This is a genomic window from Mycobacterium sp. G7A2, assembly GCF_041902445.1.
In the GTDB taxonomy this organism is placed as follows: domain Bacteria; phylum Actinomycetota; class Actinomycetes; order Mycobacteriales; family Mycobacteriaceae; genus Mycobacterium.
This window is the reverse complement of sequence record NZ_CP169251.1, coordinates 2102783-2564155: the sequence shown is the minus strand read 5'-3', so window position 1 is coordinate 2564155 and position 461373 is coordinate 2102783. Positions and strand designations below refer to the sequence as shown.

Here is a 461373-nt window from a genome sequence, read left to right as displayed (position 1 = left end):
CGGGCTGCAGCGACACCGGGTCGACGGCGTCGTTGGTGACGGCGTTGACCGCCAGCGCGTCGCCCTGCTCGTCGTTCCAGTGGAACGGCACCCACGTGTTGCCGGGGCGCACCCTGTCGGTGACGACGGCCGGCAGCACTGCCCGACCGCGGCGGGAGGACACCTCGACCTGACGTCCGTCCCAGATGCCCAGCGCCGCGGCGTCATCGGGATGGATCTCGATCGACGGAGCACTGTTGAGCTTGTTCAGCTTGGCGACTTTGCCGGTCTTGGTCATGGTGTGCCACTGGTGCTGCAGTCGGCCGGTGTTGAGGACCATCGGGAACTCGTCGTCAGGTAGCTCGGCGGCGTCCATGTGCGGACGGGCGTGGAACACGGCCCGACGCGACGGCGTTGCGAAGGCGAGCCGCGGACTCCGTCCGTCGGCGTCTGTGTGCAGGGTCTGGGAAACCCCGTCGTTGAGGTAGCGCAGTGGATTGCGGTCGGCGCACCCCGGCGGGGCAGGCCACTGCACCGGGGTTTCCCGCAGTCGCTGGTAGCTGACCCCGCGCAGGTCGTAGCCGGTGGCCGGATTGTGGAACCGGCGGATCTCGTCGAAGACATCTTCGCTGGTCTTGTAGCTGAACGCGTCGCCGAACCCGAGCTGGTGGGCGACCCCGCAGATCAACTCCCAGTCCGGGCGGGCATCCCCCGGCGGCGGGATCGATTGCGACAGCAGGGTCAGATTGCGGTCGGAATTGACCATCACTGCATCGGATTCGGCCCACAGCGTCGCCGGCAGCGCGATGTCGGCGTACCGGTTGGTCGCCGTGTCGGCGTACGCGTCCTGGGTGATCACCAACTCTGCGGCGCGCAGACCCTCGATCACCGACGCCCGGTTGGCGACGCTGGCCACGGGGTTGGTGCAGATGATCCACACCGCCTTGATCTCGCCGGTACCGAGCCGGCGGAACAGTTCCACGGTTCCCGGCCCGACGTCGGTGCGGATCGTGCCGGGCTCGAGGTCCCACTGCTGCTCGACGAAGACGCGGTCGTCGGCCGACAGCACCGTCCGCTGCCCCGGCAGACCCGGCCCCATGTAACCCATCTCCCGGCCACCCATGGCGTTGGGTTGCCCGGTCAACGACATGGGGCCGCTGCCGGGACGGCAGATCGCTCCGGTGGCCAGGTGCAGGTTGCAGATCGCGTTGGTGTTCCAGGTGCCGTGGGTGCTCTGGTTCAGCCCCATCGTCCAGCAGCTCATCCACTCCCCCGCCTCGGCGATCATCCTTGCGGCAGTGCGGATGTCGTCCTCGGCCAGGCCGGTGATCTCGGCGACCCGATGCGGCGGATAGTCGGCGAGAAACGCCGGCATGGCCTCCCAGCCTTCGGTGTGCTCGGCGATGAACTCGGTGTCGATGTCACCGCTCTGCACGAGCAGATGCAGCAGGCCGTTGAGCAGCGCCAGGTCCGTGCCGGGCCGGATCTGCAGGAACAGGTCGGCCTTGTCGGCCGTGGTGGTGCGGCGCGGATCGACGACGATGAGCTGCGCGCCGGCCTTGAGCCGGTCGACCATGCGCAGGTACAGGATCGGATGACAGTCGGCCATGTTCGACCCGGTCACGAAGAACAGGTCCGTGGAGTCGAAGTCGGTGTAGGAGCCGGGTGGGCCGTCGGAGCCCAGCGACTGCTTGAACCCGGTGCCCGCGCTGGCCATGCACAGCCGCGAGTTGGATTCGATGTGCATGGTGCGCAGGTAGCCCTTGGCCAGCTTGGTCGCCAGATACTGTGCCTCGATGGACATCTGGCCCGACACGTAGAGGGCCACCGCATCCGGGCCGTGCTCGTCGACGATGGCGCGCAGCCGCGCGCCGGCCTGCGCGAGCGCGTCGTCGACGGGCGTGCTCACCACATCATCGTCGCGGCCCGACCGTACCAGCGCGGTGGTCAGCCTGCCCTCGGTGGCGGCCATCAACTCGGCATGGGTGGCGCCTTTGGTACACAGCCGCCCGAAATTCGTGGGATGCAGGCGATCTCCGCTCACCCGGGCGATCACCGGAGCACCCGAAGCGGGGTCGGCGCGGGTCTCGACCGAGATACCGCACCCGACCCCGCAGTACGAGCACGCGGTGCGGGTCAGTGTCGATGAGTCGACTTGGTCTGCCATGGTCTCCTAGCACGTGTCGATTCGGCTGGGCTCACACCCCGACCTGACCCATGCGGGTGCTCTTGCGGATGTAGAAGAACCAGGTCACCGCCAGCAGCAGGATGAAGAACACCACGTAGAACTGCAACGCCGGCTGGATGTTGCCGAACTGGGCCTTCGACCAGGCGTAGGCCAGCGGCACCACGAACCCGCCGAACGCGCCGACCGACGAGATGATGCCGAGCGCGCCCGCCGCCTGGCGGCGCATGAGCACCATCGTCTCCGGGGCGCCGCCGGCGTCTTCACCCTTGACACGGAAGATCTTCGAGATCATCCGGTAGGTCGAGCCGTTGCCGATGCCCGTGGCGACGAAAAGGAACATGAAGGCGACAAAGAACATCGGCAGGTTCACCGCGTTCACCGACCACAGCGCCGCGGCGGCTCCGACCGCGAGCATCACGAAGCTCAGTGCCGTGATCCGTGCTCCGCCGTAGTGGTCGGAGAGCTTACCTCCCAGCGGACGGGCCACCGAGCCGATGCCGGCGCCGAGGAACGCCCATGCCAGCGCGATGTCACCCCGGTCGAAGACCGCTTTGAGCAGGGTGGGGAACGCCGCCGAATAGCCGATGAACGAGCCGAAGGTGCCGATGTAGAGCAGCGACATGATCCAGGTGTCACGGTGGCGCAACGACTGGAAGACCGGCTTCACATCAGCTTTGGCCTCGGTGAGGTTGTTCATGAACAGGAACGCGCACACCGCGGCGGCGATCGCCAGCGGAACGTAGAACAATCCCGCGCGCGACAGCGCCACGCCACCGCCGGCCACCACGACCAGCGGGATGATCTTCTGGGCCACCGCAACCCCGATGTTGCCGCCGGCGGCATTGAGTCCCAGCGCCCAGCCTTTCTCCCGTTCCGGGTAGAAGAACGAGATGTTGGCCATCGACGAGGCGAAGTTGCCACCGCCGAAACCCGCGGTGGCCGCGATCAGGCACAGTCCGACGAACGAGAAGCCGGGGTCGCTGACCGCCCACGACATCAACAGACACGGGATCAACAGCAGCAGAGCCGAAACCACCGTCCAGTTGCGGCCACCGAAAACCGGCACCGCGAACGTGTACGGGATGCGCAGGAACGCCCCCACACCGCTGGGTACGGCCACCAGCCAGAGCGCCTGGGTGGTGGTCAACGCCCACCCTGAGGCCGCCGCGCTGCCGTCGGCCGCGGCGGTCATCTGGACCACGACGATGCTCCACAGCAACCACACCGAGAAGCCGATGTGCTCGGCGAAGATCGAGAAGATCAGGTTGCGCCGAGCGATCGGGCGGCCGGTGCCGTTCCAGAACTCCGGGTCCTCGGGCCGCCAGTCGTCGATCCAGTGCTTGCCCTTGTGGTGGGTCTGCGGGGGTGCCGCGATGTCGGGCGCCGGGTTACTCGTGACCGTCACGGGGTCTCTCCTCGGGAATGGTGGCTGGGGCCGAACTGTCCAGGCGCCGTCTCGGAGCCATGGCTGTGCAGTCGACGCTAGGAATCCCGTGTTACGGACCCTGACGACAGCCGTTAAACGGCCGCAACAAAGATCTCAACGCCGCCGAATCGGCGATGTCAGCGACGGTATTCATCGCTGAATCATCAACGAAACAATGCCGTAACACCTGCGTCCTAGCTTCGGGCTGAGGCCGCAATTCCACCCGCTGTCGGCTTTTCCACGCTAGCGCTGAATCTGTTGTCGCACAACGTTTAGCGTCTCGACCGGACAATGCACCGGCTGAGAGCAGCCCGGCCGACGACCGCGACTCCACGAGAAGGTGAGACCAGCGCATGACCGACGGCAGCACGCCCCGATTTCTGCAAGGCACGTTCGACTTCGACGGCAGCGGCTACGACAAGCCGGCTCCACTCGATGATTCACTGCGTTACACCGTGCCCGCCGGGGCCACGACGCAACCGGTGTATTTCCGCGGCGGGAACTCCAGCGATCAGATGATCACCGTCGTGCTCTGCCGCGACGGCGCACCGATGCGCTACTTCCCGATCGCCGCCCGAGGCGCCACCCATGTGGCGCTGCGGGTGGTCGAGGATCTTCTCGCCGACACCGTGCTCGAACTGCAGGTGGCCGCGCCCGGAGGCGCGTCCGGCACCGTCATCGTCGACCTCGGGTTGGTGGAGGTCTAGATGACCGTCGTCGAGACCGCTTCCGCCAACGGACAGGCACACCCGACCGCCAAGGCCAATCTCGTCGTCGTCGGCAATGGCATGGCGGGCATCAGGGCCATCGAGGAGGTTCTGGCCCGCGATGGTGCCGAGAGGTTCACCGTCACGGTGTTCGGTGACGAGCCGTACGGCAACTACAACCGGATCCTGCTGTCGAACGTGCTGGCCGGCGTCGACGATCCGGGCGAGATCTACCTCAACGCGATGGACTGGTACACCGACAACGGCATCGACCTGCGGGCCGGAGTCCGTGTCGTTCGCGTCGACACCTTCGCCCACCTCGTGTACGCCGACGATGGCACCGCGATGCGGTACGACAAGTTGATCCTGGCCACCGGCAGCCGCTCGTTCTTTCCGCCGATGGCCGGGCTGTGGGCCGACAACAAGACGCTGGCTGACGGCGTGTTCGGGTTCCGCACCCTCGACGACACCGCGGCCATGATCGGTGAGGCGGCTACCCGCACGAAGGCCGTCGTCATCGGCGGCGGACTGCTGGGCCTGGAAGCCGCGCGCGGGCTGCAGAACCGGGGGTTGACTGTGGACGTCGTGCACGCCGGGCCGACGTTGATGAACGCCCAACTCGACGAACTCGGCGGCGACATCCTGCGCAAGTCGGTCGAGGGCCTCGGCATCGGCGTGCACACCGAGAAGCGGACCACCGAGGTCGTCGTCGAGAACGGCAGACTGTCGCGGGTCCTGTTCGCCGACGGATCCGGCCTGGACTGCGACATGTTGGTCATCGCCGCCGGCATCCGGCCCAATGTCGGGCTGGCGCAACGGGCAGGGCTGACCGTCGAACGCGCCATCGTCACCGACGACCACATGCGCTCGGTGGACGACGACGACGTCTACGTCGTCGGTGAGTGCGCCCAGCACCGCGGCCAGGTCTACGGCCTGGTGGCCCCGCTGTGGGAGCAGGCCAAGGTACTCGCCGACCACCTGACCGGAAGGGATGCGTCGTCGGCGTATCACGGGTCGCGGGTGGCGACCAAGCTCAAGGTCGCCGGGGTCGACGTCGCCTCGATGGGCATCAAGGCACCCGAGCATCCCGACGATGAATTCGTGCAGTACTCCGAACCCAAGCACGGTGTCTACAAGACGATCGTGATCCGCGACGGCAAGCTGGTGGGTGCCACGCTGGTCGGCGACGTCTCCAAGGTGTCGTTCCTCACCCAGGCTTTCGACAGTCAACTGCCGCTGCCCGACGAGCGCGTGGAGCTGATGTTCGACATCGGCACCCCCGACGTCGAATTGGGGGTCGCCGAACTGGCCGACGACGCGCAGGTGTGCAACTGCAACGGGGTGTCCAAGGGCGCGTTGGTGTCCTGCGTGCAGGACGGCGAGAAGTCGGTCAGCGGCGTGATGGCCAAGACCAAGGCCGGCAAGGGTTGCGGCTCCTGTAAGGAGCTGGTCTGCCAGGTCGTCGAGTGGGCGGCCGGCGGAGCGGTGACCGAAGACCCGTCGGCGTCGTGGTACGTCCCTGGGATTCCCTACGACAAACCGACGCTGATGCACCACATCCGCGAGCTCAAGCTGCATTCGGTGTCGTCGGTGTTCGCCGCGTTGGCGCCCGACGGCAAGGAGGACGCCGGATCGAAGATGGCGCTGGCGTCGCTACTGGACATGATGTGGGCCGACGAGTACGTCGACGAGCGGGACGCCCGCTTCATCAACGACCGGGTGCACGCCAACATCCAACGCGACGGCACCTTCTCGGTGGTGCCGCAGATGAAGGGCGGTGTCACCAGCGTCGCGCAACTCCGCAAGATCGCCGATGTCGCCGAGAAGTACGAGATCCCGATGATCAAGCTGACCGGCGGACAGCGCATCGACCTGCTCGGAGTCCGCAAAGAGGATCTGCCCGCGGTGTGGGCGGACCTGGACATGCCGTCGGGGTATGCCTACGGCAAGAGCTTCCGGACCGTGAAAACGTGTGTGGGCAGCGACTTCTGCCGCTATGGCGTGGGTGATTCCACCGCACTGGGCATCGCGATCGAAGAGCGCTACCAGGGGCTGGCCAGCCCGGCGAAGATGAAGCTGGCCGTCACCGGCTGTCCCCGCAACTGCGCCGAGGCACTGTGCAAGGACCTCGGCGTCGTCGCCGTCGACGGCGGCCGGTGGGAGATCTATGTCGGCGGCGCGGCGGGCGCGCACATTCGCAAGGGCGACCTGTTGGCCACCGTCGATTCACCCGAGGAGGTGATGACGCTGACCGGACGCTTCCTGCAGTACTACCGTGAGGGCGCCAATTGGCTTGAGCGAACGTACAAGTGGGTGCCTCGGGTCGGCATCGAGCACCTGCAGGAGGTGCTCGTGGAGGATCCCGACGACGACTTCGTCGCCGGTCTCGACGAGCGCATGCAGAAGTCGATCGACGCCTACCGCGACCCGTGGCGAGACGGGCAGGAACCGCGTTCGGAGGGCCAGTTCCGGTCGTCGCTGCCGTTGCTGCCGTTGCCGAAGGTGCCGGTCCGATGAGGGCGACGACCGCGTTGAGACTGCGTCCAGCGTCGTGTTTTCGGTGAAAATCCCGCTGCTGGCGCAGTCTCAACGGAAGGTGTGGCGATGACCGAGGTGGGCCGCCTGGACGAGGTGCCTGTCGGCGAGGGGCGCACGTTCGCCGTCGACGGCGAGCAGATCGCCGTCTTCCGGCTCCGCGACGGGTCGCTGCGGGCCGTCGGTGCGGTCTGCCCGCACAAGGGTGGACCGTTGGCCGACGGCCTGGCCGACGACCGGGTCATCGTGTGCCCGCTGCACAATCACACGTTCGACCTGTGCACGGGCCGTGAGGTGTCCGGGGCGGACATGTCGGTGCCCTGCTACGCGGTCACCGAGGTCGACGGCACGATCCGGGTCACGCTGACCTGAACGGGGTCAGAGACGCGGCGAGTGTGGGTGCAACTCGTCACCGCCGCGCCGTGGCCAGTCCGTCACCGCGTGAATGTGGATGCCCAGTCGACGAAGATCTCGACGAACATTGCCGGGTCCTGGCCGTGCATGGAGTGACCCATCATCGGAAACGACCGGTAGGTGAGCGGCGCGCCGCCACCTTTGACCAACTGGGTCACCCGCCCGGCCTGCACGTCCGAGCACGCGCCGATCAGCCCCCCGGAGCTCTCGTCGATCATCCGGAAGTGATGGGTGAACAGCACCGGAACCTTCACCTGGCTCAGCATCACGTGATGGGGGCAGCTGGCGGCGAACGCTCCGGTGATGAAAGCCTTGCCCCACTCGGGGTCGTACTCGCGCAGGTTCTGGGCCGGCTCCTCGGTACCGACGACCAGCGCGACGTGGGCCTGCCAGTCGGCCAGTTCCTCCGGCACCGCGGCGACGAACCCGTCCCAGTCGCCGACGCTCCACTGGTCTCCGAGATATTTCGCCCACATCCCGAACAGCGGACCGATGCTGTCGGTGATCGGCGGCCCCACGACGGGCGCGGTCTCCGAACTGAAGAACGGCGGATCTTCCCAACATGCCGCGATCACCTGGCCGGGCTTGGCGTAGGCGGAGAGCCAGGCGCTGGCCAGGCCCCCTGAGGACAGACCGCTGATGAAGGCCGGACGACCGATGACCCCGTCGAGAAAACGAACGAGGTCGTTTCCGATGTTGTCGAGGGTGTACCGATGCGGGGTCCTGGTGGAACGGCCCTGCCCGCGAAGGTCCACGGCGTGCACCTGGAAGTGCTCCGCCAGGAGCGGCATCACCGCCTCATAGCCCCACCAGGATTCCGACTGGCCTGGGATCAGCAGCAGCGCCGGCTTGTCGGACCGGCCGGTGACTGCGTAGTTGAGCTCGACCTCGCCGGTGTCGAAGAGTTGTTCGGCGTAGTCGTGCGCGACATAGGTGGCTTCCGGAGCGTGCGGGCCGAAAACACCTGCGTACCTTCCCATGCCTTCAGGTTGTCACACCGTCCACGAGCTCGGACGCGTCGGCTACACGACGGTGTCGTCGGTGATCGTGCCGGTGCCGGTGCCGTCACCGACGGTGGCACCGGTCGGGCTGGACAGCGTGACCAGGAAGCTCTCGGTGCCCTCGGCGACGGTGTCGCCGAGCACCACCACGCTGATGGTCTTGCTGGTCTCCCCCGGTGCGAACGTCAGCGTGCCGGTGGCCGCGACGTAATCGTCGCCGCCGGTGGCGGTGCCGTTGGACGTCGCGTACTGCACCGTCACCGTCTGGTTCGACGGCTGGGCCAGGGTCACCACGAAGTTCGCCAGCACACCTGAGGTGCCCTCGTCGAAGTCGAACTGCAACGCCTCGAGATAGACCAGCTTGTTCGCGTTGACCGTGTTCCAGTCGTCGGCCAGGATGCCGCCGGTGTCGGTCGAATTGGGGTTCCACGACCAGAACGTCCACGACATGTCCTCGGTGCCCGCGGCGATGTCGATGGTGCCGTCGTTGTCGAAGTCACCCGACAGGTACGACGTGATCGCCTCGTACCAGACGACGTCCTTGGGATCGCTGAGCCTGGTACCGAACTCGCCGAGATAGATCGGGGCGATGTTCTGCTCGTAGATGTAACCCCACATCTGCTCGAACTTGTCGGGCAACGCGTCCCCGAAATCGGCGCCCTGGAACCACGGTTGGGCGTAGACCGAGTTCGGATAGTCGTGCGGCGAATACACCACCCGGTCGGCCACGTCGAGCACGATGGGCCGGTCGGCCACCCCCATCAGGTTGCCGCCCCACCAATAGTGCTGTCCCTCATAGCTGGCCACGCCCTCGACGAAGATCAACCAGTTGTCGTTGACCGCCAGAATCGCATTGCCGGCACGCTCGGCGGCCGCCGCCCAGTCGGTCGCGCCCCCACCGCCCCACGTCCCGTTGTGCGGTTCGTTGTGCAGGTCGGCCCCGATCACGGTGGGGTCGTCAGCGTAGCGCGCGGCCAGCATCTGCCAATCCGCGATCCACTGCGCCTCCGTGTACTGGCCCTCGTACCACAGCCCGTTGGCGGTGGCGCCGGCCCCGGCGCTGCTGCGGTGGTGGTCGAGGATCACCCGAAGCCCGACCTCGCCGGCATAACGGATGACCTCGTCCATGATCTCGATCGGGGTCAACCCGGCCAGTTCGGGGTTGCGGTAGAAGTCGATGCCGGACGGCATCTTGGTGGTGTGCAACATCTCACTGGAGTAGGGCAGCCGGATGGTGTTGAACTCCAGGGCCACCATCTGATCCATCATGTCCTGATAGTTGCGGGTCCACAGCCCGTGCGGCGTGAAGATGTCGCTCTCCATGCCGAACCAGTTGATACCGGCGATCTGCACGGGATTGCCTGCCGAGTCGACGATCTGGTTACCCGATGTGCTGAACCAGCCGGGGGCGACGCCGCTGCCGGGCGCGCCTTCGACCACCGACGCGTCGGAGATGCTCAGCATCAGGTTCGCCGGGTTGATCACGTCGTCGTTGACGATGGTGCCGGTCGCGGAGCCGTCGGCGACCGTCACCCCGGACGGGCTGGACAGGGTCAGCGTGAACGTCTCGTCGGTTTCGGCAGTTCCGTCCCCGGTGACGGTGACGCTGATCTGCTGGGACAACACCCCGGGCGCGAAGGTGATGGTGCCGTCTGCGGCGGTGTAGTCCACCCCGGCCGTCGCGGTCCCGTTCGAGGTCACATACCCCACCGACACCGCCTCATCCGAGGCCGCATCCAACGTCACCGTGAACGTCAACTGCGTGGTGCCACTGTTGCCTTCGACGACCGACGCATCAGCCACCGACACCTTCGGCACCACCGGCGCGGGCCCACCGGTCGACGACCCGTTGACCTTGAACCCCGTCACCGCCGACGACCCACCACCGGGCGCCGCCTGGAAACCGAACTCCACACTCTGCCCCGCGGCCACCTTGGCGTTCCACGACGCATTACGCACCACATAGTGCTGACCGACATGACTGACGATCTCGGCGTTCCAGATATTGCTGATCTGAGCCGGCGTATCGAACTCCACCGTCCAGCCGTCAAAGGCCGAACCCGCAGTCACCTTCACCCCGGCCACGAAACCTGAACCCCAGTCATCGGAGACCACATAGGTCACCGACGACGCACCCGGCGTCGGAGTCGGCGCCACATCATCATTGGTGATCGTGCCCACCGCCGAACCATCAGCGATCGTCGCCCCCGACGGATTCGACAAACTCACCGTGAACGTCTCGTTCCCCTCCACCGCGGTATCCCCGGTGACCGTCACATGCACCATCTGCGAGGTCACCCCGGGCGCGAACGTCACCACCCCGGATCCCGCCGTGTAGTCCACGCCCGCCGTGGCGGTCCCGTTCGACGTCACATACCCCACCGACACCGCCTCATCCGAGGCCGCATCCAACGTCACCGTGAACGTCAACTGCGTGGTGCCACTGTTGCCTTCGACGACCGACGCATCAGCCACCGACACCTTCGGCACCACCGGCGCGGGCCCACCGGTCGACGACCCGTTGACCTTGAACCCCGTCACCGCCGACGACCCACCACCGGGCGCCGCCTGGAAACCGAACTCCACACTCTGCCCCGCGGCCACCTTGGCGTTCCACGACGCATTACGCACCACATAGTGCTGACCGACATGACTGACGATCTCGGCGTTCCAGATATTGCTGATCTGAGCCGGCGTATCGAACTCCACCGTCCAGCCGTCAAAGGCCGAACCCGCAGTCACCTTCACCCCGGCCACGAAACCTGAACCCCAGTCATCGGAGACCACATAGGTCACCGACGACGCACCCGGCGTCGGAGTCGGCGCCACATCATCATTGGTGATCGTGCCCACCGCCGAACCATCAGCGATCGTCGCCCCCGACGGATTCGACAAACTCACCGTGAACGTCTCGTTCCCCTCCACCGCAGTATCCCCGGTGACCGTCACATGCACCATCTGCGAGGTCACCCCGGGCGCGAACGTCACCACCCCGGATCCCGCCGTGTAGTCCACGCCCGCCGTGGCGGTCCCGTTCGACGTCACATACCCCACCGACACCGCCTCATCCGAGGCCGCGCTCAACGTCACCGTGAACATCACGTGGGTCTGCCCGCCGTCGCCCTCGACGACGGAGGCATCGGAGATCGACAGCGTGGGTAGCGCGTCGCCGACGTCGTTGGCGGTGCCGTAGTCGTTGAAGACGGCACTGAAGCTGCCGGCGGGCAGGTCGAGGCCCGATGCGGTGGGTGAGGCCTGCCCGAGGCTGCCCGGGGTGTCGCGGGCCACCGACCACATCGACAGCATCCCGAGACCCTTGGCGCGGGCGAACTGTTCGAGCGCCTGGGCGTCGGCGACCGTGAACACCTCGGTGGTGACGTCGTTGACCCCGATCATCGGCGTCACCCCGACCTGGTTCCAGCCGAAGGACTGACCGAACTCGCCGTAGAGCGCGGACAATTGGGCATAGGTGGACTCGGCGGCCTGGATCGCGTAGGCGCCCATGGTCTTGGCGTTCGGGCCGCTGGTCGGCGCGGCGGACTCGCCGTAGTCCATCGCCATCACGTTGACCCCGTCGAGTGTGACGCCCGCGTCGATCGCCGAACGGACCACGTTCAGGCCGTCGGCGGTCAGGCCCGTGGGCAACACCGGCAGCGTGTACCACACCTCAAGATCGGGCAGATCCTGCTGCAGCAATGCCAACGCCTGGCTGCGCAACGCGATCGAGGCAGCGTCGGCTACCGCGGCCCCCTCGATGTCGAAGTCGATTCGATGCAGTGAATACGTCTGTGCGACAGCGACGTAGGCGTCGGCCAGGGAACGGGCACTGAGTCCGCGGGTGGCGTACCACTGGGCCAGGCTGGTGCCGGAGGCTCCACCGAGTGAGATCATCACGTCACCGCCGGCCGCCTGTAGCGCCGCGATGGAACTGTTGATGGCCTGAGCCTGTTCGAAGTCCGAATCGGGCGCCAACGCAGACAGACCGGCCCATGCCAGCTTGCCGTCGGGGGTGGCCTGCAGGAAGCCGAGCGTCACCAACGAGGCACCGCGACTCTGCGCGATAGCAACGAGGTCGGGGACGGGCCACAGACCCATGTCGACGTAGGGAGCGTAGAACGCCTCTCCCCACAGTTCGTCGCCCGGGTTGCCTGAGTTGAGGCCGGGCATGGTGGTGACGGTGTCGTCGTCGGTGATGGTGCCGATCGCGCTGCCGTCGGCCAGCGTCGCGCCGACCGGGCTCGACAGTGTGACTGTGAACGTTTCGTTCGGCTCTGCGGCGGCATCACCGATGACGTCGACATGAACGAGTTGTGTCGTGACGCCCGGCGCGAACGTGACGGTGCCCGTGGTGGCGGTGTAGTCCACACCGGCAATGGCCGTGCCGTCAGACGTCGAGTACTGCACGGTCACGGTCTCGTCGGACGCCTTGTCCAAGGTCACCGTGAACATGAAGTGGCTGTGCTCGCCATCGCCCTCGGCGACGGTGAGGTCGGCGATGGACACCGCCGGCGGAGTCGACGGGGCGGTGTCGACGTCGTCGTTGACGATGGTCGCGACGCCCACGCCGTCACCGATGACAGCGTTGACCGGCGCCGACAGGTTCAAAGTGAACTGCTCGTCGAGCTCGATCATGGTGTCACCGGTGACCGCGACATTCACCGTCTTGACGGTCTCACCGGCGGCGAAGGTCAGCGTGCCGACCGTGGGCGTGTAGTCGGCGCCCGCCGCGGTGGCGGTGCCGTTGGCTGTGGAGTAGCTGACTGTGACCGGCTGACCGGCCGGCTCGGACAGGGTCACTGTGAAGGTCAGCGTCGTGGAATCCGAGTCACCTTCGGAGGCGCTGGCGTCACCGACGGAGACGGTCGGACTCGAAACCGGCGGCGCCGCGTTGGAGATCAGCGTCTGCCACTTGGCGCGGGCAGTGTCGTCGAGGGCGACGATGTTGCTCATCTGGAGCTCACCGAGGCCGACACCGGTCAACGTGTAGGACTGGTTGTTGTTGACAATGGCGATGCGGGTCGAGCCACTGACTTCGTCAACGGCGAATTCGTGGGCTTTGAACCAGCCGAAGTCCAGGGTGTCGGCGGCAGGGTCGAAGTCGAGCGTGGTGTGGGTGCCGTACTGCCACGCGATCGTCGTGGTGGTGCCGGCCTGCCCGCTCGGGGGCGCACCGTTTCCGGCGGCCGTCGGCCAGTTGTCGGTGCCGGCGATCGGCACTCCCTGGGGAAGCACTTGCGAGTTGGGCACGGTGCCGATGCCGAGCTGCAGGTGCAACCGGTCCTCGCGGACCTGGGCGCTGTGGAAGACGAAGTTCGTGGCGGTGAGCTGGGAGGTGGTGACGCCCTGCAGGATCAGGGCCTGACCGGTCCCCGCGTTCGAGATGACGACGCCTTCGGGGGTGTCTGTCATGTAGAGCTGTTCGCGGGTGCCGTAGTAGCGGAAGTCGACGACGTCGGTGGCGGCGTCGAATGCGACGCGGTCGATCTGGCCCACTTCGTGGGACCGCGCATACACCGTGGCGGGCGCCGCGGCGACGCCGTGTTCCCACGCCAGTGCGCCCGAAAGATCCTGGCGCAGGTGATCGTTGATGATCGGGGTGAAGCTGTCGACGGTGAGCTGACCCAGCGACACACCCTGGACGATCGCCGTCTCACCTGACCACGGGTTGCGGAACCCGACGCCTTCGGCGGTGTCGACGACGATGAAGTTGTGCACTGACACGTCACCGAGGTCGAGTTTGTCCTTGGCCGGGTCGAAGCCGACGATGTCCGGCCCTGACGCGCTGACCTGATACACCGATCCGCTGCCGGTGGAGGTGGCCTGCGCCGCGGCCAGCAGCATGGCGGTCGGCGCGGCGGCTGCAGACGTCTCACCGCCACCGGCCTCGGCGGCGGAGACGGTTACGGTCACCGGGACCTCGGTGGTGCGCGGGCCGGCGGACAGCAGCCGGAACCCGGTGTCGCGGACCCGGATGACGAAGGTGTCGGTGCCACCAGCGGCGGCGAGATCCGGGCCGGCGGTGTAGACGAAGTCGCCGTCCGCGTCGACGGTCACCGCACCCTGGCCGGGCGCCTGAACCACGCTGTAGCGCAACGGGTCGCCCTCGGGATCCGTGGCGCCCAGCGACCCGGTGAGGACTCCCGGCCCCGCCTGCCCGGTCAACACCGGCGCGGCGGTGGGCCCGTCGTTGGAGAACAACCGGTCCATCTCGCGCCGGATCGCCCCGAACACCGCGGTGACGAATTCGAAGGTCGGCAGCGGGACGCCGGTGTCGCCGGCCGACGGCCCGATTCCGAGGAGCCCCAGGAACTTCGACACCAACCCGGCCAGACCCGTGGTCGCGGACTGCGGTGCCGGGTCGACCGACGCGTCGTCCGTGTCGACGACAGTGGTGGCGTCGGGCGCCGACTGCTGCCGCAGCGCCGTGGCGGCGGACCGGGCGGTTGTCGCCGGCTGACCGCCGTCACTGCCGACCGCGGCGTCGGTCGGAGCAGGCTCGGACTGCGGCTCGGACTGCGGCTCAGACGCGGTCTGCGCATCCGGCTCGGACTCGGCCGGCGCCTCCTCTGCCGGTGGCGATCCGTACGCAGACCCAGCAGAGCCGTCGGCCGGATCGGCTGCGACGGCGCCGTTCGACTCGACATCACCGACAGGGGAATCCAGGTCGACACCGGGGCTCACCTGGCCTTCGGCACCGACATCGGAGGTGTCGTCCGGGTCGGCGGCGTCGTCATCGGAGCCGGCCGGGTCGGCAGCCCCGTCGGCAACGACGACCCCGTCTTCCTCCGCAGCGACGGCCTCGGGCTCGTCGTTCTGTTCGTCGTCGACCATCTCGTCCAGTTCGTCGGCGACGGCGTCCGCGGCATCGACGTCGTCCTGTTCGGCGTCATCGAGGGCGGTGTCACCCGCACCTGCCGGGTCGGCGTCCGAGTTCGAGTCGTCGGGATCTGTCGAGGCCTCCGCGGCCGCCCCGGTCCTCGCCGCCTCGGTGCTGGCGTTGTCGGGACCGGCTCCACTGGTGCTGCTCTCGTCGGAGGGGTCCGCAGTAGCCACCGCTGGACCGGCCAACCCGATCCCCAACGCCACAGCTAACACACCAACACGTCCGACAAATCGTCCGTAACCCATCAGCAACGCACTCCCGTCTCACCTCAGCGCCCGCATCTCGGTGGCCGGCCCCGGCCTGGATTCCGATCACGAAACGATATTAACGACTGTGAAAAGCATTCAACCCGACTTCCGACGGCAGCGTCAAGGATGAAGGTTTCTTGACCCAGATGCGCCGTCACAGACACATAGTTGACCTATCTAAGCTAACTCGAAGGACAACGTCTTGTAGCATCATCTAGCAGCTCAGATCGGCTGATCGTACAAGTGCAAGCCACTTTCGGCAAATATCATTATCGGCCTTGAAGAGATCCCGTCAGCCAGCCGACAGGTAGTCCGGCGACTAACTTCTTTGCGATTGTCGAATACGCGAACAATGAGCGCGGCAGTGTCCAAATGAATGACAACATCGGTGACCACGGGACTACATCGCCTCGGCCGAGTATACGGATCAGTGCCACTGAGCAAAGTACTGTTCTCACGGATCGGTAGTCATGACCAGTGTTCAGCAACATCGAATACCAGATCTCGGCGCAGGGTCCGAGATCCCCAGAAGAAGGGACGGAGGTCACTAGGCGCAGGCGAGCGCACCGAGCAGCATGAAGGGATGACACGTATACCGCTGGTTGGCTCCACCCCGGTCTCGACTCTCACCGGCGATTCGGTGGCACGGGTGTCTGCCGACGCCTCCATCGCCGACGTAGCCCGTGCGCTGGTCTCCCGTGACGTCGGCATGGTCGTGGTCGGAGACGAGCAACGCCCCGCGGCGGTCCTCAGCGAGCGTGATGTCGTGCGCGTGGTGGCCGCCGGCAGTGATCCGACCACCGTGCGGGCCGGCGATGTCGCCAGTACCAAACTGGTCTGGGCAGGCGCCGAGGACACCGTCGACGAGGTGGCGAACCGGATGATGGAGCACTACATCCGCCATATCCTGGTCGAACAGGACGGGTCGCTGGTCGGGGTCGTCTCGGCCCGGGATCTGCTGGGCGCCTACAGTTCCGAGGCTGCCGACGGCTGAGCGGGCGGCACCCGGCAGGATCGGCTGACGTTCACCAGGCACCGGGCAGTGGCGGCCGGTCCGACGAGCGCACCCCCTCGAACGCGATAATGGGCCGGTGACACGCACGGTTCTGTTTCTGCGCAACGACCCCTTGGCGACCGAGGCGTTGCTCGCCGACGCATTCGGCGAGTTCGGCTACGACGTCGACACCTTCGACGTGGTCCCCGCCGACCGCGCCCACGACCCTGCCGCCGACGTGGTCTTTCCCGACCCGCACGGCTACGACGTCATCGTCCCGCTGGGCGCCCGCTGGCCGGTGTACGACCCGGCGTTGCGGGCGAGCTGGGTGGGCACCGAAATGCAGCTGGTGCGTGACGCCGCGGCGGCCGGGATCGCGCTGTTGGGTGTGTGTTTCGGTGGTCAGCTGCTGGCCCAGGCCTTCGGCGGCAGCGTCGGGCGCTCGACGCGCCCGGAGATCGGCTGGTTCGACACCGCCAGCGCCCGGCCGGACATCGTCCCGGGTGGCGCGTGGTTCCAATGGCATTTCGATCGATGGACCCTTCCACCCGGGGCCGTCGAGCTGGCCAGAACCCCGGATGCATCGCAGGCCTTCACCCTGGGCCGAGCTCTGGCGTTGCAGTTCCATCCGGAGGTCGATGTCAGGTTGCTGGAGAACTGGATCACCGGCGACGACGTCGGTGAGCTCGCCGCGCTGGGTCTGAACGCCGACGACTTACTCACCCGGACAACAGAGTTGGCCGATGATGTCGCTCCCCGGATCAGGGCGCTGGTAGCCGGCTTCCTGACCCACGTCGCCGGTCAGTCCCGGCCGAGCTGATGGGCCAGCGCGTCACCGACGTCCGGGTGGCGGAAGCGGTGTCCGAGCGCGGTGAGCTTCGCCGGCAGCACGCGCTGGCTGGCCTCGGCCAGCTCGCGGGCGCCCTGCTCGCCCAGCAGCACACGGGGGCCCAGCGCGGGAACCGGTAACACCGCGGGCCGGTGCAGCACCGAGGCCAGGGCGGCGGTGTACTCGGAGTTGCGCACCGGTTCGGGTCCCACCGCGTTGACCGGCCCGGTCAGCCGCTCGTCGTAGAGGGCGCGGTGATAGACGTCGAGCAGGTCGTCCAGTCCGACCCAGGCCAGCCACTGCCGCCCCGACGCCAGCCGACCGCCGAGGCCCGCGGCGAACAACGGCCGCAGCAACCGCAGCGTTCCGCCCGCGGCGGCTTGCACGATGCCGGTGCGCACCGTCACCACCCGCAGCCCGGCGTCGACCGCAGGCGCCGTCGCAGCCTCCCAGTCGGTGACGACGTCGGCAAGGAACCCGCTGCCGTGTGAGCTGTCCTCGGTCAGCGGGGTGTCCCCGCGGTCGTAGCCGTACACGCCGACCGCCGAGGCACTGATGAACACCCGGGGCCCGTCCGGCGCGGCCGTCGCCGCGACCGCCAGCTTGCGGGTCGGCTCGATGCGGCTGTCCCGGATGGCGGCGCGGTGGGCTTCGGTGAAGCGCCCGGCGATCGAGGCGCCGGCCAGGTGGATGACGGCATCGACGCCGCTGAGTAGAGCGGGGTCCGGATTCTGCGGATCCCAGGTGCGCTCGTCGTCACCGCGCGCCGGACGGCGCACCAACCTGATGACACGGTGCCCGCCGGTGGTGAGGAACGCCGAGAGAGCGCTGCCGACCAGACCCGACGAGCCGGTGATCGCGATGACAGAGGGTGCCAGACCTGCGTCGGCGGCGTCGCGGTGCGCGGCCAGGTCGTCGGCGAGCTGACGGTGGCGGTAGACGAACGTCGAGCGCAGCGCCGCTTCGGGCACGATGGTCTCGACCCGGTCGTGCATTCGGGTCCGTCCGCCCACATCGGCGAACGTATGGGTGTGCCGCCAGCTTCCGACCAGCCGAGCCGGCCAGGACGCCGGCCCCTGCGCGGACAGCTCGTCGACGAAACGACTGCGGGACACGTAAGCCGACGGATCATGGCGCGCCACCCAGCGCAGCCCACCGGGCAGCCCCAGCACCGCGACGCCGTCGGCGAGCGACTCGGCCTCCCGCACCACGGTCATGGGCTGCCACGGCGGAACCAGCCGGGGCATCGCGCCGGGCCGGGTATGCCAATCCCACACGGTGTCGACGGGATGATCGAGGTGGCTCTCGTGTTCGATGCCCATGATCCTCCGAACCTGTCGTGTCGTCTGCGCAGTATTCGTCACCGTTGCCGCACCGGATTGCCCGGAAAGCGCGCGGGTACCCGTGCAGAGGCGAACACTGTGAACCATCCGGCGATGAGCGTGCCATGACTGAGACCCCGCGAACATTTCGAGACCGCCACGAGGCAGGTCAGGTTCTCGCGCGGGATCTGGAGCGCTACCGGGGCCGGCGGGACCTGCAGGTACTGGGTCTGGCGCGCGGCGGGGTTCCCATCGGTTGGGAGGTGGCGGCTCACCTGCACGCGCCGCTGGACGTCTGCCTGGTGCGCAAGCTGGGCGTCCCGCAGCACCCCGAACTGGCCATGGGCGCGGTCGCCACGGGCGGCGGGGTGGTGCTCAACGAGGGCCTGGTGCGCAGCCTGGGCATCGGGCCGGACCAGGTCCGGGACGCCATCGAGCGGGAGACCGCCGAACTGCACCGGCGCGAGCAGGTCTACCGGGGCGGCCGCCCTCCACTGGACCTGACGGGCCGCACGGTGATTCTCGTCGACGACGGCATCGCGACGGGAGCCAGCATGGTCGCCGCCGCGCGCTCGGTGCGGCAGGCCGGTGCGGCACAGGTCGTGGTCGCGGCACCGGTGGGCCCGGCCTCGGTGTGGCGGGAGTTTCGCGACGAGGCCGACGACGTGGTCTGCTCGACGACACCCGCCGACTTCCACGCGGTGGGTCAGGTGTTTGCCGACTTCCACCAGGTCGGCGACGACGAAGTCCGGGCTGCGCTGGCCAGCCCGACGGTCTCGGCGCCGCAGTGAGCCGACGGGCACCGCGTCAGTTCCTGGCGGTGTCCTCGTTGTCGCCCTCGGTCGAGCTGGGCTCGGCCGACACGGTGTCGGACTCGTTCTCCGTCGGTACGGCGTCGTCCTGATAGTCGGCGATCGGCGGTTCGTCGGGATAGTCCTCGACGTCAGACGTGGTCTCGACCATGTCGGTGTCGTCGGTCGACTCGGCGTCGGATTCCTCGTCGGCGCCGGCCCGGGAGCGGTCACGCAGCGCGTCGACGATGAGCAGCACCACGCCGATGACACTGGCGGCGATGCACACCCAGGCGATCAACTCGTTGCTGGTCACCACAGCGGTGACCAGCGCCGCGAGACCGATCACGGCGAGTACCAGCGCGACGATCAGCACGGAACGGTCCGGGAGGACAAGACGGGACGGTGGCGCACGTGACTAGTTGTTGCCCCGGTTGAACTGGTTGAAGCCGCCGTCGCTGTTGGCTCCGGAGTCCACCGGTGCTGCCGAGCCACGCTGGCCCAGCTCCTCGAGCTGAGACTCCAGGTACGTCTTCAACCGCGTCCGGTACTCCCGCTCGAAGGTGCGCAGCTGTTCGAGTCGGCCTTCCAGCACCGTGCGCTGCTGGTTGATCGTCCCCATGATCTCGGAGTGCTTGCGCTCGGCATCGGCCTGCAGCGCATCGGCCTTCTCCTGGGCCTGACGCAGCTGGGTCTCCGACCGGGTCTGCGCGTCGGCGAGCATCGCGTCGGCGCGCTGCCGCGCTTCGGCGACCGTGGTCTCGGCGGTCTGTCGCGCCTCGGTGACCATCTGGTCGGCCTGCGCACGGGCATCGGCGAGCATCTTCTCGGACTCTGCCTTGGCGCTGTTGGTCAGCCGGTCGGCGGTGTCCTGGGCCAGGCTGAGCACCTTGGCGGCACGCAGGTGCTGGTCCTCGGTGGCCGCGGCCGGCTGCTGCTGTTGCGGCGGGGCCTCGTAGGCGGGCTCCGGAGCCGGTGCGGGTTCGGGCTCTGGCTCGTAGACTGGCAGGGTCTGCGTGGGCTGGGCGCCACCGCCAGAGCGGGCCGAGGCGAGTTCCTGATCCAGCTCGCTGACCCGCTGCCGCAGGTCGCTGTTCTCCTCGATGAGACGGGCCAGCTCGTTCTCGACGAGATCGAGGAAGGCATCGACCTCGTCTTCGTTGTAGCCGCGCTTGCCGATCGGTGGCTTACTGAAAGCGACGTTGTGCACGTCGGCAGGAGTGAGCGGCATTGTCTGCCCCCTTGAAGTCTGGACCGTCAATCGATCTCAAAGTGTAAAGCAGTGCTGGATGGTAACTGGCGTCCATCCTGTCACACCAGACCCGGCGGTTGCAGAAGAGGCCGATAATTAAGACCGAATTTCAACTTTGCCCGCTTGCGCGGGCCACCGGGGCGGAAGACGAGCGACCCTCGGACCCAGCCCCGGTCGACACACAAAGCCGCTGTTCAGAGGGCTGCGCTCAGGCCGCGGCGCCGAACGCCAATTGCATGCCAATGAAGGCCAGCAGCAGCAGGACCATGATCGAGAGGTCGAAGCGCACCGCGCCGATGGTCAGCTGCGGAATGATCCGGCGAAGCAACCGCACCGGCGGATCGGTCAAGGTCATGATGACCTCCAGGACCACCACGGTCGCACCCCTGGGCTGCCAGTCGCGGCTGAACGAGCGGATGAACTCGACGACGACCCGAGCGATCAACAGCAGCCAGAAGAGGAACAGCGCGAAACCCAGGATCGAGAAGAAGAGCCCCAACTGAGCGACCTCACTCCAGGACGATTGTCTGACGGTGGAAAGCACTGCCGGGCCCGTGGGGTCCCAGCCGCCGTCAGCCTACCCGCGGCGCCGCGCAGGCATCCGGTCGCCGCGGGGCGGCGGACTCACTGATAGGCGTAGAAGCCGGCCTCGGCGATGCGGCGGCGCTGCTCAGCGGTCACATCGACGTCGGCGGGCGACAGCAGGAACACCTTGGTCGCGACCTTGTCGAACGATCCGCGCAACGCGAACGCCAAGCCGGCGGCGAAGTCGACAAGCCGTTTGGCATCGGCGTTGTCCATCGACACCAGGTCCATGATGACCGGCGTGCCGTCACGGAAGCGCTCACCGATGGTGCGCGCCTCGCTGTAGTCCTTCGGCCGCAGCGTGGTGATCTTGGCCAGCGGGCTGCCCGCTTCGAACAGTTCGGCCATGCCGCGCGGGTCCATCGCCAACGCACCCCGCGTCGAGCCCCGCATCCCACCGAATCGTGGTGGGGTGCGGTCGAATTCGCGAGGAGTACGCAGCCTGGGCTCGAACCGGGCATCGTCGAAACCGCCGCGGTAGGCGGGGGGCTCGTCGTATTCGCGGCGGCGGTCATCGCCCATGGCGCCCATGGCACCCATGCCCTCGAACCCGCGCGCATAGCCCTCGTCTTCGAACCGGTCCTCGCGCGGACGGCGGTATCCGCGCACCGGCGCACGGTCGTCGTCGTCGTAGTAGTCGTCCTCGTAGTCATCCATCGGTGCCATACCGAAGTAGGCCTTGACCTTGTGCAGTGTGCTCATTGTGAGGACCCTTCGTGCGGTGAAGCTGGTGTGGTGCGGGGTGACTGTGAGGTCTCGGCGGCCTCAGCCTGTTCCGTGGAATCTGGTGTCTGTGATGAAGGTGTGACTCGTGTGACTACTGCGGGTGACGTTAGCGGTCGCGATCCCAATAGCGCGGTACCGACACGCACACATGTCGAACCATGTTCGACCGCCGCCTCGAGGTCACCGGACATACCGGCCGACAGCTCGAGCCGCTGCGAGTAGCCCTGTTGTACCCGCCGCCGCTCGGCGTCCAAACGGGCGAAGGCCCGGTAGGGGTCGGCGTCCACCGGCGGAATCGCCATCAGGCCGACGAACTGCAGACCCGCCGCCGCGTCGACGGCGGCACACACGGTGTCGATCCGTTCGGACGCGGCCACGTCGATCCCGCCGCGGGACTCGTCCCCGTCGAGGCTGACCTGCACGTACACCCGCAGCGGCGCGTCGCGGCGATCGTGCTCCAACGCGTCGGACGCCGCGCGGTCCAGCGCGTTGACCAGTTTGACCGTGTCCACGGAGTGCGCGGCGTAGGCCCACTCCGCGATCGACCGGGCCTTATTGCGCTGGATGCGCCCGATCATGTGCCAGCGCACCTCGCCGACCGCTCCACTGCTCGCCACGTCGGCGATCTTCTGCGTGGCTTCCTGGTCACGGGACTCCCCGAATGCGGTGCAGCCCAGGCGGTACAGCGCAACCACATCGCTTGCCGGGAAGAACTTGGTGACCGGCAGCAACTCGATGTCGGCGGGGTCGCGGCCGGCGGCCCGCGCTGCGCGGTCCAGGCGTGCGCGCAGGTCGGCCAGCGCCTCCCCCAGATCCCGTTCCCGTTGCTCGGTCGCGTTCACCGCTGCGGCTCCAGCCACACCAGAGAAGCCAGCCGGCCCGTCGGCGCATCCCTGCGGTGGCTGAACAGCGTGGGATCCTCGACGGTGCAACGGGGATCGATGTCGATGGCGGTGACGCCCAGCGAGCGCAACTGGGCAGCGATGCCTGCCCGCAGGTCCAGCCCCGCGGTGCCGCGCCGGGTGGTGGTACGGCTGCCCGGCAGCGACCGCTCGACGTCGGCAGCCATCTCGTCGGGAACCTCGTAGTTGGGGCCGCTGACCGCCGGGCCGAGCAGGACCGACACGTCTTCGGCGCGCGCCCCGGCATCGACCATGACACGCAGCGCCTCGGCCACGACCCCCTGCGCCGCGCCGACTCGACCCGCGTGCACCGCGCCGACCACGCCGGCGCGGGCGTCGGCCAGCAGCACCGGCACGCAGTCGGCAGTGACCACCGCGAGCGCCAATCCTGGTGTGGCGGTGACCAACCCGTCCGTGGCGTCGCAGGTGCGACCGGCGTCGGCCACGACCTCGACATGGGTGCCGTGGACCTGGTTCATCCAGACGATCCCGTCGTCACCCAACCCGGTCGCCGCGGAGAGTCGGCGTCGGTTCGCCGCGACGGCGGCCGGATCGTCGCCGACGTGGTCGCCGAGGTTGAAGCTGTCGAACGGTGGCCTGGACACTCCGCCGGCGCGGGTGGTGGTGACGCGCCTGACCCGCAGGCCGGACTCGCGGGCAGGCCCGCGGCCGGAGGACCCACGATCAAGCCCGCGGCCGGAGGATGCACGATCAACCATGCCGTGACCGTAGGACGCGATCAGTGGCGCATGAACGGCGGCACGTCGACGTCGTCGTCGGAGATGCCCCCATCGTCGCCGCCGATCCGCACCGTGGCGCCGTTGGTGTGCACCGGCACGCTGGCCGGATCCGAGGGCTCGAACAGCGACGAGCTGACCCGGCCGGCCTTGCCCGGTGTGATCGGGGTGCTCCCCGTGCCTCCTGGAGCCTGCGCCTCACCGGTCACCGGTTTGCGTCCGGGGCCGGCTGCATCGAACCCGGCGGCGATGACGGTGACCCGCACTTCGTCGCCCAGCGAGTCGTCGATGACGGTGCCGAAGATGATGTTGGCTTCCTGGTGGGCGGCGTCCTGCACCAGCGAGGCCGCTTCGTTGATTTCGAACAGGCCCAGGTCACTGCCGCCGGCCACCGACAGCAGCACACCCTGGGCGCCCTCCATCGAGGCTTCCAGCAGCGGCGAGTTGATCGCGATCTCGGCCGCTTTGAGCGCGCGCCCGTCCCCGCGTGCCGAGCCGATGCCCATCAGCGCGGTGCCCGCACCACTCATCACACCCTTGACGTCGGCGAAGTCGACGTTGATCAGGCCGGGAGTCGTGATCAGGTCGGTGATGCCCTGCACACCGTTGAGCAGCACCTCGTCGGCGCTGCGGAAGGCGTCCATCAACGACACCGCGGCGTCACCCATCTGCAGCAACCGGTCGTTGGGGATGACGATGAGCGTGTCGCAGCTCTCGCGCAGCGAGGTGATGCCGGCCTCGGCCTGGTTGCTGCGCCGCTTGCCCTCGAACGAGAACGGGCGCGTCACCACTCCGACGGTCAATGCGCCCAGCTTGCGGGCGATGGTCGCCACCACCGGTGCGCCACCGGTGCCCGTGCCGCCGCCTTCGCCGGCGGTGACGAACACCATGTCGGCGCCGCGCAGCAGCTCCTCGATGTCGTCCTTGGCGTCTTCGGCGGCCTTGCGGCCGACCTCGGGGTCGGCGCCGGCACCGAGACCGCGGGTCGAGTCCCGTCCGACGTCGAGTTTGACGTCGGCGTCGCTCATCAACAACGCCTGTGCGTCGGTGTTGATCGCGATGAACTCAACGCCTTTGAGGCCCTGCTCGATCATCCGGTTGACGGCGTTGACGCCGCCGCCGCCGATACCGACCACCTTGATCACAGCGAGGTAGTTATGCGGGGGGGTCATGTGCGCCCTTCCTGCCTGATGTTCCCGGTCCATTTCCGCACCTCTTGAGCGTGCCCCTAAACCCTCAACCTCAACCATAGGCTTAGAGTTATGTCAAGTAGTGCGGTGCAAACAGAACGGTAGGGCCGGTGCGCACGGGCGCCGAGCAGGCGCGCCGACACGACACGAGAAAATTCGCGGTGATGTGCGTCAGGTGCGCGCCGTCGAGGCCCGCCGACGGGCCCAGCCGGCTATTTGACCGTCGGTAGGTCCGGACTCGACACGTCGTAGGTCTGCCCCGGCTGCGTCAGCAGCGCAGCCAGCTTGAGTGCCTTCTCCTCGGTCCGATCGGTGGTCCCCCACACCACGGTTCGACCGTCCACCAGCGTCAACGTGATCGACGCGACCGACGGGGCCGAGATCCTCCCCACCTGACCGGCCACCTCCGGGCGCAGCGAGGTCATCACTTTCAGCGCGGCTTTGGTCGCTGGATCGTTCGGCCCGGGATTCTCGGTGTCGAGGTAGGGCACCCCGGGCGGCGGGGGTCCGGTCGCGAAATCCACCCCGTCCTCGTCGAACAGGTGCACCCCGTCGGGATAGTCCTTGACCACCACCGGGACCCTCTCGACGACGGTGATCCGCAGCGTCGACGGGTATTGCCGTTGCACTCGGGCCGAGGCGACCCGCCGAATCGACGCCACCCGTCCCGCCACGGCGTCGGTGTCGACCTGCAACAGCGGTGTCCCCGGCGCCACGGCCGCGGCCGCGACAACGTCCTCCTGCGGCAGCACCCCGAGACCGGTGACCTCGATGCTGCGGGCCGACATGATCGGGGTGAAGTACAAGACCAGACCCAGTCCGACCACCAGCACTGCGATCGCCACCGACCATGCCACGACCTTCAGGCCGCGGACCGCACCGCGACCCGGCGCGCCGGACTGCTGCGTCGAGAGCCCCAGCGCCCGACGCTTGGCCTCGCGGCGGGCCTCCTCGATGGCGGTGGCCCGCGCCTGGGCCTCCCGGCGGGCCTCACGCTCCCGCCGAGCCCTCCGACGGGGCCCCTCCACGTCCTCGGCTGCCTGTTGCGACGCCTCCGGCTCTGCCGGCTCTCCCGCCGGTGCCGTGGGCTCGGGCGCCTCGGGCGGCTCGGTCCCGTCGGTGGCCTGCTCGTCGCCGCGCGATTCGCTCATCGTGCCCCCGACCCGGGCGCGCGGCGGTTGGCCTTGACCGTCAGCTCGGCGAGAATCTCCTTGCCCAGCAATGTCACATCCCCGGCGCCCATCGTGACGATCACATCGCCCGCCTCCGCCGCGGCCGCGACCCGGGCCGGTACCGCCGAGAAATCCGGAACGTAGGTCACCGGGACGGTGACCTGCTCGGCGATCTTCGCACCGCTGATGCCCGCCAACGGCTGCTCGCGCGCGGCGTAGACATCGAGCACGAAGACCTCGTCGGCCAGGTCCAGCGCCGTGGCGAACTCGGCGGCGAAAGCCTGGGTCCGCGAATACAGGTGGGGCTGAAACACCACGATCGAGCGACCGCCGGTTTCCGACGCCAGCCCACGCATCGCGGTGAGGGCGGCGGTGACCTTGGTCGGGTGGTGGGCGTAGTCGTCGAAGACCTGGATACCGGCGACGACACCCACCAACTCGAACCGGCGACGCACGCCCTCGAACCCGGCCAACGCCCCGAGCACGTCATCGGGTTCGGCGCCCGCGTGGATCGCGGCCAGCAGCGCTCCCAGCGCGTTGAGCGCCATGTGTCGACCGGGCACCGACAGCCGCATGGTGCGCGGACGGTCCTCCCCCGCCAACTGCACGGTGGCCACTGCACTGGTGCCCTGCTGCCGCCAATCCAGCAGTTCACCAGCCAGACCGGCGGCGTCAGCAACCCGACCGGCGGCCGCGTTGCTGCCGTAGCGCAGCACCTGGATGCCCAGCGCGGCGGTGCGCTCGGCGAACGCGGCGGCGCCCGGGTCGTCGACGCAGACCACCACGACGCCGCCGGGCTTGAGCCGCTCCATGAAGGCATCGAACACCGCCACATAGGCCTGTTCGGTGCCGAAGAAGTCCAGATGGTCGGCTTCGATGTTGGTGACAACCACGATGTCGGGGCTGTACTGGACCAGCGATCCGTCGCTCTCGTCCGCCTCGGCCACGAAAAACGCGCCGCTGCCGTGGTGGGCGTTGGTGCCCGCCTCGCCCAGGTCGCCGCCCACGGCGAAGGACGGATCGAACCCGGCGTGCTGCAGCGCCACGATGAGCATGGACGTGGTGGTCGTCTTACCCGCGGTGCCGGTCACCATCAGCGTCGTCTGGCCGGCCATCAGCTTGGCCAGCACCTCGGGACGCAGGATCACCGGGATCCCGCGCTTGCGTGCCTCGACCAGTTCGGGATTGGTCTTGGGAATGGCCGCGTGGGTGGTCACCACCGCGGTCGGACCGCCCGGCAGCAGGTCCAACGAGGACGGGTCGTGCCCGATCCGGATCGTCGCACCACGGGCCCGCAATGCGATGACGCCGCGGGACTCCTTGGCGTCGGAGCCCGACACCAACCCACCGCGATCGATCAGGATGCGGGCGATGCCGCTCATGCCCGCGCCGCCTATGCCCACCATGTGCACCCGCCGCAGTTCGGGCGGCAGATCCGGGGCTCGGCCCAGCGAGCTCACCGTCGGATCCGCTCTTCGCGCGCGGCCCGCGCGACCTCGAGCGCCACGTGCGCGACCCGCTCGGCGGCATCGCGATGCCCGGCCAGTACCGCGCCGGTCGTCATCGCCGCGAGCCGTGCGGAATCGGTCAGCAGCCCCGCCACGGTGTCGGCGACGAACTCCGGAGTCAGCGAACGGTCTTCGACGAGCAGCCCACCCCCGGCTTCGACCACGGGCAGTGCATTGAGCCGCTGCTCTCCGTTGCCGATCGGCAGCGGTACATACACCGCCGGCAATCCGACGGCGGCGACCTCGGCCACCGTCATCGCACCCGAGCGGCAGATCGCCAGGTCGGCCGCTGCGTAGGCCAGGTCCATCCGGTCCAGGTACGGCACGGCGACGTAGGGCGGATCGTGCGGGGCCGGCTCACGCAACTGCAGGGTGTTCTTCGCGCCGTATGCGTGGATCACCGAAATGCCCTGTTCTGCAAGATCTTTGGCAGCTGCAGACACTGCCGTGTTGAGCGAGCGGGCGCCCTGCGAACCGCCGAAGACCAGCAGCACCTTCGCGTCTTCGGCCAGGCCGAAGTGCTCACGCGCCTCGGCCCGCAACGCCGCGCGGTCCAGCGACGTGATCGTCGCACGCACCGGCATACCGACGACCTCGGCATGACGCAGACCCGGATCGGGCACCGCGGAGAGCACCCGGCGCGCCGACATCGCGCCCACCCGGTTGGCCAGCCCCGCGCTGGCGTTGGCCTCGTGGACGACGACAGGTACGCGGCGGCGCGCCCGGACACTGCGCGCGGCCAGATAGGCCGGCAGCGCGACGTAGCCGCCGAATCCGACGACGATGTCGGCGTCGACCCTGTCGAGCACGTCTCTGACCTCGCGCACCGCCAGCCGAACCCGGCCCGGCAGGCGCAGCAGGTCGGCCGTCGGCTTACGCGGCAGCGGCACCGGCGTGATGAGCTGCAGGTCGTAGCCGCGGGCCGGGACCAGCCGGGTCTCCAGACCCCGCTCGGTGCCCAGCGCGGTGATCCGCACATCCGGTGCCAGCATGGTCAACGCGTCGGCCACCGCCATCGCGGGCTCGACGTGGCCCGCCGTGCCGCCACCGGCAAGGACGACTGATATCCCCCGGTCGCTCCGCTCCTGCCCCGCCGGACCAGATATCCCCCGGTCGCTTCGCTCCTGCCCCGCCGGACCAGATATCCCCCGGTCGCTTCGCTCCTGCCCCGCCGGACCAGATATCCCCCGGTCGTCCCCGTCGCTTCGCACGTGGGCCCAGCCCTTCTGCCCGTCCGGGACCGACTTGCCCGTCACCCGTAACGCTGACCTTCCAGTGTGCGGGCTCGCCGGCCCTGCTTCCGCTGGCCAGAACCATATCCGACCGGGGTCTTGGCGGCGGGTACCGGCCGCTTCTGGCGGGTGCGGGTGTTCTTCGGCGGGGTGGCCTGGCGGCGGGGACGAGACCGCAATCTGTCCTTGACGGCTTCGGCCCGGGTCGGGGCGTACGGCGCGGGCAGGGGCAATCGGAGGAGCCGGTTGACGCGGTCGTCGCGGCCGGCGCGCAGCGCAGCGACCGCTTCCGGTTCGTGGCGCGCGGCATTGGCCATGATGCCGATCATCAACAACGTGGTGGACGTCGACGTGCCGCCGGCGGAGATCAGGGGCAGCTGCAGGCCGGTGACCGGCAGCAGGCCGACCACGTAGCCGACGTTGATGAACACCTGGGACAGAATCCACAGCGTGGCGGTGGCGGTGAGCAGCCGCAGGAACGGGTCGGCGGAGCGGCGGGCGATCCGCATGCCGGTGTAGGCGAACAGGCCGAACAGACACAGCAGACCGACGGCGCCGACGAATCCCAGTTCCTCGCCGACGATGGCGAAGATGAAGTCGTTGTGGGCGTTGGGCAGATAGTTCCACTTCGCGGTGCCCTGGCCCAGGCCGTCGCCGAAGACCCCGCCGTTGGCCAACGCGAATCGAGCCTGGCGGGCTTGATAGCCCGAGCCCTGGGCGTCGGCTGCGGGGTTCAGCCAGGACTGCACCCGCGCCGAGCGGTACCCCTCGGCGAGGGCGAGGATCAGACCGGAGACCAACACGGCGCCCAGCGACGTCAGGAAGACTCGCAGCGGCAGACCCGCGTACCACAGCAGCGCCAACAGGATGACGCCCATCGACAGCGTCTGCCCCAGGTCGGGCTGGGCCACGATGAGCGCCAGCGCGATCACCGCGGCCGGCACCAGCGGCACCAGCATCTCCCGCAGCGACGCCCGCTCCATGCGGCGGGCGGCGAGCAGGTGCGCACCCCAGATCGCCAGCGCGATCTTGGCCAGCTCCGAGGGCTGCATGGAAAATCCGGCGAAGACAAACCAGCCACGAGAACCGTTGGCCACCTTGCCGATTCCCGGTATCAGCACCAGGATCAACAGCACGATGGTGATGGCGAATCCGGTGAAGGCGAACCGGCGCATCACCGACACGGGGGTACGCAGCGCCGCATAGAAGGCCGCCAGCCCGATCAAGGTCCACAGCAGCTGCTTGCCGAACACCACCCAGGGCGAGCCGTCGGTGTCATAGGAGTACACGCCCGAGGCCGACAGCACCATCGTCAACCCCATGGTGGTCAGCAGCGCGGTCACGGCGATGATCAGGTGAAACGACGTCATCGGCCGTCCCAGCCACGCGCCGAAGCGGTTGCGCGAACCGTGGTTCCGGACGTCGCTCGCGCCGCCGGATGCGGCCGCGGGCCGCGCCGCGTCGGCAGGCGTCGCCTCGGAGCGCCGGGTACGCAGCCGGGCCAGTACGCTGCTGCTCACGACGGTTACCTGGTCGCTGCGCGCACGGCAGCGGCGAACGCGTCACCGCGATGCCCGTAGCCCGTGAACTGGTCGAACGAGGCTCCGGCGGGGGCCAGCAACACCGTGTCTCCGGGTGCGGCCAAGCCGCGAGCCGCGTCGACGGCCGCCGCCATGACGGCGTCGGACACGGGTTTCGAGCCCACCTCGATCACTCGAGTCACAGGAGTATCACCAGACTCAGGTTTCTCAAGCACCCCAGAATCCTCCCCTGTCACCAGCTCTACGACGGGGACATCCGGTGCGTGTCGCGATAACGCCTCGCCCACGATGGCCCTGTCCCGGCCGATCAATACCGCGCCCGCCAGCCGGCTGCGCACGGCGGCGACCATCTCGTCGACCGAGGCGCCCTTGAGCATGCCGCCGGCGATCCAGACCACCCGCGGGTAGGCGCTGATCGAAGCCTGCGCCGCGTGGGGGTTGGTGGCCTTCGAGTCGTCGACATAGGTGACGCCGTCGGCGACGGCCACCACTTCGGCCCGATGGCGGCCCACCTGGAAGCCGGCCAGCGCGTCGGCAATCGCAGCGGCGGGCACGTCGACGGCCCGCGCCAGGCACGCCGCGCCGAGCGCGTCGAGCACCCCGACCGGACCCGCCACGGGGATGGTGGAGGTGGGCGCGAGCACCAGCTCGTCGGCGAAAGCGTTGTCCACCAGCGCGCCCTCACGCACGCCGACCTCCCCCACGGCGGGAGAGGTGAGCCGGAAACCGACCCGCACCGGCGCCGGCGCGGCAGCCAGCAACCGCGCCGCCACCGCGTCCTCGAGCCCGCCCACGGCCACCCGCCCCGTCAGTGCGCGCGCCTTGGCCTGCGCGTAGGCGTCCATCGACCCGTGCCAGTCCAGATGATCCTCGGCGACGTTGAGCACCACGCCGGCGTCCGGGCGTAACGACGGCGCCCAGTACAGCTGGAAGCTGGACAGCTCGACCGCCAGCACGTCGACCGGGCGGTCGAGCACGTCGAGCACCGGTTCGCCGATGTTGCCGCACAGCGCGGCGCGCCGGCCACCTGCCTGCAACATCGCGTGCAGCATCGACGTCGTCGTCGTCTTACCGTTGGTGCCGGTCACCACCAGCCACTGCCGCGCCGCCCCGTAACGCCCCGACCGGTCCAGCCGCCACGCCAGCTCGATGTCACCCCACACCGGCACGCCCGCCGTCCGGGCGGCGGCCAGCATCGGCGCCGTGGGCGGGAACCCGGGGCTGGTGATCACCAGCGCGAAGTCGGCGATCGCGGCGGTCGCCTCGGCGGGGTCGACCACCGCTACGCCCTGCCGTGCGTATTCGGCCAGCGCCGCGGGCCGATCGTCGGTCAACGTGGCGCGTACCCCGAGCGGAGCCAGGGCGGTCAGGATGGCGCGGCCGGTGACGCCGGCCCCGGTGACCAGGACCGCACTACCGGGTTCGGGGAGTTCGGGCACCTCAGGCACCGACGGTGGTCAGCCACTCGCTGTAGAACAGAGCCACACCCAGACCACAGGCGATGGCGGTGAGCAGCCAGAACCTGATGATGACCGTCGTCTCGGCCCAGCCCACCAGCTCGAAATGGTGGTGAAAAGGCGCCATCCGGAACACCCGCCGGCCGGTGGTGCGAAACGCCAGGATCTGCACGACCACCGAGGTCACCTCGGCGACGAACAACGCACCGAGCACCACCGCCAGCATCTCGGTGCGGCTCGTCACCGACAGCCCGGCGATGATGCCGCCCAGCGCCAGCGACCCGGTATCGCCCATGAAGATCTTGGCCGGCGCGGCGTTCCACCACAGGAACCCGATGCACGCCCCGGCAGTGGCGGCCGCGATGATCGCCAGGTCGAGCGGGTCCCGCACGTTGTAGCAGCCGACGCCGGGGCTGGTCGCACAGGCGTTGCGGAACTGCCAGAACGTGATCAGCACGTACGCCGCACACACCATCGCCATCGCGCCCGCGGCCAGGCCGTCCAAGCCGTCGGTGAAGTTCACCGCGTTCGACCATGCCGACACGATGACCACGCAGAACAACACGAACACCGCCGGCGCCAACGTCACCGTGGCGATCTCGCGGACGTAGGACAACTCCGCACTGCCCGGGGTCAGCCCGTCACCGTTGCGGAACTGCAGCGCCAGCAGGCCGAACAACACGGCGGCCACGAGGATGCCGATGGTCTTGGCCGTCTTGTTCAGCCCCAGGTTGCGGGATCGGCGGATCTTGATCAGGTCGTCGAGGAATCCGACGGCACCGAGCGCGGTGGCCAGGCCCAGCACGAGCAGACCCGATGCGGACGGGCCCTTGCCGTCGATCAGCACGCCCACCAGATGCGTTCCGAAGTAGCTGGCCCAGATACCGGCCACGATCGCGACCCCGCCCATCGACGGGGTGCCGCGCTTCTTGTGGTGGCTGGGCGGGCCGTCCTCGCGGATCTCGTGGCCGAACCCCTGCCGGGTGAACAGCCGGATCAGCACCGGGGTCAGCAGGATCGAGACCGCCAGGGCGATCCCGACGGCGATGAGGATCTGTCTCATCCGGCATCCCCTGCACCCTCGGCGGCCAACGTGTCGGCCAGCGTCCCCAGCCCGGCCGAGTTGGAGGCCTTGACCAGCACGACGTCACCCGGGCGCAGTTCGGCGCGCAACAGATCCAGCGCGGCTTCGGCGTCGGCGACCGCAGTGGCCTCGGATCCCCACGAGCCCTCCATGACCGCTCCATGGAGCATCGCGCTCATAGGCCTCCCGGTTCCGACGACGATGAGTCGACTGACATCTAAGCGCACCGCCAGCCGGCCGATGCGGTCGTGCTCGGATATCGCCTCCTCCCCCAACTCGGCCATCTCTCCCAGCACCGCCCAACTGCGTCGTGGGGACGCACCGTCCCGACTCATCCACGCCAGCGCCTTGAGGCCGGCGCTCATCGAGTCGGGATTGGCGTTGTAGGCGTCGTTGATGATCGTCACGCCGTCGGGGCGGGTGCTCACCTGCATCCGGTTCGCCGAGGCGGGGCCTGCGGAGGCCAGCGCGGTCGCCACCTGCTCGAGGGTGGCGCCGCATTCGAGCGCGACGGCGGCCGCGCACAGCGCGTTGGACACCTGGTGGTCGCCGTGCACAGCCAGCGAGACCGGCACCGTTGAACCGGCGTGGTGAAGCGTGAACTGCGCGCGGGCGAGCGGATCGAGGGTGACCCCGTCGGCCCACAGGTCGATCCCGTCGCCACCGGCTCTGCCCACCCTCACGATCCGGGCCGCCGTCTTGGCTGCCATGGCGGCCACGATGGCGTCGTCCGCGTTGAGAATGACCACCCCGGACGACGGAACAGACTGTGGTAGTTCGGATTTCGTCGCAGCAATGGCTTCGCGCGAACCGAACTCGCCGAGGTGAGCGGTGCCGACGTTGAGCACGGCCGCGATCGACGGCGTCGCGATGTCGGCCAACGCCGCGATGTTGCCCGGGTGCCGAGCCGACATCTCCAGCACCAGGAAATCGGTGGATTCGGTCGCGCGCAGCACCGTCCACGGGTGGCCCAGTTCGTTGTTGAACGATCCCGGAGGTGCGATCACCTCGCCCAGCGGGGCGAGTACTGCGGCGATGAGATCTTTCGTCGAGGTCTTGCCCGACGACCCGGTGAGCCCGATGATGGTCAGCCCCCCGGCCGCCAGCCGGGCCGCCACGGCTTTGGCCAACCGCGCCAGCGCCGCGAGCACCGCGGCGCCGGAGCCGTCGGCGTCGTGTTCCAGCACACCGGCCCCCGCATCGGCAGCGCCGGGGTGCGCGCCCGGATCGACCACGATGGCCGGCACCCCGACGGGCCGGGCCGCCAAGACCGCGACCGCCCCGGCGTGCACCGCAGCCGCCGCGAAATCGTGTCCGTCGCTGCGGGCACCGGGCAGCGCCAGGAACAGCCCGCCGGGCGTCACCGCCCGGGAGTCGAACTCCACGGTGCCGGTGACACGGGTGCGCGCCGCGGCCTCCGGGGTGATGTCGGCCAGGCGGCCGCCGACGATGTCGGCGACCTCGGTCAACGTCAACGCGATCATGGGCGTGCTCCCCACGTCATCTGAGCCTCCAGCGCACGGGTGAGCTCGTCACGGTCGTCGAACGGACGGGTCTGACCACCGCTGGTCTGCCCCGACTCGTGGCCCTTGCCGGCGATCAGCACCACGTCGTCGGGCTCGGCCCACGCCACCGCGTAGGCGATCGCCGCGCGGCGGTCACCGATCTCGACGAGCTCCGGCGCGGCCGAGGCACCCGCCAGCACGGCGGCTCGGATCGCGGCGGGGTCTTCGTTGCGCGGGTTGTCGTCGGTGACGACGACCAGGTCGGCCAGCTCGGCGGCGACCTCGCCCATCGGTGTCCGCTTACCCGGGTCGCGATCTCCGCCCGCACCCACCACGACGGCCAGGCGGCCACGGCACTGGTCACGCAGCGTCTGCAGGACCGCGCGCAGGGCGCCGGGCTTGTGCGCGTAGTCGACCACGGCCAAGAACTGCTGGCCGCGGTCCACCGGCTCCAACCGGCCCGGCACCGTCGCATTCTTGAGCCCCGGAGCGGCCTGCTCCGGGGAGACGCCGACGGCATCGAGCAGCGCGATTGCCAGCGCGCAGTTGGCCACGTTGAACGCCCCGGGCAGGCCGATCTGCAGGGTGTGGTGCACTCCGGCGGGATCCACGACCACGAAATCCTGTCGGCCCTGCCCGTCGGTGGCGACCGATTCCACCCGCCAGTCGGCGGGTCCGGTCGTGCTGACGGTGACAGCGCGGTGCGCGCGTTTCGCCATCGTCCGGCCCCAGTCGTCGTCGATGCACACGATCGATTCCGCCGCGTGTGTGCTCGACGCGGGGTCGAACAGCCGGGCCTTGGCCTCGAAGTAGTCCTCCATGGTGGGGTGAAAGTCCAGGTGGTCCCTGGACAGGTTGGTGAATCCGCCGACTGCGAAGGACACCGCGTCGACCCGACCCAGTGTGAGCGCGTGGCTGGACACCTCCATCACCACGGTGTCCACGCCACGCTCCACCATCACCGCGAGCAGTGCCTGCAGATCGGGGGCCTCGGGGGTGGTCAGCGTGGCGGGCTCGTCGCGTCCGTCGATGCGGATGCCGACGGTGCCGATGAGTCCGGCCACCCGGTCGGCCGCCCGCAACCCGGCTTCGACGAGGTAACTGGTGGTGGTCTTGCCCGATGTGCCGGTGACGCCGATGACGCGCAGTTTCGTCGACGGCTCGCCGTACACCGCGGCGGCGACGCTGCCGAGCACCGAGCGCGGCGACGGGTGAACCAGCACCGGGGTGCCCAGGTCGCCGAGTTCGGCGGCCCCGGCCTCGTCGGTCAGCACGGCGACGGCCCCGGCGGCCACCGCATCGGCGGCGAAAATTGCCCCGTGAGAGCGAGCCCCGGGCAGCGCCGCGAAGAGGTCACCCGGGCGGGCATCCTGACCGCGCAACGTCACCCCGGTGACGGTGACGTCCCGGCGGGCTGCAGCGGCCGCGCCCGGAGACACCAACTCGGCGACCGCGTCGAGGGGCAGACCGACGGGGTGAGTAGGGCGCAGATTCATGGCGTTGACACAGTACCGGGCGGGGTTGCGCGACCCCGTTATTCCGGGCGCGAATCCAGGGTCATCGCACCCGCACTCAGTCGGCCTGCAGAATCAACGGGGCGCCCGGATCGGCCGACAGCGGCACGTTCTCGCGCTGCAGCAACCAGGAGGCGATGCTGTGGAACAGCGGCGCCGCCGATGTGCCCGGGCTGCCGTCGGCGGCCCGATGCGGCGCGTCGAGCATCACGCCGATGACATAGCGGGGCTCGTCGGCCGGGGCCATGCCCGCGAACGTGATCCAGTAGACGTCGTCGTAGTAGCACCCGCAGCCCGGGTTGATCTGCTGGGCAGTGCCGGTCTTGCCCGCGATCTGGTAGCCCTCGACGGCAGCCTGGGGGCCGGTGCCCTGCTGGATGCCGCGCGGGTCTCGTTGCACCACCGATCGGAACATGTCGCGCACCGTCCGCGCCGTCTGCGCCGACACCACCTGAACACCTTCCGGGCGCGGCTCCTCGCTGCGGGTGCCGTCCGGCTCGATGGTGGCCTTGACGATGCGCGGCGGGATGCGCACCCCGTCGTTGGCGATGGCCTGGTACATGCCGGTCATCTGCAGCAGTGTCATCGACAGGCCCTGACCGATCGGCAGGTTGGAGAATGTGCTGCCCGACCACTGATCGATCGGCGGGACCAGGCCGGCGCTCTCGCCGGGTAACCCGACATCGGTGCGCTGCCCGAGCCCGAACTTGCGCAGCATCTCGGCGTAGCGTTCCGGGCCGATCCGCTGAGCCAGCATCAGCGTGCCGACGTTGGAGGACTTCCCGAACACCCCCGTGGTGGTGTAGGGCATCACCCCGTGACTCCAGGCGTCCTTGACGTTGACGCCGCCCATGTTGATCGAGCCCGGCACCTGCAGCACCTCGTCGGGTGTGGTCAGCCCCATGTCGATGGCCGTGGCGGCGGTAACGATCTTGTTCACCGACCCCGGTTCGAACGGCGAGGTGACCGGGAGATTGCCGAGCTGACGATTCTCCTGGCGGCTGATGTCCTGGGCGGGGTTGAAGGTGTTGTCGTTACTCATCGCCAGCACTTCGCCGGTCTTGGCGTCGAGGACCACTGCCGAGGCGTTCTTGGCGCCGGAAGCGTCCTTGGCGAGCTGGACCTGCTGCTGGACGTAGAACTGGATGTCGTCATCGAGGGTGAGCTGCAGGGTGGAACCGTTCACGGCGTCATGCCGGTTGCGGTAGCTACCCGGGATCACCACGCCGTCTGATCCGCGGTCGTAGGTGACCGAGCCGTCGGTGCCGGCCAGTACCGCGTCCATCGAGTCCTCGAGGCCGAGCAGACCGTGCCCGTCCCAGTCGATGCCGCCCACGACGTTGGCCGCCAGCACGCCACCGGGGTACTGCCGCAGATCCTGGCGTTCAGCGCCGACCTCCGGGTAGTCGGAGGTGATCGCGTCGGCGATCGCCGGGTCGACCGCACGAGCCAGGTACACGAACGTCTCGTCACTGCGCAGCTTCTTGAGCACGGTGGCGCTGTCGGGTTTGTTGTTCAGCTTCGATGCGACCTCGGCGGCGATGTCGCGCAGACGCTGTTGCGGGTCCACCGCATCGGCACCGTCGGCCTGAGCCTCGTCGAAGGCCTCCTGCAACTGTTTGCGCACCCGGACGGGCTGGAATGTCAGGGCCCGGGCCTCGATGGTGAAGGCCAGTTTGTCGTTGTCGCGGTCGACGATCGATCCGCGCAGCGCGGGATCGATGTCGGTGACCTTCAGCTGTCCGGCGGCTTCGGCGCGCAGTCCGTCGGCACGCGGAACCTGCAGGGTGAAGAGTTGGGCAGCCGCGATCACCAGGAGCAGGAAGATGACGGCGTTGCCCGTCCGGTGCCGGAACACGAACGAGGCGCTACGCAGACCGTTTTGCGGCGGCGTGGCCTGCCGGGTCCGTCGCGACCGCGCCGAGCGCTCCTGGTTGGGCGACGAGTTGGGCTTCCTGGCGGATCTGGCGCGCGGTGCGCTGCGCTCGCCGCGATTGGAGTCGCGACTCATGCGGGTGCGTCCGGCACAGCCGGAAGGGGGGCCGGGGTAACCGGCTCGAGTACAGGGGGTGCTGCAGCCGGGGCGGGGGGCACCGCCCCAGGCGCGGGGACCTCGGGTGCGGGGGCCGAGGGGGCGGGGGCCACGGCCGCGGGCGCGGGTGCGGGTGCGGGGGGCACCGCCGCGGGTGCGGGCAGCAGGTGCGGTGCGCCGGCGCCGGGCGCAGGGAGTGCGGCAGGCGGAGCACCGACCACCGGCGCCTGGGGAGGCGAGCTCACGTTCGGGCCTGGGGTCGGCAGCTGTCCGGTCACCGCGTGCGGCACCTCGCTTCCCGGCACTCCGGCCGGCGGCAACGTGGCCGGCGACCCCGGCACCGGCAGGTTCAACGCGCCGGTCGGCGCCGGAATCCGGACGGGTACCTCGAGCGGTTGTACCACGCGGGGTGCGGCCGGCGCGGGAGGTGCAGGCTCAGGCAACGGCGTGTTCAGAGGGGGCGGAGGCACGCCTTCGGCCGGCTTGGGTGTGCCGACGACGACCCAGTTGCCGGCCGGATCCTGAACCAGGCGCGCGGTGTCGCGGGACGGGATCATGCCCAGGTTGCGCGCAGCCTCGGCCAGCGCCGGAGCGGCCTGGGCTTCGAGGACGTCGCGTTCCAACGCTTCCTTCTGCTGTTGCAGAGCCTGATTCAGCTCGCGGGCGTTGCCCAGGCGGTAGGACCGTTCAGCGGCGTCGGTGGACAGCCACAGGGTGACCCCGAGTCCGAGTCCCAACGCACCGATCACCAGCACCACGAAGGGCACCCGGGCGACGAGCCGACGGGGGTCGAGTTCGACGGAGGAGAGTCGGACGAGTATCCGCTGCCGCAACGGAGGGCGCACGACCTTGGGTGCTTTGGCTTTGCGGGCCTTGGCGCGCGCCTTGGCCTGACTGGCGCTCTTGGGCCGCGCCGGATGGTCAGCCGGACGCTGAATCGGCGTGGTGCGAGGAGCCGACCGGTTGGGGCGGCTCTCGCGGGTCTGCTTTCGACCCCGCGGCTGGGGGTCGGCCCCCGACCGGGAACTCTCGCGGACCGATTTGCCCCGCCGCGGAGTCTGCTTCTTCCTGGTCTCGGCCCGCGAGCGGGCGACCTCCTCGCGGCTGCGCGCGGATCGTGCTGTCGTGGCGCGGGCCGGCTTCTTCGCCTTCATCGCTTCTGTCCCCCAACTTTTTCCAGTGCACGCAGCCGAACCGGAGCGCTTCTCGGATTGCGTTCGATCTCGTCGGCCGAGGCCCGTTCCGCACCCCGGGTGAGGGAGACGAATTCCGGCCCGTGGCCGGGCAACTCGACCGGCAACCCGGGCGGTGTGCGGGACGCGGTGGCGGTGGCGAACTCCGCCTTGACAATCCGGTCCTCCAGCGACTGGTACGCCATCACCGCGATGCGGCCGCCGGGACGCAGAGCCGTCAGCGCCGCCGGTATCGCGCGCCGCAGCGACTCCAGCTCAGCGTTGACGGCGATGCGCAACGCCTGGAACGTGCGCTTGGCTGGGTGGCCCCCGGTGCGCCGGGCCGGCGCGGGAATGGCCTGGTAGAGAAGTTCGACCAGTTCGCCGGTACGGGTGAACGGGGTGTCGGCACGCCGTCGGACGATGTGGGCGGCGATGCGACCGGCGAAGCGCTCCTCACCGTACTCGCGAAGCAGCCGGCTCAACTCTTTCTCCCCGTAGGTGTTGAGAACGACCGCAGCGGTCAGTTCCGAATCGGGGTCCATCCGCATGTCGAGCGGCGCGTCGGCCGAGTAGGAGAAGCCCCGCTCGCGCCGGTCCAGCTGCATGGAGGAGACGCCGAGATCGAACAGAATCGCGTCGACGTCGCGGCCGAGATGAGTGAGGCGGGTGGCCAGGTCATCGTAGCGGGTGCGCACCAATGTGACCCGGTCACCGAACGGGGCCAGCCGACCTCCTGCGATGCGTAACGCATCGGGATCGCGGTCGAGTCCGACCAGGTGCAGCCCGGGAAACTGGTTCAGGAAGCGTTCGGCGTGCCCGCCGGCACCGAGGGTCGCGTCGACGAGGGTGGCATCGTGGCCGGCGCGGGTCAGGGCGGGGCCGAGCAGCTCGACGCACCGGTCGAGCAGCACCGGGATGTGGGGCTCGTCATCCAGCATGGCAGCAGCCTGAGGGGTTGGGGCGGCCCCTGCAGAGTGGTCCCTGTCCGAGTTCGCGGACCTGACGTCGGGGAAGTACGTCAGGGCCGGTTCGGGCAGAGGCCACCCTGCACGGGCCTGTGGGCCTGTGGCCGGGTCACAGAATGTCGCCGAGTGCTTCATCGCTGGCCGCGGAGAAGTTCTCTTCGTGAAGCTCCTGGTACTCGTGCCAGGCCTGGGCGTCCCAGATCTCGAGGAACTCGATCGAACCCGTCACCACGCACTCCTTGGTGAGGTTCGCGTAGCGCCGGTGCTCGCCCGACAGGGTGATCCGGCCCTGGCTGTCGGGGTACTGCTCGTCCGTGCTGGCGGCCAGGTTGCGCAGATAGGCGCGAGCCTGGGGATTACCACGCTTCGCCTTGCCGGAGATCTCGGCGATCATCGCCTCGAACTCGGCACGGGGATAGACAGCCAGGCTGTGATCTTGGCTCTTGGTGACCATCAACCCTCCTGCCAGCGCGTCGCGGAACTTGGCGGGCAACGTCAGTCGCCCCTTGTCGTCGAGCTTTGGCGTGTAGGTGCCGAAGAACATCTCGCCACCTCGCAGACCTGCTGAAGCCTCGCTCTGTACGGAACCCCGGTTGCTCCGTTGTCCGCCACTTTACCCCACAATCCCCCACTCTGCGCCAAATACTTCTGCGAGTTTCGCAGATCCCCCCACCGAGCGGCAATGACCAGGGGGATCGTTGCGTCGCGCAGCCGCAACGCGGGAACGGCACGGCACCGGAACCGACCGTGTCCGCAGCTCAACAGGCCACTGCATCGCTGGTGGGGCGCCGGTGGGGGGATGTGGGGGGCGAAACAACGAAAAAGGGGCAGTCCTGGCGGACTGCCCCTGTCGTGGTGGACGACTATTCGTCGAAGCGCTTGCGGAAGCGGTCTTCCATCCGGCTGGTGAAGGAGCCACCGCCACCCTTGGCGCGCTTCTGCCGTGGCGCACCGGGTGCGCTGGCCGACCGCTCGCCCTTGCCGCCTCCCCGCGGACCGGTGATGGCGAACACGACACCGCCGAACATCACGATGAAGCCCAGCACCGACAGAATCGGGAAGCTTCCGATCATGGTGGCCTTCACTGCGACACCGCAGACCAGCATGGCGAGCCCGACGACGAACAGGGCGCCACCCTGCAGGCGACGCTTGGTCGACGGAGCGCGGAACGCACCGCCCCGGACGCTGGACGCGAATTTCGGGTCCTCGGCATAGAGCGCGCTCTCGATCTGATCGAGCATGCGCTGCTCATGATCGGAGAGTGGCATTCGTCCCTCCCTTTGCCGTGGGGGCGTCGCAGTCGTGTCCAAAAAATTCGGAGGTGCCCGCAAGTGCGGACACTTAACAATAATGATACGAGGTCGATCTGACCCGTACCACCTACTTCGTACCCCAGATTCTATGACGTACACCGCCGCTGAGAGCCAGCGCCTTCTCTCGGGATAATGGTGTCGTCATACATTTCACCGCCGGGAAGGGCTACCACGTTGGCGACGCATCTCATTGATCTGTCGCCCGGCGATATGCAGCGCCGCCTCGGCGACGCGCTGGGTGTGTACGTCGACGCCATGCGCTACCCCCGCGGCACCAAAGACCAGCGAGCCTCGATGTGGCTCGAGCACACCCGCAGGCCGGGCTGGAAGGCCGTCGCTTGTGTGGAAACCCCAGCTTGTGTGGAAACCCCAGCTTGTGTGGAAACCCCAGCGGGGGTTGAAGGCCCAGCAGGGGTGGAAGCCCCGGCTCGCGGACAAACCTCAGCTCCCCCGGAGGCCTCTCGCGCAGGAGGAGGGGCTCGTCCCGAGGGCAGTGCCGCGAGCGCGCCGGAGCTGAGCAGCGCGCCGATGCTCGGTGTCGCCTACGGCTACTGCGGCGCCCCCGACCAGTGGTGGCAGCAGCAGGTCGTCGCGGGTCTGCGCCGCACAGGGACCGACAACGACCGCATCTCCGAACTTCTGACCAGCTATTTCGAGTTGACCGAGCTGCACATCCACCCCCGAGCTCAGGGCCGCGGCCTCGGCGAGGCCCTCATCCGCCGACTCCTCGAAGACCGCACTGAGCAGCACGTGTTGTTGTCCACCCCCGAGATCAACGGTGAGGCCAACCGGGCCTGGCGGCTCTACCGCCGTCTCGGGTTCACCGATGTCATCCGCGGCTACCACTTCTCCGGTGACCCGCGCGCATTCGCCATCCTCGGTCGCGCGCTCCCGCTCTAGAGCGATGCGCGATCTGGCACGATGACCGGGTGTTCACCGGTCGCCGCGCCCGCAAGCGGCTGCTCGCCCTGGTTCTGCTGTTCGTCGTGCTCGCCCCGTCGCTGATCGGTTGCGTGCGCATCCGCACCTCGATCACGGTCTCGCCCGACGACCGGGTCTCGGGTCAGATCATCGCCGCCGCCAAGGCGCAGGACGACGACGACAAGGGTCCGCAACTGCTCAACAACCTTCCGTTCGCCCAGAAGGTCGCCGTCTCGGAATACAGCCGCGACGACTACGTCGGTTCTCAGGCGGTCTTCTCCGATCTGACGTTCGCCGAGTTGCCTCAGCTCGCCGGCATGAACCAGGACGCGTCCGGCGTCGACATCTCCCTGCGTCGCGCCGGGGATCAGGTCATCCTGGAAGGCCGGGCAGATCTGACCTCACTCAGCGACCCCGAGGCCGACGTGTCGCTCAGTGTGTCGTTTCCCGGCGAGGTGACGTCGACGAACGGCGATCAGATCTCCCCCGAGGTGGTGGAGTGGAAGTTGCGCCCGGGCGTGGTCAGCACGATGAATGCCCAGGCCCGCTACACCGACCCCAGCGCCCGGTCGTTCACCGGGGCCGCCATCTGGCTCGGTGTGGCCTCGTTCGTGGTGGCCGGCATCATCGGGGCGCTGGCCTACGCGAACCGGGACCGCTCCCCCCGCCCCGGCGACCTCGAGGAGCAGACGCAGTAATGCGCGACACGACACCCGCATCCGCACGCGCCCTGACTTGCTCGATCGCGCGTCGCAGGTTCTACTCTGAAAGCACTCGGGGGCCATTCGACAGAGAAAGGGGCGCCGGCTGAGCGTGGATGCATCGGCACCGTCAGCCGTCGAGCTGGCCGCAGCCGTCAACGAACAGCTGCGGGACTACCTGAGTGAGCGCCGCCGCGACGCGGCGTACATCGGCGCGGACTACGCGGTCCTCACCGAAGCGGTCGAAGAGTTCGTGCTGCGCGGCGGCAAACGGCTGCGGCCCGCGTTCGCCTACTGGGGTTGGCGGGCCGTCGCCGGCTCGGAGCCCGGGCCCGACGTGCTCAGGCTGTTCTCGGCCCTGGAGTTGCTGCACGCGTGCGCGCTGGTGCACGACGACGTGATCGACGCCTCGGCCACCCGGCGTGGACTGCCCACAGTGCACCGGATCTTCGCCGAACGGCACCGCGGCCACGCCTGGCACGGATCGCCCGAGCAGTTCGGGCTCTCCGCCGCGATCCTGCTCGGCGACCTCGCGTTGGTGTGGGCCGACGACATCATCACCAGCGCCGACATCGGCACCGAGGCGCGCTCACGGGTCCAGCGGGTGTGGAGCGCAATCCGCACCGAGGTGCTCGGCGGTCAGTACCTCGACATCGTCGCCGAGGCCAGCGGCGCCGAATCCGTGCAGTCGGCGTTGACGGTCAACATCTACAAGACGGCCTCCTACACCATTTCGCGCCCACTGCAGCTGGGCGCGGCGGCCGCCGCCGACCGCCCAGATGTGCTCGCCGCGTTCCATGAAGTCGGTACCGGTCTGGGCGTGGCGTTCCAGCTGCGCGACGACGTGCTCGGTGTGTTCGGCGATCCCGCCGTCACCGGTAAACCCTCCGGTGACGATCTGCGTTCGGGCAAACGCACCGTGCTGCTGGCCGAAGCCGTCGAACTCGCCGAACAGCACGACCCCGTGGCGGCCAAGACGCTGCGTACGTCCATCGGCACCGACCTCACCGACGCCCAGGTCAAGGACATCTGCCAGCTGATCGAATCGGTCGGTGCGCTGTCGGCCGTCGAGACCCGCATCGACAACCTGATGCGCCGCGCGCTCGACATCCTCGACACCGCCGCGATCGACGCCCAGGCCAAGGCGGGCCTCACTGAACTCGCCAGATTGGCCGCGAACCGGTCCGCCTAGGCGCATGACCACACCCGTCGCACCTGCCCGCCTGAGGCCTCATCTGCGCGACCTGAAATTGTTCGCGCTGTCGGCCGAGGGGCGCCCCGCCCTGCTCGGCGCGCTGGGCGCCGCCATGATCGCCGCCGGCGGGCTCGGCGCCGGCAGCACCCGGGTCAACGACCCGGTCCTGGAGTCGATGCAACTGTCGTGGTTGCGGTTCGGGCACGGGCTGGTGCTGTCCTCGATCCTGCTGTGGGCCGGGGTGGCGCTGATGCTGCTGGCGTGGCTGTGGTTGGGCCGGCGCGTCGTCGACCGCTCGGCGACCGAGTACACGATGGTCGTCACCACCGGATTCTGGCTGCTCCCCCTGCTGCTCAGCGCGCCGGTGTTCAGCCGCGACACCTACTCCTACCTGGCGCAGGGCGCCCTGTTGCGGGACGGCTTCGACCCGTACGCCGTCGGGCCGATCGCGAACGTGAACTCGCTGCTGGACAACGTCAGCCCGATCTGGACGACCACCACGGCCCCGTACGGCCCGGCCTTCATCCTGGTCGCGAAATTCGTCACGATGCTCGTCGGAAACGACGTGGTGGCGGGCACCATGCTGTTGCGGCTGTGCATGCTGCCGGGCCTGGTCCTGTTGATCTGGGCGGCTCCCCGGGTGGCCCGCCACGTCGGCGCCAACGGCGCGGCGGCGCTGTGGATCTGCGCGCTGAACCCCTTGGTGATCATCCATCTGATGGGCGGCGTGCACAACGAGATGCTCATGGTCGGCCTGATGATGGCCGGCATCGCCCTCTCCTTTCGCGGTCGGCACGCCTGGGGCGTCACCCTGATCGCGGTGGCGGTGGCTGTCAAAGCCACCGCCGGGCTGGCTCTTCCGTTCATGGTGTGGGTGTGGATGCGCGGCCTGCGGCAACGCCGGGGCTTCGCGCCGGTCAAGGCCTTCGCTGCGGCCACGGCGGCGTCCCTGGTGATCTTCGGTGCCGTGTTCGCCGTCATGTCACTGCTGGCCGGCGTCGGACTGGGCTGGCTGACGGCGCTCGCGGGATCGGTCAAGATCATCAACTGGCTGACCGTCCCGACCGCCACCGCGAACGTGATCAACTCGGTGGGCGGGTTGTTCGTCCCGGTCAACTTCTACGCCGTGCTGGAAACTACCCGCATCATCGGCATCCTCGTCATCGCGGTGTCGGCGCCGCTGTTGTGGTGGCGGTTCCGCCACACCGACCGAGAAGCGCTGATGGGCATCGCGCTGCTGATGGGGGTGGTGGTGCTGTTCGTGCCCGCCGCCCTGCCGTGGTACTACACCTGGCCGCTGGCTGTGGTCGCCGCGCTGGCACAGTCCCGCCCGGCGGTCGCGTTGATCGCCGGACTGTCGACATGGATCACCGTGATCTGGAAACCGGACGGCGCGCACGGCATGTACTCATTGCCCCACGTCCTTCTGGCCACCGCCTGCGCAGTAGGAGCGTGGTACTGGTTGCACCGCGCCCCCGAGTTCGCCGCCGGAAGCGGAAAATCAGACGTCAGTACGCCATCGCCTGGGCGCGACGAACCACCTCACGGGCCTGATGCGAGTGCAGCGCATCGACCGGGCGGGCATTAGCCTGGCGTTCGGTCGAGCCGTCCCGGCTGATGGTCAGCGACGGATCCGGGGTGAACAGCCACCGCACGATCTCGGTCTGCTCGTATCCGCCGTCGTGCAACACCATCAGCAGCCCGGGCAGGCTCTTGACGACGTGTCCGTCGTCGTCGAAGAACACCTTGGGCACGACGATCGCCCCGTCCCGGCGCACCGCGACCAGGTGCCCGTCTCGAAGTTGCTGGGCGACCTTGCTGACCGGGATTCCCAACAGCCGCGCCACCGCGGGGAGCTCGTAGACATCCTCGTCGGGCCCCAGCACGTCTTGGGCGGTCGGAATGCTGCTCACCGCACCGAGTCTAAGGGCATCGACCCGGCGCGGGCGGCTGCTTGGACCGGCGCGGTGAGCTCGGCTCGTAACATGTGTGCGGTGACGACCGACCAGCAGGCGGGCCCGCTGACCGGGACCGTTCTCGACCACCGCTACCGGGTGGACGCGTTGATCGCCACCGGCGGCATGTCCGGGGTGTACCGCGGACTGGACCTACGCCTGGATCGTCCTGTGGCGCTGAAGATCATGGACTCCCGGTATTCGGGCGACGAGCATTTCCTGACCCGCTTCCAACGTGAGGCGCGAGCGGTCGCGCGCCTCAAGCATCCCGGGCTGGTGGCGGTCCACGACCAGGGCCTCGACGGCCAACACCCGTTTCTGGTGATGGAACTCGTCGAAGGCGGCACGCTGCGAGAGCTGCTCAGGGAACGCGGGCCGATGCCACCGCACGCCGTGGTGGCCGTGCTGCGTCCGTTACTCGGCGGGCTGGCGGTGGCCCACCGGGCCGGTCTGGTGCACCGCGACATCAAGCCGGAGAACGTGTTGATCAGCGACGACGGCGAGGTCAAGCTTGCCGATTTCGGGTTGGTACGTGCGATGGCCGAAGCCAAGATCACCTCGACCAGTGTGATTCTGGGGACCGCGGCATATCTGGCTCCGGAGCAGGTGGCCACCGGCGAGACCGACTCCCGCGGGGACGTCTACGCCGTCGGCGTGCTGGTCTACGAGCTGCTGACCGGGGTGACACCGTTCACCGGGGACACCCCGTTGGCGGTCGCCTATCAGCGGATGGACCGGGACGTGCCCGCCCCGAGCTCCGTCATCACCGGTGTGCCAAGCCAATTCGACGACTTCGTGGCATGCGCCACCGCGCGCGACCCCGCGCACCGGTTCGCCGACGCCGCCGAGATGGGCGAGGAGCTCGACGCCATCGCCACCGAACTGTTCCTCCCCCCGTTTCGGGTGCCGGCCCCGCGCCACTCGGCGGCACACCAGTCAGCGCTGCACCAGTCGGCGCCGACCCATCACCTCGGCGCGGGCACCGGGACTCCCGGGGGCCACACCAAGGCTTACGAGCGCGACGAACTCCCCCCGCCGGAACCGGCCACCGATGAGGAGGCCCCTGAGCCCACGGGCCGATTCGCCGGCATCGAGCTGTCCGAATTCCATTGGGAACGGCAGCGCGCCCGGCGCGCATTGTTGTTCTGGGTCGTCGCGGTGCTGACGCTGGCCGGCCTCTGCGCAGCCGGGGCGTGGACGTTGGGCAGCAACCTGCAGAACCTGCTGTAGCCCGGGAAATGGGATTTCGTCAGTCGCGCAACATCTCGGCGACCAGGAACGCCAGCTCCAGCGACTGCTGGGTGTTCAGCCGAGGATCGCAGGCCGTCTCGTAGCGCCCGGCCAGGTCGGTGTCGGAGATGTCCTGAGCACCGCCCAGGCATTCGGTGACGTTCTCGCCGGTGATCTCGACATGGATGCCCCCCGGGTGGGTTCCCAGCGAATGGTGCACCTCGAAGAAGCCCTGCACCTCGTCGACGATGCGGTCGAAGTGGCGGGTCTTGTACCCCGTCGACGACTCGTGGGTGTTGCCGTGCATCGGGTCGCACTGCCAGATGACCTGATGCCCGGACGCCTGCACCTTCTCGATGATCGGCGGCAGCACATCGCGCACCTTCTGGTTACCCATGCGGCTGACCAGTGTGAGGCGGCCGGGCTCATTGTTCGGATCCAGCCGCTCGACATACTCGACCGCCAACTCCGGCGACGTCGACGGGCCGATCTTGATACCGATCGGATTGGCGATGACCTCGGCGAACGCGACGTGCGCGCCGTCGAGTTGACGGGTCCGCTCGCCGATCCACACGTAATGCGCCGACAGGTCGTACAGCTTGGGGCTGTGGTCCTCGGCTTCCGGATCACCGGTGTCCAGGCGCAGCATCGCGCGCTCGTAGTCCAGGACCAGCGCTTCGTGGCTGGCGTAGATCTCGGCGGTCTGCAGGTTGCGGTCATCGACCCCGCATGCGGTCATGAACGTCAGCGCGCGGTCGATCTCCCCCGCCAGTGCCTCGTAGCGGGCCCCGGCGGGCGACGTCCGCACGAATTCGCGGTTCCAGTCGTGCACGGCGTGCAGCGATGCCAGCCCCGACGACGTGAGCGCGCGGACGAGGTTCATCGCCGCGCTGGCGTTGGCGTAGGCGCGCACCAACCGCGACGGATCGTGCTGGCGCACCGCGGCGTCGGGGGCGAAGCCGTTGACCATGTCGCCGCGGTAGGACTTGAGCCCGAGGGCATCGATGTCGGCCGAGCGCGGCTTCGCGTACTGGCCCGCGATCCGCGCCACCTTGACCACCGGCATGCTCGCGCCGTAGGTCAGCACCACCGCCATCTGCAGCAACGTCCGGATGTTGGCCCGGATGTGCGGTTCGGTGTTGTCGACGAACGTCTCGGCGCAGTCGCCGCCCTGCAGCAGGAACGCCTTGCCGCGCGCGACATCGGCCAGATGCGACTTGAGCCGCTCGATCTCAGCCGGGACGGTGACCGGAGGCACGCTTTCGAGCACCGTGCGCATCGCCGAGGCCTGGTCGAGGTCCCAGGACGGCTGCTGCAGCGCCGGCTTGGCCAGCGCGGCGTCGAGGCGGTGCCGCAGCTCTTCGGGCAGCGGCGGAAGCGCAGGCAGCTGATCGATGGGTACGTCGACGGTCCAGTTCACCCGTCAATGGTAACCGCGGGTCAAAACCGCATTTCCCGCCCGGTGATGAGCTGGTAGCGCACCAGGTTGTGCTTGGCGTCGACGAGCGCGTCGTGGGCGTCGCGGGGACGGGGCGGCATCCGCGGGCAGCCGTGGTCTTCCCAGAACTGCCGCAGTTCGCGGGTGAAGCGGGGAATGGCCGGCGGCAGATCGGTCATCGGTCCCCACAATTGGCACAGCACCACGTGGTCATAGGCACCGACCCACGCCCACAGCTCGATCGGATCGTCACCGTCGATGCCGAAGAAGTCCTCCAGCTCGGAGCGGATCTGGCGCCGGGACCGCCACAGCGGCGAAGCCGGCGACGGCAGCTTGGGCAGCACGTGCTTGCGTACCCATCGTCCGGCCCGTTCGGGGTCAAATTCGGTGGAGATCGCGTAGTACTCGCGGCCGTCCTCGGCGGCGACACCGATCGAGATGAGTTCGATCGTGCGGCCGTTGTCGATGAACTCCGTGTCATAGAAGTACCGCACGCTCAGGCGACCTTCCGGTTGTCGGGCTCGCGGTCCGGCGGCGCGGGCGCCGCGTGGATCTCCCGGTCGAGCTGCTCGTTGACCTTGGCGTCATCGGGGAACTTCGGCATCCCCGAGATGGCGTCCTGCAGCCACAGCTTGGCCTGCACCACCGGGCGGCGCAACCAGCGCTCCCGCTCGAGGGCCCGGTGCATCTTGCGGGGCCGTGTCGTGTAGCGCCAGCGCGCCCACGGGGCGTGGGGGCGCGACAGCCGGATCGCACCGACGAACAGCAGCGGGGTGATGAACATGCCCACCAGCCCGGTCCAGACCTTTCCCTTGAGCAGCACCACCACTGCGAGCAGCAGCGTGAGCACCGCCGAGACGACCACCGCGACGCGCGCCCCGACGGAATGGTCGTTCTGCCAGATGCCGATGTCGAAGAAGGACAGCGGGTTGAAGCCCATGATCAACAGCCCCGCCACCGCGACCGCGACGAACACCGCGTCGACCGAGGCTCGGCCGTCCTCGGACCAGTACACGTCAGAAAGGTGCAGGATCAGCGCGAACTCGTCCAGGACCAGCGCCGCGCCGATTCCGAAAAGAATTGATGCCGCGGTGAACTCGGGCACTCCCCCGTCGACCGCCAACGTGACCATCGCCACGCCGGAGACCATGACCAGGATCACCCCGATCACGACGTGGTGGATGTGCAGGCCGCCGCCGGCAGAGATGTTGCGCGGCTGCCACCATTTGCGGGGCTTGTCGCTGCCCGCGTGGCGCCGGATGTATCTCACGATCGTGCGGGTGACGAAGAACGTCAGGATGAACGCCACCAGGCAACAGACCAGCGGCAACCGCGAGTACGGGATCCCCGTGGGCAGGCCGAAGTCGAGGTCCAGGGTGGGGCGCACGCAGAAAACTTACGCCGACCTGCACGTGACATGCCCGGGATACCCGCCGACTCGCCGGATGTCCCCGATAGGCTGGTGGGCGAGATGAGTACTCTGCGGTCGCCCGGCGGGGCTGGTTGGGCGCCCGTGCTGGCGTGGCGGCTCTTTCAGGTGCTGACTCTGGTGGCGCTGGCCTGGGCGGGGTGGCGGCTGTTGGGCCGCATCCCGTACCGCATCGACGTCGACGTCTACCGGATGGGCGGACAAGCCTGGCTCGACGGCCGCCCGCTGTACGGCGACGGGGTGTTCTTCGCGACGCAGGGCGGAATCGACCTGCCCTTCACGTATCCGCCTCTGGCCGCGGTGATGTTCGCGCCGTTCGCGCTGCTGCCGCTGGAAGGCGCCAGCGTGGCCATCACGGTGACGACCCTGGTCCTGCTGTTGGTGTCGCTGGTGATCGTCCTGACCAGGCTGGACGTCTGGCCGTCCACCCGGGTGACCGGTGAGCCGGCCTGGGCCAGACGGTGGTGGCTCGCCGCGGCGATCGTCGCCCCCGCGGTGATCTACCTCGAGCCGATCGACTCGAACTTCGATTTCGGCCAGATCAACGTCGTGTTGATGACCCTGGTCATCGCCGACTGTGTGCCGCGCCGAACACCGTGGCCACGGGGCATGCTGCTCGGTCTGGCGATCGCGTTGAAGCTCACCCCGGCCGTGTTCCTGCTCTATTTCCTGCTGCGTCGCGATCTCCGGGCGCTCGCCGTCAGCGCGGTGACGGTCATCGCGGCGACCCTGGTGGGCTTCGCTCTGGCGTGGCGGGATTCCTGGGACTACTGGACGCACACCGTCACCAACACCGACCGCATCGGCGCCGCGACGCTGAACACCAACCAGAACATCGCCGGGGCACTGGCCCGGCTGGGTCTGGACTCGGGCCTGCGCTTCGCGCTCTGGGTCGCGCTCAGCTTCGCGGTGCTGGGTGTGACGGTGTGGGCCGCGCGCCGCGCGCTCAAGGCCGGTCAGCCGGTGCTGGCGCTGATCTGCGTGGCGATGTTCGGCCTGGCGGTCTCGCCGGTCTCATGGTCACACCACTGGGTGTGGGCACTGCCCGCGGTCCTGGTGGCCGCGGTGCTGGCCGTGCGTCTGCGCAATCCGGCGCTGGGCGCCGTGTCGGCGGCGGGGCTGGCGCTGATGATCTGGTCGCCGATCTCGCTGCTACCCGAGCATCAGGAGACGGCCGCCTCGTTGTGGCGACAACTGGCCGGCAGCTCGTACCTGTGGTGGGCCTTGGCCGTGATCGTCGTGGCCGGAACGGTCCGCGGACGTTCCGGCGGCGAGACTGGGCCGGGCAGCCACGTCACCGATGCCCAGCCGGCGTCCGCGGTGCAGGCCTGATCACGAACCACTTCTGGACTTGCCGCCCCAGCCGACCGGCCTGAATTCGCCGGCTCGGCCGACCTGCCTGGATTCGCCGGCTCAGCCTGCGGCTGCCTCAGGGAGCCGTGTCGGCGGGGTCACCGCTCCCGGTTCTTTTCCCTCTTTGACGTCAGCAGCGTAGAGATCCACGTACTCCTGCCCGGACAGGCGCATCAACTCGTACATCACCTCGTCGATGACGGCGCGCTCGATGAAGCGGTTTCCGGCCAGTCCGTCGAAGCGGGTGAAGTCCATCGGCTTGCCGAACTTGACCTGCACCCGGCCGAACCGCCACATCTTGCTTCCCGGCGGGTTGACGACGTCGGTGCCGATCATCGCCACGGGGATCACCGGCACCCCGCTGGTCAGCGCCACCCGGGCCAGCCCCGTCTTGCCCTTGAAGAGGCGGCCGTCGGGCGACCGGGTGCCTTCGGGATACATGCCGAGGAGCTTGCCCTCACCGAGGATGCGCTCGGCGGTTGTCAGCGCGCTCTGCGCGCTGTCAGCATCGGTCCGGTCGATCGGGACCTGACCGGCCACGGTGTAGAACCACCGGGTGAACCAGCCTTTGAGCCCGGTACCGGTGAAGTACTCGGCTTTGGCCAGAAAGGTGATGCGCCGGCTGACCACCAGCGGCAGATAGAAGCTGTCGGCGACCGCCAGGTGGTTACTGGCCAGGATCACCGGCCCGGACTGCGGGACGTGTTCGAGGCCCTCCACTTTGGGGCGGCCGAGCAGGCTCAACAACGGCCCCATGAAGATGTACTTGAACAGCCAATACCACATGGACCCTCCGCGTCAGCCGTGCTCTGCGACAACTGTACCCACGCCGTGTGCGTGCGACCACACGGTGCAGCTCACTCCTCCACGGTCACCGGGATGTGCTGATAGCGCCCGGGGCCCGGGGTGTGCGAAGACGGGCCGGCGGGCCCGACGGGACCACCGGGATCGGGCGGCGTCGGACCCTCGGGGGGACCGTCGGGCTCCGGTGGCGGCGTCGGCCCGGTGTTGCCGGTGTCGATGCCGTCGACCAATGCCTTGACGACGCTCAACAACGCCACCGAGTGCTCGGAGACGACGTCGAGCAGCGGGTGTTGTTCACCCGAGATCAGCGCGGCGAGCGCACAGACCGGACACCACACCTGCTGGCACGGGCCGGCGGTCCCGGCGCTCTGCGCACGGGCGGCCGCCATCCGCACCGCCGGTTCGAGCCGATCCAGAATGGATTGGGCCAGCGCGCGCAGTTCCGCGTGGGAATCACTGCCGCTCACGCCGGCCACACCTCCGGATTCGGTCGGAACCGCACGGTCAACTCGCTGCCGCGCAATTGGGCGTCGGTCACGGTGCACCGTCGCAGCACCGATGCCAGTCGGACCCGACGCCGCAATCCACCGACGCCGATGATCAGGTCATCGTCGACCCTACCCAACGTCAGCGCCGACGACTCGACCTGTGGCAGCTGCACACGCAGTCGGTAGACCGCGTCCACGCCGCTGCCGCTTTCCCTGTCCACGACCGGGCGTAGCGGGCCGGGCGGCGGCGCACCATCACGGGAGCGGGCGCTGTCGAGCAACTCGCCCAGTGCCTTGGGGCCGATCGGCTCGCCGGCCAGGTGCGGCACCATGACCAGTGCGACGTCACCGATCGCGCGGTCGAGATCGTCGAGAACCGCGCGCTGCTCGGAGATCCGCTCGGCGTACCAGTCGAACGCGGGATGCTCCGGGAGGTTGCGGTATTCGAACGAATCATCTTGCACCAGTATTTGATTGACGATCAGCTCGGCTACCTGTACACCCATCAACGCCAGCGAACCCAGCGTCCGCACCGCCTCGGCGGCCACTACCCGCTCCGCGGTCAGTACCAGGTGGGCGCTGACCCTCGACCCGTCGGACAGCAGGGTGCCCAGCCGATCGGTGCCGGCCGCGATGCGTTCCAGCAGTTCCACCAGCGCGGCCGAACGAGCATCGTCGATGCCGGCCAGCCGGCGGTGCCGCGGCCAGGCCCGCTCGAGATAGAGGCCGAAGGTGGCCGGCAGGGTCAGCATCCGCATCGCATCGGCTGTCGATGCGCAGTCGACGACGATCAGCTCCCAGCGGCCCGAGTCGGCGAGCTCGCCGACCTCATGCAACCCGAGAACCTCCTGCACCCCGGGGAGAGCCGAAAGCTCTTCGGGGGCAATGTCTCCCACCTCGGAATCGGGGAATCTGTGCGAAAGCAGCACGGCGACGTCGCGCCAACGGTCGCCCAGCAGAGCCAGGGTGTCCAGCGCCAAGGCGTCGAGCAGGCCACCGCCGGAGTCGGCGGTGTCGAGATCGGCCAGCACTCGGGTGGGCGCACCGCGACCGGTCGGCACGACCGCGGTCCCCAGGACGTCACCGATGGAGTGCGCCTGGTCGGTGGAGACCAGCAGCACCCGCATGCCGGCCCGCGCCGCCCGCACTGCCGTGGCGGTGGCCAGCGTCGACTTGCCTACACCGCCCTTGCCGACGAACAGGCTGACCCGGCACTCCCCGGCCAGCCGCGCGGCGTCGGCGGCGCTCCCGCGCTCAGTCAGCCTCGGCTCGTTTCTTCAGGTCCTTCAACGCGGTGTCGGTCAGACGTCGTTCGGCCTTGCGTTTGAGCAACCCGATCATCGGGATGATCAGATCCACCGAGAGCTCATAGGTGACCTCGGTGCCGGTTCCCTTCGCCACCAACCGATATGCGCCGTCGAGCGACTTGAGCAACGTACTCGACACCAGCGACCAGGTCACCGAGCTGCGGTCGGCCGGCCACTCGTAGGCCAGCACCATGCTGTCCTTGAGCACCGACGCGTCCAACACCAGCCGGGCCACTTTCGGATACCCGGCGTCGTCGGACTCCAGTACCTCGGTCTCCTTGTATTCGGCCACCCAGTCGGGATAGGACCCGATATCCGCGATGACGTCCATCACCGTCGCGGGGTCCGCATCGATGTAGATGGTCTGCGCCGTCTTGTCCGCCACTGAAACTCTTCCCCAGTTGTTGAAGCGAGGTCTGGTCGCTGCCAGGAAATCTACTCTGTCGAGGATGTCCGGCCGTCGCACTTCACGCCAGTCGGGACACCCCCACCGGCCGGCTGGCCTCCAGTCTGCGCTTGATCTCGAACGCCATGTCTTTTCCGGCGACCCGGCGCCGGTGGTTCATCGCCGGCAGGTTCATCTTGGCCAACTCCCAAGCTGCGGCGCCGGCCGGCTCGGCATGCAGGAAGTAGTGAAGCACGACGCCGTCCATCATGCGTTCCAGCCACACTTCCATCGTGCCCGTCAACGCGCCGGTGACGGTCCAGCGCTGGCCGACTTCGCCGCGGTCCTCGACGACGGTCAGCCGCAGATCGGGCCACCACCGCAACCAGCTGGCCTGATCAGCGACAGCGGCACCGACGTCGGTGGGATCGGCCGCGATGAACGTCTCGTCGGCGATCTGGATGCTGTTCATGACAGACAAGCTTCACATACGGCGATCCAATGCCTACCCGAGCGCCCTGGCGGGCCGACTATTCTGGACACGGCAGCGCAGTTTGTCGAGCCGCCTGAGAATCACGAGAGGGTGTCCACCGTGCGCGAGTACAGCGTCCCTGCATCATTCACCGTCGGCGAGAACGACAACATCGTCAGCGCCGTCTACGCTCACGAGCGCGACGATCCCGACCACGTGATCTTCCAGCGACTGGTCGACGGCAGCTGGGTCGACGTGACCTGCGCCCAGGCCGCCCAACAGATCCGTTCGGCGGCAAAAGGTCTCATCGCCGCCGGAGTCGCGCCCGGCGACCGGGTGGCGATCCTGTCGGCGACGCGCTACGAGTGGCCGATCCTCGACTTCGCCATCCTCTCGGTGGGCGCGGTGACGGTGCCGATCTATGAGACCAGTTCTGCCGAACAGGTGCAGTTCGTGCTCTCCGACTCCGGCGCGGTCGCCGCGTTCGCCGAGACCGACGAGCACGCCGAACGGATCGAACAGCAGCGTGCGACGCTACCGGCGTTGCAGTCGGTGTACTGCATCGACGGCAGCGGCACCGCAGCTCTGGAGGAGCTGGCGGAGGCCGGCCGCGGGGTGGACGATGCCGCGGTCGAGGAGCGCCTGGCCGGCATCAGGTCGGCCGCCCCGGCCACGCTGATCTACACCTCGGGCACCACGGGCCGGCCCAAGGGCTGCCAGCTGACCCACTCCAACCTGCTCTACGAGATCCGTGGCGCCAAGGCCTGCTTCCCCGATCACCTGGCCAAAGGTGAAAAGCTGCTGATTTTCCTGCCGCTGGCCCATGTGCTGGCGCGGGCGCTGACGATCGGCGCCTTCACCAACGGGGTGACCCTCGGATTCACCAGCGACATCAAGAACCTGGTGCCGATGTTCTCGGTGTTCCAGCCCACCCTGGTGGTCTCGGTGCCGCGGGTGTTCGAGAAGGTCTACAACACCGCCGAGCAGAACGCGGAGAACGACGGCAAGGGCAAGATCTTCACGATCGCCGCCGAAACCGCGATCGCCTGGAGCGAAGCCCAGGACACCGGCGGCCCCGGCCTGGTGCTGCGGCTCAAGCACGCGCTGTTCGACAAGCTCGTCTACGGGAAGCTGCGCGCCGCGCTCGGAGGACACTGCCATGCCGCCATCTCCGGCGGGGCCCCGCTCGGCGCCCGCCTCGGCCACTTCTACCGTGGCGTGGGGCTGTCCATCTACGAGGGCTACGGCCTGACCGAAACCAGCGCCGCGATCACCGTCAACCGGGTGGGCGAGCTTCGGGTCGGCTCGGTGGGCAAACTGTTGCCCGGCAACAGCATGTACCTCGGCGAGGACGGCGAGTTGATGGTCAAGGGTGGCGTCGTGTTCGGCGGCTACTGGGGTAACGAGGAGGAGACCAACAAGGTCTTCACCGACGGCTGGTTCCACACCGGCGACCTCGGCTCGGTCGACGAGGACGGATTCCTGACCATCGTCGGGCGCAAGAAGGAGATCATCGTGACCGCGGGGGGCAAGAACGTCGCCCCGGCACTGCTCGAGGACCGGTTGCGGGCGCACCCCCTGATCAGCCAGGCCATGTGCGTCGGCGACGCTCAGCCCTACATCGCTTCGTTGATCACGATCGACACGGAGGCTTTCCCCGGTTGGAAGGAACGCCACCACAAGGATTCGGATGCGTCGGTGGCGGATCTGGTCGACGATCCGGACCTGCGCTCGGAAATCGAGCTGGCGGTCAAGGAGGCGAACCAGGCGGTGTCCAAGGCCGAACAGATCCGCAAGTTCCGGGTTCTTCCCGTGGACTTCACTGAGGACACCGGGGAACTGACCCCGACGTTGAAGGTCAAGCGCAAGGTCGTCGCCGAGAAATTCGCCGCCGACATCGACGCGTTGTACGCCAAAGGCTAGAGCAGCCGGGCCAGCCGGTCGGCCTGGCGGCGCCACTGCCAGTGCTCCACGGCCCACCGGCGTCCGGCTGCACCCATCGCCACGGCACGGTCCGGGTCGGCCAGCAGGTCACCGCAAGCGGCGGCGACGGCGCCGACATCCCAGCCGTCGACGACCAGTCCCGTCTCGCCGTCCACGACGGTCTCCGGAGCGCCGCCCGAGCGGCCGGCCACCACCGGCACCCCGGACGACGACGCCTCGAGATACACGATGCCCAAACCCTCCACGTCCAGCCCGGCGCCCCGCGTCCGGCACGGCATCGCGAACACGTCGGCCATGGCGTGGTGGGCGGGTAACTCCTCGGCCGGCACGCCGCCGGTGAACACGACGTCGTCGGACACCCCGAAGGACTCCGCCAGCCGGGTCAGGGTGCTGCGGTAGGGACCGTTGCCGACGATCACCAACGCGGCACCGGGGACCCGCTCCCGGATCGTCGGTAACGCACGGATCAGCATGTCCTGGCCCTTGCGCGGCACGAGCCGGGACAGACACAGCACCACGGGCCGGTCACCGAGCCGGTAGCGCGCCCGCATCTCGGCGCGCGCCACCTCGTCGGGGACGAAGCGCTCGGTGTCCACGCCGGGCGGAACGTGCTCGAGCGCTGCGTCCGGACCGAACGCCGAGGCGAATCGGCGCCGGGTGTAGGCGCTGATGTAGGTCACCACGTCCGTGTCGTGCCCGATGCGGCGCAGCGCGGTACGTGCCAGTGGGAGCATCGACCAGCCCACTTCGTGACCGTGCGTGCTCGCGATCACCCGCTCGGCTCCGGCGGAACGGGCCAGCGGTGCCAGCAATGCCAGCGGAGCGGCGGCGCCGAACCACACCGTGTCCACGTCGCGCTCGGTGATCAGCCGACGCATCCGCGTCGCCACGGTCGGCTCCGGCAGCATCAGGGTGCCGGGATGGCGGACCACCTCGTACCCGTCGGCGGCGGCGCTCTCGTCGTACGCCTCGGCGCCCTTCCACTTCGGCGCGTAGACGGTCAGCGAGCCGCCGCCCGGCCGATCCACCAGATGGCCGACCAGCGCTTCCAAGTAGGACTGGATACCACCGGGGCGGGGCGGATAGTCGTTGGTGACGAGCAGGACTCGGCTCATCGCGCGCCGTCCGGGCGCCACTGCCGCCACCCAGTCAGAACGTCGGGCCATTCGACACCCAGCGAATCCCGCACGGCCGCGGCAGCGCCGCGGTGACCGTGGCCCCCGGCCGCCAGGTACAGCTCACGCAGTGCGGGCTCGCCGTAGGTGTCGGCGATGTAGGTGGCGAACGACCAGGCCCGGTCGTAGGCCGCGGTGCGCTGCGGCCCCGCGGTGTTCAGCTCGGCATCGGTCGGCACCGACCCCTCGGCGGGCACCGGCGGGGAAGGCGTGGCCGGACGACCCACATAGTCAGCGACCCCTTCGGTGAGCCACACCGGGGCATCGGCCGCCGTCTGCGCCCGCGCCGCGTAGTGGAACAGCTCGTGGCGCAGCACAATTCGCAGATCGTGGTCGGTCATTGCGGCGGCCGCCGGCGAGAACGTGATGCGCTGCGCCGTGGTCGTGGCCGCCTCGTCGGCCCCGCCGCCGGCGAGGATGGCGAACTGCTCGCCGGATCCGGCGACGACGACGGTGACGCTGCGTGGCCACTGCGGACCCCAGAAGCCGGTGACGGCGGCCGACGCTGCGGGGAGTTCGGCGGCGATGCGATCGAGCAGCGCACCTCCGTCTGCGGCGCCCAGATCGATGAGGTGAGCCGTACGGCCGTCGGAGAGGTCGACGGTGCGAGGAGACAGCGCGGGCGCCACACGTGCCACCGGGCCGGCTGTGGGGGCGGCCAGCGCTGGGCCCGCCGGCACGGCCTGCGGCCCGCCCAGCACGAGCACCGCAGAGAGCAGTTCGGCCCCCAGCAGCGCCCCCAGGCGACGGCGAGCGCGGGACCCGCGCCGTCCGGAGACGGCGGGCGACTCAGTAACGACGGACGTTGTAGATCGGCGCATTGCTGACCGGCGCGACGCGCACCGGGGTGCCGTACGTCGATGCGTGCACCATCATTCCGTCACCGATGTAGATCCCCACGTGCGAGGCATCGGAGTACTGGATGACCAGGTCGCCGGGCTGCATCTGGTCCGTCGACACCGGTTGGCCACCGCGTGCCAGGGCCTGGCTGGAGTGCGGCAGAGAGATGCCGGCCTGCTGGAAGGACCACATCACCAGTCCGGAGCAGTCGAAGGCGTTCGGGCCGGAGCCACCCCACGAGTACGGCGAACCGATCCGGCTCAGCGCGGCCTGGATGACGGTCGTCGCCGCGGGCGAGCCGGGCGCCGCGACGTCACCCGGCGGGATCGCTCCGGGTGGGGCGGGCAGCGGCGGCGGTGCGTCCGGCAGGCCGGGCAGCAGCGGCGGCGCGGGCGGAGCCGCGATGATCGCCGGGTCCTGGCCGGGCGGAACCGGTGCCGCAGCGGGTGGAACCGGGGGCGGTGGCGGCATGGCGGCCAGCGCTTCACGTTGATTCGGCGTGAGCGCTTCGTACTGGGCTTTGACGATGGCGATCTGCACCTGCAACTGGCTCTGCTTGGACTGCAGGTCGGCGCGCACTGCAGCGGCCTGCTCGGCGGCGGTCTTCGCTTCCGTCGCCGACGCGGCCGACGCCTTCTCGGCGAGCTCGGCCCGGTGCCCGGTGTCGCGGAACGCCGTCATCTGGGCCTGCATCTCCGAGGCCATCACCCGCTGCACCGCGAGCTGATCGATCAAGCCCTGCGGGGACGACGCCGTCAACATCGCGTTGAAGCCCGACGTGCGCCCTCCCATGTATTCGGCGGCGGCGAGCGTGTCGACGGAACGCTGGAAGTGCGCGAGTTCGGATCTCGCGGCGTCGAGCGCGGCGAGGTCACTGGCGTGCTTGGCCTCGGCCTCCTGCTGGATGGCGAGCTTGTTGTCCAGATCCAGCTGGGCGGAATGCATCAGCTCGGTGGTCTGCTCGGCCTGCCGAGACAGATCATTCAGCTTTGCCAGCGCGTCATCGGCGGGATCCGCGCCGACCTGTCCGGCCAGCGCGGCGCCAGCCATGGCCACGCCGACGATCACACTGATGAAGGGTCGCCGAAAACGATTGATGGTCCGGTGCGCGCGGTCGAGCCTCAAGATTTGTGTGTCCTTCAACTGCCGTAACGAGCCGCCTCGAACTGCTCTAAGGTCTCAGACAGGTTACGAAACGGCATCGGCCTTGTCCAACAGGAGACGCAAATTTAACAGCCACCCCGAAGGTCTGGACAGTGTCGAAGCTGGGGCGTGTCGTCAGGCAACTCCGGCGCTTCCGTGCCGATGGATCGGGACCAACCTCAACCTCGGTGCCAGACCCACTTCGGCGAGCACCTCGAGCGCCCGCTGCTCGTCGACGAGCAAATTGTCCGGCACGCCGAGAAGCACGCTGACGACGCAGTCCTGACAGCCCGGACCGCGGACCGCGCAGTCGTCACAGTCGATGGTCACCGTGCCCGTATCCGGCTCTTCGCCCGGCGGCAGCTGTTCCTGGGCCATGGCGGCCTCCTTTCGATGGCAGACGACCGGACGGTATCCGCGGGGTCTGACAGTTCCCGTCCCATCCGGCCCGCCTCCCCGGACTTGTCACCGGCGCCGCCTACGTTCACCCCATGGGTCAGCTCAGCTTCACCGACGTCGACCCGTCCTCCGACCCGTTTGCCGGCCCGGCCCTGCGCGAGACCACCTTCGTCGTGGTCGATCTCGAGACCACGGGAGGTCGGGCGAGCGGTGACCGGCATGACGAGATCACCGAGATCGGCGCGGTGAAGGTGCGCGGCGGCGAGGTCCTGGGTGAGTTCGCGACCCTCGTCGACCCGGGTCGCCACATCCCGCCTCAGATCGTCGCGCTCACCGGCATCACCACGGCGATGGTGTACGACGCCCCGCGGATCGACGCCGTGCTGCCGGCCTTCCTCGAATTCTGCCGCGGGGCGGTGCTGGTGGCTCACAACGCGGGCTTCGACGTCGGGTTCCTGCGCGCCGCGGCCCAGCGCCACCACCTGCCCTGGCCCAAACCACCGGTGCTGTGCACCGTCAAGCTGGCCCGCCGGGTGCTCACCCGCGACGAGGCACCCAGCGTCAAGCTCTCCGCGTTGGCCACGTTGTTCGGCGCCACGACCACACCCACGCACCGCGCCCTCGACGACGCCCGTGCGACCGTCGACGTGTTGCACGCGCTGATCGCCCGGGTGGGCAACCAGGGTGTGCACACCTACACCGATCTTCGCGCCTACCTGCCCGACGTGACACCGGCCCAGCGGGCCAAGCGCCATCTGGCTCGCGGGCTACCGGCCGCCCCCGGCGTCTACCTGTTCCGTGGTCCGTCGGCGGAGGTGCTCTACGTCGGCACCGCGGTCGACCTGCGGCGCCGAGTGGCGCAATACTTCACCGGCGCCGATCCGCGCACGCGGATGAAGGAGATGGCGTCGCTGGCCGTCGGGGTCGATCACGTCGAGTGCGCCCACGACCTGGAAGCAGGGGTCCGGGAACTGCGGCTGCTGGCCGCGCATGCCCCGCCGTACAACCGGCGCTCGAAGTTCCCGCACCGCTGGTGGTGGGTGGCGCTGACCGACGAGGCGTTCCCGCGATTCTCGGTGGTGCGCACGCCCGGTGCACGCAGCGCGGTCGGACCGTTCCGCGCCCGGGCCGATGCCCAGGACGCCGCGGCCCTGTTGGCCCGCTACACCGGGGTGCGGACGTGCACCTCCCGGCTGGGCCGCTCGGCCGTGCATGGACCGGCCTGCCCGGACCATGAGGTCTCGCCGTGCCCGGCGGTACGCGGCTCCCGCTCCGACGAGTACGCCGCCGCCATCGCCGAGGCGCGAGCGGTCATCGACGGCCGCAACGACCGCCCCCTCACGGCGATGCTGGCCCACATCGCCGAGCTCGCCGAGCGCAACCGCTACGAGACGGCCGCGCGTCTGCGCGACCGCACCGCCGCCGCGATCGACGTGCTGTGGCGTGGTCAGCGGCTACGCGCCCTGGCCGACGTCACCGAGCTCGTCGCCGCCAAGCCCGACGGCGACCACGGCTGGCAGTTCGCCATGGTTCGGCACGGTCAGCTCGCCGCGGCAGGATGCGCGCGGCGCGGTGTCCCGCCGATGCCGGTTGTGGAGGCACTGTGTGCCGGCGCGCAGACCGTGTTGCCCGCCGACGCGCCGTTGGGTGGTGCGTTGATCGAGGAAACGGCGCTGATCGCACGCTGGCTGACCGCGCCCGGAGTGCGCATCGTGCGGGCCGATCCCGGCTACTGCTCACCCCTGGGGGCCGCCGGCCGGCATGCGACATGGTCGGCGTCGGCACGTTCGGCGCGACTTGCCTCGGAGCAGGTGATGGCGCAGTGGAGCGCCTCGTCAGAACTGCTGAGTGAACCGCACCCAACGCGCGAGCAACTGCTCGGCCGCCCCGGAGTCGATCGCCTCGGCAGCGCGGGCCAGGCCCGACTGCCAGGCAGGCACCCACTGGGCGTCGCTGGATAGCCCCGCGTGGGCGACCAACGCGCCCGCCGCGTTGAGCACCACCGCATCGCGCACCGGGCCCGTGGCGCCCCCCAGCACTGCCCGGGCCTCCGCGGCATTGGCTTCGGCGTCACCGCCGATCAGCGCCGAGATGTCCGCCCGGGCGAATCCGAACGCAGCCGGATCGAGGGTCAACCGCTCCACGGTGCCGGCCTGCACCCGCCAGATGGTGCTGGTCGTGGTCGTCGTCAATTCGTCGAGTCCGTCGTCGCCGTGCACGACCAGCGCGCTGGACCCTCGGGTGGCGAACACGCCGGCCATCACCTCGGCGAGGTCCGCCCACGCGCAGCCGATCAGTCCCGCCCGCGGGGACGCGGGGTTGGTCAGCGGGCCCAACAGGTTGAACACGGTCGGCACGCCGATCTCGCGACGCACCACCCCCGCGTGCTTGTAGGAGGGATGGAACTGGGGGGCGAACGCAAATCCGATGCCGACCTCGGCCACGCAGCGCGCCACCTCATCAGGCCCCAGGTCGATGCGTACGCCGAGCGCCTCGAGGGTGTCGGCGCCGCCGGACAGCGACGAGGCGGCGCGGTTCCCGTGCTTGACGACGGGCACGCCGGCCGCGGCGGTCACGATCGACGCCATCGTGGACAGATTGACGGTGTTGGCCCCGTCGCCGCCGGTACCCACGACATCGACGGTGTCGGTGCCGATCTTGTCCGTGGGGACGCGCCGGGCGTGCTTGAGCATGATGTCGGCGAGTTCGGTGACCTCGGCCGAGGTCGGCCGCTTCATCTTCATCGCCACGCCGAACGCCGCGATCTGAGCCGGTGTCGCGGTACCCGTCATGATCTGGTCCATCGCCCACGCGGCCTGACCGGGCGCCAGCGCCTCGTTGGTGGTCAGTTTTCCGAGGATCTGAGGCCATGTCGGGGCAGTCACGACGGCGATGTTCCCACGTCGGCGCGGAACTTCCCAACGCGCGTACCCGACTATTTATGACCAAAACCATCCCCGGGTGGAGTTCGCCAACTACAAAGCGTCATACTTGCTTCTGTGACGAGCGCTGTAGGGACCTCGGGAACCGCCATCACGTCGCGCGTACATTCGCTGAACCGGCCGAACATGGTCAGTGTGGGCACCATCGTCTGGCTGTCCAGTGAATTGATGTTCTTTGCTGGGCTCTTTGCGATGTATTTCACCGCGCGCGCGCAAGCCGATGGCGTCTGGCCGCCCCCACCCACTGAGTTGAACCTTGCCCTGGCGGTACCGGTGACGTTGGTGCTCATCGCATCGTCGTTCACCTGCCAGATGGGCGTGTTCGCCGCCGAGCGTGGCGACGTGTTCGGGCTGCGCCGCTGGTACACGCTGACGTTCGCGATGGGCCTGTTCTTCGTGCTGGGTCAGGGCTATGAATACCTGCACCTGGTCGAGCACGGCACGACCATCCCGGGCAGCGCCTACGGCACCGTGTTCTACCTGGCGACCGGCTTCCATGGCCTGCACGTCATCGGCGGCCTGATCGCCTTCGTGCTGCTGCTGGCCCGCACGAAGATGAGCAAGTTCACGCCCGCTCAGGCCACCGCGGCGATCGTGGTGTCGTACTACTGGCACTTCGTCGACATCGTCTGGATCGCACTGTTCGCCGTCATCTACTTCGTCCGATGATCGGCTCGCCGATGTGTCCGAAGACCGGCTCGCCGATGTGTCCGATGACCGGCTCGCCGATGTGTCCGATGACCGGCTCGCCGATGTGTCCGATGACGAGATCTCTCCGATGAGTCCGATGAGTCCGAAGAGAAGGGGTTCCATGCCGAAGAAGGCACCCTCCGCCGACCAGCCGGTGTCGGTCAGGCGGCGTCGTCTGCGCCGGCGCCTGTCGGGCGCGCTGCTGCTGGCGATCGGTCTGGGCGTCGCCGGCGGTCTGGCCGCCACGCTCACGCCCGCGCCACAGGTAGCTGTTGCCGACGAGTCGGCCTCGGCGATGCTGCGCACCGGCCAGCAGCTCTACGAGACCTCCTGCGTGACCTGCCACGGCATCAACCTGCAAGGTGTCGCCGACCGCGGGCCGAGCCTCATCGGGGTCGGCGAGGCGGCGGTGTACTTCCAGGTCTCCACCGGTCGTATGCCCGCCATGCGCGGCGAGGCTCAGGCCCCGCAGAAGCCGGCGCAATTCGACGCGGAGCAGACCGACGCACTGGGCGCCTACATCCAGGCCAACGGCGGCGGCCCGGTGGTCCCGCGCGACGAGAACGGCCAGATCGCCCAGGAATCGCTGCTGGGCAACGACATCGCCCGTGGTGGTGACCTGTTCCGGCTGAACTGCGCCTCGTGCCACAACTTCACCGGCAAGGGCGGCGCGCTGTCCTCCGGTAAGTACGCACCGGATCTGGGCGGCGCGAATCCCGCACAGATCTACACCGCGATGCTGACCGGTCCGCAGAACATGCCGAAGTTCTCCGACCGCCAGCTCACACCCGAAGAAAAGCGTGACATCGTGCGCTACGTCCGCGAGTCGGCCCAGACGCCGACTCCCGGCGGCCTCGGCCTGGGTGGCTTCGGCCCGACCTCCGAGGGCATGGTCGCGTGGATCGTTGGAATGGTGGCCGTCATCGCCGCCGCTCTCTGGATCGGAGCCCGCGCATGAGCGACAACAGCGACGACGATCTCAAAGGCTCCGACACCCCGGGCCAGAAAGGCGCTCCCGGTCAACCGACCGATGCCGAATTGGCCGAGATGACCCAGGAGCAGCTCGTCGAGTTGGGTGGCCGACTCGACGGGGTCGAGACCGTCTACAAAGAGCCGCGCTGGCCGGTTCCCGGCACGAAGGCCGAGAAGCGCGCCGAACGCGGCGTGGCGGCCTGGCTGATGCTGGGCGGCGTCGCCGGGTTGGCGCTGCTGCTGGTCTTCTTGTTCTGGCCGTGGGAGTACAAGGCCTTCGGTGAGCCGGGCGAGTTCCTCTACACGCTCGCGACCCCGCTCTACGGTCTGACGTTCGGCCTGTCGATCCTGGCGATCGGCATCGGCGCGGTGATGTACCAGAAGAAGTTCATCCCCGAGGAGATCTCCATTCAGGAGCGCCACGACGGCCGCTCCCCCGAGCTGCACCGCAAGACCGTCGCGGCCAACCTCGGCAACGCCCTGGACGGGTCGACGATCAAGCGGCGCAAGGTCATCGGCTTGTCGCTGGGCATCGGCCTGGGCGCGTTCGGGGTGGGCACGCTGGTCGCCTTCATCGGCGGGCTGATCAAGAATCCGTGGAAGCCGGTGGTCCCGACCGCCGAGGGAATGAAGGCGGTGCTCTGGACTTCGGGCTGGACTCCCCGCTTCGAGGGCGAAACGATCTATCTGGCGCGCGCCACCGGGCGCCCGGGCGACTCCCCCTACGTCAAGATGCGACCCGAGGACATCGACGCCGGCGGCATGGAGACGGTGTTTCCGTGGCGCGAATCCGACGGTGACGGCACCACGGTGGAGTCCGAGCACCATCTGTTCGATATCGCGATGGGCGTGCGCAACCCGGTCATGCTGATCCGCATCCGGGCGGCCGACATGAAGCGCGTCATCAAGCGCAAGGGCCAGGAGAGCTTCAACTTCGGCGAGCTGTTCGCGTACACGAAGGTGTGCTCGCATCTGGGCTGCCCGTCCTCGCTGTACGAACAGCAGACCTACCGCATCCTCTGCCCCTGCCATCAGTCGCAGTTCGACGCACTGGAGTTCGCGAAGCCGATCTTCGGGCCGGCGGCGCGTGCCCTGGCCCAGCTGCCGATCACGATTGACCAGGACGGATACTTGGTCGCCAACGGCGACTTCATCGAACCCGTCGGACCGGCATTCTGGGAGCGCACATCATGAGCCCACGTCCAAGCCCTGCAGAGATCGCCGCCAAGCAGGGTGACGCGATCGACTCGCGCTACCACCCGTCCGCCGCGGTCCGCCGTCAGCTGAACAAGGTCTTCCCGACGCACTGGTCGTTCCTGCTCGGTGAGATCGCGCTGTACAGCTTTCTCGTGCTGCTGCTCACCGGCGTGTGGTTGACGCTGTTCTTCGACCCGTCGATGGCACACGTCACCTATGACGGCGTCTATCAGCCATTGCGCGGTGTCGGTATGTCCCGGGCGTACGAAACCGCGCTGGACATCAGCTTCGAGATTCGCGGCGGCCTGTTCGTCCGACAGGTCCACCACTGGGCGGCACTGCTGTTCGCCGCCTCGATCATGGTGCACCTGGCCCGCATCTTCTTCACCGGAGCCTTCCGGCGCCCCCGCGAAGCCAACTGGGTGATCGGATCGTTGCTGCTGATCCTGGCGATGTTCGAGGGTTTCTTCGGCTACTCGCTGCCCGACGACCTGCTGTCGGGCACCGGTCTCCGCGCCGCACTGTCGGGCATCACGATGGGAATCCCGCTGGTCGGCACCTGGATGCACTGGGCGCTGTTCGGCGGCGACTTCCCCGGCGACATCATCATTCCGCGCCTGTACGCGCTGCACATCCTGTTGATCCCGGGCATCATCCTGGCGCTCATCGGTGTGCACCTGGCCCTGGTCTGGTTCCAGAAGCACACCCAGTTCCCCGGCCCCGGCCGCACCGAGACCAACGTGGTCGGCGTGCGGGTCATGCCGGTGTTCGCAGTCAAGTCCGGCGCGTTCTTCGCCGTCACGGTGGGCATCCTGGGCCTGATGGGTGGCCTGCTGCAGATCAACCCGATCTGGAACCTGGGACCCTACAACCCTTCCCAGGTGTCGGCGGGCAGCCAGCCCGACTTCTACATGATGTGGACCGATGGTCTGATCCGGCTGTGGCCGGCGTGGGAGTTCTACTTCTTCGGACACACCATCCCGCAGGGTGTCTGGGTGGCTGTCGGTATGGGCCTGATCTTCGCCCTGCTGATCGCCTACCCGTTCCTGGAGAAGAAGTTCTCCGGTGACGACGCCCACCACAACCTGTTGCAGCGTCCGCGTGACGCTCCGACCCGCACCGCGGTCGGCGCGGCGGCGATCTCGTTCTACATTCTGCTGACGTTCGCCTGCATGAACGACATCATCGCGCTGAAGTTCCACATCTCGTTGAACGCGACGACGTGGATCGGCCGAATCGGCATGGTGCTGCTGCCCGCGATCGTGTACCTGGTGACCTATCGCTGGGCGGTGGGGCTGCAGCGCAGCGACCGCGAGGTGCTCGAGCACGGTATCGAGACGGGCATCATCAAGCGGCTGCCGCACGGCGCCTATGTCGAGTTGCATCAGCCGCTCGGCCCGGTCGACGAGCACGGGCACGCGATTCCGCTGGAGTACCAGGGCGCGGCTCTGCCCAAGCGGATGAACAAGCTGGGATCCAGTGGGGCCCCGGGGACGGGAAGCTTCTTGCGCGGCGACCCGCTCTCCGAGCACGAGGCGCTCACCGAGGCGGCTCACGCCGCCGAGCGTCGGGCCATCACCGCGCTGCGCGAACATCAGGAGCGCACCAGCGTGGGCAACGGCTCGTCGAACGGCCACTCCAACGGGTCGTCCAACGGGCACTCCAATGGCTCGTCGAACGGCCACCACGAGTAGTTTCCGCACGAACGCACTGGGCCGTCCCTGCCGCCAGGCTGGGACGGCCCAGTCATGTGAAGGGCCCAGTCATAGAAGGGCCCCAGTCATGTGAAGGGCTCAGCCGTTCGTCGTGCCCGGTGTTTCGTGGCGCCCTGTTGTTCGCGGAAAAATCCGTCGCAGTTGTGCCCCGGCGGTCCAGGTGTGCGCCGGCGGGTCAGGTGTGCCCCGGCGGTCCAGGTGTGCGGCGGCCCAGGTGTGCGCTGGGCGGGTCCAGTAGGTCCTGGGGCCCAGTGTTCACAGGACGCCGTCGGCCCAGTTGCTGGAGAGCCGACAGCGGCCTGCAGACCTCTCCGTTGCGATGGCCCGCAGCGGCGAAGGCCGGGATCGTCGACAACGATGTGGGGCCGCGCTGCGGCAGCGGGCGGCCGACGCCGTTCGTGTAACGAGCCGGCGCTGTTCGTGTACGCAGCCGGCGCTGCGGCGAACGCCGAAACAGCTCAGTCGTCGGCGGTCAGTCGGTGGCGCTGGGGGTGTGGGTGGCGAGCTCGCGCAGGAAATACCACATGACCGCACCCATCCCCACGGTGACGACTCCGGCCAGACCGTAGAGCACCCACGCGATCGTCTCGGTCTCGACGGCCATCAGGTAGGTCGCGATGCCGGTCAGCAATGTGGCCACACCCATCGCGGTCAGCATGGCCACCCCGAACCGCAGGAACACCTGGTCGACGGCCGGAGACACCGAACTCGGCTCTGCGGTCCGCTGCAGCCGCGGCGGGGGGCCGCTGGCCTCCGCGGTCGGCGTCGCGGCCCTGAGCTTCTCTGTCGGCGCGTCCGCGCCCCCGACGGGTCGCTGACTCGCTGGCCGCTCGTCGGTGGCCTCGGGCGGCTCCGGTGGCGTCTCCTCGCTGCTCTCCCCCGAGCTGCGCCGCGCGCGCAGCAGCAACGGCACCGCGGCGATGATCACCGCCGCGGACACTCCGATCACCGTGTAGAGGAACCACGGGGTGCCCGAATCGCCGGTGTCGGCCTGGCCGTGCGTCAGATCGACGAGGGCCACCGTCGCGGCCACCCCGGCACCGAGCGCCGCCAGCCAGACCACCGCACAGCTGCCGAGCAGGATGCGGTCGGTCCGGTCGAGTGTGGCGAAGTCGAGACCCGAGCGGGATTGGTCGGCGCTGTCAGGAAGATATGTCATGGGCTGTGTGGTCACCTAGCAACTGGTCTGGGCGGCGTTGTTCGTATTCGAGGACAGCACTGTTCCGTCGCTGGTCGTGATCGAGCAATTCAGCTTGCTGACCAGGAAAAGACTCGAGGCCTGGACGGAGCCGACCTCGGACTGCGAGATCGGGGTGACCGTCAGAGACCACGGGATGTAGACGTTGCGTTGGGTGCGGCTACGCCCCGACGCGTCGATGTAGGTCACGGTGATGATGTCGCCGGGAGCCTTGGTGCCGGTCACCGAGTAGGTCACCTGGCGCGGTGCGGCCGGTGTCGGCGGTGGCGGCGGAGGGGGTGCCTCCGACGTTTCCGGCGGCGGCGGGGGCGCCTCGGTGGCCGGCGGAGGTGGCGGAGGCGGGGGCGGCTCGGTCACCGTCACCGTCTCCGGCGGTGGAGGCGGTGGCGGCTCTTCGGTCGTCGGGGGCGGCGGGGGCGGAGGCGGAGGTGTCGTGGTGGTGATCTCGTCCTGCACGGGCGGGGGCGCGCTGGTGGTGGTCTCGGGGGTGGCCAGAGTGTCGGTGTCGGTGCGGGTCACCAGCACCGACACGGACACCACGAGCGCCACCGCCGCGACGATCGCCACCACACCGACCACCCAGGGCCACCGCGGCGGTGGTGGCGGCTCCCCCAGGTCGGAACCGGCTTCGTAGGCGTCGTAGTCGTAGAGCGAGGCGTCGGCGGGAACATACGGAGCGCTGACGAACTGCTCGGATTCCGGAGCCGAGTAGGCCCGTGAGTAGATGTCAGTCTGGCCGGTGTCGGGGTTGTCGGTACCGGCGCCGTCTCGAGTTGGTTCGTCCCCGGAGGGCTGGCCACCCGGCTCCTCACCTGGGAGATCCGAGCTGCCAGAGTCCCGCCCGGGAGGATTCGGCCCGCTCATCTTCGCTTTTCCTTCTCGCCTGTTCTCCGGCGCCGGTGGTGGCCGTCCACGGCTCACGGCGCCCCGGCAACACTACCGAACGGCGGCACGGCGACGAGCGACTCGGGGCGGTCGGCCGACGAAGTCATGCCCGGATTGTGACCTTGTCTTCCGACGCATGGCGCAACGCCCGAGCGGGTCAGTGCTTTTCGGGTCCCATGTGGTACTCGAACACCAAGCCGCTGACCGTGGCCAGGACGAAGCACACGCCCGCGACGATCAGCCACGGCAACCACATCGCCATCCCGACCGCGGTGATCGACGCTGACAGCGCGATCATCAACGGCCACCAGCTGTGCGGCGGGTAGAAGCCGAGCTCACCGGCACCGTCGGCGATCTCGGCGTCCTCGTAGTCCTCGGGCCGGGTGTCCAACCGGCGGGCGACGAACCGGAAGAACGTGCCGACGATGAGGCTCAGGCCCGTGGTGAGCACCAGGGCGGTCGTACCCGCCCATTCGATGCCACCCTGGGCGTACATCGCGGTCAGCACCCCGTACACCACGGAGGCCAACGCGAAGAACGCGGTGAGGAATTCGAACAACCTGGCTTCGATGTGCATGCGGTGCCCCTACCTGCCTGTCGCCTGCGGTGCCCCCGGCGCGAGCTCACCGCGCCGGGTGTCGAACGGTTCGGTGGTGGTGGCCAGCGGAGGCTGGTTGATGGCCTGCAGCGCTTCGGCATTGGTGGCGCCGGCCCTGCGCTGATCGAGGTAGGCCTTGAAGTCGTTGGGTTCGACCACCCGGACCTCGAAGTTCATCATCGAGTGATAGGTGCCGCACATCTCCGTGCAGCGGCCCACGAATGCGCCCGTGTCGTAGATCTCGCTGATCTGGAAGATGTTGTCGGAGTTGTTCTCCGCCGGGTTGGGCAGTACGTCGCGCTTGAACAGGAACTCCGGCACCCAGAAGCCGTGGATCACATCGGCCGAGGCCAGCTGGAACTCGATGCGCTTGCCGACCGGAAGAACCAGGATCGGAACCTCGTTGGACGTACCGATGGTTTCGACCTCGTCGAAGTTCAGGTAGGTCCGGTCTTCGGGGTTCTTGCCCGCGATGGTGCCGTACTCCTCGCCGCCGTGGCCGCCTTCGCCCTCGGGCTCGGCGTTGACGCCTTCGGGTCCGGACGCCATCAGCGTGCGGCGGTCGGGCTCGGCACCGTCGTAGGTGAGCGTCCCGTCGGCGAAGTTCACGCTCTGATAGCCGAATTTCCAGTTCCACTGGAACGCGGTGACATCGATGACGACCTCGGGGTCGGGCTGCTTGTCGAGCATCCGTTCCTGCACGACCACCGTGAAGTAGAAGAGCACGGAGATGATCAGGAACGGAATGACGGTCAGCGTCAGCTCCAGCGGCATGTTGTAGCCGAACTGGCGGGGCAGCTCCGTGTCGTCCTTTTTCTTGCGGTGGAACGCCGTCGTCCAGAACAACAGGATGTAGACGATGACACCGACCACCAGAGCCGCGATCAGCGAGCCGATCCACAGCTCCCGGTTCAGGTGCGCCTCGGGGGTGATGCCGTTGGGCCAGCCCATGCCGAGCACCTCGGACCAGCTGCATCCGCTGACGACGACCGCTGTCCCCCCCAGGAGCAGGGACAATGCCACCAACTTAAGGCCGCGAGCGGACACGTTGGCGCCTCCTAGAAGTCGGTGGACCGTCGGGCGGTCCCACGGCTGCACTTGAATACTACGCAGCGTAGACCACCGCGCCGCAGGACACCGAAGCGACCGGGGATTGACGTGGTGTGGGCGCTGCGGCGAGTGCCGATACCAGGCGGATCGACGGGGTTAGGCATACTGGCGCGGTGTGCGGTCTGCTGGCTTTGGTGACAGATCCCGGCGCTGACTCTCTCCCGTCCCCCTCGACTGTCGACGCGGTTTCCGGCGCCACCGCCTTGATGCGCCACCGCGGTCCTGACGAGCCGGGCACCTGGAGTGACGACGCGCGGGTTGTTTTGGGCTTCAACAGGCTCTCGATCATCGACATCGCCCATTCCCACCAGCCGCTGCGCTGGGGCCCCCCTGAGGCGCCCGACCGCTACGTGCTGGTGTTCAACGGCGAGATCTACAACTACCTCGAGCTGCGTCAAGCGCTGCGCGACGAGTACGGCGCGGAGTTCGCCACCGACGGTGACGGCGAGGCGATCGTGGCGGCCTACCACCACTGGGGCGCTGACGCGCTGGGCAAGCTGCGCGGCATGTTCGCGTTCGCGCTGTGGGACAGCGTCGAGCAGGAGTTGTTCTGCGCGCGGGACCCGTTCGGGATCAAACCGATGTTCATGGCCAGCGGCCCCGGCGGCACCGTGGTGGGCAGCGAGAAGAAGTGTCTGGTCGAGGTCTGCGAGAAGATCGGGCGACTCGGCGTCGACCTGGGCATCGACGAGCGCGCCGTGCAGCACTACACCGTGTTGCAGTACGTACCCGAGCCCGAGACGCTGCATCGCGGCATCCGGCGGCTCGAATCGGGCAGCTGTGCGCGGATCCGCGCCGGCGGCGAACCCGAGGTGACGCGGTACTTCACCCCGCGCTTCTCGGCCGTGCCGGTTGCGTCGGGCTCCCGCGACGACGCACAGCACCGGTACGACGAGATCACCGCCGTGTTGGAAGACTCGGTGGCCAAGCACATGCGCGCGGACGTGACCGTGGGGGCGTTCCTGTCCGGTGGCATCGATTCCACGGCGATCGCCGCGCTTGCCATGCGACACAACCCACGGCTGATCACGTTCACCACGGGCTTCGAACGGGAGGGGTTCTCGGAGGTCGACGTGGCGGTGGCCTCGGCCGAGGCCATCGGCGCCCGGCACGTGACCAAAGTGGTCAGCCAGGCCGAGTTCGTCGCCGCGCTGCCCGAGATCGTCTGGTATCTGGACGAGCCCGTTGCCGACCCCGCGTTGGTACCGCTGTACTTCATCGCCCGCGAGGCCCGTAAACACGTCAAAGTGGTGCTGTCCGGCGAGGGCGCCGACGAACTGTTCGGCGGCTACACGATCTACCGCGAGCCGTTATCGCTGAAACCGTTCGATTTCCTGCCCAAGGGCGTGCGCAGATCGGTCGGCAAGATGGCCACTCCCCTGCCCGACGGGATGCGCGGCAAGAGCCTTCTGCATCGCGGCTCGCTGACACTGGAGGAGCGCTATTACGGCAACGCGCGCAGCTTCTCCGACGCCCAGCTGCGTGCGGTGTTGCCGCGGTTCCGCGAAGACTGGGTGCACACCGACGTCACGGCACCGCTGTACGCGCAGTCGCAGGGCTGGGACCCGGTGGCGCGGATGCAGCACATCGACCTGTTCACCTGGTTGCGCGGCGACATCCTGGTCAAGGCCGACAAGATGACGATGGCCAACTCGCTGGAACTGCGGGTGCCGTTCCTCGACCCCGAGGTGTTCGCGGTGGCTTCCCGATTGCCCTACGACCAGAAGATCACCCGCGCCACGACGAAGTACGCGCTGCGCCGGGCGCTGGAGCCGATCGTGCCCGCCCACGTCCTCAATCGCCCCAAGCTCGGCTTCCCGGTACCGATCCGGCACTGGCTGCGCTCGGGTGAGCTGCTGGACTGGGCGCAGGCGATGGTCACCTCGTCAGGGGCGGGAGACCTGATCAGCCTGTCCGCGGTGCGCACATTGCTCGACGAACACCGAACCGGCGTCAGCGATCACAGCCGACGGCTGTGGACGGTGCTGATCTTCATGCTGTGGCACGCGATCTTCGTCGAGGGCAGCGTCACCCCGCAGATCAGCCGGCCGGATTACCCGGTGCAGCTCTAAGCGAGCGCCTGGGCTATCTCCTGGCCGGCCTCTGCGCCGTAGGCGTCGGTGAGGCGGCGCACGGCTGCCTCGCTGTCCCACGTCCATTCCTGCGGTCCGGGGGCCTCGAGCACCAACGTGGCCACCATCGAGGCGAGCTGTGCCGACCTCTCCAGGCTCAGGCCCGCGCTGCGCCCGGTCAGGAAGCCGGCCCGGAAGGCGTCCCCGATTCCGGTGGGATCCTCCTTGTGGGTTTCGGGCACCACGTCGACGTGCACGAAGGTGCCGTCGCCGACGATGTCGACGCCCTTCTCCCCCAGGGTGGTGATGCGCATCTCGATCTGGCTCATCACCTCGGCCTCGGACCACTCGGACTTCTGCAGCAGCAGATCCCACTCGTAGTCGTTGGTGAACAGGTAGGTCGCGCCGTCGATGAGCCGGCGGATCTCGTCCTTGGACAGCCGGGCAAGCTGCTGCGACGGGTCCGCGGCGAAGGCCAGACCCAGCTTGCGGCACTCCTCGGTGTGCAGGAACATCGCTTCCGGATCGTTGGCGCCGACGATCACCAGATCCGGGGCGCCCGAGCCGTTGACCATGTCGCCCAGCTTGATGTTGCGGGCCTCGGACATCGCCCCCGGGTAGAACGACGCGATCTGGGCCATGGCTTCGTCGGTGGTGCAGACGAACCGCGCGGTGTAGGCGGACTCGGAGATCAGGACGTGGTCGCAGTTCACCCCGTGCGCGGTGAGCCACTGCCGGTAGTCGTCGAAGTCGGTGCCCGCCGCGCCGACCAGAGCCACGTCCCCACCCAGGACGCCGATGGCGAATGCCATGTTGCCGGCCACGCCGCCACGGTGCATGACCAGGTCGTCGACCAGAAAGCTCAGTGACACCTTCTGCAGGTGGTCAGCCAGAAGCTGTTCCGAGAACCGACCCGGGAATCGCATCAGATGGTCGGTCGCAATTGATCCGGTCACCGCAATGGTCACGCAGTTCACCCTTCTCCGAGAATCGTGTTTCACCCTACTGTCGGCCCCGCCGTGGGCGGCGGGCCGCACCGCCAGGTGCGCTAACCTGCATGTAGCTGCCTGCCTGGCCACTGTAGATGCCGCAGGGTTCCGCCGATCCCCCCGGGAGTGCCTCTATGACTGGTCCGTACCCGCCCCCTTACGGCACCGGACCGGTCGGCCCACCGCTCAATCAGCCGAATCAGCCGTACGGACCTCCACCGTATCCGCCGGTTACACAGCCCTACCCGGACGCCGGCATCGGCGCGACGTATCCGGGGACGCTGCCGCCGCCCGTGAACTACCCGCGGCGCGGCCGTCGGTGGCTCATCGGCGGCCTGGTGACTCTGGCAGTGCTTCTGGTGGGGGGGTTGATCGTCGGGGTGGCTCTGTCCGGCGGCGGTGACGAGCGGACGGCGACCGGAGCATTGACCGACGCGTCGGCACGAGCCGCCATCCAGGACTATCTCGACGCACTGTCGAACGGCGACGAGCAAACCGTCGCCCGGCACACGCTGTGCGGCTTGTACGACGCGGTGAAGGAGCGCCGTTCCGACCTCGCGCTGGCCGGTTTGACCAGCGACGCCTTCCGCAAGCAGTACAGCAGTGCCGAGGTGGTCTCGATCGACCAGATGGTGCAGTCTTCACCGACCCAGGCGCAGGTGCTGTTCACGATGCGGGTGTCCCCCGCCAGCGGATCAGCGCGCAACCCCGCACGGGACGGCGAGGAACAGGCCGTGGCCCAGCTGCTGTCCGTGGACGGCGAGGTTCTGGTGTGTTCCTACCTGCCGCGCACCGCGGGGCAGTACTGAGCCCGGAGCGACAGACCGCTCAGTTGAACGAATCGCCGCAGGCGCACGACCCGGTGGCGTTCGGATTGTCGATCGTGAAGCCCTGCTTCTCGATGGTGTCGACGAAGTCGATGGAGGCGCCCGATACGTACGGGGCGCTCATCCGGTCGACGGTCAGCGCGACGCCGCCGAATTCGACGGTCAGGTCGCCGTCGAGGGTGCGGTCGTCGAAGAACAGGTTGTAGCGCAGGCCGGCGCACCCACCCGGCTGCACGGCGATGCGCAGCGCGAGGTCGTCGCGGCCCTCCTGGTCCAGCAGCGCCTTGGCCTTGGCCGCTGCGGCATCCGTCAGGATCACGCCGTGCTGGGCGTCGGTGGCTGTGCCCTCTTGGCTACCTGTCTGAACAGCCGAATCGTTCTGGACAGTCATGAAAACTCCTGTGTGGATGTACGTGGGTGGACCCCGTCACGCCTCGAGTGGGGCCACTCCGTCAACGGTACCTTGTCCGCCCGGTATTCCCCATCGATGGCGGTGGGTGGGTCAGTGATGCCGATCGGCGACGGCGGCGGCCAGGCTGGTCAGCTGGTTGGCCGCATCGTCGATTGCGCGCTGCACCGAGCCGGCGTGGTCGGTGAGCGAGAATGCCGCCGAGATCCCCGCCTTCCGCAGCGCGGCCTCGTCGAGCGTGACCTGGCCGGCCAGCACCAGCACCGGGATGTCACGGGCGGCGGCGCCGGCGGCCAGCGCGCTGACGACCTTTCCGTGCAGCGACTGGTCGTCGAAGCGACCTTCCCCGGTGATGACCACGCTCGCCTCCGCGATGTCGGCGGCCAGGCCGGTGTGCTCGGCGATGATCGCCGCGCCGGATTCGCGACGGCCGCCCAGCGCGATGAGCGCCGCGCCGAGCCCACCTGCGGCGCCCGCGCCCGGGTCATCGCTGACGGTGCGCCCGGCCAGCGCATTCAACTCGTCGGACCAGCTCGTCAGCCGCTCCTCCAGGGCCGCGACGGTGTCGGGGTCGGCGCCCTTCTGCGGACCGAAGACCGCCGCCGCACCCATCGGTCCCAGCAGGGGGTGCTCGACGTCGCTGGCGACGATCAGTTCGACACCGTCGAGCAGGTCCCGGGCGGCGGTGAGGCCGCCGAGCGCATCGATCGTTCCGCGTCCGCCGTCGGTGCTGCCGCTGCCGCCCAGGCCGACGACGATGCGACCGGCGCCCGCGTCACGGGCGGCGGCGATCAGCTGCCCCACCCCACGGGTGTGGGCGGCCACCGCGGTGTCCGGCGTCGGGGGTCCGCCGAGCAGCGCGAGTCCGCAGGCCTGAGCGCACTCGATGTAAGCGGTCACCGGACCGGACTCGTCGAGCACCCACTGCGCCTCGACGTCGCCGGTCAGCGGACCGCTCACGGTGTCGGTGCGAACCCCGCCGAGGCGGCTGGCCAGGACTTCGACGAAGCCGGGTCCGCCGTCGGACTGCGGCGCCAGGATCAGACGGTCATCCGGGCGGCAGCGGCGCCACCCCGCGGCGATGGACTGCGCCGCCTGCACCGCGGTCAGGCTGTCGCCGAAACAGTCCGGGGCGATGAGCACGGTCAGCGGTTCGGTGTCAGGCGCGCGGGCGGTCACCCAGGGCAGACTATGGCGTCCCCGCGGCCGCCGCACTGCCGGGACGGGGATGCTGAGGCGGTGGTGCGAGAAGTAACCTGGGACCTGTGAAGCTGCTGGGCCGAAACAAGGATGACTCCGAGGGCGCGGGAGGCGCGGACGACTCGCGCAAGCAGGGGTCCTCGCTCGACGTCGACGCGACGTCCGCCGCCCGCGACACGCGGCCGGGCACCGCGCCGAAAGGCCGCCCGACGCCCAAACGCAACGAGGCGTCCCGCAGACGCGGTCCCGTGGCCCCGGCGCCCATGACGTCGGCCGAAGCGCGTCGGCGCCGCAAGGAACTGCGGGGCCCGAAGCTCTCCCGCGAGGAGCGCAAGGTCGAGAAGGCCGCCCGCCGCTCCGAGATGTCCGAGCGCCGCGAGCGCATGATGGCCGGTGAGGACGCGTATCTGCTGCCCCGTGACAAAGGCCCGGTGCGGCGCTACGTGCGCGATGTGGTCGACGCGCGGCGCAATCTGCTGGGGCTGTTCATGCCCTCGGCGCTCGGGCTGATCTTCGTCATGTTGGCGGTGCCGTCGGTACAGGTCCAGCAGCTGCTCTCGCCGGCGATGCTGGTGTTGGTGTTCGTCATGGTGATCGACGGTTTCGTGCTGGGCCGCAAGGTCAACCGGATGGTGGACGAGAAGTTCCCGGACAACACCGAGACCGGGTGGAAGCTCGGGTTCTACGCCGCCAGCCGTGCGTCGCAGTTGCGCCGCATGCGCGCCCCCCGCCCGCAGGTCGAGCGCGGCGCCAGCGTCGGCTGACCTGTCGGTGGGCTACTTTCCGGCTGTTCCGGACCCCGATCCGGACGCCGCCTCTGCCGCGTCCGCGCGCCAGGCGACCCTGACCAAACCGACAGGTTCGTTGGGGCGTCTCGAAGAGTTGTCGATATGGGTGTCGGCATGCCAGTCGCAGTGTCCACCGCAGCAGTTCCAGCGGGCCCGGGTGGTGGTCTTCGCCGGTGACCATGGCGTGACCGCGGCCGGGGTGTCGGCCTATCCTCCCGAGGTCACGGCGGCGATGATGGCGAACTTCGTCGCCGGCGGCGCCGCGGTGAACGCGCTCGCCGAGGTGGCAGGCGCCGGCGTGCGCGTCGTCGACATCGCCGTCGACACTCCGGAGCCGCTGTCCGAGGAGATCGGCAGACACAAGATCCGGCGGTCGAGCGGCAACATCGCCGTCGAGGACGCCCTGACCCCTGATGAGGTGGTCGGCGCGATCGAGGCGGGACGCCGGATCGCCGACGAGGAAGTCGACGCCGGTGCCGATCTGCTGATCGCCGGGGACATGGGTATCGGCAACACCACCGCGGCGACCACGCTGGTGGCCGCACTGACCGACACCGAACCCGTGGAAGTGGTCGGCCGCGGTACCGGCATCGACGACGCGGGCTGGGCCCGCAAGACCGCGGCGATTCGTGACGGGCTGTACAGGACCCGGCGCCTCTCGGCCGATCCCATTGCGCTGCTGCGTATCTGCGGTGGCGCCGATCTGGCGGCGATGACCGGTTTCTGCGCGCAGGCCGCGGTGCGGCGCACCCCGGTGCTGCTCGACGGCGCGGTGGTCACCGCGGCGGCACTGGCCGCCGAGCGGCTGGCCCCGGGTGCGCGGCAGTGGTGGCAGGCCGGGCATCGCTCCACCGAACCGGTCCATTCGCTAGCGCTTCGGAATCTCGAGCTCGACCCGATCGTCGACCTCGGTATGCGCCTCGGTGAGGGCTCCGGCGCGTTGGTGGCGCTGCCGGTGCTGCGCGCGGCGGTCGCGACCCTCGCCTCGATGGCCACCTTCAGCGAAGCCGGGGTCGCCGGGCGAAGCTCTGAGGACTAGTTGGTGATCCGTTCGCTGGCAGGGGCTTTCGCGTTCGCGACGGTGCTGCCGACACCGGCATCGCGCACCGCGCACGCCGGCCGCGGGGTGATGACCGCGCTGCCGGTGACCGGACTGGTCGTGGGTGGTGCCGCCGCGGGCGTGCTGTGGGCCGGTGAGTGGGCGTTCGGCGCCGGCAGCGCACTGGCCGGCGCGTTGACGGTGGTGACGCTGCTGTTGGTCACTCGTGGTCTGCACATCGACGGGCTGTCCGACACTGTGGACGCGTTGGGCTGCTACGGACCCGCCGAACGCGCGCTGGCGGTGATGCGCGACGGCTCGGCAGGGCCGTTCGGCGCCGCCGCGGTGACTGCGACGCTGCTGGTGCAGGCACTGGCGTTCGCGCAGGCCGGCCCGCTTGCGGTCCTCGTGGCCGTGACCGCCGGCCGGGTGGCCGCCGTCGCCGCGTGCCGCCGCTCGGTGCCCGCGGCGGCCGGCAGCACCTTGGGCGCGTTGGTGGCCGGTTCGCAGCCGGGGTGGGTGGCGGGAGGATGGACCGCCGCGATCATCGCCGTGGCGGTGATCGCCGCCGACCGGCCGTGGCAGGGTCCGGCCGCCGTGGTCGTGGCACTGGCGTGCAGTGTCGCGCTGGTGGCGCACTGCGTGCGGCGCTTCGGCGGCATCACCGGCGACGTGCTGGGCGCCGCGACGGAGCTGACCACCACCGTGGCAGCGGTGGGGATGGCGATCTGCGTCAACTGAGCTGTCGGCTCAGTTGAGCCGCGCCATCCAGCCATGGGTGTCGGCGAAGGTGCCGCGCTGGATTCCGGTCAGCGTGTCACGCAGCGCCATCGTGATCTCGCCTGGTTCGCCGTCGGCGATGGTGAATTCACCCTCGGTGTGCTTGACGTGCGAGACCGGCGTGATGACGGCCGCGGTGCCGCACGCGAACACCTCGGTGATCTCGCCCGCCGCGGCCTTCTTCTGCCATTCGTCGACGTCGATCTTGCGTTCCTCGACGGTGAAGCCGGCGTCGGTCGCCAACTGCAGCAACGAATCCCGCGTGATACCGGGCAACAGCGAGCCGGACAGCTCCGGGGTCACCAGGCGAGCCGTACCGCCGCTGCCGAACACGAAGAACAGGTTCATCCCGCCCATCTCCTCGACGTAGCGGCGTTCGATGGCATCCAGCCACACGACCTGGTCGCATCCGTGCGCGGCGGCCTCGGCCTGCGCCAGCAGCGATGCGGCGTAGTTACCGCCGAACTTGGCCGCGCCGGTGCCACCCGGGGATGCCCGCACGTACTCGTGGGACAGCCACACGCTGACCGGCTTGATACCGCGGGGGAAGTAGGCACCGGCCGGGGAGCCGATCACCAGGTAGCGGTATTCGTTGGCGGGGCGCACGCCGAGTCCGGGCTCGGTGGCGAAGATGAACGGCCGCAGATACAGCGATTCCTCACCACCGGCGGGCGGCACCCAGCTGTCGTCGACGGCGATCAGTTGCCGCAGCGACTCGATGAACAACTCCTCCGGCAGCTCGGGGATGGCCAGCCGCCGTGACGAGGTGCGCAGCCGGGCGGCGTTGGCCTCCGGCCGGAACGAGACGATCGATCCGTCGGCCCAGCGGTAGGCCTTCAATCCCTCGAAGACCTCCTGCGCGTAGTGCAGGACGATCGCCGACGGGTCCAGCTCGATGGGCCCGTAGGGAAGCACGCGCGCGTCGTGCCAGCCGCGGCCGTCGGTGTAGTCGATCGAGACCATGTGGTCGGTGTGGAACCTGCCGAACCCCGGGTTCGCCAGAATCTCACCGCGTACCCCGTCGGTCGCCGGAGTCGCGTTGCGATCGACGGTGAACCCGAGGCCTTCAGTCATGAAAGCGATTGTATAACCGGCTGGCTAGCGGTTTTCAGGCTCCGTTCGCCCCGCCCGGCTACCGGGTGCGGGTGTCCACGAACGGCGGTTTGACCACTTCGCATTCGATGAGGCGGCCACGCACGTCGACCGCGACGTGGGCGCCGTCCTCGATGCCGGCGCCGGTGTCGATCAGCGCGAGCGCGATGCCGACCTTCAGTGACGGCGAGAAGGTTCCCGACGTGGTGGTCCCGATCCGGGCGGCGCCGTCCTGCGCCGACGCGAGCACCGCGAGGTCTCCCCGCAGCACGCCGCGGCCCACCGCCTTGAGTCCCCGCAGCGTGCGCCGTGGGCCGGCCTCTTTCTCGGCCAGCAGCGCGTCGCGTCCCCAGAAGCGGTCCTTCTTCCAGCCGACCGCCCAGCCGCAGCGGGCCTGCACCGGGGTGATGTCCAACGACAGCTCGTGGCCGTGCAACGGATAGCCCATCTCGGTGCGCAACGTGTCGCGGGCGCCCAGCCCGGCGAGCTGACCGCCGGCCGCACCGACGGCGTCGACGAGCGCATCGAACACCACCGCGGCCTGGTCCCAGGTCGGCAGCAACTCATAGCCGTGCTCCCCGGTGTATCCGGTGCGGCACACCCGCACGTCGACGCCGTGAAATGTCGCGTCCGCATACCCCATGTAGTCCATGTCGGTGGGCAGCCCGAGCCCGCCGACGACGTCACCGGACTTCGGGCCCTGGACGGCCAGCACGGCACGGGAGCGGTGCTCGTCGGTGACCGTCACCCCGTCGGGGGCGTGGTCCTGCAGTGCGGCGACGACGCTGGCCGTGTTGGCCGCGTTGGGCACCAGGAAGATCTCGTCGTCGGAGACGTAGTAGGCGATCAGGTCGTCGATGACGCCGCCGGACTCGGTGCAACACAACGTGTACTGAGCCTTTCCCGGCCCGATCCGGCGGAGGTCGTTGGTAAGCGCGGAGTTGACGTATTCGGCCGCGCCGGGACCCTTGACCAGCGCCTTGCCGAGGTGGCTGACGTCGAATAGGCCCACCGCGGTGCGGGTGGCGGTGTGCTCGGCGACGGTGCCGGCGTAGGACACCGGCATCAGCCAGCCGCCGAATTCGGCGAAGCTCGCGCCGAGCTCGCGGTGTCGGTTCTCCAGGGGTCCGGCCAACAGGTTGTCGCTCACGCCGAACCAGACTAGTAGCCAGTGGCTAGGGTGAGTTCCCGTGAGCCCCGTCAGCGCGTCATCCGGTTACCCGTCCCCCACCGTCGCCGTCGCTAGCACGCTGCCCAAGCGCAAGGTCGCCTCGTCGGTTCTGATCGTTCCGATCCTCAGCGGTGACGACGACGGACCGGCCACCGTGGTGGCGAATCCGTACCTGGACGCCGAGGCGGTCGGTGAGATCGAGGTGGCCCTCAAGGCGCTGGGAGCCAAGGGTGGGGCCGAGCAGTTGACCCGGATCGTGGTGCCGTCCCTGCCCGTGGACAGTGTGCTCGCGGTCGGGTTGGGCCGCGGGCGCGACCAGTGGCCCGCCGAGACGATCCGGCGGGCCGCCGGCGCGGCCGCGCGCTCGCTCTCCGGGGTGGAGACGGTCATCACCACGCTGTCGGACATCGAGCTGGAGGCGTCGATCGAGGGGTTGATCCTGGGCGCCTACCGGTTCACCGCCTTCCGCAGCGACAAGACCGCGCCCCGCGACGCCGGGGTGCGCAAGATCAGCGTGCTGACCCCCGACACCCGGGCCGCGACCAAGGACATCGCCGCCCGGGCGGCCGCGATCGCCACCGCGGTCGCCACTGCCCGCGATTTCGTCAACACCCCGCCCAGCCATCTCTTCCCGGCCGAATTCGCCAAGCGCGCAAAGGCATTGGGTGACGCAGCGGGTCTCGACGTCGAGGTGCTCGATGACAAGACGCTGGCCAAGGAGGGGTACGGCGGAATCATCGGGGTCGGCAAAGGATCGTCCCGTCCGCCCCGCCTGGTCCGGTTGAGCCATCGCGGCGCCAAGACCAAGAACAGCAAGTCGGTGGCTCTGGTGGGCAAGGGTGTCACGTTCGACACCGGAGGCATCTCGATCAAGCCGGCGGCCAACATGCACCACATGACCTCCGACATGGGCGGGGCGGCCGCGGTGATCGCGACCGTGGTGCTGGCCGCCCAGCAGAAGCTGCCGATCGACGTCGTCGCGACGGTGCCGATGGCCGAGAACATGCCGTCGTCGACCGCGCAGCGACCCGGTGACGTGCTGACCCAGTACGGCGGTATCACGGTGGAGGTGCTCAACACCGACGCCGAGGGCCGGTTGATCCTGGCCGACGCGATCGTGCGCGCATGCGAGGACGAGCCGGACTACCTCATCGAGACGTCGACGTTGACCGGTGCGCAGACCGTGGCGCTGGGCGCTCGGACGCCGGGGGTGATGGGCAGCGACGAGTTCCGCGACCGGGTGGCCGAGATCTCGCAGTCCGTCGGCGAGAACGGCTGGGCGATGCCGCTTCCCGAGGAGTTGAAGGACGACCTGAAATCGACGGTGGCCGACCTGGCCAACGTCAGCGGGTCCCGCTTCGCCGGCATGCTGGTGGCGGGAACCTACCTGCGCGAGTTCGTCAGCGACGGTGTCCAGTGGGCGCACATCGACATCGCCGCGCCGGCCTACAACTCCGGGGGCCCGTGGGGCTACACGCCGAAGGGCGGCACCGGGGTGCCGACCCGGACGATGTTCGCGGTGCTCGAGGACATCGCCCGTAACGGCTGACTACAGGATGTTTCCGCCCCGCGCCGTGCTGCGCATGACCTGCGGCAGTGCGTGGGAGACGCCGTAGACGGCGTACGCCTCGAACGTCACCGGGCGCACCGCCTGCTTCCGCACCACCGCATCGACGATCGCGGCGGCCACTTTCTCCGGACCGTACCGGCGCACCGAGAACCCGCGCCGTGCGCGGCCGCGCACCGTGTCCACCTCGCCGAGGCGGGCCTGCGGCAGCGAGAATCGCGTGGTCTCGACGATGTTGGTGCCGATGACGCCCGGGCAGATCGTGGTCAGCCCCACCCCGGCGGCGTCGAGTTCGGCGCGTAGGCAGTCCGAGAACATGAACACCGCGGCCTTGGAGGTGCAGTAGGCGTTCATGACGTTGACCGGCGTGTAGGAGGCCATCGAGGCGACGTTGACGATGTGCCCGCCAATCCCCCGCTCCACCAGCCGGGGGGCGAACGCGCGACAACCGTTGACGACGCCACCGAAGTTGATGTCCATGACCCGGTCGAACTCCTCGGCGGGCGTGTCGAGGAAGAAGCCGGCGTGGCCCACCCCGGCGTTGTTGACCACCACGTCGGGCACGCCGTGTGTGGCGCACACCTGCGCCGCGAACGCCTCCACCGCCGCCGCATCGGCCACGTCGAGGCGGTAGCTGTGGGCCTCGGCGCCCTCGGCGGCCACTCGCCGCGCGGTTTCGGCCAGACCTTGCTGGTCGATGTCGCTGATCACGACGTCGGCGCCGGCACGCGCGAACGCCAGCGCGGTTTCGCGGCCGATTCCGCTGCCGGCGCCGGTCACCGCCACCAAGTTGTCGGTGAAGGCGTTTCGAGCTCGACCGACCTGGGCGCGACGCAGCTCCCGCGCGGCGGGGGCGCCCCGGAGATGTTCGACGAACTGGGCGACCGCACGGGCCAGCACCTGTGGGTGCGACGACACGATGTCACGGCCGGCCTTGACGTCGCGCCGCCACAGCTGCGTCACTCGGGCCGCCATGTCGTCGTAGACGTGCGGACCGAGGTACTCGTCGGCGGTGGCGACGATGAGCTGGACCGGGACGTCGACGTCGAGGTCACCGCCGGCGCCGTCGCCGCGGACGTTGGCCCGGTACTGCTTGTCCGACAGCAGCCGGGGCGCCGCCGCTGCCAGTCGGCCGAGCTGGGCAGCACCGCGCAGGAATCGTCTCGGCCGGTGCGGGTGGCGCAGCGAGTCCACCAGGTACCGGCGCAGATGCGTCAGGTCGGTGCCGGCCACCGAGGTGAACGATGCCACCGACGTCCCGCCGCGAGGTCCGGTCAGGTGCTCCCACACCGCGCTCGAGCCCCAGCCGTGGGCGACGACGTGAACGTCGGAGTCGACCGAGATCGCGGCGAGCACCGCGGCGAAGTCGTCGGCGAGCCGAGCGAGCCGGTAGGCGGCGGTGCCCGACGGCACCGACGAGTCACCGGCACCGCGTGGGTCGTAGCGGACGATGCGGAACCGGTCCTGCAGATGCGCGACCACCGGATCCCAGACCGTGTGGGTGTCGGGGTGACCGCTGACCAGCAGGACCGTGGGTCCGTCGATGCGGCCTTCCTCGAACACGGCGATGTGCAGTCCCTCGCTGTTGACGACCACGAGCGGACCCTACCGGTCGCCGAGCTCCTCCCGGGCGGCGCGCTTGCGCAGGATCCGCTGCCGCGCGTCGTAGTCACGCATGCGCTGCGGGTAGCCGACCTTCTGCACGTCGTAGACCGGAATCTTGAGCCGGTCCGACAGCTTGCGCGCGCCCGATTGGCCGCCGGCGCGGCGCCGCGTCCATTCACCGTCGGCAGCCACGAGCACCACGGTCACCTCGGTGACCGTGGTCTTGGGCTCCACGAATGCCTCCACGCCCTTGTGCTCGGCCACCCACTGCTGCAGGTAACGCAGATCAGCGGCCCGATCGCTGGTGGCCGTGCGTCCCCCGCGCCCACGGCGAAACCTGTCGAACAGTCCCACCTTGCGCGTGCTCCTCTCCGGCTCGAGCTGGACGACTCCTCTTTCGATAGTGCCAGAGCGGCCAGTAAGCCGGTCCACGGCGAAACGTTGCGGCAGACGTGACAGGATGGGAAGCGCAGTGCAGTTACCCGCGTCCGACCGTGCAAGGGAGCCACGACAATATGGCCATCTCCGTTCAGATGCCCGCACTCGGTGAGAGCGTCACCGAGGGGACAGTCACCCGCTGGCTGAAGCAGGAGGGAGACACGGTCGAGGAGGATGAGCCACTGCTGGAGGTGTCGACCGACAAGGTCGACACCGAAATCCCTTCGCCGGCGGGCGGTGTGCTGAAGAAGATCATCGCCCAGGAGGACGACACCGTCGAGGTCGGTGGCGAGCTGGCGGTGATCGGCGACGCCGATGACAGCGATGACTCCGATGACTCAGCCGACTCGGATGACTCAGCAGACTCGGACGACTCGGACGACAGCGCCGATGCTGCCGAGTCCGAGGACAACGGGGACGAGGACAGCGGGGACGAGGACAGCGAGCCCGAACCCGAGGCTGCGGCCAAGTCGTCGGGCGGATCGTCGGGCTCCGGGGGTTCGTCGACGCCGGTGCTGATGCCCGAGTTGGGTGAGTCCGTCACCGAGGGCACTGTGACGCGGTGGCTGAAGAAGGTCGGCGACAGCGTCGAGGTGGACGAGCCGCTGGTCGAGGTGTCCACCGACAAGGTCGACACCGAGATCCCCTCGCCTGTCGGGGGCACGCTGCTGTCCATCACGGCCGAGGAAGACGACACCGTGGAGGTGGGCGGCGAGCTGGCCAAGATCGGCGAGCAAGGCGCGGACACCGGCGACAGCGAACCGGAGCCCGAACCCGAACCAGAACCGGAGCCCGAGCCCGAACCAGAACCGGAGCCCGAGCCCGAGCCGGCCAAGGAGAAGGCACCCGAACCGAAATCCGAGCCCAAGCCGGAATCGAAACCCGAGCCCAAGCCCGAGCCGAAGCCCGAATCGAAGCCGGCTGCAGCGAAGGAGTCGTCGGGTGACTCGTCGCCGTACGTGACACCGCTGGTGCGCAAGCTCGCCAGCGAGAACGGCGTCGACCTGTCGACGGTCAAGGGCACCGGTGTGGGCGGCCGGATCCGCAAACAGGACGTCCTGGCCGCCGCCGACGAGAAGAAGTCGGCGGCACCGGAATCCGAGCCCGCCGCGGCAGCACCAGCGAAGGCCGCGCCGGCCCCCGCGGAGCCCTCGCCGGCGTTGGCGCATCTGCGGGGAACCACGCAGAAGGCCAACCGGATCCGTCAGATCACGGCCAAGAAGACCCGCGAGTCGCTGCAGGCCACCGCACAGCTGACGCAGACCCACGAGGTCGACATGACCAAGATCGTGGCGCTGCGGGCCAAGGCGAAGGCCAAGTTCGCCGAGCGCGAAGGCGTGAACCTGACCTACCTGCCGTTCATCGCCCGGGCGGTGATCGACGCGTTGAAGATCCACCCGAACGTCAACGCCAGCTACAACGAAGAGGCCAAGGAGATCACCTACTACGACGCCGAGCACCTGGGCTTCGCCGTCGACACCGAGCAGGGTCTGCTCTCCCCGGTCATCAAGAACGCCGGCGACCTGTCGCTCGGTGGGCTGGCCCGGGCGATCTCCGACATCGCCGGACGCGCGCGGTCCGGTGACCTCAAGCCCGACGAGTTGTCGGGCGGCACGTTCACGATCACCAACATCGGCAGCCAGGGCGCGCTGTTCGACACTCCGATCCTGGTTCCGCCGCAGGCGGCCATGCTGGGCACGGGGGCCATCGTCAAGCGGCCGCGGGTGATCGTCGACGACTTCGGCAACGAGTCGATCGGCGTGCGTTCGGTGTGCTATCTGCCGCTGACCTACGACCACCGTCTGATCGACGGCGCCGACGCCGGCCGCTTCGTGACCACGATCAAGCGCCGGCTGGAAGAGGGTGCCTTCGAGGCCGATCTCGGGTTGTAGACGACGGTGTCGATGCCCCCTGACTCGGTCATCGCGGTCGCCGGCTCTTCAGGTCTGATCGGCACGGCGCTGGTCTACGCGTTGCGCGCCACCGACCACCGGGTGCTGCGCATCGTGCGGCGGGCGCCGGCCAACGGCGACGAGGTGTCGTGGAATCCCGACACCGGTGAGTTCGACGCCGGCGCGCTGCGCGGTGTGGACGCGGTGGTGAACCTGTGCGGCGTGAACGTCGCCCAGAAACGCTGGTCGGGCGCGTTCAAGCAGAGCCTGCGGGACAGCCGCATCGGACCCACCGAGGTGCTCGCGCGCGCTGTCGCCGACGCCGGCGTCCCGGTGCTCGTCAACGCCAGCGCCGTCGGCTACTACGGGGACACGGGGGCGACACCGGTCGACGAGTCCGCACCGCCGGGCAGCAACTTTCTGGCCCGGCTCACGGTGGACTGGGAGGACGCCACCGCGCCGGCCGCACAGCACGGAGCGCGGGTGGTGCAAACCCGCACCGGGCTGGTGATGGCGCCGTCGGGCGGGATGCTGGGACGGCTCAAACCGCTGTTCTCGCTGGGCCTGGGGGCGCGTCTGGGCAACGGTCGGCAATATCTGTCCTGGATCAGTCTCGAAGACCAGATCCGGGCTCTGCTGTTCGCGATCGGGCACGACGAGCTGGCTGGTCCGGTGAACTTCACCGGCCCAGCTCCGGTCACCAACGCGGAGTTCACCACCGCCCTCGGACGCACCGTCAACCGTCCCACCGCCCTGATGGTGCCCGGCTTCGCGTTGCGCACGGTGCTCGGCGAGTTCGCCGACGAAGGGTTGCTCGGCGGGCAGCGCGCCATCCCGACCGCTCTCGAGCGGGCCGGTTTCCGCTTCCACCACAACACGATCGGTGAGGCGCTGGCATTCGCGACGGCACCCACCCGCACGTGAGCGGGAGTACCGTCGGCTCCATGCAGACCTCGATCCGTTCAGACCGTGCGCCGGTGCGCGTGCGTCGGCTCGGATCGATCGACTACCGGGCCGCGTGGGAGCTGCAACGCGAACTCGCCGGCGCCCGGGCGGCCGGCGGTCCCGATTCGCTGCTGCTGCTCGAGCATCCCCCGACCTACACCGCGGGGCGGCGCACGCTGCCCGAGGAGCGCCCCCAGGACGGCACCCCGGTCATCGACACCGACCGCGGCGGCAAGATCACCTGGCACGGCCCCGGTCAGCTGGTCGGCTATCCGATCATCGGGCTGGCCGAACCGCTGGACGTGGTCAATTTCGTGCGGCGACTCGAAGAGGCGTTGATCACGGTGTGTGCCGACCTGGGCCTGCCGACCGGCCGGGTCGAGGGGCGGTCCGGCGTATGGGTCCCGCCCGACGAGCGTGGCCCGGCCCGAAAGATCGCCGCCATCGGGATCCGGGTGGCGCGCGCCACCACCCTGCACGGCTTCGCGCTGAACTGCGACTGCGACCTCGGCGCGTACGGCTCCATCGTGCCGTGCGGCATCGCCGACGCCGGGGTCACGTCCCTGTCCGCCGAGCTCGGCCGCCGGATCGGCGTCGACGACGTCGCCGACCAGGTCGCCGACGCAGTGTGCGCGGCGCTCGACGGCAGCCTCACCGGCACCGACACCGCGCCCGCCGACGCAGTACCATCGACGCAGTGAGTGTCGATCCCGGTAACCGCAAACTGCTCCGGCTCGAGGTGCGCAACGCGCAGACGCCGATCGAGCGCAAGCCGTCGTGGATCAAGACCAGAGCCAAGATGGGTCCGGAATACAAGGAACTCAAGAGCCTGGTGCGGCGCGAGGGCCTGCACACGGTGTGCGAAGAGGCGGGTTGCCCCAACATCTACGAATGCTGGGAAGACCGCGAAGCCACGTTCCTGATCGGTGGCGAGCAGTGCACCCGGCGTTGCGACTTCTGCCAGATCGACACCGGCAAGCCCGCCGAGTTGGACCGTGACGAGCCGCGCCGGGTGGCCGAGAGCGTCGCGGCGATGGGGTTGCGCTACTCCACGGTGACCGGCGTGGCCCGCGACGACCTGCCCGACGGCGGGGCCTGGCTGTACGCCGAGACGGTGCGCGCGATCAAGGCGCTCAACCCGAACACCGGGGTGGAGCTGCTGATCCCCGACTTCAATGCAGAGCCCGCGCTGCTCGACGAGGTGTTCGCTGCGCGCCCCGAGGTGTTGGCTCACAACGTCGAGACGGTGCCGCGCATCTTCAAGCGGATCCGTCCCGGTTTCCGCTACGAGCGCAGCCTGTCGGTGCTCACCATGGCGCGTGCGGCCGGCCTGGTCACCAAGAGCAACCTGATCCTGGGGATGGGTGAGACGCCCGAGGAGGTGCGCGACGCGCTGGCCGACCTGCATGGGGCGGGCTGCGACATCGTCACCATCACCCAGTATCTGCGACCGTCGGCGCGGCACCACCCGGTCGAGCGGTGGGTGCATCCCGAGGAGTTCGTCGAGCACGAGAAGTATGCCGCCGGCCTCGGTTTCGCCGGGGTGCTGGCCGGGCCGCTGGTGCGCTCCTCCTATCGCGCCGGGCGGCTCTACGAGCAGGCCAGCAAGCGCACGCTGACCAGCTGAACGCCGCTACTCGATCACGCCGCCACGCCGGCCCGGTGGGATTTGTATGCTGGACACGTTATGGCGAAATCGCGCAATCCCGCTGAGGTCAAGGCCGCCAAGGCCGAGGCGAAGGCCGCCCGCAAGGCGGCGTCCAAGCAGCGCCGCAGTCAGCTGTGGCAGGCCTTCCAGATCCAACGCAAAGAGGACAAACGCCTCATCCCCTACATGGCGGGGGCGTTCGTCCTGATCGCGGGGGCATCGGTGGCCGCGGGCATCTACGCCGGCGGCTTCACGATGTTCATGCTGATCCCGCTCGGCATCGTGCTGGGTGCGCTGGTCGCGTTCATCATCTTCGGCCGCCGAGCCCAGAAGTCGGTCTACCGGAAAGCCGAGGGTCAGACCGGCGCCGCGGCCTGGGCGCTGGAGAATCTGCGCGGCAAGTGGCGGGTGACGCCCGGAGTGGCGGCCACCGGCCACTTCGACGCCGTGCACCGGGTGATCGGCAGGCCCGGGGTGATCTTCGTGGGCGAGGGTTCGGCGGCTCGGGTCAAACCGCTGCTGGCGCAGGAGAAGAAGCGCACCGCCCGGCTCGTCGGCGACGTCCCGATCTATGACGTGATCGTCGGAAACGGTGAGGGTGAGGTGCCGCTGTCCAAGTTGGAGCGTCACCTGACCAAGCTTCCGGCCAACATCACGGTCAAGCAGCTGGATGCGCTGGAATCACGGCTGGCCGCTCTCGGCAGCAAGGTGGGTCCCGCCGCGATGCCGAAGGGGCCACTTCCCACGGCCGCCAAGATGAAGGGCGTTCAACGCACGGTGCGCAGGCGCTGACCCCACAATCAGTCCATGTGCACCGCATGTGACTGGTCGTCGCGCTTCGCCGCGTTCGGCACTCCCCGACCGTTGTCGACCAGCCGCCGTGCGGCGCTGCGCGCCGGAGCACTGCTGGTCGTCGCAACGAGTCTGGCCGCGTGCGCAACACCGCGTGAGAGCCCCACGCCCGCACCCACCGAGAACGCCGACGCGGATGTGGTGTTCCACCGCGGCCGGGTTTATACGCTGAACGAGACGGCGCCCTGGGCGCAGGCGGTCGCCGTCACCGGGAACACGATCACCTACGTCGGCGACGACGACGGCGCCATGGCGTTGGCGGGTCCGGACACCCGCGTCGTCGACCTGGCCGGGCGTCTGCTGATGCCCGGCTTCGTCGAGGCCCACATCCATCCGTTCCTCGGGGCGTTCCTCACCTCCGGTGTCGACCTGCAGGTCCCGACCGGGGACGACGCGCTGGCCGCGATCGCCGACTACGCCCAGCAGCACCCCACCGGCCCGGTGCGGGGGTTCGGGTGGCGGGTGGACATGTTCGGTCCGCAGGGCCCCACCCGTGCCGACCTGGACCGGGTGTTGCCCGACCGGCCAGGTTTCTTCTTCGCCATCGACGGACACAGCCTGTGGGCCAACAGCACGGCGCTCGAGATGGCCGGTGTCAGCCGCGACACCGCTGACCCGATTCCGGGATTCAGTTACTACGTCCGCGACGGCAACGGCGACCCGACGGGCTACATCCTGGAAGTGGACGCGGTCCTGGGCCTCGTCAACGCGATCGAGCCGATCTCGCCCGAGAACATGCAGACGCTGCTCGAGTCGTGGCTGCCGAAGGCCTCCGAAGCGGGCATCACCGCGCTGTTCGACGCCGGGGTACCGCCCATCGGTGACGACCAGGGCGCGCTGATCAGCCTGTACACCGACGTCGAGCAGCGCGGAGCGCTGCCGTTCCGCGTGGTGGCGTCCTACAGCGTGAAGTCACCGCCGGTCGACGGGGCGGTCGCCGCGTTCACCGACATCCGTGACCGGATCTCCAGTGAGCTGGTCACCGTCGGCGTGGTCAAGGTCATCGGTGACGGCACCCAGGAGGGCTACACCGCCTGGCTGATCGAGCCCTACGCCGACAAGCCCGACTCGACCGGAGGCTCACCCTTCACCGAGCAGCAATGGCGCCAACTCATCTCCGAGGTCGACGCCGCCGGGTTCGACGTGCACGTGCACGCCTGCGGTGAGCGCACCGCACGCACCGCGCTCGATGCCATCGAGGCCGCCGTCGCCACCAATCCGCCCCGCGACCGTCGACACACCATTGCTCACCTGGTGTACGTGGCCGAACCGGACAGCGGTCGGTTCGCCGACCTCGGCGTCGTCGCACAGGTCTCGGCCACTGGATGTCGGCTGACCCCGACACGGTGGAGAACCTGGCGGCCCGCTACGGGCGCCCCCGCCAGGACCTGCTCTACCGCATCCAGGACGTCGCCCGAGCCGGCGGCCGCATCTCGCTGGGGACCGATTGGCCTGCGGCCGGGTATTTCTCGACCTACAAGCCGCTCGACTCGATCCAGATCGGCGTCACCCGGCAACTCATCGGCGAGCCCGACGCCCCGGTTCTCGAACCCGCCGATCAGCGCCTGACCGTCGAGCAGGCCGTGCACGCCAACACGCTCGGGGCGGCCTATCAGATCCGGCTGGACGACCGGGTGGGTTCGCTACAGGCCGGAAAGCTTGCCGACCTGATCGTGCTGGACCGCAACATCTTCGACATCGACCCGCACGACATCCACCGCGCCGAGGTGCAGCTGACGATGATGAACGGGCGGGTCGTGCACGAGGTGTGAGACGTCCTAGCGCTTCACCACCGCGGTCTTGGTGGCCAGATCGTGCAGCCCCCGCAGATCGGAGTCGGTGAACAGAGCGGGGATCACCAGCGCGATCAACAGTCCGCGGCCCAGCGCCCGGCCGACACCTGCCGGGCGGCCGTCGACGCCGACCACTCTGAGCCCCAGCGCCAGCTGGCCCGGGGAGAAGCCGAACAGCCGCACCGACACCACGCCGAGCACCAGCCAGATCCCCAGTACTGCCGTCGACAGCATCGACATGCTGATCAACCCGACCGTCATCGCGAGGGCGGCCAGGCCGTAGGAGACCAGCCAATCGAGGCTCAACGCGGCCACCCGGCGCCCGAACCGGGCGATCGAACCCGGACCGCTCTGCGGCATGCCGAGCCGCTCGCCCGGATACTTGCCGGGGTCGGAGGCGTCCGGGCCGGACAGCCAGGACCCCAGACCGGAGCCAGTGGAAGGGGCCATGATGCCAGGATATGTGTGCACCACGACCGTGCTGGATCCGCCACCGGAAGGCTCATGCGTAACGTCGGCGCAACATATGGTTGACGACGGTGCAACATCGGGTCCATAGCGTCAACGCGCGGGCTTACCAAATAAAGGAGAGCAATCAGTGGCAGAAAAGACCGCCGACGACATCATGAAGATGATCAAGGACCAGAATGTCGAGTACGTCGACATCCGGTTCTGCGATCTGCCCGGTGTGGTCCAGCACTTCTCGATCCCGGCTGCGGCCTTCGATGAGAGCGTGTTCGAGGACGGCCTGGCCTTCGACGGTTCGTCGGTTCGCGGCTTCCAGTCCATCCACGAGTCCGACATGATGCTGCTGCCGGACCCGGCAACCGCGCAGATCGACCCGTTCCGGCACGCCAAGACACTGAACCTGAACTTCTTCGTCCACGATCCGTTCACCCGGGAGGCGTACTCCCGCGACCCGCGCAACGTGGCCCGCAAGGCGGAGAACTACCTGGCCAGCACCGGCATCGCCGACACCTGCTTCTTCGGCGCGGAGGCGGAGTTCTACATCTTCGACTCGGTCAGCTTCGACTCGCGGATGAACGGCACCTTCTACGAGGTGGATTCGGAGTCCGGCTGGTGGAACAGCGGCGAACCGCTCGAGGCCGACGGCTCCCCCAACCGTGGCTACAAGGTCCGCCCCAAGGGCGGCTACTTCCCGGTGGCGCCCTACGACCACTACGTCGACCTGCGCGACCAGATGGCCACCAACCTGCAGAACGCGGGCTTCGTGCTCGAGCGCGGTCACCACGAGGTGGGCACCGCCGGTCAGGCCGAGATCAACTACAAGTTCAACACCCTGTTGCACGCGGCCGACGACGTGCTGCTGTTCAAATACATCATCAAGAACACCGCCTGGGCCAACGGCAAGACCGTCACCTTCATGCCCAAGCCGCTGTTCGGCGACAACGGCTCCGGCATGCACGCCCACCAGTCGCTCTGGAAGGACGGCAAGCCGCTGTTCCACGACGAGTCGGGTTACGCCGGTCTGTCGGACATGGCCCGCCACTACATCGGCGGCATCCTGCACCACGCCCCGTCTCTGCTGGCGTTCACCAACCCGACGGTGAACTCCTACAAGCGTCTGGTGCCGGGCTACGAGGCCCCGATCAACCTGGTCTACAGCCAGCGCAACCGGTCGGCGTGCGTCCGTATCCCGATCACCGGCAACAACCCGAAGGCCAAGCGCCTCGAGTTCCGCTGCCCGGACAGCTCCGGCAACCCGTACCTGGCGTTCGCGGCCATGCTGATGGCCGGCATCGACGGCATCAAGAAGAAGATGGAGCCGCTGGCGCCGGTCGACAAGGACCTCTACGAGTTGCCGCCGGAGGAGGCCGCCAACATCCCGCAGGCGCCCACCTCGCTGGCCGCCGTGATCGACAAGCTCGAGGAGGATCACGAGTACCTCACCGAGGGCGGCGTGTTCACCCCCGACCTGATCGAAACGTGGATCACCTACAAGCGCGAGAACGAGATCATGCCGGTGCAGATTCGTCCGCACCCGTACGAGTTCTCGCTCTACTACGACGTCTGAGTCGGCCCCGCCGACGCGACGTCTAAGTCACCCGGAGAGCCGGATGGCCGCCCCGTACGGGGTGCCATCCGGCTCTTCGTCTTCCCGCAACTCCTTCGAAACCGAAACGCTATGCGGACTGCAGTCCGCTCCGGTACCCTCACAGCCATGTCACAGAAAGTGGATGCGCGCCTGGCGAGCCTGTCCTCCCCCGCGCTGAGCATCTTCCGCATCATCTTCGGCCTGCTGTTCACGCTGCACGGCACGATGAAGCTCTTCGGCTGGCCCGTCGGCGAAGCCGTGCCGGTGGGCACCTGGCCCTTCTGGTGGGCGGGCCTGATCGAACTCATCACCGGCCTGCTGATCACCGTCGGCTTCTTCACCCGCATCGCGGCGCTGATCGCCGCGGGCCAGATGGCGGTGGCCTATTTCTGGCAGCACTGGGGCATCCTCGGCGGCGAACTCGGAAGCTTCTGGCCCACCGAGAACGGCGGGGAAACCGCGCTGCTGTTCTGCTTCGGGTTTCTCGTGCTGGCGGCGACCGGCGCTGGAGCATGGTCTGTCGACGGCCAACGGGGCGGGTCGACGCTGGCCCGCACCTGAGCTGCTCTCAGTCGCCCAAACCCATGTCGGTGCGGAAACGGCGCATCCCGTCGATCTTGTCGGCAGTACTCGAGTTCGGACCGCTGTAGAACATCCACGGCATCGTGATGATCCCGGTGATACCGCCGGCCTCGGCTCGCGCGTAGTGCTCCGGGGTGAACGCGTCGGTCAGCGGCGTGATCACCTCGAACCCGTCCATGCTCAGATCCTTCTCGGCACGTAGCCGCCGGACGGCGTCGACTCGTTCCAGCGCCTTGTCGGTGGTGATGAGATCACCGATCCAGCCGTCGTGCCGGGCGGCCCGGCGCAGCGCGATGTCCGACAGTCCACCCACGTACACGGGGATCGGCGGCGGAGTGGGCTCCATCTCCAGCCGCGGAGCGGTGTAGAACTCGCCGGAGAACGCGGTCCAACCCGGCGACCACAACGCCTTCATCAGCTCGAGCATCTCGTCGGTGCGCCGGCCGCGTTTCTCGAACTGCTGACCGAGCAACTCGAACTCCTCACGGCACCAGCCCACGCCGATACCGAGCTCCAGGCGGCCGTCCGCCAGCACCGCGGCGGTTCCGATCGACTTGGCCGCCGAGTACGGATCGCGCATCGCGGGCAGGTACACCGTGGTGACGAACCGTAGTCGGGTGGTCACCAACGCGACCGCACCGATCATCACCCAGGGGTCGGGCCAGTCGGTGAACGCCTCCCAGCGCCGGGCCCCGTCCTTGGTGTAGGGATAGGGCGTCTGCAGGGTTTCGAGGTTGATGACGTGGTCCGGGATCGCCATTCCGTGATATCCGAGATCATCGGCGGCCCTGGCGATCTCGACAGCCTCCCGGGTGTCGAGGAAGGCCGTGCTGACGTAGAACTTCATCCGGCGTCGCGCGCCCACGCCGGCATGATGAACACGCCCTCGGCTTCCACGGTTACGCCCTCGGCGTCCTTGAGGTATCCCCGTGCGTAGGTCTTGAAGCCCTCCGACCGTTCGACGAACGCCTCCGCCCGCACCGGCCCAAGGTGCGTGCCGCGCAGGTACTTCACGCTGATCGTGCCGGTGAACTTCGGCAGGCTCAGCCCTTCGCTGGCGACCTCTCCGAGGATGTGGTCGAGCAGCAGTGCGCAGATGCCACCGTGCACCCAGCCGGGCGGCCCCTCGTAGGCTCGACCCAACGTGAACTCACTCCAGCAGCTGCCGTCGGGCTCGTGCTGGATGACCATCGGCGGGGCGATGGCATTGCGAAGCCCGACAGCGGGATTGGCCCATGCGACCGGCTTGCCGGTGTCGGCGTGCCGCAGAGTAGAGGTCACGGTTCGCTGTTGGCGTTCGAGCAACTCGGTCGCGGCGTCGAGGTGTCGCAGCGCCTCCTGCACGGTGTCGTCGTCGACGGCGGTGTGGATCCCGACATCGATGAGCCTGCGCAACGCGTCGGTGAGCGGGTCATAGCTTGCCCGCTGGCGGTCGTACTCCTCGCCGCTGATCACATCGAACGGAAAACTCACACCAATCCTCCACATCCACCAGTCGGCTCAGCCTCTGTGTCCCACAAGTCGGCTCAGCCTCCACATCCATGAGTCGGCTCAGCCTCCGTGTCCATGAGTCGGCTCAGCCTCCGCATCCATGAGTCGGCTCAGCCTCCACATCCATGAGTCGGCTCAGCCTCCACATCCATGAGTCGGCTCAGCCTCCGAAAACCTTGCGGACCACGGCCTTCGCCCGCCGTGTCACCCGCAGATAGTTGTCCAGGAACTCGCCGCCGTCCCCGTCGGGCCAGCCGGCCGCAGTCGCCACGGCGTTGAGCAGACGTCCCGGCCCCGGCAGCTGGTCGGTCGGCTTGCCACGCACCAGCACCAGCGCATTGCGCGCCTTGGTCGCGGTCAGCCACGCGTCACGCAGCAGTTCGATGTCGCCCTCGGCGATCAATTCGGCTGCGCCGATCGCGGCCAGGCTGTCCAGCGTCGAGGTGTTGTGCAGCGCAGGGATCTTGTGCGCATACCGCAACTGCAGCAACTGAACCGTCCACTCGATGTCGGCCAACCCGCCGCGGCCGAGCTTGGTGTGGGTGTTCGGATCGGCGCCGCGGGGCAGCCGCTCGGCGTCCACCCGCGCCTTGATCCGCCGGATCTCCTGCACGGTCTCGGCCGACACACCGCCGGGCGGATAGCGGGTCTTGTCGATCATCAGCAGGAACTTCTCACCCAGTTCGAGGTCCCCGGCCACGCGGTGCGCGCGCAGCAACGCCTGCACCTCCCACGGCTGCGCCCACTGCGCGTAATAGGTCTGATAGGACGACAGCGTGCGGACCAGAGACCCGCTGCGCCCCTCGGGGCGCAGGTTCGTGTCCACCTCCAGAGGCGGGTCGGCACCCGGGGTCCCCAGTCGTGAGCGCACCTGCTCGGCCACCGTCACCGACCAGCGCACCGCCGCCGATTCCTCGACCCCCTCGTTGGGTTCGCACACGAACATGACGTCGGCGTCCGACCCGTAACCCAGTTCTCCGCCACCGAGGCGGCCCATGCCGATGACCGCGATGCGGGCCGGTGGACCGGACTCCGGGGAATTCGCCCGGATCACCGCGTCCAGGGCGGCCTGCAGCACCGCCACCCACACCGCGGTGAGCTGCTTGCAGACCGCGGTGACGCTCATCATGCCGAGCAGATCAGCCGAGGCGATGCGGGCCAGTTCCCGGCGGCGCAGCGATCGTGCCGCCGCGATCGCCCGCGCCGGGTCGCTGTGCCGGGCCGCCGAAGCAACCAACGAACGGGCCACCCCCTCGGGGTCCGCCTCGCACAGCTTGGGCCCGTTCGGACCGTCGGCGTAGAGCTGGATGACTTCCGGATCGTGCATCAGCAGCTCCGGCACGTAGGCCGAGGTGCCCAGCACGTGCATCAACCGTTTGGCGACCGCTCCCTCGTCGCGCAGCGTCGCCAGATACCACCGGTGGTCGGCCATCGCGTCGCTGAGACGTCGGTAGTTCAGCAGCCCCGCGTCCGGGTCGGGGGTGTCGGACAGCCAGTCCAGCAGTGTCGGCAACAGCACCCGCTGCACCCGGCCACGTCGCCCGCTACTGCCGGTCAGCGCGGCCAGATGGGTCAGCGCGCTCTCCGGCCCTTCGTAACCCAGGGCGGCGAGCTGGCGCTCGGCGGCTTTGGCGCTCATCCCGACCGGCAGGCCCATCGTGGCCTCGGCGACCGATTCCAGCAGCGGCTGATAGAACAGCTTGGCGTGCAGCCGCGACACCCGGTGGCTCTGGCGCCGCAGCTCCTCACGCAGCACGCCCAGCGAGTCGTGGCGGCCGTCGGGACGCATGTGCGCCGCACGCGCCAGCCAGCGCAGCGCCTCGTCGTCGTCGAATTCGGGCAGCATGTGGGTGCGCTTGAGGCGCTGGAGCTGCAACCGGTGCTCGAGCAGGCGCAAGAACTCGTACGACGCCGTCATGTTGGCCGCGTCGTCCCTGCCGACGTACCCGCCGTCGGCGAGCGCGGTCAGCGCTTCGACGGTCGAGGCCACGTGCAACGACTCGTCGTTGCGTCCGTGCACCAGCTGCAGCAGCTGCACGGCGAACTCGACGTCACGCAGGCCGCCGGTGCCCAACTTGAGTTCGCGCGAGCGCACCGCGGCCGGCACGAGCTCCTCGACCCGGCGGCGCATCGCCTGCACCTCGGGCACGAAATCCTCACGCTCGCAGGCGGTCCACACCATGGGCTCGAGAGCCTCGATGTAGCGCCTGCCCAGATCCATGTCGCCGACGGCGGGCCGCGCCTTCATCAACGCCTGGAACTCCCACGTCTTGGCCCACCGCTGGTAGTAGGCGACGTGGGAGTCCAATGAGCGCACCAGCTGGCCCTGCTTGCCCTCCGGCCGCAACGCCGCGTCGACCTCGAAGAACGCGTCGGAGGCCAGCCGCATCATCTCGCCGGCGATGCGGGTCGCCAGCGCGAGGCTGCGCTGCGAGCCGTCGTCGGCGACGAAGATGACGTCGACGTCGCTGACATAGTTCAGCTCGCGGGCGCCGCATTTGCCCATCGCGACGACGGCCAGCGCCGGCGGGGTGTCCGCGCCGCACACCGAGCGGTTCACGACGCTCAATGCCGCACCCAGCGCGGCGTCGGCGAGGTCGGCCAAGTGGCGACCTACCTCGGTGAACGGCAGCACCGGCTCGTTCTCCACGGTCGGAGCCAGATCCAGTGCGGCGAGCACCATCACCCGGCTGCGGTAGAGCACCCGAAGCGGTGACACCGCCGCGATCGCGTCGTCGTGCTGGTCGGCCTCGGCGGCGAAGATCTCGTGCAGCTGTGCCGGCGTCGGCAGCGTCACGGTGCCGGCCAGCAGATGCCAGGCCTCCGGGTTGGCGATCAGGTGATCACCGAGCGCCAGTGAGGAGCCGAGCACCGCGAACAGTCGTCCGCGCAGCCCGCGGTCCTTCAGCAGTGCGCTGTCGAGTTCGTCCCAGCCCGAGTCGAGCGCCTCGGCCAGGCGGGTGATCGCGCGCAGCGCGGTGTCGGCGTCGGGGGCCCGGGACAGCGACCACAACAGTTCCACGTGGGCGTCGGTGTTCCAGCCGAGCCGGTCCAGGTCGGCCTGCGCGGTCGACTCCACCAGTCCGAGCCGACCGACGCCGGGCAGCTTGGGTCGCTGCGTCGCGGGTTTGGCCACCCTTGAGAATCTAGTGCAGGCCGAAATCCCTACAGCGACAGATACGTCTTCAGCTCGAACGGGGTGACGTGACTGCGGTAGTTCTCCCACTCGGTGCGCTTGTTGCGCAGGAAGAAGTCGAAGACGTGCTCACCGAGCGCCTCGGCGACCAGTTCGGAGTTCTCCATCTCGGTCAGCGCGACACCCAGGCTGCCGGGCAGCTCCTTGTAGCCCAGCGCGCGGCGCTCCTCCGAGGTCAGGCTCCACAGGTTGTCCTCGGCCTGCGGTCCCAGCGTGTAGCCCTTCTCGACGCCGCGAAGCCCGGCGGCCAGCAACACCGCGAAGGTCAGGTAGGGGTTGCACGCCGAGTCGGGGCTGCGCACCTCGATGCGCCGCGACGACGCCTTGTGTGGGGTGTACATCGGCACCCGCACGAGGGCCGAGCGGTTGGCCGCACCCCAGGACGCCGCGGTGGGGGCCTCACCGCCGTGCACCAGCCGCTTGTAGGAGTTCACCCACTGGTTGGTGACCGCGCTGATCTCGGTGGCATGCTCGAGAATGCCTGCGATGAACGACTTTCCGACCTCGGAGAGCTGCAGGGGGTCTTCCGGGCTGTGGAAGGCGTTGTTCTCGCCTTCGAACAGGCTCATGTGGGTGTGCATTGCCGACCCCGGGTGCTCGGCGAACGGCTTCGGCATGAACGAGGCCCGCACCCCGTCCCCGAGGGCGACCTCCTTGACGACGTAGCGGAACGTCATCACGTTGTCGGCCATCGACAGGGCGTCGGCGTAGCGCAGGTCGATCTCCTGCTGCCCGGGCGCGCCCTCGTGATGACTGAACTCGACCGAGATGCCCATCTGCTCGAGCGCGTCGATCGCGTGGCGGCGGAAGTTCGGCGCGGTGGCGTGCACAGCCTGGTCGAAGTAGCCGCCGTTGTCCGCGGGCTCGGGCTCGCTGCCGTCGTCGGGACCGGGCTTGAGGAGGAAGAACTCGATCTCGGGATGGACGTAGCAGGTGAAACCGAGGTCGCTGGCTTTCGAGAGCTGACGACGCAGCACGTGCCGCGAGTCCGCCCACGAAGGCGAACCGTCGGGCATCGTGATGTCGCAGAACATCCGCGCCGAGTGATGCTCGCCGGCGCTGGAGGTCCACGGCAGCACCTGGAACGTCGACGGATCGGGTCGGGCCACCATGTCGGCCTCGGACACCCGGGCAAACCCTTCGATGGCCGAGCCGTCGAAGCCGATGCCCTCCTCGAAGGCACCCTCGAGTTCGGCGGGTGCGATCGCCACGGACTTGAGGAATCCGAGCACGTCGGTGAACCACAACCGGACGAAGCGGATGTCGCGCTCCTCCAGAGTGCGCAGCACGAATTCCTTCTGCCGATCCATGCCCGCGAGCGTAGGTTCCGCCTGTTAAATCCGTGTTACGTCCGGACGCTCCGCTTCGGGTATCCGGTTACGTCTGAACTGGCGAAAGACCCGCCGGAGACCGAGGCATCGAGAGACCCCGATGAGCGACCACCCCCACCCGCTGACTCCCGACGAGTTCCGCGACATCTACAGCAAAGTCCCGCGACTGACTGTCGAAGTCGTGCTCCGGTCACCGGCGGGGGTGCTGCTCACGCTGCGAGACATCGAGCCGTGCCGCGGACTGTGGCATCTACCAGGCGGAACGGTTCGGTACGGAGAAAAGTTGCTCGACGCCGTGCGTCGCGTGGCGGCCAGGGAGCTGGGCATCGAGGTGGTCGCCGCCCGCCCGTTGGGCTACATCGAGTACCCGAGCCATCACGAGAACGGCCTCGACTCGCCGGTGGGCATCGCGTTCGAGGTCGTCGACTACACCGGGGTCATTCACCCCAACGCCGAAGCCGCCGACACGCGATGGTTCGCCGGGATGCCGGCGGCCATGCATCGCGAGCAGGCCGACTTCCTGCGCTCGCACTCCGATGGCGCGTCCCACCGCCCCATCGCCTCTCAGCCGCGCCCGTGAGCTAACACTGCAGATTGGGCGGGGGCAGCACCGAATCGACGAGGAAGTCGACGATCGCGGTGTCCACGCACGCGTCCCCGTTGAACACCACGGTGTGCTGGGCGCCGTCGAAACTGATCAGCGACGCCCCCATCTGGCGAGCCAGCGCGACACCGGATTCGTACGGTGTCGCCGGGTCCCCGGTGGTGGAGACCACGACCACCTTGCCCGGCCCCGGGGAGGTCGCCGGGTGGGCCGCCGTCGTGGCGGGCACCGGCCACAACGCGCATTCGTCGCGCGGGGCGAAGCCGGTGAACGACCCGTAGGCGCTGAACGGGGCGACCTGCCGGATGCGGCGGTCCGCCTCGGCCCACACCGCGGGGTCGGTCGGGTACACGGCGTCGACGCAGCGGATGGCGGTGAAGGCGTCCTGGCGGTTCTGATAGTGCCCGGACTTGTCACGGCGCTGGTAGTCATCGGCGAGCAACAGCAGGTCGACGGGATCGGTGCCGCGCTGCAGGCCCAGCAATCCGCTGGTCAGGTATGTCCAATACCGGGGCGAGTACAGCGCGCTCGCGGTGCCGGTGATGGCGTCCTGGTAACCCAGCGGTCTCGGGTCCGACGTCGCGGCGGGATTCGCCACCAGCGGGTCCACCAATTGCCGGAAGCGGGTGACGAACTGGGCGGGGTCGCTGCCCAGCGGGCAGCCCTCGGACAGGGCGCAGTCCGCGGCGTACTTGTCGAAGGCGCGCTGGAAACCGGCCATCTGGTTGATGCTCTTGGTGATCGGATCCAGGCTGGGATCGATGGCGCCGTCGAGCACCATGGCTCGCACCCGGTCGGGGTACTGCTCGGCGTACGCGGCGCCGAGCTGGGTGCCGTAGGAGAAGCCGAGATAGTTGATCTGCTCCTCGCCCAGCGCGGCGCGCACCACGTCCATGTCCCGGACGCCGGCCGCAGTGCCGATGTTGGCCAGGAAATTCGCCCCCATCCGGTTGAGGCACTGCGAGGCGAACTCCCGGTTGAGTTCTTCGATGTGCGCCACCCCGGCCGGGCTGTAGTCGACCATCGGTTCGGCGCGATCGGCGTCGAACTCGGCGTCGGTGCGGCACCGCAGTTCAGGGGTCGAGTGTCCGACTCCGCGCGGGTCGATGCCGACGAGATCGAAACCGGTGGTGATCGGGCTCCCGGCCAACGCCGCCGCCATTCCGGCCACCGTGTCGACGGCCGAGGCTCCCGGGCCGCCGGGGTTGACGATCAGCATGCCGATCTTGGGGCCGCTGGCCGGCACCCTGATCACCGCCAACTGGACTTGCGGCCCTTCAGGATTCGCGTAATCGACCGGGACGGCGACAGTGCCGCACTCGGCGGTGGGCACCGGGGTGGCGTCGCCGATCCACGGTGAACATGACGTCCAGACGGGCTGCGGCGCCGCCAGCGCCTGGGGGCTCAGCGCCGCCGACACCAGCACGCACGCCATCAACAGCCAACCCACCCGCCACATGGCAGCCATCGTGTCACGCGACCCGGACCCGGGTCTTCCCCTGGGCCCCAACAGAGACCGGGCCGTTATCCGGCGTCGAGCTCGTAGGTCAGCCACGTCGACTTCTCGGCGCCCAGCGCGTCGTAAAGCCGTTGTGCGACCACGTTGTCCGGCGCGGTCTCCCACACCAGCTTCGCCGTGCCGCGCTCGCGGCACCGCTGCAGGCAGGCAGTGATGAGCTCGCGGCCCGCGCCGCCACCGCGGAACCCGGGAGCGACGTAGAGATCGTTGAGCACGCCGACACGAGCGGCGTACAGCGTCTGCCATGTCCAGAAGATCGTCGCGAAGCCCACCGCCGTTGCATCCGCGTCGCGGGCGATCAGCTGGAGCCCTTCCTGTGGCTGAGCGATCAGCGACCGCGACATCGCCGCGAGCTGCTCATCGGCCGGGTCCACCCGATAGAAGTCGCAGTAGCCGCGCATCAGCGGCATCAGTTCGGGCAGATCGGCTTCGGTGACGACGCGCAGGGTCAGCATCGGGTGCCCGGCGGCGGCACCGTCAGGTCGATGAGGTACTCCGCGGAGATCTCGTCGACGCAGGAGTCGCCCTGCAGCACGACGGTGTGCTGGGTCCCCTCGTAGGTCAACAGCGTGCCGCCCAGCTGCTTGGCCAGGTCGACACCGGCCTGGTACGGAGTGGCCGGGTCGTTGGTGGTGGACACCACCAGGATCGGCGGCAGCCCGTTGACCTTGATCTCGTGCGGGGTGCTGGTCGGCGGGACCGGCCAGAAGCCGCATGTCGACATGGGCGCATAGCCGGTGAATTCGCCGTAGCTCATGAACGGCGCGGCTTCTCTGATCCGGCGATCCTGCTCGACGATGGTCTCGCGGTCGGTGATGGCCGGCTTGTCGACACAGTTGACCGCCACCCGCGCGTCGGTCGAATTGTTGTAGCGCCCCTGCGCGTCGCGACCCATGTAGAGATCGGCCAGCGTGAGCATGGTGTCGCCGCGGCCCTCCTGCAGTTCGGTCAGGCCCTGGGTCAGGTGCCGCCACAGGCTCGGCGAGTACAGCGGAAGGATCGTCCCGACGATGGCGTCGTTGTAGCTCAACCCACGTGGGTCGTCGGTCTCGGCCGGATCGTCGACCAACGGCTCCACCAGGTCCTGATAGACCTCGACGGCCTTGTCCGGGTCGGTGCCCAACGGACAGTCCGGGCTCTGTGCACAGTCGGCGGCGTAGTCGTCGAACGCCTGCTGGAACGCCGCGGCCTGGCGCACATCGGCTTCCACCGGGTCGGCGTTCGGGTCGACGGCGCCGTCGAGGATCATCGCGCGCACCCGCTCGGGGTACGCCTCGGCGTAGCCGGCCCCGATCCGGGTGCCGTAGGAGTAGCCCAGGTAGGTCAGCTTCTCGTCCCCCAGCGCCGCCCGGATCGCGTCGAGATCCTTGATCACGCTGGCGGTACCGACGTTGGCCAGGAAGTTCTTGCCCATCTTCTCGACGCAGCGGTCGACGAACTCCTTGGTCAACTTTTCGATGTGCGCCACCCCCTCCGGGGTGTACTCCACGACGTTGTCGGCGCGCAGCCGGTCGTTGTCGGCGTCGCTGTTGCACCACAGTGCCGGCGCCGAGTTCGCGACGCCGCGGGGATCGAATCCGACGAGGTCGAACCTCTCGCGCACCGACTCGGGCAGCGTCGTGACCATCGATACGGCGGCCTTGACCCCGGACTCCCCCGGCCCGCCCGGATTGATGACCAGCGAGCCGATCTTGTCCCCGGTGGCCGGGAAACGCATCATCGCCAGCTGGATGACCTCACCGTTGGGGTCCTCGGCGTTGTCCCAGTTGACCGGCACCGACAGCAGCCCGCACTCGGCGCCGGGCGGGATTCGGGATTGGTCAGAAGGACCGACCTCGCACGGCGCCCACTCGATGGGCGAGCCCGGCCGGGGGACGGCGATACGCGCGCGGCCCTCGACCACCGTGCTGCATCCGGCAACCACAATCGCCGCGGTGGTCAGTGTCAGACCGGATCGAAGGACCCGGGTGAAGAGCCTCATGGCACCACATGCTGCCATGACCGGGCATCTGCCCTGGCGAAGCCGGTTAGCGGGTCGCGTCGAGCAACTCCTTGAGCGCGACTTCGAAGTCGTCGGCCATGTCCCACAGGTCCGGCAGCAACTCCGGGCACGACACGATCCCGACGTCGAGATTGCCCGACAGCGACATCACGGTCATGTTCAGTCCGGAGCCGTGGAAGATCGGGCCCAGCGGATACATCGCCTTGACCTCGCAGCCCAGCAGGAACAGCGGTACCTGCGGGCCCGGAACGTTGGAGACCACCAGGTTGTGCACCGGCCGAGCTCCGGAGAGGCGGCTGCTGGCATACACCCGCATCGCCGTGCCGAACACCGCCGGGGCGGCGAACTGGGTCCAATCCTGCAGCAACGTCGCGGCGATCGCGGAACTGTGTTGCTTGGCAACCGAATTGGCTTCGGCGATGGCCATGAGCCGCTCGGCGGGATCCTCGATGCTGGTCTCCAACCGGGAGAACATCCCGGAGACCTGGTTGCGCCCGGGCCGGTCCGACTTGTCATGCACCGACACCGGCACCATGGCGACCAGGGAATTTTCCGGCAGCTCGCCACGGTCGAGCAGGAACTTGCGCAGCACCCCCGAGACCAGCGCCATCACCACGTCGTTGACCTTGACCCCGAAGTGATTCTTGACGGTCTTGATGTCCTCGAGGTCGAGTTGCGCGAAAGCGACGTTGCGGTGTGCGGTGACGTTGGCGTTGAACGCCGACCTCGGGGCGGCGAACGGCGGCGCCATCGCCGAACCGTTGCGCGCACGCCGCACCGTGTCGATCACCGAGGACACCGTGGTCGGTACGACGTTGGCCAACTTCAACGGACGGGTGGCGAAGCGCACCGCGCCGCTGACCGCGATCTCCAGGTCGCTGCCCTGCCCACTCGCCTCGACCGGATCGGGCGGCGGGGCGTCCGGTTCGGTGGTGCACAGCTTCGACATCAGGTTGGCGCCGGTCACGCCGTCGACCGCGGCGTGGTGCACCTTCGTCATCACCGCGATGCGTCCACCGTTCTGGGCGTCGGTCCCGGCGATGTTCTCGATCACCCACATCTCCCACAGCGGACGGGTGCGGTCCAGCGGCAGCGACGCGATGTGTCCAGCGATCTCCGACAGCTCGGTGCGTCCCCCCGGAGACGGCAGCCCGATGCGGTGCAGGTGGCGGTCGACGTCGAAGTCCTTGTCCTCCACCCACACCGGGTGATCGAGGTTGAACCGGTTGTCGGCGACCTTTTCCCGGAACTCGGGCATCGCCTTGATCCGCAGCGCCAGCCCGTCGCGCAACCGGTCGAAGGTGTAGCCGCCCGGCATCGTCGAGGTGTCCAGTTCCAGGATCGAACACACATGCAGCGGCTGCACGGCGGTTTCGAGATACAGGAAGCTGGCGTCGAGTCCGCTCAGCCGCTGGAGTCCAGGCATGTCGCCGATCGTAGGCGCGTGAACAGCGGGTGTGAGGAAATCCACTTAACGTCCCGTTCAACTTCTGGTGATGCGGTGGCAGACTGAGACAGTCAGCGAAACCCGGGGACCCCGTCTGGTGGCCTCGAGGATTCGAAACGACCCACCCGATGAGGGGACAATGATGTCTGAACAGGCCGTTTACGGTGCTGTCGCCGATTCGACGAAACCGCGCGTGAAAGTCCGCACCCACCACCTGCACAAGTGGAAGGCGGAGGGTCACAAGTGGGCCATGCTCACCGCGTACGACTATTCCACCGCCGCCGCGTTCGACGAGGCCGAGATTCCGGTGCTGCTGGTCGGCGATTCAGCCGCCAACGTGGTCTACGGCTACGACACCACGGTTCCGATCTCCATCGATGAGTTGATCCCCCTGGTTCGCGGCGTCGTGCGGGGTGCGCCGCACGCGCTGGTGATCGCCGACCTGCCCTTCGGCAGCTACGAAGCCGGCGCCGCGCAGGCGCTCGCGACGGCGACCCGGTTCCTCAAGGAGACCGGTGCCCACGCCGTGAAGCTCGAAGGCGGCGAGCGGGTGGCCGACCAGATCGCTGCGCTCACCGCCGCCGGCATCCCGGTCATGGCCCACATCGGATTCACCCCGCAGAGCGTCAACGGCCTGGGCGGGTTCCGGGTGCAGGGACGCGGCGACGCCGCCGAGCAGACCATCCACGACGCGATCGCGGTTCAGGAGGCCGGCGCCTTCGCCGTGGTGATGGAGATGGTTCCCGCCGAGTTGGCCACGCAGATCACCGGCAAGTTGACGATCCCGACCGTCGGCATCGGCGCAGGCCCCAACTGTGACGCCCAGGTGCTGGTGTGGCAGGACATGGCCGGCCTGACCACCGGTCGGACCGCCAAGTTCGTCAAGCGTTTCGGCGCCGTCGGCGAGGAGCTGCGCCGCGCGGCCACCCAGTACGCCGACGAGGTCGCCAGCGGGGCCTTTCCCGCCGAAGAGCACTCCTTCTGAGAATGCTCACTCGCGCAGCCTGAACAGATAGGCGAACGCCGACCGCGTGTAGGCGATGCCGCGTCCACTGTTGCGAATGAGGTCCGGATCGGCGGTTTCGGGCTTTTTCGGTTGCAGGTAACTGTCGAGATCGTCGCTGTCGAGGCGGTAGGTGTCGTTGCGGTGGTGCACCGCAGCTACCAACTCGAGCGCCGGGTCCAGCGCCGCCAGGCTGGCGTCGCCGTGACTGGTGTTGGCCAGGAACAGGCCCCGTGATCTGAGGTATCGGCGGCTGTGGTTCCACACCGGACCGGCGGAGAGGGAGATGAGCAGGTCGAACTCGCCGTCGGCCAGCCCGAGGTCACCGTCGTAGTCCGCGTGCAGGAACTCGATCGTGCGCTCGCCCACGCCGCGGCTGCGCAATTCGGCGGCCGCGGTGGTGTTGTCGGCGAAGTAGCGGGCAGCCCGTCGATCGACGTCGACGTAGGTGACCGACGGGATAGCGACGGACGGCGACAGATCGAGGTAGCAGCCGAGGTAGAGGGCTCGTTCGACGGCCCAGGTTGCCGTCACGGTTTCGAACAACCCGGATCTGTCTCCGATGGATTCCTGGTAGGTCTGCCACGTGGGTCCGACGGGCGGGCGTTGGCCAGGCAAGGCGGTCAGCGCGTGAAGTCGGGCTTGCGCTTGGCCAGACGCGTCGACGCCCTCGCGGCCCTCGGTGGTTTCGGCGCGTGCCGCGATCAGCCGGCCCTCGAGTTCCATCTGCTCTTCGAGGCCGTTGGCGAAGCTGCCCAGCAACAGCGCCTTCACTCCACCGTTGGAGCCGGCAGCGGTGGCGGCCATCTGATCGGCCAGGTCGTCGGCGCGTGCGGCCAGACCGTCGTCAGCCACGACCTCGGTGAGCAGCCCCCAGGACAGCGCCTCCTGCGCCGAGAGCGTGCGGTTGGTCAACATCAGCTGTTTGGTCCGGGCGATGCCGATGAGCCGGGGCAGGTAGTACGACGAGCTGCCGTCGGGGCTGAGCCCGACGCGGGTGTAGGCCATCGTGAACGACGCCGATTCGGCGGCGAGGACCAGGTCGCCGGTGACCGCCAGCGAGAAGCCCGCCCCCGCCGCCGTCCCGTTGACCGCGGTGATGACCACGGCGTCCATTCGGGCGAACGTCGAGATGGCCCGGTGCAGGTTGTCGGCGACGCCTTTGAGGTGGCGCCCGCGGTGTTCCGCCGACGCGAACTCCTTGAGATCACCGCCGGCGCAGAAGAAGCGGCCCGCCCCGGTGACGACGACGACCTTGACGTCCGGCCGGTCCAGGGCCGCTGCGGCGTCGGCGAGCTCAGCGGTCAGCGCAGCGTTCATGCCGTTGGCCGCGTCCGGGCGGTTCAGCGTGATCCGGGCGACGGGACCGGACTGCTCGACGGCGATGGTCTGGTATGCACTCACGGCCAGAACTGTAACGGCGCGCCGCCGGATGGTGGCGGCCGCCATGGCGCAGAGCGGTTTACAGCGCGCCCTCCAGGTAGCGCGCCCGGCATGCGCGGCGCGCCAGCTTCCCACTGGTGGTTCGCGGGATCGCCCCCGCGGCAACAAGTTTCACGTCGGCGATGGGCACCGCGTGGCGTCGCGACACCGCGGCACGGATCGCCTCGACGATCGGCGCGGCCTCGGCACGTCCCGCTCCGGCGGCGCGCTCGGCGACGATGACCACCTCTTCGCGGCCGTCTTCCGCCGGCACCGGGAACGCCGCCACGTATCCCGCACGCACCGCCGTGGCGGCTGCGGCCACGGTGGCCTCGATGTCCTGCGGGTAGTGGTTACGACCGTCGACGATGATCAGGTCCTTGACCCGCCCGGTGATGTAGAGCTGACCGTCGTGATAGACGCCGAGATCTCCGGTGCGCAACCACAACCCGCTCTCGGCGCTGCCCTCGGCGTGACTGTGGTACTGCAGGCGCGACTGCAGCTTGTTCTGGAATGTCAGCTCGGTTTCCTCGGTCCGGCGCCAGTATCCGTGGCCGATGTTGTCGCCGTGCAACCAGATCTCGCCGACATGGCCGTCGGGCAACTCGCTGTCGGTCTGGGCGTCGACGATGACGGCCCACTGGCTGCGGGCGACGGTGCCGCAGGACACCTGCGCGACTGCGCCTGGTTGGTCTGCTGGGACCTCGACGGCGCGGCCGGCGCCGAGTTCGGCGCGATCGAGGTACACCGCCGCCGGCTGGGCGTCGGCATCGGTGGTGGACACGAACAGGGTGGCCTCGGCCATGCCGTAGGACGGCTTGATGGCGGTCGCCTTCAGCCCGTAGGGCGCGAACGCAGCGGTGAACTGGTCGACGGCGGCGATGCTCACCGGCTCGGAACCGTTGATCAGCCCGGCGACGTTGCTGAGGTCCAGGGTCTCCCCAGCCGGCGGTAGACCCCGCTGGGCGGCGAGCTGGAAGGCGAAGTTCGGCGCGGCTGCGAAGGTCGGGGCGTCGGAGGCGCCCAGCTCTCGGATCCAGCGATATGGCCGCCGCACGAACGCCACCGGCGACATCAACGTGATGTGACCGCCGCACAGGGCGGGGAACATGATCATCAGCAGCCCCATGTCGTGGAACAGCGGCAGCCAGCTCACGCTGCGGATGTTCCAGTCCAGGCCGACCGACAGAATCATCTGCACGACGTTGGTGCACGCCGCGCGATGGGTGATCTCCACACCGGCAGGGGTGCGGGTGGACCCCGAGGTGTACTGCAGGTACGCGATCGCATCGGTGTCCAGCGGCGTGGGAGTGAACGCGGCGCCGACGGAGTCCGGCAGGGCGTCGATCGCGATCATCCGGGGCCGGCGGTGGCGGGGCAGCGTGCGCAGGAAATCCCCGACTGACCCGGCGGCCGAGGTGGTGGTGAGCACGACGGTCGGTTCCGCATCACCCAGCACCGCGTCGAGACGCTCGGTGTGGCCGGGTAGTTCGGGAGCGAACAGCGGGACGGCGATGGCGCCGGCCTGGATGGCGGCGAAGAATCCGATGACGTAGTCGACGCCCTGCGGGGCGAGGATCGCGACGCGGTCGCCGGGCCGGGTGATCTGTTGCAGACGTGCGCCGACTGCGCGCAGTCGGGGGCCCATCTGCGACCAGGTCAGCTCTACGGTGCGGTCGTGGTCGAAGTCGAGGTACCGGTAGGCAGGGGTGTCACCGAAGTTGGCGACATTGCGTTCCAGGAACGACGTCAGCGTCACTCCCGCGGGGATCGCGATGTTGCCCTCGGGGTCCAGGTAATCCTCGAGTCTCATCTCCCGGTTCATAAGACAATATTAAGAGACATCCAATTGATCTTGTGGCAAGAACGCTCGGTGTGGCGGACAAGATCACATCACGCTCATGCCGCCGGTTCACCCGGATATGGCACGCTGTTGGTCCCCGACACGCCCCCGGACAAAGGTGACCATGGCCGCCACATCGCCCGAAACCTCCAGGTACACGGAGACGGAGCGCAAATTCGAGGTGGTCGAGACCACCGTGTCCCCCTCGTTCGACGGGCTGTCGCTGGTATCGCGCGTCGAGCGGTCGCCGTCACAGTCGCTCGATGCTGTCTACTTCGACACACCGGGCCGTGACCTGGCCCGACACAAGATCACATTGCGCCGGCGGACCGGCGGATCGGACGCCGGGTGGCACCTCAAACTGCCGGCGGGCGCCGACACCCGCACCGAAGTCCGGATGCCCTTGGAGGGCGAGGCGGTTCCGGACGCGTTGCGCGACGTGGTGCTCGCTGTCGTGCGCGACCGTCCGCTGGCCCCGGTGGCTCGCATCAGCACAGCCAGGACCATCGAGTTTCTCTACGGCCACGACGGTTCGGTGGTCGCCGAGTTCTGCGACGACCGCGTCACGGCCAGCGCCGAAGGCGGTGACGAGGTGCAGTGGCGCGAGTGGGAGCTCGAGCTGGCCGACGGCGCGGATCCCGCACTGCTCGACCGGCTGGCCAACCGGCTGTTCGATGCCGGTGCGCTGCCGGCCGGGCACGGTTCCAAGCTGGCCCGGGTGTTGGCCTCGAGCGGCTCCGCCGACGAGCAGCAGCGGCCGGTGTCCTCGGATCCTCTGCACCGCGCGGTGGCCGGTCATGTCGAGGAGCTGCTGGAGTGGGACCGGGCTGTGCGCTCCGATGTCTTCGACTCGGTGCATCAGATGCGGGTGACCACCCGCAAGATCCGTAGCTTGCTGCAGTCCTCGGAGGGGTCGTTCGGCATCTCCGACGACGACTGGATCCTCGGCGAACTCCGCGAACTCGCCGCCGTGCTGGGCGTGGCCCGCGACGCCGAAGTCCTCGCCGAACGCTACGAACGCGCCCTGGACGCGCTGCCGGAGGCGAACGTGCGTGGCCCGGTGCGGGAACGCCTGGTGGAGGGCGCCAAGAAGCGCTACCAGACGGGTTGGCGGCGGTCGTTGACCGCGATGCGCTCGCCGCGGTACTTCCGGCTGCTGGACGCGCTGGAGGCCCTCACCGCCGCCGAACCTCCCGCCCCGGCGGCGCCCGGTGAGCTGCCGGCCGACACCACGATCGATTCGGCGTACCGCCGGGTCCGCAAGGCGGCCAAGACCGCCCGCGCGGCCGCGCAGGACCCCGGCGTCAACAGTGACGAGGCCCTGCACCGGATCCGCAAGCGAGCCAAGCAGCTTCGCTACACGGCCGCCGCGACCGGCGCGAGCCGGGTCGCCGACCGGGCCAAGGTCATCCAGACGCTGCTGGGCGATCATCAGGACAGCGTGGTGAGCCGATCCCATCTGAGCCGCCAGGCCGCGGTGGCCCATGCCGCCGGCGAGGACACCTTCACCTATGGGCTGCTCTACCAGCAGGAGGACGACCTGGCCCGGCGCTGTGAGGCCCAAATCGAGGATGCGCTGCGGCAGCTGGACAAGTCGATGCGGAGCGCCGCGAAGGGCGGATGAGCCGCCGGCTCGATCGAACCGGGATCAGCCGCGTCGTCCAGCGCGCTCGGCGAATGCATCGAGCGCGGCGAGTACCTCAGCAGAACGCCACACTCGATTGCGAGGTCCACTGCTCGTCTCGACGAGGATTCCCGCCTCGGCTAGAGGGTTGAGGTAGCGATGAGCGTTGGTGGACTCGATACCCAGTTCCTGCGCCAGCAGCGCGGCGTTCACGACCGGACGGCGGGTCAGTAGATCGGCGACTTTCCACACCGCGGAGTCGGAACGCGCTCTGATCACGGCGTTCCAGCTTTCGCGGATGTCACGAATATCAGCGACCAGTTGACGCCCATTTGCGATGGCCAGGACGGTGGCTTGCGAGAAGCGGTCGACAATCGGGGCGGCGGCACCGGCGCGATAGCTCGTCAATGCTGCGAAGTATGCATCCGTGTCGGCCAGCAGCCCAGCGGAGACCGGGACCGTCACCTTTCGCGTCAGGCCCTTGTTGCACAGCATGGCTTGTACCAGTGCGCGGCCAGTGCGCCCGTTCCCGTCTGTGAAGGGGTGGATGGTTTCGAACTGGGCATGTGCCACCGCGATCTGCGGCAGTGCGGGCACGTCATTGCGCTGCGCGAATGCGATCAGGTCATCGATTGCTCCGGGAATCAACGCGTGACGCGGACCGACAAATGTTGCGCCGACCGGGGTCGAGCCGCCTCCGATCCACACTGGCTCGGTACGGAACGCACCCGGCGTGTGGCGGGGCTCGTTGACCATCAAGGTTCGGTGCATCGCCAGGATGGCGTTGGCGTCAACCTTGTCGGAGAGGGCGACCGCTGCCTGCATCGCAGCGGTGTTTGCGACGACCATCTCGGCGTTGCGTTTGCCCCCGCCACCAGGCAGCTCAGCCTCAGCGATCGCGCGTGCTGAGGCCGTCAAGTTCTCGATCTGCGAGCTTGCCGCCGACTCCGACCGCAGCAAGACGGCGGCGAACGGCGCGATTTCGCCTCCGAGTTCGGCGTCAAAACGTGCAATCTCGTTGCTGGCGTGCTCGGCATCCGCGATGACAGACGGTGACAGGTCCAAGACGAGATCTGCGATATCGGCCGGCACAGCCGGGTGGTATGTGCCGAATCTAGGCAGCCTTGCACTCGCGTGCCGCATGCCCTGCGGTTCCCACTGAACCGAGTCGTAGGTGATGGCGCCAAGTGAGGTCACAGGTTCAGATTAACTTCACTTATGCTGCTAAGTGAAGTCAAAACCGTATACAGACTTCACTTATCGCAGGGTTCAGGGCATGACGCAGCGTTGCAATGACTCACTTGCAACCAACCGACAACCGACGCGGCAGCACTGCCGGCGCCGTCCGAGCGCACGAACACAGCCGGGTGCGTGGGGGCCATCCGCAACCATGACGACTGCCCGCTCAGGAACGCAGGGCGGATGAGCTGGCCTGTAAGCCGGATTCTGTTCCGCACCGCCGCGGAGAACCACGGCGGCGAGGCGGCGACCATCCATCTGGACACACCGTCACCGGGTGCCTCGAGCGGCCTACCCGCAGGCTCGGGCGAGCAACCCTCGAGCACCTGCGCGACCGCAACCAGGTTGCGGCCTTCTTGGCCTTGCTTCGGGTGGGGTTTGCCTAGCCACCCCGGTCACCCGGGGTGCTGGTGCGCTCTTACCGCACCGTTTCACCCTTACCACCGCGTTGCCCGAAGGCTCCGTGGTGGCGGTCTGTTCTCTGTGGCACTTTCCCGCGAGTCGCCTCGGATTGCCGTTAGCAATCACCCTGCTCTGTGAAGTCCGGACTTTCCTCGACACCGAGGTGCCGCGGCCGCCCAGCCAGCTCATCCGCCTGATCAACGTACTGGTTCCGGGCCCGATTCCGGTAATGCTCTCGATCTCCATATTGCGGTCAGGGTCGCGCACGGCCGCTGTCCACAGCCCGGGACGCAATCTGGGCGCGGAGCTCCCGACCGCGGCGCCTACCGAGACCCTCGCAGGTGGAATCTCCCGCCGCGAGCTCCTACCGCACGCGCCGCAGCACGATCACGTTGTCGGTGAGCACCGCCGGCTGCCCATCCGGGCCGACCGCGTCGCGGTCCACCGCTTCGACGCGAACCCGCTCCCACGGGCCGTCACCGAGGTCGATCGCGTCCAGGACCTCCTCGACGCCGGGGAAAACGTGGTCGTGTGCGGCGGGGTCCGCCCACGGCGGCGGAGCGCCGTGATCGACGATGAGCAGTGTTCCGCCGGGCACCACGGCTCGCGCGGCCGCGGCGAAGATCGGGTCGCGGTCCAGGTGCACCATCGAGTGCAGGAACTGCGCCGACACCAGATCGAACCGACCCTGCGGGAAGGTCTCCGACAGATTCGCCTGCACGAAGTCCACCCGGTCGGACAACCCCCGCGCATCCGCGTCGGCGGCGGCACGGCTCAGCGCAGTCTCCGAGATGTCCACCCCGACGACGTGCCAGCCGCGTTCGGCCAGCCACATCGTGTCGGCGCCCTCCCCGCAACCAAGATCGAGGGCACGCCCCGGCGACGTATCGGCGACGACCTCGGCAAGGCGGGCATTGACCCGCCCGCTCCAGATCCGCTCGCGCTGACCGTATCGCTGCTCCCAGTGATCTTTGTCGGACTTGCCCGACGACTCGGCGCCTGACGTGCCTGCCGACCCGGTGCCCGCATTACCCTTCGGCTCGGTGCCCGAATTGCCCTTCGGCTCCGTGCCTTGGTCCGCTGTTGTCATCGTTCCTCCGTGATACTTGCCATGACCGACACCGCCGCTGCCGAACCGGCCGCGACGGCAGCCGCGATCTGCGGCATCTGCGCACACAGGTCCCCGGCGGCGAACACCCCCGGCACCGAGGTGCGGTACAGCGAGTCGACATCGACCGCTTCCGGCGATACCGGTCCCGTCGCACCGAGTTTCACCCCGAGTTGCGCGGCGAGGCCGCTGCGCTGGCGCAGCTCGGCGGCGACCAGCAGGGCGCCGCGGGGCAAGCGCGCTCCGTCGTCGAAGACCACCGCGTGCAACTCCCCTGCCGCAGAGTCGAGTTCTCGAACCGTGCGCTCGTCGACGGGTATTCCCGCAACGTCGAGTCGAGCATGGTCGTCGTCGCTCAGGTCGGCCGGGCCGCCGGTCAGCAACACCACGTCGTCGCTCCATCCGCGCAGCAGGGTCGCCATGTGCACTCCGCGCTCCCCCGGCGCGAGTACGGCCAGCGGCCGGTCGCGAACCTCCCAGCCGTGACAGAACGGGCAGTGGAACACCGAACGGCCCCACAGTGGCGCCAGCCCGGGTATGTCGGGATAGTCGTAGCGCATTCCGGTGGCCAGCAGCAGACGGCGGGTGTGCTCACCGGCTCCATCGGCAAGGTCGAGGGTGATGCCGTCGCCGCCGGCCACGCCGGCGACGACCTCGCCGTCGCGCACCTCGACCGACGGATATCGCTCGAGCTCGCGACGCCCGTGCGCGTACAGGTCTGCCGGTGGCACCCCGTCGAAACCCAGCAGCCCGCCGATACCGTGCGCCGCACGGTTACTCTGCCCGCCGGCGTCGATCAGCAAGGTGCGTCGCCGGGCACGCCCGAGCACCAGGGCGGCGCTCAACCCGGCGGCACCGCCGCCGACGATCACACACTCCCATTCGTTGTCCATGCCCCGAGCTTGCCCGGCACGGAACATCCTGCCAACATCTTTTGCCATGCAGGCAAACGATGACGATGTCGACGCCCGGGTCCGGCAGCGGCTGCGGCAGTTGCGGTTGCAGCGGGGGATGACGCTGGACGACGTCGCGACCCGGTCGGCGATCGACGTCTCCACGTTGAGCCGGCTGGAGTCCGGGAAGCGCAGGCTGGCGCTGGATCACCTGCCACGCCTGGCATCCGCGCTGTCGGTCAGCGCCGACGAACTGCTGCGGGCACCCGAGGTCGACGATCCCCGCGTGCGCGGCGGTGCGCACACTCGAAATCAGATCACGTTCTGGCCGTTGACCGGCGACGGTCCGGCCGGCGGTCTGCACGCCTACAAGATTCGCATCAGTGCGCGCCGGCGCACGCCTCCGGCGGAACTACCGGTGCACGAAGGTCACGACTGGATGTACGTGTTGTCCGGTCGGCTGAGACTTCTGCTGGGCGAGCGCGACTTCACCATCGAACCCGGTGAGGCGGTGGAGTTCTCGACGTGGACCCCGCACTGGTTCGGCGCTGTCGACGGTGCGGTGGAGGCGATCGCCCTGTTCGGCCTGCACGGCGAACGCGTGCATCTGCACACCGATCACAAGTAGGAGGTCTGGTTCACCAGCCGCACCGACGCCGCGCCGTCGGGGTAGAACTCCGCGATCGACAGGCTCGCCAGATCCAGATGCAGCCGGTACAGCATCGCCGGTCCGGCATCGAGGGCCAGGCGCAGCAGCGTCTTGATCGGCGTGACATGCGAAACCACCAGCACCGTCCGGCCCGCGTACTGCTCGACGAGGCGCCGCTGGGCGGCGCGCACCCGAGTGGCGACGGCATCGAAGCTCTCCCCCTGCGGGGGCGGCACCGCGGTGTCGCGCAGCCATTTCCCGTGCAGTTGCGGATCCCGCTCGGAGGCCTCCCGGAAGGTCAGACCTTCCCAGTCTCCGAAGTCGGTCTCGATCAGGTCGTCGTCGACGGTGACGTCGAGCCCGAGCGCCTTGGCCGACGCCTCAGCTGTGTCGTAGGCGCGCTGCAACGGGGAGGACACCACTGCGTCGATCCCACCCTGCTGGCCGAGGTAGCGCGCCGCCGCATCGGCCTGGCGGTTGCCCAGTTCGGTCAGGGCCGGGTTGCCCCGCCCGGAGTAGCGGCGCTGCACCGACAGGTCGGTCTGCCCGTGACGCAGCAGCAGCAACCGAGTCGGGGCGCCCTGGGCGCCGGTCCATCCGGCCGGGTTGGTGACCACCTCGGTGGTGGCGGGTGGACCATCCTCGGCGTCGGCGTTGGCGGGTGGATCGCCGGCCACGGTGTCGGCGGGCGGATCGTCGTCGGCCTCGGTGCCGGCCGCGGCGTCCATCGCCTGGTTGGCCAGGCGGTCGGCGTCGCTGTTGCGCTCACGCGGGATCCAGGAGTACCCGACGCGGGCGAAACCGCGCGCGAGCTGTGCGGCTTGCCGGTGCAGCGGGGCCAGGTCGGGATGCTTGACGCGCCACCGGCCGGCCATCTGCTCGACGATCAACTTGGAGTCCATGAACACGTCGACCTCGTCGGCTCCCAGCCCCGCCGCTGCCTCCAGCCCGGCGATCAGTCCCCGGTATTCGGCAACGTTGTTGGTGGCCGTCCCGATCGCTGATTTCGCCTCGGCCAGCACCGCGGATCGGTCGGCGTCCCACACGACCGCGCCGTAACCGGCCGGACCCGGGTTGCCCCGCGAGCCGCCGTCGGCCTCCACACGGACCCTCACGAGCCGGACCCCTTGACCCGCAACAGAATCGCCGAGCACTCCGGGCAGCGCAGCACCTCGTCGTCGGCGGCGGCCGCGATACGCGCCAGTTCACCCTTGTCGATCTCCAGGCGACACGCCCCGCACCGGCGGCCTTGCAGGGCCCCGGCACCGACTCCGGTGCGGGCCCGCTGGCGTTCGTAGAGCGACAGCAGCGCCTCGTCGATCCCGGCGCTGAGCTCGTCGCGCCGGGACACCAGCTGATGCCGACGCTGGTCCACCTCGGCGCGCGCGGTGTCGCAGGCACGTTGCGCGTCGGTCAGCGACGTCTGCAGGTCATCGATGGCGGCCAGCTCACGCTCCTGGTCGGCGGCGAGCTCCTCGCGCCGTTCCATCACCTCCAGCAGCGTGTCCTCCAGGCTGGACTGTCGGCGTTGCAACGTGTCGAGCTCGTGCTGCAGGTCGGTCAACTGCTTGGCATCCAACGTGCCGCCGCTGAGCAGTGCCCGGTCGCGGTCCTCACGTTGGCGCACACCGTCGATCTCGGTCTCGGACTTTCCCACCTGGGCGTCGATGTCGGCCAGGGCGAGTTGCACCGCGCCCAGCCGATCGGTGGCCTCACGCAGGACAGCCTGCGCGTTGTCCAGGGCCGTCTGCTCGGGCAGATTCTTGGCGCGGTGCTCGACCCGGCTGATCTCCGCGTCGCACTCGGCCAACTCCAACAGCGACCGCTGTTGTGACACTTCCGCTTTCATGTACCGCTTTCCTCGACATTCCATGGGTCGGTGCGCACGTCGCACACCGTCACCGGTAGCGACGCGCCGAAGTGGCTGCGCAGCAGGTCGGCCGCCTGCGCGCACCAGGGGAACTCGCTGGCCCAGTGCGCGACGTCGACCAGGGCGACATCGGACACCCGCCGGTGCTCGTCGGCCGGATGGTGGCGCAGGTCGGCGGTGACGTAGGCCTGCACCCCCGCGGAGGCGACGGCCGACAGCAGCGAGTCTCCGGCTCCGCCGCACACCGCCACCCGCGACACCTCCGCCGCCGGATCTCCGCTGGCCCGCACGCCCCACGAGGTCGACGGCAAGGCCTTGCGCACCCGAGCGACGAACGCCGACAGCGGTTCCGGCTCAGGCAGTTCGGCGATGCGCCCCAGACCGACCTCGCCCGAGGGGTTCTGCAGCGCCAGGATGTCGAACGCCGGTTCCTCGTACGGGTGACCGGCGCGCAGCCCGGCCAGCACCGCCGATCGTCGCGACGCCGGGGCCACCATCTCGACCCGCTGCTCCTCGACGTACTCGACGGTGCCCACCGTCCCGATGGCCGGGGAGGCGCCGTCGTGCGGCAGGAACTGTCCGGTGCCCACCGCACTCCAGCTGCAGTGCGAATAGTCACCGAGGTGTCCGGCTCCGGCGGCGAACATCGCCGAGCGCACCGCCTCGGCGTCGGCGGCGGGCACGAACACCACCCACTTGTCCAGCACCGGGCTCGACGGCGCCGGGTCCAGCACGTCGCACACCCGCAGCCCGAGCGCCGACGCCAGCGCGTCCGACACCCCCGGCGCGGCGCTGTCGGCGTTGGTGTGGGCGGTGAACAACGCCCGCCCGGTGCGGATCATCGAGTGGATCAGCGCACCCTTGGCCGAGTCGGCCGACACGGAGTCCACACCGCGGAGCAGCAGCGGGTGGTGCGCGAGCAGCAGCCCGCCGTCGGGCACCCGGGCCACCGTCTCGGCGGTCGCGTCGACGGCGACGGTCACCGATGTGACGCTCTCCGACGGATCCCCGCACACCAGGCCGACCGAGTCCCAGCTCTGGGCCAGCTGCGGTGGATAGGCCGCGTCGAGCACGTCGATGATGTCGCCGAGTCGAGTTGCCACATCACGACACTAATGTGCGGGTCCAGCCGCTCCGGGCACCCACCGCTGACCGATTGGGGACCAGACCGCCGGTTCAGGGACAATGGAGCCGTGACGGACACGCTGGGCAGCATTGGCGCAGGCACCCGGGTCGGACCGGGCGACCTGGTGATCTTCGACCTCGACGGGACACTGACCGATTCGGCCGACGGTATCGTCGCCAGCTTCCGGCACGCGCTGCACACCGTCGGCGCGGCCGTTCCCGACGGTGACCTCGCCGCGCGGATCGTCGGGCCCCCGATGCACGTCACGCTGGGCGAGATGGGGCTCGGCGAGCACGTCGACGCCGCGATCACGGCCTATCGCGCGGACTACACCGCCCGCGGCTGGGCGATGAACAAGCCGTTTCCCGGGATCGCCGACCTGCTCGCCGATCTGCGGGCCGCCGGCGCGCGGTTGGCGGTCGCGACGTCGAAGGCCGAGCCGACTGCGCAGCGCATCCTCGCGCATTTCGACCTGGACGGCTGGTTCGAGGTGATCGCCGGGGCCAGCACCGACGGTGTGCGCTCGGCCAAGGCGGACGTGCTCGCCCACGCGCTGGCCCAGTTGGCGCCGCTGCCGCAGCGGGTTCTGATGATCGGCGACCGCAGCCACGACGTCGAGGGGGCGGCCGCGCACGGCATCAGTGCCATCGTCGTCGAGTGGGGGTACGGCGCCGAGGACTTCCGGGGCGCCGACAGCGGCGCGGTCGCCCACGTCGCCACGGTCGACGAACTGCGTGGGGTACTCGGTGTCTGAGGTGCTGCACGTCACGTTCATCTGTTCGGGCAACATCTGCCGCAGCCCGATGGCCGAGAAGATGTTCGCCCACCAGCTCTCCGAACGCGGCCTGGACGGGACCGTGCGGGTCAGCAGCGCGGGCACCGGGCACTGGCACGAGGGTGAACCGGCCGACCGCCGGGCGGGGCACGTGCTGCGCGAGCACGGCTATCCGAGCGCGCACCGCGCCGCGCAGATCGACGACGGACACCTGGCCGCCGATCTGATCGTGGCGCTGGGCCGCAACCACTTCCGGATGTTGCAGCAGATGGGGGTGCCCGCCGAGCGGCTGCGCATGTTGCGCTCGTTCGATCCCCGCTCGGGTGCGCACGTCCCCGACGTCGAGGACCCGTACTACGGCACCCAGGACGACTTCGAGGAGGTCTTCGCGGTCATCGAGGCGGCGTTGCCGGGGTTGCACAGCTGGGTCGACGAGCACCTGTCCGAAGCCGAGCAGGTGGGCTGATGCGCCGGTGGGCCTTCTTGCTGCGGCCACAGTGGCTGGCGCTCTACGTCGTGGTGCTGGCCTTCGCCTATCTGTGTTTCACCGTGCTGGCGCCATGGCAGCTGGGCAAGAACACCCAGACCTCGCGCGAGAACGCTCAGATCTCGCGGTCCCTGGACGCCGAGCCGGTGTCGCTGACCTCGGTCCTCCCCGATCAGGATTCCGCCGCCCCCGACGAGCAGTGGCAGCAGGTCACCGCCACCGGCCGCTATCTGCCGGAGAGCCAGGTCCTGGCCCGGCTGCGGCAGGTCGAAGGGGATCCGGCGTTCGAGGTGCTGGTTCCGTTCGCGGTCGACGGCGGCCCTACGGTGCTGGTCGACCGCGGCTACGTCGAACCGGTCAACGGGAATCAGGTGCCCACCATCGAGGCGCCGCCCACCGGGACCGTGACGATCACCGCCCGGCTGCGCGACCCGGAGGGGGTCGCGCCGGGCAAGGACCCGTTCACCTCGGATGGCATCCAGCAGGTGTATTCGATCAACACCGAGCAGATCTCGACGCTGACCGGCGTGCCGCTGGCCGGCTCCTACCTGCAGCTGGTGGCCGATCAGCCGGGCGGGCTGGGCGTCATCCCGCTGCCGCACCTCGATGCGGGCCCGTTCCTGTCCTACGGCATCCAATGGATCGCGTTCGGCATCATCGCCCCGATCGGCGTCGGCTACTTCGTGTATTCGGAGATGAAGGCGCGCCGCGCCGAACGAGAGGCCGCGACCGCAGCGCAGGCTCGCGCGCAGGACGCCTCAACGGAGCAGAACGCTGCCCCACTCACCGCCGAGCAGAAACTCGCCGACCGCTACGGCCGGCGACGCTGACCGACAGGACGGCCACGGCCGCCGCCAGCAGCTGCACCGCCCGCGACAGCCGCACCGCACGGTCCAGGTCGGCCACCTCGGGGACGCGGCCGTCGCCCAGGGTGGGGCGGATCTCCAGCTCGTGGGCGTACTGGGTGGGCCCACCGAGGCGCACCCCGAGTGCACCCGCGAACGAGGCCTCGGCGACGCCGGCATTGGGGCTGGGATGTCGGCGCGCGTCCCGGCGCCACGCCCGCAGCGCCGCCGCGGGCGACCCGCCGACCACCGGTGCGCAGGCCACCACGCACAACCCGGTGAACCGCGCCGCGAGCAGATTGGCCAGGTCGTCGGCCCGGGCCGCCGCCCAGCCGAATCGGGCGTAGCGCGGCGAACGGTTGCCGATCATCGCGTCGAGCGTGTTGACCGCCCGGTACATCAGCACCGCCGGCGCACCACCCAGCGCGGCCCACACCAGGGGTCCGACCTGAGCATCGGAGGTGTTCTCGGCGATCGACTCCAGCGCCGCCCGGGTCAACCCGGCGGCGTCGAGCACCGCGGGGTCGCGCCCGCACAGCGACGGCAGCAGCGCCCGGGCGCCGTCGACGTCACCGGCGGACAGCAGACCCACCATTTGTTCTCCGGTGCGGCACAACGACGTTCCCCCGGCGGCGACGTAGGTCGCCGCGGCGATGGCCGCCGACTCACGAAACCCGTGTCGAGAGCCCTGCGCGACGAACCCGATCGCGCCCGTCGCGGCGAGCAGCCCGACCGTGTGTACCACCCCGGCTCCGCGCGCGTCACGGTAGCTGTGCCGCTCCAGGGCCGCCGCCACCGATCCGAACAGCGCCACCGGATGCCCTCGCCGCGGATCGCCGAACACGACGTCCGCCAGGACACCGGCGGCGATCCCCGCCGCGCGGGTCCGCCCGCCTGCTGCACGCACCCCGGCAGCGTCTCACAAGCCCGGACCCGTCCATCTGGGCAGCCGGTGCCGGCCGGTGCGGCAGTTTCCGCCTGAACGAACCTTGCGTCGGCTCCTCGTCGGGCAGAGTGGTGCGATGAGCTTCCCCGCACTGGCACACGTCGCGGTCACCGTGCGCGACCTGACCGTCAGCACCCCCTGGTACCGGGCGCTGTTCGACAGCGACCCGGTGCTCGACGAGGACACCGACGCCGGCTTCCACCACGTGGTGTGGCAGCTCGGCGACGGCACCCTGTTCGGCATCCACCAACACGCCACGGCCGCCCCGGACGAGACGTTCTCCGAATTCCGGGCCGGGCTCGACCATGTCGCCTTCGGCTGCGCCTCACGCGCGGAACTGCAGACCTGGGCCGGACGACTCGATGCGCTCGGGGTATCCCACGGCGGGATCGTCGACGCGCACTATGGCTCCGGGGTCAGTTTTCGTGACCCCGATGGCATCGCTTTGGAGTTCTTCGCGCCCCCCGGGTGACAGACTGACCACATGGCTGATCTTGTCCTGCTCGCCGGCACCGTCATCACGATGGAGGAGGACGCGCCGCGGGCCCAGGCCGTCGCCGTCTCCGGTGACCGCATCGTCGCCGTCGGCAGCCTCGACGACTGCCGCGCCGCACTGCCCGAGGCCGACGTCGTCGACACCGGCGCTGCGGCACTGGCCCCGGGATTCGTGGAGCCGCACGGCCATCCGCTGATCAGTGGCGTCGCCACCCAGGCTCCCGCCCGGTCGATCGCACCGTGGGATGCGCCCAGGTGGGCGGATGTGCAGAAGGTGTTCAGCGAGGCGCTGGCCGACACCGACCCCGACACCCCGTTGTGGTTCACCGGTTACGACGCGCTGTTGCACGGCCACCCGTCGCCGAAAGCCGACGAGCTGGACGCGATCTTCGGAGACCGGGTCACGGTGGTGACCGACAACTCCGGGCACGGGGTGTACTTCAACTCGGCGATGATCAGGCTGCACGGCTGGGACACCGACCCGCCTGCCGACCCGGTCGCTGCGCACTACGGACGCAACGCCGACGGCTCGCTCAACGGCCAGGGTTTCGAACTGCCGGTCGTCACCGCGGTGGTGGGGCCGCTGATGGCGCAGCTCGGTGACCCGTTGGTGTCCGCGGCGCACTACTACGCGCTGATGTCTCGCGGTGGCTACACCTCCGCCTCGGACATGACCTACGACCCCAAGTTCGCCGCCGGCTACGAGGCGCTGGCCGCGGCGCCGTCCTGCCCGCTGCGGGTCAGCATGTGGGAGATGTCGATCACCGACACCTACACCGAGCCCGCCACATTCACCGCCGGCGAACCGTGGCTCACCAAGGCCGGGGTGAAGCTGTGGACCGACGGCTCACCGTGGGTCGGCAACATCGCGATCTCGTTTCCCTACCTGGACACCGAGACGACCCGCACCGCCGGCATCGATCCCGCCACCGCGGGCGGAGCGCACTCGATGAACTACTCCCGCGCCCAACTCGACGAGATCCTCGACCACGCCGCCCCGAAAGGCTGGCAGATGGCGTTCCACGCCAACGGTGACCTGGCGCTGGATCTCGCGCTGGACGCCTACGAGGACGCCCTGAACCGCCACGGCCTGCTCGGCAGCGATCACCGCTGGCGCCTCGAGCACTGCGGGGCGGGTACCCGGGCGCATTTCGACCGGGCCGCGCGGCTAGGCGTGCACGTCTCGCTGGCGCCGTTTCAGTACTACTACTGGGGTGATCTGCTCGACGGCGCCATGTTCGACCCGTCGCACGGCGCCCGCTGGCAGGCGTTCGCCGACGCGGTCGACTCGGGGGCGTGCGTGTCGCTGCACAACGACGGGTCGGTGTCCCCGCCCACCCCGGTGACCAACATCGCCACCACCGTGACCCGGCGGACCCGCAACGGTGGGATGCACTGTGCAGAGCAGGCGATCTCGTTGGAGGCGGCCTGGCGGGCCCAGACCATCGACGCCGCGCGCACACTGCGCCGGGATCATCTGGTCGGGTCGATCGCGCCGGGCAAGCTCGCCGACTTCGTGGAGCTCAGCGCCGACCCGTGGGCGGTGCAGCCCGACGAACTCATCGACTCCGTGCAGGTGTCGGGCACGTGGGTCGGTGGGCGGCGAATCGACCTCGACGAGTTCCTCGGCGCCGTGGCGGCGGGCGACAACTCGGCCCACGCGCATCTGGCTGAGCGCAAGGCCACCGGCTGCTGCTAGCCGGGTCCCCTCCCGCCGGCACCGGACTCTTTTCGGCCACCGCGACCGCCTCGTGGAGGTATCGTCGCGTAGCCACCAGCTGGTCGTGCCCTCATCGGCCGGAGTGGAGTTGGCACCTCTGAGAGGACGGTCGGCCCATGGCGTCTCACCCTTTGGAACCTCTGAGTGCGGACGAGTTCAGCCGCACCGCGGAGATACTCCGCCGGGACGGGCATGTCAGCGACACCTTCCGGTTCGCGTCGATCGAGCTGGTGGAACCACCGAAGAACGACGTGCTGGCGTGGCGAACCGGAGACCCGGTTCCACGGCATGCGCTGGCAGTGGTGTGGAACCGCTCGGACAACAAGACCTACGAAGCCACCGTCGATCTCACCGGCGGCACCGTCCTTTCGGTCCAGCACATTCCCGACGTCACCCCGAACTTCACCGTCGACGAGTTCCACGAGGTCGACGAAGCCATGCGCACTCACCCGGACGTGGTGGCGAAGCTCGGTGAACGCGGTATCACCGACATGAGCCGGGTCGTCGTCGACGTCTGGACCTACGGCAGAGCGCTGATGCCCGAGAGGTACCGCGACCGCCGACTGGGCTGGTGCGACCTCTGGGTCCGTGAGTCGCCCGACGGGAACCCCTACGCCCACCCTGTTTCCGGCTTGAAGCTCGTCGTCGACATGAACACCCTCGAACTCCTCGAGATCGAGGATGAGTTCGACGTCGGAATGCCGGCGGTGAACGGCGAATACGTGCCGGGACCGTGGACGGGTCAACAACGCACCGATCTCAAGCCGCTGCACATCACCCAGCCCGAAGGCACGTCGTTCACCGTCGACGGCACCGAATTGCGTTGGCAGAACTGGTCTATGCGTCTGGGTTTCAACTATCGCGAGGGTCCGGTGATCTATCAGGTCGCCTATGACGATCACGGGGTGCGGCGTGACATCGCCTACCGGATGTCGCTGGCCGAGATGGTGGTCCCCTACCGCGACCCCACGTTCGATCATTACCGCCGAACCGCTTTCGACATCGGCGAGTGGGGGCTCGGTTTCATGACCACCTCGCTGGAACTGGGCTGCGACTGCCTCGGTGAGATCCGCTACGTCGACGCGGTGCTGCACGACACCGCCGGTGCACCGTACGAGATCAAGAACGCCATCTGTCTGCACGAAGAAGACAACGCGGTGCTCTGGAAGCATGTCGATCTGGTGACCGGTGCCGAGGTGCGCCGTCAGCGACGGATGGTGGTCTCCTGCCACGTGACCGTGGCGAACTACGAGTACCTCGTCTACTGGCGGTTCTACCAGGACGGCAACATCGAGTGCGAGGTGCGTGCGACCGGGATCATGGTCACGACCCCGTACGCGGAGGGCGAGCCGGCGCCACCGTATGGCACCGTCGTCGACAACCGCACCTACGCGCCGTTCCACCAGCACTTCCTGGTGGCGCGACTGGATCTCGACGTCGACGGGTCGGCGAACACGGTCGTCGAGGTCGACTCGGTCGCACCGCCCGTGTCGGAGGACAACCCCCACGGCCTGGCTCTGGTCACCAGGTCCACCCCGATCACGTCAGAGGCCAGCGGTGCCCGCGATTTCGACTGGAACACCCAGCGCGGTTGGAAGGTGGTCAACCCGGACAAGGTGAACCGGCACGGCACCCAGGTGGGTTACAAGCTGATTCCGGGTGCGGCGTTCCCGGCGTTGATGGATCCCACCACGCCGCAGTATCTTCGGGCGCCGGTGATCGGCCACACGCTGTGGGTCACGCGACACGACGACGACGAGCGCTGGCCGTGCGGTAGGTATCCGACCCAGTCCACCGTCGACACCGGCATGACGGAGTGGGTCAAGGACGACGCACCGCTCGAGAACGCCGACGTCGTCCTCTGGTACGTCTTCGGCATCCACCACATCACCAGGGTCGAGGAATGGCCGATCATGCCCGTCGACACGGTGTCGTTCTGGCTCAAGCCTTCCGGGTTCTTCGACCAGAACCCGTCGATCGATGTGGCGCCCACGCCGAAGGCCGAGGGCGCGACCTGCCACACCGGCACAGCCGAGCACCTCGGCCCCGATCGGGCGGCCCACATGCACTGACGGGACGCCGTGGAGATCTCTCGGCCGAGCAGGCGACGCGCATGCGCCGACAGAGATGCCGTCGAGAACTCGCCACCGACGACGCGGCGCATGGGTACCGGCAGGCAGATGGGGAAACTAGTGGGTGTCCTTGACGCGAACTGGTGTGTCCACGCGTAGCGTTTCACCGCGGAAGAACGCCGGTTGGCGTGCACGCAGGACCAGCATGAACACGACGCCGGACAGGATCAGCCCGAGCCCCAATATCAACACCAGGCCGACGCCGCCGATGCTGGCGCCGCTGCCGTAATCGGGAGAAGCGCTGTCGCGCAACGTGACGAGGAAAACGCCGAGCAGACCGAGCCCGCCGAGCAGCGGGAAGAGCAGCTTGAACACGAAACTGCCCACGTCGGCGAACAGTTCGTGCCGGAAGTACCAGATGCAGGCGAACGCGGTCAGCCCGTAGTAGAAGCAGATCATGATGCCGAGCGAGTAGATGGTGTCGGTGAGCACGCTCTCGGACAGGAACGTCAGGGTCGAATAGAACACCGCTGCACCGACGCCCGCTGCGATCGTCGCGAAGGACGGCGTCAGGAACCGGGGGTGGATGGTGGCGAACCGGGACGGGAACGCCTTGTAGGTCCCCATCGCCAGCATGGTCCGAGATGTCGGCAGGAACGTCGTGATCAGGCTGGCCGCGCTGGACGCGACCACGGCCAGGAACAGGAACAGGTGCAGCGGCCCACCGAGCACGGGCTCGGCGAGCGCGCCGAAGACGTTGTCGGCGATCTCCTGGTTGCCCAGACCCACGCCGTCGGTGCCGACGCCGGCGTACATCTGTGTCGCCACCGCGACCAGCAGGTACGTCAACAGAATCGACACCACGCAGAGCAGCGCGGCGCGACCCGGGGTCTTGTCGGAATCCTTGGACTCCTCGTTGACGGTGAGTGCGGTGTCCCAGCCCCAGAACGCGAAGATCGACCCGGACAGACCCGCGATGAACGCCGACATCGTCAGGCCCGCGGGACTGAACCAGTCGAAGCTGAACGACATCCCGGTGTCCGAGGATCCGGATTTCGCCAGCGCGGCGATGCCGAATGCCAGCAGCACCACCATCTGGAATCCGACGAGGATGAACTGGACCCGCTCAGTGGTGGTGATGCCGCGGTAGGCCACCGTGGTGGCGATGGCCAGGAACACCAGGCACGTGAGCACGTTGATCGGCTTGTTCTCCCACAGCGCGGCGATGGTCTCGCTGCCTGCCAGGTCGCCGATGAACTGATAGAAGAACTGGACCGCTACCCCGGCCAGGTTGGACAACACGATGACGGTGGCCAGCACGGCCGCCCAGCCGCCGAGCCAGCCGATGTAGGGGCCGAAGGCCTTGGTGGTCCAGGTGAACGATGTCCCGCAGTCGGGCGCCACCTTGTTGAGTTCGCGGTAGGCGTACGCGGCGAAGAACATCGGCAGGAAGCCGGCGATGATCACCACCGGCATCTTCGTGCCTGCCTCGGCGACCAGGATGCCGATCGTGGCGGTCAGGGCATAGGCCGGAGCGACCGAGGAGATGCCCAGGACAGTACCGCCGAACAGTCCGACCGCGTTGTGAGAGAGCCCTTTGTCCTGGAGGTCTGCTTCAGGACGGTGATGAGGGTCGTGAGCCTCGATCTGCATGAGGACCTCGCCTGTTCAGGAGGTGATGTGCCCGCTGATCGTAACGGCGGTGCGACCGCGAGGGCATCGACTTTCACCGACTCGACTTGCCCAACCTGTGCGGTCGCAGGCGGACCTGGGAGGCAGGCCGAGACGAAACGTCGTGCGGACCGGATGCGCCTGCCGGAAACGCCGGTGCGCCGCGCCCGGCTCGGACACAATCAGGTATCGATCATGACGACAGGATCGGGTCCTGATGAAGCTGTTAGTGGGTTATCTCGCCACCTCCGGGGGCGCCGACGCCGTCGCGCTGGCAGTCCGGCTGGCCCGCACCCTGGGCGCCGAGGTGGACATCTGCATGGTGCTGCCACCCACCAGAGCGCAACCCGACCTCGCGTTCAGCGCGGGCTACCAGGATGTGCTCGCCGAGCAGGCGAAACAGTGGTTGGCCGAGGCGCTGGCCCTGGTACCGGATGGTGTTCGCACCACCACGCACCTCATGTTCGATGACGCCGTCGCCGAGCGGTTGGCCGCCGAGGCGGTGCGGCTGGAGGCCGACGCCATTGTGGTGGGCGGAGCCGGCGGAGGGTTGGCCGGCGGTTATTCCCTGGGGTCGGTGGTCAACGACCTCCTGCACTCGTCGCCGGTGCCGGTGGCCGTCGCGCCCCGGGGCACCCGCCATTCCGACGTCGAGCGAGTCCGGTCGGTGACGTGCGCGATCGGTACCCGGGCAGGTGCCCGGCTCCTGCTCGACACCGCCGTGCGGATCAGCCAGGCCGCGGGAACCCCACTGCGACTGGTGTCGCTCGTCGCGCTGGATCAGCACGCGATCCGTCGCACCGACGACACTGCCGAGTCGATTCGTGCGGAGGCGCTGGACCATGCCACCGCGACCTTGGAGGCCGCGAAATCGGTACTTCCGGCGTCGTTTCCGGTGACATCGACTGTCGTCGACGGACCGACGGTGGAGGCAGCCGTCGACAAGCTCGAATGGCATGACGGTGACCTGATCATGGTCGGGTCCAGTCGGCTGGCCCAACGCCGGCGGATCTTCCTCGGCTCGACCGCGGCGAAGATGCTGCGCGTGCTCCAGATTCCGATCGTGGTGGTTCCCCGCGACGACGCGAGCATCGACGGCGACTGAGGCGGCCTGGTGGGCGCGGACGGTATCGAACCGCCGACCGCTGGTGTGTAAAACCAGAGCTCTACCACTGAGCTACGCGCCCGATCGCAGGGCAGGTTACAACGCGCAGGTGCCCGACGGGAAATCCCGACCCGTCCCTGATCGGGCGTCGAGCGTGAACTGAGTGCGAAAAGTCGGCGGTTCTTTCGCAAGGAGTTCACGCTCGTCGGGTCGAGCACGGCGGCGCGGTACGCCCCGCCAGGGCCGAGCAGCGCAGCGCGGTACCCCCCAGGGTCAAGCACCGCCGATCGTTACTCCCGGCGAGCGAGCGGCCCGCCACGCCCGGCGCCGGATCAGGCCTGAAGCGCACCCAACGCAGCCGCCCACACCGCCGCGTCCCGGCCCTCGCCGGGCTGTCTGCAGTCGGCGAAGCGCACGATCCCCGACCGGTCGACGGCGATGGTGCCGCGGTTGGGATAACCGGCATCGGCGTTGAACACCCCGTAGGCCTGGCTGACCGCGCCATGGGGCCAGAAGTCGGCGAGCACGGGAAAGGTGAAACCGCGCTGAGTGGCCCACACCTTGTGGGTGGGCGGCGGCCCGACGGACACGGCCAGTGTGGCCAGGTCGTCGTTGACGAACTCGCCGATCCGGTCCTGGATGTCGTCGAGTTCGCGCTGGCAGATGCCGGTGAACGCGAGCGGAAAGAACACCAGCAGCACCGCGCGCTCGCCGCGGAACCCCGACAGCGTCACCGGCTGGTTGTTCTGGTCCTTGAGCGTGAAGTCCGGGGCCTGCTCACCGACGGCGAGCACTAGTGCCGGCCGGCGGCCTTGGACTTCGGCTGGACCAGACGGGTCGCGATCCAGTCCCCCAGGTTTGCCGACGACGTCTGCATCAGGCCCGCGGTCGGAGCCGACTCGGCGATCTCGGCGGGCAGCACATGACCGGGCTTGCCGGTCTTGGGGGTGGCCACCCAGATGACGCCGTCGTCGGCAAGCGGGGTGATGGCGTCCATCAGCGCGTCGACGAGGTCGCCGTCACCGTCGCGCCACCACAGCAGCACCACGTCGATGACTTCGTCGGCGTCCTCATCCAGCAGTTCGCTGCCGGACGCCTCCTCGATGTCGGCTCGGATGTCGTCGTCGGTGTCTTCGTCCCACCCCAACTCCTGCACAACCTGATCTTTTTGGATGCCCAGACTGCGGGCGTAGTTCGGGGGGTCACCCGCCGACACCACGGTCAATCCTCCTTCAGCCGACTCGACACGGTGTGTTGTTCGCCATGTTCTCTACTTATCGTCGCACGCCGTGCTCTCACAGCAAGCCGCTGGCCGAACACTTCATCGATATGCGGCGTCACAAAGGTCCAACGCGCTGGTCTTGGAAGCGTTCAATTCGGCGATCGCGGCGTTGAACTCTTCCGCGCCGTAATTGCCCGCGATCGCCGTCGCCACGGCCCGGGCGGCATCGACCCACCTGGTCAGCGCGTCGCGCAGCTCAGGGGTCAACGGTCCGGAGATGCTGCTGACCACCAGGTCGGCGCTGGCGTTGAGCGCGTCGATCGCCGAAGCGGCGGTCGGGCCGACGTCACCGGCATTGGTGTTGAACGCGTCGACGTAGACGTTGACGGCGCCGATCGCCTCGGCGCTGCTGGAGCTCATCGACTCGCAGACCGACTTGACCGCCTCGGCGGTCACCGACGACTGGCGTTCGGACTCGCGGGCGCTGGAGCTGGCGGCGGACTCCTCCAGGGATGCCGACACCGACGCCCGGTACGCGGGCGCATCGCCGGCAGAGACGCCCGCTTCGCCATCGGTGACGCTGGTGCACCCCACGATGATCATCGCCAGCGCCGCGAGCGCGCCGGTCACCTGCGCGGCGAGCCGTGCACGAGGGGTGCGCAGCCAACCGATCAGCACAGTCTGCAGACGTTACCGTCTCGCCTGCGGGTTGACCCGGCGATCCCGGCCGATATGTCTGTTCGCCGCACTGGCCACACCCGGCGGTGCGGATGGGGCAGGATTGGAGAAGGATAGAGTCCGCGCGCACCGCAGAGGCGAGGAAACCCCGTCGCCGATCGATGCGTAAGTACCCCGCCTAACAAGGAGCGGAAGTTGACCACCGAGTTCGTGCGCCAGGACCTGGCTCAAAACTCCAGTAGCACAGCAGAACCCGACCGCGTTCGGGTCATTCGCGAAGGTGTTGCGTCGTATCTGCCCGACATCGACCCCGAGGAGACCGGCGAATGGCTGGAATCCTTCGACGGCCTGCTCGAACGGTCCGGTCCGGCCCGCGCGCGCTATCTGATGTTGCGACTGCTGGAACGCGCGGGTGAACAGCGCGTCGCCATTCCGGCGTTGACGTCCACCGACTACGTCAACACCATCCCCACCGAGCTGGAGCCCTGGTTCCCCGGCGACGAGGACGTGGAGCGTCGCTACCGCGCGTGGATCCGGTGGAACGCCGCGATCATGGTGCACCGCGCGCAGCGCCCCGGAGTGGGTGTCGGCGGCCATATTTCGACCTACGCGTCCTCGGCGGCCCTCTACGAGGTGGGCTTCAACCACTTCTTCCGCGGCAAGGCCCATCAGGGTGGCGGCGACCAGGTGTTCATCCAGGGCCACGCGTCGCCGGGCATCTACGCCCGCGCATTCCTGGAAGGGCGCCTGACCGAAGACCAACTCGACGGGTTCCGCCAGGAGCACAGCCACGCCGGCGGCGGGCTGCCGTCCTACCCGCATCCGCGTTTGATGCCGGACTTCTGGGAGTTCCCGACGGTGTCGATGGGGCTGGGCCCCATGAACGCGATCTACCAGGCACGGTTCAACCACTACCTGCATGATCGCGGCATCAAGGACACCACCGACCAGCATGTGTGGGCCTTCCTCGGTGACGGCGAGATGGACGAGCCGGAGAGCCGCGGGCTGATCCAGGTGGCGGCCAACGAGGGTCTGGACAACCTGACGTTCGTGATCAACTGCAACCTGCAGCGCCTGGACGGGCCGGTGCGCGGCAACGGCAAGATCATCCAGGAGCTGGAGTCGTTCTTCCGGGGCGCGGGCTGGAACGTCATCAAGGTGGTGTGGGGCCGCGAGTGGGACGCGTTGCTGCACGCCGACAAGGACGGCGCGCTGGTCAACCTGATGAACACCACCCCCGACGGCGACTACCAGACCTACAAGGCCAACGACGGCGCGTACGTGCGCGACCACTTCTTCGGCCGTGACCCGCGCACCAAGGCGCTGGTCCAGGACATGAGCGACCAGGACATCTGGAATCTCAAACGGGGCGGGCACGACTACCGCAAGGTCTATGCGGCCTACCACGCGGCGATGGAACACAAGGGGCAGCCCACCGTCATCCTGGCCAAGACGATCAAGGGCTACCAGCTGGGCTCGCACTTCGAGGGCCGCAACGCCACCCACCAGATGAAGAAGCTGGCTTTGGAGGATCTCAAGCAGTTCCGCGACAGCCAGCGCATCCCGGTCAGCGACGAGCAACTCGAGGACAACCCGTATCTGCCGCCGTACTACCACCCCGGGCCGGAAGCGCCGGAGATCCGTTATCTGCTCGACCGGCGCCGCGCGCTCGGCGGTTTCGTGCCCGAGCGCCGCACCAAGACCAAGTCGCTGACGCTGCCGGGCCCCGACACCTACAAGGCCCTGAAGAAGGGGTCGGGCAAGCAGGAGGTGGCCACCACGATGGCCACGGTCCGCACCTTCAAAGAGTTGTTGCGCGACAAGGAGATCGGCAAGCGAATCGTGCCGATCATCCCGGACGAGGCGCGCACCTTCGGCATGGACTCGTGGTTCCCGAGCCTCAAGATCTACAACCGCAACGGTCAGCTGTACACGGCCGTCGATGCGGAGCTCATGCTCGCCTACAAGGAGAGCGAAGTGGGCCAGATCCTGCACGAGGGCATCAACGAGGCCGGTTCGACGGCGTCGTTCACCGCGGTGGGCACCTCGTATGCCACCCAGAACGAGCCGATGATCCCGATCTACATCTTCTATTCGATGTTCGGGTTCCAGCGCACCGGCGACGGACTGTGGGCGGCGGCGGACCAGATGGCGCGCGGCTTCGTTCTCGGCGCGACGGCCGGTCGCACCACGCTGGTCGGTGAGGGCCTGCAGCACGCCGACGGGCATTCGCTGCTGCTGGCGTCGACCAACCCGGCGGTGGTCGCCTACGACCCGGCGTTCGCCTACGAGATCGCGCACATCATCGAGAGCGGCCTGCACCGGATGTACGGGGAGAACCCCGAGAACGTCTACTTCTACATGACGATCTACAACGAGCCCTACGCCCAGCCGGCCGAGCCGGAGGGGCTCGACGTCGAGGGGCTGTTGCGCGGCATCTACCTGTACCGGCCGGCGCCGGAGAAGAAGAGCCACACCGCCCAGATCCTGGTCTCGGGGGTGTCGATGCCCGACGCGCTGCGGGCCGCCGAGCTGCTGGCCGAGGACTGGGACGTCGCCGCGAACGTGTGGTCGGTGACCAGCTGGGGCGAGCTCAACCGCGACGGCGTGGCGATCGAGAAGGAACGGCTGCGACACCCCGAGCGTCCCGCGGGCACCCCCTACGTGACCAAGGCCCTCGCCGATGCCACCGGTCCGGTGGTTGCGGTGTCGGACTGGATGCGCGCGGTGCCGGAGCAGATCCGGCCGTGGGTACCGGGGACCTACGTGACGCTGGGCACCGACGGGTTCGGTTTCTCCGACACCCGCCCGGCAGCGCGACGGGTCTTCAACACCGACGCGGAGTCGATCGCGGTGGCCGTGCTGGAGGGGCTGGCCCGGGACGGGAACCTCGACATCGACGTGGCAGTCAAGGCTGCCGAGCGGTACGAGATCGATGATGTGATGGCGGCGCCGGAACAGACGTCGGACCCCGGAGTCGCGTAGCGACGACATCCGGCCGCGGGTCGCGTAGCGACGACATCCGGCCGCGGGTCGCGTAGCGACGACATCCGGCCGCGAGTCGCGTAGCGACGACATCCGGCCGCGGGTCGCATAGCGACGACATCCGGCCGCGGGTCGCGTAGCGACGACATCCGGTCGCGAGTCGCGTAGCCACAACCTCCGGCCGCGACTTGGAGGTTACCGCCAGAACAGGGGCGTAGCTTTTAGGAATGACCGACAACCATCGGTACGTTCCGCCGAAATCCACGCTCGAGGTGCTCGAGACGGTGCCCGACTCCGCGCTGCGTCGCCTCAAGCAGTACTCCGGCCGGCTGGCCACCGAGGCCGTCCACGCCCTCGAGGAGCGATTGCCGTTCTTCGCCGAGCTGGAGGCCTCGCAGCGCGCGAGCGTGCAGTTGGTGGTGCAGACCGCGGTGATGAACTTCGTGGAGTGGATGCGCGACCCACAGAGCGACGTCAGCTACACCGCCCAGGCGTTCGAAGTGGTTCCGCAGGATCTGCGCCGACGGATCGCGCTGCGCCAGTCGGTGGAGATGGTGCGCACCACCATGGAGTTCTTCGAGGAGGTGGTGCCGCTGCTGGCCCGCTCCGAGGAGCAGCTCACGGCACTGACGGCGGGCATCCTGCGCTACAGCCGCGACTTGGCATTCGCGGCCGCCACTGCCTATGCCGATCAGGCTGAGGCGCGTGGCGCTTGGGACAGCCGGATGGAGGCCAACCTGGTCGACGCCGTGGTGCGCGGAGATGTGGGGCCGGAGCTGCAGTCCCAGGCTGCGGCGCTGAACTGGGACGCGACCGCGCCGGCGACGGTGATCGTGGGGCTGCCCCGGCCAGGCCGCGCCGACGTGGCCGGCGAGGACGTCCACGCCGTTGCGAACCGCAATGGCCGGGCGGCGCTGTCCGATGTGCACGGCACGTGGCTGGTCGCCATCGTCTCGGGCGGGTTGTCGCCGACCGACCGGTTCCTCGCCGACCTGATGACGGTGTTCGCCGACGAGCCGGTGGTGATCGGCCCGACCGCACCGACGCTGGGCGCCGCGCACCGCAGCGCCACCGAGGCGATCGCGGGGATGAACGCGGTAGCGGGCTGGACGGGGGCGCCGCGACCGGTCGCCGCGCGTGAGCTGCTGCCCGAGCGGGCGCTGCTCGGCGATGTCACCGCGGCCGCGGCGCTGGAGGCCGAGGTGATGCGTCCGCTCTCCGATGCCGGACCCGCGCTGACGGACACCCTGGACGCCTATCTGGACTCCGGCGGCGCCATCGAGGCCTGCGCGCGCCGGTTGGTGGTTCATCCCAACACGGTGCGGTACCGCCTCAAGCGGATCGCCGATTTCACCGGGCGTGATCCGACGGTGCCGCGTGACGCCTATGTGTTGCGGGTGGCCTCCACGGTGGCCCGGTTGGCTCGCCAGGCCCACCCCGCCGGCTCCCCTGCCACCGGATCCGGGCTCACCGGCAGTGTTGCCTCGGTCACAATTGAGGGCCGCACGCAGCTTTAGCAGATTGCGGCCGAGTGTCGATGGCGTCGCATCACATGCGCTTTTGTACAAGATCTACAAAAACCTAAGACAAGGTTCATAATCTCTTACACGGCGCAAAACCGTCTTCACAATGTTCTCTTAAAGACGTGCCCCAGACAGTGCTTGCTCTCCTCGCGCCCGGACAGGGTTCGCAGACCCCCGGCATGCTCGCCGAGTGGCTCGAACTGCCCGGCGCCGCGTCGCGTGTGGCCGCCTGGTCGGAGATCAGCGGTCTGGACCTCGCTCGCCTCGGCACCACTGCCACCGCCGAGGAGATCACCGACACCGCGGTGACCCAGCCGCTCGTCGTGGCCGCCACCCTGCTGGCCCACGAAGAGATGACGCGGCGCGACGTGCTGACCGGTGACGAGGACATCATCGCCGCCGGACATTCGGTCGGTGAGATCGCCGCCTACGCCATTGCCGGAGTCATCTCCGCCGATGAAGCCGTCTCGCTGGCCGCCACCCGCGGCGCCGAGATGGCCAAGGCCTGCGCGCTGGAGCCCACCGGAATGTCGGCGCTGCTCGGCGGCGACGAAGCCGAGGTGCTCGCCCGGCTCGAGGCCCTGGACCTGGTGCCGGCCAACCGCAACGCCGCCGGACAGATCGTGGCGGCGGGCGCACTGGCAGCACTGGAGAAGCTGGCCGAGGATCCCCCGGCACGCGCCCGCGTGCGCAAGCTGGCCACCGCCGGCGCGTTCCACACCCAGTACATGGCGTCGGCGCTGCCCGGGTACACAACGGTGGCCGACCGGATCAACCCGGTCGAACCCGGCGTTACGCTGCTGTCCAACGCCGACGGACGGCCGGTGTCGTCGGCCGCGGACGCGATGGCGAAGCTGGTCGCCCAGCTGACCCGCCCGGTGCGCTGGGACCTGTGCACCGAGACGCTGCGTGAGCGCGGCGTGTCTGCCGTCGTGGAGTTCCCGCCGGCCGGCGCCCTGTCCGGGATCGCCAAACGTGAACTTCGGGGGGTGGCGAACCACGCCATCAAATCCCCCGCTGACCTGGACGGACTCGCGGAAGCCCTCCGCAATCCGGCCAGCTGACAAGTACATAGCTGCACGTCAGAAATTCTGCAACAACACAGGTATCAACACCCAACAAGAAGGAGCCACTGTGGCCGCCAGCCAGGACGAAATCATCTCCGGTCTCGCCGAGATCATCGAAGAGGTCACCGGTATCGAGCCTTCCGAGGTGACCCCGGAGAAGTCGTTCGTCGACGATCTGGACATCGACTCGCTGTCGATGGTGGAGATCGCGGTGCAGACCGAGGACAAGTACGGCGTGAAGATCCCCGACGAGGACCTGGCCGGTCTGCGCACCGTCGGTGACGTGGTCGCCTACATCCAGAAGCTCGAGGAAGAGAACCCCGAAGCCGCCGCGGCCATCCGGGCGCAGATCGAATCGGATCGCGCGTGACCAGACCTTCCACTGCTAACGGCGGTTTCCCGAGCGTCGTGGTGACCGCTGTCGAGGCCACCACCGCCCTAGCCGCAGACATCGAGAGCACGTGGAAGGGTCTGCTGGCCGGCGAGAGCGGCATCCGCATTCTCACCGACGACTTCGTCGAGAAGTGGGACCTGCCGGTGCGAATCGGCGGCCACCTGGTCGACAACGTCGATGACCACATGACCCGGCTGGACATGCGTCGCATGTCCTACGTGCAGCGGATGTCGAAGCTGCTGGCCGGCCGGCTGTGGGAGTCCGCGGGCAAGCCCGAGGTCGACCCCGACCGGTTCTCGGTGGTCATCGGCACGGGTCTGGGTGGCGGCGAGAAGATCGTCGAAACCTATGACGCGATGAACGAGGGCGGTCCCCGCAAGGTGTCGCCCCTGGCCGTGCAGATGATCATGCCGAACGGTGCCGCGGCCGTCGCCGGCCTGGAGTTGGGCGCCCGCGCCGGGGTCATCACCCCGGTGTCGGCGTGCTCGTCCGGGTCGGAGGCGATCGCCCACGCGTGGCGTCAGATCGTCATGGGCGACGCCGACTTCGCGGTCTGCGGCGGTGTCGAAGGCGGCATCGAGGCGCTGCCCATCGCGGCGTTCTCGATGATGCGCGCGATGTCGACCAACAACGAGGACCCGGCGGGTGCGTCGCGGCCGTTCGACAAGAACCGGGACGGGTTCGTCTTCGGTGAGGCCGGCGCACTGATGATCATCGAGACCGAGGAGCACGCCAAGGCCCGCGGCGCCAAGCCGCTGGCCCGGTTGATGGGTGCGGGCATCACCTCCGATGCCTTCCACATGGTGGCGCCTGCCAGCGACGGCATGCGGGCCGGTCAGGCGATGAAGCGGGCGATGGAGACGGCGGGCTTGTCCGCCAAGGACATCGACCACGTCAACGCCCACGCCACGGCCACCTCGATCGGCGACGTTGCCGAGGCCAACGCGATTCGGGTCGCCGGCGTCGAGCACGCCGCGGTCTATGCGCCGAAGTCGGCGCTGGGCCACTCCATCGGCGCGGTGGGTGCGCTGGAGTCGACGTTGACCATTCTGGCGCTGCGTGACGGGGTCATCCCGCCGACGCTGAACTACGAGACGCCCGACCCCGACATCGATCTCGATGTCGTCGCGGGTGAGCCTCGATACGGCGACTTCTCGTATGCCATCAACAACTCGTTCGGGTTCGGTGGACACAATGTCGCTCTGGCGTTCGGTCGCTACTAAGACGGGACTCGCCTGGGACTAGGCAAGAAAGGACGCGCGGCTCAGTATGGCTTCGCCGACAACAGGCAACGGTTTGCCGGATGTCGTCGTCACCGGCATCGCAATGACCACCAGTGTGGCCACCTCCGCCGAGGAGACGTGGAGCGCACTGTTGGAAGGCAAGAGCGGGATCCGACGTCTGGAGGATCCGTTCGTCGAGCAGTTCGAGCTGCCGGTCAAGATCGGCGGGCATCTGCTCGAGGACTTCGACTCCGAGCTGACCAAGGTCGAGAACCGGCGGATGTCCTACCCGCAGAAGATGTCGACCATACTGGGCCGACGGGTCTGGGAGAACGCCGGCAACCCCGAGGTCGACACCGAGCGGTTGCTGGTGTCGATCGGGACGGGCCTCGGCGGCGCCGAGGCGCTGGTGTTCGCCTATGACGGCATGCGTGAGCGCGGCATGAAGGCCGTGTCTCCGCTGGCCGTGCAGATGTACATGCCCAACGGCCCCTCAGCGGTCGTGGGACTGGAGCGTGGGGCCAAAGCCGGTGTCGTGACACCGGTTTCGGCCTGCGCGTCCGGCGCCGAAGGTATCGCGCAGGCCTGGCGCAACATCGTGCTCGGCGAGGCAGACATCGCGATCTGCGGTGGCGTCGAGCAGCGCATCGAGGCGGTGCCGATCGCCGGCTTCGCCCAGATGCGCATCGTGATGTCGACCAACAACGACGACCCCGCCGGGGCCTGCCGGCCGTTCGACCGGGATCGCGACGGGTTCGTCTTCGGTGAGGCCGGCGCGCTGATGGTCATCGAGACCGAAGAGCACGCCAAGGCCCGTGGCGCCCGGATCATCGCCCGGCTGATGGGTGCCAGCGTCACCTCCGACGGTTTCCACATGGTCGCCCCCGACCCCAACGGTGAACGGGCCGGCTACGCGATGAGCCGCGCGGTGCAGTTGGCGGGGTTGCAGCCCACCGACATCGGCCACATCAATGCCCACGCCACCGGCACCAGCGTCGGTGACGTCGCGGAAGGACACGCGATCAACAACGCCATGAAGGGCCACCGCCCGGCGGTGTACGCCCCCAAGTCCGCGTTGGGTCACTCGGTCGGCGCGGTGGGTGCGGTCGAGTCCATCCTGACCGTGCAGGCCCTGCGCGACGGGGTCGTGCCTCCCACTTTGAACCTGAAGAACCTCGACCCGGAGATCGATCTGGACGTGGTGGCAGGCGGGCCGCGGCCGGGCAACTACGAATACGCGGTCAACAACTCATTCGGATTCGGCGGGCACAACGTCGCACTCGCCTTCGGTAAGTACTGATACGGCAGGAGATTTCATGACGACGATGAGCCCCGAGGCAGTGAACGAATCGCTGGATCCCCGCGATCCGCTGCTGCGCCTGTCCACGTTCTTCGACGACGGTTCCGTCGAGCTGCTGCACGAGCGCGACCGCTCGGGCGTGCTGGCCGCCGCGGGCACGGTCAACGGGGTGCGCACCATCGCGTTCTGCACCGACGGCACGGTGATGGGCGGCGCCATGGGCGTCGAGGGCTGCAAGCACATCGTCGACGCCTACGACGTGGCGATCGAGGAGCAGAGCCCGATCGTCGGCATCTGGCATTCCGGCGGAGCGCGGCTCGCCGAGGGCGTCAAGGCACTGCACGCCGTGGGACTGGTCTTCGAGGCCATGATCCGCGCCTCGGGCTACGTCCCCCAGATCTCGGTGGTGGTCGGCTTCGCGGCCGGCGGTGCCGCCTACGGCCCCGCCCTCACCGACGTCATCGTCATGGCGCCCGACAGCAAGGTGTTCGTCACCGGCCCCGACGTGGTGCGCAGCGTGACCGGTGAGGACGTCGACATGGTCTCCCTCGGTGGGCCCGATGCCCACCACAAGAAATCCGGTGTGTGCCACATCGTCGCCGATGACGAGCTCGACGCCTACGAGCGGGGCCGTCGTCTGGTCGGATTGTTCTGCCAGCAGGGTATTTTCGACCGCAGCAAGGCCGAGGCCGAGGACACCGACCTCAAGGCGTTGCTGCCCGAGTCGTCGCGTCGCGCCTACGATGTGCACCCGCTGATCGAGGCGCTGCTCGACGACGGTGTCCCGTTCGACGAATTCCAGGGCAAGTGGGCGCCGTCGATCGTGGTGGGCCTGGGTCGGCTGTCCGGCCGCACCGTCGGGGTGATCGCCAACAATCCGCTGCGTCTGGGCGGCTGTCTGAACTCCGAGAGCGCCGAGAAGTCCGCCCGCTTCGTGCGGCTGTGTGACGCGTTCGGCATCCCGCTGGTCGTGATCGTCGACGTGCCGGGATACCTGCCCGGGGTTGATCAGGAGTGGGGCGGCGTGGTGCGGCGCGGCGCAAAACTGCTGCACGCCTTCGGCGAATCGTCGGTGCCGCGCGTCACGCTGGTCACCCGCAAGATCTACGGCGGCGCCTACATCGCGATGAACTCCCGCTCGCTGAACGCCACCAAGGTGTTCGCCTGGCCCGAGGCCGAGGTCGCCGTCATGGGCGCCAAGGCAGCCGTCGGCATCCTGCACAAGAAGAAGCTGGCCGCCGCCGACCCCGCCGAGCGCGAGTCGCTGCACGAGGCGTTGGCGGTCGAGCACGAGAAGATCGCCGGCGGCGTGGATTCGGCCATCGAGATCGGCGTGGTGGACGAGAAGATCGATCCGTCGCACACCCGGTCGAAGCTGACTCAGGCGCTTGCCGAGGCCCCCGCCCGGCGCGGCCGCCACAAGAACATCCCGCTGTAAGTCACTGCTCTTTCGCCGAACCGAGGTTCCCGGTTGTGCATCCAGCACGGATCACAACCGGGAACCTCGGTTCGTTGCGTCAGAGTCTCGTCTAACGCGTGGTGTAGCCGCCGTTGGCCAGGATGGTCTGCCCGTTGATCCAGTGCCCCTCACCGGCCAGGAACACCACGAGGGGCGCGATGTCCTCGATCGTGGTCAGCCGATTGTCCATCGCCTGGGACTTGTGGAACTCGACGCGTTCGGGCGTCTCCTGCGGGTAGAAGAAGGGCGTGTCCATCGGTCCGGGCGCGACGTTGTTGACGTTGATTCCCCGAGCTCCGAACTCCTTCGAGGCCGCCCGGGTGTAGTGCTCGACCGGCGACTTGGCGCCGGCGTAGGTCGAGTACCCGTCGGTGTAGGCGGCCAGCAGTGAGGTGACCACGGTGATCACCGAACCGTTGTCGTTGAGCCGCTTGCCGGCCTCCTGCAGGAAGAAGTACGCGGCCTTCGAGTTGATCGCGAACATCGAATCATATTCCGCTTCGGTGGTTTCCACGATCGGCTTGCGCAGCACCTTACCGGCGGCGTTGACCGCGATGTCCACACCGCCGAACGCATCCGCTGCGGCCTCGAACAGTCTCGCAACATTACCTGGAACGGTGAGGTCGCCTTGCACCTTGATGGCCCGGGCGCCGGCCTCTTCGACGGCCCGCACCGTCCGGTCTGCGTCAGCCTCGGTGCCGGCGCTGTTGTAGTGCACCGCCACGTTGACGCCGCGGCGCGCGAGCTGGGTGCTGACGAGACCGCCGAGGTTCTTCGCTCCGGCCGCGACGACCGCTGATTTTCCGTTGAGTGTTGTCATGGCGTCCACGCTAGAGAGCGTTTCCACAAACCAAAAACAGTACTTTCCGAGCTATCGACAGTTTTTGGTTGTGGATAGACTGCGGGCATGACGGCTCCCGAACCTGACCTGCGTCGGCTGCGCCACTTCATCGCCGTCGCCGAATCCGGCGGGTTCACCCGGGCGGCCGCGGCACTGCACCTGAGTCAGCAGGCTTTGAGCAGCTCGATCCGACAACTCGAAAAAGACCTCAACGCAGAACTTTTCACGCGGGTGGGTCGCCAGGTGACGTTGACCCGAGCGGGTCAGACGCTGTTGAGCGAGGGCCGGGTGCTGCTGGCTGCGGCACGCACCGTCGCCGAACACGTCGAGAAGATCGGAGCGAGCACCGCTGAGACGTTCGTCGTCGGCCACACTCCGGCTCTCAGCGGCATCGAGGCGTACACCATCCTGGAACCCGCCATCGATGCCTTTCCCGATAGTTCTTTCACCCTCAGGCAGCTCTACCCCGCGGACCTGACCTCAGCGGTGCTCGACGGCTCGGTGCAGTTGGGGCTCAGACGCGGCGTCGTACCCCCCGATGACCTGGCTGGGGCGGTGGTCGGCTATCACCGCGTCCGCCTTGCCGTTCCGTGGGACCATCGACTTGCGCACCGCCGGCGAGTTGAGATCGACGAACTTGCCGACGAGCAGATCGTTCTGTGGGCGCCGCCCGGCGCGTCCTACTACAGTGACCTCCTGGTCGGCGCGTGCCGACGGGCGGGGTTCGAACCCAACTGCGTCATCAGCCGCGTCCAGGGAGCCGCGACCGTGGCCGCTCCCCTGACCACCGACGCCATCGCATTCGTCACGTCGGCAGCCGGCCCAGCGATGGACGGACGGGTTCGGGTGATCGATCTACACCCCGCGATCCAGGTTCCCGTTCAGGCCCTCTGGCAACGGCACACCGTCTCGGCGGTACGCGAGATGATCGTCACCAGTTAGATCCCGACGACCGGATTCGTGAGGCTGCGACGAGGAACCGCGCTCGCTGGGACGTCGGTTGGCCCCTACGCCGTCTCGACCAGCATCTCGGCCGCGGCGGTTTCGGCGCGGGCACGGTCCTCGGACACCAGCCCGATCCGCGTCCGCCGGTCCAGGATGTCCTCGACCTTCAGGGCTCCCTCATGAGTCACCGCATACTCGAATTCGGCACGGATGACGTCGATTCCGTCGGCCACCGGGTCGGTGGGCCGCGGACAGGTCGCCCGGGCGATGACATTGGGCGCCTCGGCGCCGTAGCGCGCCACCAGCGAACCGGGTAGTCCGACCGGCGTCCGCAAGGTCGCCACCGGGTTGGCCGGCGCCCCCACCAATGGGAGGTTGCGGGTCCGGCACGGTCCCGCTGTCAGCGACCGCAGTCGCACTGCTCGGTCGATGACATCCTCGGCCATGTAGCGGTATCCGGTGAGCTTGCCGCCGATGACACTGAGCACCCCGGATTCGGACTCTGTCACGGCGTGGTCGCGCGACACGTCCGCGGTGTTGCCCGCACCGGTGTCGATGAGTGGCCGAAGCCCGGCGTAGGTGCCGAGTACATCCGCGGGCGTCAACCTCAGCGCCAGCGCCGTGTTGACGGTGTCGAGAAGGAACGAGATTTCGTCCGGGGTCGCCTCCGGCACATCGGGAATCGGGCCGGGGGCGTCCTCGTCGGTCAGCCCGAGATACACCCTGTCCAGCTGCTCGGGCATCGCGAACACGAACCGGTTGAGCTCACCGGGAATCGGTACCGTCAGCGCAGCAACAGGATTGCCGAACGCGGCGGCGTCGAACACCAGGTGGGTCCCACGACTGGGACGCAGCCGCAGCGCAGGGTCCAACTCCCCCGCCCACACCCCGGTCGCATTGACCACCGCTCGGGCGGCGACGGTCATCGATTCCCCGGTCTCGGTGTCGGTCAGCGTGACGGAGGTGCCGGAGGCGTCTGAGGCCGCCACCCGGGTGAGGATCTTGGCGTTGTTCTGGGCGGCGGTGCGGGCCACCGCGGTGACGAGGCGAGCGTCGTCGATGAGCTGTCCGTCGTAGGCCAGCAGCGCACCGTCGAGTCCGTCGGTGCGCACCGTCGGCGCGAGTTCGACGGCCCGCCGCGCGTCGACCCTTCGTGAGCGGGGCAGCGTCGCCGCCGGCGTTCCCGCCAGCCTGCGCAGCCCGTCCCCGGCGGCGAATCCGACCCGCACCAATGCGCGCGAGGCCCGACTCATCTCGGGGAGCAGCGGAACGAGCTGCGGCATCGCGTGCACCAGATGCGGCGCGTTGCGGGTCATCAGGATGTGTCGTTCGACCGCGCTACGACGTGCGATTCCGACGTTGCCGGTGGCCAGGTAGCGCAAGCCGCCGTGGACCAACTTGGAGCTCCACCGGCTGGTTCCGAAGGCCAGATCGTGCTTCTCGACCAGCACGACAGACAGGCCGCGGGTCGCCGCGTCCAGCGCGATGCCGACCCCGGTGATGCCTCCGCCGATGACCAGGATGTCGACGCTGTTGCCGTCACCGAGCTCGGCGAGCTCGGCGGAGCGTCGGGACTTGTTCAATGCTGTTGCATCGCTCACGGTTTGAGGTATCCGTTCAGTGAGTGGGCCAGCTCGGTGTCGAGCGAGTCCGCGTCGAGCAGGTCGGCGACCATCTGCGCGGACTGGATGGTCGACTGGGTGATGAGCAGACACATGGCCGCCATCTGGTGGGCGTCGCCGGCGCGGATGCTGCCTTCGCTCTGGCCGGACTTGATGGCCTCGGCCAGCGCGTCGACCAGGATCTGCTGGCTGGTGCCCAGCCGGCTCGTGATGTAGGTGATGGCGATGTTGGGGGCGTTGTGGATGACCGACATGACCACGTCGTCGCCGCGGAGATGCTGAGCCACCGCGACCACTCGCGCGACCATCGCCTCCCGGCCGGCACCGGCGTCGGGCACGGCGTCGAGCACCCCGGCAATCCGCAGGGTCAGCAACTCGGCGATGACCCACCGGATGTCGGGCCAGCGACGGTAGATGGTCGGCCGGCTGACTCGGGCGCGCCGGGCGATCTCGGTCAAGGTGGTCCGCTCCACGCCGTAGGCGAGAATGCACGCCGCGGCGGCATCGAGGATCCGCGCCTCGACACTCTGCGGAGATTTACGGATTGACACCATCTGTAATACTGTAACTCATGACCGACGCGAGCGCCCAACCGAACGATCCGCCCATGCTGTGGAACGGCTGGGGTGACCCCGCCGCCGCCAAGCCGCTGTCCCCGGGAATCCGGTCGCTGCTCGAGCAGGCGCTCGGTATCCAACCCACTGACATGGCCACGCCGAGCCTCGACCAGGTGCGGCTGAGGCCGTCGGCGCTGTCACCCTCCGACCGGGAGAGTTTCGCCGCGATCCTCGGAGCCGAGCATGTCGCCGTCGCCGATCACGATCGGCTGCTGCGCGCAGGCGGCAAGTCGACGCTGGACCTGCTGCGACGTCGCGACTTCGGCGTCCAGGACGCCCCGGACGCGGTGCTGCTGCCCGGCAGCGACGACGAGGTGGCCGCGGTGTTGCGGTTGTGCGCCGACCGCAGCATCGGCGTGGTCCCCTTCGGTGGCGGCACCTCCGTGGTCGGCGGTCTCGACCCGACGCGCGGGCGGTTCAAGGCAGTGGTGTCGCTGGACCTGCGCCGGCTGGACCGACTGTGGTGGCTCGACGAGGTGTCCTGGGAGGCCGAGCTGGGCGCCGGCGTGACCGGACCGGACGCCGAGCGACTGCTGGGCGAGCGCGGATTCTCGCTCGGGCATTTCCCGCAGAGCTTCTGCTTCGCCACCATCGGTGGCTTCGCCGCCACCCGCTCGTCCGGGCAGGATTCCGCGGGCTACGGGCGCTTCGACGACATGGTCCGCGGGCTGCGCGCCATCACCCCGGCGGGCACCCTGGACCTCGGTCGCGCTCCCGCGTCGGCTGCGGGCCCCGATCTGCGTCAGCTGCTGCTCGGCTCCGAGGGCGCCTTCGGCGTGATCACCCGGGTGCGGGTGCGCGTGCACCCGGTGCCGCAGACAACACGTCACGAGGCCTGGTCGTTCCCGGATTTCGCCACCGGCGCCGACGCACTGCGAGCGGTCGTGCAGACCGGCGCCGGTCCGACGGTGCTGCGGCTGTCCGACGAAGCCGAGACGGGGGTCAACCTCGCCACGACCGAGAGCATCGGTGAACAGCAGACGATCACCGGTGGGTGCCTGGCCATCACGGTGTTCGAGGGCACCGAGGCCCATGTCGCGAGCCGCCACCAGGAGACCCGGGATCTGCTCACCGCGATGGGCGGGACGTCGCTCGGTGACGCCGCCGCGCGGGCCTGGGAGCACGGCCGATTCAACGCCCCCTACCTGCGCGACTCGCTGCTGGCTGCCGGGGCGCTGTGCGAGACCCTCGAGACCGCAACCACCTGGTCCAACGTGCCGCTGCTCAAGGCGGCGGTCACCGAGGCGTTGACCACGGCCCTGGCCGATTCGGGCACCCCGGCCCTGGTGATGTGCCACATTTCGCATGTGTATCCGACCGGCGCCTCGCTCTACTTCACCGTCGTGGCAGCGCAGCGCGGCAACCCGATCGAGCAGTGGCGCACCGCCAAGGCCGCGGCCTCGGAGGCGATGGTGCGCAACGGCGGCACGATCACCCATCACCACGCGGTGGGCGCCGATCACCGCCCGTGGATGCGCGACGAGGTCGGCGACCTCGGAGTCGAGTTGCTCAGGTCCGTCAAGGCCACCCTGGATCCGGCCGGAATCCTCAACCCGGGCAAGTTGATTCCGTGACCGGCACCGGGCGCGTCACCGTACTGACGAACCCGGCGTCGGGGCACGGCAACGCCCGGCACGCCGCCGAGCGTGCCATCACCCAGCTGCACCGCCGTGGACTCGACGTCGTCGCCATCGCCGGCACCGACGCCACCCATGCCCAGCGCCTCGTGGAGGGCGCGCTCGAGCGCGACATGGACGCGCTGGTGGTCGTCGGCGGCGACGGCATCGTGTCGGTCGCGTTGCAGGTGCTCGCGGAAAGCGAGGTTCCGCTGGCGATCGTGCCGGCCGGCACCGGCAACGACCACGCCCGCGCGTTCGGTCTGCCGGTCAACGACCCAGAGGCGGCCGCCGACGTGGTGGTCGACGGCTGGGTCGACACCGTCGACCTCGGGCGCATCGCCGGCAGCGACGGCACGGTTCGCTGGTTCGGCACCGTGATGGCCGCGGGATTCGACTCGCTGGTCACCGACCGGACCAACCGGATGACCTGGCCGCACGGGCGGATGCGCTACAACCTGGCGATGCTGGCCGAACTGTCCCAGCTTCGGCTGCTGCCGTTCCGGCTGACCTTCGACGGCGACACTTACGTCACCGAGTTGACGCTCGCCGCGTTCGGTAACACCCGCAGCTACGGCGGGGGCATGTTGATCTGCCCCGACGCCGACCCGCGCGACGGGTTGCTCGACGCGACGATGGTGGCCTCGGCGTCACGGACGCGGCTGATCCGGCTGTTTCCCACGGTGTTCAAGGGCACCCATGTCGACCTCGACGAGGTGCACACCCGGCGGGCGGGGACCATCACCGTCGACAGCCCCGGGATCAATGCATACGCCGACGGCGAGTATGTCTGCCCGCTGCCTGTCGAGGTGTCCGCGGTGCCCGCCGCGCTGAAGATCCTGCGACCGCGGGCCGGTTAGCCGACACCCCTGCTCAGCCAGCTGACCTCGGCGCCCTCGCCGCCGTCGCGGTAGGCCTCCAGTGCGTCGTCCCACGCGGTGCCGAGCACCGAGTCGAGCTCGGCGGCCAACGTGTCGGCCCCGGCGGCCATCAGGGAACGCAGGCGCATCTCGCCGACCATGACGTCGCCGTTGGCGCTCATCGCGCCGCTCCACAGCCCCAGTTGCGGGGTGTGGCACCAGCGGTGCCCGTCGACACCCTGGCTGGGATCCTCGGTGACCTCGAAACGCAGCACCGACCAGGAGCGCAGCGCATTCGCCAGCTGGGCACCGGTGCCGACCGGCCCGACCCAGTTGGTGACGGCGCGCAGCTGTCTCGGCATGGCCGGCTGCGGGGTCCACTTCAGGTTCGCCCTCGAATTGAGGGTCGACGACAACGCCCACTCGACATGCGGGCACACCGCCGCGGGCGACGCGTGGATGTAGACCACGCCCGTCGTCACGTCGGCGAACTGATTCGCTGCACGCATCTACTTGCTCCTTCGGCTCCACGAGGGACGTCTTCCCCAACGACCTGGTGGTTTCCGAACGGCAATGGATCGCTCAGCGAGATGAAATTGTTGGTGTTGCTTGCGAGACCATTGTGCCTCGTGATACGGGTGTTGCGCTAGTCGCGCCTGAATTCTCTCAGAACTTCATCAGACAGCGCGGGCATCACCGACTGGGCCCACTCCCCGAAGCGTCGGTCGGTGAGCACGACCAGGGCCACCCCGGCGTCCGGATCGACCCACAAGAACGTCCCCGACTGACCGAAGTGACCGAAGGTGCGCGCCGAGTTGGCCGACCCGGTCCAGTGCGGAGATTTGCCGTCGCGGATCTCGAAGCCCAGCCCCCAGTCGTTGGGGCGCTGCACGCCGAATCCGGGCAATACCCCGTTCAGCCCGGGAAACTGAACGCTGATCGCGTCGCTGTGCATCGGCTCCGACACCGTCACCGGCTCCAGCAGATCCCCGGCGAAAGCCGCCAGGTCGGCGACGGTCGAGGACGCCCCGTAGCCGGCAGCCTCGGCCCCGCCCTCGAACTCGGTGTCGGCCATCGCCAGCGGATCGAGCACGGCCTCCCGCAGGTACGACTCGAACGGGATGGTCGACTCTCGTTCCATCACCTCGGCGAGCACCGTGAAGCCGTGATTGGAGTAGATGCGGCGGGTGCCGGGTTCGGCGAGCACCTTGCCCGAGGTCATCTCGTAGCCGGCTGCATGTGCCAGCAGGTGGCGCACCGTCGAGCCGGGTGGGCCCGCGGGGGTGTCGAGGCTGACGGCCCCCTCCTCGACGGCGACCTGCGCCGCTCGCGCGACCAGCGGCTTGGTCACCGAGGCCAGCGCGAACCGGCGCCGGGTGTCGCCCCAGTCGGCCAGCACACCCTCGGTCGACACGACAGCCGCGGCTGCGGTCGGTACCGGCCAGTCGGCCAGGACGTCGAGGGCTCCCATCGATCCAGGAGCTTAGTTCGCGTCCCCGTTCGTCTTCCCGCCGACCAGCGCATGGATGCGTCCGTGCGGGTAGGGCAGATCGATGCCGTTCTCGTCGTAGGCGCGCAGGATCTCGCGCCGCAGCCGGCGCTGCACCGACCACTGCGCACCGGGGCGGGTCTTCAGCGTCATGCGCAGCGTCAGCAGGTCCGGCGACAGCTCCTGCACGCCGAGCATCTCGGGCTCGCCCAGCACCTTCTCCGCCAGCGGCGCCTCCGCGATGGCGGCCGTGGCCGCGTCGACGGCGACCTGCTCGGCGCGCTCGACATCGGCACTCAGCGACACCGGCACCTCGATGCGGGCCACGGCGTATTCCTGGCTCATGTTGCCGACGCGGGCGATCTCACCGTTGCGGACGTACCAGAGGGTGCCGTCGATGTCGCGCAACGTCGTCACCCGCAGGCCGACCGTCTGCACCTCGCCGATGGCCTCGCCGAGATCGACGATGTCTCCGACGCCGTACTGGTCCTCCAGCAGCATGAACACCCCGGTGACGAAATCGCGCACGAGGTTCTGGGCGCCGAAGCCGATGGCCAGGCCGACCACCCCGGCCGAGGCGATGAACGGCGCGATGTTGACGCCGAGGACGTTGAGGATCGCCAGGATGCCCCACACCAGCAGCACGATCGACACCGTCGACTTGAGCACCGACCCGATGGTCTGGGCGCGCTGCTGACGGCGCTCGATGGCCTGCTGGCCGGTCGCGCCCGACGGCACGCGGTCGCGCAGGCCGCGCAGCAGCGCCGGCTTGGCGGGGGCGTTCTCGTCACCGCTGACCTTCTTGGCCTTGCCGCCGCGGCCGGTGGCCCGGTCGATCATCCGGTGCAGGATGAAGCGGGCGATCAAGATGGCGATCAGGTATGCCCCGATCCGGATCGGCACCTCGACAAGCCAGTGCTGGTTGGTCTCCGTCCATTCCATAGCAAGCGTCTGCAGATCCATACCTTCGACCGTACGGGCCGGACAACCGTGATCGAAAGCCGCCGAGGTCAGCAATTCCGATTGACCCGATGCTGGTGCGGCTGCGTCACTTTCTGGCGACGTAGTAGAAGTTGATCGGGTCGGACTCGATCTCGCGCACCTGCACGTCGGTGAAGCCGGCGTCACTCAGCATGGTGGTGGCCAGCTCCCGGCCCCAGCACGTGCCCAGGCCGTCGCCGTCCAGGCCGAGCGACACGCTCATGCAGTGCATCGTCGAGACGGTGTAGAGGTAGGACGCGAACGGCACCCCGACGTTGTCCTCCAGATGGCTGGAGGCCTTGATGTCGACCATCAGGAACACCCCACCCGGGCGCAGCGCGCGGTGGATGTTGGCCAGCACGGTGGCAGGGTGCGCCTGATCGTGGATGGAGTCGAACGCGGTGATGACGTCGAACGCGTCGGTGTCCTCGAGGCGCGCGACGTCGGCGGCGCGGAACGTCGCGTTGGTCAACCCGAGGCGGCCGGCTTCGGCGACGCCGGCAGCCAGCCCCTCCTCCGAGAAGTCGATCCCGACGAACCGGCTGTCCGGGAAGGCCTGCGCCATCACGTTGACGGCGTGGCCGCTGCCGCACCCGACGTCGGCGACGTCCACACCCGCGCGCAACCGGTCGGGCAGCCCGTCGGCCATCGGCAGGATCCCGTCGACCAGCGCGGCGTCGAAGACCTCGCCACTCTCTTCGGCCATCAGCGAATGAAAGCGCGGGTACTCGTGGTAGGACAGACCACCGCCGTGCCGGAAGCAGCCGATGATCTTCTGCTCGACCTCGCCGAGCAGCGGGATGAACTGGGCCACCCGAGCCAGGTTGTCCGGCCCGGCCGAGCGGGTCAGCACCGCGGCGCGCTGCCGGGGCAGCGAGTAGGTCTGCGATGCCGGGTCGTAGTCGACGATCTGCGCCGCCACCACGCCACCCAACCATTCCCGCACGTAGCGCTCGTCGAGCCCGGCGGCGTCGGCGATCTGGATGCTGCTGGCCGGCGGCAGCCCGGCGAGCGTGTCGAACAAGTGGGTCTGGTGTCCGATCGACAGCAGGATCGCCACGCTCGCGGCGTCGATCGCGCCGACGACGCGCTCGGCGAACTCCTCGGTCGTATCGGTCATCGGTGTTTCCTGAACTGTGGTCATGGCGTTGACGCTAAGACGCCGATGCGTGCCCCGGCATCGAGTACACGATGCAGATCGTGTGCGCGCCCGTGGTGCAAACCATGCAGGCCGGCCCCTTGCTACAGCACGTCGTTGGCATGCGCCCAGGCCGCCGCGGCAGTCCGCGACGAGACCCCGATCTTGGCGTAGATGTTGGCCAGATGGCGGCCGACGGTCTTCTCCGACAGGTAGAGCTGCTGGGCGGCCTGCCGGTTGGTCGCGCCCTGCGCAACGCAGGCCAGGACCTCGAGCTCACGGCGGGTGAGCCCGCCGGGTGTGGGGATGCCGCAGATACCGGCGGGTTCGACCCCCAGTTCGGCGTAGATCGCGTCGGCGGTGGCGGCGTCGGCGGCGGAGGCGCGCGTGTCTCCGAGGCCGCGCCGCGCCAGCGCCATCCACTCATAGACTTCGGCGGTCTCGTAGCGGGACTGCTGCACCCGGTATTCGCGCAGCGCCTCCTGGAGCGAGGCGAGCGCGTCGTCGAAACGACCCCGCCGCACCGCCACGGCGCCGCGGGCGTGCGCCGCCCAGGCCAAAAAACCCGGGGTCTTGAATGCCGCAGCGTCGGTTTCGAGTTCACGGCAGTAGGTTTCGGCTTCGTCGACGGCGTCGCGCCCGAGCGCGATCTCCACCGCGGCACGCAACAAACGCATCCGGTCCAGCCGGTCTGCACCGGCCAACGCCAGTCGGACCGCCGTCCACGCCGCCGCGGAGTCCCCGCGCCGGCAGGCCAGCAGGGCTTCGCCGGGCTGCGGGTCCTTGCCCAACGTTCTGGCCTGCTCGAAGGCCCGAGCCGCACCGTCCAGATCGCCCATCAGCCGGCGCACCTCGCCCAGCTGGTAGTACCCCTCTGCCGCGGCCCAGGAGTTGACCTCGGCGAGGGTGCGGCTGGAAGTGCCGAGCCGGTGCTCGAGGAGGCGGTAGTCGTCGGTGTGGACCTGCACCTGCAAACGGTGCACATCACACACCCCGCCGTAGGGCAGCGAACCCGACAACCCGCACCACTGCTCCATCGACTGGGTCCACGACCGCATCCGCGGCAGGTCGGCCAGCTTGTGGCAGTGGTGCAGCACGATGCAGTAGATGTCGCCGGCCCACTCGATCGGCACTTCATCGGCCACCAGCGGCAGAATCGCCTCGTCGATCAGCGCGTAGCCGTCGGCGGTGCGGGCGTGGAGGATCGCCTCGATGCCGCCGATGATCAGACCCAGCGCGGTGACGGCGGGCGTGTTCAACCGCTCAGCGAGGTCGCGCAGCGCGCGCACATGCGTGTCGAGCGTGTCGAGATCCAATGTCATCGCCGCGATGTTGGCATCGAGGTAGGCCAGGTAACCGTGTGCGGGCCCCTCCTCGGCGCCCGCGAGCAGCCGGCGGGCCCGGTTCATCCAGCCCTGCCCGATGTTGAGGTCACCGCGCACCAGCCAGGCCAGCCCGAGCTCGGTGGCCTTCATCGCCGCAGCGGTGGGGTCGGTCCTGGTGAGCTCGGCGAACACCCGCTCGGCGGCTCGGCTGGCCTCCTTCACGTGACCGAGACGCCACGCGGCGAACGAGAAGGCGTCGAGGTCGTCGATGCGCAGGGGCGCGTACACGCTGGCGCGGTCGAACGCCTCGTAGCTGGCACGCCAGTCCCGTCGTTCGTGCGCGGCGCGCGCGACCGTCAGCAGATCAATCTGCGGTTCGACCAGCATCGATGTTCAGGTTATCCCCATCTGCCCGGTTCAGGACAGGCCCGGGACACACGCTCTGTCGCCCCCGAGGCGAACCATTAGGTTGTAGGCATGACTCAGACGGTGCGCGGTGTGATCTCACGGAAGAAGTCAGAACCGGTCGAGGTGGTGGACATCGTCATCCCCGATCCGGGACCCGGTGAGGTGGTTGTCGACATCGCTGCGTGCGGGGTGTGCCACACCGATCTGACCTACCGCGACGGCGGAATCAACGATGAGTTCCCGTTCCTGCTGGGCCATGAGGCTGCCGGCACCGTCGAGTCGGTCGGCGTCGGCGTGACGAACGTCGAGCCGGGTGATTTCGTGGTGCTGAACTGGCGCGCGGTGTGCGGGCAGTGCCGGGCGTGCAAGCGGGGCCGCCCGCACCTGTGTTTCGACACGTTCAACGCCGAGCAGCCGATGACGCTGACCGACGGCACCGCGCTGACCCCCGCGCTGGGCATCGGCGCGTTCGCCGACAAGACCCTCGTGCACGAGGGTCAGTGCACGAAGGTCGACCCCGCCGCTGATCCGGCCGCGGCCGGTCTGCTGGGTTGCGGTGTGATGGCCGGCGTCGGGGCGGCGATCAACACCGGCGCCGTCAACCGCGACGACACCGTGGCGGTCATCGGTTGCGGCGGCGTGGGAGATGCGGCGATCGCCGGGGCACGCCTGGTCGGGGCGAAGAAGATCATCGCCGTCGACATGGACAACCGAAAGCTGGACTGGGCCCGCCAGTTCGGTGCGACCCACACGATCAACGCCCGTGAACTCGATCCGGTGGCCACGATCCAGGATCTGACCGACGGTTTCGGCGCCGACGTCGTCATCGACGCGGTCGGGCGGCCCGAAACCTGGAAGCAGGCGTTCTACGCCCGCGACCTGGCCGGCACCGTGGTGCTGGTCGGGGTGCCGACGCCGGACATGACGCTGGAGATGCCGCTGGTCGACTTCTTCAGCCGCGGCGGATCGCTGAAGTCGTCCTGGTACGGCGACTGCCTGCCCGAGCGGGACTTCCCGACGCTGATCACCCTGTTCCTCGAGGGCCGCTTCCCGCTGGACAAGTTCGTCTCCGAGCGCATCGGTCTCGACCAGATCGAAGACGCGTTCCACAAGATGCACTCCGGTGAAGTGCTGCGCTCCGTGGTAGTGCTGTAGGCATGGGCAACATCGCGCGGCTGGTGACCAGCGGAACGTTCGAACTCGACGGCGGCAGCTGGGAGGTCGACAACAACATCTGGCTCGTCGGCGACGACAACGAGGTGGTGGTGTTCGACGCCGCGCACACCGCCGAACCGATCATCGAAGCGGTCGGCGGGCGCCACGTCGTCGCCGTCGTGTGCACGCACGGGCACAACGATCACGTGACCGTCGCCCCCCAGCTCGGGCAAGCCCTGGATGCGCCGGTGTTCCTGCACCCGGCCGACGACGTGCTGTGGCGGATGACCCATCCCGACAGCGACTTTCGCGCCGTGGCCGACGGTGACACGCTGCGCGTGGCGGGTACCGAGCTGCGTGCTCTGCACACGCCCGGGCACTCCCCCGGATCGGTCTGCTGGCACGCGCCGGAGTTGGGCGCGGTGTTCAGCGGTGACACGCTGTTCCAGGGTGGGCCGGGCGCGACCGGCCGGTCCTATTCGGATTTCCCGACCATCCTCGAGTCCATCTCGGGTCGGCTGGGCAAGCTTCCCGGCGAGACGGTCGTCTACACGGGCCACGGCGACACCACGACCGTCGGCGACGAGATCGTGCACTACGACGAGTGGGTGGCCCGCGGCAGCTGAGCTGCCTATCGCGCCTGAGCAGCTGAGCTGCCTATCGCGCCTGAACAGCTGAGCTGCCTATCGCGCCTGAGCAGCTGAGCTGCCTATTGGGCCTGAGCAGCTGAGCTGCGGGATTGGCCAAGCAGCTCTGAGCCCTCTGCACCGCGAGCGCGCGCTCACGGTCCGTCAGCTCCGGAGGATCCGACGCTTCTCGGCCTCGAACTCGGCATCGGTGAGGGCACCTGACTCGCGCAGCGCGGCCAGCGTCTTGAGTTGTTCGAGCCGCACGTCGGTGTCGGTGGGTTCGTAGCTGTGCACCGGCGGCGGAACCGGTCCGGGCCAGGTGGGCTCGTCGAGACTCACCGGCGCCGCCACGTTCTGCACTGCGCGCGGCGACCGGAGCCGCCACAGGATCGCCAGGACCAACGACACGACACCGGCGGCGATGAGCCCGCCGAACGCCCACACCAGCCACCACGGCGAGTCGTCGCGGCCGAAGGCCAGCTGCGGGTTGATGTAGCCGGCGACCTCGCCGCGCACCGCGACGTCATACACGCCGTCCTCGGCAATCTGCACCGTCCACAGGCGGATGCGGACGTCGCTGTTGACCGAGGTGGTGGTGCCCACGCTCTCGGTCACGACGGGATCGGGCGCGCCGTCCGGCGGGGTGATGCCCAGTTGCAGCGCGGGCACCGGAAATCCGCCGCTGACACCACCGGGGACCGCGGTGTGGAAGCTGATGGTGGCCTCCCCGGCGGGCAAGTGCAGCCGCGCGGATCCGGGGATGGGCACCTCACCGTAGGCGTCGAACTCGTCGAAGACGAACACGTTCAGAAGCACTGACACGACGAGACCGACAACCCCGGTGACCAGCGCGAGAATTGCACCGGCCAGCGCGACGCGTGGACCGACCCGTCCCGTCATGAGCGAAGTCTGTCACGACCGCGCTTCTGCGGCGCGGTCGCGACGTGAGGACTACCGTGCGAAAGAGAGGGATACCACGCAGAGCTGTTCGGAGGTCGCGATGCCTGAATCCAGCATCGTCGTGCGGCCTCAACCCATGGACAGCGAGACCTACACCGCGTCCTCGCGATTGCAGGCCGCCGGTCTTGCCCCCGCGATCGCCGTGTTCGAACGGGCCGCCGCGCAGGTTCCGCTGCCGACTGCCCCGCAACCGATCGTGCTCGCCGACTACGGCGCCGGCACCGGCCACAATTCGCTGCTGCCGCTCGGCGCCGCAATCAAGGTGCTGCGCAGCCGCACCAGCGCCGAACACTCGGTGCTGGTGGCGCACACCGACATTCCGGACAACGATTTCACCGCGATGTTCCGCACCATCGAGGAGGACCCGGACACCTACCTGCGCAAGGACCCGGCGACGTTCGCGTCAGCGGTGGGGCGGTCGTTCTACGGCCAGATCATGCCTTCCAACAGCGTGCATCTGGGTTGGAGTGCGTGGGCGATCCAGTGGTTGAGCCGGACACCGGCCGAGATCGACGGCCACGTGCACATCTCCGACTGCACCGACTCACAGGTGCAGGCCGCGTTCGCGCGGCAGGCCGCCCACGACTGGCATGAGTTCATCGCGTTCCGCGGGCGCGAGTTGGGGCCGGGGGGACGCCTGGTGGTGATGACCATGGCCGTCGGCGACGACGACGAGGTCGGGTTTCGGCCCCTGTTGCGCGCGATCGACGACGCGCTCGAGGAGTTGGCCGGCGACGACGTCATCACCGCCGACGAGCTGGCCGGCATGTGCATCCCGACGGTGTCGCGCCGGGAGGTCGACTTCACGGCCCCGTTCGCACCGTCGGGCCGGTTCGAGCGGCTGGAGATCGAGCATCTGGAGGTGTTCGACGCCGAGGACCGGTTCTGGGAGCGCTATCGGGCCGACGGCAACGCCGCCGCGTTCGGCACGCGGTGGGCGGCGTTCGCCCGTGCGGCGGTGTTCCCGGCACTGCTGACGGCTCTGCCGGAGGACACGGACGAACGGCGGGTCGGCGCGTTGTTCGACCGGCTCGAGTCCGGCATCAGCGAGCGGATGGGCGCGGCACCCGAACAGGTCCGCATCCCGCTGGCGCACGTGGTGCTGGTCAAGCGGCCACGCACCTAGCGGATCGCACCTAGCGAATCGTGCCTAGCGAATCGTGCCTTTGCCCGGGATCAGCGGCAGATCGAGCGCGGTGACCCACCCGGGTGACAGATCGTTGACGGCCGGCACCGCATTGAGGGCGCGCAGCCCGGTCGCCAGGCAGCCCGCTGCCGCGGCGTCACGTCCGGAACCATCGGTGAACCGGAACGCGGTCTCCTGGGAGATGCTCGGCGTCCCTTCGATGTCGACACGGTAGACGTCGTTCTGGTTGCCCGACGGCCAATCCGGGGCGGCGTCGTTGCCGATGCGGTTGACGTGCTCGAGTTGGATGCGGGTCTCGCCGCGGTAGACACCGTTGACGGTGAAGCGGACAGCGGCGACGTTGCCGGCCGCGATGACGCCTTTCGCGGTCTTGCGCTCTGTGGGGGTGACCCACTTCTCCCAGGTGGTGGTGATGTCGTCGAGCATGATCCCGGCGGCGTGGGCGATCATGGGAACTGTTGCACCCCAGGCGAACACGAGGATATCGGGGTTCTCGAGCATCGCCCGGTACTCCGGCGGTCGCCCGATGCCCATCTCCCGGTCGTAGTCTCCGGTGTAGTGGGTGTAGTCCAGTAGCTCGGAGGCGCGCACGGTGCGGACCTCGGAGCACAATCCCATCAGAGTCATCGGGAACAGGTCGTTGGCGAAACCTGGGTCGATGCCGGTGGTGAAACACGACGCCTCGCCGAGTTCGCAGGCCACCGTGATCGGTTCGATCCAATTGGGCGGATTCAGGTGCATGGTCGGCCAGATCCACGGGGTCATCGCGGTGGAGCACACGTCGATGCCGGCCCGCAGGAACCGGGTGATCAGATCGATGTTGGCGTCGGCGTGCGCGGCGGTTGGACCGTAGTGCACCAGCGCGTCGGGTTTCAGGTCGATCAGCGCGTCGACGTCGTCGGTGGCAGCGATCCCGACGTCGGAGGACAGTCCACAGATGTCGCCGATGTCGCGTCCCACTTTGGCGGGGTCGCTGACGCCGACGCCGACCAGTTCGAACCCGGGGTGCTCGAGCACCTCGGCGATCACCATCTTGCCGACGAACCCGGTTCCCCAGATGACCACGCGTTTGGCGTCAGAATCGGTGCGCACAGCCAATACCCTAGGCCCGGCCCGCGCGGCGGGAACGATTCCGGCCCAAGTCGACGGTTCTCACGGTGCGGCCGCGGCCGGCGTGTCGTCCAACGTCACCCTGAATTGCATTGTCCGATAGGGCCATCCGTTGGCGGTGTGCCACTGCGACACCATCAGACCGACGCCGGCTTCGACGCCCACCCTCGAGCCGGGCAACACGTAGCCGCCGTAGAGCTGGGCCACCCGGCCGCCGGCGTGGTCCTCGTCCTGCCATCCGCAGCCGATCACCGGCTTCTGGATAGCGGTGCTGTGCATGTTCGCCAGCGGGGAGTCGATGACGCGGTAGCCCAGTGCGTACTCCGAGGCCAGGAATCCACCCAGGATCCAGTGGCCCGAGGCCAGCCGACGCAGCGTCAGCTCACCCCACTTCTCACCTGGCGGCGTGATCGGGGTGGCCCGGCTCCCCCACCCCCACCGCCCGTCGGTGAACCCCCAACTTCGATAGTGCCGCCGCGATCCGACGTGTCGGGGCCGCACCCGCATCAGGATGATGCCCTTGTCGCGCTGAAAACCGGTGGCGGCCACATATACCCAGCCGCCGTCCGGTCCCGGTTGGTGGTCCCAGCTCCAGCACTGGGCGTGACCGTGATGCAGGTCGGCCGCGAAGCGGGCCTCGCTGCCGAGGTCTCGCCACGTCGCGCCGTCGTCGTCGGAGCGCCAGATCTCCGTCCACGCGACGTTGCCCAGCCCGCGGTTGACGATGGCGTGCAGATACATCGAGTCCCCGACGGTCAGCAGGTCCGACGGGATGACGGTGCTGATACCGCGTCGCCGGCGGGCGGCGGTGTGGTCGTGACGGTAGTGCCACAGCTGACGCGCATAGTCGGGGTCGGGTCCCCCCGCACGGTGGTAGACGATCTGGTGGTCGGCGTCACCGCGACCGATCAGCACGACCGGTGAGCGCCAGTCCCCCCGACCGACGGTGTCGCCGGAGAACGTGTCGCCGAACACCGACACCAGCGATCCGTCCGGGGCCAGGACCGAGGCACCCAGGTCGGCACAGGTCACTCCCCACCGGTCGGTGATCCCCGGTCCGGTGACGTCGACGGCCTTGCCGCATCTGCGCGGCAGCGGCCGCTTTCCTAGAAGCAGCGGCGCAGCCCGCCGGGCTCGCAGTACAGCGGGTACCGGTCGACCGGGATCGGCAGCGGTTCCTTGAACGACAGCGTGAAGTTCGTATTGATGATGCCGGGCTGCAGCCCGCACACCGCGTTGTGGGTGACGCTGCGGGTACCCGACATGGTGACGTCGTCGAACTTGAAGGTCTCGATGGTGGGCGCCCAGGTGCCGTCCGGGCATTTCATGCCCTTGGCCACCGGTGTCGTGAAGCTCCACACTCCCCCGGTCAGCCGGGCGTCACCGCCGACCAAACCGTTGGACGGCCCGACGTGCAGCCGGCAGCCGACCGGCAGATACAGCGGTTCACGCAGGTCGCCGACCACCGGCACGCAGGACGGATAGATCGTCCACGTCCCGGGCTGCCCGTCGGACGGCATGTAGTTGTAGACGCCTTCCATGACGTTGGCGGCCTGGGCGGACGGCGGAGCCCCCACCGCGACACCCATCGCGACACCGACACCCATGGCGGCGGCGGCCGCCGCGCGCAGGAACCTCACGTTGTCTCCCTTCGCCCCGCCGCATGGTAAGACAGGTTGACCGAAGTATTTCAGTCGCGGGTAGACAAAGTCACGGCTTTGTCGCTTGTGGCAGCTCGTGGGTTGGGCCCAGGCGAGTTTGGGTAGAGGCCCCCCAGCGGCTCGAGTCCCGGGGTGATGCACATGACGAGAACGGCGGCGTCGACCGCGCTCGTCGTGCTCGCCTTGGTGGTGGCGCTGACCGGCTGTTCGACCGGCCAGCGGGTGGATCTCGGTGACGGCGCCGAGGGCGGGGTGATCGCGGCCATCGCCGGTGAACCCGATCAGCTCGATCCGCACAAGACATCGGCCTACTTCTCGTTCGAAGTGCTCGAGAACGTCTTCGACACCCTGGTCGAACCCGACGAGAACCTGCAGATGCGCCCGGCGCTGGCCGAGTCGTGGGAGGTCAGCGACGACGAGCTGACGTGGACGTTCCGCCTGCGTCCCGGGGTGACGTTTCACGACGGCAGCCCGCTCACATCCGAGGACGTCGCGTTCTCCTACAACCGGATCATCGACGAAGAGCTCACCAACGTCGACAAGTTCAGTGCGGTCACCGCAGTGGAGGCACCCGACCCCGCCACGGTGGTGATCCGCGTCGACCGCCCGGTGCCCAACATGCTCACCAATCTCGGCGGCTTCAAGGGCATGGCCATCGTGTCCCGCCGCAACGTCGAAAGCGGCGAGATCGCCACCCATCCCGTCGGTACCGGGCCGTTCGCGTTCGCCAACCAGCGCAGCGGGGACTCGATCACGTTGGTGGCCAATCCGGACTACTGGGACGGCGCGCCGGACATCTCGGGGGTGCGGTTCCGCTTCATCTCCGAGCCCTCGACCGCGCTGTCGGCGTTGCAGGCCGGCGAGATCGACTGGACGGACTCGGTGCCCCCGCAACGCGTGCAGCAGCTGCGCAACGACGAGTCGCTCACGCTGGCCGTGGAGCCGAGCAACGACTACTGGTATCTGGCCCTCAACGAGGCGCGCGAACCCTGGAACGACGTGCGGGTGCGCCAGGCGATCGCCTACGCGATCGACCGCGACGCCATCGTGCAGGCCACCAGCTACGGCACCGCCGCGAAGAACCAGCTCGCGATCCCGGAGGGCAACCCGTGGTACGTGCCGTACGACCGCTACGGCGAGGGCGGTCTGGACAAGGCGCGTGAACTGCTCGACGAGGCCGGCGTGAGCCCGGGCAACCTCGACATGCTGGTCACCACCGATTATCCGGAGACGGTGACGGCCGCGCAGATCGTCGCCGACAACCTCGCGCCGCTGGGCATCACGGTGAACATCCGCACCGTCGACTTCGCGACCTGGCTCGACGAGCAGAACAAAGGCAACTTCGACATGTTGATGATGGGCTGGCTGGGCAACATCGACCCGGATGACTTCTACTACGCCCAGCACCACACCGACGGCACCAGCAACGCGCAGAAGTTCTCCGATCCCGAGGTCGACCGGCTGCTGGACGCGGGCCGGGTGGAGACCGACCGACAGGCCCGCTTCGACGACTACCGCCGTGCGGCGACGATGATCGCCGACCAGGTCAGTTACATCTTCCTCTACAACCCGTCGGTGATTCAGGCGTGGAATCCTGCGCTGGAGGGCTATCAGGCGCGCCGGGATGGCGCGGTGCGGTTCCGTGACGCGCACTGGGCCCAGGACGGTGACGCCTGACATGGCCGCTCCCACGGTGCTGACTCACCCCATCGCGCGGTTCGTCGTGCGCCGGCTGGCGTATTCGGCGGTGGTGCTGCTCGGGGTCGCGGTGGTGGTGTTCGCGCTGGTTCATCTGGTCCCCGGTGACCCGGTCCGCATCGCGCTGGGCACCCGCTACACCCCGGAGGCCTATGAGGCGTTGCGGTCGGCCAGCGGTCTGGACCGGCCGATCGTCTCGCAGTTCTTCGGGTTCGTCGGCTCGGCGGCCACCGGTGATCTCGGGGTCAGCTTCCGCAACGGCGATCCGGTGACCGTGACGTTGATGGAGCGTCTGCCCGCCACGTTGTCGCTCGGGCTGGCCGGCATGGTGATCGCGCTGCTGATCGCGTTGCCGGCCGGCATCTACTCGGCACTGCGCGAGGGGCGGGCCAGCGACGCGGTGATCCGGATCAGCAGCCAGTTCGGGGTGTCGGTGCCGGACTTCTGGATGGCCATCCTGCTGGTCGCGCTGTTCTCGACGACGCTGGGCTGGCTGCCCACCTCCGGGTATCGGTCCCTCTTCGACGACCCGGTGGGCTGGCTGCGCCACATCGTGCTGCCCGCTCTGACGGTCGGTCTGGTGGCCGGGGCGATCATGACGCGCTACGTGCGTTCGGCGGTGCTGGAGGTCGCATCGATGGGCTATGTGCGCACCGCCCGGTCGAAGGGTCTGTCTCCGCGGGTGGTGACGTTCCGCCACACCGTCCGCAACGCGCTGGTGCCGATTCTGACGATCACCGGCATCCAGCTCGCCACGATCCTGAGCGGGGTGATCGTCGTGGAGGTGGTGTTCGCCTGGCCGGGGCTGGGCCGGTTGGTGTTCAACGCCGTCGCCGCCCGTGACTACCCGCTGATCCAGGGCGCGGTGCTGCTCATCGCGGCCCTGTTCCTGTTGATCAACCTGGTCGTCGACGTGCTCTATGCGGTCGTGGACCCGAGGATCCGGCTGGCATGACGACTCGAGACGATACCCGCATCTCGTCGTGGAAACTGTTGGCGCGCAACCCCGTCACGTTGGTCAGCGCGCTCGTGCTGGCCGCCGTCGCGGTGGTCGCCGTGTTCGCGCAGGCTCTCGCGCCGTACGGCATCAACGACGTCGACGTGCCCAACGCGCTGCAGGCGCCCAGCCTCACCCATTGGCTGGGCACCGACGAACTGGGCCGCGACGTGTTGTCCCGGGTGCTGGTCGCGGTGCAGGCCTCGATGCGGATCGCGGTGACGAGTGTCGCGCTGGCGTTGGTGGTCGGGGTCGCGATCGGGGTGCTGGCCGGCTACCGCGGCGGCTGGCTGGACACGGTGCTGATGCGCGTGGTCGACGTGATGTTCGCGTTCCCGGTGCTGCTGCTGGCGCTGGCTGTGGTGGCGATCCTGGGCCCGGGGGTGACGACGACGATCCTGGCCATCGGCATCGTCTACACCCCGATCTTCGCCCGCGTCGCCCGGGCCAGCACGCTGGGGGTGCGCACCGAACCCTATGTGCGGATGTCGCAGGCGATGGGCACCGGTGACAGCTACATCCTGCGGCGCCACATCCTGCCGAACATCTCCGGGCCGCTGATCGTGCAGACCTCGCTGTCGCTGGCGTTCGCGATCCTGTCCGAAGCGGCGCTGTCCTTTCTCGGCCTAGGTATCCAGCCGCCGCAGCCGTCGCTGGGCCGGATGATCTTCGACTCCCAGGGATTCGTGACGATGGCGTGGTGGATGGCGGTGTTCCCCGGCGCCGCGATCTTCGTGATCGTGTTGGCGTTCAACCTGTTCGGTGACGGATTGCGGGACGTCCTCGACCCCAAGCAACGCACCACCGTCGAGGCGCGCAGGAGGGAGCGATGAGCGAAGCCGCGGTGCTCGAGGTGGCCGACCTCGGGGTGCGCATCGGCGGTCGCACGATCGTCGAGCAGGTGTCCTTCGCGGTGCAGCGTGAGCACACCGTCGGCATCGTCGGCGAATCCGGATCCGGCAAGTCGATGACGGTGCTGGCCGCCACCGGGCTGCTCGACGCACCCGGCGCCCGCGTGTCGGGGTCGTCGACGGTGACCGGTGGTTCCTCTCCCGTACAGCTCGTCGGCGCGCCACCGAAGGTGCTGCGCCGGGTGCACGGCGCCCGAATCGGATTCGTGTTCCAGGACCCCGGCACGTCGCTGAACCCGCTGCTCACGCTGGAGCGTCAGATCACCGAATCGCTGCAGACGCACCGCGACATGACCCGGCGTGAGGCGACCCAGCGGGCGACCGAACTGCTGGAGGCGGTCGGGTTGCCCGATCCGGCGACCCGCCTGCACGCCTATCCGCATCAACTGTCCGGCGGGCAGAAACAACGCGCGATGATCGCGATCGCGCTGGCGTGTGATCCGGAGCTGTTGATCGCCGACGAACCCACCACCGCGCTGGATGTCACCACCCAGGCCCAGATCATCGAGCTGGTGCGCGATCTGCAACGCGACTTCGGCACCGCGGTGGTGTGGATCAGCCACGACCTGGGTGTGATCGGACAGGTCGCCGATGACGTGACGGTGCTGCGGGCCGGCCGGACGGTCGAGCAGGCGCCGATCCTGACGGTGTTCGACTCCCCGCGTGACGACTACACCCGTGATCTGCTGGCCGCCAGGCCGGTGCTGGATGCGCAGGGTCCGCCGGAGGTGACGGGCACCGACGAGCTGTTGACCGTCGAGGGCCTGGATGTGCGGTTCACGGTGTCCACTCCGGTGGGCCGGTCGACGGTGCACGCGGTGCGCGACGTGTCGTTCACCGTGCGCCGGGGGGCCACGCTGGGGCTGGTCGGGGAATCCGGTTCGGGCAAGTCGACGGTCGCGGCGGCGTTGACCGGGTTGGCCCGAACCGACGGCGGGACCGCCACACTCGACGGCACGGACGTGTTCGGCGCCAAGGGATCTGCGGCCCGGGCGTTGCGCCGCCGGATCGGGCTGGTGTTCCAGGATCCGTTCTCGTCGCTGAATCCGCGTGCGCGGGTGGCCACGTCGATCGCCGAACCGCTGTCGGTACACGATCTGGTGGACGGCAAGGCAGCCCGGACGGAACGAGTCGCCGAGCTGCTGGAGCTGGTGGGGTTGCCCACGGAGTTCGCGCAGCGCTATCCGCACGAGCTGTCGGGCGGTCAGCGCCAGCGGGTCAGCATCGCCCGGGCGCTGGCCGCCGAACCCGAATTGCTGATCCTCGACGAGGCCACCGCATCGCTCGACGTGTCGGTGCAGGCCCGGGTGCTGGAGCTGCTGGCGCGTCTGCAGCGCGAGCTGGGTCTGAGCTACCTGTTCATCGGTCACGATCTGGCGGTGATCCGCCAGGTGAGCCACGACGTGCTGGTGATGCGTGACGGCGCGGCCGTCGAATACCGGCCTGCGGCCGAGTTGTTCGCCTCACCCGAGGAGCAGTACACCCGCGAGCTGTTGGCGGCGGTGCCGCCGGTGACCCCGCGCGCCGCCGTCTGAAAGCCGCACGCTCGGTGAGGGCGCGTGCCGCCGTCTGATCACCCACCGCCTCGTGAGAAGGTCGTGGGCATGGGTCAATTGAGCGGGAAGGTCGCGCTGGTCACCGGCGCGTCAGCGGGACTGGGTGCAGCGACAGCGCGGTTGTTCGCCGAGCGGGGCGCCCAGGTGTTCGGGATCGCCCGGGATGCCGAGCGGATGGCCGAGGTGTTCGCCGACGTCCCGGGTGGCAGGTTCGCCTCGGTGGACATCACCTCTCCGCAGGCATGTGCCGACGCCGTCGCCGACTGCGTTGCGCACTTCGGGCGTCTCGACGTGCTGGCCAACGTGGCCGGATTCCACCAGATGCGGCATTCGGCCACGATGACCGACGACGACTGGGAACGTGATCTGGCGGTCAATCTCACCGGGCCGTTCTACCTGTGCCGCGCCGCGCTGCCGCATCTGCTGGACAGCGGCGGCAACATCGTCAATGTCTCGTCGATCGCCGGGGTCGAAGGCGAGGTGTATTCGGCGGGCTACTGCGCGGCCAAACACGGGCTGGTCGGGTTGACCCGCGCACTGGCCATCGAGTTCACCAAGGACCGGCTGCGCGTCAACGCCATCTGCCCCGGCGGGATGCCGACCGCGCAGACCACGGAGTTCCAGGCGCCGGAGAACGCGGACTGGGACCTGATCATGCGCATCGCCTCGCCGCGCGGCTTCATGGACACCACCGATGTGGCCAAGACCATCGCGTTCCTGGCCAGTGACGACGCCGCGGCGATCCACGGGGCGGTCTACCGCGTCGACAACGGCAAGGGCGCCGGCTGACTCAGCCCGCAGTTCGCACGCAAGTCCCATGCGTTCAGACTGCAGCCAGCGCGGCAAAGTGCGAGTGGGGCCCGCGCTGGATGCAGTCTCAACGCTCGGGGACGGTGCCGAGGAAGCGTTCGATCATCGCGCGTTCGGCACCTGGATCGTCGACGGGCCAGAACAGCAATGCCAGCACGATCCGCACGATCCACTGGGCCGCTTCGTCGTCGCGGTCGGTGATACCGGTGAGCTCGGCGGCCAGCGTCGGCGGGATCGGCGAACGGCTCACCCACTGCAGCTCCGAGGCGCCGCGCATCGAGTGCAGCAGGGCCCGTCCGAGCGGATCGGCCCGGATGTGTCCGAGCGCGGTGACGACGGCGGTGACGGTGCGCTCGCTGCCCTCGAGCCCCCGCACCGCGGCGCGCACCGCGTCGACGATGCGTTCGGCCTCGCGGGTCAGCACCGCGTCGCGGATCTGCGCCTTGCCGCCGACATGGCGGTAGAGCGTGGCGCGCGAACAGTGCACCCTCGCCTGCAACTCGGCCATGTCGAAGCCCTCGAGGCCGTCGCGGGCGATGAGCGCGGTGGCCGCGGCATAGATCCGCTCCGCGGCCGCACCGTGGCGGTCCCCCACCAGCCAATCGTTCGCCATCGGTCACCTCGTCGAGAATGGTCCGGTCATGGATCTCAATATGAGACACAACATACAATCAGTCTTACCCTCGGGCCTGCTCCGGAGGCTGAGCTGAGACGGCACTCCGTCGCCACAGGTGCAAGCGGTTGTCGACTTCGTCCGGGCCGTTGACGCGTGGCGCCGCGACGCCGGAGCCTGGACTCGTGACCGTGCACGAGACCGACCTCGGCCTGGCGTTGTTCGCCGATGAGTTCCTCCAGGACCCGTATCCGCTCTATGCCCGGATGCTGGCCACCGCGCCGGTGCACCAGATCGGCGATTCCGGCTTCTACGCGGTCTGTGGTTGGGATGCGGTCACCGACGCGGTGGCACGCCCGCAGGACTTCTCGTCCAACCTGACCGGCACCATGGTGTATCAATCGGACGGCACCGTCGGCACGTTCCCGATGGACGACCTCGGCGGCCCGTCCCAGGTTCTGGCCATCGCCGACGACCCCGCCCATGCGCTGCATCGCAGGAAGCTGGTTCCGCAGCTGGCGGCCAAGCGGATCCGCACCCTCGAGTCGTTCGTCGCCGCCGCCACCGAGCGGCTGTGGGCTGAGCAGGTGAGCGACGGTCACGTCGAATGGATGTCGGCGATCGCCAACCGGCTGCCCATGCTGGTGGTGTGCCGCCTGCTCGGGGTGCCCGACGAGGACGCCGAGCAGTTGGCCGAATGGGGTTACGCCAGTACCCAACTTCTCGAGGGCCTGGTCAGCCAGGAGCAGCTCGCCGGCGCGGGCGCGGCGGCGATGCAGTTGGCGCAGTACGTAGCAGAGAAGTTCGACGCGCAGGCGGCACACCCGCAGGACACCCTGATGGGCGCGCTGGCGCGCGACTGCGCCGAAGGCGAATTGGACGTGATGACAGCGCAGATGATGATGATCACGCTGTTCGGCGCGGGCGGGGAATCGACTGCATCGCTGATCGGCTCGGCAACGGCGCTCCTCGCCACCCGACCCGAGCTGCAGCATCGACTTCGGGACGACTACAGCCTCATACCGGTGTTCCTCGAGGAGACACTGCGATTCGAGCCGCCGTTTCGGGGTCATTACCGCCATGTGCTGCGCGACTGCGTGCTGGCCGGGCACGAGCTGGCCGAAGGGTCACGGTTGATCCTGTTGTGGGGCGCGGCCAACCGGGATCCGGCGCACTTCGCGTCGCCGGACGAGTTCCGCCTGGACCGACCGAACAGCAAGGGCCACATCGTGTTCGGCAAGGGCGTCCACTTCTGCGTCGGCGCGGCACTGGCCCGCATGGAGGCCAGAATCGTGCTCGAGCACCTGCTGGCGAACACGCGCCGGCTCGAGGCCGATGGACCCAGCCGCTGGCTACCCAGCCTGCTGGTGCGACGGTTGGAGAGACTCACTCTTCGCGTCGACTGACCCGCTGCATCCACGTTCTCCCGCGCCCTCGAAGCGAGATCGACATGGTGGCTGCGAAAGTCAGCTGATGCCGACGTGATCACCGCCCTGGTGTCGATTTCGGCTCGAGCACCGTGGGGACAGAAAATCCACCGGACCCGTCAGAGCTTGAAGCGGCCCGCGAATCCCCGCAGTGGCAGGTCCGCGCTGGTGATGATGCCGGGCGGAGCGGCCACCACCGACTTGATCGCGTTCAGCGCGGGCATGCCGGTCACCGTCATGCCGATCGACGCGAAGCTCGCCGGATCGGACAGGTCGACGCCGGGCTTGGGGAAGATCATGTGCTTGTTGTAGATGTTCGGATCACCCTTGATCTGAGTGATGTAGCAGCCCTTGATGTCCCAGCTCGGGTCGGTGTGCGGCGTCATCTGCCACTCCAGGTGGGTCTCCACCCGCGGAACCCCGTCGACCATGCCCTGGTAGCGAATGTAGTTGCCGCCCAGCGACCCCTTCGGCAGCTGGTACCAGCCCAGGTCGACGTCCTTGGTGCAGGCGCCCAGTTCGTAGCTGAACTTCACCTCGTCGAGCGTGAGGCCGAAGCAGTCGGCCATCATCAGCACACTGTCGGCGAACACGCGGGTGTACTTCTCGAGCTTGCCCGGGATCTCCGGATCATCCACGGGCTGCCCGTAGCCGACCTCGATCCAGGTGTCCTTGGAGTGATGGCACGACACGTCGACCGATTCGATGGTCGTGACGTTCTCGATGTCGGCGACGTCCGCCGAGCACACCACACCGAGGATCTGGTTCACCCCCGGGTTCATCCCGGTCCCGTAGAAGGTGGCGCCACCCTTCTCGCAGGCCTCCTGCAGCAGTTGGGTGACGGGCTTGCCCGACGGGTGCGGATGATTGGTGTCGCGGTGCCATCCGGTGATCCAGTCGGCGGTGGTGACGATGTCGATGCCGGCTTCGAGGATCCGCACGTACAGATCCTCGTCGGGGAACACTCCGTGAAAGGTCAGCACGTCGGGTTTGGCGGCGATGATCTCGTCGATCGTGCCGGTGGCGGTGACGCCGTTGGGCGCGATGCCGGCGAGTTCGCCCGCATCCCGGCCGACCTTCTCCGGCGAATAGCAGTGCACCCCGACGAGTTCGAGGTCGGGCTGGGTGGCGATGCGCTTGATCATCTCGGAGCCGACGTTGCCCGTGGCCACCTGGAACACTCTGATCGTGCCGGTCTTTGTGGTGGTGTCTGTCGTCTCGGTCATGAGCGCCCTTCCTGTGCGGTCATTGCGATCTGGCGGCCAACTCGGCGGCGCTTCCGCCCTTGCCGTCGGGGTAGAACTTCATCGCCCACTGCCGAATGGCGGTGAAACCCTTTTGTTCTGAGCTCGCCAGGGCGGGCGGGTCGGAATAGCGCTGGTGCGCCCAGATGTGGATGTCCTGCGCGAACTGGCGGATCACCTCGTCACCGAATTCCCGGGCCTTGGCCTCGGCCCGCACCGGGTCGCGGCCCGACTGCTCGGCGGGCCGGCCGATGTAGACCATGAAGCGCACGTCGGAGGTCGACTCGTCGACCGGGGTGATCGCCGAGATGGTGCGGTTGTCCACCATCCCCCAACTCTTGGTCACCGCGATGCCCAGACCGCCGTTGATCGCTTCGACCCCGCTGTTGACATCTTCGATCTTCTGGCCGTCGTCGCCTTCGAAGGTGATGGTGAAGTCGACATAGGACACCGGTTCGTCGAAGTCGTGGCGGGTGAACACCGGCACGATCGGGGTGTTGTGCACGTACTTGAAGTGCGCGAAGTCGACCCCGTTCTCCAGCACGTACTGCGGATGCATCTCCAGGCCCTGCCGGAACAGCCGCTGCTGCGGGTAATAGTCCGCCGCGGAGGTCCCGTCACCGAAGCTGGCGAACACGTCGGGCGCATCGAAGAACGGTGCGCGGTTCTCGATGTCGTGCCAGAGGTAGACCGATTCGTTGCGCTCGACCACCGGGTAGGTGGTGATGCGCCGGCCCCGGTTGGGGCGGTCTTCGTAGGGAATGCACACGTTGCGGCCCTGTTGGTTCCACTGCCAGCCGTGGAACGGGCATTGCAGCACTTCACCTTTGACGGTTCCGCCGTAGCCGAGGTGGGCGCCCAGATGCTCGCAGTAGGCGTTCATCACCGTCAGCTGCCCGGATTCGGCACGCCAGGCGACCATCTCCTGGTCGAAGTACTTCATCGTGTGGACGTCACCGACGTTGATCTCGTCCGACCAGGCGACCTGAAACCATCCGGTCGGCTTCATCGACAGGGGCGGTCTCGCCATCAACTATCCCTTCGGATCGACGTCGGGAGAATGATAGAGCAGTCAATGAAAAAACCATAGTGGGTTCTACGAAACGACGATCGACCGGCTATCCTGCCAGCATGAGCCAGGTGGCGGCGTCGGTGCGGCGACCCAATCGTCGAGGGCTGGCGACCCGCGAGAACATGCTCGAGGCGGCGCTGCGAGCGCTGGCATCCGGCGACCCCGCCTCGGTGTCGGCCAACCGCATCGCCAAGGACATCGGCGCCACCTGGGGCGCGGTGCAGTACCAGTTCGGCGACGCCGACGGGTTCTGGGCCGCGGTGCTGCACCGCACGGCCGAACGCCGCGCCGACGTGTTCACCACGATCGACCAGGCTGCGCCGTTGCGCGACCGGGTCGCCGGCATCATCGACACGTTGTACGACGGCCTGGCCGAACCGGATTCGCGTGCGATCGAAAATCTGCGCGCTGCGCTGCCCCGTGATCACGCCGAGTTGGAGCGGCTGTACCCGCGCACCGCGGCCGAACTGTTCTCGTGGGGCCAGTCCTGGTTGCAGATCTGCGCCGACGCGTTCGCGGATCTGGACGTCGACCCGGACCGGGTGCGTGAGGTCGCGGCGCTCATCCCGGGCGCGATGCGCGGCCTGGTGTCCGAGCGTCAGCTCGGTTCCTACGCCGACCTCGACGTGGCCCGGCGCGGCCTCACCAACGCGCTGGTGGCCTACCTTCAGCCCACGCCATAGCTCTCACGCCCACAGCGACATCAACGTGACATAGCAACAGGTGCCGATGAGGATGCTGAGCAGGGCCCGGCCGCGCCACAGGTGCAGCCCGGCGGTGACCGCGACCGCGACGGACAGCCAGATCAGCTGGCGCACCGTGTCGCCCGCCACGGTGCGTAGCGTGTAGATCGCCAGCATGACCATGACGCCGACGGGCATGTGGACGCTCAGGTAGCGAACCACCCGGCTGTTGCGCAGCGGCGCCAACGCGGCGAAGGGCAGCGCCCGAAGTGCCCAGGTGACCGCGGCACTGACCAGCACCAGTACCGCGATGTATCGGTTGTCAGGCACGTCGGCCACCCCGGGTGAACCGCATCCGCACCAGCGAGGCCGCCGTGAACGCCGCAAACGCGCACACCAGCAGCTGACCGGGCACCAGCAGCCACGCCACAACCGCCGACAGTGCCGCGACCATCGCAGTGACCGGGTCCGGGCGCTGACGGTAGGCGTCGATGCCGAGCACGATGAACAGTGCGGTCAGCGCGAACTCCAACCCCACCAGCCGTTCGATCGGGACCGCTTCGCCGACCAGACCACCCAGCGCGGCGCCGGTCACCCACAGCAGGTGCAGGCTCACCTGCATCACCAGCAGCGGCCGCGTCGTCCACGTGCGGGCTTCCGGGCTGACCGCCACGGCGAACGCCTCGTCGGACAGGGTGTAGGTGCTGTAGGCCTTGGCCGCCCGGCCGCGGACACGGTGCAGCGGGAACGACAACGCGTAGAACACGTGGCGGGAGTTGACGATCAGCGTCGTGAGCGCGACCGTGGCCAGGGGCGCCGCGGTGGCTGCGAGATGCACCATGAGGAACTCCAGGGACCCCGCGTAGACGACTGCGGCGAACACCGGCGCCCACCACCACGCCAGCCCCGCATGGACCACCAGGAAGCCCAGCGCCATCCCGAGGGGGATGAATGCCAACCCGACAGGCGCGGTGAGGGCGAGCACCTCCCGGGTCGAATGCCGTCGCGCAGGGTCGGTCGGCACGGGCTCCACCTCCTCGGGATCAATGGGCGAGATCGCCGGTGCGGCGACATCGAAGACGCTAGCTTGACCGCAACGCAACGATTGAGGTGAGTGGTGGGCATCTTCGAGGAATGGGTCAGCGGGGCAACCTCGTTCACGTGGCGGTCGACGACGCCGGCCAACGACGGTGCCGAGGTGGAGGTGTTCACCCGGCGCTGCGGCGCCCCGGGCGCACCGGCACTGGTCTGCGTGCACGGGTTCCCGACGTCGAGCATCGACTACCACGCGCTGACGCGTGAACTCGGCGGCGAGTTCGAGTTCTTCATGGTGGACTTCCCCGGGTACGGCCTGTCGGCGAAGCCGCGGGCGCCGTATGCGTACTCGCTCTATGACGACGCGCGGCTGCTGGTACACACCATCACCGAGCGCTGGGAACTCACCGACTACCGGATGATCACCCACGACCGGGGCAGCAGCGTCGGGATGATCACGCTGGGCATGCTGGCCGACCGGCCCGACGGACCGCTGCCCGCCGACGTGTTCATGACCAACGCGAACATCTACCTGCCGCTGGCCAACCTGACGGCCTTCCAGGTCGCCCTGCTCGACGACGAGACCGGCCGCGCCACCGCCGCGGCCACCACCCCGGAATTGCTGGCCGCGGGGCTCGGAGCCACCACCTTCATGCCCCGCCGCGACCTCGACGACCCCGAGATCGCGGCACTGGCATTGTGTTTCGCCCATGATGACGGAACCGCGGTGCTGCCCGACACCATCCGCTACCTGCACGAGCGCGCCGCCGACGAGACCAGGTGGCTGGAGCGCCTGTCAGACATCGACGTCGACCTCACCTTGATCTGGGGGTTGCACGACGGTGTCGCGCCGCTGCGGGTGGCCAACCACGTCTGGCAGGAGTACCTGAAGCCCAAGCCGGGGCGCAACCGCTACTGGGTGGTGCCCGGTGCCGACCACTATGTGCAGTGCGACGCACCCGGCGAGGTGGCCGAGATCATCCGGCTCACCGCCGCGGGAACGGAGCTCGATCTGCAGACCCTCGGTGCGCGACCCGACGGCGCGGTGCTGGTGGACCGCTCAGGCGACGAGCAGCGCTGATTCGGCCGGCCCGGCGATCCCGACATCGTCGAACGCCGACCGGATCGCATCGAGTTGATCCACGGAGAAGCCTTGTGCCGCCGCGGCGCTGAGCACCGCGGCGCGGCCGTCAGCGAAGACCGCGGACCTGCCGAGCCGGAACAGCGAGTGGTAGAACACCCGCGCCCACGCCTCGTCGGAGACACCCGCGGTCGCGGCGTCGGTCATCATCAGGTAGGCGGCGTGGCCGAAAATCGTGCTGTTGACATGCTCTCCGCCGTCGTCGCCGGTGCCGGTGTAGCGGGTGTCGTAGTGGTCGCGGTAGGGCCCCAGTCCGCTGCTCACCGACGTCGGGTCGGCAAGGTTGCGGATGATCCCGTAGTCGGAATCCTCGGCGATCAGCCAGCGGTCGGCCCCGCTCTTGCCTTCGACGAGCAGCCCGAGGATGTCGGCGTAAGCCTCGTTGAGCGCACCGGACTCGCCGTAATCCAGGACCGAGCCACCCGTTCCGACCACGTAACTGACGACCGCGTGGGTGAATTCGTGGGCGACCACATCCAGAGACGCCTGTAGGTATCCGGCGTCACCGAAAGCGAACTGCTGGCGGGTGGGGTCCCAGAACGCGTTGGCGTAGCCGAACGCGCGGTAGGTGTTGATCGGGTTGTAACGGATGCTGACTTCGACGAGAGCTCCGTCCCCGTCGAAGGACGTGCGCCCCAACACGTTCTCGTAGTAGTCGTACACCGCTGCGGCGTTCGCATGTGCCGATACCGCACCACGATTCCAGCCGAGCCAACCGCGCTTGACCACCCGCCCGGGCAGCACGGGGCCGCCGACGAAGAATAGGTACGAGGTGGTGTAGGTGGTGATGTTGCGCGTGTCGTCCACCATGGTGTAGCTGGGAAACAGCCAGCCGCCGCGGTCGACGGTGATGCTGCGGGACTCACCGAGCCAGTCGGTGGCGACGCTGTCGACGCTGGCGCCCTGCCCGGACGTGACGGTGACGATGATGCTGCCCGCATCACCTCCGTCGGCGTCGACCACGTAGGTCACGGCCGACGGCGAAAGATCCCCGGTGTCGGGGAACCGCACGACCACCTGCCAGGCCAGCTCCGGATCGGCCTGCTGATCGAGTGCGTAGACGACCAGCGCGGTGGTCACGTCGGTCTGGGCCAGGAAGGTCTGCAGGGCTTCGCCGTCGGCGTCGGCGCCGAGGTACGCGGCGCCGGCCAGCAGCGACACCTCGTCGTGTTCGTCGACACCTTCGTCCGGGGTGACGTCGAACGCGGCGCCGACGCCGACGTAGTTGTTGAACAGGCTCGTGACCAGCCCGTCGGCGTCGGTGACGAGGATGATGTCGCTGCCGAGAACCGTGACGTCGCCGAGGGTTTCGGTGTAGTGGTAGAAATTCTCGACGCCTGGGCCCACGCCGGCCCGGTCGGTGTCGATGTCGGCCGCGTCGGCGAACCCGGGGGCTGCGCCCAGCAGTGGGGCCAGCCCGTTGAGCACCGCGGCGGCGTCGGCGGCGCCGCTGACGACCTGATCGGTGAACCGCCCCTCGATGACGCGGACCGCGCCGCCGTCGGTGACGCCGACAGTGACACCGTCGCGGGTGCGCAACTCGGCGAGCTGGACGGGGTTCGCAGTCGGTGCTCCGGCGATTCGAACGACGACCTCGGTGGGACCGGTGATACCGAGCAGACCGAGCAATCCATGGACGTGCACGGGGTTGCCCACCGTGTCGTCGACGGTGACGGTGAACTGGTCAGCGCGACCGGGAAGCGATGGTGTGTAGGTGAAGCCGCCGGACGCGTCGAGCACGACGCGCCCGTTCGTCGGTGCGGCGGTGACCGTGTAGGTCAAGGAGAGGTCGTCGTAGTCGACGGCGTTGAGGGCTCCGGTGACCACTCCGTCGGGTCCGGGACCGGAGACCGTGACGTCGGCGGCGGGCCGTTGGTTGTTGAGCACGTATTGCGCCTGGCGGACCGCCAGCCACAGCGATTCCACCAGCGCCGAGACCGGGGTCGCCGGAAGCGGCAGACCGTGAGCCGCCGGACCGAGACCGACCCACGTGAGCAGGTCGGTGACGATGCTGTCGACGGTGACCGGTCGGGCGGCCACGATGCTGCGCACGCTGCGGGCCGGCGCCACCGCGGCGGTCTCGACGGCAACCGAGGGCTTGTCGGCCGGCTGCTCGGTCGCGTCCGGCAGGCTGAGGTGCTCGGCGATCGCCGTCAGTTCAGCGCTGCGCTTCGGCTCTGCCGGGGCGCCGTCGACGGTGCGCGGTTCAGGTCCGGAGTCACTCCCGGGGCTGTCCGCGGCCACGTCCGCGGCGACGGGCGCGGCGATCGCACGGCCGGCGGCGCGCTCGGTGGTGGTGTCCTCGGCGACGCCGTTGGTGGTGGTGTCGTCGGCGTGCTGGCTGAGCTCGTCGGAGGTCTCGGCAGCGGCGTCACCGACTCCGGCGGCACCGTCGACGTCGCCGGTGTCACTGGCTTCCGGCGTGTCGTCCAGTCGGCCGGATTCCTCGCCGGAGCCGTCGCCACCAGGGGCGCCGTCGGCATCGTCGTCGCCCGCAGCATCGTCCTCGCCAACGAATCCCTCGGCAGCGTCATAGTCCACGGCGTCATCCGCAGCATCGTCCTCAGGAGCAGCGCCCTCGGCGGCGTGGTCCGCAGGATCGTCCTCAGCAGCATCGTCTTCGGCAGCTGCGTCGTCCGAAGCGCTGTCGGCGTCGCTCGACTGTGCTGACGGGTTGTCCCCGGACTGCGCCGCGGTGTCGGATGGAGCGGCTGCCGCAACCCCCTCGCCGACGACCGGACCCACACCCAGAAAGGTCAGCAGAACCGCCGCCGACACCCACCGCGCCGTGCCGCCCGATGCGCGTCGGTGAACGCAGTTGACCACGTCGAACCCCCCGTGTCATGCAATCCGAGCCGATGCGCGCGGTCGAAATGCCTGGTAGGGAAATTACCACCGCGAAACTGGCCCGCGAAGGCTCTCCGGCCGATTACTCGGCGTCGCGTCGCCGCCCGCGGCCGGTATGCGATCACTCGACGTCCCGTTACCGGCCCGTGTCAGCCGCCGTCACACCATGCGCAGAACGCAATGTCAGGCTGACAGCTCCGCTGAGGACATATCTCCGTAGCGACGCTCTCAGGCTGACATTGCGTTCGGCTCGACTCGGCTCGGCGTGGACGGAGCTGGGAAAGCCGGACGGTTTGCACTCAACAGAGGCAGCTCGCTTGAGGATGGGCTGATTCGTCCACCACGAATAGGGGGCCGCGGGTAGACGGGCTGTTGCGCCCAAGAAGAGTCGGGGCCGGTCACGACCGCGGAGTACAGGCCGGCGGTGAGCCCGCCGCATACGCGTTAAGGTGGGCCGGGTGCCACTGATTCTGGGCCCGGTCCTGCGCCACGTCTCCGAGACGACGGCTGTCGTCTGGGTGCAGACCGAGGAAGCCGCCGATGTCGAGGTGCTCGGATGTTCTGCCCGCACCTTCGAGGTCTCGGGTTTCCACTACGCCTTGGTCGTGGTGCGAGGCCTGACCCCGGATACGGTCACCGAGTACCAGGTGCTGGTGGACGGCGAACAAGTCTGGCCCGAAGCGGAGTCGAAGTTCCCGCCCAGCGTGATCCGGACCCGCGGCCCGGAGACCACCGACCGACTGCGGGTGGTGTTCGGGTCGTGCCGCTACCCCAAGACCGGTGACGACAAGCTCGACGCCAAGCTGGGCGCCGACGCCCTGGACTGCTACGCCACCCGCTTGACCGGGCTGCCGGTCGACGAGTGGCCGGATGCGTTGCTGCTGCTCGGCGATCAGGTCTACGCCGACGAGCTGACCCCCGACGCCCGCCGCAACCTGGCCGGGCACCGTCGGCGGATGCACGGGCGACCAGCCGACGAGGTCGTCACCTTCACCGAGTACGAGCGTCTTTATCAGCACACCTGGGGCGACCCGGAAATTCGGTGGGTGCTGTCCACGGTGCCGACTGCGATGATCTTCGACGATCACGACATCCGCGACGACTGGAACACCTCGGCCACATGGCGCGCCGAGGTGAACGCCAAACCCTGGTGGCGTGACCGCATCCGGGCTGGGCTCGCCACGTACTGGGTGTATCAGCACCTCGGGAATCTGAGCCCTGAGGAACTGGCCATCGACGAGGACTTCCGCAAGGTCCTCGCCATCGACGGGGACTGCTGGGGATATCTCGAGCAGCTCGCCGATCGCGCAGACACCGAGGTCGGGGGTGAGAAGGCCATTCGGTTCAGCTTTCGCTGGGACCTGGGCCGCAATCGCCTGGTCATGGTGGACTCGCGCAACTCGCGAGTGCTGGACAGCGGTGACCGAAAGATGCTCGACGACACCGAGTTCGCCTGGGTGCAGGACCAGATGAACGATGGGCGGGAGTCGCTGGACCACCTGCTGATCGGGACGTCGCTGCCCTGGCTGATGCCGCCGGTCATCGCCGACCTGCAGTCGGTCAACGAGCGCACCGCCAGCCGCGGCGGTCTCCGTGGCCGACTGGGCGAGAAGCTGCGCCAAGGCGCCGATTTGGAGCACTGGCCGGCGTTCACCGATTCCTTCCTGCGGCTCAGCGCCGCCCTCGCCGAGTCGGCAGGCGCCGAGCCGGCCCCGGCGACCGTGTCGGTGCTCTCCGGCGACGTCCACCACAGCTACGCCGCGCGCGCCGACTTCACCGATACCGGCGGCGCCCCGGTGCATCAGCTGGTCTGCTCGCCGGTGCACAACTATGTGCCCGGCTTTCTCAAGCCCGTGTTCAAGACCGGATGGTCGCCGAAGGTGTCTCGCGTGACGCGGCGCTGGGCCCGCCGGCACGGCTCCCCCGAGCTGCCGATGTCGTGGCAGAACCTCAGCGGGCCGTTGTTCGGCAACACCATCGCCACGCTGCGTGCGGCGGGACGGCGCGCGGAGGTGATCTTCGAGCAGCCCGACGACAACTGCCAGCTCGATGTCGTCGCCGAGGTCGCCCTCACCGCTGAACGGCCGCCACCTCGACCGGTTCGATCGTGACCGCGATCCCGTCGGGCATCGGCATGTCCGCCAGCGGTTCGAGATCGTCGAGGGCCGGCGATGGGCCACACTGGTGGCCATGACCGAACCCGGTTCGCCCCGCGTCGCGGTGTATCTCGACTTCGACAACATCGTCATCTCGCGCTACGACCAGGTCAACGGCCGCAACTCGTTCCAGAAGGACAAAGCCAAGGAGCCCGCCGACCACGCCGAGCGGCTCAAGCGCGCCACCGTCGATGTCGGTGCGGTCATCGACTTCGCCTCGTCCTTCGGCACGCTGGTGCTGACCCGCGCCTACGCCGACTGGTCGGCCGACGTCAATGCCGGTTACCGCGACCAACTGGTGGGCCGCGCGGTTGATCTGGTGCAGCTGTTCCCCGCCGCGGCGTACGGCAAGAACGGCGCCGACATCCGGCTGGCGGTCGACGCGGTCGAGGACATGTTCCGCCTGCCCGATCTCACCCACGTGGTGATCGTGGCCGGTGACTCCGACTACATCGCGCTGGCTCAGCGCTGCAAGAGGCTCGGCCGTTACGTGGTGGGTATCGGGGTGGCCGGGGCGTCGAGCCGCGCCTTGGCCTCGGCGTGCGACGAGTTCGTCACCTACGACGCGTTGCCCGGCATCCCGGTGTTCGAGCCGGCGCCGTCCACCGACGGCACGTCCGCACCCAAGAAGCGGACGCGCCGGACCAAGACGTCCGGCGCCAACACCGAGCCGCCGGACCCGCAGACGGCGGCGACCGGTCTGTTGACCCGCGCGCTGCGAATCGGGATGGAAAAGGACGACGCCGACTGGCTGCACAATTCGGCGGTCAAGGCGCAGATGAAGCGGATGGATCCGTCGTTCAGCGAGAAGTCGCTGGGCTGCAAGTCCTTCAGCGATTTCCTGCGGTCCCGGTCCGACGTGGTCGAGCTCGACGAGAGCTCGACCACGCACATGGTGAGGCTGCGGGAGGACAGCTGAGCGCCGCGCTCAGTGCACCCCTTCCATCTGCCGGCTGATCCACGGGGCGATGGCGAACACCACGGCCCCGACCACGACAGCGATCAGGCCCAGGATGCCGAAGTAGGCGACTTCCCGGTCGGCGTCGTAGTAGCCGGCCAACAGACCGGACATAGCCGTGCCGAGGCCGACCGAGAAGAAGTAGAGCGCCATCATCTGCGCACGGAACGCCTCGGGCGCCAGCTTGGTGGTGACCGACAACCCGATCGGCGAGAGCAACAGCTCTGACACCGCGAAGACCGCCATGATCGCCATCACCAGCAGCGCGGGCACGGTGGCGCCGGACATGCCGGCCAACGGCACGAAGCACAGGAACGCCAGGCCCATGCCGATGACGCCGTAGGCGAACTTGCGCGGCGTGGTGGGCGCCCGGTTCCCCAGCTTGGTCCACATGATCGCGAACAGCGGTGACAGCGCGATGATCCACACCGGTTCGATGGAGCCGATCCAGCTCGACGGCGCGGTCCAGCCGAAGATCGACCAGTTCATCCGTTCGTCGGAGTAGACGGCCAACACGGTGAAGATCTGCTGGAACAGCGACCAGAACACCGCGTTGGCGATGAACAGCGGGATGAACGCGCGCACCCTGATCCGTTCCCCGCTGCTGACCTGATCGCTGGTCAGCATGATCGCGAAGTAGCCGATCGAGGCGACGATGATGACGCCCGTGGTGATCTGCGACAGGTTGGCCAGCGTGATGAGGCCGAGCGCGATAGCGACGCCGATCACCACCAGCCCGGCCACGACGACGGCGACCGTTCGGGTGACGGCGCTGCGCGGCAACGGGTTCGGCACATGCCGGCCGTGCTCGCCGAGGTTGCGTCGGAAGAACACGTACTGGGCCAACCCGAGCGCCATCCCGACCGCCGCGGCACCGAAGCCCCAGTGGAACCCGATGCGGGTCTGCAGCAGGCCGGTGATCAGCGGGCCGGTGAAGGCGCCCAGGTTGATGCCGAGGTAGAACAGCGTGAAGCCGCCGTCGGCGCGCGGATCGCCCTTCTCGTAGAGCGTGCCCAGCAGCGACGAGGCGTTGGCCTTGAGCGCCCCCGACCCCAGTGCGACACACACCAGGCCCACCCCGACGCCGGTCAGCCCGGGCAGGACGGCCAGCGCGATGTGGCCGATCATCACGACCACGCCGCCGTAGAAGACGGTGCGTTCCATGCCCAGCAGCCGGTCGGCGATCCAGCCGCCGAGCACGGTGGACAGATACACCAGCCCGCCGTAGGCCCCGACGATGCCGGTGGCGGTGCTCTGCGGCAGGCCCAGTCCGCCGTCGGTGACGGAGTAGTAGAGGTAGTAGCCGAGGATGGTGAGCATCCCGTAGAACGAGAACCGCTCCCACAGCTCGACGCCGAAGAGGTTGGTCAACCCGATCGGGTGACCGAAAACGGTGCGCGTCTCGCCGCGCTCGCGGGTCGTCATCCCCTTACCTTGCCCCGTTTGGGCGGCGAATATGCGGACTCGGCGTTCAGCCGGTGTTCTCCAGGTCGTTCCGCGCCAGGCAGGTCTCGGCGAGCTGGTCGAGCGACAGCGGCAGCACGCGGGCCAGCGCGGCGATGGTGCTGAATGCCGGGGTGGCCAGCCGACCGGTTTCGATCTTGCGCAGGGTTTCCGGCGAGATCCCCGCGGCCTGCGCGACGTCCCCGAGAGTGAGATCCCCTCGCGCCTGCCGGATCTGCGCGCCGAGGCGTTTCCCCGCGGCGAGCTGCTCTGCGGTCAGCGGAAGTCGAACCATGGCGATCAGCCTACCTGCGCCGGTATGAAAATACCGACACCTCCGACTAGGCTGGTATTTTCATACCGGTTCTCGACGAAAGGACCCCGGTGCTGGAACTCAAAACCCCGTCGGAGATCGCTGCGATGCGGGTGACCGGCGCGTTCATCGCCGACCTGCTCGACGACCTTGCCAGGCGCGCCCAACCGGGAGTGAACCTGCTCGAGCTCGAACAGCGCGCTCGCACGCTCATCTCCGACCGCGGCGCGCAGTCCTGCTATTGGGACTACGCCCCCTCCTTCGGGCGCGGACCCTTCCGCAACGTCATCTGCCTGTCGGTGAACGACGCGGTCCTGCACGGCCTGCCCCACGACTACATCCTGCGCGACGCCGACGTGCTCAAGATGGACATTGCGGTGTCCATCGACGGCTGGGTGGCCGACTCCGCGCGCAGCGTCATCGTGGGCACCGCCCGACCGCAGGACCGGCGCCTGGTCGCCGCGACCGAAGCCGCGCTCGCGGCAGGCATCGCCGCCGCCCGGCCCGGCAACCGACTCGGCGACATCTCGGCCGCGATCGGCGCGGTCGCCGCCGAGTACGGCTACCCCGTCAACACCGAGTTCGGCGGTCACGGCATCGGACGGACCATGCACGAGGACCCCCACGTCTGCAACACCGGCCGCGCCGGCCGTGGCCTGAAATTGCTCCCCGGCCTGACCCTGGCGCTGGAACCCTGGTTCGCGGCGGGCACCGACAGAATCGTCTACGACCCCGACGGATGGACGATCCGCTCGGCCGACGGTTCTCGCACCGCCCACAGCGAGCACACCGTCGCGATCACCGACGGACCAGCCCAGGTGCTCACCGAGAGCCGGGGCGACCGAGGATGAGTTCGACGAATCTGACGGCGCGTGTCGCGGATCGGTCCGCGACACGCCGCCCCGTCACCGGCGAAATCCTGAGAATCGACTGGTAGGCGGGTAAGTTCATCGTGGGCGGGTTTATCGATCGGTAGGTGGGGATCGCCATGAAGGTTTCCGGACGTGCGGTTTTGGCCGCCGGCGTCGCGGCGCTGACCGGCGGCGCGCTGGCTTTCACGCCCTCGGTACTCCCCTCGTCGATGCGGACCATCGAGGTGCTCCCGCCGGTGGCGTTCACCGCCGACAGCACGGCGCTTCCGGTCTCCGACGAAGAAGTGCGCGCCGCTCTGGAACTGATCGGCGACGTTTCGACCGCTCCCGGCCACGGCAAGATCACGATCCGCCTCGGCACCGACGAGGGATCCCACGCCCTGGCGGCCGCACTGCCGGCGGCCAACGTCGCCGACGAGGTCCATCGCGCCCCCGCCGTCGCGCGCAGCACCGCCGATCCCGATGATCCCGGCGATCCCGCGTCGGATGTAGCGGCGCTGGAAGAACCGGGCGAAGACCCGGTGGTGCTCAACGCGGCGTCCGACATCATCAACGACGTCTACGCCGTCACCCGGTACTGGGCCAACTACGTATCCCTGGAACTCGGCCCCTGGCTGATCAACTGGGTGCCGTTCGGCTACCTGATCTCCGACCAGATCTACATCTGGTACCCGGATTTCGTGCTCCCCGTCGTGGACAGCTTCGTCTACGACTTCCTCGACCCGGTAGTCAACAACCCGCTCGATCTGGGGGTCTGGGTCACCGGCATCGGCGACATCATCAACACCGCCGTCACCGGCGTCTACAACGGCATTGTCAGCGAGATCCAGTACGTGCTGGACTTCGGCTGGTTCCCGATTCCGCTGCCGCCGCTGCCCGACTTCCCGCTTCCGTTCGCCGCGGACTCGACAGAGGTCGCCGTCACGCTGGCGGCCAGCGAGGCCGACCCCACCACCGAAGCTGCGGAAGACACCCAGGCGACCGAGCAGACAGAGGCGACCGAGACCGCCGACACTACTGAGGCCACCGAGGGCGCCGGCGCAGTCGCCGGTGAGGTCGCCGACCCGGAGACGCCCACCGAGGGCGACGCCGAGCAGACCGGCGAGGAGACCGGCGAGGTGACCGAGGAAGTCGTCGACGACGCCGGAGAGGTCGCCGAGGACACGGGAAAGGTTGCCGAGGACACGGAGGCTCCCGTCGAGGAACCGGCCGCCGACGAATCCGGCGAGACCGTCCCCGATGTCGACGAGTCGACCGGTGAGGCTACCGACGAGACGTTGGACGAGATCGTCGACGAGGCCCTCGAGGACGGCGACGCGCCGGCCGACGGCGAGACCGAGCACGCCGAGACCGGTGACACCGGCACCGGCAGCGAGGTGGCGAACGACGTTGACGACGACGCTGACGCGACTGGCGCAGACACCGAAGCCGGCGACACCGCTTCCGGCGAGTGAGTTCGCCCGCACACCAAGTCATTACCAAAGTCGAACGACGACGCTGACGCTGCTGCTCACACCGCTACGAGTCCCTACTATCGGGACATGCCGGTACCCGACAAGCCGCTTCAGCACCAGGAGTCGGTGTGGGATTACCCTCGCCCGCCACGGCTGGAGAAGTTCGCCGGATCGATCACTGTCGAGTTGGGCGGGCAGGTCATCGCCAGCACGGATCGGGCCTGGCGAGTGCTCGAGACCAGCCACCCGCCAACGTATTACCTGCCGGGCGACTGTTTCGCGGACGGAGTCCTGCGACCGGCGAGCGGCTCGTCGTGGTGTGAGTGGAAAGGCCAGGCCAGCTACTTCGACCTGGTGACGCCTGCCGCCGAGGCGTCGCGCGCGGGGTGGACCTATCTGAACCCGACGCCCGGATTCGCCGACATCGCCGGGGCCGTCGCCGTGATGGCCTCACTGGTGGATCGGTGCACCGTCAACGGTGAGACCGTGATCCCGCAGCCCGGCGGCTTCTACGGCGGATGGATCACGAGCTGGATCGCCGGTCCGTTCAAAGGCGGCCCGGGATCGATGGGGTGGTGAACCCGGCAGACGGGTGGCCCGCGACCTTCCGGCCAGCAAATGGCGCAGGCGGGCGTCAACGCCAACCGGCGCAACCTCGTCTGCCATCAGAGTCAGGCGATGCGAGGGCTCCGTGGCGCTGTGCCCGCACAGTGGCGCAGCGGCGTTTCGCAGTGATCGAAGGTTTGCCAGCCCAGCATCAACGATGACAGCGACCGCCCCCGAGTTCCGGGTTCCGAACGCGGGAAACTGTCGGGGAACGGTTCGATCGCGGGCACCATTCTCGGCAATCGTGCGTGCAAACAGAGCCGACGGCTTCTAATGAATCGGTGAGCAAATGTCAGGGGGGCGGCTCGCCGCGTATCGCGCAGACTCCATGCCGGGGGTGAGCAGAGCGACTCAACGCTGGTGGTCGTGGTGGCGGCAGCCCGATCAGTTCGTCCGGATGACGTGGTTCCTGCGCGACCACGGCATGGTCCGATCCACCCAGAACATCATGGCGTTCGTCGCGTTCTCCTCCGCGCTGGTCCCCTCGAGCATTTTCTTGTCGTTCGGTGCGCCGGCGCTGGCCACCGTGTTGGTGTGCGCCGCGTCGGCGTCGGTCGGTCTGGGAATGACATTCTTCTGGCTGACCCGCTGGCCGACCCGGCGCCAGTCCATCGTCGCGGTGTCCGCGGGTGTTCTCTGTGTCGCCGGATGGTCCGTGGCCGGCCCGGGAACCGTCGTACCGGCGTTGTCGTGCACCGCTTTCGCGATAACCGGGGCCTATCTCGCGTTCTTCCACAGCGTCAAGCTGATGACCGCCAATGTCGTGTTGGCAGTCGCCACCGGGGCGGTGCTGACGGTGCGCATCGCCGACGACGTCGGCTGGCCGGTGGCGCTCTCGGCGTTCTGGACTCTCTGGCTGCTCAACACCGCGGTGCCCATCGCGGTCCGCAGCATGGCGTGGGCGTTGACCCACTACGTCGAGCGGGCGAACACCGATCCGCTGACCGGGCTGCTGAACCGGCGCGGATTCCTCGACGAGGTGTGCCGGCTGCTCGACGACAACGCCGGCTGCGCCGTTCTGATCACCGCCATGGTGGATCTCGACGACTTCAAGCGCGTCAACGACGTCAGCGGCCACGCCGCCGGCGACCACATCCTGGGCGTGGTGAGCGCGGTGCTGCACACCCTGTTCCCGCGGCGATCAGCGATCTGCCGTTCCGGCGGGGAAGAATTCCTGATCGCGCTGTGCGCCGAGGAGGGTGAATCCATCGCCGACGTCGGCGACGAGATCTGCGCGGCGATCAAGCGCAGGGCTCTGGGAGTCACCGCGAGCGTCGGGGTGGCCACGGCACGGCCCGGACGGTTGTCGAAGCCCGACATCGAACGACTCCTCGCGGGCCAGATCGCCGCAGCCGATGCGGCGATGTACGCGGCCAAGAGGCTCGGCGGCGACCGGGCCAGCGTCGCGTCGTGAGCTCTGCCGCCTGCCGAGGCGCTGTGGCACACTGAGCCCATGGCCGAGCGACTCAGTCGGGTGGAGATTTTCAAGGACGCCGCCCAGGACATCGTCGAGTCCGGGGCGTCGACCGTGGGCGAGGTGGCGTCGATCATCACCGGCGCGGTCAGAGATGTCGCGACCGCCGTCGGCGGGTTCGCAACCGATGCATTCGAGATCCGCGACGGCATGCGCACCGCGGCGCGCGACAACGAACCCGAGCTGTCAGACGACTGAGCGGGCCCGCAGGATCGTCACGCCGGCGAGCAGCTCCCACGCGATGATCGGGTAGACCGCTCCTCGCTCGACCAGCCCCACCGGCAGCGAGGCGCCGTTGACGCCGTCGATGACCAGCACAGCGAGGCACAGCAGCCCGACAGCGCCGAGGGCCACCCCGGCCCGCCGGAACCACTGCCCCGCCCCGAGCGAGCGGCTGCCGAGGGCGCCCAGGATCACCGCGACGTTGCCGCCGATGATGGCCATGCCCGCACCGATCACGTGTGCTGCGGTACCACTGGGAAAGCCGCCGACGCCGACGTTGCCGAGGGCGTTCACCGCGGCGGCGACGACGAAGGCCCGCCCCATCCAGCCGAGCCCCACGCTGCGGACCACCAGCACGGCGCCGATCAAGAACAGCACGCCGTGCAGCATGAACGCCCGGTTCATCAGTCCGGACACGCCGAGCTCACTGATGTAGTCGTCGAGGTAGCTGTAACTCTCCATACCGGTTGCCGTCACCGCTTCGGCGGTCAGGTAGACCGCCGCACCGACCAGCCACGTTCCTGCGGCGGCACGTATCGAAGCCATTGACAAACCAGGTCCTTTCACCGGCCGAGTGGCAGGCGAGTCGCCGGATTCCGCAACCTCGCCCGCTGATCTTGATAGTTGAACTAAGCTTTGCCACCGTGGCTAGATTCACTGTGCTGACCTGTGCCGTTGCGGTCACTTTCGCCGTCGCACCGGCAGCGTACGCCGCCCCGAGCCCCGTTCCGCTGCAGCCTGGATCATCGTGCGACCCGAACTACTCGGGGGCGTGCGTCCCCATCGACAGTGACGTCGACTGCGCCGGCGGCAGCGGCAACGGCCCGTCGTATGTCTCCGGTCCGGTCACCGTGGTCGGCACCGACATCTACGGCCTGGACCGCGACGGCAACGGCACCGGTTGCGAGTAAGCGGCGGTCACTTGATCAGGGCACGAACCGCACACTGATCGGGGCATCGGTGGGGATCACCTCCCCCGGCGACGGCTCTTGCCAGCCAATCTGTTTCGGCAGACAGGCGGAGTTGGTGACATCCTCGCCTCTCTGCAACGCGCCATGCCACCCTGCGTCGCGCAACAGTGGTTCCGCCTCGGTCCAGTCCATGCACTGCAGTGCGGGCATGACGAGAGTCGCCGGCCCAGACTTCGGTGAGTTCGTCTGCTCAGTCGCCGCTGACGGCGGCTGACCGCCGGAACAACCCGACACGGCGCCGACGACGCACGCAGCCGCCGCGATTCCTGCCCGCGCCCGCCGCCGGGCATTCGTCTCTGTCATCTGGCCTCCGCCAACCATTCGACCGTGATCCATGTCTATCGCGGCGGCCTGCGAGATCGACAAGCCATCGCTGATCACCGCCAACACAGCCTGATACCGCTGCTCAGCCACGCTCAACTCCCTCATTTAGGGAGTGTCAAGGATCAGCCGAAACAACTGTCACGCATCAGCCGAAACACTGTCATTCATCAACCGAAGGCGAAAAGTCACACTTCACCCGACGTAATACAGGTTTCGAGTGGGGCGGGCGGGGCTCGAACCCGCGACCAATGGATTATGAGTCCACGGCTCTAACCGACTGAGCTACCGCCCCCGGCACGTCGTGCGCGGCCATCATGGTCGCACATGCCCGCTCAGGCGAAGACCGTCTGGCCCGCCTCGTCGATCTCGTAGAGCTCGGTGCCCTCGGTCACCCGCGCGGCGTCGGAGCCCAGCGACACCAGGATCTTGTTGGCGCCGTTGCGCATCACGTCGAGGGTCAGCTCCAGCGCCTGCTTGGTCGAGAAATGCTTGCGCACCCCGCCCGCGACGTCCTCGCCGATGTTCGACGGCGTCCAGATCAGCGCATCGACGAAGCGCAGCGCGGCCTTGTGCGCGTCGGACAGCCCGTCGGCGCGTTCGAAGTCGGTGATCTGGCTGTAGACATCTTCGGATCCGCCGGCGTCCAACGCGTGGCGTTCGCGCAGCGACTGGCACAACCGGCAGTTGTGGGCGGCCGCCCCGCGCAGCCGCACCACCTCGGTGGTCACCGGATCCAGTGCGCGCATCCGCGCCACCTCGGGCACGAACCCGTTCAACACGAAGTCGATCGGGTCGGTCTGGCCGTCGAAGTCCACCTCGGCGGTGCGCCCCGGCATGCCGAGCCCGAGCGCCTCGCACCCGGCCCAGATGCGCGGCACGAAATCGGCGATGTACATCGTCACCACCGTCCTGAAGGCGTTGGCGCCCCACGCCTCGAGGAATCGGTTGCGCTGGTTGTCGCCGATGCCGGTGACGTCGGTGGAGAACTGTTCGGCGAACGCGACGAGCACCGACTCGGCGTCGGTGTTCTCCGTCGGCACCTCGACCGGCAGCGGCAGCGGCGGCAACGCCAATGTCCGCGCGCAGATCAACCGCATCAGCGTGTCGGCCCGGTCGTCGCCCGAGGACAACGCCACCATCCCGGTCAGTCGGTCAGCCACAGCGGTACGACCCATTCTTGGGATTATTGCGCTTGACTGACCGAGGACATGTGGAAGTCGGGAATCCGCAGCGACGGCATCTGCGCGCGGGGTGCGCTCGGGCCCGGTCGGCGCCCGGGGAACGCCAGGCTGTCGGGCGCGCCGGCCGTCAGCGATACCGCCCCCACAGAGCGGCCGATTCCGAGGCGATGCCCGGATCAGGAGACGAAATCCGCGCTAGACATGCGGCATCGCAACGGAATTCTTAGGATGCCTGCATGTCATCGGCAACGGCGGTCTCCGAACACGGACCCGAGCCCGCCGGCACGGCCGCCGCGCCGCAGATCGAACTGATCGGAGTTCGGAAGGAGTTCGGTGACAGCCGCGCCCCGGTGGTGGCGGTCGAAGGCGCCGACCTGCGCGTCGGCGATGGCGAACTGTTCGCGATCCTCGGCCCGTCGGGTTCGGGTAAGACCACGTTGTTGCGGCTCATCGCAGGGTTCGAGCAACCCACCGCCGGCACCGTCAAACTGGGTGGCGTCGACGTCACCGCGCTGCCACCTGCCCGACGTGACACCAACACCGTCTTCCAGCACTACGCGCTGTTCCCGCACATGACCGTCGCGCAGAACGTGGAGTACGGCTTGCGGGTCCGCGGGGTCGGCAAGGCCGAGCGCAGGCGGCGGGCCGCCGATGCACTGGACCTGGTGCGGCTGGGCGGCCACGCCGCCCGCAAGCCCGCCGAGCTCTCCGGCGGCCAGCAGCAGCGTGTCGCACTGGCCCGTGCTCTGGTCGGCCATCCGCGGGTGCTGCTGCTCGACGAACCTCTGGGCGCCCTCGACCTCAAGCTGCGTGAACAGATGCAGCTCGAACTCAAGGCCATTCAGCGCGAAGTCGGGATCACCTTCGTCATCGTCACCCACGATCAGGACGAGGCGCTGACCCTGTGCGATCGGCTGGTGGTCCTCAACGACGGCCGAATCGAGCAGATCGGCGCGGCCCGCGACGTCTACGAGAATCCGGTCAACCGGTTCGTCGCGGACTTCGTGGGCAGCTCGAACGTGCTCGACGGCGACGTCGCCGCGGCGGTCCTGGGCCGCCGCGGCACCTTCGCGATCCGCCCGGAGCGCATCGAGGTCCTCACCGAGGGCACCGCACCGCCCGCGGGACATCACAGCATCGGCGCGACGGTCGCCGAGATCGTCTACTCGGGTCCCACCACCCGGGTCGCGGCAACGATCGCCGGCCTCGACGACCTCCCGGAACCGGTGACGCTCACCGCGACCCTGCTCTCCGCCGAGGCGTCCACCGGTCTCGCACACGCCGCCCCCATCGTCCTGACGTGGCCCGATACCGCGGTCCGCGACCTGACCAGCTGACACCGCACCTGCTAACCCGAGGAGTCCTCATGACACATCCCTATCGTCGCCTGGGCGTCGCGCTCGCCGCCGGCGCGCTGCTGCTCGCCGGGTGTTCCGGCTCCGGTGACTCCGGTGGCGCCGAGAAGCCGCCCACGATGGACGCGGCCACCTCGGTGGGCGACGGTGAAGGTGAGCTGAACCTGATCGCCTGGCCCGGCTACGCGGAGAACGGCTCCAACGACCCGGAAGTGGACTGGGTGACGCCGTTCGAGAACGACACGGGGTGCAAGGTCAACGTCAAGATCGGCAACACCTCCGACGAGATGGTGCAGCTCATGCGCACCGGCCAGTACGACGGGGTGTCGGCCTCGGGCGACGCGACTCTGCGGCTGATCTACGCCGGAGACGTGGCACCGGTGAACACCGACCTGGTGCCCAACTACGCCACGGTCGTGCCGTTCCTGAAGGACAAGCCGTGGAACTCGGTCGACGGGCAGATGTATGGCGTGCCGCACGGCTGGGGCGCCAATCTGCTGATGTACAACGCCGACGTCGTCTCCCCCGCGCCGGACTCGTGGGGCGCGGTGTTTCCCGGCTCGCCCGAGCTGAAGGGCAAGGTCACCGCCTACGACTCACCGATCTACATCGCCGACGCCGCGCTGTACCTGTCGAAGACCAAGCCCGAACTGGGAATCGAGGACCCGTACTCGCTGACGCCCGAACAGCTCGACGCCGCGGCCGACCTGCTCAAGGAGCAGAAGGAGAACATCGGCGAGTACTGGTCGGACTACACCAAGGAGGTGCAGGCGTTCGAGTCCGGCACCACGGTCATCGGCACGAGCTGGCAGGTGATCGCGAACACCATCGAGGCCGACAACAAGGTGAAGATCGGCACCGTGCTGCCCACGGAGGGCTCGACGGGCTGGTCGGACACCTGGATGCTGTCGTCGAAGGCCGCACACCCCAACTGCATGTACAAGTGGATGGACTACATCATCTCGCCGGAGGCCAACGCGCAGGTCGCCGAATACTTCGGTGAGGCTCCCGCGCAGACGAAGTCGTGCGACCTGACGGCCGACAAGGCGCACTGCGCCACCTATCACGCCACCGACGAGGACTACGCCGCGCAGATCCACTACTGGACCACCCCGCAGACCCAGTGCGTCGACGGCAGCGGCGACGGCTGCACCAGTTACGACCAGTGGGTCGACAAGTGGCAGGAGATCAAGGGCTGATGCCGGCTGCCCCGCGGCTGCGGGACAAGGCCGCACTGGCGTTCCTGCTGGTCCCGCCGCTGGCGTGGTTGGTCATCGCCTACCTCGGATCGCTTGCGGTGCTGCTGGTTTCGGCGTTCTGGCGAACCAACAGCTTCACCGGCGCGGTGGTGCGCACCGTCACGCTGGACAACTTCGCTCGAGTGCTGACCGAGGAAGTGTTCCGCGTGACGACGGTGCGCACCGTCGGGGTGGCGATCACCGTCACCGTGGTATGCGCGGTGCTGGCGGTTCCCCTTGCGCTGTACATGGCCAAGTTCGCCTCGCCGACCATGCAGATCGTGCTGGTCGTCGCCGTCACCACCCCGCTGTGGGCCAGCTATCTCGTCAAGGCCTACGCGTGGCGGATGCTGCTCTCACCGGAGGGGCCGTTGTCGTGGGCCACCGGATATTCGCCGGGCTACGGCCTGGTGGCGACGGTGGTGACACTGACCTATCTGTGGTTGCCCTACATGGTGATACCGGTGTTCGCGGCGTTTCAGCGGGTGCCCGACGCTCTGGTGGACGCGAGTTCGGATCTCGGCGCGTCGGACCTGACGACGATGCGGCTGATCGTGGCACCGATGGTGTTTCCCGGTATCGCGGCGGGGTCGATCTTCACGTTCTCCCTGTCCCTGGGTGACTACATCGCCGTGACGATCGTGGGCGGCAAGACCCAGCTTCTGGGCAACGTCATCTACGGCCAGCTGGTCACGGCGAACAACCAGCCCATGGCCGCGGCGTTGTCGGTGATCCCGCTGGTCGCCATCGTCGGTTATCTGGTGGCGATGCGCCGCACCGGCGCGCTGGAGAACGTCTGATGCGCTCGTCGGGATTGCGCGCTGGAACCCGCGCGTTCACCGTGCTGGTCTTGGTGTTCATCTATGCGCCGCTGGCGCTGGTGGTGGTCAACGCCTTCAATACCTCGAAGACATTCGCTTTTCCCCCCACGGGTTTCACGCTGCAGTGGTGGCGCACCGCGCTGCACAGCGAGGGCATGTGGACGGCTCTGGGCAACTCGGTGGTGGTCGGGCTCGGCGCCACGGCGATCGCGCTGGTTCTCGGCACGATGGTCGCGTTCGCAGTGCAGCGCCACGACTTCTTCGGGCGGCAGACGGTCAATCTGCTCGTCATCCTGCCGATCACCCTGCCCGGCATCGTCACCGGTATCGCCCTCAACGCGACATTTACCTCGGCGCTGGGCATCACACTGGGCATGGCGACGGTGATCATCGGCCACGCCACGTTCTGCATCGTGATCGTGTTCAACAACACCCAGGCCCGGTTGCGCCGACTCGGAACGAGCTTGGAAGACGCCTCGGCCGACCTGGGGGCCTCGCCCTGGCAGACGTTTCGTTTCGTGACGCTGCCGATGATGCGGGGCGCGATGGTCGCCGGGGCGATCCTGGCATTCGCGCTGAGTTTCGACGAGATCGTCGTCACGACCTTCACGGCCGGCCCGGCAGTGCAGACACTGCCGATCTGGATCTTCGGGAACCTGTTCCGGCCCAACCAAGCTCCGGTGATCAACGTCGTCGCTGCGGCACTGACCATCGTGGCGATCATCCCGGTGTGGTTGACGCAGCGCATCGGTGGTGATCCGACCGCCCGGGTCTGAGCGCGCGAGTGGTCACGTGTGCTGCCGTCATGTTCTTCGCGAAGGGCTACCCCACCGGTCACACCGCAGGGTCCTCGACAACTGACACCTCGGTCGGCCAGCCACAGCCAGACACCCAGTCCTGGAACTAGTGCGCTTGACTGACCGAGGACATGTGGAAGTCGGGAATCCGCAGCGACGGCATCTGCGCGCGGGTGGCCCAGTCGCCCCATTCGCGGGGCAGCGTGACCTCGCTGACGCCGGCTTCGCCGGCGCGGCGCAGCAGGTCCAGCGGGCTTTCGTTGAACCGGAAGTTGTTGACCGCCGCGGTGACCTGTCCGTCCTCGACGAGATACACCCCGTCGCGGGTCAGCCCGGTCAACAGCAGCACCGACGGATCGACGGTGCGGATGTACCACAGGGTCGTCAGCAACAGACCGCGTTCGGTGCGGGCCACCATATCGGCGAGCGACGCCGACCCACCCGTCATGAGCAGGTTGTCGGCGCCGACGGCCACCGGTGCGTCGAACTCGGCGGCCGCCGCGCGCGGATAGGCCAGCGCGTTGATCGCGCCGTCGCGGATCCAGTCCACCCGCTCGATGGGCATGCCGTTGTCGAACACCGACGCGCGTTCCGACGAACCCGACACCGCCACGAACGGGGTGCACTGCAGCCCGGGGGCATGCGGGTCGGAGTACAGCGTCAGCGGCAGCGACGTGAGCTTCTCCCCCACCCGGGTGCCGCCGCCCGGCGCGGACAGTGCGGTGCGTCCCTCCTGTGCGCCGCGCCCGCCCATCGTCCACGACAGGTAGATCATCATGTCGGCCACCGCCGAGGGCGGCATGATCGTCTCGTAGCGGCCGGCGGGCAACTCCACGCTGCGCTGCGCCCACGACAACCGGGTCGCGAGGTCCTCGAGCATGGCATCGGTGGGCACGTCGACGAAGTCGGGTGTGCTGACCCCGGCCCACGCGCTGGCGCCGTCGCGCTTGGCGTTGATCTCCACCGATCCGGTGGGCTGGGTGAACCGGCGCCGCAGCCCGGTCGAGGTGGCCACGAAGGTGGTCTCCACCACGTGGCGGGCGTAGCCGAAAAGTGTTTCCCGGCCGGCGAATCCACGCGTCAGCGCGTCGGCGACCCTGCCGAAGGCGTCGACGCCGGTGCGCGGGCTCGGTGCGTCCCAGTCGGTGGGTGCGGCGTCGGGGGGCAGCGCCGGAGCGCTGTCACGCGCGGGCGAAGCCGCCGCCGCGGCCGCCTGCGAGGCGACGACCAGGTCCATCAGGACCGAGGGGGCGACCGCACTGGAGCGCACCGAACCGACGTAGGCCTGGCCGTCGCGCCGCACGATCGAGATGACGGTGGTGGTACGGCTGGTCGACTCCCCGTTGGTGGTCATGGTGTTGTTGGCCCACCGCAGCGCCGCATCGACGCGGTCGGTCACCAGCACGATGGTCTCGTCGGCCCTGCCACGCCGGCGCGCCTCGGCCAGCACGATGTCGACGACTTGTTGTGCACCGATCACCGGTCACCGCCCGCTTTCTTCGCGCGTGTTGAGCACGTTGATGCCCCGGAACAACGCCGACGGGCAACCGTGGCTGACCGCAGCCACCTGGCCGGGTTGGGCCTTGCCGCAGTTGAACGCGCCTCCCAGTCGCCACGTCGATGGTCCGCCGACGGCTTCCAGTGCGCCCCAGAAATCGGTGGTGGTCGCCTGATAGGCGACGTCGCGCAGTTGCCCGTCGAGGCGGCCGTCGCGGATGCGGAAGAACCGTTGCCCGGTGAATTGGAAGTTGTAGCGCTGCATGTCGATCGACCAGCTCTTGTCGCCGACGATGTAGACACCGTCGGACACCCGGGCGATCAGATCGTCGGTGCTCACCTCGTCGGGGCTGGGCTGCAGCGACACATTGGCCATCCGCTGGATCGGGACATGGTGTGCCGAGTCGGCGTAGGAGCATCCGTTGGAGCGGGGCTCACCGAGCCGCGGCGCGAAGACCCGGTCGAGTTGATACCCGGCGAACATCCCGTCGCGGACCAGATCCCAGCTCTGCGCGGCGACGCCCTCGTCGTCGAAACCGATTGTCGCCAGCCCGTGCTCGACGGTCCGGTCGGCAGTGACGTTCATGACCGGAGACCCATAGCGCATGGTGCCCAGCTTGTCCGGGGTGGCGAACGACGTTCCGGCGTAGGCGGCTTCATAGCCGATGGCGCGGTCGTACTCGGTGGCGTGCCCGATGGACTCGTGGATGGTCAACCACAGATTCGTCGGGTCGATGACCAGGTCGGTGGGCCCGGCCACCACGCTGGGCGCCTTGACTTTCTCCGCCAGCAGCGACGGCAATTCGGCCAGCTCGGCCGTCCAGTCCCAGACCTCGTCGCCCGACACGGCCTCCCATCCGCGGGCCGTCGGCGGCGCCAGGGTGCGCATGGTCTCGAAGTTTCCCGCCGACGCGTCGACCGCGACGGCCTCCAGGCTCGGCAGCACCCGTACCCGCTGCTGGGTGATCGTCGACCCGAACGTGTCGGCGTAGAACGTCTGCTCCTTGGCCGCGTGCACAGCAGCCGACACGTGATCGACCCCGTCGGAAGCCAGCAGCCGCTCGGAGTAGTCCTCGAGCACGCCGACCTTGTCCGCAGCGGGCACCGTGAACGGGTCGACCCGAAATGGCGAGGCCCAGAACACGTCACGGTACACCGGCTCGGGCGCCAGCTCGATGTGTTCGGCGTTCAATCTCCCGAGCGTGCGGGCCACCCGTACCGCGCGGCGCGCGGTGTCGGCGGCCGCCCCGGTGTCCAGCTGCGCGTGTGACGCGAAACCCCAGGTGCCGTCGACGATGACGCGCACCGACAGACCGATCTCGTAGTCGGTGACCGCGGTTTCCAGCGCGCCGTCGCGCAGCGCCACCGTCTCGGTGGTGATGGCATGGATGCGCAGATCGGCATAGCTCGCGCCGGCCTGCGTCGCGGCGGTGAGCGCGGCGTCGGCCAGCGCGTGGCGCGGAAGCGCGAGGAAGTCGGTGTCGATTCGTCGGGGCCCCGTCACACCTTCACCGTAACGGCTGCCGGTGCGGTCAGCGGCGGGTGCCGCTGGTGCCGAGAATGGTGAGCTCGAGCGCCAGGGCGGTCCCGCACACCGCGACGACCACCGCGAAGGCCACCCAGTCGCGGGTCTTCGGTCGCGACGGCGCCGCCGAGAACTGGCCGGCGCCACCGCGGGCGGTGATGGCGTCACCCATCTCGTCGGCGCGGCGCAGCGCGACGGTGATGGCGGCGGCCAGCAGATCGATCAGTTCGGTCGCCCATCGGCGCAGCCGGTTTCGCCTGTCACCGTCGACGTCGCGGGGCCGCAGCCGCCGCGCGGCGTAGAGCACCCGGAACTCGTCGAGCAGCATCGGAAACGCCCTCAGCGCCAACGCCAGTGCGACTGCCCAGTCGGCAACGGGGATGCGCAGTGCCCGCAGCGGCCGGCCCAGGGTGGCCACCGCGGGCGCCACCTCGGCGACGTTGGTGGTCCACGACACCATCGCGCCCAGGCCCAGCAGCACGATGGACAGCGCGGTCACGCGCAGGAAGTACAGCAACCCGCCCAGCCCGACGTCGACCGAGCCGAGCGAGAGCACCGGGCTGCCGCCACCCAGCGCCGCGGTCAGCGCACCCAGCGCCAGCAGCACCCACAGCACGCGCGGGATCGTGGGCAGTACCCCGCGCGGGATCCGGGCCAGCATCGCGGCGACGGCGATCAGCAGCGCCACCGCACCGATCGGCACCCAGCCGGGGTAGAACGTCAGCAGCACCCCGATCAACGCGACGACGAGCAGCTTCGTGCCGGCCCACAGCTCGTGGATGACGCTGGTGCCGGGCACCGGCCGCAGCAGCACCACCTGCTTGCGGGGTTTGCGTTCGCTCACGACATGCCTCCGGCGGCGGTCGGTGTCGCGGCGAGCACGCCGTTCTCCAGATGCAGGATGCGCGGGCAGAGTTCCTCCAGGCCGGCGAAGTCGTGGGAGATGACCACGACGGTCAACCGCTCGCGTCGGCGCAGGTCCACCAGCAGCTGCAACAGGCCCTGTTGGGAGGCGCCGTCGAGGCCGGCCAGGGGTTCGTCGAGGATGAGCGCGCGGGGCTTTCGGGCCAGCAGGCCGGCCAGCACCACGCGCCGCATCTGGCCGCCGCTGAGCTGCTCGATGCGGCGGCTGGCCAGCGTCGGTTCCAGACCGACGGTCCGCAGCGCCTCGGTGACCTTCGCCTGGTCGTACATCGAGAATCCGGCCGTCGACGCGATCTCCAACGCCACGTGGCTGCGCATGAGTTGCAGGCGGGCGGCCTGGAACGAAATCGCCACCGCCCCAACCTGGTCGGACACGGGTCGACCGTCGAGCAGACAGCTGCCCGACGCCGGTTCGAGCAGGCCGGCCATGATCCAGGCCAGAGTGGACTTGCCCGACCCGTTGAGCCCGTGGATCAGCACGCCGTCACCTTCGTGTACGGCGAAGTCGATGTCCCGCAACGCCGTCTGCGCCCACGGGGTGCCCAGGCCGTATTCGTGGCTGACGCCGTTGAGTTCCAGCACGGGGGCGCCGCGGGGTGCGTCGTCGCCGGCCGTGGCGGGGTGCACGTCGGCCTTCTCCACCATCGGCACGTCAGCGGTGTTGTCGGCGATCCCCCTGCCGGAGAGGTTGACGGTGCGGTCGGCGGCCTCGGCCTCGTTGTTGTAGTGCGTGATGTGCACCAGCGAGGTGCGGTGGTTGCGGGTGAGCCCGGACAGCACCGACATCACCGCGTCGCGGCCGTCCTGGTCGACCATGCTGGTCACCTCGTCGGCGATCAACAGCGACGGTTCACGCGCCAGCGCCCCGGCCACCGCGAGGCGTTGCAGCTCTCCCCCGGACAGCCCGCCGGTGTCCCGTTCGCTGAACCCGTCGAGTCCGACCTCGGCCAGTAACCGGTCCACCTCGATGGTGACCCCGGGGGGCAGGCCCCACACCACGTCGTCGGCGACACGGGTGCCCAGCACCTGGCTCTCCGGGTGCTGCAGGACGACCGCCGTGCCGCCCAGCTTGCCCAGCCCGACCGCGCCCGGGCGCTGCACGGTGCCCGACGTCGGTTCGCGGCCCGACAGCACCAGCATCAGCGTGGTCTTGCCCGATCCGTTGGGACCCGTCACCGCCACGTGCTCGCCGGGCTGCACGTCCAGCGACAGCGGGCCCAGCGCGTCACGGTCCGTGCCCGGATAGCGAAACACGACGTCGCGCAGCTGCAGCGGCACCGGGACCACCGGGCCGGTGTCGGCGGACGGCTCGAGCTTGTGCACGTCGGGCACGCCGAGCAGCCGGGCCAGCACCTTGGACAGCGCCCACCAGCCGACCAGGCTGACCCAGGTGATCGAGAAGACTCCCGCGAGGAAGAACAGCACAGGCCAGTAGTCGAGCACGGTGCCGAAGTCCCGGGTCAGTCGCTCGGCGGCGCCCTGCATGTTCGGGATGCGCTCGAGGATCGCGGCCACCCCGGCGACGTTGGCGGTGACCGACTCGAAGATCAGATGCCGCAGCCGGGCCAGCACGGCCAGGGCCGCCACGATGGCCAGCCCGAACAGTGCGCCGGCGACCAGGGCCGCCGCCACCACCGTCGTGGTGCCGCGCCCGCGACGCTTGACGATTCCGGTGAGTCCGCCGATGTAGGCGCAGTTGACCACCGTCATCAACCCGCCCATGCCGGCGATCAGGAACGCGATGATCCCGCCGGCCACCGTCGCGGTGATCAGCACCCGCAGCCGGTAGCGGTAGGCCAGCAGACCCATCGGGACCGTGCCCAGCAGCGACAGGCCTGCGGCGAACGGCACGACGACGGCGATGATGGCGATCGCGGCGCACAGCGCTGCCATCACCGCGGCGTGGGCGAGTTCCACCGGTCGGAGCGAACCGGTCCGTCGAGGCTCGCTCTTCGGGCCGGGTGACGTCATTTCACGATTCTGCCAGTTGACAGGTGTAGGGCCCGCGGGCCGGTCGGTGCACGCTGTTCCGACCTGGGCGGTTCGACATGCATAGCAATTCTATGTAATCATGGTCGCCATGTCCTCGACTCTCGGCGCCGACCTGTTGGCGGTGGTGGCCCGGATCAACCGGCTGGCCAACCAGCGGGTCCGCATGCCCGTGCCGTTCGCGCAGGCGCGGCTGCTGTCCACCATCGAAGACCAGGGCGAAGCCCGCATCTCGGACCTGGCGGCGCTGGACAACTGTTCCCAGCCCACCATGACCACCCAGGTGCGCCGTCTCGAGGACGCCGGACTGGTCACCCGCACCGCCGACCCCGGCGATGCGCGCGCGGTGCTGATCCGGATCACCCCCGCGGGCGTCGATGCGCTTCGCCAGGCCCGCCTGGACCGTGGCGCGGCCATCGACCCGTACCTGGAGCAGCTCAGCGACACCGACCGCGAATGCCTGGCCGAAGCCGTCACCGTGATGCGCCGCCTGCTGCAGGATGCCGGCGCCCCGGTGCCGTCCCGCCGCTGAGGACCTCCCCGCACTGTCGATTTTTTAGGAGAACTTGCTGCCATGTGGCGCCAACCCAAAGCCGTGTGGGCCGTCGCCTTCGCCTCCGTCGTCGCGTTCATGGGCATCGGGCTCGTCGACCCGATCCTCAAACCGATCGCCGACAACCTCAACGCCTCCCCGTCCCAGGTGTCGCTGCTGTTCACCAGCTACATGGCGGTGATGGGGGTGGCGATGCTGATCACCGGTGTGGTCTCCAGCCGCATCGGGCCCAAACGCACGTTGCTGCTCGGCCTGGTGATCATCATCGCCGGCGCCGGGCTGGCCGGCATGAGCGAGACGGTCGGCGAGATCGTCGGTTGGCGCGCCCTGTGGGGGCTGGGCAACGCGCTGTTCATCGCGACCGCGCTGGCCACCATCGTCAGCTCGGCGCGCGGTTCGGTGGCCCAGGCGATCATCCTCTACGAAGCCGCTCTGGGCCTGGGCATCGCCGTCGGGCCGCTCGTGGGCGGCGTGCTCGGCTCGATCTCGTGGCGCGGCCCGTTCTTCGGGGTTTCGGCGCTGATGACCGTCGCCGTCATCGTCACCGCCCTGCTGCTGCCGGCCACCCCGCGAGCCGAACGGGCCACCACGCTGGCCGACCCGTTCCGCGCGCTGCGCCACCGCGGCCTGCTCGGGGTGGCCGTCACCGCCCTGCTCTACAACTTCGGCTTCTTCACGCTGCTGGCGTTCACCCCATTCCCGCTCGACATGAGCGCCCAGGGCATCGGGCTGATCTTCTTCGGCTGGGGCATCGCGCTGGCCTTCACCTCGGTGGTGGTCGCGCCGCGGCTGCAGCACCGCTTCGGCACCCTGCGCACGCTGGTGATCAACCTGCTGCTGATGACCGCGACGCTGGCCGCGATGGCGGTGTGGACCGACTCCAAGGCGGTGCTGGCCGGCTGTGTAGTGGTCGCCGGGCTGTTCATCGGCGTGAACAACACGCTGATCACCGAGACCGTGATGAAGGCGGCGCCGGTCGAGCGCGGCGTCGCGTCGGCGGCCTACAGCTTCGTGCGGTTCGGCGGCGCGGCGCTGGCCCCGTGGCTGGCCGGGTTGCTCGGCGAACACATCAACGCCCACGTTCCGTTCTGGGTCGGCGCCGCCGCGGTGCTCGCATCGGCCGGCGTGCTGTTTGCCACCCGACCGCACCTGGCCCACATCGACGACGACGAGCCCGCGCTCGACGAACTCACCGATCAGGCCCGCGCGGTCACCGTCGGCAGCGACAGCTGAGCTCCACCGCGAATCCGGCGCGCTGGAGCACCCCACCGGTGCTTGCGCGCGCCGAATCCGCCCGTCAGGTGACGACGCCGCCGACGAGCAACCCGACCAGATAGGTGGCGGCGATCGCGACCGCGCCGAAGGCCAACTGCCGCAACGATGCCCACACCGGATGGCGGCGGGTGAACCGTGCCGCCGACGCTCCGGCGAGCAGCAACCCCACTCCGCCGAACGCCAGCCCGAGCCACAGCGACTCGTAGCCCAGCAGATAGGGAATCAGCGGGATCACCGCACCGATCGCGAAGAGCACGAACGACGACCCGGCCGCCACCCACGGTGAGGGCTTCTCCCGGGGGTCCACGCCGAGCTCCTGCACCAGGTGGAAATTCAGCGCCTTGGCCTCGTCCCGGTGGATCTCCTCGGTGGCCTTGGCCGCGGTGTCCGGCGCCAGGCCCATGTCGGTGAGCATCGCCTGCAACTCCGCCCGTTCGGCTTGCGGGTTCAGCTTGAACGACTTGCGCTCCACGCGGACCTCGGAGTCGATCTGCTCATTGGCGGTCATCACCGAGGCGTACTCGCCCATCGCCATCGAAAAGGCGCCGGCAAGCAGTCCCGCGACACCGCTGATCACCACGGTGTGCGCGCTGGCCGCGGCGGCCACGCCGGCGATCAGCGCGGTGTTGCTCACCAACCCGTCCATCGCCCCGAACGTCGCCGCGCGCAGCCAGCCGCCGGTGACGTCGGCGTGGTTGTGATCGGCCACATGAGGCCGGCCCGTCGGCGAGACGGGTTCGCTCCCCTCAGTGCTCATTGCACGATTGAACGCCACCGCGGTGACCTCGTTGAATTAAGGTTCGCCTTCGGTTCTGCACATCACAGTTTGCGAGCCGGTTCGGCGGGCTACCGTCGAGATATGACCACCACGGCGGAACATCTTCGCAACACGTTGGACGGACGCTTCCGGGATGTGAAGAACCGGATGCGCCACGAACTCTCCGATCAGGTGTTCCGGCCGCACTACACGCCGAACACGGTGATCGCCCGCACCAAGGTCGACGAGCAGATGCGGATCATGGCCTCCCGCGGTGCCGCCGAGGACGGCTTCAAGAAAGAGCACGGCGGCAACGGCGACGTCGGCGCCGCGGTCACCCAGATCGAGATGCTGGCGATGAGTGACCTGTCGCTGATGGTCAAGGCCGGGGTGCAATGGGGCCTGTTCGGCGGCGCCATCGAGAACCTCGGCACCGAACGCCACCATCAGGCCTACGTTCAGAAGCTCATCGACCTGGACCTGCTCGGCTGCTTCGCGATGACCGAGACCGGCCATGGCAGCGACGTGCAGGCGCTGGAGACGACGGCGACCTACGATCCGGACAGCCAGGAGTTCGTGATCGACTCGCCCACGCCGACCGCGCGCAAGGACTACATCGGCGGCGCAGCGCAAACCGCCCGTGTGGCGGCTGTTTTCGCTCAGCTGATCACCGCCGACGGCACCGGCCACGGCGTGCACTGCTTCGTCGTGCCCATCCGCGACGACGCCGGCAACGACCTGCCCGGCGTGACGACCTCGGACTGCGACTACAAGGGCGGGCTGCCCGGCGTGGACAACGGCCGCATCCAGTTCGACCACGTGCGTGTCCCGCGGGAGAACCTGCTGAACAAATACGCCGACGTCGCACCCGACGGCACCTACACCTCACCGATCGAAAACCCCAACCGGCGGTTCTTCACCATGCTGGGCACCCTGATCCGCGGCCGGGTCACCGTGGGCGGCAGCGCCGGCGCCGCAGCCCGGGTCGGCCTCGACATCGCCACGCGCTATGCACTGCAACGCCGCCAGTTCGCCGCACCGGACGACGACACCGAAGTGCTGCTGATGGACTACCTCGTTCACCAACGGCGGCTGTTCCCGCTGATCGCCAAGTCCTACGCGCTGCAGTTCGCCCAGAACGAGCTGGTCAGCAAGACCCACGAGCTGCAGACCGCCGACGACCCCGACCCGGAGGAACAGCGGGAGCTGGAATCGCGCGCCGCGGGGTTGAAGGCGGCCAACACCTGGCACGCCACCACCGCCATCCAGGAGGCACGCGAGGCGTGCGGCGGCGCCGGCTATCTCGCCGAGAACCGGCTGATCGCGCTGAAGGCGGACACCGACGTGTTCACCACGTTCGAGGGCGACAACCATGTCCTCACCCAGCTGGTCGCCAAGGAGCTGCTGACCGCCTACGCCGATGACATCAAGGGGATGAGCCCCGTCGAGTGGGTGCGCTTCGCGGCCAACTTCGCGAGCGAGCGGGTGATGAAACGCACAGCGGCGCAGACGATCATGCAGACAATCCTGGACAGCCGGCAGGACAACGAAGAAGAGGGCAGCCTCTTCAACCGCGGCACCCAGGTGCAGATGTTCGAGGACCGCGAGGAGTACATGCTGGCCTCCGTCGCGCGGCGACTGCAGGCCAAGTCCAAGGAGATGAGCGCCTTCGACGCGTTCAACTCGGTACAGGACCACGTGCTGCACGCCGCCACGGCACACATCGACCGGATCATCCTGGAGGCGTTCGTCGCCGGCATCGACGCCTGCGAGGACGACGAGGCCCGCGAGATCCTGGGCATGGTGTGCGACCTGTATGCGCTGTCGGTGATCGAGGGCGACAAGGCGTGGTTCGTCGAACACCGATTCCTGTCCACCGAGCGCGCCAAGGCGGTCACGCGGGGCATCAACGACCGGTGCCGGCGGCTACGCCCCTACGCCGAGGTGCTCGTCGACGGGTTCGGGATTCCCGAACAGCTGCGCTACGCCGAAATGATGCATCCGGAGAACATCGCAGAGTGAGGGTCCTCACGGACCCGGGATCGGGTCCAGGATCGTCAGCCTGCCGTCCTCGAGGGTGACCCGCGCGGTGCCGATCCCGGTCGGGCAGCACGGCTCGTCGCCACCCTGACGCCACTGGTACTGCACCACGGCGTTGTGCTCGCCCTGCGGGCTGACCGACACATACGGCCGCGGCTCGGGGGTGGGTGAGCCCACCGGTTCACCCTCGGCAAAGAACAGCACCTGCTGTGGGCTGTCGGCGTCGTCACCCGAGTCGACCACCACCCAGAACATTCGGCAGTCGGCGGTGTGCCCGCGCGAACTCTCCTGCCACGCCGCCGGCGGCAGCAGCGCGAATTCGGAAGTCACCGCATCGGCCGTCGGGCCGGGGCCGCAGTCGGCGGTGCTGGTGGGTGGTGCTGCGGGTGGGCTCCACCCGCAGCCGGCGGCCAGCAGACCCGTCGCCAGCAGCACCGCGAAACGTCGCATGGCGGCCAGCTTACGGTCGGAGCCGTCAGCCGCAGCCGCCGCTCCAGGGTTCGGCGCCGCACGGCGGGATCGCGATGACCTCCGGAGAGAACGACGACTTGTCCAGGTGCAATTCCGAACCGCCGGGCTTGAGGGTCTCCCCCGCCCCACCGATCTCATACGTGCTGTCCCTCGGGTAGGTGCCGGCCTGAGCGATGCTCGCCCCGAGCGCGCAGGCGACCGCCAAACCTCCGATCAATGCAGCACTTCTCTTGAACCGCATCGTCCTCGCGTCCCCTTCGATTCCGCGTCACCGTGCGGGCTCAGCGTAACGTCGGCGTGGGCAGACTTCGCGGCGAGACCCGGAGACGGACGGGGTGCACCTCAGCCGCAGCCGCCACCCCAAATCACTGCGCCACAAGGGGCTTCGGCGGTGATCGCCGGAGCGAACGACGCGGTGGCCAGCGTCGTCGGATCCGGTTGCGGCTCGACGGTGCTCCCCACCCCGCCGTCGTGATAGGTACCTCCGGCGGGATAGGTGCCGGCATGCGCGACGTCGACACCCACGCCGATGAGCAGCGCGACCGACCCCACCGCGGCGCCAATGAGCTTGATTTTCATGGAGAGTTCACATTCCGTTCGTCGCGCGGGCGCGAAAGGGGTTGTAGGTCTGGACTATCCACATCGGCGTGGCCACTTCGAGCCTACGTCCGCACCGCCGCCGGCCGGTCGCCTCGACAGCGCATTGTCAACGACACCACAGCGCACTTCGAGGGGAACCGGATCTGCGGCGGACCGTCCGGCAGATGGGCGGGATAAAGGTGGCTCCCCCGGCTGGACTCGAACCAGCAACCCTTCGGTTAACAGCCGAATGCTCTGCCAATTGAGCTACAGGGGATTGCCCTGCCCGCACTGCTGCGGGCCAGAGAGCACTCTAGCGCACGCCCGCGGCGCATCGCCAATACGCTCCCGGACGGGCGGGCAGCCCCCACGGTGAGGCAGGATGGACAGCGACGCACCGTGCCGCGAGAGACCTCTGGAGGAGCCCTGTGATCGGGTATGTCGCCGTTCTGGCTGTCGGCTATGTGCTGGGCACCAAGGCCGGCAGACAGCGCTACGAGCAGCTCGCAGGCACGTATCGCGCAGTCACCGGCAGCCCGGCCGCCAAATCCGTGATCGAAGCGGGGCGACGCAAGATCGCCGAGCGGGTGTCACCCGACCCGGCGTTGGTGGAGCTCACACCGATCGACCCCGGCACCGAGGTGATCGGGCCGGAGTCGACGAAAAGAAGCGGGGAGCGCTAGCCGATGGGCTGGCTGATGGTGGTGCCCGGCAGCAGCGGACCGACGGAGAAACCGAAGCCGTCCTCGCCGAACCCGATCGCCGGGCTGCCGATGCTGACGCCGCTGCCGTTGGAGTAGGACAGGCAGTTGCCGTCCTCCTTGTTGCCGAACCAGGCCAGGCAGGCGGGGCCGGCGGTCACGTCGGTGGCGGCTTCGGGGCTGGTCAGGGCGGAATAGAGCGGCACAGCGACCGCTGCAGCCGCGCAGGCGCCCGCGATCAACCGCATCTTGTTGGTCCGAATGGTGTCCACCAGCATCACGAGCTCGCCTTCTCCCCGACGGATTGCAGCCACAACCATAACCCGGGTATCGCTGTCATGCAGTCAGGTCGTTACCGCTGGCCTGTTCGAGCAGGCTGCGGCGGTAGGCCTCCATCGCCACCAGGTCGCCGAACAGGGCGTGATACTCATCGCCCTGCTCCACCGGCGACATCCGCTGCAACTTGGACTTCACCTCGGCGATCTGACGGCCGATCCACACCTCCTGCAGCCGGGCCAGCACCCCGCCGATGTAGCGCGGCAGCTGCTCGTCATCGGCGTTGATGGCCTCGACGCTGAGCTCGCTGACCAGGTTCACCGCCATCGGCGTGGACACCTGCTGGCCCACCACCTCGATCCAGTGGGCGCCGGTCATCCCCGACGACGTGCCGCCGGCGGACTCGATCGCCGCCCGCACCGTCGCGTAACCCGGGTGGGTGAAGCTCTCGGCGGCCAGCGAGTCGAACACCGGCCCGGCCAGCGCCGGATACTGCAGCGCCGACTTCAACGCCTCCCGCTGCGGCCACAGCGTCGGGTCAGCGGGGTCCGGGCGCGCCGCCGCCGGGTCGACCGGTGCGCGCTGCTCCGCCGGCTGGCGACGGTCCTCGGCAGGGGCACCGCGGCGGCGCGCCCGGTCGGGCATACCGCGCTTTCCGGCCTCCTCGCGCACCCGAGCCAGCACCTGTCCCTCGTCACGCCATCCCGTCCAGCCCGCCAGCCGCCGGGCGTACTCGTCGCGCAGCGCGTAGTCCCTGATCCGAGCGACCAGCGGCACGCTGCGTCGCAGTGCGTCGACCTGCGCCTGCGGGTCGTCGTCCAGGACGTCGTCGGACGGGATCAGACTGCGGATGGCGAACTCGAACATCGGGATGCGGCGCGCCACCAGATCGCGCAACGCGTGGTCGCCGGTCTTCAGACGCAGGTCACAGGGGTCCATACCGTCGGCGGCGATCGCGACGAACGACTTGCCCGCCACCTGCTGGTCGCCGTCGAACGCCTTGAGCGCGGCGGCCTGTCCGGCCGAGTCGCCGTCGAAGACGAAGATCAGCTCGCCGCGGTACCAGTTGTCGTCCATCATCAACCGCCGCAGCAGCGCCAGGTGCCCGTCGCCGAACGCCGTGCCGCAGGAGGCGACGGCCGTCGTCTCACCGGACAGGTGCATCGCCATGACGTCGGTGTAGCCCTCGACGACCACCGCACGGTGGGACTTGGCGATGTCGCGTTTGGCCAGATCGAGGCCGAACAGCACCGCGGACTTCTTGTACAGGACGGTCTCGGGGGTGTTGACGTACTTGGCTTCCATCGGGTCGTCGTCGAAGATCCGCCGGGCCCCGAAGCCGATGACCTCGCCGCCGCCCGCCCGGATCGGCCACAACAGCCGGCGATGAAAGCGATCCATCGGGCCGCGCCGCCCCTCCCGGGACAATCCGGCCGCTTCGAGCTCCTTGAACTCGAAACCCTTGCGCAGCAGGTGCTTGGTCAGCGAGTCCCACCCCGACGGGGCGAAGCCGCAGCCGAACCGCGCCGCCGCCTCGGCGTCGAAGTTGCGGTCGATCAGGTACTGCCGGGCCGGGGCGGCCTCCTCGGAGGCCAAGGCCTGGGCGTAGAACTCCTGCGCCGCCGCGTTGGCGGCCAGCAACCGGCTGCGGCTGCCCCGGTCGCGCTGGACGTTGGTGGTCGAGCCGCCCGAGTAGGTGACGGTGTAGCCGACGCGGTCGGCGAGCAGCTCGACGGCCTCGACGAACGTGACGTGTTCGATCTTCTGGAGGAACGCGTACACGTCGCCGCCCTCACCGCACCCGAAGCAGTGGAAGTGCCCGTGGTTGGGCCGGACGTGGAACGACGGCGACTTCTCGTCGTGGAAGGGGCACAACCCCTTGAGTGAATCGGCGCCGGCCCGGCGCAACTGCACGTAGTCGCCGACCACGTCCTCGATGTTGACCCGCTCACGGATGGCGGCGATGTCGCGGTCGGGGATCCTGCCCCGATTCCGAGTCACGTCGCCCGCCACCCGGCCAGTCTAGAGGTCCGCGCGGGTGTGACTACGCGGGTTCCAGCCGTTCCAGGCGCCCTTCGGTGAACGACGCGACCTGGTCGATCACCACCCGCAACCGGCCGGCGTCGTCGGCGGCGGCGTGGTAGTCGGGGGCGAACAACGGATCCAGGGTTGCCGGCGCCCCGGACAGCACGAACTGCACCGCCGCGGCGATCCGATCCCGCTGACGGGCCTGCAGATCGAGATGCCGGGGATCGGACATGATGAACTGCAGCGCCAGGATCTTCAGCACCGCCACCTCGGCGCGCACCACGGTCGGTACCTCCAGGTCGGCGTGGTAGCGCACCAGCCGACCCGCGCCGGCGACGTTGCGGGTCGCCGCGATGGCCGAGGACGCGAATCTGCCGACCAGCTCGCTGGTCAGCGTCTTCAACGCAACCGAGGCCGCCAGCGTGCCGTCGTACTTGCCGACCGCGGCCACCGCCGGCAGTCGCGACAGGCGCTCGGCGGCCTCCACGAGGTCGGCGGCGGCCAGACCGCCGCCCATGCCGTGGGACTGCCCGAGCCGGCCCAGCGCGCCGACCGCGTCGTCGTCGGCCAGCACCCGGAGATCGATACGCCCGGAGATCACCCCGTCCTCGACGTCGTGCACCGAGTAGGCCACGTCGTCGGCCCAGTCCATGATCTGGGCCTCCAGGCACGGCCTGCGATCCGGCGCGTCGCCGCGCACCCAGGCCGCGACCTCGGCGTCGTCGGCGTAGAACCCGAACTTCCCACCCTCGACAGGCCGGTACCAGGGGTACTTCGTCACCGCGTCCAGCGCGGCCCTGGTCAGGTTCAGCCCCGCGCTGCGTTCTTCGCTGTCAAGGACTTTCGGCTCCAGCCGGGTCAGGATGCGAAAGTTCTGCGCATTGCCCTCGAAACCGCCGCAGATCTCGGCGATCTCGTTGAGCGCCCGCTCACCGTTGTGCCCGTAGGGCGGGTGACCGATGTCGTGTGCCAGCCCGGCCAGGTCGACCAGGTCGGGGTCGGCACCCAACCCGACCGCCATACCCCGGCCGATCTGCGCGACCTCCAATGAGTGGGTGAGCCGGGTGCGCGGCGTCTCACTCTGCCGGGGGCCGACCACCTGGGTCTTGTCCGCCAGGCGCCGAAACGCGGCCGAGTGCAGCACCCGGGCCCGGTCCCGGGCGAAATCGGTGCGGTGCTCGGTGTCGGTACCCGGCAGCGCGGCACCCTTGGGCCGCTCGACCACCAGCCGCTGATGGTCGAACTCGACGTAAGGGTCCCGGGCGTCCCGGCGAGACAGATCTGTAGCCACCGCCGGACAGTCTGCCAGGCCATTGACCTTGTCATCGCTGCTGAGGTGTCGGCGGCACTAGATTGGCCCCATGCGTCTCGCCCGCCTGCTGACCGTGCTGCTCGTCGGTCTGCTCACCGCTCTGCTCACCTCCCCGGCCGCCGTGGCCGAACCGCCGTTCCGGCTGCCGACGTATCTGACCGACAACGCCGGAGTGCTGGACGCCGCAGGACAGAGCGAGGTGCAGCAGGCGATCGACCGGCTCTACAACGACAAGCGCATCCGGCTGTGGGTGGTGTTCGTCGAGGACTTCTCCGGCCAGGACGCCCAGTCGTGGGCGCAAACCACGTACCGCCGCAGCGATCTGGGCAGCCAGGACGCGATTCTGGCGGTGGCGACGGTCGACCGCGCCTACGCCTTGCTCGCGCCCACCGACGCGGTGCGCGGTGTCGACGTCGACCAGATCCGCCGCGACGACGTCGAGCCGCTGCTGCGCACCGGGGACTGGGCCGGCGCCGCGGTCGCCGCAGCCGAGGGCCTGGCCGGTGGTGGTTCCGGCGGTGGGGGCTCGGTCAGCTGGGTCGGGGTACTCGTCGCTCTGGCGGTGATCGGGCTGGCACTGGCGATCCTCGTGCTGTGGCAGCGTCGCCGGCGGCGCCAACGGCGGGAGGCCGAATTCGCCGCGGCGCAGCGGGTCGACCCGGCGGATCCCGCCGCGCTGGCCGCGGTGCCCCTCGACGCGCTCGACGATCTGTCCCGCAAGATCGTCGTCGACGTCGACAACGAGGTGCGTACCAGCGAAGGCGAGTTGACCCTGGCCGTCGAGGAATTCGGCGAGCGGGACACCGAGCCGTTCACCCGCGCGGTGACCAACGCGCGCACCACGCTGGCCCAGGCGCTCAACGTCCGGCACATCCTCGACGACGCGGTACCCGAGACCCCGGCGCAGCGTCGTGATCTGCTCACCCGCGTCATCGTCGCCGCCGCCAAGGCCGACCGGGAGCTCGAAGCCCAGCGTGAGGCGTTCGCCCAGATGCGTGACCTGGTGATCAACGCACCGACTCGGCTGGACATCATGACCCGGCAGATGGTCGACCTTACGGCGCGGACCGCCCCAGCGGAACAGACGCTGGGTCAGCTCAGCACGCAGTTCGCCGAGTCCGCGCTGGTCTCGGTGGCCGACAACGTCGACGAGGCCAGGGAGCGCCTGGCGTTCGCCGACCAGAACATCACCACCGCGCGCGAGCTGGTGGCGCGACCCGCCGACCGGCAGGGCGGGCTGGTCGACGCCATCCACGCCGCCGAAGCCGCGCTCGGCCAGGCTCGTATGCTCCTGGACGCGGTGGACAGCGCGTCGACGGACATCAATCGCGCCGTGACCGGCCTGCCGGCCCTCATCGCCGACGTGCAGAGTGGGATCAACCAGGCCGGCGCCCAGCTGGCACAGGGCAACGTCGCGGTCGCCACCGAACTGAGCGATGCCAGAGACGCTGCGGTACAGGCGGTCTCGCACGCCCAGAGTGACGGCAACGCCGACCCGCTGGGTGCCTTCACCCGGCTGACCCAGGCCGACGCCGAGCTGGACCGCCTGCTCGAGGAGGTCGCGGAGCAACGTGAGACGACCGAGCGTCTCAGCCGCACCTTCGACCAGGCGCTGTTCAACGCCCAGTCGCGGGTCCGCGGGGTGTCGGACTACATCGACACCCGCCGCGGTGCCATCGGCCCCGAGGCCCGGACCCGGTTGGCCGAGGCGGTGCGTCTGCTGCAGGCGGCGCAGGACAAGCGCGACACCAACCTGAGCGAGGCCATTGCGCACGCCAACGGCGCGGCCAGGTTGGCGGCGCAGGCGCAGTCGCTGGCCAACGCCGACGTCACTGCGGCGCAGCAACACTTCGGCGGTCCGTACGGACGCGGCGGTGGAGGCGGCCAGACCGGCGCGGTGATCGGCGGCATCCTCATCGGCAACCTGCTCTCCGGCGCGCTGCGCGGCGGCTTCGGCGGCGGCGGCTTCGGCGGAGGCTTCGGCGGCGGCGGTTTCGGTGGCGGGGGCGGCGGCGGGGGCTTCAGCGGCGGCGGTGGCCGCTTCTGACCCCTGGGCGTTCCGTCGCGAGAAATGCCGGGTTGCGCCGCTCGCCCACCCACCGACATTGCACCCAGGGCTGTCGCCGCGGCGGATCGGCGACCCTGGCAGCAATCTCGCGGTCTCAGCAGCCTTTGAGGCGGACGGCCAGGTAGTCGGAGACCTCGCTGATCGCCACCCGCTCCTGGGTCATCGCGTCCCGCTCGCGGATGGTCACGGCGTGGTCCTCGAGGGAGTCGAAGTCCAGCGTGACGCAGTACGGCGTGCCGATCTCGTCCTGGCGGCGGTAGCGGCGCCCGATCGCCCCCGCGTCGTCGAACTCCACATTCCACGACGTGCGCAGCTCGGCGGCCAGGTCGCGAGCCTTGGGCGACAGGTCGGCGTTGCGTGACAGCGGCAGCACCGCAGCCTTGACCGGCGCCAACCGCGGATCCAGGCGCAGCACGGTGCGCTTGTCGACACCGCCTTTGGCGTTGGGAGCCTCGTCCTCGGTGTAGGCGTCGATCAGGAACGCCATCAGCGAGCGGGTCAACCCGGCTGCGGGTTCGATGACGTACGGCACGAACCTCGTCTCGGTGGCTTGATCGTAGAACGACAGGTCCGCACCGGAATGCTTGGCGTGCGTGGACAAGTCGAAGTCGGTGCGGTTGGCCACCCCCTCCAGCTCACCCCAGGGGCTGCCCGCGAAGCCGAACTTGTACTCGATGTCGACGGTGCGATCGGAGTAGTGCGACAGCTTCTCCTTCGGGTGCTCGTAGAGGCGCAGGTTGTCGCGGTTGATGCCGAGGTCGACGTACCACTGCAGCCGGGTGTCGATCCAGTACTGATGCCACTCGGGCGCGGTCGCGGGTTCGACGAAGAACTCCATCTCCATCTGCTCGAACTCGCGGGTGCGGAAGATGAAGTTGCCCGGGGTGATCTCGTTGCGGAAGCTCTTGCCGATCTGGCCGATGCCGAACGGCGGCTTCTTGCGCGCGGTCGTCACGACGTTGGCGAAGTTGACGAAGATGCCCTGCGCGGTCTCGGGACGCAGATAGTGCAGCCCCTCCTCGGTCTCGATCGGGCCCAGGTAGGTCTTCAGCATCATGTTGAAGTCGCGTGGCTCGGTCCACTGGCCTTTGGTGCCACAGTCCGGACACACGATGTCGGTCATCGCCACCGAGTCCGGGTCCGACAAGCCCTTCTTCTCGGCGTACGCCTCCTGCATGTGATCCTGCCGGTGGCGCTTGTGGCAGTTCAGGCATTCCACCAGCGGATCGTTGAACACCTCGACGTGGCCCGAGGCCACCCAGACCTCGCGGGGCAGGATGATCGCGCTGTCCAGGCCGACGACGTCGTCACGGCCGGTGACGACCGCGCGCCACCACTGCCGCTTGATGTTCTCCTTGAGCTCCACACCCAACGGGCCGTAGTCCCAGGCGGATTTGGTGCCGCCATAGATCTCGCCGGACTGGAAGACGAGTCCACGGCGCTTGGCCAGATTCGCAACGGTGTCGATGATCGAAGACGGAGCCACGGGTTGACAGCGTAGCGACGCCGACGGCCGACGCTCATCCGAGATCGATTGACATGCGCTCCCACGCATGTATCGTGGTCATTAATGGAAATCATTGCCACTAAGGCTGACCCGCCCGCCGGACACGACCACGGAGGTGCGCCGCCGCCCGAGCTGCCGCCCCGCGCCGTCCTCGACACCGCCGGCGAGCTGTTGCGAGCCCTGGCCGCGCCGGTGCGCATCGCCATCGTGCTGCAGCTGCGCGAAGCCGCCCGATGCGTACACGAACTGGTCGACGCGCTGGGCCTGCCTCAGCCCCTGGTCAGCCAGCATCTGCGGATCCTCAAGGCGGCCGGGGTCGTCGACGGCGAGCGATCCGGCCGGGAAGTCTTCTACCGCTTGGTGGACCATCATCTGGCCGATATCGTCGTGGCTGCCGTGACCCACAGTGCCGAGGAGGTCGAACAGTGACTGGCGCCGTACGTGCGACCCGCCAACGTGCCGCCATCTCGGCGCTGCTGGAAAATCTGGACGATTTCCGCTCGGCGCAGGAACTGCACGACGAACTCCGCAAGCGGGGCGAAGGCATCGGCCTGACCACCGTCTACCGGACGCTGCAGCAGATGGCAGCCACCGGCACGGTCGACACGCTGCGCACCGACACCGGCGAATCGGTCTACCGGCTCTGCTCGGATCATCATCACCACCACCTGGTCTGCCGGGCCTGCGGCAGCACAGTCGAGATTCAGGGCAGCCAGGTGGAGAAGTGGGCCGCCGAGGTCGCCCGTAAGCACGGGTTCACCGAGGTCACCCACACCGTGGAGATCTTCGGGCTGTGCAGCCGCTGCGGCGCCCTGCCGTCAGACAACTAGGACCGGTCGTCAGACAACTAGGGCCGGTCGTCGGACAACCGAGGCCCCGTCGGCAGACACGGCCCGGTCATCAGATGACCAGCGCACGACGCACGTCCGCGCCGGTGGCGAGCACCATCATCACCAGGGTGCGCAGCGCGTCGTCGCTCAACCCGCCGGCCGGGAAGTTGTACCGCAGCAGCACGTCACCGGTTTTCTTGGCCGAACCGGACCCGGTCTTCGCGGCGCCGATCTTCTCGACCAGCGAAACCGTGCCCAGCAGCGTGTCGTGGGCATGCTTGGCGACCGCGGCACGGATCTTCGCATTGAGCGGCAGATCCCACGCCAGCACCTGGGTCAGCGACACCATCTCGAGTCCCTCGGCGATGGTGACCACCCGCAACGAGGCGAACGTCTCGTCGTGACGCACCGTCAGCGCGCCGTCGTCCTCGCGCTGCACCGGCAGGATCTCGGTGAGCGCGACCTCCAGCCGCTCCGACAGCTCCATGCGCTCCATTCAGGCCCGCCCGCTCAGGCACATCATTCGGCCCTGCCGCTCAGGCACATCATTCGGCCCTGCCGCTCAGGCACATCATTCGGCTCTGCCGCTCAGGCACATCATTCGGCCCTGCCGAAGCGGCGGTTGCGGTTGACGTATTCCTCGCAGGCCGCCCACAGGTCGCGGCGGTCGTAGTCGGGCCACAGCTTGTCCTGGAAGACGTACTCGGCGTAGGCGGCCTGCCACAACAGGAAGTTGCTGGCCCGCTGCTCCCCCGAGGTCCGGATGAACAGATCCACGTCGGGAATGTCGGACCGGTGCAGATGCTTGGCGAACATGGCTTCGCTGATCCGGCTCGGCTTGACTTTGCCGTCGACCGCCTCCTGCGCCAGCGCACGGGTCGCCTCGACGATCTCGGTGCGCCCGCCATAGTTGACGCAGTAGTTGATCGTGATGACGTCGTTGCCGATGGTCATCTCCTCGGCGATGTCGAACTCCTTGATGACGCTGCGCCACATCCGAGGGCGCGAACCCACCCAGCGCATGTTGACGCCCATCGCGTTCAGGTTCTCCCGACGCCGACGCACCACCTCCCGGTTGAAGCCCATCAGGAAGCGCACCTCCTCGGTGCTGCGCTTCCAGTTCTCGGTGGAGAACGCGTACACCGTCAGGTGTTTGATACCGATCTCGATGGCCCCGCAGGTGATGTCGATGAGCACCGCCTCACCCATCTTGTGGCCTTCGGTGCGGTGCAGGCCGCGCTGGGTGGCCCACCGCCCGTTGCCGTCCATCACCACCGCGACGTGGTTGGGCACCTGGCCGGCCGGGATCTGCGGCGCGGCGGCCTTGGACGTGTGCTGGGGCGGACGCGAGAATCTGCCGTTGGTGTGGGGTGGCAGATCCGGAAACACCACCGGCCACGTCGAGGTGTCCGGGAACATCGGATAATCGTCAGGCGCCGGGGGCAGCTGAGGGTAGCTGGTCTGACCCTTCCGCCGCCCGGCGCGTTCCGTTGCCATGCGCCACATCCTGCCTGATGCCCGCCACGGCGCTCCGATCCACCCGCTCGACGAGGGGTAGCGTCCGCAGTTGCCGTTCCAGGTGCCACTGCAGGTGCGCCGCCACCAGACCGCTGGCCTGGCTGCGATGCGACCCCGACGACGTCTGCGCGTGCTCCCAGTCACCCTCGTAGAGCGCGGCCATCAGGTCCAGCACCGCCTGGGGTGGGGTGGCGGATCCGGAGGGCCGGCAGTGCACGCACACACTGCCGCCGGCCGCCACGTGGAAGGCGCGGTGCGGCCCCGGTGCGGCACAGCGGGCGCAGTCGGTCAATGCCGGCGCCCATCCGGCGATTCCCATCGCCCGCAGCAGGTAGGCGTCGAGCAGCAGCTCGCGCGGGCGGCTGCCGTCGGCCACCGCCCGCAACGCGGCGACGGTGAGTCTGTGCAACGCCGGCGCCGGGGCCCGCTCCTCACCGGCGAGCCGCTCGGCGGTCTCCAGCATCGCGCACGCACAGGTGTAGCGGCCGTAATCGCTGACGATGTCGGAGGCGAACGCGTCGATGGCGGCCACCTGGGTGACGATGTCCAGGTTGCGCCCCGGATGCAGCTGAACGTCGATGTGCGCGAAAGGTTCCAGCCGCGCGCCGAACTTGCTGCGGGTACGCCGCACCCCCTTGGCGACGGCCCGCACCAGCCCGTGGTCACGCGTGAGCAGGGTCACGATGCGGTCGGCTTCGCCGAGCTTGTGCTGGCGTAACACCACCGCCCGGTCCCGGTACAGACGCATCGGCCCAGTCTCCCACTGCCGGGGGACGAAATGTGCTTCGCAGCGCCGATACCCTCGTAGGTGATGCCTGACGTTCCTCCCCCTCGAGACCGGCCCGGGGACCGCTTTCCCACCCTCGGCGAGCAGCTCTACCAGCTCGCCAACGGCACCGTGACGTCCGTCGACCTGGTCCGCAGGTCGCTGGAGGCAATCCAGGCCAGCCAGTCCACCCTCAACGCGTTCCGGGTGGTGCTCACCGACCAGGCACTCGCCGACGCCGCGGCTGCCGACCGGCTGCGCGCCTCGGGCCGTGACACCGCTGATCGTCCCCTGCTGGGCGTCCCGATCGCGGTCAAGGACGACGTCGACGTCGCGGGCGTGCCCACCCGCTTCGGGGCGCAGGGCACCGTCCACCCCGCCGACACCGACGCCGAGATGGTGCGTCGGCTGCGCGCCGCGGGAGCGGTGATCGTCGGCAAGACCAACACCTGTGAGCTCGGCCAGTGGCCGTTCACCAGCGGGCCGGCGTTCGGGCACACCCGTAACCCGTGGTCGCGCGAGCACACCCCGGGCGGCTCGTCGGGCGGTAGCGCCGCCGCGGTGGCCGCGGGCCTGGTCGCCGCGGCGATCGGCTCCGACGGCGCCGGCAGCGTGCGCATTCCGGCCGCCTGGACGCATCTGGTCGGCATCAAGCCGCAGCGCGGGCGCATCTCGACCTGGCCGCTGCCCGAGGCGTTCAACGGCATCACCGTCAACGGAGTGCTGGCTCGCACGGTGGCCGACGCCGCCCTGGTGCTCGACGCTGTCGCCGGCAACGCCCCCGGCGATCTGCACACCCCGCCGCCGGTGACCGTGTCGGATTTCGTGTCCCAGGCGCCCGGACCGTTGCGGGTGGCCATCTCGACCAAGTTCGCCTACGCGGTGTTCCGTCCCCGCCTGCACCCCGAGATCCGTGAAGCCCTCGACAACGTCGCCGGCCAGCTCGAACAGCTCGGGCACACCGTGACCTCCGCCGACCCCGACTACGACCTGCGCATGTCATGGAATTTCCTGGCCCGGTCGACGTCCGGCATCCCCCAGTGGATCGATCGGCTGGGACACCGCGTCGAACTGGATGAACGCACCCGCGCCAACGCCAGGGTCGGCCGGTTGCTCTCCGAGCACATCCTGCGCAAGGCGCGCGCCAACGAGACGGCCACGCAGCGTCGGGTCGGCTGGATCTTCAACCTGGCCGACGTCGTGATCGCGCCGACGACCGCGCTGCCGCCCCCGCAGGTGCACAGCTTCGACGGGCTCTCCGGCCTGGCCACCGACCGCGCGATGATCCGGGCCTGCCCGGCGACGTGGCCGTGGAACCTGCTGGGTTGGCCGTCGATCAGCGTGCCCGCCGGGTTCACCTCCGACGGTCTGCCCATCGGTGTGCAGCTGATGGGGCCGGCCAACAGCGAGCCGCTGCTGGTATCGCTGGCCGCGGCGCTGGAAGCGCTCAACGGCTGGGCGACCCACCAGCCGCGGAACTGGTGGGACACCCGGATCGCCCCGCCGGAGCCGGCCCCGGACACCACGAATCTTGCCGCTCCCGACTCGGTGGCGGGCGTCGTCGCGTAATGTCCCGACCGTGACCGGTCGCGTGGTACTGCCTGCCGCGGCGGCGTTCGCGTGCGCCGTCGCCGTTCCCACCGTCGTGGCGCCCGCCGCCCAGGCCGACAACCGGCGCCTCAACGAGAGCGTCGTGGTCAACGTCTACACGATCCAGCAGCACAACGACTGCGAGACCGACATCCAGATCAATCCGCAGCTGCAGCTGGCCGCGGAGTGGCACACCAGGGATGTCCTCAACAACCGGGCCCTCAACGGCGACATCGGTTCCGACGGCTCCACGCCGCAGGACCGCGCCAACAACGCGGGCTTCGTCGGCACGGTCGCCGAGACGGTGGCGATCAACCCGGCGCTGGCGATCAGTGGGATCGAGATCCTCAACCAGTGGTACTACCGGCCCGACTACATGGCGATCATGTCGAACTGCGCCAACACCCAGATCGGGGTGTGGTCGGAGAACAGCCTGGACCGCACCGTCGTCGTCGCGGTCTACGGCCAGCCCGGCTAGAACCCGAGGCGGCCCAACTGTTTCGGGTCGCGCTGCCAGTTCTTGGCGATCTTGACCCGCAGGTCGAGGAACACCTTGGTGCCCAACAGTTTCTCGATCTGGGTGCGCGCGGCGGTGCCGACCTCGCGTAACCTCGCCCCGCCTTTGCCGATCACGATGCCCTTCTGCGACTCCCGCTCGACGTAGAGGATGGCGTACACGTCGATCAACGGGTCGTCCTCGGGGCGGCCGGGCCGCTGCTCGACCTCGTCGATGACCACGGCCAGCGAATGTGGTAGCTCGTCGCGCACACCCTCGAGTGCGGCCTCGCGGATCAGCTCGGCCATCAGTACTTCTTCGGGCTCGTCGGTCAGCTCACCGTCGGGGTAGAACGCCGGGCCGGGCGGAAGCTGCGCCACCAGGACGTCGACGAGCACGTCGAGCTGAGCACCCGAGGTCGCCGACACCGGCACGATCTCGCTGTCGGGCCCGACCAGGTCGGCCACAGCCATCAACTGTTCGGCGACCCTGTCCTTGGACACCTTGTCGATCTTGGTGACGATCGCGATCACCGTCGTTCTCGGCGCCACCGCCCGGATCTGTTCGTAGATCCATCGGTCTCCGGGGCCGATCTTCTCGTCGGCGGGGATGCACAGTCCGATCACGTCCACCTCGGAATAGGTGTCCTTGACCAGGTCGTTGAGCCGCTGACCGAGCAGTGTCCGGGGCCGGTGCAGACCCGGTGTGTCGACCAGCACGATCTGGAAATCGTCGCGGTGCACGATGCCGCGGATGGTGTGGCGGGTGGTCTGCGGGCGGTTGGAGGTGATCGCGACCTTGCTGCCGACCAGGGCATTGGTCAGGGTGGACTTGCCGGTGTTCGGCCTGCCGACGAAACAGACGAAGCCGGAACGGAATTCGCTCATCGCCGGCCCGCCGAGTGTGAAACGTCGATGCTGCCGGCGCCGATTTCTCGCACCGGATGCACACTCGTGATCGTCACAGCGGCTGGCCCGCCCGGTCGGTGACGATCACCGCAGCCGCAGGGGCCATCTCCCGCACCGCGGCCACACCGGGATCGTCGGCCCCACCTCCGACGAGCACGGCGGCCTCCAGGCCGGTCGCGCCGCTGGACACCGCCGCGGCGAGCGCGGCCTGCAGTGCGGTCAGCGGCAGCGCCGCCAGCCCGACAGGCGCTCCCGCATACGTGCGGCCGTCGAGGTCGCGCACCGCGGCCCCGCTGGTCGCCTCCGCCCGGGCCATCGCGCCACGGGCGAGCACCACCAACTTGGCGTCCTCGGCGTCGAGCTCACTCATTCGCTGTCCTGTTCGTCGTCCTCGGGTTCGGGCTCGACCCTGCTGACCAGCACCGTGCCGATGCGGACCCGGCCGCGCGGGTCCGGGCCGCCTTCGGCGCGCAGGAGCAACCCGTCCCAGTTCACCTCCGCACCGGGCAGGGGCACCCGGCCCAGCTCGAGCGCCAGCAGGCCGCCGACGGTGTCGACGTCGAGGTCGTCGTCGAAGTCGACGTCGTAGAGCTCACCGAGGTCCTCGATGGACAGCCGCGACGACACCCGGTACTGGTTGTCGCCGAGCTCCTCGATGGGAGCGACCTCGTCGGTGTCGTACTCGTCGGCGATCTCCCCGACGATCTCCTCGAGCACGTCTTCGATGGTCACGAGCCCGGCGATCGCGCCGTATTCGTCGACCAGCAGCGCCATGTGGTTTCGGTCGCGCTGCATCTCGCGCAGCAGTTCGTCGAGTGGCTTGGAGTCGGGCACGAAGACCGGTGCGCGCATGACCTCGGCCACCGAGGTGTCGCGGCCACCGCGGGTCGAGTAGTACGTCCGCTGCACAAGGTCCTTGAGATAGACGACGCCGACGATGTCGTCGACGTTCTCCCCGATCACCGGGATGCGGGAGTGCCCGCTGCGGACCGCCAGGGAGGTGGCTTGACCGGCGGTCTTGTCACTTTCGATCCACACCATCTCGGTGCGGGGCACCATGACCTCACGCGCCGGGGTGTCGCCGAGTTCGAAGACCGACTGGATCATCCGGCGTTCGTCGTCGGCGACCACGCCGCGCTGCTGGGCCAGGTCGACGACCTCACGCAGTTCGATCTCCGAGGCGAACGGGCCGTTGCGGAAACCGCGTCCGGGAGTGACGGCGTTGCCGATCAACACCAGCAGGCGACTCAGCGGCAGCAGCAGCACCGAGAAAGCCTGCAGGGGAAGCGCCGTCACCAACGCGATGGTGTAGGCGTTCTGCCTGCCGACGGTGCGGGGGCCGACGCCGATGACGACGAAGCTGACCACCACCATGATCGCCGCGGCGGCGACCAGGCCCCAGGTCACCCCGAGGTGGCCGTCGAGGTAGGCGGCGAGCAGCACCGTGGCACTGACTTCGCAGGCGATGCGCAACAGCACGATGAGGTTGATGAACCGGGGTCGTTCGCCCATCACCCGCATCAGCCGCACCGCGCCCGGTCGCTCGTCGCGCACCAGCTCTTCGACGCGCGCCATCGACACCGTGCTCAGCGCCGCGTCGGTGGCGGCGAACAGTCCGCCGAAGGCGACCAGCACGATGGCGCCGATGAGTTGTCCCAGGCCGCTCACAGCTGGTCGCGTTCGACGATGTCATCGAAATAGCGGGACTTGTCGAGCAGCCTGCGGTCCTTCTCGGTCTGGCGGTCCAGGTGATAGGCCTGCACCTGTTCGGCCACCCATTCCTCGAGCAGCTCACGCTGCAGCGCGAACATCTCTTTTTCCTCGTCCGGTTCGGCGTGGTCGTACCCGAGCAGATGCAGCACTCCGTGCACGGTGAGCAGGGCCAGTTCCTGGCCCAGCGAATGTCCCTGGTCGGCGGCCTGCTTGCCGGCGAACTCCGGGCAAAGCACGATGTCGCCGAGCATGGCCGGCCCGGGTTCCGGCGCGTCGGGACGTCCACCGGGCTCGAGTTCGTCCATCGGAAAGCTCATCACGTCGGTCGGGCCGGGCAGGTCCATCCAGCGCATGTGCAGGTCGGCCATCGCCGCGCTGTCGAGCAGCACCATCGACAGCTCCGCGGCAGGGTTGACGTCCATCTTGCGGATCACGAATCGGGCGACGCTGATCAGTTCCTCTTCGGAAACGTCGATGCCCGATTCGTTGGACACCTCAATGCTCATCGTGCGCGCTACCGCCTCGGCCGACCGGTCGGGCCCGACGCCCGGCGTTGGGCCCGGTTCATCAGGGTCGGTTCCTCGGAGCGCGCGTAGGCGTCGACGATCTCCGAGACCAGTCGGTGCCGGACCACGTCGGCGCTGGTGAGCTCGGCGAAGTGGATATCGTCGATGCCGTCGAGGATGCGCATCGCCGCACGCAATCCCGACGCTGCCCCACCGGGCAGGTCGACCTGCGTGATATCGCCTGTCACAACGATTTTCGAGCCGAAACCGAGCCGGGTCAGGAACATCTTCATCTGCTCGGCGGTGGTGTTCTGCGCTTCGTCGAGGATGATGAACGCATCGTTCAGGGTGTTGTGGGTCAGCAAGAAATCTTCGGTGACATACAGCGAATCTGCTGCCGCGACGCGGATGCAGACGGCTTCCTCTGTGCCAACCGGCTCGATCCGATCGATGAAGCGCATCGGTCTGCCACCACCGGTGGCATCGTACTTGGCAAGCTTGCGCGGCAGGCGGAACGGAACAACGCCTTCGGGGAGGCGAATGTCGAGCATGTGTGCATCCGCGATGTGGTGCACCTCGCGCCCGCGGGCCAGCCCGGGCTTACGTCCCAGTGCCTTTCGCGTGCGGCGGTAGACCACGCCCCCCAGCGAGCGAACCAGGAATGTCACATCCTCGGCAAGCTGGAGGGACGCCGTTCCGAACTGGATGCGGCAGGTGCGGTTTTCCTGCGTCACCGGCCCGCCGTCGCTGTCCAACAGCCCTTGCAGAACGGCAAGCCGCACCTCTGGCGCATTGGCGAGATACTCGAACGGCACGAACTTGTCATCCGACTTCGTCCCTGCCAACGACAGCCGACGTAGACCTTCCGTCAGCGGATTCTTGGATCGCCCGCCTCGTCCACCGCGACCGACCAGAACGTAGTCGATTTCTGACTTCCGCCGCACGATGATGCCGGGTACGAGCCGCTGCAGCGCCTCCGCGAGTTCAGGATCGGTAGTCGCAAAGCTGGGCGAGGTGCTCAGCGATAGGCACCCGTCGCCCAACAACAACCCCAATGCGTAGGGATCGATCGGCACTGGTTCGGGCTCGAAAGCGACTGGAGCACTCAACAGCGGCAGCTCGTAGCGGTGATAATGCGCCGCCCTGAGGTTGCCGATCATCTCCTTCGTCTCCAGCACTCGCATCGGCTTACCGCGACGCTTTCCGTCCCTGGTCTGCACTGCCCAAAGGTGGTCGCCCGAAGCAAGTGTCGAGGCACCGTCCTGGGTATGCACCCGATAAATTTCTTTGAATCCTTGCAGGTAGATGCCCAAAACCTCGGTTGGTCGGCCGTCGGAGCCGATGACTGCATCCCCTACCTTCAGGTCCCCGATCGCCCTGAAGCCCCTGGGTGTCAACACGCGAGTGGACAATGGCTGCGCTCGGCCACGCATGTACGCCAGCGGCGCCACCTCGATCACCCCGGCACCCATCAGCTTCGGGATCAGCTCGGGATCCATCATGTCGTGCAGGGCGTCGTAGAGCGGCCGCAGGTACGGGTCGATCTTCTCGCTCAGTGTGCCGGGCAGAAAGCCCAGACGTTCACCGGCTTCGACCGCGGGCCGGGTCAGGATGATCCGGCTGACCTGTTTGGTCTGCAACGCGCTGACAGCCTTGGCCATCGCGAGATACGTCTTGCCGGTGCCGGCCGGGCCGATGCCGAACACGATGGTGTGGGCGTCGATCGCATCGACGTAGTGCTTCTGGTTCAGCGTCTTGGGCCGGATGGTCTTGCCGCGGCGCGACAAGATGTCCAGGGTCAGCACTTCGGCCGGGGAGGCTTCGGCGGCGCCGGTCAGCATCGCGACGCTGTGCGCGACGGCGTCGGGCGTCAGCCGCTGCCCGCTGCCGACGACCTCGACGAGTTCGGAGATCACCCGCTCGGCCAGCGCGACGTCGGCGGGCTCACCGGCCAGCGAGACGGCGTTGCCGCGGACATGGATGTCGGCGGCCAGCAGCCGCTCGAGAGCACGCAGGTTTTCGTCGGAGGACCCCAGCAGGCCCATGACCAGATCGGGCGGAACTGTCATGCTGCTCCGGACTGACTCCGAGGCGGCGTTCGTCTCGCGGGGCGTCACGTGGAGTTTTCTGCCTGCTTCCTGGGTTCTGGGTCGGGTCAGCCCAGTTTAGCGCCGTGCCCCGTCACCACCCAATGCGTATTACCGGCGCCCTGCCGTCGAGCCCGCGGGCGTGCGAAGCGGCCGGTTGCGCACCACCTGTGGCCACCAGAACCAGCGGCCCAGCAGCGTCGCGATCGCCGGCATCATGAACGCCCGCACCACGAAGGTGTCGAACAGCAATCCGAGCCCGATCGTGGTGCCGACCTGCGCGATCACCCGCAGGTCGCTGACGACCATGGAGGCCATCGTGAGGGCGAACACCACGCCCGCCAGCGTGACCACGCTGCCGGTGCCCCCGATCGAGCGGATGATGCCGGTCTTGATCCCGGCGCCGATCTCCTCCTTGAACCGCGACACCAGCAGCAGGTTGTAGTCGGATCCGACGGCGATGAGCGCGATGATGGACATCACCAGCACCATCCAGTGCAGTTCGATGCCGATGATGTGCTGCCAGATCAACACCGAGACGCCGAACGACGCCCCCAGCGACAGGATCACGGTGCCGACGATGACCAGCGAGGCGACCAGGCTGCGGGTCAGCAGCAGCATGACCATGAGGACCAGGGTCAGCGCGGCGAGGATCGCGATCATCATGTCGTAGCGGGACCCGTCGGACATGTCCTTGAACGTCGCCGCGGTGCCGCCGAGCTGGATCTTCGCGTCCTCCAGCGGCGTGCCCTTGAGCGCCTCGATCGCGGCGATCTTGATCGGTTCGACCCGCGCGAGCGCCTCGGGTGAGGTCGGGTCGCCGCGGTGGGAGACCAACAGCCGCACGGTTTTGCCGTCGGGTGAGAAGAAGCTCTCCATCGCCTGCTGGAAGTCCTTGTTCTCGAACACCTCCGGTGGCAGATAGAACGAGTCGTCGTTGTTGGCCGCGTCGAACGACTTCCCCATCGCCGTGGAGTTCTGGCTCATCTCGTCCATCTGGTCGTAGAACCCGCCCATGGTGGCGTAGGTGGTGAGCATCATGTGCCGCATGCTCTCCATGGTTTCGATCATCGGCGGGAACGTGGCCAGCATCTGCGGCAGCAGTGACCGCATGGTCTCCATGTTCACCAGCGCCTTGTCGAACGAGTCGGTCATGGTGCTGATGCCGTCCATCGAGTCGAACAGCGACCGGAAAGTCCAGCACATCGGGATGTTGTAGCAGTGCGGTTCCCAGTAGAAGTAATTCCGGATGGGGCGGAACTGGTCGTCGAAGTTGGCGATCATGTCGCGGATCTGATGCACCGTCTGCTGCATGTCGTTGAAGTCGTCGATCATCACCGTGGTGACGTTCGACAACTGCGTCATCAGGCCGTACATGGTGCGCATCGTCCCGATCGTGCGGGCCAGCTCGTCGGCCTGGCTGCGCATGTCCTCCATGCGGTCCTGCATCAGCTTCATGTTCTGCTGCTGGCCGACGCCCTGCATGCTGATCAGGAACGGGATCGAGGTGTTCTCGATCGGGGCGCCGTCCGGGCGGGTCGGCGCCTGAACCCGCGCGACCCCCTCGACACCGAACACGCGTTTCGCGAGACGGTCCAACACCAGGAAATCTGTGGGGTTACGCAGGTCGTGGTCCGCCTCGACGAGCAGGACCTCCGGGCTCATCCGGGACAGCGAGAAGTGCTCGGTGGCGGCCTGCAGTCCGGCGTTCGCCGGAATCGAGTCCGGGACGTAGCGGGTGTCGTCGTAGCTGGTCTGATAGCCGGGCAGCGCAGCCAGCCCGATGAACGACAGCGCCAGCGACGCGACGAGGATGGGTCCGGGCCAGCGGACCACCATGGTGCCGACGCGACGCCAGGCGCGGATCCGCATGGCGCGCTTGGGTTCGAGCAGATTGAACCGGCTGCCCACGGTCACGATCGCCGGGCCGAGGGTGAGCGCGACGGCCATACCGGCCAGCGTGCCCACCCCGCACGGCACACCCATGCTCTGGAAGTAGGGCATGCGCGTGAACGACAGGCAGAACATCGCGCCGGCGATGGTCAGACCCGAACCCAGCACGACGGGTGCCGTGCCGTGGAACATCTCGTAGTACGCCTCTTCGTGGGTGGCGCCGGCGGTTCGGGCTTCCTGGTAGCGCCCGACCAGGAAGATCGCGTAGTCGGTGCCCGCTGCCACGGCCAGCGAGATCAGCAGATTCGTCGCGTACGTCGACAGCCCGATGAGCTCGTAGTGCGCCATTGCCGCGACGACGCTTCGTGCCAGACCGAGCTGGACGAGGACCACCACGAGCAGGAGCAGGACGGTGGCGATGGAGCGGTAGAAGAACAGCAGCAGCACGATGATCACGCAGAAGGTGACCAGCAGCACCAGCGCCATGCTGCTCTCGCCGGCGATGTTGACGTCGGCGGTCATCGGCGCGGGCCCGGTGACGTGCACCCGCACGCCGGGCGGGGGCGGTGAATTGGCGACGATGTCCCGCACGGCCGCAACGGCCTCGTTGGACTCGGCCTCGCCCATGTTGCCGGCGAGGTTCAGCGTCGCGTACGCCGCGCGGCCGTCGGAGCTCTGCGCCGCGGCCTCGGTCAGCGGGTCACCCCAGGTGTCCTGAATGTTGCGGACATGCTCGGGTGCCGCCTCCAGCTTGTCGATCAGCTGGTCGTAGTAGCCGTGGGCGTCGTCACCGAGGGGCTGCTCGTTCTCGCTCTCCAGCACGATCAACGCGACCGAATCCGACTCGGACTCCTCGAACAGCCGGCCCATGTCGGACATGGCCTGCATCGACGGCGCATTGCTCGGGCTCATCGAGACCGAGTTCTTCGCGGCGACGACCTCCAGCTGGGGCACCAGCACGTTCAGCGCCACGAGCAGCAGCGTCCAACCGAGGATGATGGGCACGGCCAGCCGCCGGATCCACCGCGCGAGGAACCTCGGCCGGCGCAGCTCTTCGCTGCGGTTGCCTGCAGCGTTCATCACGCCGCCTTCGTGAAGCAGTAGATGTAGGCGCTGACGTTGGTGATGGTGCGTTCGTCCTTGACCTCTCCGTCGGCGGTGATCCGGCATCCGATGAAGTCACCGTCGCCCTGCGCCACGACGTTTCCCGACATCGCCGGCGAGTCGGTCTCGACGTCGATCGACCACGGCAGAGCGGCACCGACGATCTGGTTGGGATCGCCTTCGGCGTCGACGTAGTTGATGTCGGCGACCGCGCCCGGCTCTCCCCAGACCTCGTAGCGCACGATCTTCGGATCGGAGGAGTTGCCGTCCTCGGTCATGCTTCCGCTGTAGGTCGGCAGCGGGTTGGCCGCGAACATGTTCCGTAGCCGCCAGACGGCGAAGCCGCTGACGACGAGCACGATCACCAGGACGAGCGGCAGCCACGCTCGGGTCAAACGGGTGAGAATCGGGGGTCCCTTCTCTGCTGGCCCACGGCCCTCGAGATACAGATCAGCTCAGAAGGGAAGGCTAACCTATCTAGCCGGAGGGCGGTGAGCTACCCCCGTCCCACCGCGAGGTCAGCACCCCCAGCGCGCCCAGCGCCACCGCCGCCGCCGTCGACGTCCGCAACACGGTCGGCCCCAACCGCACGGCGAGGGCACCCGCCTCGGTCAGCGCGGCGAGTTCCTCCTCGGCGACGCCGCCCTCCGGACCGACCACCAGGGTCAGCGACGCCGCTTCGGCCAGCGGCAGATCGGTCAGCGAGGTGGTGGCCGACTCGTGCAGCACCAGCGTGGTGGGGCCGGCCCCGGCGGCCAGCTCGGCCGTCGTGACGACGCCGTCGACGGTCGGGATGTGCGGGCGGCGGGACTGCCGCGATGCGGCCCGCGCCACCGCCTGCCACCTGCGCAGGCCTTTGTCGACGCGGGCGGCCCCGTCCCAGCGCGCGACGCAGCGCGCGGCCTGCCAGGCCACGAACGCGTCGGCACCGGCTTCGGTGGCCAGCTCGATCGCGAGTTCGGAACGGTCCGATTTGGGCAGCGCCTGCGCGACGGTGACGGTCGGTGACGGCGGCGCCACGACGCGGCGGTCCAACACCTGCGCGCTCAGCCGACCCTTGGCGACCTCGGTGACCTCGCAGTGCGCCACGGTGCCCGCGCCGTCGCTGAGGTCGAGTTGCTCCCCCCGGCGGGTGCGGCGCACGTTGGCGGCGTGGAAGCCCTCGTCGCCGTCGACGACGACAACGTCACCGACGCCGGGTACGGCGTCGACGTAGAACAGACTGCGCACTGCCGCTAGCGGCCGGTGAACGTCTCACGCAGCCGCGAGAACAGACCGCCGGCGCCGTGCGACGAGTTGTTCGCCTTGGCCGAGCGCACCTCGGCGGTGTCGCGGCTGCGTTCCTGCAGGGCGCGCAGCAGTTCGACGTCCTCATGGTCGAGACGCGAGGGCACCACGACGTCGATGTGCGCATGCAGGTCGCCGCGCACCCCGGAACGCAGGTGCGGCATGCCGTGGCCGCGCAGCGTGGTGACCGCGCCGGGCTGCGTACCCGCGGCGACGGCGATCTCCACCGGACCGTCCAGGATGGCGTCGACGGTCACACTGGTGCCCAGCGCGGCGTCGACCATCGGCACCGAGATGGTGCAGTGCAGGTCGTCGCCGTCGCGCACGAACACGTCATGCGGGCTCTCGTGGACCTCGACGTACAGATCGCCGGCAGGTCCGCCGCCCGGACCGACCTCGCCCTGCGAGGCCAACCGCACCCGCATGCCGTCGCCGACTCCGGCGGGGATCTTGACGGTGATCTCGCGGCGGGCACGCACGCGACCGTCGCCGGCGCACCGGTTGCACGGATCGGGGATGACCTCGCCGACGCCGCCGCACACCGGGCACGGCCGGGACGTCATGACCTGCCCGAGCAGCGAGCGCTGCACGGTCTGGATCTCCCCGCGTCCACCGCAGGTATCGCAGGTGACCGGGGTCGAGTTGCCGTGGGTGCCCTTGCCGTGACACAGGTCGCACAGCACCGCGGTGTCGACCGTCACCTGCTTGGAGATCCCGGTCGCGCACTCGTCGAGGGTCAGCCGCATCCGCAGCAGCGAATCCGAGCCCGGCCGGACGCGGCCCACCGGACCACGCCCGGCGGTGCCGCCGCCGAAGAACGCCTCGAACACATCGCCCAGGCCGCCGAAGCCGGAGAAACCACCGGCGCCGCCACCCGCGGCCGAGGCCAGTGGATCACCGCCCATGTCGACGATGCGCCGCTTCTCGGGATCGCTGAGCACCTCGTAGGCGGCGCTGATCTCCTGGAAGCGGGCCTGGGCACCCTCGTCGGGGTTGACGTCGGGGTGCAGTTCACGCGCCAGCTTGCGGTAGGCGCGCTTGATCTCGGAGTCGCTCGCACCCTGGCTCACTCCGAGCAGCCCGTAATAGTCGCGTGCCACGCTTGTACCTTCCCACCCGTTGACTCGACGCTACGCCGGTCAGCGGTTACCTAAGACTTCGCCAATATAGAGAGCAACAGCGGCGACGTTGGCGATGGTTCCCGGATAGTCCATCCGTGTGGGACCCAACACACCCATACCGCCGAACACCTTGCCCGAACTACCGTAGGCCGTGCTGATCACCGAGGTGCCGGCCATCTGCTCGGCCTCGGTTTCGTGCCCGATGCGGACGGTGACCTTCCCGGCCTCCTGCTGCTTGGCCAGTAGCCGCAGCACCACCACCTGTTCCTCGAGCGCTTCGAGCACCGAGCGTAACGAGCCGCCGAAGTCGGCCGTGTTGCGCGTCAGGTTGGCGGTGCCGCCGAGCATCAGACGTTCCTCGCTGTGCTCGACGAGGGTCTCGACCAGTACCGTCGCCGACCTGCCCACCGCGTCGGCCAGACCACCGCTGCCGTTGAGGTGAGACGCCAGGTCGGACACGGCGATCGACGCAGCGGCCAGCGGCTTGCCCTCCAACGCCTGGCCGAGCAGATCACGCAGCTGGGTCATCTGCGTGTCATCGATCGTGTCGCCGAGTTCGACGATGCGCTGATCGACCCGGCCCGAGTCGGTGATCACCACGAGCAGCAGCCGAGCCGGGCTGAGCTGCACCACCTCGAGCCGCCGCACCGACGACGTGGACAGCGTCGGGTACTGCACGATGGCCACCTGGCGGGTCAGCTGCGCGAGCAGCCGCACCGCGCGGCGCAGGACGTCGTCGAGGTCGACACCCGATTCGAGGAAGTTCAGGATCGCGCGACGCTCGGCGCCGGACATGGGCTTGACGTCATCGAGGCGGTCGACGAACTCCCGATACCCCTTCTCGGTGGGGACCCGGCCCGAACTGGTATGTGGCTGGGCGATGTACCCCTCGGCCTCCAGGACGGCCATGTCGTTGCGGACCGTCGCGCTGGACACCCCGAGGTTGTGTCGCTCCACGAGCGACTTGGAACCGATGGGCTCCTTCGTGGCGACGAAGTCGGCGACGATCGCACGGAGCACTTCGAAACGACGGTCATCGGCGCTGCCCACTGTTCACCCACCTCTCGGAATGTGTCCTGGTCGCGTTCATTTTACGGTGACGGTGGGCCTGGGCACCGACCGAGCGGCCCGCGTCGCCGCCGCGGCCGGGTTACTGTGCAGGCCGGGGTTGACCACGCAGGGGCACGGGGCGAGCGAAGGCACGGCGATGATCTTCAAGGGAGTCCGCGACGGCCGACCCTACCCCGACCACGGTCTCACGCATCGGCAGTGGGCGCAGATCCCGCCCCGTCAGATCCGCCTCGACGAGTTGGTGATGACGACCACGGTGCTGGCCCTGGACCGGTTGTTGTCGGAGGATTCCACGTTCTACGGCGACCTGTTTCCCCACGCCGTGCGCTGGCGCGGGGACATCTACCTCGAGGACGGCCTGCATCGCGCCGTGCGCGCCGCGCTGCGGAACCGCACCGTGCTGCACGCCCGGGTGTTCGACATGGACCCCCGCTGACATCGTGGGGCGTACCCCGCACCCGGACAATGGTCGTCGTGACGGGACGGTCTTGTGAGCGGGCGATCTGAGTGACCGGACGCGACGTCGTTGCCACCGCAGAAGCCGTGCTGGCGTTGATGGAAGCCGACGAATTCGGTGATGTCGTCGACATGGTGGCGCCCTCGCTGCGCGAGTTGGTGTCGGCTGAATCGCTGCGTGACTCGTGGCGAGAGCTGAGCGCGACGCACGGATCGGCCGTCCAGATCGGTACACCGTCAATCGAACCGGCGGGCGCGGACCACACGCTCGTGAAGATCGGGGTGACGTGTGAGCGCGGCGCCTATGCCGTGCTCATGGTCATCGACGGATCCGGGCGACTGCACGGCCTGCAGTTCGCCCCGCCGGGGGCGGCCGAGCCGATGCAGCCGTGGGAGGCGCCGCCGTACGTGGACCCGGCCGCTTTCACCGAGCACGAGGTCACTGTCGGCGAACCGCCATGGGCGACGCCGGGAACGCTCAGCCTGCCGCAGCCGCCGCGACCAGGGCCGGCCATCGTCCTGATCGCCGGCTCCGGGCCGTCCGACCGGGACGTCACGATGGGCCGCAACAAGATCTTCCGGGACCTCGCGTGGGGCCTGGCGAGTCGCGGAATCGCGGTGCTGCGCTTCGACAAAGTGACCTACGTCCACCGCGACACCATCGACGTCCGAGCATTCACCGCCTTCGACGAATTCGTGCGGCCCGGGGTCGCGGCGGTGCGCCTGCTGCGCGAACACCCGATGGTGGACGGCGACCGGATCTTCGTCCTCGGGCACAGCCAGGGCGGCACGATGGCCCCGCGCATCGCGGCTGCCGAACCGTCGGTGGCGGGGTTGGTGTTGCTCGCGGGCGCCACCGAGCCGATGCACCGTTCCGTGCTTCGCCAGGTTCGCTACCTCGCCACCGTGCACACGCCGTCAGCCGACCCCGAGGCCGATCCGAGCGTTCAGACCATCACCCGACAGGTGGCGCTGATCGACGACCCCGACCTCTCGCCGTCCACTCCGGATCACCTTCTGCCGCTGGGTGTTCCAGCGCCGTACTGGCTCGACCTCCGCGGTTACGACCCGGTGGCGGTAGCCGCGCAGCTCGACTTGCCCATGCTCATCATGCAGGGCGGTCGTGACTACCAGGTCACCGTCACCGACGATCTGGCCGGCTGGCAGAACGGCTTGGCTGACCCTGACAACGTCACGATCCGGGTCTACCCCGCAGACGACCATCTGTTCTTCCCCGGATCCGGCCCCTCGACCCCCGCAAGCTACGAACCGGCACAGCACGTCGACGAAGCCGTGGTCACCGACATCGTGCGATGGGTCGACGGCACGACGCGCTAACCCGCAGCTGTCCCGGCGTTGTTTGCATTCGTGCGGTATGCGACGTGGTGAGCTCGCAAAGACCGCGTTGACAAACGGAGGTTATCCACCGGCAAACGGGAGGTTATCCCCCGCGACACTGCCGTTTTCGATGAGCATGCTTTCCTCATGAACCTCGCACTGTCGATGAGCGAAAACCACTCGGGGACAACTGCGATGAGACGCCGAAACTTTCTGGGCGCTGCTGCCGCACTTGGTGTCGGCGCCGGGCTGTCCGCGTGCACCCCCAGATCCGGTGAACCCGCGACAGACATGCCGGACATCTCGCTGCGAGACCGGGATCTGCCGTTCATCGCCACGGAAGAGACCTACACCACCCGCGAGCTGATTGCCTTGAACGCGATCAACGCTGATCACGCGGAGTACCTCGAGGACACCGGCCTTGCCGACCTCGGAGCCGGCCGCATCGGCGCGATGGATGAGGCGGGTGTCGATGTCCAGATTCTCTCCGCGCACACCCCGGGCGTGCAGGATCTCGCCGGACAGCAGGGCAACGACTTCGCGTATCGCCTCAACAAGATGATCGCCGATGGCCCGATGACCGCCTATCCGGGGCGCTATGCGGCCTACGCCACGCTACCCCTGCAGGACCCCGAGGCATCTGCGGACGAATTGGAACGCGCTGTCCGCGAAGACGGCTTCGTCGGCGCCATGACCAATGGCTTCGTGGGCAGGAAGTTCCTCGACCACCAGGACTTCGAGCCCGTTCTGGCGCGTGCCGAGGCGCTTGATGTTCCGATATATCTGCACCCGGGTTACCCACCCACCGAAGTCTTCGATATCTACTATCGAATTGAGCGCGCAGGTTATAACGATGAGTACCAGGACTACATTTTCAGTGGTTCAGGGTATGGCTGGCACCAAGAAGTGCTCACTCAATGCCTTCGATTGATCATGACCGGGGTGTTCGACCGATTCCCCAGACTCCAGATGATCATCGGCCACATGGGAGAGGGACTCCCGTTTTATTACGAGCGAATCGTGGAAGATCTCGGCGAATCGACCGCGGGTTCGTTGAATAGGCCTGTCGGGCAATACTTCAGTGACAATTTCTGGTACACGACCAGCGCATTCTTCCAAGACGAACTGCTGCAGCTATTGCTGAAATACATCAGCGCGGATCGAGTGATGTTTGCCACCGATTACCCATTTGCCAACATGAAGGAAGGAACCGACTGGTTCAGGGCGGTGGATCTGCCACGCGAGACGAAAGAGAAAATCGCGTTTCGCAATGCCGAGAAATTGTTGGGGATAACGGTATAGCGCGTCTGCCCACAGGTCCGCTGCTAGCTCGACATCGACTCCCGCAGGCTGCGCGGGCGCATGTCGGTCCAGTTTTCCTCCACCCAGGCCAGGCAGTCTGCGCGATTGCTCTCGCCGTAGACGACCCGCCAGCCCGCGGGGACGTCGACGAACGTCGGCCACAGGCTGTGCTGCTCCTCGTCGTTGACCAGCACGTAGAACGTGGCGTTGTCGTCATCGAACGGGTTGGTGCTCATCGGTTCTCCTGGTGATCTCGTCGGCGTCGGCCCGTCGGGGGTAGCGGGCGCCCAGCACTCGGTCGGACAACAGGCCCAGGCAGCTGAGATTGGGAAAGCCTGGGCCCTGCATGAGCCCGGCCAGGCCGGGCAGGAACAGTTTTGGGGTCACGCCGGAGACCGCCAGGTCGACACCGATGGACTCCTCGAGCACATCCCCGGCCAGCGGCGCACCCAACCCGAGTTCGAGCAGATCGCGCGCCTGCTGGCGCAACAGCGGCGTGAACCACATCGCGTCGGCTCCAGATCCGTCGATGACCAGGTCGAAACCGTGTACGGTCTCTAGCGCCTCACCGCTGCGATTGCTGCTCAGCGTCAACCGGATTCGTTCGTCGCGCGCGACGGCGTGCGCGACGCGGCCGCGGAGATGACGGATCCGGTCGTCGGCCAGCAGCGCGTCCTGCACGCGCGCGGAGAACACCCCGCGGTCGGTGCGCGCGAACGCGTCCCGGCGCTCGGCGAGCGTCAGACTGGTCCAGTCTGTGGGGTCGGAGAACAACGTGTTCTCGAAGAATCCCTCGCCGCGGGTGAACAGCGTGACCTGTGGTGAGATGACCGTGATGGTCGAAACGCGATGGCGAAACAGCTCGTTGAGCATCGACGCCGCCGTCTCACCACCGCCGATCACCGCCACCCGGTCGGCGGCGATCAACTCACGACCGGCCGCACGGGACCAGAACTGGGCGATCGAGAGCACCCGCGGGTCGTGGGGCAGGATGCAGCGGTGCGCCTGGCCCGGGCCCGTGATCATCAGACCGTCGGCCTGCACTGTCTGCCGCGTCGTAGACAGTGCCCACCGGTCGTCGCGCACATCGACGCCGACGACCTCGTCGGCCAGCACCGTCATGCCGACGTTGTCGGCGACCCAACGCAGATAGCGACTCCATCCGGAGTGGGTCGGCGCCGGCCGGCCGCGATCCACCCACTCGGCGAACTGCGCGCTGGCGATCAGGTAGGCCTGCCAGCTGTGCCGGGTCATGCGCTCGTCGAGTTCGGCATTGCGACGCGGGACCAGCGTCGAGCGGTACGGAAACCCGACGTCCTTTTCCGGGCTGGTGCCCAGGCGGTGCTGGCCGTCGGTCCATCCGCCGACCGCCTGCCAGTTCGCGCCGACCCCGCTGCGCTCGATGACGACCACATCGGGGACGTCGACACCCATGGCGCGCAGCTCGGCGGCCTTGGCGGCCACCGCGATCGCCTTGGGACCGGCGCCGATCACCGCCAGGGTGGCGGTACCCGCGCCGCTCACAGCGCATCACCCAGCACCGTGACGGCCTGGCTCCACAGCTCACCGAGCCGATCGACCTCGGCCTCGCTGGTGAGCTGGTCACTCCAGCGCCAACTGGTCCGCAACTGTGGTCCGTCGGGGCCGGCGGCGACGACGCAGATGACGTCGAACGTGTAGCGCAGCGGGAGGTCCGGTTCCGCGGAGACGGGCAACTGGGCGTTGAGCGCGGCGTCGGTGAGCAGCGACCAATCAGCCCCGGACTTCTCGCCGCTGAGGTCGTGTCGTCCGATGTAGTTGAACTCCACCTGCGGTTCGGGCTGACCCGTGAAATCCCCGCGCAGATAACGCAACACTCCGTAGTCCAGCCCCCGGTTCGGTACCAGCGCGAGCTGGTCGGTGATCGAGCGCACGAGCGCGCGGGCGACCGCAGCATCCTCCGCCGAGCCGATGTCCACTGGCGCCTCCCCGGCGCCCAGCCGCACCGGATACACCGAGGTGAACCATCCGACGGTGGCCGAGGTGTCACAGGACTGACTGACCACGGCGTCCTCTCGGCCGTGGCCCTCCAGCGCGATCAGCGCCCCGTGGTGCGCGGGCTGGCCGCACTCGACCCGCCATGAGGTGAGGGTCAACGTCAGCGCCGCCAGCAGGAAATCGCGCACTTCGACACCTGCCCGATCGAGACGGTGCAGGATGGCCGCGGTGGCGCCGGCGTCGGTGACCACGTCGGTGAGACGGTGCGACGCCCAGGTGTCTCGGCTCGGATCGGGCCGTCGCGCCCCCAGCGGCGGGTCCGGCGCTTCAAGCTGACGGGCCCAGTACCCGAGCTGCTCGTCGAGTTCACCAGAACGGCTGCGCTCGGCGAGCATTCGTGTCCACTGGCGGTAGGTGGTGAACTCGGCGGCGAGCGCGGGTGTCCTGCCCGCTGTGACGTCGGCGGCGATTTCGGCGAGCGCACCGAGGATGACGTACCAGGACACCACGTCGGTGGCCAGGTGATGCACACACAGCAGCAACACCGACGGCTTCCCGCGGAACCACACCGCCTGCAGCATCGACCCGGCAGTCGGGTCGATGCGCTCCAGCGCCGCGACGGCCTCTGCGCCGGCGTGGTCGTGCGCTGAGCCGCCGACGACCGTGAGCACCTGGGCGGCCGGAACCGCTCCCGGGGCGCGGGTGACCAGCCGTTGTCCGTCCTGCAGCGTCGAGCGCAGCATGTCGTGGCGGTCCAGCAGGGCTTGCAGGATTTTCAGCATCTGCTCTTCGGTGAGTTCGTCGGGCACGCTGACGAGCACGTTCTGGGTGAACCGACGAAAGCTGCCGCACTCGAACATCCACCGCATGATCGGGGCGGGGTCGACCTCGCCGTAGCGGTCGTCGTCCAGCGGTGCCGGTGCCGACTCACCGCCAACACTGTCGGAGTTGTCGGAGTTGTTGATGGCGGCCGCCAGTTCCCGAATGGTGCTGCACTCCAGCATGAGTCGAGCGCGCATCTCGATCCCGCGGCGGCGGGCCTCCTGCACCAGGGTCAACGCGACGATGCTGTCCAACCCCATCTCCAGGAAGTCGTCGGTGACTCCCACCTCGTCGGCGCCGAGAACGGCGGCCAGCACGTCGGCGAGTGCCGATTCCGTCGCGGTGGCCGGCGACACCCCCGCCACCTCGGCACCCCCACCGGCACCGGCGATCTCGACCAGAGCGGCGTCGTCGATCTTGCCGTGCGAGGTCAGCGGCAGTGCGTCGACGACGACGAGCTGCTGGGGCACCATGTACCGGGGCAGCCGCGCCGACACCAACGCCCGCAACTCGTCGAGCGGCACGTCCTGCCCACCGCAGACGACGTAGCCGATCAGTCGCGCCTGCGCACCCCGGCGCGTCGCTGTCACGTATGCGTCGCGGACACCCGGATGGGTGCCCAGTACGGCGGCGATCTCGTCGGGCTCCACCCGGAAGCCGCGGATCTTGACCTGACTGTCGGCGCGGCCGAGGAACTGCAACCCGCCGTCGGGGCCACGCCGCACGATGTCGCCGGTGCGGTACATCCGCCGGCCCGCCCCGAAGGGGTCGGCGACGAACCGGGCCGAGGTCTCGGCGCCGCGCCCGAGGTAGCCGCGGGTCACCTGGTCGCCGGTCAGGTACAGCTCGCCGGCCACCCCGGCCGGGACCGGCCGCAGCCAGGCGTCCAGAACCCGCGCACCGACGGTCGCGGTGGGGAAGCCGATCGACGGCTCGGCGTGCGCATCGATGGCGGCGACCACCGACTCCACGGTCGTCTCGGTAGGCCCGTAACAGTTGAACGCCACCATGCCGGTGCGGGCGCACTCCTCCCCGATCAACCGCCACGTCGTCGCGCCGACGGCCTCCCCGCCGAGGGCGAGCACGGCCAGCGGCACGGTGCTGAGCAGACCGACGTCGCGCAACTGGGCGAACATCGACGGTGTGGTGTCGAGCATGTCGATGCCGAACCGACCGATCGTGAAGACCAACGCCTCTGCGTCGCGCTGACATTCGTCGCCGACGATGTGCACCGTGTGGCCGTCGAGCAGTGCGGCCAACGGTTGCCAGGCGGCGTCGAAGGTGAACGACCACGCGTGAGCCACCCGCAGCGGCCGTCCGAGCCGTGCCCGCGCCGGACGCAGGACGTGCTCGGCGTGATCGCCGGCGTAGGCGAGCAGAGCGCCGTGCGTCCCGATGACCCCTTTGGGCCTGCCGGTGGTCCCCGAGGTGAACACCACGTAGGCGGCCTGCGCCCCCGTCACCTCGGCGGGCCGGTAGTCCGCCGCCGGTTCGGCGGGCAGCGCGGCGATGAACGCGTCGTCGACGACGACGCGCGCCGCGGCCTGATCCAGGATGTCGGCGACCCGATCGGCGGGCATCGCGGGATCCAGCGGCACGATGACCGCACCCGCCTTCAACACGCCCAACATCGCCACGACGTAGTCGGGGCCGCGGGGCAGTGTGATCGCCACGGCGTCTTCGTCACCGACCCCGTGGGCGAGCAACGCCGAGGCCACCCGGTCAGCGGCCTCGTCGAGCTGGCGATATGTCATCCGTCCGGCGTCCCAGGTCAGCGCCACCGACCCGAGGCGCGCGGCGGCGACCTGGGTGAACCGCGTGTGCACCCCACCTCCGCCGACTGCCTCACCGGCGGCTGACGGCACCGGATCCTCGCCGGGGAGCAGGATGCCGACGTCGCGCAACGGCCGGTCCCAACAGCTGATCAGGCGCTGCGCGATGTGCAGCACCCGCCTGCCCGTCGTTTCGGGCTGCAGCTGACCCAGCGCCCCGTCGAGCACCTCGACGAACACGGTGAGCTGCTCGCCGGCCAGATGTGCGGCGAGCGTGACCGGAAAATGCGACAGACTCTCCAGCGCCGACGGCACGAATGTGGCGCCGTTGGCCGCGAATTCGCTGGCGCCGACCAGGCCTCCGGGCGGGAAGTTCTCGTAGACGAGCAGCGTGTCGAACAGCTCTCCGATACCGGCCATCGCCCGCAGGTCGGCGTGGCTGAGGTAGCTGTGGTCGCGCAGCCCGGCGGCTTCGCGCTGCAGCGCCAGACATTGGGTGCCCGTGCGGCCGGCGGGATCCAGGCGTACCCGCAGCGGAACGGTGTTGACGAACAATCCGACCATCCGCTCGACGCCGGCCAGCTCGCCCGGCCGCCCCGATACCGTCACCCCGAAGGTGACGTCGGTGCGGTCGGTGAGCACGGAAAGCACGCTGGCCCAGGCGAGCTGGATCAGGGTGTTGACGGTGACACCGCGGCTGCGCGCGCCTTCGGTCAGCTGGCGGGTGGACTCGGCGTCGAGTTTCACCTCGGTGAGCCGGGGCCGCCCGGGCGCCGGGGCGGACGACGTCAGCGCCGGGGTGAGCAGGGTCGGAGCGTCGATCCTGTCGAGGTGGCGGCGCCACAGTCGCCGGCCGGCCTCCTGGTCGCGGGCGGCCAGCCAGCCGATGTAGTCGCGGTAGGGCCGGGGCGGGTCGGGCAGCGCGGCGGGGTCACCACCGGCCCGGTACAGCGTCAGCAGCTCCCCCATGAACAGCGGCAGCGACCAGCCGTCGATGAGGATGTGGTGTGCGGTGACGACCAGCCGCCACCGCTGAGGTGTCTCGATCAGCAGGAACCGGATCACCGGTCCGCGGGTCAGATCGAACGGCGCACTGCGCTCAGCGGTTTCGACGGCCACCGCCTCGTCGTCGGAGTCGACGCGGACCTGCCGCCACGGCAGCTCGGCACGGCTCGGGATGATCTGCACGGCTCGGCTGAGGTCCCCCTGGACGAAGCTGGCGCGCAGGTTCGCATGCCGCGTCAACAGCTGTTCAGCGCAGCGGCGCAGCAGGTCCACCTGCAGGTCGCCGGTCGCGTCGACGGCCATCGCGATGACGTAGGGATCGGTGCGCGCCACCCCGCCCTCGGTGAGCGTGGCCATCGAGAACAGCCCCTGCTGCAGCGGGCTCAGGGCCAGCACATCTTCGATGGCCGGTGCGCTGGGGCGTGCGTCGGTCTGGGTCATCGCGGCGCCTCCGGTCCCCCACCGCTCCACGACGCCGTCAGCGCGGCCAGTTCCCGCTCCGACAGGCCCGAGGCCGACATCGGTTCGTGGTGTACGTCGTCGGGTTGGGGGTCGGCGACCGGGCCCGAGTCCAGCGCGGCGGCCAGCTCGGCCAGCGCGGGATGCTCGAAGACCATGCGGGCGGTCAGGTCCAGACCCGCGTCGCGGGCTCGGGCGGCCAGCTGCACGGCCAGCACACTGTCTCCGCCGAGACCGAAGAAGTCGTCGTGACGGCCGACGTCCTCGGCGCCGAGCAGTTCGGTCAGCAACGCGGCCAGGGCGTGCTCGGTCGCGGTGCGGGGCTCCTCCCATTCGGTCGCCGGCGCGCTCGTCACCACGTCGGCGTCGCCGGGCACGGTCGCCGCGACGAGGTGAAGACGGCCGTCGTCGTCCCACCGGCCCCGGTCCCCGGTGCGGTACAACCGCGCTCCGTCGCGCGAGCTGAGCGGGTCGGCGACCAGCTTGTCGCCCGTGAACACGGTGCCGCCGAGATAGACGTCACCGAGTACGCCGACCGGGACGGGTGCCAGTGCGTCATCGAGCACGTACACCCGGTTCGCGCCGGCGGCCCAGTCGGTCACGATCCGCTGCTTCTCTTCGGCGGTGATGATCTCGACGTCGCCGAGCCGGCGGTCAGGATGCTCGGCGAACGCGGTGACGATGCGGTCCAGCCAGCCGGCGAGGCGTTCGATGGTGGCGCGGTCGTACAGTTCGGGCCGGTAGATGACGTGGCCGCGGTACCCGGCCCCTGTGTCGGCGTGTGCGTCGGCGGCGAAGAAGTTCAGCGACAGGTCGGCCTGGGCCATGTCGAAGCTGGGTTCCAGCGCCGTGAACGACGTCCGGTCGTCGATCATCTGCTGCTGGGGAAGTTGTTCGCGCACATGCACGACCACCTGGAACAGCGGGTTGCGTGCCAGCGAGCGCGGCGGATTGACGACCTCGACCACCTGCTCGAACGGCACGTCGGCGTTCGAGTATGCCGACAGGGCCATCTCGCGGGCCCGCACCAGGATCTCGCGCAACGTGGGGTTGCCGCGCAGATCGTTACGCAGCACGACGAAGTTGACGAAGAAGCCGACCAGTTCTGCCAGCTCGGCCTCCGACCGTCCCGCCACCGGTGTTCCCATCGGGATGTCCGAACCGCCACCGGCTTTGGCCAGCACCACGGCGACCGCCGCCTGCAGCGCCATGAACTCGGTGATGCCGAGGTCGCGGCACAGCTGCGCCAGCGCGGCCCTGGTCGATGCCGTGATGGTGAACTCGACCGCGTCACCGGTGCCGCTGGGCAACCGGGGCCGTGGATGGTCCAGCGGCAGGCCGGATTCGATGGGGGCGTCGGCCAACTGGCCGGCCCAGTATTCGCGTTGCGGGGCGACGATACCTGCCTGGTCGCTGAGCAGCTGCGCCTGCCAGGCACCGTAGTCGATGTACTGGACCGGCAGCGGCGCCCAATCCGGCTGGTGTCCAGCGCTTCTGCCACGGTAGGCGGTCACCAGGTCGGTGAACAGCACGCCGCCGGACCAGTGGTCACCGGCGATGTGGTGGATCACCAGTGACACCACCAGTTCCGGGCCGCGCTCACCCTCGACGCCGAGCACCGCAGCGCGGATAGGCCAGTCCTGTTCCAGGTCGAAGGCGTAGCGCTGTTCGCGGGCCAACTCGCCACGCAGCCAGTCCTCACCGTCACCGCGGGCCCGCCGCACCACGAAGTGCGGTGTCATGTCGTTGACGACTTGATAAGGCGTGCCGTCGATCTCCCGGTAGGTCGTGCGTAGGATCGCGTGCCGCTCGACGACATCGTGAAGAGCCGCCACCAGTGCGTCGACGTCGCACGGGCCCGACAGCCTTGCGGCGAACGGGATGTTGTTGACGGGGTTGGCGCCTTCGATGCGGTAGCCGAACCACGACCGCAACTGCGACGACGACAGCGGCGCCGGACCGTCCTGAGGCTGCGCCACCAGCCGTGGTCGGGCGTCGCGATCGTCCGCGGCGAGAGAGTCGATGTGTTCGGCGAGCTGTGCCACGGTGTCGAGCTCGAAGATGTCACGCACACCGACGTCGGCCCCGCACCGGGCGCGGACCTCGGCGACCAGCTTGGTGGCCAGCAGTGAGTGCCCACCCAGGTCGAAGAACGAGTCGTCGGCGCCCACCTGGTCGTGGCCGAGCAGTTCGGCGAACAGCTGCGCGACCTGCGTCTCGGTGCCGTCGGCGGGCTCGCGGAACTCGCTGGCGGCCAGGATCTCCGGTTCCGGCAGCCCGGCGCGGTCGATCTTGCCGTGCGCGGTGATCGGGATCTCGTCGACCACCACGTAGGCGGCGGGAGTCATGTACTCCGGCAGCGCTGCGGCCACCCGGGCTCGGATCCGGTCGACGTCGACAGCTGAGCCGTCGGCCGGGGTCAGGTAGCCGACCAGGCTCTTGCCCAGGCCGGGCAGGTCACTGACCACGACGACGGCCTGGCCGACGCTGGGGTCCACGGTGATCGCCGCCGCGACATCGCCCAACTCGATCCGGAAACCTCGGATCTTGACCTGTTCGTCGGCACGGCCGACGAACTCCACGTCACCGTCGGCGTTGCGCCGCGCGAGGTCGCCGGTCCGGTACAGCCTGGCCCCGGGGGTGAACGGGTCGGCGACGAAGCGTTCGGCGGTCAGCCCCGGGCGACGGTGGTAACCGTGGGCGAGATGGGTTCCGCCGATGTAGATTTCGCCGATCGATCCGGGCGGAACCGGGCGCAGCGCATCGTCGAGAAGGTGGATGGCCGTGTTGATCTTGGGCTTGCCGATCGGCACGATCCGGGTGCCCTGACGGCCCTCGACCTTGTACCGGGTGGCGTTGATGACGGTTTCGGTGGGGCCGTAGAAGTTGTGCAACAGTGCGTCGAACGTGGCGTGGAATTTGTCGGCGACCTCCCCGGGCAGGGCCTCACCGCCGATCGGCACCCGTTGCAGCGTGCGCCACTGGTTCACGCCGGGCAGCGACAGGAAAAGCCCGAGCAGCGACGGCACGAAATGCATGGCGGTGATGCCCTCGTCGCGCAACAGGTCGGTCAGGTAGCCGATGTCGCGCAACCCGTCGGGGCGGTGGATCACCAGCCGGGCGCCGCACGCCAAGGTGCCGAACACCTCGGCGATCGACACGTCGAAGCTCGGTGAGGCCACCTGCAGCAACCGGTCTGCGGCGTCGACCTGGTAGTCGTGTTTGAACCAGACGAAGTACTCCGCGACGGGCCGGTGCGGGACCGGCACCCCCTTGGGCAGTCCGGTGGAGCCGGAGGTGTAGATCAGGTAGGCGGTGTTGGCCGGGCACAGCGGGCGCACCCGGTCGGCGTCGGTCGGGTTGTGGGTGGGCAGATCCTCGATCCCTGTGACCGGCTCGCGCACCGCCAGCTTCGCGTCGCAGTCACCCAGGATGAAGTCCAGCCGATCCTGGGGGTAGGTCGGGTCGATCGGCAGGTACACCGCGCCGGCCTTGAGCACACCCAGTGCGGTGACGACCAGCTCCGGCGACTTGTCCAGCAGGACCGCGACGCGGTCTTCGGTACCGATCTCGTGCGAGATGAGCCAGTGCGCGACCTGATTGGCTTGCTCGTTGAGCTCACGATAGCTGTAATGGCGGCCCTCGTAGACGACGGCGGTGGCCTCCGGGGTGCGCGCCGCCTGGGCTTCGACGAGGTCGACGATCGTGGCGGGCGCGGTGTCGAAGGCCGGACCATGGGTCATCTCGCGCAACCATTCCCGGTCCGCGTCACTCATCAGATCCAGCTCGCGCAGCGAGCTGTCCGGTCGCGCGAGCGCGCTGTCGAGCAGCACCAGATAGTGGTCGATGAGCTGCTCGGCGAGCTGCGGCTCGATGATCTCGACAAGGTACTCGAGTTCGACCACGATCTCGTCGGCGCTGAACTCGACCATGATGCCCAGTGGCAGGTGGGTCAGATGGGCCCGCAGGTCGGCGCGTTCGCAACTCACCCCGGGTGGGGTGAAACCGTACCGGTCGGTGCCGCGGAATCCGAAGCTGACCCGCGTCATCCGCTCGGCGCCGTGCCGCCGGTCGGGGTTGAGCTCGCGAACCATGCGATCCAGCCCGACCCGCTGGTGGGCGAACGCCCCGATGGCGGTGTCCCTGCTCTGATCCAGCAGTTCGGTGAAGGTCATCGCCGCCTGTGGTCGCAGGCGCAGAGCCACGGTGTTGCCGAAATATCCGATGACGTCCTCGGTGTCGGCGGTCCGGTTGAGCACCGGGGTCGCGACCAGGAAGTCGTCGACGTGGCTGTAGCGGTGCACCAGGGTGCCGAACACGGCGAGCAGCACCGTGTAGGGCGTGGCGCCGGCATCGGCGGCCATCGCGCTCACCCGCGCCGCGACGTCGGCACCGAGGTGCCGCGTGGCGCGTCGGGAGCGCCAACTGGTGGGCACCGCCGAACCTGTCGGCCCCGGCAGCTCGAGGGGCTCGGGCGGGTCGGCCATCACCGCGCGCCAGTACGCCACGTCGGCGTCGTCGTTCACCGGGGGCGGCGCCCAGGCCCGGCCCGGTGCGAGCGGGTCGCCCTGATAGGCGCGCGTGAGGTCGGCGAAGAACACCTCCCAGGAACCGTCGTCCCAGGCGATGTGGTGGGCGACCAGCAGCAGGACGAGTTCCGTGGCGCTGATGCGAATCACGCTGATCCGAAGCGGTGATTCCGCGTTCAGGTCGAACGGTGCGCTGAATTCCCGCTGGGCCAGCACTTCGAGACGTAGCCGGCGGGCCCGCTCGGACAGTTCGGACAGGTCGTGTTCCGCCCAGCCGGGCCGCAGATCCGGTTGCACGGTCGGCACCGGCAGGCCGGTCGAACCGTCGTCGGCGCTCGCGGTGCGGTACGTGGTGCGCAACACCGGGTGCCGGACCGCGACCGCGTCGACGGCCTCGTGCAGCCGATCGGTGTCGACCGCACCGGTGATGCGATAGGACAGGCACACATTCAGCAGGGCACGGCTGGGATCGGCGGCGTGCACGAACCACATCCGCAGCTGGCCTTCGGACATGGCCGGCGCGTCGTCGACGGGCGCCGGTGTGGCGGTGAGGCCGCGCTCGTCGAGCCTGCGGCGCAGCAGCTCCAACCGCCGCTCGGTGAGCTGGGCTCGGGTGTCGATGTCAGTCACGCGAGGGGTTCACTTTCTTCGATCGCAGCGATCAGGTCGGTGCCGGTGATGCCACCGAGCAGGGTGGCCAACGGAACGGTGTGTCCGGTCAGCTTTTTCAGGCGCTTGCGCAAGTCCAGCGCCAGCAGTGAGTCCACGCCCAGGTCGAACAGCGTGGCGTCGAGGTCCAGCGATGTCGCGTCGACGTCGAGGACGAGGGCCAGTTGGCTGCGCACCGCCGCCGGGGCGGCCATCACCGAGTCGTCGGCGGTCGACGGCGCGGCGAGCTCGCCTCGGGTCTCGGTGTCGGCGCCGAACAGGATTCGGAGCCGCTCGCGGTCGGCCCGCAGGATCAGCGGATCACGCGGATACTCCGCGAGGCTGGCCTCGACCGCCCGCTCGGGGTCCATCGGCTTCAACCCGGCGCGTTCGACTCGGGCGGTTTCGGCGGCGTCGATGACGCCGGCACCCTCCCACAGTCCCCACCGCACCGAGACACAGTGGTGTCCGTCGGCTCTCAGCCGCGACGCCATCGCGTCCAGCAGGCGGTTGGCCGCCGCGTAACCGGCGGTTCCTTGACCGCCCCAGACGCCGATTACCGAGGAACACAACAGCATCGGTGCACCGCGACGTATCGGCCAGGTGCGGACGAATCGCTCCAGACCGGTGACCTTCGCCGCGGTCATGTCGGCCAGCGCGGCGCCGGTGACCCGGGCCCGCGGCGCGAAGGATGCGCTGCCCGCGGCGTGGATCACCAGCGTCGCCCCGGTGCCGGCGCACGCGTCGGCCGCGGCAGCGAGTTGCGCCGTGTCGGTGATGTCGCACGGTGGTGCGTCGATGTGGGATCCGTGTGCGGACAGTTCCGCGACGGCGGCCGCCTCGAGACCGTGGCGGCTCAGCAACGTGATGCGAGCGGCGCCGTGCGCGGCCAGGTACCTGGCGTAACTCAACCCGATCGCGCCGGAACCGCCGGTGATGACCACATGATCGAGCAGGGCGTCGGTCAGCTCCCATGATCGGGCAGCCGAGATGTCCTCGCCCAGGGCCCGTCGATACCACCGCGCCGGTTCGCCGCGCAGCGCGATCTCCCCGGACCCGGTCAGGATCGCCTCGGCCACAGCCGGATCGGCGGCCGAAGCGGCATCGGGGAGGTCGAGATGATGGAAGGCCTGATCGGGATGCTCGAACCCGATGCTGCGATGCATCGCGGCCAGCGCCGCCTGGGCAGGTTCGGCCGGCAGGTCGGCCGCCGTCACCGTCTCCGCCGCTGTCGTGACCAGCCACACGGCCCGGCACCGGGGTCCGATCTGGTCGGCGTAGTTGAGCAGCCCGGAGTCGATGCGGTCGGCAAGCGCCGCAATCGGGTCGTGACCCGCCCAGGTGGGCGCCACCACGACCAGGATGTCGGCCTCCGACGGGCCGGTGAGACCCGCGCCCGGGTGCTCGGTGAGGGTCGCCCGCAGGATCCGCGCCTGCAGGGACGACACGTCGAGGTCCAGGACGGCCACCGACGCGGTGGCCTCACCCGGGCGGGTGTCCGGCCGGGGCTGCCATGTCTCGCTGGTGACGGTGAGCTGCGCGACAGGTTCGAGCGGGGCGGCCGTGGCCCAGAGATGGTCGGCGCGCATGGGCGCCCCAGGAAAGCCCCGCAACGATTCCGGCGCCGCGGCGAGCAGGTCGGCCCACCGGTAGGCGGGGTCGGCGACGGCAGCCGCGACGATGCCGGCGGACAGCTGCTCGGCGACCGGCTCGTCGCGGCGGCCCGAGCCCACCAGCACCGAGTCGGAACTCCGGGCCTGATCGAATGCGTCCTCGATCGCGAACAACAGCGCCGGGTGCGCGGACATCTCCACAAACGACCCTGCGCCGTGCGCGATGACTGCCTGAGCTGCGCGATCGAAGCGAATGGTGTTGCGCAGGTTGGCATACCAGTAGTCCGCGAAGTCGGTGCCGGTGGTGACGACGGTTCCGGTGGCCGATCCGACGAACTGCACCGGCGACTCGGTGAACGCCGAGCCGGCCAGCGCGCGCATCAGTGCGTCGCGTTGACCGTCCATCGCGCTGGTGTGGGCCGGGAAGCTCATCGCCAGCTCGCGGGCGAACAGCCCGCGACCCGCGACAGCGGCGGCGATGGCCGCGATCGCGCTGCTCTCCCCCGCCACCGCGACCGAACGGGACGCGTTGACGGCCGAAAGTTCCAGCCAGCCAGGGGTGGCCGCGATCAATCCGTCGACGTCGGCGGGGTCGACACCCAGCACCGCGACGCCGTGTCGCCCGGGTATGGCGGCGATCGCGCGGGCCCGCGCGGCCAGCACTGCCACCGCGTCGCCTAGGGTGATCGCGCCCGCAACGTAGGCAGCGGCGACCTCGCCGAGGCTGTGCCCGACCGTGAGGTCGGGCACGAGACCGACGGAGCGCCACACCGCGGCCAGCGCGACGGCGTGAACGAACTGGGCGCTGTGCAGTTCCTGCTGCGACACCGTCGCGGTCTCGGCCGGTGTGGTCAGAAACGGCAGGGCCGAAGGCATTCCACCCCGCTGCAGGACGACGTCGAGCCGATCGGCTTCGGCGCGGTAGGCCGGCAGGTGGTCGTAGGCGTCAGCGCCCATGGACGGCCATTGGCCACCCTGCCCGGGGAACACGAACGCCGCCCGGGCGCGTTCCCGCCGGGACGACCGCGCGATCAACGGGTGCTCGTATCCGTCGGCCAGCGCGCGCAGTCCGTCGGTCAGCTCGGCTCGGTCGGCAGCACGCAGTACCGCGCGATACCGCCGGACTCGGCGGGTGGCGGTCAGCTGCGCGGCGACCTGGGCGACCTCGCACGGTGTCCGGTCGAGGTAGTCGAGAGCGGCGCGCGCGTCGGTGGCGATCAGGTTCTCGTCGTGGGCGCTGAGGACGACGGGCACCCGGCCGTCGGGCAGCCGGCTGACTCCCATCAAGCCGCCCTGCCTTGCCCCGGGGCGCCCTCTCCCCCGGTGTCGGGCACCTCGACGACGACGTGGGTGTTGGTGCCGCTCATCCCGAATGCCGATACGGCGCCGATACGAGTTCCGTCTCGCGCCGGCCACGTAGTGGACTTCGCGGCCAGTCGCAGAGCGGTGTTCTCCCAGTCGATTTCACTGCTGCGGTCGTCGACGTGCAGGGTGGCCGGCACGGTACCATGCCGGGCGGCCAGCAGCACCTTGGCCAGGCCGAGCGCGCCCGCCGCAGCCTGGGTGTGTCCGACGTTGGACTTGACCGAACCCAGCAGCGGTCCACGGCCCGGGGCGCCCGCGCCGTAGGTGGCCGCCAGCGAGGTCAACTCGGTGCGATCACCGAGTCGGGTGCCGGTGCCGTGGCCTTCGACCATGCCGATGTCTTCGGGACCGGTACCGGCGGTGTGCAGGGCGCGCCGGAACAGCCGGATCTGCGCCTCGCGGCTCGGTGCGGTCAGACCCACCGACCGTCCGTCGGAATTCGCGACGCTCGCCCGCACCTCGGCCAGGACCGGGCGGCGGTCCCGCAGTGCGGCCGACTTGCGTTGCAGCACGAATATCCCGGCGCCCTCGGCCCACACGGTGCCGCTGGCGTGCGCGCTGTACGGGCGGCAATGGCCGTCGTCGGACAACGCGTGCTGCTTGGAGAACTCGACGAAGTATCCGGGTGCACCCATCACGCACACCCCACCGGCCAGTGCGACGTCACAGTCGCCGGCACGCAGTCCCTGCACCGCCAGGTGTACCGCCGACAGCGCCGACGAGCAGGACGTGTCGACGGTCATCGCGGGACCGGCGAGTGCCAGCGTGTAGGCGATCCGACCGGAGATGACAGCCAGCGAGGTGCCGGTGATCAGATGCCCACTGTGCTCGGAGAACTCGGCCATGTCCGGCCCGTAGCGCATGTCCGACGCTCCGATGTAACAGCCGACCTCATGTCCGGCGATGTCGTCGGGGTTGATGCCGGCGTCCTCGAGCGCACGCCAGGTCACCCGCAACGCGACCCGCTGCTGGGGATCCATGGCGACCGCCTCGCGCCGCGAGATGCCGAAGAACTCGGGATCGAAGGTGGCGGCGCCGCTGAGGAATCCGCCGAGGTTGTGGATGGGCTTGAATCCGTCTCGGCGTGATCCGTCCAGCAGAGCCCGGATCGACCAGCCGCGATCGTCGGGGAACGGGCCCAGCGCTTCCCGCTCGTCGCACAGCAGCCGCCAGTAGTCGTGGGTGCTGTCCACTCCGCCCGGGGCCTCGACCGCCATCCCGACGATCACCACCGGATCATCGGTCATGTGCAACTCACCAGTTCGGCGACCTCCTCGAGGTGGCCGTCGACATAGAAGTGGCCACCGTCGAACATGGTCAGCGTGAAGACACCGTCGGTGTGGCATTCCCACGCGCGCAACAGATCCGGCTCGACACGATGGTCGCTGAGACCGCCGACGGCGTGGATGTCGGCGGCGACCCGCACCTCGCGGCCGCACGTGTAGCGGTTGAATGCCTGGTAGTCGGACCGCACCGCGGGCAACAGCAGCTCCAGGAAGTCCTCGTCGTCGAGGAGGCTGGCGTCGGTGCCGCCGAGGTCGACGATATCGGCGAGCAGTCCGCTGTCGGTGGTGGGCACCGGACGAGACCCTGCGACCGTGGCGGGCGCCTGACTGGCCGAGGCCCACAGCTCACGGACAGCGACGCCGCGCTGTTCGGCAAGCCGGGCGAACTCGAACCCGACCAGAGCGCCCATGCAATGGCCGAACAGCCGTAGCGGACCCAGGCCTGCCCAGTCCGCCGCGTCGAGCATGTCACGAGCCAGGTCGGTCACCGACTCGGCGGGCGGGTCGGTGAGTCGTTCACCGCGCTGCGGGTACTGCATGATGAAGGTGTCGACGCCGTGGGCCGCCAACGCGCGCGCGAAGTTGCGGTATGCGGCGGCGGCTCCGCCGGCGTGCGGGAACACGATGGTCGCCGTACCGGGTTCTCCCGGGAACCGCTTGATCCACGGCGCGAGATCCAGTTGCTGCGGCTCGCCGATCATCGCGCGGATTCCAGCGCCGCGATCACGTCGGCGTTCTCCATCTCCGCCACCTCCAGATACAGCGCGGCGACCTCGCTCAACCTGCTGTTGTTCGGCTCGTTGGCGCTCATCCGCGCGGCCAGCGCGGACACGGTGCGAGTCGCGAAGATGTCGGCGACCATCACCGACGGGGTGTCCAGCCAGGTGCGAATCCGCGCCACCACCTGGGTGGCCAGGACGGAATCGCCTCCCACCGAGAAGAAGTCGTCGTCGGCGCCGATGCTGTCGCGGCCGAGGACCTCGCCGACGATGCTGCTCAGCGCAGACTCCAGCGGGGTGGCCGGGGCACGGTAGCCGGCCACGGTGGCGAGGACATCGGCGTTTCTCAGCTCGCGGGCGACCGCGGCCCGGTCGATCTTGCCTCCGACGGTGAAGGGGATGCGTGGCGCGCACACGATGATCTGGGGCACCATGTGCGGTGGCACCAGATCGGCGAGTTCGTCGGCGATGTGGCGCGGCTCGGCAGCGGCGCACACCAGAGCGGCCAGCACGTCGCGCCCGTCGGTGGGCACCACCGCGGCGACCGCGGCGTCCACCCCGTCGATGCGGCGCAGCGCGGATTCCACATCCCCGAGTTCGACGCGGTAGCCGCTGATCTTGATCCGGTGGTCGGCACGTCCGACGAATTCGATGACGCCGCCGGGCCGGTAGCGCACCAGGTCGCCGGTGCGGTACCACCGGCGGCCGGCATGCTCGACGAATCGTTGGGCCGTGAGGTCGGGGCGGGCGCAGTAGCCGCGAGCGATGCCGCGACCACCCACCCACAATTCGCCGGGAACCCAGTCGGGGCAGTCCTGACCGTCGGGACCCACCACGCGGCACTCGTTGTTGGGCAACGGCACGCCCAGAGGAACGGAGGACCAGTCGGCGGGGATCTCTCGGACGTCGCAGACGGTGTTGTGGGTGGCCGTTTCGGTGGCCCCGCCCAGACCCGCGAAAAGCATGTGCGGGGCGCGTTCTCGCAACGCGCGCACCATCTGTGGGCGCACCCAGTCACCCCCGGTCGGCACCACCCGCACCGACGAGAGGTCGCCGGGGACCTCGATCAGCATCTCCAGCCAGCCGGGCATGAAGTGCAGCACGGTCACCCGGTTGGCCTCGATGAGTCGAGCCCAGGTGTCCGGGTCGCGTCGGTGCGCCTCGTCGACCACGACGAGAGATCCGCCGGCGCGCAGCATCGCGAACACGTCGAGCACCGACAGGTCGCATTCCAGCGTCGACAGTGCCAGGCACCGGTCCTGCGGTCCGATCTCGAAGTGGGCGTTGATGAACTCGACGGTGTTCATCGCCGCCGAGTGCGTCATCTCCACACCTTTGGGCTCACCGGTGGAACCCGAGGTGAACAAGATGTAGGCCAGGCCGTCGGGCTCGGCTGCCGCGGGTTCGAAACCGGCTTCGTGGCGGCCGACGCGCCGCGCTTCAGTCACGGTCAGCGCCGGTAAGCCGGTTGGGGGCTGGTCGCCGCACACGAGAGCCATCCGGACCCCGGCGCCGGTCAGCATCCGTGCGGCACGCTCGTCCGGATGATCGATGCCGACCGGCACGTACAAGGCGCCGGCAGCCAGGATGGCGAGCAGCGCTGTCACCTGTTCGGCACCCTTGGGCCCCATGACCGCGACGGCGTCGCCGGGCCGCACACCGGCCACGGTCAAGCCGGCGGCGACCTCGAGCACCTGCTCACGAAGCTGGCCGTAGGTGAGGTCACCGGCACTGCTGTACACGGCCGGCGAGTCGGGCTGCAGCTGTGCCCGGCGGAAGAACCCGTCGTGCAGCGCTTCGCCGCTGCGAGGCGCCTGCACCGCGTTCACCGCGTCGCGGGCAGTCTGTTGTTCCCGCGTGACGGCGGGCTGGTCCGCCGTCTCCCAGGCGGTGTCGTCGTCGGCCAGCCGCTTCAGTTCAGCAAGGTGGTGGGCGAACATGGCGTCGGCGACGCCGGGCCGGAAGGCATCCTCGCGCACATCCCAGTTGATCATCAAGCCCTCGGCCACCGGCGTGGCCTGAGCGTCGATCAGCACCTGGGGGCCTTGAGAAATCGTCCACACCGGCCTGCCGAACTGCTCGGTCACCTCGCCGGCGAACAGATCACCGAGACCGAGGGCGCTGGTGTAGACGATCGGCGCCAGAACCGGGGTGCCGTGGTGGCGAGTCAGGTCACGCAGCACCGACAGACCCGAGTAGTGCGAGTGTGCCGCCGAAACATGCAGTGCCCGCTGCAGAACCCGGCCGCGGGCCGCGGGAGTGGTGGCATCGGTGAGGTCGACGTCGAGCATCAGCGATGACGTGAAGTCCCCCACCAGCTTGTCGACGTCGGCGTGGAACTGCTCACGGCCGAACATCGGCAGGTTCAGCAGGAACCGCCGGTTCGTCGACCAGCGCGCCAGTGTGCCGGCATAGGACGCGGCCACGGCCATCGCCGGGGTGATCCCCCGCCGGTGCGCCGCGGCGAACAACGCGTCGCGGGTCTCGACATCGAAGATGTGCCAGCGCCGAGTGCCGCGACGTGGGTCGGCCTGTTCGTCACGCGGAACCAGCGGCAGCGCGGGGCCTTCCGGCAGATCCGGGATTCGTTCGGCCCACCACCGGCGGTCAGCGTCTGACTGGGAGTTGTCGGCCGTGACCTCTGCTCGGTACTGGCGGTAGGTGTAGCCGAGCTCTGGCAGCGTTCCGCCGTCGTAGAACACCGCGAGATCTGACATGAAGTTGCGGTAGCTGACCGCGTCGGCGGCCTGCATGTCCAGGTCGACGTGCAGCCTGGTGCTGCCGTCGGGAAGCAGCGACAGCGACAGTTCGAGGACCTCGTCCACCAACATCTGATGCGATTTGGCGTCGCGGATCTCGTCGAGGCGTCGCTGAGCCGCCGCGAGGTCGAGGTCGCGCAGGTCGAAGACGGTGACCGGCAGGCTGCGATCGCCGACGCGCTGCGTCCCGTCGGGCAGGATCTCCACCCTCAGCATGGGGTGGCGCCGGGCCAGCCGCGCCGCGGCATCCCGCAGCCGCTCGGGATCGACTCCTACACCGTCGAATTCGACATAGAGGTGGGCAGCCACGCCCCCCAGCTGCTGATCGTCGTTGCGGCCCACCCACAGAGCGTGCTGGATCGGCGCCAGCGGGAAGGGTTCGTTGTCCTCGGCCTGATCGTTGCAGGAACTCGAGCCGTCAGCGCCCGGGTTCCCGGTGGTACCGGTCGGCGCCGTGCCGGTCGGTGCGGTGGCGTCGTGAGCGGCGACGAGGTCCGCCCACGCAGCTACGGTCGGGTTGGCGGCCAGATCGGCGAACCCGACGGAGATGCCCTGCCGGCGCCAACGCCCCGACAGCGACATCATCCGGATGGAGTCCAGGCCGGACGCGATCAGATCGGCATGCGGATCCAGCTCGTCCGCACTCATGCCGAGCAGTTCGGCGACTTCGTCTCGAACCGTCTGCGCTCTCGTCACCGCCACACCCACAAAGCCTCCAGCGTTAAGTCAGGCTGCCCTAACTTTGTGGAGGCTACCCTATATTCGGTTCACCGAACACTTCTACCCCGAGCGGACGATTTCACCAGATGAGCACCGGATTCCTGGCTGACCAGGGCAAACCACATGGACACGCGTCCGCTGACCTGCTGACGGGTTTCGTGCCCTTCCCGGAGGACCGCGCCCAGGCTTACCGGGAGGCCGGCTGCTGGACGGGCCGGCCACTGGATTCGATTCTGACCGACGCCTCCGCGCAGTGGCCGGACCGCACCGCCATCGTCGACTCCGCGACCTCGTACTCCTTCGCGGAGTTGGCGGCCGTGGCGGATCGGGTCGCCGCGGGGCTGGCGGAGCTCGGCATCGCCGAAGGCGACCGGGTGATGGTGCAGCTGCCCAACTCCTGCCAGTTCGCGGTGGCGCTGTTCGGGCTGCTGCGCGCCGGGGCGGTGCCGGTGATGTGCCTGCCGGGGCATCGCACGGCCGAACTCGGACATTTCGCCGAGGTCAGCGGCGCGGTCGCGCTGATCGTCGCCGACAAGGTGGGCGGTTTCGACTACCGCGACATGGCCGCCACGCTCGTCGCCGGGCATCCTGCCCTGCGCCACGTCATCGTCGACGGCGACTCCGCGGACTTCGTGCCGTGGTCCTCACTCGTCGAGCATCCGGGTGAGCCCGCCGACCGTCAGCCCGTCGACCCGAACAGCCCTGCGCTGCTACTCGTTTCCGGCGGCACCACCGGCTTACCGAAGCTGATCGCCCGCACCCACGACGACTACCTCTACAACGCCCGCACGTGCGCGCAGACCTGCGAGATGACCGCTCAGGACGTCTATCTCGTCGCACTGCCGGCCGGTCACAACTTCCCCCTGGCGTGCCCGGGCCTGCTGGGCTCGATGACGGTGGGTGCGACGACGGTGTTCACCGCCGACCCCAGCCCCGAATCCGCCTTCGCGCTGATCGACAAGCACTCGGTCACCGTCACCGGCCTGGTGAACGCGTTGGCCAAATTGTGGGCTCAGGCCTGCGACTGGGAACCGGTGCTGCCGACGTCGCTGCGCTACGTCCAGGTCGGCGGCTCCCGCATGAGCCCCGAGGACGCGCGCTTCATTCTCGACAGGCTCACGCCCGGCATGGCCCAGATCTTCGGCATGGCCGAAGGAATGCTCAACTTCACCCGACCCGGCGATCCGCTCGACGTCGTCGTCCACACCCAGGGGCGACCGATGTCGCCGGCCGACGAGATGCGCGTCGTCGACGACAACGGCGACGAGGTGGCGCCCGGTGAAGAAGGCGAACTGCTGGTGCGGGGGCCCTACACACTCAATGGGTACTACCGCGCCGACGATGCCAACGCGCGGTCCTTCTCGCCGGACGGCTTCTACCGCACCGGCGACCGGGTGCGGATCTTCGACCGCGGACCGAGAGCCGGGTATGTCGAAGTCACCGGACGGATCAAGGACGTCATCCACCGCGGCGGCGAGACGGTGTCGGCGACCGACCTGGAGGACCATCTGCACACCCATCCGCAGATCTACAGCGCGGCTGCGGTGGCACTGCCCGACGAGTACCTCGGTGAGAAGATCTGCGCGGCGGTCGTTTTCCGCGGACGCCCGATCACGCTGACCGAACTGAACGCCTTCCTCGACGAGCGGGGCGTGTCGGCGCACACGCGCCCCGACGCCCTCGTCGCGATGCCCGCATTGCCGACCACCGCGGTCGGGAAGGTGGACAAGAAGCAGGTCGTCGCCCGGTTGATGGCGGGCAAAAACGGCTAGTTGTAAGGCATGGCGGACACACTCGACCAGAGAGACCACTGGGAAGTCGACCGCGAGTTCACCCTCCCGCATTTCGGAGACCTGGTCACAGACGGCCGGGTCGAGCACGCCACCGACGACGTCGAGACGGCCTACTTCGACACTGCCGAGCGCGACCTGCACGCCTTCGGCATGACTGTGACCCGGCGGGTGGCCGACGATGCCGAATGGGTGTTGACCATGCCCGGTAGCAGCGCGACGTTGCGCTTCGCGGATTCGACGTCGGTACCCGAGGAACTGGCGACGATCACCCATGGAGTCAACGCAGGACGGGACCTGGCGCACATCGCCACGATCCGCACGCTCCGCGACCGCTACCTGGTCAGCGACGCCGAGGGCGGGTCGCGATTCGAGATCGACGACGACGAACTGCGCGCTTCGCTCGGGGACCGGCTGCTGGCTTGGCGGGAGGTGCACGCCGCCCCTGCGCCGGCGCGGTTGCGGGAGCGGCTGTCGGAAGCGGGAGCGCGCCGGTCGACCGAGCCGCCGCGGGTGGACCGCTTGCTGGCCGGTGACGCCGAGCGCGACGCGGTGGCTGTGGCAGCCGGTGCGCAGGCGCTCGACCGCTATGTGGCAGCGCAGGTCGACGAGATCGTGCGCGGCGACATCGAGTTGCGGCGCGGGCATGATCCGATCCACGACACCCGCGTGGCGATTCGTCGGCTGCGCAGCACGATCCGAGTCTTCGACGAACTCGTCGACGTCTTCGCCGAGGACGATGTCGCCGACGTCGAAGCCGACCTCAAATGGTTCGCCGGGGTGCTCGGCGACGTCCGTGACTGCCAGGTCCAGCAGGAGCGGCTCGGTGCCGCACTCGACGAGCTGCCCGAGGAGCTGATCCTCGGCCCGGTCCGCGCGCGACTCCGCAACGACCTCATGGCCGTGGAACTGCCCGCCCGCGAGGCGGTCGACGAGGCCATGAGGTCACCGCGGTACGCAAAGATGATGTCGCACCTCCAGGTCTGGCGTCGCCGGGCGCCGTTTCACCACTGGATCGAGGCGGCGGCGGTGCGCAGGCTCGCGAACAAGGCGCAGCGCAAGGCACGGCGTCGTCTCACCACCGCGCTGGAGGCCGACGACGCGGAGCTGCTGCACCGGGCGCGTAAGGCAGCCAAGCGGGCCCGTTACGCCGCCGAGCTCATGGAGCCGATCGATGCCAAGGCGGCCAAACGAGAGCGCAAGCACTTCAAGCACATTCAGAGTGTGCTCGGCGACCACCAGGACACTGTGGTGGCGATGGCGTGGCTGCGGCGAATCGGTGTCGCCGCCGGGACCACAGACGGTGAGAACGGCTTCACATTCGGTCTGCTGTACGGCCGCGAGCAGGCGTTGGGCGCTGAATGCCGACGCGCGGTTCAGAAACTCGAGTAGTTCGCTCCTCAGAAATCTCTTTTGTCACTGTGGTTTCTGTGGTCACATCCGCGGGCGGACCTGTCGGGGTGTCGAACTAGTGTTCGATGCATGAGTGAAGTAGGCAGCGCAGTCGCCGCGATCCGCGACGGCATCGCCGAGCTGGCCGCCGCACCCATCGACACTCTCACTCACCCCGAACTGATCGCCCTGCTCAACGACATCAAAACCCTGAGCTGGTCCCTACCCGCGGTCCAACACCCCATCCTGGCCCGGCTGATGACCGAAACCGAACCCCAAACCCTGGGCGCCAAATCCTGGGAGGAAATCCTCACCATCGCCCTGCGCCTGTCCAAAACCGAAGCCACCCGCACCATCCGCGACACCCACATGCTCGGCCCCCGCCGCTCCCTCGACGGCCAACCCCTCCCCCCCACACTGGAATCACGTCGCCGCCGCCCAAGCCCAGGGCCGCATCGGACCCGCCCACCTGGACACCATCGCCGAGTTCTTCCGCACCCTGCCCCACTGGATCGACGTCGGCACCCGCGCCGACGCCGAAACCCAACTCGCCCGCTCGGCCTGCGGGCTCGACCCCGACCAACTCCGCCAAGCCGCCCAACGACTCGCCCTGACCCTCGACCCCGACGGCCCCGTGCCCGACGAGAAAGAACAACACCGCAAACGCGGCCTGACCATCGGACGCCAACAACCCGACGGGATGAGCAGAATCTCGGGCTACCTCACCCCCGAAGCCCGCGCCTGCTGGGACGCCCTCGCCGCCAAACTCGCCGCCCCCGGCACCCCCCACCCCGACCACAACCCCAGCAACAGCCACCCCGCCGACACCGACACCGAGACCAGCACCACCGGCAGCACCGGCAGCAGCGGCAGCAGCGGCAGCAGCGGCAGCAGCAGCAGCGGCAGCAGCGGCAGCAGCCCGCAGGAACCGACAAATGGACAGGCCGGCGCCAACACCCATCCCGGCGAGGCCCCTGCCGGCGCCAGCGACCACGCCGCCGAGACACCGACGGGCCCTCAGACCCGCAACGACACCCGCAGCACCGCCCAACGCAACCACGACGCCTTCCTGGCCATGACCCGCATGCTGTTGTCCTCCAACCAACTCGGCACCCACAACGGGCTGCCCGTCACCGTCATCGTCTCCACCACCCTGCAAGAACTCAGCCGTGCCGCCGGCGTCGACATCACCGGCACCGGACCACGCCTGGGAGGCCGCACCACCCACGCCGTCACCGCCGGCGGCACCCTGCTACCCATGGCCGACCTCATCAGGATGGCCACCCCCGCCCACCACTACCTGGCCATCTACGACCAACACACCAACGAAGCGCTCTACCTCGGCCGCACCAAACGCCTCGCCACCCCCGCCCAACGCATCGTGCTGCTCAACCGCGACCGCGGCTGCACCCGCCCCGGCTGCACCACCCCCGGCTACCACACCCAAGCCCACCACGCCGTCGCCGACTGGAACAACAACGGCCACACCAACATCAACGACCTCACCCTCGCCTGCGGCCCCGACAACCGCGCCGCCACCCACGGCGGCTGGACCACCCGCAAACGCCCCGACGGCCGCACCGAATGGCACCCACCCCCAGCCCTCGACACCGGCCAAACCCGCATCAACAACTACCACCACCCCGAGCGCTACCTCATCCCCGACGAAGGCGCGGGAAACGACGACGGGCGAGCAGACAGCGAAGACGAGGACGTTCCCTAGCTCAGGAGACCTCTACCTCTCGCCGATCGGCCGGCGAGTCATCCTGCGGCGCAAGCAGCTCGACGATGCGAGCCGTCACCGCCGCAGCGGTCGGGTGCTCCCACAGCAGGGTCGGTGGAAGCGCGAGCCCGGTGCGCTTTTCCAGCGCACGGCGCAGCGAGACGGTCATGATCGAGTCGACGCCGGTCTCGACCAGAGGAACGCGGGGGTCGACGTCATCCTCGGGCAGACCCAGCTCGGTGGCGACCGCCTCGACAACCTGCTGAGCCACCCACTCATCCACGTCCGTGTCGCCGCGATCGATCGGGCCTGCCGGCGTGTCGTCACGCCGCCCAACCGGTGCGACGTCGGCCAATATCGGCACCGAGGCCGCCCCCGGGAGTACCGGCAGGACAACGACGTTGGGTTCGTCGCCGCGCATCGCCGTGTCGAGCGCCCGGAACGCGTCGTCGGATCCGATCGTGCCCATGCCCAGACCTTCGAGCTGCGCGGCGACATACTCCGAGGTCGACCCCATCCCCCGACCACGCCACGCGGTCCACGCGACGCTGACGGTGCGATCACCGAGGCCGTGCCGGTGGCGCGCCAGCGCATCGAGAAACGCGTTGGCGCACGCGTACGCACCCTGACCCGGAAAGCCCGCCAAATAGCCGCACGACGAATACAGCACCATCCAGTCCAGCTGCCCCGGTGGGAACAACTCGTGCAGCACCAGTGACCCGTCCACCTTGGGGCGCATCGTGGTCCGGAGCTGCTGGTCAGTGGTATCGGCCAGCAGGACGCCGGCTTCCACGCCGGCCGCATGGACCACGCCGCGCACTGCCGGCAACCCCGCGAGCATCTCCCGTAATTCGCCGGCCGCATCGGCGTCCCCGATGTCGATCGCGGCGACGTGCACCGACACTCCCCGCTCTTCGAGTGCCGTCACCGTGTCGACCACGTCCGAGCCTGCCTGCGCAGCCCATGAATCCCGTGGCGGCATGCCCGAGCGGGACAGCAACACCAGCCGGCGGGCACCGAGGTCGGCCAGTCGCTGGGCCATCAACAGGCCGAGCGCACCGGTACCTCCGGTGATCAGGTAGGTGCCGCCTGCGGTGCACGTCATGGGAGCGCGTGACCCAGTGCGGGCATGGCGCAGTCGAGCGATCGACGCTAAGCCGTCCCGCACGGCGACCACGCCGTGCCCGGGCAGCGCTGCCATCACACTCAGCGGTAGCGGGTCGCGCCCGCAGTCAGCCGCGACGTCGAGCACCCCACCCCACAGCTGTGGATGTTCGGCCGCGGCCACCCGGGCCAGCCCCCACAGTGACGCGTGCGCCAGGGAGCGTCCCTCCAGCACGCCCTTGGTCAGCACCCACAGTCGAGCCGCAGAGCCGTTGGCGTGCAGACCCTTCAGTGTCGCGAGCACCAACTCGGCGGCGGCTTGCGCGGTGCCCTCGGCATCGGGCACCACCAGCACCGCCGACCCCTCGGTGAGCTCGCAATCGATCTCCCCAGGCTCGGCGCAGACGCGGTGCCGGACGCCGGCCGCGGCGAGATCGCTCCGTATCGCGGCGACGTCGTCCGCCCGACCGCCGACCAGGACCACCTCAGCAGGCCGGTCCTCTCCGCTGAGTTCAACTGTCTCCCAGGTTATTTCATGCAGCATCGGACCCAGGCTGCCGCTGGCGGAGTTCTCGAGTTCCTCGAACGTCATCCCGGTGAGGACGGCATGTACAACCCCCGCCTCGTCGGCGATCGCGACATCGACCGTCGTGCCGCCGAGGTGCTGCACATGCAGCAGCGCCACTGCGGGCGGAGTGCCCGCGACATGGACCCGCTCGATTCGCGCCGGCATCCGCAAGCGCGCCGGACCGTCGAACACGGTGCACGCCGTCGAGGTGGCCGCATCCACCAGCCCGGCCCAGGTGGCCGGTGCAGAGCCGTCGGGCTCGGCGGTCACTCGTGCCAAGAGCTGCCCGCCACGGCGGTACAGCTCGAGGATCTCCCAGCCGAACCCCATCGCCGCGACACCGACTGAGGCCAGCGTCTCGACCACATGGGCACTCGGAAGTCGTTCTGCATCAACAACAAACGTCTCGATATCGACCACGCTTACCGGCATCCAGGCTGATTCTGCGTCGGCGGGGGCGACGACGGCGCTGCTGTGGGTCAGCCATCCGTCGGCTGAGTCCTCCACCGACTCCCCGACGAGTCGCGAGGACAGACGCAGCGTGCCGTCCTGCAGAACCACCTGGACGTCGCGCGTACGTCCGGGAGGAACGGGTGTACGCAGCTGCACGTCGGTCAGCCCGCAACCTTCACCGGCGCCGCCTCCGGCAGCGGTGCCAGTCTCGCCGCCTCCGGCAGCGGTGCCCATCTCGCCGCCTCCGGCGGCGGTACCAGTCTCGCCGCCTCCGGCAGCGGTGCCCATCTCGCCGCCTCCGGCAGCGGTGCCCATCTCGCCGCCTCCGGCGGCGGTGCCCATCTCGCCGCCTCCGGCGGCGGTGAGAAACGTGTTGAGCAGCACCGCAGCAGGCACGATCTCGGTGCCCTGCACAGGGTGATCACCGGGGTAGGGCCGGTTCCCCATGTCCAGCCGCGTCTGCCATACCCGGGTCGGGACCACGCCCGACACCTCGATGCATCCCCCGAGCAGCGTGTGGGCGGCGACATCGTGCAGTGCGGTGGTGCCCGGCGGCGCCGTCGGGGTACGCCAGTAACGGCGGTGCTGCCACTGCGTCACAGGTAGATCGGCAGCCCACGCCGCCGTCTTGGTGAAGCCGTGCTCGACCGGTGCGCCGTGACAGTACAGCGCGGCGACGGCGGCACCGATCGCTCGACGCTCGGGCTGATCCCGGCGCAGCACCGGTACCACCGCGTGCTCCTGGTAGCCGTGGTGCACCAGCGTCTCGGCGATCGAATGCGACACCACCGGATGCGCGGACACCTCCAGAAACAGCCGGTGGCCGTCCTCTGCCGCGGCCTGTACCGCCTCGGCGAACCGAACCCGGCCCCGCAGATTGGTCGCCCAGTAGTCGGCGCCGCGCGGTGCACTCGACCGGCTATCGGCCAGGGCTGTCGTGTACAGCGGAACCTTCGCGGGACCAGGCGCCGGCAGGTGACCGACCCGCCGCGCCAGCTCGCCGGTCAACGCGTCCATCGCCGGGCTGTGGAAGGCCACGTCGGTGTTGACCCGGCGCACCATGACGCCAGCGGCCGACCACGCTGCCACCACCTCGTCGACAGCGTCGACGGCGCCCGACACAACCGTGGACTCCGGAGACGCGCTGATGGCCGCAACCACGTCCGACCGTCCTGCCAGCCGGCGCTGAACCTCGTCGAACGACAGCCGCACCAGCGCCATCGCGCCGTTGCCTGCCACCGACCGAAACCCGCGCGCACGGAAGCACGCGACCGCGGCGCCGTGGGACAGATCGAACACGCCCGCCTCCACGCAAGCGGCTACCTCGCCGACCGAGTGCCCGATGACCGCCGCCGGTGTCACGCCTCGCTCCCGCAGCACGGCGGCAAGACCCACCTGGACGGCGAAGGTCAGGGCCTGGACCTGGTCGGTGCCACCAAGCCGCTCTCCGGTCAGCTCCTCACGGGCAGAGAAGCCGAGCTCGGCGCGGAAGACGACGTCGACCTCGTCGATCACAGCGGCGAAAGCCGGCTCGGTGGCGAGTAGTTCACGGCCCATGCCGGCCCAGTGCGAACCGTGACCGCTGAACACCCACACCGCACCGTCCTGCGCGCCCTCGACCACCGAGCCGGTCACCACGCGCGGATCCCGCACCTGAGCGGCCAGCGCGTTCAATGCGGCCACGACGGCGCCTTCCCGTCGGGTTGCGGGAAGCCCGTCGGTGACCACCGCGCCGCGCACTGGCTCGGGTGAACGACGGGTCCACATCGTGGCCGCCACCCGGTCCACGGAGAACGGCGCGGCGCGCAGATGCTCGCCCAACCGAGCTGCCTGGACGGTGAGCCGCGACTCCGAACGCGCCGACAGCGGGATGAATGCCGCTGCGGGGGAAGCTTTCTCGCCGGCGGATGCGGTATCGAACCCGGGCGCCTCCTCGAGCAGAACGTGTGCGATCGTGCCGCCGTAGCCGTAGCTGCACACCGCCGCACGCCGCGGCCCGTCCCCCGGCAGCCACCCTTCGGTCTCGGTGGGCACCCGCAGACCACTGGCTTCCCAATCGACTTTCGGGGTCAGCGTGCGTACCCCGGCGGTGGGCGGGAGCACCCGGTGGTGCAACGCGAGGGCGGCCTTGATCAGCCCCACGACTCCCGCGCCGCCCTCGAGGTGCCCGGTGTTGGGTTTCACCGATCCGACGGGGCAGCGCTCGCCGCCACGGCCGGCGCCGTACACGGAGGCCAGCGCCGCGACCTCGACCGGATCGCCGGTCGGAGTTCCGGTGCCGTGGGCTTCGACGTAGCCGACGCTGTGCGGGGCCACCCCCGAAACCCGGCAGGCCAGCCGGAACAGGTCCGCCTGCGCCTCTCCGTTGGGCGACATGATGCCGACGGTGCGGCCGTCCTGCGCGACTGCGCCGCCGCGAATCACCGCCAGCACGCGGTCACCGTCTCGCCGCGCCTCGGCGAGACGCTTGAGCACCACCACGCCCGCACCCTCGCCGCGCCCGTATCCGTCGGCGGAAGCGTCGAAGGTCTTGCAGCGCCCGTCCGGCGCAGTCGCTCCCGCGACATCGAGGACGCGGGTCAACCCCGGTCCGATCAACGCGCTGACGCCACCGGCCAGCGCGAGCGACGTCTCTCCGTCGCGCAGCAGTTGACACCCCTGGTGCACGGCGACCAGGGACGCTGCACACGCGGCGTCCAGGGCCACACTCGGCCCGCGGAGGTCGAGCAGGTGGGAGACCCGATTGGCCACCCCGCACAGTGATGTGCCGATACCCGTCCACGCCTCGATCCCGGCGAGATCCTCCATCAGCAACTTGCCGTAGTCGTCGGAGTTCACGCCCATCAGCACCGCGGTGTCGCTTCCGGCCAGCGACCGCGGGCCGATGCCGGCGTGCTCCAGCGCCTCCCACGAGACTTCCAGCGCAAGGCGCTGCTGCGGGTCCATCAGCTCCGCTTCGCGGGGGGACACCCCGAAGAACTCGGCGTCGAAGCAGTCGAGGTCCTCGAGGAAGGTGCCCCAGCGGGTGGTCTCGGCCAGCACCGCGGCGTTGCGCGGATCGCGCTCCACGTAGGGCGCCCACCGCTGCGCCGGGACCTGCCGGACCGCACTGCCACCGGCCAACAGGAACGACCAGAACTCCGCCGGGGTGCGGACCTCGCCGCCCAGGCGGCATCCGATACCGATGATCGCGATGGGCTCGGGCGTCGGTTCCGTGGCGCCGGTCAGCTCCACGATGCCCCAGTTATATGGCTAGCCTTCCCTAACTCACGCATCGACATGCCGGACATCCTGGCACAACCACGGGCGACATGGCGCGCTACCTGCGCGGCCGCGCCCCGGCGCCACCCGGGCCGCGCCCCGGCGCTACCCGGGCTGCGCCCGGCCCTATCCGGAGGGCTGCGCCCGGCCCTATCTGGGGGGCTGCGCCCGGCCCTATCTGGGGGGGCTGCGCCCCCGCGTCCTCGGGGTCGATCTCCACGGCGTACGACGTGATCGCCGTGATCTGCTCGCCCGTGAACTCGTAGATGGCGCAGCTCGCCACCGCGGTCATCCCGTCCGGGCGCACATACCGCACCACGGTGTCGACGGCCACCGCGTCGGATCCGACGGCGGTCACGCACCGATCGAACTCACGGCGGATGCCGTCGAGCCCTTCGGCCGTGTCCCGACACGTGCGCGCCACCGCGTCAGCGCCCTCGAGCACCATGTAGCCGACGATCGTCCACTTCACGTCCTTGGCGAGATGCGGCAGCGCCTCGTCGAAGCGGTGCTCCGAGAACGCGCGGGCGACAGTGCCGCGATCGAAACCCATGACCACGACCGTAGCGCCCCAGGGTGCCCGCACGGTATGAGTGGACACATGGAATTGACGGGTGTGGGTGTGTGGAGTTCGCAGTTGCGGTACGGCAATTCGAGCGAGGCGGCCGAAGCGGCAGCCGAACTCGACGAACTGGGCTACGCGGCGCTGTGGATTCCCGACGTGGGCGGGCCGGTGCTCGACTCGGTGGACAACCTGCTGTCGGCAACGCGCAACACGGTGATCGCGACCGGCATCCTCAACCTCTGGATGCATGAGCCCGCCGACGTCGCGGCACGCTACGCGACCCTGACCGACACGCATGGCGAACGCTTCCTGCTCGGCATCGGCGTCAGCCACGCACCGCTGATCGACTCGAAGGAGCCCGGCCGTTACCGCAAGCCGCTGGCCGCCACCGAAGCGTTCCTCGACGGCATCGACGCCTCCGCGCAGCCGGTCCCGGTCGCCAATCGCGTGCTGGCCGCACTCGGCCCCAAGATGCTCGAACTGTCCAAGACGAAGGCGCGCGGCGCGCACCCGTACCTGACCACCCCGGAGCACACCCGCATCGCCCGCGAGGTCCTCGGCAGCGGACCGCTGTTGCTGCCCGAGCAGACGGTGCTGCTCACCGACGATCGCGACCATGCGCGCGAGGTCGGCGGGCAGTGGGTGCGCTCGTACCTGAAGATGCCCAACTACGCCAACAACCTGCGCCGGCTGGGGTTCAGCGACGAGGAGATCGACACGGTCAGCGACCGACTCCTCGACGCGGTCATCGCGTGGGGCGACGAGGACGCCGTCAAGCGGCGCGTCACCGAGCACCTCGATGCCGGTGCCGACCACGTCTGCGTGCAGGTGCTGACCGCCGACCCCACCGAATTCCCCCGCGAACAGTGGCGCCGGCTGGCTGCGGCACTGCTGTAGCGCAACCCGTGCGACAGCGAAGCCGTACGGGCCTCAGCCCAGTAGGTCGCGCACCACGGCATCGGCGAGCAGCCTGCCGCGGTCGGTGAGCACCAGCCGCTCACCGTCTCGGCGCAGCAGACCGTCGGAGATCGCGATCTCGGCGCGCGTCTGCTCGTCGGCCGATAGGGCTGCGGTCGGCAGACCCGAGCGCAGGCGGATCCGCAGCAGCACCTCCTCGACATGCGCGGTCGCGTCATCCAGCGTCTCGAAATCGGCGACCGGAAGTGCTCCGGCGGCCAATTGGGTGGCATAAGCGTTGGGGTGCTTGACATTCCACCAGCGCGTCGCATCGGCGTAACTGTGCGCGCCCGGCCCGGCGCCCCACCATTCCCCGCCGTCCCAGTAGCCGATGTTGTGGCGGCACTCGCCGCCCGGGCGGGCCCAGTTGGACACCTCGTACCAGTGGAAGCCCGCTTCGCGCAGCCGGTCGTCGAGCAGTTCGTAACGACGCGCGAGCACGTCGTCGTCCGGCGCAGGGATCTCACCGCGCCGGACCCGGCGGGCCAGCGCGGTGCCGTCCTCGACCACCAGCGCGTACGCCGACAGATGGTCGATTCCGGCCCCGATCGCGGCCTCCACGGAGCGCGCCAGGTCGTCGTCGCTCTCCCCCGGTGTGCCGTAGATGAGATCGAGGCTGACGTGATCGAACCCTGCCGCCGCGGCTTCGCGGGCCGCATCGAGCGCGCGCCCCGGCGAATGCACACGATCCAGTGCCGCCAGCACGTGCACGGCAGTGGACTGCATCCCCAGCGACACCCGGGTGTAGCCGGCCGCGCGCAACCCGGCGAAGAACTCCGGCGACGTCGACTCGGGGTTGGCTTCGGTGGTGACCTCCGCATCCGGGGCGAGCCCGAAACTCTCCCGCACCGCGTCGAGGACGGCACCCAGCCCGGCAGCCCCGAGCAGCGACGGCGTGCCGCCCCCCACGAAAACGGTGTCGGCCGCCGGGGCGGTGCGCAGACAGGCAGCACCGAGCCGCAGTTCTGTACGCAGGGCGGCCAGCCAACCGTCCGGGTTCGCGCCGCCCAGTTCGCCGGGGGTGTAGGTGTTGAAGTCGCAGTAACCGCACCGGGTCGCGCAGAACGGCACGTGGATGTACACGCCGAAGGGCCGGCCCGCCCGCGCCGACAGCTCCGGCAGCACACCGTCTGGCACCTGCGACTGCACACTCACGTGTCCAGTCTGGCAGCCGCCCCATTAGGGCAGGTGGCGCATTCGTGGCACAATCGGGTACGTGACTGCAAACCACAGCTTCGCCCGCAGGGTCGCGCTCGTGGCACGCCGCCATGTCGACTTCAAGCGCGTTTGCAGCTGTAGCTGTCTGTCTTGATCGCCGGATCACGGACCAACCAGCCACTTTTCTGACCTTTCAGCTGGCCGCCGGATCTGCGCCGCCGGACAGCCCCCGGTGACCACGCGCGATCTGAACGCCGGCTCCGACCAGGAGCCCACCGATGACGACAACCAATCCGGCCGGCTCGCCGGCCACCACCGATTCGGCCGGCTCGCCGGCCAAGAAGCCCGCCAAGCGTCCCCGCGGTGAGGGTCAGTGGGCGCTCGGCTACCGCGAGCCGCTCAATGCCAACGAGCAGTCCAAGAAGGACGACAATCCGCTCAACGTGCGCGACCGCATCGAGAACATCTACGCCAAGAACGGCTTCGAGTCCATCGACAAAGGCGACCTGCGAGGGCGTTTTCGCTGGTGGGGGCTCTACACCCAACGCAAGCAGGGCTACGACGGCACCTGGACCGGCGACGAGAACACCGACATGCTCGAGGACTCGTACTTCATGCTGCGGGTTCGCAGTGACGGCGGTGCGCTGACCGCCGCCTCGCTGCGCACGCTGGGTGAGATCTCGACCGAGTTCGCCCGCGACACCGCCGACATCTCCGACCGCCAGAACATCCAGTACCACTGGATCCGCGTCGAGGACATGCCCGAGATCTGGCGGCGTCTGGACGCGGTAGGCCTGCAGACCACCGAGGCGTGCGGCGACTGCCCCCGTGTCGTGCTGGGCTCGCCGCTGGCCGGTGAGTCGCTCGACGAGGTCATCGACGGCACCCCCGCGGTCGACGAGATCGTCCGGCGCTATATCGGCAAGAAGGAGCTGTCCAACCTCCCGCGCAAGTTCAAGACCGCGATCTCCGGTCTGCAGGACGTCGTGCACGAGGTCAACGACGTGGCGTTCATCGGCGTCAACCACCCCGAGCACGGTCCCGGGTTCGACCTCTGGGTCGGCGGCGGGCTGTCGACGAACCCGATGCTCGGCCAGCGGGTCGGGGCGTGGGTGCCACTCGACGAGGTGCCGGACGTGTGGGAAGCCGTGGTCAGCGCGTTCCGCGACTACGGGTACCGCCGGTTGCGCTCCAAGGCGCGGTTGAAGTTCCTGATCAAGGACTGGGGCGTCGAAAAGTTCCGGAAAGTGCTCGAAGAGGAGTACCTGAAGCGCCCGCTGATCGACGGCCCCGCTCCCGACCCGGTGGCCCGCCCCATCGACCACGTCGGTGTGCAGAAGCTGCGTAACGGCCTCAACGCCGTCGGGGTCGCGCCCATCGCCGGACGCGTCTCGGGCACCATCCTGAGCAAGGTCGCCGACCTGGCCGAGGCGGCGGGGTCCGACCGCATCCGCTTCACCCCCTACCAGAAGTTGATCGTCCTCGACGTGCCCGACGACAAGCTCGACGAGTTGCGCGCCGGGCTGGACGCGTTGGGTCTTCCGTCGACGCCGTCGCACTGGCGGCGCAACCTGATGGCCTGCACCGGCATCGAGTTCTGCAAGTTGTCGTTCGCCGAGACCCGCAAGCGGGCACAGACGCTGGTGCCAGAACTCGAGCAGCGGCTCGAGGACATCAACGCTGAACTCGACGTGCCGGTCACCGTCAACATCAACGGCTGCCCGAACTCGTGCGCCCGCATTCAGGTCGCCGACATCGGGTTCAAGGGCCAGATGGTCGACGACGGCGACGGCCCGATCGAGGGTTTCCAGGTCCATCTGGGCGGCAGCCTGGGCCTGGACAGCGGTTTCGGTCGCAAGCTGCGCCAGCACAAGGTGCTCTCCAGCGAACTCGGTGACTACGTCGAGCGTGTCGTGCGCAACTTCGTGAAACAAAGGGAGCAGGGCGAGCGTTTTGCCACCTGGGCCCTGAGGGCCGACGACGCGGACCTTCGATGAGCGCTTGCGCGAAGAGCAGAGAACCTTCGATGAGCGCTTGCGCGAAGAGCAGACGATGAGGTGACGGTGACATGACTGTGGTGACACGAGACGACGCAGACCTGCAGGAGCTGGCCGAGCGCGGGGCTGCCGAACTCGGCCCCGACGCGACCGCTGAGGAACTGCTGCGCTGGACCGACGAGAACTTCGGCGGACTCGGCCAGGGATCCGGGTACATCGTCGCGTCGAACATGCAGGACGCGGTGCTGGTCGACCTCGCCGCCAAGGTGCGCCCGGGCGTCGACATCCTGTTCCTCGACACCGGCTATCACTTCGTCGAGACGATCGGCACCCGCGACGCCGTGGAGGCCGTCTACGACGTCAACGTGGTCAACGTCCGCCCCGAGCGGACGGTCGCCGAGCAGGACGCCGAGTTCGGCAAGAACCTGTTCGAGCGCGACGCCAACGCCTGCTGCGGTATGCGCAAGGTGGAGCCGCTGTCCAAGGCGTTGAGCGGCTACTCCGCGTGGGTCACCGGCATCCGCCGGGTGGAGTCCCCGACGCGGGCAAACGCCCCGCTGATCAGCTGGGACAAGGCTTTCGGTTTGGTGAAGATCAACCCGCTGGCGGCGTGGACGGACGAGCAGATGCAGGATTACATCGACGCCCACGGCATTCTGGTGAATCCCCTCGTCGACGAGGGCTACCCCTCCATCGGGTGCGCACCGTGCACGAACAAGCCGGCGCTGGGCGCCGATCCGCGCAGCGGTCGCTGGGCGGGCCAGACCAAGACCGAATGCGGACTGCACGCCTCTTGAGTTCACCGACGCTGATCCTCACCGCGCACGGCAGTGCCGACCCCCGGTCGGCGGCCAACGCGCGGGAAGTCGCCGCGACGATCCGTCGATTGCGCCCAGGCTTGGACGCGCGGGTGGCGTTCTGCGAACAGAACGCGCCGAACCTGCGCGACGTGCTGGCCACGGTCGTCCCCGGTGCGGCGGTGGTGGTGCCGTTGCTGCTCGCCGACGCTTACCACGCCCGGGTCGACATTCCCGAGATGATCGCGGAGTCGGGCACCGACGCCCGCCAGGCCGAGGTTCTCGGTGAGGACGAGCGGTTGATCCACGTGCTGCGGCAGCGCCTGGAGCACGCGGGCGTGTCCCGGTTGGATCCGCGGGTCGGGGTGCTGGTGACCGCGGTGGGCTCCTCGCACGCGCAGGCGAACGCGCGCACTGCCGGCGTGGCCCGCGAACTGACGATGACTACCCGGTGGACGGCGACGACGGCGTTCGCCACAGGTCCACATCCCACGCCCGCCGAGGCCGCCGAGGTCCTGCGTTCCCGCGGGGCGTCGCGGCTCGTGATCGCGCCGTGGTTCCTCGCGCACGGCCGGATCACCGACCGGGTGGCGGAGTTCGCGCGGTCGGAGCGGATTCCGATGTCGTCGCCGCTGGGTGCGCATCGGCAGGTGGCCGAGACGGTGCTCGACCGTTTCGACAGCGTGGCGCCCGCCCGCGCCGCCGCCTGACGAGAACAGGGGCACTCGCAGGGCCCGGTACAGTTGAGGCACAACGTCCCTCGGCGAGCTAGGACTCGATGCCCCCACACTTACCGTCGGCGGTCAGATGCTGACCGCCGTGTTGTCGATTCTGTTGGGACTGTTGGTGGTGTCCGCCATCACCGCGTTGACGGGGTATTTCGTCGCGCAGGAGTTCGCCTACATGGCGGTCGACCGGTCGCGGCTGAAGGCGCGCGCCGAGTCCGGTGATGCCGCGGCCGAGCGGGCGCTCGGCGTCACCCGGCGTACCTCGTTCATGCTGTCCGGCGCACAGCTGGGCATCACCGTCACCGGTCTGCTGGTCGGCTACGCCGCCGAGCCGCTGATCGGGCGCGGCGCCGAGACGTTGATGAGCGGCGCGAGTATTCCGACCGCACTCGCGGTCGCGATCGGCGGTGTCGTCGCCATCGCGGTCTCGACCGTGATCCAGATGCTGTTCGGTGAACTGTTTCCCAAGAATCTCGCCATCGCCCGCCCCGAGCCGCTGGCCCGCTGGCTGGCGTGGTCGACCACGCTGTACCTGAAGCTGTTCGGCTGGTTGATCTGGTTGTTCGACCAGTCCTCGAATGTGCTGCTGCGGCTGCTGCGCATCGAGCCGGTGCACGATGTGGAACATTCGGCGACTCCGCGCGATCTCGAACACATCGTGGCGGTGTCGCGGGACGCTGGGGAGATCCCGCCGGATCTGTCGGCGCTGCTGGACCGGATCCTCGACTTCCCCACCAGCACCGCCGAGCACGCGATGATCCCGCGCTCGCGCGTCGACGCCATCGCCGGGGACACACCGGCCGCGGTGGTCCTCAGCCGCATGGCGACCGGGCACACGCGCTACCCGGTGTCGGGCGCGGACGCCGACGACATCGTGGGCGTCATCCATCTGTACGACCTGCTCGGCACGAGTCTCGGCGCCGACACCGCCGCGCAGCGTTGCCGGCCGGCCGTGGTGGTGCCGGAGACCATGCCGCTGCCGAGCGTGGTGCAGGCGCTGACCGGTGCGGGTGACGAGATGGCTGTCGTCATCGACGAGTACGGCGGGTTCGCCGGCGTCCTGACGATCGAGGATCTGGCCGAGGAACTGGTGGGCGAGATCGACGACGAACACGATTCGCCGATGCAGGTGCAGGTCACCGCCGCCGGGGACGGTTGGCTGGTCCCCGGCGACCTTCCGCTCGACGAGGCCGAACGCGCCCTCGGTCTGGCTCTGCCGCCAGGTGACTACGAAACCATGGCCGGCATGGTGATCGCCCACGCGGCCGCGCTGCCCGAGGTCGGAGACACCGTCGAGATCGAGTTGCCGAGCGACCCAGCGGATCTGGTGATCGATGACGCACCCGCGCACCGGATGCTGATCACACAGATCCGCTGGCTCGAGCGTCGTGTGCCGGCGTCGATGTTCGTCACCGTCGAGGAGCAGAGTGGCGATGAGTAACGGTCCGTGGCTGACGGTTGCGGTCACCGCCCTCCTGATCACCCTCAGCGCGTTCTTCGTCGCCGTCGAGTTCGCGCTCATCGCCGCACGGCGCAGTCGTCTGGAGGACGCGGCGGCGACCAAGGCGTCCGCGCGGGCGGCACTGCGCAGTGCCAGTGAGCTGTCACTGCTGCTGGCCGGTGCGCAGCTGGGCATCACCGTATGCACCCTGCTGCTGGGCGCGATCACCAAACCGGCCGTGCACTACGCGATCACGCCCTGGCTCGGAGGATTCGGCGCACCGTCGTGGTTGGCCGACGTGGGTGGTTTCGTGCTGGCGTTGCTCATCGTCACGTTCCTGCACCTCGTGGTCGGCGAGATGGCGCCCAAGTCCTGGGCGATCGCGCATCCGGAGCGCTCGGCCATGCTGCTGGCGATTCCGATGCGCGCCTTCATGTTCCTGACCCGCCCGCTGTTGAAGGCCCTCAACCATGCCGCCAACTGGTGCCTGCGCAGGGTCGGGGTCGATCCGGTCGACGAGTTGGCCGACACCCAGGATCCCGACACGTTGCGGCAGCTCGTCGAACATTCGGCGACCGTCGGCACGCTCGACGAGCGCTACCACGCCAACCTGACCAGCGCGTTGCAGTTGCAGGCGCTGACCATCGGCGAGCTGGCACCGGAACACCCGGGTTACAGCGCCGTCGACGTCACGGCGAGTCCGGCACAGATCCAGGAGGCCTCGAAATCGACGGGCCACCGAAGGCTGGTCGTGCACGAGGGTGACGAGCCCGTCGGGGTCGTCCACGTCCGGGACAGCCTGACCGGTCGGGGCGCCGCGGGCGAGCTGATGCGCCCGGTGCTGACCGTCGCCGCCACCGCGCCGGTCTACGAGGTTCTGCAGGTGATGCGCGAATCCCGCAATCATCTGGTCGTGGTCGATACGGCAGCGGGTCGCACGGTGGTCACCCTGACCGACGTGCTGCACCGCCTGCTGCCGGCCCAACCGGTGTGACGCTGAACCCAGCCCCTTGACCGTATACCTCTAGGGGTATATCTTCATCCGTATCGGTTTGATACCCCCCTGGGTATATCGGTCACATTGGAAAGGGCTCGGATCATGAAGTTCATCCAGTACTACCTGGACTGCCTGTCGCACGCGTCGTACCTGATCGCCGACGAGGACTCCAAGCGCGCGGTCGTCGTCGACCCGCAGCGCGACGTCGCCGAATACGTGGCCGACGCCGAGAAGTTCGGCCTGACGATCGAGCTCGTCATCGAGACCCACTTCCACGCCGACTTCCTCTCCGGCCACCTGGAGCTCGCCGACGCCACCGGCGCCACGATCGTCTACTCCTCCGTGGCCAAGCCCGAGTTCGACTTCATGGCTGTCGAAGACGGGCAGCGCTACGCACTGGGCGAACCCGACGGCGTGACCCTGGAGTTCCGCCACACCCCCGGCCACACGCCCGAGTCGATGAGCATCGTCGTGTACGAACACGGCGGCGACCCCGTGCCCTACGGCGTGCTGACCGGCGACACGCTGTTCATCGGTGACGTCGGCCGTCCCGATCTGCTGGCCTCCATCGGCTTCAGCCGCGACGAGCTGGCCGACATGCTCTACGACTCGCTGCACGACAAGCTGATGCCGCTGCCCGACGCCACGCGCGTCTACCCCGCCCACGGCGCGGGCTCGGCCTGCGGGAAGAACCTGTCCACCGAACTGTGGTCCACCATGGGCGATCAGAAGCAGTGGAACTACGCGCTGCGCGCCGCCGACAAGGCCTCGTTCATGGCGATGGTCACCGAGGGCCAGCCGCCGGCGCCGAGCTACTTCGTCTACGACGCGATCCTCAACCGCAAGGACCGTGCCCTGCTCGACGAGACCGCGATGCCGCCCGCGATGACCTACCAGCAGGCGCTCGACGCCGTGGCCGGCGGTGCGATCCTCGTCGACGGGCGCACGCCCGAGGAGTTCGCCCAGGGCCACCTGCGCGGCGCGGTCAACATCGGGCTGGAAGGCCGCTATGCCGAATTCGCCGGCTCCGTGGTCAAACCCGACGTCGACATCGTGTTGATGACCGACGCCGGCCAGGAACTCGAAGGCAAGAACCGGTTGGCGCGGATCGGATTCGACCGCGTGGTCGGATATCTGGCCGAGCCGGAGAAGGTGATGCTGACCCATCCCGATCAGGTGCAGGCCGCCTCCCGGTTGACCGCCAAGGCATTCGGTGAGCGGGCGCAGCAGGTCAACGGACTGCAGATCGTCGACGTCCGCAACCCGGGCGAGGCCGCAGCGGGCATGATCCCGGGCGCGGTCAACATCCCGGTCGGCCAACTCCCCGACCGGGTGGACGAACTCGACGCCGACGCACCGACGGTCGTCTACTGCGCGGGCGGATACCGCTCCTCGGTCGCGGCCAGCGTGCTGCGGCAGCGCGGCTTCGCCGACGTCAGCGACATCCTGGGCGGCTACAACGCCTGGGAAGAAGTCACCCAGAGCGCCTGAGCGACAACGAAACAGGGAGAGAAGACAATGAAGTCCCATCACCACCGCGTCCTCGTCATCGGTGGGGGCACCGCGGGCATCACCGTCGCGGCGCGCCTGCTGCGCAAGGGCCACGCCGACGTCGCCGTCATCGAGCCGTCCAGCGTGCACTACTACCAACCGCTGTGGACGCTCGTCGGGGCCGGGCAGGCAGAGGCCGCCGACACCGAACGCGCGGAGGCCAGCGTGATGCCCCACGACGCCACGTGGATCCGCAACGCCGCGGCGGCCGTCGACCCGGACACCAACACCGTGACATGTGAGGACGGCGCGACCTACACCTACGACGCGCTCGTGGTGTGTCCGGGCATCCAGCTCGACTGGGACCGCATCGACGGGGCGGCCGATGCGCTGGGCCGAGACGGGGTGTCGTCGAACTACCAGTTCGATCTGGCGCCGCGCACCTGGGAGTTCATCAAGAACCTCCGATCGGGCACCGCGGTCTTCACGATGCCCTCCGGCCCCATCAAATGCGCAGGGGCCCCGCAGAAGATCGCCTACCTGGCGTGTGACCACTGGCGGCGCGCGGGTGTGCTCGACGACATCGACGTGCACCTGGTGGTACCCACACCGAGGATCTTCGGCATCCCCGCCATCGCCGACAACCTCGACAAGGTCATCGCCGATTACGGCATCACGTTGCACACCCTCACCGAGGTGACGTCGGTGGACGCAGCCAGCCGCAAGGTGACCCTGCAGGCGGTCGCCGAGGGCGGCGAGGACGGCACCCTGGGTTACGACATGCTCCACGTCGTGCCGCACCAGTCGGCGCCCGACTGGATCAAGAACAGCCCGCTGTCCACCGGACAGGCCGGCGGCTACGTCGACATCGACAAGCACACGATGCAGCACGTGCGCTACCCCAACGTGTTCGCACTCGGTGACGCCGGGTCGTCGCCGAACTCCAAGACCGGCGCCGCGATCCGCAAACAGGCGCCGGTGGTGGTCGACAATGTCGATGCCTATCTGGCCGGACGAACCCTGTGCGCGCGTTACGACGGGTATGCATCGTGCCCGATCGTCACGTCCTCGCACGAGATGTTGCTGGCCGAGTTCGACTACGAGTTCAACCTGAAACCCTCGGTGCCCCTGCTGGACCCGACCAAGCCGCACCGGGCCTTCTGGTACCTCAAGAAGTACGGCCTGCCGGCGATGTACTGGAACCTGATGCTCAAAGGTCTGGCCTGACGTGGCGCACGCCCACCGGCCATACCCCGGTGGGTAGCGTAAACTCCTAGCTGTTCAAAGTTCTTGAACACCGGATCGAAGGAGCCCATCATGGTCGGTGACCAGGAGGCCATCAACGCCGTGCTCAACCGCCTGCGTCGGGCCCAGGGCCAGCTCGCAGGCGTCATCTCGATGATCGAGCAGGGCCGTGACTGCAAAGACGTCGTCACGCAGCTGGCGGCGGTGTCGCGGGCGCTGGACCGGGCCGGTTTCAAGATCGTCGCAACCGGGCTGCGGGAGTGCATCGTCACCGACGAGAACGACGGGCGCCAGCGCGAGATGAGCGTCGACGAACTCGAGAAACTCTTCCTCGCCCTGGCCTGACCGGCGTAACGGTCGACGTCACCGCGACGTCGTGGACGTCGGCGCGGGAGTTCTCACCGAGTGGCCTGGCGGTAGATCTTGGTGATCGCGCCGGTGTCCTCGTCGAACAGCTGCGGCTCGACCACCTCCCAGCCGCCGAGCTCGTCGACCGTCCACAGCGTCTGCGGCGCAGGGAACTCGTCGGTGTAGTCGGCAAGGACACCAGGATCGACAGGTCGGAAACCGGCCTCGGCCCACAGCTTCTGCGCCTCGGCAGTGAACAGGAAGTTGACGAGGTCGACCGCCTGCTCGAGGTGCCGGCCGGTACCGACCACCGCCACCGGACTCTCGATCTTCATCGTCTGCGGTGGATGAATCTGCTCGAAGCCCACGCTCAGCGCCTCGACCTCCGAGGTCAGCAGCACATCGCCGTTGCCCTGTCGAAACGCGTCACTCGCCTCACGGTCCGAGGCGGGATGCAGCCGCACATGGTCGGTGACCAATTCACGGACGTAATCGAGCCCCGCCTGCGGGTCCTGGCCGCCGCCACTCGCCCACGCATACGGCGCCAACAGGTTCCACCAGGCCGAGCCGGAACTCAGCGGGCTCGCCGTGATCACCTCGACATCCGGACGCAGCAGATCGCCCCAGTCATCAATGTTCTCGGGGTTACCCGGACGCACCACCAGGCTCACCACCGACCCGAACGGAATGCCCTCGGTGACGCCCGCGTCCCAGTTCTCGTCCACCTTGCCCGTCTCCACCAGGCGGGCGATGTCCGGTTCGACGGAGACGTTCACCACATCGGCGGTCGTGCCCGACTCCACCGCGCGGGACTGCTCGGCCGAGGAACCGTACGAGGCATCGACCGCGACCTCTGCACCTTCCGGCGTCGCGGCGAACGCCGACGCCATCATCGTCCACGCGGGTTCTGTCGCGGGAAAGGCGAGCACCTTCAGGGTGACCTCGGCGTCGGCGCCGTCGGCCTGGCTGGACCCGTCGCTGCAGGACATCACCACCATCGCCGAAAGCAGAAGTACCGCGGGGGTGTTCCACGTCGCCGAGAACCGCATCCTCAGCGGGTGACCAGCCACATGACGATCACCAGAACGATCAAGGCGACCAGCGCCAGTGTCACCCGCGAGCGCGGCATGCCCCTCATCTGTCTCCTCCGTCGTCGGCTCCTGCGTCACCACCCGGGCGTCGCAACCGGTCCCTCAGCCGTATCCCGTTACCGAGCGCGCCGTCGAGCAACACCGCGATGCCGTAGGCCAAGGCGAGCACCACAGGCATCACCACAGCCGTCTGCGCCACGAACGGCAGCCCGGACAGCCACAGCTCCACTCCGTCCCACCAGCTGAGGAACCCGTCCATCCAGCCAGACTATGCCCAGTGCCGGCACCGGCGAACAGCGCACAACACACCGTGGCCCCGAGTAGACGCAAGGGTGCCCGGCAGTCGATGATGGCCAGATGGTCGTGCACCAGAGCGAGGCGTCCGGCGAAGTAGTGTCCAGCGGCGAGGGCACGTTCGCCCTTCCCTCACCGGAGCCCTACTACGCCGGCACGACGCTGCGTAACCCGTTTCCCCCGATCGCGGACTACGCATTCTTGTCCGACTGCGAGACCACGTGCCTGATCTCGTCGGCGGGCTCGGTGGAGTGGCTGTGTGTGCCCAGGCCGGACTCACCGAGCGTGTTCGGCGCGATCCTGGACCGGGGCGCCGGGCATTTCCGACTGGGCCCCTACGGGGTGTCGGTTCCCGCCGCACGGCGCTACCTTCCGGGCAGCCTGATCCTGGAAACCACGTGGCAGACCCACACCGGCTGGTTGATCGTGCGTGACGCGCTGGTCATGGGTCCATGGCACGACCTGGAGACGCGCTCGCGGACCCACCGGCGCACCCCGATGGACTGGGACGCCGAGCACATCCTGCTGCGCACGGTTCGCTGCGTGAGCGGCACGGTCGAGCTGGTGATGAACTGCGAGCCGTCGTTCGACTACCACCGCACCAGCGCGACGTGGGAGTACTCGGCACAGGCCTACGGCGAAGCCATCGCGCGGGCGACGAAGAACCCCGACTCCCACCCCACCCTGCGGCTGACCACCAACCTGCGGATCGGCCTCGAGGGTCGCGAAGCCCGGGCCCGCACCCGCCTGACCGAGGGCGACAACGTGTTCGTGGCGCTGAGCTGGTCCAAGCATCCCGCGCCGCAGACCTACGACGAAGCCGCCGACAAGATGTGGAAGACCAGCGAATGCTGGCGCCAGTGGATCAACGTCGGCGACTTCCCCGACCATCCGTGGCGCTCGTACCTGCAGCGCAGCGCGTTGACCCTGAAGGGGTTGACCTACTCCCCGACCGGCGCTCTGCTGGCGGCCCCGACGACGTCGCTGCCCGAAACGCCGCGCGGCGAACGCAACTGGGATTACCGCTATGCCTGGGTCCGCGACTCCACCTTCGCGTTGTGGGGGCTCTACACCCTGGGCCTGGACCGCGAAGCCGACGACTTCTTCGCGTTCATCGCCGACGTGTCCGGCGCCAACAACGGTGAACGGCATCCACTGCAGGTGATGTACGGGGTGGGCGGCGAACGCAGCCTGGTCGAAGAAGAGCTCAACCACCTGTCCGGCTACGACTACGCCCGGCCGGTGCGGATCGGAAACGGCGCCTACAACCAGATGCAGCACGACATCTGGGGCACCATGCTCGACTCGGTCTACCTGCACACCAAGTCGCGTGAGCAGATCCCCGAGACGTTGTGGCCGGTACTCAAGGAGCAGGTCGAGGAAGCGATCAAGCACTGGCGCGAGCCCGACCGCGGTATCTGGGAGGTGCGCGGCGAGCCGCAGCACTTCACCTCCAGCAAGATCATGTGCTGGGTGGCGCTCGACCGCGGCGCCAAGCTCGCCGAGTTGGAGGGCGAGAAGTCCTACGCCCAGCAGTGGCGGGCGATCGCCGAGGAGATCAAAGCCGACATCCTCGAGCGCGGCGTGGATGCCCGCGGCGTGCTCACCCAGCGCTACGGCAGCGACGCGCTCGACGCCTCGCTGCTGTTGGCGGTGTTGACCCGGTTCCTGCCGCCCGACGACCCGCGCATCCGTGCGACGGTGATGGCCATCGCCGAGGAGCTCACCGAGGACGGCCTGGTGCTGCGCTACCGCGTGGAGGAGACCGACGACGGCCTCGCGGGCGAAGAGGGCACCTTCACGATCTGCTCGTTCTGGCTGGTGTCGGCGCTGGTCGAGATCGGTGAGATCAGTCGGGCCCGGCACCTGTGCGAGAGGTTGCTGTCCTTCGCCAGCCCGCTGCACCTCTACGCCGAGGAGATCGAGCCGCGCACCGGCCGACACCTGGGCAACTTCCCGCAGGCGTTCACCCACCTGGCACTGATCAACGCCGTGGTGCACGTGATCCGCGCCGAGGAGGAAGCCGACAGCTCCGGCATCTTCCAGCCCGCCAACGCCCCGATGTGAGCGGGCCGGGCTGGCGCCGCCTCAGAAAATCCCGCGCAACGCCACCACGGCGACGGCGCCGAGTGCGGCCGCCGCGGGCAGCGTGATCACCCAGGCCAGCGCGATCGGCTTCATCAGGTTCCAGTTCGTGGCCCGGTTGACCATGCCCACGCCGAGCACCGCGCCGATCAGGATGTGCGTGCTCGACACCGGCAGACCCATGACGCTGGCACCCATCACCACGGCGGCTGCCGACAGCTCGGCGGAGAAACCGGACGCCGGATGCATCTTCGTCAGGTTGGTCCCGACGGTGGCGATGACCTTGCGCCCGATGAACCACAGCCCGGCGACCAGCGCGACGCCGAAGGCCAGCATCGCCGCCGGCGGAACGGCAGCCTCGCTTTCGATGTCGCCATTTCGGAACACGTCGAGGATCGCGGCGAACGGCCCGATGGCGTTGGCGATGTCGTTGCTGCCGTGGCTGAACGCGAAGCCCGACGCGGTGAACACCTGCATCCAGCTGAACATCAGGAACGTCGAGCGCGGCAGTGATTCACCCTTGAGCGTCTTGGCGAAGATGAAGGTCGCCATCCACACCGCGGCACCGACCATGCCCATGATGAAGTAGTTGTTCATCGTGGTCAGGCCCAGATGCATGTTCTTGAGACCCTTGAACAGCAGCATCGCGGCGATGATCATCGCGCCGAACGCCGCCAGCAACGGCACCCAGGTCTGCAGCGCCTTGTAGGCGTCGATCGAGCGGGCCTTGGAGTCGATGTCGTGCAGTTCCTTGTAGTAGTCGCTCTCCAGCTCGTCGGGGTCGTAGTCGCCGCGGTTGGCCGCGACCGCGTCGCGGGCCATCGCACCGGTGTAGGCGATCTGCTGGATCTCCGAGAGCCGCTCGAACGCCTGCTTGTGCCGGGTGCGGAGTTCGATGCGCTCTTTGCGGATCTCCACCAGCTTGGCGTCGGCCTCTTCGTTGTAGGTCAGGATGCGCCGCTTGATCGTGCCGTAGAGCAGGTAGGCCACCACCCCGCCCAGCACCGGCGAGAGCACCCACGAGATCGCGATCTGGCCGATCTGGTCCCACTGCACCATGTCCAACGCGGAGTTGCCCTGACCGGTGACGAACCCGAGCATCAGAGCGGCACCGACGATGCCGCCGATGATCGAGTGAGTGGTGGACACCGGATAGCCCATCCGGGTGGCGAACAGCAGCCAGAAGGCCGCGGCGAACAGCGCGGCCATCATGATGAACACGAAATCCATCGGGGAGATCTGCACGATCGACAGGTCGACGATCCCGCTGCGGATCGTGTCGGTGACCTCACCACCGGCGATGACAGCACCGCTGACCTCGAAGATCGCCGCGACCAGCAGCGCCTGCTTCATCGTCAGGGTGCCGGCGCCCACGCTGGTGCCGAACGAGTTGGCCACGTCGTTGCCGCCGATGTTGAAGGCCATGAACATGCCCAGCACGGTGGCGGTGATCAGGATGACCTTGCTGGCGGAGCTGTCCACGTAGCCGAAGGACCACCACGTGAACGCGCCGAACGCGACGGCGAGCATCAGCCCGAACGTCAGATGCCAGTTGCGGTCGTCGCCCAGGAACACGGCTTCTGCTGGGGTCGGGGGTGAAGAGGTCGTCTGTGCAGCCACGCGGGAAAGTTATGCCCGCTAACTGAGCAAACAGAACCCGGACAGTGAACGATCACTGAACGAGTCGTTACTTCGCCGCGTTGTCCACCATGGCCGTGACGATCTCGGCGGCCTCGTCGCTGACCGCGTAGCCGCACGCCCACGCTTCCACCGTCACGTTGGACACCAGCGACAGCGCGTGTTGGCAAGCCCAGCCGTCGGCGCCCTCCTGCGTGGTCAGCTGGGTGATCAGATTGTCGTCGTTCTCGACCTCACCGAGCTGCCACATGTATTCGCCGTCCCCGACGCCGATCGCGGAGTTCGCGCAGTCCCGCCAGGTGGCGGTGGCATCGTCGAAGAACCCTTGCGCGTTCTCCGCAGCCGGGTAGAGCACCGCGGTCTGCTCGACCCAATGCTCGTTGTCGTCGTTCGGTTCGCGTGCCACCTGATCACGCACGGCGGTCCAGCCGCTGCCGGCGTAGACGGGCTCCTCGGCCCCGTACACCGCACCCAGGCAGTCCGGATCCGACACCTCGTCCGCGTGGTCGGTCATCTCGTCGAGCTCGCTGGTCACCTTCATCTGGGTGGAACCCATGATGCCGTTGAGCTCACCGATGCTCAGCAGCAAACCGTCCAGCTCGGACTCCGTCAACAACGGGACGTCGAGCGGACCGGCGGGGCGGCCGCGGACCGCGGTGCCGTCCACCGTGGACACACATCCTGCGAGCAGGGCTGACGTCGTCAGGACCGCACAGATTCGACCGAGTCCGATGCTGTGAGCCACCTTGTGATTGTCCCGTACGACGCTGGCAACGTCACCGCTGTGCCGCGATGCGGTCCAACACCAACTCCGTCACCGTGGCGGCCGCGTCTGCGCGCGCCGGTGCGCGCGGATCGACGACCTCCACGTCGACGACGCAGTCGCCGGTGACACCGACGGCTCGCAACCCGGTGGGCGCTTGGGCACCGGCCGAGACATGCAGCACCGACGCCGCCACCACGCTGTCGTCGAACACGACATCGGTGACGCGGCTCAACTCGCCGCTACCCGCCCCCGGCTGCTGGAACGCCACCGTCTGACCGGCGCAGCGCCGCCACCGCTCGGTGGTGGTGGCGAAGAAGTCCTGGGCCGCGGCCGCGCTGCCCATCTGCACGACACCGACATAGGCCGAGACCGGGGCGGCGTCGAACCCGCCGCCTGCCCAGGAGGCGCTGGCCACCGACAGCACCGGGCTGTCCCGATAGACAACCTGCTGAAGCCGGTACGGGGCGCCGGCGCAGTCCGCGGGCGTCACCTGCGCCTCGCCGACGCTGCGCAGCAGCGTGTCCTCACCACCTTCGACGGTCGGACCCATGAAGCCGTTCGGGCCGGTGCCCAGTGCGGCCGAGAGGTCGTCGGTGGTGGGAAGGAAACCGCCGAGCGGAATCGCCTGCGCCGGTTGCACGGCCGGCGCGATACGCACGGTCGGACGGTCGTCGACCGGCTGGCCCCCGCACCCCGCCAGCGCGAGACAGGCCGCAACGGCCACCGCCACCCGACGTATCGGCATCCGGTCCTCCTGCCCGCTACCGCTGGCCGGCGTTGGCGACCATCGTGGGGATCATCCTGGCGGCATCGCCGCGGGCCCGCACGCCAGTTTCGAAAACTCTTACGACGGGCTCACCACGGGGACCCGCTACTTCTTCGGCTTGTCGGCCGTCGAATCCGTCGACAGCGCCGCGACGAAGGCCTCCTGCGGAACCTCCACCCGGCCGATGGTCTTCATCCGCTTCTTGCCTTCCTTCTGCTTCTCGAGCAGCTTGCGCTTGCGCGTGATGTCACCGCCGTAACACTTGGACAGCACGTCCTTGCGGATGGCGCGGATGTTCTCGCGGGCGATGATCTTCGAGCCGATCGCAGCCTGCACCGGCACCTCGTACTGCTGGCGCGGGATGAGCTCCTTGAGCTTGGTGGTCATCTTGTTTCCGTACGCGAACGCCCCGTCCTTGTGGACGATCGCGCTGAACGCGTCCACCGGCTCGCCCTGCAACAGGATGTCGACCTTGACCAGCTGCGATTCCTGCTCACCGGCCTCCTCGTAGTCCAGGCTGGCGTAGCCGCGGGTGCGCGACTTCAACGAGTCGAAGAAGTCGAAGATGATCTCACCGAGCGGCAGCGTGTAGCGCAGTTCGACACGCTCCGTCGACAGGTAGTCCATGCCGCCCAACTCGCCGCGGCGCGACTGGCACAGCTCCATGATGGTGCCGATGAACTCGCTGGGCGCAATGATCGTGGTCTTGACCACGGGTTCGAACACGGTGCGGACCTTGCCCTCGGGCCAGTCCGACGGGTTGGTCACCGTCAGCTCGGTCTCGTCGTCCTTGATGACCCGATACACGACGTTGGGCGACGTCGAGATCAGGTCCAGGTCGAACTCGCGTTCCAGGCGCTCACGGGTGATCTCCATGTGCAGCAGGCCCAGGAATCCGCAGCGGAATCCGAACCCCAACGCCACCGACGTCTCCGGCTCGTAGGTCAGCGCGGCATCGTTGAGCTGCAGCTTGTCCAGCGCCTCCCGCAGGTCGGGATAGTCCGAGCCGTCCACCGGATACAGACCCGAATACACCATCGGTTTGGGCTCGCGGTAGCCGGTCAGCGGCTGGGTGGCACCACCGCGGGCGGTGGTGACCGTGTCGCCGACCTTCGACTGCCGCACGTCTTTGACGCCGGTGATCAGATAGCCGACCTCGCCGACGCCGAGACCGTCGGACGCCTTGGGCTCCGGCGAGACGATTCCGACCTCGAGCAGTTCGTGGGTGGCGCCGGTGGACATCATCTTGATCCGCTCGCGCGGCACGATCTTGCCGTCGACGACGCGGATGTAGGTCACCACGCCGCGGTAGGTGTCGTAGACCGAATCGAAGATCATCGCCCGCGCCGGGGCGTCGGCGTCGCCGGTGGGTGCCGGAACCTGACGCACCACCTCGTCGAGCAACTCGGCGACCCCTTCGCCGGTCTTGCCGGACACCCGCAGCACATCCGTGGGCTCGCAGCCGATGATGTGGGCCAACTCGGCGGCGTACCGGTCCGGGTCGGCGGCGGGCAGGTCGATCTTGTTGAGCACCGGGATGATGGCCAGATCGCGATCCAGAGCGAGGTACAGGTTGGCCAGCGTCTGAGCCTCGATGCCCTGGGCTGCGTCGACCAGCAGCACCGCTCCTTCGCAGGCCTCCAGGGCGCGCGAGACCTCGTAGGTGAAGTCGACGTGTCCAGGCGTGTCGATGAGGTGCAGCACGTGCTGCTGCCCGTTGGCCTCCCACGGCAGGCGCACGTTCTGCGCCTTGATCGTGATGCCGCGCTCGCGTTCGATGTCCATGCGGTCGAGGTACTGCGCGCGCATCGACCGTTCGTCGACGACCCCGGTGAGCTGCAGCATCCGGTCGGCAAGTGTGGACTTGCCGTGGTCGATGTGAGCGATGATGCAGAAGTTCCGAATCTGCGCCGGCGCGGTGAAGGTCTTGTCGGCGAAACTGCTGATGGGAATCTCCTGGTGAGCGGGCGTCGGGACAGCCTGGGACGGCTCTACCAGAGTATCGAGCGCAGGCCCCGGCGACACAATCGAGCGTCCGCCGGGCGGCGGGGGAACCGCCCGGCGGCGGCCGCCGTCGCCGTCGTGTCACAGCGGCGCCCCTTATGCTTGGCCGGTATGGCGTCCTCGTCGTCGTATTTGAAGACGTTCCAGCGGTTCTTGATCAAGAGCACCGAGAACCTCGTGTTCAACGAAGCCCCGAAGCTCCTCCAGCAGGGACTGCGGATCGGCCTGGATGCCCTGGCCAACCAGCAGCCCGGGCCGGCCGCCGCCCTACCTGCCGGCCGGCCGGTGTCGAGCAACTTCGTTCCGACCGCGCACCGGGCCCGCCGCGTCGCCTACTCCCCCGACCTGGACGGCCGCGCCGATCCGGGCGAGATCGTGTGGACCTGGGTGGTCTACGAAGACGATCCCAGCCGCGGCAAGGACCGTCCGGTGCTGGTGGTGGGCCGCGACCGCAGCGTGTTGCTCGGGTTGATGCTGTCGAGCCAGGACCATCACCGCAACGACCCGAACTGGATCAGCATCGGCAGCGGAACCTGGGACTACGACGGCCGAGTCAGTTGGGTGCGGCTGGACCGGGTCCTCGACGTTCCCGAGGAAGGAATCCGGCGGGAGGGCGCCATTCTGGAGCGTGAGATCTTCGATCTGGTCGCAGCGCGGTTACGCGCCGACTACTCGTGGAGCTGACCCGACCGTTCATCCGGCCGGCGGACGCCACATCTGCCACATGGTCGGGCCGCCGCCCGGAATCGTCAGCTCCCCGGTGACGTCGAAACCGAAGCGCATGTAATACGGCACGTTGGACTCCTTGGTGGACTCCAGGTAGCAGGGCGCGCTATCGGCGTCACAGCGTCTCAACCGCGACTCCATCAATGCCTTTCCGAACCCCGCGCCGCGCACGAACGGGTCACTGCCGAGCACGGCCAGGTACCAGTGTGGCTCCTCCGGGTGATGCCGCTTCATCAGCTCGGAGATCGCCATCCCCCGCCCGGACCGGCGGCCCAGCGCCACCAACAGCCGCGGCATCATGCGCAATTCTTCGGCCTGGGTCTGCTTCCAGCGCCCGGGCGGATCCCACAGCGCCGCCCCGCCCATCTCGCCGACGCGCCGCGCCACCTGCACACCCCCGCCGGCCAGGAAATGATGCCGCGCCATGGCGGAGAACATCCGCGGCAATGCCCGAGCGCGGCGCTTGTCGTGAGGCTGCATCCACTCCATCACCGGATCGTCGAAGAACGCCCGGCCGAGTACCCGGGCCAGCGCCGGCACGTCCTGTTTACGCGCGAAGTGGACATCGATGCCGGCCGTCACCTCGTCAGCCCTGGGTGATGTAGGCCTGGAGTTGCTGCTGCTCGCGCTCCAGCTCCTCCATGCGGGTCTTCACCACGTCGCCGATGCTCACGATGCCGGTCAACCGGCCGTCCACGACGACCGGGACGTGGCGCACCCGATTGCGGGTCATCAGCGCGCTGAGACTGTCCACCGTGTCGTCCGGGCCGCACGTGGCCACCAGCGTGGTCATGATCTCCGAAACGGGACAGCGCAGCAGATCACCACCCACCTCATGGAGCTTGCGAACGATGTCGCGTTCGGAGACGATGCCGAGCACGCCGTCCGGCGACACCACCACCATCGCACCGATGTTGTGCACCGAAAGCTCGGTCAGCAGCCCCGCCACCGACGTCTCCGGGGTGATCGTGGCCACCGTCGCACCCTTGTTGCGCAACACGTCGGATATCCGCATGGCTCTCTCCGCCCGTCAGACTTCGCACCGTCAACTGTAGGCAATTCGCGCCCGCGAGATCGGCGTTTCCGGCACCCACACCGCGCGGAAACAGGGTTAGGTGAAAGCCATGATCGAAGTGACCCTGCTCGGCACCGGCAGCCCGATCCCCGACGCTCGGCGCGCGGGCCCGTCGACGCTCGTGCGCGCCGGCGACCAGACCTTCCTGGTGGACTGCGGGCGTGGAGTGTTGATGCGCACCGCGGCGTTGGGCATCGGCGCCAACGCCATCAGCGCGCTGCTGCTGACCCATCTGCACAGTGACCACATCGCCGACCTCGGTGACGTGCTGATCAGCCGATGGGTGTCCAACTTCGCCCCCAACCAGCCGCCGCTGCCGATCATCGGCCCGCCGGGCACCGCCGAGGTCGTCGAGAACACGCTCAAGGCGTTCGGCCCCGACATCGGGTACCGCATCGCCCACCACGCTGATCTGACGGCGCCTCCGCCTGTCGAAGTCGAGGAGGTCACCGACGGTGTGGTGTGGGGACGCGACGGCGTCGCGATCACTGTCGCTCCCACCGACCACCGGCCGGTCGCCCCCACCATCGGCTTCCGTGTCGAGCACAACGGCGCATCGGTGGTCCTCGCCGGTGACACGGTGCCATGCCCCACCCTCGACGCGCTGGCCGCCGGCGCGGGCGCTCTGGTTCACACCGTGATTCGCAAAGATCTCGTCGAAGCGATGCCGATGCAGCGCATCCGCGACATCTGCGACTACCACTCCACCGTCGAGCAGGCTGCCGACACCGCAGCCCGCGCCGGGGTGGGCATCCTGATCCTGACCCACTACGTCCCGCCGATCGCGCCGGGACAGGAAGACCAGTGGCGGGCGTTGGCGGCCACCGTGTTCGACCGCCAGATCGAGATCGGCGAGGACCTGCACCGGGTGGAGGTCCACCCCGGCGTGTGCGCCCGCCAGGGCTGACCCCCGGGTCCCACACCCGGGGTTCCCCGACGATCAGGCCAGCCTGGTGATCTCCACGACGACGTCCAGATCGGTGGACCCCTCACCGGAGTAGATACCTTTCAGCGGGGTCACGTCGGCGTAGTCGCGGCCGACCCCGACGCTGATGTACTGCTCGTTGATGTCGGTGTTGTTGGTCGGGTCGTAATGCCACCACTCGCCCGTCCAGGCCTGGATCCAGGCGTGGCTCTGCCCGTCGACGGTGTCGCCGACCTTGGCGTTGCGCTTGGGGTGCAGATACCCCGAGACGTACCTCGAGGGGATTCCCATGCCGCGCAACAGCATCAACGTCAAATGGGCGAAGTCCTGGCAGACTCCCTTGCCTTCACGCAGCGCGTCCACACCCGAGGTGTGCACGCCGGTGGTGCCCGGCACGTACTTGAGTTCGTCGCGCACCCAGCTCACCGCCTCGATGACGGCCTGCGCCGGTTCGTGATACTTCGCGATCCGGCGACCCACCCGCTCGATTCGCTTGCTCGCCGGCACGTAGTGGGTGGGAGCGAGCACCTCGTCGTACTTGTCGACGACCGCTTCGGTGTCGAGATCCTCCCAGCTGATGTCGATCTCGGAGTATTCCGGCTTCTCGGTTTCCACCACCGACGACGCGATGACCTCGAGTTCGGTGTGCGGGGCGTGCAGATCGAACGACGTCACCGCCGTGCCCCAGTAGTCCACGTACCGGTACGACCTCGTTGCCGGCGCGGTTTCGACTCGGTTGAGGATGACGTTCTGGCGGTTGTCCGACCGCGGCGTCAGCCGCGCCTCGTTGAACGAGGCGGTGACCGGCGACTTGTAGGCATAGCCCGTCGCGTGCACCACACGCATCCGCCACATCTCTAGATCTCCCCTTCTTCGATCACCAACGCGTTGCGACCGGCGTCGGTCCACGCCACCCACGGCGCGGAATGGAAGTACTGCAGCGCCAACGCCTCTCCGACGTCGAAACAGGTCTGCTGCAACCCGGCCAGGCGGGTCTCCAGCGAATCGAGGATCACGCCCGGCTGCAGGAACTCCAGCTCGCTGCGCGCGCGGCCGAGGAGTCGCTGGGCCTCGTCGGTCGCCCCCAGTCGACCGTGCGGACGGTTGAGCAGTTCGTCGAGGCTGTGCTCGGCCAACTTCAGGGAGTGGAAGATCGAGCGCGGGAAGAGCCGGTCGAGCAGCATGAATTCGACCACCCTGGCGGCATCCAACGCTCCCCGGTAGGTCCGCAGATACGTGTCGTGCGCACCGGCACAACGCAGTAGCGTCACCCACGCCGGGGACGACGCCGTGTCACCGACCCGCGACAACAGCAGACGCACCGTCATGTCCACCCGCTCGATGGCTCGACCCAGGACCATGAAGCGGTAGCCGTCGTCACGGCTGAGCGTCGAGTCCGCCAGCCCGGCGAACATCGCCGCGCGTCCTTCCACGAAGGACAAGAACTCGTGCGGGCCCAGCCGCTTGGCGGCGCGTTCGCGTTCAGCCAGCGCGTTGTACGTGGTGTTCAGGCACTCCCAGATCTCACCGGACGTGACTTCCCTTGCCCCCCGGGCGTTCTCACGAGCAGCGGAGATTGCCTCGACGATCGAGCAGCCACCGTAGGTGTCCCGGCTGAACGCCACGATGTCGGTCAGTGACCACACGTCGAGGTCGTCGTCGGGTGGTTCGATGCCCAGTACCCGCAACAGCGTGCGGGAGGCCTGATCGGGATCGACGCTGGAATCCTCGAGCAGCTGATGCACCGTCACATCCAGAATGCGGGCGGTGTCATCGGCGCGTTCGACATAGCGCCCGATCCAGTAGAGCGACTCTGCGTTGCGTGCCAACATGGTCATCCACCCCCTCTACTGCTGTTGCTGCTGCCGCAGCTGGTTCTGCTGCTGCTGCTGTTGCTGATTCGAGTTGTCCGAGCTCTCCGCCTTGCCGTTCTTGTTCGCCGCCTTCGGCGCCGTCTTGGCGGCTTTCGCACTGCCGGACTTACCCGACGTCGGCAGCGCACGCACCACCTCATCACCGGCCAGTTCCCGATCGGCGCCCGACGTGCGCGAGGCCAGCACCCAGGTGTCCTTCGATCCGCCGCCCTGGCTGGAGTTCACGACCAGCGAGCCCTCGGGCAACGCGACACGCGTCAGCCCGCCCGGCAGCACCCACACGTCGTCGCCATCATTGACGGCGAACGGGCGCAGGTCGACATGGCGGGGCGCCAGGTGGTTGTCGACCTGGGTGGGGACCGTGGACAGCTGCATCACAGGCTGGGCGATCCAGCCGCGCGGATCGTTGATGATCTTCTTGGTGATCGTGGCCAGTTCCTTCTCCGACGCGTCGGGACCGAACACGATGCCGTATCCGCCGGAACCCTCCACCGGCTTGATCACCAGTTCGTCGATGCGGTCGAGCACTTCCTCGCGCTCCTCGTCGAGCCAGCACCGGAACGTGTCGACGTTGGCCAGCAGCGGCTTCTCGCCCAGGTAGTACTCGATGATCGTCGGGACATAGGTGTAGACCAGCTTGTCGTCACCGACGCCGTTGCCGACCGCGCTGGAGATCACCACATTGCCCGCGCGCGCGGCGTTGAGGATGCCGGCCACCCCGAGCACCGAATCGGGCTTGAACTGCATCGGATCGAGGAAGTCGTCGTCGATGCGGCGATAGATCACGTCGACCTGACGCTCACCCTCGGTGGTGCGCATGTACACCGTGTTGTCACGGCAGAACAGGTCGCGGCCCTCGACCAGTTCGACGCCCATCTGGCGCGCCAGCAGCGAATGCTCGAAGTACGCCGAGTTGTACACGCCCGGGGTCAGCACGACGACCGTGGGATCGGCGACATTGCTGGCCGCGGCATTGCGCAGCGCGCGCAGCAGGTGCGACGAGTAGTCCCCGACCGCGCGCACCCGATGGGTGGCGAACAGGTTGGGGAACACCCGCGCCATCGTGCGGCGGTTCTCCATGACGTAGGAGACCCCCGACGGGGAGCGCAGGTTGTCCTCGAGCACCCGGAAATTGCCCTGGTCGTCGCGGATCAGGTCGATGCCCGCCACGTGGATGCGCACCCCGTTGGGCGGGGCGATTCCGACTGCTTCGCGATGGAAATGCTCACAGGAGGTGATCAGCCGACGCGGGATGACACCGTCACGCAGGATTTCCTGCTCGCCGTAGATGTCGTCGAGGTACATCTCCAGCGCTTGCACCCGCTGGCGGATCCCGCGCTCCAACCGGGTCCACTCCGCGGCCGAGATCACCCGCGGCACGAGGTCCAGCGGGAACGGGCGTTCCTGGCCGGACAGCGAGAACGTGATGCCCTGGTCGATGAAGGCGCGCCCCAGCGCCTCGGCCCGAGCCTCGAGTTCGGAGGCGTCCGACGGCGCCAGTTCGGAGTGAATGCCCTTGTAGGGGGCGCGGACGCTGCCCTGACCGTCGAACATCTCGTCGAAGGCCTGGTCGTACGAGCCGAGTTTGTTGTATCCACCGAAGACGCCATCGTGCCGCTTCACCGGTTTGGAGTTACTGCGTGCGATTCGTGCCGTCTCCGTCGCCAAGTGTCCTCTGCTCCTCCCTCGCGCTGCCCTGAACGCACAGACTGCCATGCTGCAACATTTCCGCCGTTTCGGCAGGCCACTAGGTCTCGCTTTGGGAGATTTCTGGCTCGCTGGTAACCTGAACAGTCGCTGCCCGCACCGGGCGCCCCCTGACTCAAGCAAACCCAGTCGAGATTTATGTAAGGAATACACGCGTGGCCAACATCAAGTCGCAGGAGAAGCGGATCCGCACCAACGAGCGCCGCCGTCTGCGCAACAAGTCGGTGAAGTCCTCACTTCACACGGCCGTGCGTGGGTTCCGTCAGGCCGTCGAGTCCGGTGACAAGGACAAGGCCGGCGAGCTGCTGGCCTCGACCAACCGCAAGCTCGACAAGGCCGCCAGCAAGGGTGTCATCCACCGCAACCAGGCGGCCAACCGCAAGTCGGCGCTGGCCCAGGCCTACAACAAGATCTAGGTCGTCGAGATCGTCGTCGAGATCTAGGTCGTTTCGTCGGTCTCGACGAGCTTGCGGAGTCTGTCGATTCTGCGGTCCCACTGCCGCGACAGCTGGTCCAGATAGTCCACCACGTCGGAGAGCGTCGTGGTACGCACATTCCAGATCCGTTCCCGTCCGCGCTTGGAGCTGTCGACCACCCCTGTCGACTCGAGAAGTCGCAGATGTTTGGCGGCGGCCTGCCGAGTGGCTGGAATCGCCGCGGCGAGTGTCGACGTCGAGGACGGTCCGCCGGCACAGAGCCGGGCGACGATCCGTAGCCGGTTGGGATCTCCGAGCGCGTCGAAGATCCTGGCCGCGAGTGCCGGATCCGATTGGATGGTCACGCCCACCGGGCCTCCGTGACGTAGCGGGCCACCATCGTCAATTGCGCCGACCAGCCTTCGCTGTTGTCGTCGAACGCCGAGCTGCGTCTGTCGGGCGGCAGAGCGTCGAAACCCGACTCGACGATCCGTAGCAGAACACCGTCGTCGGTGTCGTCGAGCGTGAACTCGACCAGTGTGGTCAGGTCAGCGAACTCCGGGTCGGGTATCGGGTTCCACCGGAACGCGAACCGGCGAGGCGGTTCCATCGCGACGATGTGCAAGACACAGGGCACTCCCGCATACGGACGCTGTTGCTCCGCGATCTCGGGGTCGACCTCGGTAGGCGCCATCACGGCGTGCACCGTCTGACCGGCGACGAACGGGCCGTCCACCGACATTCCGAACCACCTGCCGAACTCGGCGGAATCGCTGATCGCCCGCCATACCCTCGGTAATGCGGCCCTCAGTGTGGCGCTCTTCTCGATGCGATCCGACGACATACGCAACCTCCTGGTTGCCAATCACGCTAAGGTCATGCGGAGCTAAATGCAACCATTCGGTTGCACGTTTAGTTGCGGACGGAGAGGCTCGACAGCCAACGAGCCGGGGCCGATCAGTCGCTCACAAGCTCGGTGCCGATCAGTCGCTCACAAGCTCCGTGCCGATCAGTCGCTCACAAGCTCCGTGCCGATCAGTCGCTCACGAGCTCGGTGCCGATCAGTCGCTCACGAGCTCCGCGACCCTCCGGACCGCGTTCTCCAGCGCATAGTCGGCATCAGCGGCCGCACCCTTGACGTCAGCGTTCAGCTGCGCCACCAGGCGGACCGCCTCGGCGACCGAATCCCGCGACCATCGGCGCGCCTGCTTCTGCGCTTTCTGCACCCGCCACGGTGGCATACCCAGTTCACCGGCCAACCGGTAGGCGTCACCGGACAGCGGGCCCACCCGGGCAATGGTGTGCACGGCCTCGGCGAGTGCGTCGGCGAGCACCACGTGCGGTTCGCCGCCGATCATCGCCCAGCGCAGCGCCTCGGCCGCTCCCGCCACGTCGCCGACCACCGCACGGTCAGCGATCTCGAAACCTTTCACCTCGGCGCGGCCCGAGTGATACCGGCGTACGGCTGCAGCGTCGACCTGGCCATCGGTGTCGGCGACCAGCTGCGAGCAGGCCGATGCCAACTCGCGGATGTCGGAGCCGATCGCTTCGATCACGGCGGCGACGGTGTCATCGCCGACCTTGACGCGCAGCGCACGAAACTCGTTGCGCACGAAGTCAGCTCGTTCTGTCGCCTTGGTGAGCCGAGCGCACGGGTGCACCTCGGCCCCCAGCTTCGTGAGCTTGTCGGCCAGCGCCTTGGCCCGCCCGCCCCCGGAGTGGACCACGACCAGCAGCGTGCCCGGCGGCAGATCCGCGGCGGCGGATTCGATGACCCCGACCGCCTCCTTACCGGCTTCGGCGGCTGATTCCAGCACGACCACGCGCTCATCGGCGAACAACGACGGGCTCAACAGCTCGGCGAGCTCACTGACGCTCACCTCCCCGGCCCGCAGGCGATCGACGGGGACGTCGGCCGTGCCCGCAGCTGCGCGCGCCTGCCGCAACACCGCACCGACAGCACGCTCCACCAGCAGTTCCTCGTCGCCGAGGATCAGGTGCAGTCCGGTTACAGTGTCCGTCGCTGGGCTCACCGCACGATGGTGTCACGCCGCGGTGACACCGCCCAATGCCACGTCGCGGCAACCGCGGCTACCGCGATCGCAACGGTCACCACCCCGGGCACGCCCGACAGAACCGGCACCGCTGCAGCGGGCATCTCGGCGGCGTAGCGCGCCACGGTGAGCAGCCACCACACCGGCGGCTCGGTGCACCGGATCAGTAGCTGCGCCCCCGCCGGCCACAGCGGACACAAGGCCGCCGCCGCGGTACCGAGCACAGTGATGGGCGGTATGACCGGTGCCACGAGCAAGTTCGCCGCCACCCCCACCAGGCTCACCGATCCGGACAATCCCGCCACCAGCGGCGCGGTGACCAGCTGCGCCGACAGCGCCACACTGACCGCGTCGGCCAGTGGTCGTGGCCAGCCCCGCCCGCTCAACCGGCGCGACCACACCGGCGCCAACACCACCAGCGCGGCGGTCGCCGACACCGACAGCGCAAAACCGGCGTCGACGGCCAGTTCCGGCGCGGCGACCATGAGCCCCACGACGGTGGCCGCCAACGCGGGCAACACCTGACGCCGGCGCCGCGTCACGACCGCCAGCAGGGTGATTGCCGCCATCACCGCCGCCCGCAGCACGCTGGCCGACGGCTGGACCACGATCACGAAACCCAGCAGCGCCACGGCGGCCAGCAGCACCGCGATCCGCGGACCCACCAGCGCCGCCGACAACAGCACCGCGCCGCACACGATCGTGACGTTGGCGCCCGACACGGCGGTCAGATGTGTCAGACCCGCGACCCGGAACTGGGCCGTGACCGAGGCGGGCACGGCCGACGTGTCTCCGAGCACCAACGCCGGCAGCACCGCGGCCTGGTCGGTGTCCAGCACCAGCCGCGCCGCCTGCGCGAACACGGCACGGATCCGGTGTGCGACCTGGTGCACCGGCGCCGGTTGGCCCCGCGTCGGGGGGCCTCGGGCGGCCAGCACCGCGACCGTCAGGTCACGTCTCGTCGGGGGACTGACACCGGTGCGGAACGCAGCGGGTTGACCGACCACCAGGTCCGCGTACCCCGATCCCGACGCGAACACCACGACCCGGCCACCAGATCGAGCGCCGTCCAGCTGCAGCAGCGTCGCGCGGAACATCGTCCGGCCACCGGTGAGGATTCGCGGGGTCTCCGTCGGGGCGACGATGACAGTGGTGGATCTGCCGAAGTACTGGGTCACCGGATGGGCTCGTACATGATCGGCCCGCAGACCCACTGCGACGGCGAAACCGAACCCCACCATCGTCACGGCTGCAGCGCCGGCGGCGACTGAGCGCAGGTCCGGATTCCTGCGGCGGTCCCGGCGCGCCGCCCACCACCCTGTTGTGGCGGTGATTCCCACCGCGGCAGCGGCCGCGAGAAGCGCACCGCGCCAGGACCAGCAGATACCCGAAGCAGTCACCGCCCAGCTCGTCAGCGCCGCCGGGACCAGCCGCAGATCGACGAGAGTCATCCCACGAGCACGAGGTCGCGCAGTTTGGCCAACCGGACCGGGCCGATGCCGTCGACCTCGCCGAGTTGATCGACGCTGGTGAAGCGGCCGTTGCTGTCGCGCCATGACACGATGGCCGCCGCGGTGACCGGACCGATGCCCGGCAGCGTGTCGAGCTGCTCCACCGTGGCCGTGTTCAGATCGACCGGCGCCGTCGGACCACCCGGCGCTGCCGATGCCGGCGGGCCCGCGGCGGCGGCGCCGGCAGCGCTGTCTGCGCCGGCGACGACCGAGCTGCCCATCTCGGTCGGCTGGCCCGGGAGCGCACCGATTCCGACCACGATCTGTTCACCGTCGGCGACCCTCCTGGCCATGTTCAGGCCGAGCATGTCGGCGCCGTCGAGAGCGCCGCCGGCTGCATCGAGCGCATCAGCGATGCGTGCGCCCGGCTCGAGGGTGACCAGACCCGGGGTGTGCACCAACCCGACGACACTGACCACGACGGGCTCGGCGGCTTCGGGCGCCGGCATCGCGGCCGCCGACGACGCCGGCTCCACGGGCGGCAGCTTGGCCGACACGACCGCCGGCGAACGGTCCCCCACCAGCGTCAGCACCGTCACCAGGACGGCGACCGCGCCGACCGCGCCGAGCGCCACGATGCCGGCGCGGCCCGGATCCGCCCGGATACGGGCCAGCCATGCCGCGGGACCCGCGGCGGGCGGCGAGTCCGGCAGCCACCGCGTCAGGGACGCATCGGGGTCGTCCTCGCCGTCGTCACCCACGGTGGCGTCGGAATCGTCGGCGCCCAAGCGCCGGCGCAAGCGATCGGCGGGCAGTTCGGTCGGCATGCCGCTGACGCTAGGTCCGGCGTGCGACCCCTACGCCGCGATACCTCGTCGCACTGCTCAACCTGGGGATGAACTCGGCTTTGGGGACGGCGGTGGCTAGCATTGCCGCATATGAACCGTCGAGCCCCGATGATCGCCGGTATCGCGTTCGCGGTGCTCTACGCGGCGGCGGTGGTGGTGCTGCATGCGCTGCCCGGATCCGACCCCGGTGTGCTGCGCGTGCAGGCGCTGCTGCTGATCTTCGCCGCCCTGGCGCTGGCAGTTCTGCTCGCCTTCGCCCGCGACCAGCTCGGTGGCCCACCCGCGCACCTGTTCACGATCGGGTCGACGCTGCTGGTGGCACAGATGTGCGTGGCGATCTGGTTCACCGGCGGGGCGTCGCTCCGCCCGAACCAGGTGCCCGCCGAGACCGCCCTGGCCATCGAGGACGTCAGGTTCTTCTGGCTCCCGACCGCCACCATCGCCGCCATCTGCGTCGCGGTCCCGATCCTGTTGTGGGCCAACGAAGACCGCCTCCCGCGCTGGCTCGGCACCGGCGCCGCGATCTTCACGGTCGAGCAGCTCATCGAAACCATCACGATCATCGGACCGCCCGGCAGCTTCATCTCCCCCGGCGGCCCGATGAACCACTATCTGGGCGGCACATTGACGGCCGCGTTCTTCCTGGGGCTCGGGATCGCCTTGTCCCAGCAGGGCGACCGGTCCATCGAGCCCGCCACGTCGGCAGAACCCGGCACCGCCGACGAAGGTCCCGAACCCGAACCCGCCGACGCCGCCGAACCGGAAGCCGCCACCGAACCCGTAGGAGAGCGATGACCCTGCCTCGATTGGTACCCCGCTCGACAACCGACCCGACAGCCGGGACCGACCTGCGGCACGAGGTACGTCGGTTCGTCGCCGACCAGCTGGCCGCCGGCGCGTTCACCCCGTCGATCGACGGATGGTTGTGCGGATGGGACGAGAAGTTCACCGCGGCGCTGGCCGCACAGGGCTGGCTCGGCATGACGGTGCCGGTCGAATACGGCGGGCACGGCCGGTCGTTTCTGGACCGATTCGTCGTCACCGAGGAGCTGCTGGCCGCCGGCGCCCCGATGGCCGCGCACTGGTTCGCCGACCGCCAGGTGGTCCCGTCACTGCTGAAGTACGGCACCGAGAACCAGCGCAGGGAGTTCCTGCCCAAGATCGTCGCCGGCGAGTGTTTCTTCGCGATCGGGATGAGCGAACCCGATTCGGGCTCGGACCTGGCCAGCGTGCGCACCCGCGCCGAGCGTGTCGACGGTGGCTGGTCGCTGACCGGGACCAAGGTGTGGACCTCAGGGGCCCATCATGCGCACGCGTTCATCGCGCTGGCCCGCACCGCCGCGGTCGACCCGGCACACCGTCACGCCGGGCTGAGCCAGTTCATCGTCGATCTGCGCGGAGCGGGCGTCGAGATCCGGCCGATCATCTCGATGACCGGTGCCCACCACTTCAACGAGGTGATCCTCGACGGTGCGTTCGTCCCCGACGAGATGGTGTTCGGGGAGATCGGCGCCGGCTGGCAGCAGGTCACGTCGGAGCTGGCCTACGAACGCAGCGGCCCCGAGCGGGTGCTGTCGACGTTCGCCGTGCTCGACGCCTGCGCCGCACACGTAGCGGCTGGGCAGATTCCGCGCGATCCCGACCTCGGCCGGTTGGTGGCCCGGGTCGCGGGCCTGCACCAGATGTCTTCCGCGGTCGCCGGCGCCCTCGAACGACACGAACCCGCCGATGTCCCCGCCGCGGTCGTCAAGGTGCTCGGCACCACCACCGAAGGCGACATCGCCGAGTTCGCCCACCTCAACGACGACGGCACCGCCGGCGCGTCATTCTCCGAGCTCGCCGCCGCGGCGGTCGATCAACGCCCCGGCTTCACGTTGCGCGGGGGCACGAACGAAGTGCTGCACGGTGTGATCGCACGGGGATTGGGACTGCGATGACGATGACTGACGTCGATCCGGCCCTGACGGACATGATGGATGCGGTGTTCGCCGAGTACGCCGCGCCGGAACGGCCGGCCGAGGTGGCGCTCGACGCCGACCTGTGGCGCCGGCTCGACGACCTCGGCCTGGTCCGGCTCACCGGTTCCGAGGAGTCCGGTGGGAGCGGGGCCGGTTGGCACGAGGCCGCCGAGCTGCTGTCCGCCGCCGTACGCCACGGGGTCCGAATCCCGTTGGCAGAGCATGACCTTCTGGCCTGTTGGCTGTTGCAGGCGGCGGGGTTGCCCACCGACGCCGCAGTGCGCACCGTGGCGGTGGTCGACGAGCGGGGCACGGCGACGGGTGTGCCGTGGGCGTCGCAGGCCCAGCGGATGGTCGTGGTGCACCCCACCGGCGACGGGCACGCTGTCTGCGATGTCAGTGCCGACCAGATGACGCTCACCGCCGGCGCCAACATGATCGGCGAACCGCGCGACACCGTCGCCGTCGACGTCGCCGCACTCGAGGGTGCGCCGATCTCCGAGGATCTGGTGTCGCAGCTGCGACTGAAGTCCGCGATGGTCCGCTCCATCCAGGTCTGCGCGGCCCTGGACCAGGCGTTGGCCTTGTGCATCGAGCATGCGACATCCCGCGAGCAGTTCGGCCGCCCGCTGGCGAAATTCCAAGCGGTGCAACACCTCATCTCCGACGTCGCCGGGGAGGCGGCACTGGCGCGTTCGGCGACCGAGGCGGCGCTGGCGGCCGCTGTCGGTGCGGACTGGGCCGGCGGGCACGTCGAATTCCTGGTGGCGTCCGCGCGCTCGTGCACCGGCCATGCCGCGTCGGTGGTGGTGCGCAACGCCCATCAGGTCCTCGGCGCGATCGGCACCACCCGCGAGCATCGGCTGCACGAGTACACCCGCGCCGCGCTGTCCTGGCGCGCAGAGTTCGGATCGGTGCGGTACTGGGACGACCAGGTCACCGACATGGCGGTACGCGCCGGCGCCGGCGGACTCTGGAGCCTGATCTGCCCCTGAGCTCGGCGCGCCACCACCTCAACGCACGACCACGTCAACGCGGGACCCCCTCAACGCAGGGCTGCCTCAACGCAGGGCTGCCTCAGCGCAGGACTGCCTCAGCGCACGACTGCCTCAACGCACGACGACGGTGCTCGGCACCCGTGGCGCGCCGAGCATCTGCCGGTGCGACGGCGGCGTGCGTCCACCGCTGTCGGTGATTCCGTAGCGGTCGGCGAGTTCGGCGCCGATCAGCGTCTGCCCGCTCAGCTCGACCAATGCCGGATCGCTGAACAGCGCGTCGATGACCCGGCCGGTGAACTCCGGCGTCTCGGCCTGCTCGGCGAAGCGTTCGAGCGCGTCGGGGTTGCCGTCGAACGCCGACCGGAGCTTGTCGGTCAACAGGATGCCCATCCAGATCGACACCGTCGCCACCGTGGTGTCACGGAAGTCCACTGCCATGTCGGCAGCCATCTTGTCGGCGCCTGCTTTCTGCGCGCCGTAGGCGGGGCCGTGCATGTAGCACACCGAGCCCGGCGACGAGGTGAACACGATCAGGCCGCGGGGCCGCTCGAGCAGCAGCGGTGCGGCGTGCCAGGCCGCGACGTACGACGACCGCAGACCCACATCGAGAACGTCGGCCAGCTCGCGCGGTTTCTGCCAGAACGGCTTGGCCGACACCAGGTCGTCAGAGATGGCGGCGGCGTTGTTCACCAGTAGATCCAGCCGTCCGCGCTCGGCGGCGACGCGGTCGAACAGCCTGCCGACGGCGTCGTCGTCCCGGTGGTCGAGCTGAACTCCGGTCCCCCAGCCCTGGTCGTCGACGACGGTTCGGCCCGTGCCGTACACCTGCCACCCGCGGTCGGCGAGTGCGGTCGCGATGCCGCGTCCGGCCCCGCGGCTGGCTCCGGTCACGACGGCAACCGGTGCGGTGTCACCCATCAGGCCACCATAGAGGCGGTAGCTTGATTCCATGCCGACAGACCGACAGTTACGCGTGATCCAGTGGACGACAGGCAACATCGGGCGACGCTCGCTGCACGCGATCATCGGACGCGACGACATGGAGCTCGTCGGCGTCTATGCCCACGGCGCGGACAAGGTGGGCGTGGACGCCGCCGAGCTGGCGGGGTGGCCGGAGCCGACCGGGATCACGGCGACCGACGACATCGACGCACTGATCTCGTTGCGTCCCGACGCGTGCTGTTACAACCCGTTGTGGCCCAGCATCGACGAACTGGTCGCGCTGCTGGAGTCCGGTGTCAACGTGTGTTCCTCGGCGGCCTGGATCACCGGCGGCAAGCAGTCACCCGAAGACCTCGAGCGGATCCGGAAAGCGTGCGAGAAGGGTGGTTCGACGATCTTCGGCAGCGGCGCGCACCCCGGCATGAGCAACCTGGTCGGCATGGTGGTCTCCGGTGCGTGCGAGCGGGTCGACGAGATCCGGATCACCGAATCGGTGGACTGCTCCACCTACGAGTCGGCGGGAACCCAGACCGCGATGGGGTTCTCCCAGGACCCCGACACCCCCGGGCTGGCCGAGAGCGTGCGCCGCGAAAGCGAGGTGTTCGCCGAGTCGGCGGCGATGATGGCCGATGCCATCGGCGCAACCCTGGACCGGATCACCTTCGACGTCACCTTCACCGAGGCCACCGACGACAGCGATCTGGGGTTCATGCAGATCCCGAAGGGCACGGTCGCCGGAGTGCACGGCTACCACCGCGGCTGGGTGGGCGACCACAACATCGTCAGTGTCGGGTTCAACTGGATCATGGGCTACCACGTGACCCCGCCCAAGCCGCTCGAGCACGGACACGTCATCCAGGTGTTCGGGCTGCCCAACATGCGCACGGTGCTGCACTGCCTACCACCCAAGGACTGGACCGAGCCCGGCTTCATGGGGTTGGGCATGATCTACACGGCCATGCCGGTGACCAATGCGGTGCCCGCTGTGGTCGCCGCCCCGCCGGGGATCGTCACGCTGGCCGACCTGCCGCCCATCACCGGACGCTCGGCGGTGTGACCGGCCCGCTCAGCCCGGGATGTGCGTGGGCGGGTTGGCGAATTCTGGGTTGGGGTGGGGGCGCCCGGCGCTCATCACATCGCAGTGCCGTTCCGGCACCAGGTAGGAGCTGAACCCCCGCGGCACGTATTTGGCCACTGCGACGCAGCGCTGCCACGTCCCGTCCGCCTGCACCGGCCCGTCGCACTTGTTGATGACCCCGGGTGCGCCTCCGGGGAAGCAGCCCGCCCGAGCGGGTGGTGCTGCGGTGAACAGACCTGCGACGGCCATCAGCATCACGCTCAGTGCTGCGACGATGCAGTGCCTCATGGTCGTCTCCTGTCACCCGGGGTGGCGCTGACGCTACCGCCCGGATAACCGGAATTCCGGCGTCTTGAACGTTCGACACCGTGACAATCGCGGCGAGTGCTCAGTGCTGGGCCGCGACGTGCACCGCGACGCCCACCGCCCCGGCTCCCACATGCACCGACAGCAGCGGACCCATGTCGGCGACCGTGAGCGAGGACAGCTGCGGCAGTCGGCGGGTCAGCGCCGCACCGAGTTCGTCGGCGGCGTCGTGGTTGTCGACGTGGTGGACGACGACGTCGGCGCCGTGGTCCCCCACCACCTCGGCGACCCGCTCGACCATCGCGGCATGGGCCTTGGTGACGGTACGGATGCGCTGGTCCAGCACCAGCCGTCCGTCGACGTCCAGACGCAACAGCGGTTTGAGCGACAATGCGGTGCCGAGCCAGGAGGCCGCGGTCTTGATCCGCCCGCTGCGGCGCAGGTTGTCCAGCCGGTGCACGACCAGGAAGACATGGGTGCGGGTCAACGCCGCCCGCGCGGCATCCTCGACGGTATCCAGGTCCGCACCGGCGGCAGCGCTGCGGGCGGCCGCCTTCGCGACGAACCCCACTCCCATCGCCGCCGACCGGGAGTTGACGACCCGCACCGCGGCACCGAATTCCCGCGACGCGCTGACCGCGGCGCTGTAGGTGCTCGACAGTGCCGACGACAGATGCACGGCGACCACCCCGTCGCCGCCGCTGTCGGCCAGCGCCTGACGGTAGGTCTCGGTCAGCTCGGCCGGAGTCGCCCCCGCGGTGGTGACCTTGGCCCGGTCGTGGATGTCGTAGGGAATCTCGTCGACACCGTCGCGCAGGTCCTGGTCCTCGACCAGCACGTGCAATGGGACTTCGCGGATGTTCCACTGTTTGCGTTCGTCGGCCCCCAACCGCGAGGACGAGTCGCTGACCACCACCACCGACATGGTCAGCCGCGCGAATCCGCCACGTGGACACCAGCTTCGGCGAGTCCTTTGACCATCAGCTCGGCCACTGCCTGGTGCGCTTCGAAGTTCCAGTGGATGCCGTCGGGGTTGCCGCGGCCGCCGAGCACGTGCTCGGCAACGGCGGCCTTGAGATCGACCAGCGGCACTCGGCGCTCGGCGGCCCACCGGGTGAGGGCCGCGACGGTGCCGGGGCGGCCGTGGTGGGCCCGGCCGTAGGTGTCGGCGATGTGCACCGACGGCAACGAGGCGACCATCGGCATTCCGGGTCGGTTGAAGTCGATTGCCGCCCTGGTCATTTCGAGGTACTCGACGGTCAGGTGCGGCGGCAGGGCGGCCCGGGCGACCGGGGACAGCCGGGGCTGTGCCCAGCCGTAGCCGTCGCGCACCCAGCGGCGCAGCCACGGCGGCCGTACATAGCGGATCATCTCACGCAGTGCGGTCGGCAGGGGCGACGGCAGCGAATCCATTCCCGAGGTCGCGAAGATCACCGCGCCGGCGCTGGGCAGCGCCGCCCACGAGCGCGGGTCCTGGGTGGCGGCCCACCAGACGTCACGGCTGGTCCAGCCGATCCGGCCGATGAGCTCCAGCCGCCAACCCAGCTGGTCGGCCACGATGTTGGGCCAGATGCGCGGGTCGTCGGAGGGCAGCCCGCCGGTGGGACCGTAGTACGACAGCGAGTCACAGAAGACCAGCAGCGTCCTGGCGCGCTCAGAGCACATCGCTGGCGACCTGCGCCGAGGCGTTCCACACGTCCAGACGCCATCGGATGTCGTCGTAGGACGCCGGGTCCCCGTCGGCGCGGGTGTGCCCGGCCAGCTGTACCCAGCTCGCATTCCCCATGCCGCCGAGCACCGGCCAGTTGTCCACCGGCAGGCCCAGCAGCGCACCGGTCAGCGCGGCGATCAGCCCGCCGTGCGCCACCAGTACCACCGGCCGGTCGGGGTCCTCGACCCCCCAGGCCACTTGCTGCGCGACCAGCTCACGCACCAGCGGCACGCTGCGGTCGGCCACGTCGACGCGGCTCTCGCCGCCGTGCGGGGCCCATCGCGCATCGTCACGCCAGGCCAGCCTCGCCCCGGGCGAGACGTCGTCGACCTCCACGTGGGTCATGCCCTGCCAGTCGCCCAGATGGGTTTCCCGCAGCCGGGTGTCGATGCTGACGGGCTGGCCGCTGCGGTCGCCGAGGGCGACGGCGGTGTCGAGTGCGCGGCGCAGATCCGAGGAGACGATCAGCAACGGTTGTCGCTTGGCGAGCAGTTCGGCGGCCGCGTCGGCCTGCTGGCGACCGAGGTCGGTCAGGTCGGTGTCGATCTGGCCCTGCATGCGGCTGCCGGCGTTCCACTCGGTCTGCCCGTGGCGGAGCATGACGAGTCGACGGACCCTCATCCCCGGTCCTCCGTGGTGTCGGCAGCGCCGGCGGCCTCGTCGAGGTCCACCGGCACCGTCGGGCAGTCCCGCCACAGCCGGTCGAGCGCATAGAAGTTGCGCTCGTCCTGGTGCTGGATGTGGACGACGATGTCGACGTAGTCGAGCAGGGTCCAGCGTCCTTCCCGGGTGCCTTCGCGGCGCGCGGGTTTGTGCCCGGCCAGGCGCATCTTCTCTTCGACCTCGTCGACGATGGCGTTGACCTGGCGTTCGTTGGACGCCGAGGCGATGACGAAACAGTCGGTGATGACGAGCTCGTCGGAGACGTCGATGACGACGACGTCGTCGGCGAGCTTGGCGGCGGCCGCGCGGGCGGCGACGGTGGCCATGTCGAGGGCTTCAGCTGAGGCGGTCAGGGGCGATCTCCTTCGGTTTTGACGTAGAGGTTGCGTTTGGCGACGTACTGCACCACCCCGTCGGGGACGAGATACCAGATGGGCCTGGCCCGCTCGGCGCGGACCCGGCAGTCCGTCGACGAGATGGCCAGCGCGGGGACCTCGACGAGGTGCAGGGCGTCGTCCGGCAGTTCGGCCATCGCGGCCGAGATGTGCTTGCCGTCCAGTTCATAGCCGGGCCGGCTGACACCGATGAAACTGGCCAGGGCGAACAGCTCCTCCCAGTTCTGCCAGGACAGGATCGAGGCGAGCGCGTCGGCGCCGGTGATGAAGTACAGGTCGGCGTCGGGGTTGGCCCGGCGCAGGTCACGCAGCGTGTCCTTGGTGTAGGTCGGTCCGCCGCGGTCGATGTCGACCCGGCTGACGGAGAACCGGGGGTTGGACGCGGTGGCGATGACGGTCATCAGATAGCGGTCCTCGGCGGCGGTGACCGGTCGGCTGCGCTTCTGCCACGGTTGCCCGGTCGGCACGAACAGCACCTCGTCGAGGTCGAACAGGTCAGCGACCTCACTGGCCGCGACGAGGTGGCCGTTGTGGATGGGATCGAACGTCCCACCCATCACGCCCAGCCTTCTCTGCCGTCGGCCGCCTGCCTGCACGACTAGCGAGCTTACGGGACCGAAAAGGGCGGAGCCGGACAGCTCAGACCGAGAACAGCGAGCCGATCGACTCGCAGACCTCGAATGCGACCCGGTCGGCGCGGTAGATGTCGCGGCCGTACTCCACGCACCGGCCGGTGACGTCCTCGGTGCGCCGGATCAGCAGAGTCCCGGCCGCGCCGGCGCGCACACCGAGCCGCATGCTGGTGGCGTCGTCCAGCACGATGGACTCCAGCACCGCTGTCGAGCGGGCCAGCTGCACGCCGTACCGCGACCGCAGCGCCTCCCACAGCGATCCCTGTTCGGACTCATCGAGGATGCCCGGAGTCAGCTCGGCGGGCAGATAGGTGGTCTCCAGCGCGAACGGGACGTCGTCGACGGTTCTCAGCCGGTGGAACACGTGCACCCACGCGTCGTCGGTCAGTCCCATTGCGTGCCCGACCGCGGGAGTGACCTGTTGAAGGTCGGCACCCAGCTGTTGGGCGGCAGGTCGCCGCCCCATCCGGGCGACCTCTTCGGAGAAGCTGCCGATGTGGAACCGGACGCGGGGTTCGGCGACGAACGTGCCGCGCGGCGGATTGCGGTACACCAGCCCTTCGCTCTCCAGCAGGGCGAGGGCTTGTCGTGCGGTCATCCGGCTGACGCCGTGCAGTTCGGCGAGTTCACGTTCGGACGGCACCGCGGTGTGCGGAGCGAGCTGCTCGGTCGCGATCCGGTCCCGCACCTCGGCTGCGAGCAGCAGATACAGCGGTGTGCCTGCGGGCATCTCTGCAGCGTAGCCGCGTGACCGACGAATAAACGGCAGCGTCAGCTGAAAAACAGCTGTGGGTTCAGACGGGCAGTAGAGCGTCGATGACCGATGCCAGCTGTTTGGCCGACCGGCATTCGTGCATCGTGATGACGTCTTCGTAGCGCGGGACCGCCGAGTCGCCGCTGCCCCACAGGTGGCGCGGTTCGGGATTGAGCCAGTGCGCATGCCTGCTGGCGTTGACCATGTGTGAAAGCAACTCCGTTTCGGGGTTGCGGTAGTTGTTGCGGCCGTCCCCGAGCACCAGCAGCGAGCTGCGCGGCGAGAGCACGTTCGGGAAGTCGTTGAGAAACGACACGAACGCGTGCCCGTAGTCGGAGTGGCCGTCGCGGGTGTAGACCCCTGCCTCCCGGGTGATGCGCTGCACCGCGACCGCGAGGTCGGCGTCGGGGCCGAACAGCTCGGTCACCTCGTCGGTGGTGTCGATGAAGGCGAAGATCCGCACCCGGGAGAACTGCTGGCGCAGCGCGTGCACCAGCAACAGGGTGAAATGGCTGAACCCGGCGACCGAGCCGGACACGTCGCACAGCACGACCAGTTCCGGGCGGGCCGGGTGGGGTTTCTTCAGCACGACGTCGATCGGCACCCCGCCGGTGGACATCGACTTGCGCAGCGTCTTGCGCAGATCGATCTCCCCGGCCCGGGAGCGGCGCCGCCGGGCGGCCAGCCGGGTGGCCAAGGTGCGGGCCAGCGGTGCCACCACGCGGCGCATCTGGCGGAGTTGTTCGCCGGAGGCACGCAGGAACTCGACGTTTTCGGCCAGTTGCGGGACACCGTAGGTCTGGACGTGTTCGCGGCCCAGCTGCTCGGCGGTGCGTCGCTTGGTCTCGGCCTCGACCATTCTGCGCAGCTGCGCGATGCGCTGCGCGGCCAGCGCCTTGGCGATCTGTTCCTGGGTCGGGGTGGGTTCCTCGCCGTAGGGGGCGAGCAGACCGGCCAGCAGCCGGCCCTCCAGGTCGTCGAGGCTCATCGACTTGAGGGCCTGATAGGACGAGTACGACGGGCCGCGGCTGGAGTTGTACCGGCCGTAGGCCTCGACGATCTGCGCGATCATCGCGGCCAGTCGTTCGTCGAGGTCGGCCACGTCGTCGTTGTCGGCCAGCATGTCGACCAGCGCGCTGCGCAGCGCCTCGATGTCCTCGGGCGGCAGGCCCTCCTCGGTGTCCTCGTCGGAGAGCACGGTCTTGGCGCCCAACGCGGCCGGGAAGTACAGGTCGAACAGCACGTCGTAGGTGTCGCGGTGATCGGGTCGGCGCAGCACCGCGCACGCCAGACCTTCGCGCAGCACCTCCCGATTCCCCAGCCCGAGGGTGGCCATCACCTGCCCGGCGTCGACCGTCTCGGACGGGCCCACCGAGATCCCCTGCCTGCGCAACGCCTCGACGAACTCGACCAGATGCCCCGGGATGCCGTGCGGCGCCAGGGGTTGCGGGGGTCGGGTGCGTCGGGGTGCCATCAGTTGAGCCTCAGCTCCCCGGCAGCCTTGACCTGATCGGACTGGTGCTTGAGCACGACACCGAGCGTGGCGGCGATCATCTCGTCGTCGATGGTGTCCAGACCCAGCGCCAGCACGGTGCGGCCCCAGTCGATGGTCTCGGCCACCGAGGGCACCTTCTTGAGCGCCATGCCGCGCAGCACCCCGATGATCCGGACCAACTCGTCGGCGATGCGCTCGGGCAGCTCGGGCACCCGCGACAGCAGGATGCGCCGCTCGAGGTCGGCGTCGGGAAAGTCGATGTGCAGGAACAGGCACCGCCGCTTGAGCGCCTCGGACAGCTCCCGGGTCGCGTTGGAGGTCAGCACCACCAGCGGCTTGCGTTCGGCGACGATGGTGCCGAGCTCGGGCACCGTGACCGCGAAATCGGACAGTACCTCCAGCAGCAGGCCTTCGATCTCGATGTCGGCCTTGTCGGTTTCGTCGATCAGCAGCACAGTGGGGTCGGTGCGCCGGATCGCGGTCAGCAGAGGACGGCTGAGCAGGAACTCCTCGGAGAACACGTCCATCTTGGTCTGGTCCCAGTCGCCCTGACCGCCCTGGTTGCCGGTCTGGATGCGCAGGATCTGCTTGGCGTGGTTCCACTCGTAGAGCGCGCGCGCCTCGTCGACACCCTCGTAGCACTGCAGCCGCACCAGTCCCGAACCCGTCGCCTGGGCCACGGCGCGGGCCAACTCGGTCTTGCCGACACCGGCCGGACCTTCGACCAGAAGCGGCTTGCCCAGGCGGTCGGCCAGGAACACCGCGGTGGCGGTCGCGGTGTCGGGCAGGTACCCGGTTTCGGCCAGCCGCCGGGCGACATCGTCGATGTCGGCGAACAGCGGTGCGGGGCGTGCGGGGACGCTCACTGGATGATCTCTCCTGACTCAGGCCGGACGCGTGTGGCCGTCTCCCCACACGATCCACTTGGTCGACGTCAATTCGGGCAGACCCATGGGTCCTCGGGCGTGCAACTTCTGGGTGGAGATGCCGATCTCGGCGCCGAAACCGAACTGTTCCCCGTCGGTGAACGCGGTCGACGCGTTCACCATGACCGCCGCGGCGTCCACCCGTTCGGTGAACCGCTGCGCAGCGGCCAGGTCTGTGGTGACGATGGCCTCGGTGTGACCGGTGCCGTATTCGTTGATGTGCTCGACGGCACCGTCGACACCGTCGACGACGGCCAGCGCGATGTCCATCGACAGGAACTCGGCGCGCAGTTCGGCGTCGGAGGGGTCGGTGTGCACCGTGACCCCTGCCGCCTGCAGCGCACCGGTCAGGCGGGGCACCGCGACGTCGGCGATCGCGGCGTCGACCAGCAGCGACTCGGCGGCATTGCACACGCTGGGCCGCCGCGTCTTGGCGTTGAGCAGGATGGCCTCGGCCATGTCGAGGTCGGCGGAGGCGTGCACGTAGACGTGACAGTTGCCGACACCGGTCTCGATGGTGGGGACCTGGGCATCGCGCACGACGGCGTCGATCAGTCCGGCGCCGCCGCGCGGGATCACCACGTCAACGAGGCCGCGCGCCTGGATCAGGTGGGTGACGCTGGCGCGGTCTGAGCTGGGCAGCAGCTGGACACTCTCGCAGTCCAGGCCGTCGGTCACCAGCGCCGCGCGCAACGCATCGACCAACGCGCTGTTGGATTGGGCCGCCGAGGAGCTTCCGCGCAGCAGCACGGCATTGCCGCTCTTGAGCGTCAGCCCGAACGCGTCGACGGTGACGTTGGGCCGGCCTTCGTAGACGATGCCGACGACCCCGAGCGGCACCCGCTGTTGGCGCAGCTGCAGCCCGTTGGGCAGGGTGCGGCCCCGCAGCACCTCCCCGACCGGATCCGGAAGGCCGGCGACCTGACGCAGCCCGTCGGCGATGCCTTCGATACGGGCCGGGTCGAGGGCCAGTCGGTCCAGCATCGCCGCCGGCGTGCCGGCGTTGCGCGCGGCCTCCAGGTCGCGTTCGTTCGCCTCGATGATCGTGCGCGTGTTCATCAGCACGTAGTCGGCGGCGGTGCGCAGCGCGTGGTTCTTGGTGTCCGTGCTCAGGGTCGCCAAGGCCCGGGCGGCGCTACGCGCCCGGCGGGCGGCGTCGTGCACCTGCGCACGCAGGTCGTCGGCGACGTCGCCGCGTGAAGGAGCGGGCAGAACCATTAGCCCAGCTTATCGGACCTGCCCGCGCCGTCTCGCCCGAGGAGCTAGCGTGAGCGCCATGCCTGCGCGGGTGTGTGTGGTCGGCAGTGTCAACGTCGATCACACCTTCGCCGTCGACGCGTTGCCGCAACCGGGCCAGACGGTGTTGGCCGCGACAACGTCGTGGGCACCGGGCGGCAAGGGCGGCAACCAGGCGGTCGCCGCCGCGCGCGCAGGCGCCTCGGTGCAGCTGGTCGCGGCGGTGGGCACCGACGCCGCCGCCGATCAGCTGCGCGCCCACCTCAGCGCCAACGACGTGGGATTGGCCGGTCTGGTCACGGTTCCCGGACCCAGCGGCTCGGCCGTGATCCTCGTCGACGCCCACGCAGAGAACTGCATCGTCGTCGCCCCCGGCGCCAATGCTCATCTGACGCTGGCCTCAGGGGCACTTCGCGCGGTGATCGCCGACGCCGACGTGGTGCTGCTGTCCCTGGAGATCCCGATCGACACGGCCCGGGCGGCCGCGCGCACCGCGCGTGATGCGGGCGCGACCGTCATCGTCAACGCCTCCCCCGCCGGACCAGAGGTTCGCCGGCTGGCCGGGCTCGCCGATGTCGTGGTGGTCAACGAGACCGAGGCTCGAGCATGGGATGACGGCGCAGTCGCGCATCTGATCGTCACCCGCGGTGCCCGCGGAGCGGCGCATCACGGTGAGGGCGGGCGGTTCGATGTGCCCGCCCCCGCGGTGGAGGCGGTCGACACGACCGGTGCCGGTGACGTGTTCGCCGGGGCGCTCGCCGCGGCGTGGTCCGACGGTCTGCACACCGCGTTGCGACGTGCGTGTGCGGCCGGGGCGCTGGCGACGCTGGTGCCGGGTGCGGGCGACTGCGCGCCCTACGCTGAGGCCATCGACGACGCCGTCGAGCAATGACCGAAGGAGCCTGCCGATGACGACCACACCGCGGCCACCCGACGGCGACTGGCTCGGCACTCCGTATCTGAGGTTCACCCGGGAGGGACCCTTCGCGGTGTGCACGCTCGACCGGCCTCAGGCCCGCAACGCCATGACGCCGGCGATGTACTTCGGCATCCGCTACGCCGTGCGCCACGTCGACGCCGACCCGGAGCTGGCCGGCCTACTGATCACCGGAGCCGGCGACGTGTTCGCTCCCGGCGGTGACATGGGCGGTGGCGACGGCTCGGACAACTGGCTGACGTTCGGCTCGGCGCTGGGGATGGACGTGACGCCGTTCGAAACGCTGCGGCAGTCCGTGAAGCCGGTGGTGTCGGCGGTCAACGGGCTGTGCCAGGGCGGCGGCATGCAGATCGCGTTGTGCAGCGATATGGCCGTGGTCAGCGACCGCGCTACGTTCCGGGTTCCCGAGCTGCTGCGTGGCATCGCCGACACGTACTACAGCCAGATGCTGGCCCGGCTGATCGGCCCGGTCCGGACCCGGGATCTGATGTTCACCGGCCGCACGTTGACCGCGGCCGAGGCGCACGAGTGGGGCCTGGTCGCCCGTGTCGTTGCGCACGACGATCTGCTCGACGCGGCGCGTGAGGTGCTGGGTCAGTGCGCGCGGACCGCGCCCGGAGCCCGCAGCGTGGTGAAGTCCAGCCTGGACAACTACCTCGGACTGTTCGATCGCATCGGCATGCAGGCCAGCTTCTCGTCCTCGGAGGCGGCCGAAGGGTTCCGGTCGTTCAAGGAGCGCCGGTCACCGAACTGGGTACATCCTGATCTGCGAGTCGACGACCGCCTCTGACCCCGATAGTTCAGATTGCGCTGAATTCATATCAGCCTGTACAGTCGGTCCCCATGCAGACCGCATTGGGTATCGGCGCTCTTTCGCGGTTCGGATCTGCCCTGTCAGACCCCACCCGGACCGAGATCCTGCTCCTGTTGCGCGAGGGGCCGGGCTACCCGTCCGAACTTGCCGAACGCATCGGAGTCTCTCGCCAGATCCTGTCGAATCACCTGGCCTGCCTGCGCGGCTGCGGGCTCGTCAGCGCCTGCCCGGAGGGCCGGCGCACCCGCTACGAGCTCTCCGACCCGCGAATCGCCCACGCCCTCGACGAACTACTCGGAATCGTGCTGGTCGTCGATCCCGCCTGCTGCCCCGCCGCCGAGGACCAGGACTGTTGCTGATGACGGGACCCACCCCCACCCGGCGGGCGGTGCTGACCCGCCGGGTCCGTCTGCTCGTCGCCGCCACGATCAGCTACAACGTCGTCGAGGCCGTCATCGCGCTGGCCGAGGGCGCCCGGGTGTCCTCGTCGGCTCTGGTCGGGTTCGGACTCGACTCGACCGTCGAGGTGGCCTCGGCCGCCGCCGTGGCGTGGCAGTTCTCCGCGCGCGACCCCGAGACCCGCGAGAAAGCCGCGCTGCGTTTCATCGCGTTCTCGTTCTTCGCGCTGGCGGCCTACGTCAGTGTCGATGCGGCTCTGTCTCTGGCCGGCATCGGTGAACCCCAGCCGACGAAGATCGGGATCGCGCTGGCCGCGGCGAGCCTGGTCATCATGCCGGCGCTGTCGTTGACCCAGCGTCGCGCCGGACGCGAACTCAATTCGCGCTCGGCGGTCGCCGACTCCAAACAGACGCTGCTGTGCGCCTACCTGTCGGCGGTGCTGCTGGCCGGCTTGGTCCTGCACAGTGTGCTGGGCTGGACGTGGGCCGATCCGGTGGCCGCGCTCGGCATCGCTGCGCTGGCGGTGCGGGAGGGCATTGAGGCCTGGCGCGGCGACCCGTGCTGCGCCAACTGAGGACTTCCGGCCCTGCCCCAAGAACGCGTCAGCGCGCAGTGTGGCGGCATGGAACACCTCAGCGCGCTCGACGCGGGCTTCCTCGAAGTCGAGGACGCCGACCCCCACATCAGCATGGCCATCGGCGGCATCGCGGTGTTGACGGGTCCGGCTCCGGACTTCGACGCGCTGATCGGGCTCATCGCCGACCGCATCACTGCCGAGCCGCGCCTACGGCAGGTGCTCCGCACCCGGCCCTGGGACCTCAGCGCCCCCGAATGGGTCGACGACCCCGCGTTCGACATCACCCATCACGTGCACCGGGTAGCCGTCCCGCGCCCCGGCGACGACGCTGCGCTGCACCGCCTGACCGCCGACATCATGGGTCACCGACTGGACCGCAACCGCCCGCTGTGGGAGTCCTGGGTCATCGAGGGCCTGGCACAGAATCGATGGGCGGTCCTGACAAAGATCCACCACTGCATGGCCGACGGGGTGTCCGCCGCCCGGATGCTGGGCCGCCTCTTCGACGAGGCGGCCGGCCTGCAGGTGGTCAGCGCTACCACTGCGACACCGGCCGGCCCCCCGTCGTTGTCACTGAACCCCCTGCGATGGATGAGCTCCGCGTGGCGCACCTCGACCGAAGTGGCCAACGTTGCCGTGCAGGCGGTGCACGGCGCCGCCGAGATCGCCGGCGGGCTCATCCGGCCTGCGGCATCGACCCTCAACGGCCCCGTCAGCGACATGCGACGGTTCGCGCTGGCCGAGGTGTCGATGGCCGACGTCGACAAGGTGTGCGAAAGGTTCGGTGTCACCGTCAACGACGTTGCGCTGGCCGCGATCACCGACAGCTTCCGGTCGATGCTGATCAACCGTGGCGAGACACCCAGGCGCACCTCGCTGCGCACGCTGGTGCCGGTGTCGCTGCGCGGGTCGGCGGCAGACCCGCGCGCCGGGGATCCCGACAACCGGGTCGCGGCGATGCTGCCCTACCTTCCGGTGGACCTGCCCGATCCGCTGCAGCAACTCCAGACCGTGCACCGCCGGCTGACCACCGCCAAGAAGAGCGGTCAACGCGAGGCGTCGAGCATCTTCGTCTCGGCGGCCAACCTGATCCCGTTCGCGATGAGCGCCTGGACGGTACGCGCGTTCAGCCGGCTGCCGCAGCGCGGGGTCGTGACCCTGGCCACCAACGTGCCCGGGCCACGGCACCGGCTGCAGATCATGGGCCGCGAAGTCGTGCGGCTGGCACCGATCCCGCCGCTGGGCGCCCAGCTGCGCACCGCCGTGGCCATCCTGAGCTACGCCGATCACCTGGCATTCGGCATCCTGGCCGACTACGACCACGCTCCGGACGTCGACGACCTCGCCGCCGGGATCGCTCGCGCGGTCACCCGTCTCGCCGAACTCAGTGCGGTGCCACACCGCTCCACCGCGCTGGGAACGCTGGCGCTGGTGGTCGGCTGACGTCAGTCCGCCGGGATCGACCGTTCGATCTCGTCGAGCCAGGTCCGCGCCGACATGTCCGACGGCGCCCGCCAGTCCCCGCGCGGAGACAACGACCCCCCCGCCGACACCTTGGGGCCGTTGGGAATCGCCGAGCGCTTGAACTGTGAGAACGAATAGAACCGCTGCGCGAACACGGTCAGCCAGCGACGGATCTCGGCGAGGCTGTACTCCGGCCGGTCGTCCTCGGGGAAGCCGGGCGGCCACGAACCGGCCGCCGCGTCGTGCCACGCGTGCCACGCCAGGAACGCCACCTTGGACGGACGGAAGCCGTAGCGCAACACCTGGAACAGCGAAAAGTCCTGCAACGCATAGGGGCCGATCTTGGCCTCGGTGCTCTGGACCTCCTCGTCCTCGCCGGCCGGAACGAGCTCGGGGGTGATCTCGGTGTCCAGCACCGATTGCAGGGCCACATTGATCGGATCGTCGGTCGGCCCGAACTGCTGGGCCGAGATCACCCACCGGATCAGATGCTGGATCAGTGTCTTCGGCACACCCGAGTTGACGTTGTAGTGCGACATCTGGTCGCCCACACCGTAGGTGGACCAGCCCAGCGCGATCTCCGAGAGATCACCGGTGCCCAGCACGATGCCGCCGCGTTGGTTGGCCAGCCGGAACAGGTAGTCGGTGCGCAGACCGGCCTGCACGTTCTCGAACGTGACGTCGTAGATCTTGGCCGGGTCCTTCTCCCCCAGCGCGAACGGATGACCCATCTCGCTGAGCATCAGCTCGGCGCTCGGTCGGATGTCGATCTCGCTGAAGGTCACCCCGAGCGCGTCGCACAACGCGACGGCATTGCTTTTCGTGCGGTCGCCGGTCGCAAAACCGGGCAGCGTGAACGCCAGAATGTCGCTGCGCGGGCGCTGCAACCGGTCCATCGCGCGCGCCGCGACGATCAGGGCGTGCGTCGAGTCCAGCCCGCCCGAGACCCCGATGACGATCTTGGGCGCACCCAGCGCACGCAGCCGCTGCTCCAGCCCGGACACCTGAATGTTGTAGCCCTCGTAGCAATCCTGTTCCAGCCGTGCGGGATCGGACGGTACGAACGGGAAACGTTCGACGCTGCGGCGCAATCCGATGTCGCCGGGCGGCGGGTCGAGCAGGAACTCCACCCGCCGGTAGTCGTCGTCGGAGATCTCGTGGTGCACCCGATTGTCGTCGAAGGTGCCCATCCGCAGCCGTTCGTTGCGCAGCAGTTCCAGGTCGACGTCGGCCACCGAACGGCGGGGCCCGTCGGGAAACCGTTCCGAGGAGGCCAGACAGCGACCGTTCTCCCAGATCATCGTCTGGCCGTCCCAGGCGAGGTCGGTGCTGGACTCACCCTCGCCGGCGGCGGCGTACACGTAGGCCGCCAGGCACCGGCCCGACGCCGACCGCGCCAGCAGTGAGCGGTCCTCGGCCCGCCCGATCGTGATCGGGCTGCCCGACAGGTTGGCCAGCACGGTCGCCCCGGCCAACGCGGCCAGCGCGCTCGGCGGAACCGGGACGAACATGTCCTCACAGATCTCGACATGCAGCACGAAGCCGGGAACGTCGGTGGCGGCGAACAACAGGTCGGCGCCGAACGGAGCGTCGACGTCGCCGATGCGGATGACGCCCTGAACGTCGTCGCCGGCAGCCATCTGACGTTTCTCGTAGAACTCCCGGTAGGTGGGCAGGTAGGACTTGGGCACCACGCCGAGGACCCGGCCCCGATGGATGACGACCGCCGTGTTGTAGATGCGGTGCCCGAACCGCAGCGGTGCACCGACCACCAGCACCGGCATCAGGGTTGCCGAACCGGCGACGACCTCGAGCAGCGCCTCGTGCACGGCCTCCAACAGGGCGTCCTGCATGAGGATGTCGTCGATCGAGTAGCCCGACAGCGTCAGCTCGGGAAAGACCGCCACCGCGACGCTGTCGGCGTCGCAGTCGCGGGCGGTGGCCAGCACCGATTCCGCGTTGGCGGCGGGGTCAGCCAGCGCGGTGTGCTGGGTGCAGGCCGCGACCCGGACGAAGCCGTGCTGGTAGGCCGAGTAGAAGTCCATGCCTCATTGTGTCCCGTCGCGTACCGCACGTTGACCGGAGGCACCCGAGGTCTCGGTGTGCGTGCCCGAGAGCTCCCTGGCGGTGTTGATCAGGCCCACCAGGCTGAAGGCCTGCGGGGTGTTCCCCACGTGCCGCGCCGTGACCGGGTCGTACTCCTCGCTGAGCATGCCCACATCGTTGCGCAGGGCCAGCAAACGCTCGAAGAGATCCCGCGCCTCCGCGACGCGGCCGATGCCGAACAGCGCATCGGCCAGCCAGAAGGTGCAGGCCAGGAATGCGCCTTCACCGCCGGGTAGACCGTCGACGCCGTGCTCGGTTCGGTAACGCAGCAGAAAACCGCCGTCGACGGTGAGGTCCCGCTGCACCGCATCGACGGTGCCGACCACCCGGGGGTCGTCCCAGGGCAGAAAGCCGGTCCGCGGAATCAGCAACAGCGACGCGTCCAGGCTCGTCGAACCGTAGTACTGCGTGAACGTATTGCGTTGCGCGTCAAAACCATGCGTACACACATCGGCGTGGATGCGGTCGCGCAGCGCCCGCCACCGCTCGACGGGTCCGGGGAGCCCGTGATTCTCCACCGAGCGCACCGCACGGTCCACCCCGGCCCAGGCCATGACCTTGGAATGTACGAATTGCCGTCGAGGACCGCGGACCTCCCAGAGACTGTTGTCGGGCTGCTGCCAGTTGCCCTCCAGAAAGTCCAGCAGGGCCAGTTGCACATCCCAGGCCGTGTCGTCGGTCGGGATGCCGGCGTCACGGGCAAGGTGCAGGCCGTCGAGCACCTCGCCCCACACGTCGAGCTGGAACTGGCCCGCCGCGGCGTTGCCGATTCTGACCGGTCGCGAATTCTCGTAGCCCCGCAGCCAGGTCAGGTCTTGCTCGGGTAGCCGGCGACTGCCGTCGAGGCCGTACATGATCTGCAATGTCGCGGGATCACCGGCGACGGCCCGCACGAGCCACTCGCGCCACTGGCGGGCTTCGGCGACGTACCCGGTGCCCAGCAGCGCCTGCAGGGTGAACGTCGCATCACGCAGCCAGCAGTAACGGTAGTCCCAGTTGCGCGACCCGCCGAGGTCTTCCGGAAGTGACGTCGTCGCGGCTGCGACGATCCCGCCGGTGGGCGCGTAGGTCAGTGCTTTGAGCAGCAGCAGCGACCGGCGGACTTCGGCCTCCCACGGCCCGGTGTAGTCGCAGTGCGCCATCCACCTCGTCCAGAAATTCTCCGTCGCGGCCAGGGACTGCTCGGCATCGACGAGGCGGGGCTTGGGGTGATGGGATTCGGCATAGGCCAGGACGAAGGGGATTCGTTGTCCTGCTTCGACGTCGAAATCGGCGACGGTGGCGAGATCCTCACCGCGCAGCGGTACCGGCGTGCGCAACCAGGTCGAGTCAGGGCCGGCGACCGCGACCAGATCGTCGTCGTGACGGCGGACCCACGGCACGACATGGCCGTAGTCGAAGCGCAGTCGCAGGTCCATGTGCATCGGCACCCTCCCGGCGACACCTTCGACGATGCGCACGATGTCGGGCTCGGTACCACGAGGTGGCATGAAGTCGATGAGGCGCACCGTGCCTTCCCCGGTGTCCCACTCGGTTTCGAGGATCAACGTGTCACCCCGGTAGCCGCGGCGCGTCGCGCGCCCGCCGCCGGCGGGTGCGATCTGCCAGCGTCCTGCTTCGCGGTCGTCGAGCAGCGCGGCGAAACAGGCCGGGGAGTCGAATCGCGGCAGCGACAGCCAGTCGATGGCGCCGTCACAGCCCACCAGCGCGGCGGTCTGCAGATCACCCAGCAGCGCGTAGTCCTCGATGCGGCTCACGCGGCCGCCTGCAGGTCGATGACGACCTTGATGTCGTCGTGGCCCTCGGACGGCCGGAAGGCCTCGGCGGCGCGCGCCAGCGGAACCCGGCGGGTGATCAGACCGGCCAGCCAGTCCCGGTCGGCCTTGCCCAGGGCGTCGGCGGCGGCGCGGTAGTGGCGCAGGTTCGCGTTCACCGAACCCACCACGGCGTCGTTCTCCAAGACGATCTCGCGGTTGAGCCCGCCGGCGTCGATCTGCACCGTGCGGCCTCGGGGCGACACCCCGGTCAGACAGACGATGCCGTACTCGGCGGTGTTCGTCATCGCGTCGATGACGACGCTGCTGGCGCCGGCCGCCTCGATGACCACGTCGGGTGCCAGGCGCTTGGTGACGGCATCGACGGAGTCGGTGTGGTAGGTCGCGCCCAGGGACCGCGCCAGTGCGGGTTTGGCGCCGTCGGTGACCCGGTCGAGCACATGGACATCGAGTCCGCGTTGGGCGCCCAGCATCGCGGCCAGCAGACCGATCGGCCCGGCACCGGTGACCAGGACCCGTTTCGGATCGAACCAGCTGCGCTCGCCGATGCGGACTATCTGTTCCCAGGCTTTCGCGACCACCGTGGTGGGCTCCATCAGCACGCCCAGGTCGGCGAGGCCGGGATCGAGTTTCACCGCGTAGTCGACGGACACCGTCCAGCGCTGACTGCCGTAGCCGTCGATCTCCTTGATGCCGCGCTCGGTGTAGCGACCGTTGCGGCACATGTCGAACTCTCCGATCGCGCAGGCGCCGCACGGGACGGGGTCGGGGCGGCGCACCACGCCGACGACGATGTCGCCGCGGCTGAAGTCGCCGGCTTGCGGGCTTTCCAGGACGCGGCCCAGTGATTCATGCCCGATCACCAACCGGTCCCGGTTCGGCGGCGCCCATCCGTAGGACCCGTGGGCGATCTCCCGGTCGGTTCCGCACACCCCCAGTGCGAGCCCGTCGACGAGCAACTCGCCGGTGCCGCGCGAGGGTTCGTCCACCTCGGTCACCGCCAGGGAGTCCGCGTCGCCGGGCCGCACCGTCAACGCCCGCATCACCGCTGAAGTCACGCGCACACGGCTACCCGGAGCACCCGATCCGAAACGGCACACGTTTGACCAGGCCTAAAGCGGGTAGGACCACGACAATGGCTACTGCACCCCGACGGAGAAGAGTCCTCGCCACCTGCGCGGCCGCAACGCTGGCGCTGCCGCTCAGCGGATGCCTCGATGCCGTGATGGGGTCCTCCGACCGCGGCGCAGACGCGCCCTCGGAGCTGGAGACCTCGGTCGACAGCGCCTATCTCGTCCCCACTTACGTGGAGTCGTGCGAAATCCAGGCCGGTGACAGCGGGGTACTGCGGTTCACCGCGACCAATACCCGCATCACCGAGACCGAGCGGCTGCTGTCGGTGACCGCTCCCGCGGCCGCGGACATCCGGTTCGAACCCCCGCTTCCCGTCGACATCCCGCCCGAGGAGACCGTCGCGGTCAGCAGAGACGTCCAGGGCGCACCCCGGCTGGAGGCGGTGGTGCAGGACCTCGACGAATCCACGCGGACCGGTGAGGGCGTCGAGGTGTTCTTCGAGTTCGAGAAATCCGGGGTCATCAACATCCTCGTGCCCGTCGAGGCCTGCCCCACCCAGGTGGAATAGCACCCGAGTTGGCTTGGCGTTCGCCTCTACGCACCGAAGTCGACCCGCGGATTTCTCCTGGCGCGCGCATTCTGGACGCCGTGAACAAGGTTGCCACCCAACGTCCTTCGCGCCCTCTGCTGTCCGACTTGGCCGAGCTGATCGAGACAGTGCCGGCATTGGCGGCGCTGCGCCCGCTCTTCGAGAACCGCACGATGCGCATCGAAGACGAACTCTACGACGACGTCTACGAGGTCCGCGCCGAGCTGCCCGGAGTGGACCCCGACGACGACATCGACGTCACCGTGCGTGACGGCAAGCTGACGATCAGCGCCCAGCGATCGGGACCGGACGAGAACTGCGGGCGCTCGGAATTCGCCTACGGAACGTTCACTCGGACGGTGACGCTGCCCGACGGCGCCGACGCCGACGAGATCAATGCCACCTACGACCGCGGAATCCTCACCGTGTCGGTGCCGCTGTCCGACGAACACCGCATCGAACGTCACATCGAGGTCGTCGAGATCATCGCGATCGACGACGACGATGATGACGACGATGACGTTCTGGACGACACGGGCGACGGTCGGGACGAGGCGGATCTGAGCGACCATCGTGATGACCAACTCGCCGCCAACGGCGCTGACCAGCACGAACACGCCTGAACTGACTGATCGCCTACATTTGACGGGGTGGAAGCACCCGAACTGGTCGCCCTGCTGCAGGACAGGCGCACCGCCGTGCTCACCGGGGCGGGCATGTCCACCGATTCGGGCATTCCGGACTACCGGGGACCCGACTCGCCGCCCAGCAACCCGATGACCATCCGCCAGTTCACCTCTGATGCAGCGTTCCGGCAGCGGTACTGGGCGCGGAACCACCTCGGCTGGCGACACATGGATCAGACGATGCCCAACGCCGGGCACCGCGCGCTGGCTGCGCTGCAACGGGCCGGAATCGTCAACGGGGTGATCACCCAGAACGTCGACCTGCTCCACACCAAAGCGGGCAGTCCGGGCGTGATCGACCTGCACGGTAGCTATGCCCGGGTGGTGTGCCTGGACTGCGGGCACACGATGACTCGCGCCGCGCTGGCCGACCTGCTCGAGCAGGCCAACCCCGGATTCGCCGCCCGGGCCGCCACGCTCGGCGGCATCGCGGTGGCCCCCGATGCGGACGCGATGGTCAGCGACACCGCGTCATTCCGGATCGTCGACTGCCCCCGGTGTGGCGGCATGCTCAAGCCCGACATCGTCTACTTCGGTGAGAGCGTGCCCAAAGCCCGCGTGGATCAGGCGTACTCACTCGTCGATTCCGCTGACGCACTGTTGGTGGCGGGGTCGTCGCTCACCGTGTACTCGGGTTTCCGCTTCGTCCGCCATGCGGCGGCCAAGGGAATGCCGGTCGCGATCATCAACCGCGGACCCACCCGTGGTGACGACCTGGCCGACGTCAAGATCGACACCGGATGCTCGCCGATGCTCGCATTGCTTGCCGACGAGTTGCCGGCGCTGGCGAGTTCGGCCTGACCTACACCGCGACCAGGTCGTCGGCGTGCACGGCCGGTCTGCGCATTTCAGCCGGCAGATCCGAGGTGGACCGGCCCAGCATGGTCGCCAGTTCGCCGGCGTCGTAGGCGACCACACCGCGGGCCACCATGGTCGAATCGTGGGACCGCAATTCGACGACGTCGCCACCGAAGAACCGGCCGGACACCGCCGTGATTCCGGCTGGCAGCAGCGAGCGCCGTTGTCGCACAACGGCATTGACCGCACCGTCGTCGAGGGTCAAGGAGCCGGCCGCTTCGGCCGCGTAGCGGACCCAGAACCGCCGTGCCGACATGCGTTGCGGACGGGGTGCGAATACCGTGCCCACTGAGGCGTCGGACAGCGCCGCGGCGGCGTCGGAGGCGGCGGCCAGCAGTACAGGTACTCCGGCGTCGGCGGCCAGCAGTGCCGAGGACAGCTTCGAGACCATCCCGCCGGTGCCCAGGTGGCTGCCCTGACTCGCGGTGACCCCGGCCAGATCGTCGGGGCCGGTGACCTCGGGCACGAAGCGCGCATTCCCCTTGCGGGGATCGCTGTCGTAGAGGCCGTCGATGTCGGACAGCAGCACCAGCGCGTCGGCGCCGACCAGGTGGGCCACCAGCGCCGAGAGCCGGTCGTTGTCGCCGAACCTAATCTCGTTGGTCGCCACGGTGTCGTTCTCGTTGACGATGGCCACGGCGTGCAGCGCCCGCAGCCGGTCCAGGGTGCGCTGTGCGTTGGTGTGCTGGACCCGCATCGAGATGTCGTGGGCCGTCAGCAGGACCTGACCGACCGTGCGCTGGTAGCGGCCGAACGCGGCGCTCCACGAGTTGACCAGCGCGACCTGACCGACGCTGGCGGCGGCCTGCTTGGTGGCCAGATCGGTGGGCCGACGGGTCAACCCGAGCGGTTCGATGCCGGCCGCGATGGCGCCGGAGGACACGATCACGACATCGGAGCCGGACTTCATCCGAGCTTCGATCGCATCGGCGAGGCCTTCGAGTCGGCTGGCGTCGAACATCCCCGTCGGCGTCGTCAGCGCCGTGGTGCCGATCTTGACGACGACCGAGCGCGCGGTCCGGATGGAGTCGCGATGCAGGCTCACTGCCGATCCTCGTCGGGGGTCTCCCGCCGTGCCTTGCGGGCCGCCTTGCGTTCGTCGGCGGAGACCCGCTCCGTCTGTTCGAGCCGGACGTCGGTACCACGCCCCGACATCGGTGTGTCCACGCCGGCCGGAGTCTGCGGCTCCCAGTCGAAGGTCATCTCGCCGATCGTCACGGCGCAGCCCGGTTTGGCGCCCAACTTGAGCAACTCGTCCTCGACGCCGAGCCGGGCCAGCCGGTCACCCAGGTAGCCGACGGCCTCGTCGTTGTCGAAGTTGGTCTGCGCGACCCACCGCTGCGGCCGGACACCGCGCACGACGAACCCACCGGAACCGTCCGATTCCACCGTGAACCCGCTCTCGTCGACGGCGACGGGTCGGATCACCGGCCGGCGCGGAGCCACCTCCGGCTGGGCGGCCCGGTACGCGGCGACCATGTCCCACAATGCGAAGATCAACGGCCGCAGACCTTCTCGGGTGACCGTCGACACTTCGTAGATGGGCCTGCCGAACTTCTCGGCGATGTCGTCGCGGACGAATTCGGCGAGCTCACGGGCCTCGGGGACGTCGATCTTGTTCAGCACCACCGCGCGTGGACGCTCGGCGAGATCGCCGAGCATCGAATCACCCTGCAGCGTGGGCGTATAGGCGGCGATCTCGGCTTCCAGCGCCTCGATGTCGGAGACCGGATCGCGTCCCGGCTCCAGCGTGGCGCAGTCCACGACGTGCACCAGCACCGCGCAGCGCTCGATGTGCCGCAGGAACTCCAGGCCCAGCCCGCGCCCCTCGGAGGCACCGGGAATCAAACCGGGCACGTCGGCGACGGTGAACGTCTGCTCGCCCGCCGAGACCACACCCAGGTTGGGCGCCAACGTGGTGAAGGGGTAGTCGGCGACCTTGGGCTTGGCCGCTGAGATCGTCGACACCAGCGAGGACTTACCGGCCGACGGGAAACCCACCAGACCGACGTCGGCGACCGTCTTGAGCTCCAGCGTGAGGTCGCGGATCTCACCCTTCTCGCCGAGGAGAGCGAAACCGGGTGCCTTGCGGGCACGCGAGGCCAGCGCGGCATTGCCGAGGCCGCCGCGACCGCCGCTGGCGGCTTCGAACCGGGTCCCGGCACCCACCATGTCGGCGAGGACGCGGCCGTCCTCGTCGAGGACCACGGTGCCGTCGGGGACCTTCACCTCCAGGTCCGCACCAGCGGCGCCGTCCCGGTTGCTGCCCGCGCCCTGCTTGCCCGAGGGCGCGACGACGTGTGGATGAAAATGGAAATCCAGCAGCGTGTGAACCTGCGGATCGACGACGAACACCACGCTTCCGCCGCGCCCGCCGTTACCGCCGTCAGGACCGCCGAGGGGCTTGAACTTCTCGCGGTGCACCGAGGCGCAGCCGTTGCCGCCGTTACCCGCCCGCGCGTGAATGACGACGCGGTCGACGAAGCGGGGCATGGTCGTTCCTTTCCGACGAACGTGACGGTATGGCGAGTATCAGGTCAACCCTCGCGGCAACGTCACGTTCGCGGCGAGGAACCTCTAGGCGTCGGTACGCGCGGGGCGGACGACGTTGACGAACTTGCGGCCCCGCTTCATGCCGAACTCGACGGCGCCGGGCGCGGTGGCGAACAGCGTGTCGTCGCCGCCCCGGCCCACATTGACGCCGGGATGGAAGTGAGTGCCGCGCTGGCGGACGATGATCTCGCCGGCCTTGACGACCTGCCCGCCGAACCGCTTGACGCCGAGCCGCTGGGCGGCTGAATCGCGACCGTTGCGCGAGCTGGAAGCGCCCTTCTTGTGTGCCATTTCTGTCGCTCCCGTCGTTACTTGATGCCGGTGACCTTGAGCACCGTCAGCTGCTGACGGTGGCCCTGGCGCTTGTGATAGCCGGTCTTGTTCTTGAACTTGTGAATGCGGATCTTGGGGCCCTTGGTGTGCTCGAGCACCTCACCGGTGACCGCGACCTTCTCCAGCGACTTCGCATCGGTGGTGACGTTCGCGCCGTCCACGACCAGGGCGACCGGCAGCGACACGGTTCCGCCCGGCTCGACGTCGAGCTTCTCCACCTTGACGATGTCGCCGGCCGCGACCTTGTACTGCTTGCCACCGGTCTTGACGATCGCGTACGTGGCTTTATCGGCTGCCATCGGTAGGTCTTCCTCTGTCTCGCGTGCGGGCACGCATCACCGGGTGGGGTGCGCGCGGGTTCGGGTGGGATCTCGTCCCTGTCTTCGGCCCGCCGTCGGCTCGGCCTGCAGACAACTGGTCAAGGGTACGTGACCAGCGGGGAGAGGGTCAAACCGCTCAGTCGGTCGAGGGCGGTCCGGCGGGTCGTGCCGCGGCGCGCCTGCGTGGTCGCCTCCCCGGCGCGGTCGCCGTGACCGGCTCGTCGTCGCTCCGGTCCTCGGCGGATCCGTTGATCACGTCGAGGTCGTCTTCCAGGTCGTCCTCGTCCTCGTCGTCGTCGGAATCGAGATCGAGCTCGTCGGTCTCGTCGTCCTCGCTGTCGTCATCCGAGTCGTCCGTGTCGTCATCCGAGTCGTCCGTGTCGTCCGTGTCGTCATCGCTGTCGTCATAGTCGTCGTCGAGATCCTCCTCCGAGATGCCCGAAACGGCCCGCCGGATGGTGTCGGGCTCGAGTTCGGCGACTTCTTCGGCGTCACCGGTGTCGATGGACGTGCCGCTCTCGTCGTCCTCGTCGTCGTGCTTGCCGTTGGCCGCAGCCATCGCCTTGAACATCGGGTGTTCGCCCGGGCTGTGCGCCGGCACCTTGGCAACCTGCACCTCCTGCTCGCGGGCGCCACGCTTGCCGCGCTTGCTGCGGCGACCGCCGCCCGACTCGGACTTACGTCCCGAGCCCGACGAGGCGGAGTCGACCGGATCGCCGTGCAGGACGATCCCCCGACCTCCGCAGTGTGTGCACGTCGAGGAGAAGGCCTCGATGAGGCCGGTGCCGAGCTTCTTGCGCGTCAGCTGAACCAGGCCCAGCGACGTCACTTCCGACACCTGGTGGCGGGTGCGGTCGCGAGCCAGCGCCTCGGTCAGCCGCCGCAGCACCAGGTCGCGGTTGGACTCCAGAACCATGTCGATGAAGTCGATCACCACGATTCCGCCGATGTCGCGCAGCCGGAGCTGACGCACGATCTCCTCGGCGGCCTCGAGGTTGTTGCGGGTGACGGTCTGCTCGAGGTTGCCGCCGGAGCCGGTGAACTTGCCGGTGTTGACGTCGACCACCGTCATGGCCTCGGTGCGGTCGATCACCAGCGAGCCGCCGGAGGGCAGCCACACCTTGCGGTCCATCGCCTTGGTGAGTTGCTCGTCGATGCGGTGCACCGCGAACACGTCGGGCGCGTTGTTCGCATCGGAGGGCGGCTCGTACTTCGACATCCGCGGCAACAATTCGGGCGCGACGGACGTCACGTAGTCGTTGATGGTCTTCCACGCGTCCTCACCGGAGACCACCAAGCCGGTGAAGTCCTCGTTGAACAGGTCGCGGATCACCTTGACCAGGACGTCGGGCTCCTCGTAGAGGGCCACCGCGGCGCCGGCCTTCTTCTTGGTGATCTCGGCAGCCTTGGACTCGATCTCGGTCCAGCGCTTCTGCAACCGCTCCACGTCGGAGCGGATGTCTTCTTCCTTGACGCCCTCGGAGGCGGTGCGGATGATCACCCCGGCCTCGGCGGGGACGACCTCACGCAGGATCTCCTTGAGGCGCTGACGCTCGGTGTCGGGCAGCTTGCGGCTGATGCCGGTCGACGACGCGCCGGGCACGTAGACCAGGTAGCGGCCGGCCAGCGACACCTGGGTCGTCAGCCGTGCGCCCTTGTGGCCGACGGGGTCCTTGCTCACCTGTACGACCACGTAGTCGCCCGGCTTGAGGGCCTGCTCGATCTTGCGGTTGGCACCGCCCAGACCGGCGGCCTCCCAGTTGACCTCGCCGGCGTAGAGCACACCGTTGCGACCGCGGCCGATGTCGACGAAGGCCGCCTCCATCGACGGCAGCACGTTCTGCACGATGCCGAGGTAGATGTTGCCCACCAGCGACGCCGACGCCGCCGAGGTGACGAAGTGCTCGACCACCACGCCGTCCTCGAGCACGGCGATCTGGGTGTAGCGAGCGCCCTCGTGCGGCGGCTCGGTCCGTACCTTGTCGCGGATCACCATCCTGCGTTCGACGGCTTCGCGCCGAGCCAGGAATTCGGCCTCACTCAGGATGGGCGGACGCCGACGGCCGGCATCCCTTCCGTCGCGGCGGCGCTGCCGTTTGGCTTCCAGCCGGGTGGAGCCGCTGATGCCCTGGATTTCCGAGTCGCCGCCGGAAGACTTGCCGCCGTCGCCCTTGCCCGACTGACGCGGCTCACGCTCATGGACGACCGTGTTGGGCGGGTCGTCGGGAGAGGTGCCGCTGTCGTCGTCGTTGCTGGAGCCGGACTTGCGTCGCCTGCGGCGCCGGCGGCGGCGGTTGCCGCCCTCGCTCGACGACGAGTCGTCGTCATCGGAGTCGTCGTCGGAGTCTCCGGAGTCGTCCGAGTCGCGGTCCGACTCCGCTGAGTCGTCGGCGCTGTCGGCCTCGCCGTCGGGCGTGTCGTCGCCGTTCTGCTCACCCCGGCCCCGGCCCCGGCCCCGGCGGCCCCGCCGTCGCCGTTTACCCGAGGGGCGTTCGGACTGTCCGTCGTCGGAGTCGGAGTCGGTGTCGGTGTCGTCGGCGTCGGAGTCCTCGCCGGTGTCGGCGACGTCGTCCTCGTCGTCGGTGTTGGCGCGGCGCTCCTGGTAGCGGACCGGCTGAGGCGCGACGAACAGCGGCAGATAGTCGGCGGCCGCCGTGGTCTGCGGCGCGGGCGTCTCCAGGATCAGCCGCGACTCGGGTTCCTCCTCGGCAGCCTCCGCCGCGGGGTTCTGTGCGGTAGCGGGTTCGACGAGATCCGCCGGCGGCTCGGCCGCGCTGTCCACGAGCGGCTCGGCCGCCATATCCACAGGCGGCTCGGCCGCCGCGTCACCGGTGACTGCTTCGCTCGACTCCGCCTCGGCCAGCGCCTGGCGGACCCGGTCGGCTTCCTCGCGGCCCACGGTGGAATGCGCGCTGCGGGCGCGGCCGTCGAGCTCCACCAACGCGTCGATGATCTTTCGGCTGGTGGTCCCGAGGACTCTGGCCAGCGAATGCACCCTCAGGCGTTCGGGAGGGGGCGCCTCGGTCGCGTTCCCGGCGGAGTCAGCAGCGGGCTGCGTCTCTTCCGGGAGGTCGTGGGCTGAAGCGTGAAAATTGTCATTGTCGGCCACGTATTCTCCTCAAGCCCCCGGGCGCGTCGTTTGCTGACGCGGCCACGCGAGGGCTTCCGATTTGTGTCCGGGGCCCTGCTTGCTCGGTACTCCCGCACTTGTACTGGTCTTGCTCCGGGCGCTCCCGAAAGAGTCATCCCGGTGCCGGTCTGAATGATGGCTGGACGGTCTGCGCCACACCGCGGTAGCGGTGGTCGCGCGCGTCTAAGTCTTCATTCGGATGATCGACCCGGGGTTGTCAGGTCGGTCACCCGTCGCCAGTATCCCACATCGAACGGAGCGAACCGACAAGGCGGCCGAAGCCGGTGCGGCGCGGAGCTACCGCCCGGGGAACCAGAGCTCGATTTCACGGACCGCCGAGTCCGGCGAATCGGAGCCGTGCACCAGGTTGAACTGGGTTTCCAGTCCCAGGTCGCCGCGGATCGTGCCGGGCGTCGCCTTCTCCACCGGATCGGTGCCCCCGGCGAGCTGACGGAACGCCGCCACGGCGCGCGGGCCCTCCAGGATCGCGGCGACCACGGGTCCCGAGGTGATGAACTCCAGCAGCGACGGGAAGAACGGCTTGCCCTCGTGTTCGGCGTAGTGCGCACGTGCCAGCTCGTCGCTGACATCCTTGAGTTCCAAGGCCGCGATGGTGAGGCCCTTGCCTTCGATGCGGCGAAGGATCTCGCCGATGAGGTGGCGCTGGACGCCGTCGGGCTTGATCAGAACAAGGGTGCGCTCGGTCACGGCCGACAGCCTAATCGGTCGGGGGCTGCTGGCCGGGCAGCAGGCCGCGCTTCTGCCGGCGCAGCACCTCGGCCCGCAGGTAGGCGATGAGCAGCCACACCACGGTGAACAGCAGCCCCATGAAACCCACGCCGGGATAGATCACCCAGCCCGCGATCAGCAACACCTGTACCGCGAGATTGGCCCAGATCGCCCAAGGACGCTTCTGCACGCCGGCCATGAGCACCAGCAGCACAGCGACCCCGACGAGGTAACCGGTCGAGAGTGCGGTGAGCCCCCCGCCGACCGCGCCGACGACCGGGAGGGCGAGCAGCACGACGATGGATTCCAGAATCAGCGTGCCGGCCATCACGCCGCGAAAGCTCTTCCAGGGGTCGGGCCCCTGCGTCGGCTCGGTCATGCCGGGTCCTTCCCGAACAGCGAGCGCGCGGCCCCCGCGGTGACCACCGATCCGGTGATGACGATGCCCGCCCCGCTCATACCGCCGGCACCCTCGGCGTCGGTGGCGGACTCCTCGACCAGGGCGGTGGCGGTCTCGATCGCATCCGCCAAGGTCGCGGCCGCAACCACCCGCTCCGGCCCGAAGCGTTCCTCGGCCTTGACCATCAGCCCCTCCACGTCGAGGGCACGCGGCGAACCGTTGTGCGTGACCACGATGCGGTCGAGGACCGGTTCGAGCGCGGCCAGGATGCCGTCGACGTCTTTGTCGGCCATCACCGAGACCACGCCGACCAGGAATCGGAAGTCGAACTCCTCACCGAGCGCGGCCGCCAGCGCGGTGGCGCCCGGGGGATTGTGTGCAGCGTCCAGGAACACCGTCGGCGCACTGCGCATCCGCTCGAGTCGACCGGGTGCGGTGACCGAGGCGAATCCGGCCCGTACCGCGTCGACGTCGAGTTGGCGCTGCGCGCCCGCGCCGAAGAACGCCTCCACGGCGGCCAGCGCGACCGCGGCGTTGTGGGCTTGGTGTTCGCCGTGCAACGGCAGGAACACCTCCGAGTACACCCCGCCGAGCCCCTGCAGTTCGAGCAGCTGGCCGCCGATGGCGGTCTGTCGACTCAGCACCGCGAACTCCGAGTCCTCGCGGGCCACCGCCGCGTCGGCACGCACCGTCTGCGCCAGCAGGGCCTCCATCGCCTCGGGCGTCTGCCTGGCCAGAACCGCGACCGTGTCGGTCGGGACGAGGTCTTCGGGCTGTTTGGTGATGATGCCGGCCTTCTCGGCCGCGATCTCGCCGATGGTGTCACCGAGGTAGTCGGCATGGTCCATGCCGATCGGCGTGATGACCGCGACCGGGGCGTTGACGACGTTGGTCGCATCCCAGCGCCCACCGAGGCCCACCTCGACGACCGCGACGTCGACCGGGGCGTCGGCGAAGGCGGCGAACGCCATCGCGGTGACGACCTCGAACTTGCTCATCGGCGGCCCACCGGCCTGCTCGGACTGCTGGTCCACGAGCTGGACGAACGGCTCGATCTCGCGGTAGGTGTCGACGTAGGTCGCCGGGCTGACCGGCTTGCCGTCGATGGCGATGCGTTCCACCGCGGACTGCAGGTGCGGGCTGGTGGTGCGGCCGGTGCGCCGGTGCAGCGCGGTGAGCAGAGCGTCGATCATCCGGGCCACCGACGTCTTGCCGTTCGTTCCGCCGACGTGGATGCACGGGTAACCACGCTGCGGGGACCCCAGGATCTCCATCAGCGCCGAGATGCGCGCGGTGCTGGGCTCGATCTTGGTCTCCGGCCAGCGCTGATCGAGCAGGTGCTCGACCTGCAGCAGTGCGGCGATCTCGTCCGGCGTCGGCTCGGGTGCGCTCATGGGGTGGGCAGCGCGTCCAGTCGGGCCGTGATGCGCTCGACCTCTTCCTCGGCCAGCTGTTGGCGGGCCCGGATCTTGTCGACGACCTCGGCCGGCGCCTTGGCCAGGAAGCCTTCGTTGGACAACTTGCCGGTGGTGCCTGCCAACTCCTTGCGGGCCGCGGCGAGGTCCTTCTCGAGGCGGCGCCGTTCGGCCGCGACGTCCACGGTGCCCGACGTGTCGACCTCGACGACGACCGTGGCCCCGGACAACCGGACCTCGACCGAGGCCGACGGCGCGAAGTCGTCCCCGGGCGGGGTCAGCCACGCCAGCGCGGTGACCGCCGGCACGTGGGAGTCCAAGCCCGCCGCGGAGACGTCCGACAACCGGGCGGGCACTTTCTGCCGGTCGCCCAGCCCCTGATCGCTGCGGAATCGGCGGACCTCGGTGATCAGCTTCTGCATGTCGGCGACGCGTCGGGCAGAGCCCTGGTCGACAGCGAAGCCGCTGGGGGCCGGCCAGTCGGCGACCACCAGTGATTCCGCCGCGCCCGTGGCCTCACCCCCTTGTGCGGTCAGTGTCGTCCACAAGACCTCGGTCACGAAGGGCATGACCGGGTGCAGCAGTTTCAGCAGCGTGTCCAGCACGCTGGCCAGTACCGCCGTGGTATGTGAAATACCCTCCCCGAGTTGCACTTTGGACAGCTCGACGTACCAGTCGCAGAACTCGTCCCAGGCAAAGTGATACAACGCCTCGCAGGCCCGGCTGAACTCGTACGCGTCGAACGCCGAATCGACTTCGGCGCGAACTTCTTCCATCCGGCCCAGGATCCAGCGGTCGGCGTCGGTGAGTTCTTCGGCCGGCGGCAGGGACGCCGGGGCGGCGCCGTTCATCAGGGCGAACCTGGTGGCGTTGAACAGTTTCGTGGCGAAGTTGCGGGACGCGCGGGCGTGGTCTTCGCCGATGGCCAGGTCGCCGCCGGGGCTGGCGCCGCGAGCCAGCGTGAAGCGCAGCGCGTCGGCACCGAACATCTCCACCCAGTCGAGTGGGTCGATGCCGTTGCCCCGCGACTTGCTCATCTTGCGGCCGTGCTCGTCGCGAATCAGCCCGTGCAGGAACACGTTCTCGAACGGCACCTGCGGTGCTCTGCTGCCGTCGGCGGTGATGGCCGGGTCGTCGGCGACGAACGTGCCGAACATCATCATCCGCGCCACCCAGAAGAACAGGATGTCGTAACCGGTGACCAGAACGGTCGTCGGATAGAACTTGGCGAGCTCAGGGGTCCGGTCCGGCCAGCCCATCGTGGAGAACGGCCACAGCGCCGAGCTGAACCAGGTGTCGAGGACGTCGGGATCCTGTTCCCAGCCTTCCGGCGGCGTCTCGTCCGGTCCGACACAGACGGTCTGCCCGTCCGGACCGTGCCAGATGGGAATTCTGTGACCCCACCACAACTGACGGGAGATGCACCAGTCGTGCATGTTGTCCACCCAGGCGAACCAGCGCGGTTCCAGGCTGGGCGGATGGATCACGGTGTCACCGTTGCGGACCGCGTCACCCGCGGCCTTGGCCAGCGACTCGACCCGGACCCACCACTGCAGGCTCAACCGCGGCTCGATCGGCTCGCCGCTGCGCTCGGAGTGGCCGACGCTGTGCAGGTAGGGGCGCTTCTCGTCGACGATGCGACCCTGCTCGGCCAGCGCTTCGCGGACCGCGACCCGGGCCTCGAAGCGGTCCATGCCGTCGAACCGCGTTCCGGTGTCGGCGATCCGTCCCCTGGTGTCAAGCATCGACGGCATCGGCAGCCGGTGCCGCAGCCCGATCTCGAAGTCATTGGGGTCGTGGGCCGGGGTGACTTTGACTGCACCGGTGCCGAATTCGGGGTCGACGTGCCCGTCGGCGACAACGATGATCCGACGATCCAGGAACGGGTGCGGCAGAGTCTGCCCGACCAGGTGGCGGTAGCGATCGTCGTCGGGGTGCACCGCGATCGCGGTGTCACCGAGCATCGTCTCGAGCCGCGTGGTGGCCACCACCAGGTGTGGTTCGTCGTCGCTCATCGAGCCGTAGCGGAACGACACCAGCTCGCCTTCGACGTCCTCGTACTTGACCTCGAGGTCGGAGATGGCGGTCTGCAGCACGGGCGACCAGTTCACCAGCCGCTCGGCCTGATAGATCAGCCCCGCGTCGTAGAGCCGCTTGAAGATGGTGCGCACAGCTCGCGACAACCCGTCGTCCATCGTGAAGCGGTCGCGGCTCCAGTCCACACCGTCGCCGAGGCGGCGCATCTGCCCGCCGATCGTGCCGCCGGATTCGCGCTTCCAGTCCCAGACCTTCTCCACGAACAGCTCGCGGCCGAAGTCCTCTTTGCTCTTCCCGTCCGCGGCGAGCTGTTTTTCCACGACGCTCTGGGTGGCGATGCCGGCGTGATCCATGCCGGGCAGCCACAGCACCTCGTAGCCCTGCATGCGTTTACGCCGGGTCAGAGCGTCCATCAGGGTGTGGTCCAGCGCGTGGCCCATGTGCAGGCTGCCGGTGACGTTGGGCGGCGGCAGCACGATCGAGTAGGCCGGCTTGGCACTGGAGCAATCAGCAGTGAAGTAACCGGCTCGGACCCAGCCCTCGTACAGGTCGCTCTCCACCGCCCCGGGGTCCCACGATTTGGGCAGGGCATCGAGGCCGGCGCTGTGGGCGTCTCGGTGGGCGATCGGCTGGGAGGTCACCGAGCCATTCTAGGAAGCGGCTGGGAGGTGGTTCCTCCCCCGCCCGAAACCCGCCCTATTTCCTTTCGCCGAACAACCCGCCCTACTTCTTCCCGCCCAATAACCCGCCCTACTTCTTCCCGCCCAACAACCCGCCCAGGACGTCGGCGAGGCCGCCACCCTTCTCACCGCCGAGAACCGACCCGAGGATGCTGCCCAGCGGATTGTCGCCGCCCCCTCTGGAACCCCCGCCGAGGATGCTGCCGAGCAGGTCACCGAGACCGCCCCCGCCCTGGCCCCCCTGCGGTGGCGCCGCCGATCCGCCGGAGAGCTTCTTGCCGATGTAGGCCAGCACGATCGGAGCCAGAATCGGCAACAGCTTGTCGATCAGCTCGCTGTTGCCCGCACCACCGCCGCCCAACGCGGACGCGACCTGCGAGGTGTCGTTGCCGCCGAAGATCTTGGCGACCACCTTCGAGCCGTCGCTCTGGTCGACCTGGTCGACGCTGACACCGCCGTCGAGCAGCCCGCTGTCGGCGTGGCTGTGGGCGGCGGACGCGATGCGATCGGCGGTGTCGGGGTCACCGGCGTTGTGCTGCAGGCCGCCGACGAGAACCGGCAGCAGTGTCTTGACGGCACTGCGGACCTCGTTCTCGTCGGCGCCCAACCGTTGCGCGATCTGCTGGGTGGGGATCTCGCTGTAGAGATCGTCGAGGCTGGTCATGGGGGTGAATGTAGCCCCGGTCGACCGTTCCCGGAGCGGTTCGGCTCAACCGAGCCGAGACACCTCGAGCGACACCCCGGCAGCGGGAAAACGTGCCATCAATGCGTCGCCCATCGCGGCCGCGGGAGTCAACACGCCCCGCAGGTCCGAGAGCTTGTCGCGGTCCAGCGCCAAGGCCAGCCCGCTCTCGCCGAGCAACACCGAGGTGGCCTTGTAGCCCGGGTCGCCCTGCTGGGACATGCGGGCCAGGTAACGGGCGTTGGTCGTCGTCGTGGTGTAGGTCTCGACGGTGTAGTGGCCCTTCTCCCGGGTCTGCTCGCTGGGTCCCGAACCGACCTTGGGCAGGATCCGCTCCAGGAACCCGCGTGGCACGCGGTTGAGGAAGCGTGAGCCGAGTCCCATGGTGGCCATGTTGCCGCCGGTGGCCATCGCCGCGGCCACCGGTGCCACCGGAGAACGCCCCACACTCATGTGCTCGGCGTAGGTGAATCGGCGACCGTACGGGTAGCCCAGCAGTGCGTTGCTGCGCCGGACGACACGGGTGTTCGGGATCGCCATCGCGAACGCGCCAACCCAGTAGCCGTCGAGTTCGGGGGCGATGTCGCGGCCACGCCGCCACCGCGCATCGGGCTGCGGGCCGAGCTGCGGTTCGGCGGCAGGATCGGGGCTCAGCGTGTAGGGGTCGTTGAGCAGGCGCCGGGCTTCGGGGTCCGCGGAGGCCTCGCGGGCCAACTCGACCATCGACGCCACGGTGCCACCGGACACGCCGCCGGCGAAGCTGCGAGCCACGTAGTTGGTGTCGACGAGTTCGCCGGCGCCGTCCCGCTCGGCCTGCCGGTACAGCGCGAACACGGTCAGATCCGAGGGAATGGAATCGAACCCGCACGCATGCACAATCCGTGCGCCGGTGTCGACGGCCTGCTTGTGGTAGAGGTCGATGGCCTGGCGCACGAACAACGTCTCACCGGTCAGGTCGGCGTAGTCGGTGCCGGCGGCCGCGCACGCGGCCACCAACGGCATCCCGTAGCGCAGATAGGGCCCCACAGTGGTGATGACCACGCGGGTGCTCGCCGCCATCGCCGCCAGCGTGGACGGTTGTTCGGCATCGGCGGAGATCAGCTCCCAGGACTGCGCCTTCTCCCCGAGCGACTCCCGAACCGCCAGCAGCTTGTCGTGGGATCTGCCGGCGAGCGCGATGCGGGCGTTGCCGCCGGCTGCGGCCAGGTATTGCGCGGTGAGCCTGCCTACGAATCCGGTGGCGCCGTAGATGACGATGTCGTGGTCGCGGGTGTTGTCCGACTCGGGTGCGCTCATGATTGCCGACGCTACCCGAGCGTGTCGGGCGGTTCGACGTCCTGGCCGAGCAGGTGACGGTCCAGGAATCCGCGCACCACCTGGTACCAGATCTTGGCGTGCTGCGGGTTGAGGACCCAGTGGTTCTCCGACGGGAAGTAGAGGAAGCGGTGGGCGGTGGAGCCCGCTTCGGGTCCGGAGTCGGCGGCCGGCAACGCCGAATTGCTCAACAGCTCGTACCAGAGCCGCAGCGCTTCACCGATGGGCACGCGGTAGTCCTTGTCGCCGTGGATGACGAGCATCGGTGTGCGGATCTCGGTGACGAACCTGTGCGGGGAATTCGCCGCGGCCATCTCCGGTGTCATCTCGCGGGCCCACCAGTACGCGCCGTCGGTGGTCCCGCCGAACTGGTCGAGTGCCCACAGGCTGGCGTGGGTGACGATCGCGGCGAACCGGTCGGTGTGGCCGGCGATCCAGTTGACCATGTACCCACCGAACGATCCCCCCATCGCCGCGGTGCGGCTGCCGTCGACGCCCGGATGGTCGGCGGCAGCGTCGGTGGCGGCCATGAGGTCGGTGTAAGGGGCGAATCCCCATGCTCCCCAGCCTCGTTGGATGAAGTCCTGCCCGTAGCCGGTGGACAGGGCCGGATCGGGCAGCAGCACCGCGTACCCGGCGGAGACCAGCAACCATGGATTCCATCGCCAGTGCCAGGCGTTCCAACTGGCCAACGGACCACCGTGGACCCACAGCAACAGCGGCGCCGGCTCGGCGGCGTCGGGCTGGGCGGACCGGGGCTGCGCGGAGTGGGGCAGGGCCAGCCAGGACCGCACCGGCTGACCGTCCTCGGCGGTGGCGACGACTTCGGTCAGCGTCCCAGGCAGCTCGGGTAGGTCCACCAACGGCACCACCGTCACCGCCCCGTCGGCGTCGATGCGGACCGGGTGCGGTGGTGCCGCATAGGAACTGCGCAACGCGAACAGCTCCCCGCCGGGAGTGGCTTGCACATCGGTGTAGGTGAAGTCGTCGGCCACGACCGGGCGGACCGTGCCCGACACCGGGTCCACGGCGAAGATCGGACCGCGTCCGTTGTCATCGGCGGTGACGATCAGCGACGTCGCGTCGGTCGTCCAGGTCACCGAGGTGGGCCAGCGGTCCCACGAACTGGTCAGCTCAGCGGGCCGTTCGCCGAATGTCAACACGCACAGTGTGGTCCGGGGTGCGCGGTGCGGGGTGGACAGCGTCTCGCGGGTGAAGGCGACCGACCGGCCGTCGGGCGCGATCGCGGGCAGCCCGAGGTCGGCGTCGGGGTCGTCGACCAGCACGGTGCGTTCACCGGTGGCGACGTCGATGCGCACCAGAACGCTGCGGGTGGCCGCTGCGGGCGCAGGCTGCTGCCAGGTCGTGACGATGAAGCTGCCGTCGGGGCTCAGGTCGGCGTGGGCGTCGCGGAGTCCCGTTGCGGGCTGCGGCGTGAGGTCGCGGCGCGTTCCTGCAGTGGACACATCGAAGAGGTGCGGCAGTTCGGGGCCGAGGTCGTGGTCCCAGTGCCGGACGGGGTAGCCGGTGTGCAACACCGCGGAGATGGCGTTGTCCGTACGGGCCGCGCGCAGCCGGCGATCGTCGTCGACGTCGTTCGCCGACGGCATCATCGACGACGACACCACCGTGACGGCCGCGTCGGCGGCGGTGAACACCGCGTCCACTCCCCCGGGCATGGTGACGACCTCGACCGCCTCGCCGCCGGCTGCGGGCAGCCGCCACAGGGCCTTGACGGCCGGCTTGGCATCGTCGCCGCCGGGGCGGGCGGCCACGAACAGCAGGTCTCCGTCGGCGGCGAATTCGGGTGCGGACTCCCCTTTGGCGCCGTGGGTGATTCGACGGGCCGGACGACGGGCCGCGGGGTCGAGCTCGTAGAGCGCGCTGACGAATTCGGTGCGTTTGTCGTTGAGACGGGCGACCGTCGCGACGATGCGCGATCCGTCGGGTGACACGGCAAGGCCGGAAACCCTGGGTAGGGACAGAAAGTCGTCCAGGTCGTCGAACGATGTGCGGCGTTGAGCCTCCGATGTCATGCGGATTTCGTAACACACTGCCCAACACGACTTCACGCGGAATTAACGCGCCTTGACAGGTGGGACACATTCGCACGGTTAGCGTCAAGGCTCGTACACCGTCAGTACCTCGGGGACACTGCGAATAAACGCAGTGTCGTCCTTTCCCATCCCGCTCGAACCATGCAACCCGACCGGTCGGAGGTCCCCCTTGACACCCGAAGTCGAGGACGCCCTGGCGTCCATGACCGCTGTGAACAACGAGTTCTTCTACTGGATGTCCATCGCACTGATGATGCTCATCCACGCAGGCTTCCTGGCCTATGAGATCGGCGCGTCGCGGTCGAAGAACGTGCTCGCCACCGCGATGAAGAACCTGCTGGCCTTCGCCACGATCGTGGCGTCGTTCTTCTTCGTCGGCTGGTTCCTCTACAACGCGATGCCGTCCGGCTTCCTGGAGTTCAGCGACGCCGCCAAGGCCGCGCTGCCGTGGAGCGAGAACATGGGCCCGAACACCGCCGACCCGGCCAGCGGCATCTTCTGGGGTGCGTTCGCGCTGTTCGCGGCCACCACCGGCTCCATCATGTCCGGCGCTGTCCTGGAACGGATCCGCACCAGCGGCTTCCTGATCCTCACCGTGTTCGTGGGTTCGGTGGTGTGGATCATCGGCGCGGCATGGGGTTGGCACGGCGCCGGCTGGATGCTGACCAAACTCGGGTTCCACGATGTGGGCGCCGCCGGATGCGTGCACATGATCGCCGGCTTCGCAGCCCTGGGCATCCTGATCAACCTCGGGCCGCGCATCGGCCGGTTCCTGCCGGACGGCACGCCCGTGACGATCCGGCCGCACAACCTGCCGCTGACGCTGCTCGGCCTGTTCCTGATCTTCACCGGCTTCTTCGGCTTCCTGATGGGCTGTGTGATCTACGGCCCCACCGGCTACGCGACCATCTACGGCAGCCCGACGACCCTGTCGGCGTTCGCATTCAACACCCTGATGGGCCTGGTCGGCGGCATCATCGGCGCCTACGTGATGTCGCGCGGCGAGCCGTTCTGGACGATCTCCGGCGGTCTGGCCGGCGTCATCGCCGTGGCGGCCGGGCTGGACCTGTACCACCCGGCGCTGACGTTCGTCATCGCGCTGGTCGGCGGCGGACTGGTCCCCTACATCGGCAAGCTGCTGGACAAGATGAGGATCGACGACGTCGTGGGCGCGGTCGCCGTACACGGCGGGATGGGCCTCTACTCACTGATCGCGGCGGGCATCTTCCTGGCCGGTTACCCGAACACCGACGGCAATCCGTCGATCTCGTTCTGGGGCCAACTGGTCGGCGCGCTGGTGTTCGCGGCGCTGGGCTTCATTCCCACCTATCTGCTGTCGCTGCTGCTGAAATCCGCCGGGCTGCTGCGGATCCCCCCGGAGGTCGAAGAGCAGGGCCTGGATCTGACCGAGATCCCGGCGACCCCTTATCCCGAGGGAATCCCGGTGACCGCGATGCGGTCCACCAGCGGCACCGCGGTGCTGTCCGTGGGTGAGGAGGTGAAATAAATGTTCAGCCCGATCACCAGTTACGACGAGCCGGGTGTGGTCTTCACGTTCGGCGCCAACAGCATCGGCACCTGGTTCGTCTTCATCCTCGCGATGGCGTTGTTCGTGGCGTTCTTCGTGCGGATGATCCAGCACGAGAACCACGCTTACAAGGCCATCATCGACCACACCCCGGTCGAGAAGGGTCCCGCGGCCGAGGGTGAGCCACCGGTTTACTGAGACTCGGCGACAGACATGAGATCGCCCGGATCCGAAAGGATCCGGGCGATTTCGTCGTCGCAGGCCGGCTGCGTCAGAGCATCAGCCTGCCTGACGAAGCCACTCCACCGCTCGGTCGCGGTAGCCGATGATGCCCTTGTAGTCGGCCATGTCGTCGGGGAGTTCGGCGAGCACGGCGGCGGCGCGCGTGCGCCACGCATCGACCGTGGCCAGATCGGCCAGGGGCAGCATGTAAGTGCGGATCAGAAAGCAGATCGCGCCCGACTCGGCCAGCCTGATGAGGTGCTGGACCTCGACGCGCAGATGCACCAACCGACCGAACTCCGCGTCGTCGACGGTCAGGATCATCGGCCGGTCGGGCCCCCACTGGTGGTAGATGTCGGTCGAGACGTCGAGGCGGCGGCCGATGGTCAGCGTCCAGTTGGTCCGCCGATAGGTTTCGCCGGGCTGCAACCGCATCAGGAATTCGCGGGCCCGGGTGATGACACCGGTCTCCCGCAGCCGCGGCACCGGGCCGTGGATCTCCAGAAAGGTCATCCCCACGTCGAATCCGAACGACCAGTCTGCGGCAAAGGTGACCACCCCGGCATCGCCGAACAGATCGCCGTCGCGCTGATCGAGCAGCACGATGTCGTCCTGCACCTGGCCCGCGATGTAGGCCAGCGGTTCGGCGGGCAGCGTCGTCTCGTCACCGAGCACGAAATCCTGGGCGATGCCCAGCCGCTCGTTGCGCCATCGCCAGCCGGCACCGTGGCGCTGCAGCGACATCGTCTGCGGGTAGGCCGAGGCGAGCTCGCGCATCAGCGTCAACATGGTGTCCCAGCACGCCGGCCGCATGTGTGGCAGCACGGCGTACCGGGTGGGGTCGGCGGCGAGGATCGTGGCCCGCTCGGCCAGCTCACGCTCGTATTCGGTGTCGATGTCGACCACCCGCTCCCCCCACCGCCCGACCGGGGTGTGCACCGTGGAGCCGGCCGGCTCCACGTTGGTGCTGTATCGGTAGCTGTCGAGCGCGAACGGGAACGGGAACGTCTCGATCAGATCGGGGGCCGAGATCACAGGTTCAACTCCAATGTGTCGGTGCCGGCGCGTGATACGCAGGCCATCAATGAGTCACCGGTCTGTTTGTCGCTGTCACTGAGGAACAGGTCGCGGTGGGTCGGCGTGCCGCTTGTCACCGGCAGCCGGCACTCACCGCACACGCCGCGCCGGCACAGATTCGGGACGGTGTAGCCGCGGCTCTCGAGTGCCTCCAGCAGCGAAACCCCGGACTCGACGGTGAACTCGTCGCCGGTGGAACCGATGCGCACGTCGAACGGCTCGCCGGGATCGAGCGCCGCACCGAAGTGCTCCACGTGGATCCGGCTCGGCGGCCAGCCGAATTCGGCGGCCAGCCGGCTGACCGAATCGATGAAGGACGTCGGCCCGCACACGTAGAGGTGCGTGCCGAAAGGCTGATCGGCCAGCGCCATCGTCAGCTCGGCACTGAACTCGCCGCGGCGGGTGTGGACCGAGGCGGACGGGGTCAGCTCGCGGATCTCGTCGACGTAGACGTCGCGGCCCGGGCGGTGGATGTAGAGCAGCGCCGCGTCACGGCCCCACAGCCGGGCACTGCGCAGGTGCGACACCATCGGCGTGATGCCGATTCCCGCGGCGACGAGCAGATGTCGGCGGGCGCGCAGAACCGGGGCGAACGCGCTGCGCGGCGGCCGGGTGACCACGGTGTCGCCGAGCGACAGTTCGTCGTGGATCCAGCGCGACCCGCCGGATCCGTCCGGGCACCGGAGCACCGAGATCGTGTAGGCGGGCGGCGCGACGCCGTCACCGGTCAGCGAGTAGGCGTTCGCGGTGCGGCCGCCGTTGCCACACTCCACGACGATGTGGCTGCCAGGGGTGAACGAGGGAAGCGGCGCCCCGTCCGGATCGGTGAGCGTCAGGGTGCGCACATCGGCGACGGAGTCGTCGATGTCGGTGACGACCAGTTTGAGGGTGCTCGTGTCGGCGGTCATGACGCGCTCTGCTCTTCGGCGTCGACCATGTAGCCCAGATGTGCACCCTGCCTGCGGGACACGTGGTAGTACACCAGCAGGTTGCGGCCGCAGCCGCTGCACGGCAGCACCTCGGACAGTTCGACGGCCGCGGTGGTGACGGTGCGGCAGTGCACGCAGTGCACGGCGCGCTTCCGCACGTCGGTGGAGGCGACGGTGATCTCGTCGTCGGCGACGCCGAGGGCGACGGCCGCGGCGCGCAACCGCAGGCAGGCGTCTGCGGGTCCGGCCATCATCAACCGCCAGCCGACCCGGGCGTCGGCGAGCGCACCCACCAGCGCCGCCCGGGCGCGCTCATGGTCACCGACGGCGACCTCGTAGCTGCGCACCGCCGACTCGCGACCGATCTGCGCGGCCCACCGGCGTGCCACCTCGCCCCCGGCGGGGCCGAACGCGATGATCGTCCACCACCGTCCGGTGGTGTCGGCGGCCGGTTCCGTGGGCGTGATCGCCCAGGCGGGGACGCTCGTCAGCTCGAGGGCAGGGCTCATCGGCCACCTCTCGGGTATATCAGTGGTTGACAGAGTTGCCCTTCAGGAAACCAGTGTTGCGTTTCGTGGAGGTGACTTGCCCGTCTCGTCCGTTTGACATGTCACCGCCGTGCCGGCTCACATGTCACCGCCGTGCCGGCTCACATGTCACCGCCGTGCCGGCTCACATGTCACCGCCGTGCCGGCTCACATGTCACCGCCGTGCCGGCTCACATGTCACCGCCGTGCCGGCGGGGCGGCGGCCGCTACTGTCGCCTCATGCCCGTGCAGATCATCGTCATCGGGGCCGGCGTCGCGGGTTTGGCCGCGGCGATCGCGTTGCACCGGTCGGGCCACGAGGTCACGGTCCTCGAGCAGCGCACCGACATCTCCTCCGGTGCCGGGATCTCGATCTGGCCGAACGCGTTGGCCGCGCTCGACGAACTCGGGCTCGGCGAGGCGGTGCGCGCGTCGGGCGGCCGGGTCACCGGCGGTGCGATCCGCTGGCGCGACGGCACGTGGCTGCGCCGGCCGGAACCGCACCGCATCGTGAAGGCTCTCGGTGAGCCCTTGGTGGTGATCCGCAGGTCGGTATTGACAGAGCTGCTCACCGCGGCGCTGCCCAGCGGCGTCGTCCAGACCGGCGCGCGCGTCGCCGGGATCCACCCGTCCGGCGGCTCGGTCCGTGTTCACCTGGCCGACGGCGACATTCGCGACACCGCAGCGGTGGTCGGCGCGGACGGCGTGCACTCGGTCGTGGCGCGCACGCTCAACGGTGCGCTGACCAATCGGTATGTGGGCTACACGGCGTGGCGCGGGATCGCGGCCGTACCGCTGGATCCAGCGCTGGCCGGGGAGACCATGGGGTCCGGAACCGAAGTCGGCCACGTGCCGCTCGGTCCCGACCACACCTACTGGTTCGCCACTGAACGCACGCCCGAGGGGAGTCAGGCGCCGGGCGGTGATCGTGCCTACCTGACCGCCAAGTTGGCGTCATGGGCGCAGCCAATCCCGGAGTTGGTCGCCGCGACAGATCCAGCCGATCTCCTGCGCAACGATCTCTACGACCACACCCAACCCCGTCGATGGGCACGCGGACCGGTGGTGATCATCGGCGATGCCGCCCACCCGATGCGACCGCACCTGGGTCAGGGCGGCTGCCAGGGGCTGGAGGACGCGGCAATCCTGGCGCGTTTCCTGCAGCTGCGCCCGGATCCGGCGGACGCGTTCGCGAGGTTCGCCGCGTTCCGGCGGCGTCGGGTCCGGCCGCTGGTCCGTGAATCCGCGATGATCGGGCGGATCGTCAACCTTCGCCCGGCCGTACTGTCCGGGGCGGCCAGTCGCGCCACCGGACTGATCCCCGAGGCGGTGGTGACCCGGCATCTGGCGTCGATCGCCGGGCGGTCGGCCTTCCGGCTACCCACCGCAGGCGACGCCGGGGCGTTGCCCGCAGGGTGAGTCGCGAGCTCGTCAGCGAGCGGAGCGCGGCGTGAACAGCGCGGTGCACATCTGACGCAGGTCGAGGATGCCGCCGAACACCGAGGTCGGCATGTTCTGGCAGCCGTTGGCCCGGGTGGGGGCGGTGGCCGGCATCTGCACCGGAGTGCTGGTGCCGGGGTTGCCCCACACCTGAGCGGCCATGCCCTTGGCTCCGCACTTCGGCCAGGCTTTCAGCCCCTGGGTGCGCAGCACGTTCTCGGCTACGCGGATCTGCTCGGAGCGCGGAGCGGCCGCCGGGTTGCCGAGGCCGCCGTTGGCCGACCAGGTGGCCTGCTTGAACTGCAGGCCCCCGTAATGCCCGTTGCCGGTGTTGATCGCCCAGTTGCCCCCCGACTCGCACTGCGCGATGGCGTCCCAGTTCACCGAATCGGCGCGCGCGGTCGCCAGGCCGTCCTCGGCGAGCGCCATCGGCACCACGGCCAGGGCACCGGTGAAGGCGGTGGCGACGAGGCCCTTGCTGATCAACTTGCAAACGTTCATCTCTGCGGTCCTTCCCCGACCGTTAATGACCCAAGGCCCGCGAGCGAAGCGATGCTGCGTTCCACGCTGCGGTTATCCAGTTCTTCGGGTGACCAACATCACCTGTTACGCGAGAGTCAAAAGTTTTAATCGTTACTTAATTGGCGTAAGAGGCCTCTGAGAAGGAAGCGGTCGAGCAAGCGGCCCGAAACTGCGAAAAGCGGCGCCGACCGAAGTCGGCACCGCTTTTCCGCGCGCTGAGTGGGGTCAGCCGCGCCCACCGCAGGTCGGCCACGCGCCGATGCCCTGCGACTGCAGCACGTTCTCGGCCACGCGGATCTGCTCTGCGCGGCTGGCGTTGTGAGGCATTCCCGAGCCGCCGTTGCCCCGCCAGGTGCCCAGCGTGAACTGCAGGCCACCGTAGTAACCGTTGCCGGTGTTGATCGCCCAGTTGCCGCCCGACTCGCACGCCGCGACGGCATCCCAGTTCACACCACTGTCCGCATTCGCGGTTGCAGCCATCCCGGTGGCGACAGCCATGGGCGCCACTGCGAGCGCCCCGGCGAAGGTGGCCAGGCCAAGCGTCTTGCGGATGTTCTTCAACTTCGATCCTTTCGCCGAGCGCGCGCCAACACCACCCGCGCGGACACGCGGGATGGCCACCTGCAGCACAGGTTGTTGTTTCGGGCCGCACCGTCTCGGTCTGGTGCGGCAGTGGGGAGGCCGTCATCCGCCTCACCGGGACGAGTCCCGGCCGCCGCCGCGGGCCGATCGGCTCACGGCAGTCCCACACACACGCTGGTTCGTGGTTTTGGGTTATTTGCTCCGTGCGAAGCTCTTAGGGACCGTACAAACCGACCAGGACAAAGTCATATCGGTCGAGAAGATGTCGCGAGCAGATCACGGAATGATCACGACTGCACCGAATTCGCGTCACCGCAGGTCAGGCTGCACTTTCACAGAGAAGTCGACCGCGGACGCCCCATATCGGCAGGTGAGCCAAATCACCGGTGTTTTGTGACCTGAACCACCACATCGAGAGATGAAAACGGGTTTAGACGCACGAAAAAGACCACAGGACAGCACAACCGGGGCGACAATACACAGACCTGCTTACTTTACTTCGCTGGCCGCACCGCTCGGGTCCACCACCTGCCATGCGCAGAATGTGGCGCAGCACAGAATGTTTCGGCGCGGCGACGCCCTAAGGGTGCGATGGATACGTCTCCCGCTCGCGCCCACACTGCGAACTTCCGCCTCGACTGGCGGAACGTAATTCATTGAACGGCAATACTATTGACGATGACCAATGGCCACGCAGTCGAACGGAGACGCCGCCCGTTCCCGTACCGCCGATCCGGCCCCCGCGGGCCCTTGATCGCTCGGGAAGCCTTCGAGCTGAGGCCATCGACCCGGGACCCGTTCAGCACCGCAACGATCGGTGGTTGTCTGGCCGCCGTACTCCCTGAATAACCTCTCCAGCAATATGATTCACACCGCACAAGGCCTGCGCCGGGCGCCGCGGCACGTCACGCTCCGATTTGAGCCCGCGCCTATCACAGTCACACGCGAATCAATGACCACACGATTGATATCGAACAATCACGAAAAGATAAATACAAAGACGTCGACGACTTTGCTGGACCAGCTGAGGCCTAGACCAGGCGTGGCGGTGCCACCGCGTCGAGATCATCCGAGGTGTTGACGTTCGCCAGCGCGGGCTGTTGATCCGGCAGCACGATCCGCTGGGTGTCCACGCCTCCCACCAGCGCGCGCATGCTGCGCTCGCCGGCGTCGGTCAAGCCGGCGATCTGGCCGAACAACGCCGTCCGGTATATCCCGGCCAGGTAGTGGTCGCGGCCGTCCCACGGCAGAACGACATCGACACCCAACCGCTGCGCGGGTCCGGCCAGTGTGTCGATCAGCGCTGTCGTCATCGCCGGCATGTCCACCGCACACACGAACGCGTAGTCGAACCCCGCTTCGGCGGCCGCCGCCAGTCCGCGGCCGGTGGCCAGCAGCGGCCCCTTCCCCCACACTTCGTCCCGCAGGATCACCGCGGGCAGCTCCGGAAGCTGCTGGCCGGCTGCGGCCACGACGAACACCGGCGCACAGCGCTGGCCCACCACCGATACCGCGCGCTCCACGAGTGTCGTGGGCCCCGACGGGCCGTCAATGGTCACGGTGGCCTTGTCCCGGCCCATCCGCCGGGACTCCCCTCCGGCCAGCACGACCGCGGCCAAGGGCAACGAGTTCGTCACAGCAGCTGACGTTAGCGCACCCGAGTACGCCGGCCGGGTCAGTCGACGGTCCAGGTGTCCTTGCCGCGCAACAGCGTCTGCAGTGCTTCCATGTCGTGGGCTCGCGACTCCCGCGCGGTGACGAGCTGCTGGCGTGCGGCGTCGTCATAGGTCGGCATGCTGACCTGGCGGAAGATGCCCATGACCATGTGGTCGAGGTTCTGCTCCGAGAGCCGGGACAGCGCGAACGCGTAGGCCGGGTCCTGCAGGTGCGCATCGTGGGTGACGATGTCGCCGGCGGACACGTCGGCGGTCTTGGCGACCTCGAGCCCGTAACCCGACTTGACGACGCAGTACTCGCCGTCGGCGCCGAACGTGATCGGTTCGCCGTGGCTGAGGTTGATCAACCGCTCCTCGGCGCCCTCCTTGCGCAGGGCGTCGAACGAGCCGTCGTTGAAGATCGGGCAGTCCTGCATGATCTCGACCAGGGCAGCCCCGCGGTGGGCGGCCGCGGCACGCAGCACCTCGGACAACCCTTTGCGGTCGGAGTCCAGCGCACGGCCGACGAAGGTGGCCTCCGCGCCCAACGCCAGCGACACCGGGTTGAAGGGGTAGTCGAGCGACCCCATCGGGGTGGACTTGGTGATCTTGCCGACCTCGGACGTCGGCGAGTACTGGCCCTTGGTCAGCCCGTAGATCCGGTTGTTGAACAGCAGGATCGTGATGTTGATGTTGCGCCGCAGGGCGTGGATGAGGTGATTGCCACCGATCGACAGCGCATCGCCGTCACCGGTGACCACCCACACCGACAGGTCCTCGCGGGCCAGCGCCAGACCGGTGGCGATGGTCGGGGCGCGGCCGTGGATCGAGTGGAATCCGTAGGTCTCCAGGTAGTACGGGAACCGGCTCGAGCAGCCGATGCCGCTGACGAACGCGATGTTCTCGCGACGCAAGCCCAGCTCGGGCAGGAAGTTACGGATGGTGTTGAGGATGACGTAGTCACCGCAACCCGGGCACCAGCGGACCTCCTGGTCGCTGGTGAAGTCCTTGGCCTTCTGCGGCTGGTCGGTCGTCGGGACCAGCCCGGTCTTGGTCAGCCCACCGGGGGTCAACCCCAGATCGCTCCCTACGAGCTGTGCCGATCCGCGATCCGCTTCGCTTCTCGCTGTCGTCATGAGTTCGCTCCCACTGCGCCGTCAACGGTAGCCGCCGCCAACCGCGCGAACTTGGTCTTCTCGAGTTCCTTGTCGCCCAGCGTGCCATCCAGAGCCGAGTCGATGATGCCTTCGACCTCGTCGGCCAGGAACGCCATGCCCTCCACCTTGGTCACCGACTGGATGTCGATCAGGTACTTGCCGCGCAGCAACAGCGCCAGCTGGCCGAGGTTCATCTCGGGAACCACCACATGCGAGTAGCGTCCGAGCACCTCTCCGAGGTTCGCCGGGAACGGGTTCAGGTTGCGCAGCTGGGCGTGCGCCACCTTGATGCCCTTGCGCCGGGCGCGGCGACACGCCTCGCCGATGGGGCCGTAGCTGCTCCCCCAGCCGAGCAAGAGCAACTCGGCGTCGCCGCTGGGGTCGTCGACCTCGAGGTCGGGGACCTCGATACCGGCGACCTTGGCGTGCCGCAGGCGCACCATCAGGTCGTGGTTCTTCGGCTCGTACGAGATGTTGCCCGAGCCGTTGGCCGATTCGAGCCCGCCGATGCGGTGCTCCAGACCGGGAGTGCCGGGGATGGCGAACTGCCGGGCCAGCGTCTCCGGATCACGGGCGTACGGCTGGAACGGCTCGCCTTCCTTGGCGAAGGTGTGTTCGATCGGCGCGTACGTGCCGACGTCGGGGATGCGCCACGGCTCCGAACCGTTGGCGATCGCTCCGTCGGACAGGATCATCACCGGCGTGTGATAGGTGATCGCGATGCGGGCAGCCTCGATGGCGGTCTCGAAGCAGTCCGACGGCGATTTCGGGGCCAGCACCGCGACCGGGGATTCGCCGTTACGGCCGAACATGGCCTGCAACAGATCGGCCTGCTCGGTCTTGGTCGGCAGACCCGTGGACGGGCCGCCGCGCTGCACGTCGATGACGATCAGCGGAAGTTCGGTCATCACGGCCAGCCCGATCGCCTCCGACTTCAGCGAGACGCCCGGACCCGAGGTGCTGGTGATGCCGAGCGCGCCGCCGTAGGACGCGCCGATCGCCGCACCGATACCGGCGATCTCGTCCTCGGCCTGGAACGTCATCACGTTGAAGTTCTTGTGCTTGGACAGCTCGTGCAGGATGTCCGAGGCCGGGGTGATCGGATAGGTGCCCAGGATCACCTGCACGTCGCCCAACAGCCCCGCCGTGACCAGCCCGTAGGCCAGCGCGGTGTTGCCGGAGATCTGGCGATACTCGCCGGTCTGCAGCTTGGCCGGGGCCACCTCGTAGGTGGTGCCGAAGGCCTCGGTCGTCTCGCCGTAGTTCCAGCCCGCCTTCAGCGCCAGCACGTTGGCCTCGGCGATCTCGGGCTTGCGGGAGAACTTCTCCCGGATGAACGACTCGCTGTGTTCGAGTTCGCGGCCGTACATCCACGACAACAGACCGAGGGCGAACATGTTCTTGGCGCGCTGGCCGTCTTTCTTCGTCGCCCCGATCGATTCGACCGCACCGAGGGTCAGCGTCGTCATGGCGACCGCCTGCACGACGTAGTCGGACAGTTCGTCGGTCTCGAGGGGGTTGGCCTCATAGCCGACCTTGGCGAGGTTGCGCTTGGTGAACTCGTCGGAGTTGGCGATGATCAGACCGCCGCGGGGTAGATCCGAGACGTTGGCCTTGAGCGCGGCGGGGTTCATCGCGACCAGGACGTCGGGCCGGTCACCGGCGGTGAGGATGTCGTAGTCGGCGATCTGGATCTGGAACGAGGAGACACCGGGCAACGTGCCCTGAGGGGCGCGGATCTCGGCGGGATAGTTGGGCTGGGTGGCAAGGTCGTTGCCGAACAGCGCGGCCTCGGAGGTGAACCGGTCACCGGTGAGCTGCATGCCGTCGCCGGAGTCGCCCGCGAAGCGGATGACGACCTTCTCGAGCTTCTGCCGAGGCGCCCGAGCGGGACCGCCGCCGCCGTTGCCGGTCGAGTTCTCAGCCGTGTTGTGGTTGTCTGCCACTCGCCTACCTTCCGTGCTCTCCCGGCCCTCGAGCCTGGACTGTCGGCCAAGACACACCGAGTCGCAGTCGATGCGACGCGCCGTCAGCGGTCTTTGCGCAAAGATTTGGTGTCACTGCCAGTACCGATTATTGCATCTTTCTTAGGCAGCCCTATAGCAGGCGCGGGGGTGACGCGCAGGTGTCTGCCGACCGAACGCACTGTTCAACGCGCCGAAGCGCGGCACAATGAGACAGAAGTGTGGTTTTCGTCACGTTTCCAGTCGGCGCTCGGCAGCCTCCGATTCTTATTTTTGGTTACCGATCAGTAGCGGCCCGACGAGCAGCGGCTCAGCCCTGCGTGGGGATGTTGTAAGGGGTGATGACCTGGATCGGCACCGGACGCACCGGCTCGACCGGCAGGGCGCCGCGCTCCTGCAGGATCAGCCGCAGTGCCAGGCGTGCGTCGGCCCGCAGATCGTTGTGCAACACCGCCGAGATGCGGCCTTCCCGCAGCAGCCGCCGGTTGTCGGCGTCGAGGTCGTGAGCCACGAACACCCGGCAGTCGCGGCCGAGCTTGTCGAAGGCGGCGACAGTCGCGGTGTTGCCGCCGCCGACCGAGTAGACGGCCCGCACTTCGGGGTGAGCTTCGAGTGCTTCGAGCACGAGCCGCTCGTTGGTCGCATCGATGCCGTCGCTCTCGCTGACTTCGACGATGGTGCGGCCCGAGTGGCGCAGCCCGCTCCGGAACCCGACCTCCCGCTCGCCCTCGCCGCGGAACACGGTCCGACTCACAGTGATCAGCACGTCCGACGGATTGTCGGCGAGCCACTGCTGCACGAGGTAGGCGGCGGTGACTCCGGCGCCGTGGTTGTCGATGCCGACATAGGCGCAGCGGGCGCTGGCAGGCACGTCGGTGGCATACGTGACCACCGGAACGCCCGAGCGCACCAGCCGGTCGACGACCTCGGCCACCTCGGGTTCGTCCTGAGCTTTGAGCACGACGCCGTGGCTGCCGCGGATCCGGTCCAGCGTGTCCACCATCTGATCGGTGGACCCGGACTCCCACAGATGGAACCGGGCCCGCAGCATGGCCGGCGCGAAAGCCGGCAGTTCGGCCTCGACCGCGGCGCGGAAGGCGTCGGAGAACCGCCGCGGGGTCTGCATCACGACGTCCACCAGGTAGCGCCGACCGTTGAGTCGCAGTTGAGCTCGTTGCTTGTCCAGATCGGCGATGGCCTGGTTGACCTCGGCGACGGTGTTCTCGCGCACGCCGGGCCGCTGGTGCAGCACGCGGTCCACGGTGGCCTCACTGAGCCCTGCCTGCTGGGCGATTTCACGGACCTTGTACCGATGCGCCACCGGCGCTCGCCTCCCGCGTCCTGAGGTATTTTTGATGGTTTTCTGCCGTTGATTGGGGCAGGGATCACAGCAAGACTATCCGGCATGGCAACACCGCTGCACCCCGACGTCGCACGGCGCGACGGACCCTGGATCGGCGAGCCCGACCTGCGTCTGGAGAGCTTCCGCGCCGACGTCGAACGCGACACCGACCTCGCGGACTATCCGCGCGCGTCGTCCGTTCGCGCCAACGTCCTCGTGTACCGCGCAGCGACGATCGCGGCGATCGAGGGCGGCGAGCGTCGCGCCGTGCAGGCCGAACTGATCCACGCGCTCGCCGACGGACCCGGCGTCGTCGTCATCACCGGCGCCTTCGACGCCGAGGTGATCGACCGGACCAGCGCGGCGTTCTTCGCGATCATCGAGGATCAGCGCTCCGGCGGACTGGCGGCCGGCGACCACTTCGGGGCACCCGGGGCCAACGACCGCATCTGGAACGCCGCCCAGAAATTGGCGTTGCAAGACCCGGCGGCGTTCGCCGAGTACTACACCAACGACGCGCTCGCGGTGGTGTGCCAGGCGTGGCTGGGGCCGCGGTATCAGGTCACCTCACAAGTCAACGTCGTCAATCCCGGTGGGCAGGCCCAGGTCCCCCACCGCGACTATCACCTCGGCTTCGTGCCCCCAGAGCATCTCGGCGCCTACCCCGCGCACATGCACCGCGCGTCGCCGGCGCTCACGCTGCAGGGCGCGGTCGCGCACTGCGACATGCCCGTCGAGAGTGGCCCGACCATGCTGCTGCCCCATTCGCAGCGCTTCACCGGCGGTTACCTCGCATTCAACCGGCCGGAGTTCGTCGACTACTTCGCCGCCCGCCACGTGCAACTGCCGTTGCGCAAAGGCGATGCTGTGTTCTTCAACCCGGCGCTGTATCACGGTGCGGGATCGAACGTCTCGGACGGCATCAAGCGCATCGCGAATCTGATGCAGATCAGTTCGCCGTTCGGTCGGGCGATGGAGTCGTTGGACCGCACCGCGATGGTGCTGGCGGTGTACCCGGCGCTGCGCGCCATGCGGGACGCGGGGAGACCTCAGCGCGAACTGGAGAACGCCGTCGTCGCCACCGCAGAGGGTTACGCGTTTCCGACCAATCTCGACCGGGATCAGCCCATCGGCAGCCTCGCACCGCCCAGCCAGGTGGACATCGTGCTGGATGCGCTCGCCCGCGATCTCACCGACGAAGACCTTCATGTCGCGCTATGCGACCAGAACGAACGGAGAATGCCATGACCACCCTCGGCCTGATCGGCCTCGGCCGGATCGGCGCGTTCCACGCCGAGACGTTGAGCAACCTCCCGGAGGTCTCCGGGTTGGTGATCACCGACGAGCGGCCCGACGTCGTCGCCGAGATCGCGGCCAAATATGGTGCCACTCCGGCGGATTCAGTCGAGGCGCTGCTGACGTCGGGTGTCGACGGTGTCGTCGTCGCGGCCGCCACACCGGCGCACGCCGAGCTGACCCTGGCCGCCGTCGGTAAGGGTCTGCCCACGTTCTGCGAGAAGCCCATCGCCTCGACCGCCGCCGACAGCATCCGGGTCGCCGAGGCGATCACCCGCTCCGGGGTGCCGGTACAGGTGGGCTATCAGCGCCGCTTCGACGCCGCGTTCGCCGCGGTCAAGCAGGCGGTCGACGCGGGCTCCGTGGGAGCGTTACACACGGTGCGCAGCACCACGATGGACCCGGCTCCCCCGCCGATGAGCTACATCGAGGGTTCCGGCGGCATCTTCCGCGACTGCGCCGTGCACGACTTCGACGTGCTCCGGTGGATCACCGGCCAAGAGGTGGTCGAGGTGTATGCCACCGGAAGCGTGCAGGGCGACCCGTTGTTCGCTGACTACGGTGACGTCGACACCGCCGCGATCGTCGTACGCTTCGACGGTGGTGCGCTGGGCGTGGTCTCGGCCGCACGCTACAACGCCCGCGGCTACGACTGCCGGCTCGAGGTGCACGGTTTCGACGACACCGTCGTCGCCGGCTGGGACCAAGGCGTGCCGGTACGCAACGCCGATTCCGCGGTCGAGTTCCCGACTGGCCAGCCACACCACTTCTTCATGGACCGCTTCACCGAAGCGTTCCGCACGGAACTGAGCGAGTTCGTCAGAGTCGTGCAGGGCGGGCCCATCCTGGGCGCGACAGTGTCCGACGCGGTCGCCGTCGCGTGGATCGCCGAAGCCGCCACTGAGTCTCTACGCCGGGGAACACCGGTCCGCATCGAGGAGGTCGTGAAGTGAAAATTGCCGGTGCACCGATCAATTGGGGTGTCTGCGAGGTTCCCGGCTGGGGTCATCAGCTGACGGCCGAGCGGGTGCTCACCGAGATGCGCGATGTCGGCCTGGCCGCCACCGAGACCGGGCCGCAAGGTTTTCTGCCCGGTGATCCCGCGGCGCTCACCGCGTTGCTGCAGTCCTACGACCTGCGTTGCGTCGGGTCCTTTCTGCCCGTGCTGTTGCACGACCCCGCACACGATCCGGTCCCCGAGACCACCGCCCCGCTGGATGCGCTGACCGCCACAGGGGCCGAGGTGCTGGTGCTGGCGGCAGCCACCGGAGCCGACGGATACGACTCGCGCCCGACCCTCGACGAGCAGCAGTGGGCCACCCTGTTGGCCAACCTCGACCGCATCGCTTCGGTGGCCGCCGAGCGGGGCATCCTGGCTGTACTGCATCCCCACGTCGGCACGATGGTGGAGAACCGTGCCGACGTCCAGCGGGTGCTCGACGGCTCGACGGTGCAACTCTGCCTGGACACCGGACATCTGCTGATCGGCGGGACCGACCCGTTGCAGTTGGCACGCGAGGTGCCCGGCCGCATCGCCCACACCCACCTCAAGGACGTCGACGCCGGGCTCGCCGCCCGGGTGCAGGCCGGCGACATCTCCTACACCGAGGCGGTGCGTGCGGGCATCTACACACCGTTGGGGACCGGCGACGTGGACATCGCGGGCATCGTGAAGGCACTGCTCGACGATGGCTTCGACGGATGGTTCGTCATGGAGCAGGACACCATTCTCGATGACGAACCCACCGGCGAAGGACCGGTGCACGACGTGCGGGCCAGTGTGGCCTACCTCCACGACGTCTTCCGCTCGGTGTCGGTGTGAGGATCGGAATCCTGGGCGCCTCCCGCATCGCCGAATCGGCGATCGTCGGGCCTGCCCGGGAGCTGGGCTACCGCTTGGTTGCGGTTGCCGCACGGGATCCGCTGCGCGCCAGCGCCTTCGCCGACAAGTACGGCGTGGAGCGGGCACTCGGCTCGTATCAGGAGGTGGTGAGCGACCCCGAGGTCGACATGATCTACAACCCGCTGGCCAATTCGCTGCACGCGCCGTGGAACCTGGCCGCGATTGCGGCCGGAAAGCCCGTGCTCACCGAGAAGCCGTTCGCGCGCGACCAGGCTGAGGCGCAGCGCGTCGCCGATGCTGCGGCCGCGGCCGGGGTCACGGTGATGGAGGGGTTTCACTACCTGTTCCATCCGGCCACCCAACGACTGCTGAGCCTCGTCGAGGAGGGCACGCTCGGGGAACTGCAGCGGGTGGAGGTCCGCATGGGGATGCCCGAGCCGGCACCCGAGGACCCGCGGTGGTCGCTGGAGATGGCCGGCGGGGCGTTGATGGATCTGGGGTGCTACGGCATGCACCTGATGCGACGGTTCGGTGCCCCGTCGGTGACCAGAGCCACTGCGGTGCAGCGCAGTCCCGGCATCGACGAGCGGTTCGACGTCGAGTTGGCGTTCCCGTCCGGAGCCACCGGGCTGTCGACGAACTCGATGGTCGACGATCGGTACTCGTTCACGCTGCGGGTGATCGGCAGCCAGGGCGACGCGCTGGTGCACAACTTCATCAACCCCCGCGATGACGACCGTGTCACCGTCCGGACCTCGGAGGGCAGCACGGTCGAGCATTGCGGAACCCGCGCCTCCTACACCTATCAACTGGAGGCCTTCGCCGCTCACGTGCGACACGGGGCGCCGCTGCCGTTGAGCCTGTCCGATGCGGTGGCCAACATGGCCCTGGTGGACGAGGCGTATCGGGCGGCGGGGATGAGCCCGCGCTAACCCTGCTGGCCGATCGCCAGCCGGACATAGGCCGACGCGGCCTCGGCGCGGTTGGTGGCGCGCAGCTTTCGCAGCACCCGCTTGACGTGTGACTTCACGGTGCCGGCGGAGATGACCAGCTCGTCGGCGATCTGCTGGTTGGTGCGCCCCGCGGCCATCAACCGCAGCACCTCCACCTCGCGGCGCGTCAGCATCGACAACACCCGGGTTTGGATGTCGGCCAGTGACTGGGCCGCCGGACTGCGCTCGACCGGTTCGATCTTGCGCAGATCGAGGTCGGCGTCCTGCAGGGCGCGGACCGCCTCGTCGGCCGACGCCAGGGCCCTGCGCACTTCGGCGTGCTGGCGACGCATCCGTTCCAGCAGGACCGTCCGCTCGTAGGCGTATCCGAACCCTTCGGCGAACGCCCACACGGTGTCCCGGTCGATTTCGTCGACCGTGCGCCCGGAGTAGAGGCGATCGGCGTGCAGGAACCCGATCACCTTGCCGGTCGGCATGATCGGCGCCGCGACATAGGAGTGGGTCAGCGAGAAGTCGATGATGGGCCGGTTCACTCGGGGATCATTGCGGGCGTCGGTCACCAAGGCCGGCGCGTGCCGCCGGATCATCTGGGTTTCGAGCAGCATGTGATCCAGCGGCGGGGCCACCGCCTGAGCGAAAGCCACCATCTTCTCAGCGCCTTCACTGTCGTCGCCGAAGTAGGCCGACTCCATCACCATGGTGCCGTCGTGCACGCGGAACAGCACGGCCCGGTCGAACCCGCAGGATTCGACCATCTCCCGCGGCGCCCGGTCGACGATGGTCGCCACGTCGTCGACGTAGCGCAGCTTGCTGAGCCCCTCCTGCACCTGCAGCAGCGCGAACGTGCGGCGCCGCGCGCCGTCCTCGATCAGCTCCCGCTCCAGGGCAGTGAGATCCAGCACCGCGTCCAGCGCGGCCAGCGCCTCGACATCCCCGGCCCTTTCCAACGCGGCGCGAAGCACCGCCGCCTGCGCCTCGACCGCCTCGGTGACGACCGCGACGGGATCGTCGGTCGGGTCGATGTCGCAACCGTCGAAGGCCTCCCGGTAGCGGCGCTCGGCGGCGGACTCCCGGGCCGGGCGGGACGCCCACCCGGGATGGTCGCCATCGCGAAGCGCGGTGACCGGGGGCGTCTCGGATACGTCACGCGCAACTGTCACGACCTCGACTGTCCTCCCGTCACCGGCGATTCGCGGGCGGATTGTCGGATCTGACCGCAATTCACCTCATCCGGGAGTACGACTGCTCCCCTACGGGGGATCGATTTGCCGGACCCGCTGCTCGACGCTGGAGACATGACATCCACCGCTGTTCCGGCCCTCGGCTTGCTCACCACACCCGACGGAGTGTCCAACCCGTATCCGCTCTACGACCAACTCCGCGAAGTGTCTCCGGTGCCGGGCTATCGCGACTGGCCGCCGGGAACCGTTCCGGGCGCCGACGAGCCCGTCACCGCGTGGGCCCTGTTCTCCTATGACCAGGTGTTCGCAGCCACCCGCGACACCGCCACATTCTCGTCGCGCGACCCGCTGCAGGAGGCGTCGTCCGCGCCGAGCCTGATGCTGGTCAACACCGACCCGCCCAAGCACGACGTCGAACGCAAGCTGGTCAGCCAGGCGTTCTCGCCACGGCGGGTCAAGACGCTCGAGGGCTGGCTGGAAGGTCAGCTGGCGATGCTGCTCGACAACCTGGGCACGGGCGAGGTCGACGTGATGGACTTCGCCGCGGAGATCCCGACGCGGGCGATGGTGCGGCTGCTCGGACTGCCCGACGGCGACCACGTCCGCTTCCGCAAGTGGGCCAACGCCTTCATGCTCTCCTCGTCGCTGACCCCCGAGGAGCGGATGGCCAGCAACATCGAGATGGTGGAGGCGTTCACCTCGCGGCTGGCCGAGCACACCGCCCGACTGGCCGAAGAGCCGCCCTCCGACGACGTCGAGGACGCCAAGGATCTCATCTCGGCGCTGCTGCGCGCCGAGGTCGACGGTCAGCGGCTGTCCCCCGAGGAGATCGTCCGTTTCTGCATGACGCTCGTCGTCGCCGGCAGCGAGACCACGACGTTCCTGATCGGCAACCTGCTGCACGCGCTGGCACGCGAGCCGGAGGTCACCGCCCGGCTGCGGGCCGACCGCTCACTGGTGAACATCTTCGTCGAGGAATGCATGCGCGTCGACGGTCCGCCGCAGCGGCTGTTCCGCACCGCTACCCGCGACGTCGAGATCGGCGGCAAGCTGATTCGCAAGGGCGAATGGGTCGCGCTGTTCTTCGGCGCGGCCAACCGCGACCCCGCGGTGTTCCCCAACCCGGAGGTGCTCGACATCGACCGCCCCAACATCCGCCAGCAGCTTTCGATGGGCCACGGCCTGCACTTCTGTCTGGGCGCGTCGCTGGCCCGGCTCGAGGTGGTCACGATGATCAACGCGGTGCTCGACCGCTATTCCACGATCGAGCTGACCGACGATCCGGGCACCAAGCAGACCGCGAGCCTGCTGACCCACGCCTTCGTCCGTCTGCCGCTGCGGCTGTCATGACCACCGCCACGCGCGAGGCGCGCAACATCGAGGCCACCAAGGCCATCTACGCCGCAGTGCCGGCCGGTGATCTGCAGACCGCGCTGGACCTGATGGACCCCGACGTCCGCATCACCTACTACGGCGTTCCGGCGATCCCGTACGCAGGCGACTACCGAGGCATCGACGAAGCGGTGACGTTCTTCACCCGGGTCGGCGAGAACATCGCCATCACCGAGATGGAGGCCTGGACGTTCATCGCCGAAGGCGACGAACTGGCCACCTGGGGGCATCAGAAGTTCCGCCACCTGGCAAGCGGTTATGAGTGGGAGTCGGAGTTCGCCCACATCATCACCCTGCGCGAGGGCCGGTGGCTGTACTTCCGGGACTTCATGAATTCAGCGCTGACCATGGAAGCGTTCACCCGGTGAGGGTCATCGCAGACCGCGAGATCTGCATGGCCGCCGGGGTGTGCGTGATGACGGCCGATGCCGTGTTCGACCAGGACCCGGACGGTCTCGTGGTGCTGGCCACCGAGAACGTCGACGCCGCCCAGGAGAAGCTGGCGCGCAATGCGGTACGGATGTGCCCCTCGGGCGCCCTGCGCGTCGTCGCCGATTGACCTCGCGCCCAACGATTTCCCCCAGGATCCCCCCTCGGATCCTGGGGGATCTTCTCTTTCGGACCAACCGGCGGGCGACGGGCCTACTCGACGCACCGTGACCATGGCAGATCACCTGCCCGGCAGGAGAAGGCAGATCACCTGCCCGGCAGGAGACGACAGCTCAGATTCCCGGCGGGACGAGCATCGATTGCCAGGTCTGCACGGGCGCCGTTGCGGCCAGGTCGGATTGGGCGTAGGTCTTTCCGTCCGGCGCGACGTATGTGCCGGTGGCGGGGTCATAGGGCACCCCGACAACCGGTGGCGGCGCTGACGAGGGTGGCGTGCCCTCCGGTGGTGACCCCGGTGGCAACTGCGGGATGTCCAGCCCGGAAAGGGTGGCGTTCGGGTCACCTTTCCAGTTGTTGCCGTCGTTCAGCGGCACGTACTGTTCGTCGCTCTCGCACATCTTCACCGTGGGTGCGCGCTTGCCCGGCACGGTGATACAGGGCAGGTTCTTGGCGCCACGGACGTTGAATTCCGAATCCTGCGGCGTCCGGCAGTAGAGGTCACCCGGCGCACGTGCCGGATGGTCTTCCAAACTCGGCGGCCGCCGCTGTTGCGCCGGAAGGAACCCGGTGGTGCACGGCGGTGGCAGGTTGAGGTTGAGGTTGAAGCTGAGGTACTCGCCTCGGTAGTCCTGTTCGGTGTCACGGTTGGCCAGGAAGGTCGCTCCAGCCTCGGCGATCACCTGCGGGAACAGCACAAGGACCTGCTCGAGGCCGGCGTGGTAGGTGAGAGCGACCTCACCGACACTCACCAGGTTGGCGAGCACGATGGGAAGGGTGGGTCGCAGCCTGTCGAGCAGTTCCCGCGCGTCCGCGAACGCCGCCCCGCCGTTGTCGAGAAGACCTGCGACATCGTGGTCTCCGGCCGCCAACTCCCGGGTGACCGCCGCAAGATTCGACGCCCACGCTGTGATCTCGGCGGCCGAGTTCGTCTGAGAGTCCAGTACCGGCTTCGACTGCTCGATCAAGGCGATGAGGGGATCGAGGTTCTCCCGCGCTTCGATCGACAGATCGATCGAACCGTGCACCAGCCGTGTCAGCTCTGGGCCCAGTCCGCCGACAGCCGTGTACGACTCGTCGATCACGGTCCTGAGGTTGTCTTTCGGCACCGCATTGAGACCGGTGACCACACCGGACAGGATGTCGTTGATATCGGGCGGAACGGTGGTGTCCGCCTCGGCGATGATGTCCCCGTCCCGCAGCGGAGGCGAATCGCCGCTTCTGGGCAGAAGGAGCACATACTGCTCTCCGATCGCTGACTGGCTGTGCACCTGCGCTTCCAGATCCGACGGAATCTGCACGTCGGACCGAAGCGAAAGCACTGCATCGACGCCGCTGTCGGTCAGGTTGACCGACTCGACCCGGCCGACCTCGACCCCGCGGTAGGTGACGTTACCGCTGGCGTACAGCCCTGCGGCCTCCGGCAATTGGATGGTCACCGTGTACCGGCCCACGCCGAACAGTTTGGCGGGCAACCGCATGAAGTGCAGTGACATCAGCGAAACGGCAACGAGGGCGATCACCGTGAAGATCACCAGCTGGATCTTGGCGCGCTTGTGCAGGTGCATCAGGGACCCTGGTTCCAGCGATACGGCGCCACAAGCGGATTCGCGTGGGTGTACGGGCTGGGAAATTGGCCGATGGTGCGGCCCCACTGCAGTTCCAGCTCGGTGAGGTCACCTTCCCACCTGGTGCCGGTGAAGATGCTGGCGTCGATACGACTCAGCGTCAGGTCGATGATGGCGGTGAGGTTGGCATAGTCGCCACGTTGCCACTTCTCGATGGTCTCGTTGGGGAACGGGAAGGTGAGGATTGCGCTCAACGCACGGGTCATGCTCGGTCCGGCGTCGGCCAGTGACGCGAGAACTGGCCCCGTGTCCTCCAGGATCCGCACCAGATCCTCTTTCGAGTGGTTGACGGTGTCGGTGATCAATGCGCCGAACTTGCCGAGCTTGTCGGCAGCATCGACGAGCTGATCACGCTGTTCGTTCAGTACCGCGAGCGCATCAGGGATGTTCCTCAGGGCGCGATCGAGGACGGGTTGCTGCTCGGCGATCTGGCCGGTCAGGCTGTTCAGGCTTTCGGTGGCGGCGATGATGTCGCCTGTCTGGTCGTTGAGGTAGGCCGCGAACCGGTCCAGTTGGTGTATCAAGCTGCGCAGGTCGTTCTCGCGACCCCGCAGTGCGGTACCGAATGCCTCGGTGATGTCGCCGACCTTGCCGATACCGCCGCCGTTGAGCACCATCGACAGGGCGGCCAGTGTCTGCTCGGTCGTGGGATAACTTCCACTGTGCGCCAGAGGTATCAGCGATCCCTGATGCAGCCGGCCCTCCGGTCGTGCATCGGTCGGTGGTATCAGCTCGATGTGCTGGGATCCCAGCAGGCTCGTCTGTCCGAGCTTGACGAGGGTGTTGGCAGGCAGAACGACGCCGTTGTCCAGACGCATCGTGACCAAGGCATGCCAGCCTTGCCGCTCGATGCGCGTGACGTTGCCGACCGTGACGTCACCGACGCGCACCCGCGAGTTCTGTTGAAGGTTGTTCACGTCGGGCATCTGCGCCTGCACGGCAAACGAGGCAGGTCCGTCACCCTGGGTGCCCGGCAACGACAGAGAGTTCAGCCCACGCCAGTCAGCGCAGCCCGCTGCCGCTGACAGGACAATCGTCGCCGCGACGATCGCGGGCGCAGCGCGCAGCGGTGCCCGCACTCTGTCGCCCCACTCTGTCGTCGTCGTGTGCGGACTCATCTGCCCCCTCCGTCGGGAACCATCACGCCGTAGAGCCCGGCGGTGGGATCGGTCGAGACAGTGACCGGTTGTTCAGGTGCTTCGGCAGCGCGCGGCGGGGGCGGTTCGGACGGATCGGGTGGCGGCACGTAATCCGGCCGCATCCACTCCTCGCTGTAGGTGACCTCGTTGGGGCGCGCTTGCGCACCGACGAAGAGGTCGAAACCCAATGGCGGCCAATTGTATTGGCGGTTCTTCACAATGGGAGCCAGGTACTGCACGCACAGCTTGGACGACTGCTCGGCGTTCATGCGGGACGCCGCTTGGATGGCGCCGCACAGAAAAGCAATGGGATTGGCGAAGTTGTTGACTGCCAACGCACCGGTGAAGGATCCGTTCGCGGGCTCGTAGATGTTGCTGAAGTTCTGCAGCGTGGTCGGCGCGACGTGCAGCGCCTGCTCGATGTCGTCGATGCTGCCGACCAAGGTGGTCGTGATCGACTCCAGCTTGTCTGCCGTCGTTCCCAGGGCCGCGGTGTTCTCGGACGCGAATGTCTGCAGGTCGCCGGTGACAGCGTTGAGGCTGGTGAGCATTCGGCTCACCTTGCTCGGGTCATCGGCCAGCAGCGAGGTCACCGCCGCGAGGTTCTCGTTGAGTCGCTCGAGGAGGTCAGCGCTGTCGCGCAACGCCGAGACCAGCACTGACAAATTCTTGAACGTGGCGAAGATGTCATCGCTGTGGTCACTGAGCACCGAGACGGTCTGAGACAGTTTGACGATGGTGTCGCGGATATTCGATCCCTGACCGCGCAGGTTGGCTGCGGCGGTGTTGATGAATTCGCCCAACTCACTCACACCGCCGGCCTGGGTGGGTGCGAGTAGCGCGTTGATCCTCTCCAGTTGGTCCCGGATGTCGTCCCACTCGACGGGCACGGCAGTCCGGGACTCCGGGATTTCGGCACCGGTGGACAGGGTCGGACCGCCGGTATAGGCCGGCGTCAGTTGGATGGCGCGGCCGGTGACGAGTTGTGGCGACAGGATGACGGCTTTGACATCTGCTGGCACAGGGTATTTTTCGTCCACCCAGAACCAGATCTTGACGTGGTCCGGCATCGGCTCGATCCGGTCCACCTTGCCGACGGGGACGCCGAGAATTCGGACGTCATCACCGGGGAACAGCCCAGTGCTGGTGGGAAAATACCCCGCCACCACCGTCCGCGAATGCTGACGCGACAACTGCCCGCCGACGACCGCTCCGGCGATGCTCAGAACAACCAGGATCGCCGCCACAACAGCTCGGGCTGCCGACTTCGCCGTCATCCTCGATCGCCTGTCGCAATGGGTGCCGACTCGCCAGGTGCCGGGACGAACACCGGTGACGGAGTCGGTTCGGGCGAGTATGTCAGCTCCGGCGGTGGGGGCGCCGGGGGTCCTGGTGGCGGGCCACCCGGGGGCGGTGCCGGGAGCGGTTCCCGGTACGGGTAGCGGCCGGGAGATTGCGCGGGGACGCTCGGGTCCTGGTTACCGGTGATGGCCTCGGGCAACGTCAGGTGTGGCTCACCGCCCTGCCCCGTCCGGGGATACGGGATCGGCAGCGCCGGGGTCGCCGGCTGACCCGTTTGGGGATCGGTGAGCTGCGAGGGCAGCAACACCGACGGGTCGAGTCCCAGATCGGAGAATGCCGCATCGATGAACGGCTGAACAAACTGGCCCGGAAGCAGGTTCACGACGTAAGCCTTGAAGAACGGACCGGACGAGATGGACTCGCCGAGCGACATCGCGTAGGTGTTCAGACCTTTGATGGCCAGTTGTACCCGCTCCTTGCGGTCGTCGAGGATCGTCAAGGCACCGTTGAGTTTGTCCAGGGCCGGCCGTAGTTCCTCCCTGTTGTCCTCGATGAAGCCCTTCAGCTCGCGCGCCGCAGCCGAGACGCTGTTCCAGATCTGATCCAACGCTGCGCTCTGCGTGCGCAATTCGGCGAGCAGCGCATTCGAGTCCTTGATCAGGCTCACCACCTGGTCGGTGCGCTTCGCCAACACGCCAGTCGCCTTCGCCGCGTTCTCGAGCAGCTCACGGAGACCGGCGTCTCGTTCATTGAGCGTCTGCGCGATCCGCGCCACCCCCTGCACCGCGCCACGCAACTCCTCTGGTGTGTCGGCGAACGTGGTGGCCAACGTGGACAGTGACTCGGACAGCTGTGCGGTGTCGAGCCCTCCGATCGTGGTGGCCAGATCCCCGAGCGCATCGGGCAACTGGTACGGCGAGGTGGTCCGGTCGAGTGGAATGGCTGCCTCGAGAGGGTCGTCGCCGCGCGGGAATACTTCGAGCACCTTTGTCCCCAGGAGACTCTTCGCTCGTATCCGGGCTTCGGATCGGTTCCCGACGTGGATGTCCCGGTCGACCCAGAACTCGACCAACACCCGGTTGCCGTCGAGATCGATGCTGGAGACCTTCCCGGCGGGATATCCGGAGACCTCCACCGCAGCACCGGTGAACAGCCCACCGGAATCACCGAACTCAGCGGAGTAGTAGGTGCCTTGGTTGAAGCCGGGTAGCTTCTGGTAGTTCAACGCGGCAAGCGTGATCGCCGCCACCGCCGTGACACCGACGATGCCGATCACCACCGGATTGCGTTCGGCAAATGACTTCATTTGGGAGCGCACCGCCCCGTGGCCTGCCCCGCCACCTTGATGTACACCGGTTGCCCGCCTTTTCCGTTGAGTTTGAGCACCGCATCACAGAGGTAGAAGCTGAAGAAGTCGCCGTACATCGCCTGGCGGTTCAACGCCCGGTACTTGTCCGGTAGCTCGTCGAGGAACCTTTCGAGGTATTCGTGGTCGGCGACGGCGATGCCCGCGGTGCGGTCCAGTTCTCGCACCACTTTCTGGAATGGGGCGCGAGCCTGCGACAGGAGATCGGCGAATGAGCCGGCGCCGGCATCGATGTGGGCGACCGCGGTGGACAGGTCGGACCTGCGTGCAGCCAACCCTCCCACCAACTCCGACAGTGAGGTCACCGCCTTGTCGAATCTCTCGTTCTGACCCCCGAGTGATCGGAGAACCACGTTGAGGTTGTCGATCGTCTCGCCGATCAGCACGTCACGATCAGCCAAGGTGTTGGTCACCGCGGCCGCCTGGGTCAGAAACGAGCCGATGGTGGGTCCCTGCCCCTGGAATGCGTCGATCAGTTGCGCGGTCAGCTCGTTGACCTGATCGGGGTCGAGCGCCCGGAACAGCGGTTGGAAGCCGCCGATGACAGCGTCCAAGTCGAGTGCCGGCCGCGTTCGATCGCTCGGAATGGTGTCACCCGGATCGAGTCTCTGGGTACTCCCGGCGCCTTCCAGCAAGGCCAGAAACCGGTTGCCGATCAGGTCGTCGTACCGGATCTCGGCACGTGAGCCCTCGGTGAGAACCACTGTGTCATCGGCAGAGAATTCCACGCGCACCGTCGAGTCACGGTTGACGGTGATGCTCTGAACCTTGCCGACTTCAACCCCGGCGATCCGAACAATGTCACCGTCACGCAGTCCAGAGACGTTCAGGAACTCGGCGCCATAGGTCTTGCTCGGCCCGAACCGCAGCTGCGCGAACACCGACAGAAGCACGAACGCCCCGATCGCGCAGACCGTCAGGAACACCCCCAACCGCCATGCGGCGCTTCTCAAAGCGGCCACCAGTGCACCTCCTGATTCGTGGCTCCGCCGAGCCTCATGGCGGCGTCTGCCCGTTCAAGTGAGGTTGCGCGGGGCCCGGTTCCGGCGGACCCGGAGGAAGGCCCGGCCACAGCGGAATTCCGCCGGGGCCGTACATCGCCGCACCGTAGGGCGGTGCGCCGGGGTACGGTACCGGCCCGATCGCCGGACCGGGCAGGCAATTCCGGACGCTCGGCCGCTCAGGCACCGCTCGCGTCGCGGGCAGCCAGTTCGCGTAACAGGGGAAACCGATGCCGGGATTGGGACGCACATCCAGCCCTCTGCCCCATCCGGTGTTGGTGATCAGTTGGCGCACTGGAAAGTTCTTCGCCACGTCGGGCAGGGATCCGCAACCCGGAGCCCCGCCGGGGCCGCCCTGCGCTGCGACCACAGGCAGGTGATCCGGGTAGCGGTAGGGGTCGTTGCCGAGCAGCAGCGCGACATCGAAATGCAGCGTGCGGCCGTCGGTGCCCCCGAACACGTCGTATCCCCCGTTCTCGAGATTGAAATGCGCGCCCTGCAGGAAGCAGGTGTAGGTGGGGCTGTACTCGAGCAGCAGATTCGTGGTGGGTTCGAGCACGTCAGCAGAAGCGACAAGGTCGTCCTTGCTTGCGACGAGCACGTCGATACCGGCATCACCGAAACCGACGATGTTGAGCAGCAGGCTGTCGAGCGAACTGGACTTATCCGCGATGGTGCGGCTGGTGGTACCGGCGGCATCGAGGACAACCAGAATATCCTGCGCGGCAGCGGCATAGGTGTCGTTGAAGTCCTTGAACGAACGCCAGTCTTCGCGGATGAGGTCACTGCGGTCGTTGAGTGCGGTCAGCACCTGGTTGAGATCGGTGGTGGCCTGGCCCATCCGCTCGCCCTGTCCGCGCACTGCGTCGGCGACCGCGCTCAGCACAGCGTTCAATTTCGCCGGGTCGATCATGTCGACCAGATCGACGACATTCTCGAACACGGTGTTGACCTCGGTGCTGACATTGCTCGAGCGCACCACTGCGCCTGCGGTGAGGTGTTCGGGGCTGGGGTTCTCCGGATAGACCAAGTCGACGAACTTTGCGCCGAAGGCTGTCGTGGCCTTGATCTGCGCCTCGACATTGGCCGGAATGTGGTGGATCTGGGCGGGATCGAGCTCGAGCTGAAGCTCGGCACTGCCATCGGAAGCGCCGACGTGGCCGACCCGGCCGACCTCGACGCCGCGCATCTTCACCTTGGCGTTGGTCTCCATGATGAGACCTGAGCGCTCAGACTTGAGGGTCACCGGCACCGACGAGTCGAATGATCCCGCGAAGATGGCCGACGTGACGACGACGAAGACGACTGTCAGCACGACCAGTATCACGGCCCACCACTCCGGGCGGATGCGGCGGTCGCCTGGCCTCGTTTCCATCGCTCAGCCCGCCAGATCGAAGTTTCCGGACTGCCCGTACACGGCCAGTGAGATGAACACGATCTCGACGGCGGCGATGACCATGGAGGTGCGGACAGCGCGTCCGACGGCCTCACCCACCCCGGCCGGCCCCCCGCTGGCGGTGAATCCGTAGTAGGTGTGCACGAGCATGATGACAACCGTGATCGCGACCACCTGGAAGAACGACCAGATCAGGTCGGTGGGGTTGAGGAAGGTGTTGAAGTAGTGGTCGTAGACGCCCGAGCCCTGTCCGTAGATCACGGTCGTGCCCAGGCGTGCCGCCAGGAACGCCATCATCACAGCCACGCAGTAGAGCGGAATCACGACGATCGTCCCGGCAATGACCCTGGTCGACGTGAGGTAGGTGATGCTTCGGATGCCGATCACCTCGAGGGCGTCGATCTCCTCGTTGATCCGCATGGCTCCGATCTGGGCGGTGGCCCCGGCCCCGACCGTCGCCGACAGCGCCACGGATGTGGTGCCCGGCACGATCAGCCGCACGTTGAAGAACGCGGAGGCGAAGCCGGTCAGAGCTTCGAAACCGACTGAGGCCAGCTGGTTGTAGCCCTGCACTGCCACCAGCGCTCCCGTGGTGACCGTGAGAAACCCGACGATCGCGACGGTCCCACCCACTACCGCGAGCGCACCGGCGCCCAGGCCCATTTGAGCGATCAGCCGCCACACTTCGGTCCGGTAGTTGACCAATGCATCCGGAATCGACATCAGCGTCTTGCCGTAGAACTCCGCCTGGGTACCGACGCGTCGCCATCCGCTCAGCGCCGCGCCCGTCACGCGGCGCAACCGCTGAAATCGCTTACTGGGGACGGCGAGAGTCATCGGTTGCGCCTCACTGCACCGTGAACTGGATACCGACGGCGGTCACGATCACGTTGATCGCGAACAACACCATGAAGGTGAACACCACGGTCTCGTTGACGGCGTTGCCGACACCGGCCGGGCCACCGCCTACCGATATTCCCTTGTAGCAGGCGATCAAGCCGGCCGCCATCCCGAAAAGCGTTGCCTTGACCAGGGAAACGATGACATCCCCGGGGCCGGTGAGTAACGTGAGGCCGGCCACGAAGGCACCGGGTGAGACGTGCTGGACATAGACCGTGAAGAAGAAGGCCCCGGTGAGGCCGACCAAGATGACCGTGGCCGACAACGCGAGCGCCACCGTGGTCGCCGCCAGCACCCGAGGAACTACCAGAGCCTGGATGGGGTTGATTCCCATCACGCGAAGCGCGTCGATTTCGTCCCGGATGGTGCGGGCGCCCAGGTCGGCACACATCGCGGTGGCGCCCGCCCCGGACACCACCAGAACCGTCACGATGGGCCCGATCTGATTGACCGTGCCCACCGCGGCGCCCGTACCCGAGAAGTCGGCTGCGCCGAACTCGGTGAGCAGAATGTTGAAGGTGAAGACGAGCAGCACCGAGTACGGCATCGTCAACATCAGAGCGGGCACCAACGACACCCGTGCGACGAACCACGACTGCAGCACGTATTCGCGCCACGCGAAGGGTGGTTTGACCATCGCGACGAAGGTGTCCAGCGACATCGCGAAGAAGCCCCCGAGTGCAGACCACGGCTTGGCTGCCACACGCGCCAGCGTCACCTCTCACGCTCCGATCTCAGTGATCCGCTGCGCATCGAGTGACAGCGTTCAGGTGTCGCCATGTCCCGATGCGCCGTGCTCCTTCGAGTTTCGGCACATGGCATGGGCGAACGCTATCCGCGACTGAATGGCTGTCGCTGCTCCATGAAGGGGTATATATGTCACCCTTGCGGGTCACTTGGCTTTCAGCCGCCGCCACGGAGGGACGGCACGCCTGGCAAAGCCGGGTACTCACTCACCTCCGCCACCGGCGCAGCGCGAGGCCGGGCCACTCCGGCGCCGGCCCTGTCCGCCGCCGCGACAATGGCGAGCACGACGACACCCGCCGTCTGGGACAGATCTGGTTGTGAGCGCCGCAGCTAGTTCTGAACGACCACGAACGTCGTCAGTCGCGCCGACCCGTCAACTCCAGATCAACAGGCTCGGCGACCCCCGCCAGCTCAGTGTGGATCGGCCTGGTCGACTGCCGAGGCCCGGCGCTCGTGCCAACGCAGCCGCAGCAGCAACAGACCACGGTGCGCGCGCCATCCCGCCGACAGCGGGTCACGCCAGGCCGGGAGGTAGGCCCGTGCTTCGAGATCCCTGTCCATGCCCTCCATTGTGCCGAGGTATCGGCCCGAGGGCTCTCCGACGCGACAAGCGTCACCATGTCGAGACCGTGAACGTCTCGTAGCGACGGACACACATCGGCGTGACCTGTGCTCCGCATTCGCTCGTGTGCCGTTACCGACAACCCCGAAATGCTCGCCTGACCTGCGGCACCGGCTGACTCTAGTCGTCCCGGTCAGTCCTTGCCGCTGCGCAACTCGTGCGACAGCGCTTCGAGTTCGTCCCCGCCGGCCATCTCCTGGGTGAGATGCTCGAGGGTGATGTCGTCGTAGGTGCAGTCCAGCTTCTGGCGGCCCCGGTTGAGCAGCACGAAGTGATCGCCGACCAGGTGTGCGTGATGCGGGTTGTGGGTGATGAACACCACGCCGAAGCCCGCTTCTTTGGCCGCGGTGATGTATTTGAGCACCACCCCGGACTGTTTGACGCCCAGCGCCGCGGTCGGCTCGTCGAGGATCAGCACCCGCGCGCCGAAGAAGACGGCCCGGGCGATGGCGACGCATTGTTTCTGACCGCCCGACAGCGAGCCGATCGGGACGTCGACGTCGGGGAGGTCGATGCCCATCTTGGACAGCTCCGAGAGCGTCGTGGCACGCATCGCGTTGGCGTCCAGCGAGAACGGAAACGTCTTCTTGCGCAGCTCCTGGCCGAGGAAGAAGTTGCGCCACACCGGCATCAGCGGCACGACGGCGAGGTTCTGGTAGACCGTCGCGATGCCTTTGCCGAGAGCTTCTGCCGGCGAGCTGAACGTGGTGGGCTTGCCGTCGACGAGCAACTGCCCCTCGCTCTGCTGGTGCAGGCCGGCGATGATCTTGATCAGCGTGGATTTCCCGGCGCCGTTGTCGCCGAGGATGCCCGTCACCTCGCCGGCGTGCACCCGCAGGCAGATGTCTTTCAGTGCGGTGATGTTGCCGTAGGACTTGCCGATGTTCTTGAGCTCGACGAGCGGGACCTTGCCACCGGATTGCGCGTCACTGCTGGGCTTTTCGACTGAGATGGTCATCGGATCACTTCTTTGCGGCGTAGTTGCGGAAGGCGTTGTTGGCGATCACCGCGAACAGCAGCATCGCTCCGAGGAAGAACTTGAACCAGTCCGGATCCCACCCGGCGTAGACGATGCCCTGGTTGGTCATGCCGAAGATGAACGCGCCGATGGCCGCACCGATGGCGGTGCCGTAACCACCGGTCAGCAGGCAGCCGCCGATGACAGCGGCGATGATGTAGAAGAACTCGTTGCCCACGCCCTGACCGGACTGCACGGTGTTGAACGCGAACAGCAGGTGCATGCCGACGAACCAGGCACAGAACCCGACGAACATGAACAACCCGATCTTGACCTTGGTGACGGGCACCCCGACCGCGCGGGCTGCTTCGGCGTCACCGCCGACGGCGAAGATCCAGTTGCCGATCTTGGTCTTGAACAGCACGTAGGTCGCGATCGCGGTGAACACCAGCCACCACACCACGGTGATGCGGATGCTGACGTTGCCGATGGTGAACGAGGACGCGAACACCTTCTGCGCCGAATCCCAGCCCTGCATGTCGCTGACGCTCTGGGTGGCGACCTGCCCGGCGACCAACTTGGTGACCGCGAGGTTGATGCCGGCGAGCATGAAGAAGGTGCTCAACGTGATCAGGAAGCTGGGGATTCTGGTCTTCATCACCAGGAACCCGTTGAAGAATCCCACCCCGAGGGCGAGCACGAGTGCCAGCGCCGCACCGGCCCACAGGTTCAGGTGCAGGTTGTAGGCGAGCATCGAGGCGGCCAGCGAACTGAAGGTCACCGCGACACCGGTGGACAGGTCGAACTCACCGCCGATCATCAGCATCGCCACGCCGCAGGCCATGATGCCGATGGTGGAACTCGCGTAGAGCACGGTGGCCAGCGAGGAGGCCTCGCGGAACGGCTCGGCGACGACGAGAAACAGGACGAAGATCAGGATGGCGCCGATCGCGGCACCCACCTCGGGACGAATCATCAACCGCTGCAGGCGGTTGCGTTCCTTGACCCGTTCGTCCCGGACGACCTTGTGGGTCGACGCGTCGGGGTTGGCTTGCGTAGTCATGTCAGTCTTTCCTTACCGGCGGGCCGTCTCAGCGGGTGCCGCCGCGGGCGTACTCGGCGACCGCGTCGATGTTGGAGGCGTCGATGAAGGCCGGCCCCGTCAACACCGGCGCACCTCCGCCCATGACGTTCCCGTTCGTCAGGTACAGCCACAGGCTGTCCACCGCCAGATAGCCCTGCAGGTAGGGCTGCTGGTCGACCGCCCATTGCACATCGCCGCCTTCGATCGCGTCGACGAGCGCGGCGTTGGTGTCGAAGGTGCCGATCTTGGCGGTGCTGCCGGCGTTCTGCGCCGACTGCACCGCGGTCAGCGCGAACGGGGCGCCGAGCGCGACGATGTAGTCGATGCTGGGATCCTGCTGCAGCTTGGCGGTGATCGTCGCTTCCACCGACGGCATGTCCTTGCCGTTGACGTTGAGGATCTCGGCGGCTGGGAAGGTGTCGCGTACACCGGCGCAGCGCGCCTCGAGATCGACGTGGCCCTGCTCGTGGATGACACACAGCGCCTTGGCCGACCCCTCGGACTGCAACCGCTCACCGACGCCCTGCCCGGCGATGAAACCGTCCTGCCCGAAGTACTCCTTGACCCCCATGGCCTCCCAGGAGTCCATGCCGGCGTTGAACGCGACCACCGGGATGCCCGCCGCGTTGGCCCGCTCCACCGCCGCGCGCATGGCGTCGGGCTTGGCCAGGGTGACGGCGATGCCGTCGACCCCGCTGTCGATCGCGGACTGCACCAGGTTGGCCTGGTTGGGCGCCTCGGGGTCGTTCGAGTATCGCAACTCGATGTTGTCTTTCTGAGCGGCCGCCTCGGCGCCTTTGCGGACCAGGTCCCAGAACGAGTCGCCGGGAACCTCGTGGGTGATCATCGCGACCGTCTTGCGCGGAGTGTCGACGGTGCCGCCGCCCGACCCGCCCTCGGAACCCTCAGGTGCGCCGCCGGTGCTCGAGCATGCCGCCATCCCCAGTGCCAGCACGCCCGCTCCCGCCAGCGCCGCAAGCCGCTTGAACGTCATCGCTTCTCCTTGTCCTCGAATCTCCGCGGTGCCCCGGTAGAACCCCAGGGGGTCGGTGTCGGGCGGCACGCCTCGGGATTGATGTAATACGGCTCACACCGGAAAGTCAAGACTTTGTCCTGACATTAGGACCGCAAGTCATATGTCGTGCTGCATCGCTGCCGTACGCCCACCAACCGAAACAACTGTGACACTGCGTGAAGGTCGGACCGACGCTCTAGATTCTCTGAGATCGTTCTCGTCGGATCGGAGTTCAGCATGACCGCACCGTTGCCCGTCGGGCTCATCGGCGCAGGCTGGATCGGCAACTTCCACGCCGAGACCCTGGCACGCCGCCTGCCCGATACCCGGCTGGTGGCCGTCGCCGACCCGGTCGTCGAGGCCACCGAAAGAGTTTGCGCTGCTCTAACTCTCAGCGCAACAGCGAGTTACCGCGATCCGTTCGAGCTGATCGCCGATCCGTCGGTCGAGGCCGTCGCGATCTGCTCGCCGGCGGCCACCCATGCCGATCTCGTCGTCGCCGCCGCCGGGGCGGGCAAGCACGTGTTCTGCGAGAAGCCGATGGCCTCATCGCTGGCCGATGCCGATCGCGCCGTGGAAGCCGCCCGAGCCGCGGGGGTCGCACTACAGGTGGGGTTCAACCGCCGCTTCGCAGCCGACTTCGCCGATATGCAGGCGCGGATCACGGCCGCAGAGATCGGCACGCCACAGGTGCTGCGGTCACTGACCCGCGACCCTGGCATCTCGGCCGCCGACGCCGCAGGCGTCACACCGTGGGCGGTGTTCACCGAAACCCTGATCCACGATTTCGACACGGTGCGCTTTCTGAACCCAGGCGCTCGGGTGACCGAGGTCTACGCGCAGGCCGATGCGTTGGTCCATCCCCAGCTGGCCGGGCAGGGCTTCCTGGACACCGCGGTCGTGCAGATCCGGTTCGACAACGGGGCGTTCGCCGTGGCCGAGGCGAGTTTCCAGGCGGTGTATGGCTACGACGTACGCGCTGAGGTCTTCGGCTCCCGCGGAGTCCTGCTGGCCGGACGCGAACCGGACCACGCGGCTGGGGCCAACATCGAACTGTTCCACGACGCTTATATCGCGCAGTTCGCTCACTTCGCCGAGTGCGTGCGATCAGGTGTCACGCCGTCGGTGACCGGCACCGATGCGCGCGCCGCCCTCGAGATCGCCCTCGCCGCACGCAAATCGGTGGAGACCAGCGCGCCTGTCACGCTCCAGGGAGCACCGCGGCGGTGAATGACTTCCTGGCGGTGTTCACCTGACCGACCTAGCGGTCGACCACCGTGGTGTCGAAGTAGTACCGCGACGCCCGATAACCGTGATCACCGAACTCCACCGCCGCACCCGAGTCGTCGAACGCGGTGCGCGCCATCGTCAGCAGCGGCGCGTTGGGCTTTTCGTCGAGCAGCGCCGCCTCCTGCCGGGTCGCGCTGCGCGCCCCGATGCGTTGGCGGGCCAGCCGGATGTGCACGCCGCGCGCACGCAGCGACTGGTAGAGCCCGTTTCTCTCCAATTCCTCAGGAGCCGGCGCGATATCGGCGGGCAGGTAGTTGGTCATCAGGGCCAGCGGTTCGCCGTTGGCGCAGCGCAGCCGCTTGATGACGGCCACCTCCCGGTCTGCGGCGAGGTTCAGCTCACGGGCCACCTCGTCGTCGGGCGGACCGACGTGGTACTCCAGCAGTCGCGTCGACGGCTCCTGCCCCGCTCGGACGAGGTCGTCGAACAAGCTGGTCAGCTCGACGCGGCGGTGCACCGGGTTCTGCACGACCTGGGTGCCGACACCGCGCTTTCGAACCAGCAGCCCCTTGTCCACGAGTTCCTGGATCGCCCGCCGCGTGGTCGGCCGCGACAACGTCAGCCGCTTCGCCAGAGCCAGCTCGTTCTCGAATCGGTCGCCAGGGGCGAGTTCGCCATCTCTGATGGCCGCCTCGATCGCCTGAGCGAGCTGATAGTAGAGGGGGACAGGGCTTGACCTGTCGAGCTCCACTGTCAGGGGCACGTCGGCTCCGATCTCGCGTAGGACCAGTCGAACAGTAGCTGCATCCTAACATCGGACGTGCAAAAGATAGAATGTCAGGACAAAGTCTTGACATGCGAGCGTGACCGAGGGCACAGTCTTACCAAGCCACCCACACCTATCCGTCGGAGTGACTCTTGATGACCCATCAGCCATACGACATCCTTGCCATCGGGCGGTGCGGCGTCGACGTGTATCCGTTACAGGTCGGCGTCGGACTCGAGCATGTGGAGACGTTCGGAAAGTTCCTCGGCGGCAGTGCCGCCAACGTCTCCGTCGCCGCTTCCCGACTCGGGCAGCACTCGGGGTTGATCTCCGGCGTGGGCGACGACCCGTTCGGCCGCTACGTGCGCGCTGAACTGGCGCGCCTGGGCGTGGACAACCGTTACGTGGCCACCCACGACCAGTTCCCCACCCCGGTGACGTTCTGCGAGATCTTTCCTCCCGACGACTTCCCGCTCTACTTCTACCGCAAGCCGAGCGCACCGGACCTGCAGATCACCGTCGATGACATCGACACCGAGGCGGTCCGCACCGCCCGGCTGTTCTGGGCTACGGTCACCGGACTGTCCGAAGAGCCCAGCCGCAGCGCACATTTCGCGGCCTGGGCGGCTCGCGATGAGCGCTTGCGCGAAGAGCATCAGCCGAGTGAGCGCTTGCGCGAAGAGTATCGGCACAGTCAGCGAGAACCGCTGACGGTCCTCGACCTCGACTACCGGCCGATGTTCTGGGCGTCGCCGGCGGAAGCGACCGAGCAGGTGCAACGCGCGCTGGCCCACGTCACGGTGGCCGTCGGCAACCGCGAGGAGTGCGAGATCGCCGTCGGCGAGACCAACCCGCACAAGGCGGCCGACGCGCTGCTGGATCTCGGTGTCGAACTCGCCATCGTCAAGCAGGGTCCGCGCGGAGTGCTAGGCAAGAGCCGACGATCGTCGGTCACTGTGCCGCCCAACGAGGTTGACGTGGTCAACGGCCTCGGCGCCGGCGATGCCTTCGGCGGCAGCCTGTGCCACGGCCTGCTCAACGGCTGGCCGCTGGAGAAGACCCTGCGCTACGCCAACGCCGCCGGCGCCATCGTCGCGAGCCGGCTCGAATGCTCGACCGCCATGCCGACCGCAGCCGAGATCGCCGCCCTCGCCGAACAGACCGCCGTGGAGGCCGTGAATGTCTGACACCCCCCAGTGCCCGGACTACGCGGCAGTCAGCGAAGTCCGGGCCACCGATCCCGCCGCGGTAGCCCGGGCCTGGGCGCATCGCACCACCCGGCCGACACTGCGCGGCAACGGGAGACTGATGATCGTCGCCGCCGATCACCCCGCCCGCGGCGCCCTGGCGGTCGGCTCCCGGCCTACCGCCATGAACAGCCGTACCGACCTTCTCGATCGGCTGCGCGCCGCGCTTGCCGACCCTGGGGTGGACGGTGTGTTGGCCACCGCCGACATCCTCGACGACCTGGTGCTCCTCGGCGCTCTGGAGGACAAGGTGGTGTTCTCGTCGTTCAACCGGGGCGGCCTGGCCGGCGCGTCGTTCGAGCTCGACGACCGGATGACCGGCGCGACCGCCGCGTCGACCGGCGCAGCGAAGATGAACGGCGGGAAGATGTTGTGCCGGATCGACCTCGACGATCCGGCTACCGTGTCCACGCTGGCGGCCTGCGCCACGGCCGTCGACGAACTGGCCGAACTCGGTCTGATCGCCATGCTGGAGCCGTTCATGTCGACCCGGGTCAACGGCAAGGTGCGCAACGACCTGTCCCCCGATGCCGTCATCAAGTCGGTGCACATCGCTCAGGGCCTGGGATCGACCTCGGCATACACCTGGATGAAGCTGCCGGTGGTGCCGGAGATGGACAGAGTGATGGAATCGACGACCATGCCGACGCTGTTGCTCGGCGGCGACCCCACCGACCCCGACGAGGCGTTCGCCAGCTGGGAGAAAGCACTCGGCCTCCCGGCTGTGCGCGGTCTGATCGTCGGGCGCACCTTGTTGTACCCTCCGGACGACGACGTGAGCTCGGCGGTCGCCACCGCTGTGGCGATGGTGAGGTGAGCTGTGCATTCCAAGCTCTACATTCCCGCGAACAGCGCACCCGCCCCGTACACCGTGGCGATCACCCCCGAGGACGCCGGATGGGCTGAATCCTCGCTGCATGTCGTCGATCTGGACGAGCACGGTGAGTTGGCTCTGCACACCGGCGACACCGAGGTGATGATCCTGCCGCTGGCCGGTGCGGGCAACGTCACCTGTGGTGACGACACCTTCGCACTGTCGCCGCGTGAGTCGGTGTTCGACGGTCCCGCCGACATGGTCTACGTGGGTCTCGACCAGACCTACACCCTGGCGGGCCGCGGCCGCATCGCGATCTGCGGTGCACGCGCCGAGACCTCGTTCCCGAACCGCCGGGTGGCGGCCGCCGACGTCGCCGTCGAGTTGCGCGGAGCGGGCAACTGCAGCCGCCAGGTCCACAACTTCGGCACCGCCACCGCGTTCGAGGCCGATTCGCTGATCGCGTGCGAGGTCCTCACCCCCGGCGGCAACTGGTCGAGCTACCCCGCGCACAAACATGACGAGAACACCGACGTCGAGACCCAGCTCGAGGAGATCTACTACTTCGAGATCGACGACAGCCCGGCGGGCACACCAGGTTTCGGCTACCACCGGGTCTACGGCACTCCCGAACGGCCGATCGAGGTCCTCGAGGAGGTGCGCTCCGGTGATGCGGTGCTGGTGCCGCACGGCTACCACGGGCCCTCGATCGCGGCACCGGGCCACCACATGTACTACCTCAACGTGATGGCGGGTTCGGGGCCCACGCGGGCCTGGCTGATCTGCGACGATCCCGCCCACACCTGGCTGCGCGCCAGCTGGGAGCACCAGCAGATCGATCCACGGCTGCCGTTCCCGCAGCCCCGCTCCGACACTCGATCGCCGGCCCCGCCGGCTGGATAGGAGACTGACCAGTGGTTTCCACCGCACCGAAGTCGACCGAGAAACTCGCCGACACCGAACCGACCGTGCGGCTCACCGTGGCGCAGGCGACCGTCCGCTTCCTGGGCAACCAGTACGTCGAGCGGGACGGTCAGCGGCACAAGTTCTTCGCCGGATGCCTCGGCATCTTCGGCCACGGCAATGTCGCCGGAATCGGGCAGGCCCTGCTGCAGGACGAGGTCGAGGCGGCCGAGGCGGGCGTCGAGCCGGCACTGAAGTATGTGTTGGGTCGCAACGAGCAGGCCATGGTGCACACCGCGGTCGGTTACGCGCGCCAGCGCGACCGCCTGCAGACTTGGGCGGTCACCGCCAGTGTGGGGCCTGGTGCGACCAACATGCTCACCGGCGCCGCGTTGGCCACCATCAACCGGTTGCCGGTGCTGCTGCTGCCCTCGGACACCTTCGCGACCCGGGTCAGCGCCCCGGTGCTGCAGGAATTGGAGCTGCCCTCCAGCGGAGACGTGACAGTCAACGATGCGTTCAAGCCGCTGTCGCGCTACTTCGACCGGGTGTGGCGTCCCGAGCAGCTGCCCGCCGCCCTGCTGGGAGCCATGCGCGTGCTCACCGACCCGGTGGAGACTGGAACGGCGACCGTCGCCCTCCCCCAGGACGTCCAGGCCGAGGCGTTCGACTGGCCGGTGTCGCTGTTCGCCGAGCGCACCTGGCACATCGGCAGGCCGCTACCCGAGCGTGCCGCACTCGCCCGCGCCGCCGAGGTGATCCGCTCGGCGGCCAAGCCGCTGATCGTGGCCGGCGGTGGGGTCATCTACTCCGGCGCCAACGATGCCCTCGCACGGTTCGTCGCGCAGACCGGGATCCCGGTCGGTGAAAGCCAGGCCGGCAAAGGCGCAGTGCTGCACGATGATCCGCGCTCGGTGGGGGCGATCGGCTCGACGGGGACCACGGCGGCCAACGCCCTGGCCGCCGACGCCGACGTGGTCATCGGAATCGGCACTAGATACAGCGACTTCACGTCGGCATCGCGCACCGCGTTCAACAACCCGGAGGTGCGGTTCGTCAACATCAACGTGGCGTCGCTGGACTCGGTGAAGCACGGCGGCATCAGCGTCGTCGCCGACGCACGGGAGGCCCTGGATGCGCTGAGCGAGCTGTTGGCCGACTACACGGTCAGCGAGCATTACCGAGACAGGACAGCCGAGCTGATGGCGGAATGGAACGACACCGTCTCGTCGGTCTACCGCACCGAGGACGGCGTGCCGCTGAACCAGAACCAGGTGATCGGACTGGTCAACACGCTCTCGGACGCCCGCGACGTCGTCGTGTGCGCCGCCGGTTCCATGCCCGGTGACCTGCACAAGCTGTGGCGGACGCGCGACCGCAAGGGGTATCACGTCGAGTACGGCTATTCGTGCATGGGGTACGAGATCGCCGGGGGAATCGGGGTGCGGATGGCCGCCCCTGACCGCGACGTGTTCGTCATGGTCGGTGACGGCTCGTACCTGATGATGGCCACCGAGCTGGTGACGGCCGTGCAGGAAGGCGTCAAGGTCATCCCCGTGCTGGTGCAGAACCACGGCTTCGCCTCGATCGGTGGCCTGTCCGAATCGCTGGGCTCGCAACGGTTCGGCACCGCGTACCGGTACCGCGGTGCGGACGGCCGCCTGGACGGCGACACGCTGCCGGTCGATCTCGCCGCCAACGCCGCGAGCCTCGGCGCCGACGTCATCAAGGCCGGCACCGCCGCCGAGTTCGCCGACGCGGTCAAGACCGCGAAAGCCGCGGAAACCACCACCGTCATCTACGTCGAAACCGATCCGCTGGTCTACGCGCCCGACAGCCACTCCTGGTGGGACGTGCCCGTTTCCGAGACGTCGACGCTGGACTCGACGGAACAGGCCTATCAGCGGTACGCGGACTGGAAGAAGGTCCAGCGCCCGCTGATCAACCCGTCGGATCGCTGATGGCTGACCTGCGTATCGCGGTGCTCGGTGTCGGCGTGATGGGCGCCGACCACGTCGCCCGCATCACCTCGACGATCTCCGGGGCCCGGGTGGCGGTGGTCAACGACTTCATCACCGAAAAGGCCGAGCAGATCGCCGCCGCCATCCCGGGCTGCCGGGCAGCCGCGGATCCGATCGACGCCATCGCCGCCGACGATGTCGACGCCGTGGTGCTGGCCACCCCCGGCACCACCCACGAGGCACAGCTGCTGGCCTGCCTCGAGCATCGCAAACCCGTCCTGTGCGAAAAGCCCCTGACCACAGATGTTTCCACGTCGCTCGACATTGTCCGACGGGAAGCCGATTCGGGTGTCTCACTGATCCAGGTCGGTTTCATGCGCCGCTTCGACGAGGAGTACATGCGGCTCAAGACGCTGCTCGACGGTGGCGAGCTCGGCCGCCCGCTGCTGATGCACTGCGTGCACCGCAACGCCGGCGTGCCGTCGTACTTCGACAGCACGCTGATCGTCAAGGACTCTTTCGTCCACGAGGTCGACGTGACGCGGTTCCTGTTCGACGAGGAGATCGCCAGCGTCCAGATCATCACGCCGGTGTCGAATCCCGGTGCGCCGCAGGGTGTCATCGATCCGCAGATCGCGATCATGCGGACGGCGTCGGGCAAGCATGTCGATGTCGAGTTGTTCGTCACCACCGGCGTCGGCTATGAGGTGCGCACCGAAGTGGTCGGTGAACGCGGCAGCGCCATCATCGGACTCGACGTCGGAATGATCCGAAAGTCGGCGGCGGGCACCTGGGGCGGTCACCTCACGCCGGGGTTCCGCGAACGTTTCGGCCGCGCCTACGACATCGAGATCCAACGCTGGGTCGACGCGGTCCACCAAGGCCGAACCAGCGGCAACTTCGTCGACGGACCCACTGCCTGGGACGGTTATGCCGCAGCCGCGGTGTGCGCGGCCGGGGTCCGATCCCTGGCAACCGGCCAACCCGTCGACGTGCAGCTCGCCGAGCATCCCTGATCCCACTTCGGGTTCGGGTGACCGTCGCGTGTCGAGATCGTGGCGCCGGCGTGGCGACCGGCGCCGGCAGGCTTGCGCCGGGCGGCGGTGAAAGTCCGTAATGTTCTGTAAGGACTGCCTCGACAGCCGCCCGGGTATGCGTCCCGGCATGAAGAGACTGGGCGGAGCCGTCGCGATCGCAGTGCTGCTAGCCGGATGCGGTGGCGAGCCCGCCTCGTCACCCGATGCCGGCCCCAGCAGTACGCCCACCACCACCGGACTCGTACCCACCGGCGTGCCCACCGAAGGCACCCGCCCGCCCACCGAGACGCTGCCCCCGCCCGCCGAACCCCGGTCGGCGCCCGCGCCGGCGCAGCCGCCGCCCGGTCGGCAGGTCGCCGTCGGCGCGGCACCGGAAGGCATCGTCGTCGACGCTGTCACGCGGACTGTCGCCGTCGCCAAACGTGACCCCAACGAGCTCGTGCTGATCAACGCCGACACCGGCGAGATCACCGCACGTACGCCGCTGCCCGGGCATGCGCGTCACCTGCAGCTGGCGCGGCCGGGCGGGCCGGTGCTGGTGCCGGTCGAAAGCGCCGACGCCCTGGTCCGGGTCTCGCTTCCCGGCGGGGAGGCCCGGCAGGAGATCATCACCGGCACCTTCCCCCACGACGCGTCGCAGGCACCGAACGGCACGGTGTTCGTGGCCAACGAACTCGGCGGCACCGTCACCGCGCTCAGGGGCACCGACGAGCTCGAGGTCGTCAAGGTGTTCACCGACAGCGTGCAGCCGGCCGGCCTCGCGCCGGTCGGCGACCGGATGGGTCTGCTGGACGTCCGCAAGAACGACCTGACCATCTACGACGCCGCCGACCTGACGATCGTCGGATCCACCCCGGCCGGCGCCGGGCCGACACACCTCGTCGCTGACAGGCACGGGCGGATGATCGCCGCCGACACCCGCGGGGACGCGGTGCGCGTGTTCAGCACCGAACCCCGCCAGCTTGCCGAGGTCGCCCAGCCCGGCGGCCCATACGGCATCACCTACGACCCGACCCGCGACCGGCTCTGGGTGTCGTCTTCGGGCACCAACGAGGTGATCGGATACGACATGGCTGAGCCGACGCCGCGGGAGGTGTCCCGGGTGCCCACGGTGCAGAACCCCTACACCGTCGGCGTCGACGCACAGACCGGACGGTTGTTCATCGCCGGCGTCACCGACGGCGTGGTCCAGATCGTGGACCCGGACGTACCCTGACAAGCCCGCGAGCGCGCGTCGCACACCAGATGCGGCGTTTCGGCGTACCGACGCGCGCGCTCGCGGAACAGGCCGGCGTCAGAGGATGTAGAGCATCTCCTGATAGGTGGGCAGCGGCCAGAGGTCGTCGGCCACCACGGTTTCCAGCGTGTCGGCCGCGGCGCGGACCGCGTCCATCGCCGGCAGCAGGGCGTTCTGGGCGTGGGTCGCCTCGTCGAGCGCCGACTCGCCCGCGTGCTCGGCCAGCGCGGATCTGAGCGCGCCCACCGCCGCGGTCAGCTCGGCGATCGGCGCGGACACGGCCTCCAGCATCGTGGTGTCGGCGTCCACCCCGGCCGCCTTCAGCGTGGCGACGTTCTGCGCCAGCTCGGTCTGGTAGCGCACGGCCGCCGGCAGGATCACCGTGGTTCCCAGCTCGAGGGCCAGCTTGGCCTCCACACCGATGGTCAGCGCGTACTGCTCGAGGCGGACCTCGTAGCGGCTGTGCAGCTCACGCTCGCTGAACACGCCGTACTTCTCGAAGATCTCGATCGCGTCGGGCTTGATCAGCTCCGGGATCGCATCCAGCGTCGTCTTCAAGTTCGGCAGGCCCCGCTCGGCGGCCTCGATCTGCCAGTTGTCCGAGTAGCCGTCGCCGTTGAACACCACCGCACCGTGCTCGGTGATGATCTCGGTGAGCAGCTTCTGCACCGCGACGTCGAACTCCTCACCCTCGCCGACGGCCTTCTCCAGCGCCGTGGCCATGTAGTCGAACGAGTCGGCCATGATCGTGTTGAGGATGATCATCGGCACCGCGACGGTCTGCCCGGAGCCCGGGGCACGGAACTCGAACCGGTTACCGGTGAACGCGAACGGGCTGGTGCGGTTGCGGTCACCGGGATCGGTGGGCAGCGTCGGCAGCGTGTCCACGCCGATGTGCATGACGCCCTTGCCCTTCGACGACGTGGCCGCACCCTTGGCGATCTGCTCGAACACGTCGGCCAGCTGCGCGCCCAGGAAGATCGAGATGATCGCCGGCGGGGCCTCGTTGGCACCCAGGCGATGGTCGTTGGTCGCCGAGGCAACCGAGACCCGCAGCAGACCCCCGAACTTGTGCACGGCGCGGATGATGGCCGCACAGAACACCAGGAACTGGGCGTTCTCGTGCGGGGTGTCGCCGGGTACCAGCAGTGAGCCGAATTCGGCATTGCCCATCGAGAAGTTGACGTGCTTGCCGGAGCCGTTGACGCCGGCGAACGGCTTCTCGTGGAAAAGGCATTCCATGCCGTGCTTCTTGGCGATGTTCTTGAACACCGTCATCAGCAGCTGCTGGTGGTCGGAGGCGATGTTGGCCTTCTCGAACATCGGGGCGACCTCGAACTGCGCCGGGGCGACCTCGTTGTGCCGGGTCTTGGCCGGGATGCCGAGCTTGAACAGCTCCCGTTCGGTGTCCATCATGAACGCCAGGACGCGGTCGGGCACCGCACCGAAGTAGTGGTCGTCGAACTCCTGGCCCTTGGGCGGCTTGGCGCCGAACAGCGTGCGACCGGCGTTGATCAGGTCCGGGCGCAGCAGGAAGAAGTGCCGGTCGACCAGGAAGTACTCCTGCTCGGGCCCGCAGAACGACACGACCTTCTCGAAGTTCTTGTGACCGAACAGCTTCAGGATGCGCTCGGCGTGCGCGCCCATGGCCTGTTGGCTGCGCAGCAGCGGAGTCTTGTAGTCCAGCGCCTCACCGGTCATCGAGACGAACACCGTCGGGATGCACAGCGTGTTGCCGTTCGGGTTCTCCAGGATGTAGGCCGGGCTGGTGACGTCCCATCCGGTGTAGCCGCGCGCTTCGAACGTGCTGCGCAGGCCACCCGACGGGAAGCTCGACGCATCCGGCTCGCCCTGGATCAGAGTCTTTCCGGCGAATTCGGCCAGCGTCTCACCGTCGGAGACGGGCTCCAGGAAGCTGTCGTGCTTCTCGGCGGTGAAGCCGGTCATCGGGTAGAAGACGTGGGCGTAGTGGGTGGCACCCCTCGACAACGCCCAGTCCTTCATCGCCGCGGCGACGGCGTCGGCCACGGCCGGGTCCAGTTTCGCGCCCTTCTCGATGGTCGCGACGACGGACTTGTACACCGACTTGGGCAGCCGCAGCTGCATCTCGGCCTTGGTGAACACGTTGGAGCCGAAGACCTCGCCGGGTGCTTCGTTCGGGTCGAAGCTGAAGGCCGGGGGTTCATACGCCTCGACGTTGTAGATGGCCTGAAGGCGCACCGCATTTCCGCTCACTGGACTTCCTTATCGCTGGCTCGGTCTGGGGCCGCCCCGACCCCTTCTCATGGACGGTTGACCGGCCCACCTTAGGAACGATGCGTGCCGATCTTGTTACGCCGGCGTCAACGCCAGAAGGCGCTGGTTACCAATGCCGCGCGCTCAGTGGCCAGCGCGCGCCGCGGTGCGGCTGCGGTGGCGTGTCGCCATGCAGACGCGCGCACTCGCGGAATGACGGGCGGGGCGCGCTCCCCGGACGGAGGGGCGGCCGGAACGGAGGGCAGCCGGGGCGGAGGGGCGGCAGGGGCAGAATGGGGAGTATGCCGACTCGCCGCCACCCCGACCACGACATCGACGCCGACATCGACGAAGGGGCGCTGACGGTCACCGACCGCGAGCACGAGGCGGCCGGCGTGCCGGCGGTGATGGTGTCGCTGCGGCGCGGGCTGGAGTCGATGGGCCCGCTGCGCACCGCAGCGACGCTGGCCAAACTCAACCAGCGGCACGGCTTCGACTGCCCTGGCTGCGCGTGGCCCGAAGAGCACGGGGGCCGAAAGCTGGCCGAGTTCTGCGAGAACGGCGCCAAGGCCGTCGCCGAGGAAGCCACCACCCGCGTGGTCACGCCGGAGTTCTTCGCGCGGCACTCCGTTGCCGAACTCGCCGACAAACCCGAATACTGGCTGTCCCAGCAGGGCCGCCTCACGCATCCGGTGGTGTTGCGCCCCGGTGATGCCCACTACCGACCGATCGGCTGGGACGAGGCGTACCGGTTGATCGCCGACGAACTGCGCGCGCTCGACGATCCGAACGAGGCGGTGTTCTACACCTCGGGCCGCACCAGCAACGAAGCCGCCTTCCTCTATCAGCTGCTGGTGCGCAGTTTCGGCACCAACAACCTGCCCGACTGCTCGAACATGTGCCACGAATCCTCGGGCACCGCGCTGACCGAGTCCATCGGCATCGGCAAGGGTTCGGTCACCGTCGAGGATCTGGTGCTCGCCGATCTGATCGTGATTGCCGGGCAGAATCCGGGCACCAACCATCCGCGGATGCTGTCGATCCTGGAGAAGGCCAAGGGCAACGGCGCGCAGATCATCGCCGTCAACCCGCTGCCCGAAGCCGGGCTGATGCGCTTCAAGGATCCGCAGAAAGTGCACGGCGTCATCGGTGACGGCGTCCCGATCGCCGACGAGTTCGTCCAGATCCGCCTCGGTGGGGACATGGCGCTGTTCGCCGGTCTGGGCCGGCTGCTGCTCGAAGCCGACGATCGCGCCCCCGGCACGGTGGTCGACCGCGATTTCGTCGCCGCGCACTCGGCGGGCTTCACCGACTACGAGCGCCGCACCCGGGCGGTGGACCTGACCGAGGTGGCGGAGGCAACCGGCATCGACCGGGTGCAGCTGGACCGTTTCGCGGCCATGATGGCCGGCGCCCAACGCATCGTGGTGTGCTGGGCGATGGGGCTGACCCAACACAAGCACGCGGTGCCCACCATCTCCGAGATCTCCAACGTGCTGTTGATGCGCGGCATGATCGGCAAACCGGGCGCGGGCCTGTGCCCGGTACGCGGGCACTCCAACGTTCAGGGTGACCGCACCATGGGTATCTGGGAGAAGATGCCCGAGACCTTTCTCACCGCGCTGGACGACCGGTTCGGCATCAGCAGTCCGCGCGACCACGGGCTCGACACCGTGGACGCCATCCGGGCCATGCGCGACGGCAAGGCCAAGGTCTTCATGGCGATGGGCGGCAACTTCGCCTCGGCGACCCCGGACACCGCGGTGACCGAAGCCGCCTTACGCAAGTGCGCGCTGACGGTGCAGGTGTCTACCAAGCTGAACCGTAGCCATCTGGTGCACGGCCGCACCGCCGTGATCCTGCCGTCCCTGGGCCGCACCGACCGCGACGTCCAGGCGGGCGGCAAACAGCAGGTGTCGGTCGAGGACTCGATGTCGATGGTGCATCTGTCCCGCGGCAGCCTGCAGCCGCCGAGCGATCAGGTCCGCAGCGAGGTGTCCATCGTCTGCCAGCTCGCCCGGACCCTGCTCGGGCCCGGACACCCGGTGCCGTGGGAGCGGTTCAACGCCGACTACGACACCATCCGCGACGCCATCGCCGCGGTGGTCCCCGGCTGCGCGGACTACAACCGCAAAGTGCGCGAGCCCGACGGATTTCAGCTTCCTCACCCGCCGCGCGACTCGCGCGACTTCCCCACCACCACGGGCAAGGCGAACTTCAGCACCTATCCGATCGAATGGGTTCCGGTGCCACCCGGGCGGCTGGTACTTCAGACGCTGCGCAGCCACGATCAGTACAACACCACCATCTACGGGCTCGACGACCGCTACCGCGGCGTCAAGGGCGGTCGACGGGTGGTGTTCGTCAACCCCGCCGACCTCGAGGCGTCGGGCCTGGCCGACGGTGACCGCGTCGACCTGATCTCCGAGTTCACCGACGCCGACGGACGCACCCAGGAGCGCCGCGCCGACGACTTCGCCGTGGTGTCCTACTCGACGCCGGTCGGCAACGCAGCGGCCTACTACCCCGAAACCAATCCCCTGGTGCCCCTTGATCACACGGCGGCCAAGTCGAACACCCCGGTGTCCAAGGCGGTCGTCATCCGACTGGAGCGTCGACCATGGGCAGGGTGACCGCGCGGCGTCGCGTTCAGCACGTGACGGCCGGCGACGCGGTCGCACGGCCGGAGACGCTGGTGGTCGAGGAGCCCCTCGAGATCCGGGTCAACGGTGCGCCGGTGACCGTCACGATGCGCACCCCGGGCGCCGACATCGAACTGGCGCAAGGCTTTCTGCTCACCGAGGGCATCGTGGCCGAGCGCGACGACATCGTCGCCGTGCGCTACTGCCGCGGTGCCGATGTGGACGGGGTCAACAGCTACAACGTCCTCGACGTCACCTTGGCGCCGGAGGTTCCCGCCCCGGATGTGGACCCCACCCGCAACTTCTACACGACATCATCGTGCGGCGTGTGCGGCAAGGCGTCCCTGGAGGCGGTGCGGTTGGTCAGCAAGCACGGCCCCGGCGACGACCCGAGCACCGTCAGCGCCGAGACCTTGTCGCGGCTACCGGGCAAACTGCGCGAACAGCAGAAGGTGTTCGCCGCCACCGGCGGGCTGCACGGCGCCGCACTGTTCGCCGCCGACGGTGCGCTGCTGGTGGTGCGTGAGGACATCGGCAGACACAACGCAGTGGACAAAGTCATCGGGTGGGCCCTCGAGCAGCGTCGCATCCCGCTGGGCGGCACGGTGCTGCTGGTCAGTGGTCGAGCGTCGTTCGAGCTGACACAGAAGGCGGTGATGGCCGGTATCGCGATCCTGGCGGCGGTGTCGGCGCCGTCGTCGCTGGCGGTGGATCTGGCCAGCCAGTCCGGCATCACGCTGGTGGCGTTCCTGCGCGGAACATCGATGAACATCTACACGCGGCCCGACCGGGTGACCGGCTGACGTAGTTGCTTACCGCGAAAATGCGCTGACGGTCGTCAGTCGGCGCACTGCACGACCCTCAGCGCATTTTCGTGTGTGACAGGACTGGGCGCGCTTTCGCGCGGCAGGACTAGGCGCTCTTGTCGCGGCGCTCGTTGCGCGACGGCTTGCGCGGCACGATCGTCGGCAGGACGTTGTCCTCGACGGTCTCTTTGGTGACGACGACCTTGGCCACGTCGTCACGGCTGGGGATGTCATACATCACCGGCAGCAGCACTTCTTCCATGATGGCGCGCAGACCACGCGCCCCGGTGCCGCGGTGGATGGCCTGATCGGCGATGGCCTCCAGGGCGTCGGCGGTGAACTCGAGCTCCACGCCATCCATGTCGAAGAGCCTGGTGTACTGCTTCACCAGTGCGTTCTTCGGCTGGGACAGGATCTGCACGAGCGAGTCCTTGTCCAGGTTGGTGACCGACGCGACGACGGGCAGGCGGCCGATGAACTCGGGGATCAGACCGAACTTGATCAGGTCTTCCGGCATGACCTCGGCGAAGTGGTCCTGGGTGTCGATCTCGGCCTTGGAGTGCACCTCGGCGCCGAAACCCAGTCCGCGTTTGCCGACGCGGTCGGAGACGATCTTCTCCAGGCCTGCGAACGCACCGGCCACGATGAACAGCACGTTGGTGGTGTCGATCTGGATGAACTCCTGGTGGGGGTGCTTGCGGCCGCCCTGCGGGGGCACCGAGGCCTGGGTGCCTTCCAGGATCTTCAGCAGCGCCTGCTGCACGCCTTCGCCGGAGACGTCGCGGGTGATCGACGGGTTCTCGCTCTTGCGGGCGATCTTGTCGACCTCGTCGATGTAGATGATGCCCGTCTCGGCGCGCTTGACGTCGTAGTCGGCTGCCTGGATGAGCTTGAGCAGGATGTTCTCGACGTCCTCGCCGACATAGCCGGCTTCGGTCAGCGCGGTGGCGTCGGCGATGGCGAACGGGACGTTGAGCATCTTGGCCAGCGTCTGGGCCAGGTAGGTCTTGCCACATCCAGTCGGACCGAGCATGAGGATGTTGGACTTGGCCAACTCGACGGTCTCGGCGCGCGAGTCGCGGGTCTTCTCCCCGGCCTGGATGCGCTTGTAGTGGTTGTAGACCGCGACGGCGAGGGTGCGCTTGGCGGTGTCCTGACCGATGACGTAGCCCTCGAGGAACTCGCGGATCTCCGCGGGCTTGGGCAGCTCGTCGAGCTTGACGTCGTCGGCGTCGGCGAGCTCCTCTTCGATGATCTCGTTGCACAGATCGATGCACTCGTCACAGATGTACACGCCTGGTCCGGCGATGAGTTTCTTCACCTGCTTCTGGCTCTTGCCACAGAACGAGCACTTCAGCAGGTCACCGCCGTCTCCAATGCGTGCCATGGTGTTGGGGTCCCACTTCCTACTATTCGGCAGTCGTGATCAGTTGCTTCGGTGGTCACACCGGGAATGAACCCGACGCTACCCGCTTGTTCACCGGCTGTGCGACCGATAAAGCCGAATCGCGCCGGTGGTATTCGTACGTGGTTGCGCCAACATATCCCCTGATGCGCTCCGGATGGCTACGGAACACACCACCGTGTCTCTGGCGTGTCGCTGCTGTAACCCGCCGTAGTCACCGATTCCAACGTACCTGCCGTGCACGGCGGGGTGTTCTACCGCCGGCCCGGGCCGACCGGACCTGGGCCCACCGGGCCGGGACCGACGGGGCCGGGACCGACCGGACCCACGACTCCCCCAACCCCGACCGGGCCCAACGGCCCCACCACGGGGTTGGGATCGAGGTAGACGTTGACGTCGTAGTACAGGCACTGGTTGGTGATCACGTCCCAGTACATCCCCGCCGGGCAGACCGGCTCCTGCGCATACCCCGGCGCCGGTGCACCCAGCTGCAGCAACGAACCTGCGACCGCCGCCGCGGCGACTCCGATCGCCCTCCGCCGAATCCCCACCGCATCCACCCTTCGCCGCCGTCAATATCAGCGGTTGACAGCCTGCCACGCGCGGACCGTGCCGACCCGTTTTCGGCGGCATTGGGCTGACGTAGCCTGCGACCATGACCACCCTCGACGACGCATTTGCCTTGGCGCGCGACGACAACGGGCTGGCCGTGGTGTCGACTCTGCGGGCCGACCACACGATCCAGTCGACGCTCGTCAACGCCGGTCCCCTGCTTCACCCCGGCACCGGCGCCCAGGTGCTCGGCTTCGTCACCTACGGGCGGGTCAAACTGGCCAATCTGCGGGCTCGTCCCCAGATCACCGTGACGTTCCGGCGGGGCTGGCAGTGGGCCACCGTGGAGGGCCGGGCCGACGTGGCCGGACCGGACGACGAGCAGCCCTGGGTGGACCGGCCCGACGCGCTGGCCCAGTTGCTGCGCGATGTGTTCACCGCCGCGGGCGGCACCCACGACGACTGGGACGCCTACGACCGCACGATGCGCGAGCAGCGGCGCGCGGCCGTGCTGATCACACCGGCCCGGATCTACAGCAACGGCTGAGGCGGTCAGGCGGTCTGCGCCGACAGCTTCCGGTACTCCAGCACCGTGTCGATGATGCCGTACTCCTTGGCCGCCTCAGCGGTCAGGATCTTGTCGCGGTCGGTGTCCTTGCGGATCGTCTCCGGATCCTTACCGGTGTGCCGCGCGAGCGTGGTCTCCATCAGGGTGCGCATCCGCTCGATCTCGGCGGCCTGGATCTCCAGGTCCGAGAATTGCCCCTGGATGACGCCGCCGAGCGCGGGCTGGTGGATCAGCACGCGGGCGTTGGGCAGCGCCAGGCGCTTGCCCGGTGTTCCGGCGGCCAGCAGCACCGCCGCGGCCGAGGCGGCCTGGCCCAGGCACACCGTCTGGATGTCGGCGCGCACGTACTGCATGGTGTCGTAGATCGCCATCAGGCTGGTGAACGACCCGCCCGGGGAGTTGATGTACATCGTGATGTCGCGGTCGGGATCCAGCGACTCGAGCACCAGCAACTGGGCCATGATGTCGTTGGCCGAGGCGTCGTCCACCTGCACACCGAGGAAGATGATGCGTTCCTCGAACAGCTTGTTGTACGGGTTGGACTCCTTGACGCCGAAGCTCGAGTGCTCGATGAACGACGGCAGGATGTAGCGGGCCTGCGGCTGCTGGCCTGCGGTGCCGTGAGGAGTGCTCAGTCGAGGATCGGTCATGAGTTCGCTCCGTTGAAGTTGACGCTGGTGATGATGTGGTCGACGAAGCCGTATTCGAGGGCTTCCTGCGCGGTGAACCAGCGGTCGCGGTCGGAGTCTGCCTCGATGCGCTCGATGGTCTGCCCGGTGAACTCCGCGTTCAGCCGGAACATCTCCTTCTTGATCGAGGCGAACTGCTCGGCCTGGATCGCGATGTCCGCCGCGCCACCGGTGATGCCGCCCAGGGGCTGGTGCATCAGGATCCGCGCGTGCGGCAGCGCATAGCGCTTGCCCTTGGTGCCCGCCGCCAACAGGAACTCACCCATCGAGGCGGCCATTCCCATCGCGTACGTCGCAACGTCGCACGGCGCCAGCACCATGGTGTCGTAGATCGCCATGCCGGCGCTGATCGAGCCGCCCGGCGAGTTGATGTAGAGGTGGATGTCCTTGGTGGGGTCTTCGGCGGCCAACAAGAGGATCTGTGCGCACAGCCGGTTGGCGATGTCGTCGTCCACCTGCGAGCCCAGGAAAATGATGCGCTCGGCGAGCAACCGCTCGTAGACCGAGTCCTGGAGCGTGAGTCCCTGCGGCGCGCCACGCATATCAGTCACGACTGGATACCTGCTTTCTATATGTACTTCCGACGCGGTGACCGGTCTTACGGACGACACTAACCAACGCGCGCCGCCGGGGAGTCCCCAGACCGCGCGCGTTCGCTCAGAGCATCACTTGCTGTCGTCGTCCTCCGCAGCAGCCTCGGCTGATTCCTGCGGGGTCTCCGCTGCTTGCTCGACTGCCTCCTCGGCGTCGTCACCAGAGGCCTCGTCCTCGCCACCGGCGGCCGCGGCCTGCTCATCGGACGGGCCGAAGAACTCGGTGGTGTCGATCGTGTTGCCCTCGGTGTCGGTGACGGTCGCGCCGTGCACCACCGCGGCCACAGTCAGTCCGCGACGCACATCGGCGAACATCGCGGGCAGCTGATTGTTCTGCTGCAACATCTGCAACAGCTGCTGGGGCTCGATGCCGTACTGACGCGACATCAGCACCAGCCGCTCGGTCAGATCGTTCTGTCCGACCTGGATCTCCAGCTTGTCGGCGATGGCATCCATCAACAGCTGGGTCTTGATCGCCTTCTCGGCATTGCTGCGGTTGTCGGCGTCGAATTCCTCGCGGCTGCTGCCCTGCTCGGCGAGCTGCTCGGCGAACTTCTCCTCGTCGTGGTCCACGCCGTGGATGGCGTTGTGCAGCGTGTCGTCGACCTGGGCCTGCACCACTTTCTCCGGCAGCGGCACCTCGACCTGTTCGAGCAGCTGCTCGATGGCCTTGTCCCGGATCTGCTCGGCCTGCTGCACCCGCTTGACCTGGGCGACCTTCTCGCGCAGGTCCTCGCGCAGCTCGTCGATGGTGTCGAACTCGCTGGCCAGCTGGGCGAAGTCGTCGTCGAGTTCGGGCAGCTCGCGGGTCTTGACCGACTTCACGGTGACGGTCACCTGCGCCTCCTGGCCGGCATGCGCGCCCGCGACCAGCGTGGTGGTGAAGACTCGGCTCTCGCCCTCCTTGAGTCCGACGATCGCCTCGTCCAGACCGTCGATCAGCTGACCCGAACCGACCTCGTGGGACAACCCCTCGGTGTTGGCCTCGGGGACGTCCTCGCCGTTGACGGTGGCCGACAGGTCGATCGAGACGAAGTCGCCGGTCTCGGCGGCCCGCTCGACGCCGGTCAGGGTGCCGAAACGCTTCTGCAGCGACTCCAGCTCGGCGTTGACGTCCTCGTCGTTGATCTCGATGGCGTCGACGGTCAGCGTCAGCGCGGAGAAGTCCGGCAGGTCGATCTCGGGGCGGATGTCGACCTCGGCGGTGAACACCAGCTCCTCGTTGTCCTCGAGCTTGGTGATCTCGATCTCAGGCTGGCCCAGGGGCTGCAGCGACTCGGCGGTGATGGCCTCGCTGTAGCGGCCGGGTAGCGCATCGTTGACGACCTGCTCGAGCACCGCGCCGCGCCCGACGCGGGCTTCCAGCAGCTTGCGGGGGGCCTTGCCGGGACGGAAGCCGGGCAGCCGGATCTGCTTGGCAAGCTGCTTGAAGGCCTTGTCGATCTCGGGCTCGAGCTCTGTGAAGGGCACCTCCACGTTGATGCGAACCCGGGTCGGGCTCAACTTCTCGACGGTGCTCTTCACGTTCGTACTCCTCTATTGATGTTCGTGATCGTTCGTTCGCGGGGGTGACGTGCTGGTCGGGGTGACAGGATTTGAACCTGCGGCCTTCCGCTCCCAAAGCGGATGCGCTACCAAGCTGCGCTACACCCCGGTCGTCGCGGCATCGCGCATGCGCGCAGCGTCAGACCACCGGCGATACTACGTGGTCACCGCTGCTCGACGACAACGGACCGACCACCGGCCGAGCCGATTGGATTTGCGCCGGGCCGGACCGGTACATTTGGCCGGTACTGCCTGCACAGGCAGCACATGCGGGCGTAGCTCAATGGTAGAGCCCTAGTCTTCCAAACTAGCTACGCGGGTTCGATTCCCGTCGCCCGCTCCATACCGACCAGCGGTTTCGTCGGCGAACAGGCGTTAGACAGGTCTCGCGGTCCCGTATCGGTCCCGTATAGGTCCTCGGGACTACTGCCGTTGCCAGCGGATTTGCGAAAACCACGTTCGTTATCCGCTGCGCGTGAAGCACGGCACACACAGGGCACGCTGCTATCATGGGAGCGCGATCGTTTTCGGCCACGTCTTCTGATGGGGAGGCCGTACGTGAGCACCATCGGGTAAGCCCGCCAGGGGCGAACCCATTGCCGACATGGCACTTAAGAGCACAGGCTCGGCAAGTGCTTGAGCGCGGAGTATGCACCCCCGAAGCGCGGACCAACCTCAGCCCATCTTGGTTCCGGAGCAACCAGGAAACGGCGCCTGGAGGCTGCAGTGCTACTCGTGCCCGCCAACGACACCGTACTCGGCACCAATAGCGTGCTCGTAACACTCGCGATAATCAGCTGCATATGCAGTGTTGTCGCGCTTGCGCGCTTCGTGCTTCGGCTTCTGTACGGCATATGGGTTACCACTCGCCTTCAACAGCACCCGGAACATGCCGCCGACATCATTGAAGCGACACTCCGGCCGACGCTGCGACGACGACCACCAGCAAAGGGCGGCTAGCCTAGCTGCTCACGAATAAGCGTGGCCGACGACTGATCCCGCCACGATGCCATGCACAGTTAGCTCGCCACCTAGGTTCGTCGCGTTGTCGATACACATGCCGAAAAGCTGTGCGCCGCCAGCATCGCGAACAACGAGCGCGCCGACTGTGCCGAAGACGTCTGCATAACCGCCTAAGCCGACCGTCAACGTTCCAGTAATAAGTCCGTACAGTGTCAGATTGCCGCCATCGACCACCAACACGTCCCCGTCAAGGGTGCCGTGCTCGGTCCTTGATCCAGAAATAACCATTGTCATGCGCTTACGGTATGCAGATAGTTTGACATCTTGTGACAAGCGCGCCGTCTCAGGCGCGAGGATGTGCGACCGTCGGTCTCACCGCTTCTGCACTACCCATCCTTCGCGGTGCCATTGCACGATCGTGGCCGCGAGCGTCACCACGGCGCGAGCTTCCTGCTCTGAAGCAGTCCTCTTCGGTGTCGACCCGCCGTGTCGGTCGTGGTTGGGCCACATCAGTCGGAGCATCGCGACGAGCGCCCCGACATCGTGAGTCTGGTCGTTCCCCGGGAGTACTAGCCGCCACTGCGCACCATTCTGACCCGCGAGTTCACCGACGACGTTGCTAAGAGTCGCGTTGCCGTTGTTCGGCATCATCTCGGGGATAAGAACATCCTCGACGGCCTTGATCGCATGGTCCCAAGCGTCGGATGGGTCGCCACTGCGCCCGAAGGCGTTCGCCCATGCTTCCTTCAGCTCACCTGTGGCGGCGTCTGCAACGGATGTCGCTTCTTCATAGGTGGCCTGCGCCTGGTCATTCACGACGCGTGTCAGAGCTCGCCTGTCCGGGGCAACAGTCCACACCGATCCAGCAAGGTCGAGGAGGCGGGCCAATTCGTCGGCCAAGCTGCCAGGGCTGAAAATCTCCAAAGATCCATCTACGAGGTCGAGGAAAAGTTCGTCATCCCGTATGGCGAGGCGTTTTAGGCCATTGGCAACGTCGGTCGCACCCCACGTTGGGTTTATATTGGCCCGAATCATCACGGCCAACTCTCGGATTTTCCGCTCGTTTCCGAAATAGCCGGTTCGATCGGATTTCACCAGACGGTCCCACCAATGCACTAGGCCTTGCGAGAGATGCTCAGGAACCCCCTCGAAGGGTCCGTCAGGCGCAGTCCCCTTAGTGCGTTCTGATAGCCGCTGTCTTGCCACTACTTCAGGCTATGGGCATCTTCCGACACCTCCTGCTATTTGGAGCGGAGCGGCACCACATTCGGGCCGTAACTCGGCTCCGTCGCCATTGCTCCGAGCGCCGCCATCGCGTCGGAGTGGTCGTCGGCGTACAGGTGGGCGTACACCCCAAGCGTCGTGGTGACCTTCGCGTGGCCCATAAACCGCGCGACCTCCAGCGGGGGCCGTCCCGCCGCGATGCAGAGGCTTGCGTAGGTGTGGCGGAGAGCGTGGAACTTCAGCTGCGCTGGTAGCGCGGAGGCCGGGTCAAGCCGTCGCGCCCGCAACACCGCTGGGCGGAACACGGCCTTATAGAAGGTGGCGTGACGTAGCGGCGCATCCCAGTCGAGCACCAGCCGCTCGCCCGCCTCGGCAGTCGACACGTCGGCCAAGGCGGAGGCTTAACGGTTGGCCTTCTCGCGGCTGCGGGGTTCAGTTCCCGGAGCCTCGTCACTCGACGGCACGCCGGTCGGGCTTGGCGGGCGCAGCCGCGTATTCGGGAACAGCGGCGCGGTCGGGTCTTCGCGGCGCGCGTGGACCGCGAGGTAGTCCCGCAAGATCGCCGTCGTTGCGGCGGTCAGCGGCACAGTGCGTCGGCTGCCCTTCGTTTTAGGCGGTACGGTCATCGGCGTCGCCCCGGTCCACGCGATCGTCCGCTCGACACGCACGGTTCCCGGCTTGGCGGGCGCGTTCGGATTGATACTCGGCGGGGGCAAGGCGACGTCCACGACCTGTAGACCGGCCAACTCGGCGGCGCGTAGGCCCGACCACGCGGCGAGATGAACGAGCACGTTGTACGGCCAGGGTGTTGCCGCGACGAGCGCGGCCACTTGCGCCGCCGACAGAAACATCGCCGGATCATCGACCGCCCGAACGTGGCCGCTGTTGTGGTCGGTCGGCAGCTTCACGTAGTCGGCGGGGTTGGCATCCAGCCGGCCATGGCTGCCCGTGACCGCTACGAAAGGAACCGGCGCGATGCCAACCAAGAAACGATCCACCTACGTAACCTCAGCCAAGGCCAAGGCGGGTGCCCTCGCCCAGACTCGGGCAAAGCCGACGAAGAGGCGCGGGAAGTGGCTGGCCTACTCGACATTTGCGCCCCATACGCCGCCGGGATCTCGGGCTACCTCTGCGTCGTCAAGACGGCCCCCAGGTATTCTGAGGAGATTATCGTCGCTGGTGCTATCGACAGCACTCGCCCCCTGCGGGCGCCCGCCTAGGCCTCTCCGACAGCTACCAACCGTGTCCCAGTCGCCGGGCCTAGGCGGGAGTCGTGCGAATCTCGGCGACGATGACACCGCTGTTGACATAGTCGCCCCTGAACAGCCCACTGTCCAGATCTGGACTCCCTATTCTCATGCCGCTTGGCATGAAAATACGGTCAGGGATATCAGTCCCGTCAGTGAAATTGTTCGAGTAGAACTTTGCGCTTCCAGGCACAAACTCGACCCTAAAGTCTCGGTCGCTATTGAGCACAATGCCGTCATAGATCGTCCCGGGGAATGCGTTAGTTGCAGTAATGAATCCAAATATTGCGATGCTGCTGCCGGCGCATGCGGGAATAGAGATATGAATGGTAGTGTTCTCTGCGACGTTTTCATCCTGGTCACGCGCCCCGTTGTGGACGAGTAACCTCAACCTATAGGTCTGGTTCGGAAGGACTTCCAATCGGTCGGCCCAGCCACCGGCGATTGTGTGTGATAGTTCTTTAACGACCAGAAAATTCCGTTCGTCGCCATAGACGCTGTTATAGCGATCGACATTAAAGCTGGGTTGAGGAGCGTAATCAACTGTACCCACAGTCGGGCGATCCGGCCCCCATCCGCCCGTCAATTCCTGGCTGTTGTTAGCGCAATTGGACGACTCCGCCGACGTAATAGCCGAATTACCCTCACTGTCACCAGTGTTCGAATTTCGAAAGACGCCAATGTAAAGACCCACTGCGGCCGCGATAAGGGCCACCAAAAACGGAACTGCAACCCTACTGAGCCACCAATGCCAGCCTCGCTCAACGAACCCGGGTGACGCCGCCACCGCGTCATTATTCCACGCGGGCTCCAAGCGCGAGGATGCCAACACCGAGCGTTCGGCGGGCTAGCTTAGCCAGCGCGCCGACCTCTGCGCCGAAAGTGCGCCGCCCGCCGGGGTGAGAGCGGTTTTTTCGCCACCCAAACCACCCGAAAACGCTTCTACCAGCGCTTTCATGGTGCCCCCACTGGGATTCGAACCCAGAATTTCCGGATTTTAAGAACGTGGCGTTCGCCCGTTCGGCACGCCCTGCGCCTTGGGTTCTAGGGACGCAAAGTATTCGATCTCAACTTTCACGTCCTCGACGACCCTCTCGGTTGTGGAGACGCCGATGCCATTGGCCTTCAGCAGGTCGCAAAGTCTGTCGCCGTCGATCAGATCAATCGGTGGCGCTCCATCCCGCTTCGATTCCGTTCGGGCGTCGCTCGTGAAGGTGCCGGTCGTGATCAGCAGTCCTTTCTCCCCCCGGCCGGCCATTGCTCCACGAAAGTCGCGGACGGCCGAACTGCCGACGCTTCCCTTGTACCGCTTGCATTGGAAGAACACCGGAAAGCTCAGTAGCGATATCTCATAGACGCCGAGCCCGTCGATGCCACCGTCGCCCGTTCGGCCGGTCACTGCGACGCTGGAGAAACCGGCCTCGCGGAGCAATCTCTGAGCTAGACGTTCAAAGGCGCCAGGCGACATCCTGTTTATCGTGTCCAGCAGTTCGTCTTTCCAATCAGCCTCGGCCTCAGCCTCCACGTGTTCTAGCTCGTCAGCCACATCCGATGAGCCACGGCGGCCGTTCTTCTTGTTGGCCTTCGTCGCCTTCTTGCGGCTGGCTGCGAACTCCGACCGCAACGGCTCGATGATGTCGGGTGTCGCGTCCTGCCCCGCCTGGGTCACAGACCAGACGCCTCGTGTGCTGTTGTCGAGGAGACCCATACCCTTCAAGTAGGTCCGCGCCCAGGCGAGCCGATTTTGGACGACCGTTTGCGGACCGCCACTGAGCAGCGCGCTCTGCTGCTCGGGCGACAGCTGCTCGCGCTCTATAACTGCCCCATCCAACTCCGTGATGGACGCGGAGCCGCCGAGCGATATCACGGCTTGAAGCGTTGGCCAGAGAAAGTCCGAGTAGGACGGCACCGTCACAGTCACGTGTTCGAGTTTCGCAGAACAATTACACGCCCCGACCGGTATGACGCGGTCCCGTGTTGGTCCCGTAGACGGAGCCGAACCGGGGGCGTACTCGGACGGTACCGAGGGCGACTGCCAGCCGCGCCGAAAGTGCGTTTGAACAGTGCAAACACTGGGCCCGCTAAGCCGTCTACCAGCGCGCTTCCGAACAGCCATTCGGGCGCGTATAAAACTCCCAAACTAGCTACGCGGGTTCGATTCCCGTCGCCCGCTCCACCAGGACCAGCGTGTCGGCCTTCAGGTCGACGCTGAGCCCCCAGCGTGAAACGTGCCCGGCGCAGCGACCGCAGCGCGACGGTCGACGGCGATCAGCGTCGGTGATGCGGTCTCATCGGTGCCACCGCAGGTCCGAATCACACGCAAGAACGACGCTGCCGCCCCCGGGGAAAGCAGGGGCGGCAGCGAAAGCCTCGGGTCAGATCACCAATCGCCGATGGGCGGGCCGACCGGATACTCGCCCTCGTAGGCGGATGCGGTGCTGCCGACCACGGCGCGGACGGTGTCGCGAACCTCGCCCTGCGCGTTGACGACGCCGGCGTCGGCAAGACGCGTCTCGGAGATGCCGCGCGCCACACCGAAGTCATTGATGCGGATGACGGAGTTCTGCGTCTGCGACGCCGTGATGTTCGGGCTGGGGCCGACCTCGTCGACGTCGGCGTTGGCGGTGCCGCTGCCGAATCCGATGGCCGCCGCCACGGCGGCGAATGAGCCCACGGCGAGCAGACCCAGTTTGGTGCAACTGCGAGTGGTAGCTCTGGCGTGACCAGCCATCAGCATTCCCCTTTTGTAGGGAGGACGTCGATCCTCATGAAGTTGTGCAGGGAACTAAATGCTAGCGCCGGGCCTCAGATTCTGCACACTGAACCAGCGAGGGTCACATCATCAAAAGCCCTGCTCAAGCCGGGTTTCAGCAACGCTGAAGGTGACTCCCAGCAAATTGACAGCAATAGTCGGCTGCGCAGACGCGGGACCAGTTGCGGACTTCACCAGCCCCCGCGAACCCAGACGTGCCAGCCCCACCAGAACCACCCGGCCAGCAGCAGCCAGCGCAGGATCCGCCATTGGAACAGCACGTCGACGACCACGGTCAACGACGGCAGCCGCGGATGCAGCAGACAAATCAGCTGCCACAACGCCAGCACGACGAAGGCCACCGCCCAGATCGCCAGGATCAGGGTGGGCGAATCCGGAGCCAGGTTCATCGCCGCACCAGCCACCAGCCGAGCCCGAGCCAGGCCGTGAACCCGCCCACACGCACGGCGTAGTTCTCGAACCACCCGTTCATCAGGTAGCTCAACGTGGGATAGGACGGCCGAGGCGAACTGAAATGGACGGACAAGATCCACACCGCCAGCGCGGCGAACAACACCGCCCACACCGCCAGGCCGCGTCTGCCGATCCGGCCAAGCCGCACGGGTGTCCGGTCGGCGCGGCGTCGGTGCCATCCTCGGCGCAGCGCGTACCCAAGCAATGCGATCCCGGGGATCGCGGTGAACACGGCACTGTAGAGCGTCCAGGGCGAGCCGGCCACGGCGACTGCGGAATATCCGAGCGCCACGGCAAGCAGAGTCCACGCGCGTCCCGCACACATTCGGGGCTTCCCCGGCGCCATGCCTCTACGCTATCGACCACGCGTCGATGGGCGAGGTGGCCGACTGACCTCTCCGGTATCGGCAGCCGAAGGTCAGTGAATCGACATCGAGCAGGCCATAGGCGTGTGATCCACGACATGGACGAGTCGTTCGGTGTGATGCACGACAGATCGTGGACTGCACCGACTGCTCGACATACCTTTGACCCACTTCGCCGACATACGAGTTGCGACTCCGACAGTGCAACTCACGCCTCGACGAGGTTCCCCGCGCAACGGTGCCGATCCGGATTGCCGCACCATCACGGACACGTACAAGCGCGCGTCGCACTGGCCCCGCCTGGCCGCGCTGACCCGATATTTCAATTTGCTATCAATGCGCTACAGCCACTGTTGGGCATGGTCGAGCAGATGTTCGTTCCGACGCGAAGGCGCCATAAGGCGAATCGATTCGCACGAATCATGCTGTGAAAAAGCAGTTTTCGTGAACTCGCGATGAACCTTTCGTCGCAGTTTGCCGCCAGCAGACTTGTCCAGCGATCTCGTCGCGCACCAAGATCATATTTGCTATACGCTGCCCGCATCGAACCGGAACACTCTGAGGAGTACAAACCGATGGGCATTCGTCAATCGCTGTGGGCAGGCATTGCCGCCGCAACAACCACCACCCTGCTGGCGACGACCGTGACACCGCCGCCCCTCTCCGAACGCGACAAGGGTGTCGTATCCGAAACCGCGGTACAGCTGTCCGCCGCATATACCCAGTTCCCCTCGGCCGCAACGCCGCCGGCCGACCCTGCGCAACTCAGCGAGGGCCTGCACCTCATCGCTGCGGTATCCGCATCCACAGTCGACCAACGGGCCGCTGCCATGTCGGCTGTCGACGCGCCGGATGGGTTCGCGGCCGCTGACGACCTCCTCGGCGACGGATCGCTGCCGCGGGAACTGCTCGAGCTCTATGTCACGGGTGGGCCGAGCGCCGTCGTGGCCTACGTGTCACTTGCCCTCAGCGACGCCATCTTCGGTGAAAACTCGATTCCCTCCCAGATCCTGGGCGAATACTTCGACGGCGGCCCGCAGGCCGTCGTCGCCTACACGACGCTGGCGCTCAGTGACGCCGTCTTCGGAGAGGACTCGTTCGCCTCCGGTCTGGTGACGGCCTGGTTCTACGGCTATCCGTTCGACGACGATGACGCCCAAGGCGCTTATGCGGGGGTCGTGCACTACGTCATCGACACAATCGTGGCGCTCCAGGAAAACAGCGAGAGCCCCGCCGACGCCGAGCCCGATGACCAGAGCGACACCACGGCAGGCGAGGAAATGGGCGACGAGGAGACGCCTGTCGCTGATGCAGCCGACACGCCTGCTCTGGAGGGCCCGAATCCCGATCGCTTGACCTTCGAGCAGGCGAGTCCCGGCGAGGCCACCGTCGACGATGAATCGTCCGACGCCCAAGCTCCAGAGGTACACATCGCGGACATCGACGCGATCAGCGACGACGGCTCGAGCCACAGCACTGACGACGCGACTTCGGACGAGGCAGAGGCGCCCGACTCCGTCGAAGGTGTCGGAGGTGTCGGAGGTGTCGGAGAAGGCGCACAGCCGGACGGCGAAGAGGCCGATCCTGACAGTTCGGACGCAGAGTCGGTGGACGACGAGGCGGCAGACGACGAGGCTTCGGACGACGAGGCTTCGGACGACGAGGCGGAAGCGTCACCCGACCACGATTCGGACGACAACGACGACCGTGAACGGCCACGCGAATCCGAGAAGAGCGACAAAGCCTCCCGCGATACGGGTTCCGATACGTCGGACAGCGGTGACAGCGAGTAGCTGCTGATCCGTCAATCGTGTCCGCCGGCGGCGGCTCTCCGTCGGGAGGGCCGCCGCCTTTTCGCGATGGCACAGGCGTGGCATCGCGGACGGACGCGAGCGGCACGATCTAGGGACTTTCGCCCCTAGCCTTGCCGACCGGCTGCGCCGTGAACTGAACCATCGCACCGATCTCGATTTCGATTGCTGGGGGATGTCGATGACCGCCGAGGCGCCCGCGCTACTGGAGCTGAAAGCCCGCCGCCCCTTTCCACCCCGTCTCGGCCCCAAGGGCAATCTGATCTACAAGCTGATCACCACGACCGATCACAAGCTGATCGGCATCATGTACGTGGTCGCGTGCTTCGCGTTCTTTCTCATCGGCGGATTGATGGCGCTGTTCATCCGCACCGAGTTGGTCTCCCCTGGTCTGCAGTTCCTGTCCAACGAGCAGTACAACCAGCTGTTCACCATGCACGGCACCGCGATGCTGCTGTTCTACGCCACCCCGATCGTGTTCGGCTTCGCGAATCTGGTGCTGCCGCTGCAGATCGGCGCGCCGGACGTGGCGTTCCCGCGGCTCAACGCGTTCTCGTTCTGGCTGTTCCTGTTCGGTGCGTTGATCGCGCTGAGCGGGTTCATCACCCCCGGCGGGGCAGCGGACTTCGGCTGGACGGCGTACTCGCCGCTGACGGACTCGATCCATTCCCCCGGCGCGGGGGCGAACCTGTGGATTCTGGGCCTCGGCGTGGGCGGGTTGGGAACGATCCTGGGTGCGGTCAACATGATCACCACGGTGGTGTGCATGCGCGCGCCGGGTATGACGATGTTCCGGATGCCGATCTTCACCTGGAACATCCTGGTGACCTCGATCCTGGTGCTGCTGATCTTTCCGCTGCTGACTGCGGCGTTGTTCGGGTTGGCCGCCGACCGGGTGCTGGGCGCCCACGTCTACGACCCGGCCAACGGCGGAGTGTTGTTGTGGCAGCACCTGTTCTGGATCTTCGGCCACCCCGAGGTGTACGTCATCGCGTTGCCCTTCTTCGGTATCGTCAGCGAGATCTTCCCGGTGTTCAGCCGTAAGCCGATCTTCGGCTACACCACACTGGTGTATGCCACGGTCAGCATCGCTGCGTTGTCCATGGCGGTGTGGGCGCATCACATGTTCGCGACCGGGGCGGTGCTGCTGCCGTTCTTCTCGTTCATGACGTTCCTGATCGCGGTGCCGACGGGCATCAAGTTCTTCAACTGGATCGGCACGATGTGGAAGGGCCAGTTGACGTTCGAGACCCCGATGTTGTTCGCGATCGGCTTCATCGCCACGTTCCTGCTCGGTGGCCTGTCGGGTGTGCTGCTGGCCAGCCCGCCGCTGGACTTCCACGTCCATGACACCTATTTCGTGGTGGCCCATTTCCACTACGTGTTGTTCGGCACGATCGTGTTCGCCACCTACGCGGGCATCTACTTCTGGTTCCCGAAGATGACCGGCCGGCTGCTCGACGAACGGCTGGGCAAGCTGCACTTCTGGCTGACCTTCATCGGCTTCCACACCACGTTCCTGGTGCAACACTGGTTGGGTAATGAGGGCATGCCGCGCCGCTACGCCGACTACCTGCCCAGCGACGGGTTCACCGCGCTGAACATCGTGTCGACCATCGGCGCGTTCATCCTGGGCGCCTCGATGCTGCCGTTCATCTGGAACGTCTTCAAGAGCTGGCGCTACGGCGAGCCGGTGACCGTCGACGACCCGTGGGGCTACGGCAACTCGCTGGAGTGGGCCACCAGCTGCCCACCACCGCGGCACAACTTCACCGAGCTCCCGCGCATCCGTTCGGAGCGTCCCGCGTTCGAGTTGCACTATCCGCACATGGTCGAGCGCATGCGCCGCGAGGCCTACATCGGCCGCTCCCACGGCCCCGGCGGGGGCGACGTCACCCGGGTCGAGAGCGAGAACGTCCGCAGCTGAGGCTCAGTCAGGGGCGCCGCTGAGGTCCCGGGTCGCCGGGCCTTCGAGCAACGTTCCGTCTGGCGCGAACCGGGATCCGTGCAGCGGGCACTCCCAGGCCTGGTCGGCGTCGTTCCAGTTGACGATGCCGCCGAGGTGTGGGCACACCGGTGATACCCGGTGCTCGACGCCGTCGACGACGCTGCGCGCCTCCATGTTCCACGGCGGCCCACTGACCACGCCCCCATTGTCGGGGGTTCGGTTGCCGATTCTGGTCACCGGCGTGACCCATCCTCGAGCCATGTACAGCCCGACCTCGGCGTTGATCTGCATGGCCTTGGGGATGCCGGACAGTTCGTGCGGGCTCCAGCTCGCAAACGCCTGCGCCCAGTCCATCCGCCCGCCGAGGATACGGCTGGTCAACGCCAAGGCGGCGGCGGTGCCGTTCGTCATGCCCCACTTGTCGAATCCCGTTGCCACGAAGATCTCGTCGTTACCGGGCAGGATGGGGCCGACGTAGGGCAATTCGTCGATCGGGCTGTAGTCCTGCGCCGACCAGAAGTGCGTCTGAACCGCCCCCGGAAAGTGCAGCTTGGCCCACGAGTCGAGTTCCTGCACCGACGACGCCGGGCCCTTCTGCTGTCCCACCGGATGACCCGCGCCGCCGACGATCAACCGGTCACCGGCGGCGGTGGGTGCGTATCGCAGCGAGCGGGTCGGCGAGTCGGCGGAGATGTACATGCCTCGGGTGATGTCCCCGGGCACCTGGTAGGCCAGACAGTACGAGCGCTGCGGTTTGAGCCGGGCGAAGAAGCCGCCTCGGTCGAGGATCGGGATGCCGGTGGCCAGCACGCACTGATCGGCGGAGACCTCGAACTCGTCTGCGGCGGCGGTGCGCACGTGCATCGCCAGTCCCTGTCCGCGACCGGTCACCTTCTGCACCCGCACACCCTGCGCCAGCCGACCGCCGTGTTCCTCGAGCTCGACGATCAGGCTGTCCAGCAACGGCATCGGATCGAATTGCGCCTGGTCGCGCAACCGGACGCCGCCATGAAAGGGGAACGGCACGTCGGCGTCGTCGACCCAGTCCACGTCGAGTCCGGCCGCCCGGCACGCCTCGAGTTCCTCGCGCGCCGACGAAACACCCTGCGCGGACTGCGCGTAGGTGAGCGCGTCTTCGCGCTGCACGGACAATCCGTGCTCGGCGCAGCGCTGCACCAGCCATTCCATGCCCTCGCGGTTGCCTTCGACGTACTGGCGCCCGACCTTCGGGCCGTGCTTGCCGACGATCTTGGACAGCTTGGTGTGCTGCAGCAGACTGATCTTCGCGGTGGTGTTGCCGGTGGCGCCCGCACCGACCGTCAGCGCCTCGAGCACCAGGACATCCTTGCCTGCGCGGGCCAACAGCACTGCCGTGATCAGACCGGTCAATCCGGCGCCGACCACGACGACGTCCGCCGAGCGCTGGTCTTCGGCCAATCGTGTCGGCGACGACTCGTCAACACGATCGGCCAACCACAAAGAAGTCATGGCCTCGCAGTACCCCCGGGTACAAACACCAAACGAGCCGGGCTTTCACAGCGGGTGGGCCGATACACGAACGTCCGGCTGCGTCCCGGGAGTAACGACGCGTCGACGGGTGACTCGAGCGCGACCGAACACCGTCTCGCCCTGACCCGCGCACGAAAGCTGCCGGCCGGCCGAGGAACCGTGTTCCGCGGCCGGCCGGCGCCGGAATCATGTGAACGTCACGCGCTCGGCGGCGTCCCGGTCTCAGTGGTCGTCGCAGCCTTTCGGCCGAAGACGACACCGAGACCGATCATCAGAACCGCCAGGACCAGGTGCAGCCAGTTGTCGGCGGTGTTCAGCGGCACGAAGTTCGCGTCGCTGTTCAAGTTGATGATGAGCCCGTACAGCCACAGCACGGCGTACACCACACCGCCGCCCACCAGGTATATCCGGGCGGTGTTGAAGCTGCGCGCCAGCGCGAGTCCGGCGATGCCGAACAGCAGATGCACGATGTTGTGCAGTACCGAGACGGCGAAAATTCCGAGCAGCAGCGCGCTGGGCGGGTGGTGCCCGGCGAAGGACATGTCGCCGTAGTTGGTGGTGATACCGGGAATGAAGCCGGCGATTCCGACGAGCAGGAAAACCACGCCGAAAATGAATGCGGTCATCTGCACAGGCGTGTTGATCGCCAGACCGCGACGCCCGGTGGTCGAAGAATTGACCATGATCAGGTACCTCCTCAAGGTGGGCCAATGTCTGTGGGCCGGTCGTATCCGGCCCGCACAGTGCTACCCGGGCTGAGTCCACGAAAACGCCTCCTGCACAGGTTTTCGCAGCATGGATATGTTGTGGCAATCGCGTCCGGACCTCAGAGCGGCGCTGGACGCGCCAGACCGTAGGCTTTCGCCTCATGCCCATGAACGACGTCGACCATCGGCTGAGCCCGCCGCCCACGGACGGCTACGTCTACCGGACGGCGTGGCGGGTGGCCACCGGTGACATCGGCGCCGATCTCGAGCTCAGGCTCGATTCGGTGGCCAGATACCTGCAAGAAGTGGGTGCGGAGAACCTGGTGGACGCCGGCGAGGCCGAGCAGCATCCCCACTGGCTTGTGCAGCGCACGGTGATCGACGTGATCGAACCGGTGAAGTTCCCCAACGAGGTGTCGTTCAGCCGGTGGTGTTCGGCGTTGTCGACACGGTGGTGCACGATGCGCGTCGACCTGGACGGCAGCGACGGCGGTCACATCGAGACCGAGGGTTTCTGGATAGCGATGAACGCGAAGACCCTGACCCCGCAGCGGGCTACCGACACTCTGTTGGAACGGTTCGGATCCACCACCGACGAGCACCGGCTCAAGTGGCGACCGTGGCTGCAGAACCCGGCCCAGACCGACGACACGATGCCGTTTCCTCTGCGGCGCACCGATATCGACCTGTTCGAACACGTCACCAATACCGCGTACTGGCACGCAATTCACGAGTTGGCGCCGCTGGCGCCTGATGTCGTCGATCCCCCATACCGGGCAGTGATCGAGTACCGCCGTCCGATCAAGTACGGCGAGGATGTGACCCTCCGCTGGACCCGGCGGGGCTCCGCGGCCACGGCCGACATGGAGATCGCATTGACTGTCGAGGACGAGGTCCGAGCGGCGGCGCTGCTCCGAAAGTTGTGACTACCCGATTCGCGTAGCGCCGACCGCGCTCGACCGGCATGCCGACCTGGGCGGGTCAGTCACGCACGTCAACATCGAGCAAATCACAGATACGTAACTGAAACTGCTTCGTAGCGCTCAGTACGACTTCTCATCCATGGCCATGAACAGCACTGCCACGGCCAACAGCGCGCCAATCAGAATGATGTAAGTCATGAACGTCTCCGGCTTCATTGTGCTCTAGGCGTGAACAGCGAACTCCACCATAACGACGGTTGACGCCGATGGCAATAACCGCAGCCGCGAAATGTGTGACTTCTTACAGATTTGGCAAAGTACCATCAGCTGGTGGCAAACTCTCCCTGATACACATGCGCCCCGAAGCTGCAGTTCAGAGCATTGGAAAGTCGATGACTCGGTTGTGTCGCAACCCAAAATGCACCGAAAAGTGTGAATACAGTTATCTTGTGCACTATTAAACTGTGCGCTACCGCCGTGGCGTCGGTTCAGCTCTGCGCGCACATCACTGAAATCGCAGCTCACGCACCAGAGCGGACCGGTTTCTGTCGGTACGCTGAGTGCCATGGAAGGCGCCCTGCTCATCTTGATCTTGTTGGTCGTGGCTGCGATCGGTGTTGCGGTCTATGCGTCGTCGAAGGCGTCGAGCCGGCGCACCGCCACCTCGCTGGCTGACGCCCAGGCCGACGCCCGCCGCGTCATCGAACGGCTCGGCGGTCAGGTGTTCGCCCTCTCCGCCACCGATGGTGCCGCCAAGCAGGCACTTGCCGACGCATCCGAGCGGTACACCGCAGCGTCGTCACAGATGGAGCAGGCCACCACGCCCCGCCAGGCCCAACTGGCGAAAGAAAGCGCGATGGAGGGCCTCTACTACGTGCGGGCCGCGCGAACTGCGATGGGGATGGATCCCGGACCGGAGCTCGAGTCGCTGTCGGGCCAGCGCACGGCCGGCACCGTCACCGAGGATCGCCGCATCGCCTTCGAGGGCCGTGAGATCGAGGCCTCACCCGCACCCTCGGAGCGCACACCGAACTACTACCCCGGCGGTCGGGTGGCCGGACGTCCCGTGCCCGCGGGTTGGTATTCGGAGCCGTGGTGGAAGCCGGCGCTGGTCGCCGGAGCCTGGGGCGTGGGATCTGCACTTCTGTTCAGCAGCTTGTTCTCCGGCATGGCCGGCGTGGGCTACGGCGCGCAGGGGTTCGAGAACGGCTACGGCGAAGGCTTCCAGGACGGCATGGCGGCCGGTCAGGACGGCGGTTTCGACGGTGGCGACGGCGGGGACTTCGGCGGCGGCGACTGGGGCGGCGGCGGAGACTTCGGCGGTGGCGATTTCGGCGGGTTCGAGTTCTGAGCGAGCTCGCTCATCCAGTGCCCTGGCAGGTGGGACACCAGAACAGGTTTCGGCCCTCGAGCTCGGTGGTCCGAATGGCATCACCGCACACCCGACACGGATCACCGGCCCGCCGGTAGACGTAGGTCCGTGGGCGTCCCTTGCGGTAGGACGGTGCACCGAGGTCGTGCTCGGCGCGCACGACGACGATCTTCCCGCGGCGCACGCCGATCTTCATCAGAGCGACCAGATCGGTCCACATGGCGTCGTATTCGGTCGCGCTGATGGTGGTGCCGGGCCTCATCGGGTCTATGCGATGGCGAAACAGCAGCTCGCTGCGATACACATTGCCGACGCCCGCGATGACCGTCTGGTCCATCAGCAGAGCACCGATGCTCCTGCGGGACTTGACGATCCGTCGCCACGCCAATTCCGGGTCGGCATCACTGCGCAATGGATCGGGGCCCAACTTGGCGACCACGTCAGCGATATCCGGCTCCTCGATCACCTCGCAGACCGTCGGTCCGCGCAGATCGGTGCCGTAGTCGGCGCCGATGATCCGCATCCGCACCTGCCCGACCGCCTCGGGCTCGATCCCGTTGGCGGGCACCGGCCATTCGGTGAACGCGCCGTAGAGACCGAGGTGCACATGCACGATGCGGCCGCCGTCGTAATGATGGAACAGGTGCTTACCCCAGGCGCTGGCCTTGGCGAACGAGCGGCCGCTGACCGCCGCTGCGCCCTCGACGAAGCGGCCCTGCGGGCTCGTCACCGTGACCGGCTTGCGCCCATACCGGCGTTGGTGCTGGCGAGCCAGCCGATGCAGCGTATGACCCTCGGGCATGAAGCCGAAACAGTGTTAGGAAATCACGCGCCGGGGACCGGCGGCGCGAGGTGTGTCTTCTCATAGTCGGCGAGAATGTCGATGCGGCGCTGATGGCGGGGCGCCTCCGACCACTCGGCGCCCAGAAACGCGTCGACGATCGCGAGCGCTTCCTCGGTGGTGTGCATACGCCCGCCGATGCCGATGAGTTGGGCGTTGTTGTGCTCCCGCGCCAGCGACGCGGTCTCGGTGCTCCACGCCAGTGCGCAGCGGGCGCCCGGCACCTTGTTCGCGGCGATCTGCTCACCATTGCCCGAACCGCCGAGCACGATGCCCAGACTGCCTGGATCGGCGACGGTCTTCTCCGCGGCCGCGATGCAGAAGGCCGGGTAGTCGTCGTCGGCGTCGTAGCTGAACGCTCCGCAGTCGACGGGCTCGTGACCCGTCGCCCTCAAGTGCTCGATGATGGCCTGCTTGAGCTCGTATCCGGCGTGGTCCGCCCCGAGGTAGACGCGCATGGCGCTTACCCTACTGCCCCACCCTGCTCCGCAACCGCGCGTACCGGCACAGCGACCTTTCTCCGCGAGCACGTTCGGCACGGCGGCGCGCCGCCCAGCCGGCGGTCGCGGAGCTAGGCGACCGTGATGGCGTCGAGACGCTCTTTGATGAAGTCGGCCGACGTGACCGGCGGCAGGCCTGCGATGCGACCGATCGGCGGCTCCAACGGAGTGATCAGCGCATCGTGGTTGGCCTCGTAGAAGTAGATCAACGAGACCAGATCCTCCTCGGGGGCATCCGGTTGCGGCGGCAACACCCGATGCCGGCCTGACGGCCAGCGCCGCCCACTCCAGTACTCCAACAGGTCACCGATGTTGACGGTCAACGCAGCCGGGTCGTAGGGCGCGTCCTGCCAGCCACCGGTGTCGGAATACACCTGGAGCCCGCCCGCGCCGGGTTCACGGTCGAGGATCGTCACCGTGCCGAAGTCGGTGTGCGGACCGATTCGGAACTGTCCCGGTTGCGGCTCCCCCACCACACTCACCGGCGGGTAGTGATTGATGTTCATCGTCCACGTCGGCATGCTCGCCAGGTCGCGGAACACGTTGCCCGGAAGCTGCAGCGCGTGGCAGAACAGCGCCAGCAGGTCGTCGGACACCGCGCGCATCGCCGCGGTGTACCTCGTCACCAGGGACTGCAGGCGCGGCACCTCGGCCGGCCACACGTTCGGCGCGAACCAGACCCGGTCGACGTCCACGTCGCCGGTCGCGGTTTCGGCGCCCAGACTGAAACTCTCCTTCAAATCCGGAGGTGTCTCGGTCCCCTCCGAGTAGGCGTTGGCCTCGGCGCCGGGCGCCAGCCAGCCGTGCCCGCCGACGCGCACCGCATACGCCGCCTTGACCTCCTCGGCGAGAGCGAAGAACTCCCGCGCGGCCTCTCGGACCCCGGAGGTCAGCGACGGGTCCACGCCGTGCCCGGTGACGAGGATGAAGCCCGCACGCTGCAGGCCGGCGTCGACGTCGGCGGCCACCGCGTCGGCACTGCTCCCGCCGCTACGCCAGCGGGAAAGGTCCACCGTGGCAATATCACTCACCGATATCCTCCGCCCACAGGTCCGGGTTTGCAGCGATGAACTCCCGCATCATGGTCGCGCAGCGCTCATCGTCGAGCACGGTCACCGCCACGCCGTGCTCGGCCAACCAGTCGTGGCCACCGGTGAATGTGCGGCTCTCACCGATGACCACCGCCCCGATGTTGAACTGGCGCACCAGCCCGCTGCAATACCAGCAGGGCGACAAGGTGGTCACCATGATGGTGGAGCGGTAGCCGCGCTGGCGACCCGCATTGCGGAAAGCGTCGGTCTCGGCGTGCAGCGACGGGTCATCGAGCTGCACCCGCCGGTTGTGGCCGCTGCCCAGCAGCGTCCCGTCGACTGCGAACAGCGCGGCACCGATCGGGATGCCGCCCTCCGACAACCCTTTCCGGGCCTCCTCGACCGCGACGTCGAGCATCTGGGTGTGCGAGGTCATTCCGTCTGCACTGCCAGCTTTTTGCGACACAGCACAATGTAGCCCGCCGCAGCCAAGAAGAAGCCGACGAAGAACGTGATGTCACCGAGTTGGGGCACCGCGGCCGCGATCACTCCGACGAGCTTCTCCTGATTGGCGAACAACGCGACGGAAGCCACCAACCCGAAGGCGAACGCGGCCAGGCCTCCCCAGTTGGTGTAGGACCGGTCATAGAGCAGGTGAGCGACCGGCTGGCCCCGTCGCAGGTACTGGTCGGCGAACACCACCCCGAGCCACGGTCCGACCCAGTACGCGATGATCAGCAGAAACGCCTCATAGCTGTGCGCGGCGTCGGGTAGCGCCCACCACGCCACCAGGAACCCCGCCACCCCGAAGAACACGGTCACCAGCGCGCGGGCCACATGCGCGGGCAGCCGGATGCCGATGGTCACGAACGCCATGGCCCCGGAGTACACGTTGATCGCGTTGGCCGCGATCGCGCCGACGGCGATCGCCAACAGCGTCGCCTTGGCCAACGGCGAGGCCAGCTCGGCGGTGAACGACCCGGTGGGGTCTGCCAGCGATGCCGCACCGGTGGTCACCGAGGCCGCGCCGACCACCTCCAGCACGACACACGCCGTGAACAGCCCTGCCGCGGCGAAGAACCCGGTGCGGCGCGGTGACACCGACGCCGGTAGGTAACGCGTGAAATCAGCGGCGTACGGCGTCCACCCCGCCGCATAGCCGAAGGAGGTGCCGACGGTGAGCAGGAAGCCGCCCAGCCCGCCCACTCCGTCGGCGGCGGGCGCAGCGTTGCCGAGGTCGGCATGCGCGAAGATGGCGACCGACGCTGCGAGGAAGATCACCGCCAGCACCGGGAACGAGAACCGCTCGAACGCCTGAACCAGGTTGTGCCCGAAGAACGCCAACACCGTCTGCGCAGCCACGATGATGACCAGTCCGACCAGCGGAGCGAAACCGAACAGCGTCGACAAAGCGAAAGCGCCGCTGACGCTGTTGGTGGCGAACCACCCGACCCCGGCGGTGATCGACATCAACACCGCAGGCACCGCGTTGCCTCTGAACCCAAAAGCCAAACGCGCCATGACCATCTGGGGCACCCCGTGCAGCGGCCCGCGGGCGGAGAGCAGGAAATGCGCGACGGCGCCCAGGCCGGTCCCGACCACGATGCCGGCGACCGCCTGCCAGAACGTCATACCGAAGGCCAGCACCGCCAGCATGCCGACGAAGATGGTCGCGAACTCCAGGTTCGGCGACGTCCACGTCCAGAACAACTGGCTCGGCCGGCCGTGCCGGTCCGCCTCGGCGATGTGTTCGTTGCCGCCTGGCTCCACCGCGACGACGCGGTCGCCGTAGGTACCTTCTGTCGTCGGCTCAGCCAGGCTCACCGGACAACGGTCAGTCCGAAACCGCCACCGCGCAAGTCGAGTCAATCTGTCGGAAACAATCGGGCAGCGGCCGCGCCCGACGGCCGGCCCTCAGTCGAAGGTGGGGGGTTCGGTGCGGGTGCGCTTGAGCTCCCAGAAGTGGGGGTAGGCGGCGAACGTGACCGACGCGTCCCACAGCTTGCCTGCCTCTTCGCCGCGCGGGATGCGCGAGAGGACAGGACCGAAGAACGCCACCCCGTTGACGTGGATCGTCGGGGTGCCCACGTCCTCCCCGACGGCATCCATGCCGGCGTGGTGGCTGTCGCGGAGGTCCTTGTCGTAGAACTCCGAGGTCGCCGCCTCAGCGAGCTCGGCGGGCAGGCCGACCTCGTCCAGCGACTCCTTGATGACCTGCTCGAAGTCCTTGTTGTCCTGATTGTGGATGCGGGTGCCCATGGCGGTGTACAGCGGTCCGAGCACGTCGGCCCCTTTGGCCTGCTCCGCGGCGATCGCGACACGAACCGGGCCCCAGGCCTTCTTCATCATCTCCTGGTATTCCTCGGGCAGGTCGCGGCCTTCGTTGAGCACCGCCAGGCTCATGACGTGGAAGTTCACGTCGATGTCGCGAACCTTCTCCACCTCGAGGATCCACCGTGAGGTGATCCAGCACCAGGGGCACAGCGGGTCGAACCAGAAATCGGCGCGGGACTTGCCGGACGTCCCGGACATATCGGTCATTGCGGTCCTCTCGTCGGTGGTGACGCTTCAGAACAGACTTCCGTACGGCATAACCGAGGAGGGCCGTCCGCTCTTCCCGGGTTGAGGCTAGTGTTGACGGGCGTGGCCCTTCCCAATCTGACCCGCGACCAGGCAGCCGAGCGCGCCGCTCTCATCACCGTGGACAGCTACCGCATCTCCCTGGACCTGACCGACGGTGCCGGAAAGCCGGGCGAGAAGACCTTCCGCTCGACAACCACCGTGGAGTTCGAGGCGCTCGCCGGCGCCGACACCTACATCGACCTCGCCGCCGAGACCATCCACAGCGCGACGCTCAACGGCGCAGACATCGACGTCTCGGGTTATGACGAATCCACCGGCATCCCGCTGAACGGGCTGGCCGCCCACAACGTCCTGGTCGTCGACGCGGACTGCCGCTACTCGAACACCGGCGAAGGTCTGCACCGTTTCGTCGACCCGGTCGACGACGAGGTGTACCTCTACTCACAGTTCGAAACCGCAGACGCGAAGCGGATGTTCGCGTGCTTCGACCAGCCCGACCTCAAAGCGGCATTCGATGTCACGGTCACCGCGCCGGCGCACTGGGAGGTGATCTCCAATGGCGCGACATTCGAGGTCGCCGACGACGGGGCGGCCAAGAAGCACACCTTCAAGGCCACTCCCCGCATGAGCACCTACCTGGTGGCGCTGATCGCCGGGCCCTACGCTCGCTGGGACGACGTGTACTCCGATGACCACAGCGACATCCCGCTGGGGCTCTTCTGCCGCAAGTCGTTGGCCGGCTACATGGATTCCGAGCGGCTCTTCACCGAGACCAAGCAGGGCTTCGGCTTCTACCACGCCAACTTCGGCACGCCCTATGCGTTCGGCAAGTACGACCAGCTGTTCGTGCCCGAGTTCAATGCCGGCGCGATGGAGAATGCCGGCGCCGTGACGTTCCTGGAGGATTACGTCTTCCGCTCGAAGGTGACCCGCGCGTCCTATGAGCGGCGCGCCGAGACCGTGCTGCACGAGATGGCGCACATGTGGTTCGGCGACCTGGTCACGATGGCGTGGTGGGACGATCTGTGGCTCAACGAGTCTTTCGCGACTTTCGCCTCGGTGCTGTGCCAGGCCGAGGCCACCGAATACACCCAGGCGTGGACGACGTTCGCCAACGTCGAGAAGTCGTGGGCGTACCGCCAGGACCAGCTGCCCTCGACGCACCCCGTGGCGGCGGACATCCCCGACCTGCACGCCGTCGAGGTCAACTTCGACGGCATCACCTACGCCAAGGGCGCCAGCGTGCTCAAACAGCTGGTGGCCTACGTCGGCCTGGAGGCGTTCCTGGCCGGATTGCGCGACTACTTCCGCGACCACGCGTTCGGCAACGCCACCTTCGGTGATCTGTTGGGGGCGTTGGAGAAGTCGTCGGGGCGCGACCTGTCGGGGTGGGGCCGACAGTGGCTCAAGACCACCGGATTGAACACCATCCGACCGGATTTCGACGTCGACGGCGACGGCAACTTCACCCGCTTCACGGTTGCTCAGGGCGGCGCCAAGCCGGGCGCCGGGGAGACCCGGGTGCACCGGCTGGCCGTCGGCATCTACGACGAGGACGCGTCGGGCAAGTTGGTCCGGGTGCATCGCGAGGAGCTCGACGTCGACGGACCGTCCACCGATGTCCCTGCCCTCCAGGGTGTTTCGCGCGGCAGGATGATCCTGGTCAACGACGACGACCTGACGTACTGCTCGCTGCGCCTGGACCCGGACTCGATGCAGACGGTGCTGACGCGCATCGCCGACATCGCCGAGCCGCTGCCGCGCACACTGGCGTGGTCGGCCGCCTGGGAAATGACGCGCGACGCCGAGCTGCGCGCCCGTGATTTCGTCACGCTGGTCATGAGCGGGCTGCACGCCGAGTCCGAAGTCGGTGTCGCGCAACGACTCATTCTGCAGGCGCAGACGGCGCTGGGATCCTACGCCGACCCCGGCTGGGCGGCAGAGAACGGCTGGCCGGCCTTCGGTGACGCGCTGCTGGATCTGGCGCGCGAGTCGGCGCCGGGTTCAGACCATCAGCTGGCTTTCGTCAATGCGCTGTGCACCTCGGTGCTCTCACCGAACCACGTGGCGGTGCTGGCGACGCTGCTGGACAACGAGCCCGCCGCGGTGAACCTCGCCGGCTTGGTCATCGACACCGACCTGCGCTGGCGCATCGTGACCGCGCTGGCCCGCGCCGGGGAGATCGACGCCGACGGCAGCGAGACCCCGATGATCGACGCCGAGGCCGAGACCGACCGCACCGCTGCGGGCCGCCGGCATGCGGCGGCGGCATCGGCGGCGCGGCCGCAGGAAGCGGTCAAACAGGCCGCGTGGGAGCAGGTGGTCGAGGACGACACGCTGGCCAACATCACCGCCCGCGCGATCATCGGCGGACTCGTGCAGCCCGGCCAGGCCGACCTGCTCGCTCCGTTCCGGGACCGGTATTTCGGCACGATCTCCAGCGTGTGGGAACGACGCTCCAGCGAGGTCGCCCAGACCGTGGTGGTCGGGCTCTACCCGTCGTGGGACATCAGCCAGGAGGCGTTGGACGCCGCCGATGCGTTCCTCTCCGATCCCGAGGTGCCGCCGGCCCTGCGCCGGCTGGTCCTGGAAGGCCGGGCCGGCGTCGAGCGCTCCCTGCGGGCCCGCGAATTCGACGTCACCTAGGCACCGCGAGGAAGGCACCGCGAGCGCCCGCGTCTGCCCGGCGACACGCCGGGCGCGGCGGTGCGTCAACGCGCGCTCGGCAGTGACGACTGCGCTTATGCTCCCGCCATGCCGGCCAACAACACCCGCCGGGCGCGAGCCGCACGACGGCGCAAGCGCCGGGTGGCCGCCGTCGTCAACGACCTCACCGACGACCAGTGGGCCGCCATCAAGGCCGCCTGGAACGGCTGCGCGTACTGCGGCAAGGCCGGCTCAGCCCTGCAGCGCGACTGCGTGATGGCGATTTCGCGCGGCGGGCGCTACACCGTCGACAACGTCGTCCCCGCCTGCGCGGCCTGCAACGCCAGCAAGTGCAACGACGAGGTGACCGGCTGGCTACGCCGCAAGCGCCTCGACGAGCGGCTGTTCCTGGAGCGCTACGTGCGAATCAGGGCGGAACTGGTGGCCCGGGCGTCTGGGGAGTAGCGGACCGGGGTCGTGTGCGGGACGACTTGCCGACAGTCCGTGCCGCGCACAGGTCGTGAGGCGCCTTTACGCCGGCCGCCGAACGCACGTACACCCGTGAGAGGTCCTCAACGTTGGGCCGAGGGCATGTTCGGACAGAGCTCACCCAGGGCGCCGGCGGCGTCGTTGATGTGCGTCAACACCTCGAGCATCTCGTCCGGCATTCCCGAAGACTCGCCCGCCGCGTTTTGTTGAGTAATCGCGAGCCGATCCGCCGCGGCGGCCCACTCGCTCAGATGCTGCTTGATTTCGGGTGTCTTCACAGAGTCGGCCGCGGCCTGCATCATCGCGGACATCTGCAGGTTCTGCTGGTCGACGAACTAGTCAGTCGGCCCGATAGCCCCTTGCGCCGGAGTCAAGCTTGCTACTGTCGCCTGCCACTGACGGGTTGTCTCCGCGACGACCACGCAGTCTGGCGTTCTGTCAGGCGAGGCCGGTTCGGCGATCAACCACACCGCCGCCACCACGACCGGCACGATGGCGGCGGCCGCAATCACAAACCATTTCCAGCGGCTGCGTGTGCGCCCCTGCGGATCAACCGGATTCATCGCGAACCGAGGTACGACGGGCGGGCCGAGTTCGAAGAAGCTGCCCGACGGGTCCTGGCTGGAGAGGGTGATGCGTGGTGGCACGCGCGCGGAGAGGTCATCCGGACGCACTCGGCCATGCATTGGGGCAGGTGCTGCGGAGCTGATCGGCAGTGCCATAGATGGCCTCGCCCGCCTCCATCAGCTGGGCCCGCTCGTCGGCGACCGGCGACGAAGAGTGGGTGCGCTGGATCTGAGAAAGTGCGCTGAATCCTTCTGCCCACGTGGTCAACTCGTCTCGAACCTGCGCTCCGGACACGTTGTGGGCGGCCGCCCGAACCTTCTCCGCAAACTGTGCGTTGATGTCACCGCCGGTCTGATCACGTCCGTCCATGGCGCGGAACTCTTCGCTGAGTTCTGCAACGATCTCGCAGTCCGTGGCGGTCGCAGATCCCGGTTCGCCACCGCATGAACTGATGATCATCGCGGCAACACCGCATCCTGCGCCCAATCGCAGAAGGCGGATCAAAGTCCAGCCACTCGGCACGCCTCAACCTCGCGTGTTCGTGGGCTTGTCGGCGGATGACGACGGGATCCGGGGCTGCCCCACGCCGTCACCGGTTCCGAGTTTCACGTCGCCGCCCAGGGCTTGGTACTCCGCACCGATCCCACCGATCCGGGTGGAGATCGAGCGCATGTCGGCGGCAGATCGCTCGAGAATCTCCACGATCTCTCCGGAGCCTCGGCTCACCACCGGATAGAGCATCCGCTCACCCTCGGCTGTCTGCGGGACCTCGGACGCCGCGTCGAGCACCCACTGCCGCACGCCGTCCAACTCACGCCGGCCGGCGGCCACGACCTCGGCGGACTTGTCGACCTCGGCGCGCAACTGCCGGTCCAGCCGGGCCGCTTCGCCCAACACCCCAGCCTGCTTGTCGTTGGCGTGCCCGTAGGCATCCGAACCGGGGCCGCGCCAGTGCTGACCCGGCCCGGCCCCCGCAACCTCGTCCCGCAGCTCGAGCAGCGCCGGGCTCTGGTCGTAGGCAGATCCGTCCTGTGGGGCGCCGTCGCCGAAGGCGGCCCGGGCCCTGGACCACGTCGCCAAGAAAGCGTCCAGCACCCCCACCGTCACGCTCCCTCCCCTCGACAAACGAGTCTAGGGCCGCCGAGAGGAGGGGTGAGGCGCCACTTCGCGCAGCGAGGTGAGATGCCCGGCAGTTCAGCGCGGCGAGACGCCCGCCGACAGCACCCGGATACCGCTGATCAACCCGTCGATCAGGTTGCCTTCCTGGAACGACGCTGCGGCCGCCGACACTCCCAGCGGTGCGGACTCCTCGATGCCGCGACCTTTGACCTCCGCGCCGTAGACCACCTCGATGGCCTTCTGGTTCGGCGAGACGGCCAACAACACCGCGTTGTCGGGGGTGGGCACCCGGGCCAGCAGCTCTCGCGCGGTCGCGGCGGTGTCCTCGCCCAAGTCACCGATGTAGACGGCGAAACGGGCCTTGGCGTTGCGCGACCCGAACTTCAGCGCGTTGTCCAGGATCACCAGGTCCTTGGTCGGGAACGGGTAATGGACGGACAGCTCACCGGGCTCGGTGACCCCGGAGATCCGGCCGCTGGACGTGATCGCCGAGCCGTAGGGCAGCTCCGCGAGCTCCGTGGACGTCACCCGAGAAACCTCACCACTTGCCACTTGCGCCACCTCCCACCGTCAGATGCGAACCGTGGCCGCCGTGTCCGTGGTCGGCCGGCTCGTCGGCCGCCCACAGGATCGGATCGTGCGTCCACTGTTCGGACATGTCGTACGTCGCGGGGTGCGGCCCTTTTTTGGTGAAGATGAACAGGGACAACACCGCCGCGAGCGCCAACGGAATCAGCACGAAGCTCGCGTGCAACATCGCAGTAGTGCTCACGCGGAAACGTTAACCCACCGGCCGGTCAGGCCGCGCCCTCACCCAGGTATCTCACCCAGGCCGGGTCGAGTTCCTTGATGCTCGACAGCAGCCGCCAGTGCTGCCCCTTGGGCGGCAACGGGGTGACGTGCAGCGTCCAGCCCAGTTCGGTCAACAGCTTGTCGGCCTTGCGGTGGTTGCACCCCGAACAGGCGGCCACGCAGTTCTCCCAGGAATGTGCGCCACCGCGGCTGCGCGGGATGACGTGGTCGACGGTGTCGGCCTTGCCTCCGCAGTAGGCACACCGGAACCGGTCGCGGTGCATCAGCGCGGCCCGGGTCATCGGGATGCGGGCACGGTAAGGCACCCGCACGAAGGTCCGCAGGCGGATCACCGAGGGCACCACGATGGTGCGTGTCGCCGAGTGGATCACCGGGCCGAGGGGGTCGTCGTGCACCACGTCGGCCTTGCCGCACATCACCATGATGATCGCGCGGCGCATCGGCAGCGCCGTCAGCGGTTCGTAGGTCGAGTTGAGCAACAGGACCCGTCGGCGGCCCCAGATCGAGGGCTCCGGGCTGGCGCTGACAGTGACCTCGACGCTGTGCAGCGCGCGCGGAGCGGTACCGGTTGTCGGCCCTGGAGAGCCCGTCGCGGCCCGGTGGTGCCGGTGGCCGCGACCGTTCTTGCGCTGCGCCATACGTCCTCCGACCGACAGTCCACCACGATTCCCCCCTCAGCGCACGGCAATTCCGCCTGTGTTCGCTGGTCAGTCGAATGAACATCTCGTGACCGGACGCGCTGGAGAGGGCTGAGGCGGCGATGGCCCACAATGGAGGGGATGAGTGCGCAGACACCTCCCGCCGGGCAGCAGCAGTCGTTCTACGAAGCGGTCGGCGGGCACGAGACGTTCCGCACGATCGTGAGGCGGTTCTACGAGCAGGTGCGCGAGGACGAAATCCTGCGCCCGCTCTACCCCGAGGACGACCTGGACGGCGCGGAGGAACGGCTGCGGATGTTCCTCGAGCAGTACTGGGGCGGTCCCCGTACCTATTCCGACCAGCGCGGCCACCCACGGCTGCGGATGCGCCACGCACCCTTTCGGATCGGCTTCCTGGAGCGCGACGCCTGGCTGCGATGCATGCACACCGCGGTCGCCGAGATCGACGCGCAGACCCTCGATGAGGAGCACCGACGGGAGCTGATCGCCTACCTGGAGATGGCGGCGCAGTCCATGGTGAACTCGCCGTTCTGAGAAGCGCCGGTCATCTCAGCACCACCGCCGGATCCCCGCGCCGGCGGTAGATGGTGCCGAACCGCGCGTCGACCCGCAGCCAGGCCGGAGTGGCCCGCACCCGGACCACCTCATCGGCGGCGACGGATTCGGGCGCGAACTCCGGCCCTCCGCCGGTCTGGGGCAGGAACCCCATCGACGTCAGCGCGAAGACACACCGCATCGGGATCCCGACGCTGTCCTCCCCCGCCGACACGCCGACGACTTCCTGATCGAGCAACGATGCCGGCGGGCCGTGTGCGCTCGAGTGCTCTTTGACCAGCTCGGAGCCGCGGTGGGCGAGGTCCAGCACCGCTCGGGCGGGCACGTCGTCGAGGTGGACGAACCCGGAGTCGGGCGGCAGCGCACCGCGCCACGCCGAATCCATCGGGAAGCCGGGGTCGACGTAGCCGTCACTCCCGACGGCGCCGAGCCCGCTCTGGAGCTGGTCGGCGCCGGCGCACAGGTCGGCGGGCCGGATCCGGCCGTCGACCACCCGGCTGGCCAGGACATCGAAACCGGTGGCGAACCACGCGACCACCCCGCCGGCGGGACGCGCGCGCAGCCTCACCACCGCGGCGTCGTCGAGCCGCTGCGCGCGGTCGGCGAACGTCGACAGATCTTCGCGGTCGGCGGGGTCGTCGAGCCAGATACCCCGCTCGGCCCCGGTCACCGCATCCACTGCTGCAGGTACTCCCGCTGGGTGTCCGACAACCGTTGCAGCCGCTGCTCCTGAATGTGCACCGCCGCCAGTTGCGTCGCGGCGATCACCGCGGGCCGGGAGTCCGGCGCCGCACCGACCGAGCGGACCTCGTAGCCGACGGTGAAGTCGACGGCCCGCACCCGCTTCGACCACATCGTGACCTGCAGCGGCGAATCCATCAGGCGAAGCTGGCCCTTGTAGACGATGTTCACCTCGGCGATCAGCAACCCGATCGTGGTGATCTGCTCGCCGAACGGTTCCCGCAGGAACGGGATCCGGGCCTCCTCGAGGATGGTCACCATCGTCGCGTGATTGATGTGCTGGTACATGTCGATGTCCGACCACCGCACATGCACCGGTGCGACGAAGCCGACGGGCGCCGTCACGCGGTCGACCCCGCTCCGCTGGTGCGGGTCATGCTGCGGATCTGCCGCGCCGCCACCGACAGCGTGGCCAGGTCGTGCTCACCGCTGTCGTAGAGCTCCGACAGCGTGCGGGTGGCGCGGCTGATGCGCGAGCTGTTGCTCATCTCCCATTCGGCGATCTTCTCCTCGCCGGTCTCGTCGGGCTCACCGACGGCCAGCACGTCGAAGCACAGGGCGCGCAACGAGCCGTAGATGTCGTCGCGGATCGCCAGCCGCGCCAGGGAATGCCAGCGGTCCTCACGGGACAGCCGTGACACCGCGGTGAGCAGGCTGTCGGTGTTGAGATGGTCCATCAGCGCGAAGTACGTGTCGGCGACCTCGGCAGGGTCGCGGTCGACGATGTCGGCGATGTCGATGACGTCGAGCAGGCTGAACTGGTACAGCGCCGTGGCGACGGTATAGGCCAGCTCCTGCGGTGCGCCGTCAGCGGCGAACTCGCCCGATTCCCGCTCGACGATCGCCTTGTCGTCGCCGCGCAACCATTCCGGCATCCTCGGGGTCAGCGCGGCGACCTTGTCGGCGAACCGGTTGATCTCCGCGCCCACGGCCAACGGCTGGGGGCGGTAGTTCAGCAGCCAGCGGGCCGACCGGTCGATGAGCCGGCGCAGATCCAGCGTCATCCGGTCGGTCACCGCCACTGACGCCCCCGCGGTCCCGGCGGCCATGATCTGCCGCCACACCCGGTTCAGGCCGAAGATCGCGTCGGCGGCCGCGAAGCTGCGGACGGCGTCGACCGGGGCCACCCCGACATCCTCGGAGACCCGGTAGGCGAACGAGATGCCCGACGTGTCGACCACGTCGTTGACGAGCATGGTGGCGACGATCTCGCGCCGCAGCTGATGGGAGCGGATGTCCGAGGCGAACCGGTCGCGCAGTGTCGTCGGGAAGTAGGACGGCAGCCGCGCGGCGAAGACCTCCTGGTCAGGCAGGTCGCCGGCGAGCAGGTCGTCTTTGAGGGCGAGCTTCACGTGCGCCATCAGCGTGGACAGCTCGGGAGAGGTGAGCCCGATGCCGGCCTCGGCGCGGCGGGTGATCTCCTTGTCCGACGGCAGGGCCTCGAGCTCGCGGTTGAGACCGCGCTCGGCCACCAGCTGGCGGATCATCCGAGCGTGCACCGACAGCAGGCTGGCGGCGTTGGCGCGGCTGGTGCCCATCAGGTCGTTCTGGTCCTCGTTGTCCAGCAGCACCAGGCGACCGACCTCGTCGGTCATCGACAACAGCAGCTCGGTGCGGTCCTCGGGGGCGACCTTGCCCGCGGTGACCAGCGAATCGATCAGGATCTTGATGTTGACCTCGTGGTCGGAGCAGTCCACTCCCGCGGAGTTGTCCAGGGCATCGGTGTTGATCCGGCCGCCGATCAGGTCGAACTCGACCCGGCCCAGCGACGTGACCCCGAGGTTGCCGCCCTCGCCGATCACCTTCGCCCGCACCTGGTTGGCATTGACCCGGACCGCGTCGTTGGCGCGGTCGCCGACGTCGGAGTCGGCCTCGGATTCGGCCTTGATGTAGGTGCCGATGCCGCCGTTGAACAACAGGTCGGCGGGGGCCTTGAGGATGGCTTTGATCAGTGCGGGCGGCGTCAGCTCCGAGACGCTGTCGTCGATGCCCAGCGCGGCGCGCGCTTCGGCGCTGACGGTGATGGACTTCTGCTGGCGGGTGTAGACCCCGCCGCCTTCGCTGATCAGCGACGTGTCGTAGTCCTCCCAGCTGGAGCGGGGCAGGTCGAAGAGACGCTTGCGTTCCCGCCAGGACGAGGCCGCGTCGGGGTTCGGGTCGATGAAAATGTGGCGGTGGTCGAAGGCGGCCAGCAGCCTGATGTGCTCGGAGAGCAGCATGCCGTTGCCGAACACGTCACCGCTCATGTCACCGATGCCGACCACGGTGAAGTCCTCGGACTGGGTGTCGATGCCCATCTCGCGGAAGTGCCGTTTGACCGACTCCCAGGCGCCCTTGGCGGTGATGCCCATGGCCTTGTGGTCGTAGCCCACCGAACCACCGGAGGCGAATGCGTCACCCAGCCAGAAGCCGTAGGAGATCGCGACCTCGTTGGCGATGTCGGAGAACGTCGCGGTGCCCTTGTCCGCGGCGACCACCAGATAGGCGTCGTCGCCGTCGCGACGCACCACGTCCGGGGGCGTGATGATCGCGCCGGTGGCTTTGTCGACGTTGTCGGTCACGTCGAGCAGCCCGGCGATGAACAGCCGGTAGCAGGCCACGCCCTCGTCCCGGGTCGCCTCGCGGTCGACGGCGGGGTCGCCGGTGCGCACCGGCGGCCGCTTGACGACGAACCCGCCCTTGGCGCCGACGGGGACGATGACGGCGTTCTTGACGGCCTGGGCCTTGACCAGGCCCAGGATCTCGGTCCGGAAGTCCTCCCGGCGGTCCGACCACCGCAGGCCGCCGCGGGCGACGTAGCCGAACCGCAGATGCACACCTTCCACCCGCGGCGAGTAGACGAAGATCTCGAACTTCGGCCGCGGGAGCGGTAGTTCGTCGATGACCTCCGGACTGAGCTTGAACGACAGGACGTTGCTCCCGCGCGCGGAGTCTGCGCGCTCGACGAAGTAGTTGGTGCGCAACGTGGCCTGGATCATCGACGCGAAGGCGCGCAGCACCCGGTCGGTGTCGAGGCTGACCAGCGCGTCGATGTCGGCCGACACCGCGGCCACGGCGGCCTGCGCGTCGCGCCGGTGACCGCCGTCCTCGGCGTGCTCGGTCGGGCAGAACAGCGCTTCGAACAACACCATCAGGGACCGCGCGGTGGCGGCGTTGTCGTTGAGCACCTCGGCGATACGCGTCTGGCTGTACGGGAAGCCGGCCTGCTTGAGGTACTTGGCGTAGGCCCGCAACACGGCCACCTGCTGCCAGTTCAGTTCGGCGCGCAACACCAACTCGTTGAAGCGGTCGATCTCGGCGTTGCCGTGCCAGATCGCGGTGACCGCGTCGGCGAAGCGCTCGGCGGTTGCCTCCCGCTCGGGGCCGGGCGGGGCCTGCGGGATGTCGGGGTGCGGCGAGACCTTGAACTGGTAGATCCACACCTGCATGCCGTCGGGCCGGGTCACGGTGAAGGGGCGCTCCTCGAGCACCACGACCCCCATGGACTGCAGCATGGGCAGCAGCTGGCTCAGTGAGGCCGACTGCCCGGCCAGGTACCACATCAGGTGCGAGACGCCGCTCTCGTCGCTGTCGGAGAGCACCAGCTTGACCGCGTCGTCCTCGAGTTCCTCGATGATCGCGATGTCCGACAGTGCGCTCAGCGGGGAGATGGCCTGCTTGTACACCTCGGAGAACGCACCGGCGTAGTGCTCGGCGGTGACCTGGTCGATCGAGCCGGCTTTGACCGCACCCAGCAACCGGTCTCCCCAGGTGCGCGCGGCCTCGGTCAGCAGGTCCTGGATGCGGTTCTGCGCGGTCTCGGACACGTCGATGTCCTGCAGCCGCGAACCTTCGGGCAGGCGGACGGTGAAATGCACCACCGCCCAAGGCGATTCGCTGACCCGCGCGGCGTAGTCGATGCTGACGCCGCCGAGCTCGCGGACCAGGATGTCCTGCATCTCCAGTCGCACCACGGTGGTGTAACGGTCACGCGGCAGATACACCAGGCAGGACACAAAGTGCGCGAGCGGGTCGGCCCGCATGAACAGCAGGGTGCGGCGGCGCGAGCCGAGGTCGACCACCGCCATGGCCATGTCGAGCAGACCGCGGGCGTCGAGCGCGAACAGCTCGGCGCGCGGAATCGTCTGGATGATGTCGAGCAGCAGCTGGCCGGGGTGGCTCGGGTCGCGGTGCGCCAGCGCCAACGCGTCGTTCACCCGGCGCGACACCAGCGGGATGTCGAGCACGTTGGCGTTCATCGCCGCGACGGTGAACAGTCCGACGAACCGGTGCTCGACGGCTTCGGCGCCGTCCTCGCCGGCCGGCCAGGGCTGTTCCCGGACGACGACGATCTGCGGATAGGCGCCGTAGCGCAGGAAGCTGGGGATGGTGGCCTGCGCCAACGCCAGGATCTCCCCGCCTGCGGTCAGCTGCGGCAGCACATCGTCGCGCAGCCGCAGCACGCCCAGGCGGCTTCCCGCGTCGATCGTCGCCTCGCCGCCGCGCACGGTGCAGCGCTGATAGCCGAGAAGCACGAAGTGCCCGTCGGCCAGCCACCGCAGCAGTGCGGCGACGTCCTTGCGGTCCGCGCTCGGGAACCGTCGCCCGGTGTCGCTGTCGAGTTCGGCGGCCAGGCCACGCAGTGTCGCGGCCATGTCCGCGGAGTCGACGGCGATCTGGCGCGCGTCGGCGAGCGCGCCCGGCAGCAGCCGCTCGGCCTCCTCGATGGCGCGCCGGTCGGCCGACGCGGACAGCTCGACGTGCACCCAGGTCTCGTCGATGCCGTCGCTGAACTCGGCCTTGGACGCGGGGGCGATGTCGAGCAGTTCACCGTCCGACCCGCGACGTACGCGGAACAGCGGATTCATGATCGCGCTGTAGGCCACGCCGAGGCGGTGCAGCAGCACCGTCACCGAATCCATCAGCAGCGTGGCGTTGTCGGTGACGATCTGCAGCGCCGGACCGAAACCGCCGGGGTCGTCGGGCCCGTATACCGCGACCCGGGTGGTGCCGGCCGGCCTTTGCCGACCGAGCCGGTACTGGGCTTCGACCAAGGCCGGGTCGGGCACCGCCCCGGCCGCCGGCCGACTCATCGGGCCGGTGACCGCGGCCTCGGACCCCGGTGCGCCGCCATGCGGCCCCCGGTAGGTCTCGAGGTACGCGGGCGCCAGCCGTTCGACGACCTGTGAGGTCGCGTCGTCATCAACCTGGCCGCCGATCGCGCCTGGATTCAACGACATTCGCCGCTCCTGACTCGCACGTGCGCACCGGCCCCCGTTGGCTGTAACCGGCCGTCGCCGAGGATGGCGGTTACGTGGTGCGCTCCGACGAGACTAGTCCCGTGTGAGCTTGCGGTGGGTCACCCGGTGCGGACGAGCCGCGTCAGCGCCGAGCCGTTCGATCTTGTTCTCCTCGTATCCACCGAAGTTGCCCTCGAACCAGAACCACTTCGCCTCGTTGTCGGCGTCACCCTCCCACGCCAGAATGTGGGTGCAGGTGCGGTCCAGGAACCACCGGTCGTGGCTGATCACCACCGCGCACCCGGGAAAGTTCGTCAGCGCGTTCTCCAGCGAGCTCAGGGTTTCGACGTCGAGGTCGTTGGTCGGCTCGTCGAGCAGGATCAGGTTGCCGCCCTCCTTGAGGGTCAGCGCGAGATTGAGCCGGTTGCGCTCACCACCGGAGAGCACACCGGCAGGCTTCTGCTGGTCGGGGCCTTTGAACCCGAACGCCGACACGTAGGCCCGCGAGGGGACCTCGTTCTGACCGACCTCGATGTAGTCCAGCCCGTCGGAGACCACTTCCCACACGGTCTTGTTCGGGTCGATTCCGCCGCGGGTCTGGTCGACGTAGCTCAGTTTGACGGTTTCGCCGACTTTGACCGTGCCGCTGTCGGGCTGTTCGAGACCGACGATCGTCTTGAACAGCGTGGTCTTGCCGACGCCGTTGGGCCCGATGACGCCGACGATGCCGTTGCGCGGCAGCGTGAAGGACAGGTCCTTGATGAGCTGTCGACCCTCGAAGCCCTTGTCGAGGTGTTCGACCTCGACCACGACGTTGCCCAGCCGCGGGCCGGTCGGGATCTGGATCTCCTCGAAGTCGAGCTTGCGGGTCTTCTCCGCCTCGGCTGCCATCTCCTCGTAGCGCTGCAGGCGGGCTTTGTTCTTGGCCTGACGCGCTTTGGCGCCGGACCGGACCCATTCCAGCTCGTCTTTGAGCCGCTTCTGCAGCTTGGCGTCCTTGCGCCCCGCCACGGCGATGCGCTCGGCCTTCTTCTCCAGGTAGGTGGAGTAGTTGCCCTCGTAGGGGTAGGCCCGGCCACGGTCCAGCTCGAGGATCCATTCGGCCACGTTGTCCAGGAAGTAGCGGTCGTGGGTGACGGCCAGGATCGCACCCTTGTAGTCGGCCAGGTGCTGTTCGAGCCAGAGCACGCTCTCGGCGTCGAGGTGGTTGGTCGGCTCGTCGAGCAGCAACAGATCCGGTTTGGACAGCAACAGCTTGCACAGCGCCACGCGGCGCTTCTCGCCGCCGGACAGGTGGGTCACCGGCTCGTCGGGCGGCGGGCAGCGCAACGCGTCCATCGCCTGTTCGAGCTGGGAGTCGATGTCCCACGCGTCGGCGGCGTCGAGCTCCTCCTGAAGCTTGCCCATTTCTTCCATGAGCTCGTCGGAGTAGTCGGTAGCCATCAGTTCGGCGACCTCGTTGTACCGGTTGAGCTTGCCTTTGATGGCTACGCCGTCCTCGACGTTCTCGCGCACCGTCTTGGTCTCGTCGAGCTGGGGCTCCTGCTGCAGGATGCCGACACTCGCGCCGGGCTGCAGGAACGCGTCGCCGTTGTTGGGCTGATCGAGTCCGGCCATGATCCGCAAGACGCTCGACTTACCGGCCCCGTTGGGACCGACGACGCCGATCTTCGCGCCCGGAAGGAAGTTCAGCGTGACGTCGTCAAGGATGACCTTGTCGCCGTGCGCCTTGCGGACCTTCCGCATCGTGTAGATGAATTCGGCCATATGCCTGTGATGTCGCCTTTCTCGATCCCGCGGTCGTGCTGCGGGATCATCTTGGACCTCCGCGGTAGTCGGGCCCCATCCTAGGCGTGACCGTCGGCGCCGTTACCGGCGCTACGCGGTCAGCAGCGACTCGTCGTCGTCGGTGCCGTCCGCAGCCACGGCGTCGACCTCATCAGGGTCGACGCCATCGGTCACGGCCGCAGCGGTGAGCTGCGACGCGGTGTCCGACGGCACCGCCTGCTCGCCCGACTCGGCGGAGGATTCGGGATGGCGGCGCTTGTCGATTCGCACGATGCAGCGCGCCACGTCCGGCCCCACCGAGGTGGCCCGTATCTCCAGCGAGGACCGCCGGTTGCCGTCGCGGTCCTCGTACTCGCTGGTGTAGACGTGTCCAACAACGATGACCGCGTCTCCCTTCCCGAGCGCGGCCCCGACGCCGGTCACCAGTCGGCCCCAGCAGTTCACGGTCGCATACAGCGAGTTGCCCGCTTCCCAGGCGCCGTCGGCGGTGCGCCGGCGCGAGTTGCTGGCCACCCGGAACTTGATGAGTTCCTGGTCACCCACCCAGCGGCGGTCCGGCCTGGTGACGATGGTGCCCACGACGGTGATCGGTGTCTCGAACATGGCGGTCCCTCTTTCATTTCTCTGGCATCGGGTCGGGCACGGCGCCCGGCCCGTCGGTCACACCGCCATTGACCTCCCGACCTCCGACACCGCGCACCGCGGCAACCCGCTCAGCAGCGTGTCGTGTGGATCAATCGGGCATTGGGGACAACCGCCGAATAGGTTGAGCCGATGACATCGGCTTCGGGCCATGAGCGGCCGGTCCTGCGCGTGTCGGTGGCGGGCCGGGTCAGCGCAGAAACACTTCGCGCGCTACGCAACGACCAGGATCTCCATCTCGTCGGCGCAACCCCGCCCGCCGATGTGGTGGTGGCACCGGCGGCCGAAAGTGACCTCTCGCGGCTCGCCACGATCGTGCCGACACCCGCAGCACTGGGCGAAGCGCTGGCGGTCGGCGCCGACACCCTCGGCCTGGCCAACCGGGTGCTGACGACGCTGGCCCGCGCGGCCGGCGGTGCGTCGTGGCCGGCTGACGTGCGGTTGGCCGCTCCCCCGGTTCCGCGGCTCGGGACCGCTCCGACAGTGACCCAGGCGGTCGTCGCGGCGCTGGGCCCGCCGGGAGCGCGGTGGGCGGCCGTCGACGCCGGAGCCGAGGCGGTCCTGGAAGATCACCCAGGCGGGGTGGACGCGACGGTGGCGGCCTTCACGACGCCGGTGTCAGGAGGATGCGCGGTGTCGCTCGCGGCCGCCGCCGGCAGACCCGCGCTGACCGTGGCGGCTCGCGCGTTCGAGGACGCCATCGCCTGCGACATCGCCGCTGCGCTCACGTCACAGCCGGCGATCGAGGCGGTATGGCCGCTGGCCGGCGCCGGCGTGGTGGAGCTGGTGGTGTTCGGCGCGCATCTGCGCGGCGGGGCGCTGAGTCACCAGCTGACCGATCTCGGCGCCCGGTGGGCCGGCGACCTGACCACCTCGCCGCGCTACCGCATGACGGTGTTGCCGACCGTTCCGGCGAAGCCGGCCGTGGTCCGCGTCGCCGAGGGCGAGTCGGGGGCGGCGTTGCACGGCCAGCGCTGGCTGATGTCGGCAGCCGCACTGGGACGGTTCCTCGCGGCGCTGCCACCGCCCATGCAGTTGGGCAAGGTGGAGTTCGACGACGGCAGCTGGCGCACCGCGTTCGGATGTGACGGCGCTGCCGCCACCGGCCGCGACATCAGTGCGCACGGGAGTTGGCCGGCCGCGGTGGCGGCGGGTGCGGTGTCGGAAAACGGGTCGGCCGTGGCGTCAACTACCACCCCGCGGTCGGGACGATAAACGATCTGCTGCATCGGCGCCGCCAGGCCGACCCGTGCCCTCAACGCTATCACCACAAATGAATATCTGAACAGTCAGACAGATAATATCTTCAGTTTCCGGCCCGGTCGCGCCGGGCCATCTCCGCCAGCATCGCGTTGTACGCCGCCAGATCCGCGTCGTCGTCGCGTTCGGCCGCCCGGTCGAGACGCGTGGCCGTGCGCTGATCGCTGCGACGCCACTGCACGAACAGGGCGATCAGGACGATGACCAACGGCACCTCGCCCGCCGCCCACGCGATGCCACCGCCCAGCTTCTGGTCGCCGAGCAGGTCCGTGTGCCAGTCCAGCTTCAACGATCGGTAGAAATCGGCGCCCAGCACCGTCGACATGCCCATCAGCACCACGCCGAAGAAGGCGTGCAACGGCAGTGAGGCGAACACCACGCCGAGCTTGGCCAGCGGCGGGATCGGGCGCGGCGTCGGATCGACCCCGATCACCACCCAGTAGAAGAGATAACCGCTGAGCAGGAAGTGCAGGTTCATCGCCAGGTGTGCGCCGTGGCTGTCGACGACGGAGTCGAACAGGCCGCTGAAATACAGGCCGTAGAAGCCCACGACGAACAGTGCCGTCGCCACGAACGGGTTGGTCAGCACCCGCGAGACCCGCGAGTGCAGCGCAGCCAGCAGCCACTCGCGCGGGCCGGGGGGCTCGTCGCGTCCAGCCGCGGGCAGCGCGCGCAGCGCCAGCGTCACCGGCGCGCCGAGCACCAGCAGGATCGGCGCCAACATGGACAGCAGCATGTGCCCGACCATGTGCATGCTGAACATCGCGGGCATGTAGCGGCCGATGCCGGACGACGTCGCCAGCAGCAGGACCAGGCAACCGAGCAGCCAGGACACCAGCCGGCCGGTAGGCCAGGCATCGCCGCGGCCGCGCAGGCGACGCACACCGAGCAGGTACCCGACGGCCAGCACGAGAGCCGCGGTGCCGAACATCAGATCGAACCGCCAGTCGAACAGCACCCGGCCCAGCGAGGGCGGACCGGCCAGGTCGTAGCCGATCTCCACCGCGGGGACGGACAGGTCGAGGTCGCGGGGCGGGGGCGGAGGCGTGCGACCCAACGCGACGGCGACACCGAACGTGAGACCGAAGACGACGGCCTCGACGAGCGCCAATCGCACCAGTGCGGCCCGGTTGCCGGCGTCCGTGCGCAACGCCGTCACCCCGCGTCGGCGCTGCGCCCAACCCAGAAATCCCAGCGCCACCAGCGCTGTCACCTTGGCCAGCACCAGCCAGCCGTACCGGCTGGTGACCAGATCCGCCAGGGCGATCCGGGTCAGAGCATTGACCACCCCGCTGAGCGCCATCGCGACGAAGCACCACAATGCCACCGCGGAGAACCGCCGTGCGGCGACGTCGGCGTGCCCACCGCCGCGCAGCGCGTGGACCAGCAGCGCGAACAGACCGCCCGCCCACAGTGCCCCGGCGACCAGGTGGATGACCAGACTGTTGGTCGCGAGATCATGGGCGCCCCCGGAGGACGAGTGCCCGGTCAGCGCCAAGGGCAGCAGCGTCGCGAGCGACCCCGCACACAGCACCGGCGTCCACGACCACCGCAGCACCGGGATGCTGGCCAGCGTCACGACGACGGCGAAGACCGCCGTCCACCGCCACGCACCAGCCACATCGACGAGTCCGGCGACCGACCAGATCTCCATCGGGTTGAGATGCGCGGCCACCGGCTGGCCGCTGACGTCGGAGACGGTGAGCGCGACCATCATCGTCGCGCACACCGCCCAGATGCCCGAGGCCACCGTCCCCACCCGCAGCGCCCGGTAGCCGTCGGCGTCGAGCACCTGGTTCTTCTGCGGCGGCACCAGGAAGGCAGCGAACAGGAACGAGCCCACCGCGGTGACGGCGGCGATCTCCCCCGCCGCGCGCACAGCCGGCAGACCGTAGTTGGTCACCGGGCCGGGGTCGGGCAGCCCCGTCGCGGTCAGCGACTCGGCGACCGACAGCGCCGACAGGGCCGCCGCGGTCACCGCGGCCAGCACGCCGACCCCATAGAGCACCGGCCAGCCCGCGTACCGGCGCACCCGGTCAGGGGCCACGCGACTCGCGGAGGTCATTCGCTCAGCGTATGACCTCGCCGGGTCGGCTCACACCGCGCCGGCCCGCAGTTCGCGCCGGCTGCGCTCCCGGGCGAAGAACTGCGCCCGCGCCGATGCGTCCACCCGGTCCATGTCACTGAGGATCGCCCGCAACTCGTCGCGGAAGGCTTTGCGCCGGTCCACCAGGTCGGCGGCCGGCACCAGCAGATTCTGGTCGCCGGCGACCTGCCAGGCCGTGGTGAACAGCAGTGCCGACGCCGACTCTGCCGAGCGCACGACGTTCTGCGCGACGTACTGCTGCCCCACCGCGAGCGCCTGGGCGGTCAGCTCCTTCTCCGAGATGTCGGCCGGGGCGTCCACCAGGACGTCGGCCACGATCCAGTACGCCTCGAAGAACGGTCGCAGCAGCGGGCCTGCGATGGCCGGCCGCTTGGCGCGCAGGACCGCGTCGATGCGGTCTCCACCGGCGGTCACGTCCTCTTCCCAGTTGGGCTGCCAGGACATCTCTTCGGCCACATGTTCGCGGAATCCCGCGGAGTCGGCGAAGTAGAAGTCGAACTTCAGCAGAGTGCGCAGCCGCATCACCTGGTCCCAGAATGCTTCCAGGCCATGGCTTTCCGCGCGGGCCGCGTGCGCCAGCGCCAGCTCGACCAGTGAGGTCTCCAGGAAGGCGTCGATCAACGAGTTGCGGTAGAACGCCGCCTCGAGTTCGTTCTGCGGCGCGATGAACCACACCGGCTCGCGACCACCGTCGATACGGGTGACCGGGTGTCCGTTCGACAACGCGTCGACCGCCGTCCGCACCCCCTCCTGGGTCCGCAGCCGCAGCGCACTGTTGGTCATCGGCGCCTGTTTGCGTTCCAGGTAATCGAGGGAGTCCTGCAGCGTGTGGTGCAACTGATCGAGGGTCAGCGCGACCCCCCGGGTCGACAGCAGCAGTGCTGAGACCAACGCGGTCGCGTTGATCGGGGTGACCTGCAGGATGCGCCATGCCACCTCGAACGCCATCTTCTGCATCGCCAGACGTTTGGCCGCGTCGTCCTGCGTCATCGGGCCGTGCGGTTCCCCCAGGTACTCCCGCATGGAGACCGCTTCGGGGAAACGGACGTAGATCTTGCCGTAGTTGCGCTCCCCCTGCGCCTTGATGTAGTTGACCAACCAGGACAACCCTTCCGGGGTCTTCTCGCCGCCGCGCGCATACGAGGCGTATTCGGCGGTCTCGTGCAGCTGGTCGAAGCTGATCGACACCGGCTGCAGCAGGATGTCGTCGCTTCGGCCGTCCAGGTAGGCGTCGGCGACGTAGGCGAGCAGACCGAGCTTGGGCGGCAACATCTTTCCGGTGCGCGACCGGGTGCCCTCGATCGCCCAGGACAGGTTGAACCGCTTCTCGACGATGTAGCCGACGAATTGGCGCAGCACGTACTTGTAGAGCGGGTCGTCGAGTTTGCGGCGCAGGAAGATCACGCCGGAGCGCCGCATCAGCGGGCCCATGAAACCGAACGACAGGTTGATGCCCGCAAAGGTGTGCACCGGTGGTAACCGGTTCTCCTGCATGGCCACCGGGACGATGGCGCCGTCGAGATAGGAGCGGTGAGAGAACAGCAGTACCGCCGGATGGGACTCCAGGGCGTCGCGCATCGACTCGACCTCGGAGCGGTCGTAGTCGATGTTGGGGTCGAACCCGCGGCTGAAGATGGCCCGGCCCAGCGCAGGGATGAGGTCGACGGAGAACCTGCTCCATCCGGTGCCCAGCTCGTCGAGCATCTCGCCGGCCTTCTCGACGGTGGCGTCGGGAATCTTGTCGAGCCCTTCGCGGAACCGCGTGGACGCGAGCACCTCGGGCTTGATCAGCCGCGGCGACTTGTACTCCGGGCCCAGCAGTCGCAGCTCCACCCGTTCGATCGCCAGGATGGCGCGCCGGATCACGAACCGGGCGAACTCGCGCTCGTTCTCGGCGACGGTCGTGTCGCTCCACTGCTGGCGCAGTTCGGAGACTTTGGCGGGCTCACCTGCCACCACCCGCGCGCGGGACGGGTCACGCTTGAGAATGCTGTGCTGCAGCAGTTTCGGTGGGCAGTAGGTGTCACGGCCCGACAGCACTGCCACCACTTTCGAACGGGTGGGCAGACCGCCGGGCACCCAGAAGACCCGCACCGGCACGACCGAACGGTCGTCGTCGGCCTCGAGCAGTTGCACGAGCTGAGCCAGCACCGCGGGGGGCGGGTCGTCGTCGGCGGGCAGTTTCAGCACCTCGATCTTCGAGTCGGGATGCTGCTGGCGTTGGTGACGTAGCCAGTCGGCGAGCAGCCCCTCCTCGGCCGGTGACGACACCGATGCCAACACCAGGGTGTCGTCGACTGCGGAGAAAGCGGTGATGTCGTCGGCACGGATCTTCATGGCCGTCCCCTGGTCCCGGTCCGCTTGGCGGGTGCCTTCTTGGCGGGCACCTTGCTGGCGCTCGCGTTGTCAGCCGTCTTCTTCGCCGCCGTCTTCTTCGCCGCCGTCTTCTTGGCCGGCGTTTTCTTCGCAGCCTTCCCGGCGGGTTTCTTCTCAGCGGAGCGCCGGTACACCTCCGGCACCGGCAACTCCTCGTGCGGCCAGTCCTTGAGCGTGTCGAGGTAGAGCTGACGCACCTCGGCGATGCGCTCGTTGAGGTTGTCGTGGGTCCAGTCATCCACCGGAATGGGCGGGTAGACAATCACATCGACGGTGCCAGGGTTGAATGTGCTGGAGTCGCGCGCGGCGATCACTTCGGCGTTGCGGATCACGATCGGCACGATCGGGATTCCCGCCGACATCGCGATGCGGAAGGGCCCCTTCTTGAACGGACCGACCTCGGTCGTGTCGAGACGGGTCCCCTCCGGCGCGATGAGGATGGACAACCCCTTGCGGGCGAGATCTTCGACTTTCCTGAGCCCCTCGACCGCCTTCTGGGGATCGTCGCGGTCGATGAAGGCCGCGTCGAGGATCTTGCCGATGGTGCCGACGATCGGATCACCTTCAAGTTCTTTCTTGCCCACCGAGGTGAAGTTGTCGTTGACCAGGCTGCCTGCTATGAGCGGGTCGGCCTGATTGCGGTGGTTGAAGATGAACACCGCAGGGCGTTTCGCCGTGAGGTTCTCCTTGCCCAGCACGTTCAGGTTGATCCCGATGGTGGTGAGCAGGGTGCGGCCGAAGACGGACGTGAAGAAGTTCACCCCGGTGCGCTTGTTGCGGGTCAGCAGGCCCACGCCCAGTGCCCCCGCAGCGACGGGCACCATGCTCGCGATGCCGGCGACGGTGCGCACCTGGGAAACCGGGCTGGCGCCGCTGCGGCTGCTGAACCGCAGCACCGGCCATCCCCGCTTCTCGGCGACCGCGGCCATCTTGCCGGCCGGGTTGGTGGGGCGCGGATTGCCGACCAGATACATCAGGGCCACGTCTTCGTCGCCGTCGGCGTAGAAGTAGCTCTTGGACAGGTCGATTCCGTTGTCCTTGGCGAATCGCTGTACCGCCCTGGCCTTTCCAGGCCCCCAGATGATGGGCTCGGCGACCTCGCCGGTGATCAGGCCGTTCTCGTCGGTCTCGAATTTGTTGCTGAGCACGTTGTTGATGCCCAGGAACCGCGCGACGGGCTCGACCTGCACGGTCAGCGCCGAGGAACTGAGGACGACGGTGTGCCCGCGGGCCATGTGGGCCCGCACGATCTCGCGCATCTCCGGATAGATCCGGCTGACGATCTTCTGCACGAACAGGCGTTCGGCGAGCTCGTCGACGTCGGCGACGGAGTTGCCGCGCAACATCCGCGCACCCTTGCCGATGAGATCCTCGAACTCCGACCGGCCCAGTTGGTGATTGAGCCCCGCCTGCACCATGCCGATGAACTCGCCGACCGACATCTGCCGACGCCGGAAGCGATCCTGGGTCATCACCACACCGGTGAACCCGGCCACGAGAGTGCCGTCGAGGTCGAAGAAGGCACCCACCTGCGGGCCTTGTGGAGATGCCTGGACCTCGGCGACGGATCCGGGCAGACGCATCTGCCGGTTGCCGGGTGTCAGCTCAGATGTCACTGCTGGCCACTTCCGTTGTAGGAGAACACCTGCGTGTTCTCGGTGAAGGTCGCCGGCACCGCCTGGCCGGCGCCGCCGAGTGAAAGTACTTCGTCGAAACCGCCGAGCAGACACTGCGCGAACAGGTCCGGGTCGGCGATCGAGGCCCGGTCGTAGCGGGCGGTGATCGTGCAGTACCCCGACCGCGACACCAGCACCACCATCATCGCCACCCCGGGCAGCGGCCCCAGACCGTACTGGCGCAGCACCTGCGCCCCGGCGATGAACGTGTCGCCGGCGTAGACCGGCACATTGCTGGCCTGGACGTCGGAGTTGACGATGGACCCGGCCATCGATTCCAGGACGGTGTCGGGCAGCAGACTGATCAGCGGCGCGACGGCACCCACCATGTCGAGCGCCCGCTCGTCGCGCTTGCGCGTCATCTGCATCCGAATGTTCTTGATACGGGCCTCGGGGTCGGTCAGACCGATCGGGGCGGCGAGGTTGACACCGACGAAGCGGTTACCGCCGGCGGGGTCGGCTTCGGAGCGCAGGTTGACCGGTACCGCCATCGGCAGCGTGTCGATCGGCACTCCTTTGGCCAGGTGGTAGAGCCGCAGAGCGCCGCAGACACCGGCGAGGTAGGCGTCGTTGATGGAGCCGCCCGCCGCCTTGGCGGCGCGGTGCAGGTCCCCGAACTCGATGTCGATGGCGTCGCTGCGCGAGGACAGGCTGCGGCGTCGCAGCAGCGGTGACGGGTCGGCCACCGGGCCGATCACCCGCGCCCCGGACATGGCGTAGTCGATGACGCTGCCCAGTCGGCTGACCGGGTCGCGCACCACGTGACCGACGGCCTGCGCAGCGCCGAACACCGCGTCGCGCATCCCGCCGACGACGGTGCCGGGCAGACGGTTGAGGCCGCGACGCATCAGTTCGTTGGGCGACAGGTCGGTCGGGATGGGCAGCGGCGGGGTGTCCTGCGGCGGCGGATCGCGCTCGAGGTCGTAGAGGTGGGCGAACATCTCGACGCCCCCGACGCCGTCGGTGACTGCGTGGCTGAGGTGGACCATCAGCGCGGCCTGACCGTTCTGCACACCCTCGATCAGGGTGGCCGTCCACAGTGGTCGGGAGATGTCCAGCGGCGACTGAGCGGCGACCTCGGCGAGGTCCATCACCTGGCGGAACGTGCCCGGCTCGGGCACCCGCACCCGGCGCAGGTGGAAATCCAGGTTGAAGTCCGGGTCGACGACCCAGCGCGGCGCCGCGGTCGGGAGCGTCGGCGTCACCACCTTCTGGCGCAGCCGCAACACCTTGCGGGAGGCGTTCTCGAACCGGGTGCGGAACAGCTCCCAGTCCGGGGTGGTGTCGAGCAGTTCCACGGTCAGGATGCCCGAGCGGGTGCGCGGGTTGGCTTCGCCGCGGTGCAGGATCTGGTCGAGCGGGCTGAGTTCCTCCGGCAGTCCGGCCGCATCCAGTTCCGGCGCGTTGCTCATGGCGACCACGCTAGTCGGCCGGTTCGGACCGCGAGGCGCGTTTTGTCCGCGTCAGCGTGGCGGCGCCGGCGGAACGACGGGATAGACTCTTCCGCGCTGCCCCCGTAGCTCAGCGGACAGAGCAACCGCCTTCTAAGCGGTCGGTCGCAGGTTCGATCCCTGCCGGGGGCGCCGCCGGCGGTTCGGCATCGGTCGATGCCGTTGCCGCGCTTGGCTACCGGGCCGCCGGGGCGACGTGCAGCTCGTCGAGCAGACGCCGGACGCGCTCTTCGATGTCGTCGCGGATGGGCCGGACCGCGTCGACGGCTTGGCCGGCCGGGTCAGGCAGCTCCCAGTTGACGTAGCGCTTGCCGGGGAAGATCGGGCAGGCGTCGCCGCAGCCCATCGTGATGACGACGTCGGCGGCTTGGACGATCTCGTCGGTCCACGGCTTGGGGAACTCGCCGGTGATGTCGATGCCCACCTCGGCCATCGCGGCGATCGCGGCGGGATTGATCTCGTGGCCCGGCTCCGAGCCGCCCGACCACGCCACCGCGCGGTCGCCGGCGAGGTGGGTGAAAAAGCCCATCGCCATCTGCGAGCGGCCGGCGTTGTGCGTGCACAGGAACAGCACGGTGGGCTTGCCGTCGCTGATCTTCCCTTCGACGCGCCCCAGCGCGTGCAGGCGCTGGCGGGCGAACCGTTCGGCCAGCAACGGCAGGAAGTTCGGAACCGTCGCTCGTCCGGCGAACTGGTCGTAGGACGAATGCAGGAACCGTTCGATGGTCTCGGTGCCGAACGTGCCGTCGAACTCTGCCTGGAGTCGGGTGGCCGCTGTCTTCAGCGCCAACTTCTGGTCGATCGACAGGTCATGACGGGGTCGGGCGGTGACGGGACTATCGGTCATTTCGGATTCCTTCGGTAGGCGGAGAGGACTGCACAGGACCGGGGGCAGGAAAGAAGCGCCGCAGCGCGAGGGAGACATACACCAGTGCCACCAGAACCGGCACCTCGATCAGCGGGCCGACGACACCGGCCAGTGCCTGACCCGACGTGGCGCCGTAGGTGGCGATCGCCACGGCAATGGCCAGCTCGAAGTTGTTGCCTGCCGCGGTGAACGCCAGCGTGGTGGTGCGCTGATAACCCAGCCGAAGCACCGCACCCGTCAGATAGCCGCCACCCCACATGATGGCGAAGTAGGCCAGCAGGGGCAGCGCGATGCGGGCGACATCCCACGGGCGGCTGGTGATCTGTTCGCCCTGCAGCGCAAAGAGAATGACGATGGTGAACAGCAGCCCGTAGAGCGCCCACGGCCCCACCTTGGGCAGGAAACTCTGCTCGTACCATTGCCGCCCCTTGGCCTTTTCGCCGAGGCGGCGCGACAGGTACCCGGCCAACAGCGGGATACCGAGGAAGATCAGCACCGACTTGGCGATCTGCCAGGGCGAGGTGTCGATGGTGGCCTGTTCCCAGCCCAGCCATCCCGGCAGCACCGACAGGTAGAACCACCCCAGCACCGCAAACATGAAGACCTGGAAGACCGAGTTCAGCGCGACCAGCACCGCCGCGGCTTCCCGGTCGCCGCAGGCGAGGTCGTTCCAGATGATGACCATCGCGATGCAACGGGCCAGCCCGACGATGATCAGACCGGTGCGGTACTCGGGCAGGTCGGGCAGCATCAGCCAGGCCAGCGCGAACATCAGTGCCGGACCCAGCAGCCAGTTCAACACCAGCGAGCTGACGAGCAGTTTGCGGTCGCCGGTGACGGTGTCGAGGCGGTCGTAACGCACCTTGGCCAGCACCGGATACATCATGATCAACAGTCCGAGGGCGATCGGCAGCGAGATCCCATCGACCGCAACGGATTCCAGCGCTTCGTTCAGCCCGGGTATCCACCGGCCCAGCAGCAGGCCGGCGACCATCGCGATGCCGATCCACACCGGCAGGAACCGGTCGAGCGACGAAAGTCTGCCGACCACCGGCGGCTCATCCACGCTTGGCTTTCGAACCTCGCTCATGCGTCTGCCGCCACGAACGCCTCGGCGCCGTGAGGCGCACCGAGTAGCGAGGACAACGCGTGCAGTACCGCGGGAACAACCGCGTAGTACACCCACGTGCCGCGGCGCTCGGAAGTGAGCAGACCGGCTTCGCGCAACACCTTCAGGTGGTGTGACACCGTCGGTTGCCCGACATCGACGCCCGCCGAGATGTCACAGACACAGGCTTCGCCGCCTGCATGGCTGGCCACCGCGCTGAACAGCTGCAGCCGTACCGGGTCGGCCAAGGCCTTGAACTTCGTCGCCATGTCCGCTGCGGCGGGCGCCGACAACGGCTCGCGCAGCAGGGGTGGGGTAGGACAACAGACGGCATCGGCCCGCTGATTCGACATGCATCAATATTGACAGATATCGAATCAGCGGACAAATGAACATTGCGTGACCCGGCCGCCAACGCTCAGTGACCGTCAGCAGCAGGACGGCTGTTCCGACGCGCCCTGTGGGCTGGAACCGAAGGTCTCCGCATCCTCCAACACGGTGTAGACCTCCCACCGCTCCCCCGCCGGCCCGGTCACCCAGACCTTGTCCTGCGTGGCGAAGCAGCAGGTCGTTCCGATCTCCTCGTCGGTGAACAGGCCCTCACCACTCAGCCTGGCGATCTCGGAGTGCACCTGCTCACTCGACTCCACCTCGATACCGAGGTGGTTGAGGGTGCCCCCCTGGCCCGGGGTCTCCAGAAGGACCAGCTTCAGCGGCGGCTGCGCGATCGCGAAGTTCGCGTAACCCGGCTTCACCTTGGCAGGCCCGGTGTTGAACAGCTTGGCGTAGAACGCGATCGCCTCGTCGAGATCGTCGACATTGAGCGCGAGTTGAACACGGGACATGGGTGAACCTCCATCTGTTTCGACATATATCGAACTATTGACGCGCCCCACTTTGCCACCTTTTTGATATATGTCAATATCGGTGGCATGCTGGCTTGGTGCCCAAAGCGCTGCCGACGATCGACATCTCCGCGCCGGTGTGTTGCGCCCCGGTGGCGGCGGGCCCGATGAGCGACGACGACGCCCTCGAGGTGGCGCTGCGGCTGAAAGCCCTGGCCGATCCCGTTCGCGTCAAGCTCATGTCGCTGCTGTTCAGCTCGTCGGCCGGGGAACAGACCAGCAGCGATCTGGCGGCCGCGGTCGGTCTCAGCGATGCCACTGTCAGCCACCACCTGACCCAGTTGCGCAAGGCCGGGCTGGTGATCTCCGAGCGGCGCGGCATGCACGTCCATCACCGGGCCCACCCGCACGCTCTGCAGGCTCTGTGCGCCGTCCTCGATCCCGAGTGCTGCACCTGAGCCCTCCACATCAGTTGCTCGAAATCCGTTGTTTCGCGGCCAATCCGTCGGGAACCCACCCGACACCGCCCCGCCGAACACGCACGGCGCCGGCGGATGACCGACCAGCCCGATCCAGGAGGACACATGGCTGACCAGAACAGCGGAGCCGAAGAAGGCATCAAAGGGACCGTCGAAGAGGTCAAAGGCAAGGCCAAGGAAGCGGCAGGTTCAGTGACCGGCCGCGACGACCTCACCGAAGAGGGCAAGGCCCAACAGGACAAGGCGGACGCCCAGCGCGACGCCGCGCAGAAAGAAGCCGAAGCCGAATCCGCCCGCGGTGGCGCCAAAGCCGCCGAGAAGCGTCAGGAGTCCAACCAATAGCCCAGGGGCCCGGCCCAAGCGGCCGGGCCTCGTTTGGCGTCGGTCAGGCCGGTTTGACCCAGCGCCACTGGCTGGTGCACCACGGCATCGCCCCCGTGAGGCGGTCGCCGACCGCCCGAACCACGCCGGGCCACTGCCACTGGTCGTAGTCGTCGCCGGTCAGCCATCCCCCGCGCCGCACCTTCGGCCGCCAGGCGTCGATGTCCTCGCAGACGCTCACATAGTCGTGGCGCGCGTCCAGATGGACCCACGCCACCGATTCGTCGGTGAACAAGCGTGACGCGCGCACCGAATCGCTGATGATCAACTGCACCTGGTCGGCGAACCCGCACGCGAGCACGTTGCGGTGCAGCAGGCCGGCCATCGTCCCGCCGCCGTGCTGCACGGCGTGGCCGTGCGCATTCGTGCTGCGCCTCCCCTCCGGTCCACTGCCCAGCGCGGTGTCCACCCCGACGATGTCGACCTTCAGACCGCAGCCGGCGACCACATCGGCCAACGAGCAAATACTGCGCCCGAGGTAACAGCCCACCTCGACGAAGCGGTCGCCGTCGCCGAAGTGCGCAGCCGCCTCCTCCTGTCCGTCGCGCCAGTTGAACCAGCCGGGAATGTCCTGCCAGGACTGCACGAGCCGGTCGAAATCTGCCATCGGATTCGTCATCGGCTCCCATCATCTCTCGCCCCCCTCGCGGCCGCTCGCACGCATGCCCGAGCACTCCGCGGCCCGGACCAGCGTCGCTACCAGCAAGCAAAGCGAGTAGGGTCACCCTCTGACGACCCTCCAGGGGATGAACCAGTGATGACTGGCGCGCGTAACGAGATGACGATGGCAAGAGGAGGCAATCGTGGCGACGACGAGCCCACCCGGCGACACCACTGACAGTCCCGGGGCGCTGAAGGCGGCCTGGCGAGCGATGAAGCCCCCGGTCTTCATCCCGGCGTCGATCGTGATCTTCGCCCTCATCATCTTCTCGGTCATCTTCTCGTCGACCGCGGAGAACGCCTTCACCAATCTGAACTCCGCGATCAGCAGCGGAATTGGTTGGTGGTACATCCTGGCCGTCACCGGATTCGTCATTTTCGCGCTGTACTGCGGGTTCTCCCGGATCGGCACGATCAGGCTGGGCCGCGACGTCGAGAAGCCCGAATTCCCGTTCTGGGCGTGGCTGGCGATGCTGTTCAGCGCCGGCATGGGCATCGGCCTGGTGTTCTACGGCGTGGCCGAGCCGCTGACCCACTACATCAACCCCCCGCCGGGGCTGGGTGTCGAAGGGTCCACGCCCGACGCCGCCAACCAGGCGCTGTCGTTGACGCTGTTCCACTGGGGGCTGCACGCCTGGGGCATCTACGTCGTGGTGGGCCTGGGCATGGCCTACATGACCTACCGTCGCGGCCGCCCGCTGTCGGTGCGGTGGCTGCTCGAGCCGTTGATCGGCCGCGACCGGGTCGAGGGGTGGATCGGCAACACCGTCGACGTCGTCGCGATCGTCGGCACCCTGTTCGGCGTGGCCACCTCGCTGGGCTTCGGCATCACCCAGATCTCCGCGGGGCTGGAGTACCTGGGCTGGATCGAATCGAACAACTGGTGGACCGTCGGCATGATCGCCGCGATCACGCTCGTCGCGACCGCGTCGGTCGTGCTCGGTGTCAGCCGCGGCATCAAATGGTTGTCGAACATCAACATGGGCATGGCCGCGGGGCTGACGCTGTTCGTCCTGCTGCTGGGACCGACCCTGTTCCTGTTACAGGCCTGGGTGCAGAACATGGGCAACTACGTGATGTCGTTGCCACAGCTGATGTTGCGCACCGGGCCGTTCACCGACGGTGAATGGCTGGGCAGCTGGACCATCTTCTACTGGGGCTGGTGGATCAGCTGGGCGCCCTTCGTCGGGATGTTCATCGCCCGTATCTCCCGAGGCCGCACGATCCGCCAGTTCGTCGGCGGCGTGCTGGTGGTCCCGACCATCATCGGGTCGCTGTGGTTCACGATCTTCGGTGACGCCGCGATCTTCCGCCAGCAGAACGAGGGCAACATGCTCGTCGACGGCGCGGTGGACACGAACACCTCGCTGTTCCGGCTGCTCGACGGTCTACCGCTGGGCATCATCACCAGTGTGATCGCGATCTTCGTGATCGTGTTCTTCTTCGTCACGTCCTCGGACTCGGGGTCGCTGGTCGTCGACATCCTCTCGGCGGGTGGCGAATTGGATCCGCCGAAGGCCAGCCGCGTGTACTGGTGCCTGCTCGAGGGCCTGGCCGCGGCGGTCCTGCTCGTCATCGGCGGGGCGGGCTCGCTGACCGCGCTGCAGACCGCCTCGATAGCGACGGCCGCACCGTTCTCGTTGGTGATGGTCGCCGCATGCGCGGCGATGCTGCGCGCGTTCCGCTACGACCTGGCCACCACACCGCAGTTCCTCAAGGTGTCCGCACCCGGCGAACTGTCCACGGTCAGCGGTGGCAACGGGACCAACGGTGGCCACGGGGCCAACGGCGAACACGGGCGCCACGACGTGTCCGCCACGCTGGCGGGTCTGGTGGCGGTGCACCGCATCGACGTCGACACCGTCACGGTCCACGAGAAGACGGGCGAGGTCACCGTCGAGGAACCGGTCGACCCGCTGGCCGACAGCGAAGGCGACTTCGAGGACGACAGCGTCGAGCAACGCTCGCAGAGCTGAACAACACCGGCGGCACCTCGCGAGGTGGCCGAGACGGTGGTCCGTAGGCTGAGCGGATGACCGATCCGGTACTGGTCCACGTCGAGGACCGCGTCGCCACGCTGACCGTCAACGACCCGGAGCGACGCAACGCGGTCACCGCGGAGATCTCCGCGGCGCTGCGCGCGGCGGTCGACGCGGCCGAGGCCGACCCCGGCGTGCACGCACTGATCGTCACCGGCGCCGGTAAGGCGTTCTGTGCCGGTGCCGACCTCAGCGCGCTGGGCGAGGCCACCGAGGACGGTCTGATGGCGATCTACGACGGGTTCCTCGCGGTGGCGAACTGCGCACTGCCGACGATCGCCGCCGTCAACGGCGCCGCGGTCGGTGCGGGCCTGAACCTGGCGTTGGCCGCCGATGTCCGCATCGCCGGTCCTGCGGCCCTGTTCGACCCGCGGTTCCAGAAGCTCGGCATCCATCCCGGCGGCGGGGCGACGTGGATGCTGCACCGGGCGGTGGGGCCCCAGGTGGCGCGAGCCTCGCTGCTGTTCGGGATGCGCTTCGACGCCGACGCTGCGGTGCGGCACGGCCTGGCGCTCGAGATGGCCGACGACCCGGTCGCCGCGGCGCGTGAGCTCGCGGCCGGCCCGGCCGGTGCACCCCGCGAGGTGGTCCTTGCGACCAAGGCGTCGATGCGTGCGACCGCCAACCCCGGCGTGGTCGACAGCGATCAACACCGCATCGCGGTGGATACCGAACTCGGGCCGCAGGCGACGTCGATCCTGTCCCCCGCCTTCGCCGACCGTCTGGCGGCCGCCAAACGGCGCTGATTCAGTCGAGCAACGGCGCCAGCTGCACGATGCGCTCCGCTCGCCTGAGCACCGGGGCGTCCACCATCGTGCCTTCGAAAGCGAACACGCCTCGTTCCCGGTGCGCCGTGTCCAGGACGCGGCGCGCCCAGTCGACCTGTTCCGCGGTCGGGGTGTAGGCGGTGCGGACGACCTCCACCTGGCTGGGATGGATGGCCACCTTCGCGTCGAACCCGACCGCCACCGCGTCGTCGGCCTCGGCGCGCAGACCGTCGAGGTTCTTGATGTCGAGGAACACCGAGTCCAGGGCCAGCCGTCCATAGGCCTTGGCGGCCAGCAACGTCTGCGACCGTACGTGCCGCGCGACCTCGCGGTAGGAGCCGTCCGGGTAGCGGTTGGCGGTGCCGCCGAGTACCGCGAAGAGGTCCTCGGCGCCCCACATCAGCGCGTAGGCGTTGTCGACGCGGGCCAGCTCGACGATGCGCAGCGCCGCCATGGGCGTCTCGATGAGGACCACGACGTCGCGGGGGGACAGCGCGCTGATCTGTTCGGGCGTCTCGGTCTTGGCGAGCATCACGGTGGTGTACGCGGTGCTCGCCAGCGCCTCCAGATCGCGCTGATGATCCGCAGTGTCGCTCGGGTTGACCCGCACGACGGTGCGGGCCGGGTCCAGCGCGCTGTCCACCAGGGCCTGACGGGCGGCGGGGCGGTCCTTGGCGGCCACCCCGTCCTCCAGGTCGAGGATCACGACATCGGCTGCGGCAGCAGCCTTCTCGAAGCGCTCCGGCCGATCCGCCGGGCAGAACAACCACCCCGGCCCGGCTACCACGGTCATCGGTTGTCCTCCTGCGGGCGTTTGCGCACCATGGTCTTGCGCGACGCCGTGGCCACGATGTCACCGTGCTGGTTGCGGCCGGTGTGTGCGAACGTCACGATCCCCTCGCCGGGGCGGCTCTTGGATTCGCGTTTGTCGGTGACCTCGGTTTCGGCGTACAGCGTGTCCCCGTGAAAGAGCGGCTTGGGGAAGGCCACCTCGCCGAAGCCCAGATTGCCGACGATGGTGCCCTGGGTGAGCTGCGCCACCGACAGACCCACCAACGTCGACAGCGTGAACATCGAATTGACCAGCCGCTGGTGAAACGGTGGCAGCGCATCGGCGAATGCGGCGTCGAGGTGCAGCGCCTGGGTGTTCATCGTCAGCGTGGTGAACAGGACGTTGTCGGCCTCGGTGATCGTGCGGCCGGGTCGATGTTGGTACAGCACACCGGTTTCGAACTCCTCGAACCACAGCCCGCGCTGGGTGACGACCCTCTTTCCGGATCCGTCGGTCACAGTCCGAGCTCCCGGCCGATCAGCATCAGCTGCACCTCGGTGGTGCCCTCGCCGATCTCGAGGATCTTGCTGTCGCGGTAGTGGCGCGCGACGGCGTACTCGTTCATGAAGCCGTAGCCGCCGAAGATCTGGGTGGCGTCGCGCGCGTTGTCCATGGCGGCCTCGCTGGCCACCAGCTTCGCGATCGCGGCCTGCTTCTTGAACGGCTTGCCCGACAACATCAACGCGGCTGCGTCGTAGTACGCGGCCCGCGCGACATGCGCCCGGGTCTCCATCCGCGCGATCTTGAAGGCGATGGCCTGGTTGGCCCCGATCGGCCGGCCGAACGCCTCGCGTTCTTTGGCGTACCTGACGCTCTCGTCGACACAACCCTGGGCGGCGCCCACCGACAGTGCGGCGATCGCGATGCGGCCTTCGTCGAGGATCCGCAGGAAGTTGGCGTAGCCGCGACCACGCTCACCGAGCAGGTTCTCCTCCGGCACGCGGACGTCGTCGAAGCTGAGCGGGTGGGTGTCCGAGGCGTTCCAGCCGACCTTGTTGTAGGCCGGTTCGGCGGTGAAGCCCGGTGTGGGCACCGGCACCAGGATCGAGGAGATCTCCTTCTTGCCGTCCCGCTCGCCGGTGACCGCGGTGACGGTGACGAGCTTGGTGATGTCGGTGCCGGAGTTGGTGATGAACTGCTTGGAGCCATTAATCACCCAAGTTGACCCATCCATCTTCGCGGTGGTCTTCGTCGCACCGGCATCGCTGCCTCCGCCGGCCTCGGTCAACCCGAACGCACCCAGCGCCTTGCCCGAGGCCAGCAGCGGCAGCCACTGCTGCTTCTGCTCGTCGGTGCCGAAGCGGTACACCGGCATCGCGCCGAGCGAGACGCCGGCTTCCAGGGTGATCGCGACGCTCTGGTCCACTTTGCCGAGCTCTTCCAAGGCCAGGCACAGCGCGAAGTAGTCACCCCCCATGCCGCCGTACTCCTCGGGGAACGGGAGCCCGAACAACCCCATGTCGGCCATCCCGTCGACCACCTCGTAGGGGAACGAGTGCTCTTCGTCGTGCTTGGCCGCCACCGGCGCCACGACGGTCTGCGCGAAGTCACGCACGGTCTTGGCCAGCTGCTGATAGTGATCGGGAAGCGTTCCGGTCGCCAGGAATTCAGTCATGATCTAGGGCTCCTCGGTTGCTGTTATCCGGGCCAGGACCTGGCCCACCTTCACCTGCTCGCCCGCGGCGACGAGCAGCTCCACCGCGCCGTCGACCGGGGCGGTCAGTGTGTGTTCCATCTTCATCGCTTCCACGGTGACCACCACCGTGCCCGCGGTGACCGCGGCGCCGTCGGTCACGGCGACGGCGACGACCGACCCGGGCATGGGGCTGGTCAGTTCGGCGTCACCGCTGTGGGCGTCGTCGGGACGCACCGGTGCCTCACGCACCTCCTCGACCATCGTCGTGCGCCCGCCACCGGCCAGCCACACCTGGCTGCCCTCGACCGCCACCAGATACTCGGTGCGCAGGCCGTCGAGGGTGACGGCGAGCCGGTCACCGTCCGACGACACCGTCAGTGACCGCGGCCGACCGCCCTCGACCGTCGCGGTCGCGTCCTGCGGGCTGCCGGTCAGCCCGACATGATCGGTGCGCTCCCCGGCCCGCAGCCGGAACGGCGTCGACACCGGTCCGCCGATGCGCCAGCCCGACGGGATCTCCCACGCGCTGGTCGGGCGGGCCGGCCAGGACCGCAGCCACCGGCAGGCCGCAGCCGCGATCATCTCGTCGTCGCGGGCCGGCATGGCCACGAAATCCGGGGACCGACGGTCCAGCAACCCGGTGTCGAGGTGGCCCGCGACGACGTCGGGGTCGGCGAGCAGGAACCGCAGGAACTCGATGTTGGTGGTCAGTCCGAGGACCGCGGTGTCGGCCAGCGCGGTGTCCAGCGCTCGCAACGCCTGCGGCCGGTCGCCGGCGTGCGCGATCACCTTGGCCAGCATCGGGTCGTAGTCGCTGCCGATCACCGCGCCGGCGGCCAGGCCCGAGTCGACCCGGACACCAGGCCCGCGGGCGTCGCACACGGCCAGCACCGTTCCCCCGGTGGGCAGGAATCCCTGCGCCGGGTCCTCGGCGTACACCCGGGCCTCGATCGCGTGCCCGGTCAACGCGATGTCATCCTGCGCAAAGGGCAGCGTCTCCCCCGCTGCCACGCGCACCTGCATCTCGACCAGGTCCAGCCCGGTGACCAGCTCGGTCACCGGGTGCTCGACCTGCAGGCGGGTGTTCATCTCCATGAAGAAGAACTCGTCGGGCCGGTCGGCGGAGACGATGAACTCGACGGTGCCCGCCCCGGCGTAGTCGACGCTGCGCGCGGTGTCGCAGGCGGCCGCGCCGATACGTGCCCGGGTCGCCGCGTCCAGCAGCGGTGAGGGCGCCTCCTCGATCACCTTCTGATGGCGACGTTGCAGACTGCATTCCCGTTCGCCGAGATGCACCACGTTGCCGTGGCCATCGGCGAGTACCTGCACCTCGATGTGTCGCGGGTTCAGCACGAACCGCTCGATGAACAACGTCTCGTCACCGAACGCCGACGCGGCCTCGCGACGGGCCGACGCGAGAGCGGCGGGCAGCTCCGCGGCGTCGTGCACGACGCGCATTCCCTTTCCGCCGCCGCCCGCCGACGGTTTGACCAGCACCGGGTAACCGACCTCAGCGGCACCGGTGATCAGATCCTCGTCGGTCAGGCCGGGGCGGGACACCCCGGGGACGACGGGCACCCCGAACGCCGAGACCGCTGCCTTCGCGGCGATTTTGTCACCCATCGTTTCGATCGCCCGCACCGGCGGACCGATGAAGACCACCCCCCGATCGCGCAGCGCGGCGGCGAACGACGCATTCTCCGAGAGGAAGCCGTAGCCGGGATGCACGGCCTGAGCACCGGTGCGCTCCACCGCATCCAGGAGTGCATCGATATTCAGGTAACTCTGCCGGGCGGGGGCGGGGCCGAGCCGGACGGCCACGTCGGCCTCGCGAACATGACGTGCGTCGGCGTCGGCGTCGCTGAACACCGCGACCGAACGAATTCCCATGGCCTGCAACGTGCGGATGACGCGCACCGCGATCTCGCCGCGGTTGGCGACCAGGACCGTGTCGAAGGTCGGCGAAGAATTCATGGCCTGTTTCATCTGCGCGTCACATCCTGAACACGCCGTAGGACACCGGCTCCACGGGAGCCTGGCCGACGACTGAAAGTGCTAGTCCGACAACCATTCTGGTGTCGGCCGGGTCGATCACGCCGTCGTCCCACAACCGGGCTGTCGAATAGTAGGGGTTGCCCTGGTGTTCGTACTGGGCGCGGATGGGCGCCTTGAAGGCCTCTTCTTCTTCCGCGGTCATGTCACCGCGCACGGTGGCCAGTACCGATGCGGCCTGCTCCCCACCCATCACCGAGATCCGCGCGTTCGGCCACATCCACAGGAACCGTGGGGAGTACGCCCGCCCGCACATCGAGTAGTTTCCGGCGCCGTAGGAGCCGCCGATCACGACGGTCAGCTTGGGCACCCGGGCGCACGCAACCGCGGTGACCATCTTGGCGCCGTGCTTGGCGATGCCCCCTGCCTCGTAGTCACGGCCCACCATGAACCCGGAGATGTTCTGCAGGAACAGCAGCGGCACCAGACGCTTGTCACACAGCTCGATGAAATGTGCACCCTTGACCGCGGACTCGCCGAACAACACGCCGTTGTTGGCGACGATGCCGACCGGGTGCCCGTGGATGCGGGCGAAGCCGGTGACCAGCGTGGTCCCGTAATCGGCCTTGAACTCGTCGAACTCGCCGCCGTCGACGATGCGGGTGATCACCTCGTGCACGTCGTAGGGCACGCGCGAGTCGACCGGAACCACGTCGTACAGTTCGCGCTGGTCGGCCACCGGCTCACCCATCGGCAGCACCTCCCAGGGCGGGGCGGCCGGCGGCGCCAGCGTGCCGACGATGCGGCGCACGATGCGCAGCGCATCACGATCGTCGTGGGCGAGGTGGTCGGTGACGCCGGAGACCTTCGAATGCAGGTCACCACCCCCGAGTTCCTCGGCGGTGACGACCTCACCGGTGGCCGCTTTCACCAGCGGCGGCCCGCCCAGGAAGATGGTGCCCTGGTCGCGAACGATGACGGCTTCGTCGCTCATGGCCGGCACATAGGCGCCGCCCGCGGTGCACGAGCCCAACACCGCAGCGATCTGCGCGATCCCCTGCGCACTCATCGTGGCCTGGTTGTAGAAGATCCGCCCGAAGTGCTCGCGGTCCGGGAACACCTCGTCCTGGCGGGGCAGGAACGCTCCCCCGGAGTCGACGAGATACACGCAGGGCAACCGGTTCTGCAGCGCGATCTCCTGTGCGCGCAGGTGTTTCTTGACCGTGACGGGATAGTAGGTGCCACCCTTGACCGTCGCATCGTTGGCCACGATCATGCATTCCCGGCCCGCCACCCGGCCGATGCCGGCGATCATGCCCGCGCCAGGGCATTCGTCGTCGTACATCCCGTCGGCGGCCAGGGCAGCGAGTTCGAGGAACGGGCTGCCCGAATCGAGCAGACCGTCGACCCGGTCTCGTGGTAGCAGCTTGCCCCTGCCGACGTGGCGGTCGCGAGCCCGCTGCGGCCCGCCCAGAGCAGCGGTGGTCAGTTTGGTGCGCAACTGCTCGACCAGCGCGAGATGGTCCTCACGGTGGGATGTCCGCGCCGCCATCGATGCCCGCCTCAACTCGAGTTAATGACCACTAACCGGTGGTATGTTAATCATGATTAACTCGCTTTGTCCACCATCGTCGCGCCGGAGGTTCGCGTCATGACCGCTACCGACGCCGCCTCGCGGCGCAGCCGCGCGAAATCCGATCGCCGCAGCCAGTTGATCGCCGCGGCCGAGAGGCTGATCGCCGAGAACGGCTATCTGGCCGTGCGCCTGGAGGACATCGGCGCGGCAGCCGGGGTGAGCGGACCGGCGATCTACCGGCACTTCCCGAACAAAGAAGCACTGCTGACCGAGCTGCTGGTCGGGATCAGCACCCGGCTGCTGGCCGGCGCCTCGGCTGTTGCCGGGGCCGCGACCGACGCCGAGTCCGCGCTGGCCGCACTGATCGATTTTCACCTCGACTTCGCGCTCGGCGAGTCAGATCTGATCCGGATCCAGGACCGCGACCTGGGAAACCTCCCGAACCCAGCCAAACGTCAGGTGCGCCGCGCGCAGCGTCAGTACGTCGAGATCTGGGTGGCGATACTGCGCCGCCGCAACCCGACGGTGACGGAGGCGCAAGCCCGGGTGATGGCGCACGCGACGTTCGGGCTGTTGAACTCGACGGCACACAGCATGAAGCCCGGACTCACCAAAGCGGCCGAGGCCAGCTCGCGAACCGTCTTGAGAGCGATGACGGTCGCCGCGCTGACCCCGGCCGAATGACTGTGTGGTGTGCGCTAATACCACGCCTTGCGGCCGCCCACCGGGCGTCCGATGGATCCGAGGATCCAGAACACGGCGCCGATGACCAGCAACACCACACCGATGTAGGTCAGGATCGAAATTCCGAAAACCAGACCCAGGATAAGCAGGATCGCACCGAGCACGATCATGTCCGCTGCCTTTCTTCCAGTGTCCAGTCAGCGTCTCACTGACTGGGTTCCGGGATGTTGCATTCCGTGACTTCGGGGTTGACTCCCGCGTAGTTCAGCGGACCGGCGACCACGGTCAAGGCGATACTGCCCGCGGTGGCGCAATTGGCTTCGCCCCCACTGAAGTAGTCACGCTGATACGCCGCGAACACGCCGATCAGTAACCAGACGAGCACAATGACCCCGAGAGCTCCTCGCATGCCCTGTCTCCTCCGTCCACGCGCCACCGTGACGCGCAGCAAAGCTTTACCCGCCTGACAATTCCGGTAAACCTATCGACGGTCAGTGGCCGAAAGCCTCGGTGAGCCAGGCGGTCATCGCCTTGAGCAGTACGGCACGGTTCTCACGTTTGTCGATCTCGTGGCCGTCGTCGTCGAACAGCAACAGGTCGGTCTTGCGGCCCAGCGCGGTCAGGGCGTCGTGCATCTGAAACGACTCCGATGGCGGCACATTGGTGTCGTTGAGCCCGTGCACCAACAACAGCGGAGCCGTCAGCGCCTGCGCCCGCGGCAGCGGTGACAACCGTTCCAGAAGATCCTGGTCGCTGACGGGGTGGCCGTACTTCGGGTAGGCCGCCGCGGCGATCCACGGCTCGGTGGTGCGGTACCAGCTGTTCAGATCGCTCATCCCGCAGATGCTGATGCCCGCCGCGAACGTGTCCGGGTGAAACGCCAACGCCGCCTGCGTCAGGTAACCGCCGTAGGACCACCCGCAGCACGCCACGCAGCCCTGCGGCGCGAATCCGTTGCCCACCAGATAATGCACCGCGTCGGCGACATCGTCGATTGCGGCGAAGCGTCGCTCGCGGTCGTCGGCGTGCATGAACGCCCGTCCGAATCCGCCCGAGCCACGGACGTTGGGCAGGAACACACAGATGCCTGCGTCGACGAGGCCGGGGAAGAATTCGTTGTAGCCGGGCCTGCCCTGCCCCTCGGGACCCCCGTGCAGGAACAGCATCGCTCCGATCGTCGGCGTCCCCTCCGGCGGCCGGAACAACCATCCGGTGAAACGCATTCCGTCGCGGGCGGTGACGGTTTCCAGCGTGGGCTCCGCCGAGAGCGGACCGGTGCTGGGCACCCGGTCCACCATCTCCCATTCGCCGGTACGCGGATCGACCAGTTCGACGGTCGGAGGTTTGCCCGGACCCTCGACCGTGAGCGCCAGCATCGAGCCACCCGCACTGATGCTCAGTTCGCTGGCGACCATACCGGGCAGCGGGATCGGGTCGTAGAGCGTGTTGTCGCCGAACTCGAGAACTTGTAACTCGCTGGCGCCGTGAATGTTCCACAACATCGCCACCGTCGACAGATCGTCGCTGACGGTGAATTCGTCGAGTTCGTATCCCGGCCGCTCGGCCAACACCTGATAGGCCACCCCGTCGGCGGTCACCGTCACCTCGAGCAGCCGGGCGTGCTGGGCGCCGTTCTCGCTGCGGATGATCGCACGCACGTAGCCCTCGGTGCTGTTGAGCCCGTAGTCCTTGGCCGGGTGGTAGAGCTCGAGAACCTCACCCTCCACGCCCGAGCGCAGCCGCCGCGGGCTGTGGTCGTCGAGGATGATCCCGGTGTCGGTGGTCGACCCCGGGTCGTACGGAAGCAGAGCCGTCTCGGTGAGTCCGCGCAGCATGATCAGATCCCGATAGCCACGCGGACCCACCCGCACCAACGCCGCACCCGCCCACGCATCCACCAGCCGACCGCCGGTGCGGCGGTCCAGCACGATCGACGACTGGCCGGACGGATCGATCAGACACGAGCTGCCGACCCCGTCCTCGCCGGTGAGAATCGCCGCCACCTGGGTGCCGTCCCAGCCGATCAGTTCGGCGGTGCCCTCCACCCCGGACGGCCAGAAGTCGATCCGGCGCGCGTCGCGGTCGTCGGGATCGGTTGTCACCACCCAGATCTGGCTACGGGTTCCGCCCTCGGGCGCCACCTGGCACGCCAGCCAGTGGCCGTCGGCCGAGTGCATCACCCGGGTGACGGGCCCTTCGACGGGCAACTCCACGTCACGCGACGAGCTGGCCCGCCAGCCCCGCAGGAACCGCTGCACCGCGCGCGGGTATCCGCCGTCGTCGACCAGATGGGCGAATGCGGTCGCATCCGGCGACATCGACGCGCCATATATCCGACGAACCTGTTCACCCACGATGGTTGATTGTGCACTCTCGTCCCGCCCGGCGCGGTACGAGCCCGCGACGAAGCAGACTGTGCAGCTGCACAGGTACCCTGCAGCCATGAGGTGGGCATGACGGATTCACCGAACCGCGGGCAATGGGGCAACCGGGACGAGCCGACACAGGCGTTCGGCAACGGCTACCCCGGCCAGGCCGACCCGGCGTATGCCAGCCAGATGCCCTACGGGCCGCCCTATCAACCACCCGCCCCGACCCGGCCGCTGCCCGGATATCCGCCCTACGGGTACGACCCGTACGCCGGCGGCGGCCAGTACCCACCCTCCTACCCTCCCGGCCAGGGCGGCGAGCCCCCCGAACCCGACGGTCCCAAGTCACCGCGGTGGCTCTGGGTTGTCGCCGGTGTCGCGGTGGTGACGGTGATCGGCCTGGTCATCGCATTGGTGATCGTCAACAGCTCCCAGCAGGAGACAATGGTGGCGCCGCTGCCCTCGCAGCCCGAGCCGAGCTTCGCGCCCCCCACCGAGCGCACCCCGACCACGACGTCGCGCACCCCGCCACGTCCGGTCCTGCCGCTGCCCACGCCGTCGACGAGGCCGTCGCCGACACCGCCCACCACGACCACGCCGGGCGCGACCGACACCGTCGTCTACAACGTCTCGGGTAGCGGCCGCGCGATCAACATCACCTACGTCGACACCGGCGGCCTGCTGCAGACCGAGTTCAACGTGATGCTGCCCTGGAGCCGGGAGGTGACGCTGCCGCAGCCCGGGGAAGATTCGGCCAGCATCAGCATCATCAACGTCGGCCGCGAGGTGAACTGCTCGATCACCGTGAACGGCACCCAGGTCGAACAGCGCACCGGAGCCGGGCTGACGATCTGCGCGGCGACGCGTTAACCGATGGACCGGCCGGTCGCCCGGCGATGGGGTGCGCGCACGCCGAGCATGGCCAGCAAGCCCAGCGCCAACACCACGATCAGCCCGCCCATACCGGCGCGGTCGGCGTCGAAGATGTCGATGAACAGCGAGAACAACCACGGAGCGAGGAACGTCGCGGCCCGCCCGGCGGTGGTGTAGAGCCCGAACGCGACGCCCTCGTTGCCGGGCTCCGTCAGGCGCAGCATCAGGGTGCGTGCCGAGGACAGAACCGGGCCGATGAACAGGCACAGCATCAACCCGCAGGCCCAGAAAGCGGCGGGCCCCGAGAGCACCAGCAGCGCCGTTCCCACCGCGATCATCGCGCTCAGCGACGTCACGATGACCCGCTTCGAGCCGAACCAATCGTCGGCGCGCCCGCCCAGCACCGCCCCGACGGCAGCGACCACCGAGGCCGCCACCCCGAACAGCAGCACGTCAGCCTGCGAGACGCCGTACACGGTGACACCGAGCACCGCGCCGAAGGTGAACACCCCGGCCAGGCCGTCACGGAACACCGCGCTGGCCCCCAGGTAGTAGACGACGTTGCGGTCGCGGCGCCATTCGTCCCGCAGCGCACGACCGAGTCGGCGGTAGGCGGCCAGCAGCCCGATCCGTTCTGCCGGTTCGCGCGTCACCGGCGCGGGAACCGAGACCAGCAGAGGCAGCGCGAACAACCCGAACCACGCGGCGACCAGCAGCATCGCGGCGCGTATGTTCTGTCCGTCGGCGGCGGGCAGGTCGAGCAGACCGCGCGTTTCCCCGCTGCCGTAGATGAACCCGACATAGACCACCAGCAGCGCCAGCACGCTGCCGAAATACCCTAGCGCCAAACCGAATCCGGAAACCGCGCCGGCGTTGCGCGGGGTCGAGAGCTGACGCAGCATCGCGTTGTAGGGCACCGTGGCGAGTTCGCTGCAGGCGGCGGTGCAGGCGAGCAGGATCAGGCCGGGCCACAGGAACCGCACGTCGTCTCGGATCAGCGCCATCGACGCCGTCAGCAGGACCACCAGACCCGTGAGCGCGGCCAGCGCCCGACGGCGTCGCGCGGGTGCGTCGACCCACACCCCGGTCAGGGGCGCCAGCACGGCGACCAGAAGTCCCGCCGCCGCCAGAGCGCGGCCGAGCCAGCTGGCCGGACTGGTCGGTCCGGGCAGGCCTTCGCCGACGGTGCTCGTCAGATACACCGAGAACACGAACGTGATGACGATCGCGTTGACCGCGGTGGCACCGAAGTCCCACAACGCCCAGGCCAGGACGCGCGATCGAGGTGCTGCGGCGGCTGACGCCTCGGTCGGAGGCGACGGCTGGCTCATGGGTGCCCACGATATAGTCCGGCCCATGCCAGTACCTGCCCCCAGCGCCAATGCCCGCGCGGTCGTCACCGGAGCGTCGCAGAACATCGGTGAGGCGCTGGCCGTCGAACTCGCCGCGCGCGGTCACCACCTGATCATCACCGCCCGCCGCGGCGAGGTCCTGGAGGCGTTGGCCGAGCGGTTACGCGAGCAGTACGGCGTGACCGTCGAGGTGCGCGCGGTCGATCTGGCCGACCCGACCGCCCGGGGCGAACTGTGCGACGAGCTGGCCGCCCGCGAGATCTCCATCCTGTGCGCGAACGCGGGCACGGCGACCTTCGGCCCTGTCGCCACGCTGGATCCGGCCGAGGAGCGGAAGCAGGTGCAGCTCAACGTGCTCGGCGTGCACGACCTCGTGCTGGCGGTGCTGCCCGGCATGGTGGAGCGGCGTGCCGGCGGAATCCTCATCAGCGGCTCGGCGGCCGGTAACTCGCCCATCCCGAACAACGCGACCTACGCCGCGACCAAGGCTTTCGCCAACACCTTCAGTGAATCGCTGCGGGGCGAATTGAAACCCGTCGGCGTCCACGTCACCGTGCTGGCACCGGGTCCCGTCCGCACCGAGCTGCCCGACCCCGGCGAACAGTCGCTCGTGGAACGGTTGATCCCCGACTTCCTGTGGATCGACACCGTGTACACCGCCAAGGTGTCGCTGGATGGGTTGGAGCGCAACAAGATGCGCGTCGTACCCGGCCTGACGTCCAAGGCGATGTCGGCGGCCAGCGGGTACGCGCCCCGGTCGGTTGTCGCGCCCATCGTCGGTGCCGTCTACAAGAAACTCGGCGGGAGCTGAGCCTCAACGGCGGCGCGGATTCAACGGCGGGTCGCGCTCGGCGGGGTTGGATTTCCGCGGCGGGGAACCTTCAGCGGCGGCGCCGGCGCCCGGTGCCGAGGATGCTGCGAGTGATCTCTCGCCCGATGACCGTCCCCGCCGAACGCATCGCGCTTTTGAACGCCGGGCTGTCCATGACCTTGTCCAGCAACCCAGGCTCGGCCGGCTGAACGGGGTCGGGCATCGGCGGGATGCCGGGCAGCTCCCACATCGGTGGTAGCTCGGTGACCGGCGGTACCGGTGGTAGCTCGGCGGCCGGTGGCTCCGCTTCGGGCGGTGCCAGCCGGGCAGCGAGCTGTTCGTACGCCGACTCCCGGTCGACCGTCACGCCGTACCGCGCCTGCAGGGCGCTGACCGCGGCGGCGCTGCCGATGGCGTCGGGCCCGATCGCGTCCATCGACGAACGCGGCGCGCGCATCCGGGTCCACGCCACCGGCGTGGGCACCCCCGTCTCGGAGAGCACCGTCACCACCGCCTCACCGATGCCCAGCGAGGTCAACACCGACTCCAGGTCGTAGACGTCGGTCTTCGGATACGTACGGACCGTTCTGGTCAGCGACTTCTGGTCGTCGGGGGTGAACGCGCGCAGCGCATGCTGGATGCGGGCACCGAGCTGACTCAACACGTCTTTGGGGACGTCGGTGGGCAGCTGGGTGCAGAAGAACACCCCCACACCTTTGGACCGGATCAGCTTGACGGTCTGCTCGACCTGCGCCAGGAAGGCTTTGGAGGCGTCGGAGAAGAGAAGGTGCGCCTCGTCGAAGACGAACACCAGCTTGGGTTTGTCGAGGTCACCCACCTCGGGCAGCGTGGTGAACAGATCGGCGAGCACCCACATCAGGAACGTGGAGAACAGCACCGGACGGGCGGCCTGGGCACCGAGTTCGAGCAGCGTGATCACGCCCTGCCCGGACGGGTCGACGCGCATCAGATCACCCGGTTCGAGCTCCGGTTCGCCGAAGAACGTGTCGGCTCCCTCGGCTTCCAGGTTCACCAAGGCGCGAAGGATCACCCCGGCGGTCGTCGTGGACACCGCGCCCAGCGCCTTGAGCTGCGGCTTGCCGTCCTCACTGATCAGGTACCCGATCACCGAGCGCAGATCCTTGAGGTCCAGCAGCGGCAGGCCCTGTTTGTCGGCCCAGTGGAAGATCAGCCCGAGCGTCGATTCCTGAGTCTGGTTCAGTCCCAGCACCTTCGACAACAGGATCGGACCGAAACTGGTGATCGTGGCGCGCACCGGCACCCCGACCCCCGCTGTCCCCAATGACAGGAACTCCACGGGAAACGCTTGCGGCATCCAGCTGTCGCCGGTGTCGGCGGCCCGCGCAGAGATCTTGTCACCGGGCGCACCGGGGCGCGACAGGCCGGACAGGTCACCCTTCACGTCGGCCATCACCACCGGCACACCGGCCGCCGACAACTGCTCGGCGATGACCTGCAGCGACTTCGTCTTGCCGGTACCCGTGGCCCCGGCAACGAGACCGTGGCGGTTCAGCGTGGCCAAGGGGATGCGCACCCGGGCGGTGGGATCACACACGCCGTCGACGACCACCGTGCCCAGTTCCAGCGCCGCCCCGTCGGCGGCATAACCTGCGGCGATCTGCTGAGCAGCCGTCGCCGTCGACTCCGTGCTCATGCTGGAACACTACTGGGCGGGGCACGCACTTCGGAGGGTGAAGTCAGCCCGGCCAGACCGTGGGGCTTACTGTGAAACGCTGTGCGCGACGAATTGGTGTGGATCGACTGCGAGATGACCGGGCTGGACCTCAAGTCCGACCTGTTGATCGAAATCGCGGTCCTGGTGACCGACTCCGAACTCAACGTCCTCGGCGATGGCGTCGACGTCGTCATCCATGCCGGTGACGACGCGCTGTCGTCGATGATCGACGTGGTGGCCCAGATGCACAACAAGTCGGGTCTCACCGAGGAAGTGCGGGCGTCGACCATCGACGTCGCCACCGCCGAGGAGATGGTGCTCGACTACATCCGCACCCACGTCAAACAGGCGAAGACAGCCCCGCTGGCGGGCAACTCGATCGCCACCGACCGCGGCTTCCTCGCCCGGGACATGCCCAAACTCGACGACTACCTGCACTACCGCATGATCGACGTCAGCTCGATCAAGGAGCTGTGCCGGCGCTGGTATCCGCGGATCTACTTCGGCCAGCCCGAGAAGGGTCTGGCCCACCGCGCGCTGGCCGACATCCACGAGTCGATCCGCGAGCTGAAGTACTACCGGCAGACGGCGTTCGTGGCCCCGCCGGGCCCGTCGACCGGCGAGATCGCCGACGTCGCGGCGGCGCTGGGTCCGGCTTCACCTGCGGATTCGGGTACTGATTCGATCGATGAGGGTTCCAGCAGCTAGTATCTAGCACGCCGCACACGCGGCAATGGTGGCTGTAGTTCAGTTGGTAGAGCACCAGGTTGTGATCCTGGCTGTCGCGGGTTCGAGTCCCGTCAGCCACCCGTTACCGGGAACGCCGTCTACGCAAGTAGGCGGCGTTTCTGCGTTTTGACCATCATCCGGATCCCGCAACGACGAAGCCCACCACAGCGGCTGTGGTGGGCTTCGTCGGGAGCGATCCGGGAGCGTCAGACGTTGGCGTTGCCTTCCTTCCACTGCTCCCAGGGGATGTTCCAGTCGCCAAGGCCGTCGGTGCCCGGCAACGTCGAACCGACCGTGTTGACGATCTCCACGATGTCGCCGCGCTTGGAGTTGTCGTAGAACCACTGGCCGTTGCTGGTGCTGACGTTGATGCAGCCGTGGCTGACGTTGCTGTAGCCCTGGCTGCCCACCGACCACGGGGCGGCGTGGACGTAGATGCCGCTGTAGGAGATCTGGGTGGCCCAGTCGACCTCGGTGCGGTAGCCGTTGGGTGAGTTGACCGCCACGCCGTAGGTGGACGAGTCCATCACCATGTGCGAGCGCCGGTCACCGACGATGTAGACACCGTTGTTGGTCGGTGTGCTGTTCTTGCCCATCGACACCGGCATCGTCTTGACGACCTCACCGTTGCGGGTCACCGTCAGCGTCTTGGTGCTGTCGTCGACGGTGGTGATCACCTCGTCGCCGATGGTGAAGTTCGTCGACACGTTGTCCTGCCCGTACAGGCCGTCGCCCAGGTCGACCCCGTAGGTGTTGACCGACACCTCCACCGCGGTGCCCGGCTCCCAGTAGTCGGCGGGACGCCACCGGACCTCGCGGTTGCTCAGCCAGTAGAAGGCACCCTCGACCGGCGGGTTGGTCTTGACGGTGATCGCGCGCTGGGCGGCCAACCGGTTCGGGATGTTCTCGTCGAAGCGGATCGCGACGGGTTGACCGATGCCGACGACCTCACCCTCGTTGGGCAGGACGTAGGGCATCGTCAGGTTCTCCGGCGAATGCGTCTCGAACGTCATCTGCCGACTGGTGGCGCCGCCGAGGCCCAGCGATTGCGCGTTGAGCGTGTAGCTCTTGTTGTAGCCGAGCGGCTCGGTGGTCTGCCACGTCAGACCGTCCTCGGACAGCTTGCCTTCGACCTGCTCGCCGCTCGCGTTGACCATGGTCACCGCGCCCAGCACGCCGAACTCGGCACTGACCGTCACCGGGGAGTCGACACTGACGCCGACCGCCCCGTCCTGCACCGAGGAGGTGAGCTTCGGCACCAGCAGGTCGCCGTAGGGGGTCCCCTTGTCACTGATCACCTGCGGCGCAGGCGCCTCCGCCGGCCCGCCGCACGCGGTGAGCAGGAGCGCGATCGCAGGAACCAGGGCGGCGACGGTCAACCAGACTCGGTTGCGTCGCACACGGTTCGCCGTGCTGACCTGCCACATACTGCGCTCCACCTCACATACAGATTGATACGTCGAAAACACTCGGATCGATTCTACGGCTCGATTGTGACGGGTAGGCGACGCCGACGTCGCTTCCCGGTACCGCGCGGACATCGTGATTTCTCCCTGTGCCGCGGGCCTGTTATTGTCGCACACGCGCGCCGTTAGCTCAGTTGGTAGAGCAGCTGACTCTTAATCAGCGGGTCCGGGGTTCGAAACCCTGACGGCGCACCACACAGAAACCCTGCTTCGGCGGGGTTTTTGTGGTTTCCGGGCCCATCCGGGCGGACAACTGTCCGGCACCTGTGGCGCCCAGCCGGGCAGAGTCGACCCGGGCAGGGTTGACCTCGTCCCCCCGTCGCGTTCGCCCGATCGGACCAGCGTGGACCGGAATTCTCCTACGATCAGCCGAAGCCGTCTCACGCCTAGCACCGAGGACACCGACATGACGGACTCGACGTTCCAGATGCTGGCCATCGGGCTGTATTTCGCAGCGATGATCGCCATCGGCGTCTACGCCTACCGCCAGACCAGCGATCTGGACGACTACATGCTCGCCGGGCGCAAACTCAGCCCCGGCGTGGCGGCGCTGTCCGCCGGAGCGTCCGACATGTCCGGCTGGTTGCTGCTCGGGGTGCCCGGCGCCATCTATGCCACCGGACTCGGGGAGTCGTGGATCGTGATCGGCCTGGTCATCGGGGCGTATCTGAACTGGCGCTTCGTCGCCCCCCGCTTGCGCGCCTACACCGAGATCGCGAACAACTCGATCACCGTACCGAGCTTCTTCGAGAACCGGCTGCGAGACCATTCGCACGTCCTGCGCATCGCAGCGGGCGCGATCATCCTGGTGTTCTTCACCTTCTACGTGTCGTCCGGCATGGTCGCGGGCGGAGTGTTCTTCGAGGCCACCTTCGGCTCGTCCTACCTGGTGGGCATGCTGCTGGTCGCCGGAATCACGTTGAGCTACACGCTGTTCGGTGGGTTCCTGGGAGCGACCCTCACCGACGTCGCACAAGGCCTGCTGATGCTCGCCACTCTCATCGCGGTTCCCGTCGTCACCATCATCGCTGCGGGCGGGCCCGGCGAGGTGATCGACGCGATCAACGCCGCCGACGCTGCGCACAACCTCGCAGACCCCGCTGACGAAATGCACCGCACCTCGCTGTTCTTCGGCGGCAGCGTGATGGCGATCCTGTCCGCTGCGGCCTGGGGGCTCGGCTACTTCGGTCAGCCCCACATCATCGTCCGGTTCATGGCGCTGCGCTCCCCCGCCGACGCGAAGGCCGGCCGCCGCATCGGCATCAGCTGGATGGTGCTCAGCTCGGTCGGCGCCATTGCCACCGGATTCGCCGGCCTGGCGTACTTCTACAGTCGCGGCGAAACACTCGACAACGCCGAGACGGTGTTTCTGCAACTGGCACAGGTGATGTTCCACCCGTTCGTGGCCGGAATCGTGCTCGCGGCGGTACTCGCGGCGATCATGTCGACGATCTCCTCGCAGCTCATCGTCTGCTCCTCCGCACTGGTCGAAGACATCTACCGCGCGTTCGGCAAGGAAACCAGCCCGACCCGGCTGGTCAACTACGGCCGGTTGGGGGTGCTGACCGTCGCGGTGGTGGCGATGCTGCTCGCGTTGAACCCCGACGGGACGATTCTCGATCTGGTGGGATTCGCCTGGGCCGGCTTCGGCGCGGCGTTCGGCCCGCTGATCATCTTGTCGCTGTTCTGGCGCCGACTCACCTCGGCCGGCGCGATTGCCGGGATGCTCAGCGGCGCGGTGGTCGTCGGAGTCTGGGGCCAGACAGACGCGCTGGCCAGCGTGATGTACGAGATCGTTCCCGGCTTCATCGCCTGCGGTGTGGTGGCTGTGGCGGTGTCGCTGCTCACCAGACGCCAGAACGACGACATCGAACGCGAGTTCTCCGAGATGAACGCGGCGGTTCAGGAACCGGCTCCGGCCGCCTGAGCGGCCCGCCCCCTCCAAGGCTTTCCCCGCAGACGCTTCCCCGGAGACCAGCGCGGCGGGTCAGGCGACCGCCATGCCCACCGTCAGCCCTGCCACACCGCCCACCTCGGCTGCGACGGTCGGCAGCGCCAGCTCGACGGCCTCGACGTTGATGAAGCCAAGTTGGAGCAGGTTCTCGTACGGCGTGGCCGAACCCACCAACTGCAGCTTGAGCTGCGAGTCCGGCGCCATCGTGTAGGCGATCTGCTCCAGGTCGATGGAGACGGTGTGCGTGCGGCCGTCGAGCGTCACCGGGATGGGTGTCACCAGGTTGCCCAACACCAAGCCGGTGGTTTCGTCGACCAACTGCCCGTAGATGTGTCGACTCGTCCCCAGGCCCGAATACGTGATGGTCAGCTCGGGCGCGCCCACGATCTGCACGGTGGCCTCCGGGGACGGCACCTCGACGTCGATGGCCAGCGCGGCTTCCGAGGCCAGGGCCGGAGACACCAGAAGCGGTGTGGGCGACTGCGTCTGCGGCCCCGAACCGCCCAGCAGCGGCAGGATCGGCAGGAACCCGCCGGCCCCGGCGACGACGAGGGACTCTCCGTAGAACGCCGGATCCGACGGCAGCAGATCCGAGAAGAAATAGTCACCGTTCTGGTCGAACCACTCGAACCGTGGTCCGGTGGGCACCAATTCGTTTCCGTTGACGTACTTGTCGAGCCAATCCAGCGTCGAGTCGATCAGCAGGGGGGTCTGCAACGGGCTGATCGGGTCCAGGCAGACGCCGTGACCACCGCACGCCCAGATCATGTCGACCGGGGTGCCGGCGGCCTCCAGCAACATCGCGTTGGTGACGGCCTGCGCCAGGGTGAACAGACCGTCGGCGGTGCCCTGGATCAGCAGCGTGGGCGCGGTGATACCGCTCACCAGCACGGTGGGACCGCTGCTGGCCAGGATGGCCTGCTGGGTCTCGGTGATGAATCCCAGCAGATCGCCGAGGATGATGGCCGGGTAGATCTGCGAGTTGATCCGGGCGCCGCCCTCCAGCAGATCCAGTCCCAGCAGGGTCGCCCAGGCGGTCTTGAACGCCTCGGTGGGATACAGCGCCTCGTTCAGCGAGTTCCACGCGATCACCGGGACGATGGCCTCGATCCGGTCGTCGATGCCCGCGGACACCAACTGGATTCCACCACCGTAGGAACCGCCCACCATGCCGACCACGGGGTCGCCGGGACCGTCGAGCAGTGTCTCCGGGCGGGTCGCCACCCAGTCCAGGATGGCCTGCACGTCGCGGCCCTCGAAGAACGGGTTGTCCAGCTGCAGCACGCCGCCGGACGCGAACTCGCCACGCGGATCCCAGGTCACCACGTTGTACCCGGCGTCCCGCAGCGGCACCAGTCCCGGCACCAGGTTGAACACCGTCGTCACGGAGGTGGGGTCGATGTTGCCCGGGTCGCCCAGACCCGGCCCGTTCAGCACGGTCGACGCGGTTTCGCCGGCCAGCAGACCCGAGGCCGGGAAGAAGTTCGTGCTGATCTGTACCCCGTCGAACGACGTCACCATCGTGGTGAAGGCGACCGGCGCACCGGCCGGCACCAGTTCGCCGACATTGACGTCGATCGGTGCGATCACCCGGTATCCGATGAACGGTTGCAGGATGGTGCCCAGGATCGGAATCTGCTGCAGACCGAGGACGATCGGCTGGACGAAGTCACCCAGCAGTGGAATCTGCTCCAGGAAGCGCACCAGCCCGGTCTGCTCGCTGACCATCACCGTGAACTGCTCGGTGCCACCGGACTCGACGACCGACAGGTCGGGCAGGAACGAGAAGCTGCCGTCTTCGGCGAGGGTGATCTTGCCGCCCTGGCTCGGCTCGTCGATGATGGTGTAGATCAACGGGTTTCCCCGCGAATCGGTGGCGCCGACGTTGCCGTAGATGACCCCGTCGAGGAACTCGAGTACGGGGTTCACCGAGACCGGACCGCTCTCGAGTTCGCGACGGGCGGCCGCTGCCATCGCCCACTCCATGGGCGAGTTCATCGGCGGAGCCGCCGGCCCCCCACCGGCGAACGGGCTGAGCAGCCCGACCATCTCGGTGAGGGCGACGTCTGGCACGGCCGCCGTGGCGTCGACGGACTCTTCGGCGGCAGCCGTCTGCTCGGCCGGCGCTGTCTGTTCGGTGCCCGCACGGCCGGCGACGGCCTCGGGGGTGGCCAGCCATTCGACGGCTTGGTCCTGCCGCTCGGCCGCGAGTTCGGCATCGACCTCGTCGCTCACTACTGTCGAGTCGACCCCGTCGCTGGGAGCCGCCGAGTCGACGTCGTCGACCACCTCCGCGGGGGCTTCCGACTCCGCGGACGCATAGCCGCCGCTGCCTGCCGGATCGTCCCCGTCCACGTCTCCGTCAGCTTCGAGACCCTCGTCGACGCCGAGATCGGCGTCGAGGTCTTCGCTGTCCCCAGCCGTGTCGTCGCCGTCGTCGCTCTCCGAAGCGTCGTCGCCCTCGGACGCGTCAGCGGCCTCGTCACTGTCCGAGGCATCGTCACTGTCCGAGGCATCGTCGCCGTCGCCGGCATTCGCCGAGGGGCTCGAAGCGCCGGCGGTCGAACTGTCGGTACCGCCTGTGGAGGAGCCTGCCGAACTACCCGACGACGCACTCGAACCCGACTCTCCGGAGCCGGTGTCCGCAGCCGCGACACCGTAGCCCGTCAGGACCGCAGCCCCGACGCCCAGGGCGACCGCGAGGCCACCGATCCGACCGACATGTGCCGCTGCGCTCATAACGTCCTCCCACCGACCCGCGAATGCCGGGCAAATATATGCCGCGTCAATAGTCGGGCACCGGGGATTGCCGAAAAGTGTCACAAGCAAATGGCAATTGGTACGCGCGTGCAGTATTCGGGGAGTCGCTCAGAACACGCTGTCGTCAGCGAAATCGCCGTGACGAGGGCTGGCAAAGTCGTCTGATGTCACCAGATGGCCATGAGACGAAGCGGCCGCACAGCCTCAGCCCTCGTCGCCGGGCACGTTCGGCCGACCGTGATCAACGACGCGGAGCGAACCCGCCCGGACCGGGCTGACCGAGCAGCGGGTTGCCCTGGCCCGCGCCAGGCTGCCCGGCATGCTCGCGTTGATGCTGCTGAATCGCCTGAACCAGCGGGTTGTCCTTCATCAACTGGCGCCGGTCTTCTTCGGAGAGCTCGTAGAAGGTCCACATCCCCCATGCGGCCGGCCGGATGTAGAGCGTCACCTTCTGCCGCTTGCGGGTGTTCTGCGGAAGCATCGCCGGAACGGGCACGACCCGATCGAGCGTGACGGCGCCCACCAACTCCTGGGCGAGCTTGTCGATGTCAGCCGAGTCCTGGAGTTCGTACACCGAGGACTGGTGACTCGGCTGCGTCGCGCCCTGGAGGGCCAGGAACCAGGCCATGCCGGCCTCCTTTGCTGTCGTGGACAGCGCCAGCGTAGAGGACGCGCCGGCCGCGGCGCTTGCCAGCACCTCCCGACTTCCCGACACACGGCGCACGGCGGATGTGCGACACGAGGTATCCAGCGATCGGTTTACGTTCACGAAAATTCTGGGGATTTCTCGCCCGAGCGCCCCGACACTGTGCTAGAGCTCACTGCCCGCGTGGCGATCGCAAGCTGGTCACGATTGCCCCGATGGTAACCATAGAGATGGCTGCGCGAATATTAACGGCACGTGCGCTGGGAAAAGAGCCACCACAGTGCTATGGTTGCCGTTAGCTGTTGAACATGGTCCCTACATCGGGCAAACCATGGACGGGTGAATCGAGGAATTAGCTGATGGCAGGCCTGGCCGATCCGGCGCCGATGGGGACCGGTGGTGAGAACTCAGCTGATCACGTGACTGGCCAACACCCGGTCGCGATCCGTACCTGCTCCCGGCTGGGCCGGGTGGCCAACCCGCCCGGCTTCACGTTCCCGACGTGGCTGCGAGGTGGCCGGCGGCGCTGAATCGTCCGCTCAGGGCTGGCGGAGGCGGCGCACGGTCACGACGATGACCACCAGTCCGACACCGGCCAGCGACGCCGCCACGGCCGGTTGGCGAACGAACCGCACCACCCCCGCCTTCAGATCGTCGGCGAGCCGGCGCGGGTTGGCGCGGGCAGCGAGAGAATCCACGGTCAGGGCCAACTGCTCCCGGGCCTCGTCGATCTCAGCCTTGATGCTGTCGGGATCGCGGTCCGCCACATCTGCCTCCGTGCCTCATCGCCTACTGTGCTCATCCACCGACGGCGCGCCTGTTCACCGACGGTGCGCCCATCGACCAACGGTGTCGTCCTGCCGCACTACCCTAGATCAGCCGGGGCGAGACCGAGCGCGCCGGTCGCTTCAGATCGCACCGGACCCCGCGACACCGGAGGACAGCTACCCATGCCGCAGACCCCTCGCCTCGAAGTGGGCGACACCGCTCCCGCTTTCAGCCTGCCCGACGCCGACGGCAACACCGTCGAACTCTCGGACTACAAGGGCCGCAAAGTCATCGTGTACTTCT

General features: G+C 68.3%; 404 protein-coding genes, 8 tRNA genes, 1 other RNA gene and 9 pseudogenes (2 of these 422 only partly in view). 160 read left to right on the top strand and 262 right to left on the bottom strand.

Annotated features, from left to right (window positions below; genetic code table 11):
- On the bottom strand, positions 1–2146 hold the 5' portion of the coding sequence (locus ACEWX3_RS12330) for a molybdopterin-dependent oxidoreductase (RefSeq protein WP_374159538.1). 1892 nt of this gene lie to the left of the window's left edge; 2146 of the gene's 4038 nt are visible here — the first part of the coding sequence; its start codon is at positions 2144–2146; the stop codon falls past the left edge of the window.
- A gap of 31 nt (positions 2147–2177) precedes the next feature.
- The gene (locus tag ACEWX3_RS12325; RefSeq protein ID WP_207067041.1) at positions 2178–3572 is read right to left on the bottom strand and encodes an MFS transporter; all 1395 of its coding nucleotides are present in this window, start codon (positions 3570–3572) and stop codon (positions 2178–2180) included.
- Positions 3573–3946: 374 nt separating this feature from the next.
- Here ACEWX3_RS12325 and ACEWX3_RS12320 point away from each other — a divergent pair, with 374 nt between their 5' ends.
- The 3 genes from ACEWX3_RS12320 to ACEWX3_RS12310 all read left to right on the top strand — a co-directional run bounded on the left by ACEWX3_RS12320 (position 3947) and on the right by ACEWX3_RS12310 (position 7207).
- Positions 3947–4300, top strand: coding sequence for a molybdopterin oxidoreductase (locus ACEWX3_RS12320; RefSeq protein WP_221358701.1), 354 nt, complete (start codon positions 3947–3949; stop codon positions 4298–4300).
- Complete coding sequence (nirB, locus tag ACEWX3_RS12315; protein WP_374159537.1) at positions 4301–6817, top strand: nitrite reductase large subunit NirB; 2517 nt, start codon at positions 4301–4303, stop codon at positions 6815–6817. It abuts the gene before it with no gap.
- 87 nt (positions 6818–6904) lie between these two features.
- Positions 6905–7207, top strand: a complete 303-nt coding sequence (locus ACEWX3_RS12310; protein ID WP_207067038.1) for a Rieske 2Fe-2S domain-containing protein — start codon at positions 6905–6907, stop codon at positions 7205–7207.
- Positions 7208–7269: 62 nt separating this feature from the next.
- On the opposite strand, the gene ACEWX3_RS12305 is transcribed toward ACEWX3_RS12310, so the two are convergent.
- Both ACEWX3_RS12305 and ACEWX3_RS12300 read right to left on the bottom strand, forming a co-directional pair.
- Positions 7270–8229 (bottom strand): alpha/beta fold hydrolase, encoded by a 960-nt coding sequence (locus tag ACEWX3_RS12305; RefSeq protein ID WP_374159536.1) that lies wholly within the window; start codon positions 8227–8229, stop codon positions 7270–7272.
- A gap of 42 nt (positions 8230–8271) precedes the next feature.
- The gene (locus ACEWX3_RS12300; protein WP_374159535.1) at positions 8272–15303 is read right to left on the bottom strand and encodes a Calx-beta domain-containing protein; all 7032 of its coding nucleotides are present in this window, start codon (positions 15301–15303) and stop codon (positions 8272–8274) included.
- Between the two features lie 661 nt (positions 15304–15964).
- Between ACEWX3_RS12300 and ACEWX3_RS12295 the strand changes: the two genes are divergently transcribed.
- Both ACEWX3_RS12295 and ACEWX3_RS12290 read left to right on the top strand, forming a co-directional pair.
- Positions 15965–16375, top strand: coding sequence for a CBS domain-containing protein (locus tag ACEWX3_RS12295; RefSeq protein ID WP_221358694.1), 411 nt, complete (start codon positions 15965–15967; stop codon positions 16373–16375).
- Between the two features lie 97 nt (positions 16376–16472).
- The gene (locus tag ACEWX3_RS12290) at positions 16473–17195 is read left to right on the top strand and encodes a gamma-glutamyl-gamma-aminobutyrate hydrolase family protein (RefSeq protein ID WP_221358692.1); all 723 of its coding nucleotides are present in this window, start codon (positions 16473–16475) and stop codon (positions 17193–17195) included.
- Here the strand turns inward: ACEWX3_RS12290 and ACEWX3_RS12285 are convergent.
- Positions 17177–18526 (bottom strand): TIGR01777 family oxidoreductase, encoded by a 1350-nt coding sequence (locus ACEWX3_RS12285; RefSeq protein ID WP_374159534.1) that lies wholly within the window; start codon positions 18524–18526, stop codon positions 17177–17179. The two genes, ACEWX3_RS12290 and ACEWX3_RS12285, sit on opposite strands and share 19 nt — an antisense overlap.
- 125 nt (positions 18527–18651) lie before the next feature.
- On the opposite strand from ACEWX3_RS12285, the gene ACEWX3_RS12280 reads away from it, so the two are divergent.
- Positions 18652–19317: a phosphoribosyltransferase gene (locus tag ACEWX3_RS12280; protein ID WP_221358690.1), complete on the top strand. Its 666-nt coding sequence runs from the start codon at positions 18652–18654 to the stop codon at positions 19315–19317.
- Positions 19318–19333: 16 nt separating this feature from the next.
- Here ACEWX3_RS12280 and ACEWX3_RS12275 read toward each other — a convergent pair whose 3' ends face one another.
- The 20 genes from ACEWX3_RS12275 to ACEWX3_RS12180 all read right to left on the bottom strand — a co-directional run bounded on the left by ACEWX3_RS12275 (position 19334) and on the right by ACEWX3_RS12180 (position 41162).
- On the bottom strand, positions 19334–19693 hold the full coding sequence (locus ACEWX3_RS12275) for a phage holin family protein (protein WP_207067031.1): 360 nt from the start codon (positions 19691–19693) through the stop codon (positions 19334–19336).
- A gap of 42 nt (positions 19694–19735) precedes the next feature.
- Complete coding sequence (locus tag ACEWX3_RS12270) at positions 19736–20548, bottom strand: DivIVA domain-containing protein (RefSeq protein ID WP_207067030.1); 813 nt, start codon at positions 20546–20548, stop codon at positions 19736–19738.
- Between the two features lie 229 nt (positions 20549–20777).
- Complete coding sequence (locus ACEWX3_RS12265) at positions 20778–21068, bottom strand: YggT family protein (RefSeq protein WP_207067029.1); 291 nt, start codon at positions 21066–21068, stop codon at positions 20778–20780.
- A 125-nt stretch (positions 21069–21193) separates the two neighbouring features.
- Positions 21194–21856 carry a cell division protein SepF gene (locus ACEWX3_RS12260; protein ID WP_374159533.1) on the bottom strand — a complete coding sequence of 221 codons (663 nt, stop codon included), beginning with the start codon at positions 21854–21856 and terminating at the stop codon, positions 21194–21196.
- A complete protein-coding gene (locus ACEWX3_RS12255; RefSeq protein WP_374159532.1) occupies positions 21853–22740 on the bottom strand; it encodes a YggS family pyridoxal phosphate-dependent enzyme in 888 nt (295 codons plus the stop codon). The genes ACEWX3_RS12260 and ACEWX3_RS12255 overlap by 4 nt, the downstream gene beginning before the upstream one ends.
- Positions 22719–23501, bottom strand: a complete 783-nt coding sequence (gene pgeF / locus ACEWX3_RS12250; RefSeq protein ID WP_374159531.1) for a peptidoglycan editing factor PgeF — start codon at positions 23499–23501, stop codon at positions 22719–22721. Before pgeF ends, ACEWX3_RS12255 begins: the two co-directional genes overlap by 22 nt.
- A gap of 20 nt (positions 23502–23521) precedes the next feature.
- Positions 23522–24691, bottom strand: a complete 1170-nt coding sequence (gene ftsZ / locus ACEWX3_RS12245; protein WP_207067026.1) for a cell division protein FtsZ — start codon at positions 24689–24691, stop codon at positions 23522–23524.
- Between the two features lie 230 nt (positions 24692–24921).
- Positions 24922–25860 (bottom strand): cell division protein FtsQ/DivIB, encoded by a 939-nt coding sequence (locus tag ACEWX3_RS12240; RefSeq protein ID WP_207067025.1) that lies wholly within the window; start codon positions 25858–25860, stop codon positions 24922–24924.
- Positions 25857–27287 carry a UDP-N-acetylmuramate--L-alanine ligase gene (gene murC / locus ACEWX3_RS12235; protein WP_374159847.1) on the bottom strand — a complete coding sequence of 477 codons (1431 nt, stop codon included), beginning with the start codon at positions 27285–27287 and terminating at the stop codon, positions 25857–25859. The genes ACEWX3_RS12240 and murC overlap by 4 nt, the downstream gene beginning before the upstream one ends.
- Positions 27288–27337: 50 nt before the next feature.
- On the bottom strand, positions 27338–28495 hold the full coding sequence (gene murG / locus ACEWX3_RS12230) for an undecaprenyldiphospho-muramoylpentapeptide beta-N-acetylglucosaminyltransferase (protein WP_374159846.1): 1158 nt from the start codon (positions 28493–28495) through the stop codon (positions 27338–27340).
- Positions 28496–28641: 146 nt separating this feature from the next.
- Complete coding sequence (gene ftsW, locus ACEWX3_RS12225; RefSeq protein ID WP_374159530.1) at positions 28642–30141, bottom strand: putative lipid II flippase FtsW; 1500 nt, start codon at positions 30139–30141, stop codon at positions 28642–28644.
- Between the two features lie 5 nt (positions 30142–30146).
- A complete protein-coding gene (gene murD, locus ACEWX3_RS12220) occupies positions 30147–31610 on the bottom strand; it encodes a UDP-N-acetylmuramoyl-L-alanine--D-glutamate ligase (RefSeq protein WP_374159529.1) in 1464 nt (487 codons plus the stop codon).
- The gene (gene mraY, locus ACEWX3_RS12215) at positions 31603–32682 is read right to left on the bottom strand and encodes a phospho-N-acetylmuramoyl-pentapeptide-transferase (protein WP_152517614.1); all 1080 of its coding nucleotides are present in this window, start codon (positions 32680–32682) and stop codon (positions 31603–31605) included. The genes murD and mraY overlap by 8 nt, the downstream gene beginning before the upstream one ends.
- Complete coding sequence (murF, locus tag ACEWX3_RS12210) at positions 32679–34187, bottom strand: UDP-N-acetylmuramoyl-tripeptide--D-alanyl-D-alanine ligase (protein WP_374159845.1); 1509 nt, start codon at positions 34185–34187, stop codon at positions 32679–32681. Before murF ends, mraY begins: the two co-directional genes overlap by 4 nt.
- Positions 34184–35704, bottom strand: coding sequence for a UDP-N-acetylmuramoyl-L-alanyl-D-glutamate--2,6-diaminopimelate ligase (locus tag ACEWX3_RS12205; RefSeq protein WP_374159528.1), 1521 nt, complete (start codon positions 35702–35704; stop codon positions 34184–34186). The genes murF and ACEWX3_RS12205 overlap by 4 nt, the downstream gene beginning before the upstream one ends.
- 76 nt (positions 35705–35780) lie before the next feature.
- Positions 35781–37733, bottom strand: coding sequence for a penicillin-binding protein 2 (locus ACEWX3_RS12200; RefSeq protein ID WP_207067022.1), 1953 nt, complete (start codon positions 37731–37733; stop codon positions 35781–35783).
- Positions 37730–38908: a hypothetical protein gene (locus ACEWX3_RS12195; protein ID WP_374159527.1), complete on the bottom strand. Its 1179-nt coding sequence runs from the start codon at positions 38906–38908 to the stop codon at positions 37730–37732. The genes ACEWX3_RS12200 and ACEWX3_RS12195 overlap by 4 nt, the downstream gene beginning before the upstream one ends.
- Entirely contained in the window at positions 38905–40029 is a 1125-nt protein-coding gene (rsmH, locus tag ACEWX3_RS12190) for a 16S rRNA (cytosine(1402)-N(4))-methyltransferase RsmH (protein ID WP_374159526.1), read from the bottom strand. Before rsmH ends, ACEWX3_RS12195 begins: the two co-directional genes overlap by 4 nt.
- Positions 40004–40438, bottom strand: a complete 435-nt coding sequence (locus tag ACEWX3_RS12185; RefSeq protein WP_207066839.1) for a division/cell wall cluster transcriptional repressor MraZ — start codon at positions 40436–40438, stop codon at positions 40004–40006. The genes rsmH and ACEWX3_RS12185 overlap by 26 nt, the downstream gene beginning before the upstream one ends.
- A gap of 319 nt (positions 40439–40757) precedes the next feature.
- Positions 40758–41162 (bottom strand): DUF3040 domain-containing protein, encoded by a 405-nt coding sequence (locus tag ACEWX3_RS12180; RefSeq protein ID WP_207066838.1) that lies wholly within the window; start codon positions 41160–41162, stop codon positions 40758–40760.
- Positions 41163–41381: 219 nt separating this feature from the next.
- Between ACEWX3_RS12180 and ACEWX3_RS12175 the strand changes: the two genes are divergently transcribed.
- From ACEWX3_RS12175 to ACEWX3_RS12160, 4 genes are all read left to right on the top strand, one after another.
- The gene (locus ACEWX3_RS12175; RefSeq protein ID WP_374159525.1) at positions 41382–42107 is read left to right on the top strand and encodes a GNAT family N-acetyltransferase; all 726 of its coding nucleotides are present in this window, start codon (positions 41382–41384) and stop codon (positions 42105–42107) included.
- Positions 42108–42136: 29 nt separating this feature from the next.
- Positions 42137–42826 (top strand): DUF3153 domain-containing protein, encoded by a 690-nt coding sequence (locus ACEWX3_RS12170; RefSeq protein ID WP_163676496.1) that lies wholly within the window; start codon positions 42137–42139, stop codon positions 42824–42826.
- Positions 42827–42941: 115 nt separating this feature from the next.
- Positions 42942–44021: a bifunctional (2E,6E)-farnesyl/geranyl diphosphate synthase gene (idsA2, locus tag ACEWX3_RS12165; protein WP_374159524.1), complete on the top strand. Its 1080-nt coding sequence runs from the start codon at positions 42942–42944 to the stop codon at positions 44019–44021.
- Between the two features lie 4 nt (positions 44022–44025).
- The gene (locus ACEWX3_RS12160; RefSeq protein ID WP_374159523.1) at positions 44026–45612 is read left to right on the top strand and encodes an alpha-(1->6)-mannopyranosyltransferase A; all 1587 of its coding nucleotides are present in this window, start codon (positions 44026–44028) and stop codon (positions 45610–45612) included.
- Here the strand turns inward: ACEWX3_RS12160 and ACEWX3_RS12155 are convergent.
- Positions 45533–45937, bottom strand: coding sequence for an Rv2175c family DNA-binding protein (locus ACEWX3_RS12155; protein ID WP_374159522.1), 405 nt, complete (start codon positions 45935–45937; stop codon positions 45533–45535). The genes ACEWX3_RS12160 and ACEWX3_RS12155 overlap by 80 nt on opposite strands.
- A 72-nt stretch (positions 45938–46009) precedes the next feature.
- On the opposite strand from ACEWX3_RS12155, the gene ACEWX3_RS12150 reads away from it, so the two are divergent.
- Positions 46010–47209 (top strand): protein kinase, encoded by a 1200-nt coding sequence (locus ACEWX3_RS12150; protein WP_374159844.1) that lies wholly within the window; start codon positions 46010–46012, stop codon positions 47207–47209.
- Positions 47210–47228: 19 nt separating this feature from the next.
- Here the strand turns inward: ACEWX3_RS12150 and ACEWX3_RS12145 are convergent, their stop codons facing one another.
- From ACEWX3_RS12145 to ACEWX3_RS12135, 3 genes are read right to left on the bottom strand one after another with little or no spacing between them, the layout of a single operon-like run.
- The gene (locus ACEWX3_RS12145; RefSeq protein WP_207066833.1) at positions 47229–48629 is read right to left on the bottom strand and encodes a class II 3-deoxy-7-phosphoheptulonate synthase; all 1401 of its coding nucleotides are present in this window, start codon (positions 48627–48629) and stop codon (positions 47229–47231) included.
- Between the two features lie 20 nt (positions 48630–48649).
- On the bottom strand, positions 48650–49141 hold the full coding sequence (locus tag ACEWX3_RS12140; protein ID WP_152517626.1) for a polyadenylate-specific 3'-exoribonuclease AS: 492 nt from the start codon (positions 49139–49141) through the stop codon (positions 48650–48652).
- A 2-nt stretch (positions 49142–49143) separates the two neighbouring features.
- Positions 49144–50034, bottom strand: a complete 891-nt coding sequence (locus ACEWX3_RS12135) for a hypothetical protein (RefSeq protein WP_152517627.1) — start codon at positions 50032–50034, stop codon at positions 49144–49146.
- 84 nt (positions 50035–50118) lie between these two features.
- Here ACEWX3_RS12135 and ACEWX3_RS12130 point away from each other — a divergent pair, with 84 nt between their 5' ends.
- The gene (locus ACEWX3_RS12130; RefSeq protein ID WP_374159521.1) at positions 50119–51408 is read left to right on the top strand and encodes a glycosyltransferase 87 family protein; all 1290 of its coding nucleotides are present in this window, start codon (positions 50119–50121) and stop codon (positions 51406–51408) included.
- 81 nt (positions 51409–51489) lie between these two features.
- On the opposite strand, the gene ACEWX3_RS12125 is transcribed toward ACEWX3_RS12130, so the two are convergent.
- From ACEWX3_RS12125 to ACEWX3_RS12105, 5 genes are all read right to left on the bottom strand, one after another.
- Complete coding sequence (locus ACEWX3_RS12125) at positions 51490–52215, bottom strand: 1-acyl-sn-glycerol-3-phosphate acyltransferase (RefSeq protein ID WP_152517629.1); 726 nt, start codon at positions 52213–52215, stop codon at positions 51490–51492.
- A gap of 71 nt (positions 52216–52286) precedes the next feature.
- Positions 52287–52700, bottom strand: coding sequence for a hypothetical protein (locus ACEWX3_RS12120; RefSeq protein ID WP_207066831.1), 414 nt, complete (start codon positions 52698–52700; stop codon positions 52287–52289).
- On the bottom strand, positions 52697–53983 hold the full coding sequence (locus ACEWX3_RS12115) for an ArsA family ATPase (protein WP_207066843.1): 1287 nt from the start codon (positions 53981–53983) through the stop codon (positions 52697–52699). Before ACEWX3_RS12115 ends, ACEWX3_RS12120 begins: the two co-directional genes overlap by 4 nt.
- Entirely contained in the window at positions 53976–54413 is a 438-nt protein-coding gene (locus ACEWX3_RS12110) for an SRPBCC family protein (RefSeq protein WP_152517632.1), read from the bottom strand. The genes ACEWX3_RS12115 and ACEWX3_RS12110 overlap by 8 nt, the downstream gene beginning before the upstream one ends.
- A gap of 82 nt (positions 54414–54495) precedes the next feature.
- Positions 54496–54885 carry a polyketide cyclase / dehydrase and lipid transport gene (locus ACEWX3_RS12105; RefSeq protein ID WP_374159520.1) on the bottom strand — a complete coding sequence of 130 codons (390 nt, stop codon included), beginning with the start codon at positions 54883–54885 and terminating at the stop codon, positions 54496–54498.
- Positions 54886–55005: 120 nt separating this feature from the next.
- Between ACEWX3_RS12105 and ACEWX3_RS12100 the strand changes: the two genes are divergently transcribed.
- Positions 55006–56808, top strand: coding sequence for a long-chain fatty acid--CoA ligase (locus ACEWX3_RS12100; protein ID WP_374159519.1), 1803 nt, complete (start codon positions 55006–55008; stop codon positions 56806–56808).
- Here ACEWX3_RS12100 and ACEWX3_RS12095 read toward each other — a convergent pair.
- The 4 genes from ACEWX3_RS12095 to ACEWX3_RS12080 form a co-directional block, all read right to left on the bottom strand.
- Positions 56805–57944: a glycosyltransferase family 4 protein gene (locus tag ACEWX3_RS12095; RefSeq protein WP_207066842.1), complete on the bottom strand. Its 1140-nt coding sequence runs from the start codon at positions 57942–57944 to the stop codon at positions 56805–56807. The genes ACEWX3_RS12100 and ACEWX3_RS12095 overlap by 4 nt on opposite strands.
- Positions 57941–58825, bottom strand: coding sequence for a peptidase (locus ACEWX3_RS12090; RefSeq protein WP_374159518.1), 885 nt, complete (start codon positions 58823–58825; stop codon positions 57941–57943). Before ACEWX3_RS12090 ends, ACEWX3_RS12095 begins: the two co-directional genes overlap by 4 nt.
- Positions 58794–59969 carry a peptidoglycan hydrolase RipC gene (gene ripC / locus ACEWX3_RS12085; protein ID WP_207066827.1) on the bottom strand — a complete coding sequence of 392 codons (1176 nt, stop codon included), beginning with the start codon at positions 59967–59969 and terminating at the stop codon, positions 58794–58796. Before ripC ends, ACEWX3_RS12090 begins: the two co-directional genes overlap by 32 nt.
- Positions 59970–60122: 153 nt before the next feature.
- Positions 60123–60365 carry a hypothetical protein gene (locus ACEWX3_RS12080; protein WP_152517638.1) on the bottom strand — a complete coding sequence of 81 codons (243 nt, stop codon included), beginning with the start codon at positions 60363–60365 and terminating at the stop codon, positions 60123–60125.
- 113 nt (positions 60366–60478) lie between these two features.
- On the opposite strand from ACEWX3_RS12080, the pseudogene ACEWX3_RS12075 reads away from it, so the two are divergent.
- Positions 60479–62284: pseudogene (locus tag ACEWX3_RS12075) on the top strand (DEDD exonuclease domain-containing protein); the annotation flags it as partial.
- Here ACEWX3_RS12075 and trpD read toward each other — a convergent pair.
- Positions 62222–63280 (bottom strand): anthranilate phosphoribosyltransferase, encoded by a 1059-nt coding sequence (gene trpD, locus ACEWX3_RS12070; RefSeq protein ID WP_286182963.1) that lies wholly within the window; start codon positions 63278–63280, stop codon positions 62222–62224. The pseudogene ACEWX3_RS12075 and the gene trpD sit on opposite strands and share 63 nt — an antisense overlap.
- A 105-nt stretch (positions 63281–63385) precedes the next feature.
- Here trpD and ACEWX3_RS12065 point away from each other — a divergent pair, with 105 nt between their 5' ends.
- The 4 genes from ACEWX3_RS12065 (at position 63386) to ACEWX3_RS12050 (ending at position 67881) form a co-directional block, all read left to right on the top strand.
- Entirely contained in the window at positions 63386–63997 is a 612-nt protein-coding gene (locus tag ACEWX3_RS12065) for a heme-copper oxidase subunit III (RefSeq protein WP_163676532.1), read from the top strand.
- 142 nt (positions 63998–64139) lie between these two features.
- Complete coding sequence (locus tag ACEWX3_RS12060) at positions 64140–64976, top strand: c-type cytochrome (protein ID WP_163676535.1); 837 nt, start codon at positions 64140–64142, stop codon at positions 64974–64976.
- A complete protein-coding gene (locus ACEWX3_RS12055) occupies positions 64973–66184 on the top strand; it encodes a ubiquinol-cytochrome c reductase iron-sulfur subunit (protein WP_207066825.1) in 1212 nt (403 codons plus the stop codon). Before ACEWX3_RS12060 ends, ACEWX3_RS12055 begins: the two co-directional genes overlap by 4 nt.
- On the top strand, positions 66181–67881 hold the full coding sequence (locus tag ACEWX3_RS12050; RefSeq protein ID WP_207066824.1) for a cytochrome bc complex cytochrome b subunit: 1701 nt from the start codon (positions 66181–66183) through the stop codon (positions 67879–67881). Before ACEWX3_RS12055 ends, ACEWX3_RS12050 begins: the two co-directional genes overlap by 4 nt.
- Positions 67882–68374: 493 nt before the next feature.
- Here the strand turns inward: ACEWX3_RS12050 and ACEWX3_RS12045 are convergent, their stop codons facing one another.
- The 4 genes from ACEWX3_RS12045 to ACEWX3_RS12030 form a co-directional block, all read right to left on the bottom strand.
- Positions 68375–69061, bottom strand: a complete 687-nt coding sequence (locus ACEWX3_RS12045; protein ID WP_374159517.1) for a DUF2561 family protein — start codon at positions 69059–69061, stop codon at positions 68375–68377.
- 15 nt (positions 69062–69076) lie between these two features.
- Positions 69077–69964: an MmpS family transport accessory protein gene (locus ACEWX3_RS12040; protein WP_221358665.1), complete on the bottom strand. Its 888-nt coding sequence runs from the start codon at positions 69962–69964 to the stop codon at positions 69077–69079.
- Between the two features lie 178 nt (positions 69965–70142).
- A complete protein-coding gene (locus ACEWX3_RS12035; protein ID WP_207066686.1) occupies positions 70143–70562 on the bottom strand; it encodes a cytochrome c oxidase subunit 4 in 420 nt (139 codons plus the stop codon).
- Between the two features lie 9 nt (positions 70563–70571).
- Positions 70572–71687 (bottom strand): cytochrome c oxidase subunit II, encoded by a 1116-nt coding sequence (locus ACEWX3_RS12030; protein ID WP_374159843.1) that lies wholly within the window; start codon positions 71685–71687, stop codon positions 70572–70574.
- A 119-nt stretch (positions 71688–71806) separates the two neighbouring features.
- Here ACEWX3_RS12030 and asnB point away from each other — a divergent pair, with 119 nt between their 5' ends.
- Positions 71807–73765 carry an asparagine synthase (glutamine-hydrolyzing) gene (gene asnB / locus ACEWX3_RS12025; protein ID WP_207066687.1) on the top strand — a complete coding sequence of 653 codons (1959 nt, stop codon included), beginning with the start codon at positions 71807–71809 and terminating at the stop codon, positions 73763–73765.
- Here the strand turns inward: asnB and ACEWX3_RS12020 are convergent.
- The gene (locus ACEWX3_RS12020) at positions 73762–74733 is read right to left on the bottom strand and encodes a carbohydrate kinase family protein (protein WP_374159516.1); all 972 of its coding nucleotides are present in this window, start codon (positions 74731–74733) and stop codon (positions 73762–73764) included. The two genes, asnB and ACEWX3_RS12020, sit on opposite strands and share 4 nt — an antisense overlap.
- Before the next feature lie 155 nt (positions 74734–74888).
- On the opposite strand from ACEWX3_RS12020, the gene ACEWX3_RS12015 reads away from it, so the two are divergent.
- Positions 74889–75563, top strand: a complete 675-nt coding sequence (locus ACEWX3_RS12015; protein ID WP_374159515.1) for a hypothetical protein — start codon at positions 74889–74891, stop codon at positions 75561–75563.
- Positions 75564–75582: 19 nt separating this feature from the next.
- On the opposite strand, the gene ACEWX3_RS12010 is transcribed toward ACEWX3_RS12015, so the two are convergent.
- Positions 75583–75972 carry an iron-sulfur cluster assembly accessory protein gene (locus ACEWX3_RS12010; RefSeq protein WP_152517652.1) on the bottom strand — a complete coding sequence of 130 codons (390 nt, stop codon included), beginning with the start codon at positions 75970–75972 and terminating at the stop codon, positions 75583–75585.
- 111 nt (positions 75973–76083) lie between these two features.
- Positions 76084–77169 carry a glycerate kinase gene (locus ACEWX3_RS12005; RefSeq protein ID WP_374159514.1) on the bottom strand — a complete coding sequence of 362 codons (1086 nt, stop codon included), beginning with the start codon at positions 77167–77169 and terminating at the stop codon, positions 76084–76086.
- Between the two features lie 86 nt (positions 77170–77255).
- On the opposite strand from ACEWX3_RS12005, the gene ACEWX3_RS12000 reads away from it, so the two are divergent.
- From ACEWX3_RS12000 to ACEWX3_RS11990, 3 genes are read left to right on the top strand one after another with little or no spacing between them, the layout of a single operon-like run.
- Positions 77256–77954, top strand: coding sequence for a DUF3043 domain-containing protein (locus tag ACEWX3_RS12000; RefSeq protein WP_207066690.1), 699 nt, complete (start codon positions 77256–77258; stop codon positions 77952–77954).
- Positions 77955–77961: 7 nt separating this feature from the next.
- Positions 77962–79017: a nicotinate-nucleotide--dimethylbenzimidazole phosphoribosyltransferase gene (cobT, locus tag ACEWX3_RS11995; protein WP_374159513.1), complete on the top strand. Its 1056-nt coding sequence runs from the start codon at positions 77962–77964 to the stop codon at positions 79015–79017.
- Between the two features lie 3 nt (positions 79018–79020).
- Positions 79021–79758, top strand: coding sequence for an adenosylcobinamide-GDP ribazoletransferase (locus ACEWX3_RS11990; RefSeq protein WP_207066692.1), 738 nt, complete (start codon positions 79021–79023; stop codon positions 79756–79758).
- Between the two features lie 9 nt (positions 79759–79767).
- Here the strand turns inward: ACEWX3_RS11990 and ACEWX3_RS11985 are convergent, their stop codons facing one another.
- Positions 79768–80871: a branched-chain amino acid aminotransferase gene (locus ACEWX3_RS11985; protein WP_152517656.1), complete on the bottom strand. Its 1104-nt coding sequence runs from the start codon at positions 80869–80871 to the stop codon at positions 79768–79770.
- A gap of 58 nt (positions 80872–80929) precedes the next feature.
- The gene (gene gcvT, locus ACEWX3_RS11980) at positions 80930–82039 is read right to left on the bottom strand and encodes a glycine cleavage system aminomethyltransferase GcvT (RefSeq protein ID WP_207066693.1); all 1110 of its coding nucleotides are present in this window, start codon (positions 82037–82039) and stop codon (positions 80930–80932) included.
- 40 nt (positions 82040–82079) lie between these two features.
- Here gcvT and ACEWX3_RS11975 point away from each other — a divergent pair, with 40 nt between their 5' ends.
- On the top strand, positions 82080–83609 hold the full coding sequence (locus tag ACEWX3_RS11975) for a leucyl aminopeptidase (RefSeq protein ID WP_374159512.1): 1530 nt from the start codon (positions 82080–82082) through the stop codon (positions 83607–83609).
- Here ACEWX3_RS11975 and ACEWX3_RS11970 read toward each other — a convergent pair whose 3' ends face one another.
- Both ACEWX3_RS11970 and ACEWX3_RS11965 read right to left on the bottom strand, forming a co-directional pair.
- The gene (locus ACEWX3_RS11970; protein ID WP_374159511.1) at positions 83610–85223 is read right to left on the bottom strand and encodes an SDR family oxidoreductase; all 1614 of its coding nucleotides are present in this window, start codon (positions 85221–85223) and stop codon (positions 83610–83612) included.
- Positions 85224–85232: 9 nt separating this feature from the next.
- The gene (locus ACEWX3_RS11965) at positions 85233–85586 is read right to left on the bottom strand and encodes an oxidoreductase (RefSeq protein ID WP_374159510.1); all 354 of its coding nucleotides are present in this window, start codon (positions 85584–85586) and stop codon (positions 85233–85235) included.
- 161 nt (positions 85587–85747) lie between these two features.
- Here ACEWX3_RS11965 and sucB point away from each other — a divergent pair, with 161 nt between their 5' ends.
- The 6 genes and pseudogenes from sucB (at position 85748) to ACEWX3_RS11935 (ending at position 92779) form a co-directional block, all read left to right on the top strand.
- Positions 85748–87562: a 2-oxoglutarate dehydrogenase, E2 component, dihydrolipoamide succinyltransferase gene (gene sucB, locus ACEWX3_RS11960; RefSeq protein ID WP_207066697.1), complete on the top strand. Its 1815-nt coding sequence runs from the start codon at positions 85748–85750 to the stop codon at positions 87560–87562.
- 12 nt (positions 87563–87574) lie between these two features.
- Positions 87575–88486 carry a TIGR01777 family oxidoreductase gene (locus ACEWX3_RS11955; protein WP_374159509.1) on the top strand — a complete coding sequence of 304 codons (912 nt, stop codon included), beginning with the start codon at positions 87575–87577 and terminating at the stop codon, positions 88484–88486.
- A 20-nt stretch (positions 88487–88506) separates the two neighbouring features.
- Positions 88507–89208, top strand: coding sequence for a lipoyl(octanoyl) transferase LipB (gene lipB, locus ACEWX3_RS11950; protein ID WP_374159508.1), 702 nt, complete (start codon positions 88507–88509; stop codon positions 89206–89208).
- Positions 89205–90134 carry a lipoyl synthase gene (gene lipA, locus ACEWX3_RS11945; protein ID WP_374159507.1) on the top strand — a complete coding sequence of 310 codons (930 nt, stop codon included), beginning with the start codon at positions 89205–89207 and terminating at the stop codon, positions 90132–90134. Before lipB ends, lipA begins: the two co-directional genes overlap by 4 nt.
- A 60-nt stretch (positions 90135–90194) precedes the next feature.
- Positions 90195–90947 (top strand): DUF4191 domain-containing protein, encoded by a 753-nt coding sequence (locus ACEWX3_RS11940; protein ID WP_374159506.1) that lies wholly within the window; start codon positions 90195–90197, stop codon positions 90945–90947.
- A gap of 15 nt (positions 90948–90962) precedes the next feature.
- Positions 90963–92779: pseudogene (locus ACEWX3_RS11935) on the top strand (amidohydrolase).
- A gap of 6 nt (positions 92780–92785) precedes the next feature.
- Here the strand turns inward: ACEWX3_RS11935 and ACEWX3_RS11930 are convergent.
- The gene (locus tag ACEWX3_RS11930) at positions 92786–93250 is read right to left on the bottom strand and encodes an RDD family protein (RefSeq protein ID WP_207066703.1); all 465 of its coding nucleotides are present in this window, start codon (positions 93248–93250) and stop codon (positions 92786–92788) included.
- A gap of 148 nt (positions 93251–93398) precedes the next feature.
- Here ACEWX3_RS11930 and glnA (ACEWX3_RS11925) point away from each other — a divergent pair, with 148 nt between their 5' ends.
- Positions 93399–94835 (top strand): type I glutamate--ammonia ligase, encoded by a 1437-nt coding sequence (gene glnA, locus ACEWX3_RS11925; protein WP_152517667.1) that lies wholly within the window; start codon positions 93399–93401, stop codon positions 94833–94835.
- A gap of 147 nt (positions 94836–94982) precedes the next feature.
- Entirely contained in the window at positions 94983–95417 is a 435-nt protein-coding gene (locus ACEWX3_RS11920; RefSeq protein WP_207066704.1) for a DoxX family protein, read from the top strand.
- 7 nt (positions 95418–95424) lie between these two features.
- On the opposite strand, the gene ACEWX3_RS11915 is transcribed toward ACEWX3_RS11920, so the two are convergent.
- The 4 genes from ACEWX3_RS11915 to glnA (ACEWX3_RS11900) form a co-directional block, all read right to left on the bottom strand.
- Positions 95425–96285: a TIGR03619 family F420-dependent LLM class oxidoreductase gene (locus ACEWX3_RS11915; RefSeq protein WP_374159842.1), complete on the bottom strand. Its 861-nt coding sequence runs from the start codon at positions 96283–96285 to the stop codon at positions 95425–95427.
- Positions 96282–96926 (bottom strand): PaaI family thioesterase, encoded by a 645-nt coding sequence (locus ACEWX3_RS11910; RefSeq protein WP_373889051.1) that lies wholly within the window; start codon positions 96924–96926, stop codon positions 96282–96284. The genes ACEWX3_RS11915 and ACEWX3_RS11910 overlap by 4 nt, the downstream gene beginning before the upstream one ends.
- A 163-nt stretch (positions 96927–97089) precedes the next feature.
- Positions 97090–100065 carry a bifunctional [glutamine synthetase] adenylyltransferase/[glutamine synthetase]-adenylyl-L-tyrosine phosphorylase gene (locus ACEWX3_RS11905; RefSeq protein ID WP_374159505.1) on the bottom strand — a complete coding sequence of 992 codons (2976 nt, stop codon included), beginning with the start codon at positions 100063–100065 and terminating at the stop codon, positions 97090–97092.
- Positions 100066–100094: 29 nt separating this feature from the next.
- The gene (gene glnA, locus ACEWX3_RS11900; RefSeq protein WP_152517671.1) at positions 100095–101435 is read right to left on the bottom strand and encodes a type I glutamate--ammonia ligase; all 1341 of its coding nucleotides are present in this window, start codon (positions 101433–101435) and stop codon (positions 100095–100097) included.
- Between the two features lie 121 nt (positions 101436–101556).
- Between glnA (ACEWX3_RS11900) and ACEWX3_RS11895 the strand changes: the two genes are divergently transcribed.
- On the top strand, positions 101557–102036 hold the full coding sequence (locus ACEWX3_RS11895) for an NUDIX hydrolase (RefSeq protein ID WP_374159504.1): 480 nt from the start codon (positions 101557–101559) through the stop codon (positions 102034–102036).
- Position 102037: 1 nt separating this feature from the next.
- Here the strand turns inward: ACEWX3_RS11895 and ACEWX3_RS11890 are convergent, their stop codons facing one another.
- From ACEWX3_RS11890 to ACEWX3_RS11875, 4 genes are read right to left on the bottom strand one after another with little or no spacing between them, the layout of a single operon-like run.
- A complete protein-coding gene (locus ACEWX3_RS11890; RefSeq protein WP_374159503.1) occupies positions 102038–103528 on the bottom strand; it encodes an alpha/beta hydrolase in 1491 nt (496 codons plus the stop codon).
- Positions 103529–103584: 56 nt separating this feature from the next.
- Positions 103585–104034 carry an N-acetyltransferase family protein gene (locus ACEWX3_RS11885; protein WP_374159502.1) on the bottom strand — a complete coding sequence of 150 codons (450 nt, stop codon included), beginning with the start codon at positions 104032–104034 and terminating at the stop codon, positions 103585–103587.
- Positions 104028–105560, bottom strand: a complete 1533-nt coding sequence (locus tag ACEWX3_RS11880; RefSeq protein WP_207066710.1) for an alpha/beta hydrolase — start codon at positions 105558–105560, stop codon at positions 104028–104030. Before ACEWX3_RS11880 ends, ACEWX3_RS11885 begins: the two co-directional genes overlap by 7 nt.
- Positions 105561–105606: 46 nt before the next feature.
- Positions 105607–107007 (bottom strand): wax ester/triacylglycerol synthase family O-acyltransferase, encoded by a 1401-nt coding sequence (locus ACEWX3_RS11875; protein ID WP_207066711.1) that lies wholly within the window; start codon positions 107005–107007, stop codon positions 105607–105609.
- A 163-nt stretch (positions 107008–107170) separates the two neighbouring features.
- On the opposite strand from ACEWX3_RS11875, the gene panB reads away from it, so the two are divergent.
- Positions 107171–108013, top strand: coding sequence for a 3-methyl-2-oxobutanoate hydroxymethyltransferase (gene panB / locus ACEWX3_RS11870; RefSeq protein WP_163676605.1), 843 nt, complete (start codon positions 107171–107173; stop codon positions 108011–108013).
- A 6-nt stretch (positions 108014–108019) separates the two neighbouring features.
- Here the strand turns inward: panB and ACEWX3_RS11865 are convergent, their stop codons facing one another.
- From ACEWX3_RS11865 to ACEWX3_RS11855, 3 genes and pseudogenes are all read right to left on the bottom strand, one after another.
- Positions 108020–108649, bottom strand: coding sequence for a hypothetical protein (locus ACEWX3_RS11865; RefSeq protein WP_374159501.1), 630 nt, complete (start codon positions 108647–108649; stop codon positions 108020–108022).
- 5 nt (positions 108650–108654) lie between these two features.
- Positions 108655–109435 (bottom strand): annotated as a pseudogene (locus ACEWX3_RS11860) (enoyl-CoA hydratase/isomerase family protein).
- Between the two features lie 58 nt (positions 109436–109493).
- Positions 109494–111266 (bottom strand): fatty acyl-AMP ligase, encoded by a 1773-nt coding sequence (locus ACEWX3_RS11855; protein WP_374159500.1) that lies wholly within the window; start codon positions 111264–111266, stop codon positions 109494–109496.
- A gap of 154 nt (positions 111267–111420) precedes the next feature.
- Between ACEWX3_RS11855 and ACEWX3_RS11850 the strand changes: the two genes are divergently transcribed.
- Entirely contained in the window at positions 111421–112920 is a 1500-nt protein-coding gene (locus ACEWX3_RS11850) for a CHAD domain-containing protein (protein ID WP_374159499.1), read from the top strand.
- Positions 112921–112944: 24 nt separating this feature from the next.
- On the opposite strand, the gene ACEWX3_RS11845 is transcribed toward ACEWX3_RS11850, so the two are convergent.
- From ACEWX3_RS11845 to ACEWX3_RS11830, 4 genes are all read right to left on the bottom strand, one after another.
- Positions 112945–114117 (bottom strand): Fic family protein, encoded by a 1173-nt coding sequence (locus ACEWX3_RS11845; protein ID WP_374159498.1) that lies wholly within the window; start codon positions 114115–114117, stop codon positions 112945–112947.
- 222 nt (positions 114118–114339) lie between these two features.
- Positions 114340–114749: RNase P RNA component class A (gene rnpB / locus ACEWX3_RS11840), an RNA gene on the bottom strand.
- Between the two features lie 176 nt (positions 114750–114925).
- The gene (locus ACEWX3_RS11835) at positions 114926–115651 is read right to left on the bottom strand and encodes a class I SAM-dependent methyltransferase (RefSeq protein ID WP_221358651.1); all 726 of its coding nucleotides are present in this window, start codon (positions 115649–115651) and stop codon (positions 114926–114928) included.
- The gene (locus tag ACEWX3_RS11830; protein ID WP_207066775.1) at positions 115648–116562 is read right to left on the bottom strand and encodes an NAD(P)/FAD-dependent oxidoreductase; all 915 of its coding nucleotides are present in this window, start codon (positions 116560–116562) and stop codon (positions 115648–115650) included. Before ACEWX3_RS11830 ends, ACEWX3_RS11835 begins: the two co-directional genes overlap by 4 nt.
- A gap of 46 nt (positions 116563–116608) precedes the next feature.
- Here ACEWX3_RS11830 and ACEWX3_RS11825 point away from each other — a divergent pair, with 46 nt between their 5' ends.
- The gene (locus ACEWX3_RS11825; RefSeq protein WP_207066716.1) at positions 116609–117190 is read left to right on the top strand and encodes a helix-turn-helix domain-containing protein; all 582 of its coding nucleotides are present in this window, start codon (positions 116609–116611) and stop codon (positions 117188–117190) included.
- Here ACEWX3_RS11825 and ACEWX3_RS11820 read toward each other — a convergent pair.
- Genes ACEWX3_RS11820 through ACEWX3_RS11810 form a run of 3 tightly spaced genes read right to left on the bottom strand, consistent with a single transcriptional unit; the run spans position 117181 to position 120184 of the window.
- Complete coding sequence (locus ACEWX3_RS11820) at positions 117181–118326, bottom strand: bifunctional RNase H/acid phosphatase (protein ID WP_207066717.1); 1146 nt, start codon at positions 118324–118326, stop codon at positions 117181–117183. The two genes, ACEWX3_RS11825 and ACEWX3_RS11820, sit on opposite strands and share 10 nt — an antisense overlap.
- Positions 118323–119060, bottom strand: a complete 738-nt coding sequence (locus tag ACEWX3_RS11815) for a zinc ribbon domain-containing protein (RefSeq protein WP_207066718.1) — start codon at positions 119058–119060, stop codon at positions 118323–118325. Before ACEWX3_RS11815 ends, ACEWX3_RS11820 begins: the two co-directional genes overlap by 4 nt.
- Positions 119057–120184, bottom strand: a complete 1128-nt coding sequence (locus ACEWX3_RS11810; RefSeq protein WP_374159497.1) for a YqfO family protein — start codon at positions 120182–120184, stop codon at positions 119057–119059. Before ACEWX3_RS11810 ends, ACEWX3_RS11815 begins: the two co-directional genes overlap by 4 nt.
- Before the next feature lie 90 nt (positions 120185–120274).
- Here ACEWX3_RS11810 and ACEWX3_RS11805 point away from each other — a divergent pair, with 90 nt between their 5' ends.
- Genes ACEWX3_RS11805 through ACEWX3_RS11795 form a run of 3 tightly spaced genes read left to right on the top strand, consistent with a single transcriptional unit; the run spans position 120275 to position 122299 of the window.
- Entirely contained in the window at positions 120275–120961 is a 687-nt protein-coding gene (locus tag ACEWX3_RS11805; protein WP_374159496.1) for an HAD-IA family hydrolase, read from the top strand.
- Entirely contained in the window at positions 120954–121448 is a 495-nt protein-coding gene (locus ACEWX3_RS11800) for a low molecular weight protein-tyrosine-phosphatase (RefSeq protein WP_221358646.1), read from the top strand. Before ACEWX3_RS11805 ends, ACEWX3_RS11800 begins: the two co-directional genes overlap by 8 nt.
- Positions 121448–122299, top strand: coding sequence for an SURF1 family protein (locus ACEWX3_RS11795; protein WP_221358645.1), 852 nt, complete (start codon positions 121448–121450; stop codon positions 122297–122299). The genes ACEWX3_RS11800 and ACEWX3_RS11795 overlap by 1 nt, the downstream gene beginning before the upstream one ends.
- Here ACEWX3_RS11795 and ACEWX3_RS11790 read toward each other — a convergent pair.
- Positions 122253–123221 (bottom strand): cobalamin biosynthesis protein, encoded by a 969-nt coding sequence (locus ACEWX3_RS11790; RefSeq protein WP_374159495.1) that lies wholly within the window; start codon positions 123219–123221, stop codon positions 122253–122255. The genes ACEWX3_RS11795 and ACEWX3_RS11790 overlap by 47 nt on opposite strands.
- 115 nt (positions 123222–123336) lie before the next feature.
- Between ACEWX3_RS11790 and ACEWX3_RS11785 the strand changes: the two genes are divergently transcribed.
- The 3 genes from ACEWX3_RS11785 to ACEWX3_RS11775 all read left to right on the top strand — a co-directional run bounded on the left by ACEWX3_RS11785 (position 123337) and on the right by ACEWX3_RS11775 (position 127547).
- Complete coding sequence (locus ACEWX3_RS11785; protein WP_374159494.1) at positions 123337–123732, top strand: VOC family protein; 396 nt, start codon at positions 123337–123339, stop codon at positions 123730–123732.
- Positions 123733–123744: 12 nt separating this feature from the next.
- Positions 123745–125454, top strand: a complete 1710-nt coding sequence (locus ACEWX3_RS11780) for an amidohydrolase (protein WP_374159493.1) — start codon at positions 123745–123747, stop codon at positions 125452–125454.
- A gap of 137 nt (positions 125455–125591) precedes the next feature.
- Positions 125592–127547, top strand: a complete 1956-nt coding sequence (locus ACEWX3_RS11775; RefSeq protein ID WP_374159492.1) for a primary-amine oxidase — start codon at positions 125592–125594, stop codon at positions 127545–127547.
- 117 nt (positions 127548–127664) lie between these two features.
- On the opposite strand, the gene ACEWX3_RS11770 is transcribed toward ACEWX3_RS11775, so the two are convergent.
- On the bottom strand, positions 127665–129200 hold the full coding sequence (locus ACEWX3_RS11770; protein WP_374159491.1) for an APC family permease: 1536 nt from the start codon (positions 129198–129200) through the stop codon (positions 127665–127667).
- Between the two features lie 235 nt (positions 129201–129435).
- On the opposite strand from ACEWX3_RS11770, the gene ACEWX3_RS11765 reads away from it, so the two are divergent.
- Complete coding sequence (locus ACEWX3_RS11765) at positions 129436–130323, top strand: universal stress protein (RefSeq protein ID WP_207066728.1); 888 nt, start codon at positions 129436–129438, stop codon at positions 130321–130323.
- A gap of 7 nt (positions 130324–130330) precedes the next feature.
- On the opposite strand, the gene ACEWX3_RS11760 is transcribed toward ACEWX3_RS11765, so the two are convergent.
- From ACEWX3_RS11760 to ACEWX3_RS11745, 4 genes are all read right to left on the bottom strand, one after another.
- Positions 130331–130405, bottom strand: a tRNA-Val gene (locus ACEWX3_RS11760).
- A 250-nt stretch (positions 130406–130655) separates the two neighbouring features.
- Positions 130656–131117 carry a peroxiredoxin gene (locus ACEWX3_RS11755; RefSeq protein ID WP_374159490.1) on the bottom strand — a complete coding sequence of 154 codons (462 nt, stop codon included), beginning with the start codon at positions 131115–131117 and terminating at the stop codon, positions 130656–130658.
- Entirely contained in the window at positions 131117–131542 is a 426-nt protein-coding gene (locus tag ACEWX3_RS11750) for a DUF3052 domain-containing protein (RefSeq protein WP_152517697.1), read from the bottom strand. The genes ACEWX3_RS11755 and ACEWX3_RS11750 overlap by 1 nt, the downstream gene beginning before the upstream one ends.
- A gap of 102 nt (positions 131543–131644) precedes the next feature.
- Entirely contained in the window at positions 131645–132223 is a 579-nt protein-coding gene (locus ACEWX3_RS11745) for a hypothetical protein (protein ID WP_221358633.1), read from the bottom strand.
- Positions 132224–132418: 195 nt separating this feature from the next.
- Here ACEWX3_RS11745 and aceE point away from each other — a divergent pair, with 195 nt between their 5' ends.
- The 7 genes from aceE to ACEWX3_RS11710 all read left to right on the top strand — a co-directional run bounded on the left by aceE (position 132419) and on the right by ACEWX3_RS11710 (position 142153).
- Complete coding sequence (aceE, locus tag ACEWX3_RS11740) at positions 132419–135208, top strand: pyruvate dehydrogenase (acetyl-transferring), homodimeric type (RefSeq protein WP_221358631.1); 2790 nt, start codon at positions 132419–132421, stop codon at positions 135206–135208.
- A gap of 227 nt (positions 135209–135435) precedes the next feature.
- The gene (locus tag ACEWX3_RS11735) at positions 135436–136725 is read left to right on the top strand and encodes a PucR family transcriptional regulator (protein WP_374159489.1); all 1290 of its coding nucleotides are present in this window, start codon (positions 135436–135438) and stop codon (positions 136723–136725) included.
- Positions 136726–136865: 140 nt separating this feature from the next.
- Entirely contained in the window at positions 136866–137795 is a 930-nt protein-coding gene (locus ACEWX3_RS11730; RefSeq protein ID WP_221358806.1) for an ACP S-malonyltransferase, read from the top strand.
- 70 nt (positions 137796–137865) lie between these two features.
- Complete coding sequence (gene acpM / locus ACEWX3_RS11725) at positions 137866–138168, top strand: meromycolate extension acyl carrier protein AcpM (RefSeq protein WP_152517701.1); 303 nt, start codon at positions 137866–137868, stop codon at positions 138166–138168.
- Positions 138165–139415 (top strand): 3-oxoacyl-ACP synthase KasA, encoded by a 1251-nt coding sequence (gene kasA / locus ACEWX3_RS11720; RefSeq protein WP_207066733.1) that lies wholly within the window; start codon positions 138165–138167, stop codon positions 139413–139415. The genes acpM and kasA overlap by 4 nt, the downstream gene beginning before the upstream one ends.
- A 46-nt stretch (positions 139416–139461) precedes the next feature.
- Positions 139462–140715, top strand: coding sequence for a 3-oxoacyl-ACP synthase KasB (kasB, locus tag ACEWX3_RS11715; RefSeq protein ID WP_207066734.1), 1254 nt, complete (start codon positions 139462–139464; stop codon positions 140713–140715).
- A gap of 16 nt (positions 140716–140731) precedes the next feature.
- Entirely contained in the window at positions 140732–142153 is a 1422-nt protein-coding gene (locus tag ACEWX3_RS11710; protein ID WP_207066735.1) for an acyl-CoA carboxylase subunit beta, read from the top strand.
- A 91-nt stretch (positions 142154–142244) separates the two neighbouring features.
- Here ACEWX3_RS11710 and ACEWX3_RS11705 read toward each other — a convergent pair whose 3' ends face one another.
- Positions 142245–142994, bottom strand: a complete 750-nt coding sequence (locus tag ACEWX3_RS11705; RefSeq protein WP_374159488.1) for an SDR family oxidoreductase — start codon at positions 142992–142994, stop codon at positions 142245–142247.
- Positions 142995–143081: 87 nt separating this feature from the next.
- On the opposite strand from ACEWX3_RS11705, the gene ACEWX3_RS11700 reads away from it, so the two are divergent.
- Positions 143082–143957 (top strand): LysR family transcriptional regulator, encoded by an 876-nt coding sequence (locus ACEWX3_RS11700; protein ID WP_374159487.1) that lies wholly within the window; start codon positions 143082–143084, stop codon positions 143955–143957.
- Between the two features lie 65 nt (positions 143958–144022).
- Here the strand turns inward: ACEWX3_RS11700 and ACEWX3_RS11695 are convergent, their stop codons facing one another.
- Positions 144023–145561, bottom strand: coding sequence for a glycerol-3-phosphate dehydrogenase/oxidase (locus tag ACEWX3_RS11695; protein WP_374159486.1), 1539 nt, complete (start codon positions 145559–145561; stop codon positions 144023–144025).
- A complete protein-coding gene (locus ACEWX3_RS11690; RefSeq protein ID WP_374159485.1) occupies positions 145558–146136 on the bottom strand; it encodes a TetR/AcrR family transcriptional regulator in 579 nt (192 codons plus the stop codon). Before ACEWX3_RS11690 ends, ACEWX3_RS11695 begins: the two co-directional genes overlap by 4 nt.
- A gap of 53 nt (positions 146137–146189) precedes the next feature.
- On the opposite strand from ACEWX3_RS11690, the gene ACEWX3_RS11685 reads away from it, so the two are divergent.
- Both ACEWX3_RS11685 and ACEWX3_RS11680 read left to right on the top strand, forming a co-directional pair.
- Complete coding sequence (locus ACEWX3_RS11685) at positions 146190–147773, top strand: FAD-binding oxidoreductase (RefSeq protein WP_374159841.1); 1584 nt, start codon at positions 146190–146192, stop codon at positions 147771–147773.
- Positions 147770–148675: a diacylglycerol kinase gene (locus ACEWX3_RS11680; RefSeq protein WP_374159484.1), complete on the top strand. Its 906-nt coding sequence runs from the start codon at positions 147770–147772 to the stop codon at positions 148673–148675. The genes ACEWX3_RS11685 and ACEWX3_RS11680 overlap by 4 nt, the downstream gene beginning before the upstream one ends.
- On the opposite strand, the gene ACEWX3_RS11675 is transcribed toward ACEWX3_RS11680, so the two are convergent.
- From ACEWX3_RS11675 to ACEWX3_RS11655, 5 genes are all read right to left on the bottom strand, one after another.
- Entirely contained in the window at positions 148672–149184 is a 513-nt protein-coding gene (locus ACEWX3_RS11675; RefSeq protein WP_374159483.1) for a DUF3145 domain-containing protein, read from the bottom strand. The two genes, ACEWX3_RS11680 and ACEWX3_RS11675, sit on opposite strands and share 4 nt — an antisense overlap.
- Positions 149185–149321: 137 nt before the next feature.
- Positions 149322–150146: a serine hydrolase domain-containing protein gene (locus tag ACEWX3_RS11670; protein ID WP_374159482.1), complete on the bottom strand. Its 825-nt coding sequence runs from the start codon at positions 150144–150146 to the stop codon at positions 149322–149324.
- A 12-nt stretch (positions 150147–150158) separates the two neighbouring features.
- Positions 150159–151127, bottom strand: coding sequence for a mechanosensitive ion channel family protein (locus tag ACEWX3_RS11665; RefSeq protein ID WP_207066742.1), 969 nt, complete (start codon positions 151125–151127; stop codon positions 150159–150161).
- A gap of 85 nt (positions 151128–151212) precedes the next feature.
- On the bottom strand, positions 151213–152289 hold the full coding sequence (locus ACEWX3_RS11660) for a class I SAM-dependent methyltransferase (RefSeq protein ID WP_374159481.1): 1077 nt from the start codon (positions 152287–152289) through the stop codon (positions 151213–151215).
- Between the two features lie 98 nt (positions 152290–152387).
- Complete coding sequence (locus tag ACEWX3_RS11655; protein WP_374159480.1) at positions 152388–153995, bottom strand: LuxR C-terminal-related transcriptional regulator; 1608 nt, start codon at positions 153993–153995, stop codon at positions 152388–152390.
- A gap of 90 nt (positions 153996–154085) precedes the next feature.
- Between ACEWX3_RS11655 and ACEWX3_RS11650 the strand changes: the two genes are divergently transcribed.
- On the top strand, positions 154086–155171 hold the full coding sequence (locus ACEWX3_RS11650; RefSeq protein WP_374159479.1) for an S-(hydroxymethyl)mycothiol dehydrogenase: 1086 nt from the start codon (positions 154086–154088) through the stop codon (positions 155169–155171).
- A gap of 2 nt (positions 155172–155173) precedes the next feature.
- Positions 155174–155797, top strand: a complete 624-nt coding sequence (locus ACEWX3_RS11645) for an MBL fold metallo-hydrolase (RefSeq protein WP_207066746.1) — start codon at positions 155174–155176, stop codon at positions 155795–155797.
- 165 nt (positions 155798–155962) lie between these two features.
- On the opposite strand, the gene ACEWX3_RS11640 is transcribed toward ACEWX3_RS11645, so the two are convergent.
- Positions 155963–156700 carry an SHOCT domain-containing protein gene (locus ACEWX3_RS11640; protein WP_374159478.1) on the bottom strand — a complete coding sequence of 246 codons (738 nt, stop codon included), beginning with the start codon at positions 156698–156700 and terminating at the stop codon, positions 155963–155965.
- 100 nt (positions 156701–156800) lie between these two features.
- Between ACEWX3_RS11640 and ACEWX3_RS11635 the strand changes: the two genes are divergently transcribed.
- Positions 156801–157886 (top strand): class I SAM-dependent methyltransferase, encoded by a 1086-nt coding sequence (locus ACEWX3_RS11635; protein ID WP_221358611.1) that lies wholly within the window; start codon positions 156801–156803, stop codon positions 157884–157886.
- A gap of 24 nt (positions 157887–157910) precedes the next feature.
- Here ACEWX3_RS11635 and ACEWX3_RS11630 read toward each other — a convergent pair whose 3' ends face one another.
- Genes ACEWX3_RS11630 through ACEWX3_RS11620 form a run of 3 tightly spaced genes read right to left on the bottom strand, consistent with a single transcriptional unit; the run spans position 157911 to position 160657 of the window.
- A complete protein-coding gene (locus tag ACEWX3_RS11630; RefSeq protein ID WP_286182946.1) occupies positions 157911–158999 on the bottom strand; it encodes a dihydrodipicolinate reductase in 1089 nt (362 codons plus the stop codon).
- A 60-nt stretch (positions 159000–159059) separates the two neighbouring features.
- Positions 159060–160112, bottom strand: coding sequence for a DUF4185 domain-containing protein (locus ACEWX3_RS11625; RefSeq protein WP_207066778.1), 1053 nt, complete (start codon positions 160110–160112; stop codon positions 159060–159062).
- Between the two features lie 11 nt (positions 160113–160123).
- Positions 160124–160657, bottom strand: a complete 534-nt coding sequence (locus tag ACEWX3_RS11620) for a hypothetical protein (RefSeq protein WP_374159477.1) — start codon at positions 160655–160657, stop codon at positions 160124–160126.
- A gap of 162 nt (positions 160658–160819) precedes the next feature.
- Between ACEWX3_RS11620 and ACEWX3_RS11615 the strand changes: the two genes are divergently transcribed.
- From ACEWX3_RS11615 to ACEWX3_RS11595, 5 genes are all read left to right on the top strand, one after another.
- Positions 160820–162355, top strand: coding sequence for an ABC transporter substrate-binding protein (locus ACEWX3_RS11615; RefSeq protein ID WP_374159476.1), 1536 nt, complete (start codon positions 160820–160822; stop codon positions 162353–162355).
- Position 162356: 1 nt separating this feature from the next.
- Positions 162357–163331 (top strand): ABC transporter permease, encoded by a 975-nt coding sequence (locus ACEWX3_RS11610; protein ID WP_374159475.1) that lies wholly within the window; start codon positions 162357–162359, stop codon positions 163329–163331.
- Entirely contained in the window at positions 163328–164206 is an 879-nt protein-coding gene (locus ACEWX3_RS11605; protein ID WP_207066752.1) for an ABC transporter permease, read from the top strand. The genes ACEWX3_RS11610 and ACEWX3_RS11605 overlap by 4 nt, the downstream gene beginning before the upstream one ends.
- Positions 164203–165819: a dipeptide ABC transporter ATP-binding protein gene (locus ACEWX3_RS11600; protein WP_374159474.1), complete on the top strand. Its 1617-nt coding sequence runs from the start codon at positions 164203–164205 to the stop codon at positions 165817–165819. Before ACEWX3_RS11605 ends, ACEWX3_RS11600 begins: the two co-directional genes overlap by 4 nt.
- 69 nt (positions 165820–165888) lie before the next feature.
- Positions 165889–166629: an SDR family NAD(P)-dependent oxidoreductase gene (locus ACEWX3_RS11595; protein ID WP_221358606.1), complete on the top strand. Its 741-nt coding sequence runs from the start codon at positions 165889–165891 to the stop codon at positions 166627–166629.
- Positions 166630–166717: 88 nt separating this feature from the next.
- On the opposite strand, the gene ACEWX3_RS11590 is transcribed toward ACEWX3_RS11595, so the two are convergent.
- A complete protein-coding gene (locus ACEWX3_RS11590) occupies positions 166718–167263 on the bottom strand; it encodes a TetR/AcrR family transcriptional regulator (protein WP_374159473.1) in 546 nt (181 codons plus the stop codon).
- A gap of 185 nt (positions 167264–167448) precedes the next feature.
- Between ACEWX3_RS11590 and ACEWX3_RS11585 the strand changes: the two genes are divergently transcribed.
- Entirely contained in the window at positions 167449–168669 is a 1221-nt protein-coding gene (locus tag ACEWX3_RS11585; protein WP_374159472.1) for a cytochrome P450, read from the top strand.
- Between the two features lie 140 nt (positions 168670–168809).
- Here the strand turns inward: ACEWX3_RS11585 and ACEWX3_RS11580 are convergent, their stop codons facing one another.
- Positions 168810–169916, bottom strand: coding sequence for a dihydrodipicolinate reductase (locus ACEWX3_RS11580; RefSeq protein WP_374159471.1), 1107 nt, complete (start codon positions 169914–169916; stop codon positions 168810–168812).
- Between the two features lie 19 nt (positions 169917–169935).
- Positions 169936–170964, bottom strand: a complete 1029-nt coding sequence (locus ACEWX3_RS11575; protein WP_374159470.1) for a Rieske 2Fe-2S domain-containing protein — start codon at positions 170962–170964, stop codon at positions 169936–169938.
- A 101-nt stretch (positions 170965–171065) separates the two neighbouring features.
- Between ACEWX3_RS11575 and ACEWX3_RS11570 the strand changes: the two genes are divergently transcribed.
- Complete coding sequence (locus ACEWX3_RS11570; protein WP_207066758.1) at positions 171066–171689, top strand: TetR/AcrR family transcriptional regulator; 624 nt, start codon at positions 171066–171068, stop codon at positions 171687–171689.
- 3 nt (positions 171690–171692) lie between these two features.
- Here the strand turns inward: ACEWX3_RS11570 and ACEWX3_RS11565 are convergent, their stop codons facing one another.
- Both ACEWX3_RS11565 and ACEWX3_RS11560 read right to left on the bottom strand, forming a co-directional pair.
- Complete coding sequence (locus ACEWX3_RS11565) at positions 171693–172019, bottom strand: AzlD domain-containing protein (RefSeq protein ID WP_221358600.1); 327 nt, start codon at positions 172017–172019, stop codon at positions 171693–171695.
- Positions 172012–172713 carry an AzlC family ABC transporter permease gene (locus ACEWX3_RS11560; RefSeq protein ID WP_207066760.1) on the bottom strand — a complete coding sequence of 234 codons (702 nt, stop codon included), beginning with the start codon at positions 172711–172713 and terminating at the stop codon, positions 172012–172014. Before ACEWX3_RS11560 ends, ACEWX3_RS11565 begins: the two co-directional genes overlap by 8 nt.
- A 93-nt stretch (positions 172714–172806) precedes the next feature.
- Here ACEWX3_RS11560 and ACEWX3_RS11555 point away from each other — a divergent pair, with 93 nt between their 5' ends.
- Positions 172807–173805 carry an alpha/beta fold hydrolase gene (locus ACEWX3_RS11555; RefSeq protein WP_374159469.1) on the top strand — a complete coding sequence of 333 codons (999 nt, stop codon included), beginning with the start codon at positions 172807–172809 and terminating at the stop codon, positions 173803–173805.
- Here the strand turns inward: ACEWX3_RS11555 and ACEWX3_RS11550 are convergent.
- On the bottom strand, positions 173785–176643 hold the full coding sequence (locus ACEWX3_RS11550) for a M4 family metallopeptidase (protein WP_374159468.1): 2859 nt from the start codon (positions 176641–176643) through the stop codon (positions 173785–173787). The two genes, ACEWX3_RS11555 and ACEWX3_RS11550, sit on opposite strands and share 21 nt — an antisense overlap.
- Positions 176644–177170: 527 nt before the next feature.
- On the opposite strand from ACEWX3_RS11550, the gene ACEWX3_RS11545 reads away from it, so the two are divergent.
- The gene (locus ACEWX3_RS11545) at positions 177171–178823 is read left to right on the top strand and encodes an alkaline phosphatase D family protein (protein WP_207066762.1); all 1653 of its coding nucleotides are present in this window, start codon (positions 177171–177173) and stop codon (positions 178821–178823) included.
- A gap of 79 nt (positions 178824–178902) precedes the next feature.
- Positions 178903–179787, top strand: a complete 885-nt coding sequence (locus ACEWX3_RS11540; RefSeq protein ID WP_207066763.1) for an NYN domain-containing protein — start codon at positions 178903–178905, stop codon at positions 179785–179787.
- Positions 179788–179796: 9 nt separating this feature from the next.
- On the opposite strand, the gene ACEWX3_RS11535 is transcribed toward ACEWX3_RS11540, so the two are convergent.
- Positions 179797–181251 (bottom strand): oligopeptide:H+ symporter, encoded by a 1455-nt coding sequence (locus tag ACEWX3_RS11535; protein ID WP_221358593.1) that lies wholly within the window; start codon positions 181249–181251, stop codon positions 179797–179799.
- A gap of 46 nt (positions 181252–181297) precedes the next feature.
- Positions 181298–181564 (bottom strand): helix-turn-helix domain-containing protein, encoded by a 267-nt coding sequence (locus ACEWX3_RS11530; RefSeq protein WP_207066765.1) that lies wholly within the window; start codon positions 181562–181564, stop codon positions 181298–181300.
- 89 nt (positions 181565–181653) lie between these two features.
- On the opposite strand from ACEWX3_RS11530, the gene map reads away from it, so the two are divergent.
- The 5 genes from map to ACEWX3_RS11505 all read left to right on the top strand — a co-directional run bounded on the left by map (position 181654) and on the right by ACEWX3_RS11505 (position 186186).
- Positions 181654–182433, top strand: coding sequence for a type I methionyl aminopeptidase (map, locus tag ACEWX3_RS11525; RefSeq protein ID WP_221358591.1), 780 nt, complete (start codon positions 181654–181656; stop codon positions 182431–182433).
- A 137-nt stretch (positions 182434–182570) separates the two neighbouring features.
- Positions 182571–183908, top strand: coding sequence for a hypothetical protein (locus ACEWX3_RS11520; RefSeq protein WP_374159467.1), 1338 nt, complete (start codon positions 182571–182573; stop codon positions 183906–183908).
- A gap of 87 nt (positions 183909–183995) precedes the next feature.
- A complete protein-coding gene (locus tag ACEWX3_RS11515) occupies positions 183996–184487 on the top strand; it encodes a DUF427 domain-containing protein (RefSeq protein ID WP_207066768.1) in 492 nt (163 codons plus the stop codon).
- Positions 184488–184851: 364 nt separating this feature from the next.
- Positions 184852–185928: a diguanylate cyclase gene (locus ACEWX3_RS11510; protein WP_207066769.1), complete on the top strand. Its 1077-nt coding sequence runs from the start codon at positions 184852–184854 to the stop codon at positions 185926–185928.
- Between the two features lie 39 nt (positions 185929–185967).
- A complete protein-coding gene (locus ACEWX3_RS11505) occupies positions 185968–186186 on the top strand; it encodes a hypothetical protein (protein ID WP_207066781.1) in 219 nt (72 codons plus the stop codon).
- Here ACEWX3_RS11505 and ACEWX3_RS11500 read toward each other — a convergent pair.
- Positions 186175–186756 carry a DUF998 domain-containing protein gene (locus tag ACEWX3_RS11500; RefSeq protein ID WP_207066770.1) on the bottom strand — a complete coding sequence of 194 codons (582 nt, stop codon included), beginning with the start codon at positions 186754–186756 and terminating at the stop codon, positions 186175–186177. The genes ACEWX3_RS11505 and ACEWX3_RS11500 overlap by 12 nt on opposite strands.
- Positions 186757–186854: 98 nt before the next feature.
- Between ACEWX3_RS11500 and ACEWX3_RS11495 the strand changes: the two genes are divergently transcribed.
- A complete protein-coding gene (locus tag ACEWX3_RS11495; RefSeq protein ID WP_286182954.1) occupies positions 186855–187121 on the top strand; it encodes a hypothetical protein in 267 nt (88 codons plus the stop codon).
- Positions 187122–187136: 15 nt separating this feature from the next.
- Here the strand turns inward: ACEWX3_RS11495 and ACEWX3_RS11490 are convergent, their stop codons facing one another.
- The 3 genes from ACEWX3_RS11490 to ACEWX3_RS11480 all read right to left on the bottom strand — a co-directional run bounded on the left by ACEWX3_RS11490 (position 187137) and on the right by ACEWX3_RS11480 (position 188680).
- Entirely contained in the window at positions 187137–187595 is a 459-nt protein-coding gene (locus ACEWX3_RS11490; protein WP_374160001.1) for a hypothetical protein, read from the bottom strand.
- Positions 187596–187723: 128 nt separating this feature from the next.
- Positions 187724–187797, bottom strand: a tRNA-Ile gene (locus tag ACEWX3_RS11485).
- Between the two features lie 40 nt (positions 187798–187837).
- Positions 187838–188680 carry a carboxymuconolactone decarboxylase family protein gene (locus tag ACEWX3_RS11480; protein WP_374159466.1) on the bottom strand — a complete coding sequence of 281 codons (843 nt, stop codon included), beginning with the start codon at positions 188678–188680 and terminating at the stop codon, positions 187838–187840.
- Positions 188681–188922: 242 nt separating this feature from the next.
- Between ACEWX3_RS11480 and ACEWX3_RS11475 the strand changes: the two genes are divergently transcribed.
- The 4 genes from ACEWX3_RS11475 to ACEWX3_RS11460 are packed head-to-tail and all read left to right on the top strand — an operon-like array spanning position 188923 to position 192876.
- Positions 188923–190023, top strand: a complete 1101-nt coding sequence (locus tag ACEWX3_RS11475) for an ABC transporter ATP-binding protein (protein ID WP_374159465.1) — start codon at positions 188923–188925, stop codon at positions 190021–190023.
- Positions 190024–190052: 29 nt separating this feature from the next.
- The gene (locus ACEWX3_RS11470) at positions 190053–191240 is read left to right on the top strand and encodes an ABC transporter substrate-binding protein (protein WP_374159464.1); all 1188 of its coding nucleotides are present in this window, start codon (positions 190053–190055) and stop codon (positions 191238–191240) included.
- A complete protein-coding gene (locus ACEWX3_RS11465) occupies positions 191240–192079 on the top strand; it encodes an ABC transporter permease (RefSeq protein WP_207067236.1) in 840 nt (279 codons plus the stop codon). The genes ACEWX3_RS11470 and ACEWX3_RS11465 overlap by 1 nt, the downstream gene beginning before the upstream one ends.
- The gene (locus tag ACEWX3_RS11460) at positions 192079–192876 is read left to right on the top strand and encodes an ABC transporter permease (RefSeq protein WP_374159463.1); all 798 of its coding nucleotides are present in this window, start codon (positions 192079–192081) and stop codon (positions 192874–192876) included. Before ACEWX3_RS11465 ends, ACEWX3_RS11460 begins: the two co-directional genes overlap by 1 nt.
- Before the next feature lie 127 nt (positions 192877–193003).
- Here ACEWX3_RS11460 and ACEWX3_RS11455 read toward each other — a convergent pair whose 3' ends face one another.
- The 4 genes from ACEWX3_RS11455 to ACEWX3_RS11440 are packed head-to-tail and all read right to left on the bottom strand — an operon-like array spanning position 193004 to position 198814.
- On the bottom strand, positions 193004–194377 hold the full coding sequence (locus tag ACEWX3_RS11455; RefSeq protein WP_374159462.1) for a metallopeptidase TldD-related protein: 1374 nt from the start codon (positions 194375–194377) through the stop codon (positions 193004–193006).
- A gap of 3 nt (positions 194378–194380) precedes the next feature.
- On the bottom strand, positions 194381–195898 hold the full coding sequence (locus tag ACEWX3_RS11450) for a TldD/PmbA family protein (protein ID WP_374159461.1): 1518 nt from the start codon (positions 195896–195898) through the stop codon (positions 194381–194383).
- Positions 195899–195926: 28 nt separating this feature from the next.
- Positions 195927–196763 (bottom strand): energy-coupling factor transporter transmembrane protein EcfT, encoded by an 837-nt coding sequence (locus tag ACEWX3_RS11445; protein WP_283616998.1) that lies wholly within the window; start codon positions 196761–196763, stop codon positions 195927–195929.
- Complete coding sequence (locus tag ACEWX3_RS11440; RefSeq protein ID WP_374159460.1) at positions 196760–198814, bottom strand: ABC transporter ATP-binding protein; 2055 nt, start codon at positions 198812–198814, stop codon at positions 196760–196762. Before ACEWX3_RS11440 ends, ACEWX3_RS11445 begins: the two co-directional genes overlap by 4 nt.
- Before the next feature lie 109 nt (positions 198815–198923).
- Here ACEWX3_RS11440 and ACEWX3_RS11435 point away from each other — a divergent pair, with 109 nt between their 5' ends.
- Positions 198924–199364, top strand: coding sequence for a MarR family winged helix-turn-helix transcriptional regulator (locus ACEWX3_RS11435; RefSeq protein WP_152517743.1), 441 nt, complete (start codon positions 198924–198926; stop codon positions 199362–199364).
- A gap of 42 nt (positions 199365–199406) precedes the next feature.
- Complete coding sequence (locus ACEWX3_RS11430) at positions 199407–200618, top strand: MFS transporter (RefSeq protein ID WP_374159459.1); 1212 nt, start codon at positions 199407–199409, stop codon at positions 200616–200618.
- Positions 200619–200682: 64 nt separating this feature from the next.
- On the opposite strand, the gene ACEWX3_RS11425 is transcribed toward ACEWX3_RS11430, so the two are convergent.
- Positions 200683–201417 carry a VIT1/CCC1 transporter family protein gene (locus ACEWX3_RS11425; RefSeq protein ID WP_374159458.1) on the bottom strand — a complete coding sequence of 245 codons (735 nt, stop codon included), beginning with the start codon at positions 201415–201417 and terminating at the stop codon, positions 200683–200685.
- 102 nt (positions 201418–201519) lie between these two features.
- Between ACEWX3_RS11425 and ACEWX3_RS11420 the strand changes: the two genes are divergently transcribed.
- Entirely contained in the window at positions 201520–203439 is a 1920-nt protein-coding gene (locus tag ACEWX3_RS11420) for an acyl-CoA dehydrogenase (RefSeq protein WP_207067243.1), read from the top strand.
- Positions 203440–203445: 6 nt separating this feature from the next.
- On the opposite strand, the gene ACEWX3_RS11415 is transcribed toward ACEWX3_RS11420, so the two are convergent.
- The 4 genes from ACEWX3_RS11415 to ACEWX3_RS11400 form a co-directional block, all read right to left on the bottom strand.
- Positions 203446–203907 (bottom strand): LppP/LprE family lipoprotein, encoded by a 462-nt coding sequence (locus tag ACEWX3_RS11415; protein WP_221358561.1) that lies wholly within the window; start codon positions 203905–203907, stop codon positions 203446–203448.
- A 25-nt stretch (positions 203908–203932) separates the two neighbouring features.
- Positions 203933–204169, bottom strand: a complete 237-nt coding sequence (locus ACEWX3_RS11410; RefSeq protein ID WP_207067245.1) for a hypothetical protein — start codon at positions 204167–204169, stop codon at positions 203933–203935.
- Between the two features lie 101 nt (positions 204170–204270).
- Complete coding sequence (locus tag ACEWX3_RS11405) at positions 204271–204507, bottom strand: hypothetical protein (RefSeq protein ID WP_207067246.1); 237 nt, start codon at positions 204505–204507, stop codon at positions 204271–204273.
- A gap of 201 nt (positions 204508–204708) precedes the next feature.
- Positions 204709–204784 (bottom strand) — tRNA-Asn (locus ACEWX3_RS11400).
- Between the two features lie 151 nt (positions 204785–204935).
- Between ACEWX3_RS11400 and ACEWX3_RS11395 the strand changes: the two genes are divergently transcribed.
- On the top strand, positions 204936–205190 hold the full coding sequence (locus tag ACEWX3_RS11395) for a hypothetical protein (protein WP_374159457.1): 255 nt from the start codon (positions 204936–204938) through the stop codon (positions 205188–205190).
- On the opposite strand, the gene ACEWX3_RS11390 is transcribed toward ACEWX3_RS11395, so the two are convergent.
- Genes ACEWX3_RS11390 through ACEWX3_RS11380 form a run of 3 tightly spaced genes read right to left on the bottom strand, consistent with a single transcriptional unit; the run spans position 205187 to position 208803 of the window.
- Positions 205187–205528, bottom strand: a complete 342-nt coding sequence (locus ACEWX3_RS11390) for a hypothetical protein (protein ID WP_373889068.1) — start codon at positions 205526–205528, stop codon at positions 205187–205189. The two genes, ACEWX3_RS11395 and ACEWX3_RS11390, sit on opposite strands and share 4 nt — an antisense overlap.
- Positions 205529–205544: 16 nt before the next feature.
- Positions 205545–207485 carry a DNA primase gene (gene dnaG, locus ACEWX3_RS11385; protein WP_374159840.1) on the bottom strand — a complete coding sequence of 647 codons (1941 nt, stop codon included), beginning with the start codon at positions 207483–207485 and terminating at the stop codon, positions 205545–205547.
- A 43-nt stretch (positions 207486–207528) separates the two neighbouring features.
- Positions 207529–208803, bottom strand: a complete 1275-nt coding sequence (locus ACEWX3_RS11380; RefSeq protein ID WP_374159456.1) for a deoxyguanosinetriphosphate triphosphohydrolase — start codon at positions 208801–208803, stop codon at positions 207529–207531.
- Positions 208804–208873: 70 nt separating this feature from the next.
- On the opposite strand from ACEWX3_RS11380, the gene ACEWX3_RS11375 reads away from it, so the two are divergent.
- Positions 208874–210871: a TPM domain-containing protein gene (locus ACEWX3_RS11375; protein ID WP_374159455.1), complete on the top strand. Its 1998-nt coding sequence runs from the start codon at positions 208874–208876 to the stop codon at positions 210869–210871.
- A gap of 115 nt (positions 210872–210986) precedes the next feature.
- On the opposite strand, the gene ACEWX3_RS11370 is transcribed toward ACEWX3_RS11375, so the two are convergent.
- Positions 210987–212378: a glycine--tRNA ligase gene (locus ACEWX3_RS11370; protein WP_207086033.1), complete on the bottom strand. Its 1392-nt coding sequence runs from the start codon at positions 212376–212378 to the stop codon at positions 210987–210989.
- A gap of 84 nt (positions 212379–212462) precedes the next feature.
- On the opposite strand from ACEWX3_RS11370, the gene ACEWX3_RS11365 reads away from it, so the two are divergent.
- Together ACEWX3_RS11365 and ACEWX3_RS11360 are read left to right on the top strand one after the other, a co-directional pair.
- Positions 212463–212828 carry a metalloregulator ArsR/SmtB family transcription factor gene (locus ACEWX3_RS11365; RefSeq protein ID WP_152517755.1) on the top strand — a complete coding sequence of 122 codons (366 nt, stop codon included), beginning with the start codon at positions 212463–212465 and terminating at the stop codon, positions 212826–212828.
- Positions 212825–213229: a Fur family transcriptional regulator gene (locus ACEWX3_RS11360; protein ID WP_207064962.1), complete on the top strand. Its 405-nt coding sequence runs from the start codon at positions 212825–212827 to the stop codon at positions 213227–213229. The genes ACEWX3_RS11365 and ACEWX3_RS11360 overlap by 4 nt, the downstream gene beginning before the upstream one ends.
- Positions 213230–213299: 70 nt before the next feature.
- Here ACEWX3_RS11360 and ACEWX3_RS11355 read toward each other — a convergent pair whose 3' ends face one another.
- The 3 genes from ACEWX3_RS11355 to recO all read right to left on the bottom strand — a co-directional run bounded on the left by ACEWX3_RS11355 (position 213300) and on the right by recO (position 215495).
- Positions 213300–213716, bottom strand: a complete 417-nt coding sequence (locus tag ACEWX3_RS11355; protein WP_207064964.1) for a hypothetical protein — start codon at positions 213714–213716, stop codon at positions 213300–213302.
- A gap of 110 nt (positions 213717–213826) precedes the next feature.
- Positions 213827–214726, bottom strand: a complete 900-nt coding sequence (locus tag ACEWX3_RS11350) for a decaprenyl diphosphate synthase (RefSeq protein WP_374159454.1) — start codon at positions 214724–214726, stop codon at positions 213827–213829.
- Positions 214659–215495: a DNA repair protein RecO gene (recO, locus tag ACEWX3_RS11345; RefSeq protein ID WP_207064960.1), complete on the bottom strand. Its 837-nt coding sequence runs from the start codon at positions 215493–215495 to the stop codon at positions 214659–214661. The genes ACEWX3_RS11350 and recO overlap by 68 nt, the downstream gene beginning before the upstream one ends.
- A 63-nt stretch (positions 215496–215558) precedes the next feature.
- Between recO and ACEWX3_RS11340 the strand changes: the two genes are divergently transcribed.
- A complete protein-coding gene (locus ACEWX3_RS11340) occupies positions 215559–217082 on the top strand; it encodes an amidase (RefSeq protein ID WP_374159453.1) in 1524 nt (507 codons plus the stop codon).
- A gap of 22 nt (positions 217083–217104) precedes the next feature.
- Entirely contained in the window at positions 217105–217581 is a 477-nt protein-coding gene (locus ACEWX3_RS11335; RefSeq protein WP_374159839.1) for a CAP domain-containing protein, read from the top strand.
- Here ACEWX3_RS11335 and era read toward each other — a convergent pair.
- The 12 genes and pseudogenes from era to hrcA form a co-directional block, all read right to left on the bottom strand.
- Complete coding sequence (gene era / locus ACEWX3_RS11330; protein WP_207064955.1) at positions 217578–218486, bottom strand: GTPase Era; 909 nt, start codon at positions 218484–218486, stop codon at positions 217578–217580. The genes ACEWX3_RS11335 and era overlap by 4 nt on opposite strands.
- Positions 218487–218559: 73 nt before the next feature.
- Positions 218560–218877 carry a cytidine deaminase gene (locus ACEWX3_RS11325; protein ID WP_152517762.1) on the bottom strand — a complete coding sequence of 106 codons (318 nt, stop codon included), beginning with the start codon at positions 218875–218877 and terminating at the stop codon, positions 218560–218562.
- Entirely contained in the window at positions 218874–220175 is a 1302-nt protein-coding gene (locus ACEWX3_RS11320; protein WP_221358555.1) for a hemolysin family protein, read from the bottom strand. The genes ACEWX3_RS11325 and ACEWX3_RS11320 overlap by 4 nt, the downstream gene beginning before the upstream one ends.
- A complete protein-coding gene (gene ybeY, locus ACEWX3_RS11315) occupies positions 220172–220726 on the bottom strand; it encodes an rRNA maturation RNase YbeY (protein ID WP_152517764.1) in 555 nt (184 codons plus the stop codon). Before ybeY ends, ACEWX3_RS11320 begins: the two co-directional genes overlap by 4 nt.
- Before the next feature lie 8 nt (positions 220727–220734).
- Positions 220735–221076, bottom strand: a pseudogene (locus ACEWX3_RS11310) (PhoH family protein); the annotation flags it as partial.
- Positions 221077–221343: 267 nt separating this feature from the next.
- Positions 221344–221886 (bottom strand): annotated as a pseudogene (locus tag ACEWX3_RS11305) (LAGLIDADG family homing endonuclease); the annotation flags it as partial.
- 261 nt (positions 221887–222147) lie between these two features.
- Positions 222148–222843 (bottom strand): annotated as a pseudogene (locus ACEWX3_RS11300) (PhoH family protein); the annotation flags it as partial.
- Between the two features lie 81 nt (positions 222844–222924).
- A complete protein-coding gene (locus tag ACEWX3_RS11295; RefSeq protein WP_374159452.1) occupies positions 222925–225786 on the bottom strand; it encodes an RND family transporter in 2862 nt (953 codons plus the stop codon).
- Positions 225786–226205: an MmpS family transport accessory protein gene (locus ACEWX3_RS11290; protein WP_207064951.1), complete on the bottom strand. Its 420-nt coding sequence runs from the start codon at positions 226203–226205 to the stop codon at positions 225786–225788. The genes ACEWX3_RS11295 and ACEWX3_RS11290 overlap by 1 nt, the downstream gene beginning before the upstream one ends.
- Before the next feature lie 82 nt (positions 226206–226287).
- Positions 226288–227040: a 16S rRNA (uracil(1498)-N(3))-methyltransferase gene (locus ACEWX3_RS11285; RefSeq protein ID WP_374159451.1), complete on the bottom strand. Its 753-nt coding sequence runs from the start codon at positions 227038–227040 to the stop codon at positions 226288–226290.
- A gap of 5 nt (positions 227041–227045) precedes the next feature.
- Positions 227046–228197 carry a molecular chaperone DnaJ gene (gene dnaJ / locus ACEWX3_RS11280; protein ID WP_221358550.1) on the bottom strand — a complete coding sequence of 384 codons (1152 nt, stop codon included), beginning with the start codon at positions 228195–228197 and terminating at the stop codon, positions 227046–227048.
- Between the two features lie 39 nt (positions 228198–228236).
- Entirely contained in the window at positions 228237–229268 is a 1032-nt protein-coding gene (hrcA, locus tag ACEWX3_RS11275; protein WP_207064948.1) for a heat-inducible transcriptional repressor HrcA, read from the bottom strand.
- A 157-nt stretch (positions 229269–229425) separates the two neighbouring features.
- On the opposite strand from hrcA, the gene ACEWX3_RS11270 reads away from it, so the two are divergent.
- The 3 genes from ACEWX3_RS11270 (at position 229426) to ACEWX3_RS11260 (ending at position 232385) form a co-directional block, all read left to right on the top strand.
- Positions 229426–229725: a type II toxin-antitoxin system VapB family antitoxin gene (locus ACEWX3_RS11270; protein ID WP_152519777.1), complete on the top strand. Its 300-nt coding sequence runs from the start codon at positions 229426–229428 to the stop codon at positions 229723–229725.
- A 71-nt stretch (positions 229726–229796) separates the two neighbouring features.
- Positions 229797–231083, top strand: a complete 1287-nt coding sequence (locus ACEWX3_RS11265) for a serine aminopeptidase domain-containing protein (protein WP_374159450.1) — start codon at positions 229797–229799, stop codon at positions 231081–231083.
- Positions 231084–231230: 147 nt separating this feature from the next.
- Entirely contained in the window at positions 231231–232385 is a 1155-nt protein-coding gene (locus tag ACEWX3_RS11260) for an amidohydrolase family protein (protein WP_374159449.1), read from the top strand.
- A gap of 23 nt (positions 232386–232408) precedes the next feature.
- Here ACEWX3_RS11260 and ACEWX3_RS11255 read toward each other — a convergent pair whose 3' ends face one another.
- The 8 genes from ACEWX3_RS11255 to ACEWX3_RS11220 are packed head-to-tail and all read right to left on the bottom strand — an operon-like array spanning position 232409 to position 251987.
- Positions 232409–232621 (bottom strand): MbtH family protein, encoded by a 213-nt coding sequence (locus tag ACEWX3_RS11255; protein ID WP_374159448.1) that lies wholly within the window; start codon positions 232619–232621, stop codon positions 232409–232411.
- On the bottom strand, positions 232599–233909 hold the full coding sequence (gene mbtG / locus ACEWX3_RS11250) for an NADPH-dependent L-lysine N(6)-monooxygenase MbtG (RefSeq protein ID WP_374159447.1): 1311 nt from the start codon (positions 233907–233909) through the stop codon (positions 232599–232601). The genes ACEWX3_RS11255 and mbtG overlap by 23 nt, the downstream gene beginning before the upstream one ends.
- Positions 233906–238402, bottom strand: coding sequence for an amino acid adenylation domain-containing protein (locus tag ACEWX3_RS11245; RefSeq protein ID WP_374159446.1), 4497 nt, complete (start codon positions 238400–238402; stop codon positions 233906–233908). The genes mbtG and ACEWX3_RS11245 overlap by 4 nt, the downstream gene beginning before the upstream one ends.
- The gene (locus tag ACEWX3_RS11240) at positions 238399–243579 is read right to left on the bottom strand and encodes an amino acid adenylation domain-containing protein (RefSeq protein ID WP_374159445.1); all 5181 of its coding nucleotides are present in this window, start codon (positions 243577–243579) and stop codon (positions 238399–238401) included. The genes ACEWX3_RS11245 and ACEWX3_RS11240 overlap by 4 nt, the downstream gene beginning before the upstream one ends.
- Positions 243576–246494, bottom strand: coding sequence for a mycobactin polyketide synthase MbtD (gene mbtD / locus ACEWX3_RS11235; protein WP_374159444.1), 2919 nt, complete (start codon positions 246492–246494; stop codon positions 243576–243578). Before mbtD ends, ACEWX3_RS11240 begins: the two co-directional genes overlap by 4 nt.
- Positions 246494–247822: a polyketide synthase gene (locus tag ACEWX3_RS11230; RefSeq protein WP_374159443.1), complete on the bottom strand. Its 1329-nt coding sequence runs from the start codon at positions 247820–247822 to the stop codon at positions 246494–246496. Before ACEWX3_RS11230 ends, mbtD begins: the two co-directional genes overlap by 1 nt.
- Positions 247819–248562 carry a thioesterase II family protein gene (locus ACEWX3_RS11225; protein ID WP_374159442.1) on the bottom strand — a complete coding sequence of 248 codons (744 nt, stop codon included), beginning with the start codon at positions 248560–248562 and terminating at the stop codon, positions 247819–247821. Before ACEWX3_RS11225 ends, ACEWX3_RS11230 begins: the two co-directional genes overlap by 4 nt.
- Entirely contained in the window at positions 248559–251987 is a 3429-nt protein-coding gene (locus ACEWX3_RS11220; RefSeq protein ID WP_374159838.1) for an amino acid adenylation domain-containing protein, read from the bottom strand. The genes ACEWX3_RS11225 and ACEWX3_RS11220 overlap by 4 nt, the downstream gene beginning before the upstream one ends.
- Before the next feature lie 158 nt (positions 251988–252145).
- Here ACEWX3_RS11220 and ACEWX3_RS11215 point away from each other — a divergent pair, with 158 nt between their 5' ends.
- From ACEWX3_RS11215 to ACEWX3_RS11205, 3 genes are all read left to right on the top strand, one after another.
- Positions 252146–253831 (top strand): (2,3-dihydroxybenzoyl)adenylate synthase, encoded by a 1686-nt coding sequence (locus ACEWX3_RS11215; RefSeq protein ID WP_374159441.1) that lies wholly within the window; start codon positions 252146–252148, stop codon positions 253829–253831.
- A 9-nt stretch (positions 253832–253840) separates the two neighbouring features.
- Complete coding sequence (locus ACEWX3_RS11210) at positions 253841–255241, top strand: CHAD domain-containing protein (protein ID WP_374159440.1); 1401 nt, start codon at positions 253841–253843, stop codon at positions 255239–255241.
- 454 nt (positions 255242–255695) lie between these two features.
- A complete protein-coding gene (locus tag ACEWX3_RS11205; RefSeq protein WP_374159837.1) occupies positions 255696–256964 on the top strand; it encodes a DUF222 domain-containing protein in 1269 nt (422 codons plus the stop codon).
- A gap of 1 nt (position 256965) precedes the next feature.
- Here the strand turns inward: ACEWX3_RS11205 and ACEWX3_RS11200 are convergent, their stop codons facing one another.
- Positions 256966–262317 (bottom strand): beta-ketoacyl synthase N-terminal-like domain-containing protein, encoded by a 5352-nt coding sequence (locus ACEWX3_RS11200; protein WP_374159836.1) that lies wholly within the window; start codon positions 262315–262317, stop codon positions 256966–256968.
- A gap of 91 nt (positions 262318–262408) precedes the next feature.
- Positions 262409–262903: a nuclear transport factor 2 family protein gene (locus ACEWX3_RS11195; protein ID WP_374159439.1), complete on the bottom strand. Its 495-nt coding sequence runs from the start codon at positions 262901–262903 to the stop codon at positions 262409–262411.
- Between the two features lie 48 nt (positions 262904–262951).
- On the opposite strand from ACEWX3_RS11195, the gene ACEWX3_RS11190 reads away from it, so the two are divergent.
- Positions 262952–263812, top strand: coding sequence for an LLM class F420-dependent oxidoreductase (locus ACEWX3_RS11190; protein ID WP_207069210.1), 861 nt, complete (start codon positions 262952–262954; stop codon positions 263810–263812).
- 33 nt (positions 263813–263845) lie between these two features.
- Here the strand turns inward: ACEWX3_RS11190 and hemW are convergent, their stop codons facing one another.
- A complete protein-coding gene (gene hemW, locus ACEWX3_RS11185; RefSeq protein WP_374159835.1) occupies positions 263846–265021 on the bottom strand; it encodes a radical SAM family heme chaperone HemW in 1176 nt (391 codons plus the stop codon).
- A gap of 67 nt (positions 265022–265088) precedes the next feature.
- On the opposite strand from hemW, the gene ACEWX3_RS11180 reads away from it, so the two are divergent.
- The 9 genes from ACEWX3_RS11180 (at position 265089) to ACEWX3_RS11140 (ending at position 274071) form a co-directional block, all read left to right on the top strand.
- Positions 265089–265184, top strand: a complete 96-nt coding sequence (locus tag ACEWX3_RS11180) for an Ms4527A family Cys-rich leader peptide (protein WP_373889124.1) — start codon at positions 265089–265091, stop codon at positions 265182–265184.
- Between the two features lie 124 nt (positions 265185–265308).
- On the top strand, positions 265309–267027 hold the full coding sequence (locus tag ACEWX3_RS11175; protein WP_374159438.1) for a nitrite/sulfite reductase: 1719 nt from the start codon (positions 265309–265311) through the stop codon (positions 267025–267027).
- A gap of 71 nt (positions 267028–267098) precedes the next feature.
- On the top strand, positions 267099–267824 hold the full coding sequence (locus ACEWX3_RS11170) for a phosphoadenylyl-sulfate reductase (protein WP_374159437.1): 726 nt from the start codon (positions 267099–267101) through the stop codon (positions 267822–267824).
- The gene (locus ACEWX3_RS11165) at positions 267803–268534 is read left to right on the top strand and encodes a sirohydrochlorin chelatase (RefSeq protein WP_207069197.1); all 732 of its coding nucleotides are present in this window, start codon (positions 267803–267805) and stop codon (positions 268532–268534) included. Before ACEWX3_RS11170 ends, ACEWX3_RS11165 begins: the two co-directional genes overlap by 22 nt.
- Before the next feature lie 97 nt (positions 268535–268631).
- Entirely contained in the window at positions 268632–269993 is a 1362-nt protein-coding gene (locus tag ACEWX3_RS11160; protein WP_374159436.1) for a hemolysin family protein, read from the top strand.
- Positions 269986–270987 (top strand): hemolysin family protein, encoded by a 1002-nt coding sequence (locus ACEWX3_RS11155; RefSeq protein ID WP_207069195.1) that lies wholly within the window; start codon positions 269986–269988, stop codon positions 270985–270987. The genes ACEWX3_RS11160 and ACEWX3_RS11155 overlap by 8 nt, the downstream gene beginning before the upstream one ends.
- 105 nt (positions 270988–271092) lie before the next feature.
- The gene (locus tag ACEWX3_RS11150; protein ID WP_207069194.1) at positions 271093–272481 is read left to right on the top strand and encodes a rhodanese-like domain-containing protein; all 1389 of its coding nucleotides are present in this window, start codon (positions 271093–271095) and stop codon (positions 272479–272481) included.
- 27 nt (positions 272482–272508) lie between these two features.
- Positions 272509–273708: an FAD-dependent oxidoreductase gene (locus tag ACEWX3_RS11145; protein WP_374159435.1), complete on the top strand. Its 1200-nt coding sequence runs from the start codon at positions 272509–272511 to the stop codon at positions 273706–273708.
- Positions 273709–273798: 90 nt separating this feature from the next.
- On the top strand, positions 273799–274071 hold the full coding sequence (locus ACEWX3_RS11140) for a metal-sensitive transcriptional regulator (protein ID WP_152517791.1): 273 nt from the start codon (positions 273799–273801) through the stop codon (positions 274069–274071).
- A 53-nt stretch (positions 274072–274124) separates the two neighbouring features.
- On the opposite strand, the gene ACEWX3_RS11135 is transcribed toward ACEWX3_RS11140, so the two are convergent.
- Positions 274125–275123 carry an extracellular solute-binding protein gene (locus ACEWX3_RS11135; protein WP_374159834.1) on the bottom strand — a complete coding sequence of 333 codons (999 nt, stop codon included), beginning with the start codon at positions 275121–275123 and terminating at the stop codon, positions 274125–274127.
- Between the two features lie 85 nt (positions 275124–275208).
- Positions 275209–275424: a hypothetical protein gene (locus ACEWX3_RS11130; RefSeq protein WP_207069192.1), complete on the bottom strand. Its 216-nt coding sequence runs from the start codon at positions 275422–275424 to the stop codon at positions 275209–275211.
- 98 nt (positions 275425–275522) lie between these two features.
- On the opposite strand from ACEWX3_RS11130, the gene ACEWX3_RS11125 reads away from it, so the two are divergent.
- Positions 275523–277526: a glycoside hydrolase family 15 protein gene (locus tag ACEWX3_RS11125; RefSeq protein ID WP_207069191.1), complete on the top strand. Its 2004-nt coding sequence runs from the start codon at positions 275523–275525 to the stop codon at positions 277524–277526.
- Between the two features lie 21 nt (positions 277527–277547).
- Here the strand turns inward: ACEWX3_RS11125 and ACEWX3_RS11120 are convergent, their stop codons facing one another.
- From ACEWX3_RS11120 to lepA, 4 genes are all read right to left on the bottom strand, one after another.
- The gene (locus ACEWX3_RS11120) at positions 277548–279164 is read right to left on the bottom strand and encodes an inorganic phosphate transporter (RefSeq protein WP_374159434.1); all 1617 of its coding nucleotides are present in this window, start codon (positions 279162–279164) and stop codon (positions 277548–277550) included.
- Between the two features lie 67 nt (positions 279165–279231).
- A complete protein-coding gene (locus ACEWX3_RS11115) occupies positions 279232–279927 on the bottom strand; it encodes a sensor domain-containing protein (protein ID WP_286183799.1) in 696 nt (231 codons plus the stop codon).
- 31 nt (positions 279928–279958) lie between these two features.
- A complete protein-coding gene (locus tag ACEWX3_RS11110) occupies positions 279959–280693 on the bottom strand; it encodes a sensor domain-containing protein (protein ID WP_374159433.1) in 735 nt (244 codons plus the stop codon).
- A gap of 126 nt (positions 280694–280819) precedes the next feature.
- Complete coding sequence (gene lepA / locus ACEWX3_RS11105; RefSeq protein WP_374159432.1) at positions 280820–282739, bottom strand: translation elongation factor 4; 1920 nt, start codon at positions 282737–282739, stop codon at positions 280820–280822.
- A gap of 90 nt (positions 282740–282829) precedes the next feature.
- Here lepA and ACEWX3_RS11100 point away from each other — a divergent pair, with 90 nt between their 5' ends.
- Entirely contained in the window at positions 282830–283402 is a 573-nt protein-coding gene (locus ACEWX3_RS11100; protein ID WP_207069183.1) for a type II toxin-antitoxin system PemK/MazF family toxin, read from the top strand.
- A gap of 9 nt (positions 283403–283411) precedes the next feature.
- Here ACEWX3_RS11100 and ACEWX3_RS11095 read toward each other — a convergent pair whose 3' ends face one another.
- Positions 283412–284026, bottom strand: coding sequence for a GNAT family N-acetyltransferase (locus ACEWX3_RS11095; protein WP_374159431.1), 615 nt, complete (start codon positions 284024–284026; stop codon positions 283412–283414).
- Positions 284027–284030: 4 nt separating this feature from the next.
- A complete protein-coding gene (locus ACEWX3_RS11090) occupies positions 284031–284459 on the bottom strand; it encodes a CBS domain-containing protein (protein ID WP_207069182.1) in 429 nt (142 codons plus the stop codon).
- A gap of 109 nt (positions 284460–284568) precedes the next feature.
- On the opposite strand from ACEWX3_RS11090, the gene ACEWX3_RS11085 reads away from it, so the two are divergent.
- Complete coding sequence (locus ACEWX3_RS11085; protein WP_207069181.1) at positions 284569–285426, top strand: ribonuclease Z; 858 nt, start codon at positions 284569–284571, stop codon at positions 285424–285426.
- A 33-nt stretch (positions 285427–285459) separates the two neighbouring features.
- Here ACEWX3_RS11085 and ACEWX3_RS11080 read toward each other — a convergent pair whose 3' ends face one another.
- Genes ACEWX3_RS11080 through ACEWX3_RS11070 form a run of 3 tightly spaced genes read right to left on the bottom strand, consistent with a single transcriptional unit; the run spans position 285460 to position 289034 of the window.
- Positions 285460–286299: a transglutaminase family protein gene (locus ACEWX3_RS11080; RefSeq protein ID WP_207069180.1), complete on the bottom strand. Its 840-nt coding sequence runs from the start codon at positions 286297–286299 to the stop codon at positions 285460–285462.
- A 2-nt stretch (positions 286300–286301) separates the two neighbouring features.
- Positions 286302–287276, bottom strand: coding sequence for an alpha-E domain-containing protein (locus ACEWX3_RS11075; protein ID WP_221360297.1), 975 nt, complete (start codon positions 287274–287276; stop codon positions 286302–286304).
- 15 nt (positions 287277–287291) lie between these two features.
- The gene (locus ACEWX3_RS11070) at positions 287292–289034 is read right to left on the bottom strand and encodes a circularly permuted type 2 ATP-grasp protein (RefSeq protein WP_374159430.1); all 1743 of its coding nucleotides are present in this window, start codon (positions 289032–289034) and stop codon (positions 287292–287294) included.
- A gap of 146 nt (positions 289035–289180) precedes the next feature.
- Between ACEWX3_RS11070 and rpsT the strand changes: the two genes are divergently transcribed.
- Positions 289181–289441: a 30S ribosomal protein S20 gene (rpsT, locus tag ACEWX3_RS11065; protein WP_207069178.1), complete on the top strand. Its 261-nt coding sequence runs from the start codon at positions 289181–289183 to the stop codon at positions 289439–289441.
- A 23-nt stretch (positions 289442–289464) separates the two neighbouring features.
- Here the strand turns inward: rpsT and ACEWX3_RS11060 are convergent, their stop codons facing one another.
- The 5 genes from ACEWX3_RS11060 to ACEWX3_RS11040 all read right to left on the bottom strand — a co-directional run bounded on the left by ACEWX3_RS11060 (position 289465) and on the right by ACEWX3_RS11040 (position 293773).
- Entirely contained in the window at positions 289465–289800 is a 336-nt protein-coding gene (locus ACEWX3_RS11060; protein WP_207069203.1) for a metalloregulator ArsR/SmtB family transcription factor, read from the bottom strand.
- 2 nt (positions 289801–289802) lie between these two features.
- Positions 289803–290285 (bottom strand): SRPBCC family protein, encoded by a 483-nt coding sequence (locus ACEWX3_RS11055; protein WP_207069177.1) that lies wholly within the window; start codon positions 290283–290285, stop codon positions 289803–289805.
- 217 nt (positions 290286–290502) lie between these two features.
- Entirely contained in the window at positions 290503–291444 is a 942-nt protein-coding gene (gene holA, locus ACEWX3_RS11050) for a DNA polymerase III subunit delta (protein ID WP_374159833.1), read from the bottom strand.
- 26 nt (positions 291445–291470) lie between these two features.
- On the bottom strand, positions 291471–292946 hold the full coding sequence (locus ACEWX3_RS11045; protein WP_374159429.1) for a ComEC/Rec2 family competence protein: 1476 nt from the start codon (positions 292944–292946) through the stop codon (positions 291471–291473).
- Positions 292943–293773 carry a ComEA family DNA-binding protein gene (locus ACEWX3_RS11040; protein WP_374159428.1) on the bottom strand — a complete coding sequence of 277 codons (831 nt, stop codon included), beginning with the start codon at positions 293771–293773 and terminating at the stop codon, positions 292943–292945. Before ACEWX3_RS11040 ends, ACEWX3_RS11045 begins: the two co-directional genes overlap by 4 nt.
- A 111-nt stretch (positions 293774–293884) precedes the next feature.
- Here ACEWX3_RS11040 and ACEWX3_RS11035 point away from each other — a divergent pair, with 111 nt between their 5' ends.
- The 3 genes from ACEWX3_RS11035 to ACEWX3_RS11025 are packed head-to-tail and all read left to right on the top strand — an operon-like array spanning position 293885 to position 296747.
- Positions 293885–294589: a hypothetical protein gene (locus ACEWX3_RS11035; protein ID WP_374159427.1), complete on the top strand. Its 705-nt coding sequence runs from the start codon at positions 293885–293887 to the stop codon at positions 294587–294589.
- Positions 294586–295731: an acyl-CoA dehydrogenase family protein gene (locus ACEWX3_RS11030; protein WP_207069174.1), complete on the top strand. Its 1146-nt coding sequence runs from the start codon at positions 294586–294588 to the stop codon at positions 295729–295731. Before ACEWX3_RS11035 ends, ACEWX3_RS11030 begins: the two co-directional genes overlap by 4 nt.
- Positions 295728–296747: an acyl-CoA dehydrogenase family protein gene (locus tag ACEWX3_RS11025; RefSeq protein ID WP_374159426.1), complete on the top strand. Its 1020-nt coding sequence runs from the start codon at positions 295728–295730 to the stop codon at positions 296745–296747. Before ACEWX3_RS11030 ends, ACEWX3_RS11025 begins: the two co-directional genes overlap by 4 nt.
- A gap of 114 nt (positions 296748–296861) precedes the next feature.
- On the opposite strand, the gene ACEWX3_RS11020 is transcribed toward ACEWX3_RS11025, so the two are convergent.
- Positions 296862–297668, bottom strand: a complete 807-nt coding sequence (locus ACEWX3_RS11020) for an SDR family NAD(P)-dependent oxidoreductase (protein WP_207069172.1) — start codon at positions 297666–297668, stop codon at positions 296862–296864.
- 31 nt (positions 297669–297699) lie between these two features.
- Between ACEWX3_RS11020 and ACEWX3_RS11015 the strand changes: the two genes are divergently transcribed.
- Entirely contained in the window at positions 297700–298749 is a 1050-nt protein-coding gene (locus tag ACEWX3_RS11015) for a dihydrodipicolinate reductase (protein WP_374159425.1), read from the top strand.
- 9 nt (positions 298750–298758) lie between these two features.
- On the opposite strand, the gene ACEWX3_RS11010 is transcribed toward ACEWX3_RS11015, so the two are convergent.
- The 10 genes from ACEWX3_RS11010 to ACEWX3_RS10965 all read right to left on the bottom strand — a co-directional run bounded on the left by ACEWX3_RS11010 (position 298759) and on the right by ACEWX3_RS10965 (position 306870).
- Complete coding sequence (locus ACEWX3_RS11010; protein ID WP_374159424.1) at positions 298759–299058, bottom strand: hypothetical protein; 300 nt, start codon at positions 299056–299058, stop codon at positions 298759–298761.
- 100 nt (positions 299059–299158) lie between these two features.
- The gene (locus ACEWX3_RS11005; RefSeq protein WP_207069169.1) at positions 299159–300001 is read right to left on the bottom strand and encodes a DegV family protein; all 843 of its coding nucleotides are present in this window, start codon (positions 299999–300001) and stop codon (positions 299159–299161) included.
- Positions 300002–300003: 2 nt separating this feature from the next.
- On the bottom strand, positions 300004–300741 hold the full coding sequence (gene octT / locus ACEWX3_RS11000; RefSeq protein WP_221360053.1) for a diglucosylglycerate octanoyltransferase: 738 nt from the start codon (positions 300739–300741) through the stop codon (positions 300004–300006).
- Complete coding sequence (gene gpgP, locus ACEWX3_RS10995) at positions 300731–301408, bottom strand: glucosyl-3-phosphoglycerate phosphatase (protein ID WP_221360055.1); 678 nt, start codon at positions 301406–301408, stop codon at positions 300731–300733. Before gpgP ends, octT begins: the two co-directional genes overlap by 11 nt.
- Positions 301405–301803 carry a ribosome silencing factor gene (rsfS, locus tag ACEWX3_RS10990; RefSeq protein WP_207069201.1) on the bottom strand — a complete coding sequence of 133 codons (399 nt, stop codon included), beginning with the start codon at positions 301801–301803 and terminating at the stop codon, positions 301405–301407. The genes gpgP and rsfS overlap by 4 nt, the downstream gene beginning before the upstream one ends.
- Positions 301800–302411, bottom strand: a complete 612-nt coding sequence (gene nadD, locus ACEWX3_RS10985; RefSeq protein WP_255728387.1) for a nicotinate-nucleotide adenylyltransferase — start codon at positions 302409–302411, stop codon at positions 301800–301802. The genes rsfS and nadD overlap by 4 nt, the downstream gene beginning before the upstream one ends.
- A gap of 73 nt (positions 302412–302484) precedes the next feature.
- Positions 302485–303207 (bottom strand): GntR family transcriptional regulator, encoded by a 723-nt coding sequence (locus ACEWX3_RS10980; protein ID WP_207069165.1) that lies wholly within the window; start codon positions 303205–303207, stop codon positions 302485–302487.
- Positions 303208–303271: 64 nt separating this feature from the next.
- Positions 303272–304705 carry a VWA domain-containing protein gene (locus ACEWX3_RS10975; RefSeq protein ID WP_374159423.1) on the bottom strand — a complete coding sequence of 478 codons (1434 nt, stop codon included), beginning with the start codon at positions 304703–304705 and terminating at the stop codon, positions 303272–303274.
- Positions 304705–305592, bottom strand: a complete 888-nt coding sequence (locus ACEWX3_RS10970) for a MoxR family ATPase (protein ID WP_152517814.1) — start codon at positions 305590–305592, stop codon at positions 304705–304707. Before ACEWX3_RS10970 ends, ACEWX3_RS10975 begins: the two co-directional genes overlap by 1 nt.
- Positions 305593–305610: 18 nt before the next feature.
- Positions 305611–306870 (bottom strand): glutamate-5-semialdehyde dehydrogenase, encoded by a 1260-nt coding sequence (locus ACEWX3_RS10965; RefSeq protein WP_374159422.1) that lies wholly within the window; start codon positions 306868–306870, stop codon positions 305611–305613.
- A gap of 58 nt (positions 306871–306928) precedes the next feature.
- Here ACEWX3_RS10965 and ACEWX3_RS10960 point away from each other — a divergent pair, with 58 nt between their 5' ends.
- The 5 genes from ACEWX3_RS10960 to ACEWX3_RS10940 are packed head-to-tail and all read left to right on the top strand — an operon-like array spanning position 306929 to position 311058.
- On the top strand, positions 306929–307780 hold the full coding sequence (locus tag ACEWX3_RS10960) for a ribokinase (protein ID WP_221360298.1): 852 nt from the start codon (positions 306929–306931) through the stop codon (positions 307778–307780).
- A 16-nt stretch (positions 307781–307796) separates the two neighbouring features.
- Positions 307797–308615 carry an enoyl-CoA hydratase/isomerase family protein gene (locus ACEWX3_RS10955; RefSeq protein WP_221360061.1) on the top strand — a complete coding sequence of 273 codons (819 nt, stop codon included), beginning with the start codon at positions 307797–307799 and terminating at the stop codon, positions 308613–308615.
- A 53-nt stretch (positions 308616–308668) separates the two neighbouring features.
- Entirely contained in the window at positions 308669–308998 is a 330-nt protein-coding gene (locus tag ACEWX3_RS10950) for a metalloregulator ArsR/SmtB family transcription factor (protein ID WP_221360063.1), read from the top strand.
- Positions 308998–309612: a cation transporter gene (locus tag ACEWX3_RS10945; RefSeq protein WP_374159421.1), complete on the top strand. Its 615-nt coding sequence runs from the start codon at positions 308998–309000 to the stop codon at positions 309610–309612. The genes ACEWX3_RS10950 and ACEWX3_RS10945 overlap by 1 nt, the downstream gene beginning before the upstream one ends.
- 48 nt (positions 309613–309660) lie before the next feature.
- The gene (locus ACEWX3_RS10940; protein WP_374159420.1) at positions 309661–311058 is read left to right on the top strand and encodes a wax ester/triacylglycerol synthase family O-acyltransferase; all 1398 of its coding nucleotides are present in this window, start codon (positions 309661–309663) and stop codon (positions 311056–311058) included.
- A 2-nt stretch (positions 311059–311060) separates the two neighbouring features.
- Here ACEWX3_RS10940 and ACEWX3_RS10935 read toward each other — a convergent pair whose 3' ends face one another.
- From ACEWX3_RS10935 to ACEWX3_RS10925, 3 genes are read right to left on the bottom strand one after another with little or no spacing between them, the layout of a single operon-like run.
- Complete coding sequence (locus ACEWX3_RS10935; protein WP_374159419.1) at positions 311061–313124, bottom strand: NAD(+) synthase; 2064 nt, start codon at positions 313122–313124, stop codon at positions 311061–311063.
- A 3-nt stretch (positions 313125–313127) separates the two neighbouring features.
- Entirely contained in the window at positions 313128–314942 is a 1815-nt protein-coding gene (locus ACEWX3_RS10930) for a glycoside hydrolase family 15 protein (protein ID WP_374159418.1), read from the bottom strand.
- Complete coding sequence (locus tag ACEWX3_RS10925; RefSeq protein ID WP_374159417.1) at positions 314939–316018, bottom strand: glucose 1-dehydrogenase; 1080 nt, start codon at positions 316016–316018, stop codon at positions 314939–314941. The genes ACEWX3_RS10930 and ACEWX3_RS10925 overlap by 4 nt, the downstream gene beginning before the upstream one ends.
- Before the next feature lie 77 nt (positions 316019–316095).
- Here ACEWX3_RS10925 and ACEWX3_RS10920 point away from each other — a divergent pair, with 77 nt between their 5' ends.
- From ACEWX3_RS10920 to ACEWX3_RS10910, 3 genes and pseudogenes are all read left to right on the top strand, one after another.
- A complete protein-coding gene (locus tag ACEWX3_RS10920; RefSeq protein WP_374159416.1) occupies positions 316096–316602 on the top strand; it encodes a hypothetical protein in 507 nt (168 codons plus the stop codon).
- Between the two features lie 80 nt (positions 316603–316682).
- Positions 316683–317099, top strand: a pseudogene (locus ACEWX3_RS10915) (Hsp20/alpha crystallin family protein); the annotation flags it as partial.
- Positions 317100–317273: 174 nt separating this feature from the next.
- On the top strand, positions 317274–318110 hold the full coding sequence (locus tag ACEWX3_RS10910) for an NAD-dependent protein deacetylase (RefSeq protein ID WP_207067703.1): 837 nt from the start codon (positions 317274–317276) through the stop codon (positions 318108–318110).
- 1 nt (position 318111) lies between these two features.
- Here the strand turns inward: ACEWX3_RS10910 and proB are convergent, their stop codons facing one another.
- From proB to ACEWX3_RS10850, 12 genes are all read right to left on the bottom strand, one after another.
- Positions 318112–319212, bottom strand: coding sequence for a glutamate 5-kinase (gene proB, locus ACEWX3_RS10905; RefSeq protein ID WP_163677006.1), 1101 nt, complete (start codon positions 319210–319212; stop codon positions 318112–318114).
- The gene (gene obgE / locus ACEWX3_RS10900) at positions 319209–320660 is read right to left on the bottom strand and encodes a GTPase ObgE (RefSeq protein ID WP_374159415.1); all 1452 of its coding nucleotides are present in this window, start codon (positions 320658–320660) and stop codon (positions 319209–319211) included. The genes proB and obgE overlap by 4 nt, the downstream gene beginning before the upstream one ends.
- Positions 320661–320744: 84 nt before the next feature.
- Complete coding sequence (rpmA, locus tag ACEWX3_RS10895) at positions 320745–321011, bottom strand: 50S ribosomal protein L27 (protein WP_152517827.1); 267 nt, start codon at positions 321009–321011, stop codon at positions 320745–320747.
- Positions 321012–321028: 17 nt separating this feature from the next.
- The gene (rplU, locus tag ACEWX3_RS10890; protein ID WP_152517828.1) at positions 321029–321352 is read right to left on the bottom strand and encodes a 50S ribosomal protein L21; all 324 of its coding nucleotides are present in this window, start codon (positions 321350–321352) and stop codon (positions 321029–321031) included.
- A gap of 157 nt (positions 321353–321509) precedes the next feature.
- Positions 321510–324482 (bottom strand): Rne/Rng family ribonuclease, encoded by a 2973-nt coding sequence (locus ACEWX3_RS10885; RefSeq protein ID WP_374159414.1) that lies wholly within the window; start codon positions 324480–324482, stop codon positions 321510–321512.
- 318 nt (positions 324483–324800) lie between these two features.
- Positions 324801–325211, bottom strand: coding sequence for a nucleoside-diphosphate kinase (gene ndk / locus ACEWX3_RS10880; RefSeq protein ID WP_152517830.1), 411 nt, complete (start codon positions 325209–325211; stop codon positions 324801–324803).
- A gap of 10 nt (positions 325212–325221) precedes the next feature.
- Complete coding sequence (locus tag ACEWX3_RS10875) at positions 325222–325611, bottom strand: DUF4233 domain-containing protein (RefSeq protein ID WP_221360072.1); 390 nt, start codon at positions 325609–325611, stop codon at positions 325222–325224.
- Positions 325608–327026: a folylpolyglutamate synthase/dihydrofolate synthase family protein gene (locus ACEWX3_RS10870; protein WP_374159413.1), complete on the bottom strand. Its 1419-nt coding sequence runs from the start codon at positions 327024–327026 to the stop codon at positions 325608–325610. Before ACEWX3_RS10870 ends, ACEWX3_RS10875 begins: the two co-directional genes overlap by 4 nt.
- Positions 327023–329725, bottom strand: a complete 2703-nt coding sequence (locus ACEWX3_RS10865) for a valine--tRNA ligase (protein ID WP_374159412.1) — start codon at positions 329723–329725, stop codon at positions 327023–327025. The genes ACEWX3_RS10870 and ACEWX3_RS10865 overlap by 4 nt, the downstream gene beginning before the upstream one ends.
- Positions 329726–329834: 109 nt before the next feature.
- Positions 329835–330428 (bottom strand): DUF937 domain-containing protein, encoded by a 594-nt coding sequence (locus ACEWX3_RS10860; protein ID WP_221360077.1) that lies wholly within the window; start codon positions 330426–330428, stop codon positions 329835–329837.
- A 45-nt stretch (positions 330429–330473) separates the two neighbouring features.
- Complete coding sequence (locus tag ACEWX3_RS10855; RefSeq protein WP_207067289.1) at positions 330474–331742, bottom strand: trans-acting enoyl reductase family protein; 1269 nt, start codon at positions 331740–331742, stop codon at positions 330474–330476.
- Between the two features lie 11 nt (positions 331743–331753).
- Positions 331754–333796: a prolyl oligopeptidase family serine peptidase gene (locus ACEWX3_RS10850; protein WP_374159411.1), complete on the bottom strand. Its 2043-nt coding sequence runs from the start codon at positions 333794–333796 to the stop codon at positions 331754–331756.
- Positions 333797–333986: 190 nt separating this feature from the next.
- On the opposite strand from ACEWX3_RS10850, the gene ACEWX3_RS10845 reads away from it, so the two are divergent.
- Both ACEWX3_RS10845 and ACEWX3_RS10840 read left to right on the top strand, forming a co-directional pair.
- A complete protein-coding gene (locus ACEWX3_RS10845; RefSeq protein WP_207067291.1) occupies positions 333987–335324 on the top strand; it encodes an ammonium transporter in 1338 nt (445 codons plus the stop codon).
- A complete protein-coding gene (locus tag ACEWX3_RS10840) occupies positions 335325–335543 on the top strand; it encodes a hypothetical protein (protein ID WP_152517837.1) in 219 nt (72 codons plus the stop codon). It abuts the gene before it with no gap.
- Positions 335544–335624: 81 nt separating this feature from the next.
- On the opposite strand, the gene ACEWX3_RS10835 is transcribed toward ACEWX3_RS10840, so the two are convergent.
- The 3 genes from ACEWX3_RS10835 to ACEWX3_RS10825 are packed head-to-tail and all read right to left on the bottom strand — an operon-like array spanning position 335625 to position 338082.
- On the bottom strand, positions 335625–336602 hold the full coding sequence (locus ACEWX3_RS10835; protein ID WP_374159410.1) for a DUF3445 domain-containing protein: 978 nt from the start codon (positions 336600–336602) through the stop codon (positions 335625–335627).
- On the bottom strand, positions 336599–337552 hold the full coding sequence (locus tag ACEWX3_RS10830) for a PDR/VanB family oxidoreductase (protein ID WP_207067293.1): 954 nt from the start codon (positions 337550–337552) through the stop codon (positions 336599–336601). The genes ACEWX3_RS10835 and ACEWX3_RS10830 overlap by 4 nt, the downstream gene beginning before the upstream one ends.
- Positions 337549–338082, bottom strand: a complete 534-nt coding sequence (locus ACEWX3_RS10825) for a dimethylamine monooxygenase subunit DmmA family protein (RefSeq protein ID WP_374159409.1) — start codon at positions 338080–338082, stop codon at positions 337549–337551. Before ACEWX3_RS10825 ends, ACEWX3_RS10830 begins: the two co-directional genes overlap by 4 nt.
- 258 nt (positions 338083–338340) lie before the next feature.
- On the opposite strand from ACEWX3_RS10825, the gene ACEWX3_RS10820 reads away from it, so the two are divergent.
- Positions 338341–339519: an FAD-dependent oxidoreductase gene (locus ACEWX3_RS10820; RefSeq protein WP_374159408.1), complete on the top strand. Its 1179-nt coding sequence runs from the start codon at positions 338341–338343 to the stop codon at positions 339517–339519.
- Between the two features lie 12 nt (positions 339520–339531).
- On the opposite strand, the gene ACEWX3_RS10815 is transcribed toward ACEWX3_RS10820, so the two are convergent.
- The 6 genes and pseudogenes from ACEWX3_RS10815 to ACEWX3_RS10790 form a co-directional block, all read right to left on the bottom strand.
- Complete coding sequence (locus ACEWX3_RS10815; protein WP_374159407.1) at positions 339532–340041, bottom strand: transglycosylase family protein; 510 nt, start codon at positions 340039–340041, stop codon at positions 339532–339534.
- Between the two features lie 246 nt (positions 340042–340287).
- Positions 340288–340512 (bottom strand): annotated as a pseudogene (locus ACEWX3_RS10810) (transglycosylase family protein); the annotation flags it as partial.
- Positions 340513–341675: 1163 nt separating this feature from the next.
- On the bottom strand, positions 341676–342281 hold the full coding sequence (gene mobA / locus ACEWX3_RS10805; RefSeq protein ID WP_207067298.1) for a molybdenum cofactor guanylyltransferase: 606 nt from the start codon (positions 342279–342281) through the stop codon (positions 341676–341678).
- 38 nt (positions 342282–342319) lie between these two features.
- On the bottom strand, positions 342320–343435 hold the full coding sequence (locus ACEWX3_RS10800) for a 2-oxoacid:ferredoxin oxidoreductase subunit beta (protein ID WP_163677059.1): 1116 nt from the start codon (positions 343433–343435) through the stop codon (positions 342320–342322).
- On the bottom strand, positions 343432–345402 hold the full coding sequence (locus ACEWX3_RS10795; RefSeq protein ID WP_373889071.1) for a 2-oxoacid:acceptor oxidoreductase subunit alpha: 1971 nt from the start codon (positions 345400–345402) through the stop codon (positions 343432–343434). The genes ACEWX3_RS10800 and ACEWX3_RS10795 overlap by 4 nt, the downstream gene beginning before the upstream one ends.
- A gap of 328 nt (positions 345403–345730) precedes the next feature.
- Positions 345731–346741 carry a LacI family DNA-binding transcriptional regulator gene (locus ACEWX3_RS10790; protein WP_207067299.1) on the bottom strand — a complete coding sequence of 337 codons (1011 nt, stop codon included), beginning with the start codon at positions 346739–346741 and terminating at the stop codon, positions 345731–345733.
- An 84-nt stretch (positions 346742–346825) separates the two neighbouring features.
- Here ACEWX3_RS10790 and ACEWX3_RS10785 point away from each other — a divergent pair, with 84 nt between their 5' ends.
- Genes ACEWX3_RS10785 through ACEWX3_RS10770 form a run of 4 tightly spaced genes read left to right on the top strand, consistent with a single transcriptional unit; the run spans position 346826 to position 350833 of the window.
- Entirely contained in the window at positions 346826–348010 is a 1185-nt protein-coding gene (locus ACEWX3_RS10785; protein WP_374159406.1) for a phytanoyl-CoA dioxygenase family protein, read from the top strand.
- A complete protein-coding gene (locus ACEWX3_RS10780; protein WP_207067301.1) occupies positions 348007–349011 on the top strand; it encodes a Gfo/Idh/MocA family oxidoreductase in 1005 nt (334 codons plus the stop codon). The genes ACEWX3_RS10785 and ACEWX3_RS10780 overlap by 4 nt, the downstream gene beginning before the upstream one ends.
- Positions 349008–349880, top strand: a complete 873-nt coding sequence (locus tag ACEWX3_RS10775; RefSeq protein WP_286183166.1) for a sugar phosphate isomerase/epimerase — start codon at positions 349008–349010, stop codon at positions 349878–349880. The genes ACEWX3_RS10780 and ACEWX3_RS10775 overlap by 4 nt, the downstream gene beginning before the upstream one ends.
- The gene (locus tag ACEWX3_RS10770) at positions 349877–350833 is read left to right on the top strand and encodes a Gfo/Idh/MocA family protein (RefSeq protein ID WP_374159405.1); all 957 of its coding nucleotides are present in this window, start codon (positions 349877–349879) and stop codon (positions 350831–350833) included. The genes ACEWX3_RS10775 and ACEWX3_RS10770 overlap by 4 nt, the downstream gene beginning before the upstream one ends.
- On the opposite strand, the gene ACEWX3_RS10765 is transcribed toward ACEWX3_RS10770, so the two are convergent.
- Entirely contained in the window at positions 350830–352014 is a 1185-nt protein-coding gene (locus tag ACEWX3_RS10765; RefSeq protein WP_207067303.1) for a LuxR C-terminal-related transcriptional regulator, read from the bottom strand. The two genes, ACEWX3_RS10770 and ACEWX3_RS10765, sit on opposite strands and share 4 nt — an antisense overlap.
- A 135-nt stretch (positions 352015–352149) precedes the next feature.
- Here ACEWX3_RS10765 and ACEWX3_RS10760 point away from each other — a divergent pair, with 135 nt between their 5' ends.
- The 3 genes from ACEWX3_RS10760 to ACEWX3_RS10750 are packed head-to-tail and all read left to right on the top strand — an operon-like array spanning position 352150 to position 353986.
- A complete protein-coding gene (locus ACEWX3_RS10760; RefSeq protein ID WP_207067304.1) occupies positions 352150–353385 on the top strand; it encodes a cytochrome P450 in 1236 nt (411 codons plus the stop codon).
- The gene (locus ACEWX3_RS10755; protein WP_374159404.1) at positions 353382–353795 is read left to right on the top strand and encodes a nuclear transport factor 2 family protein; all 414 of its coding nucleotides are present in this window, start codon (positions 353382–353384) and stop codon (positions 353793–353795) included. Before ACEWX3_RS10760 ends, ACEWX3_RS10755 begins: the two co-directional genes overlap by 4 nt.
- Positions 353792–353986: a ferredoxin gene (locus ACEWX3_RS10750; RefSeq protein WP_207067306.1), complete on the top strand. Its 195-nt coding sequence runs from the start codon at positions 353792–353794 to the stop codon at positions 353984–353986. Before ACEWX3_RS10755 ends, ACEWX3_RS10750 begins: the two co-directional genes overlap by 4 nt.
- A gap of 163 nt (positions 353987–354149) precedes the next feature.
- Here ACEWX3_RS10750 and ACEWX3_RS10745 read toward each other — a convergent pair whose 3' ends face one another.
- The 12 genes from ACEWX3_RS10745 to ACEWX3_RS10690 all read right to left on the bottom strand — a co-directional run bounded on the left by ACEWX3_RS10745 (position 354150) and on the right by ACEWX3_RS10690 (position 367170).
- Entirely contained in the window at positions 354150–355601 is a 1452-nt protein-coding gene (locus ACEWX3_RS10745) for an MCE family protein (protein WP_374159403.1), read from the bottom strand.
- A complete protein-coding gene (locus ACEWX3_RS10740) occupies positions 355601–356779 on the bottom strand; it encodes a virulence factor Mce family protein (protein ID WP_374159402.1) in 1179 nt (392 codons plus the stop codon). Before ACEWX3_RS10740 ends, ACEWX3_RS10745 begins: the two co-directional genes overlap by 1 nt.
- Positions 356776–358077, bottom strand: a complete 1302-nt coding sequence (locus ACEWX3_RS10735) for an MCE family protein (RefSeq protein ID WP_207067309.1) — start codon at positions 358075–358077, stop codon at positions 356776–356778. Before ACEWX3_RS10735 ends, ACEWX3_RS10740 begins: the two co-directional genes overlap by 4 nt.
- Complete coding sequence (locus ACEWX3_RS10730; RefSeq protein ID WP_374159401.1) at positions 358074–359408, bottom strand: MCE family protein; 1335 nt, start codon at positions 359406–359408, stop codon at positions 358074–358076. The genes ACEWX3_RS10735 and ACEWX3_RS10730 overlap by 4 nt, the downstream gene beginning before the upstream one ends.
- On the bottom strand, positions 359405–360421 hold the full coding sequence (locus ACEWX3_RS10725; protein ID WP_373889100.1) for an MCE family protein: 1017 nt from the start codon (positions 360419–360421) through the stop codon (positions 359405–359407). The genes ACEWX3_RS10730 and ACEWX3_RS10725 overlap by 4 nt, the downstream gene beginning before the upstream one ends.
- 43 nt (positions 360422–360464) lie before the next feature.
- On the bottom strand, positions 360465–361844 hold the full coding sequence (locus ACEWX3_RS10720) for an MCE family protein (protein WP_374159400.1): 1380 nt from the start codon (positions 361842–361844) through the stop codon (positions 360465–360467).
- Positions 361845–361847: 3 nt separating this feature from the next.
- Positions 361848–362702 carry an ABC transporter permease gene (locus tag ACEWX3_RS10715; protein WP_207068213.1) on the bottom strand — a complete coding sequence of 285 codons (855 nt, stop codon included), beginning with the start codon at positions 362700–362702 and terminating at the stop codon, positions 361848–361850.
- A gap of 10 nt (positions 362703–362712) precedes the next feature.
- Complete coding sequence (locus tag ACEWX3_RS10710; RefSeq protein WP_374159832.1) at positions 362713–363426, bottom strand: MlaE family ABC transporter permease; 714 nt, start codon at positions 363424–363426, stop codon at positions 362713–362715.
- Between the two features lie 497 nt (positions 363427–363923).
- Positions 363924–364073 (bottom strand): hypothetical protein, encoded by a 150-nt coding sequence (locus tag ACEWX3_RS10705; protein ID WP_207068214.1) that lies wholly within the window; start codon positions 364071–364073, stop codon positions 363924–363926.
- 194 nt (positions 364074–364267) lie between these two features.
- Positions 364268–365092, bottom strand: coding sequence for an ATP-binding cassette domain-containing protein (locus ACEWX3_RS10700; protein WP_374159399.1), 825 nt, complete (start codon positions 365090–365092; stop codon positions 364268–364270).
- Positions 365093–365096: 4 nt separating this feature from the next.
- Positions 365097–366155 carry an ABC transporter permease gene (locus tag ACEWX3_RS10695; protein ID WP_374159398.1) on the bottom strand — a complete coding sequence of 353 codons (1059 nt, stop codon included), beginning with the start codon at positions 366153–366155 and terminating at the stop codon, positions 365097–365099.
- A gap of 28 nt (positions 366156–366183) precedes the next feature.
- Positions 366184–367170: a substrate-binding domain-containing protein gene (locus ACEWX3_RS10690; protein WP_207068217.1), complete on the bottom strand. Its 987-nt coding sequence runs from the start codon at positions 367168–367170 to the stop codon at positions 366184–366186.
- A 258-nt stretch (positions 367171–367428) separates the two neighbouring features.
- Between ACEWX3_RS10690 and ACEWX3_RS10685 the strand changes: the two genes are divergently transcribed.
- On the top strand, positions 367429–368421 hold the full coding sequence (locus ACEWX3_RS10685; RefSeq protein WP_374159397.1) for a Gfo/Idh/MocA family oxidoreductase: 993 nt from the start codon (positions 367429–367431) through the stop codon (positions 368419–368421).
- A 31-nt stretch (positions 368422–368452) separates the two neighbouring features.
- Here the strand turns inward: ACEWX3_RS10685 and ACEWX3_RS10680 are convergent, their stop codons facing one another.
- Complete coding sequence (locus ACEWX3_RS10680; RefSeq protein WP_374159396.1) at positions 368453–369184, bottom strand: GntR family transcriptional regulator; 732 nt, start codon at positions 369182–369184, stop codon at positions 368453–368455.
- A 158-nt stretch (positions 369185–369342) separates the two neighbouring features.
- On the opposite strand from ACEWX3_RS10680, the gene iolC reads away from it, so the two are divergent.
- The 6 genes from iolC to ACEWX3_RS10650 all read left to right on the top strand — a co-directional run bounded on the left by iolC (position 369343) and on the right by ACEWX3_RS10650 (position 376365).
- Positions 369343–370374, top strand: a complete 1032-nt coding sequence (gene iolC / locus ACEWX3_RS10675; protein ID WP_374159395.1) for a 5-dehydro-2-deoxygluconokinase — start codon at positions 369343–369345, stop codon at positions 370372–370374.
- Complete coding sequence (locus ACEWX3_RS10670; RefSeq protein WP_374159394.1) at positions 370367–371251, top strand: aldolase; 885 nt, start codon at positions 370367–370369, stop codon at positions 371249–371251. The genes iolC and ACEWX3_RS10670 overlap by 8 nt, the downstream gene beginning before the upstream one ends.
- A 3-nt stretch (positions 371252–371254) precedes the next feature.
- Positions 371255–372151: a 5-deoxy-glucuronate isomerase gene (gene iolB, locus ACEWX3_RS10665; RefSeq protein WP_221360107.1), complete on the top strand. Its 897-nt coding sequence runs from the start codon at positions 371255–371257 to the stop codon at positions 372149–372151.
- Between the two features lie 11 nt (positions 372152–372162).
- Positions 372163–374112 (top strand): 3D-(3,5/4)-trihydroxycyclohexane-1,2-dione acylhydrolase (decyclizing), encoded by a 1950-nt coding sequence (gene iolD, locus ACEWX3_RS10660; RefSeq protein ID WP_374159393.1) that lies wholly within the window; start codon positions 372163–372165, stop codon positions 374110–374112.
- Complete coding sequence (locus ACEWX3_RS10655) at positions 374112–375128, top strand: Gfo/Idh/MocA family protein (protein ID WP_207068226.1); 1017 nt, start codon at positions 374112–374114, stop codon at positions 375126–375128. Before iolD ends, ACEWX3_RS10655 begins: the two co-directional genes overlap by 1 nt.
- Before the next feature lie 148 nt (positions 375129–375276).
- Positions 375277–376365: a YncE family protein gene (locus ACEWX3_RS10650; protein WP_374159392.1), complete on the top strand. Its 1089-nt coding sequence runs from the start codon at positions 375277–375279 to the stop codon at positions 376363–376365.
- Between the two features lie 78 nt (positions 376366–376443).
- Here the strand turns inward: ACEWX3_RS10650 and ACEWX3_RS10645 are convergent, their stop codons facing one another.
- Complete coding sequence (locus ACEWX3_RS10645; protein WP_374159391.1) at positions 376444–378621, bottom strand: glutamine synthetase III; 2178 nt, start codon at positions 378619–378621, stop codon at positions 376444–376446.
- Between the two features lie 293 nt (positions 378622–378914).
- On the opposite strand from ACEWX3_RS10645, the gene ACEWX3_RS10640 reads away from it, so the two are divergent.
- Positions 378915–381254, top strand: a complete 2340-nt coding sequence (locus ACEWX3_RS10640) for an FdhF/YdeP family oxidoreductase (RefSeq protein WP_374159390.1) — start codon at positions 378915–378917, stop codon at positions 381252–381254.
- On the top strand, positions 381242–382066 hold the full coding sequence (gene fdhD, locus ACEWX3_RS10635) for a formate dehydrogenase accessory sulfurtransferase FdhD (RefSeq protein WP_374159389.1): 825 nt from the start codon (positions 381242–381244) through the stop codon (positions 382064–382066). The genes ACEWX3_RS10640 and fdhD overlap by 13 nt, the downstream gene beginning before the upstream one ends.
- A gap of 109 nt (positions 382067–382175) precedes the next feature.
- Here fdhD and clpX read toward each other — a convergent pair whose 3' ends face one another.
- Together clpX and ACEWX3_RS10625 are read right to left on the bottom strand one after the other, a co-directional pair.
- Positions 382176–383456, bottom strand: a complete 1281-nt coding sequence (gene clpX, locus ACEWX3_RS10630) for an ATP-dependent Clp protease ATP-binding subunit ClpX (protein ID WP_207067866.1) — start codon at positions 383454–383456, stop codon at positions 382176–382178.
- 272 nt (positions 383457–383728) lie between these two features.
- Complete coding sequence (locus ACEWX3_RS10625; protein ID WP_374159388.1) at positions 383729–384025, bottom strand: hypothetical protein; 297 nt, start codon at positions 384023–384025, stop codon at positions 383729–383731.
- Positions 384026–384129: 104 nt separating this feature from the next.
- Between ACEWX3_RS10625 and ACEWX3_RS10620 the strand changes: the two genes are divergently transcribed.
- Positions 384130–384573, top strand: a complete 444-nt coding sequence (locus tag ACEWX3_RS10620) for a TIGR03618 family F420-dependent PPOX class oxidoreductase (RefSeq protein ID WP_207067868.1) — start codon at positions 384130–384132, stop codon at positions 384571–384573.
- A 5-nt stretch (positions 384574–384578) separates the two neighbouring features.
- On the opposite strand, the gene clpP2 is transcribed toward ACEWX3_RS10620, so the two are convergent.
- The 4 genes from clpP2 to ACEWX3_RS10600 form a co-directional block, all read right to left on the bottom strand.
- Positions 384579–385244, bottom strand: coding sequence for an ATP-dependent CLP protease proteolytic subunit ClpP2 (gene clpP2, locus ACEWX3_RS10615; RefSeq protein WP_152517863.1), 666 nt, complete (start codon positions 385242–385244; stop codon positions 384579–384581).
- Complete coding sequence (locus tag ACEWX3_RS10610; RefSeq protein WP_173012233.1) at positions 385241–385825, bottom strand: ATP-dependent Clp protease proteolytic subunit; 585 nt, start codon at positions 385823–385825, stop codon at positions 385241–385243. Before ACEWX3_RS10610 ends, clpP2 begins: the two co-directional genes overlap by 4 nt.
- Before the next feature lie 123 nt (positions 385826–385948).
- Positions 385949–387400: a trigger factor gene (tig, locus tag ACEWX3_RS10605; RefSeq protein WP_207067869.1), complete on the bottom strand. Its 1452-nt coding sequence runs from the start codon at positions 387398–387400 to the stop codon at positions 385949–385951.
- 53 nt (positions 387401–387453) lie between these two features.
- Positions 387454–387530: transfer RNA gene (locus ACEWX3_RS10600), tRNA-Pro, on the bottom strand.
- A 160-nt stretch (positions 387531–387690) separates the two neighbouring features.
- Here ACEWX3_RS10600 and ACEWX3_RS10595 point away from each other — a divergent pair.
- A tRNA-Gly gene (locus ACEWX3_RS10595) sits at positions 387691–387764 on the top strand.
- A gap of 626 nt (positions 387765–388390) precedes the next feature.
- Here the strand turns inward: ACEWX3_RS10595 and ACEWX3_RS10590 are convergent.
- The 9 genes from ACEWX3_RS10590 to ACEWX3_RS10550 all read right to left on the bottom strand — a co-directional run bounded on the left by ACEWX3_RS10590 (position 388391) and on the right by ACEWX3_RS10550 (position 394427).
- On the bottom strand, positions 388391–388678 hold the full coding sequence (locus ACEWX3_RS10590; RefSeq protein WP_374159387.1) for a hypothetical protein: 288 nt from the start codon (positions 388676–388678) through the stop codon (positions 388391–388393).
- A 78-nt stretch (positions 388679–388756) separates the two neighbouring features.
- Positions 388757–389479, bottom strand: coding sequence for a hypothetical protein (locus ACEWX3_RS10585; protein ID WP_374159386.1), 723 nt, complete (start codon positions 389477–389479; stop codon positions 388757–388759).
- 146 nt (positions 389480–389625) lie between these two features.
- Positions 389626–389991, bottom strand: coding sequence for a tyrosine-type recombinase/integrase (locus ACEWX3_RS10580; protein ID WP_374159831.1), 366 nt, complete (start codon positions 389989–389991; stop codon positions 389626–389628).
- Positions 389992–390009: 18 nt separating this feature from the next.
- On the bottom strand, positions 390010–390606 hold the full coding sequence (locus tag ACEWX3_RS10575) for a hypothetical protein (RefSeq protein WP_374159385.1): 597 nt from the start codon (positions 390604–390606) through the stop codon (positions 390010–390012).
- A 262-nt stretch (positions 390607–390868) separates the two neighbouring features.
- Positions 390869–391642, bottom strand: coding sequence for a hypothetical protein (locus ACEWX3_RS10570; RefSeq protein ID WP_374159384.1), 774 nt, complete (start codon positions 391640–391642; stop codon positions 390869–390871).
- A 210-nt stretch (positions 391643–391852) separates the two neighbouring features.
- Positions 391853–392776 carry a restriction endonuclease gene (locus ACEWX3_RS10565; RefSeq protein WP_374159383.1) on the bottom strand — a complete coding sequence of 308 codons (924 nt, stop codon included), beginning with the start codon at positions 392774–392776 and terminating at the stop codon, positions 391853–391855.
- Positions 392777–393235: 459 nt separating this feature from the next.
- On the bottom strand, positions 393236–393586 hold the full coding sequence (locus ACEWX3_RS10560; protein ID WP_374159830.1) for a hypothetical protein: 351 nt from the start codon (positions 393584–393586) through the stop codon (positions 393236–393238).
- Between the two features lie 212 nt (positions 393587–393798).
- On the bottom strand, positions 393799–394017 hold the full coding sequence (locus ACEWX3_RS10555; RefSeq protein WP_374159382.1) for a hypothetical protein: 219 nt from the start codon (positions 394015–394017) through the stop codon (positions 393799–393801).
- Complete coding sequence (locus ACEWX3_RS10550) at positions 394014–394427, bottom strand: hypothetical protein (RefSeq protein WP_374159381.1); 414 nt, start codon at positions 394425–394427, stop codon at positions 394014–394016. Before ACEWX3_RS10550 ends, ACEWX3_RS10555 begins: the two co-directional genes overlap by 4 nt.
- A gap of 474 nt (positions 394428–394901) precedes the next feature.
- On the opposite strand from ACEWX3_RS10550, the gene ACEWX3_RS10545 reads away from it, so the two are divergent.
- Together ACEWX3_RS10545 and ctaD are read left to right on the top strand one after the other, a co-directional pair.
- The gene (locus tag ACEWX3_RS10545) at positions 394902–396239 is read left to right on the top strand and encodes a hypothetical protein (protein WP_374159380.1); all 1338 of its coding nucleotides are present in this window, start codon (positions 394902–394904) and stop codon (positions 396237–396239) included.
- 199 nt (positions 396240–396438) lie between these two features.
- Positions 396439–398184 (top strand): cytochrome c oxidase subunit I, encoded by a 1746-nt coding sequence (gene ctaD, locus ACEWX3_RS10540; RefSeq protein ID WP_374159379.1) that lies wholly within the window; start codon positions 396439–396441, stop codon positions 398182–398184.
- Positions 398185–398187: 3 nt separating this feature from the next.
- Here ctaD and ACEWX3_RS10535 read toward each other — a convergent pair whose 3' ends face one another.
- Complete coding sequence (locus ACEWX3_RS10535; protein ID WP_374159378.1) at positions 398188–399693, bottom strand: FAD-dependent oxidoreductase; 1506 nt, start codon at positions 399691–399693, stop codon at positions 398188–398190.
- Between the two features lie 218 nt (positions 399694–399911).
- On the bottom strand, positions 399912–400397 hold the full coding sequence (locus tag ACEWX3_RS10530; protein WP_207067875.1) for a DUF4383 domain-containing protein: 486 nt from the start codon (positions 400395–400397) through the stop codon (positions 399912–399914).
- Between the two features lie 185 nt (positions 400398–400582).
- Between ACEWX3_RS10530 and ACEWX3_RS10525 the strand changes: the two genes are divergently transcribed.
- Both ACEWX3_RS10525 and ACEWX3_RS10520 read left to right on the top strand, forming a co-directional pair.
- Positions 400583–401347, top strand: coding sequence for an acyl-[acyl-carrier-protein] thioesterase (locus ACEWX3_RS10525; protein ID WP_207067876.1), 765 nt, complete (start codon positions 400583–400585; stop codon positions 401345–401347).
- 562 nt (positions 401348–401909) lie between these two features.
- Positions 401910–402695 (top strand): DUF1542 domain-containing protein, encoded by a 786-nt coding sequence (locus ACEWX3_RS10520; RefSeq protein ID WP_207067877.1) that lies wholly within the window; start codon positions 401910–401912, stop codon positions 402693–402695.
- Positions 402696–402705: 10 nt separating this feature from the next.
- On the opposite strand, the gene ACEWX3_RS10515 is transcribed toward ACEWX3_RS10520, so the two are convergent.
- The 6 genes from ACEWX3_RS10515 to ACEWX3_RS10490 all read right to left on the bottom strand — a co-directional run bounded on the left by ACEWX3_RS10515 (position 402706) and on the right by ACEWX3_RS10490 (position 407620).
- Positions 402706–403518, bottom strand: a complete 813-nt coding sequence (locus tag ACEWX3_RS10515) for an Fpg/Nei family DNA glycosylase (protein WP_374159377.1) — start codon at positions 403516–403518, stop codon at positions 402706–402708.
- A gap of 23 nt (positions 403519–403541) precedes the next feature.
- Entirely contained in the window at positions 403542–404015 is a 474-nt protein-coding gene (locus tag ACEWX3_RS10510; protein WP_207067879.1) for a ribose-5-phosphate isomerase, read from the bottom strand.
- Positions 404016–404128: 113 nt separating this feature from the next.
- The gene (locus tag ACEWX3_RS10505) at positions 404129–405088 is read right to left on the bottom strand and encodes an isopenicillin N synthase family dioxygenase (protein WP_374159376.1); all 960 of its coding nucleotides are present in this window, start codon (positions 405086–405088) and stop codon (positions 404129–404131) included.
- Positions 405081–405524: a nucleoside deaminase gene (locus ACEWX3_RS10500; protein ID WP_207067881.1), complete on the bottom strand. Its 444-nt coding sequence runs from the start codon at positions 405522–405524 to the stop codon at positions 405081–405083. The genes ACEWX3_RS10505 and ACEWX3_RS10500 overlap by 8 nt, the downstream gene beginning before the upstream one ends.
- Positions 405521–406912, bottom strand: a complete 1392-nt coding sequence (locus ACEWX3_RS10495; protein WP_374159375.1) for a cytosine permease — start codon at positions 406910–406912, stop codon at positions 405521–405523. The genes ACEWX3_RS10500 and ACEWX3_RS10495 overlap by 4 nt, the downstream gene beginning before the upstream one ends.
- Before the next feature lie 90 nt (positions 406913–407002).
- A complete protein-coding gene (locus ACEWX3_RS10490) occupies positions 407003–407620 on the bottom strand; it encodes a DsbA family protein (RefSeq protein WP_207067899.1) in 618 nt (205 codons plus the stop codon).
- A 111-nt stretch (positions 407621–407731) separates the two neighbouring features.
- On the opposite strand from ACEWX3_RS10490, the gene pepN reads away from it, so the two are divergent.
- Positions 407732–410317 (top strand): aminopeptidase N, encoded by a 2586-nt coding sequence (gene pepN / locus ACEWX3_RS10485; RefSeq protein ID WP_374159374.1) that lies wholly within the window; start codon positions 407732–407734, stop codon positions 410315–410317.
- 108 nt (positions 410318–410425) lie between these two features.
- A complete protein-coding gene (locus ACEWX3_RS10480) occupies positions 410426–410782 on the top strand; it encodes an HNH endonuclease (RefSeq protein ID WP_374159373.1) in 357 nt (118 codons plus the stop codon).
- A 107-nt stretch (positions 410783–410889) separates the two neighbouring features.
- On the opposite strand, the gene ACEWX3_RS10475 is transcribed toward ACEWX3_RS10480, so the two are convergent.
- The 7 genes from ACEWX3_RS10475 to ACEWX3_RS10445 form a co-directional block, all read right to left on the bottom strand.
- Positions 410890–411117: a hypothetical protein gene (locus tag ACEWX3_RS10475; RefSeq protein WP_374159372.1), complete on the bottom strand. Its 228-nt coding sequence runs from the start codon at positions 411115–411117 to the stop codon at positions 410890–410892.
- Positions 411118–411141: 24 nt separating this feature from the next.
- Positions 411142–411480: a hypothetical protein gene (locus ACEWX3_RS10470; RefSeq protein ID WP_374159371.1), complete on the bottom strand. Its 339-nt coding sequence runs from the start codon at positions 411478–411480 to the stop codon at positions 411142–411144.
- Positions 411467–411832, bottom strand: coding sequence for a hypothetical protein (locus ACEWX3_RS10465; RefSeq protein ID WP_221360135.1), 366 nt, complete (start codon positions 411830–411832; stop codon positions 411467–411469). The genes ACEWX3_RS10470 and ACEWX3_RS10465 overlap by 14 nt, the downstream gene beginning before the upstream one ends.
- 66 nt (positions 411833–411898) lie before the next feature.
- Positions 411899–412480 carry an EspA/EspE family type VII secretion system effector gene (locus ACEWX3_RS10460; protein ID WP_374159370.1) on the bottom strand — a complete coding sequence of 194 codons (582 nt, stop codon included), beginning with the start codon at positions 412478–412480 and terminating at the stop codon, positions 411899–411901.
- Positions 412481–412567: 87 nt separating this feature from the next.
- Positions 412568–413044 (bottom strand): DUF5130 domain-containing protein, encoded by a 477-nt coding sequence (locus ACEWX3_RS10455; protein ID WP_207067888.1) that lies wholly within the window; start codon positions 413042–413044, stop codon positions 412568–412570.
- Complete coding sequence (locus ACEWX3_RS10450; RefSeq protein WP_152519799.1) at positions 413031–413249, bottom strand: hypothetical protein; 219 nt, start codon at positions 413247–413249, stop codon at positions 413031–413033. Before ACEWX3_RS10450 ends, ACEWX3_RS10455 begins: the two co-directional genes overlap by 14 nt.
- A 40-nt stretch (positions 413250–413289) precedes the next feature.
- Complete coding sequence (locus ACEWX3_RS10445; RefSeq protein WP_221360137.1) at positions 413290–413943, bottom strand: HNH endonuclease; 654 nt, start codon at positions 413941–413943, stop codon at positions 413290–413292.
- A gap of 132 nt (positions 413944–414075) precedes the next feature.
- On the opposite strand from ACEWX3_RS10445, the gene ACEWX3_RS10440 reads away from it, so the two are divergent.
- Positions 414076–414498 (top strand): globin, encoded by a 423-nt coding sequence (locus ACEWX3_RS10440; protein WP_221360138.1) that lies wholly within the window; start codon positions 414076–414078, stop codon positions 414496–414498.
- 10 nt (positions 414499–414508) lie between these two features.
- Here the strand turns inward: ACEWX3_RS10440 and ACEWX3_RS10435 are convergent, their stop codons facing one another.
- From ACEWX3_RS10435 to ACEWX3_RS10415, 5 genes are all read right to left on the bottom strand, one after another.
- Positions 414509–415189 carry a hypothetical protein gene (locus ACEWX3_RS10435; RefSeq protein WP_207067900.1) on the bottom strand — a complete coding sequence of 227 codons (681 nt, stop codon included), beginning with the start codon at positions 415187–415189 and terminating at the stop codon, positions 414509–414511.
- Entirely contained in the window at positions 415186–415605 is a 420-nt protein-coding gene (locus ACEWX3_RS10430; protein ID WP_207067891.1) for a thioesterase family protein, read from the bottom strand. The genes ACEWX3_RS10435 and ACEWX3_RS10430 overlap by 4 nt, the downstream gene beginning before the upstream one ends.
- The gene (locus ACEWX3_RS10425) at positions 415602–420479 is read right to left on the bottom strand and encodes an NAD-glutamate dehydrogenase (RefSeq protein ID WP_374159369.1); all 4878 of its coding nucleotides are present in this window, start codon (positions 420477–420479) and stop codon (positions 415602–415604) included. Before ACEWX3_RS10425 ends, ACEWX3_RS10430 begins: the two co-directional genes overlap by 4 nt.
- 93 nt (positions 420480–420572) lie before the next feature.
- The gene (gene ettA, locus ACEWX3_RS10420; protein WP_152517886.1) at positions 420573–422246 is read right to left on the bottom strand and encodes an energy-dependent translational throttle protein EttA; all 1674 of its coding nucleotides are present in this window, start codon (positions 422244–422246) and stop codon (positions 420573–420575) included.
- A gap of 111 nt (positions 422247–422357) precedes the next feature.
- Positions 422358–422870 carry a single-stranded DNA-binding protein gene (locus ACEWX3_RS10415; protein WP_374159368.1) on the bottom strand — a complete coding sequence of 171 codons (513 nt, stop codon included), beginning with the start codon at positions 422868–422870 and terminating at the stop codon, positions 422358–422360.
- A 171-nt stretch (positions 422871–423041) separates the two neighbouring features.
- On the opposite strand from ACEWX3_RS10415, the gene ACEWX3_RS10410 reads away from it, so the two are divergent.
- Positions 423042–424124, top strand: a complete 1083-nt coding sequence (locus ACEWX3_RS10410; protein WP_374159367.1) for a hypothetical protein — start codon at positions 423042–423044, stop codon at positions 424122–424124.
- Between the two features lie 91 nt (positions 424125–424215).
- Here the strand turns inward: ACEWX3_RS10410 and ACEWX3_RS10405 are convergent, their stop codons facing one another.
- Genes ACEWX3_RS10405 through ACEWX3_RS10390 form a run of 4 tightly spaced genes read right to left on the bottom strand, consistent with a single transcriptional unit; the run spans position 424216 to position 431740 of the window.
- Entirely contained in the window at positions 424216–426234 is a 2019-nt protein-coding gene (locus ACEWX3_RS10405) for a cytochrome c oxidase assembly protein (RefSeq protein ID WP_374159366.1), read from the bottom strand.
- A gap of 30 nt (positions 426235–426264) precedes the next feature.
- Positions 426265–428613 (bottom strand): glycerol-3-phosphate 1-O-acyltransferase, encoded by a 2349-nt coding sequence (locus ACEWX3_RS10400; protein ID WP_207067896.1) that lies wholly within the window; start codon positions 428611–428613, stop codon positions 426265–426267.
- Positions 428610–430235, bottom strand: a complete 1626-nt coding sequence (locus tag ACEWX3_RS10395; RefSeq protein ID WP_374159829.1) for an HAD-IB family hydrolase — start codon at positions 430233–430235, stop codon at positions 428610–428612. Before ACEWX3_RS10395 ends, ACEWX3_RS10400 begins: the two co-directional genes overlap by 4 nt.
- Before the next feature lie 29 nt (positions 430236–430264).
- Positions 430265–431740 (bottom strand): wax ester/triacylglycerol synthase family O-acyltransferase, encoded by a 1476-nt coding sequence (locus ACEWX3_RS10390; protein ID WP_221360150.1) that lies wholly within the window; start codon positions 431738–431740, stop codon positions 430265–430267.
- Positions 431741–431838: 98 nt separating this feature from the next.
- Here ACEWX3_RS10390 and ACEWX3_RS10385 point away from each other — a divergent pair.
- Positions 431839–431911 (top strand) — tRNA-Arg (locus ACEWX3_RS10385).
- A 43-nt stretch (positions 431912–431954) separates the two neighbouring features.
- Here the strand turns inward: ACEWX3_RS10385 and ACEWX3_RS10380 are convergent.
- From ACEWX3_RS10380 to ACEWX3_RS10365, 4 genes and pseudogenes are all read right to left on the bottom strand, one after another.
- Positions 431955–432587, bottom strand: coding sequence for an arsenate reductase ArsC (locus tag ACEWX3_RS10380; protein ID WP_374159828.1), 633 nt, complete (start codon positions 432585–432587; stop codon positions 431955–431957).
- Positions 432582–433737: pseudogene (gene arsB / locus ACEWX3_RS10375) on the bottom strand (ACR3 family arsenite efflux transporter); the annotation flags it as partial. The pseudogene arsB and the gene ACEWX3_RS10380, both read right to left, overlap by 6 nt.
- Positions 433734–434108 (bottom strand): ArsR/SmtB family transcription factor, encoded by a 375-nt coding sequence (locus ACEWX3_RS10370; RefSeq protein WP_374159365.1) that lies wholly within the window; start codon positions 434106–434108, stop codon positions 433734–433736. The gene ACEWX3_RS10370 and the pseudogene arsB, both read right to left, overlap by 4 nt.
- A gap of 75 nt (positions 434109–434183) precedes the next feature.
- The gene (locus ACEWX3_RS10365; protein ID WP_374159364.1) at positions 434184–434600 is read right to left on the bottom strand and encodes an ArsI/CadI family heavy metal resistance metalloenzyme; all 417 of its coding nucleotides are present in this window, start codon (positions 434598–434600) and stop codon (positions 434184–434186) included.
- A gap of 98 nt (positions 434601–434698) precedes the next feature.
- Between ACEWX3_RS10365 and ACEWX3_RS10360 the strand changes: the two genes are divergently transcribed.
- Together ACEWX3_RS10360 and ACEWX3_RS10355 are read left to right on the top strand one after the other, a co-directional pair.
- Positions 434699–435058 carry an Rv2640c family ArsR-like transcriptional regulator gene (locus tag ACEWX3_RS10360; RefSeq protein ID WP_207069337.1) on the top strand — a complete coding sequence of 120 codons (360 nt, stop codon included), beginning with the start codon at positions 434699–434701 and terminating at the stop codon, positions 435056–435058.
- Positions 435059–435184: 126 nt separating this feature from the next.
- Complete coding sequence (locus ACEWX3_RS10355) at positions 435185–435421, top strand: CsbD family protein (protein WP_163677238.1); 237 nt, start codon at positions 435185–435187, stop codon at positions 435419–435421.
- Between the two features lie 43 nt (positions 435422–435464).
- On the opposite strand, the gene ACEWX3_RS10350 is transcribed toward ACEWX3_RS10355, so the two are convergent.
- Entirely contained in the window at positions 435465–436079 is a 615-nt protein-coding gene (locus ACEWX3_RS10350) for a class I SAM-dependent methyltransferase (RefSeq protein ID WP_374159363.1), read from the bottom strand.
- Positions 436080–436332: 253 nt separating this feature from the next.
- Here ACEWX3_RS10350 and ACEWX3_RS10345 point away from each other — a divergent pair, with 253 nt between their 5' ends.
- Both ACEWX3_RS10345 and ACEWX3_RS10340 read left to right on the top strand, forming a co-directional pair.
- Complete coding sequence (locus ACEWX3_RS10345) at positions 436333–438096, top strand: BCCT family transporter (RefSeq protein ID WP_374159827.1); 1764 nt, start codon at positions 436333–436335, stop codon at positions 438094–438096.
- A gap of 56 nt (positions 438097–438152) precedes the next feature.
- Complete coding sequence (locus ACEWX3_RS10340; protein WP_374159362.1) at positions 438153–438905, top strand: enoyl-CoA hydratase; 753 nt, start codon at positions 438153–438155, stop codon at positions 438903–438905.
- Between the two features lies 1 nt (position 438906).
- Here ACEWX3_RS10340 and ACEWX3_RS10335 read toward each other — a convergent pair whose 3' ends face one another.
- The 5 genes from ACEWX3_RS10335 to ACEWX3_RS10315 are packed head-to-tail and all read right to left on the bottom strand — an operon-like array spanning position 438907 to position 444938.
- A complete protein-coding gene (locus ACEWX3_RS10335; RefSeq protein WP_207069339.1) occupies positions 438907–439719 on the bottom strand; it encodes a CoA ester lyase in 813 nt (270 codons plus the stop codon).
- Positions 439716–440216 carry a MaoC family dehydratase gene (locus ACEWX3_RS10330; RefSeq protein ID WP_207069340.1) on the bottom strand — a complete coding sequence of 167 codons (501 nt, stop codon included), beginning with the start codon at positions 440214–440216 and terminating at the stop codon, positions 439716–439718. The genes ACEWX3_RS10335 and ACEWX3_RS10330 overlap by 4 nt, the downstream gene beginning before the upstream one ends.
- Complete coding sequence (locus ACEWX3_RS10325; RefSeq protein ID WP_221360165.1) at positions 440213–441373, bottom strand: acyl-CoA dehydrogenase family protein; 1161 nt, start codon at positions 441371–441373, stop codon at positions 440213–440215. Before ACEWX3_RS10325 ends, ACEWX3_RS10330 begins: the two co-directional genes overlap by 4 nt.
- A 3-nt stretch (positions 441374–441376) precedes the next feature.
- Entirely contained in the window at positions 441377–443368 is a 1992-nt protein-coding gene (locus tag ACEWX3_RS10320; protein WP_374159361.1) for a biotin carboxylase N-terminal domain-containing protein, read from the bottom strand.
- A 19-nt stretch (positions 443369–443387) separates the two neighbouring features.
- Positions 443388–444938, bottom strand: a complete 1551-nt coding sequence (locus ACEWX3_RS10315) for a carboxyl transferase domain-containing protein (protein ID WP_221360169.1) — start codon at positions 444936–444938, stop codon at positions 443388–443390.
- A gap of 99 nt (positions 444939–445037) precedes the next feature.
- On the opposite strand from ACEWX3_RS10315, the gene ACEWX3_RS10310 reads away from it, so the two are divergent.
- Positions 445038–445646, top strand: coding sequence for a TetR/AcrR family transcriptional regulator (locus tag ACEWX3_RS10310; protein WP_374159360.1), 609 nt, complete (start codon positions 445038–445040; stop codon positions 445644–445646).
- A gap of 14 nt (positions 445647–445660) precedes the next feature.
- On the opposite strand, the gene ACEWX3_RS10305 is transcribed toward ACEWX3_RS10310, so the two are convergent.
- The 3 genes from ACEWX3_RS10305 to ACEWX3_RS10295 all read right to left on the bottom strand — a co-directional run bounded on the left by ACEWX3_RS10305 (position 445661) and on the right by ACEWX3_RS10295 (position 447964).
- Complete coding sequence (locus tag ACEWX3_RS10305; RefSeq protein ID WP_152517905.1) at positions 445661–445816, bottom strand: hypothetical protein; 156 nt, start codon at positions 445814–445816, stop codon at positions 445661–445663.
- A gap of 35 nt (positions 445817–445851) precedes the next feature.
- Complete coding sequence (locus ACEWX3_RS10300; RefSeq protein WP_207069345.1) at positions 445852–446055, bottom strand: hypothetical protein; 204 nt, start codon at positions 446053–446055, stop codon at positions 445852–445854.
- A gap of 82 nt (positions 446056–446137) precedes the next feature.
- A complete protein-coding gene (locus tag ACEWX3_RS10295; RefSeq protein ID WP_374159826.1) occupies positions 446138–447964 on the bottom strand; it encodes an alpha/beta hydrolase family protein in 1827 nt (608 codons plus the stop codon).
- Positions 447965–448099: 135 nt separating this feature from the next.
- Between ACEWX3_RS10295 and ACEWX3_RS10290 the strand changes: the two genes are divergently transcribed.
- Positions 448100–448885, top strand: coding sequence for an MmpS family transport accessory protein (locus ACEWX3_RS10290; RefSeq protein WP_322486692.1), 786 nt, complete (start codon positions 448100–448102; stop codon positions 448883–448885).
- On the opposite strand, the gene ACEWX3_RS10285 is transcribed toward ACEWX3_RS10290, so the two are convergent.
- Positions 448882–450219: an MFS transporter gene (locus tag ACEWX3_RS10285; protein WP_207069350.1), complete on the bottom strand. Its 1338-nt coding sequence runs from the start codon at positions 450217–450219 to the stop codon at positions 448882–448884. The genes ACEWX3_RS10290 and ACEWX3_RS10285 overlap by 4 nt on opposite strands.
- Positions 450220–450244: 25 nt before the next feature.
- On the opposite strand from ACEWX3_RS10285, the gene cmrA reads away from it, so the two are divergent.
- On the top strand, positions 450245–451051 hold the full coding sequence (gene cmrA, locus ACEWX3_RS10280) for a mycolate reductase (RefSeq protein WP_207069351.1): 807 nt from the start codon (positions 450245–450247) through the stop codon (positions 451049–451051).
- Positions 451052–451121: 70 nt separating this feature from the next.
- Here cmrA and ACEWX3_RS10275 read toward each other — a convergent pair whose 3' ends face one another.
- The gene (locus tag ACEWX3_RS10275; protein WP_374159359.1) at positions 451122–452726 is read right to left on the bottom strand and encodes a helicase HerA-like domain-containing protein; all 1605 of its coding nucleotides are present in this window, start codon (positions 452724–452726) and stop codon (positions 451122–451124) included.
- 81 nt (positions 452727–452807) lie between these two features.
- Here ACEWX3_RS10275 and orn point away from each other — a divergent pair, with 81 nt between their 5' ends.
- Positions 452808–453455, top strand: coding sequence for an oligoribonuclease (gene orn, locus ACEWX3_RS10270; RefSeq protein WP_207069353.1), 648 nt, complete (start codon positions 452808–452810; stop codon positions 453453–453455).
- A gap of 28 nt (positions 453456–453483) precedes the next feature.
- A tRNA-His gene (locus ACEWX3_RS10265) sits at positions 453484–453556 on the top strand.
- A 126-nt stretch (positions 453557–453682) separates the two neighbouring features.
- Here the strand turns inward: ACEWX3_RS10265 and ACEWX3_RS10260 are convergent.
- A complete protein-coding gene (locus ACEWX3_RS10260) occupies positions 453683–454903 on the bottom strand; it encodes an Ig-like domain-containing protein (RefSeq protein WP_374159358.1) in 1221 nt (406 codons plus the stop codon).
- Between the two features lie 158 nt (positions 454904–455061).
- On the opposite strand from ACEWX3_RS10260, the gene ACEWX3_RS10255 reads away from it, so the two are divergent.
- Positions 455062–455137, top strand: a tRNA-Lys gene (locus tag ACEWX3_RS10255).
- Between the two features lie 211 nt (positions 455138–455348).
- The gene (gene putP, locus ACEWX3_RS10250) at positions 455349–456869 is read left to right on the top strand and encodes a sodium/proline symporter PutP (RefSeq protein WP_207068229.1); all 1521 of its coding nucleotides are present in this window, start codon (positions 455349–455351) and stop codon (positions 456867–456869) included.
- Between the two features lie 60 nt (positions 456870–456929).
- Here the strand turns inward: putP and ACEWX3_RS10245 are convergent, their stop codons facing one another.
- Both ACEWX3_RS10245 and ACEWX3_RS10240 read right to left on the bottom strand, forming a co-directional pair.
- Positions 456930–459635: a CocE/NonD family hydrolase gene (locus ACEWX3_RS10245; RefSeq protein ID WP_374159357.1), complete on the bottom strand. Its 2706-nt coding sequence runs from the start codon at positions 459633–459635 to the stop codon at positions 456930–456932.
- Positions 459636–459897: 262 nt separating this feature from the next.
- Positions 459898–460284 carry a hypothetical protein gene (locus ACEWX3_RS10240; RefSeq protein ID WP_152517916.1) on the bottom strand — a complete coding sequence of 129 codons (387 nt, stop codon included), beginning with the start codon at positions 460282–460284 and terminating at the stop codon, positions 459898–459900.
- 377 nt (positions 460285–460661) lie between these two features.
- On the opposite strand from ACEWX3_RS10240, the gene ACEWX3_RS10235 reads away from it, so the two are divergent.
- Positions 460662–460832: a hypothetical protein gene (locus ACEWX3_RS10235; protein WP_207068231.1), complete on the top strand. Its 171-nt coding sequence runs from the start codon at positions 460662–460664 to the stop codon at positions 460830–460832.
- 9 nt (positions 460833–460841) lie between these two features.
- Here ACEWX3_RS10235 and ACEWX3_RS10230 read toward each other — a convergent pair whose 3' ends face one another.
- Complete coding sequence (locus ACEWX3_RS10230) at positions 460842–461069, bottom strand: DUF3618 domain-containing protein (protein WP_152517917.1); 228 nt, start codon at positions 461067–461069, stop codon at positions 460842–460844.
- A gap of 183 nt (positions 461070–461252) precedes the next feature.
- Here ACEWX3_RS10230 and bcp point away from each other — a divergent pair, with 183 nt between their 5' ends.
- A protein-coding gene (gene bcp / locus ACEWX3_RS10225; protein ID WP_207068232.1) for a thioredoxin-dependent thiol peroxidase crosses the window boundary here: on the top strand, positions 461253–461373 show its beginning. Its footprint extends 353 nt past the window's final position; only the first 121 of its 474 coding nucleotides appear in the window; it begins with the start codon at positions 461253–461255; the stop codon falls past the right edge of the window.

Excerpts from the sequence above, each read along its gene's own strand:
- ACEWX3_RS12320 (WP_221358701.1), top strand. The coding sequence starts at position 3,947 with ATGACCGACGGCAGCACGCCCCGATTTCTGCAAGGCACGTTCGACTTC.
- nirB (WP_374159537.1), top strand. The coding sequence starts at position 4,301 with ATGACCGTCGTCGAGACCGCTTCCGCCAACGGACAGGCACACCCGACC.
- ACEWX3_RS12310 (WP_207067038.1), top strand. The coding sequence starts at position 6,905 with ATGACCGAGGTGGGCCGCCTGGACGAGGTGCCTGTCGGCGAGGGGCGC.
- ACEWX3_RS12305 (WP_374159536.1), bottom strand. The coding sequence starts at position 8,229 with ATGGGAAGGTACGCAGGTGTTTTCGGCCCGCACGCTCCGGAAGCCACC.
- ACEWX3_RS12295 (WP_221358694.1), top strand. The coding sequence starts at position 15,965 with ATGACACGTATACCGCTGGTTGGCTCCACCCCGGTCTCGACTCTCACC.
- ACEWX3_RS12285 (WP_374159534.1), bottom strand. The coding sequence starts at position 18,526 with ATGGGCATCGAACACGAGAGCCACCTCGATCATCCCGTCGACACCGTG.
- ACEWX3_RS12280 (WP_221358690.1), top strand. The coding sequence starts at position 18,652 with ATGACTGAGACCCCGCGAACATTTCGAGACCGCCACGAGGCAGGTCAG.
- ACEWX3_RS12270 (WP_207067030.1), bottom strand. The coding sequence starts at position 20,548 with ATGCCGCTCACTCCTGCCGACGTGCACAACGTCGCTTTCAGTAAGCCA.
- ACEWX3_RS12260 (WP_374159533.1), bottom strand. The coding sequence starts at position 21,856 with ATGAGCACACTGCACAAGGTCAAGGCCTACTTCGGTATGGCACCGATG.
- pgeF (WP_374159531.1), bottom strand. The coding sequence starts at position 23,501 with ATGGTTGATCGTGCATCCTCCGGCCGCGGGCTTGATCGTGGGTCCTCC.
- ftsZ (WP_207067026.1), bottom strand. The coding sequence starts at position 24,691 with ATGACCCCCCCGCATAACTACCTCGCTGTGATCAAGGTGGTCGGTATC.
- ACEWX3_RS12240 (WP_207067025.1), bottom strand. The coding sequence starts at position 25,860 with ATGAGCGAATCGCGCGGCGACGAGCAGGCCACCGACGGGACCGAGCCG.
- murC (WP_374159847.1), bottom strand. The coding sequence starts at position 27,287 with ATGGTGGGCATAGGCGGCGCGGGCATGAGCGGCATCGCCCGCATCCTG.
- mraY (WP_152517614.1), bottom strand. The coding sequence starts at position 32,682 with ATGAGACAGATCCTCATCGCCGTCGGGATCGCCCTGGCGGTCTCGATC.
- murF (WP_374159845.1), bottom strand. The coding sequence starts at position 34,187 with ATGATCGCGTTGACGTTGACCGAGGTCGCCGACATCGTCGGCGGCCGC.
- ACEWX3_RS12205 (WP_374159528.1), bottom strand. The coding sequence starts at position 35,704 with ATGAATCTGCGCCCTACTCACCCCGTCGGTCTGCCCCTCGACGCGGTC.
- ACEWX3_RS12200 (WP_207067022.1), bottom strand. The coding sequence starts at position 37,733 with ATGAGTCGCGACTCCAATCGCGGCGAGCGCAGCGCACCGCGCGCCAGA.
- ACEWX3_RS12195 (WP_374159527.1), bottom strand. The coding sequence starts at position 38,908 with ATGAAGGCGAAGAAGCCGGCCCGCGCCACGACAGCACGATCCGCGCGC.
- rsmH (WP_374159526.1), bottom strand. The coding sequence starts at position 40,029 with ATGAAGCACTCGGCGACATTCTGTGACCCGGCCACAGGCCCACAGGCC.
- ACEWX3_RS12185 (WP_207066839.1), bottom strand. The coding sequence starts at position 40,438 with ATGTTCTTCGGCACCTACACGCCAAAGCTCGACGACAAGGGGCGACTG.
- ACEWX3_RS12180 (WP_207066838.1), bottom strand. The coding sequence starts at position 41,162 with ATGCCACTCTCCGATCATGAGCAGCGCATGCTCGATCAGATCGAGAGC.
- ACEWX3_RS12160 (WP_374159523.1), top strand. The coding sequence starts at position 44,026 with ATGACCACACCCGTCGCACCTGCCCGCCTGAGGCCTCATCTGCGCGAC.
- ACEWX3_RS12150 (WP_374159844.1), top strand. The coding sequence starts at position 46,010 with ATGTGTGCGGTGACGACCGACCAGCAGGCGGGCCCGCTGACCGGGACC.
- ACEWX3_RS12130 (WP_374159521.1), top strand. The coding sequence starts at position 50,119 with ATGAGTACTCTGCGGTCGCCCGGCGGGGCTGGTTGGGCGCCCGTGCTG.
- ACEWX3_RS12125 (WP_152517629.1), bottom strand. The coding sequence starts at position 52,215 with ATGTGGTATTGGCTGTTCAAGTACATCTTCATGGGGCCGTTGTTGAGC.
- ACEWX3_RS12105 (WP_374159520.1), bottom strand. The coding sequence starts at position 54,885 with ATGAACAGCATCCAGATCGCCGACGAGACGTTCATCGCGGCCGATCCC.
- ACEWX3_RS12095 (WP_207066842.1), bottom strand. The coding sequence starts at position 57,944 with ATGAGCCGAGTCCTGCTCGTCACCAACGACTATCCGCCCCGCCCCGGT.
- ACEWX3_RS12090 (WP_374159518.1), bottom strand. The coding sequence starts at position 58,825 with ATGCGCCGATCTACAACGTCCGTCGTTACTGAGTCGCCCGCCGTCTCC.
- ACEWX3_RS12080 (WP_152517638.1), bottom strand. The coding sequence starts at position 60,365 with ATGGCCCAGGAACAGCTGCCGCCGGGCGAAGAGCCGGATACGGGCACG.
- ACEWX3_RS12060 (WP_163676535.1), top strand. The coding sequence starts at position 64,140 with ATGCCGAAGAAGGCACCCTCCGCCGACCAGCCGGTGTCGGTCAGGCGG.
- ACEWX3_RS12055 (WP_207066825.1), top strand. The coding sequence starts at position 64,973 with ATGAGCGACAACAGCGACGACGATCTCAAAGGCTCCGACACCCCGGGC.
- ACEWX3_RS12050 (WP_207066824.1), top strand. The coding sequence starts at position 66,181 with ATGAGCCCACGTCCAAGCCCTGCAGAGATCGCCGCCAAGCAGGGTGAC.
- ACEWX3_RS12045 (WP_374159517.1), bottom strand. The coding sequence starts at position 69,061 with ATGACATATCTTCCTGACAGCGCCGACCAATCCCGCTCGGGTCTCGAC.
- ACEWX3_RS12040 (WP_221358665.1), bottom strand. The coding sequence starts at position 69,964 with ATGAGCGGGCCGAATCCTCCCGGGCGGGACTCTGGCAGCTCGGATCTC.
- ACEWX3_RS12035 (WP_207066686.1), bottom strand. The coding sequence starts at position 70,562 with ATGCACATCGAAGCCAGGTTGTTCGAATTCCTCACCGCGTTCTTCGCG.
- ACEWX3_RS12015 (WP_374159515.1), top strand. The coding sequence starts at position 74,889 with ATGACTGGTCCGTACCCGCCCCCTTACGGCACCGGACCGGTCGGCCCA.
- ACEWX3_RS12010 (WP_152517652.1), bottom strand. The coding sequence starts at position 75,972 with ATGACTGTCCAGAACGATTCGGCTGTTCAGACAGGTAGCCAAGAGGGC.
- ACEWX3_RS11985 (WP_152517656.1), bottom strand. The coding sequence starts at position 80,871 with ATGACTGAAGGCCTCGGGTTCACCGTCGATCGCAACGCGACTCCGGCG.
- sucB (WP_207066697.1), top strand. The coding sequence starts at position 85,748 with ATGGCCATCTCCGTTCAGATGCCCGCACTCGGTGAGAGCGTCACCGAG.
- ACEWX3_RS11955 (WP_374159509.1), top strand. The coding sequence starts at position 87,575 with ATGCCCCCTGACTCGGTCATCGCGGTCGCCGGCTCTTCAGGTCTGATC.
- lipB (WP_374159508.1), top strand. The coding sequence starts at position 88,507 with ATGCAGACCTCGATCCGTTCAGACCGTGCGCCGGTGCGCGTGCGTCGG.
- ACEWX3_RS11940 (WP_374159506.1), top strand. The coding sequence starts at position 90,195 with ATGGCGAAATCGCGCAATCCCGCTGAGGTCAAGGCCGCCAAGGCCGAG.
- ACEWX3_RS11930 (WP_207066703.1), bottom strand. The coding sequence starts at position 93,250 with ATGGCCCCTTCCACTGGCTCCGGTCTGGGGTCCTGGCTGTCCGGCCCG.
- ACEWX3_RS11920 (WP_207066704.1), top strand. The coding sequence starts at position 94,983 with ATGTCACAGAAAGTGGATGCGCGCCTGGCGAGCCTGTCCTCCCCCGCG.
- ACEWX3_RS11915 (WP_374159842.1), bottom strand. The coding sequence starts at position 96,285 with ATGAAGTTCTACGTCAGCACGGCCTTCCTCGACACCCGGGAGGCTGTC.
- ACEWX3_RS11910 (WP_373889051.1), bottom strand. The coding sequence starts at position 96,926 with ATGTGGAGGATTGGTGTGAGTTTTCCGTTCGATGTGATCAGCGGCGAG.
- glnA (WP_152517671.1), bottom strand. The coding sequence starts at position 101,435 with ATGGATCGGCAGAAGGAATTCGTGCTGCGCACTCTGGAGGAGCGCGAC.
- ACEWX3_RS11895 (WP_374159504.1), top strand. The coding sequence starts at position 101,557 with ATGAGCGACCACCCCCACCCGCTGACTCCCGACGAGTTCCGCGACATC.
- ACEWX3_RS11890 (WP_374159503.1), bottom strand. The coding sequence starts at position 103,528 with ATGGCTGCCATGTGGCGGGTGGGTTGGCTGTTGATGGCGTGCGTGCTG.
- ACEWX3_RS11885 (WP_374159502.1), bottom strand. The coding sequence starts at position 104,034 with ATGCTGACCCTGCGCGTCGTCACCGAAGCCGATCTGCCCGAACTGATG.
- ACEWX3_RS11880 (WP_207066710.1), bottom strand. The coding sequence starts at position 105,560 with ATGAGGCTCTTCACCCGGGTCCTTCGATCCGGTCTGACACTGACCACC.
- ACEWX3_RS11875 (WP_207066711.1), bottom strand. The coding sequence starts at position 107,007 with ATGCCTGGACTCCAGCGGCTGAGCGGACTCGACGCCAGCTTCCTGTAT.
- panB (WP_163676605.1), top strand. The coding sequence starts at position 107,171 with ATGTCTGAACAGGCCGTTTACGGTGCTGTCGCCGATTCGACGAAACCG.
- ACEWX3_RS11855 (WP_374159500.1), bottom strand. The coding sequence starts at position 111,266 with ATGAGACTCGAGGATTACCTGGACCCCGAGGGCAACATCGCGATCCCC.
- ACEWX3_RS11850 (WP_374159499.1), top strand. The coding sequence starts at position 111,421 with ATGGCCGCCACATCGCCCGAAACCTCCAGGTACACGGAGACGGAGCGC.
- ACEWX3_RS11835 (WP_221358651.1), bottom strand. The coding sequence starts at position 115,651 with ATGACAACAGCGGACCAAGGCACGGAGCCGAAGGGCAATTCGGGCACC.
- ACEWX3_RS11830 (WP_207066775.1), bottom strand. The coding sequence starts at position 116,562 with ATGGACAACGAATGGGAGTGTGTGATCGTCGGCGGCGGTGCCGCCGGG.
- ACEWX3_RS11825 (WP_207066716.1), top strand. The coding sequence starts at position 116,609 with ATGCAGGCAAACGATGACGATGTCGACGCCCGGGTCCGGCAGCGGCTG.
- ACEWX3_RS11815 (WP_207066718.1), bottom strand. The coding sequence starts at position 119,060 with ATGAAAGCGGAAGTGTCACAACAGCGGTCGCTGTTGGAGTTGGCCGAG.
- ACEWX3_RS11795 (WP_221358645.1), top strand. The coding sequence starts at position 121,448 with ATGCGCCGGTGGGCCTTCTTGCTGCGGCCACAGTGGCTGGCGCTCTAC.
- ACEWX3_RS11785 (WP_374159494.1), top strand. The coding sequence starts at position 123,337 with ATGAGCTTCCCCGCACTGGCACACGTCGCGGTCACCGTGCGCGACCTG.
- ACEWX3_RS11780 (WP_374159493.1), top strand. The coding sequence starts at position 123,745 with ATGGCTGATCTTGTCCTGCTCGCCGGCACCGTCATCACGATGGAGGAG.
- ACEWX3_RS11775 (WP_374159492.1), top strand. The coding sequence starts at position 125,592 with ATGGCGTCTCACCCTTTGGAACCTCTGAGTGCGGACGAGTTCAGCCGC.
- ACEWX3_RS11770 (WP_374159491.1), bottom strand. The coding sequence starts at position 129,200 with ATGCAGATCGAGGCTCACGACCCTCATCACCGTCCTGAAGCAGACCTC.
- ACEWX3_RS11765 (WP_207066728.1), top strand. The coding sequence starts at position 129,436 with ATGAAGCTGTTAGTGGGTTATCTCGCCACCTCCGGGGGCGCCGACGCC.
- ACEWX3_RS11735 (WP_374159489.1), top strand. The coding sequence starts at position 135,436 with ATGACCGACAACCATCGGTACGTTCCGCCGAAATCCACGCTCGAGGTG.
- kasB (WP_207066734.1), top strand. The coding sequence starts at position 139,462 with ATGGCTTCGCCGACAACAGGCAACGGTTTGCCGGATGTCGTCGTCACC.
- ACEWX3_RS11710 (WP_207066735.1), top strand. The coding sequence starts at position 140,732 with ATGACGACGATGAGCCCCGAGGCAGTGAACGAATCGCTGGATCCCCGC.
- ACEWX3_RS11705 (WP_374159488.1), bottom strand. The coding sequence starts at position 142,994 with ATGACAACACTCAACGGAAAATCAGCGGTCGTCGCGGCCGGAGCGAAG.
- ACEWX3_RS11700 (WP_374159487.1), top strand. The coding sequence starts at position 143,082 with ATGACGGCTCCCGAACCTGACCTGCGTCGGCTGCGCCACTTCATCGCC.
- ACEWX3_RS11690 (WP_374159485.1), bottom strand. The coding sequence starts at position 146,136 with ATGGTGTCAATCCGTAAATCTCCGCAGAGTGTCGAGGCGCGGATCCTC.
- ACEWX3_RS11685 (WP_374159841.1), top strand. The coding sequence starts at position 146,190 with ATGCTGTGGAACGGCTGGGGTGACCCCGCCGCCGCCAAGCCGCTGTCC.
- ACEWX3_RS11675 (WP_374159483.1), bottom strand. The coding sequence starts at position 149,184 with ATGCGTGCAGCGAATCAGTTCGCCGACGTGACGACGGGCGTGGTCTAC.
- ACEWX3_RS11670 (WP_374159482.1), bottom strand. The coding sequence starts at position 150,146 with ATGGGAGCCCTCGACGTCCTGGCCGACTGGCCGGTACCGACCGCAGCC.
- ACEWX3_RS11665 (WP_207066742.1), bottom strand. The coding sequence starts at position 151,127 with ATGGATCTGCAGACGCTTGCTATGGAATGGACGGAGACCAACCAGCAC.
- ACEWX3_RS11660 (WP_374159481.1), bottom strand. The coding sequence starts at position 152,289 with ATGACCACAGTTCAGGAAACACCGATGACCGATACGACCGAGGAGTTC.
- ACEWX3_RS11655 (WP_374159480.1), bottom strand. The coding sequence starts at position 153,995 with ATGCTGGTCGAACCGCAGATTGATCTGCTGACGGTCGCGCGCGCCGCG.
- ACEWX3_RS11650 (WP_374159479.1), top strand. The coding sequence starts at position 154,086 with ATGACTCAGACGGTGCGCGGTGTGATCTCACGGAAGAAGTCAGAACCG.
- ACEWX3_RS11645 (WP_207066746.1), top strand. The coding sequence starts at position 155,174 with ATGGGCAACATCGCGCGGCTGGTGACCAGCGGAACGTTCGAACTCGAC.
- ACEWX3_RS11640 (WP_374159478.1), bottom strand. The coding sequence starts at position 156,700 with ATGACGGGACGGGTCGGTCCACGCGTCGCGCTGGCCGGTGCAATTCTC.
- ACEWX3_RS11635 (WP_221358611.1), top strand. The coding sequence starts at position 156,801 with ATGCCTGAATCCAGCATCGTCGTGCGGCCTCAACCCATGGACAGCGAG.
- ACEWX3_RS11615 (WP_374159476.1), top strand. The coding sequence starts at position 160,820 with ATGACGAGAACGGCGGCGTCGACCGCGCTCGTCGTGCTCGCCTTGGTG.
- ACEWX3_RS11610 (WP_374159475.1), top strand. The coding sequence starts at position 162,357 with ATGGCCGCTCCCACGGTGCTGACTCACCCCATCGCGCGGTTCGTCGTG.
- ACEWX3_RS11605 (WP_207066752.1), top strand. The coding sequence starts at position 163,328 with ATGACGACTCGAGACGATACCCGCATCTCGTCGTGGAAACTGTTGGCG.
- ACEWX3_RS11600 (WP_374159474.1), top strand. The coding sequence starts at position 164,203 with ATGAGCGAAGCCGCGGTGCTCGAGGTGGCCGACCTCGGGGTGCGCATC.
- ACEWX3_RS11595 (WP_221358606.1), top strand. The coding sequence starts at position 165,889 with ATGGGTCAATTGAGCGGGAAGGTCGCGCTGGTCACCGGCGCGTCAGCG.
- ACEWX3_RS11590 (WP_374159473.1), bottom strand. The coding sequence starts at position 167,263 with ATGGCGAACGATTGGCTGGTGGGGGACCGCCACGGTGCGGCCGCGGAG.
- ACEWX3_RS11580 (WP_374159471.1), bottom strand. The coding sequence starts at position 169,916 with ATGACCGAGACGACAGACACCACCACAAAGACCGGCACGATCAGAGTG.
- ACEWX3_RS11575 (WP_374159470.1), bottom strand. The coding sequence starts at position 170,964 with ATGGCGAGACCGCCCCTGTCGATGAAGCCGACCGGATGGTTTCAGGTC.
- ACEWX3_RS11570 (WP_207066758.1), top strand. The coding sequence starts at position 171,066 with ATGAGCCAGGTGGCGGCGTCGGTGCGGCGACCCAATCGTCGAGGGCTG.
- ACEWX3_RS11540 (WP_207066763.1), top strand. The coding sequence starts at position 178,903 with ATGACCGAACCCGGTTCGCCCCGCGTCGCGGTGTATCTCGACTTCGAC.
- ACEWX3_RS11535 (WP_221358593.1), bottom strand. The coding sequence starts at position 181,251 with ATGACGACCCGCGAGCGCGGCGAGACGCGCACCGTTTTCGGTCACCCG.
- ACEWX3_RS11530 (WP_207066765.1), bottom strand. The coding sequence starts at position 181,564 with ATGGTTCGACTTCCGCTGACCGCAGAGCAGCTCGCCGCGGGGAAACGC.
- ACEWX3_RS11520 (WP_374159467.1), top strand. The coding sequence starts at position 182,571 with ATGAAGGTTTCCGGACGTGCGGTTTTGGCCGCCGGCGTCGCGGCGCTG.
- ACEWX3_RS11515 (WP_207066768.1), top strand. The coding sequence starts at position 183,996 with ATGCCGGTACCCGACAAGCCGCTTCAGCACCAGGAGTCGGTGTGGGAT.
- ACEWX3_RS11505 (WP_207066781.1), top strand. The coding sequence starts at position 185,968 with ATGGCCGAGCGACTCAGTCGGGTGGAGATTTTCAAGGACGCCGCCCAG.
- ACEWX3_RS11500 (WP_207066770.1), bottom strand. The coding sequence starts at position 186,756 with ATGGCTTCGATACGTGCCGCCGCAGGAACGTGGCTGGTCGGTGCGGCG.
- ACEWX3_RS11480 (WP_374159466.1), bottom strand. The coding sequence starts at position 188,680 with ATGGGTCGTACCGCTGTGGCTGACCGACTGACCGGGATGGTGGCGTTG.
- ACEWX3_RS11475 (WP_374159465.1), top strand. The coding sequence starts at position 188,923 with ATGTCATCGGCAACGGCGGTCTCCGAACACGGACCCGAGCCCGCCGGC.
- ACEWX3_RS11470 (WP_374159464.1), top strand. The coding sequence starts at position 190,053 with ATGACACATCCCTATCGTCGCCTGGGCGTCGCGCTCGCCGCCGGCGCG.
- ACEWX3_RS11465 (WP_207067236.1), top strand. The coding sequence starts at position 191,240 with ATGCCGGCTGCCCCGCGGCTGCGGGACAAGGCCGCACTGGCGTTCCTG.
- ACEWX3_RS11460 (WP_374159463.1), top strand. The coding sequence starts at position 192,079 with ATGCGCTCGTCGGGATTGCGCGCTGGAACCCGCGCGTTCACCGTGCTG.
- ACEWX3_RS11440 (WP_374159460.1), bottom strand. The coding sequence starts at position 198,814 with ATGACGTCACCCGGCCCGAAGAGCGAGCCTCGACGGACCGGTTCGCTC.
- ACEWX3_RS11435 (WP_152517743.1), top strand. The coding sequence starts at position 198,924 with ATGTCCTCGACTCTCGGCGCCGACCTGTTGGCGGTGGTGGCCCGGATC.
- ACEWX3_RS11430 (WP_374159459.1), top strand. The coding sequence starts at position 199,407 with ATGTGGCGCCAACCCAAAGCCGTGTGGGCCGTCGCCTTCGCCTCCGTC.
- ACEWX3_RS11425 (WP_374159458.1), bottom strand. The coding sequence starts at position 201,417 with ATGAGCACTGAGGGGAGCGAACCCGTCTCGCCGACGGGCCGGCCTCAT.
- ACEWX3_RS11420 (WP_207067243.1), top strand. The coding sequence starts at position 201,520 with ATGACCACCACGGCGGAACATCTTCGCAACACGTTGGACGGACGCTTC.
- ACEWX3_RS11415 (WP_221358561.1), bottom strand. The coding sequence starts at position 203,907 with ATGCGACGTTTCGCGGTGCTGCTGGCGACGGGTCTGCTGGCCGCCGGC.
- ACEWX3_RS11410 (WP_207067245.1), bottom strand. The coding sequence starts at position 204,169 with ATGCGGTTCAAGAGAAGTGCTGCATTGATCGGAGGTTTGGCGGTCGCC.
- ACEWX3_RS11405 (WP_207067246.1), bottom strand. The coding sequence starts at position 204,507 with ATGAAAATCAAGCTCATTGGCGCCGCGGTGGGGTCGGTCGCGCTGCTC.
- ACEWX3_RS11390 (WP_373889068.1), bottom strand. The coding sequence starts at position 205,528 with ATGGTTGTGGCTGCAATCCGTCGGGGAGAAGGCGAGCTCGTGATGCTG.
- ACEWX3_RS11375 (WP_374159455.1), top strand. The coding sequence starts at position 208,874 with ATGCGTCTCGCCCGCCTGCTGACCGTGCTGCTCGTCGGTCTGCTCACC.
- ACEWX3_RS11365 (WP_152517755.1), top strand. The coding sequence starts at position 212,463 with ATGGAAATCATTGCCACTAAGGCTGACCCGCCCGCCGGACACGACCAC.
- ACEWX3_RS11355 (WP_207064964.1), bottom strand. The coding sequence starts at position 213,716 with ATGGAGCTGTCGGAGCGGCTGGAGGTCGCGCTCACCGAGATCCTGCCG.
- ACEWX3_RS11350 (WP_374159454.1), bottom strand. The coding sequence starts at position 214,726 with ATGGCAACGGAACGCGCCGGGCGGCGGAAGGGTCAGACCAGCTACCCT.
- recO (WP_207064960.1), bottom strand. The coding sequence starts at position 215,495 with ATGCGTCTGTACCGGGACCGGGCGGTGGTGTTACGCCAGCACAAGCTC.
- ACEWX3_RS11340 (WP_374159453.1), top strand. The coding sequence starts at position 215,559 with ATGCCTGACGTTCCTCCCCCTCGAGACCGGCCCGGGGACCGCTTTCCC.
- era (WP_207064955.1), bottom strand. The coding sequence starts at position 218,486 with ATGAGCGAATTCCGTTCCGGCTTCGTCTGTTTCGTCGGCAGGCCGAAC.
- ACEWX3_RS11325 (WP_152517762.1), bottom strand. The coding sequence starts at position 218,877 with ATGAGTGAGCTCGACGCCGAGGACGCCAAGTTGGTGGTGCTCGCCCGT.
- ybeY (WP_152517764.1), bottom strand. The coding sequence starts at position 220,726 with ATGAGCATTGAGGTGTCCAACGAATCGGGCATCGACGTTTCCGAAGAG.
- ACEWX3_RS11295 (WP_374159452.1), bottom strand. The coding sequence starts at position 225,786 with ATGAACGCTGCAGGCAACCGCAGCGAAGAGCTGCGCCGGCCGAGGTTC.
- ACEWX3_RS11270 (WP_152519777.1), top strand. The coding sequence starts at position 229,426 with ATGATCTTCAAGGGAGTCCGCGACGGCCGACCCTACCCCGACCACGGT.
- ACEWX3_RS11260 (WP_374159449.1), top strand. The coding sequence starts at position 231,231 with ATGAACCTCGCACTGTCGATGAGCGAAAACCACTCGGGGACAACTGCG.
- ACEWX3_RS11255 (WP_374159448.1), bottom strand. The coding sequence starts at position 232,621 with ATGAGCACCAACCCGTTCGATGACGACAACGCCACGTTCTACGTGCTG.
- ACEWX3_RS11245 (WP_374159446.1), bottom strand. The coding sequence starts at position 238,402 with ATGACCCAGACCGACGCACGCCCCAGCGCACCGGCCATCGAAGATGTG.
- mbtD (WP_374159444.1), bottom strand. The coding sequence starts at position 246,494 with ATGGGAGTCAGCCGGCTGCCCGACGGCCGGGTGCCCGTCGTCCTCAGC.
- ACEWX3_RS11230 (WP_374159443.1), bottom strand. The coding sequence starts at position 247,822 with ATGACCGATGATCCGGTGGTGATCGTCGGGATGGCGGTCGAGGCCCCG.
- ACEWX3_RS11225 (WP_374159442.1), bottom strand. The coding sequence starts at position 248,562 with ATGATCGGCGAGCCGCAGCAACTGGATCTCGCGCCGTGGATCAAGCGG.
- ACEWX3_RS11220 (WP_374159838.1), bottom strand. The coding sequence starts at position 251,987 with ATGAGTGCGGACGAGCTGGATCCGCATGCCGATCTGATCGCGTCCGGC.
- ACEWX3_RS11215 (WP_374159441.1), top strand. The coding sequence starts at position 252,146 with ATGAGCACCGGATTCCTGGCTGACCAGGGCAAACCACATGGACACGCG.
- ACEWX3_RS11210 (WP_374159440.1), top strand. The coding sequence starts at position 253,841 with ATGGCGGACACACTCGACCAGAGAGACCACTGGGAAGTCGACCGCGAG.
- ACEWX3_RS11195 (WP_374159439.1), bottom strand. The coding sequence starts at position 262,903 with ATGGGTTTCGATCGCGGCACTGTCGCCCGCGCGTTCTCGGAGCACCGC.
- ACEWX3_RS11190 (WP_207069210.1), top strand. The coding sequence starts at position 262,952 with ATGGAATTGACGGGTGTGGGTGTGTGGAGTTCGCAGTTGCGGTACGGC.
- ACEWX3_RS11175 (WP_374159438.1), top strand. The coding sequence starts at position 265,309 with ATGACGACAACCAATCCGGCCGGCTCGCCGGCCACCACCGATTCGGCC.
- ACEWX3_RS11170 (WP_374159437.1), top strand. The coding sequence starts at position 267,099 with ATGACTGTGGTGACACGAGACGACGCAGACCTGCAGGAGCTGGCCGAG.
- ACEWX3_RS11165 (WP_207069197.1), top strand. The coding sequence starts at position 267,803 with ATGCGGACTGCACGCCTCTTGAGTTCACCGACGCTGATCCTCACCGCG.
- ACEWX3_RS11160 (WP_374159436.1), top strand. The coding sequence starts at position 268,632 with ATGCTGACCGCCGTGTTGTCGATTCTGTTGGGACTGTTGGTGGTGTCC.
- ACEWX3_RS11155 (WP_207069195.1), top strand. The coding sequence starts at position 269,986 with ATGAGTAACGGTCCGTGGCTGACGGTTGCGGTCACCGCCCTCCTGATC.
- ACEWX3_RS11150 (WP_207069194.1), top strand. The coding sequence starts at position 271,093 with ATGAAGTTCATCCAGTACTACCTGGACTGCCTGTCGCACGCGTCGTAC.
- ACEWX3_RS11145 (WP_374159435.1), top strand. The coding sequence starts at position 272,509 with ATGAAGTCCCATCACCACCGCGTCCTCGTCATCGGTGGGGGCACCGCG.
- ACEWX3_RS11140 (WP_152517791.1), top strand. The coding sequence starts at position 273,799 with ATGGTCGGTGACCAGGAGGCCATCAACGCCGTGCTCAACCGCCTGCGT.
- ACEWX3_RS11135 (WP_374159834.1), bottom strand. The coding sequence starts at position 275,123 with ATGCGGTTCTCGGCGACGTGGAACACCCCCGCGGTACTTCTGCTTTCG.
- ACEWX3_RS11130 (WP_207069192.1), bottom strand. The coding sequence starts at position 275,424 with ATGGACGGGTTCCTCAGCTGGTGGGACGGAGTGGAGCTGTGGCTGTCC.
- ACEWX3_RS11125 (WP_207069191.1), top strand. The coding sequence starts at position 275,523 with ATGGTCGTGCACCAGAGCGAGGCGTCCGGCGAAGTAGTGTCCAGCGGC.
- ACEWX3_RS11110 (WP_374159433.1), bottom strand. The coding sequence starts at position 280,693 with ATGCCGATACGTCGGGTGGCGGTGGCCGTTGCGGCCTGTCTCGCGCTG.
- ACEWX3_RS11100 (WP_207069183.1), top strand. The coding sequence starts at position 282,830 with ATGGCGTCCTCGTCGTCGTATTTGAAGACGTTCCAGCGGTTCTTGATC.
- ACEWX3_RS11090 (WP_207069182.1), bottom strand. The coding sequence starts at position 284,459 with ATGCGGATATCCGACGTGTTGCGCAACAAGGGTGCGACGGTGGCCACG.
- ACEWX3_RS11085 (WP_207069181.1), top strand. The coding sequence starts at position 284,569 with ATGATCGAAGTGACCCTGCTCGGCACCGGCAGCCCGATCCCCGACGCT.
- ACEWX3_RS11080 (WP_207069180.1), bottom strand. The coding sequence starts at position 286,299 with ATGTGGCGGATGCGTGTGGTGCACGCGACGGGCTATGCCTACAAGTCG.
- ACEWX3_RS11075 (WP_221360297.1), bottom strand. The coding sequence starts at position 287,276 with ATGTTGGCACGCAACGCAGAGTCGCTCTACTGGATCGGGCGCTATGTC.
- ACEWX3_RS11070 (WP_374159430.1), bottom strand. The coding sequence starts at position 289,034 with ATGGCAGTCTGTGCGTTCAGGGCAGCGCGAGGGAGGAGCAGAGGACAC.
- ACEWX3_RS11055 (WP_207069177.1), bottom strand. The coding sequence starts at position 290,285 with ATGTCGTCGGATCGCATCGAGAAGAGCGCCACACTGAGGGCCGCATTA.
- ACEWX3_RS11045 (WP_374159429.1), bottom strand. The coding sequence starts at position 292,946 with ATGACTCTCGTCGATCTGCGGCTGGTCCCGGCGGCGCTGACGAGCTGG.
- ACEWX3_RS11040 (WP_374159428.1), bottom strand. The coding sequence starts at position 293,773 with ATGCCGACCGAACTGCCCGCCGATCGCTTGCGCCGGCGCTTGGGCGCC.
- ACEWX3_RS11035 (WP_374159427.1), top strand. The coding sequence starts at position 293,885 with ATGAACCGTCGAGCCCCGATGATCGCCGGTATCGCGTTCGCGGTGCTC.
- ACEWX3_RS11030 (WP_207069174.1), top strand. The coding sequence starts at position 294,586 with ATGACCCTGCCTCGATTGGTACCCCGCTCGACAACCGACCCGACAGCC.
- ACEWX3_RS11025 (WP_374159426.1), top strand. The coding sequence starts at position 295,728 with ATGACGATGACTGACGTCGATCCGGCCCTGACGGACATGATGGATGCG.
- ACEWX3_RS11020 (WP_207069172.1), bottom strand. The coding sequence starts at position 297,668 with ATGGGTGACACCGCACCGGTTGCCGTCGTGACCGGAGCCAGCCGCGGG.
- ACEWX3_RS11015 (WP_374159425.1), top strand. The coding sequence starts at position 297,700 with ATGCCGACAGACCGACAGTTACGCGTGATCCAGTGGACGACAGGCAAC.
- ACEWX3_RS11010 (WP_374159424.1), bottom strand. The coding sequence starts at position 299,058 with ATGAGGCACTGCATCGTCGCAGCACTGAGCGTGATGCTGATGGCCGTC.
- ACEWX3_RS11005 (WP_207069169.1), bottom strand. The coding sequence starts at position 300,001 with ATGTCGGTGGTGGTGGTCAGCGACTCGTCCTCGCGGTTGGGGGCCGAC.
- octT (WP_221360053.1), bottom strand. The coding sequence starts at position 300,741 with ATGTGCTCTGAGCGCGCCAGGACGCTGCTGGTCTTCTGTGACTCGCTG.
- gpgP (WP_221360055.1), bottom strand. The coding sequence starts at position 301,408 with ATGAGGGTCCGTCGACTCGTCATGCTCCGCCACGGGCAGACCGAGTGG.
- ACEWX3_RS10980 (WP_207069165.1), bottom strand. The coding sequence starts at position 303,207 with ATGCCCGCAGGCACACCGCTGTATCTGCTGCTCGCAGCCGAGGTGCGG.
- ACEWX3_RS10975 (WP_374159423.1), bottom strand. The coding sequence starts at position 304,705 with ATGGCACCCCGACGCACCCGACCCCCGCAACCCCTGGCGCCGCACGGC.
- ACEWX3_RS10965 (WP_374159422.1), bottom strand. The coding sequence starts at position 306,870 with ATGGTTCTGCCCGCTCCTTCACGCGGCGACGTCGCCGACGACCTGCGT.
- ACEWX3_RS10960 (WP_221360298.1), top strand. The coding sequence starts at position 306,929 with ATGCCTGCGCGGGTGTGTGTGGTCGGCAGTGTCAACGTCGATCACACC.
- ACEWX3_RS10955 (WP_221360061.1), top strand. The coding sequence starts at position 307,797 with ATGACGACCACACCGCGGCCACCCGACGGCGACTGGCTCGGCACTCCG.
- ACEWX3_RS10950 (WP_221360063.1), top strand. The coding sequence starts at position 308,669 with ATGCAGACCGCATTGGGTATCGGCGCTCTTTCGCGGTTCGGATCTGCC.
- ACEWX3_RS10945 (WP_374159421.1), top strand. The coding sequence starts at position 308,998 with ATGACGGGACCCACCCCCACCCGGCGGGCGGTGCTGACCCGCCGGGTC.
- ACEWX3_RS10940 (WP_374159420.1), top strand. The coding sequence starts at position 309,661 with ATGGAACACCTCAGCGCGCTCGACGCGGGCTTCCTCGAAGTCGAGGAC.
- ACEWX3_RS10935 (WP_374159419.1), bottom strand. The coding sequence starts at position 313,124 with ATGGACTTCTACTCGGCCTACCAGCACGGCTTCGTCCGGGTCGCGGCC.
- ACEWX3_RS10920 (WP_374159416.1), top strand. The coding sequence starts at position 316,096 with ATGGCTACTGCACCCCGACGGAGAAGAGTCCTCGCCACCTGCGCGGCC.
- obgE (WP_374159415.1), bottom strand. The coding sequence starts at position 320,660 with ATGCCCCGCTTCGTCGACCGCGTCGTCATTCACGCGCGGGCGGGTAAC.
- rpmA (WP_152517827.1), bottom strand. The coding sequence starts at position 321,011 with ATGGCACACAAGAAGGGCGCTTCCAGCTCGCGCAACGGTCGCGATTCA.
- rplU (WP_152517828.1), bottom strand. The coding sequence starts at position 321,352 with ATGGCAGCCGATAAAGCCACGTACGCGATCGTCAAGACCGGTGGCAAG.
- ACEWX3_RS10875 (WP_221360072.1), bottom strand. The coding sequence starts at position 325,611 with ATGACCGAGCCGACGCAGGGGCCCGACCCCTGGAAGAGCTTTCGCGGC.
- ACEWX3_RS10870 (WP_374159413.1), bottom strand. The coding sequence starts at position 327,026 with ATGAGCGCACCCGAGCCGACGCCGGACGAGATCGCCGCACTGCTGCAG.
- ACEWX3_RS10860 (WP_221360077.1), bottom strand. The coding sequence starts at position 330,428 with ATGACCAGCCTCGACGATCTCTACAGCGAGATCCCCACCCAGCAGATC.
- ACEWX3_RS10855 (WP_207067289.1), bottom strand. The coding sequence starts at position 331,742 with ATGAGCGCACCCGAGTCGGACAACACCCGCGACCACGACATCGTCATC.
- ACEWX3_RS10850 (WP_374159411.1), bottom strand. The coding sequence starts at position 333,796 with ATGACATCGGAGGCTCAACGCCGCACATCGTTCGACGACCTGGACGAC.
- ACEWX3_RS10840 (WP_152517837.1), top strand. The coding sequence starts at position 335,325 with ATGTTCAGCCCGATCACCAGTTACGACGAGCCGGGTGTGGTCTTCACG.
- ACEWX3_RS10830 (WP_207067293.1), bottom strand. The coding sequence starts at position 337,552 with ATGACCGCCGACACGAGCACCCTCAAACTGGTCGTCACCGACATCGAC.
- ACEWX3_RS10825 (WP_374159409.1), bottom strand. The coding sequence starts at position 338,082 with ATGAGCCCTGCCCTCGAGCTGACGAGCGTCCCCGCCTGGGCGATCACG.
- ACEWX3_RS10820 (WP_374159408.1), top strand. The coding sequence starts at position 338,341 with ATGCCCGTGCAGATCATCGTCATCGGGGCCGGCGTCGCGGGTTTGGCC.
- ACEWX3_RS10815 (WP_374159407.1), bottom strand. The coding sequence starts at position 340,041 with ATGAACGTTTGCAAGTTGATCAGCAAGGGCCTCGTCGCCACCGCCTTC.
- ACEWX3_RS10800 (WP_163677059.1), bottom strand. The coding sequence starts at position 343,435 with ATGACGACAGCGAGAAGCGAAGCGGATCGCGGATCGGCACAGCTCGTA.
- ACEWX3_RS10785 (WP_374159406.1), top strand. The coding sequence starts at position 346,826 with ATGGCAACACCGCTGCACCCCGACGTCGCACGGCGCGACGGACCCTGG.
- ACEWX3_RS10780 (WP_207067301.1), top strand. The coding sequence starts at position 348,007 with ATGACCACCCTCGGCCTGATCGGCCTCGGCCGGATCGGCGCGTTCCAC.
- ACEWX3_RS10760 (WP_207067304.1), top strand. The coding sequence starts at position 352,150 with ATGACATCCACCGCTGTTCCGGCCCTCGGCTTGCTCACCACACCCGAC.
- ACEWX3_RS10755 (WP_374159404.1), top strand. The coding sequence starts at position 353,382 with ATGACCACCGCCACGCGCGAGGCGCGCAACATCGAGGCCACCAAGGCC.
- ACEWX3_RS10745 (WP_374159403.1), bottom strand. The coding sequence starts at position 355,601 with ATGCACCTGCACAAGCGCGCCAAGATCCAGCTGGTGATCTTCACGGTG.
- ACEWX3_RS10740 (WP_374159402.1), bottom strand. The coding sequence starts at position 356,779 with ATGAGTCCGCACACGACGACGACAGAGTGGGGCGACAGAGTGCGGGCA.
- ACEWX3_RS10735 (WP_207067309.1), bottom strand. The coding sequence starts at position 358,077 with ATGACGGCGAAGTCGGCAGCCCGAGCTGTTGTGGCGGCGATCCTGGTT.
- ACEWX3_RS10730 (WP_374159401.1), bottom strand. The coding sequence starts at position 359,408 with ATGAAGTCATTTGCCGAACGCAATCCGGTGGTGATCGGCATCGTCGGT.
- ACEWX3_RS10720 (WP_374159400.1), bottom strand. The coding sequence starts at position 361,844 with ATGGAAACGAGGCCAGGCGACCGCCGCATCCGCCCGGAGTGGTGGGCC.
- ACEWX3_RS10715 (WP_207068213.1), bottom strand. The coding sequence starts at position 362,702 with ATGACTCTCGCCGTCCCCAGTAAGCGATTTCAGCGGTTGCGCCGCGTG.
- ACEWX3_RS10710 (WP_374159832.1), bottom strand. The coding sequence starts at position 363,426 with ATGTCGCTGGACACCTTCGTCGCGATGGTCAAACCACCCTTCGCGTGG.
- ACEWX3_RS10705 (WP_207068214.1), bottom strand. The coding sequence starts at position 364,073 with ATGGACAGGGATCTCGAAGCACGGGCCTACCTCCCGGCCTGGCGTGAC.
- ACEWX3_RS10700 (WP_374159399.1), bottom strand. The coding sequence starts at position 365,092 with ATGACCATCTCAGTCGAAAAGCCCAGCAGTGACGCGCAATCCGGTGGC.
- ACEWX3_RS10695 (WP_374159398.1), bottom strand. The coding sequence starts at position 366,155 with ATGACTACGCAAGCCAACCCCGACGCGTCGACCCACAAGGTCGTCCGG.
- ACEWX3_RS10690 (WP_207068217.1), bottom strand. The coding sequence starts at position 367,170 with ATGACGTTCAAGCGGCTTGCGGCGCTGGCGGGAGCGGGCGTGCTGGCA.
- ACEWX3_RS10685 (WP_374159397.1), top strand. The coding sequence starts at position 367,429 with ATGACCGCACCGTTGCCCGTCGGGCTCATCGGCGCAGGCTGGATCGGC.
- iolC (WP_374159395.1), top strand. The coding sequence starts at position 369,343 with ATGACCCATCAGCCATACGACATCCTTGCCATCGGGCGGTGCGGCGTC.
- ACEWX3_RS10670 (WP_374159394.1), top strand. The coding sequence starts at position 370,367 with ATGTCTGACACCCCCCAGTGCCCGGACTACGCGGCAGTCAGCGAAGTC.
- ACEWX3_RS10655 (WP_207068226.1), top strand. The coding sequence starts at position 374,112 with ATGGCTGACCTGCGTATCGCGGTGCTCGGTGTCGGCGTGATGGGCGCC.
- ACEWX3_RS10650 (WP_374159392.1), top strand. The coding sequence starts at position 375,277 with ATGAAGAGACTGGGCGGAGCCGTCGCGATCGCAGTGCTGCTAGCCGGA.
- ACEWX3_RS10640 (WP_374159390.1), top strand. The coding sequence starts at position 378,915 with ATGGGGAGTATGCCGACTCGCCGCCACCCCGACCACGACATCGACGCC.
- fdhD (WP_374159389.1), top strand. The coding sequence starts at position 381,242 with ATGGGCAGGGTGACCGCGCGGCGTCGCGTTCAGCACGTGACGGCCGGC.
- clpX (WP_207067866.1), bottom strand. The coding sequence starts at position 383,456 with ATGGCACGCATTGGAGACGGCGGTGACCTGCTGAAGTGCTCGTTCTGT.
- ACEWX3_RS10620 (WP_207067868.1), top strand. The coding sequence starts at position 384,130 with ATGACCACCCTCGACGACGCATTTGCCTTGGCGCGCGACGACAACGGG.
- clpP2 (WP_152517863.1), bottom strand. The coding sequence starts at position 385,244 with ATGACCGATCCTCGACTGAGCACTCCTCACGGCACCGCAGGCCAGCAG.
- ACEWX3_RS10610 (WP_173012233.1), bottom strand. The coding sequence starts at position 385,825 with ATGCGTGGCGCGCCGCAGGGACTCACGCTCCAGGACTCGGTCTACGAG.
- ACEWX3_RS10590 (WP_374159387.1), bottom strand. The coding sequence starts at position 388,678 with ATGACAATGGTTATTTCTGGATCAAGGACCGAGCACGGCACCCTTGAC.
- ACEWX3_RS10560 (WP_374159830.1), bottom strand. The coding sequence starts at position 393,586 with ATGGCTGGTCACGCCAGAGCTACCACTCGCAGTTGCACCAAACTGGGT.
- ACEWX3_RS10555 (WP_374159382.1), bottom strand. The coding sequence starts at position 394,017 with ATGAACCTGGCTCCGGATTCGCCCACCCTGATCCTGGCGATCTGGGCG.
- ACEWX3_RS10550 (WP_374159381.1), bottom strand. The coding sequence starts at position 394,427 with ATGGCGCCGGGGAAGCCCCGAATGTGTGCGGGACGCGCGTGGACTCTG.
- ACEWX3_RS10545 (WP_374159380.1), top strand. The coding sequence starts at position 394,902 with ATGAACCTTTCGTCGCAGTTTGCCGCCAGCAGACTTGTCCAGCGATCT.
- ctaD (WP_374159379.1), top strand. The coding sequence starts at position 396,439 with ATGACCGCCGAGGCGCCCGCGCTACTGGAGCTGAAAGCCCGCCGCCCC.
- ACEWX3_RS10535 (WP_374159378.1), bottom strand. The coding sequence starts at position 399,693 with ATGACTTCTTTGTGGTTGGCCGATCGTGTTGACGAGTCGTCGCCGACA.
- ACEWX3_RS10530 (WP_207067875.1), bottom strand. The coding sequence starts at position 400,397 with ATGGTCAATTCTTCGACCACCGGGCGTCGCGGTCTGGCGATCAACACG.
- ACEWX3_RS10525 (WP_207067876.1), top strand. The coding sequence starts at position 400,583 with ATGCCCATGAACGACGTCGACCATCGGCTGAGCCCGCCGCCCACGGAC.
- ACEWX3_RS10520 (WP_207067877.1), top strand. The coding sequence starts at position 401,910 with ATGGAAGGCGCCCTGCTCATCTTGATCTTGTTGGTCGTGGCTGCGATC.
- ACEWX3_RS10515 (WP_374159377.1), bottom strand. The coding sequence starts at position 403,518 with ATGCCCGAGGGTCATACGCTGCATCGGCTGGCTCGCCAGCACCAACGC.
- ACEWX3_RS10510 (WP_207067879.1), bottom strand. The coding sequence starts at position 404,015 with ATGCGCGTCTACCTCGGGGCGGACCACGCCGGATACGAGCTCAAGCAG.
- ACEWX3_RS10500 (WP_207067881.1), bottom strand. The coding sequence starts at position 405,524 with ATGACCTCGCACACCCAGATGCTCGACGTCGCGGTCGAGGAGGCCCGG.
- ACEWX3_RS10490 (WP_207067899.1), bottom strand. The coding sequence starts at position 407,620 with ATGTCCGGGACGTCCGGCAAGTCCCGCGCCGATTTCTGGTTCGACCCG.
- ACEWX3_RS10480 (WP_374159373.1), top strand. The coding sequence starts at position 410,426 with ATGCCGGCCAACAACACCCGCCGGGCGCGAGCCGCACGACGGCGCAAG.
- ACEWX3_RS10475 (WP_374159372.1), bottom strand. The coding sequence starts at position 411,117 with ATGTCCGCGATGATGCAGGCCGCGGCCGACTCTGTGAAGACACCCGAA.
- ACEWX3_RS10465 (WP_221360135.1), bottom strand. The coding sequence starts at position 411,832 with ATGATCATCAGTTCATGCGGTGGCGAACCGGGATCTGCGACCGCCACG.
- ACEWX3_RS10450 (WP_152519799.1), bottom strand. The coding sequence starts at position 413,249 with ATGTTGCACGCGAGCTTCGTGCTGATTCCGTTGGCGCTCGCGGCGGTG.
- ACEWX3_RS10445 (WP_221360137.1), bottom strand. The coding sequence starts at position 413,943 with ATGGCGCAGCGCAAGAACGGTCGCGGCCACCGGCACCACCGGGCCGCG.
- ACEWX3_RS10440 (WP_221360138.1), top strand. The coding sequence starts at position 414,076 with ATGGAGGGGATGAGTGCGCAGACACCTCCCGCCGGGCAGCAGCAGTCG.
- ACEWX3_RS10425 (WP_374159369.1), bottom strand. The coding sequence starts at position 420,479 with ATGTCGTTGAATCCAGGCGCGATCGGCGGCCAGGTTGATGACGACGCG.
- ettA (WP_152517886.1), bottom strand. The coding sequence starts at position 422,246 with ATGGCCGAATTCATCTACACGATGCGGAAGGTCCGCAAGGCGCACGGC.
- ACEWX3_RS10415 (WP_374159368.1), bottom strand. The coding sequence starts at position 422,870 with ATGTTCGAGACACCGATCACCGTCGTGGGCACCATCGTCACCAGGCCG.
- ACEWX3_RS10410 (WP_374159367.1), top strand. The coding sequence starts at position 423,042 with ATGACATCGGCTTCGGGCCATGAGCGGCCGGTCCTGCGCGTGTCGGTG.
- ACEWX3_RS10405 (WP_374159366.1), bottom strand. The coding sequence starts at position 426,234 with ATGACCTCCGCGAGTCGCGTGGCCCCTGACCGGGTGCGCCGGTACGCG.
- ACEWX3_RS10400 (WP_207067896.1), bottom strand. The coding sequence starts at position 428,613 with ATGAAGATCCGTGCCGACGACATCACCGCTTTCTCCGCAGTCGACGAC.
- ACEWX3_RS10395 (WP_374159829.1), bottom strand. The coding sequence starts at position 430,235 with ATGCGTCTGCCCGGATCCGTCGCCGAGGTCCAGGCATCTCCACAAGGC.
- ACEWX3_RS10390 (WP_221360150.1), bottom strand. The coding sequence starts at position 431,740 with ATGAGCAACGCGCCGGAACTGGATGCGGCCGGACTGCCGGAGGAACTC.
- ACEWX3_RS10370 (WP_374159365.1), bottom strand. The coding sequence starts at position 434,108 with ATGTCGAATCAGCGGGCCGATGCCGTCTGTTGTCCTACCCCACCCCTG.
- ACEWX3_RS10365 (WP_374159364.1), bottom strand. The coding sequence starts at position 434,600 with ATGTCCCGTGTTCAACTCGCGCTCAATGTCGACGATCTCGACGAGGCG.
- ACEWX3_RS10355 (WP_163677238.1), top strand. The coding sequence starts at position 435,185 with ATGGCTGACCAGAACAGCGGAGCCGAAGAAGGCATCAAAGGGACCGTC.
- ACEWX3_RS10350 (WP_374159363.1), bottom strand. The coding sequence starts at position 436,079 with ATGACGAATCCGATGGCAGATTTCGACCGGCTCGTGCAGTCCTGGCAG.
- ACEWX3_RS10345 (WP_374159827.1), top strand. The coding sequence starts at position 436,333 with ATGAAGCCCCCGGTCTTCATCCCGGCGTCGATCGTGATCTTCGCCCTC.
- ACEWX3_RS10340 (WP_374159362.1), top strand. The coding sequence starts at position 438,153 with ATGACCGATCCGGTACTGGTCCACGTCGAGGACCGCGTCGCCACGCTG.
- ACEWX3_RS10335 (WP_207069339.1), bottom strand. The coding sequence starts at position 439,719 with ATGACCGTGGTAGCCGGGCCGGGGTGGTTGTTCTGCCCGGCGGATCGG.
- ACEWX3_RS10325 (WP_221360165.1), bottom strand. The coding sequence starts at position 441,373 with ATGACTGAATTCCTGGCGACCGGAACGCTTCCCGATCACTATCAGCAG.
- ACEWX3_RS10320 (WP_374159361.1), bottom strand. The coding sequence starts at position 443,368 with ATGAATTCTTCGCCGACCTTCGACACGGTCCTGGTCGCCAACCGCGGC.
- ACEWX3_RS10315 (WP_221360169.1), bottom strand. The coding sequence starts at position 444,938 with ATGGCGGCGCGGACATCCCACCGTGAGGACCATCTCGCGCTGGTCGAG.
- ACEWX3_RS10310 (WP_374159360.1), top strand. The coding sequence starts at position 445,038 with ATGACCGCTACCGACGCCGCCTCGCGGCGCAGCCGCGCGAAATCCGAT.
- ACEWX3_RS10305 (WP_152517905.1), bottom strand. The coding sequence starts at position 445,816 with ATGATCGTGCTCGGTGCGATCCTGCTTATCCTGGGTCTGGTTTTCGGA.
- ACEWX3_RS10300 (WP_207069345.1), bottom strand. The coding sequence starts at position 446,055 with ATGCGAGGAGCTCTCGGGGTCATTGTGCTCGTCTGGTTACTGATCGGC.
- ACEWX3_RS10295 (WP_374159826.1), bottom strand. The coding sequence starts at position 447,964 with ATGTCGCCGGATGCGACCGCATTCGCCCATCTGGTCGACGACGGCGGA.
- ACEWX3_RS10290 (WP_322486692.1), top strand. The coding sequence starts at position 448,100 with ATGACGGATTCACCGAACCGCGGGCAATGGGGCAACCGGGACGAGCCG.
- ACEWX3_RS10285 (WP_207069350.1), bottom strand. The coding sequence starts at position 450,219 with ATGAGCCAGCCGTCGCCTCCGACCGAGGCGTCAGCCGCCGCAGCACCT.
- cmrA (WP_207069351.1), top strand. The coding sequence starts at position 450,245 with ATGCCAGTACCTGCCCCCAGCGCCAATGCCCGCGCGGTCGTCACCGGA.
- ACEWX3_RS10275 (WP_374159359.1), bottom strand. The coding sequence starts at position 452,726 with ATGAGCACGGAGTCGACGGCGACGGCTGCTCAGCAGATCGCCGCAGGT.
- ACEWX3_RS10260 (WP_374159358.1), bottom strand. The coding sequence starts at position 454,903 with ATGTGGCAGGTCAGCACGGCGAACCGTGTGCGACGCAACCGAGTCTGG.
- putP (WP_207068229.1), top strand. The coding sequence starts at position 455,349 with ATGACGGACTCGACGTTCCAGATGCTGGCCATCGGGCTGTATTTCGCA.
- ACEWX3_RS10245 (WP_374159357.1), bottom strand. The coding sequence starts at position 459,635 with ATGAGCGCAGCGGCACATGTCGGTCGGATCGGTGGCCTCGCGGTCGCC.
- ACEWX3_RS10240 (WP_152517916.1), bottom strand. The coding sequence starts at position 460,284 with ATGGCCTGGTTCCTGGCCCTCCAGGGCGCGACGCAGCCGAGTCACCAG.
- ACEWX3_RS10235 (WP_207068231.1), top strand. The coding sequence starts at position 460,662 with ATGGCAGGCCTGGCCGATCCGGCGCCGATGGGGACCGGTGGTGAGAAC.